A 393,825-nucleotide genomic window follows, 5' to 3' on the forward strand; every position below is an offset into this window, starting at 1 on the left:
AGCACTTTGGAAACCGTCTGTAACCTCTACAATCGGATCGAGTTCATCTGCTGAACCAGGCTTATAAATATAATAAGGCATCCGGTATGCGCCTAGCAGGGCTACCAATAATATCGTCATGATTCCTGTAATGATGACACGTCTATTCGTTCTCATACGTCTGACCCCTTCCATCCAGCCAACTTCATCTGAATCTCTTTAATGTGGCTTTCTGCCGCTTCTTCACCGGCTTTTACAATTTCTTCAATATTCTTAAATGCGCGGGCACTGAACTTTGACACATCCGGCCGAATCATAACGTCTGTGTCCGTAGAAATCCCCATCGCCGTGACAAGTTCATCTTGCATAATATCAATGCTTTGCAAAATCACATCATAAATCGTATTGATATTCGGGTCGGAATCGAAGTGGGCGCAATCAACGGCAATGATGATGTCCGCTCCCATTTCCTTCACAACAGATACCGGCACTCGATCCATGACACCTCCGTCTATGTAAAGACGATCATCGATTCTCTCTGGAACGAATATACCAGGAATCGCAATGCTAGCCCGAACGGCTTCGCTCGCTGGTCCAGTAGTGAAGACCTTTTTATATCCAGCATATAAGTCTGTCGCTATGATGGCCATAGGAAGGTCGAATTCTTCTATATTTTTACCAAATGTAAATAAACGGATGTACTCCTTAATTCGACGACCTTGGATAAAACCCATTCGAGGTACAGTAAAATCAAGGTAGTATTTCCGTTTAAAAGTGAAAGCTAATTTATATAAGTCCTCAATCTTCTGACCAGCAGCAAAAAAAGAGCCAACAAGTGCCCCCATACTGCTTCCTGCGATCATGTCTACTGGAATGCCATGCTTATGAAGCACTTTAAGAACACCTAAATGAGTGAACCCTCGTGCTCCTCCAGAGCCAAGAGCTAAACCAACCTTCGGACGCTCCATCTGACATCCCTCCTCCACGTTTATACCATCTTATTTTATGGAATAAACCGACCACTTATGAGCGTACACATGAACTAGGAGACAAGCTTTCTTACTGAAATATATTCTCATTTTACTATGGATGATATTAGAAGTACAGAGAACCGAACGTTAGTGGAGGTGGAGCACATTTCTAAATTGAAAACGCTTGGGCTGACAAGTCTTACCATAGGATTAGCCCTTGCCTTGATCCTTTATCCCCAAGATGCACTTTCTGCTAGTTTACGTGGTTTGGACTTATGGTGGGAGGTGGTCTTTCCTTCACTGCTACCTTTTTTCATTACAGCTGAACTAATGATCGGTTTTGGAGTAGTACATGGCTTAGGGGCTTTGAGTGAACGATTTATGCGTCCTTTGTTCAATGTTCCAGGATGTGGAGGGTTTGTTTGGGTCATGGGAATGGCCAGTGGATATCCTGCTGGCGCTAAATGGACAGCCGACTTAAGAAAAAATGGACAAGTGACTCGAACGGAAGCCGAAAGACTCGTCGCTTTTACGAATGCTTCGAGTCCGCTCTTTATATTCGGTGCGGTTGCTGTTGGCTTTTTTCATAATGCAGCTCTAGGTTTAATAATTGCTATTGCCCATTACGGAGGCAATTTTTTAGTCGGTATTGCCATGAGGTTTTATAAAAGAAACGAAAAAAGCGATGATACCAGATCTGCACCAGCTACATGGAGAACCGCCTTCCTTACTATGCATTCATCCCGCCTAGAGGACGGGCGTTCCATCGGTAAACTAATGGGGGATGCTGTTACCCGTTCTGTTGATACGCTCCTTATGGTGGGAGGGTTTATTATGCTTTTCAGCGTCCTTACAGAGCTTTTGAAACAAACAGGCGTCATCCACTTAATCTCTCACCTTCTTACGGCTATGCAAGTCCCTGTTAGCTTTCACGCCCCTATGGTGGCAGGCTTGCTTGAGATGACCACTGGCATTGGGGCGATTACGCAAACGTCTGAAACTTTACTCGCTCAATTGATGCTAGTCGCCTTTTTATTAGGCTTTCACGGATTCTCGATTCAAGCACAAATCGCAAGCATTCTGGCCAATACTGACATACGGTTCAAGCCCTATGCCATTGCCCGAATTGCTCACGGAACCATTGCAACCTTCTTAACATTCTTCCTTTATCATTTTTACGAACGATGGACAATAGAATCATCGACACCTATTTGGAATCCCGAAGAGAACTTCACGTTAATGATTTTGGAGTTCTTTCAACACAACGGACCACCTTTGACATTACTGATGGTCGCAATCATGATTTTCGTCAAGTGGAACCGCCGACATTCACCCGATCAAAAAACGAATCACTACGAAAGGATCTCGTAGTGATTCGTTTCAAAGATATCTACTTGTATGAACAACCCGTTTATTTCTGAAGTACTGCTTCTTTTTAGAATTTTTCCTGGAGAGCTTTTTCAACGGGTGGTGGAACTAGGTCGGAAATGTTTGCGCGATATTTCGCGACCTCTTTGACAATGCTCGAGCTCAAGAAGGAATATTGATTATTCGTCATCATGAAGAACGTTTCAATCTCCTCATTCAATTTACGGTTCATCGATGTGATCTGCATCTCATATTCAAAATCACTGACCGCACGTAATCCGCGAATAATGGCCTGTGCATTCTTTTCTTTTGCATAATCCATTAACAAACCATCACAAGAGTCTACAGATACATTGTCCATATCTTTTGTCACTTCACGTAGTAAAGCCAAGCGCTCATCAACGTCAAATAGCGGTGCTTTACTTTGGTTATTGAACACGGCGACAATGATATGATCAAACACTTTGGCCCCTCGTTGAATAATATCTAGATGACCGTATGTAATCGGGTCAAAACTCCCTGGACAAATCGCTACTTTAGTCATATGGGTTTCCCTCCTTTATTTGAAAATGGATACTCCAATATTACTTCCATAAATATCCGTTTTTTGTAATTGAAGTCTCCCGACGTCCTCTGGGATTTTCTCAGACGCATCATGTTCACAAATCACGATTCCATGATCCGAAATAAGTTGATGCTCTAAAAGCGCTTCCATTAAATCCTCATAGGAAAACTTCTTATACGGAGGATCAAGGAAGATGTAATCAAATGTGAGGCCACGCTTCCCAGCAGCTTTCAACGCTCTCTTCGCATCCGTGCGGAACACTTCCGTTCGGTCTTCAACACCCAGTATTTTAATGTTTTCATATATGGTTTGAATCGCTTTGTGTTGCTGATCGACAAACACACAAGACTCGACACCCCGGCTTAAAGCTTCCAGCCCTAGCCCACCACTTCCAGCAAATAAATCCAACGCTCTTCCACCTTCAAAAAAAGGTCCGATGACATGAAAGACGGCTTCCTTCACCTTATCGGTCGTTGGTCTCGTTTGATGAGTCGGGACAGACTTCAGTTGTCTACCTTTAAAATCACCAGCTATGACTCGCATTCGTTTGACACCTCTTTCTAACAACATTCCCCATAATCCTACCATAAAATACATACGCAGGCGACAATCGAGTATATTATTTCAAAGCCATGGTTTATGTTCGTTTTTCATTTGTTTATGGGATTCAAATAATCCACCCCATCTTTGATACTCTAGGGTGAGACTGCTGGGCCTATTCGTTAGGAAGAGTGGGTGCCCGAATAAGCGTACACTCTCTCTGAATAGACTGAGTATATGTCCAATATGAGGGCGCTTGTCCGGATTAAGCAAGTTCATGTCCAAAATTGTGCATCTGTTGTCCGGCTCAATTTCATAGGTGATGGACCCTATACCTCCCAAAATCAAGTATTCAGCAATTCTGCCCGATTATTGAACATGCATAGCTATTTACATCACGACATTAAACTAACCAAAAAATTATCTTACGTTGAATAAATCCAAACCTACCCGTCCATACTACCAATGAAGCGGATTTACTGCTTCTGAAAACGGAGAAGGCTTACATCCCCATAAGCACTTCCTCCGGTTTCTCCTCTCCCTTTACTTTTTTGAGCTTCGATAGAAGCACAAAAAAGATGGGCTGCCTAGTTGGGCAGCCCTATTTTTTTTTGCAGCATTATTTGATTTTCTTGTTCGTACACAGCAATATCCAATAAATCTTCCACGTATTCCTTCTTCATATAGAGCTTACCATCAATCATACGAAGCAAATCATTGGCTACCCCGAATTCTTGTTCATTTAATATAAAAGTCGATCTATTTAAATAGAACCGGTACGTTCTACCAGGCACTTCCACACGGAACAACTTGTCAGATTCAAATTTCGTCAATCTGTAATTCGCTCGTTTCACCATTGCCTCAAAAGGTAAATATTCTTCTCCACGAACTAAAATCATCGACCCTTTAAATGAATCATCTGACCACATTAATCCCTTATCGTAACGATAATATAGAGGAATGACTGGTGATTTACCATTATTCAGGCTGAAGTATGACGTCGTTTTTCCATAAACCTCTGACAGGAGGTTGTCGGCTCGCTTAATCAATGTGCCTTCATTTGACTGTTGAAGAAGCTTTTCCTTGAGCACATTCAGCTGTTCGTCAGACAAAGTGGCTTGAATATCCAGAGCCATGACCCCTGATTTTGTTGATTGATCTCCTGAGGAAAAGAAAACTTTCTCAAGGGTATCAAACACCCAATCTTGATCCGTTTCAGGATATTGACCCTTCAACTGCTTTAAGAAGACGACACGCTCTAATTGACTCATGTCTCTCCCCTTGATCGACACAACCCCTTCACCGCTTTCACTTTCAGACTGGTCCAATTCGATTAAAGCAGGAGCATATTCTGATGTGAGTTCAAGGATCCGTCGTTTCGTTTCATCCTTTAACTCATTCTCTTTAGAATATGTGACCATCCATTTCCCTGCATCCCAAACCCCTTTGGTAGGGTTCGTGAGTAATAATAGAGGAAAATTCGGGTGGGAAGTGGGTTGAAATTGATAGTAGCGGACAAAATCTTTTTTTATGTCGGAATTCTTTGTAGTGAGGCCAATCCATGTATACTCTTGGTTCACATAGTCCTCTAGGGAGACCTGATAAGAGGGATTCATCTTTTCATTATTTCTCATAAATTCAAGGGTCCATGAGAAGGCTTGGGTGCCTTCTTTATAGGGAAGTTGATAAGTGAGGGTCATAGGCTTTGATGAATCATTGGCCCATTTATACCCATTTTTCCTTTTTTTGATATCACAATCCGGAGAACACAATACTTTCACTTGATCGTTCGGAGGAAGGACCAAGTATGTACCACTCTCCCATTCGTTAAACGTGTACTCTACTATAAACTGATCTCGTTTGACTTTAATATCCACTTTGATAGCTTCTACCGATTGATCAGCTGACACGTTCTCCCCTGGTTGATCATACGATCCCCACTGGTAGAGAAGAAGAAGTGATGAAACTGAAACAAATAGTAGAACGGGCAACAGTACCTTCTTCATCCCCTTCCTCCTTCCTGTGTAATGTCTTTATCATATCAAATCTTTGTATTCTTGAGGAGTTCACAACTCTCTCAATTCATGCTAATGTTAAGCTATCTGTCAAATGGAAAGGAAGAACCCGTGATGATTCAAAAATTTATCGAACTTGGTCAAGGTTACTCCGATATATACGAGCTTCTTGAACTAGGTGAACGCATGCCAGATCGCATTCAACACGCCATTGCCTTCTATAGTGAAAAAGATGGACAACCCGTTGCATCTTTAGCCTTTGTCATGATTCCAGGTCGGGAGAACAAATTCCAGCCTATTTATATATGTAGAGAAGGCATTCCGAACCCTCACGAAAAACCGAACAAACGGTTTGATTTATTTCAAGAGGTCGCTGCAAAAGCAGGAAAAGATGTGGCTGAATTCACCATTAAACCATCAACGATATATCCTGAAACCGAACTCTTCTATCAGCATCTGATCGGAATATTACGTACAAACAAATTCATCGCACCACTTTCTTAATATCGGACGAATAGCACGCAACATTAGGCCTGAATAAAGATTGTTCTTATATCTTATTTCTTAGTATATCCACTGCCAAAATGGTTTTAAAAAAAGAGTTCAGCACGGATCTACTCTATCCGCGCTGAACTCTTTTATTTACAAGATCGATTAAATTCCCATTTTATAATCATACTGCTTCGCTTTATCAGGCTTTGCATTTTCAAAGTCTGTTTGAATCTCAGGTTTATGGGAAGGAACAACACGGGAAACGAACGGTAGACGCTCTAATTTCTCCATTTTAAATTCCAAATCATCTTGATTCACATAAACTAAAGCATACTTATGTTTTTTTGAAGCATGGATAAGGTGACCATGTTTCTTGATTTGCCGAACATTTTTCATATGTTGGAAATAGACGATGATTCCTTGCCGTTTTGTTCTTCGCATAAAGAATCCCTACTTTATCAAGGTATTTAACGATAGTTTACCAAATAAGGGAGCATTCAGCAATCATCGTCTGCTAAGAATATTCTGAATACCAAATCCTAGCAAAAGTCCATTGGCCAGTATGTTTGTCTTGTCATGGTAACGAGGAAAGGAATGATGATAGATGAGAACGGATCATGAACAGGCATTCCACACGTTCGAACAAGAATTAAACAGCTCTACATTAATGAAAGAAATCGAATTGAAGAAAATTGCCGGGCTTCCTTTTGCCTATTTATGGCCAGAGGCTGAGGTTGATAAACGGATGATCGAAGACGCTTTGAAATTCTGTGCTGCAAAGGCAATGAGAGGAAAACGCCTGACACTTGAGATGAGTTTCGTCCGCAAGAGTCAGGCGTTTTATGTGTACCGTGTTCGGTTTTTGGTTCCGCAACGAAAAATGTTCTGTTGCGGAAATTTATGTGATGATTGTATTCGTTTTACTTCCTAGGAAGCACAACCACAGCTACCACCGCTTCCACAGCCACCACTACATCCAGAATCGGTCAATGCCATACCGTTTTTCGGGACCTTTATCTGATCACTTACACTGAATGCCACTGATTGACTGATTTCATCAAGCAGTTTTTGAACTTCTCGTTCCGCTTTTTTGAAAGTTGCGACCTTCTCATGCATGTCCATTTCCCTTTTCACAGCACGAACTTTCTTCATAATCGTGTTGTAATCAGGATGATAACGTCCAAATCGTTGAACGTCCTCATAATGCTCCTTCATATCAGCGAACTGCTTAATCAGCCTTTGGGCTTCTTTATCGTTTTCAAGCGCGAATTTCGCTTGATTATATTCTTGCATTGTTTCTGAATTCATGACCATATCCCCGATGGCTTCCGAGTGGTCAAGTAGATCGACAATCTCCATTGTAGCTAGCATACTGATGTCCACCTCCTCTTCCATCTTATCAAATGGAAGAGAAGAAAGAAATGCGTTCAGCTTGATCTTTACAGAAAATGGGGAGGGTCACTAAGTAGTCCCTGGATTTTTTAAACTTACGAACACCGAGGCGAAGCGAAAAATAGGCCCAGGCACATACGCTTTGCCTGGGCCTATTTTTGTTTCCACTCATCTGCTTAAACGAATTAAAAATAAGGATACTCCATTTCATGCTTAGTGCTTTTTTCCCGTTTAACATCAGAAATCAATTGCTGGAACTGACCAATGGCGCCATTCAACTCGTCAATTTGACGCGAGACTTCCTCCCAATTAACATCTTCCATCATCACACCTAATTGTTTGATCCACTCCATTTTATTCGTCTGTGATTCCTTTTTGACAGAAGGTAGGGATTTCCAGAAAGGATCATCCTCTCCAAGAATCATCCACTTCTCATAGTAGCTCTGGATTAATTTATGATTCTTCCTCAGTTGATTCTTCACCTTTGGCTTATTGTCGACGAACTCTTTGAAGCGCTGCACACTTGGGTGTAAATCTTGGTTACTCATCGTTTCACACCTCGCTATTCAATCTACATTGTAGCCTATGCGATGCTTTATGGAAGCGTTAAAAAATTTTGCGTATAGTATCGGTGGTAAACCCCAACTCCCAAATGAGTATAAGCTGAATTGAGCAACGCTTCCCTATGTCCTGCACTGTTTAACCACCCATGAACAGCGGCTGTCGCATCAACATATTGGGCAGCAATGTTTTCTCCAGCCTCTTGATAAGATATGCCCTGCATCCTGTCCTCTAACCCTTTACCATCTGGTGCATAGTGAGAGAAATAATTCTTCTCATCCATATCCCTGCTATGGAGAAAAGCGACGTTTGAAGCCTGCTTATGAAAAATCAGCTTGCTGAGATTATGCGTATGCCTAAAATGATTGGTTTGTGAAATTATCTGTTTTTCCATTCCCGTCTCTACTTCCTCCCATTCATCTCGTTCTAGTGGAAGCGAGCGAGGTAACACGCCTCTATACACTGTTTTGTAAGGCTGCATTTTCAATAACACATCATTTCTTATTAATCGAATGGCTGCTAATTTGTTTATAAACGTGTCAAAATACAATTGAGCCGTCCACTGTTCATCTATCTCAACCAACGGACGTTCTTTCAAGTCCTGACTCGTCAACTCAAATCTGTACGCCCCTTCGCTCTCTAAAGCGAAAGTCGACTGAAACGATTGATCGGACTTAATTCGATTGTAGTCTTGACCGATCGCCATACCTTCGATCGTCGCTTCTCCGCCTAGAAAAACAGCTGTTACAACTTGTCCGTCCTGTATCCCAATCTGCTTGTATGTCTGCTCTTCCCCTTCATACGTCCACCATTCATATCCGTATTCACTAGGTGATTTCCATGTAGGTTCTCCAACCAATTGAATCACTTTTTCAGTAGACATCCCCATCCAATCGACTTCTTTTAGCTCAAATTCCGGTTCCTCTTCTGAAAATGTTGCTTCTATGGGATTATCTTTAACAGCTGAAGGAGGTGGTGAAGGAGATTCTCCCCACTCGCTGTAACCCATAATAAGCACGAAGGTGATCACGCACAACATGATAAATCGCTTCACTCCAGTCCCTCCTCCGATACCTTTTCTTTAGAACCTGTTAACATTCAATGTTGTGATTTCCCACAATCCTTCTTTAAGAATCGGGCTGTGTTATGAAAGACTTGATTTCGAGATCTTCGGGGTTCGTCACCATATTAAGAGCAGGGGCTGGTTTTGAAACAACTCGCTTTCCTGCGGGGGACCGGCAAGCCTCCTCGGTCGTTGAAACTCCCTGTGGGGTCTCGCCTAGGTCCTTCTCCCGCGGGAGTCTCGCAGTTTCAAAACCACCCCTTTTCGATATGGAGAGGAACGAAACCCTTAACATGAAGAATGAGGCAGCTGATAGAGCAAAGCCACTTCCCTGAACAAATCCCCCTTCTGCATGATGTCTTTTAATTACCGGCTAGCTTCAATGTTTCCGTTCTCCTCATAAAAGCGAGAAGGTCCGGGAAATGATGAGACTCCTGTGGGATGTGAGAGAGGAATACCCCCTTCTATTAAGTATAAGACAGATAAGAGCATCTATGATTGAAACATAGTTAATGTTTGATTTTGAAATAATCATTCATGAAGACAAAAAGAAAAGACCTGCTAAAAGCAGATCTTTTCCCTACCTTAATGAAGTTCTGGACGCTCAGAAATTTCATGAAGCGCTTGCCCAGCAGCCTGATCAGACATTTGATCGAGTGATAAGTCACCTAAAGAAACAATTCCCGTCATTTTGCCGTTTTCGACAACAGGAAGACGACGTACTTGATGCTCCGCCATCAGTTTGCTCGCTTCTTCAAGTGATGTCTCAGGACCACATTGACACAGATGATCACTCATAACCTGTTGTACGGGTGTAGACTCAGGCTGTTTCTCTGCGTATCCACGAAGAACAAGGTCACGGTCCGTGACCATACCCATTAGGTTGCCCTGGTTATCACAGATTGGAAGCGCTCCTACATTCTTCTCTTTCATCATTTTAGCAGCATCACTAAGGCATGAGTCTGTACGACATACAGATACATCTTTAGTCATGATATCTTTGACAGTTTTCATGATGGTTCCTCCTTTGAGTCAATTCAATATCAGTTCTTATTGTCCCCGTTTCGTCAAATTTATTACATGCAAGGAATGTCTATTTGTAGTATAATGTAGAGGCACAAGCGGATAGTAAGAAAGGTAATTGTCGAGCAATTGCATGTCAAACGTTTTCATATTAAAATGAATGAAGATACATAACTACAGGTGAGGTGGAAGTAATGAAGTTAGAAGGCACTGGTCTAGATGGTTTAGTTCTTGATTTCAAACCATTAACAGAACTATTAGAAAGAAACGGATTTATCCTTGGAGGATCTTGGGATTATGAGCGTGTCACATATGATTACAAGATGGAAGCACCTGAAAAGAACATTACGTATTATGTTCGTATTCAAGGCTTTGCCATTGAAGGCGATGTTGACAAAGGAGATGCTGTCATCACTTTGATGAACCCACTACTTGGTCGTCACTATTACCCACACGGTGTCGAGTATGGCGAACAAGAAGGCTTCTCGAGTGGTACAATCGAAAGAGCAAGACATCTAATCCAAAAAGTAGTTGAACCTGCTGAGAAATACCATAGCCAAGTTCCAGAACACGTTGTCTTGGATAAACTAAAAAACTGGGCAAAAGAAAACAACAATCAAGAAATTCTTGATAAAGTCAAAGAGCTTTCCAACAATCCGGAAAACCGTAAGTAAGGTTCTCTCCTCGGACCGGATGAATGAAACGGAGTCGCACATCATGTCAGATGATGAGCGACTCTTTTTAACAATGCACACATAGCTCTTGTAGGAGCAGTCTTCAGGGGAAAGGAGCTACATAAAGAAATTGTTCCGATATCTAACGAAAAAACAATGGATTGTCATACTATTAGCCGCCTTACTTATTGTTGCTAGTTATTTTATATTGCCTGTCTCCGTTCCATTAGTCTTAGCACTGGTCACGGCACTATTTTTAAACCCTACTGTCCGGTGGATTCAATTCCGATTCCGTTTGAACCGCAAAATGTCGGTCACGATTGTATTTTTGATTTTCCTCGTTTTTCTTGGCTTGCTAGGGGCCTTTACTGTAACGAGAGCAGTAGCTCAAATTGTCCAGTTAGCTGATAACGCTCCAGAGTATATTAATCAAATGAATAATGTACTTCTGAACTGGGAAAGCAATATGAATAGTTTCACGCAAAATATGCCTAAAGAATTCGTTGACAAAGTAACAGCAGAGATTACGAATACCGTTGACAGAACGACCGGCACCCTTTCTGAGAAACTGCAGCTATCCAACATTGCAGCATTTGCTGCAAAAATCCCAGAGTATTTAGTCAGTCTACTGGTTTATTTAATCGCCCTGTTCCTGTTTATGTTAGAATTGCCTCGATTGAAAGATAAAATGCATGAGCACTTCACTGAAGCAACATCGGAAAAAGTGAAATTCATGAACGCGCGATTGGGGTATGTTGTTTTCGGCTTCTTAAAAGCCCAATTTTTAGTAAGTATTATCATTTTCTTCGTCACTTTAATCGGATTGCTTTGGATTGCACCAGAAGTTGCCCTCGTTATGTCATTAATCATTTGGATCATTGACTTCATCCCTATTATTGGGTCCATAGTCATATTAGGGCCTTGGTCGATCTATATGCTTATTGCAGGCGATGTTGCGATGGGAACCAAACTAGGGTTACTTGCAGTCGTTCTATTAGCCATTCGCCGTACCGTTGAACCAAAAGTAATGGGGCGTCATATTGGACTGTCTCCACTAGCTACATTAATCGCTATGTACTTGGGCCTTCAGCTTATTGGTCTAGCCGGCTTTATTCTCGGACCTCTTCTAGTGATCGCTTTTAACTCTGCCAAAGAAGCAGGAATAATTCGATGGAACTTCAAGTTATAGAAAAAGGACAGCCTTCGTTGGCTGTCCTTTTTGCTTATAGGCCTTCTTTAAATGAATCCTCTTCTGTCTTATGAACACTTTTTTCTTTCTTGAACAAAAAGATATCTCGGTGTCTCCCCGCGTGTGTAAATCCATTATTAATCAATACTTTCTGTGAGGAAATATTCGCTTTATCACACTGTGCTTCAATTCCTTTTACTTCTGGCTGAGTAAATGCCCATTCACACATGTTGTCAACGGCCTCCGTAGCATATCCAGCGTTCCGCTCTGATGCGACGACGTGAAAGCCTATTTCAATCGTACCTTCTTCATCAGGCTTTCCTTTAAATCCAATATCCCCTACAACGTGTTCTCCGTCGATATCAATCATCACCCAAGGTCCGAAACCTAGCTGGTCCTCGTCACTCTCCAGTTTTTCTGCATAGATCGGAAGTAAGGCCTTCAAACCATCATGCGGCCAATTTTTATTCCAAGGTAACTGGTATTTATAGTAAAAAGCCAACGAATTCTTCATTAACATCTGAGCTAAATCAACTGTAATGGGAATGAGCTGAAGGCGGTTTGTTTTAAGTTCCATTAATAGAAACCTCCTAGTAATATTTATGTATGTGGTTTACTCATACTGTCCTATATACCTGTTCTTCAATAACCTTAAACAATTTCCGTACCCGTATCCAAGAAAAAAGCCCCTTTTATTAAACACATTCCATCACAATCACGTCTCAGTAATCTCATTGTTCTAATTATCTTCTTTTATAAAAAAAAATCAATGAAAGCCAGTCGCTTTCATTGATGTCTTCATACAAGCTATGTACCGAGAATAGCTTTAATCATACTAGTAGTCGTTCCACCATCATAAATAATATATAACAGCATGTAAACGGCAACCCCAGTTATTGCTGTGCAAAACCAAATAATGCTTGTGACTGGCCCAATTCGTCGGTGCTTCGCAATGTTACGCTTAAAAGCTAATGTTAACGTCACAATCCCGAAGACAGCCCCTACCGTCGCCAATATGATATGAAAAATCAGAAAAATGGTATAGTAGATTTTGATATCGTCTGGTCCGCCAAAGCTCGTGTTCCCAACAAAGATTGTACGGCTTAAGTAAATAATGAAAAAAGTAAGAGCACTAATCGCAGCACTGATCATGACACCTTTATGTGCTTTTCGTTTGTTTTTCACAATAAGTCTCCAGCCTATGGCTACAAGGACAGCACTTAACACAATAAAAAACGTACTCAACGTAGGTAATAATGGCATACATCCACCTCAATTCAAACGGTCTAATTAGTAAAGTAAGAAGGAAGGTCGAAAAAATCGACGTCCCCCTTATGATTCTGTTGATACTTGTGAAGGCATCGGATCGACAATATCTCCTTCTTTTCTGAACCATCCGAAGAAGACGTAAGCAATGATTGCACCGAAGATAATCTCTTGAGTGACCTTCATGATAATTCCGCCTAATTGCTGGTCTTCAACAAGAGGCATTGGTGTAAAGTAACTAGGCCCACTAAGGCTTGATGCTATATCGGTTAGTACACCTGCCGGTACGCATAAGCTAAGGGCTTGAATCCAAGCTCCAGCCTCTGAATAAGTTTCATAGAGCGGTGCTTCTGCGAAAATGATCAACCCACAAGCTGGTGTAATTAAGACCCCGTTAGCAAATATAAATCCGATTTTCATAATCGGGCTTATTCTATCCAATTCCCTTAGTGGAGGAAAAACAGAAACCCACATCGCAAAGGCTGTAATAAGAATAATCGTTGTTATCACAGTGTGCGCTATTTCGTCGGATTTTGCATAGTCAAAAACACCAGGCATATGATACATCGAAAACAACCCATTAAACAGCAAGAGAGAAATGAGTGGTTTCGTAAGTAACCGCAAAACGGGAGCTAGCCCCTTCATATCAAATAGCTTTCTCCATATCCAAGATGGCAGACCTTTGATAATCAAGATAGGGAATAGTAAATAATAGAGAGCCATCTGTGTCATGTGAGCAGTAAACATGATATGGCCTAGTAGATCTACTGGTGACCCTTTGACGACATAAAGCAGAACAAGACCTGTGTAGAAAAACACTTGATGCTTAAACGAAGCAGACTCTTCCCCTTTCGGACGACCAGGTCCTGTTATATAAAAATAAGTAGCAGCTAACAATAGGATGAACAAAGCATAAAAAGGACTCCACAACGCACGAAATCCAAATAATTGAAGCTCTAACCACATGGTGTCTCACCTCAGTACATAGACTATTTTACTTCTCTATTCTACCTGTTTTTGAATTAAAAAACGAGGTCTTCAAGACGATAATCTTCATTGTTCATAAATCTTTCATATCTATTCATATTTTTAGTCATTCACTTTCCACCTAGAGGGCTCTCAAAAACACGCCCCTTTTCATATTCCTTATACTTATACTTTGTTTGACGACGGATTACTCTGAGTACTTTACTCAGAAAAGTGTACAAAAAAAGACCGGAAGACCGGTCCTTTTTGTACACTTACCACCAAATGATGGTTGTAAATGTGATAATCGTTAGGAGTGCCACTGCTGCTCCGCCGTACATCATAAGAGCAGGCATGTCATGGCCTTTGTTTTTCATATGCATGAAATAATAGAGTTGGAAAACAACTTGCACAATTGCCAGAAGTAGCAATACTGGAATAACAAAGAACGAGTCAACCCCGGCCATGACCATTCCGAACGCAACGAATGTGAATAGAATCATCATCACAAAACTGATGACTTGCTGCTTCATTTCTTCCCTGTGCTGTTTTCTTTCATACTCTGCCTGGTGAACGGGTTTGGAACCTGTGTGATCTGCCATAGGTTACCCCACCTTTCCCATAAGATAAACAACTGTGAAGATGAATACCCATACGACGTCAATAAAGTGCCAATAAAGGCTGGCAGTATAATATTTCGGTGCATTGTATAGGTTTAGTCCACGCTTTTGATTTCGAATGATCAGCGCCGTAATCCAACAAAGTCCAAACAATACGTGTCCCCCGTGGAAGCCGACTAATGTATAGAAGGCAGAACCGAACGCTGAAGACCTGAATGTAAAGTCATACTCGTGAATGTAGTGATAAAACTCATAAATCTCAAAGCCAAGGAAAGCCAAACCAAGCGCCACTGTAATGACTAACCATAGCTGCATTTTACCGAAGTCATGGTTCTTCATGTGATACATGGCGTACACACTTGTTAAAGAACTTGTCAATAGAAGCATTGTCATAATGAAGACAAGCTCTAATCCAAATAAATTTTCAGGTGTATTCTCACCTTGAGTCGATCCATTCAACGCAAGATACGTACCAAACAAACTTGCGAAAAGAACGGTCTCGCCTCCAAGGAAAAACCAGAATCCAAGGAATTTATTTTTACCTTCAAGGGTGGCTTTTTCCGGATCATGTGGCATTTGCTTCGGATTTAGTACATCATCATGACTCATTATTTGCCAACCCCCTTTTTAATATCTGCTTCTAATTCCTCTTTATGAATATGGTGACCAAGGTCATCCTTCAAGGAACGTGTCAACATAGAACCTAGCGTGATGCCCATACCAATAAATACCGCAATCAACCAAGAACTGTTATCAACTTGATAAATGAAGCCGAATCCGGCAATAAACATACCTAGAGACATCATAAACGGAAGAATAGAACCGTTTGGCATGTGGATGTCTCCAAGCGGTTCAGCTGGAGTCATGCCTTTTTTACCGTCCATCTTCTCTACCCAAAGAGGGTCTAGACCACGAACAAGTGGTGTTTGAACAAAGTTGTAATGAGGCGGTGGAGATGGAATGGACCATTCTAGAGTACGAGCATCCCAAGGGTCTCCCCCCACTTTTGGTTCTTTGATAGCTGTATAGACGATGTTGATTAAGAAAATGACTGTACCAATAGCCATGAAGAATGCACCAATCGTACTGATCAAGTTCCCTGTTTCAAGTCCTTGTCCCTCGAGGAATACCCAGTAACGACGAGGCATACCCATCAGGCCTAAGAAGTGTTGGATAAAGAATGTCAAGTGGAAACCGATGAAGAATGGCCAGAATGCCAACTTACCAAGCTTCTCATTCAACACTTTACCGAACATCTTCGGCCACCAGTAATGTAGACCTGCAAAGATACCGAAGACGACTCCACCTACGATTACATAGTGGAAGTGTCCAACGACAAAGTACGTATCATGATACTGGAAGTCTGCAGCAGCGGCTGCAAGCATAACTCCTGTCATACCACCGATGGTGAAGGAAGGAATGAACGCAACAGACCAAAGCATCGCAGAAGTCATCTTAATTTGTCCGCCCCACATCGTGAAGAGCCAGTTAAAGATTTTAATTCCTGTTGGTACGGCAATCGCCATGGTTGCAACAGCGAAAATCGAGTTAGCAATTGGTCCCATACCGACTGTGAACATGTGGTGGGCCCATACCATGAATCCTAAGAAACCAATTAGTACGGTTGCGAATACCATCGCAGAATAACCGAATAATCGCTTTCTGGAGAACGTAGAGAAAATATCACTGAACGCTCCAAATAACGGTAAAATCAGAATATAAACTTCTGGGTGACCGAAAATCCAGAATAAGTGTTCCCAAATGATGACGTTACCACCAAGGGCTACATCAAAGAATGCAGAACCGAACATACGGTCAAACATCATTAAGAACAACCCAACGGTCAAAGCCGGAAATGCAAATAGAATAAGTGCACTGGTAACAAATGTAGACCAAGTGAACAACGGCATACGCATGTATGTCATCCCTGGTGCTCTCATGTTGATGATCGTAACTAGGAAGTTAATCCCAGCGATCAAGGTTCCTGCACCAGATATTTGCAGCCCCATAACATAATAATCTACCCCATGGCCCGGTGATGTTGTCGATAATGGTGCATAGTTGGTCCAACCAGCATCTGGGGCACCACCTGTGAACCATGAAACGTTAAGTAAGATCCCTCCAAAGAAGAACAACCAAAATCCTAAGGAGTTCAAGAATGGAAATGCTACGTCCCTTGCCCCTATCTGTAAAGGAACCACGGCATTCATTAATGCAAAGATCAAAGGCATGGCCGCTAAGAAGATCATAGTCGTTCCATGCATGGTAATCATTTCGTTGTAAAGACCAGCTGAAATGAAATTGTTATCAGGCTTCATCAGCTGAATACGTATTAACATGGCTTCAAGCCCACCGATTAGGAAGAAGAAACCGCCGGAGTATAAGTAAAGTAGAGCGATTTTCTTATGGTCAACCGTCGTTAAATAATCCCAAATCGTTGCGGCAAGTCCACGTTTTTGTGCAACTGCAGTACTCACGCTTTAACCTCCCTTTAAACCTCTTTCATAATTCTCTCGATTACTCTTCTGTCTGTGTTGGAGCATCAACGCCTACAGAAGAGTGTTCTAGCTGTAATAAATAATCCGCAATTTTTTCAGCTTCTTCTGGTTCCACTATGTTTGCAGGCATTTTGTTTCCTGGTTTAATTTCATCAGGATGAACGATCCAATCTACTAAGTTTTCTTTCGTTGGATCGAGGATACCAGCAATCTTCTCACGGTTCCCGAAGTTCGTTAAATTCGGTCCAACACCCATAGATGCTCCACCTATTGCGTGGCAGCTCATGCAGTTGTTGTTGAATAATTCCTGACCTTCTTGAGCCGTTGTTGTTTCCGGCTGTGCCTCTGGGTCAACATTCTTCATATCTTCCAACCACTGATCATACTTTTCAGGACTCACGGCAATGACTCGAAAGTCCATTAGGGAGTGTGAAGGTCCACATAACTCTGTACAGTGTCCCCAGTAAACGCCCTCTTCATAAGCTTCTAAGTACATTGTGTTAATGTTTTCGCCAGGTAATGTGTCCATTTTTCCGGCAATAGCAGGTAACCAGAAGGAGTGAAGCACATCACTAGCTTTCATGTCTAAGTATACCCTCTCGCCAGTCGGGATGTAGAGTTCCTGACTTGTAGCGATTTCCTCGCCTCGGTAATTAAAGTGCCACCAATATTGATTACCTGTTACTTCAACGGTGAGTACACCTTCATCGCCTTGTGTAGACTGATCGGCAAGGTCGAACGTTGCTTGTACGGTTGGAACTGCGAGTACCAGAAGTAGGATAATTGGAATTACTGTCCAAATCACTTCTAACGCTTTGTTACCTTCCGTCTGTTTCGGAATGATATCCTCTTGTCCTTTCTTCTTGCGATAACGGACAAGAACATAAACATAAATGGCCATAACGATAACGAAGACGAAGATCATTATCGCAATACTGATCAACATAAGATCTAATAATAATTCCGCACTATAGCCTTTCGGCTTTAGAGCACTCAAATTTTCTTCACCACAACCCGAAAGGATCAAGGCTAGAGTACTAAATAAAAATAATGAACGGAATTTTCCCATCCAACCTCTCATGAGTGATACCTCTCTTTCTATTCTAAGTCTTTTTTATTTAAGAACTAGCTCACTCAGATGGTGAGCTAGTACGTTAAAAAGGTAATGGTAAAGTAACTAGAACCATCGCAAAAAATATGATGGTCAAGTAATTCAAAGAATAAACAAACATCCAAGTCGCCCACTTATAATCATCTTTCATGAAGAATCCGGCAATCCCTAAAGCTAACCAACCAAAGGAAAGGATGAATGCGATGGTCAGAAATACATTGCCGAGTGAAGCCAAATAAATAGGCAATGGAAGTAGGCAGGCAACGTAAATCACAATTTGCCGCTTGGTCATGTTGAAACCATGAACAACAGGCAACATTGGAATGCCAGCTGCTTTGTACTCTTCTTTTTTCTTCATAGCTAAAGCTAAAAAGTGCGGTGTTTGCCATATGAACATCATCAAAAATAAAATGATTGCTTCTAATTGGAGTCCTGGGTCAATCGCTGACCAGCCGATAAGGGGAGGAACAGCACCAGAGAAACTTCCGATGACTGTATTGATCGTGTACCTTCTCTTTGACCACATTGTGTACAGAACGACATAAACAAACCAACCAAACGCTCCCCAAAGAGCTGCTTCAATAGTTGTAAACATCAATATGATAACTCCGGCAATCGAGGTACTAATCCCCATGTATTTGATGAGAGATAGTGACATCGTTCCGGTTACGGTTGGACGGGTTTTCGTCCTGGACATAATAGGATCTATATCACGGTCGTACCAGTTATTAATAATACATCCTCCGGCGATTACGAAAGCGGTTCCGAACATTGTCAGAGCAAAAGTGCCCCAATGATCCGTGAAACTCGATCCTGTAAAATATAACGCAAGCCAAAATCCCGCGAAGGTTGTAATTAAATTGGAATTGATAATTCCTACCTTGATCAAACTTTTAATATCAGCTAACAACGAAGACTCACGGACAGTCGACTGGCCCATCAAATCTGCAGATGTAGTCTCGACTGTTCTTGGGTTATCCATCGTAATATCTTCCTCCTTCTACCTCCCTGACCTAATTCTTTTATCCAGTTGTTCGTCAGTCGAGGGCTGCTTCGAGATTTCTACATAGATAGTAAAGATGCAATCGACTCGAAACATCAAAATAATTGTATCATGGAATCAATGTTCTATCTATTTAAACTGGAGAATTTTATTTATTTGTGACAACTTTGTGAAACGGCTCTATTGTCTATTATCGACCAGTTTGCCTTGTTTTAACAACGACTATACAGATGACGAAGTGGAACGACTAATTTAACAAATCGTACTTATATAGTTCTAGCAAAATGGCGGACACATTGCAAGTTTTTTCAAGAGATTAATGGATGATATCAAAAAATGGTAGGCTACCTTGCGTTCTTATTTCACTTACAAGATTTTTATCTCTAGAAATAATGAAAAGGGACTCTCCATTGCAACACGATGGGATTATTCGTGACTTGATATATATTAATGAAAAAAGTCTTGGTGTACTATTGGCCCTAATATAGGTTCTCGACATGTCGATATTTGTCGGATTAGTTTCTTGTTTCTACCTTCTTATCTCTCGCCTGATATAAAACTTTTCTCTTATTTTTATTGTTGTCCATATCAACTGTCCAAACAAAAGACAAAACGCCTAGAGATTCGAATTCTCTAGACGCTTTCTTCAGTCGCTTCAGGTTAAAAGCAACAATTAAAACGACATGACCCTATTCAAATTCAATCAATAGATCTCCCACATGAATCGCTTCATTGTTTTCTACATGAATATCTTTAATTACGCCTTCAAAAGGTGCTTGAACAGTCGTCTCCATTTTCATAGCCTCAGTGATCATCAAGTGATCGCCTTTCTTCACTTTTTCTCCTTTACCAGCAATCACCTTAATGACTGTGCCTGGCATAGTTGCACCTATGTGCTTAGTATTGGATTTATCAGCTTTCGGTCTTTCTTGAACCGATGCCTTCACATTCTCATCCCGAACAACAATCTCACGAGGCTGTCCGTTCAATTCAAAGTAGATTGTTCGTGTACCATCTACCTGAGCCTCACCGACACTAACCAGCTTAACAATCAGCGTTTTACCTTGCTCAATTTCCACTTCAATCTCTTCACCAAGTCTCATTCCATAAAAGAATGTCGGAGTATCCAACACGGACATATCTCCGTATTGCTCTATAAAGGACTGATTGTCCATGAATACTTTAGGATATAAAGCAAAGCTGATCATGTCAAAGCTGGTCACTTGACGGTCCAGTTTGTGGAAAAGCGTCTCCTTCAAATCATTAAAATCAACTGGGTCTAGTAATTCACCCGGCCTGACGGAAATCGGTTCTCTTCCTTTCAAGATGATTTGCTGAAGTTCGGCAGGAAATCCACCGTATGGTTGGCCCAAATATCCTTGGAACAACTCGACAACGCTATCCGGGAAGTCAATAGACTGGCCACGCTCAAAAATGTCATCCTCATTCAAGTCATTTTGTACCATGAACAAAGCCATATCCCCGACGACTTTAGAAGAAGGCGTCACTTTAACGATATCTCCGAATAAATCATTGACCCTACGGTACATGGTTTTCACTTCACCCCAGCGATTACCAAGCCCTACAGCTTTAGCTTGTTGTTGTAAGTTGCTATATTGCCCGCCAGGCATTTCATGCGTGTACACTTCTGTGTGAGGGGCCATCATGCCACTCTCAAAATCCTCGTAATACTTCCGTGTATCTTCCCAAAAGTGACCAAGCTTTTCATAGGCATCGATATTTACATTCGGTTTGCGTTCGCTACCCTCAAGAGCATAGTAAAGGCTGTTGGCACTCGGCTGTGATGTCAATCCGGCCATAGACCCTGTAGCGACATCGACGACATCAACACCGGCTTCAACCGCTCGTGCATATGTGAAGATTCCATTCCCGCTCGTGTCGTGTGTGTGCAAATGAATCGGGATATCAATATTTTCTTTCAAAGTAGAAATCAATTGGTAGGCCGCTTCAGGCTTCAACAAGCCAGCCATATCTTTAATGCCAAGGATATGAGCCCCTGCGTCCTGCAGTTCTTTTGCTACGTTCGTATAATAAGCCAAGTCGTACTTCGGTCTTGAAGAATCCAAGATATCTCCCGTGTAACACATGGCCGCTTCTGCGACTTTTCCAGTTTCCCTTACCGCATCAATCGTCAATTTCATACCCTCTACCCAGTTCAAGCTATCAAAGATCCGAAAGACATCGATACCTGCACTTGCACTCTTCTCGACAAATTCACGAATCAGGTTGTCTGGGTAATTTTTATACCCTACAGCATTTGATGCGCGAAGTAACATTTGGAAAAGAACATTCGGAGATTGTTCTCTCAGTTTGAGCAAGCGAGCCCAAGGATCTTCATTTAAAAATCGGTACGATACATCGAACGTCGCCCCGCCCCACATTTCCATCGAGAATAAGTCTGGAAGCAGGCGAGCAGTTGGTTCTGCAATCGTTTCTAAATCTTTTGTTCGCACACGAGTCGCTAATAATGATTGGTGCGCATCTCTGAATGTCGTGTCTGTTAGGAGTACTTCAGGCCTCTCTTTCACCCATTCAGCTAACCCTTCTGGCCCCCGCTCATCCAAGATTTGTTTTGTACCTTTTGGAAATGGCTCGCTATGCTTGATCGTCGGAATTCTTGGTTTCTGATAAGTCGGTTTTTTCCGGTTTCCATAGCCTTCAAATCCATTAATCGTTCGATCAGCAATGTAGGACAGCATCTTAGTTCCGCGGTCTTTTCGTTTTGGGAATACAAACAATTCTGGCGAACGATCGATAAACATCGTATTGTACTCTCCATTGATGAATTGCTTATGCTGAACGACGTTTTCCAGGAAAGGAATATTCGTCTTGATACCACGAATCCTGAATTCTCTTAAGTTACGCACCATCTTTTGTGCTGCTTGTTCAAAGCTGAGTGCCCATGTTGACAGTTTGACGAGTAAAGAATCATAGTAAGGAGAAATAATCGCTCCCTGGAAGCCATTACCCGCATCTAACCGGACTCCGAATCCACCGCCTGATCGATAAGCCATGATCTTTCCAGTATCAGGCATAAAGTTATTCAATGGGTCCTCTGTCGTTACACGTGATTGGATGGCATACCCATGCGTACGAATATCCTTCTGTGCCGGAATTCCAATGTCTTTTGAAAATAGGGTATGACCTTCTGCTACCATGATCTGGGTTTGTACAATATCTACCCCCGTAATCATTTCTGTGATTGTATGCTCTACTTGAACACGAGGATTGACTTCAATGAAAAAGAACTCATCTCCCGTAACGAGAAATTCGACAGTCCCTGCATTCACATACTGAACATTTCGCATCAATTTGACAGCGGCTTCACAAATTTGCTCCCGCAAGTCATCCGAAAGGGCAACACTCGGAGCCACTTCGACCACTTTCTGATGACGTCGTTGTACAGAACAATCCCTTTCATACAAGTGGACGAGGTTGCCATGTTGATCTCCTATGATTTGGACTTCGATATGTTTCGGTTCTTCTATCAATTTCTCGACATAGACTTCATCACTGCCAAAAGCAGCACGTGCTTCAGAGCGGGCGCGGTCGTAAGAGTCTTCAAGCGTATCTGCATTTCGGACGACACGCATGCCTCGTCCGCCCCCTCCCATAGATGCCTTAATCATCAATGGGTAGCCATGTTCATTTCCAAAAGAACGGATCTCATCAAGACCACTTACCGGACCATCCGTTCCTGGAATCACCGGTATATCCGCCGCGATGGCTTGTTCTCTTGCTTTTACTTTGTCTCCAAACATATGTAACTGTTCGCTATGCGGCCCGATGAACGTAAGCCCCTCTTCTTCACAGCGTTTAGCGAACTGAATATTCTCAGAAAGGAATCCATATCCTGGATGGATGGCATCCACACCTACGCTTTTAGCAATCTCAATAATTCCTTCGATGTCCAAATAAGCGTCAATCGGTTTCTTTCCTTCCCCTACTAGATACGCTTCATCCGCTTTGTATCTATGAAAAGAACCTGTATCCTCTTGAGAGTAAACCGCCACAGTACGGATATTCAACTCTGTACAGGCTCTGAAAACACGAATCGCGATCTCTCCACGGTTCGCAACGAGCACCTTATTGATCTTCTTCAATTCTGCCATGATCTCACTCCTCGATTTGTCAATGGTTTAGAGTCTTCCTCGCCTACTTCTTCCACTTGTTCATCTCGCTCTGCTTCTCTTACTTTGACAGTTCTTGCTATATTATTTAAAATCCCGATTGCAATCATCAAGATTACAAGGGATGAACCACCATAACTTACAAATGGAAGGGTTACACCCGTAATAGGTAATAATCCACTCATCGCCCCTAGGTTTATAAACGCTTGCAAGCCAATCATGGATGAAATCCCTAAAGCCAAAAGAGCCCCAAAGGCATCACGGCATTTTGAAGATATGTAGAGACCGCGCAAGACGATGAGAGCGAGTAAACCTATCGTAATACCAACACCGATAAACCCTAACTCCTCGGCTATGACAGCCATAATGAAGTCAGTATGAGGTTCGGGTAAATAGCCAAGTTTTTGCACACCTTGTCCAATTCCTTCCCCGAGCAAACCACCCGTTCCAATCGCAACATAGGATTGAATCAAATGGTACCCATCTTCATCCGGTGACTCAAATGGTTGATACGCTCCTGAAAAGCGCTCTAAGCGTTCGTCCGTCACCATCTGAGTCGCACCAAAACCGATGACAGCAAACGTCACCATAACAAGTAAGAAAATATGCTTCCACTGAATACCAGAGCTCATGATGATCAAACTAGCAATGAATCCGATGACAGCAGCTGAACCGATATCAGGCTGCAACACGATCAAGCCTAGAATGATGGAAGTCAATACGAGTGGTGGGAGCACCGCTTTTTGAAAGTGGTTAATGTATTTCTGCTTTTTCGCATAGACCGATGCCAAGTAAATGATCAAGCCGATCTTGACGAATTCCGCAGGTTGGAAGTTCATGAAGCCTAAGTCGTACCAGGATACGGCATTGTTCACTTCTTTCCCGAACACGAACAGGAAGCTAAGCGACAACAACATAAACAATACGATCAATTTCGTGAGTCGTTGCCAATGTCTATAAGGGATTGCGGACACGAGAGCCATCATGATTAGTCCGATAGTAAGCCATTGGATTTGTTTCACAAGAAAATGGTCACTGCTCAATCCGAATCGAATTGGTCCGTATACCATACTGGCACTATAGATCATTACAGTCCCGAATGCAGCTAGAGCGATAGGGGCAAATAATAAGCTAAAGTCATAAGATTTCAATCGTCGTATCATCGTTATTCATCCCCAATGTTTATTGATTTCGTTATCATAACGTTTTTTATACAAAAAAACTCAAATTACAACAGAGGGCGTCGCAATTTGAGCTAGTCTATCATGATTTTTGAGCAGCCTCATGTAGAACGTTCAATTGTTTTTCTAAGTTATCAAGAAGTTGTTTCCCTTCTTCGTCGCTGATTAAATCCAAGCGCACCGCAAAGTGTATTTCACGTGATAAACCGAACATTTGTGTATCTAGAACTTCCTCATAAAGTGGACACTGCGGCATAGTCAAGTTGTCCATCTGAACTTTAATTAAGCGTAATATCTTATCAGCGTCAGCTTTTAGAAGGGCATAGGCCTTTTCCCGATGATCCACAGCCACATCAGACAACATCAAAATCCCCTCCATTTACAGTCTTTCTTTTTCTTATATTATCGTCTGGGAGGAAAAATTGCAACAAACGAAAGTACATTCATTTAAAAAATTGACAAGTCATAACGATTGGACAATAGTTCTAATAATTTTAAACCGACGACGCTATTTCCTCGGTCATCAAGACTTGGTCCATAGACTGCAATACCCCCGAAATCATTAAGTGAGGCAAGCACTGAACCTGATACTCCACTTTTAGCTGGAATCCCGACCTTGATTGCAAATGAACCTGATGCATCATACATGCCACATGTGACCATAAAGGTTTTGCAGATTCTAGCTAAATGTTTCGGGATGATCCGACGCCCTGAATCCAGGTCTTTTCCACCATTCGCAAATAAAGCACCAATTCTAGCAAGCTGACACACATTGACCTCGATGGCACATTGTTTCGTATAGGCATCTAAGGTTTCTTCTACACTGCCTGTAACAATTTTGTGTTGCTTCATATAGAAAAGTAGCGAACGGTTAAGGAACGATGTTTCGAACTCAGAAGAGGCGACTTCCTCGTCGTACCTGATCGAGTTGTCATCCGTCATTTCATGAATAAAACTGAGCAGACGCCCTACTTTTTCATCAGGAGTATCCCCGTGTATCATATGTGTGACAGCGAGTGCTCCTGCGTTGATCATGGGGTTCAACGGTTTAGAAGGTGTTTTCTCTAAACGGTAAATGGAATGAAACGGATCACCGGTCGGCTCCATACCGACTCGGTCGAAGACATAGTCCTCCCCGTTATCCATCAATGCTAAAGCCAGAGCAATAACTTTCGATATGCTTTGCAAAGTAAACGTAGCCTCTGTTTCCCCTGCTTCCACGGAACTTCCATCTATATAGTGGATGGCAACGGCTAAGTTTTCTGGATTTTGTCTCGACAATGCCGGAATATAATTGGCTACTTGCCCGTCATACGCATAAGGCCTTACATTGTTAAGCCATTCTTCTAAAATATCTGTCGTAATATCTTTTTTCACTAGACTCGGCCTCCTTTAATGAAATCGAATTCATTTTTTGCTATTATTTAATAGGATGATAATTATTGGAAAGGTGGCTCCATCATGATTGTACAAATCAGCGGAAACGTGAAATTTCCGATAACACTAGACCCGACCGTCTGGATTTTTGACGACCGGAAAATGACATTTAAAGAAGTATTCGAACCATCTGAAGTAGAATCTTCTCATGAAGAGGAAGATGAATTGAAACGACAGTCGTTACGATTCGATCGCGAAGTTTATCAACAAAAGTTAAACCCGCCTGTCAACAAAAGCATCAACAGATATGAAAAACAACGCATCATAAATGGTACATTTCTAATGCCAATCAAACCATTCCTTCATACGAGCGAACCGGCAAGCCAAGTGGAGCAAGCAGCTCTTATGACAGATCATGGGGAAGTTTTAATAGATGCAGACATGCTAGCAGATGCCTACCTTCTGTTTTCTGAGAACGGAAAACCTCTTCAAGACAACGGTCCCGTGCATCTATACTTCCAGAATGGATCCAACCGAGACAACCCGATAACAGGTATTAAAAAAATTGAATTAAGGTAATTTAATGGGCAGCTTACGTAGCTGTCCTTTTACATATTCTTATCCAACCCTGCACACACTATGAGCATAAATCCAAAGTCCAATTTAATGGACGGGAAGAAAAGTGGTGCTTATATTTTGAAAAAGCTGATAATAGTTGCATGCTTTATCTTTTTAGCTGCCTGCCAACAAAATAATGAGGAGTCACTATTAAGGGAACGCCAATCAGATTCTGATCTTAAATATGTGACGGATTCCGATCCTGTCGAAAAAGAAAACCTGACTACTCAACAAGTGGCAAGAAGGTTAGCCAAAACGGCTGTCGAAGTTCCAGATGTCCATGATGCCACAGCCATTGTCCTCGGGAACTATGTAGCCGTCGGCATCGATGTTGACAAAGACTTAGACCGGTCTCGAGTCGGAGTCATTAAATATTCGGTTGCGGAAGCATTGAAGCACGATCCTTATGGCAAACAAGCTCTAGTCATCGCGGATGCGGATGGAGTGGAGCGACTGCGTGGAGTCGGTCAAAAAATTTCTGAAGGACATCCGATCGAAGCGATGACTGATGAACTTAGTCAGATTGTAGCTCGCTATATGCCAGAAGGTCCAATTAATGAGCGACCGCAAACCAACACAAATCAAGAGTCTATTCCCTCTGAGGATCACAAGCAGCTTGATCAAATTGAAAAAGAACAATCGAAAGAACGCTGACAGAAAAACAGCTAAATCCGAAGTGGATTTAGCTGTTACTTTTTTCTAAGATCTCCCGCTCTTTTTCGGTAAGCTCGTTGTAATACTGAACACCAAATTGAGAACCTTCAGATACCATATCCGCATTCTCTAAATTTGAAACTTCAGGTTTGCCTGCTTCCTCAACAGGTAAGTCGGACTTTTGTACGTAGTTGTCTTTTAAGCTTTTCGCCTTATCGGCAACTCTAGTGCGGTTTTCCTCATCTTTAAGTAAGTAAGCAATGGCTCCGCCGGCAACTGCACCGACTGCTGTAAACATCCAACGTTTTCTCACAGTATCATCCTTTCCTTGACTTCTGTAAGTTATATTTCCCTGTCTAGAACCAAATGAAACGTGGTAACTTCAACTAATTACACAGAACCCGTCCATATGTGTTACACTAAAAAAAATGATTGTATAACATTGAGGTGAATCGTATGCGCGTTCAATGTGTGATGTGCGATACTATCGAGAAAATCGATAGTTATTGTTTACAAGCCAAGCGTTTAAGAAATAGACGCATTCACACGTTCATGTGCGAATCTTGTCATGAACGCATTGGAAAAAACACGAAAAAAAGGTTGGAATCCGGCCAATTTAATTTCATTCGCGAAAGAAAAAAAGAAAAGCATTTACCATAAAAGAGTAGCAGTCGCTGCTCTTTTTTCATTTACTTAATTTTTTCTACTTACAACACGCCTCATCCTTATCTGTCTAAACTGAAAATAACCCGATTAGCATTCAAATCAACAAAAAAAGCCTCGCCTTTGGCGAAGCTCTCCTCCATTATGACTGCTCACTCTCTCGCCCGCCTCTTTCCCTGTGTAGACGCAAGCGATAAATACCTAGAATCAATGCTGCTACGACCAGACTTTCAGGCAGAGGCAAATTCAATCCAAGTATTAATGTTAAAAGGAATGTACCAATTACTAAAACAGCATAGACAACGACAGCTTTAATCACTGGCAATTTACGGGCAAATCCTAATTTAAATGTAATAATCGTGAGAATAACAGTCGTTAAATATAGAAACATGAAAGAACGAAATAACATGGTTACTTCATCTTCATTATTCAAATTGACCTCGCCACCCAGACCTCGGAAGAAAAAGTCCGCCACTGGCCACAGATCAGTAGGTACTTGCAATGTAGACATATCTTGCATGATGCTCCTCCTCGTATAACCTCTACTCTTCTTCTTATCATACTAGATTACAGGGGAAGAAGCCACACCCGTAAAGATTTTCATTAATTCTTCAAATCATATATAATGACCATAGAATCGAGGTGAGCCTTATGAAAAACAGACCCTTAACAATGACACTCTTAGCCATTCTTGTCATTTTATCTTTTACTTCCGTCGGATTTGCTTTAGGCCAGGAAGTGTTTTGGCTAGCTGGCTTCTTATTCTTGCTAGGCTTTGCAATCATGGGATATGGATTAAAATTGAAGAAAACAGAAGCATGAAAAAGGAAAAAGCGACATTTGATTAGCTGTCGCTTTTTCCTTTTTTCAATTGAACATAATCATCAATGATTTCGTCATGTATCGGCGAACGGCTTGCAAGTACGGTTGATTTATTAAGCAAATCCAACTCTTGCTTGTTCGCTTGAGTAACGACACCTCCGACTTCTTCAACAAGAATCGCCCCAGCTGCAAAATCCCATGGCATAAGAGTCATCGTTAAGTAGCCGTCAAGAATCCCTTCAGCTACAAAAGCAAATTCTAATGCTGCTGACCCATAGGAACGTGTGCTACGGATTTTTTTCACCAAATCTTGCATACCCTTATGTTCAATATGGGGATTCTCTGGAATCATCCATGTCGTATTCAGAGCTAATATCGATTGGTTTAGAGGACGCTCTTTATTCAATGTCGGAAGTTCCATTCGATTCTTATAGGCCCCTTCCCCTCTTTTGGCTGAGTAAAGAACATCCTCCATGACGTTATAAATGAGCCCGATTTCCCCTATACCATCATGATAGATACCAATGGAAATAGCGAAGTTCCTTTTCTGGTGGACAAAGTTCATCGTGCCATCTATGGGATCTACAATCCATACCGTTCCATCTAAAGCTTCGATGTCGTCTCCGAACCCTTCTTCCCCCAATAAATAATGCTCGGGATAGTCCTCTTTAATTTTCTCTGCAAAAAATTGTTCGGTTTGCTGATCCATCTCTGTAACTAAATCGTTAGGGTTTGATTTTGTTTCAATAGATCTTGGTGCATCGATGTTCTCACGGATTCGCTCTCCAGCTTCTAAGATCCATGATTTAGCTTGGTGAAAGATTGAATTTCTCAATTGCTTGTCCATTCATTTTGGCTCCTTTAATTCAACTTACTATTTATCGTATCAAAAGAAAGAGAATAATGACAAAAAAAAACACGAGCTACCTTAGTGTGGCTCGTGTTTACACAGACCATTCAATCAATTGTTTACGTAAAGCCGAAAGCCTTCTTTTGCTTCTTAGCATTTGCTCTTTGTCCCCGGCAAGCATGGCATCATGTAAAGTGACCAGCTCGTAATCAATTTCCATACGGATGACCGGGAGCTTCTCTTCAGCTTCTCGTTTACGTAACGCTTCCATGACATGTTTCATTGTCATTCCTCCCTTTCTGATCCTTACTATATATATATGTGTTCAACGCGACATAAGTTTCTTATAGATTACTTATATTTAACCCATTTTTCATAGGTTCAAACGCCCAGAACACATTGTTTAGACTGGTTTTTATTCTGTGGTAAAATATTAGGTAGTTTATCTAGGAGTTGATACCATGTCTACATTTCAAGGATTTACACAGAAGGATTTCGACGTTTTCTCCATACCTGGTCTAGAAAACCGCATGGAAGTATTAAGAGAGCAGATCTCACCTAAACTTGAAGCGATTACGACTGAGCTTTCAGCGGATGTGACAGCCTTGACAGGGGATGAAATGTTCGTCCACGTCGCTAAACACGCCCGCAGAAAAACAAATCCACCAAGTGACACGTGGGCAGCCCTCGCCCCTAGCAAGCGAGGGTATAAGAAGTTACCTCACTTCCAAGTTGGAATTTGGGAAACACACGTATTCATCTGGTTCGCCGTAATTTATGAAAGTCCGATAAAAGAAGACTTTGCCAAAGAGTTGGATGAACACCGCAAAGAAGTGCTAGAACATATTCCAGCACACTTCTCCTGGTCCATAGATCATACGAAACCCGAATCGATTCCCCACAAAGAAGTGGATGAAGAGAAGTTCATTTCCATGACAAATCGTTTACAATCAGTCAAAAAAGCAGAAATCCTTTGTGGACAAACTATCGAAAGAAACGACGAGCGTTTAAAAGACCCTGAAGCATTCATACAATTATGTAAGGAAACCTTCGAAACGCTCGAGCCTCTATACCGTTACACAAAACAATTATAAAAAACAAAAGCCGCCTCAAATGGCGGCTTTTAAGTTATAGGTTCATTTTGATTCTTTCGCCTGGATGTGCTTTTTTTGCTTCTTTAATTGTTCGATAACTGGAATAACCGGATTCTTTTTCAAACTGACTAGTCAACTTTTTCTCTTCGCTTTTAGAAGGAACGATTTGTTTGAAACGTGTATAAGCAAGCATCAAGTCGTCCCGGCTTACTCCTTTCTCATACGCCTCTTCAATCATCGAATAAAAGTTGACAACATCAATAATCTCTTCCTTAGACCAGTACTGTTCATCAATCGGATAAGAATAACTCATGATTCAACCTCCTTATGTATCATTATGACCAACTCGCACGGATTTGTTCCGCTTCCCCTATCATCCTTGTTATGAGTTCTGACACAGTTGGAACATCTTGGATCCGAGCAGCAACTTGTCCAGCCCAACCAAAACCTTCTTTGCCTTCATAAATATAAGATTTGTTCGCTTTCCCGTCAATATAGCTTTTTAAGCCTTCAAACCCGACACCCTCATCCTCTAAAGCAAGGATTTCATCTGTCCACGAATTTTTCAATGCTCTTGCGGGTGTCTTCAAGCTTCGTTTAATGACGGATGTGGAGGATTCATTTGCATCGATGAGCGCTTGCTTATAAGCATCACCAGCTAGAGAACATTCCTTAGTTGCAATGAATCGTGTTCCCATTTCAATCCCATCCGCTCCTAGTGACAAAGCTGCCATCAAACCCCTTCCATCTCCGATACCACCCGACGCTATAACAGGAACAGAGACAGAATCCACCACTTGAGGGGTCAGGACGAGTGTCCCTACATCATCACGACCTAAATGACCGCCTCCTTCATGTCCTACGACCATAACTGCATCTGCGCCCAACTCTTCAGCCTTTTCAGCTTGGCGCCTTGCCGCTACTAATACTAGTGTCTTTATTGCCGTACCTTTGACCATATCTAAAACAGGCTTCGGATTTCCACCAGTCACACTGACCACCTGAACTTTTTCATCTATTGCCACTTGTACCATATCCTCAAATGGTCTGCCATGTTGGCCAATCGCGAAATTTACACCGAACGGGCATTTGGTCTTGCGTCGTACTTCTTGTATTTCCTGCTTAAGCTCATCTGGCCCTTTCATACTCATGGCTGTCAATTGACCAAGCCCTCCTGCATTCGACACTGCCGATGCCAATTCAGAATAAGCCAAATGCGCGAGGCCACCTTGTATGATTGGATAGCGAATCCCTAATAGTCTAGTCACTGGAGTTTCCCACTTCATCCTACCCCTCCTTTTACCGACATCTTACCATGAGCGAACTAGGATCGATACTAATAAGCATAGAAGAAAAAGAACTAGCAAGTTAGGTGACACTCTGCTATAATTCACTTGCTTTCAACTTTTAAAGAGGTGCTGAAACAGAATGAACCAGACAGAAACTCCCCTTTTTACGGGATTAAAAAAACATGCGGCAAAAAAGCCGACCCAATTTCATATACCAGGCCACAAAACGGGAAAAGGGATGGACCCAGAATATAGAGATTTTTTAGGTGAATCAGCATTATCTATCGATTTAATTAATATCGAACCGCTGGATGACCTCCATCACCCTCACGGAATGATCAAAGAAGCTCAAGACTTAGCTGCAGCAGCTTTCGGAGCAGATTACACGTTCTTCTCCGTGCAAGGGACCTCAGGTGCGATCATGACGATGATTATGAGTGTATGCCAGCCTGGTGATAAAATTATAGTTCCTAGAAACGTCCATAAATCCATAACTACAGCCATTATCTTTTCAGGTGCAAAACCGGTATTCATTCACCCAGAGTTAGATGAACGATTAGGGATTTCCCATGGGATCACCCCTCATGCCGTTCAGAGAGCTTGTGAAGCTCATCCGGATGCTAAAGGGGTTCTTGTCATTAACCCTACTTACTTCGGGATAACTGCAGATTTAACAAAGATTGTCGATATCGCTCATTCGTTTGATATTCCTGTCCTCGTAGACGAAGCACACGGTGTGCACATTCACTTCCACGACCGTTTGCCTTTATCCGCAATGCAAGCAGGTGCTGATTTAGCCGCAACAAGCGTTCATAAGTTAGGAGGGTCTTTGACTCAAAGCTCTGTCCTGAATTTAAAAGAAGGCCTAGTTTCGCATGAACGTGTTCAGACCATTTTATCGATGCTAACGACAACGTCAACATCTTATCTCTTACTGGCATCTCTAGACACTGCCCGCCGCCATTTAGCAGTCAATGGGGAGAAGTTACTTGACCAAGCACTCTACCTTGCAGATTCAGCGAGAGAGCGCATCAACAGCATTCCTCATCTGTATTGTCCTGGTGATGAGTTATTAGGAAGTGATGCAACCTACGGATACGATCCAACAAAGTTGATTATTTCTGTGAAGAATTTAGGGATTACAGGCTATGACGCTGAAGTGTGGCTCCGGGAAAATCATAATATTGAAGTCGAACTATCCGACCTCTACAACCTATTGTGTTTAATCACTCCTGGAGACAGCGAAAAAGAGGTACAGCACTTGATTCAGGCTTTAACCTCGTTATCCGAGCAGTGTGAAACTTCATACGAAGACAAAGAAATCACTGTGAAAGTACCAGATATCCCTGTATTATCTCTCTCTCCGAGAGATGCTTTTTACGCCTCAACAGAGGTTGTTCAATTAACAAAAGCCGTCGGACGAATCAGTGCAGAATTTGTAATGGTTTATCCACCTGGCATCCCGATTTTTATTCCCGGGGAAATCATTACAGATGAGAATATCAGGTATATTCATGAAAATATAGAAGCAGGGTTACCTGTACAGGGCCCCGAGGATGACACGCTAGAAACTATTCATGTCATTAGAGAACAGAGAGCTTTTCAATAAATCTAAAAAATCCCCGTCGCTTTAGAGCGACGGGGATTTTTTCTATTGATCTTTTGATGTATGGCATGTCGGACAGGTGCTGTAAAGAGTAGAAACCTTTTCGTTTTCGTAGTGTTCAATTACTTTCTGACAGTCTTGGCAAACGATAGTACCCATTAACATCCACTCCTCATTTTTTGTAATCGCTTTCAGTGTAACTTCATTTTAATAGGTCACATTCAAAAAATCAACCCCAAAAGTATAACTTATTTAAAAATGTGACACACTAATAAATTCCCCACTTATTATCAATATGCGTGAGCCGAACCATGTAGAACCGTCGCGAGAACAAAGAAAAGCAACCCTCTCACAGCAGCCTGATCAGCCACTATAAGGCATCACGTTAATAAACTACAGGATACGGAGGCGTTTTAGGGTGAAGACATAAAAAAAGGTAGCTGAATTGTCAGCTACCTTTTTTGTAAGCTTATGGTGTTTGGATAAGAGCAGGGTCCAATAACTCATATCCTTTGCCACGAAGTCCTTCAACTATCTCTGGCAAAGCGTTATTTGTCCACTCACGATCATGCATCAATAAGTTCGCTCCGTTGTTTAACAGCTCTGTATTCACCATAATATCAGCAATTTTACTTGCTTCCATATACTCCTTATTCCAGTCGTATCCGTAAGTCCAGTTCATTACCAACATATTCTCTTGTTCAGCCAATTGTTTAGAGAAATCTGTATTTTGACCGAATGGTGCCCGGAAGAATTCCGGACGTTCACCTGTGATTTTCTCAATTTGGTCGTTCAACCCGACGATTTCTGTCCGCTGTTGCTCTTCTGTTAAATCAGGAAGCGATGCATGCGAATGGGTATGGTTTCCAATGGCAAATCCCATATCATGTATCTCTTTCAACATCGCCTTTTCTTCTTCTGTATCAATAAAGTGACCATTTACAAAGAAAATAGCAGGAGCATTCAACTCTTTCAGCTTTTTAGCCATCTCTACCCCAAACTTTTCTGGAGCATCATCAATTGTCAATAAAGCAACCTTCGGATTCGCATCACCAATCGGTTCAAAAGCCCAGTTAGTTCCAAGTTTGTACTGAGGTTCTTGAACCGTCTCCTCTGTTTCAGCTTCCTCATCGGTTTTCTCTTCCTTTGTTTCCTCTTCATCCTCTTTTTGTTCTGTTTTTTCTTCTGATGCCTCTTCTCCTTCGTCTACTACTTCTGCTTCCGTCTTTTCTGGTTCGGTTCCTTCAATATTCTCTTCACTTTCAGCATTGCTACAAGCTGCAAGCAGGAAAATAAGAAGCAAGCTGATCATCATGTTTTTCATCATAGATGTCCCTCCACTGTTATGTATTTCCATTCTCTATTATAAAAGCAGATTTGGATTTTTTCTATCGTTTTTGGCCAATTTATTATATAATAACAAACCGTGGCTTCATAATGACGTATACTTAGACAGGTGATGAAGATGATTGACTCGCTCAAAAAATTCAAACTGTTTGGTGGTCGAACATTAAAAACAGGGATTTCCGTGTTTTTCACAGCACTCATCTGTGGTTTTTTTAACTTACCTATTATATTTGCCGTCATTACTGCGATTGTTACGATTGAACATACAGCTGCGGATTCTATAAAAAAAGCGGTCGTGCGGTTTCCTGCATCGGCGATTGGAGCATTACTTGCGACTACTTTTTATGGGATATTCGGTAAAGGCGCACTCACCTTTGCCCTCGCTGCTATGATTACGATTGCTGTCTGTCATAAACTGAAGCTAGAGGACGGAATTTTAGTCGCTACAATAACGGCTACCGCTATGATTCCCGACTTTCAAGATCAATATTTTGTTTCGTTCTTCACAAGATTGGGTACAACATCTATTGGTATCATCGTTTCAACTCTTGTTAATTTCTTCCTTTTACCTCCCAATTATTCGCCGATGATTTACAGAAACATAAATGCTCTGTATAATCAGTCAAGTCGTCTATTGGAGCGAATAATTTCGGAAACAGTCGCAGAATCTAAAGAGAAAAACCGAGCCATTCAAAGGTCATACAGACAGTTGACCGCTCACTTGGAAAGAACATATCAGTTATCTCAATATCAGCGAGAAGAGTGGAAGTATCACAGACATACAACGGAGGAAATGCAAGCGTTCCAGTTTTCCCAGAAAAAGCTAGGAGCATTGCAGCAAATTGTTTACCATCTTGGTAACCTTCAATATGTCAAAGCGCAATCATCTGATTTTTCCGAAGAAGAAAAAGACCTTCTCCTGACTATAACTGAAAATTATGTCCAGGTATTAGAAGACCCTACCCATTCCATAAGTGAGAAACAATTCCAAAGAGTTGAACAGCTCGATCACATGTTCTGGAAATGGAAAGAACAACATGTTCAGACAAAAAGCCATTACCGGCATCAGTTACCACCACAGACGATTCTTATATATGAATTGCTCTGTTTCCATGATGTTTTAGAAGAACTTCAGAACATGTCGGCTAAAAGGAAGCAAATGGTTCAAGATTGTTATGTAACATAAAGGAATGGATGGGCGCACGAAAATTAAATAGAAGGGATGATATTCATGAATCAAGTTACAAAAGTATTTTATATTTCTGTCGTAGCCGCTGCACTTTTTATCATTTGGGGCGTCATCCCAAAAGAAGTGCTTGGCAGTGCAAATTTATCTAATGTTACAACGCTAATTCAAGGATTTCTAACCGACAAATTTGGATGGTTTTACTTACTCTCTGCAACAGGCTTTCTAATCTTCGCTATATACCTCGTTTTCTCCAAATACGGAAAACTTAAACTGGGTAAACCGGACGATAAGCCTGAATATCCATACATTACGTGGTTTGCCATGTTATTCAGTGCTGGTATGGGAATCGGACTGGTCTTCTGGGGGGCAGCCGAACCGTTATCGCACTTCCACACTCCACCAATTCCAGGTATGGAACCGACTAGTGAGGAAGCCGCGCAATCTTCCATGAAGTACAGCTTCTTCCACTGGGGATTCCACCCTTGGGCGATTTACGCAGTATTAGCTTTAGCTTTAGCTTACTTCAAGTTCAGAAAAGACGCACCTGGTGTCATTAGTGCTGCTTTAACACCAGTTTTAGGTGAAGAGCGAGTCAAAGGACCTATTGGAACACTAGTCGATTCCATCGCTGTGTTCGCAACAATCTTCGGTGTAGCAACATCACTCGGTTTAGGTGCCTTGCAAATTTCAAGTGGACTAGCTTTCACCATTGATGGTCTGCAAGATACTTTCACATTACAATTAATTATTATCGTAGTCGTAACAATCTTGTTCATGATTTCAGCTATGACTGGTTTGAATAAAGGGATTAAGTACTTAAGTAATACGAACGTTGTATTAGCCTTACTTCTTATGGTCTTCCTTTTATTTGCAGGACCAACAAACTTTATTATGGACTACTTTACAACAAGTTTTGGTTCATATATTCGTGATTTACCTTATATGAGCTTCCGCATGACGCCATTTGCAGAGGATAACTCTTGGGTTCAAGGTTGGACGATCTTCTACTGGGCTTGGTGGATTTCCTGGGCGCCATTCGTTGGTACCTTTATCGCCCGTGTATCTAGGGGACGTACAATCCGTGAGTTCATCTTGGGTGTACTTTTAGTTCCAACAGTATTTGGAGCTCTTTGGTTCTCTGTGTTCGGTGGTACAACTATCTTCCTTGAGTATTTCAATGGAATTAATATCAATGCTGATATGAGTGAACTTGGTACAGAAGTTGCCTTGTTCTCCATGCTAGAACATGTTCCTCTAGGTGGAGTCATGTCCGTTATCGGATTGCTACTGATCAGTACGTTCTTCATAACGTCAGCCGACTCAGCTACCTTCGTACTTGGTATGCAAACAACAAACGGTAGCTTGAATCCAAAAAACCAAGTCAAATTCACTTGGGGTGTTATTCAAGCTGGCGCTGCAGCTGTTCTACTTTGGACAGGTGGCTTAGGTGCCCTCCAGACTGCAGCGATTATTGCAGCCTTCCCGTTTACCTTTATTATGATTCTGATTTGTTTCTCTCTTTACAAGCAGTTTAGTGAAGATGCTAAAAAAGTCGATTTGAAGAAGAAAAAATAACGTATTAAAAACAGCGACCTAAAGCTTAGGTCGCTGTTTTTTTGAATCCTTTTTACTCACCTACTCGTATATAGTATCAAAAGGAGGATTTTCATGTTTAAAAAATTGTTAGCAAGCATAGGTATCGGTGCAGCCAAGGTCGATACGCAATTGGAAAAAGATCAATTCATTCCCGGCGAAGACGTGCAGGGCAAAATTGTCATCACAGGAGGAGACGTGGACCAATCCATTGATGCCATTCACTTGTTTTTAATGACTGAAGCTTTAAGGGAAGTGAATGATAAAAAAATCAAAGAAAAGGTTTCCCTTCAGAAGTATCCGATTACGCAAGATGTGTTGATCGCTGCAGGTGAAACGAAGGAAATCCCTTTTTCAATCCACATCCCTTACAAGGTTCCTGCATCCGCTGGTCGTCTACCGATTTGGTTTGAAACAGGATTGGACATTCCAATGGCTCTTGACCCACAAGATCGTGATCCTATTACCATTGCACCCCATCCCTATGTCCAAACAGTATTAGATGCTCTCGACCATATCGGATTCCATGTAAGAAAGGTAGATATGGAATACTCCAAAAAGTGCGGATACGTTCAGGAATTCGAATTTCAACCAGGAGGAGAATTTCGTGCCTACTTAGATGAACTTGAAGCTATTTTCTTCTTGGATGAGAATAAAATTGATGTCATATTAGAAGTGGACAGACGAGCACGCGGGCTTGGGGGGTTATTTGCCGAGGCCTTAGAGATGGATGAGAGTAAAGCTAGGATTTCCTTCACTAAATCTGAACTTGAAAACTCCTTCAAAGTAGCAGAACAACTTCGCAGTATCATTCAACGTTACAGCAAGTAAATGGACTCATGCTAAGAATAGCATATGTCCGATTATATATACTTAAAAAGATGAGTGGGATCCCACTCATCTTTACTTATATCTGGCGAAGCGAATCTCTCAACTCCTAATATTTCGTTATGGCTATTAAGATGACTGCGATTAAAAAACATTGCTCAAATATGTCCATCTTCCCTCAGAGGCATTCTCAGCGACTTTTAGCTATACAAGACATGGAGTTCTTACAAGAGCGTCAAGAAGCTGCCAACGTCTTTTCTATCGTGTGACAGAACTCATATTTTCCTTTTGGGTTTTCATTAGTTGACACGTTGGGCGGAAAAATCCATGTTAATGCTATCTGTTTGTGTTCAACGCTTCTTTTTCGACACGATCCATGAATTCATCAACGACTTTCTTATTACTTTTTTCATTTCCTAATTTCAACATGGCATGTCCAATGAAATTGACTCCTTTATTGGTACCTTCATAAACAAAATCGGTTTGACTCTCACCTTGCTTATATAAGCTGTAGATCAGGTTAATCTCGAATGCTTTCCCTAACACGAACCTTTGTTGCTTTCGTTTGAAGTGAGGTTCATTCACGTAATCCAAGGTCTCAACCGTATATGTCTCCAGACGCTTCCCTTCTCTATAAGTCTGTCGGTGTTTTGCTCCTATTTCATGTTCATTTTTTTCAATAATCTCGTGACTTTCCACCTTAGGCATGATTATTTTTATATTTTCGTCTAAAAATAATTTCCAAACTGTTTCGATAGGTGAGTCAATCTTTCTTATCTCTTTCCATGAAATCATCGTCTCTCTCCCTTCCTGATTGCAAAAATTCTTCAATTTCCTTTGCCCGTAATTGAAGTTCCATGATGTGTTCATGAATTTTCATCTTTTTATCTACTAACAATTCCTCCAAATGTGCAAATGATTCATCGTTCATCACCGTAATCATCTCTTGGATCGTAAATCCAAACCCTCGTAATTTCCCTAATAATAAGGCTAAAAAGTAACTACCATCATCATAATAGCGGTAGTTATTATTAGGATCTACATAAGCCGGTTCAAGGAGTCCGACTTTTGAGTAATACCGGAGCGTTTCTTTGCTTAGTCCTGTTAGTTCTACAAATTCACTAATTTTATACATGTTCCTCCCCTGTCTTAACTATAAACTGTGTGGTGCACGACACAGTCAAGTTCATTTAAATATTTACATCACTTGATTTAAGATACAGCATTTTACAGAGAAGTGATTGAATTAACAATGTCATTAACAGTAAAACACTAGCCTTTCATTTATGTAACAATTTGTTAACAATAGCAGATTCCTGCCTTCCGTTTGTTAGACTGAGATTGCAGTCAAAGAAAAGGGAGTGGAGTGTACATGTATTATCGAATTTCTTTTGCCATCATAGTCATTATATTGTTAGCTGGTTGTCTCCCTCAATCGAAAGACGTGGAAGTATTGAGTGCTGCAGAATCTGAATATGAATTATTTCTTTATACGACAAAAAACCAAAATAATGAAGCGAATCAGTACTTAACCGCTCTCCTCGACTGGAGAACAAAATCGTCAAAAGTCGAGCGTTTTCAGTTCAAGCAATCCACAGCAAGAACTGATCAAATCAAGCTATCTGAAGACTCTCTTCCTGCGCTAGTCATAAAAAAACGAGGAAAAGTCATCACAAGCATACAAGGCAGCAATACAAGTGATCAAATTTTATCAGAACTCGAACGTTCTGTATCCTTTTAATTATACACTTTAGCATTAAAGATCCAATTTAGAACTTGAGCTATATGATAAATGACGAAAAGAGGCTTGCTAAAAAAGCAAGCCTCTTTTCATTACTCAGTCCCTTTGTTGGTCGCCTTGCCTTCTTGCTCGCCCTTTTCTCTTTTCAACGCTTTTAACTCCTGTTTGCTTTTGTGCTTCTTGTTTTTGTCCTTCATCCTTTATCCCTCCTTTTGTTTATCTTTCCATAAATCAATAAGCCCATACAAAAAAAGAGCCGCCCTAAGTGGACGACTCTTTTTTTGTGTTATTTTACAATGTGGATCGGCTGACCGATTGCTACTTCTGCAGCTTCCATTGTAATCTCACCAAGCGTTGGATGAGCATGAATAGTTAGGGCAAGATCTTCAGCTGTCATTCCAGCTTCGATTGCAAGTCCTAACTCAGCGATCATATCACTAGCGTTCGGTCCAGCGATTTGAGCGCCAATCACAAGGTCATCATCCTTGCGTGTGATTAGTTTCAAGAAACCGTCACTGTCGTTAAGAGAAAGCGCACGACCGTTGGCTCCGAATGGGAATTTAGATGCGTTAACTTCATAACCAGCATCCTTCGCTTCTTGCTCGGAATAGCCGACAGAAGCAAGTTCGGGATCAGAGAAGACTACAGCAGGAATACCGTGGTAATCAATCTCTGTCTTCTCACCAGCAATCGCCTCCGCAGCGACTTTCGCCTCATAAGAAGCTTTGTGAGCAAGAGGTGGTCCTTCAACGATATCACCGATCGCATAGATGTTATCAATACTTGTACGGCATTGCTTATCGATATTGATAAGACCCTTATCACTCATCTCGATGCCTAGCTCTTCAAGACCGATTTCATCTGTATTCGGACGGCGACCGACCGTTACAAGTACGTAATCAGCATCTATTGTTTGCTTTTCGCCTTTTACTTCATACGTTACGGTTACACCGTCTTCACGCTCTTCTACACCTTGAGCCATAGCTTCTGTTACGACATCTACGCCTTTTTTCTTCAGACGTTTCTTAACTAGAGAAGACATTTGCTTCTCGAAGCCGCCAAGGATATTTTTTGTACCTTCAAGAATGGTTACTTCTGTGTCGAAGTTGGCATAAGCTGTACCTAGCTCTGTACCAATATATCCGCCACCGATGACAACCATTTTCTTCGGAATCTCTTGAAGTTCAAGTGCACCTGTTGAATCAAGAACTCTGTCGGAGAACTTGAAGTTCGGAATTTCAATTGGACGAGAACCTGTACCAATAATACAGTTGTTGAACGTGTACGTTTGGGAGTTCTTATCATCCATAACACGTACAGTGTTCTTATCGACGAAGTAAACTTCGCCTTTGACGATGTCTACTTTGTTTCCTTTAAGTAGGCCTTCTACACCGCCTGTAAGTTTGTTCACGACGCTTCCTTTCCATTCTTGCACTTTGGAAAAGTCGACAGTCGTATTCTCAGACTGAATGCCCATGTCGTCGGATCCTTTGGCGTGTTCATAACGATGCCCCGCTTGAATCAGCGCCTTAGAAGGTACACAGCCTACGTTTAAGCAAACGCCTCCTAGGTTGCCTTTATCGACGATGGTAACTTTTTGACCCGTTTGAGCGGCACGGATGGCAGCTACATAACCACCAGGACCCGCACCTACGACTAACGTATCTAGTTCAATTGGAAAATCTCCTACTACCATACTTTACGCCTCCATCATAATTAGTTGTGGATCGTTCAGTAAACGCTTGATGTGGTTCATTGCGTGCTGAGCTGTCGCGCCATCGATAATACGGTGGTCGAAGCTTAGAGAAATCGCAAGAACTGGAGCAACAACTATTTCACCATCACGGACAACTGGTTTCTCAGCGATACGACCAATACCAAGAATAGCAACTTCAGGGTGGTTGATTACTGGAGTGAACCACTGTCCACCGGCAGAGCCGATATTTGTGATCGTCGTGGAAGCACCTTTCATTTCTGCAGATGATAGTTTACCGTCACGAGCTTTCACAGCAAGTTGGTTGATCTCATCAGAGATACCGAAGATAGACTTACGGTCTGCTTCTTTTACGACAGGAACCATTAGGCCTTTATCTGTATCTGCTGCGATACCAATATTATAATAGTGTTTTTGAATAATTTCATCCGTATTGTCATCCACAGAAGTATTTAGTACTGGGAACTTCTTAATGGCTGATACGAGAGCTTTTACAACGTAAGGAAGGTATGTCAGCTTGATGTCTTGCTCAGCTGCTACAGCCTTGAACTTCTTACGATGAGAAACTAGCTCAGAAACATCTACTTCGTCCATTAACGTTACGTGAGGAGCTGTGTGCTTGGAATTAACCATAGCTTTAGCGATCGCCTTACGGATTCCGCTCATCTTCTCACGAGTTTCTGGGAATTCTTCACCAGCAGGTACTGCTTGTTGTGAAGAAGTGGATTCTTGAGATTCCTCTTGTTCTTGAGAAGGTGCCTCAGAAGCCGTTTCAGTTTGACCACCATTCAAGAAGCTTTCAACGTCTTCTTTCACGATACGGCCATTCTTGCCTGATCCTTGCACTTTGCGGATATCTACATCGTTATCACGAGCAAACTTACGTACAGACGGCATAGCAATGACACGTTTGTCCTCATCTACATCTGCTTCGTCTGCTTGAGCAGCTGGCTGCTCTGATTTTGTTTCTTCTTTAGAAGCTTCTTCTTTTGGAGCTTCCTGTTTTTCTTCCTTAGGCTCTTCCTTCGTTTCTTCTCCAGAATCACCTGAGTCTTCGGAACCGTCGTCAATCGTAATGATGACTGTTCCAACTGTTGTTGTTTCGCCTTCGTCTACATGGATTTCTTTTACCGTTCCATCAACTTGAGAAGGAATTTCAACAACGGCTTTGTCATTTTGCACTTCACAAAGTACGTCGTCTTCCTTTACTTCCTCGCCAGGTTTGACGAACCACTTTGCTATTTCACCTTCATGGATACCTTCACCGATATCAGGTAGTTTAAATTCAAACGCCACGGTTATTACCTCCTATTTTTAGAGATGATTAAAAGTTCATCACTGCGTTAACTTTTTCAACGATGGTGTTATGGTTTGGCAACCAAACTTCCTCTGCTTGAGTGAACGCGTAAACTGTATCTGGAGCGGCTACACGAAGAACCGGTGCTTCTAAGTGCAGAATCGCTTTCTCTTGGATTTCAGCGGCAACGCTTGCTGCAATACCCGCTGACTTCTGTGCTTCTTGAACGACTACAGCACGGTTTGTTTTCTTAACAGACTCAAGGATCGTCTCGTAGTCAACTGGGCTTACTGTACGAAGGTCAATGACTTCTGCACTGACGCCGTCTTTTTCAAGTTCTTCTGCAGCTTTAAGGCTAGAATGAACCATTGCACCATAAGCAACTAGCGTGACATCTGTACCTTCACGTTTAACCGTAGCTTTGTCTAGTTCAACTGTATATTCTTCTTCTGGAACTTCCTCACGGAATGAGCGATAAAGCTTCATGTGCTCCAAGAAGATAACGGGATCATTATTACGGATTGAAGAGATCAACAATCCTTTTGCATCGTAAGGATTTGATGGGATAACAACACGAAGACCAGGTTGTTGAGCCATAAGTCCTTCAAGGCTATCTGCGTGTAGTTCAGGTGTATGAACGCCACCACCGAAAGGAGAACGAACCGTAATCGGCATTTGACGAGTACCACCAGAACGGTAACGGTAACGAGCCATTTGACCACTGATTGCATCCATAACTTCGTATACAAATCCGAAGAACTGGATTTCTGGAACTGGACGGAAGCCAGTCAATGCAAGACCGATTGACATACCGCCGATTCCGGACTCAGCTAAAGGTGTATCAAATACACGATCTTCGCCGAATTCTTTTTGAAGACCCTCTGTCGCACGGAATACTCCACCGTTTTGACCAACGTCTTCACCGTATACGAGCACGTTTTCGTCGTTTTTAAGTTCTGTGCGCATCGCGTCTGTGATGGCTTGAATCATTGTCATTTGTGCCATGATCTACTTCGACTCCTTTTCCTTATATTCTTCCATCTGTTCTTTCAAATTAGGTGGAAGTTCTTCGTGCATGATCTCCATAAGATCTGTCACTTTTTGTTTTGGTGTATTGTCAGCTTCTTTGATAGCTGCTTTGATTTCTTCTTTCGTTTTCTCGATCAATTCGTTTTCTTCTTCCTCTGACCATAGGCCTTTCTCTTCAAGGAATTTACGGAAACGAACGATTGGGTCTTTCTTCTCCCATTCGCTATCTTCTTCATCTGTACGATAACGAGTTGGATCATCACCAGCCATTGTATGAGGACCATAACGGTAAGTCAGAGTCTCAATCAATGTTGGACCTTCACCCGTTACAGCACGCTCACGCGCATCTTTTGTCGCAGCATAAACAGCAAGAACATCCATACCGTCTACCTGTACACCTTCGATACCAGCGGCTACTGCTTTTTGAGCAATCGTTTGAGCTGCAGACTGTTTCTCAACAGGTACAGAGATCGCAAAGCGGTTGTTTTGAACAACGAAGATGGATTGTGCACCGAAGGCACCTGCGAAGTTGATTCCTTCGTAGAAGTCACCTTGTGAAGCACCACCATCACCTGTATATGTGATCGCTACGGCATTTTCACCACGTTTTTTATATCCAAGTCCTACACCAGCGGCTTGTGTAATTTGAGCACCGATGATGATTTGTGGACTTACTGCGTTGACACCTTCAGGCATTTGGTTCCCTTTAAAGTGACCACGGGAGAATAAGAATGCTTGGTGTAGTGGAAGTCCGTGCCAGATCAACTGAGGAACATCACGATACCCTGGTAGAATAAAGTCTTCTTTCTCTAGGGCAAACTGGCTACCAAGCTGAGAAGCCTCTTGTCCTGCTGTTGGTGCGTAGAAACCTAGACGACCTTGGCGGTTCAGCGCGATAGAACGCTGGTCCAAGATACGTGTATAGACCATACGACGCATAATTTCTTTTAAATCTTCATCTGATAAGTCAGGCATAGCGTCTTCATTGACGATTTGACCTTCTTCATTCAGGATTTGAAACGTTTCGAACTGATTTTCAATGTTCTCAAGAGTTCGTTTCAAAATAATTCACCTCTTCCTTTCATATTTGAAAATGGATGCTGTGACTAGCTTTCCCAATTCTTTAGAAAATCTGTACCAATTTACACTTTACGTTTTACCCTGTCGACAACTTAATTAATCATGAAGCAGGCATTTGCAACAACTGTTACATTATTACGAGAAAAAATATTGGTACAATGTAAATCCACTTTGTAGTTTAGCTCAATTCGTCATCATTCGTCAATCACTTTGCAAAATATATTCTTAACCAGATAAACGCTCTTATTCAGAGCAGTCAAAAATTGGTGATACATGTCTATGAAATAGCCATACTGTATCACTTGTATTCCTTACCTGTATTAATCATAGGACTTTATTATGACGGTTTGCAATTTTACTGCTTCTTATTCTTTAACAAAACAAAAACCGCCCTATTTAAGGACGGTTTTCGTTTTATTCTGCCGATTCGTTTTCAGTATCAGCATTTTCTTCCGTATTTGTTTCATCTTCATACGTAACGTCAAGTTCTGCTGCTTCGTAGAACTCTTTCTTCAGTTCGTTGTATTCTTCTGTATATTGATTGAACTGATCATTCGCTTCCATTACTTCCGTGTAGGTTTGATTGATGCTATCGATTTGATTTTGCAATTGCTCCTCTGTCAAATCTTCCTTTTGTAACATCTCATACAGTTCAGCATCTAACGTCAGCGCTTCATCATAAGCGTTGTAAAGCGTTTTATAAGCCTCATATCGATTTTGCATAGCCTCATATAACTCGTTGGCTTTTTCTTTGGCTTCTGCCTGTTCTTCATCTAAGTCACTAATCAAGGGTTCGATCTTCTCAAACTCTTCCTTGGCAGCTTCAATGCTTTCTTTTTCTAACTCTAACTTCTCTCTACGCTGTTCAACCACATCAGCCGCTTCTTGAGATAACTGTTTAATCTGATCAAATTCATTCATGCTTAAATCAATAATCTGGTTGTACAGTTCTTGCTCTTTATTCTCAAGCTCAACCAGTGGTTGTTGTTGTTCGCGGAATGCATCCTCTAAAGTCACCGCTTTTTCTAGATGATCATACATCTCTTCTTGAGCCGATGGCCCTGTACATGCAGACAAAATAAAAGCCGCTGCAGCAAGCAACGCCATAAGCATACGTAAACGCACGAATAGTTCCCCCTTGTACTACAACTCATCATTGTAATCTTGTGATATCTACCATAGTATAATAAATGAAAATAAATTGAAAGTGGCATTTTTCATAATAGTTCCATCTGGAAAGAATGGGTTTGAAAGAATCTTTTACTTTCCTTTTTATAGGAGTTAAAAAATGATGACGCCAGAAAGGGTGTATATGTGTATGATCACAATGGACGATATCGTTCGGGAAGGACATCCCGCTCTACGTAAAGTGACCGATGAGGTGGACCTTCCCCCTTCCAAGAAAGATAAAGAAACGCTTGAGGAAATGCTTCAATACCTCAAAAATAGTCAGGATGAACAAGTTTGTGACCGTTACGGTCTGCGTCCAGGTGTAGGGTTGGCTGCTCCACAAATCAATGTCAATAAACGTATGTTAGCGGTCCATTTCGTCGATTTGAAAGATAAAATGTATAGTTACGGTTTGTTCAACCCTCGTATTGTTAGCCATTCCGTTGAACGTACGTATCTTTCAACTGGTGAGGGGTGCCTTTCTGTCGATCGTGAAGTGCCAGGGTATGTTCCTCGTTACAGAAGAATCACCCTCAAAGCTACCGATTTAGAAGGGAATGATGTGAAGTTACGCTTAAGAGATTACGCTGCAATTGTCTTTCAACATGAGATTGACCACTTACACGGCGTGATGTTTTATGATCATATCGATTCAGAGGACCCTTTCAAAGAGCCCGATAACGCTACACCTGCTGACAGGTAAGAATATTGCCCTTATGCCCCACCGTTCCAGGAAAACTTTATAATACTGAGCAAAGCAAATTTTGTATAACGAACAAAAGGCCTGCAAATCGCAGGCCTTTTTATATTGAATCCGTTGTCATCACTTTCTCATGATTTTCGATTTTACTCCTCTTGTTCATTGTTATAGAAGAAGAATGTACATACTATTTCAATAACCCTACTTCATAGATGGCTTTGACTAGACCACCTTCATCGACATCATCGGTCACATAGTCACTGACTTGCTTCGTTTCCGGAACTGCATTCCCCATGGCAACCCCGGTTCCGACATCCCGGATCATTTCAATATCATTTAACCCATCACCGAAAGCATAGGAATTCTCTATGCTAAGTCCTGCTGCTTCAATCAACTTTTTAATGCCTTCTGCTTTGGAACCGCCACTCGGAAGAACGTCACAAGAGTATTCGTGCCAGCGGATATAATCAAATGATGTATGCTTCTCACGATATTCTTCAATTTCGTCACCTTCACAAAACAGGAGTGACTGATAAATCTCTCGTGTTTCATAGTAAGCGGCATCTACAGGCGGGTGATCCAAGTATAAAGAACCTAAACTTTTGGTGATATGAGAATGATCCGGGGTTGTGGCTTTCATACCAGCATGATCCATAAACACCATTGGATGATTATGATCTTGAGCGTCCATATGAAGTGCTTTTAAGTGTTCTGTAGATAGAGGATTCTTATATACTACTTCTCCCTCTAATACGACGTATTGACCATTAAAGCTTATAAAGGAATCGATTCCAAGCGTCTTTCGTAAGTCTTCGTACATAAATGGGGCACGGCCTGTGGCAATTGCACAATACACCCCGGCCTCTTTCAAGTCGCTTATAGCCTGTTTCGTTTTTTCGGGCAATTCCTTATTATGAGTCAATAAAGTACCGTCAATATCGAATAATGCAATTTTCTTATCCATATCATTTCCTCCATCTCTTCCGTTTGAATATATCATCCTTATGTAATACTAAGGAATAGATCGTATTTGGCTATACTCTAGCACGAGTGGATAAGTTTGAGAAGAAAAACAAACGATATTATAAATGTAAATGTTTCATTCTTTACCAAACCGTATTATACTAGAGGTAACAGGGATTGGGCGGTTTTACGTTTTTAGTGCTTTTCTTCCGAGAAAGGGGATGGATGCACGATGATGAAGCGTCTAAGAAGGAAGCTTAGAAAACGTTGGAAAGATTTCATGGAACGAAAAACCTACGCGTAAATCACAGATGGATTCGTTGGAGACTCGTTCAACCACTATTATCATTACCACACAATAATGAAACGTGCTATGATTAATGACAGGACAAGAATGTGGAAATTATATCTAGTTAGGAGCGATAAAGGAAATGATTTTTAAAGTATTATATCAGGAGCTTCAGCAAGAAGTTCCTGTTCGCGAGCGTACAAAGGCCATGTACGTAGAAGCGGATGCAGAGAGAAAAGTAAGAGAAAAGCTAGCAGATAAGGGAATCAATATTGAATATATCCAGGTGCTTAATGAGGATCACTTGGCCTATGAACAGCAATCAGAAGATTTCCAATTGGAGAACATGTAACGGATGAAGTTTGTTAAGAATGACCAGACAGCCGTATTCGCTTTAGGCGGACTCGGTGAGATTGGTAAAAACACATACGGCGTACAATTCCAAGACGAAATCATCCTCATTGATGCTGGAATCAAATTCCCTGAAGACGAACTGTTAGGTATCGACTACGTAATTCCAGACTATACCTACCTTGTTCAGAATCAGGACAAAATCAAAGGGTTATTCATCACCCACGGTCACGAAGACCACATCGGTGGTATCCCTTACTTGCTGAAAGAAGTCAATATCCCAATATATGCTGGAAAACTAGCAGCTGGCCTACTGCGTAATAAACTTGATGAACACGGTTTGTTACGAAACACTAAAATGCATACCATCGAAGAGGAAGATGTGATCAAGTTCCGCAAGACTTCTGTATCCTTCTTCCGTACAACACACAGTATTCCAGATTCATTCGGAATCGTAGTTAAAACACCTCCTGGTAATATCGTTCACACAGGAGACTTTAAATTCGATTTCACCCCTGTCGGAGAACCTGCCAACTTGACCAAAATGGCTGAGATTGGTAAAGAAGGTGTTCTCGCCCTGTTATCAGATAGTACGAATAGTGAGGTCCCTGGCTTTACGAAGTCAGAACGTGTGGTTGGACAAAGCATCCAGGACATCTTTTCGCGTGTAGAGGGTCGTGCAATCTTTGCTACCTTTGCATCAAACATTCACCGCTTGCAACAAGTAGTGGAAGCCGCAGTAAAACATAACCGTAAAGTTGCGGTGTTTGGACGAAGCATGGAGGCATCGATTAAGATCGGTCAGGAACTCGGATATATTCGTGCACCTAAAGACACGTTCATCGATGCACAGCAAATCAACCGTCTTCCTGCCAATGAAGTTGCCATTCTTTGTACAGGATCCCAAGGTGAGCCTATGGCTGCTCTTTCAAGAATCGCCAATGGTACACACCGTCAAATTCAAATTCAACCAGGTGACACCGTTGTGTTCTCATCTTCCCCAATCCCTGGAAACACAATCAGTGTCAGCCGTACAATAAATAAGTTGTACCGTGCAGGTGCCGAAGTCATTCACGGTCCACTCAACGATATTCACACATCCGGACACGGTAGCCGCGAAGAAATGAAGCTGATGCTCCGCCTTATTCAGCCTAAATTCTTCATGCCGATCCATGGTGAGTACCGCATGCAGAAAGAACATGCCAAGCTTAGTCACGATTGTGGCGTAGAACCAGACAATTGTTTTGTTATGGATAATGGCGATGTCCTTGCATTAGGAAAAGAAGAGGCGAGTATTGCAGGAAAGATTCCATCCGGCTCTGTATATGTCGATGGTAGCGGTATCGGTGATATCGGTAATATCGTTCTTCGCGACCGCCGTATCCTTTCAGAAGAAGGTCTCGTCATTGTTGTTGTCAGCATCAACATGAAAGAATTCCGTATAGCTTCTGGTCCAGATATCATCTCACGTGGTTTCGTCTACATGAGAGAATCTGAGGACTTGATTAAAGAAGCTCAGAAATTAGTTAGTTCTCATGTTGATAAAGTCATGGAACGCCGCACAACACAATGGTCTGAGATTAAAAATGAAATCACGGATACGATTGCTCCTTTCTTATTCGAGAAAACGAAGCGTCGTCCGATGATTCTTCCTATCATTATGGAAGTGTAATCGACCACAAAAGCCCCTGCTGATTTCAGCAGGGGCTTTTTCATTACTTCAAACGTTTTAATGATTTTCTGATATCTGGTAAATCAAGCGTACCTGTCTCGAAGAAATTCTTAATGATATAGGACGAGAAATTAACGGCAGATGTGTAGTCAATGTGACCTGGCAATGGTGCCTGATCTTCGATTACAACATCAATGAGCGCCGGTTTATTGGATAGAAAGGCTTGTTGCATTTTAGATTCAAGATCTTCATAATTCTCGATTCGGTATCCTTCTCCACCGCATGCTTCTGCAAACTTCGCAAAGTCGATTTCTCCAAGGTCCGTTTCATAATTCAAGTGGCCCATTTGCTCTTGTTCATACTTAATCATACCGATCTTACTGTTATTCAATACAATCATCTTTATAGGTAAATCGTTCTTCACAGCTGTGACAAAATCATGCATTACCATGGAAAAGCCTCCATCACCGGCTATTCCGATGACTTGCTTGTCTGGATAAGCGAATTGTCCTGCAAGAGCTCCTGGCAACGCACTCCCCATAGTAGCTAACCACCCAGAAACAATGTACTTCTGATCAACCAACGGTAAAAATCTCGATACCCATACCGTAGAATTTCCGACATCACCTGATATGATTGCACCAGGTTTCATCAGCTTTTCTAATTGGTACATCACTTGTGGAGCATGAATCGGGTTGTCTGTGGATCGTTTTTCTTCCTGTAGGGCAATGTGCCAATCTTTCATTTTCTCTTGATAAGTGGAAAGAAAATCACGTTTTTCAATAGGTGACAAAAACTCCCTTAACGCATCCATCGTCTCTCTGGCATCACCAGGCAATCCTACATCAATAGGGTAATGCCTGCCCAAATTCGATGGTTCATTGTCAATTTGGATCGCCTTTACATTGTCCGGCAGAAAGTCACGGTAAGGAAATTGCGTGCCAATCAAAATTAATAAGTCTGTTTCCTTAATCGCATGGTAAGCTGGTTTCGTCCCGATTTGCCCGTGCTGGCCTAAACAATAAGGGTGGTGGTCAGGAATGATTCCTTTAGCAAGTAAACTGAGAACAATGGGAGCTTGTATCGCTTCGGCAAAGCCAAGTAGTGACTCTTTCGCACCAGCGGCTCCTTTACCTGCAAGAATGACAGGTTTTTCTGCTGCCTCAATTAAAGTCCTTGCCTGCTTCATATCTTCAGATCTCGGCATTATGGAAGGCTTTGTATAGCCGGGAGCTGTTAACCTCGGTTTTTCTTTATGTTTAGCTGCAAACAAATCATCCGGAACAATTAATACGGATACTCCTTTAGCTGCATAGGCTTCTCTTATCGCCTGGTTTAACAAATCAGGTAGCTGGGCTTCTGTTTCAGCGCGTTTGTTGAAGACTGCTACGTCATCGAACATACGCTCTAGATTAATCTCTTGGAATGCACCTGTACCGACTTGGTCGCTATGAACTTGCCCTACTATAGCAAGGACAGGAGCACTATCGGCTTTAGCATCATAAAGACCATTCATCAAGTGTACGGCCCCAGGGCCTGCAATAGCTAGCGTCACACCGATTTGTCCTGTGAGCTTTGCATAAGACGAAGCAGCCAGCGCTCCCGTCTCTTCGTGTCGAACTTGGACAAACTCTATTTCTTCTCGTTTTTTACGTAAATCATCAACAAATTCATTAATCGAATCACCAGGCAACCCAAAGACATGCTTAACTCCATGGTCTATAAGCTGCTCGGCCATGATTTCTCCCGTTCTTTTATTAAACATCGGCTTCATCCTCCTAAGTACTCCATGTATAGCTTATCTATTTCCCATTAATGGCCTCAGTAAACCGCCTTCATCGAATCAAACGCTTACAAAAAAGAGAGCATCCATATTCTTACTTCAGGGTCAGACGGGCTTTAAATGGACCATATTCAAAGCAACCGGTCTATTATTCATTAGAAGAGGAGAACGATCAGTACAAAATATTGCAAACAAATACCCCTGCCATATAGACAGGGGTAAAGGTTAATCTTCTACTACCAGATTTTTCTCAAATCGACTTATATCATTATCGGCACCAATTACAATTAATACATCACTTTCACGAATTTCTTCCGTTGCCATTGGAGACACTATGACGTCTTTTTTCCGTTTAATCGCTACCACGTTACATCCGTATTGTGCACGGATATCGAGGTCAACCAGCGTCCGACCGCTCATTTTGCTTCCAGCTTTCACCTCGACGACGCTATGATCATCTGAAAGCTCGATATAATCTAGGATATTATTCGAAATAATATTATGTGCTATCCGTTTCCCCATATCTCGCTCAGGGTGGACAACGTGATCGGCACCGATTTTGCTTAACACTTTTTCATGGTAATCGTTCTGTGCTTTTACAGTAATCGTTTTGATCCCTAATTCTTTCAGCATCAATGTAGTCAAAATGCTCGCCTGGATGTTATCACCAATTGCGACGATGACATGATCGATATTTCTCATACCGAGCTCACGTAATACATTTTCATCGGTGGAATCTGCGATAACCGCGTGACCAGCGATATCTTTATATTCATTCACTTTATCTTCATCTAAGTCTATAGCGAGGACTTCCATGCCCTCACGGCTCAGTTCTCTGCAAATACTTCCACCGAATCGCCCTAAGCCGATAACTGCAAATTCTTTTTTCATCTCAAGTCCTCCATCTTCCATTAAATCTATCGTCATTCTACCACATAACGAACAAGAAGGCATGAAAAAGTAGAGAAGCTTGTGCCTCTCTACTTCTTACCTTTTACATATTCAGCATCGAATAAGAACATACGCATCAATAGGATCAATGATGGAATCAATAAACATAGCCCAGCTATGAACGCAACAATCAACGCAATAGCCATCGACTCATGTGTAACTCCGCTTGTCAACGTGATATAAGGTCTCAGAATGTAAGGTAAGTGTGACGCACCGTAACCGAAAAAAGCAAATAGGAATTGGAGCATTACTGCAATGAAAGCCAACCCATAATATCTCCCTATATAGATGAGGAAAACAGCAACCATAAAGAAGGCGACCGATATTCCGAATACCCACCATAATTCCAGAGCTCTTTGGAAATGGTCTAAGTTCTGCTGGCTAAGTGCAATAAATGTCGTCAAACTCGCAATGATCGTTGGAGAGCTCCAGAAAAGTGCGTACTTTCTGACTAACTCCAGGGCGGGTTTATCTCCGGCTCGATCCGCATAATATGTCAAGAACATAGCACTAATGTATAAAACGGAAACAAGAGCCAGAAAGACAACACTCCAAGAATAAGGGCTCGTTAACAACTCCCCGTAAAGTAATTGCACACCATTGGCCGTTTCTTCGATAAAACCACCTTCTGATATCGTCAATGCAGTCGATAATGAGGCTGGAATCAATAGTCCCGTAGCTCCATAAAAGAACATATATACGGCATTATCTTTTGAGCCGTAGCTCTCAAATGCATAAAAAGAACCACGGATGGCCAGCAGCACAATAGCGATACTTCCTGGTATAAGCAACGATTGGCCATAATAGTATGCTGTGTCAGGGAAGAAACCGACAAGCCCTACGAAGAAGAAGACAAAGAACACATTGGTCACTTCCCAAACCGGCGAAAGGTACCTTGAAATGAGCTGGTTTATAATATGGTCCTTTTTTGTCACTCTTGCGTAATAGGCAAAGAATCCAGCCCCGAAATCAATCGAGGCTACAATCAAGTAACCATATAGAAAGAACCATAAAACCGTAATACCGATCAGTTCATAACTCATGACTGGTCATCCTCCTTCGTTGCTGCAACTTGTGGGAACAAACGCTCAAGCTCCAGTTCAGCAGGATTATCCTTGAACATTTTTCGAAGGACAACAATACAGCCAGTGCCTAATACGATATATAGAGCTAAGAACAATAGGAACATCCACCCAACATATGGAGATGTAGTCGCTCCCTCCGTCACGGTCATAAACCCTCTTAAAATCCAAGGCTGTCGTCCAACCTCAGCATAAACCCAGCCGAATTCTACAGCTAACATGGATAAAGGACCAGCTAGAGCAATACCCGTGAGAAGAAGTCGGTTATTCTCATTCCACTTTTTAACTTTCCAAAATACGAGGAATAACAAGGAAATCCCAAGTAAGTAGAAGCCTATCGATACCATCAAGTCGAACATGTAGTGAATCCATAGAGGAGGCTGCTCATCCACCGGTGTTTCTTCTAGTCCCTCTACCTCAGCATTGAAATCCCCATATGCTAAGAAACTTAAAGCATTCGGGATTCGAATCGCATTTTCAACTTCATTGTTTTCATTTAATGTACCAAAAACAATCAAATCTGCCCCTTCTTCTGTTTCAAAGTGCCATTCACCAGCTGCCAGTTTCTCAGGCTGATACTCCGCTAAGAATTTTGCGGAAAGGTCGCCAGCAACAGCCGTAAGAATAGCGAATAAGAATGTAAAGGTTACCGTCAACTTGAGAGCTTTCTTGTGATAGGTAGATCCTTTCTTCCACAATATGAAAATCGCAGCTATACCGGCAAGGATAGCGGCAGATGTTAAGTAGGAAGAAGAAATGACGTGAAACACTTTAGTCGGCGTCGCTGGATTAAACATAGCGGCCAAAGGATCGATGGATGTCACGGTACCATTTTCCATCTCAAACCCTTGAGGTTGATTCATGAATGAGTTTACCGTTGTAATGAAGAACGCAGAAAGAGTTCCTCCGATTACAACTGGAATGGACAGTAACCAATGGTAGATAGGATTCTTAAATCGATCCCATGTATAAAGGTAGATCCCTAAGAAAATCGCTTCAAAAAAGAAAGCGAACGTCTCCATAAATAAAGGCAGTGCAATCACGTTTCCCGCGAGTTGCATAAAGCTAGGCCAGATCAGCGACAGTTGCAGACCTATAGCTGTACCTGTTACAACACCAACGGCTACAGTGATGGTATATCCCCTTGTCCAACGGCGTGCGAGCAAGGTGTAATGAGGGTCTTTTTTCTTAATCCCGATAAATTCTGCGATGGAAACCATCACAGGAACACCTACTCCGACTGTGGCAAAGATGGCATGAAAGAGTAGTGTCATAGATGTCAACATACGACTAATGGTTGCGCCATCTAGTTCAAACATTGTAGTTCCCCCTCACCAATTAAGGTTCTGAATCAATATTTATGCAAGTCTATCTCCAGTATAAATCGTGAAACTGCATTATTGTTAAAAGCTTTTTGCCGATTTTGTGACAAACTTCACAAACATTGAATTTGCATTTAGAATACACCACTTCTGTTGATTTGTCTAAAGATATTACTTCCACCATACCCTATTGAGCTATTACTTTAACTCTTCCTTCCACCAACCAAGCGCATTAGATTTGACTTTACGTACATATGTGCAAAAAACCCCCGAGTACACTCTCGTTGAGAGTGTACTCGGGGGTTGGTTTCTTTTATATAGCATCTAGCATTTGGAACTGAGCTTTCACCAATTCATAGTATTCCCCTTTTTGATCCATCAACTCATGGTGGGAACCATTCTCTAAAATCTTACCATTCTCCAGTACGAAAATATTATCTGCTTCTCGAATGGTTGATAAACGGTGGGCAATGATAATGGCGGTCCGCCCCTTCAACAATTTCCGAAGGGCGTTTTGAATTTTCACTTCTGTCTCTGTGTCAATACTAGCCGTCGCTTCATCCAAGATCAGAATACGCGGATCTGCTAGTAATGCACGAGCAAATGAAAGCAATTGTCTTTCTCCAGCTGACAAGATATTTCCGCGCTCCTCAACTTCGGTCTCATAACCGTTATTCAAGCGTTGAATGAAGTCGTCTGCACCAACGACTTTGGCCGCTTCTTTCACTTCATCATCACTGGCACTCGGTCTACCGAAACGGATATTGTCCATAATTGTTCCTGAGAAGATAAAAGTATCTTGTAACACCACACTGATTTGCTGGCGAACACTGTCGATCGTAGCATCTCTTAAATCGACACCATCGATTTTCACAGCCCCTTTTGTCGGATCATAAAAGCGGCTGATCAAGTTAGCGATGGTGGACTTTCCAGAACCAGTATGACCGACGAGTGCAACGGTTTGCCCTTGCTTCATTTCCAAATTGATGTCATGCAAAGCGATCCGTTTCTCATCGTAGGCAAACTGAACGTGGTCAAATTCGATGTGACCTTTCATATCAGTCAACTTTCTAGCGTTTGACTTTTCTTCGACATTCGGTTCTTCATCAAGGAACTCGAAGATTCGTTCTGAAGCAGCCATTGCCATTAGAAGTTGGTTGTACATCATACCAAGTCGTGAAATCGGCTCCCAGAACATCCCTAAGTAGAAGGAGAACGAGACGAACGTACCGACAACGATATCACCTTGCAAGATTAAAAATGCACCATATGCGATTAAAATGACAGTTCCGACCGCATTACTCATCTCGACGAATGGACGGAACATCGCACTCTTTTTCACAGCAGTGTTCCATGATTCAAGGTTATCAGAGTTCACACCATCAAAGAATTCGGCGTTTTCTTTCTCTTGTGAAAAAGATTGGGTGATTCGGATTCCCTGTATGCTCTCATTCAAATGGGAATTCAGTTTTGATTGTTGAATCCTGACCTGCTGCCACGACCTACGGATGTTGCGACGCAGTTTTGTTGAAATGTAGAACATAATCGGCAAGATAACGAGAATCGCAAGCGCTAGTTTAGGACTCATAAAGAACAGGATGACCACGATCCCCGATAGCATGACGATGTCCATCAACAAGTTTATGATTCCATTTGTAAATAGCTCTTGAAGTGAATTGATATCATTCATGATCCGCACAAGAATCGAACCGGCCGATCTTGAGTCGAAGAACTTATGCGACAAGCGTTGAACGTGTGAGAACAAATGCTCACGTAAATCATAAATGACATTTTGGCCTAATATGTTTACGTACTTTATTCGTAAAGCATTTCCTATATAACTAAGCAAATACATAATTGCAATACCTACGACTAATTGTACCAATAATGGTACATTGCCATTTGCTATCGCGATATCAATCGCCACTTTACCAATCAGAATCGGTACTCCAAGACGGACGATGGTTGAAATAAGCATCGCAACGATAGCGATCGGCAATAAGGTCCTCGTGTAGGGTTTAATGTATTTTAATAATCTCCACATTTGCGCCCAGTTGAATGGTTTCTCGATCGCTTGGTCCTGGGTGTACTTGAACCGGTTTAAATGCTTGTTGGTTTCTGTTTTGTGTTTCGGACGTTTTACCAAGGTTTCTCCCTCCTTTATGGCTAGATATTCGCTGCATTCATAATTTTTTCTTTGTCTTGATATTGAATATCATAAATACGCTGATACGGTCCTCCGTTTACGAGCAGATCATCATGGAGACCCCGTTCTTTAACTGCCCCGTCTTCTAGGACTAAGATTTCATCGGCATGCTTCAATGAAGAAATCCTGTGAGCTATGATGAACGTTGTACGTCCTTCCATCACCTCTTGCAGTGCTTTTTGTATTTGGAATTCTGTCTCCATATCTACAGCGGAGGTAGCATCATCCAAAATTAAGACCGCAGGGTCGATGAGAATGGCACGAGCAATCGCAATTCGCTGCTTTTGCCCTCCGGATAACCCCATACCACGTTCACCAAGGAGCGTATCGTAGCCTTCTGGCATATCCATGATAAAATCGTGGGCCTGGGCGCGCTTGGCTGCAGCCATAACATCTTCCATCGTTGCATCGGGATTCCCGTAGCTAATGTTCTCTTTAATAGTGGTAGAGAATAGGAACGATTCCTGCAATACGAACCCAATGTTTTTACGCAGCGTCTTTAAACCATAATCTTGGACGGGATTCCCATCTAAAAGCACTTCACCTTTTTCAGGCTCATAGAAACGTGTAATCAACTGAGTGATACTCGTTTTCCCTGATCCTGTTGCACCGATCAAACCTATTGTTTTTCCTGGAGGGGCGTCAAAGGAAATGTCTTTCAAAGCAGAGTCATCATCTTCTGCGTAGGTCAACGTGACCTCTTTGAACGTCACATGTCCGTTAAGACGATCTTGAATGATCGCTCCTTCTTTCTCTTGAATATCTTCTTCTGCTTCCAGAATCTCAAGTAAACGCTCACCAGAAGCTTTCGATTGAGAGAACAAGTTAATGACAAAACCGAAGTTCATAAGCGGTCCTAGAACAAGCCAAACAAGGTTGAAGAAGGCGACCAATTCACCGAGCATGAGTGAATCGTTGACCACTAGATACCCTCCATAGGCAAGTAAAGCGACAACACTTACATTTCCGATGAACTCCATTAATGGAAAGTACTTAGACCAGATATTAGACGTAGTGATGAAATTCGATCGGTAGTCATCACTGCGGTTCAGAAATCGGCCCACTTCGAAATCTTCCCTCGACAAGGACTTGACCGTGTTCATGCCGCTAATATTTTCCTGAACCCTCGTATTCAACTTTCCGAATGACTTACGAATCTTACGGAACGCAGGGTGAACTTTGCGGTCGAACCGATAAACGACAATGGCCAGAAACGGCATGACGGCCATCGTTACAAGGGCGAGTGGTACAGAAAAATAAAACATGACACTTAAGCTAATCACAATAAGTAAAATAATACGAATCAGTTCTGAAAAACCCAATGCTAGAAAGAATCGAAAGCCTTCCACATCCGCAGTCAGACGTGACATCAAATCCCCTGTTTTCGCATTATCATAATACCGAAACGGAAGTCGCTGAAGTTTTTTATACAGCGCGTCACGAAGCGTGTAAACAGAACGAATCCCGAAATATTCTCCTAAGTATTGATGGAAATAGGTGGCTACCCCTTTTACAATCATTAAGCCGACAAAGGCTATACAAATGTAGGGAATCAATGAATACCTTTCTTGACCTACTACTTCGTCAATCGTCACTTGAAGCACGATCGGATATACGACAGAGATACCCGTTACGAATAGTAGGGAAAAAAGCGACCAGAAGAAAAACTTTCTATAAGGCCAATAAAATTGCTTTAATTTCTTAAATGTTTCCAAATGTATCCCTCCTCTAAATCCTTTTTACCGTAATTACTAATATATCGGGTATCGAAATAAATATCCACCCATTTGATTCAATTTTTCAAAAATTAGTAGTTGTTCAAACATTCTACCGAGTAAGGACCTATCTAGAATCATCCTTTAGACTGATTTTCTCCACTACAACCACCATCATATCTTATAAAATACGCCTGAATCTCTTGAGACAATAAAGAACAAGCTCCATCAATGATATGGAGCTTGTTCTTTATTGATGTTTTCTATTTTTGATGGATACCCAGCACACGGTTGACCCGTTTGCGGAGCATTTTCATACCTCCACCGCCCGCCTGGAAGTGACGAAGGTTTCCTTCGTCATCAAACACATAATAAGCAGGGACATATTGGTTATCAAAAGCGTCCGTCAAAGCGTGTTGATTGTCTACATAAATGGGCTGCGTGATGTCATGTTCTTTTGCCACTTGTTCAATCGTTTCCACATCTAGATCCTTCTCAGAACGTGGCATATGAACAGCCACTACGTTTAAGTGATCTTTATACTCTTCACGAAATTCATTGACGCTTGGCATCGCTTCTTTACAAAGACCACAACTGACAGACCAAAAGTGAATCAGTGTAGGTTTCCCGCCTACAAGGTCATCTCTGCTGATGGGATCACTGTTTAACCACTTCGTAGCTTCAGGCCATTCAGGCATGGGAGTTCTCAAGCGCATCTTCCATCCTCCTCGCTGTTTTCTTCAAGAGCGTGAACTTACAGTGTCTCTTGACCAGGCTTCCAATTCGCTGGACACAAACCACCAGTTTGAAGAGCTTGTAGCACACGTAAAGTTTCATCGACGTCACGACCGATGTTATTGTGGTTGACCACTTGATATAGTAATTCACCTTCTGGGCTGATGATGAACAATCCGCGAAGCGCAACCCCCTCTTCTTCAATAAGTACACCGTAGTCTTTTGCTACTTTATGATTTGTATCAGCAGCCAGGGAATAGTGCAGGTCCCCTAAGCCATTCTCATCACGCGATGTATTGATCCATGCAAGATGAGTATGAATCGTATCAGTCGATACACCAATAACGTCTGCATCCAAATCCTCAAATTCATCGAAACGATCAGAAACCGAGGTGATTTCTGTAGGACATACAAACGTAAAGTCCATCGGATAGAAAAACAGGACCGTCCATTTGTCATTTTTCATATTTTCTTCAAGAGACACTTTTCCGAATTCCTTGTTTGGAAGCACAGCCTCCATTTCAAAGCGTGGTGCTTGCTTGGCAACCATACGTTCTGCCATTTAAAATCCCTCCAGATTATTATTCAAGTGTAAATGGAATGCATTAAGTAGTATAACCAGATCCCCTAGGTAGAATATACGTGTTCCATGCCATTACCTTCTTACATAAGTCTATCCATTAAAAAGAGAACGCATACTTCGACATTTCTTCGTCATTTCTTTTAAAATAATTGATAATTACCTAAGTTTTTCGCTATTCTATAATAGGAATAGTATTTTAGAGTTGAAAGGAGACTTTTAGTGAATTTATTTGAAGAAGGTTTTAAGTTTAACCCTAGCGTATTAGTCGAAGGGTTAATAGCGGTCGGTGTGGAGATTCTTGTGCTCATTATCGCCTTTGCGATTGTTAGACCCATTGGGCGAAAAGCAATCGAAAAGGCAATCAACAAAGTTAGTAAACAGCGGAACATTTCAGAAGGTCGTAGTAAAACACTCGAGAAGCTTTCTGTTAACATCTTTTCCTATGCCCTTATTTTTATGCTTATCGTGATGATCCTAGGTGCTATGGACATTGATATTGCTCCACTCATTGCGGGTGCTGGTATTGTCGGGTTAGCAATCGGCTTTGGTGCTCAAGGGATTGTTTCGGATGTTGTCACAGGCTTTTTCTTGCTGCTCGAGCGTCAAGTTGAAGTGGATGATTACGTGACGGCAGGTGGATATGACGGGGTTGTCGAGGAAGTCGGCATTCGCACCACTCAAGTGCGCAGTTTCGATGGGACGTTGAATTTCATCCCGAACCGCAATATATCTGGCGTTGCCAACCACTCTAGAGGCAATATGCGTGCGCTTGTAGATATAGGAATCGGTTACGATGAGAATATTGATGAAGCAATGACGGTTCTTAAGGAAGTAGCCGATCGCTTCCAGGATGATGAACGCTTCAAAGAAGGTCCAAATGTCTTAGGTGTGCAAAGCTTAGGCTCTTCTGATGTTGTGATCCGTGTGCTAGGTAAGACAGCCAACATGGAACAGTGGGCTGTGGAACGTGATTTGAGAAAAGCGATGAAAGAAGCCCTCGATCAAGCAGGAATTGAAATTCCTTATCCTCACCAAGTATACGTTACAAAAAATGAAGAATAAGAGAAAAGCCCGGGTTACCGGGCTTTTTTCATGGGCTCTTTTCCCACACTTCCACTTTCTTAATTTGTCCTTTTTCCATGTCCACAATCTTAAACTCCAATCGGCCACCTTGAATGATAGTACCTTCTGAAGCATCATAATCTTGGGTATAAATCCATCCAGAGATCGTATCAATATCATCATGATTTAAGTCGACACGGAAGTATTCATTTATGTCTTGTATCGATGTTTTTCCTTCTAAAAGAAAGTGACCATTCTTCAATCGCCTTATTTCGCGTTCTTCTTCATGGTCAAATTCATCACGGATTTCCCCGACAATTTCTTCAAGGATATCTTCGACGGTCACAATGCCTGATGTCCCTCCATACTCGTCTAATAAAACAGCCATATGCGAGTGCTCTTTCTTCATTTTCACGAGTAAATCATGGATCGGCACATTCTCAAACACTTTCATGATGGGGCGGATATAAGGTCGTAAACTGTCCTGATCATCCATGAATACTAGCTCCTTCATATGGATGAGCCCCATGACTTTATCTTTGTCACCTTCGATCACTGGATAACGCGTGTACCGCTTGCTTTTCATAGATCGAATGCTCGACGTAACCGAATCCTGAATATCAAGTACAGCCATTTCCGTTCGTGGAATCATAATCTCTTTAGCTGTACGATTATCGAATTCGAAGATCCTATCCACATACTGATATTCAGAACGGTTAATTTCGCCTTGCTTATAGCTTTGGGTTAGAATGTGCCTTAACTCATCTTCGGAATGGACTTCATCCGATTCACGAGCGGTTTGAAACCCAAACATTCGCACAAAAATGTTCGCTGCTCCATTTAACAGCCAAATGAGTGGGTACATTAATTTACTATATAAAATGAGTGGTCTGCATAGCAGAAGGGTAATGGCTTCGGCCTTCTGGATCGCGATGGTCTTGGGAGCCAATTCACCTAACACCACATGAAGAAACGTAATAGTAAAGAAAGCAATAGCGAATGAGATTGTACCCGTAACGGTTGGTGGTAAAGCGAGCTCATCAAATACCGGATGCAATAGCACTTCAAGTGTCGGTTCTCCTAACCAACCTAATCCCAAAGCTGTAATCGTAATCCCCAATTGACAAGCAGATAAATAGTAATCTAAGTTATTCAATAATTTTAGCGATTTTTCCGCTTTTTTGTCTCCTTCAGCAGCACGAGCTTCCATGCGAGTTTTTCGGACTTTGACGATGGCAAATTCACTCGCTACAAAAAAAGCAGTCAACACAATCAATATGGCTACAGCCAATAATTTTATGGTGATTTCCACGCTTCTCTTCCCCCTGTCTTATGTAGAAGGTCACCCCTCCACCACTGAGCGGTACTCACATGTAGTGTCCCACGAAGTTTGAAGGGTATGCATCCACATACTAGAGGTGAGAAAATGTAGATACGACGACATCAACGCCAATTTCTAGAGCTGATTCATCCGGTTTAAGGTCAGCTTGATGTAGCCCAGCATCTGAGTCGACACCGAGCCAGAACATGAACCCTGGAATTTCTTTGAGCATATACCCGAAATCCTCGCCTGTCATAGCCATAGGCGCTTCTTTATAGGTATAAGGGGTGTGATCGATCATTTCTCGAAATGCTTTAGTAAGCGAATCATCATTGGTCACTTGATAATAATTGGCTCCATAATCGATTGTGATCTTACAGTCATTAGTTATTTCAGTACCTTTCGCTATTTTTTCGATCTCCTCTTTGACCAGATCCATCGATAATGGGGATAGTGTACGGATCGTTCCTTCAACCCGAGCTTTTTGGGCGATTATGTTTTGAACCGTTCCGCTTTCTACCTTTCCTATAGAAATCACTGCGCTATCCAATGGGTCAATTCTTCTTGCAACGATTTGCTGAAGCTGAATGATGAAAGAGCTTGCTGCTACGACCATGTCATAGGTTCGGTGAGGATAAGCGGCATGCCCGCCTTTTCCAGCAAAATCAATAAACAACTCACTCGTATTAGCGAATAGCAGGCCTGGCTTAGACGAAATAGTTCCGACTGGCAGCTCTGGGGCTACATGAAGGGCAAAGATTTCATCTGGCCACAACGCTTTCATCGCATTTGATTGGAGCATAGGCTCTGCGCCACCGGGCCCCTCCTCTGCTGGCTGAAAAATAAAGACAGCATGATGTTCTGCTGGATCAGAGGCGAGTTTCGTCAACGCTCCTAACGCAATCGTCATATGAAAATCGTGGCCGCAGGCGTGCATTTTTCCGTCATGTTCGGATTGAAAATCCAGTCCTGTTTCTTCATCTAATGGTAATCCGTCAATATCAGCACGGTACCCGATCGTTTTTGAACCAACTGTTCCTTTTACATGTACAATAATACCCGTCTTCCACGTTTCAATCGTCAGATGTTCTTGTGGCAAAGAACCGATGTAATCAAGTAAATACCGTTGTGTCTTTATTTCTTTAAAACCTAGTTCAGGGATACGGTGAAGATCCCGACGTATTTGTTTGAGTTGATCAGTATGCATAGTCGCCCTCCTCTTTAAACGAAAGGCCTTGCTAAGCAGCAAGGCCCTATAATCAATTATCCAGTTTTCGTAATTCCTGTTTGATTTCTGTTTTCGACTTTGTTTGGTCATCAATCTCCTTAATGACTTTTGCTGGTGTTCCTGCAACCAATGTGTTTGGCGGTACATCTTCTGTAACGATAGCACCAGCCGCTACTACGGACCCTTCACCTACCGTTACTCCTTCAAGCACAACGGCATTTGCACCGATGACAACGCCATCTTCAACGACTACCGGTTTTGCAGAAGGAGGCTCGATTACACCTGCAAGAACCGCTCCTGCTCCGATATGACAGTTCTTCCCTACCGTTGCACGGCCACCCAGCACGACATTCATATCAATCATCGTCCCAGCGCCGACAACCGATCCGATATTGATCATAGCACCCAACATAATGACCGCTCCGTCACCAATCTCCACTTGATCACGAATGACAGCTCCGGGCTCGATTCTCGCGTTCACCTGCTTCAGATCTAGAAGAGGAATAGCGGAATTACGTCGATCATTCTCCAATACATAATCGTCTATTTGATCAGCATATGTTTCAAGAAGTGGTTGAATCACTTTCCACTCTCCAAACAAAACGCCTGTACCATCTGAGATGAAGTCTTGAACGTCTTTACCAAAGTCAATCTCATTTAGTTTATCCCCCTTGATATATACTTTAACAGGGGTCGATTTTTCGCTATTCGAAATAAACGAAATAATTTCGTTTGCATCCATCTGTTTCACGTCGAACTCCTCCTTTATGTATTCTTTCACCCTTTACTTTATCAAAGGGATGGCGTCATTATCAATCTTCTTTTTTCGGAAGTTGCAAAATAAACAGAAAACTGACACTAGCCAATACAAGCAAACCAATATATACCATATGCAATCCTGAACTTAAGCCCTCTTGTAAAACTTCAGCCGCTCTTTCACCAAGTGACTCCCGATCTTCTTCTCTTAATAGTCGATTAGTCGCGTTCACATCAAACGTTCCTGATAACTCAGACTGCTGTATAACCGTTTCGAGACGACTATTCAAAAGTCCTCCAAGCAGCGCAGCCCCAAGTGCGCTTCCGATTGTTCTCATAAACATATTTGAGGCCGTTGCAATCCCTCTCGACTTCCAATCGACCGCATTTTGGATCGATACGATAAAAGATGTCGATGTGAGCCCCATCCCAATTCCGATAAACAAGGACCCACTGGCAGCAAACAAAGGACCGTGGTTAGGAGAGAGAAACGAGAAGATTATTGCCCCGATAATCAGTGACACCCCACCCATAATCGACGTTCGACGATACCCAATCCTCAATAGTAATCGACCAGCGAGAGTCGAAGCGACCGGCCAGCCAATGGACATCGTCGTCAACGTAAACCCTGCTACAGTAGCAGAGCGCTCCATTACCCCTTGGACAAAAGCAGGTAAATAACTAGATACACCAATAAGGATCATCCCTGTCGTGAACGACGTCAAATTTGCAAACCGTATCGAACGGATCGACCATAAATGAAGAGGCAGCATCGGTTCTTCAATCTTTCTTTCATGAAAGACAAATGCAACAAAACTAATTGTAGATAAACTAATAAGAAGCGAGACTTCTATTGATAACCAAGGTAGTCTCCCGCCTCCTTCTACTAATATGATGAGTAAAGAACTGATAGCTAGTATAATCCATACAGAACCCACCACATCAATCGATCTTTTCTTGCTTTCAACCTCTTCTTTAAAAAATACCATAATCCCTATAAAAGCAAGTAAGCCTAATGGAATATTCATCCAAAATACATAAGGCCAACTTAATACATCAACAAAAAAACCACCAAGTAAAGGACCTGTTACAGCAGATATCCCCCACACACTGGATAAGTACCCTTGAATCTTAGCTCGTTCCTCTTTAGAATAAATGTCCCCAACTATGGTCGTAGCCATCGGCATAAGCGCACCTGCACCGAGACCTTGGATCAGTCTTGCAACAATAAGGACCGACATTGTCGGAGCTAGCGCAGACAGAATGGCGCCAATCAGAAACAAGCTGATTCCAATCAGGAAAATCGGCTTACGTCCTAAAACGTCAGCTAAGCGCCCAAACAATAACACAGTCGCGGCATTCGTTAATAAATAGGCAGAAAACACCCAACTATACAATCGAAAATTGCCTAGATCTGCCACTATACTCGGCATCGCTGTAGAAACAATCGTTGCCTCAATGGCTGCTAAAAACATCGCAAGCATAACAGAAGCGAGGACAAGAGGTCTGTTTCTCGGTTTCGTTCCATCCATGTTTGCCTCTCCTCCTTTTTTTCCGTGGTTTCTATGACTTAGAACCCTCCATCCATCTTTTATGTCCAAACAAAAAGATGGCACCTTTAGATGCCATCTATTCTATCATATCGAACATATTTTTTTACTTTATTCATGGTATTTCAGTATTTCATGATAGTGCTTACTATATTGCTTCAAAATGCTTCTTCTCGTTATAATCCCATCAAATTCTCCATCTTCATTTGTTACACATACAAATGGATAATCAATCAATTTATGCAATGCATCAATCATATGGTTGCCTGGTTGTAGACAAGGAACGTCTGCATCCATTATCTCATTGACTTGAATTTCTGATAGACGATTCAACTCAAATTCCTCAATACCTAAAGTTTCTTCTAAGATTTTCGTTTTACTGATGACCCCTTGAAATTTATAGGTAGGATCTAACACGGGTACGGCTGAATATCCTGATTTAACGAGGACCAGCAACGCGTGTTCCAACGGATTCCCAATCTGCACGTGGGCTACCTTTTCTGATGGAATCATAAGTTCAGCCAATGTAGGCCATGTTAATTTGTCTTTTTCAATACTTACCATAGTGTTTAGTCACTCCCTTTATACGCACAACGGAAGGAGCAGAATCAAAAGCTCACTGTGAACCAATACATAGTTTAACATAGTTTTTCATGAATCTCGAACAGCAATTTCCGACATTTCTCTCTCCTTACAAGTTGTATCGCTCTCTTTATTACCCTATTATCAGTCGTTTAAACACGAATCCATGTTGGGTTCTTTATTCCATGTAAATATAAGCGTATAATGAGTAGTATCCAAAGAAATTGGGGTTGATTGAAGAATGATGACACACACCTTTTCAAAGCGCGAAGAGATTGCCAATGCAATCACACACGGAATTGGAGCTATTCTGAGTATTGCTATGCTCGTGCTGTTAATTGTATTTGCAAGTCTAGAAGGCAATGCCTGGCATATTGTATCTGTATCGATTTATGGTGCAACCATGCTTCTACTCTATGTATCCTCCACATTGGTTCATAGTTTCCCGCCCGGCAAAGCAAAGGATCTATTTGAGATCTTTGACCACTCATCGATTTACTTATTCATTGCCGGGACTTACACTCCTATTATGCTCGTTCCGTTAAGAGGGACATTGGGCTGGACCTTGTTTGGGATCGTCTGGGGAATGGCTATACTAGGGATTTTATTCAAGGTGTTTTTCGTGAAGCGTTTTGTCGTCCTTTCGACGGTCTTCTATGTGTTAATGGGTTGGCTCATTATCCTTGCATGGGGACCTTTGACGGCGGAAGTACCTGCAGCTGGTATTACCTACCTTGTCGTAGGAGGAGTGATGTATTCCATCGGTGCGATTTTTTATGTATGGCGAAGCTTTACGTATCATCATATGGTATGGCATTTGTTCGTACTCGGAGGCTCGATTCTTCACTTCTTCACGATTTTCTTTTACATCCTATAATTCAAAAGCGTCAGGCCGAAGACACACATCTTCAGTCTGACGCTTTTATCATAAGTGATCGTGAATACGAATTAAAAGGGAAACTTGTTCAACCATTGTCCCCCATCCAACGTAACGACCTCCCCATTCATATACGCCGCTTCTTCAGAAAGAATGAAGCGAGCTAACCCGGCAATCTCTTCCGGTGTTCCTAATCGTCCAAGCGGCACCGATTGCAGCGTTCGCTTCGCTGCTTGTTCCGATTCGAACAATTTATCCGCTCCCCCTGTACGCTCGATCGGCCCAGGCGCAATCGCATTAGCGCGGATACCATATTTTGTTCCCCATTCGACAGCTAACGTCCGCGTCATCGCTAATACTCCGGCTTTAGCTGAGGCAGAATGAATCACCCCTGCTCCCGCATTCCACGCATATGTAGCTACCATGTTCAAAATCGATCCCTTTCTCTCATTCTCAATCCAATAGTTCCCTACCGCTTGACTGCAGTAAAACGTACCATTCAGAACGATATTAATGACAGAATTCCATCCATTCGCACTTAGTTTCTCAGCCGGTGCAATGAAATTACCAGCTGCATTATTCACAAGATGGTCAATTTGTCCAAACGTAGCCACAGTCGTTCTAACCATTTGATCCACGTCCTCTACCTTTCTCACATCCATCGGAACCAGTAAAAGATTATCTTCTTTTCCTTCGGCTATTTGTTGCTTGGCTTTTTCCAGCTTCTCTTCATTTCTTCCAGTGATTGCGACTCTTGCACCCTCTTCAAGAAAACGCTTAGCCATGTGCAACCCCATGCCACTTGATCCACCTGTAACGATTACGACTTCATTCTTCATGTATAACGCCTCCTATTCTTCTATAGTTTAGATTCAACATAAAAAAATGAATTCCTGTTCATTTTTTGAGAAAATTGAAAAAGACTGACAGAAATCATCATATTTCTTTCCATTCAACATGTTATAATTGCAAAAGTATTCAGAGGAGAGTGCATACATATATGGCGATCACTCGAAGGACTTTCATCAAAAATATCGCGCGAAGCGTTATCGGTGTGTTCGGTGTAAGTGGATTCAGTTACTACTACGCACGATATTTAGAACCAGAAATGCTTACCGTCAATCACCACTCCATTCACCATCCATCTATACCCGAAGCTTTTGAATCATTCAAAATCGTGCAGTTTTCGGATACACATATAGGGTTTCATTACGATTTAACACAGTTACAACGTACAATTCAAACAATCAACCAGCAAAATCCTGATATCATTGTCTTCACTGGCGATCTTGTCGACAAGCCGCACATGTACCCATTCGATCCGGATTTGCCGTCTTTACTAAATAAACTTCACGCACCATACGGGAAATATTGGATTTATGGCAATCATGATCACGGAGGGTACGGCACCGAAAAAATCCATCAAGTCATGAAAGACGGTGGCTTTACGTTACTTCAGAATAATCACGTGCGCATTCATAAGGGAGACTCACAATTCGTACTGGTCGGCCTAGACGATGTTCTACTCGGACAACCTGACTTACCGAAAGCTTTGACCGGTGTTGTTCCTTCCCTGTTCACTATCCTATTGGTTCATGAACCGGACGGTGCCGATCACTACCAGTCTTACCCCATTGATATACAGCTATCTGGTCATAGCCACGGAGGTCAAATTCAACTCCCTGTGTTCGGATACCTTGTCACTCCCCCGATGGCAGAGAAATATGTAGAAGGTCATTATAAGTTGAAGAATCTAGACCTTTTTGTCAGCCGGGGTCTTGGAACGACCCGACTCCCTTATCGATTTCTTTGCCGACCTGAAATATCGGTTTTTCACCTTCAGCTTGCAAAGGTCTAACAGTTTTGTGACAATCTATTGAAGGAAAGAAAGGGTTTGTAGGAACGTGTTAAACTTAGGGTATATAGATAAACGAGGGATGTAGATGATGAAATATAGATTGTTAATGATGGGGACCGTGATACTGGTCATCCTATCCGCTTGCGGCTCACCCATACAGGAAAATATGTCGCGTGACGTGCACGCTCTTTCAGCAGTCAATCAAGAGGGAGAACAAGTCCAGTTGCCGAGTGACCTTGAAGGAAGTTATTGGATCGTGGACTTCATCTTTACAAACTGTGAAACAGTCTGTCCACCCATGACAGGGAATATGGCTAGACTGCAACAGCTTCTTAAGCAAGAAAAGCTGTCCATCCCACTCATGTCTTTCACAGTGGATCCGGAAAATGATTCTCCTTCTAAGTTAAAAGAATTTTCTGAGCCTTATCAACCAGACTATGATCAGTGGAGTTTTTTAACGGGGTACACATTTAAAGAAATCAAAGAATTCTCGATAAAATCCTTCCAATCCCCTTTAAAACAACTAGAAGATACGGATCAATTCGCTCATGGAACTAGCTTCTACTTAATTAATCCTGAGGGTGAAGTGATCAAAAGCTACTCAGGAACGAAGGCCGATAGTATGAACAAAATCATTGAAGACATAAAGGCATTGAAGGAATGACGAACAACTCGTTTCTTCAATGTAAATTTTTGCAATTCCAATTAAAACATTCTAGTATAGAAGTACAATCGGTATAGAAAGGAGACGACACATGAGGAATCAGACAAGCAGTAACCAAGAGCTAGCGGAGTCCTTATTCATTGTCAACCGCCACGCTAAGACCGCACCTCAACCGAAACATTTGTATGAAATAAAGAAACATACCATCAATAAACTTCTTCAGGAAAATCGCGCGCAAAAAATCGGCCTCCACTTTTCTGATCATCCCAAACTAAGCCAGCAGCACTCTACTCTACTCATTGAAGTTGGCGGGTATTACTTCCACGTCCCTGCGAATAAACAAGACTTCGATCAATTGAAACATTTAGGTAAAGTAGACCAGGCGTTCCGGAACCCTAAGCCTAAGCTCTCCCTCTCAAAAGCGAAACGGACTTTGTATCACTACTTAGACTGGGACTATCCAAAAGACAAGCAAACGCACACTTTCCAATCGAAACCCCAGCCAAGTTTACTAGGCCAGAGAACCGGTGGACCTTGGAATCAACGCAGGCGAAGACGCTGATCCTTCTTCAATGGTCAATGTGTTCTCTTATGTTTGAAAAAAACATAAAAAAGGAAAGGTGACCAAAAGGAGGATGATTGAGATGACGATGAGTCCTATGGATGACTTTCTCTATCACTTACACAAATACATGGAATACACAACTGAAATGCGCTCATCCTTTGAGCATTTAACAGAACGGGAGCAACAAATCATCAAAGAGGCATCCCCCATGAGCCAGGGGCCGGAAGAGCTTTCAAAACACGCTTACGAATGGCACGATGCCCTATATGCAACCTTGCAGAAGAAATGAAAAAAGCCGCGAAATGCGGCTTTTTTTGTTAGAGAATATGATGATCGATTAAGCGTACAAGTTCCACGATCTCCGGCTTGGATACTTGGGCATCCGCTCCAACTTGTTCTCCTTTGTGACGAAGTTCGTTTGTGATAAGTGAAGAGAAAATGACCACTGGCAACGATGACAAGTTTGAATCATCTTTCAGAAGTCTAGTGAAATGATGGCCATCCATACGTGGCATCTCGATATCTGTAATAACCATTTGGAATTCATCTTCCACCCGTTTACCTTCATCGGCAAGTCCCTTCAAGTGATCATACGCCTCTTTACCATCTTCACAAAGGAACGTTTGTGAATATCCTGCCTCTTCTAGCGTTTCTTGCAGTAAAGCACGAAGCAAACCTGAATCTTCAGCGATAAGAATCCGCTTATTGGAACGCTCTCTCTCTCCCAGCTCTCTCAACTGGTCAACGTGCAGACTGGTCTCCGGATTAATGTCGGCGACAATTTTTTCAAAGTCTAAGAGAAGCAACATATCACTATCCATTTTGATGACGCCGGTAATTTGCGTTTCTAGCCCTTGGTACATCTTGCTTGGCTTTTCGATTTGCTCCCATGAAATGCGGTGAATTTGAGTCACAGTATGTACATGAAATACAATTTTTGTTTGATTAAATTCTGATAAGATGAATTTATCCTGATCCGGATTTTCGGATTGGTCAAAACCGAGTGCATGGGCCACATCTACAACGGGCACCACTTCTCCTCGAATCTCAATAATCCCCTCTACAGCTGAGTGAGAATGCGGAATCTTTGTGACAGGTTGCGGGTTAAGAATTTCTTTTACTTTTATCACATTAATACCGAAGCGGTTTTTACCTACTCCGAATTCGACAATCTCCAACTCGTTGGTACCACTCTCAAGTAAAATGCCTTGATTTTTATCCATGGACATCGTCCTTCCTAAATTAAGATACGTCCTTTATATCGACATGAACTGTATTTATTTTAGCATGACTTGATCGGGAAAAGTGCGTCGTTTCCTCTACCCTCCTAAGAACATCACTGTACGAATTGAAAAACAAACAAAAGACGACTGGCTTAAGAGCAGTCGTCCTCAATCGTTACGTATAATCGCATATATAATCAATCCACCCACAGGGAAAAACAACGTACCAATCAGTACAACGAGACAATAAAGGGCACTTTTGCCCTTATGTTTTGCATCCCTATAAGCCCATACACTCGTGATCACGTTTAATAGGAGTAAGACACCCCCAAATAATAAGAAAAACAATAACACAATCGGTAGCTCCACGTTGAACGCCCCCCTCTCTCTATACTATACGCATAGAGAAACGAAAGGTTTCAGCATTAAGCTGCGCGCTTTTTAGAGCGTTTCGACAACCGCTTCCACGCTCTCCCTCCCAAAGCAACGAGGGTATATGCAACACCATAACCGCTGATAGCTAGTAAGCAGACCGGCCAAAAATCAGGAGGCAGGGCCGATTGGTTCTGCACCATGGCATATCGGTCAACCACTTGCAAAAAAACCAACGCCACTAATGATGCCAATACATAGCTTCCAATCATGGCCCAATGCTTGATCATCAACCATTCTACAATTGGACGGACCACCCACATGAGCGACAACATCAACGTAAAAACAAGAACGAACTGCATATGCACCGGCTTTATTCCGAATATTTGTAACAGATCGGCATCTACCAGCCCTACCATTTTGTCGAAAACTGAAAAGTCGAACCAGTCACTCACACTGCCCCACTCCTTTTTTTTAAGGTATTTCCATTATGAACAAAAGGAATGGTTCGTAAACATTAGACTTTTAGGAGTCCATTGTTTTTCACCCACTTCAGCCCCTCACGTCTGCTGAGCGGGCGGACATCCGTTGTGGCGAGGAATGTTTGGACGGCATCAGCATCCGTTTTACTGTACTCCCTCAATGCCCAACCAATCGCTTTTTCGATGAAAAACTCTCTCTCATCTTTTAAGACACGTACTGTGTCAAAGAGTAATTCTTCCTGTGTCTGTTCTTTATACTTGAGTTGGTGTAAGACGCTAGACCTTCGCACCCAAAGGTTGTCGGACTGTCTCCACTTTTTTGTAACAGGTTCGAGCTTAGATGGATAGGTGAGAAAGTAGTGACCGCATAATTTAGCAGCAATCATATCAACGGTATCCCACCAAGAATTCGTTACGAGCAGTTCTTTATAGACATCGATGGCGTATTCAGGCATTTTCTTCATCCCTTTTTCCAATAATGTCAAAGCTGCATAGTGACATTCACGTTCATTCTGCTGAAATAGTAAACGAGCCGTCTCAAAACGCTCTGGTTCAGAAATTGTCTTGTATTCTTTCAAGATTGGAGTGAGTAACTTTTTCTGTTCGGGAGCTTTGATTCCAAAGAAGGAAAAGTGGTTTTTCATATAAGCTTCCATTCGTTCCCGATTCGTGTCATTCCTGTTTGCTTCATACACGCATACGATAGCATTCGTCAGATCCCTACTTATCGTCATATTTCACCGCCCCCTCTTAAGACTGTAAAAACGATTGCAACGATTTCTCTTGTTCTCTCGCTTCTTGATAGCCTTGCTCATACAGAACGTGTAGACGATCTCGATTTCTTTCAATCCTGCTGACACGAAGCGGCTCAAGAGGACGAAGTACAAAAGCGGATCCTTCCTGTTCCATTCGCTTCAACCGAGTCGTCTGATGATTATATTTCAAGTGTCGATTCAATAAAGCTTTTGCAAACAGAGGATATTGACGATACTTGCGGTTGAAATACCAACCAAGCTTCATCTTCTTTTTAACATATCCTTCATTCCTAGTTAACACCACCACGTGTTTCTGATTTCCGTGATCTAATGAGGACTGAAACGGAACAGGGTCCGCAATCCCTCCATCCATCAATTCATTACCTTGATAGGAGATACTCGGAGCGACCATCGGAAGTGAACTAGAGGCCCGCATAACCTTGAGTAACGAATCGCGATCTGGAAATTCCTTATGAAACATAGGTTCACCTGTTCTCATATTTGTCGTTGCAACTACAAACGTTGACGATCGATTTTCAAAAGATTCATAATCGAAAGGAACCAAATGGTTAGGTAACTTGTCGAACAAAAAATCCATACCGAATAACTGCTTGTGTGTCAACATTCTTTTGTAAGATATGTATTCAGGGTGGTCTCCATATTCAACAATCACTTCATAATTTCGCCCGCGTTGCTTAGCAACATAAGAACTTCCATTACAAGCACCTGCAGATGCACCGGTCACGAAGGGGAAGTGAATTCCTTCATCAAGAAAATAATCGAGTACTCCTGCTGTATAAGCACCTCGCATCCCTCCGCCTTCTAATATCAATCCTGTGTTCTGCATATTTTCCCTCCTGTCTCTTTCTATTTATTATAAACACATTTAAGTCGGATAAATAAACAAATGGGAATTAAATCCTCTATTGAACAATGAAAGATAAAAAAGCAACCAGGTAGGCGGTTGCTTTTTGACTATGATATGATCAGTTTACCAAAGATGCAGAATCGGTTTTTCTTGTGTGTTTATCGTCGATCTGTTTCTCAATTTTTTCAATAGCTTTATCATCTTTCAATAGCTGTTGCTTATTTCGATCCACCAAATGTTCAAATGAAATACGTTGAGGTCTCATTTCATTTAACTCCTTTCTTTCTGGCTTACATGACACATCATAACAGAATTCAACAAGTCAGACATCAGAATTATTTGAACATTTTGTTAAATTTGATTTACATGGAGGGAACACTCTTGGAAAACAAAATCAACCCACGACTCAAAAACATTGAAATATCAGGCATACGAAAATTTTTCAACATGGTAAGTGATTATAAAGATGTCATTTCATTAACCATAGGCCAGCCAGACTTTCCAACACCGGCCGCTATCAAACAAGCTGGCATTCAGGCTATTCATAACAATGAAACCACTTATACTCACAATGCCGGGATCATGGAATTACGTCACGCCATCTCCACCTATGTATTCAAACACTACCAACTATCTTATAATCCCGCTGACGAAATTATCGTAACGGTCGGAGCATCTCAAGCAATCGATATTTCTCTTAGAACCATCATTGAAGCAGGAGATGAAGTGATCCTCCCTGGTCCCGTGTATCCAGGCTATGAACCCCTTATAAAGTTAGCGGGTGGTATTCCAGTGCATGTAGATACATCCAAACTAGGGTTCAAAATGACAGCAGCATCCATTGAGCCGTACATTTCTCCATCTACCAAAGCTGTGATTCTTCCTTATCCTTCGAACCCAACAGGAGTATCGCTGAATGAAGAAGAACTAGCGGAAATTGCGAAGCTGATCAAAAAACACAAAATCTTCCTCATTGCAGATGAAATATATAGTGAATTGGTTTATGAGGGTGCTCATACTTCTGTGGCAAAATTTAAAGAGGCTAGAGATCATATCATCGTCATTAATGGCGTATCGAAGTCGCATGCGATGACTGGATGGAGAATCGGATATGTGCTTGCGCCTCAGTGGTTGAGTAAGCACTTATTAAAAGCTCATCAGTACAACGTGTCATGCGCAACGTCTGTTAGTCAGTATGCAGCTCTTGAGGCGCTTACGAATGGAGAAACAGAATCAAGGATGATGAGAGAGGAGTATTCAAAAAGGAAAGAATATGTTCTTGAACGACTAGACCGAATGGGAATCTCCTACATAAAACCCGATGGGGCTTTTTATGTTTTTCCTTCCCTTTCTATTGAGGGGTTATCTACGTTTGATTTAGCCGTTAAGCTTGTGGACGAAGCCGGGGTTGCCCTCGTACCAGGTGATGCCTTTTCGAATCAAGGCGAAGGATTCATGCGTCTTTCTTACGCTTACAGTATGGACACCTTGAAAGAAGGACTGGACCGTCTAGAACGTTTCTTATTGGTTCATTATCACCATAGCTCAAAATGAACGAATCAGCTCTTCTTCCATACAAAACAAACACCCATGGTCACTATGATGTCCATGGGTGTTTAAGATGATTGTTTTATTTGCATCTGGTTTAGCAAGGTATCTAACTTCTGGCTGAGTTCTACCGATTCTTCACTAGCAAAGCCATGTTCAAGGGCGACTTCCACCATCCGTTTACGTAGGTGTTCGATTTCGCTTGTAAGAGCTTCGCTCATTTGCCTCACTCCTAAGCCTATAATGATTCTATTATACCATAACCTATACAGGATAAAAAGAATGTTTGTTCCCCTATTGAGAATTCTTCCTAAACAAATTGAAAGCCAAATGACCTTTCATGTCAAGTTTGTAAAAGCGATGGATGTTTACTTTTTTTTTGATACAGATATGGTAAAATAAGTAGAGAATGGACATCATCGAATTTTGTTCATCGAGAAAGGAAGGTTTAGATTGTCAGAACAATCAAAGAATGAGTGGTTAGAGTGGATCAAAGCGATTGCCATAGCCATTGCGTTAGCCTTTATATTACGAACATTTTTCTTCGCTACATCAATTGTAGAAGGCGCAAGTATGGACCCTACGTTAGAGAATGGTGAGCGAGTGATGTTTAATAAAATCATTTACTATATTGATGAACCTGAACATGGAGACATCGTCATTATTGAACGTCCGGTTAAGAGTTATGTCAAACGGATTATCGGTCAACCTGGCGATACAATAGAGATTCGTAATCATACCCTTTTTATTAATGGTGAAGAGCAAAATCAAGATTATTTAGACAATGGCGCAACAGAAAGTACGAGAGATTTCGGTCCCGTTGAAGTGCCAGAGGGAAAGTACTTTGTTATGGGTGATAACCGTTCAATCAGTAAAGATAGCCGAAATGGGTTAGGTTTTATTGAGGAGAACGAGATCATTGGTCGAACAGAACTTGTCATATACCCATTTACGGAATGGGGACTAACCAAATAAAGTAAGAATAATCGGTGGGGGTTTTTAACCTCCACTTTCTATTCGGAGATTGACATAAAGAAATAATCTCAAGTAGCTAGAAAATAAGAAAAAGCCGTCTATGGAGTGGCAATCCTAAGACGGCTTTTCTCGTACAAACATTCATACTCCATTTAGTTGGATATGCTTTTCAAAAGCTTGAACAATCTCAAATGGACCTTCACTTTAATTTGAGCCAACGACTAATGTCGTTCCAAACTTAGGATAATAGGCTGAGTGAAAACTAACTCCTGGATCATAGCCCATGATATAGTACTTGAGAAACGCATTTTCCGACGTTTTCATCCAAACCCCGTACCCGTAATCCACCGTTTCATTCACGGTTTGATGAGAGTGCAAGACCATCTCGGTCATCGACTTACTGATCAGTTTAAACTGTAATAACGCATCCCAAAAAAGGTGCATATCTCTCGCTGATACGAAAGCACCCCCGTCCGCCCCACCTTGAATCGGGACTGAGAAAATGTTCGTTCGCATTTCACCTTCTTTTTGGATATACCCATAAGCCGTGTTAAACGGAAGAGCATCCATAGAAAAATAACCTGAGTCCATCATCCCAGCCGGCTGAAAGATAGAAGATTGTATGTAGTCTGTAAACCTTTGACCGCTCAGATGTTCAACTACTAATCCCAATAAGATGAAACCAGCATTGTTATATTGAAAAGCTTTCCCTGGCTTCCCTTTCATCTTTTCTTTTTGAAAGAACGGCAAGAAGTCTTCTCCATTTTTCATGAGATAGACTGGTCGCTCTTTCCATAAAGCTTCAAAGTCATCCATCGTCTCCTCATCAAAATAATCAGGAATTCCTGACGTATGGGTTAACAAATGGTGGATTGTTATGTGCTCATCGAAATGATCAAATTCGATCGGAAGGACGTCTATGAGTTTTGACTGAAACGTAACCTTCCCTCGATCGACCAATTGAGCAATAGCTATAGCTGTGAATATTTTGCACCCAGAGGCAATTCCGAACCTGGTATCGATTCTATTCCGTAGCATCTCTGCTTTGTTCCGATCTCCTACAGCCCTTTCAAACACCTGATGTTTGTCTCGATAAACCGATAGGACACCACTGAAAGAATTTTTCTCGATGTTTTCATTTAATACACCTGCTATGGTATCATTCATCATTTCCACCTCAAGAGAATTCATTAATCTGATCTTTTATCAACTTGCCATTCCATTTAAATCATTCCAAATATTTCAATATAAAGCAAGTTCATTTCCAGATCAAAACTTATTCTCCATAAAAAAGTTCGAAACAGCTGAAACAGCTATATCGAACTTCACGTACACGGGTTTAATGGAGTTAAGTATATATTAACCTTTGTCCAGGATATTCATTGCAATCAATCCTACACCAATAATCACACAAACAAACCACATAATCATTTCCATGGTTTCACCCCCTCGTCTCTTTCATTTTAGCAAAAAAACTTGCACTCTGCTTACTAAAATGTGTTTATTCTATTTAGAAATTCCCTATTTTGTCAAAATCATAACTCTGCCTCACCCGCTGGTTTAATGGAATAAGTACAGAGGTATTATGATGAAGGAGCTCACAATATACAATAAGTGTCTGCTTAGATACAATAGAGTAAAGGAGGTTCTCATGACAGCTATTTATCGTTTCTTTATTTTTTGGTACATATGTGGCGTTTTATTATTGACGTTCGACTTTATTCCTCCTTGGTTGGAATGGGCTAACAGTGTATTTCTCATCACGGCAGGTTTAGTTAGTGCTCTTTATTTCATTTCCATGTACGGCGCCCGATTCGGAGTTAGTTATAGTATTTGGATTATTGTCGGCAGCATTTTTGTCGAGCATTTAGGCGTAGAGTATAACTTTTTATTTGGTTCTTACGAATATACGAGCAATTTTGGTTTCAAACTGTTTGATACTCCGATTACAATCGGTTTTGCATGGCTATTGATCATAGGGTGCTCTCATGAAATCAGTCGTGTCATTTCGAAAGGACACTATTCTCTTTTATCTGCTAGTCGCTTCATCTTACTCGGAAGTTTATTGGCTGTTACGATGGATCTCATTTTAGATCCTGTTTCCTATAAAATAAAAGAGTATTGGATTTGGATGGAGCCTGGCATCTATTATGATATCCCGTTATCGAACTTTATAGGATGGTTTGTGGTCGCTGCAGTATTCCATATTACCTTCGCTATTCTATCACCACAGAAGCGATCTTCTTCATCTGTTTGGGAAAAGCGACTGGCCCTTGTATTTGGTCTAATCATTGGAATGTTCTGCTTAATCGCTCTTATTGGCAAGCTCTATTTTGCTGTGGTACTCGTAACAATCCTTACAGCGATCTGGTATCTGCTCTATTTCGCAAGGAGGTCTATGGATGATACGAGCAAGAAAAAATAAATTGATGGAATGGGGTTTTACACGATTCAACCGTTTGTTTCTGCATCACCACTTTGAGAACATCTATTTATGGAAAGACGATCGATACCCACCTAATAAAAAAACGTTATTTTTAATCAACCATTCAACGTGGTGGGACCCCTTGCTGATCTTCCACCTTAATAATCAAGTCGTTCAGTCCGACGGATATGCCATGATGCATGAAGATGGACTACGCCGGCACCCTTTCTTCAAGACGATAGGTGGTTATTCTATTGACAGCTCTGATCGACGTCACTTAATGGAGTCACTTCATTACTCTGTAGAGTTACTAGAGCATGATAAAACGGTTTGGATCTTCCCTCAAGGAGAAGAACAACACCTTGAGAAAAGGCCGCTTCAATTCTTCTCTGGACCAGCTTTTCTTACTGATCAGTGTCCGGACGTACAGGTTGTTCCGATTTCACTCTACTATAGTTTAGAGCATACGAGAAAACCTAATGCTTATGTTCGAATTGGTCCAATAATCGACAAAGATTCGTATAAGTTCAAGAGTCGAAAAGAAACAATGAAGCATTTTGAAAAGATAGCTACTCGACAGCTAGACGAACTACGCGAATCGATTGTACAAGAAGATTTGAGCACATTTATTTCTATAAAAGACCACCATTCTTAAAGGAGGGTGCGATATGACGTTATTTCAAATTATATTAATCGTTACAGTTAGCTTAAATGTATGGACTGTGATCAATAGCCTGTTCCTCTTCCCTCTCGTTCGTTCTCCCAAGTTGCATGAATCACCTTCTGTCTCGTTGCTCGTTCCGTTACGCAACGAACAAGAAAACGTACAAGGATTGATTGCTTCACTTAAACAACTGACTTACGAGAATCTTGAAGTGATATTATTAGACGATCATTCGGAAGACGATACATATAACCTACTTTCCCGACAAATCGAAGGCGACAATCGCTTCCGAATCATTCAAGGAAAAGCGTTACCTGAAGGTTGGAACGGAAAAGTTCATGCTTGTCATCAACTGGCTAGTCAAGCATCTGGCGATTATTACCTTTTCCTAGACGCCGATGCACGGGTCGCACCAAAAATCATTGAACGGACACTAGCCACGATGAAGAAACATGGGGCCTCAATGCTTAGCGGCTTCCCGCATTATCCGAACCGCCATTTTTTAAGTCACATGCTTGTTCCTTTACAGCACATGGTCGTTCAACTTCATTTGCCGTTAATGGTGGCTAACACGACCAAGAAACCCACGTTCACAGCAGCCTGTGGGATTTTCATCATGATTGAAAAGGAAGCTTACAAAGCGATTGGTGGCCATGAATCTGTAAGGAACTCCCTTGTTGAAGATGTTCACATTGCAAGGGAAGTTAAGAAAAATGGATATAAAATGCTGCTTGCGAATATAACACCTTCTGTACTCTCCTTTATGTATGACTCTTCTAAGGAGACGTGGGAGGGTTTTAAAAAGAACATTTTTTCAGGTCTCGGGCGTTCATCTTGGATGGTACTGTTCCTATCCCTTTTCTATTCGTTGGCTTTTATCCTTCCCTTTATTTATGTGGGGGTGGCCATTGCTGAGCAAAATGCCTTATATCTTCTTCCTTATCTACTGACCGTGACGTTTAAAATGTACGTAGACGCAAGAACCGGACATCCGTTGTGGCTTTCTTTTTTTATCCCCATTTCTGTGATGTTATTGATCGCTCTCATGTTTACATCCATGTTCGTTCACGTAAGAGGGCAAAATTACCAATGGAAAGGACGGTCATATGAATGAAGGTAACGATTGTTGGTGGCGGTTTGGGAGGGTTATCTGCAGCGGTCACCTTGGCTAAACACGGGGTTGAAGTAGATGTTTTTGAAAAAAATGATCATTTCGGAGGAAAGATGATGTCTGTGGACGAGCAAGGCTATCATTTTGATTTCGGTCCAAATACGATCACAATGCCAGAGGTTTTTAATGATGTCGTAAGCCAAGGCGAATTAAATCCATCCGATGAATTGAACTTTATCCGCTTAGAAAACCATACCCGTAATCAATTCAGTGATGGGACTACGTTTGATTTATCGTCTCACAGCGCTTACATGCATGAACAATTATTGGGGATGGATGTAAAAGGCGAACGGCACTACGACGATTTCCTACAAGAAGTCGAGAGGCTTTATCGTTTGTCTAAAAAACATTTTCTTCACAGGACATTTTCAGGGTGGAGGGATTACTTATCTCCTTCCCTTTCAAAAGGGTTTGCACAGGTTCGTCCGTTCCAGTCTATGGATCAATTTTTTAAGCAATATTTCTCCAACACCAAAGTACTGAGATCTTTGAATCGATATTCTACATACGTAGGCTCTAGCCCGTTCGTCACACCGGCGACCTTTGCTATGATCGCTCATTTAGAATTGAATGACGGAGTGTATTATGTAGAAGGCGGAAATACGAAAATTGCCCAAAGCTTTGTCAAAGCTGCTAGAAACCAAGGGGCAAGGTTACATAAGAATCAAAAGGTAACTCAGATTCTTACGAAGGATAGAAAAGCCACAGGTGTCCAATTAGAAAATGGGGACATCCATCATTCTGATCTTGTGATCGTTAACGGAGACTTGTTACAAGCCGTACCCGACTTGCTTCCCGAGTCTACAAGAACCTCTTTAACAAATAAGAAAGTCCAAGCAATGGACCCATCCATCTCCGCATTCGTTGTCATGGCGGGACTCGATACAGAGATCGAAGAACTTCATCATCATCATGTATTCTTCTCAGATAATTATAAAAAAGAATTTAAGCAGCTTCAAAAAGGACAGTACGCAGATGATCCTACCATTTACATTGGCACGTCTTCAAAAACGGATCCGAATGTGTCACCAAAAGGCGACAATTGCTTTATTCTTGTGAATGCTCCGGCAGTCAAAACAGATGATACTCTTGATGAACAAGCCTACAAACAAATGGTTTATAATCAATTAGAAAACGCCGGCATTCCTCTCGAGAAACACCTAGCTTATGAAAAAGTGGTGGCACCAAAGGAAATCGCCACCCAGTTCGGGGCATTCCGTGGGTCCCTTTATGGTCCATCTTCCAACCGAAAGATGCAAGCATTCATGAGGCCATTCAATCAATCCAAAGATGTCGAAAACCTATACTTTTGTGGAGGAAGCACTCATCCCGGGGGCGGTTCACCGATGGTTGTTTTAAGTGGCCAAAATGTTGCCAATAAAATCCTCGGTAAACTAGTTCACGTAGAATAAAAGAAGCAGATTATTGCATCTCTGCAATAATCTGCTTCTTTTCTTGATCACTGACGAAATTTCGCTCGTTAAAGACTTGGTAGTCATTTTTTCTGACAGATTGAATAATTGCACGATACATCTTCGCCGCCCCACCTACAGGAGCCTGCGAATAAATGGGATAATAAGAGATTGTCTTCAATGCCCTTGCGTAATACTCCTCCGCATCCGTTGCTAAGTCTTCCCATAGTTGAATGAATGAGTCATTCCGCCGACCTTCTTGCAAGTCAACTACAGTATAATTATGTTCGTCCATTACATCACTAGGAAGATAGATGCGGCCTCTTTCCAAGTCTTCTCCTATATCACGAAGAATGTTAGTGATTTGCATGGCATAACCTAGCTCGATGGCACCTTTCCGTAACATCGCCACTTTACCAGGAGCAATGACCGGCAAGAGCATCAAGCCGACCGTACTCGCTACATGATAGCAATAACCCAATAAGTTCTCTTTCGTTTTAATTGGTTCTGGATATAAGTCCATTCGTTGTCCTGCAATCATATCGTAAAAAGGCTTCGCATCCATCGGGAACTGCTTGAACACATCATCCAAAGCTACCCATGAAGGATGATCTGAGATCAGTTGACCTTCCATAAATAAATCGAATTCACGCGCGAATTGTTCAAGCTCTTCTTTTGGATGTTCTCCTTCATCGACAATATCATCAGCACGACGACAAAAAGCATAAATGGCCCAAACGGCTTTCTTCTGTTGTTTAGGTAACATTGAAAACGCTTTAGAGAACGTTTTTGAATGTCGTTCGATGATTTTTTTACAATAATCATAGGCTTGATTTAAGTCCGTCATCACTAAACACCTCGCTTGTAATTATGCCTTTCTGTCACCCCATATTGCAAATGATTTGCTAGAAGTTTCGCTCCTTGCATGACGATCGGTACTCCTCCGCCAGGATGGATGGATGCTCCTACAGCATATAAATTCTTCAAGGGATACGGGCTGAGCTGCGGTCTGAATACACCCGACTGGAAAAGCGTCGGTGCAATCCCAAAACTCCCTCCGGCATAAAGACCTTCTTTCTGAGCTTGTTCAGGGGTTCTAACGCTCATCCAATTAATTTGATTACGCAAATCTGGAAAACCTCGTTTCTCCATCTGATCGATTACATATTCAATCAAGTCTTCTTTGGCACTCCAATCCACCTGTTCACCAGCCGGAACTGGAATAAGCGTATATAAAACGCCCTTCCCCTCTGGTGCAAGCGAATCGTCAACTAGTGATGGATGGAAGGTATAAAACGATGGGTCATTAGGTAATTCCTTCGTCTCAAACACTTGTTTCATATGCGTATCAAAATCAGATGACATAAAGAACTGGTGAATAGAGTGATTCGGATAATTCTTATCTAGCCCCATATACAACAGCAAACAACCAGATGAAGGAACGTACTTTTTATTTAAACGATGCTCACTAGGTACCAATCGATCCATCGTCGGAAAATCACCATTTAAGATGATGTCATCCGCTTTATGGATAGTCCCGTCAGCGGTTATAGAATGAGCGACGTCTTGGTCCGTATGCACCTGTTCAACTTTTGCTCCTACTTCTATTATAACACCTCGTCTAGTCAATTCCTCGACGATGATTTCAACAAGGTGAGCATATCCACCTTTTAAATACCAGATGCCATGCTCATGTTCACTATAAGACACTAATGAATACATAGCGGGGGATTGTTGGGGATGACCCCCAATATACAAGGTCTGTAGAGAATACGCCTCGACAAGTCGCTCATCAGAGAAGTAGCGTCTCATCATTCGCTTCACATTTTGATAAGCCCTTAAACGAATCAACGTTTTTAAATTCTTTCCGGAGAAAAACGTCAACTTATCGACAAAAGACTGCTCCAGGAACTGGGCTTTCCCTTGGAGAAAACGAACTTTCATGTCGGCGAGAAAGTGGTCGAATCCTTGTTCCTGTCCAGGAAACTTTTCCGCAAGCTCTTCTTTCTGCTTATTTCTTTCCGAATATTTAGTGAAAGTCGTCCCATCTGTGAAATGCACATCGTATAAGGGGTTGCAATTCACTACCGGAAACTGAGAGCGGTCCATGCCACCTTCTTCTAAAATATCGAACAGCATATCAGGCAGCAGTACAATCGTTGGACCTTGGTCGATTTTGTATTCACCGTGCCTCTCATACGTCAAGCGACCTCCTAGGTGATCTTCTTTCTCAAAAATCGTAATCTGCCTATCCTTGTCTTTTGAAAGCAATAAGGCAGTGACAAGCCCTCCGATGCCTCCACCTACAATCACGGTTTGCTTTTTGTTCATGTGGGCTGTCCCTCCTTCTCACGAATCCATCCAGTCGTGATACGAGCAGATTCTAAAATGGTCGGCAAGCCGCTTCCTGGATGTGTTCCTCCTCCTACGAGCCAACAGTGTTCAAGTTCTTGAAATCGATTATGTGGCCTGAAATACATCATTTGAGAAAGTTGATGGCCCAAGCTGAACGTTGCCCCTTTATGAACATGATGATCGGTTTGCCACTGTTTCGGTGTTAGAACTTTCTCAACTACGATATGATCACGAATATCGGAAAATCCTGTCTTTTTCTCCAGTTCATCATAGATCAACTGCTTGAAGGTCTCTTGTTTCTCATCCCAATCTATTTCGGAATAATTATTAGGTACAGGCGCAAGAATATATACAGCTGAATGCCCTTCAGGCGCCAGCGTATCATCTGTGACACTGGCATTATGAATGTAAATGGATGGTTCATCAGACAAAACTAGGTCTTTCGTCATCTCATTTACATTTTTTCGGTAATCTTCTGCAAAAAGGATGGTATGGTGAGGCATATCATATTTCTTATCGAGCCCGACGTAGATCATGAAAGTAGAGCAAGAATACTTCTTCTTTTCCATTCGGTCTGATTTGTATTTTTTTAAATGAGTATCATCTACCAAATGATTCATAGCTTGAGCAAAGTCCGCATTAATGATGTACTCATCAGCTACTACTTCTTCGCCGGACTCTAACTGAAGGCCCACTACCTTTTTATTCTCTATGTGCACCTTACTTACGCCATTATTTAAATGGATCTGACCTCCATGTTCTTCCGTGACGCGAGCCATAGATTTTGACAATTGGTTCACACCACCCCTAGGGTGGAACACACCCCACTCATGCTCCATATAGGAGAGGATAGCAAAGGCACCCGGGCATTCCCATGGTGACATGCCTAAGTATTTCGCTTGAAATGTAAAAGCGATCTTCAATTTCTCATCATCAAAATATTGTGATAAAACATCATACACGGATTTGCCTAAAGACAACTTCGGAAGAGCGCTCAGAGCTCTTTTACTAACATAGTCCGTCATTCTATGGTGTCTTGTTTGGAGTAAAGGGAGCAGAGCTTGCATTTTATCGCGTGTCTCTTTCATGAAACGCTGATAACCAACTTCGTTTCCGGGGAAGTGTTCACGAATCACATTCAACATTTTTCTACGATCTCTGAACATAGGAACTCTTTTCCCATCAAACTGCAACTCATACATAGGTGACAATTCAATCAAATCCATATAATCATGAACATCTCGTCCAGCCATTTGAAAAATTTCTTCCATAATATGAGGCATACTTAGGAAAGTTGGACCGATATCAAATGTATATTCTCCTAAAGAAAAATGCCCATTTCTACCGCCCACATAACCCTGCTTCTCGTAAACTTGAACATCGTATCCCTTTGAAGCTAAGATCATGGATGCAGACAGCCCGCCAGGTCCTGCACCAACAACTGCAATTTTTTTCATTACTTTCACCTTCCCAACGACCATCTATTATACAAATATTATACAAAAGGTATATGTAGCATTACTAATGAAAGCTCTTTGTCAATGTGCTGACACTTTCTCTCACTAAATAAAAAAAGACACCGTCCTAATACTTACCCCTATATTAGCTTTTATAACCTTACTCTTCTCTTTAAATACAATCAATCATCATAAAAATTGAGGGACCGGAGAATAATACTTGCAAGGAGGCCGGATCAATGAATGCCAAACAACGGGTGTACGGACCCTTTTACCCATCTCATGCTCTCTCATCCTATACTACAGACCAAACCAACCAATTGAATCACTGGTGCGAAGAAATCGACCACTGTAGAAATCATCAACGGGAAGAGGCGAATCATGAGTATTCAAGAAGTAAAATCATGAAAGCTGCCCCCATATCTTTTACGAACTAGGTGAACGTCTATACACGTTTACCCCTCTGTGCATACGCTGACAATGTAAACAACAGGAGGTGAGCTTATGTACGGAGGCTATCCTTATGGCGGACGACGTTGCGGAAGAGTTGGTGGTTACGGAATGGGCAACAACTTTGCTTTGATTGTTGTTCTGTTCATTCTTCTAATTATTGTTGGTGCAGCATTTTATTGCTAAAGTATGAAATAAATCGAATGCAAGTTCTGACCCGCAAAATAAACGGTCAGAAGCACGGTTTCTAAAATGTAATGGTAAGCCCAGATAATCTTTCGCTCACCATTACTTCATAGCAAAGCGTATCATTTATGCTTTTAAAAAAAGACACAGATCATCTGTGTCTTTTTTGCCGTTCCATTTTTTATTTGGATGCCACTTGTCGTGCTTAACTAACCAAGAAGAGAATGTCTTACCATACCGCCCACATCATTTCATGCAAATTTAATGAACATACGGTCTACTGAACATGTCAGATAGTTGTTCTGGAGGTAAAGGACGGCTATAGTAATACCCTTGAATTTCATCACATTGTTCTTTGCGAAGGAAGTTTAGTTGCTCAACCGTTTCCACTCCTTCTGCAATGACTTTAAGATTTAAAGAATGTGACATATGGATGATCGATTTTACAATGGCTTGATTTTGCTTTTGGTTTTCGTTTATGAACGCTTTATCTATTTTCAACTTACTAACCGGAAACCGACTCAAATACTTTAACGATGAGTAACCCGTACCAAAATCGTCAATTGATACATGAACACCTAATTGGCGCAAATCATTCAACGTTTTTATGATGTATTCCTCATTGGTCATAGCCATGCTTTCCGTGATCTCTAGCTCTAAGTATGAAGGATCGAGTCCCGTTTCATCTAAAATTTTCCTTACACGCTGTACGATGTCCTTTTGATGAAATTGGAGTGCTGATAAATTGACTCCGACGATGACAGGCTCGTACCCATCCTTCTGCCATTGTTTATTTTGAAAACAAGCTTTCCTCATGACCCATTCTCCTATCTCGACAATTTGCCCTGTTTTCTCGGCAATCGGAATAAAGGATGATGGAGGGATAAACCCTTTTGTCGGGTGTTGCCAACGAATCAACGCCTCCATCCCAACCACTTTTCCCGTCATAATGCTTTTTTGAGGTTGATAATGGACCTCTAACTGTTCTTGCTTGATTGCTTTCCGCAGTTCTGTTTCAACAGACAACATCGCTTCGAACTTCTCGGTCATGGATGAATCATAACTCATGTACTTATTTCGTTGACTTTCTTTAACAGTGTACATGGCACTATCCGCTTGCTTAATCAAATCATCTGCTGTCGTTCCGTGAGATGGGAATAAACTAATTCCAACACTAATCGTTGTGAACAAATCATACCCTTCAATACTTACAGGCTGTTTGAATGTATCGATCATTACTTGTGCCTGTTCTTCAGCTTCCGTTTTCGATGCGACATTACGTTGAAGAACGAGGAATTCGTCACCACCCATTCGCGCAACGAAAGTATTGGCATCATTCGTGTGCTTTAAACGGGACGCACATGCTTTTAATAGCAGATCCCCAAAGGAATAGCCAAGAGTATCATTAATCTGTTTAAAATAGTCAATATCGATAAAATGAACAGCTAATTTTTCACCTGTCATCTTTGCTTGATGGATGGCTTCATTAAGCATTTCATTGAAATACATACGATTAGGAAGGTCAGTCACTTCATCGTAATAAGACATGAATTCAATTTTCTTTTCATTATGTACTCGTTCTGTAACATCTTTAACAACAGCAACGCGCAAAAGTTGGTCGTGAGCACGGGGATGAGCCATTATTTCTAAAAAGATCGTACTCCCATCTTTTTTTACTCCCTTCAGTGGAAAAGGAGGATCATACTCATTCTGCAGCATGTCTAATAATTTACTACGATTCTCCACTGACGTTAATTGGAAAACATCACGATCGATTAATTCACACGGTTCGTAGCCGAACATCCGGGCGAAGGTCTTGTCACAATCTATTATTCGTCCTTCTTCATGCATCACCATTCCCTCAGAGCGAACGGCCATCCAATCTTTTTCTACCTTTTCAATTTCTCCCTTTTGTTCAGCAAGTGAAACCGGCTGGAAGATTAGGGCATAAAGAAAGTCTTCCCGATTCCCCATCTTGATAGACCTTACTCGAAATGAGCGCTCGGTACCCATTTTCAATTTCATCAATAGATGGCTTTCTTTTTGATCCTTCAATAAGTCAAACTGAATGTATTCATGAATGGACTCCCCTTCCATCTTTCCGAGCATATGAATAGCAGGTTCATTCTCTCGAATAACCTGCTCATCGTGATTGATAAATACTAAAGGATCTCGAAAATGTTTGAATAGCCACTCATGAATCGGAAGCTCTCTATAATTTGCATGCGACATGACCCATCCCCCTAAAACTAACCGATAATGATTCTTTCTTTAGGATAATGATATTTTCCTGTTGGCTTATCCACCTGGAAAGTGAATAAGAAAGTCAAAATCCCAATACGCCCTAAGAACATAAGCAACATCAATACGAACTTCCCGAAGACGGTCAGACCTGGCGTGATACCCAGCGACAGCCCTACTGTTCCGAACGCTGACGTTACCTCAAATATGATTTCATTTAATGTGAAGGTCTCGCTTATTGATAGAGCAAGAATGGCAATAAAAACGGTAAATAGTGCCATCATCGTAACAACTACAGCTCTATTCAAGTCTTCATTATGAACCTCTCGTCTGAATATACGAATTCGGTTTCCCCCACGCGCGAAAGTCAAAATAAAGATGACAACAAGTGCGAAAGTGGTTGTCCGAATGCCACCTCCCACACTGCTTGGAGAGGCGCCGATAAACATTAAAGAAGACATGAACAATTGGGTTTGTTCAGTGAATTGGTTGATATCCATCGTCGATAACCCACCACTTCTTGTTGTGACCGATTGGAATAGCGCATAGAAGAACACTTCATGCCAGGCCTTATCCGAGAAGAAATGGTTGAACTCGAGCAGAATAATCATGATTGTTCCAAATACCACTAGAACAAAGAAAGTGAAACTTGTAAGCTTTGCAAACAGGGAAAAACGGATTGTCTGCACTTGGTCATTATGGAATAAGTACTGTTTTACTTCTATTAATACAGGGAACCCGATGGCGCCTGCAATGATCAGAATCATATTAATGAACTGTACGAAATAATCGTCCTTAAATGGAATTAAAGATTGACCAGTAATGTCGAACCCACCATTAGTCATGGCACTAATCGTTCCAAAAAACCCCTGCAAATAGGCCTCTCCAGGATCATAATATTGTAAAAAATACGTCCCCAATGTCAAAAAACCGAGGAGTTCAATCAATAAAACAACCAGAACGATTTCCTTTACCATACTGACCATTCCTTGGAAGGAATTTCGGTTCTGGTCAGTCATGATCAACCGACGTTCTTTCAGACCAATTTTCTTTCCGAGCATAAGCCAGATTAATGTTCCTAAAGTCATGACACCGATACCACCAAATTGCAAAACCAAAGCTAGAATAAACACCCCTATCGTGCTGAATGTTTCAGCCGTAGGGACAGTTGTAAGGCCAGTGACACTGACCGCACTTACTGCCGTGAACAGAACGTCTACAAAGCTCAAATCAACCCCTGGTTTATGAGCCACGGGTAAAGCAATAAGGATGGAAGAAATCGTGACGGCAAACAGATAGAAAACCGCGATTAATTGAAATGGCGATAATTCATTAAGCCAACGTAGGCTTTTCTTCCTCACCCACATGGTATTTCTCCTTTGATCTTGTAAATTTTGCGATACTTCATCACCATTCCTATTATATCAGGATGACTAATGAATTTCTTTGATTGATCGAAATTTGTCACTTTCTTATGTATCCTACGCTCTTGAGTCAGATTGACTCCCACGTTTTTTGAATTCTTCTAGCAGCTCTTCACCCTGGTACCCCTCGTCCATCAGTGCTTTTAAAATTTTCTCAATCTGTTCCCTTTGCCTGTCAATCATTGTACCCATGAAAATAACATTCATCGAATCACCAATCTCATTAGTATCAATGACATTTACAAAGAAAGTAGCGGGTTGGTTGCTCTGTTTTGTGATTTTCACTTGAATAATCAAATCCTCTTCACTGGTAACCATTGATTCAAAAAATTCTTTGTAACTAGCATCAACATAAGCCTCGACAATCCACCGTCCATGGTCATCTTCACGATTGATAATCAAGCCATCCTGCAATTTAATTCTACGTTGAGTAATGTCTTCGTTTTTTTCTTCGACAATATCCAGGGAAATCAATTTAAAGGTTTTCAATTTGAACTACCTCCAGGGACCCATAGTGTTATTTTTCATTATAGAGGACCTTATTCAGTTGAGCAAAGAAATAGGGTATCAATGCTCATAAAAAAGCAACCCAAGCTCTATCGTGTAGGGCTTGGGACATTGATTATCCACCTATATAAGACATCTCGATTTTCTTCTTTGGCAAAGGGTTTCCCTTGGCTCGGTCGACAGAATACTGATCCCTTCTACCTGTCCATATCTCTTTGACTGCAGAAACAAGTTCTTCTACTGATGGACCGGAACGTAATAAAGCTCGCAAATCGTACCCATCGGATGCAAATAGACATGTAAAGAGTTGACCATCCGCAGATAAGCGTACTCGAGTGCAACTGCTACAAAATGCATCTGTAACAGAAGAGATAATTCCAATCTCGCCACTTCCGTCTTTATAATGATACTTTGAGGCTACTTCACCAAAATACGAAGGATCTGCTGGTTCAATGGGCATTGATGTATCAATAATATTGACAATATCCTTTTTCGATATCACTTCATTCATTTTCCATCCGTTATGATTCCCCACGTCCATAAACTCGATGAAGCGCAATGTATCTCCCGTTCCTTTGAAATACTCAGCCATAGGTAGGATTTGATTCTCATTCATCCCTTTTTTAACTACCATATTAACCTTAATTTTCAGACCAGCCTCTCTGGCCGCTTCAATCCCCTTCAACACAGGTGATGTTTTGATCCCTCGTCCGTTCGTCTGCTGAAATACTTCGTCCTCTATAGCATCCAAACTTATATTTACACGGTCGAGTCCTGCCTCTTTAAGCTTTTTAGCTTGTTTGACAAGAAATATTGCATTTGTCGTAACAGCTATATCCTTGATCCCCTTAATATTATGCAAACGCTCTATCAAAAGATGTAAGTCTTTCCTCATCAGAGGCTCCCCGCCTGTAAGCCGGATTTTTTCAACGCCGAAACGAGCAAAAACCTCTACAAGCTTTATGATTTCATCAAAGCTAAGCAATTGGTCTTGAGACATGAACGTGTAATCGTCTCCAAAAATTTCTTTAGGCATGCAATATGTACAACGAAAATTACATTTATCTATAACCGAGATCCTCAAATCCCTCATCGGTCGATTCAGTTGATCTACAATGGTTTCAGCCAAGCTAGCCGCTCCTTTCTTTCTCTAAAACTCTACTTGCCTTTGTTGATCATCAAGCATAATCGCTTCAACGGCATCTCCTTTTTCATACCCTCTTGTCCCCCCGCGGAGCATAATAAGAACATTTGTTTTGGCAAGAGAACTCACGACAGCTGATTTGTCCATTCCTGTCGGATACACGTACACGTTCCCTCTTTCATAGGAAATAAACCCCCTGACAAAACGTGTGAACGGGTTAGGCTTTTTAAAATCTTTGCCGAGCGTTGCTGTTATGCGCTGATGATACATTTGGTTTCGACCGACGAATGATTGGATAATTGGGAAAGCGAACAATTCAAACCCTACATAACATGCAGATGGATTACCAGAGAGACCAAAGAGGAGTTTATCTTCCACTTTTGCCACCGTTGTTACACTACCCGGGCGCATTGCTACTTTATTAAACAGCACATCTGCTTCAAGCTTTTGATAGATATCTGGCATCAAGTCATAGTCTCCTACAGAAACACCACCTGTTGTGAGCAAAGCATCCACATGATCCAAAGCATTGGATACAGCTTGGTAGCACGTTTCAAAATCATCATCTAACTTTCCTAAGTAAACGCCATTTCCACCTGAACGTTCGATTTGTGACAAGATCATAAACGCATTTGAATTCCTTATCTTACCAGGTTGTAACTCTTCCTCTACATCTAATAGCTCAGTTCCTGTTGCAAACACCCCTATTTTAGGCTTCGTAAATACGAGGGGCTCGGCGTAACCAAATGTAGCCAACAGCGCCTGTACTCCAGGATTGATATAGGCACCAGACTCGACAAGAACCTCTTTTTCCTTCGTTTCCGACCCTTTTTCTATAATATTTTGGTTTGGTTGTAAAGGTCGTTTCAGAGTGACATAGGAACGATTCCCCTCTTCATACGTTTGGCAGATTTCAAACATAGCAACACAGTCTGCACCATCAGGAATCTCTGCCCCCGTCATGATTCTGACCGCTTGTCCTTTTTCGATAGAATGTTCTGCTCTATGGCCCGCTGGTACGGTTTCGTTGACGATGAAATGACCAGGTTGGTCCCTGGATAATTCTTTTGTATCTTGTGATCTGAAAGCAAATCCGTCGTAAGGGGATTTATGAAAAGGAGGAACTGGATGAGTCGCGATCAGGTCTTCGCCAAGAATCCGTCCAAAACATTCGCTTAAAGGTACATTTTCTTTCCTCCCCTTTTTTCTGTGCTTCATGACTGCTTGTACGGCATCAGTGGCGGCTATAGGGGTTCTATGTAAATTCATTGAGCTCAAGCCCTTCTTAGTAAATTTATCCTTCTATAGAACATAACGAAATTGTCACACTTTTTCAAAGGTTTCGTTCAGTGATGGCTAGGTTTCCCTTATAAGAAGGCAGGGTAAAATGTAATAGTTCAATACAGAAAGGGATGGAGAATATGACAGGTACATACGACTTGATTGTGATAGGAACTGGTTCTGCAGGAGGGACAGCAGCTAAAGCGGCTAGAAAGAAGGGGTGGGAAGTCGCGATTATTGATGAGCGTCCTTACGGCGGAACTTGCCCTCAGCGGGGGTGCGATCCTAAAAAAGTCTTGGTAGGTATTTCAGAAATTTACGATGACGCGAAACGAACTCAAGGGATAGGCATCCAAGGCGAAGTCAACCTCAGCTGGAATGATTTGAAGGCATTTAAAGAAACCTTCACAGATCCTGTTCCAGAACAAGTAGAAGACTCATTTAAGAAAAGCGGGATTATGACGTATCACGGCATCGCAACATTCATTGACGCGAATCAAGTACAAGTCGGAGATCAAGTCCTAAGAGGGAATAAGATTGTCATTGCCACAGGAGCAAAACCGTCCAACCTGCCCATTGAAGGGGCTGAACACTTGGTGACAAGTGATGACTTTTTCGAATTAGAAGACCTCCCGGACCGAATCCTATTTGTCGGTGGAGGGTATATCACTTTTGAATTCGCCCATTTATGCGCACGCTTAGGTAAGGACGTCATAATTCTTCATCGCGGAAGGCATGTTCTTGAATCCTTTGATCACGAAATAACGAATAAACTTATTGAAATCACAAAAGACCTTGGGGTTGATGTTCATGTCGGGACAGACGTATTATCCATTCAAGAAAGAAACGACGGCGGCTACAAACTTAACGTTAAGAAGTTTGACCATGAGCATGAATTCAATGCTGACTTAGTCATACACGGCGCCGGAAGAACCCCGAATGTTGAACAATTGAATTTGGGGAAAGCAGGGATTGTAACGTCAGAATAAGGTATCAAAGTAAACGAAAACTTCCAGTCTGTTTCACGCAGCCATATTTATGCGGCAGGTGACGTAGCGGACAGCGGACTTCCCCCATTAACGCCCGTCGCCGGTAAAGAAGCCGAACGATTAACACAGCACCTATTAGAAGAAAGTCAAACCTATCAGAATCAGCCACTTGTCCCTTCTGTTGTCTTCACTTACCCGAAGTTAGCGAAAATCGGAATCACCCAGCAAGAAGCGAGCGAACGTAATATTCCGTACGAAGTACAATCTAAAGACATTTCTTCTTTCTTTACTTATCGGCGGACACAAGATAAAGAAGCATATGTAAAGATTTTAACAAACCCTGAAACGGATGAAATCATCGGAGCACATTTTTTGGCTCGTTCAGCCGACCATCTAGTGAACCTGTTCTTGGTTGCTATGACTCAAAGAATGACAAAGCATCAATTATCTTCACTTTTGTGGGCCTACCCTAGTGAAGAAAGTGACATTCCGAGCTTCTTTTAACCTACCATGACCATAATTTCACCTCTAAACATTCGTTGAAAACTAAAGCCTCGCTTAGTCAGCTTTCGACTAAGCGAGGTTTTACGATCTTGAAGTTCACCTATGCCGTCGTTCCCTTTACACCCCCTCCTACTAGCCCGTATCCCTCTCGATCTTGAATCGTCTCATGAGTTCATCAATTAGAAACCCGACCATTTTTCATCCCCCCATTTAAAGATAATGATTGAATAAGGATTTCCGATCCAGCCATTGGTCTTCTGCTGTCGGATGATATCCGGGAATCGGTGGATACTTCTTCTTTCTACGGGCACTGATGGTTACGGTAAAAATAAAAAATTGAATCGTCATAAGGGTTCACCCCCCTCCAATCTTCATCAATAAACGTTTAGAAACCATAATAAAAAAGCCAAAGGTACTAACCTTGGCTTCAGAAAGCTGAGAACAAAAAATGCCACAGAATTACAATACGTGGCATCTCGAGCAATTATGATCATTTTATTATGGCATTTTCTTAGCTTTTGCTACTGCTAAATCAAGTTGATGTAAAATCTTCAACGCTTCACTCTTATCCATTTCTTTATAATGATGTAATCCTTGCGGCTGTTCATCCTTCTCATCGGCTTTTCTGACGACCTCTTGAAGAGCCGTTCGCTTACCCTTTAACTCAAATGGTAAGTAGCTGTCAGTATGAAGCAAAACAGCTAATGAGACCTCTTTAGCTGTTGTTCGACTCTCTCCAAGACGAATCAATAGCTTGTGGGCACGTTCAGCACCCTTAATAGCATGAATATCATGCCTTCTATACTCTTCGTAATCCCATTTACCATCGCGGTACCATTCATAGTGGCCCATGTCGTGAAGCAAAGCTGATTTCGTAGCAAGGTCAGGATCCACCTCTTCCTCTAAAGACAGGTCATACGCATAACAGGCTACGGTGACCGCATGGTTAATCCCTGACCGTTGTAAATATTTTTGTGTGATTCGATGTTTAAATACATCGACTAGTGTGACATTCGACAAACGATCACCTCCGAGTTTGTAAGATAATATCATGTTCCGGCAACCTTCACAAGCTTCTCGCTGCCATTGCAGGTTTACTCGGTTAAAAATAAGGAAATCTACTTCCTGAGGAGGAATAGATATGAAAATGACTAACGATACAGTACTCATCACAGGAGCGAGCAATGGCATTGGTTACGGACTAGCCTTAGCTTATGCAGAAAGCGGTGCAACTGTGCTCGCTTGCGATAAAGATCAGGATGGAGGCGAACAACTAACTAAAGAGATACATGATATGGGTGGACGCTGCTTTTTCCATTATTGCGATGTTGCCAACCCCTCTTCTATAAAGCGATTGTTTCAATGGATCGCTGACCATAACCACTCCTTTACCATATTGATCAACAATGCGGGAACAAGTGAGTTTACAAACCTATTTGAGATGGACGTAGAGAATTGGGATCTCATTATGAATACGAATTTGCGAAGTGCCTTTTTATTTTCCAAACAGGCAGGTGCGGTTTGGAAAGAAAATAATCAAAAAGGAAGAATCATTAATATCGCATCCACGCGCGCCTTCATGTCTGAACCGAATTCTGAGGGATATGCTGCGAGCAAAGGAGGCATGATCGCCCTTACACACGCTATGGCAACCTCCTTATCCCCATATTCGATTCGTGTCAACTCCATAAGTCCTGGATGGATTCACACTGGAGACCACGACAAATTGAGAGAGGTTGACCACCAACAACATTTGTCTAACCGCGTCGGTCACGCGAATGACGTCGTAAAAGCCGCTTTCTTCTTATCAGATAAAGATAACGACTTTGTTACAGGCGAAAACATCACAGTCGATGGCGGTATGACTAGAAAGATGATTTATGAACACTAAGAAACTTGAGCTTCATCGGTTTAGTACAACTTTTGTAAGGGTAACAGTATTGTAATAAAACATTAAATAATTTGGAGGTGATGATTTTGAAAGAGCTGTACTCGTATCAAATTCAATTCCACCAGCCATTGACAACCAAGCAGGTTATGAAAATGCACAAATTGATCAGCGCTAATAATCATCAAATGTACTTACATCAAGGGCAGCTTATCGCGGATGCTGGTCATCTACCAAAGCTTATGTCATTCTTTCTATTCATGGACATGGACCAGCCCATAATACTTATTATTGACGGGGAGAACGTTGAAGTATCATACAATGAATTAGAGAAATGTTGGGAAGAACACATCGCTAATACAAGTTGTCGAAAGAAATACACTGAGTCTATGATGAACGCGAATACTTCTATCATCGTATAACTTTTGTATAGGAGAGTGAATGAAATGAAAGAAGACCGTGATGTTGAAATTGAACATAAGGAAAAGAAAACAGATAATAGTAAGGTCGGAGTAGCTGCTATAAAGTACATCACTTATTTAATTATTTTCTTCGGAATTTTATGGTTCCTCATTAATTATGTGTTCGGCCGCCTTCTTTAATTGCCATTATATCTTCATACATGAAAACTTCTTTTACAGGAAAATTAAAAATAATCATTTCTATAATACTAAAGGTAGAAGACACCGCGAATGGTGAACTTCTACCTTTTGTGTTTGCATCTAATTTCATTACGCCTTTCAATATAAAATTGTTTTTCATTAAGTTTGATTTTAGATATAATAGTTATGAGAAAATTCTAAATTCAAGGAGTGATCTCACATGTATGATGTAGCTATTATAGGCGGAGGTCCGGCAGGTGCAAGCGCAGCCTTGTTCACATCTAAGGCGAATAAGAAAACAATTTTATTTGATCACGGAAAGAGCATCACGTCCAAAGCATGGGTAGAGAATCATTATGGAGTCGACAGTATTAAAGGACCTGAACTTTTAAAAAAAGGCCAAGAACAAGCTGAGAAATTCGGTACTGAGATAGTAAATGATGAAGTAATGGAAATCAAGGATAGTGGAGGAGTATACACCCTTACAACAAGCGAATCTAGTTTCAATGCGGAACACATTATTTTCGCGACAGGAATGTCAGTGAAGTTAGCTGATCAATTCGGCCTTTCCATCAAAGATGGTATTGAGCCTCGTGTATCCAAAATTATCGAAACGGATGCAAATGGTCACACAGATATGCCTAAAGTATGGGCTGCGGGCACCGTGGCCGGTGTTAGTGTACACACCATCATCACTTCAGGGGATGGCGCGAAAGTAGCCATACATGTTGTCAGTGAATTGAATGGAAAACGATACGTGGATCATGATATTCTCACTTAACTTTGAGTCTATTTGGTTCTCCGATCAGAAACTTGTATGGAGAGCTCATATTCATTAAACATCCTCTTTCCCTCCTCTGTACCAACTACATTTATTGTAGCCTGGAACGACCCGCCAACTGAACAGGCAAGGGAAGGAACTTTACTCAGTCTTTAGAATGAAAAAATCTCTTCCCTGATCGGGAAGAGATTTTTTAATCAAACCAGCCTTTGTTTTTAAACCAGCGAAACATTCCGAAAGCAATCGCTAACATGATTACCCAAACAGCCAAGTAGCCAAAATCCCATGATAACTCAGGCATATGCTGAAAATTCATCCCATAAATACCAACAATAAATGTAAGTGGCATGAATATAACTGAAATCACCGTCAGGATCTGCATTGTCCGATTGGTTTGATGAGAGTTTAAAGATAAATAACTATCTCTAATATCTTGGGTCATCTCTCTATTCGATGCGATGATATCTGCTACTTTGATTAGATGATCGTGGATATCCATAAAATACTCCCTACGATCACGAACCCCGTCCAAATGGTGAGTATTCAATACACGATATAGCAGATCACGCATCGGATGAACGGTCTGCCTCAACGTCAGAAGTTCACCCCGGCGATCAAACAGTTCATCCAATAAGCGTTCCATTGATAGGTTTTTCGTATTATCTTCGATTTCGTTAATATGATCTTCAATTCTGTACACAATGGGAAAATAATTGTCTACTACTTTATCCAAAATCTGATGCAAGATAAAGTATTCATCCACGTCCTCTTTCCCTTTGTGTTTCAGCAACATTTTCCTTGCCACATCAAACGCTTTTGCGGGCTTCTTATGAAAGGTAACAATGTAACATTCCCCTAGAAATATGTTTATTTCTTCCCTCTCCAGCGTTTGTGGATTTATAGAGTGAATGACGAAAAATGTGTGATCATCGTAATAATCGAGCTTCGGCCTTTGCAAATCATGAAGACAGTCTTCCACAGCAAGAGGATGAAAATGAAAGTAACTTTCTAATAATTCAACTTCTCCATCTGCTGGTGATTCAAAGTCTACCCAGTACCAGTCCCAATCCCTCTCAGAAAGTTGTTTAAGGGATAAATCATCCCGTAGTCCTTCGTCCTTCGAAAACGCAGCGATTTTTATCATATCATCATCCTTTATATGTAACCTTCCTTCTCATTTATACCCACTCAAGGTAAGTTAAAAACTCCCTGAATATGATAGGATAAAGATAGAAATAATACGGAGGAGAATTAATATGCCTGAAACTACAACTCTACTGATCGGAAAAAGGATAAAGTTGCGAAGTATAGAAGACAAAGATATCTCCTCACTTTGGAAAATGATCTATAGTAGCGAAGAGCCAGAATGGAAAAAATGGGACGCTCCCTATTATCCGCTTGAACCACACACACTTGAAAGTTATCGAAGTCACGAATACGCAAGACAAGAGCGCCTAGCTGCTGGTGAGCCTGATTCTAGATTGATTATCGAAGTGAACGGGAAAATCATCGGTACAGTCACTTATTATTGGGAACACAAACCCTCTCTATGGCTCGAAGTGGGGATCGGAATATATGACCCCGATTATTGGAATGGCGGGTTTGGAAGTGAAGCACTTAAGCTATGGATCGATCACCTATTTCAAGTATTACCTCTAGCACGGGTGGGACTTACAACATGGTCTAGAAATGAGCGCATGATGCGTGTTGCCGAGAAACTTGGTATGAGGCTCGAAGGCAGATTGAGAAAGACAAGGATTTATCAAGGGGAGTATTATGATTCTATCCGGATGGGAATCTTACGAGAAGAGTGGAATTCAAAACATAAAAAAATGCGATCCCCTATTATTTAGGAGATCGCATTTTTTTACGCAAAAAGTTGGTTCAAAGGCGGAACTATTTGCTTCTTACGGGAAACTACCCCTTCTAGAACGGCTTGATTCCCTTCAAGCTCGACACCAAATGCATCTATGACCGCTTGTTTTTCCTCACCAACTGCTATAACAGTCGAATCGTTTTCCAGAATATCAGTAACTACAAGCAGGAATAAGTCAAGACCCTTTTCGGAAACAACTTTGTCCATCGCACTCTCTAAATCACCCTTAAATGATAGCACGTCATCCGTGTCCACTGTGTTAACCTGCGCAATCTCTACCTTTTTGCTACCCATGTCGAACTCTTTTGCATCTAAAGAAATCAACTCTTCAGGTGACTTACCACTAATGTCTGCACCTGCTTTTAACATGTCTAGCCCGTAAGCATGAGCATCTACGCCCGCAATTTCAGCTAACTCTTCAGCTGCCTGACGATCCTCATCCGTGCAAGTTGGGGATTTGAATAATAAGGAATCCGAAATAATTGCAGATAACATTAAACCAGCAATATCCTTAGGGATTTGCACACCTTTCTCTTTAAACAATTTATTCAGGATGGTAGCCGTACATCCGACAGGTTCTGCACGATAGTAGAGAGGTCCTTCCGTTTCAAAATTGGCAATTCTGTGATGATCGATCACTTCCAACACTTGTACGTCATCAATATCGTCTACACTTTGCTGACGCTCGTTATGATCGACTAGAATCACTTGCTCCACTTCATTTGACACTTTTTCTACGAATCGAGGAGCTTCTACCCCAAACTGCTCAAGCGCGAATTGCGTTTCTCCATTTACCTCGCCTAAACGTACTGCCTCCGTTTCCATACCAAGAGCTTGTTTTAAGTGAGAATAAACAATAGCGGAAGTAATCGTATCTGTATCTGGATTCTTATGTCCAAAAATGAATGTTTTACTCATCATCATCATCCTTTCATATGAAGTTATGTAGCCGTTTCAATAGCTTTTACAGACACGATTATAATGGATAAATGGCGATACGTCCATTAATCCTGTTGGTAGAAGCTCAATTTTCCTCAAGAGACGTAGATTCTACATACAAACTATCCAACAGAACATATCCTAGAATCACTTGAGCTACAACTCCAATAGAAGGATTCGTATAAAAAATAACGGGAGCAAGGATTCAACTTTCAACAAATAGGGAACGGCTATGACATAAAGCGACGGACCACCCAGAACCATTAACTTCCAAAGATGGACCTTGATTCTTCCGTCTCGCTTTAAAAGGCTCATCCACTTCGGAAGAACCAGCAGCATCCCGACCGGTATATAAAGCAATTGACTGATGACCACATAGGCATGGATTGAAATTGAATGTGTAACGTAAGGCTTTAACTCGAATTCGACGTAAGCAATGAGCCATAAGCATACAAATATTGCGATTACCTGAATGAAAAAAAGCTTATGTTGCACTTTTTACCCCTCCCTATTTATTAGTCTATGATTTTATTTTTTCGATTTTCCTGCAATTAAGAGGTTTATTATCACAAAATTCGGGAAATATTCAAAAAGATATTTGAGATTTACCTACATCTTATGTTAGTATTCCTTACATAGGGTTGAACAAGAGGAAAGATTCCAAGCTTTTTGGATGATATCACTCAAATAATACATTAAAGAGAGGGTCATGTATGACACACACTAAAGAAACAATCAAACAACAAGTTGAAGAAAACAAAGTTGAATTTATTGTACTAGAGTTCACAGATATGCTTGGGGATACCAAAAATGTAGAGTTACCTATTGAAGAGTTGGATATGGTACTTAACAATGAAGCAATGTTTGACAGTTCTTCTATTTCCGGGTTTTCTGCCATCCAAGAAAGTGATATGTATCTTGTTCCAGATTTGGATACATTCTTGATTCTTCCATCAATGGTCGATGAAGACCGCAGTGCTCGATTTATTTGTGACATCTACAAGCCAGACGGAACTCCATTCGAGGGAGACCCTCGTTATATACTTAAACGTGCCATGCAAGACGCAGAAGAAATGGGCTATACAGTAAATGTTGGTCCTGAGCCTGAATTCTTCCTATTCAAATTAGATAAAGAGGGCTATCCTGTACGCCAAATGAATGACCGCGGAGGATACTTTGATGCTTCTCCAAAAGACAAAGGGGATAAAGTGCGTCGTGATATCGTCCGTACATTGAAGAATTACGGATTCGAAATGGAAGCGTCCCACCATGAAGTTGCTATGGGGCAGCATGAGATTAACTTCCGCTTCGATAACATGCTGAAAACAGCTGATAATATCCAAACGTTTAAGAATGTAGTAAAAGATATTGCGACGAATCACGAGTACCACGCAACCTTCATGCCAAAACCAATTGCCGGAGAGAACGGATCAGGCATGCACTGCCACTTATCCCTGTTCCAAAATGGCGATAGTGCCTTCTATGACGAAGATGCTGATGATGGTGTTTCTAAAACTATGAAACAATTTATCGCTGGTATCCTTCACCATGCAAGCGGTATTGCGGCGATCACGAACCCGAACGTCAACTCTTACAAGCGTCTAGTTCCTGGTTATGAAGCTCCCGTAAGTGTTGCTTGGTCTCACTCTAACCGTAGTTGTATGATTCGCGTTCCTACAACTCGTGGAAAAGGAACTCGATTCGAAGTACGTAACCCAGATCCTACAGCAAACCCTTATCTTACCCTTGCTGTTCTTATTCAAGCAGGCCTTGAAGGGATCCGTAACGGCCTAGATGCAGGTAAAGCTGAAAGCCGTAACTTGTATGAAGTAACAGATGATAGCGTACCTACTCTGCCAACTAACTTAAAAGAAGCAATCAATGCGTTGAAGAAAGACACAGTCCTTCTAAATGCTCTTGGTGACCACACTTCTGAACAGTACATCAGTGCTAAAGAAGTAGAATGGACAGAGTATTCCTTGATTGTAAGCAAATGGGAAGTTGACAAATATATGAACAAGTAAGACAAAAACCGAGCGTCCTTTCAGGGGTGCTCGGTTTCTTTTTGCACTTCTCGACCCTATTCATCTTTCATTCAAGTGAGAGGTCCATTCAACCATTCAGCAGTCCAAACACTTAAAGAATTAAATAGAATCTTTCGACAAAAAGAACCGGAGGCAAATGCTCCGGTTCTTCTTCACTAGATTTTATTCGGACCATGCAACATTCTGTTTGTACGATGGCTCCCATACTTTTCTTTTAACTCGAGTCGTTTCAGTTCTCGCTTTAATTTATGATAATTGATGAGTCTAGCATCATCTAACTCTCCATCATCAATTGCCCTTAGAACTTCACATTGAGGCTCATTTGAATGCGAGCAGTCTCTAAATTTACAATGGTGACTGTAAGCCTCTATATCTTCGAAGGTCTGATCTATCGTGTCTGAATCCCCCCACAATTGGAGTTCACGCATACCTGGCGTGTCAATCATGAACGCACCATTCGATAGAGTGAACAACTCTCGATGGGTCGTTGTATGACGTCCTCGATCGTCTTTCGAACGAGCATCTTTAGTATCTTGAACCTCTGCATTCAACATGTGGTTGATCAAGGTGGACTTCCCTACTCCTGAAGACCCGATCAGCGTAATCGTTTCACCAGATACACATTCTTTCATGATGTCTGCCATACCTTCACCTGTAAGATTATTCGTCGCATATACCGGTACACCCGGTGCTACCCTTTCTACTTCACCAATTCTTCCAGTTACATCTTCGCACAAATCCTTTTTTGTACAAATGATGACCGGCCTAGCGCAACTTTCATAAACTTGATGAACATATCGCTCGATTCGACGAACATTGAACTCCTTCGTTAAAGCCGTGACAATGAACACGACATCTACATTCGAAACCATCACTTGTTCATCTGTCGTTGTTCCAGCTTTTTTTCTGGAAAGTAACGTTCGTCTATTCAAAACACGTTGAATGATTACACAAGCACGACCATCGCCCACATAAACTACCCAGTCACCTACGGCCGGGTAGTCTCTCGCCTCTGTCAATTCGTGATGAAAGCGACCAGAAAGGCGGCCCTCTAATGTGCCGTTCATAGTTAATAGCGTATAAATACCATGAGCACCTAAGAGAACCCTCCCTAACTGTTCGTTTTCTTTACATTGATTGACAAAGAAATTATTAGGCTTTACTTCTTCTACACGTTGCATGGAATTCCTCCTAGTCGTTCAGGAGGACGTTAAGAGTTCATGCGCCCTCCCGATAATTGATTTTGTTTGTTTTGAGAGAAAAGCATTTTTTTATTTGACATAAAACATCAACTCCTAACGTTTAGTTCGTTCTATTATATCAAATCAAACAAGAAAATGTAGGAAATCCATAATTTATCCTCGCGCTACTGCTTTCTTAGCAGATACCGCAGCAAATGTGATGGTAAGTGCACACACAACGACAATGGCAATCACACCTTGCATCATGTCCCAGAAAATCCATCCATCAATTAAAACGGTTCTCATACTTTCAAAAATATAGGTGGTTGGATTGATTGTAGCTGCAATCTTCAACCATTGTGCATCAATTAATTCATAAGGAACAAAGGTAGTACTTAAGAAAATCAGCGGAAAAAAGATTAATGTGCCTGACTGAGAGGCTTGAGCGTTTTTGGTACGTAGAGCAACACCTGCGGAATACCCCGCAAAGGCAAGCCCCCATCCTATGGCAATGAAAAGAACAAATAGGACACCTAAGAAACCCGTTTCTACTTTTAATCCAAGTAAGAAGCCGATACAAATAATGAGGATTGTTTGCACAAACAATTGGAGCATACCTGCAATGATCGGCCCGAGGACGATAGCCAATCGTGAAGCCGGTGTCAGTAATAAACGAGAAAAAAATCCATTCTCAATATCTTTGACGATCCCCTGTCCAGCTCCACCAGCACCACCAATGGCGGCAGAAACGATCGAGACAGGAAGAATAAATGCTAAATAATTCGCTCCATCAAACGTTGGCAGCTGAGCGATCCCACTTAACCCTCCTTCGTATACTAGTAGGAAGAAAGCTGAGATGATCAAGTTCGGTATAAACGAAAAAGGGTTTCGGATCGTCGTTTTAATATTTCTTACAGTAATGAGCCACGTATCTTTCCAAACACTGTTCCCCATTATTTCTCACCACCCTTTCCTTGCTGTTCACTTGTAATTTTTAAGAAGATATCATCTAATGTCGGAGATGATAAATTCACAGAATCCACTTCGACCTCTTCTTGATCCAGCATACGGACTATTTCAACCATCTCTTGCGCTCCATCATCAACGTAAATCGTTAGTTTACTATTCTGTACAATGACCTCTCTTTCACCTACTGATCGAGTCAATACCTCTTCCGCTCGATCTAAATCCCCTTTTGTTTTAAACGTGAGCGTGATCAGATCATTACCGATTTGGGATTTTAATTCTTTAGGAGTCCCTGTAGCAACAATTTCACCTCTATTGATAATGCTGATCCGATGAGCAAGTGAGTCTGCCTCTTCTAAGTACTGTGTCGTTAAGAAAATGGTCGTCCCATTTTCTTCATTCAAACGCCGAAGCTCCTTCCATATCGCCATTCGATTGGACGGATCCAAACCGGTCGTCGGTTCATCCAAAAACAAGATCTTAGGTTCATTAACCAATGTCAGCGCCAAGTCTAAGCGACGTCTCATTCCACCTGAGTAATTTCCCACTCTTCGATCTGCATCTTCTGTAAGCTGAACAATATCCAATAAGTCAACCGATCTTTTTCTGGACCCTTCTTTATTAAAACCGAAGATCCTTGCTTGAAGTTCTAATAATTCTCGCCCTGTTAAGTCGGGGTCCACGCCAGTTTCTTGCAATGCAACTCCAATATACCTCCGTACTTCATCCGGCTCTTTTACTACGTCATGCCCAGCCACAAGCGCTTTTCCACCGGTTGCATTAATGAGCGTCGTCAATATTTGGACCGTTGTCGACTTACCAGCACCGTTAGGCCCTAAAAAAGCGAAAAACTCCCCTTCTTCCACCTCAAATGACACGTCTCTAACGGCTTGTACATTTCCTTTTTTGAAAGTCTTGGATAAATGTTCGACTTCTATTCTTCCATTCACAGCTAACACTCCTCTAAATAATCGGCATATGTGTCAAAAAAATCTATATCTATACGATACCCAAAATGACAAGATCTTTCACTTGTCTATATGTCACATTTGTCCATTAAAAAAAACACCAGAACACGTTTAGCATTAGAAAATATTGGGTAATCATATATTTATGACTGTGTACTTCTTCGATCTTTCACAACGAAGAATACACCATTTGGTTAAATTATATGCGTACTATTGAGGTGAAAAACATGTTACTTTTCCAACCGGGTGTTCTATTCACACCCTATATCCTTACACTGACTCTTCTTACATTAATCGGTTCCTACCATAGCTTTAAGTCTAAGCACTACGGGTTGCTCATTATGATCGGACTTATCCACGTTGTCGTCAGCCCAGCTTTCTCTTTGTCGATCGGAACCTTGATCCTTGGATTCGGAATCATTCAAGTTTATACGGGATTTTTGAATACCAAAAAAAGAGTGAAAGCTATGAGACATGAATAAATCATGTCTACATAGTTTTCACTTTTCTTTCGATGTAATGACACACATCACCTATTGTTTGAAACTGATCAAACATTCCGTGGCACGCTACCGGTTCTAACTCCCAATACTTATGGATCAACATAAACGTAGTGGCGAATTTTTGTTCGTCTCCGTTAAACAGTTCTTTTAAATCCGTGTGGGTTGTTAAGAACTCCATTCCGTCTTGATGATTTCGCCATAGGTTCACATAGACGAATTGCACGGTAGAAAAGTAAACTTCATAGATTAACCCTTTATCCTTCATCCGATTCTTGACCAATTTCCTCGCCCTGTAATAACTGAAATCATAGACAGCTGCCACTTATAACTCCCTCCCCTAATGAATGAAGTATTTTTTATTTATATATTCTCCACAAATCGACAGAATCCTTCTTTTTTATAAAATTCAGAAAATATAATTTCATCTTATACCTCATCAGTCTCACGCTTATGTCATTCAAATTGTGATATCCTTTTGATAGAGAAGAGAAAAGTGGGGGATTTTAATGAAAAAATGGTGTACAATTCTAGGAATACTTATTTTCACATTAGCAGGTTGTCAATCATCTCATAAAACCGCTCAGTCCGCTAATTTAGAGGGTGTGCAAACTGAAAGCACCCAAAATAATTCTGAACGTCAGCCATCCGAATCAGCTTTAGAACATGAAGTCATAATCAATGAAAAAGTCTATTCCTTTCGTCTTGATGACTACCCGATTCTTTCTAAGTATGTACATAATTTTCATGATCCTCTAAAGAAATTTCAGTCCCTCACTTTTAAACCTATACATGAGGATTTGTACGTTGTTACATTTGCTTGCCACCAGAATAAATGTTCTACATTACTACTTGATTTAAAGAAGGGAGCTTCGTTTCTATTAAGTGACCTGAGTGCTCTAGTCGATCAACAACTGTCTATTGATGAAGCTTTTGCCAGCTTTTTATTTGAAAGAAAAAGGGAAAATGGTACAAACATTCATCAGTTATTGGTCATCGATCTCCAAACCATGCAACCTGTCTCTTTAGAATTGGACAACGATGATAACCTAATACCGAGGCCGAATCAATACCAATATGAGATTCAATCTGTTACTTTTAAAAATAACCAGTTACTAATAGTTTCGAGTGATCCATCATCTATAACCAAAAACACATGGCTAGAAACAACATGGACTTATAAATAAAGGAGTTTCTTACTATGAATCCAACAATCGAAACATTGCTTAATCACCGTTCCATCCGAAAATTCAAAGATATCCCGCTAACCGAAGAGCAACGAGATACCATCATCACTGCCGCGCAACAAGCCTCTACATCAAGCTACATGATGGCTTACAGTATAATCGGCATTACAGACCAACAAAAGAAAGCAGCTCTAGCTGAAGTTTCCGGTCAGAGCTATGTTAAAAATAATGGACACCTTCTTGTTTTTTGTGCTGACCTTCACAGAGCTACAGTAAAGGCTGATCAGCAAGATTATGAAAAGATGCTTGAGAATCTTGAAAATAGCGAGCACTTTCTTGTATCAGCAATCGATGCAGCTCTAGCCGCTCAAAACGCAGCGATTGCCGCCGAAGCACTAGGTTTAGGGATTTGTTATATCGGAAGCTTACGTAATAATATTCAACAAGTAGACGACCTTTTATCCTTACCTCAACACGTCATACCTTTATTTGGAATGGTCATTGGTGTTCCGGATCATCAACCAGACCGAAAGCCTAGACTCCCTAAAGAAGCGGTTTACTTTGAGAATGAGTACCAACCTCACGAGAAAATTCTTGATCGATTTGACGATCAAATACAAGACTATTACAAATCCAGGGATAGCAATAAGCGTCTGGACTCTTGGACACAACAAATGCTTCGTCGATTTACAAATACGATGCGAATGGATGTCACAGATTTCGTTAAGAGAAAAGGGTTCAATAAACGTTAGTGAGGAGCGGAATTTATGTATGAGACGGTTGCTTTACACCTAAAGTCAAGTGAATCCATCACCGTTCTGACAGGAGCTGGTGTTTCAACTGCCAGTGGGATTCCTGACTTCAGATCAAGTGAAGGGTTGTGGACTGAAGATCATGACCGTGAGTTTTATATGTCTGCTGACTACTTTTTCCATGACCCTGAAGACTTTTGGAAAAAGTATAAAGCGATATTTCGAATCAAGCTTCTCGACCACTACAAACCGAACGTGACCCATCAATTTATTAAAAGATTAGAAAGCCCTAATCGAGAGGTAACAGTGATCACTCAAAACGTAGATGGCTTACACGGTCTAGCTGGGAGCACCAATGTCATTGAATACCACGGCAGTTTAAAAGGAGCCACTTGTCCGAACTGCCTTGAAAGCTATTCACTATCCCATGTCATGTCTTTCGAAACACCTACGTGCGGAAGCTGCGGGGAATACCTGAAGCCAGACGTTCTATTATTCGGAGATATGATTACAGCTCACGAAATTTCAGAAAAAGCTGTGAGACACTCTGAAGTGTTACTCGTAATGGGCACTTCATTATTGGTGACTCCGTTCAATATGCTCCCTCATTACGCAAAGGATAAAACCACCACCATACTTATTAATAATGAACCGACACCAAGCGATCATTTATTTGATTATGTCATTCACGAAGACCTTTCCACGACCGTCGAAAAACTGAGTGAATTCTTCATGTAAATAAACATCCACCTAATGAAGGTGGATGTTTTTGGATTTTTAAGGAACTTTTTTCTTTTTGAATCGTATAAGTAAGAAACCGTTTCAGGAGGAATACCATGAAAAAAATAGTGACAATCCTATTCACCATCATTTTCCTAGTCGGAGTAAACATTGCCTTAACCGTAATGACAGACAGTGCTTTCATCGACTTCTCTTTTGTACTTGGCTTAGCTGTTGCATTCATTATCCGTTTTTTTAATTCTTCTGGGGGCTTTACGACAAGAAGTATCGATTTAGGCGTCCAATCAACTACGGGTATAAAGCAAGAGGCAGAGAACAAGAAGTTTGTACCGTCTGTAGGTTTTTACACCTGTCTTGTTTACGCAGGTGCATCCCTGATCATCACTTTTATCTATTACATGGAGTACTTTGTATAAGATCCCAAGGACTCAGTCGTGTCCCTATTATTAAGATAAAAGATGCTCCACTGAGTTTTCAACCAAGTCTTACTTAACCAGAATAAAGGCGCTTTCTTCACATTGAAGAAGCGCCTGACTTCTAACTCTTAGATAACCGTAACCGTTTAACAAGAGGCTTTATGGTCAGCCCTTGAACGAGCAGGGAGAATAGAACGACAGAGAATGTGAAAAGAAGAATTTCTTCCCTTCCACCGAAATCCATTGGCAAACTTAGAGCCAATGCTATTGAAAGACTTCCACGCAGTCCTCCCCAATTTAAGAGCAAGCGTTCTTTGCCAGTCAAATCCTTAATCCAGCCTGTGCTCACATACAAAGCAATTGTACGGCCGACTAAAACAATAAAGATAGCCAAAACAATGAAACCCCACTTACCCGAGAAGTCGATGTTCCTGATTTCTAAACCGACCATAAGAAATATGAGGGAATTAGCAATCAACGTTATTGCATCCCAAAACGTATTCAAATTCGTTTTCGTTTCTTTAGACATGCCAATTTTAGCGCCATAATCCCCAAATACAAACCCTCCAACTACTACTGCAATAACGCCTGACGTATGGAAGTGCTCAGCAATAAAATAACTTCCGAAGAATAACAAAGCACTGAATGCGATTTCTAAAGGGTAATCATCAAATAAGCGAAGCACTTGAGAAAACAGGAACCCAATCAAAAGTCCAATCAAAGCTCCCCCAACTGCAAATTTAAGAAACATGAATACTCCGCTACCTAAACCACTCCATCCCATTTCTATATAAGTCAATAGATAGATACTGGAAATTTTAAAGAGGACAACGGCGATTCCATCATTGAATAGTGATTCGCCTTCCATTACAGTAGAGAGTTTCTCAGAAACGCCAAGCGATTTAAAAATGGATAATACACTGATCGGGTCTGTCGCACTCATTAATGCCGCAAATGTGAAAGCAACTGCTAAGGGCAGATCGAGTAAATAATACGATGCGCCGCCAATACATAAAAACGAAATAAAAGTCCCGACAAACGCTAATCCCATTACGGGCTTCCTTTGCTTATAAAGGTGGTGAAACGGAAGCTTTAAAGTTGCATCTCCTAACAGAATAGGGAGAAACAAAGAAATGACTGTTGCTTGAAATACTTCTGACTGGGTTATGTAAAATTCCGCCTCTTCAATATAAGGCAGTTCTGTTAGTCCCAATATTAAACCAACAATGACGAGCGCAATAGAGTACGGTTCCTTTAATAGCTTAGCAATTCCAATAACTGTGACAGAAATCGCTAATAGAATTAATAATTGAATAAACGCATCATGGAATTCATGCATGTCTTTCCCTCCTATCATAGGATATATTGTGGCACAGTTTCCTTATTTTTACTACAAATTCACTAAGAGATAAGAAAGGACAGGTTTTTTCATGAGGAACAATTTCATTTTATAAGAAAAAAACACCCTCTTGAGGAGGGCATCAAACTACTAATTAGATCCTGGAATCAGAACAAGTTCATCTCCATCATACTGATTGAGAGAGGTTTCATGATAGGTACCATCAACCCAGTCATCCAATTGATTGTGATACCACTCACTCTTGAAGTGCCCTGATTGACCTGGACCAACGATATGGTATGCGGAAGATGGATCATTCATGTCAATGACAAAGCGCCAGGATGCCCCATGATCCACAATCCCATCATGATTATAGCCAGCTGCACGGACCGTCACCCTGCTTCCGCTCACAGAACGAGGTTCACCTGGATTATAAAAGCGTTCCAAAAATCCAATACTCGATAAAGGATGAGTGAACTCTACAGCATGTCCTTCTCCCCATGTCCACGCTTCTATATCATTTCCTTGTTTCCCTTTTAATTCTGCTATCGTCGACTGAAAAGCGTCTGTCAGGACTTTTGATACCCCTCCTGCTTGGCTTATCCATCTAGATGATCCACCATCTCTTTCCTTTCTTAGCAATTCATCTGTTGTTTGTCCTGCACCGTGAAACAACTCTCTCATTTCTTCAGGTATTGAATCATTATAAATCTCATCCTGCACTTCACTTATCCAAGTATGAAAAAGTAAAGGCTGGGCCTGGGAGTGGTCGTCTTCATAATTCCAATCCATCAAGATTTCTACACCTATCTTCTCCTCTGTCGTCAGTTCACTCATATCCAGCTGGTCCAGCATATAAGATAAGAATTCTTCAGCTTGTAAGTTCCGAACATCCATTTGCATCGTCATAAAATCATCTTTGCTCACTTTGTCGCTCTCTTCTAGCATCTCAACAATTCGTTTATAACGATAAGGCTGCGCCCAACTATGGCTAATATGATAGGGGTAATCATCACCTATGACTTTATTATTCGCTGTAGCAATAAATCCATTATCAGGATTTACACTTCGCGGCAGTTCATCAAACGGAATGTACCCCTGCCACTCGTCCTCTTCTTCCCACCCTCGCATAGGAAGAAGTGCATCATCTGGATGTTCATAAATCGGAATTCGACCATTTGCTTTATAAGCAATGGTGCCGTCCTGTGATGCGAATACAAAGTTTTGTGCAGGAGCCAGAAACTTCTCTAATCCCTCCTCAAACTCATTCCAATTAGTCGCTCGATTCATTTCTAAAACCGCTTCTAATTCTGTCGTTGCATCAAGAGCTGTCCACCTGAGCGACATTTGTGTGTCCTCTCCACTCTCTTCTGCAAACTCACTGATTATTGGACCATGTCTTGTTTCAACCACTTCATAATCAATATCTTCTTCTCCCTTTACCCTAATCGGTTCTTTATGAGTGATCGCCTCTTCCCAATTGCCATCGAATAGAAATTGGTGGGGATTGTCAGGGTTTCTTTTCTCTAAGTATAGTTGTTGAACGTCTGGCCCAACATTTGTTACTCCCCACGCAACATCTTCGTTGTGGCCAAGAATAATACCTGGGATGCCCGCAAATATCACCCCGGAAACATTGTATTCAGGAGATTTTAAATGCATTTGATACCAAATCGAGGGCGTCGCCAACCCTAAGTGAGGATCATCAGCAAGTAAAGGGGATCCTGACTCTGTTCTTTCACCACTCACTACCCAATTATTGCTACCATTGAAGGCATGAGGAATCAGTGCGTCTTTGAATCTTGCAGCTACATCCACTTTTCCTGTCTCTTTGAGAATGGTAGGAGCATCATTCGGATAAGATGGGAACAATTCATAAGCTTGGTTTTCTGGAAATTCCGATAGCAAATAATAGTTGAAGGCCTGCCTTTCCCAATGACCGCCAAGATCAAAAGCCATGTATTTCCCAACCGTAAGGGAGTCAACCGGCTCCCAGGGAGATGGATCAATCCCCATTAACGTAAATCCTGGAGGTAGTCTCCTCTCCTGTTTCGCTTCTTCTATATATGCATTCACACCGGCGGCATACGCCTCCAAAATATCCATGGATTCTTGTGAATAAGCAGCCAATGATTTCTCTGCTGCCCGGCGGAGTCCAAGTGTTCTGAAGTACCGGTCCTGTTCAACCGTCGCTTCGCCTACGACTTCACTCAATGTTCCAGACGCTTGCCTTCTGGCCAACTCCATTTGAAATAAGCGGTCCTGTGCCTGAACGTAACCTTGTGCCATAAATAAATCATGTGTATTGGTTGCTTCAATATGAGGAACGCCATCCCCATCTCGAACGACTTCCACTATATCATTCAACCCATTCAGCTGGACTTCTCCATCTGTGGTAGGAAGTGTACGGTTTATGTAAGCGTTTACAAATATGAGCGCAGCGATTAGTAGAACAACGACCACACTAAAACCAATTAACGAATACTTTTTCCAATTTTTTACTTTATATTTTTCAACTTCCCATCTCTTAGCTGTTTCCACTTTCCCACCCCTATCGAATTATTAATTTTATTATATCTTAATTTTCAGAAAATAGGAATGTGATTTTGAGTGATGTTTTTATGATGATTAATTTTCTTATGAAACGGGTAGTATTACTAAGAATCGCTATTTGTTCCGGAGGTGTAAACAATGGAAAAAATTAAGATAAGTGATACATCGTTAGAAGCCAGTCGCATCGGTTTAGGAACTTGGGCGATTGGTGGCTGGATGTGGGGAGGAACAGATGAAGCACAATCTATCAATACGATCCACACCGCTATAGATAAAGGAATCAACTTTATAGATACGGCTCCCGTCTATGGATTCGGTCGATCTGAAGAAATCGTTGGAAAGGCCATACAACAATACGGAAAACGTGATGAAATTCTTCTAGCCACTAAAGTTGGGTTGGATTGGAAAGAAGATAACGTATTCCGAAATGCAAGCACCAAGCGAATCCATCAAGAGGTAGAGGATTCCTTACGCCGCTTGCAGACGGATTACATTGACGTGTATCAAGTACACTGGCCTGACCCGATAACTCCCATACATGAGACAGCTGAAGCTTTATCATACTTGTACAAGCAAGGGAAAATCAGAGGCATCGGGGTGAGTAATTTTTCACCAGAACAGATGGATATATTCAGAGAAGCAGCACCACTGCATAGTCTACAACCGCCATATAACCTGTTTGAGAGGGATATTGAGAACCAAACTCTTCCTTATACAAAAGAACACAACATCTCAACAATCAGTTATGGATCTCTTTGTAGAGGGCTTTTATCTGGGAAAATGTCTCTTGATAGAGAATTTGAAGGAGACGATCTACGAAACAGCGATCCGAAATTCCAACAACCACGGTTCCAGCAATACTTAAGTGTCGTTAGTGAATTAGACAAATTGGCTCAAGATCGTTACGGCAAGCGTGTTCTTCACCTAGCTTTACGTTGGGTACTAGATCAGCCCGGATCTGGAATAGCCTTGATGGGTGGACGTCGCCCTGATCAGTTGGAACCCGTCGGGGATATCTTCGACTTTGAGATCGATGATGAGACAATGCATGATATTGATGAGATATTATTAAAACACGTTCAAGACCCAGTCGGACCTGAATTTATGGCTCCACCTGACCGTCAAGACTTAGGTATTAAATAATAACATGTAAAAGCCAGGTCATTGCCTGGCTTTTTGCATGAAAAAATAACTGAAACGAATAGCTTCTGATAAACGTAAAGTTGTTTAGAACATCAAAGCTTATGGAGGTACTAGTATGGAACTAATTGTTTGGCTTATTATTATCGCTTGCTTTATTGCCAGTTTTGCTAGCATCATTTTTCCCATCATTCCAGCACCGCTCGTTCTTTGGATCGGTTTCTTAGCGTATTTCTTTTTCATTAATGGAGATTCATTATCTATGTTTTTCTGGATTGGTGCGATTTTACTTACTGTATTGTTGATTGTCTCTGATATTATTGCAAACAGCTATTTTGTAAAACGGTATGGGGGCAGTAAGTGGGGGGAACGTATGGCAGCAGTCGGGGTCATAGTTGGGTCATTCATTATCCCTCCCTTCGGAATAATTGTAATCCCATTTGTCCTCGTCATCGCTACAGAGCTTATACAGAAGCGAACCACGGACGATGCCTTCAAAGCAGCAATTGGCTCTTTACTTGGCTTCTTAAGTGGTACTGTCGCCAAGGTCGTCATTCAAATCATTTTAATTGTTTGGTTCTTCATCGACATCTGAATGGTACCAAACCGTCCCGTTTCTTTATAAGCAAACATTTATAAAACATATCTGAATTAACAAAAGGAAGAGGCATCAGAAATGCCTCTTCCTTTTTGTTATTGACGCCCCATACCTCTCAGGAAACCAAGTAATAAAGTTAGACTTCTATTTATATTCGGGTCTTTGAGGGCTTTTGCTATATCCAATACATTCGTTTTATCATCCGGCGATACATGCTCCATCTCTTCGATGCCTTGGTTCAACCGAGTCGTTAATTCCCGAATACCTTTCACATCCAATTCACCTATTAGGAAAATCAAACTTGGTAAATTTTCTAAAAGAGGAGTGTATTGGTCTTTGCTTATTTCTTCCACAAACCTTGTAAGAGCTTCATTCTTTGCATTCGTAAAAGCATAAGCTGTATCTAACGTACCACCTTCTTCTAACCCTTTCAGAAGTTGAATCCCTTTTAAGATTGCCTCTTTGTTATCTGCAACAGCTTCTTTAACTTCCGAGAAATCATTTTCCAGTTGTTCTTCTCTCGTAACCGAATATTTCTTAATGCCTGTAATCGGTTTACCCATCAGCGCTTCACCTGGCTTCCTGGGAATTGATAATCCTCACGCTTCCATTTATCCTGAACTTTCACACTAATTTGAGGTACAGGGTTCCCACGCCTGTGATTATTAGGCGGAATAGGCGACTTCCCTTTCTTCTTCAAAACTTTCATTTTCACCGCTATTTCTTTATAGGCGGGAGTATTGGTATCTTTATCAACGCGGTTATCCGTCAAGAAGTTAACCGCTGACTTGCCATTATCATTCAGTGGTAAGAATATCTCTTTGCCCTTCACTCGATCTGTAACTGTTACGACTCCTGTCGCTTCACCAGCTCTAGAAATCAGCTTCACTTCAGCCCCTTCCTTAATACCACGGTCTCTAGCTAATTCTTCAGAGACCTCAATGAAAGCATTCGGAGTTTTTCTTGTAATTCCTTCTGATTTGTATGTCATGTTCCCTTCATGGAAGTGCTCTAGCAAGCGACCATTATTCACGTGTAAGTCATATTCTTCATCTGTATCATATTGCAGTTCAAAATCTAGAGGGAACAATCTCGCTTTTTTGTCCTCGAATGGAAAACCTTCTGTGAATAATAGTGGCTCATCAGTTCCGTCTTCTTGTACTGGCCATTGAAGAGATTTATAGCCTTCAAGACGCTCATAGCTAACACCTGCAAACATCGTAGCGAGCCCTGCGGCTTCACTCATGATTTCAGATGGGTGTGTGTATCCCCATTCAAAGTCCATAAATTTTGCTACTTCCTGAAGGATGACCCAATCGGGCTTTGTACCCTCTAAAGGATCTAAAGCTTTATATAATCGCTGGATCCGGCGTTCCGTGTTCGTGAATGTTCCATCCTTTTCCAAACTCGGAGATGCCGGCAAAACCACATCGGCATACTCTGCCGTTTTAGTAAGGAACAAATCTTGAACGATAAACAAATCAAGCTTCTCAAATGCATCTGTCACATAGTTGATATTCGCATCCACAATACCGGTATCTTCACCTAGCACATACATAGCAGATAGCTCGCCATCATGAATCGCCTCAATCATTTGATGATTATCCTTTCCTGTACCTTGAGGAAGGTCTACGCCCCATGCTTTTTCATATTTTTTTCGAACTTTCTCATCAGTTGTCTTCTCATAACCCGGGTAAAAGTTCGGCATACTTCCGAAGTCGCTACAACCTTGAACATTGTTATGTCCACGCAAAGGATATGCTCCTGTTCCTGGTTTACCATAATTCCCTGTTATTAAGAGTAGATTAGATATTGCCGTACTTGTATCAGAACCGCGCATATGTTGCGTCACTCCCATTGCCCAACAAACGGCAACGGATTCTGAGGTTGCTACTTCTTCTGCGATCTTCTTCAATTCTTCCACTTCAATACCTGTCATTTTGGCTGCGTAGTCCATAGTGAAAGGCTCTAAACTTTCCCTATACTCTCCGAAGCCATTCACCCAGTCACTGAGGAAAGCTTGGTCTTCCCAACCCTGATCCAAAATATATTTCGTAACAGCGGATAGCCAGACGAGATCCGTCCCGGACTTTGGCTGGAAGAAAGCATTTGCTCGCTTCGCCATTTCATGTTTTCTTAAATCGAATACATATAATTGTTGACCGAATAATTTCTGTGAACGCTTAATTCTTGAAGCTAATACAGGGTGTGACTCTGCCGTATTCGAGCCAATAGTTATAACAAGTTCTGCTGAAGCAATATCATCAATTGAACCGGAATCACCACCATGACCAACCGTTCGGAACAATCCTTTGGTGGCTGGTGTTTGACAGTATCTAGAACAGTTATCGATATTGTTTGTCCCAATCACTTGTCGCGCCAGTTTCTGCATCAAATAAGACTCTTCATTCGTTGCTTTAGAGGATGAAATAAACCCAAGATGATCTGCACCCTTTTCAGCCTTTACTTCATTCATTCGTTTTGCAACATAGGAAAGCGCTTCTTCCCATTCCACTTCCTCAAAGTGGTCGTCGCGACGGAGCAAGGGCTTCTGCAGACGCTCTTCACTATTTACATAATCCCAACCAAATTTACCTTTCACACATGTCGATATTCCGTTCGCAGGAGACTCTGGGTGAGGTTCGACCTTCAGAACTTTACGGTCTTTAGTCCACACATCAAACGAACAACCTACTCCACAATACGTACATACGGTTTTGGTTTTGTTAATTCTAGATTCTCTCATTTCTGCTTCCGTATCTGACACAGCAAATAAAGGCCCGTATCCCGTTTCAACTTTCTTCGTTAATTCAATCATGGATTTGAGAATTCCAGGTTTCTGATTCGTCAGAAAACCAGCCTCTCCTTCCATCCCTGTCTCCATCATGGCATTACAAGGGCACACCGTGGAGCACTGCCCACAATTGACACAAGAAGATTGGTCCATTGGAACGTCATTATCCCATATGACTCTTGGCTCTTGTCTCTCCCAATCAATCGTCAAGGTCTCGTTGACTTGGACGTCTTGGCAGACTTCTACACACCGGCCACACAAAATACACTGGTCGGGGTCGTATCTGTAAAATGAACCGGAATCATCACGATCATAAGATGTTGGCTTAAACGGACGGGACTGGTGCTCTAAACCGAATTCTGCCATCGTATTATGGATCTCACATGACCCGTTGTTATAATCACAAACCGTACAATAAAGTTCATGTTTCTCTAAAATACGATCAAGTGCCTCTTTCTGTGATTTATGTACATGAGGCAACTGCGTTTGCACACTCATACCTGCTTCGATGGTTTGACCACACGCTCTTATCAATTCTCCATTCACTTGCACAATACATGTATCACAGGTTTGAATTGGACCAAGTGATTCGTTATAACAAATCGCTGGTACGCTTTCTCCTGTAGAGTTGATTAATTCCAACAAATTTTGTCCTGATTCCCCTAGATATTCTGTTCCATTAATGGTTACAACGGTATGTTCACGCTCAATCAAATTCAATTCCTCCTTCTTTGGCATTAGCATGTAACGCATGATGGTTACTTTGCTCTAGACGTGATGGATGAGTATAGACGTTCATCCTCCCACCTCTAACAAACCCTATAGCTGTAATATTCAAATCTTCTGCTAATTGTAAGGCTAGATTGGTTGGGGCGGACTTCGACAATAAACAGCCGATGCCCATTTTTGATATTTTTAATAGTACTTCAGAGGAAATTCGTCCACTAAATAAAATCAGATGATTTTTGCTTTGGATACCGTTTAAAATCATGTATCCGAATAATTTATCAAGCGCATTATGACGTCCAATATCTGTGAACGTCACCCCTAATTCATCTTTGGTTGCTATCGATGCCTGATGGACACCACCTGTACGCTGAAACAATTCTGCTGAACTGTGAAACGCTTTCATTAAGTTCAAACAATCTTCAGGGCGAATGGTAAGGTGGCTCATAATTGTGCGAGCTGTCTTAGCATCATTTTGGAAATAAAAGGATCTACTCTTACCGCAACAAGAGCCAATCCATCTTTTTTCATATGACTCATTCATTGACCATTCCTTATTTACCTCTACATAAGCAAACCCCTTATCTTCATCGACCGATAATTGACGAATATCACTCTTTAATCGAATCACACCTTCGGAGGCTAGGAAGCCTACCACTAACAAATCCATATGTTCAGGTGTGCAGACCATGGTTGCAAATTCTTTTCCATTTACTACAACGGTGAGTGGAAACTCAATCGCCACATCATCCTCGATTTCTTCGGCTAGATCCTTATCTACCTTTATCATCTTCCAAGGTTGTGTTTGTTTCTTCATATACCCTCCTCCGCCGCATTACAGAATATAGTTTGTTTTTCCTTTTTTGAAAAAAATCAAACATTTTTCTCCAAAAAACACCAGTGGCATATTGTGCATCACTGGTGTAAGAAGATTCTTTAAAATAGTTACCTGCTTTTTCTCTGAGTTCCGACTAGTGTCTTGATGTGTAAATCAAGACAGTTCGCCTTCTATAGTACCACTATATCTATTAGTTATTGAGTTTATATATATCAAGCAGTTGCCGTGGAGGTTTCAGACGAGTTTTAACTAAATAACTACTACGATTTTCTAGACCCTTCGTGATGCGTTGGTTACCACATGTGAGGTGTTCACCGTTTCTTACTCTCTACTATAATCGGCCACATTTCAGTAGGATTTCTCTCGTATCTATTATTTTCTCTATACATAAATTGTTGCATGATCCATTCCCGACGAATGGTAGCAAAGTCATCATAAAATGTTTGAATATACTCATTCACTTCGGTCTCCTCATACACTTTACCTGGTTCAAAGCCTTGAGCAAAGTAAGAAAGAATAACAATCTTTTTCTTAAGTTTACTCGGTAGTTGCTTCAGTCGACCATCTTGGGTAATAAAACTATGGAGGATCTTTAACTTTTCCTTATCGGACATCTTCATCTCATACGCCTTCACGATTTGATCATCCCCTATTCTTAAAATCGATGTAGACATAAACTCTAATCTTTTTGTATCCAAATGAAAATATATTGTATTTTTATCTCTCCTGGAATAAACCACTCCGGAGTCTTTTAACCGCTTGACGTGATGAGTAATGGTAGGCGGCTTCAGGGCTAATTTTTCTGCTATAGCTTGTCCATGCAATGGTTTATTCCTTAAAAGAGCAATTATTCTGATTCTGGTAGGATCACCTATTGCTTTGTGAAAAGCTACCATTTTTTCTAATTGCATTTCATCCCTCCTAATTTGATTGTAATCTAATTAGATAATAATCAAATCAAGATATGAAGTCAAAAAAATACACCTGAACGATTAATCGTTCAGGTGCAATCAGTTATGAATTATGTTCTAGTAAATATTCGTACACTTTCTTATCAATCCAACCTTCGTGCTGTTCTCTTCCTTCAAAATTCTCCGTATGAAGATAAGTCGTAAGACCGCGGTAAAGCTCATTTTCTTCAACATTACGTGAGGAAATGTAGCCAAGTCTATACAAGTGAAGAGTCACATCTTGCATAACCTCCGCTTCTACTTTCAGGATATCTTCCTCATTCGTTTCACCGAAATAGAGTTGGTGAAGTTGATAAATTCGCTCCAACTCGACAATTGGATCTGGATGATCATCCACACGCAAATCAACGAGCGTGTCACTTAGCCCTCCATAGCCTCCTTTTTCCTTCACGACATATAAAGCTGCTGATTGTTTACCTCTACTGTCCCCTCCTGCTTGTTGGGCTTTTTGTAACCCGGCGAGCAAACGATCAGCTAAAGAGCCTGTTGCTTCTTCGAAAGCTTTGCCCATCTCCGTTACCGTTTCTTTATTGACGAGAATATTACCTTGGGCAGCATATCCTTTTCCAGTGACACCTCCTGCCCATTCATAGCAATCGTTGCCTGTGAAAGACTCGGCATTACCATTAGTATCAACAATGCCTAGTTGTCGATCTTGAGACTGAGGATCCTTCGTAGTTAACTCGTGAAAGACCTCTTCAACGGTTAAACCTTCTTCCAACATCTTCAATCCGTCTGGACCGTATGCTGGATTCGCGAAAGCTTGAGTAGCGATGGCGCCTACCCCAGCCTTAGCCCACGGAACTACTGATCCCACACCCAAAAACTTTGACTGAACGGCAACTCCCAACTCACCTGTGGCTGGGTCACTTCCAACTATAGAAAATGTAGCGATAATCGGTGATCGATGTGTCACTCTTCCACTCTCCCTCTCAGTTTAATTCTCCCTATTCATTCACTTCATTCGATTTTAGTACGTAGTGAACCAAAACCACTTTTGCAAATGATATGTTGCATATTTAACGAATGTCAAATCGCCTTTGTATTCCTCATAGTCCGCCGTGTAATGCCCTGATTCATTTGTCCAAATTCGTTCAAAGTAGTCGTCTACTTCTTTGAATGTCTCTTCAGATGGGGGGCCTTTCAACACAACATCCGCTTCTAGATTCAAGTTCGCCAAGTTCCTTCTCGTATAGTTAGCAGAGCCAGCAATAATCACGTTTTCATCCTGTTTATCTATATATAGCATCTTCGTGTGATATTGCTCGACATTGATATCATACCAACGCACCTCGAGATTCTCGTTCCCCATCTTCTGCATCTCAGCAGCAACAGGTAAGTTTGGAAGACCAGGTTTTTCATGACCAAATGATTTCCTGTTAGGATCTAGTACTATACGGACATTCGCGCCGCGATCTGCAACCTTGTCCAGCAGATCAATGATTTTTCGATCTGCCAAATAGTACATACCAAGCCAGACATCATCACCCTCTCCAGCTTTTTTCAATTCCGTCAATATAGAGTCATAAATTTTCCCTTCCGTCACGAATTGTACTTCGATCGGCCCTTCTTGGCGCTCCCATGTCCGGTCTTTGTAAGAAGGAAAATCAGCTGTTCCTGAATAATTAACGACAGCTTCTTCAGACTCTAAGATATCTTTAATGATTGGCCCCTTCATTTTGAATGCCACATTCTCATGATAGCCACTTGCATCGTGTGGGTTAGCTGTAGAAACAATCGCTTCCTTTTCAGTGACCAAAAGTTTTCTGTGGTTAGCCTTTATATTAAGTAACTTTAAGTAAGACCGTAGCGTTACGTCTGGCGCTTCTTTCGCTAGTGGATTTTTTATCCATCCATTCTCACCTGTTCCCATCCATGAAAATAATAATCGCCAAACACTGGAGTAAACAGGATTAGAATCTCTTAATTGATTAAGATTGGTTAACACTACGTCAACGCCAGCATCTTCTAACCGCTTAATCGTTTCTGACTTATACGAACCGTAGACTGTATTAATTTGATCTGTAATAAACACGACTTTCAAATCAGGCTTACTTGCTTTTCTTTCCACAATAGAATCCACGAGAAGCTCTGAAATTGGTGGAAAGTCACGCTTTCCATTTGTGTACCCATTGAAAAGAAACATATCAGCTACAATAAAATCTTCAGCCTCAGATATGGTGTTTCGCATCTCTTGAAAAATATGACGATCATGAACCGTATTTCCATCCTCGTCTTCATAGGTTAAATCATAGAGGAATTCTATATCCTCTAAATTGTGTTTCTCGCCCGCATATGAAATGCCCTCTGGTATTGCCTTCCATGATGTGTGATAACTAATTGTTAACCCAATTGTAACCACAATGACAACGATCAACCAAAACCATTTCTTTTTATGTAATGTTTTTAATTTTTTCACACACTTTCACTCCCTCACTATTCCTTATTAAATTCACTTACAAAAGGCTCTATAAACCTGTAATTATATCCAAATTAAAAAACCTGGATTTCTTTTTTGAAATCCAGGTTTAACACTTTATTGATTCGGTAATATACCATATAAATCGTACGATTATTCAGTTGTTTCAATGCCATTATATACTGCAACAGAAAAGTCCATTCTGCTTGCATCTGATTGGCCATCAAAATTGGAAGTGTTGTAAACGCCAGTGCGATCAATAGCATTCATTAAACTCATTTGATGGAAATAATTTGTATTTTCGTTAATATCCTGATAAATCTGATCACGATCAGATACAGGATGATTTTCTAATCCGAAAGCTCTAGCAACAATTAGTGCCATTTCCGTTCGAGTCATTTCTTTCTTCGGTTTGAACGAACCATCTGGGAACCCTTTAATGATTCCTGCATTTTGTATAGCTGATACGTCTTCATAGAATCTTTCTCCAGGAGAAACATCACTAAACCCCGTAGAGCCTGAAGCTTCAAGATTTAGATGACGATTCATAATTGCAGCCGCCTGTTCACGGGTAATTGAATCATCAGGGCGGAAAGTTCCGTCAGTGTAACCATTGATGATTTCCTCATCAGTCATCAGTTTAATAGCTTCATATGCTGCATGTTTCTTAGATAAGTCCGTAAACCAATCCGATTCGTTTGATCCAGATTCATTAGAGTTGGCTACATTGAAGTTCGATACTCGCTTAGCGCCAACGTATCTTGGCCCCCAGTAATTTGAACTCATAGAAACGATAGCAATACCTCTACTAGATGTAGCACTAATGAAGTCGTTATTGCCTACATAAATCCCAACATGAGAAATTCCTGCACGATATGTGTTCTTAAAGAATACGAGATCCCCAACTTGTAAGTCAGAACGACTAACGGAAGAACCGACTTCCCACTGTGTCAACGTTGTTCGTGGTATAGAAATTCCCATTTCATTAAATACATAAGACGTATAACCTGAACAATCAAAGCCATGAGGAGTACTTCCTCCGAACGAATACGGTACACCTATGTATTGCTTTGAAACATCTAAAAGTTTTTCTTGCGTTGAAGCAAAAGCCTCTTTAGCTGGAACTAACACTAGCAACAAAACTGAAACGATAGACAGCAAATAAAACTTCTTAACCAACGAACTCCACTCTCCATTCCCCAAATTTTCTCTCTTTTTTTCTCTGAAACTAGTGTAACAAATATAAACCCGATTGAATTTTACGGTTCTATTACAAGTTTGTATCATAAAGAAACATTATTCGACTCTTTCTCGTTAATATTTTGCCCATAAGATAAATCACCTATATGAAACTTTGATATGAAAGCTTTCTTAACCATTACAAGAATGTAACAAAAAAGTCTAGTTTCCCTGATGAAGGAAACTAGACTTTTTCTATCAGTATTACATGTATAGCACAAAGTATTGTATGTGGGATTTTTAAGCAATTTTTATCGTATTAGTAGCTTAGGTCTTTGAACAATTAATAGACTTATTACGATTGCACTTAAAATAAAAGCAGGTAGCATGTACCCTCCGTTATATAGTAGAGAATACAACCAAACAGGCTGGCCCTCTGGAGCGAATGAACCGTAAAAGATAATTCCCGCTGCGAAGTGACCAATAAACCGGAGTACACTACCAACTAAACAGCCAATAAAAATCCAGAATACGAAGGCTTTCTTCTTTTCTTCTTTGATAGCCTGCCATACAGGGCGCGATACGATACCAGCAATCCCGAGCACACCAAAGGCAACAAAGTAGTCAAGAAAGGTCTGTAGGACTGTTATGATATAAGCACCGGTTAATACTTGGTAGAAACCTAGCAAGAGGCCTGTCGCGACTCCTCCCTTTACACCCCATCGAAATGCCATCAGAAAAACAGGTACCATGGCAAAAGAAACAGATCCTCCTTGCGCCCATAATTTAAAGGATAAGAATGGGATTACGTCCAATAACAAAGCAAGAGCTGAAAAGATAGCCACTTCCACTAAAATTAAAATACGTTTACTTCTCACTATTACTCCTCCTAAAAAAAGACACAAAAAAAGCAATGCCAAAGGGAAGCTTCCTGATGGAGGAATCCCACTGCATTGCACCATCAAAAAAACCACCATCCCTACGCCAGTACTAACTGACAGGTTCGAAGGGTCTGAACATTGTTCACTCTCAGCCAAGAGGCTCCCCTTGAAGGCTTTATACCGTTACTTTTCTTGATTGATTACTATTATAAAAGATTGGAAGTCCCTTTACAACTCATTACATGCACTTAAATTGTTATGTTATTTAGTTTTCGCGTACATTTCAAAGAACTCCAAACTTCTTTCGATAATCAAATCTTGATCATAGTCTAAAGTAGCCACATGGTAACTATTCTCTAAATGTACAATTTCTTTACGCTCTGAGAAAACGGATTGAAAAATCACCTCCGAATTGCGAGGAGGTACGACGTGGTCTTCATCAGATACAAATAATAAAACTGGTGAACGAACACCAGAAAGCTTTCCTTTCACTCTATCCATCAACAATAATAGCTGTTCAACAGATTTGACCGGTGTACGCTCATAGGCTAATTCCTGAACTTGTTTTTTTATATCAGACCCAACGGCTTCTATGAAGCGATGGTCTTGATCGATATGCTTCATAGCAGGAATATCGATAGCCGCATTAATGAGTACCGTTCCCTTAACCTTTTCATACCGTTCTGCAAGATCCAATACTAACGTCCCGCCCATCGACAAACCTACTAAGAAAATAGCATCACACCGCTCCTGTAACCACTTAGCTGCTTTTTCTATCGAGGCTAGCCAGTCATGATAACTTGTCCTTTCCATATCTTCCGGGGTCTGTCCATGCCCTTCTAGACGGGGCGCGTAGACGGTATATCCTGCTCTTTCATATTGTTCAACTAATGGTCTCACACTTTGTGTAGTACCTGTAAACCCGTGTGAAACAAGAACTCCCACTTCATTTCCTTCATAAATTAACTCATCTGCTCCTTTAATGATTGATGCATCCATTTCCTTTCCCCCTTCCATCTAGTTCTACCCGATGCACCTATTCCGAAAACTAGTTAAGGAAGCAGTTTCTTTAAGACAATTCTTTCAAGCCACGCCCACGGCAGAATACGTTTTAAGATAATGTTCATTCTGACACCAGGTCCGATAGGGAATCGTAATTTAGATAAATTCCCCTGATCAGATAATTTCGCCATTAAATCGGCTACATGAGAAGGATTACCGTGTGATTCTTTATTTAATGCCTTCCATAAACCTTTTAAATAAAAAGCATACGGTGAATCTGGATTATATACATCATCCGGAATTTCCATACCTGAAGACCATATATTTGTCTGATAAGATCCAGGCTCAATCAATGCAACATCAATGCCAAAGGGCTTAACTTCAAGCCTCAGACTCTCAGACCAGCCTTCTAACGCATGTTTTGAAGAAACATAGGCAGAAAGTCCAGGAAAGCCAATTAATCCACTAATGCTGCTCACATTCATTATTTTTCCTGATTCTTGTTTCCTCATAAGAGGAAGAACAGCTTGCGTAACCCCAATAACCCCGAAGAAATTGGTTTCAAACTGTCGCCGGTACGCCTCCAAGGGAACTTGTTCTACAAACCCACCTATAGCAAAGCCTGCATTGTTTACCAATACATCCAGCCTAGATAAATCTTTCAATCGATCAGAAAAGTCTGCAAGCGAAACAGGGTCCGTAACGTCTAATGGCCATACCTCTATATTTTCTTTAACATGGTCATTCAGTTCATCAGACGAGAAGATGGTTGCCTTTTTCATATTCCTCATTGTCGCAATCACCCTAAAACCTTTCTTAGCACAATTTAGTGCTGTATGGTAACCGAAGCCACTAGACGCTCCGGTAATCAATACGGTTTTCTTCAATCCCCTCTCCCCCTTCTCTGTTTTCTTTCTAGATGTAAACGCTATTCCCTTCTTTTCCTTTTTGCGAATGCTATGGTTATCAGTTGAATAGTGATAGAATAAGTAAGGTTCAACAACACAATTATTAATAGAAAGGAAGTTTCATAGATGAAAACAAACATGAAGCTTCAAAAGCTAACTCCTTCCTACGATCCATGGGAAGCCTACATGGATGTTAAGGAACACGGAACCATGACTTTATCAAATATCGAATTTACCACAACCACGTTGTGCAACATGCGCTGTGAGCATTGTGCCGTAGGGTATACGTTACAATCCAAAGACCCTGAAGCGCTGCCGATGGAACTCATTACGCAACGACTGGACGAAATCCCACATCTACGTACACTAAGCATTACAGGCGGGGAGCCGATGATGTCGAAAAGGTCGGTGGAAGAGTATGTGCTACCACTGCTTCAGTATGCGCATTCTCGCGGTGTCCGAACGCAAATCAACTCAAACTTGACGTTGCCTTACGAGCGATATATTCCTATTATCCCTTATCTAGATGTGCTACATATATCCCATAACTGGGGAACCATCGATGAATTCATTCATACAGGATTCGCTAGAATGGAACGTAAGCCTCCGGAAAAAAGCCGTCGATTGTTTTTTGATCGAATGGTCGAGAACTCCAAGCGTTTATCAGATGAAGGTGTTCTGGTATCTGCAGAGACGATGCTCAATAAGCGTACGTTCCCTTATCTTGAGGAAATTCATGATCACGTTCAAGAAATGAAATGCGCAAGACACGAAATCCACCCAATGTACCCGGTGGACTTTGCAAGTAGTCTCGAAACCTTATCTTTAGAAGAGATGCGCGAGGGTATTGTACGGTTGCTGAATCATCGACACCCTTCTAAATGGATGTTATTCGGTACGCTTCCGTATTATCCTTGCAGCTCTTCCCAAGATGACTTGGATTTATTGGAGCGACTATATAAAGAGGAAAATGTGACTCTACGTAATGACCCAGATGGACGATCGAGATTAAACGTAAACATCTTCAGCGGGGATATCATTGTTACAGATTTCGGGGATGAACCAGGCCTTGGAAACATCCAAAACACGAGTCTTCCAGATGCTTACCAACATTGGATGGAGACAAATACTGCTCAATCGTTAAATTGTCACTGCCCTGCGGTGGAGTGCTTAGGGCCGAACGTATTAGTGAAAAACACGTATTACTCAGAAGTGGACTTCCAGAAACGACAAACCAACATAACTAAATAATTGATCTATAGCGAACCTTAATCAAGGTTCGCTTTTTTCTATTTTCTGTTAATAATATCAAGCAATGTTGAAGACTCGATGGTGAAGTGGTTAAATCCTCCATAGAGGGAAGAGGAGGGTGCAAGCTGTCCGAATAAGCCCATTAAATGTCCGATATAGTGCGTCTCTTGTCCGAATCGCTTTGTTAAATGTCCGAATTGATGTCCGTTCACCCAGTACACCCCGCAGGGCTCGCATTGTTCACAAACACTTTTTAGTTTTTTCAGCTCGAAGAATCACCGCACCCGCCCTACGGAAAGTGACTCGTTTACCTACTCACCTTCCTCGCAACAAAAGTTGCGAAATAAGTCTTCCAGAATACTGCACGAATCCTGAAGGAAATCTCTTTTAAAAACCCGCCAGGAAAGTATCCTGACGGGTCATTCACTATATAAATAACAATAAACTCAAGGCCATGACTGCCATTCCGGCAACGACCCCATAAATAGATAAATGCGCTTCCCCATATCGCCTGGAAGCAGGTAACAATTCATCTAACGAAATGAACACCATAATTCCTGCTACACCGGCAAATAAAATGCCAAACATCATGTCATTTAAAAACGGCATAAGAACAAGGTATGCTAATATAGCTCCTACTGGCTCTGATAGGCCACTTAAAAAAGATAATTTAAAGGCCTTCTTCTTGTCTCCTGTAGCGAAATAAACAGGAACCGAAACCGCAATCCCCTCAGGAATGTTATGAATTGCAATCGCTGCTGCTATCGCAATACCTAAGGAAGGATCATTAAGTGCAGCTGTAAAAGTCGCGATTCCTTCAGGGAAGTTATGAATCGCAATGGCAAGCGCCGTAAATGTCCCCATCTTAAGTAAGTGCGAATCTTGCACATCCGACTTTGGTTTCGACATATCTTCTACTTTTTTCACTTCATGTGGATTGCCAGCCTTCGGAATTAACTTATCGATAAAAGCAATAAGGAGCATACCTCCGAAGAATCCAGCCACAGTAAGCCATTTCCCTGGGACTTCCCCCAATGCTCCTACTAGAGATTCTTGTGCTTTGAAAAAAATCTCAATCATAGAAACATAGATCATTACACCAGCTGAGAAGCCTAGCGCGACAGATAAAAAACGCGTATTTGTTGTTGATGTGAAGAATGCGAGGACACTTCCGATTCCTGTCGCTAAACCCGCGAGCAAGGTTAAGCCAAAGGCTAACATAAGATTTTCCATTGTTCTCTCCCCTTCAGGCGTACATTTCCATTGTAGAATCATTGTAAATTATGTTTTTGCTTAGCGCAACTTTTTTAGTTTCAGTAATAATTTATGTGTCTGTTAACATTTTGTGCCTATTTTTTATATAGATGAGTAAGAAAATTTCGCTTGTATGGTAGATGTTATTTTTGTCTCACCTGGCTGAACTGGTGTGGAGCTACTACTTGCGACGACGGACTTACCATATGAGATCGGCATTTCGATACTCTCTGCTCCGCTTTCTACGATTTTGAGAGGAGTAGGATGAAGCTGGACCTGTATAGTTCGAGCAATCGTTTGAGCTTTTTTCTTCGCGTCTTCTATACTTCTCTGCAAAGCTTCTTGTTCTATTTCAGATTTGTTCCTGACATCAAACTGGATATCCGAAACTCTGTTCGCACCTTGTGACACGGCTAAATCTATGACAGCCCCTACGTCTTCAATTTTCTCCACCTTCACTTTAAGAAGATGGGTGACCCGGTAGCCACGGAATTTTTGCTTTCCATCCTCATAATCGTACTCCGGGTAAATGAAATATTCCGCTGTTTGGATATGACGTTCAGCTATGCCAGCAGTGACCAAAGAACGAGTGACCGCCCCTATTGTTTCAGCATTCCGTTGCTGAGCGACTGCTAGGCTCTTGTCTTCCGTCACTGCTCCTAGCCTCAAGAAAGCGATGTCCGGCTGAATCTCAACAATACCTGTACCTGTAACCCATAAGGACTCTTCTGTTGATTGCTTTCTGTAAATCGGCTGGGATTGATAATACATATCCCCTCTCCCTCCTCTTCTTCATTTAATGTAGAAAAGAGGAATTTTATGAGTTGAATAGAAATAATGAATCTTTTTTCCTATCATAGCCTGACCGCTTTTCACATAAATACCAAGAGGATGGTGGTGTTCAAAATCAGCAAAAGCACATCATCCTATGCCTATCGAACGATATGATATCACTCATTTAAATGGGGTTACCGAATTGAAGCGATCCTAAACATGTCATCATAAGAGGTGCTGGTATGGCCGGTTTGGTATCCGCTTCCCTTCTCAAGTCGGCTGGTCATGAGCTGACGATACTTTTAGAAGGACTCCTGTTACAATAACCATAACTATAAAAAAGAGGAGGGATGGGATATGCAATCCCTCCTCCTTTCACTTGGAATGACCAATATTCTCAATCGTCTTCGTTTGATTCAGTCGTTAATTCTTCGCCACTTCCATTTAATATTTTCATGGATTTATTTTCGTATTTTACCGGATAAGTCACTTTGTATTTCTTAATGGATACTTCCCCGTTCTTCGTCTCCTCGGCTGTCAGGAAAGCCGTTACTTTTACACCACTATCAGTCGGATCGGCCACGAGATTGTCTACCTCGACAGATAAAGTATTATAGTAGCCAGATCTGAACTGTTCAAATGTCGTGGTTTCCTGCCAACTACTTCCTAGAAGAGAATAGGCGGTAACAAAGTCTCCTTGATTTACGCTATCATAGAAATATTGCACTAAGTAGGTAGCTTGTTCGGCATCCGTCACAGCGACAGGTGCACCAGGTGTGGAAGTCAACTCTGGAAATTCAGGTAATGACTCCATCGGGGATTCACTCCACTGTTTTACCATAGGTAAAACATCAGCAATCGGAATACTGAACCCGATCGTCTCTTGTCCGATCTTCGCACTATTAATGCCTATGACCTCTCCTGTATTTCCATCAATCAACGGTCCTCCACTGTTTCCAGGGGAAATCGGTGCAGATATTTGATACACACCCTCATACTCAAAAGGATCAATTTGCAAATTACGATCAAGACCGCTGATTTCACCACGTGTAACCGTGTTTTGCAAACCGAGAGGGCTCCCTAATGCTAACACTTCATCTAATAATTCGACCGTCTCTTCAGATCGAACAGGAAGGGGCTCCCTCCCTTTTAAGCCTGGAACACGAACTACAGCAACATCGGTATTCCGACTGACACCAATCACTTCACCTGGCATTTCTTTTGATTCCGTGGTCATTACTGTCACATCTTTATGATTGGCGACCACGTGAGCGTTCGTCACGATATCCCCTTGATCGTTATACAAAAAACCCGATCCAATCGTTCCATCGGACAGCTCTATTTGTACAACCAATTTTTGAGATTCATAGATGATATCTTTTGTTTTCTTTGGTACTTGCTTTTGATTATCCTCGTCATTAACCGGCTGGCTCAACACCGGTTCTGCCTCAATTTGATCAGGTACAGTATCCATAATGTACGTGAAGGCAAACACGCCCCCCATAATGATTACAAAGGATAAAGCAAGGCTGATGATCCAAGAGCGTTTCATCACACAACCTCCTACTCCACTAGCCATTCCATTTCTGTTACGCGAACAGAATAATCGTCACCTTTCAAATCGTAGTACACTTTCTCAAATGTACCTTCATCTTCCGGGTTTAAATAAATAGGATATACTTTGGCATGATCTGTTTTAACTACTTCTCCGTTGCGATTTAGAACTTCATATGTTGCGGTCACCGTACTAATAATTTGGGTAGCAACACTTTTTACAGTACCTGTAACCATGTAATCGCCGAATTCGTCTTTTCTCACCTGAGCACTTACAACTTCCAATGCATCGGTCTGGTTTTTCAATTCGTCTTTAGCGGCTTGCTGCATCGCTTGTTCCAGACGCTGTTGTTGTTCATTTTCAAAAGCCGTTTTCTCTTGTTGAATCCGTTCTTTCAACTGTAGCAATTTTTGATTATTAACCACGTACTGTAAAGCTTGATCGACAGATGAAATGGCCTCTGAATATTGTTTTTCACTCAAGGCTTTCTCGGCTTTCTCCGTTGATAGAGAAACCATTTTTTCAGTTACTTTCTCTCTTACTTGTGCCGCTTCTTTTAAATTCAAGCCTGACAACTCATTCAGTCTAGAAGCTAATTCATCAATATTCGTCATTTGGTTTAACTCTTGATTAATCTTCATCACTGTAATCTTTGAGTTTAAGCTATTGGTCTCTGTCACAAAAGTCAGGAACAACTGACTGTCGTTACCTTGAATGGTTTCTTCAAGTTCTTCTAACTGCTTTTCAGCCTCTTGCAACTGATCATTTTCAATCATGGACTCAATCTGGTTCATCTCTTTCCTTACATCCAGTGCAGCTTGTACACTCCGCAAGTCGGAGGCCAATGCTTCTTCATTTGGTCGTTGGTCTACAGCATTTCGTAGTTTTTCTTCTGCTTCTTTAAAATGACCTGAAAGAGCAAGATCTTCGGCCTCTTGTTTTGATTGGATTACATTTTGATTGACCCTTTGCTCATGGGTGTAAACAAAAAAAAGTGCGGCAGATAATAGAAGAAAAACGCTCGTTGGGATAAAAATAGGCAACCACTTTTTCTTCTCAGGATCTTCCGACTTATGTATAGGTTTCTGTTGATTACCCTCTATTTGTTGACCACATTGGGAGCAATAACGGGAGCCCTCGTTTACTTCACTTCCGCAGTGAGGACAATAAATCATGGGCCCGTCCTCCTTTAACTAACTTCTTGGAATACATTCCACTATTCTAATTATATCACGTCCGCTAAGACTTTCGACAGCAAATATTCACGTAAAACTTTTATGCCCACAACCAAAACGAAAGACCTATGTCAAACGCACGGGCGTCTTCTCCTCAAGCGCATATACTACCTACATCAAATGGGAGAGGAGTATCAATATGAGTGAACGTAATAACAAAAACCAGCCCAAGAAAAAACCTTCACGCCCTACATCCTGTTGCGGAAAAAAACGAAAAGGATCATCTAGATAACACACCTTTTATGCTTGTCATATAAATGTAATCCAAATGTCTTATGAATGTCTTTGATAAACCCTTCGATGACTTGTTATACTTCTTTAAAATCTTCCTTTAAAGGGGTATAACGAATGAGAAAATTATCTTTATTCCTGACAATCACTAGTCTTTTTATGCTAGGCATGGTCCAATTCGGAACCTCAGAACAAACCTTACATGCTGAAGAACGTATGAATATCAATAAATTACAAGAGAAATCATTGAAGTTAGAAGAGAAAGCAGCCTCTCATGAGCGTTTTCAAAAGAAACCTGTCAAAAAACAATACGACAATCGCACTGTGAACGTCGAGGCCACTGCTTACACAGCTTTCTGTGAAGGGTGTAGCGGCACCACTTACACAGGGATCGATTTAAAAGCAAATCCAGGTAAAAAGGTGATTGCTGTTGACCCTGACATTATCCCTCTTGGCTCTAGAGTTCGGGTACCAGGGTACGGTGTTGCCATTGCCGGTGATATCGGCGGAGACATCCAAGGACATCGAATAGACGTATTCATTCCTACAGAATCCAACGCTTTAGAATTTGGACGTCGTCAACTCGAAGTTGAAATATTATCATAAAAAAAGGAAGCTCATTTCATTGAGCTTCCTTTTTTTATCTACTTAGGTATCAATCTCTAGAGAACCTTGTTTTTCTGGCACATTTATCCAGATAGAAGCTTTCTACACCGCTCGTATGGAGTGCTACTCCATCCTCCAAGAACCACCATGTACCGCGATCAAGCTGTTTGACGATGAATTCACTCGCTTCACGCTCATCCATCTCTTCACTCAACTCGAGGTCATGAGTAACGACTCGCTTACTATCTAAAAGGAATATAACATGCCATTCTTTCTTCTTAGCCATCAATAAACATCCCTTCATTCAATATAGTAGTACTCTTTACCCTTCCACAATTTTCACTAATCATACCTATTCGATATTGTTTCTTAAAAAACAAAAAAGCTACGCTGCGTAAGCGTAACTTTGCTCATGTAAGAAGTTTGGGGGAGGTGCACCAGATGTTCTCCACGCCGTTCTTCGACTTGATTTTGAGGAAACAAGGAAAAACAAACGAGTGAAAGATCGGTAAGCGACAGGTATAAGACATCCCTCCAATAGATAATAATTAACCATCCTGTCTTCCCTTTAAGTTTAACACTTGTCCTTAAGCTGTTTGTTAACCACAAGTAAAAGCTTGTATCTTTTACAGTTAGTCTATGCACAACGTTTTATAAATAGACGAGTTATCCATTCCAAAAAAATGTTTTACGTCATACACTATCACTTTTCCGTTAAGACCTTTATAATAAGGAAACATGAATTCATTTAAGGAAAAGGTGTATAAGATATGAGTTTACTCACAGTTAATCAATTAAGTCATGGTTTTGGCGATCGTGCTATATTCGATGATGTTTCCTTCCGCCTCCTTCAAGGTGAGCATATTGGATTGATCGGGGCAAATGGAGAAGGAAAGTCAACATTTATGAATATCATTACTGGGAAGCTTGAGCCCGATGCAGGACAAATCACATGGTCGAAGCGTACACGTGTGGGTTACCTTGACCAGCACGCTGACCTTGCCCAAGGCATGTCGATTCGTGATGTTCTGAGAACGGCCTATCAATATTTGTTCGATTTAGAAAAAGAGATGAATCACCTGTTTGCTAAAATGGGAGAAGTCGGCCCAGAAGAATTGACGAACCTGTTAGAAGAAACGGGTCAAATGCAGGACATCCTGACGAATAACGATTTTTACACGATAGATGCAAAGGTTGAAGAAGTTGCAAATGGACTTGGATTAGATGAGATCGGACTGGAGCGTGATGTTCACGACCTCAGTGGTGGCCAACGCACAAAAGTATTGCTAGCCAAGCTTCTCCTTGAGAAACCGGAAATTCTACTACTCGACGAGCCTACCAACTATTTGGACGTCGAGCACATCGATTGGTTGAGAGGCTATTTGCAGTCGTATGAGCATGCTTTCATTTTAATCTCGCATGACATTCCGTTTCTAAATAGCGTCGTCAATTTAATTTATCATATGGAAAATCAGCAATTGTCACGGTACCCTGGTGATTATAACGAATTTCTACGTGTGTACGAGATGAAGAAGCAACAACTAGAAGCCGCTTATAAGAAACAACAAAAAGAGATTGCGAATCTGAAGGACTTCGTTGCCCGTAATAAAGCGAATGCTGCAACAAGTAAAATGGCGATGTCCCGCCAGAAGAAACTTGATAAAATGGATGTCATCGAACTAGATTCTGAAAAGCCGAAGCCTGTTTTCAACTTCAAACAAGCACGTACTCCAAGCAAGTATTTGTTCGAGACAAAAGACTTAGTCATCGGGTATGACGAACCTCTCTCCCGTCCCCTTAACCTTACAATGGAGCGCGGTCAAAAACTTGCTTTATCAGGGGCGAACGGTATTGGTAAAACGACATTATTGAAAAGTATCCTCGGTGAAATACAGCCGGTCTCGGGTTCCGTCGAACTTGGCGACCATTTACACATCGGTTACTTCGAGCAAGAATTAAAAGAAATAAGCAATCATACTTGCTTAGAGGAAGTATGGGAAGAATTCCGCCACTTCACACAATATGAAGTTCGTTCGGCCCTCGCACGTTGTGGTCTTACGAATAAGCATATCGAAAGTAAAGTACAAGTGCTGAGTGGAGGAGAAAAAGCCAAAGTCCGTCTTTGTAAGCTGATCAACAAAGAGACGAATTTGCTTGTTCTCGATGAGCCGACCAATCACCTGGATGTAGATGCAAAAGCAGAACTGAAACGCGCTTTACAAGTGTATAAAGGAAGCGTCCTTCTCATTTCGCACGAACCGGAATTTTATCAAGATATCGTAACGGACGTTTGGAACTGTGAAGACTGGACAACAAAAGTATTTTAATAGACAAAAAAGCTGTACCCTATGATTTGGGTACAGCTTTTTAATTTTTCCACCTGAAAGTAGTTTCTGATTCCATCACAATATTAGGATGTTCCTTCAATTGTTGAACCAATTGAAATAAAGCCTGGTCTTTTTGTTTAGCTTCAATCATGCAATCAATCTGTTCTGTTGATCCATTTGCCTTTTGAACAAAGTCCAAAAACATGACAGGATCTATATAATCTGCATGGCTCTTATAATCCTCATCACTTTTAGGACTTGATATATGCATTTTTACAGGTAACTCGGAATGTGACCATGTTCCAACCACCCGCTCCCAATGATCTTGCCAACGTGAATCATCATGATTCGCGATATGATGGTGCTGGTCAAAGATTTGAGGGACATTCAACTTTTCACAGACATATAAACAATCCTCAAGCGTATAGGATGTATCATCATTTTCGATCATGACCATTTTCTGAATCCCCTGAGGAATGTACGCCCAGTTTTCTATCAGGCGCTCGAGTGATGCTTCTTTGTCTTTATATTTCCCACCTAGATGCAATACACAGCGATGGGTAGGATCGATCCCCATGTGGTGTAACAACAGGTAATGGTATTTGAGGACTTTCATAGACGTTTGGAAGATCTCTTTTTTCGGCGAATTCAGGACTACGAAATGATCAGGATGAAAATCCAGCCGCATTTTGTTTTCTTTAGCGAACCGTCCTATTTCTTGGAGTTCATCTTTGATTGGGGACAGATAATCCCAACTAGAAAAGTCCTCATGTGTCGCTAAAGGGACAAGCTTTGAACTCAAACGAAAAAAATGAATACCGTGCGCCTTGTTATGTTTTAAAAGACGTAAACTATTGTGCAAGTTAGACTTTGATATACGTTCCAGTTTTCTGAGAGCAGCTTCTTCGTCTTGAAGCTGTTGATACCTTTTATATGTCATCGTCTGTGATGGCGATGCGTTTTGTACATTTACGCTCATAGCGACGTACCCGAGGCGAAACAACGTCATTCCTGACCCCTCCATTTTAAACTTAGTTTGGTCGAACTTCTCTTTGTTATGTCTAGTAGATCGTTTCTCGAGTAAAAGTTTCTTAAACAATCGATTGTCCATTCTCTGCGCTGCATTGAAGGGACAATCGAAATAAGGTTTATCTTCCATTTGTTTTGTGAAAACATAACTGTACATTCATCTAATATCCCAAAACAAAGCAGGAGGAAATACTTATGAAGATCACTCATGTCAGAAATGCAACATCCGTCGTAGAATATGCAGACCACCGCTTCCTAATCGACCCATTTTTTGCTGACAAAGGAGCGATGCCACCATTTCAGAACACGACAAATCAACATTTAAATAATCCACTTGTTGAATTTCCTCTGCCTATCGAAAACGTAACAGATGTCGATGCCGTCATTGTGACCCACTTACACCCCGACCATTTTGATGATAAGGCAAAGGACACTTTACCCAAGGACATTCCTCTATATGCTCAGAATGCAGAAGACAAGGGTACATTGGAAGAAGCAGGTTTTAGTAATGTCTTTTCCTATGAAAAGGATGTGACGATTGGCGGAATTAAACTTGTCCACACAGAGGGGCAACACGGATCAAAAGACATGACCGAAGTCACTGGAACCGTATCCGGCATCGTATTCACTCACCCTGATGAAAAAACATTATATATTGCCGGGGATACCATATGGTATAAAGATGTCCAACAAGCTATAGATTCCCATCGGCCTGAAGTGATTGTCGTCAATGCAGGTGCCGCTCAATTTCTAGAAGGCGGTCCGATCACAATGACGAAAGAAGACGTCCTTCGCACGCACGAAGAATCTCCAGAATCGAACATCATCGTCGTTCATATGGAAGCACTGAACCACTGTCTGCTTTCACGAGAAGAATTGAACCGTTACCTTGAATCGAAAGATACGAATCATAAGATCGTCATTCCGAATGATGGCGATATGATGACATATTAAAGAACCGTTTCTTTCTTACCCCTCATCCCTCGCGGCAGACTAACTCATTCGTCTGCGGGGGAATTCTTATGATTCCCTTCATATTCTACCGTACTTCTGATGTCTACGCCGTTCAATGCTTGAGTAGCCAATCGATCAGCTTCTTTATTTTTCTTTCTAGATAGCACTTCATAGATGGGGCGAATCCCCAGATCCCCAACCCTATTCTCTACTCGATCCGCCCAATTGGATAATTCCTCTTCCATGACAGGCCACTCATCTGTCAACTGCTTAATCACAACTTGTGAGTCTCCAGCAAAGGTTACCTCTTGCTGTCTGACACCTAATGCATCCAATTCTTGCAGAGCAAAATGAAGGGCAGCATACTCCGCTTCATTGTTTGAAGACAATTGCTCAACCATCGAGTTCACACGCAGGCGATAGGACTTTTGGTTTTGCTCATAGTAAATCACGCAGCCTAGACCTGAACGGCGATCCCCCAAGTCATAGCCCCCATCGAAATAGACGAAAGCATTGTGTGGCTCTTTCTGGATTCCCTTTGAGAATTTTTTCATTTCCTTCATTGACCATCTTTGTTCATTGCTATCGATGAACTGAAGATCTTTAACGCGACCGGTCCTCTCTAAATCTTCTGCAACTATAAGAGCAACGGGAGCATTCATTTCGTCTGAGGAAAAGCTAACTGATGGTCCTTTGGGCTTTTTGTACATCCATTCGATTTTGACTTTCATGATTTGACCACCTTAAAAAAGATTCTTATCCTTTCATTATGACCAAACCCATCACTCAATAACAAGAAGAAAGACCCCAGACGAGAAACTTCTCATCTGGAGTCATCTATCCAACTTACACTTCAAACCAACCATTTGTCAGCAATTGTTTGTACCAATAAAAACTATCTTTCGGTGTACGTTCAAACGTCCTGTAGTTCACATGAATGATACCGAAGCGTTTCTCATAGCCTTCTGCCCACTCAAAATTATCCAATAATGACCATACAAGATAGCCTTGAATCGGAACACCTGATTCGATCGCACGACTTAAGGAAGCTAAGTGTTGTTTTAAATAATCCGTTCGTTCTTTATCTTGAACGCGTCCATCTTTCACTTCATGGTCATAGCAGGCACCGTTTTCTGTAATGTAAATCGGAACATCTCCATAAGTGTCATGGAGGTCTTTCATAATGCGATAAAACCCGTCAGCATATATAGGCCAACCGATATCAGTACGGCGATTATCCAAAGGGATTTCCTCCGTATCGAATAACCCTGCTCCATCCTTATGACGCCCTAGACTACCTGTATAGTAGTTGATGCCCATAAAATCAATCGGTTGTGAAATATCGTCCAAGTCACCCTTTTCCACACGTAATGTCGCGTTGTGACGTTCGAAAAGCTGAACCAATTGTTCTGGGTATGACCCTTTAAATACCGGATCCATAAACCACTCTTTCTGCCACATCATTCCTCGCTTACAAGCTTCTATATCCTCTTCTTTCGTGCTGTATGGCTCTAGCCAGCCGACATTCGGGGCGTATCCAATTTCTCCGTCAGAGACGGTGTCACGAAAAGCTTTAACCGCACGCCCATGAGCGACGAGCAGATGATGGGAAACATCCACGCCAGCTTGGAGGTCCGTCTTGCCTGGAGCATGGATGCCTAAGTAATTTGATAGGAAAGAGGCGCACCAAGGCTCATTAATCGTGATCCACTTTTTCACGACGTCACCGAATTCTTGGAACATCGCAAGCGCATATGCTTCAAAAGCATCTATGGTGTCACGGTTCTCCCATCCACCCTTATCTTGTAATGTTTGAGGAAGGTCCCAGTGATAGAGCGTAATCATTGGTTCGATTCCATTTTCAATCAATTCTTCAATTAAGTTTCGATAATACGCTACACCTTTAGGATTCAATTCTCCTGTCCCATCCGGCATGACTCTTGGCCATGCAATGCTGAATCGGTACAAGTCTACACCTAATTCTTTCAAATATTGTACGTCTTCTTTATATCGATGATAACTATCACAAGCCTCGTCACCATGATCTCCGTTCTTTACATTACCCGGTGCGTGGGCGAAGACGTCCCAAATAGAAGGCTTCCTTCCGTCTTCATAAGCGGCACCCTCTATTTGGTAAGAAGCTGTTGCAGCTCCCCATTTGATGTGTTTTGGAAATTGAATCGTCGTCATATTTCATTACCTCCATCGATGTTCGTCAGGAGAAGAGACTACTTTTCGATCGTAGATGCCCTCAGTACCAGGTCTGGGTCCACTTTGACTGGATAAATATCATTTTGATCTCTGATGAGGTCATCTAGCATGTAAGCAGCCAGCTTCCCTAACTTCTGTTTGTCTTGTTTAACGGTAGTTAATGGTGGATCACTATAACGGCAAGCTTCGATATCGTCACATCCGATAAGTTGAATATCCTCCGGAACGGATAACCCTTTTTCCTTGATCGCCTTTAAAGCACCAAGCGCCATCATATCGGATGCGGCAAAAACAGCTTCTGGATACTCATCACAAGAAAGAATCTCTTTCATTAATTCGTATCCACTTTCTTCAAAGAAATCCCCATAGTGCGTCCACTCGTCTTTAATTGGTAATCCGAATTTTCTCATCGCCTCTATATATCCGTCATTACGGATACTTGCAATGAGGGAGTCTTGTTTCCCTCCGATGTAAGCGATTTTCCTGACTTGGTTCAAGTACAAATGTTCAACCACTTTCAGCCCTATTTTTGCATTATCTGTCATGATATAGCTTGAGTGTGGTCCTTCTAACTTCAAGTCGATGCCTATACAAGGAATCTGGCTTTGTGCAATTTCATGGACGGCTTCTTCAATTTCGTCACCTGCAATGACCAAACATCCGTCCACATGGAAATGTTTACAACGCTCCAAGTATTGACTTTCCCCTTGATAGAATTTTTCATTAGAAAACAGGAGAAGATCATAGCCGAGTGCCCCAACGGATTTCTTAAAGTTATTCACAACTTCATTAAAGAAGGGGTGTTTAAAATCGACGTTAATTTTACCTGCATAAATCAACCCGATCAGGTTTGATTTTTTAGTCGCTAATGACTTAGCCGAGAACGTCGGCTGGTAATTTGTATCTTCTATAATCTTGAACACTTTTTTTCTAGTGGCTTCACTAATCCCGCCGTAATTATTCATTATTTTAGAAACGGTAGCTGGTGAAACACCAGCCATCTTCGCTATATCTCGTATTGTTAAGTCCATCCGTCCATGCAGCTCCTTCAGTTCAACCGAAAATTGATTACTACTATTGTATCAACAATTAGAGCCAGAGGCATGTATTACTTGATAGACCCTTCTGTAATACTTGAGATAAATAGTTTGTTAAACATCAAGAAGATGATGATCAATGGAACCGTTGCCCAGAATACCCCGGACAATAACATTCCGAAGTCAACGCGGAACGCATTATTCAGTGATGCTAGAGCAACTTGCAATGTGTAAGAAGACGGATCTCTCAACACGGTAAATTGCCATAGGAACTCTCCCCATACTAGGGTGAATACGATAATGCCTAGCGTTGCAAAAGCAGGTTTAATGATAGGTAAAACGATACTTCGGTAAATTCTGAAGTTCGAGCAACCATCGAGTTTCGCGGCTTCCATTAATTCATCAGGTACCGATTGACTGACGTATTGTCTCATTAGAAAGATTCCCAATGGATTTAGTAGGAACAAGACACCAGCACCAAGCAATGTATCCAACCACCCTAATTGAGAGATTAAGTAGTATTGTGGAATCAATCCCAGTTGCGGCGGAATAACCATCGTCAATAGAATCAAAATGAACAAAAAGTTCTTTCCAGGAAAGTGAAACTTCGCAAAAGCAAAACCGGCTAAGGAACTAATGAGAAGTACCCCGAGCGTTACGGTCGTACATAAGAGAATGGTGTTCCACATTGCCGTAAAGAATGGAATCGTATCCAGAACTTTTTGGAAGTTCGTGACCAACTGAGTTCCCGGTAAAAGTGTCGGAGGAATCGAGTTATACGCCGCACTCGGACGAGTGGCCATAACGAACATCCAATAGAAAGGGAAAAGTGACAGTAATGAAGCAAAGGACAGGACAATATAAACGGGTAGTGTACCCTTCTGCATACGCTTTGTTTTTTGTTTACTCATGGGTTACACTCCTCTCTTCTTTTTGCGGCCCATACCAGATGTGATCCAAGTATTGATTGCCGCTGCTCCAACGATGATAATAAGTAATAAAACGGCTGTTGCAGAAGCTGTACCGAATGAGCCTAAATTAAAGGCATCGCGATATAAGTACATAACGACCGTCATCGCTTCATCACGGTTGAAAGCTGAACTTCCAAGGAAAACAGTTGGCTCTGCGAATAACTGAAGAGCACCTACCGTTGACATGAATACCGTTAGAATGATGAATGGCTTAAGCAATGGAACTGTGATATGGAGAAATTGTTGAATCTTATTCGCTCCATCGATTGTGGCTGCTTCATATAAGTCTTTCGGGATACTTTGAAGACCAGCTAGATAAATAATCGTGTTATATCCAACCCAGCGCCAAAACACCATTAGAGAAATGGCGACTTTTGCGCCCCATTCAGATGTTTTCCAGCTGACAGGATCAAAACCGAACAATCCTAGAACGTAGTTAGCTAGTGCAGTTTCGTTACTACTGAAGAACACTCCAAACACTAAAGCTACGGCGACCATGGATGTGATATAAGGCATGAAAATCGTCACTCGGAAGAAGTTTGTAAATCGAATGACAGCCATATTCAAGAAATAAGCAAGAATAATACCAACAATTAGCTGGGGAGCTGTACCCATCAACCCTATAATGATCGTATTGTATAAGGACTTCCAAAACAGAGGATCTTGTAAAACAATCACAAAGTTTTGCATACCTACGAAATCCATCTCACCCAGACCATTCCACTTCTGAAACGCAAGTAGAATACTGAACACGGCTGGATATAAGCCGATAATTCCAAAGATGATAAAAAACGGTGCTACATACAAATATCCAGAGATCATGTCTTTCTTTTTCTCTGACATTTGTTTCTGCTTTACGTTCTTCGCTGCCGTTTGTTTCCTTTTTTGCACGTTTTCCACCCCTTCAACCTCCTTATAGAAAGAGGGCCAGATGAAGATAATCTTCATCCAGCCTCTTAGTGTGCTATCGTTTTAAGATATCTTCAATACGCTTAAGTGCTGCATCCCACTCTTGTTGAGGATCGCCGCCTTCTTGTACATTACGTAAAGCGGTTAGAATTTCGTTGTTCACAGTTACATATTTCGGCCCTTTGTAAACTTCTGGAATCTCTTTAGCTGCTTCTGCAAATACAGACGCTGTGTTCTGTCCGCCGAAGTATTCGTCCTTGTTGTTTACAAATTCTTCCATTTCATATACTTCTGGAGCCGATGGGAACAATCCACTTTCCGTGAATGATTTCAACTGGTTTTCAGGAGAAAGCAACCACTTAGAAAATTCATATGCAGCTTCTTCGTTCTCTGTTTCAGCAGGAATGGCCATATATGAACCGCCCCAGTTACCAGCGAAGTCTGTTGGTAGAGTCGTTACTTTCCAATTCCCTTTACCTTCAGGAGCGTTCTCTGTCATATAGCCTTTCAACCAAGCCGGAGCCATCTCAACACCAAACTCACCTTTGTTCAAAGCATTCGCCCATTCTGGTGTCCACATTTCAAAGTTTCCTACATATCCTTGTTCGTTCAGTTCAACAGCATAGTCGTAAGCTTCTTTTACTCCATTGCCAGACTCTTCGATCAGTAGTTCACCATCACGGTTAAAGTAGCTGACCTCTAAAGCGTCCATGTTGGCACGGAAAGCCATTTCCATGCTATCCACCATAGGCTTACCTGTTTCATCAAGTACTTTTCCTGCAGCATCCGCAAATTCCTGTGGAGTAGAAATCATTTCTGATACCTCATCAGGGTCTGTTGGAAGACCTGCATTCTCAAAGACCCCTGTATGGTAATACATCGCTTTTGGTCCGATATCTGTTGGAAGTCCGAATAGGAAATCTCCCTCACCGTTCTCAGCCATGTTCCATTTCCAGTCAAGATAATTATCTTGAATCTCTTCTGCACCTAAATCATATAAGTTCACAAATCGCTCTTGTCCTTCTCTGTAACGGTCCAACTGATCGACCTCGATCATCGTCAAGTCAGGAGCACCTGTGCCTGCGGAAATCGAAGTGAACAAGCTATCATGGTGATCGCCTAGTTCTGATCTTTTCACATTGATTGTTACGTCTGGATTTTGCTCTTCATATTCTTTTGCTAAATCTTCATAGTTGGTTGCACCGAACACCCAAAAGTCTAATGTTACGCCATCGCCATTATCTCCTGACGCTGAACTTTCGTCCCCACCACTACAAGCAAAAAGGAAAGCACTTACAACCGCTAACATCCCAATTAATAACCCTTTTTTAAATAACAAGTATGATCTCCTCCTATAATTGCGGTTGTTTACGAAACCGGTTTCGTAAACTCCTAAAAAAAATCAATTGATTTCGTTAACTTGATTTGATTATAACTGTTAATGTATCCGTTTTCAATGGTTTTTTCAGAAAAAAATCTATTTTTAATCAAAAATTAGTAAACCGGTTTCGTTACCTTGTAAAAAACCACTCTAGAGCGGTTCCTCGTAGAGTGGTTAAGTATTATTGAACGATCTTAGCGGTATATCGACGGTTTCGCGGTCCATCGAATTCACAAAAATACAATCCTTGCCACGTTCCAAGCATTAACTGCCCCTTTTCAATAATCAAAGTCTGAGCATGACCAACTGTACTTGTTTTCATATGAGCTGCTGTGTTTCCTTCCATATGTCGATCCTCTGTATGATCCCATGGATAGACTTCACGGAATCTTCTGAGCATATCTGTTTTTACATCTGGATCCGCGTTTTCATTCACTGTCAGTCCGGCTGTCGTATGCATAGAAGAAAGAACAACAATCCCTTCCTTTACTCCAACCTCGTCTATCCAAGCTTGAACCTCTCCAGTGATGTCAATCATTTGATCATGATGGGAGGTTTTCACATTGAATGTCTTCATCGTTAGGACTCTCCTCCAACTTGAGAAGCTGCATATTGTTCTAACTTTTCATATATTTCATTTTCAGTATCAAACGTTTCTCTTCCATAAAGACAGAAACTATCCAAAGAATCATTTACATCTAATATTGCACGAAAGACGTTCGTACCATTTCCACGCAGTTGAATAGAAAATGAACCTTCTTGATCTTTTGAAACAATACAATTGACGAGTCCACCCTTGTTAATGACAATAATCGGCTGGTTCAATTCGTTCGGTCCTAACAGAGTCGATACGAGAGAAGATGCAGACATGGCCGTTCCACAAGCATTCGTCAACCCAACTCCACGCTCAAAGGTTTGAACGAATATTTTGTTTTTTTCTAAGACTTGAACGAAACTGACATTGACCCCTTTTGGGAAAACAGACGGCAATTGATTTGCTTTTTGTCCTACCTCAAGTAAGTCTTCTTGGTCAACCTTGTTCACCATGGCCACTATATGAGGATTCGGGACACTCAAGGCTGTGAATTTATATTTCTCTGAAAGCTCAGGAATCCATCCATCGACTATTTCGTTTTCACTAACATCTAGAGGAAGAGAAGCAGGGGCAAAAGAAACTGGCTCGATCGCTACAGAGAATGTATCGATCTTCGGATAGATTTCCTCGACTTGACTGACTTCTAATACCGCTTTCTCGGTTTGAATAGCGATTCTCGATTTTCCTGTTTTCTCTATCATATGCCTCGCCACACAACGTAAGCCGTTTCCACACATTTCAGCTTCAGAACCATCTGAATTGAACATCCGCATCCGTCCTTCTGCTTTGTCACTTGACATGACAAAGAGAATACCGTCAGACCCTACCCCATCGATACGGTCACATAATAAAATGGACAATTGCTCTCTTTCTTCTTCTGTAAAGGAAAGGTTATGTTCTATTTCGTCAATCAGTATGAAATCATTTCCAGATCCGTGGCATTTAATGAAGGGAATTTTCACTGCTGAGCCTCCTCGCATTTTTTCCTATCATAGCATATCTATTACGCTTCGTCGTCTAGCGTGCACTCTTTTTCATCAGCCATAAAAAGTACGGTGACCCGATAAGGGCAACAAGAATTCCAGAAGGTATTTCATTTGGAGCGAGCAGTGTACGACTGAACAAATCAGCAAAAACTAACAGTAATCCACCTATGAGCATCGATACAGGTAACAATCGCTGATTCGCTGTCCCAACAAGAAGTCTCGCGACGTGTGGGGCAATCAAACCTATAAACCCAATAGATCCTACTGCAGCCACACTACATGCAGCTAATAAAGTAGCGATCATAGCCATCTGAAAACGGACGGACCGAACATTAAGCCCGAGTCCTTTTGCTGTGTCGTCACCTAGCGATAGAACATCTAATGCTTTAATATAGAAAACAAGAATAGGTATAAATAAAATCACCGGCCAAATGAGGAACTGTATAAGCTCTGGCCAACCTCTTGCATATGTTGTCCCTGAAAGCCATGTAAGAGCGGAAGCTACTCCCACATCGGCTTGGACGACAATAATCTGAATAATAGCAGAACCGAAAGCAGAAACCCCTATTCCGAGTAGAGCAAGCACAGTAGGTTGGAATTCCGCTTTTGCCCCGAGCAGCATCACTATGATAAAGAAAAGGATAGCTCCTACCATTGCACCGATTGGCACCCAAACAACCGACACACTGAACCAATACATCGTCATTAATGCACCGACACCAGCACCTGAGGTAATACCTATTACCGATGGATCTGCAAGAGGATTTCTTAGGACTCCCTGAAAAATAAGGCCACTCACGGCAAGGATTGCACCACTGAGTAACGCAACTAATGCTCTTGGTAATCGTAAGTTCAAAATGAAATTCTTAATGAATTCATTCGACTGCCCGAATAAGGCATCCATCGCGACTATTGGCTCGAAGCCGTAATTACCTGATGCCATACTGATCAGAATCGTCATCACAATCGCCATTATTAACAACGAATATAACTGAGTTAAAGGGAGGCGGCTTGTGGCACTTCCTGACAAAAGCACTCCCGTGTCACTGGAATTTGACTCTCGTTTCATTCGTAAGACAAGCCAAATCAGCCACGGGGAACCGATAAGTGCCGTAATGGCACCAACGGGCAATTCTGAAAAAGATGGGTCGATAATTCTAGCTAAAACGTCTGCCATCAACAGTACATTTCCTCCCCATATAAAGGAAGCAAGTATGAGTAGAAGATGTGAACGGTAACCGATTAATTTCACGATATGAGGAGCTACAAGTCCAACAAAACCAATAGGCCCAACGACACTGACCGTGACACTGGTTAATAAAACGGCAGCAGAGATCGTGACTAGCTTAACAGAGATGACATTTTGTCCAAGCGCCGTCGCAACATCCTCACCTAAGGTCAACGTATCTAATTTTCCTGCAAACACAAAGGAAAAAGTCAACGCACAAATGATAAAAGGTAGTGCGAATTGTACTCCATCCCAGTTATTTTGAACCAGTGTCCCTCCACCCCACAAAAATAATCCTTGCGTTTCATTTTCATAAAAGATCTGAAGAACAGAGGTCAGGGCAGAAAAAAGGAACGTCACAATCATGCCGGCTAACACCATTCTGACAGGGGTAGAATTTCCACCTCCAGATAGGAAATACACAAAAAGGAACGTCAGAACCCCACCTAAGAATGCCGTAAGAATACCGTTGCCGAATAGTGTCACAGGGAAAAAGATCGTGGATACTACGACAGCGAAATATGTTCCAGAATGGATCCCCAACGTACTGGCAGAAGAAAGTGGGTTCTTCGTTACTGTTTGTAGGATCACGCCAGAAACAGCAAGAGCGCCTCCGGAAAGAATTCCGATGACCGCACGGGGCAATCTGAGAACCCTCACCGTGTGGTGCTCTATTAAGTCTTGGGGATTGAATAATGCGGCAATAACCGTAGATAGTGGAATGGTCACGTTCCCCTGGTTGATATGTATGAATGTAAGAAAACACAATAAAGCGGTCCCACCACCAAAGGTGAGAACCGCGAGCATTGTGCGATGCAAGGTTGGGTTCATGCGAATCCCTCCACTTTACTGTTGTTCAATCACGGAATCTGCTACTTGCTTCGCAAGAACTTCTGCAGATAATGGTCCACCAAATGTCCATGTGCTACCAGGCATTTGGTAAGTGCGACCTTCCTCTACAAACGATAGGTTTTCCCATGCAGGGTTTCCAGCTAATTGATTCTCGAAAATGTTGTCTTCCTCTTGAACAATATAGAAGAAGTGAGCATCTTGGTAATTCTGTAGTGTTTCTACTGTTGTAGAAGTATAGCCATAGATTTCAAGGTTTTCCGACTCATACGAGTTCGTCATGCCCATATTGTTCATGATCCTAGCAACCATCGAATTATCTGTAAACAAGCGCAATGTCGGAGTATTTTGAGAAGTGAAAGCTTGTGTGATTACGTAATTGATGTTTGACTGGCCATTCTCTTCTAAACGAGCGCGTTGTTCTTCAAATGTAGCCTCCATATCGCTAAGCACCTGCTCAGCTTCTACCTCTTTGTCTACAATCTCTGCGATTGTATTGAATTCATCGATCATATTCTGATACTGATCTTGAGCAGCTTCTTCTGAATAAGGGGCAAACATGACCGTTGGTGCAATTTGCTCCAATTGATCAGCAATCGCTTCGTGACGGAACTGAACACCGATAATTAAATCCGGTTCCAATCTAGAAATAGCCTCTAAATTAGGCTCAGCACGAGTTCCGACATTCTCAACAGAATCGCTGAACGGAATGCCGACGTCAACCCAGTCTCCATAAGAATCAAGACCTGCAACCCCTACAGGTTCCATGCCCAGAGCTTGCAAATCTTCTGCGTATGTCCACTCAAGAACAACGATCTTCTGGGGTGTTCCATCAATCGTCACTTCCCCCATTGCGTCCTCGATCGTGATTGAGCGTTCTTCTTCTGAAGAAGAGTCTTCTGTTGCGTCCTCCGTCGTTTCTTCGTTCATTTCTGATTCATCTGAGTTGTCTGTTTCATTGTTACTACATGCCGCTAGCAGCATAATCAAGAATACTAAGGCAAACACCCAAATTTTTTTCATTTTACCTCATCCCTTCTCTTATGTATAAGTACCAATTGATAAAGATTATCATTATCACACTCTTAGACTACTAATTTTTATAAAAAAAGTCAACCGCTTTATAAAACAGAAAAATCGAAGGACTTATCATTCGAAACTTGCAAAAATCACATCCAAAATGTAATCCTTTAATGAAGTTTTTGCATCGTTGCCTTACCAGAAAATTCAGCAATCTCATTCATGTTACTCGACAAAAAAGACGCCATTCTTTCTTTGTTTCCCTCTTTAAATAGAACAATATCACTGTCAGTCAGTGTATATTCTGAAAACTCATCGAACTCTTCTGCAAATCGTTTCATCAAATCCACGCGCTCAATCGATGCTGTATCCCCATTCAAAGTGAAATGATACCCCTTACTATCAGGAATGAGTAAGGATAGCATAATCGCGTTATAGATGAACGTCTGCTCCTTTTGACCTTCCTCTCTCCAATATTCATAGAAAGATCCCCCTGGTATGAACGACTCTTTATAACGGTAGTCTACATGCACGCGACCGTCATCTGTACGAATCTCTCCAATCATCTCTCCAGCCGGTAATGACCGAAGAATCTTCGGATGTTGATTGCCACCAACATATGTACCAATATAAGGGTGGATGTTTTGAAAGGTCATATCCTTTATCGTGGTGATTTCTTCAGTCTGAGAACATCCCGTGAGCCAAAACATTAAGATAAGAACCCATTTCTTCATCTCCAGTAAGCCTCCTTAAGTTCTATGACTTTCACTTTCCCCGTTTGAGGGTGAATCATATAAGATTTTTGGTTCGAAGCGTAATCGTAAAACCGGTGTTTAAGTCCAAGTGAATATCCTCCATCGACTGTAATCGTCGTTCGTTCACGGCTAGTCTTCATATTTCCGAATTCCTGTGTTGCTTGTTCATATGTATAACTTGGCTTCATGTACAAAAATAGAACAATAGGGATGACTAAAAACGAACAGGTTGCTTCTTAATGAACGGCAACACGATGAGAGGAGGTAAGATCCATCCGATTTCCATAATCCCTTCAAAAGTGAACCGATTGATCAGAAATAGTACAACTGCTGTTCCCCAGCCCGTGATTATAAGTGGGAGTCTATTCAGCACCTTCTCCCCCCTCCACTTAATAATGGCTATTGGAAATCTGTCTAGTATTATATCACTTCAAGAAAAAAAGCTGTGCCCCAGAGTAGCACAGCCTTCATCATTATGCGATGGTTATTTTTTTCGGATTAGCTAGCTTTCGGATCATCGGAATACGAGATACATCCATATTCCCCCCACTAAGAACAATACCGCATTGACTGTTGTTCAAGGAGACCCCCTCACTTAATAGTCCTGCAAGAGCCGTAGCCCCCGCACCTTCTACGAGTGTTTTTTCCCTTTCAAGCAAGAAAAGCATCGCTTGAGCAATCTCTTGTTCATCAACAGTGATGACCCGGTCCACGTATTTCTGGATGCAAGGAAAGGTCACTCTCCCTCTCTCCTTCACAGCAATCCCATCAGCGATCGTGGCAACCGATGTTAATTTTTCTGGACCCTTTTTATACAAGGCATTGTACGTCGAGGGTGCTTGCTTAGATTGTACACCAATCACTTGTATGCCAGGCTTGATTTGTTTAGCAGCAAATGCGACGCCACTGATCAAGCCACCCCCACCGATGGGGACAAATAGAGTATCCAACTTTGGCTGTTGTTCCAACATCTCCACAGCTACAGTCGCCTGCCCCGCCATTACATCATGATCATCGAAGGGGTGTACAAACGTAGCCCCTGAACGCTTCTGCTCTTCGCAAGCAGCCAAAAACGCCTCCTGAAATGACTCTCCAGTCAGCACCACTTTCGCACCATATCCTTGAGTGGCTTCTACTTTAGCTGTCGGTGTCGACTCTGGCATAAAGATTTTCGCTTGCACGCCTCGTTTCGTAGCAGCAAGCGCTACCCCTTGGGCATGGTTCCCCGCAGAGGCAGCGATTACTCCGCACTTCGCTTCTTTTTCGCTCAATTGCGAAACTTTATATGAAGCCCCGCGCACTTTGAATGCTCCTGTTTTCTGCTGGTTTTCCATTTTCATATACACCTGTTGCCCCGTCTTCTGGTTGAGCGTCTCTGAAGTATGAAGAGGTGTTCGGTGCACCACCCCTTCAAGCGTTTTGTGTGCATCCATTACTTTTGCTAGCGTTAAGAAATCCCCAACGTCTTCACTCCTTTATGATTGTTTTTGTTCGAACTGGTCGATTTTTTCTTGATAGGTTAAAGTAACTGCTATCTCATCCCATCCATTAAGGAGCATTTCCTTATGGTAAGGTTGTATATCAAAAGAGACCGTTTGAGAACCATCCGAAACGACTTGTTCTTCTAAATCGACCTTCAGTTCATAAGGATGGTCCTCAGCCTCTTTGATCATGTTTTCTGTAACGGAAATCGGCAACTGAATGGGCAGAATTCCATTTTTAAAGCAATTGTTATAAAAAATATCGGCAAAACTCGGAGCAATGACCACTTTAAACCCGAAGTCTTGTATCGCCCACGGGGCATGCTCTCGTGATGACCCACAGCCAAAGTTTTCTCCCCCTACAAGAATGGAGGCACCTTCGTACATTGGGTCATTTAATGAAAAATCTTTCCGTTTTGTCCCATCATCGTGAAACCGCCAGTGATAAAAGAGAAACTGACCGAAACCTTGTCGTTCAATCCGCTTCAAAAATTGTTTCGGAATAATCTGGTCTGTATCGACGTTCGCTCTATTCAATGGGTAAACACGACCTGTATGTTGTTTCAATGGTTCCATGGTTTACCCTCCTACCGTGCTTGCGTATTTTCTTACATCGACAAACCGGCCTTCAAGAGCCGCGGCAGCCGCCATTTCTGGTGAAACCAAATGTGTTCTGGAACCATTCCCTTGTCTTCCCTCGAAGTTTCGGTTTGAAGTGGAAGCACAACGTTCACCAGGTGGGACGATGTCATCGTTCATGGCGAGGCACATGCTACAACCCGCATCTCGCCACTCAAATCCAGCTGTAAGAAAAATGGTATGAAGTCCCTCTGCCTCAGCCTGATGTTTGACCGTTTGAGATCCTGGTACAACGATTGCCTTCACTCGATCATGAACTTTCCCACCGCGAACGATTTCAGCTGCTCTCTTAAGATCGCTCAATCGTGAGTTCGTACATGATCCGATGAATACGTGCTCCACTGGAATCGATTCGATAGATTGGTTTGCTTCAAGCCCCATATATTCAATGGCCCGCTCAACACCATCTCTGTCTTCCTTCACCACTTCCGGATCTGGAACGTGACCCCCGACAGGAACGGATTGTGAAGGATTCGTTCCCCACGTAACTTGAGGTTCAATTTCGTCTGCATGAATCATTACGGTTTGGTCGTATGATGCCCCCTCGTCAGAAGCGAGAGACAACCATTGATCAACGACGTCATCAAAATCTTGACCTGCAGGAACATGTCTACGACCTTTCAGATACTCCACAGTCTTTTCATCTGGACTGATTAGACCAGCTCTTGCCCCAGCTTCAATCGACATGTTACAAACGGTCATCCTCTCTTCCATTGAAAGGTTCTGTACGGCTTCACCCGTATATTCAATCACATGTCCCGTACCAAATCTGACACCGAACTTACCGATAATCGCTAAAATCAAGTCTTTGGCCGTAACACCTGTACCTAACTTGCCATCTACGTGGACCTGCAGAGTCTTCGGCTTAGATTGCCAAAGTGATTGAGTGGCAAGCACATGCTCGACTTCACTCGTCCCGATTCCAAATGCAAGTGCCCCGAAAGCACCGTGCGTAGAAGTGTGGCTATCTCCGCAGACAATGGTTTTGCCTGGTTGTGTAAGTCCAAGTTCAGGACCGATGACATGGACAATCCCTTGGTCGGGGTGATCGATATCAGCTAATCGAATACCAAACTCCTCACAATTCTCCTTTAACGTATCCATTTGTTTTTTTGAAACCGCATCTTTGATCACGTTACGGTGCACTGTCGGAACATTATGATCCATCGTGGCGTACGTCCGATCAGGTCTTCTAACCTGACGACCACTCATCCTCAAGCCTTCAAAGGCTTGAGGGGAGGTCACTTCATGAATCAAATGCAAATCGATATATAGAAGATCCGGTTTCCCCTCTTCTTCGTGAACCATGTGTTGTTCCCATATCTTTTCTATAATTGTTTTTGGCTGATCCATGTCTTGTCGCTCCTTTCTTCCATCCTTTAGACGTAACACCTCATGATGTGTTCAGTTGTATCATTAGCACTGATTTGATCTACGACTTTCGAAGCTAATACACTTCCGCTCACCAATACCCCATTACTTATTTTTAAATCTTGCGTGTGGTACCTCGATTGAAGAACCTGTTGAACGGCCGCTTCTACGGTTTCAGCTTCTTCATGCATCCCAAATGAGTGTTTCAGCATCATCGCAACCGATAAGATCGAGGCGAGAGGGTTCGCTTTGTTCTCCCCAGCAATGTCAGGTGCAGATCCGTGAACAGGTTCGTATAGACCGACGCCATCTTCTCTGACACTAGCTGATGGGAGCATTCCCAGTGATCCAGTCAGAACGGATGCTTCATCACTCAAAATATCTCCGAACATATTTTCAGTGACTAGAACATCGAATGATGATGGGTTGGTTACCAATTTCATCGCTGCGGCATCGACTAGCATGTGCTCCACTTCAACATCTGGATAATCGACTTTCTTTTCCTCGACTATTTCTCGCCACATGCGGCTTGATTCTAAGACGTTCGCCTTGTCTACAGAGGTCAGGTGCTTTCTTCGCACACGCGCACTCTCAAATGCTTTTTCGACGATTCTTTCAATTTCCATCCTTTGGTAGGCTAATGTGTCGACAACAGACTGCCCGTTATCCCGACGCTCTCGCGGTTCTCCAAAATAAAGGCCTCCTGTCAGTTCCCTCACGATCAGCAGGTCACTGCCAGCGACAACTTCCGGTTTTAATGGAGAGGCGTGAAGCAATTGTTGAAAAGCTTGAACGGGTCTTAGGTTAGCAAAAAGCCCAAGCTGCTTTCGGATTCCTAATAGTCCCTTTTCAGGGCGCATGTGACCTGGTAATTGATCCCACTTAGGTCCTCCTACAGCTCCGAGGAAGATGGCATCCGCTTTCTTACAAGCTTCAATGGTATCCTCTGGAAGTGGAGTCCCTTGTTGATCAATCGCTGCACCACCGATTTCATGACTCTCAAAGGTAAACGTATGTTGGTAACGTCCAGCGATCGCTTCGAGCACTTGCTTAGCGGCTTTCGTTACTTCTGGACCTATTCCATCTCCCGGTAATAAAACGATGTGTTTTTTCAATTGAACTCCTCCTTTTTATACTTGGACTTTTTGATAAACTTTCTGCTTTTGATAAAGTGTACGATTTACAGCGTTCAGGAAAGCATGAGCAGAGGCTTCCAGAACATCTTGTGCCGATCCTCGGCCAGAAGCTTTTTGTCCATCTACCGTTAACTGAACATGCACTTCAGCAAGAGCATCTCGACCTCTTCCAATGGAACTCAGCTGATAGTCCATCAAATGGACGTCGCCTTCGATCAAATCATCCAAAGTATTGTAGATCGCTTCTACACTTCCTTCACCTGTATTCGCTTTTTCAACTTCCTTGCCGTCCGGCGTGGTAAGTAGAACCGTTGCAGTAGGTCGGTTGATGCTTCCGTATTGAACTTGGAAAGCTTTCATCCTATATTTAGCTAGGTCTTCTCGCTCTGTCTGTGTATCTGTCAAAATGGCGAACAGGTCTTCATCCGTCACTTCTTTCTTTTTACCAGTAAGGTTCTTGAACGACTCGAATGCCTCTTTCAATTTTGATTCATTCAAATCAAAACCTAATTCTTTCGCTTTATCCTTGAAGGCGTGACGCCCAGAGTGTTTACCTAACACCATTCTATTGGAATCGATTCCGACCATAGATGGAGTAATGATTTCATAGGTAGTCGCTTCCTTCAGCACACCGTCTTGGTGGATCCCCGACTCATGTGCAAAAGCGTTACGACCAACGACTGCTTTGTTTCCAGGAACCATCATTCCTGTCAAACGACTGACAAGATCACTGGTCCGCTTGATTTCTTTCAAGACTAAGTTGGTTTGAAAATCATATCGGTCTTTGCGAATTTGCAATGCTACACCGATCTCCTCTAAAGCAGCATTTCCTGCGCGCTCTCCAATCCCATTGATTGTGCCTTCAATCTGCCTTGCACCATGTTCAATGGCGGATAATGAGTTGCTGACGGCCATACCCAAATCGTCATGACAGTGAGCTGATAAAATCACTTGGTCAATATTGGGAACATGCTCTCTTACATAACGGAACATTCTGCCGTATTCATCTGGAGTCGTATAGCCAACGGTATCAGGAAGGTTGATGACTGTAGCACCTGCATCAATCACTTTTTCAATAATATGAACAAGAAAATCTAAGTCTGATCGACAGGCATCCTCAGCAGACCATTGTACAAATGGAAACTTTTCTTTAGCATAAGCTACGGCTTCAACAGCTGTTTCCACAACCTCTTCCGGTGTCTTCTTTAATTTGTGCGTCATATGAATAGGTGAAGTAGCAAGGAAGATGTGGATGCGAGGTTCTGCTCCACCTTTCAAAGCTTCCCACGCAATATCAATGTCTCGATGATGTGCTCTTGCAAGTCCAGTTACGGAACAACCGCGAACGGTTTCGGCAATCTCTTTGACTGCTTCGAAATCTTCTTGTGAGGAAGCAGGAAACCCTGCCTCCATCACATCAACTCCAAATCTCTCCAACTGTTTAGCGATCTCCAGTTTCTCCAATCGGTTCAAGTTCACTCCAGCGGATTGTTCTCCGTCCCTAAGCGTCGTATCAAAGACTTTAACGCGAGCCATGAGCCACCACATCCTTTTCTTTAGAATTAGATTTCTTGACGAATGGCATCAATTCACGGAGTTCACGCCCCACTTTCTCAATTGGATGGTTACTTTCATGTGCGTTGATTGCTGTGAATTCTGGACGATTGACTTGGTTTTCAAGAATCCAACCTTTTGCGAATTTTCCAGTTTGGATGTCCGTCAATACATCTTTCATTCGTGCTTTCGTATCCTCATTCACAACTCGCGGTCCAGAAACGAAATCTCCCCACTGGGCAGTATCTGAAATGGAGTAGCGCATCCCTTCGAGTCCACCTTCGTACATCAAGTCCACGATCAATTTCAATTCATGCATACATTCGAAATACGCGACTTCTGGCTGGTAACCCGCTTCGGTCAAAGTCTCAAAACCAGCTTTTACGAGACTTGTAAGACCTCCACAAAGGACAGCTTGCTCTCCGAATAGATCCGTTTCAGTCTCTTCTTGGAATGTAGTTTCTAGAACACCTGCTCGACCGCCTCCAATACCTTTTGCATATGCAAGAGCCACTTCTTTCGCTTCACCTGTTACATCTTGCTCTACACCAATCAGCGCTGGCACACCAGCTCCCTCTTCGAAGGTACGGCGAACAAGGTGTCCGGGTCCTTTAGGTGCAACAAGGAAGACATCCACATCTGATGGTGGTACGACTTGATTGAAATGAACGTTAAACCCGTGGGCAAAGGCTAACGCTGCACCGGACTTCAGATTTGGCTTAATATGCTGTTCGAATACGGAAGGTTGGTACTCATCCGGTAGCAATACCATGACCACATCAGATTCCGCGACGGCTTCAGAGACCACTTTGACCTCAAGCCCATCTTGCTCAGCTTTATCCCAAGACTTCCCTTTCCTCAAGCCGACTACAACCTGATGACCACTCTCTTTTAAGTTTTGTGCATGTGCGTGACCTTGAGATCCATACCCAATTACAGCCACCTTTTTATTTTTCAAAACCTCATCTTGAATATCGTTATGATAGTAAACTTTAGCCATAGTAAAACATCTCCTTCTTAATTATTTTAATAATGAATACGGTTTGAACTCTGTCACTTGTGGTTGATGACCTCTTGTAAATGCTGTGAGTCCGGTTCTTGCTAATTCTTTAATGCCATATGGCCTTAGTAGATCAATCAACGCATCGACTTTATCCGATTTACCCGTAACCTGAACGGTTATACTTTCCTTGCTTACATCGATGATGGCTGCGCGGAACGGTTCAATGATGCCTTGAATTTCACTACGGATTTGCGGATTGCTAATCACTTTCACCATGGCGAGTTCTCTCGCCACAATGGCCTTATCTGTAATATCCGATACTTTCAATACATCAATTTGCTTATTCAATTGTTTCGTAAGCTGCTCGAGTTTTCGATTGTCTTCTACTTCTACAACGAAGGTCATTTTGGAAACCCCTTCGGTTTCTGTTCGACCTACTGAGATACTTTCAATGTTGAATTGCCTTTTTGATAATAAGCCCGTTACACGATTGAGTACACCGCTTCTATTGTGTACAATCGCTGTTACGATTCGTTTCATCGTTTCACCCCAATCATCTCGTGAAGCCCTTTACCAGGTGCAATCATCGGATATACGTTCTCCTTCTGCAGCACACGGCAATCAATGACAGCCGGCTGATCATTTGAAAGAATCTCTGGAAGTGACGCTTCTAACGTCTCCTGAGAATCGATATAGTAGCCGGGGATTTGATAGCTTTCTGCTAACTTCACAAAATCTGGCTGTGTATCAATAATCGATTCAGAGTACCTTTCTTGATAGAACTTTTCTTGCCACTGACGAACCATCCCTAGCGCTTGGTTGTTTACAATGATGATTTTCACCGGAATTCTTCGTTCTTGAAGGACTGAGAGTTCTTGAAGCGTCATTTGGAAACCACCATCTCCAACAACAGCTATACATGTGGAGGTTGGTTCAGCAAGCTGTGCTCCTATTGCGGCAGGAAAACCGTAGCCCATCGTTCCAAGTCCCCCAGAAGTGACCCAGCGGTTTGGTCGGTCAAAGTGATAGTATTGGGCTGCCCACATTTGGTGTTGCCCCACATCTGTCGTAACAATGGCTTCACCACCTGTGTATTCATAAACCTTCTGCATTAGCCATTGAGGAACAATGGCTTCTTCGGGTTGATCGTGCCAAAGTGGGTATTCAGCTTTGTTATTCCTTATACACTCCATCCATTCCAAGTGTTCAAGAGAAAAAGCTTCTTTATCATTAAGCGAAACTAGCGCTGCTTTCGCGTCGGAAACGATCGGAATATCCGTCGGGATGTTTTTACCGATTTCGGCTGGATCGATGTCAATATGGGCAACCGTTGCGGAAGGAGCAAAATGATCAAGGTTTCCTGTCAAACGATCATCAAACCGAGAACCAATATTAATGAGTAGATCACATTCATATAGAGCCATATTCGCGGCATATGTTCCGTGCATGCCCGCCATTCCAAGTGCTAACTCATCACTCCCAGGATAGGCACCAAGTCCAAGTAGAGTTGTGGTAACAGGAAGTTGATAATTCTGAACAAACTGCTTCAATTCCTCCGAAGCTTCCGCATGAATGACACCCGATCCAGCGAGGACAACTGGCTTTTTCGATGTACGGAGCGCTTCGTGTAATTTATTGATTTGGAGCGGATTCGGATTGATTGTCGGTTGGTAGCCCGGCAAGTGAAAATCACTCGATACCTTTTGCTCATGGACCATAGATGAAATATCTTTCGGAATATCAACGACTACAGGACCAGGGCGTCCAGTCGAGGCAATATGGAAAGCTTCCTTCACAATCCTCGGTAATTCCTCTATTTCCTGCACTTGATAATTGTGCTTTGTAATAGGAGTTGTAATTCCCATGATGTCGGATTCCTGAAAGGCATCGGTTCCAATGACCCCTTTAGCTACTTGCCCGGTGAAGATCACGAGGGGAATCGAATCCATCATGGCATCTGCAATACCTGTCACAAGATTTGTCGCTCCCGGTCCTGAGGTTCCGATGACAACTCCAGGGCGCTTTGCTACTCTTGCATATCCTTCGGCTGCATGAATGGCCCCTTGTTCATGGCGTGGAAGTACATGATCGAAACTTCCATCAGCTCTATAGATCGCATCATAGATCGGTAGGACAGCTCCCCCGGGATAGCCGAATAATGTATCGACCCCAGCTTCTACTAACGCCTCGACTAATAAATCTGCCCCTGTCCTCGCCGCCGCCTTCTCTTTTACACTTGCTTGTGCCTTCATTTTTAATCCCTCCTACTTAAGCTAAAAAAAAGACCCATTCATCCTCTCTTATCTCTTATACACAGATTGGTATAAGGAAAAGAGGGGTGAAAAGGTCTTTATTTTCACGGTACCACCCTCGTTCGTGAAGCACGATGCTCCACCTCATGGAGTTCTTAAGAACCCCTTTTGATAACAGGTGCGGCGAAACACCTGGTCCTGCCTACTGCTGTTCAGCAAGGACACTCAAGGACGATGTCAGAATAAGATGTATTTCCGGGCTTCCAGCAACCCCGGCTCTCTGTGAATACAAGTCCTTATTCCTTTATTCCTATCATCGTGTTCATTCGATTCAATTGTTCAACTCTTAACTGACGTGCGCTTGACTTTTGTCATATACCTTATATCCATCGGTTGTTGTCACTTTTCTGAATTCGGAGAGAAGATGATTCGTTACGACCCCAGGGCTTCCGTCTCCCACTTTCCGTTGGTCGACTTCCACAACAGCGATGACTTCTGCTGCCGTACCTGTCAGGAATACTTCATCAGCCACATACACATCATGCCTCGTAAATGGCTGTTCCTTTACGGTATAGCCCTTCTCTTCAGCCAAATCCATGATTGCGTTCCGTGTAATGCCTTCTAATGCCCCTAGATAGGTTGGAGGCGTATAAATGATTCCCTTCTTAACAATGAAGATATTGTCAGCCGATCCTTCTGTTACATATCCTTGGTCATTCAGCATCAGTGCTTCATCAACACCTGCCTGATTCGCTTCCATTTTCACTAAGATATTGTTCAAGTAGTTCAACGATTTAACTTGAGGTGGTAAAACGTCTGGTCGATTTCGTCTACTAGACACCGAAGCAAGCCTCACGCCACGTTCGTAAAGCTCTTTAGGGAATAAAGCGAGTGCTTCTGCAATGACAACCACTCTCGGGTTAGAACAACTGGCTGGGTCAAGTCCCAGGTTACCTGCTCCTCTAGAAACAACCACTCGGATATAAGCCGTTTCTAATTTATTCTTGCGGACCGTCTCAGCAATAATCGCTTCTAGCTCCTCCTTTTCGTATGGAATATGAAGCATGATCGATTTCGCTGAATCATACAAGCGGTCAAGGTGTTCATCAAGTTTGAAAATGTTTCCTTCGTATGTCCGAATACCTTCGAACACCCCGTCTCCGTATAAGAAACCATGATCGTAAACCGATACGACGGCCTCATTCTTGTTTACAAATTCTCCGCCTAAATAAATCCATTGGCTGCTCATTCTCAGCACTCCTTTCTCTTGTGTATTTGATTCGCTTTAAATATACGTTTTGGCGAACCCCGAAAGGCGAGCATACACGCTCACGTTTTCAGGGTTCCAGGTGGGCCTATCACATGAATCAACCAGCCGCTTATTCGCGTTCGGTGTAGTTGATTGAGGACTACTTTAAACCCATTCTTAGAGAAGGTCAACAGGTTTTGAGTAAATTTTCTGAACACTTAGATTATTCAATAAATTAGTGAAGCGCTTACATGGTTGAGAGACATGAGATTAAAGCGTTGTGATGGCGATTCTTTTTTTCTTTTTTATCTCAGCAGCAGCGGTTAAGAAAAGAAAAGTTAAAATAATCTCAAGAAAAATAGAATTATTCCGATATAAAGTTTGATGAACAAAATCTAGGGTATTTGTTCTACAACTGAAGATCTATCTATACATAAGTTCATACACATCGCTGTAGGTAGATTAAATACTATTTCTAGGAGGATACTTACTATGACGTTGAAAGACCTTTCTTTATTCAAAGAATGTTTTGGGGCTGTAGAAGGAGATACACAAAATTTAGGGAATGCCAACCTATCGCAGCTTCAAGCTGGATCGATCAAGTTTGAATCAAAAGTCCCTCAATTGGAGTACATGTGCCTAATGATGGAAAATATGGTACTCATGAAAAAACTTAAGGGTACGGTATTTGCGGGATTCCAAAAATTTTCCAGGGCTCAAAATGTCATCGAACGCTTCCAAGCCATGACGGAATACTCAGATGTTTATATTTTTGGCGAAGCAGATGTTGAAGTCGATTCGACAGATGGCATTCATTATATCCCCCTACCAGCAAACAGTGAATTGATCCGTGAGTGGTTCCTTGTCATCGATGCTCCTAACTTTAAATCGATGATGGTCGCATATGACTTAGATGGTTTCGGTACACACGAAGTTGAAGAAGGACGAAACTTCAAAGGTGCTAAATCATCCAGTCCTAAAGTTGTGGATCATGCCTCAAGCCTACTGGCTGAACATAAAAAACCTTTGACTGAACTAGCCTAAACGTGTGCAGGAGGGGTCCCCCCTCCTTTTTTTCTCGTTTTAAACTTCAGTTACTTGCCCCAATATTCTTTAACTCAATGATACGATAAAGTAAATGGACGCCATAGGATAGCTGCCAAGCATCCTTTCAAGTTATTTTCATAAGGAGTTGACAATATGTTGAAAATGTCAAAATTACAGCGTATGACGACGATAGGTATTCTTTCAGCTATCAGTGTATTGCTGTATTACTTTAAATTCCCAGTTCCTTTCTTTCCTCCTTTTCTTACGTTGGACGTCAGTGACATTCCTGCATTAGTTGGTGCTATAACGCTTGGTCCAGTAGCGGGAATTCTTATTCAGTTCTTAAAAAACATCGTCGATTACATATCACACGGAAGTTACGTAGGCTTACCCGTCGGGCAAATAGCTAATTTTCTATCAGGAGCGCTCATGGTTGGGTTGATTGGATCGTTTTATTATTTTCAGAAACGACTTCATTTCGGTAGCTACCTCATCTCTATTGTGTTATTTCTCACAAGTATGTATCTACTCAATTATTACTTCATCCTACCCTCTATCATGGAGTTACTAGGAGTAAGTGAGACTCAATACGTTGAAGGATTCACGAACTTCAACCCATTAGCAACAGACTTTACAACGGCGGTTCTATTCGTAATCATCCCGTTCAATATGATTAAGATTGCAATGGTTTACGCTATAGGACTCCCGTTTTCCTTACGACTACAAAAAATTATCCAACCGGATAGAAAGAGAGTGGCCGCATGAAATTCATGAAACGAACCCAATCTTGGGTTTTTCCAGCTAGTATTCTCGCTTATGGAGTCGTTAGTTTTGCTCTTCCTTTTCTATTATCACAATCTATTAGTATCGCTGCATTTGTTATATTAACCCTCCTGATTGCATCAGGATTCTTTTTATCAAATAAGAGGGAAAAAATATCAAAACAACCTTCTCAAGAAGAAGACTCCTTATTACAGGAAGAACAGAAAGCGGAAGTTGACAATCAAGCCATTATTTCTTCTCTTGAAGAATTGAGGCATGTGGAAGCTCACAGTGAGCATTTAAATATGATGAACCAACAATCGACAGAAACCGCAGAGCAGGTCAGTCAACAACTGATGACAATGGTTCAGGACATCCAGACAGAACAGGAGCATCTGAATGACTTCCAACAGCAGATGATCACGATTCAAGATATGATTCAATCATTAGGAGAGACCATTACGACATCAGCGGAAACCTCTGACAAGGTGCGGGTGCTTTCCAATGAAGGAAAAGAAAAAGTCGATGAATTTAACGAGGTTTTCTCAGAAATCATTCGAGTAACCGATCAATTCGGGAGTTTCAATGAAAAGTTATTGGGTCAAATGCAAAAAGTGACGGAAGCATTAGGTTCCATTGAATATATCTCGAATCAAACAAACCTTCTAGCTTTGAATGCTTCCATTGAAGCGGCAAGAGCAGGAGAACATGGAAAAGGATTCGGGGTTGTGGCAGATGAGATCAGAAAGCTTTCTGCTCAAGTAAAAGAAAGTGCAAGTGCCATTGAAACGGTGATCCATGATGTTCACCATAGCATAACCGAACAGAAGCAATCCTACCAAACAGAAACGAAAACGTTGAAGCAAGGAAAAGAAAAAGCGGATGAGATGACACAATTGTTTGATGATGTATTACAACACATTGCGCTTCTGAACGAACAATCAAATCAAGTGCAACATAGTTCTGTCGCAGTCATCCGTGAGAAGGAGGAAACCCAGAAGAAATTTGAAATGATTCATGAACTGACGGTTCAGCTATCATCGAATACCGAGGGTTCCTCAGAGAAGATCATGGAGCAACAAGCTACTATGATGGAGCTTGATATGACAGCGATGACGATGACTCAACACATTCAAGAAATCAAAGACACTTTGCAAAAATATGCGAATAATACTGAAAACGTTCGTTGGTTACGTCCAAGTGAATTGAACGATCGAAAAGAAAAGAAAGCCACATCATAAAATTTAGCCGTCTGACATCTAGACCATAGCCCTTACACTCGCCACCTCTTCGACATACCTTGTTGTATAGGACATTAAAGGTGGTGAGGTCATGAGCTGGTATGGTGGCTGCGGATACGGCGGTGGATACGGTGGTTACAACACTGGAAGCACTTTTGTATTGATTGTCGTATTGTTCATTCTATTAATCATTGTTGGCGCATCTTTTTATTCTTAATCAATAAACACGTGTGTGCATCACCGATACCCGTATAAAGTGATCCACACAAGGAAAACCCAGAAGGCGTATGCCTTCTGGGTTTAATTATGATTATATAATATGCGATTATCCATCGAATGATTGCCCTTGCAAATTGATATAAATTTGCTCTAACTCTGTCAACGTCATATCTTTCGTCTGTTTTCCGACACGATCTTTAGTATAGCCAATGAGTTCAAGTTTGTTAATCAACGAATACCTTCTATGCTCGACACCTCTCGACAAATACGTTGGCGTTATATTCATAGGATCACCTCCAGCACCCAAAACTATAGGATACTATGTATATACCACCAATCAAACATCTCCAACCCACTTATTATACAAAAATAACAACCTCATATTTCAATATTTAATAAAATCTTCCTTTGCGCTCCTCACCTGTATGAAAGAAAAGCCCAGAAAGACTTCCAAATGGTAGGAAGAAATGTTTAGGTAAAAAAATAGAAATGACGCGACCTCTCCGTGGACGAGAAGCCGCGCCATTTCGGCACTTTGTATGGATGATTCCGATTGGGCTCGAACCAACGACCTCCACCCTGTCAAGGTGGCGCTCTCCCAGCTGAGCTACGGAATCATATGTAGGAATTTGTCGCTTGTTTTGCTGACAAGTAATAATATACAATGTATTCAAAAGGAAGTCAATATGATTTTATGATTTAATTATTTTTTTGTAAACCAGGTGCGAAGTTGTTTCTTTAAATGGTACACGCTTCTGCACCACTTTCCGAACCATTTTATGATAAAATGGTTATGATACGTTTCATGTAAGAACTCGGTGGGAATTCCCTTAGGAACTTCCTTATCCGATAAGGAGGTGGTCGACGATGGGTAGAAAAGGATCCATGAACGAATATAGTATAGATAGCCAATATCTGAATGAAACTATGACGCTAAAAGTGTACACACCAGAAAACTTCTCTCCATTGTATAAGTACCATTTCTGTATTATGCAAGATGGAAACGATTACTTTCAAATGGGGCGTGCGGCCACGCTAAGTGATCAATTGCACGGAGAAGAAGCGATCGAGAATACAATCTTCATCGGTATTCATTACCGCGATAAGTACGATCGCGTTGATAAGTATCACCCTAATGGAAAGAGACAGGCTGACTACGTGAATTTTCTAATTCGTGAAGTCGTCCCATTTCTAGATGAAGAATTCCCAGGGTACTGCATGGGAAGCGGACGAACACTTGCAGGTGATTCATTAGCCGGATCACTTGCTTTAATGACAGCTGCAAAGTTTCCGAACATTTTCGGAAACGTCATTATGCAAAGCCCATACATTGACGAGCACGTCATGGAAGTGATGGAGTCTGTCAAAGACTTTTCTCCACTTACCATTTACCATACCATCGGAAATAAAGAGTCAGATGTTGAAACGACCGATGGTTCAAGAAAGAACTTTTTACAACCGAATCGTGATTTGCGCGATTTCTTAAATCGCAAGCCGCTCGGATATACATTCCACGAGCTGGATGGCGACCATACATGGGGAAGTTGGCAAAAAGATTTCAAACAAGCGCTGCTCACGATTTTTGGTAAATAAATGATGATTCAGGAGGGGTTAGTCCGATGAAGTACGGTATAGCGATATTTCCATCCAAAAAAGTACAAGACGAAGCAAACTCTTATCGAAAGCGATATGATCCTCATTATGCGTTAATTCCGCCACATATTACGATGAAGGAAGCCTTTGATGCGGATGAAAGTGAAATTGAATCAAAAATCATCCCCGAGTTGAAAAAAATCGCTAGAAACACAGATCCATTTTCTTTCGGGGTTTTTAAGGTGAGTTCCTTCTCCCCTGTTACCAATACGATATACTTAAAAGTAGAGCCTTCTGATGAAATCTTTGCTCTAAACGAAAAGCTCCATTCTGGAGAAATGCCTGGCGAGAAGGACTTCGCATTCGTTCCGCACATTACGATTGCACAGAAACTTTCTGATGAAGAGTTCTCCGATGTCTTTGGGAGTCTAACGATGCTGAAATTCGACCTACACGATCAAGTCGATCGTTTCCAATTGCTTTATCAATTGGAAAACGGGGCATGGAGCGTTTATGAAACCTTCCGATTAGGTAAAGAGTAAAAATGGATATTCAAAAAGCAATCCAATCAAAACAAAAAGACGACGCGTTCTCAGTGAGACGTGTCGTTTTCATTCATGAACAAAAGGTTCCGGAATCTCTTGAGATGGATGAACACGATGAGTCAGCCCATCACTTCGTAGGCTATGACGAGAATATACCAGTAGCAGCTGGACGATTGAGAGTTGTAGAAGACTACGGAAAGCTGGAGAGAATTTGTGTCATTCGAGAGCATAGAGGAAGGCACTTTGGTCAAGCCATCATCAGCAGGCTCGAGGAATACACTAAGGAACTTGGTTTTCATAAGACAAAGTTGAATGCTCAAACACATGCCGAGGACTTTTACAAGTCACTTGGTTACGAGACGATTTCCGATACTTTTATTGATGCGGGCATACCGCACGTGACAATGGTTAAGCATTTGAACTAACGAAAAAAGGGCTCCTTCTTTTATGTAGAAGGAGCCCTTTTTTGTTTATTTTGTCGTTCGCTTGTCTAGACTGGAACTAGACGAATGACAAGGATCGTGATAAATGTGGAATACTTTCAAATAACGGCAGAGACTTTTTTCGGTTTTGCCGCTTTGTTCGTTTTAACAAAAGTACTTGGAAAAACTCAAATCACTCAGATTACAGCGTTTGACTTTATCGCAGCGCTCGTCCTGGGAGAACTGGTCGGGAATGCCCTATATGATGACGAAATCGGTATAATCAAAATAGGGTTCGCTATAACATTGTGGGGTGTTCTAATTTACGCCACCGAAGTCATTACCGAAAAATTTAAAGGGACACGTGAAGTATTAGAAGGCCAACCATCTTTGATTATCCGAAAAGGGCAGATCGATCGGGAAGCGTTAAAAAATAGTAAGCTGGATATCAATCAACTTCAGCACTTACTCCGTTCAAAGGACGTATTTTCATTAAAAGATGTAGAGTTTGCCGTTCTTGAAACAGACGGCACGATATCAGTACTTAAATCTTTCGCACAACAAAATTCAACAAAAGCAGATTTAGAGCTACCTGAACAACAAGTTCCCCTCCCTAGATGCATCATTAGCGACGGGGAAGTGCTCTGGGATAACTTGTCTGAAGCGAACCTTGATCGTGAATGGTTGCAGAAGCAATTGGAAGCTCAACACTTCAATAGCCCAGATGAGGTGCTCTACGCGGAATTTGAGGAAGGGAAATCTGATTTATTCATCATGAGCTTTTAAAACCCAGCGGTTGTGGACGATCCTGTCCGCCAATCGCTGGTTTTTTTTCAATCCAATAATATAGGCTGTAACAGCTGTTCTCTGAAGAAGCCACTGAGACAATCGCCCGCAGGATACACCAAAGTGATTACACATCTGTGCAACCGCTTCTTCATGAGAAACTCCCTCCTCTACCGAAGAAACATACTGAAAAAGCCATTCCATCAATCCTTCATGGTAGCGAATGTTTCCCTCGATCGTTCGTATTGGATTTTCTTCAAATGTACCGTGTCCGGGAACGGCACCTAGAAGGTCCATCTCCAATAGCTTATGTAAGCTTTCTATGGCAAGCTTAGCATCGGTCAAAAAAGGAATTTTGTGCTTTTTAAGAGTTGCTAAGCTGAAATAACTATCAGCTGCGTACAAAATGCCATCGACTAATAATGCCAATTGGTAGTAGCTGTGTCCAGGAAGACAAACGGTTTGTAACGATTTACCCCCTATATTGATTGACCCTTCTTCCACTATTTGATCGACCTTCATAGGAGGACCTTGTAAAAATTTGTTTTTGAGTTCGTCTAGAGGGTCATTTCCCCCGAATAGATAGAGAGGCTCAAGGCTTGGATTTCTCAAGATTGCTTCTTCAAAAGAAGGAGCCATCGTATAAACATCATATCGCTCTTGTATGTAAGAAGCTCCGCCATAATGGTCGGCGTGAGCGTGGGTAATGAAGAGATGCGTTAATGGAAGCTCTCGGTTCTTGAGCTCCTTGAGAATTTTTTTAACCGAAGAAGCATCGATACCGGCATCAATCAATACCCCACTCGAACCCAATTGGACATAACCGACATTGACGGAGCTTTCATAGTAATAACATTGTTCATTAATCTGTTTAAAAGACATGCGAACGACTCCTTTAGCTTTTACTATACAGTTTCGCTAAAGTGTTGTCCTTTTCCTGTTAGGTCTGAGTAAATGGTTTCTTTCGCTTTCCATTGTTTCTCATTTTTATTATGTGCGACATGCAATGAGTGAGGTGTGTACAAGAGACGTTCGGTCATTTCTTGGTAATCTTTCCGATCTTGCTCCTTATGCTGATCATGCTGCTCTAATTTACTGTCTAATGTTGCTTTGAAGACTTGTTCTAAAGCGAAAGGAGAACGTTCGGTCTGAATAGTTCTTTGCTGGTAGTCCTTATACTGATAGTGGTTTACTGGAGCAATATAACCCATGACTTATCCCCTCCTATAGTTTGCTTTACCCGTTAATTCTTATATTTATACGTTGCGATGGGTTTGTTTATGGTGGTCATTCAAAAAAATTCTCCATTTTCTTCATTTGTTTAGTCATAAATGTATCCATGCTGTTCATGTTTTTGTTCAAGCGCTTCTCCCAAGCCTCTAAGTCCTTTTCCCACTGATTGAACTTTTTATCTGGCTGCTTGATGATACCGCCCCATTGGTGACTTTCTTTGTACATTTCATTAAAAATATCCGTAATCGTCTTTGGTTCATCCCCCATGATGATCACTCCATGAGTAAAGCAGAGATTGAAAGCCGGCAATAGATAGAATTAAGATAAGAAACCAACCGTATGGGACCATAATATAGATGAAAAAAATAATCGCAGAAGCCCACACTCCTACACACCACTGACAGGTAATCCCCTCCCCTATCCAGCCATTCGGTTCCACCCACTCTTCGATTTCTCCTTTATCATTTTCAACTGAGCGGACCGTTACGAAAGGCCTTCGCAACCACTCCATAATCAAATCATCTACAATCAATCGTGTTAGCCGGAAAGAAGCCAATCCTAAAATAATGAAATGCAACCATGTAATGTCCATATGTTTCATCTCCTTTACGATATAAAAAAGCCACTACCAATAGATGTAGTGGCTTTTTAGATCCGTTAGAACCAGAATCGACGTCGGTCGGAAGATTCGTCGTCTCTTCGTTCACTCGAACTGCTCTCTTCCGCTTCATCACGCACACGACGACCGAAGAACGGATCTACACGATCATCATCTTTACGATGGTGGCGCTCATCACGCTGAGGCTCGATTACAACATTATCAGCTTTTATTACAAGGTCTTTTACATGAATGACCCTTTTTTTCTCAGACATTCTATTCATCTCCTTATGGGAAGTCATTGATAATTTATGGTTTTTGCCCTGATCTCGTATAGTCTTCTGCCCATTCTAGGAGAAAAAGATATCGATTTAATGAAAAGAGACATATGCCCACACCGTCAGGCTCTACTCACATATTGTAGTAAAGACAATACGTCAATTCGTATGGAAAGGGGAAAATAAATATGAGTTGTGGTAAAAAATTCGATAGCGGTTCATGCGTAATCGATATTCTGAAAGACATCGTTGATGCACAGAACGACGTTCTACATGAGTGCATGACGAGTTGTGAACAGTCCATCGCCGACCTACTAGGCGATACAGGTGGAGGGAATAACTTTGACACCGTACCTGTCATTCTTTATTGCAAAGACTGCAAACCTTTCAAAGGTTTCGGGTCTAAAAAGAGTAACAGTGAGTGTGAAATCAAAGGGAGCTTCTTCTTCCGTGTGAAATCCGTCGATGATGATGGATGTGCGGTTGTCGAACTACTATTCGCTGACGACCATCACCACGGACCTGTTGGTGGAGTAGACGAATCATCTGACGAGTCTTATCATCACCATCACAAAAATAAGTTCGATCCAAAGTCTCCAGCTGACCAAGACTGCGCTAACCTCCGCGCTTCAGGCATCTGTATCACAGTAGACTTGAACTGCTTCTGTCATGTTACTTGCCTTCCAGCAACTGCTGCACTATAACATTCATCACACAAGTAAACCGCGTCCATAATGGACGCGGTTTCTTTTATTGCCTCTATTAAAAACCAAGGAGCCGAATGTCTTTGATCTCTTTAAAGGGAATCTCCTTCTGAAATGGTCGCTGAAACGTCTTCATATGGACGACTCCTTCTTTATAGTCCGTGATGTATCCCCGGTAAGCTGTATCACCGGCGGTCACTTCACATTTCACTCTTGGCACATGGGGAGACAACTGAAAGAAGTACTTCACTTTATCCTCCAGGCTCAAGTCTGTGAATCTCTGTTTTCTCTCGCCTCGACTACTTGGCTTCTCTTCTTGTTCTTTTTCTTTCTCAGCTCGGGGTTCCTCTTCTATTGACTCTTCTTTTACGCCATCTCCTTTTCTTTCAGCAGGAGATGCTGAACTCTGGTTTCGCAAGCGTAATTCTTTTTCATACAAAGAACCTCCACTGTCTGTTTCAGGTTTAGAGGGTGTGCGTTGTGAGCGGAAGCTGGTTTGCATAGGAACTTCTGCCGGCTTGAAATTCGGTTGTGTAATGTAGAGCATCGGTTGTTTTGCCATGCGCTTTTTCTCGGCCATGGTAATCTCTCCTTTTTAATAAGGTCATCATTCCATATATATGCCCATTCGAGAGTCCATGTTCATGATTCGTGAAGATAAACCTATTCCGACAAGGATTTACACAAAGTTTACGAAATCCTTTTCTTATATTCAATTATGTCTGATACATTCAAGATAGATTAAGATTTAGGAGTGTTGAAATGTCCACTTCACAACATGTGAATACCTTCTCAGAAAATGCGAAGACTGAATTTACAAAATGGCTGAACCATAAACAACTTTCTATGCACTTTCAGCCAATTATCCATACCACTACGAAAACAGTACAAGGATATGAAGCACTGACGAGGTTTCCCCAGAGTAATAGTTTCTCAAACCCTATGGAGTTGTTTCAATTTGCAGAAGAAATGAACCAGCTCTTTCGATTGGAGAAACAGACAAGGGAATTAGCGATCGAACTAATGTCCAACCATCTACACCCTCATCAGAAACTATGGGTCAATTTGTCACCTAATGTGATTCACGATAAGAATTTCACCCCTGGCTTCACTCACTCTGTACTAAAGGATTCAACTATTTCACCGAATCAAATTGTTTTTGAGATCACAGAACAATCCGCCATCACGGATTTTGACAGCTTCAGAGAATTGCTGAACCATTACCGTGAACAAGGGTTTACAATTGCGGTTGATGACGTCGGATCCGGTTATTCATCTCTACAAGCCATTTCTGAAATAAAACCCGATTACTTAAAGGTGGATCGTTCACTGATCACTGATATTCATACATCGAGCGAGAAACAATTTATGCTCGAAGCCTTGCAACAAATCTCTTTAAAAATGGGCTCTATTCTCATCGCAGAAGGTGTAGAGACGGAACAGGAGTTCTCTCAATTGAATTCCATGGGTGTAGAAATGATGCAAGGATATTATTTTGCCAAGCCGACCTTCCCTCCTCCCGAAGTGCCATCCAATTTAATGGTGCCGAACCATGCTTATAATCGTGATCAACAAGCACCACTCAGAATCGACTCATTAATGACATTGAACGATTTTTTCTCATGGCTCAGAGACTACACGGGTCCAATTGACAAACAACTCGCCATCATTGAAACGAAGAGAATGAGAGCGGTTATCCCTTTACAGGAAGTGATCCGTTTTAGCAGTCATTCCATCATCAGTGGCCTTTCGTCCCCCATGTGGAAAGAACTCATCGCATGGTGGAGGTCTTGAAAATACATAAAGAACGCCCACTTCCTTTTTCTAAAGAAGTGAGCGTTTTTTTAGTATGAAACGATATTGAAACCTGAATCCACGTGTATAATTTCTCCTGTTACTCCACGTGAAAGGTCACTCATCAAGTAATAGGCGGTATCTCCAACCTCTTCTTGTGTTACTGCACGGCGCAGTGGGGCACGCTCTTCAATGACAGACAGTATTTGGTTGAAATCACCTACACCTTTAGCTGATAATGTGCGGATCGGACCTGCTGAGATGGCATTGACACGTATATTCCGTTTACCTAAATCATTCGCTAGATATTTCATGCTCGCATCCAGGCTTGCTTTCGCGACTCCCATAACATTGTAGTTTTTAACGACTTGCTCTCCGCCTAAGTAGGTTAACGTCAGGATGCTTCCCCCATCTGTCATCAACGGCTGAGCAGCTCTGGCAACGGCTGTTAACGAATAGGAGCTGATATTATGAGCGGTCAAGAATCCATCACGACTTGTGTTCAAGAATTCATCCTTAAGCTCATCACGATTCGCAAACGCAATACAATGTGCAAGTCCATGAATGACACCTACATCCTTTTGAATGTTCTCGAACGTTTGTATGATGGCTTCATCATTCGTGACATCACATTCGTACACTAAGGATTCTTCTCCTCCCTCTAGCGTCTCTGCTAAATCTCGAACAGACTTCTCAAAACGCTCTGAGGCGACTGTGAAAATCAATCTTGCGCCTGCTTCATGCAAGGAGCGAGCAATTCCCCAAGCAATACTGCGCTTGTTCGCCACACCCATTACGACATACGTACGTCCTTCTAATGAAAAATTCATTTGTAATCCTCCTTGAGGTAGTTGATGGAATTAAGATTTGTTATTAGTACCTGCTACTATTTTAAACGATTGCGTCATCCTTCTGCAAGAAAACCTTGAACCTCTATTAGTCCATACCCATATCCGCGTCTGTTCATCCGTCTATTTGAACTAAAAAAGCTCAGAGGACAGCCTCTGAGCTTTTTTCATTAACACCATTCACAATATTCCAATTCCATTTTCAACTCATCAACGTACTCTGATGAGCCTGTAACAATCAGACGGTCACCCATTTGCAACTCCGTATCTCCATGAGGGACTATAGAATCTTTTCCTCGGAAAATACGAACCATGATGACGTCACCTGTAAACGGGAACTCTTTCAAGTGCATACCGTTATACATCGAGTTGTTCATATTGATCTGATACAAAGCACTTTCTTGCTTGGTTAATATATCAATGACATTCGGCGCTTCAATCATCGCTTTTAACAACGCTTTGGACGATAAGAAAACGGAGAATACGCTAATGTTCAAGTCTCTCATTTCTGTTGCCAATTCTGGAGATTCAACCCTCGCGATGACACGTTCGACCCCTTGCTCTTTAGCATAGCGGGCAATCGTTGCGTTTTCTTCCTCATCACCAGTTGAAGCAACAAGTAGATCCACTTCAAAAACACCGAGTTCTTTCATGTTTTCTAAATCATAGCCTTCTAACTCTTTAATATCAAAGCAAGAACGACTTATTTTCTCATCTACTTTGTCGAGCTTGGTATGATACAAGTGCGTTTCGTAAGAGGTGATATCCAGTTCTCTTACAACAGGTAAAGTCATTCGGTTAGACCCGACAAAAGAAACAACGGTCTTGTGATCTTCATCTTCAAATCGACCGTAAATTTTCTTGAATAGGATAGGCGCAACGAGACAAGTCAGGACGGCGACTAGGATCAATGCCCCTTCCATTTGCTCATCAATCATCCCTTCCCTACGACCGATCGTCGCTGCTGCAATGACTAACGACAGGGTAGAAGTGAGAATGATACCTGATCCTAGAACCGTCTTCATGTCATACCATTTTCTCAAAATAAATGCTGGAAGTATTTTTGACAGGAGTAAAGCAATGAAGAGCAATGGAATCAAAATGATCACACGGCTATCTGTAAATAAACTCCATATGTCAAGTTCAACCCCCACCATGACAAAGAAGATGGGAATTAAGAATCCATAACCAAAACTGTCCAGGCGCTTGACCATTTCAGGGTTTGGCGAAAGTAGGGATACAAGCGTACCAGCTAAAAAGGCACCGAGTATATTCTCTGCTCCAACCGTTTCTGATAAAGCGACGAGCAATAGAATAAGCGTAAATACCGCTCTTGTATCAATTTGAATCGTCCCTTTAGCCATCGTCTCCACAAACGATTGATGTCTGAATTTCTTCCCGACGAAATAGAGGAGAACACCGGCACCGAATAGAAGGAGCAACAGCCATGTGTTACCACCGCTTTCTCCATAAATCGAGACGAATACTGCTAAGAGCACCATTGTGACCAAGTCAGCGATAACAGCAATCAGTAGAATAGTCTGTCCGATCGTTGTCTTCATCATTTGGGCATCTTTCAGTGTCGGTACAACAACTCCTAGGGAAATCGTAGAGATGATCAACGTCATCAAGAAGGCGTTATCGATGAAGCCTCCTAAAACAAATAAATAGGATAATCCTAAAGAGAGTGCAAAGATTCCACTGAAAACAATCAGTGCCACCCACACAGGGTTCGGCGCACCTGCGCCACGATTTTCCGGTTTGGCCCGTTTCTTGCGACTTGCGAAAATGGAGAAATCGATCTCAAGACCACTCAAGAACATCAGAAAGATGAAGCCGAGTGTCGATAAAATTTCAAGCCAACTACCTTGTTCCACTAAGTCAAATCCACTTTGACCTATGATTAACCCGACAATAATCTCTGCGACTACGACGGGGATGATATTCAATTTAAAACGATGCAATAAGATGGGAGTGATGAATGCTGCAAGAATGACAATAACTAAAGAAGTTACTGAAGCACCATGTTCCATACTCGCCCTCCTTTCATTAAATTAGTAAATTCATAAAGGCTGTAGCCATTCCAAAATAGATCAGAATGGAAATAATATCATTGATGGTCGTAATGAAGGGACCAGATGCAACGGCCGGGTCAATATTGAACCTGTGCATGATAAGAGGTACAAGTGATCCAGCAAGTGTAGCAACAATCAGCGTCATCAATATCGATAATCCAACAAGTGCTCCCAAGAAGAAGTTTCCTTGCCAAAAATAGACGACAAACGTAATGATTACCCCGCACGAAACACCTGTGATCAAACCGGTTCCAGCTTCGCGGAACATCATTTTCGTTTTTCCTTGCTTATCAATTTCACCGGTAGCAATCCCCCGGACAGCAACGGCCAAGGCTTGTGTACCCGTATTCCCTGCCATTCCTGCAATCAAGGGGATAAAAACGGCTAGGATCGGAACGACATCCAAGGTCGATTCAAACCGACCAATCAAGCTAGCGGTCAAACTTCCTAAGAATAGAAGGATCACAAGCCACGGAAGGCGCTTTTTAGCTGAAGCGAACGCATTCTCATCTGGACTATCAACGTCCGATATAGCAGCTAACTTGGAGTAATCATCACTCGCTTCTTCTTCCATGACATCCATAATATCATCGACCGTGATAATTCCAAGCAAATGATCCTGAAAATCCACGACCGGTAATGCTAAGAAGTCATAGTCTCTGACCATACGAGCCACTTCTTCTTGATCTTCCCCTACTGAGACCGATACCACCCGTTCATTCATGACGTCGGCAATCATCCAGTCCTCCTCAGAGATAATGAGGTCACGTAAAGAAATAACACCGACCAACTTTTTATCTTCGTCAATCACATACGTATAGTATATGGTCTCTGCATCTGGAGCCTCTGTACGCAAATGAACCATTGCCTGTCGTATAGACATCGTAGCTTTAACGACAACGAACTCGGTTGTCATGATGGAACCTGCCGTTTTCTCCTCATAATGAAGAAGATCTTTAATTTCTTGAGCCGCTTCATCATCCATTATAGTCAAAAAGCTTGCCACTTTATCTTTCTCTAATTCATTTAAGATATCAACAGCATCATCTGTAGACATTTCAGCAAATACTTGAGCAGCAAACCGAGGGTCCATTTCAGTAAAGAACGGTTCTATCTCCTCATAATCGATGTGTTCCATAACATCCGCAACTTCTTCAGGAGATAGGTACGTATAAATCTGCATACGGACATCTACGTCTAACCCTTCAAAGATCCTCGCCTGATCATAAGGGTGAAGTTCCAGAAATTCTGCTCGAAATTGATCGATATGATCATTCAGCAAAGCGTCCTCAATTGTACTCCATACTTCTTGGCGCTCTTGGTCATCTAAGTGCTCCATAAGCAACCCTCCTAAAACGTCCGTTTCGTTTTTGACCGTTTAATCTTAATCGCGAATCATAGGTTTGTCAACGCATGTAGAATCTTTTTCACAAAAGTCTTAAAAACAGATGACATCTGTTCATAAACCAACTCGAATATTATACAATCTGAAGTATAATGGTAGTCTAACAGATTGCTTCATATAAAGGGAATGATCGGCGAATGATATCGTTTAAGAATAAATCCGATTGAACATGGTAAAGATTGAAACAGTCTTTCCATTCTTGAAAAAAGGAGAAGAATTATGAATATTGATATCATTGGAGATGTCCATGGATGCATGGACGAATTATACGATTTGCTCTCAAAGCTTGGTTATGAGTGGCACGATGGACTCCCCATTCATCCCGAGAATCGGACGATTGCTTTTGTAGGGGATATTACCGATCGTGGACCAAAATCAATAGAAGCTATTCAATTCCTTCATCGACTAGTGATCCAGGAGAAACAAGCTTATTACGTCCCGGGTAACCATTGCAATAAATTATATCGTTTCTTCTTAGGTAACCCAGTAAAAGAAGCACACGGTCTCGAAACGACAACAGCCGAGTTCCGGGCCTTATCAGATAAGAAGCAAAAACGAGTAAAACAACAATTTATTGAGCTTTATGAACGATCTCCGCTTTACCATGTGATTAATGAGGCGAATGTTGTCGTCGCTCATGCAGGCATTAAAGGAGAAGATATCGGAAACCGGAATAAGAGAATTGAAACATTCGTCTTATACGGGGACATTACTGGAGAAAAACTCCCTGACGGACGACCCGTGAGAAGGGATTGGGCCCAACATTATCTCGGTAGTCAATGGATCGTGTATGGTCATACACCAACCCAAAAACCCCGTTTTGTCAATCAGACCGTCAATATAGATACCGGGTGTGTCTTTGGGGGCATGCTCACCGCATTTCGATTGCCCGAAGAAGAGATTGTGTCGGTGCCGTCGAGCATGCCGCTGATTGAAGAGAAATTCAGATATTGAAAAAGGCTCAGAAATTCAATTTCTGAGCCTTTTTCAACTAGTCTGTTACTACAAGTGACTGCCACTCGTGAGGCGTGTCGACTGAGAAATAAAGTTCCTCTTTCGTCCAAGGGTGAACGAACTCAATCCGATCACAATGTAAGGCTTGACCCTCCACAAGCTCCGTTTCACTCGCCCCGTACAATGTATCCCCGACTAACGGATGCCCAAGAGAAGCCATGTGCACGCGGATTTGATGCGTCCGTCCAGTCAACAACTGGAGATGGAGTCTACTATATTGAAGATTTGACTCTGCGACGTTGTATAAGGTTACAGAAGGCTTTCCATTCTCATGAATGGCCCTTTCGATAATCGAACCTTCAGCACGGCCAATAGGAAGATTGATCTCCCCAGACTCCTCCGCAACTTGCCCTTCCACAATAGCTTGATAATAACGGCTAATCTGTTTTTCCTTTTTCGTTAACAACATATGGCTATAAGCATGCTTTGCAATCACCATTAGTCCAGATGTAAACTGGTCTAGCCTTGTCACAATGTGAACGGTCACTGGCAAACGCTGTTCCTCGTAGTGAGCGAGCAGCCAATTTGCAATCGAAGGCTTTGATTTATCAATAGGTGGAAGAACAGCAATGCCTGAAGGCTTATTGAGAACAATCAAGTCTTCATCTTCATACATGATAGACAGCGGCCCCGGTACTGGATTCATGGTGGCACCCTGGGATTCCTCTGGAAAATAAACCGTTATGAGATCACCCTCTTGCACAGGCTGTCGTGACCCTACTTTCTCTTGATTAAGCACGACACAACCTTCTGTGCGAACTTTTTTCCAAAGTTGCCTAGAAAAGTGCCCCCTTTTGATGAGGAAGTCACGAACCGATTGACCTGTACACTCTTTTGGAACAAGCCACTCTTTCGAAATACGATTATTCACGAGCATATTCGTCAGAAACGAAGGAATCATGAACTCGTCTCCAGAACGGAAAAGGACGGAACCTGGCAAAACGGACACGCTCGTCGGCCACACGACATTGAATAGACTTCACATCTTTATACGTTCTCGATATGTGATCGATAGTGAATAAGAAACTACGATCATTCAACGGCTTTAATAAACACGTATGGTGGCTTGGTAAAATCAGTGGAGAACCGATCGTCCGAAACACACGGTTGTTAATCGATGCCATCTCCGCTATTTGTATCGCTTCTAAAGAAGGGTGTAAAATAGCCCCTCCTAGTGCTTTATTATAAGCAGTGCTTCCAGAAGGAGTGGAGACACAAAGACCGTCGCCACGGAAGGTTTCAAAGTGATCGCCTTTAATATCAATATCAAGCACAACCGATCCTTCCGAAGTTTTAATTGTGCACTCATTAAGAGCTAAGTAGCGATCTTCCTGCTCCTCGCTATTCGGCTCAATAATGACTTCGAGCAAAGGATACTCGACTACTTGGAACGGAGTACGCGCTATTTCGATGATCAACTTCTCCAATTCCTCAGGCATCCAATCTGCATAGAACCCTAGGTGACCAGTATGGACACCGATAAAAGCGGTTTGATCAAGACGATGGACATAAGTATGAAAAGCCTCTAAAAGTGTACCGTCTCCTCCGACCGAGATAGCCAAATCCGGTTCGTCCTCATTATATTCCAACTTGAATTCAGTCAAATATTCCTTGATCTTCGCCCGAATTTCATTAGATTTTTGATCTCCTTTAGACAAAATAGAAAATTTCATCTGGCTATCACTCCTTTACTCTTTTTTCGAATCTTTCTTCTTTTCTTCTTTTCGCATGAATGCTTTTTGTGCTTCTTGTATTTCACTCTTGATTTTCGACATTTCTTCATCTAACTGAAAAGCCGCTTCTCCGGCGCTTTTCAAACGTGACTTGATCTCGCTTGGAATCTTACCAGAGTATTTATAATTCAACGAATGTTCATTCGTCGCCCAAAAATTCATAGCAAGCGTTCGGATTTGAATTTCCGCGAGAAGCATCTTTTCACCGTGTATCGTTTCAACAGGGTAGTTGATGATGACGTGGAATGAGCGATATCCGCTTTCCTTCTTTCTCGAGATGTAATCTTTTTCTTCTACAATCTCAAAATCATGACGATTTTTCAGCATATCCACCACGGCATAGATATCATCTACAAATTGGCAGACGACACGGACACCAGCGATGTCCTGTAGTTCTTTCTCAATATCTTCTGGATTGATCGCTTTACGCCTGGCCTTTTCAATAATACTGGTTTTCGGCTTCACACGACCCGTGACAAATTCAATCGGGGATTGTTCCGATTCATATTCAAATTGACGGCGCATGCCTTTTAATTTAACTTTTAATTCATCTACTGCCTGTGCATAAGGTGCTATAAATATATCCCAATTCATTTGGCGCCCACCTTTATGTATCGAACTTCACATAGTTAATATGTGCGTTTTCTCCTGCATTCATTGTATCATAAAGTTAAGGACTGACAGAAATGATAGAAGGAGGCAGCATTTTAAGATGAGCCAAGAGATCGAAATTGAATTCAAAAATTTATTGACTCAAGAAGAGTATCAACGTCTTTATCAGCTTTTGCCATTCAAATCAGTTGAACTCATAGAACAAACCAATTATTATTTTGAAACGAATGACTTGTTACTCAAGCAACATGGAGCGGCGCTACGAATCAGAAAGAAAAACGATCAATGGACGCTGACGTTAAAGCAACCCCATCCTGAAGGGTTATTGGAAACGCATGATACCTTGACAACCGAAGAAGCCAATTTGTGGATCCAGAATCAGATGGTTGAGAAACCAAACACAAAACCACAACTCCATGAATTAGGAATTGAAGTAAATCAACTGCGTTATCTAGGTTCTTTGACCACAAGAAGAAAGGAACTGGATTATAAAGGAGCAACAATCGTCCTTGACCATAGCCTCTACTATGATCAAGAGGATTATGAACTCGAGGTCGAAGCCCCATCAAAACCAGTTGGACAAGATGTCATTAAAGAAATTTTAGATGCATGCGATATTCCACAACGAAAAACAGATAATAAGATCAAACGTTTTTACAAAGCCAAGCTGCAATCAGAATAGTTGTAGTAAGAAGTCGCCATTGCTAAAATGAATAAATAGATAGACAGGAAGGGATTTCATGCAACAACGACCAGGCTCCATTCATGATGCCATCGGTAAAGCCAAGATTGATGAGCTTGTCGAGGCTTTTTACAAAAGAGTCCAAAAACATCCGGATCTCATACCGATATTCCCGGATGATTTCTCAGAAACGATCCGCAAACAGAAACAATTCTTGACCCAATTCTTTGGAGGGCCACCTCTTTATATAGAAGAGCATGGACACCCTATGCTGAGGGCAAGACACTTACCTTTCAAAATTACACCTACCAGACGAGACGCTTGGCTTTCCTGTATGTCAGGAGCCATGAACGAAGTTGAAATAGAAGAGCCTTATCGTTCAGCAATGTTCGAGCGCTTAACGATGACGGCGAACCATATGATGAACACACCTGAGGATGAGAAAGGAGAATCGACGTGAGTTGGAAAAGCTTGAGCAGCGAAAAAGAGACACAAGGTACGGCAAGCGGATTTTTTAATTTACTGAAACGTCCAGTAGAGATTTATGTATTTATCGATCCGCTCTGCCCAGAATGCTGGTCACTTGAACCTTTCTTGAAAAAACTCACCATCGAATACGGTCGTTTTTTCACCATTCGTCCAATCATCAGTGGAAAATTGTCCGCGTTGCAACAAAACCAGATCAACAAACCGGAAAAACTTAAAAAGGTTTGGGACAAAACCACTTCACAAACAGGGATGTGCTGTGACGGAGATGTTTGGTTAGAGAATCCTGTATCATCTCCTCTTGCGACGTCTCTTGCTGTTAAAACGGCCGAGTTGCAAGGCAAGAAGGCAGGCATGCGTTTTCTCAGAAAGGTCCAGGAATATGTATTCTTAGAAAAGCAGAACATTTCTGATGAAAATGTCTTAATCGAATGTGCCAATAAAAGCAGATTAGATGTAGATGAGTTCAAACGTGACCTTCATTCTGACGCTGCCCGCAAAGCCTTGCAAAACGACTTGAAATTGACTCACGAAATGGAAGTCGAATCAACTCCGACCATCGTTTTATTTAATGAATCTGAAGAAGATGCAGGTTTGAAAATTACAGGCCTTTATTCGTATGATGTGTACGTCAAAGTACTGAAGGAAATGTTGCAAAAGGAACCCAGTCCAGCTATAAAACCTGATTTGGAAACTTTCCTCCAGCATTATCGCTTTGTAGCGAATAAGGAGATAGCTGTTGTGTATGACTGGAGCGAGCAACAAGCCAAAAAGGAAATGAAAAAATTAGTACTCAGACAAAAAGTACGTGAAGTACCTGTGAAACACGGAGCCTTCTGGGAATATATCGAATAAAAGCCCCTACTCAGGGGCTTTTTTTCATTCAATGTCTATTCACTTGCTCGTACTCATAAATATAGAGCTAAAGGGGGGCTTGCGAATGAAGAAATGGAAAATAATCATCGGCATTACAGCTGTTCTTGTCTTATGTCTCTTTCATTTATTCGCTCTCATGCGTATGTATCCTCTGTACATCACATCACCACTATTATTTATCGCCATTTATTATGTCATCGCCTCTTTGTTTCATCGGAAAACATTCCGAGGATTCATGAAATAAGGCCGCACTATAAGAGTGCGGCCTTTTATCATTTCAACAAGGATTCTAGTTCATTCAACTTTTCTTCAAATACGTCTAAAGCAGCGAGAATCGGTTGTTTGGATGTCATATCTACTCCTGCTCGCTTCAGTACTTCAATCGGATAGTCACTGCTTCCCGCCTTCAAGAAGCTCTTATAACGGTCCACCGCCTCGTCTCCTTCAGTAAGGATTTGGTCAGCTAAGGCCGTTGCCGCCGCATAACCCGTAGAATACTGATACACATAGTATCCCATATAGAAGTGTGGTATCCGCGCCCACTCTAGTCCAATTTTCTCATCAACGACAATATTCTCGCCAAAATATTTCTTGTTCAAGTCATAGTAGATCTCCGTCAGTTTATCAGCCGTCAACGCTTCGCCTTCCTGAGCTTGGACGTGAATTTGATGTTCAAACTCAGCGAACATCGTTTGACGGAAGACCGTACCACGGAAACCTTCTAAGAAATTATTGAGCAAGTATAGCTTTTCTTTTTCACTTTTCGTATTCTTCAACATATAATCGTTCAATAATGCCTCGTTACAAGTAGAAGCCACCTCTGCTACGAAAATGGAATAGTTTCCGTATCGGTAGGGTTGATTTTGATGGGTATAGTAACTATGCAAGGAATGTCCGAGTTCATGTGCTAACGTAAATAAGTTATTCACATTGTCTTGCCAATTCATGAGAATGTACGGATTGGTACCATAATGTCCTGATGAATAAGCACCGCTACGTTTTCCTTTATTCTCTTCAACGTCAATCCAGCGGTTCTCAAAGCCTTCTTTTACAATGTTGACATATTCCTCTCCTAACGGTTGCAAACCTTTTAATACAAGGTCCTTTGCTTCCTCATAAGACACCTCAAGCTCTGCATCTTTTACAAGAGGAGTGTAAATATCGTACATGTGTACATCGTCAAGACCGAGCACTTCTTTTCTTAACTCCACATAACGATGTAGTAAGGGAAGGCGCTCGTTAACAGCTTCAATCAAGTTATCATAAACGGACTCAGGGATGTTATTATTGTCCAATTTAGCCTGTCTGGCACGATCATAATTACGTACTTGCGCATTGAAGTTATTCTTCTTAACATTTCCACTTAACGTCGAGGCGAACGTGTTTTTGAAAGCACCGAATGTATCATACATCGCATCGAAAGCCGATTTACGAACGTCTCGATTATCGGATTTTAAAAACCCTACATAACGGCCGTGTGTGAGGTCCACTTCTTCCCCTTTATCATTTGTAATCGTCGGAAATGTCAAATCCGCATTGTTCAAAGCACCAAACGTTTGAGACGGGTTCGACCCTATTTCAGAGAAACCGGCAAGTAGTTTTTCCTCTTTCTCGCTCAAAACATGAGCTCGTTGCCTCGTAATTTCATCTAAAGTATGTTCATAGTGACGAAGCGGCTCGTATTCCTTTACATAATCGTCCACTTTGCCTTCAGGTAAAGCTAAGATCTCTGGTACGATAAAGCTCATTGCAGAAGCGATTTTGGTATAAGCACTTTCTGCTTTTGCATTCATCTCTTGATAATGAGCGTTTGTTGTATCTTGGTCTTTTCTCATGTGAGCGTAAGTAAATAAGCGCCCAATTTTATGGGAAATTTTATCCTGCAAGTCCAATAGATTGTACAAGTTCTCCCCTGACTTATCCAAAGTCCCTTGATAGCCCTCAATTTCAGGAAGCATAGCTTTGACTTCTTCTAACTGTTTGTACCATTCTTCATCCGTTTTAAAAACGGCTTCTAGGTCCCACGTTTTTTCAACAGGTACCTCTTCCCTTTTCGGTAACTCTTTCGTAGATGCCATACAAATCCTCCTCCAATTAATTCGTCACCCTAAGAAAATTCTCGATTAAAATGAGAAACCCTTCCTCATTTTAAATTCTATGTAATTTTTTTAGAGCATGCATGATTTTCTGATCCTCTTCAATTGCTTGATCGACATGACGATGAAAATAAACCTCTTTTGTTTTGATCCAAGTATTGTTTGATTGTTGACATACGTACCCTAAAGACTGAAGAAGCTTTAAATACTCATAAGCCACATCTGGATAATACCCGTTAGTCGTAGGGCGACCCTTTAAGACAGGAAATCGGACCCTTCCTCCCATGGGTACATATAAGAAGTATTCCATCAATAGCCTGGTTTGCCAAATAAAAGGTTTCTCTTTCATCGTGATCTGCCCTTCCACTGGCAAATAACAAACAGAGGGAATAAGCGAAAAATGAAAACCTTTCAAATAAACATATTGACGAAATTGACGTTCCTCCGTGCTCACATGCTTTTTGTACGTTGTACGATGGCTATACCATAGCTTTTCCCAAAAAGGCACTGCTGAATACAAAGGCTTCTCAGGACTGCTTTGAAAAAGATCAGGAAAAGCCATTTGATGAAGGGAGAGACACTGTATAGATGCCATACACACCCTAGGACTTGTAGTTCGCAACCTAGAAGCGACGGAAATGGTGCATTCTTGGGGATTGAAAAAGTAAAGAAAATATTGATCATGGAAGTGGTAAAGAAAAGAGGATAGAAATGGAGTCAGTTTCAGCGTTTTCTTAGAAGAGTATTTTAAATGATGGTGACCCAGTACCCATAGAGGAAATATACCTGAGGAGAGATAAGCAGAAGTACGTTTTCTTATTTCTTTTTCCGAAATGGTAGCACATTGATATTCAATTGCCACCTGTTTGTTATTGATGGTTAACCATACGTCAGGGCGCTGCCTGATCTCAGGAAGGAACTTTTCCAACTCAGAGTGAAGGCCTTGATGTTTTGTCCATTTGTATAAAAGCCACTTGCCCGTTTCGTGTTCCAATGTTTCTCCCCTGTGGCAGTCACTATTTGGAAAATGAGCAAAATGAGCCGTCACTCTAGGTCCCGACCTGATTTGCAAAGGTTCTTCGCAACTAGGACAGTAATAAGCTTTCTGCCTACATGAATCGATTTCAGCCTTAGTTTTGGTATATAACGATTGTAACTCGCCTTGATCATTGATGGCATTGAACACAGCATCACCTCTTATATGTTCTATTCCACATACCAGCCGATTTTTCCTTCATGTATCTCTACTTTCACAACGGTTGCACCTTAATTTTCAAACAAAAAACAAGCACACGTCTGGTGTGCTTGATTACTTTCCGTTATTCTGCTGGGAAATAACTTCTCACTTGAGATAGAGCTTGTTCGTTAAAGATTACTGAACCGTATTCTTCTAAGCGATGAATTGTCATCGAAGCTTCGTTACCGTATTCCATAAATTGACTGAATAAATTTTCTTGTTCGTCATCACTCATATTTTCATCAGTGAATTGAATATATAAATAGTAGCGATCTTCAAAATGGAATAAGCGCTGCTGAGACGAATCTTTATCTAATAGATAGTGACTTAACTGGATAACATCCTCAAACTCATTGAACTTCATCGTAAAGCTTAATGGTTCGGTTGGTTTGTCATCCTCGGCCTCGTCATCGTTATCTTGACTTTCATCATCTGAATGAACGGAACTGAATTTGTCTTCCAGTAATGATTCCAGCTTTTCATCGACTGGTACATCAATCGCATCGCCATCATCATTAGGTAGTTCAAGCTTTTGACCATCTTGAGAAACTTGAGCTTTTGTCACAACGACTTCCAGACCTTTATCCATTGCCTGTACTTGGATCCATAGAGGACCGTCGGCTTGGAAATTTTCTTGGTCATTCACTTCATCCATCATTTCCCAAAACAACTGTTCACTTCGTTCGCGGTTATACCAAATTTCTTCTCTGTCAAAGCCACGACGTTCCACATCGCTGTAAGAAACGTAGAATTTAACTGTATTTTCATTAATGCGTTCGATTTCCATATAGTTCTCTCCCTTCGTAACGTGTTTTAAGGGGGAAGGGATTACTCACCCTTTTTTGTGTGCTTAGTTAACCTTACCCGTTAGGTCAAAGCCTCAACCTTATTGATGTGTGACTAAAGGGTTGATGTACTTCTATTGTATGACAGTGTTGAGCAAATGGAAAACAAATTGCTTCAAATCAGCATATAACTATATACACTTTGAATACGGATGAATTACACCTGTATTTTCATGGGTTGGGTTCTTATTTTAGCTCAAAACAATTGGTTTGTCACTAGATAGCGGGAGGATTTTTCTATGAATTGGGACTTGCTTGAACCGATTTTGATCATCATTGGTATCGACATTATTCTAGGTGGTGACAATGCAGTTGTTATTGCCCTGGCCAGCCGTAACTTACCCGAAAAACAACGGAACAAGGCGATCCTTTTAGGTACTGGATTAGCCATAGTTGCACGAATCGTTTTAACGACCGTTGCTCTTTATCTTCTCCAAATTCCGTTTCTTCAATTAGTGGGAGGACTATTTTTATTATACATCGCCACCAACTTATTGACAGATCAAGAAGAGGAGCAGGACATAAAAGCAGGGGATCATTTATTTGCTGCTGTCAAAACCATTGTCTTTGCAGATATCGTCATGGGTTTTGATAATGTGTTAGCCATTGCTGGGGCTTCTCATGACAACATCCTATTAGTCATCATGGGACTTCTTGTTTCAGTGCCGATCATTGTGTGGGGTAGTAAGTTCATCCTCATGTTAATGGACAAGTTCCCGTTATTCATTTATTTTGGCGCTGGTTTATTAACCTATACAGCCGCTGAGATGATCTTAGAGGATCATTACATGTTGGAAATGCTCTATCCTTATCCGCTTGTACAAATCTGGCTTCCTATAATCATGGTCATAACCGTTGTGTGCGGTGGGTATGTGTACAACAAAAGAAAGAACAGCTATTCCGAAATATAAAAAAAGCTGTGATACGAATGCGTATCACAGCTTTTATACGTCTTAATTAACTAAGCGCTGAGCTTCTTTCAGTTGGAATGTACGTACACTTCTTGGAAGAAAGCGACGAATCTCGTCTTCGTTATAACCGACTTGTAGTCGCTTATCATCAATGATAATTGGGCGACGAAGCAAACCAGGATTTTCTTGAATTAAATCGAAAAGATCTTTCATAGGAAGTTGATCAAAATCGACTTTTAATTTTTGGAATACTTTAGAGCGAGTCGAAATGATTTCCTCCGTGCCATCCTCTGTCATACGAAGAATTTCTTTAATCTCATCAAGCGTCAACGGTTCGGAAAAAATATTTCTCTCAGTGTATGAAATATTATGTTCTTCCAACCACGCTTTCGCTTTACGGCATGATGTACAACTTGGTGAGGTATAAAGTGTGACCATACAGAAACTTCACTCCTCGATAATATTATGGTAAAGATTTTATCACTTATTAGTTTATAATCAATATAATCTGACTATGTTTTAACTATAACATATATGTCAAGCATTAATGTTCTAAATCAAAAAACTTATATAAAGTGACAGTAATTGCAATTAGTTTATATTTACCCGTAGGAGTTCGTGGCTAAACATACGATATATGATTTTTTTATGAGGATTGGTGACCAGTACCGAGGAAGCCGTACTACCTTGGCGATGGTTTACTTAGGAGTTTTTTGATTTATCCAGTTCATCTAAGATATCTTCTGTATCACGATTCTCATCGATTGTCAGAACTTCATCAACTGGTTGATAGGACTTGCCATAAAACTCTTCATCTTTATACGTATGAATTTCTGTGTACATTTCTTTCATCTTCTCGTAAATTTCCTCTTCTGAATCATCTTCTGGAGACCAATACAAAATCTCCATGTTGTTTAATTCATTTGTGGCTAGAGATTTCCGTGAGTACCCAATCGATTGTGCATGAACGAACCCTTCCCGCTGATAAAAACGGAGGCGTTTTTCACTATCCGTATCATCATAGTCGACTGGTTCAACTTCAAGAATGATCGGTTTACCTTTTGCTTTCATTTTCTTTATTAATTTATGCCCCAACCCTTGACCTCGGGAAGCAGTGGAAACGTATACATAATCGATAAAAAGAAAAGAATCGAATTCTGCATACATCAAAACATGGTGCTCCCCTTCATCTTTATAATAAACGTTACTCTTTTCCTTTAATAAGGCTTCCATGTGTTCTTTTGATTTCATTTCCTCTACCGGAAAATATTGATTCAACTTCTCATACCAGTTCATTGATCTACTCCCTTTTTATTAGTTACTACTATTATACCTAAATATGGACCTGATGTTAAATCGGCCTTAAATACACTCTGCTTATTTTCCCCTATTGCCCCAATATTAAACAAAGGTTGCTGAATTTTTCAGCAACCTTTGTTGATGTAGAGGACTGTTCATAGAATGCTCTCTCAACTTTAGTTCGTTGGTGTGTAATCGACATTCGGTGAATAGCTATTGACCGCATTCCAAATCAAGTACTCATCGATGCCATTCTCGGCCAACGCGCGAATTTGAGCTTCAACTTCCGCTTTTCCATACTGTTTCGTCGGGCCTGAATACAACCATGGTGCTTCAAAGTCTTGAATCCAAGGCCTGGATGTTGGACTGTTTTCTAACTTGCTTAGAACCTCGTTCTCGACCTTAGCATATTCACTAACCAAACGATACGGCTCTGCATCTGGTTTACTGATGCCGAAATATGGACCCCAGTGGCTGGGATAGATCATGCTGGAAATGACATCGACATGACTAGAGATTTTAGAGAAGTTCTGGCCGATATTCGGTGCCTCCGTGATTGTGGCTGAGTATCCGAAGATATCAACTGATACATCTACATCATAGGAAGATAATTCTTCCTTAGCAAAAGCGACAAAATCTGTAACAGCTTTCACTCGTTTCTGCACATCTTCCATTTCTAAATCCTCGTATTCTCCTTGGTTGTACGTGAGAATGTCATCTCGATTCCCGAATCCTTCCGGAAACCTTACATAATCGAACTGGATCTCTTCAAATCCAAACTCAGCTGCCATTTTAGCAATCTCCAAGTTATACTCCCATACTTCTTTCATAAATGGATTGACAAAAGCTTCTCCTCTTCCATTGACCCACACTTCTCCATTTTGTGTGTAAGATAAGTCCGGACGCTTTTCTGCCAGCATTGTATCCTTGAAAACCACCACACGTGCAATCGGATAGATGCCTTTCGACTCAAGCTCTTCTAACATCTTTCTCGGATCATCTATGTATGGTTCAGCAATCTCAGCAAAAGGAGAGTCCTCATCAGGTTTGAATGTTATATTCCCATGGTCTTCTTTAATATCGATAACCATAGCGTTCAAATCTGTTGTTTCAACAAGGTTTGTGAGCTCAGCCATTTTCTGACCACCAGCTGACGGCCCCGTCACATAAATTCCTCTCACTGCATCAGGATACGTAAAATCAAGTCCAGAGTCATACACGAAACGAGCAGCTGGTTCTGGTATATTCCGTTCCTTTAAGGCTAATTGTTTCGTAGACAGTTGGTGTCCTTTTTTTGTTCCCTCTTCATCTTCTGCGCTCACACTATGTAATGGAAATGCACAAGCAACGAGGAGAATTCCCGCGAAGAGTTTTAGCAAAAGTTGTTTTTTCCCCATATTCATCCTTCTCCCATTTTTAGATTTCTATTCCTTATTATATAAGAGGTTGCACAGTTAGAACAGTAGGGAAAGCAAGATTTTTGATAAGAATTGCATATTGTTACCAATGACCTATATTTATCAATTTGATTTAGATGAAATTCCAAGTAATATCTTAGAGAAATTGGACATATAAATTACTATTCATACAAGTTCTCCAATTCATTATTTCCCAGACAATATAAATAGCCTTGCTACATTATGCAGCAAGGCTATTCCGTGAGTAGCATGTTATTGATTCACTACTCCATGTTCTTTTTTATAGTGTTCGAATTCTTTCGTCGTACACAGGACAAAGTGACCCGGACGTACTTCTCGGAATTCTGGCTCTTCACTTGTATCGTGGTTATTAGGATCATAAGTGAAACGCTCACGAGAACGTTCATAATCAGGATCCGGCAATGGAATAGCTGAAAGCAGAGATTGTGTGTATGGGTGAATCGGGTGGTTGTACAAATCATCAGCTGTTGCTAATTCAACCATCTTACCGAAGTACATAACACCAATGCGATCACTAATGTATTTAACCATTGATAAATCGTGCGCGATAAACAAGTACGTCAGGCCTTTTTCTTCCTGAAGTTTCTTCAGCAAGTTGACGACTTGTGCTTGAATCGATACGTCAAGTGCTGAGATCGGCTCATCGGCAATGATGAAGCTCGGGTCTACAGCAAGTGCCCGTGCGATTCCGATACGTTGGCGTTGCCCTCCACTAAATTCGTGAGGATAACGGTTCGCGTGTTCTTTGTTCAAGCCAACTGTTTCTAACAAGTCATGGACTCTGGCTTTACGCTCTTTATCGTTCGAAGCTAAACCATGAATATCCATACCTTCTGCAATGATATCTTCAACCTTCATACGAGGGTTCAAAGATGCATAGGGGTCTTGGAAGATCATTTGCATTTCACGGTTGAACCTCTTCAGCTCTGACCGATCTTTTTTGCCATGAACATCTTCTCCATCGAAGATCACTTCTCCATCCGTTGCGTCATAAAGACGGATGATAGTACGTCCGGTTGTAGATTTCCCACAACCCGACTCACCTACAAGACCGAACGTTTCCCCTTTGTAAATATCAAAGTTCAATCCGTCTACGGCTTTTACAACACTGTGACGACCGGTTTTGAAATGTTGTTTTAGATTTTTAATTTCGACTAGTTTTTCTTGACTCATACACGATCACCTTCCGAACTGCTTGAAGACATATTCGCCATCCCCTTCATCCGTTTCTTAACCATTTCAGGAGGGTCCATGTCCGGTGCATTCTCATGTAGCAACCAAGTTGCTGCATAATGAGTATCCGACACTTTGAACATTGGTGGCTCTTCTTCTAAGTCGATTTTCATTGCATAGTCATTACGAGCAGCGAATGCATCGCCTTTTGGAGGATCCAACAGATCTGGCGGAGAACCAGGAATTGCATACAGCTCTTCGTCTTCACTATCCAAAGAAGGCATTGACCCTAATAGTCCCCACGTGTATGGGTGTTTTGGATTGTAGAAAATGTCATCCACTGTACCAACTTCAACGATTTTACCCGCGTACATAACTGCAACACGGTCCGCAACGTTAGCTACAACACCAAGATCGTGTGTAATGAAGATGGTTGCCGAATCCGTTTTTTTCTGAATGTCTTTCATCAACTCAAGAATTTGAGCTTGAATCGTTACATCTAATGCCGTTGTTGGCTCGTCGGCAATCAACAGTTTAGGATTACACGCAAGTGCAATGGCGACGACAACACGCTGCCTCATCCCACCAGAGAATTGGTGAGGGTATTGTTTTATACGGTTTTCAGGATCAGGAATACCTACAAGCTCCAATAGCTCTACTACTCGTTTACGAGCCTGAGATTTGTTCATTTTTTGGTGCTTAATCAAACCTTCCATGATCTGGTTCCCGACTTTCATCGTCGGGTTCAAGGATGTCATCGGATCTTGGAAGATCATGGACATTTCTTTACCACGGATTTTTTGCATTTGTTTTTCATTCATTTTCGCAATATCACGGCCCTCAAAGAGGATCTCTCCCTCTTTAATACGACCCGGCGGCTTAGGAATCAGTTGCATCAGAGCTTTTGTTGTTACGGACTTCCCTGAGCCTGATTCACCTACAATGGCAAGTGTTTCACCACGTTTCAAGTCGAAAGTGACCCCACGAACAGCTTGTACCTCACCACCGTAAGTGTCAAAGGATACATGTAAATTGTTTACTTCTAGTAGTTTTTCCATTGTGTACACCTACCTCCTATTCGCGCATCTTCGGATCGAATGCATCACGAAGACCATCGGCTAAGACGTTAAAGGCAATCATGATTAACGAGATTACAATTGCCGGGAATAATAAAATGTGTGGATAAATTTGCAATGAGTTAAATCCATCTTCAATCAGTGTTCCTAGTGATGCAATCGGTGTAGGTAATCCAAGACCGATGAAGCTTAGGAACGCTTCAAAGAATATGGCATTTGGAATTGTGAACATTGTATTGATTATGATTAGTCCTAATACGTTCGGAACTAAGTGTTTTCTTAATACGCGATTATCTTGTGCCCCGAGTGTCTTAGAAGCCAGGACAAACTCTTGGTTTTTCAGCTTCAGTACTTGCCCTCGTATGATACGCGCCATACCTATCCAACCGGTTATCGTTAAGGCTATCGTGATTGATATAATTCCCGGTTCTAGTATCAGAATCATGAGAATAACGATAACTAAGTTCGGTATTCCGACTAAAATCTCGATAATACGCTGCATAATGTTGTCGACACGGCCACCGTAATATGCGGAGATACCACCATAAGCGACACCGATGATCATATCAATAGTTGCAGCTAATAGAGCGATGTAAAGGGAGATTCGTGTTCCCATCCAAGTACGTGTCCATAAGTCACGACCTAGACCATCCGTACCGAACCAAAATGGTTGATCTTGCATATCTTTTGCAGCATATACATCATACACTGCCTCAACTTCTGCTTGTTCACCGTTTCCACCTTGTGAAAGAACGGTCGTCTGTATAAAGTCTTCTTGATTGTTAAAACGCATCAGAGCCTTTTGTTTTGCTTCTTCAACCGTATCGGCTGTCTGCACAGAACTTAATGTACCATCCATGCCCAACCAGCTTAACGCTTCCACTTTAGGTGGCATTTTTGCTCTTGATAAATCTTGGTCAAATTCACCATACTCATTCATATACGGCCCAAAGATCGCCATTATGGCAATGACTATCAAGATGCCTAGACCAATCATCGCCCCCATATTTTTACGTAGGCGGATAAAGGAGTCTTGCCAAAAGGAAAGACTCGGTCTGGATATCTTTTCTCCTTCGTTCTCTTCCCGGTTCACGGGAACAAATAAGTCTTTTGACGGTTTTTGATTATCCATAAGTTACTACTCTCCCTCTGCAAGTCTAATTCTAGGATCGATGACACCATACATTAAATCAATAACCAGTATGATGAAAATGAAAAGAAATGCGATTAGTAACGTTGTACCCATGATAATCGGAAAGTCATTTGTGTTAATCGCTTTAACAAACTGTTCACCAATCCCTGGTACGGCAAAGATGTTTTCGATTACTAACGTACCAGTCATCAAACCAATAGCTAATGGTCCTAATACTGTAATTAACGGAATAAGGGCGTTACGCAGTCCGTGTTTGAATACGACACCAAACTTGTTGACTCCTTTGGCACGTGCTGTCGTAATATAGTCAGATCCCATAACTTCCAGCATTTCCGTTCTCATAAAGCGGGCGGCAATTGCAATCGGGAATATGGCCAACGCAATTGTTGGTAAGACTGTATGTGCCCATGTTCCCCATAATGCAACTGGGAACCAGCCTAACTTTACACCAATGAAATACTGCAAGATTCCTGCAAATACGAAAGATGGAATGGATTTACCGACAACGGCGATAAACGTTGAACCGTAATCCAAGATTCCGTTATGATAGATCGCAGAAACTAACCCTAATAACATACCTAAAATTGTTCCAATTACCATCGCTTGAACACCTAGCGTCATCGATGGACCGATACGCTCCATGATGATCGTCGTTACCTCGCGATTGTCGAATTGGAAGGAAATACCCAAATCACCTTGTGTCAAATTCACCATATAGTTGAAATATTGTACCGGGACAGGATCATTTAATCCATACTTTTCTAACACTACCGCTTGTTGTTCTTCTGACAATTTATCTGCAGCACTTAGGGGAGTACCAGGTAAGAGTTTCATCAAGAAAAACGTAAAGGTAGCAATCAAGAACATCGTTATAATCATGTAACCTATTCTTTGAAGTATATAACGTGTCATATCAACACCTCCAGAAATTTTACAACCTAATCTTAATTTTAAAGTAATTGACAGAAAGTTGTCTATACTTTGAAAACTTTCTTCTCAGGGAAAAAGAGAGCATACGCCAACTTTTTGGACATATACTCTCTCCCCTATTAGCTAGCTCATATGAAATTAGAAAGAATCTCTAATTATTTACCTTCGATATAAGCATTCTTGTAGTTATAATCAGGACCCATTGGGTTAATGATTACACCTTTAACATATGGCTTCCAAACTTGTGCAGAAGCACGTTGGTAAAGAGGTGCAATTACTGCATCTTCTTGGATCAACTTCTTCTCTGCTTCTAGGAATAACTCGAAACGCTCAACTGGCTTTTGTGCAAGTTCGTTGTTTGCACGCTCGATCATAGAATCATAATCTTCGTTAGAGTATCCAGTTTTGTTGTTCGCTCCGTCTGTTACCCACATGTTTAGGAACGTGTTCGGGTCGATATAGTCAGGACCCCAACCAGAGTTTTGTAGTTCGTAATCCATGTTTGTATCACGTGCAAGACGCTCTTGGAATGGAACAGATTGTACGTTTACAGTAAGACCTTCCAACTGCTCAAGTTGGTCTTTGATGTAAGCATCAAGGTTTTTCGCTACTTCAGAGTCGCCACCAAGGTAGTTAAGCTCTGCAGTATCCATACCTAGTTCTTCTTTCGCTGTAGCCCAAAGCTGTTGAGCTTCTTCAACGTTTGTTTCAACTAGATCTCCGTTGATTTCACGGAAGTCTTCACCAGTTTCTGGGTGAGTAACAAAGTTCTGTGGAATGTCACCAACACCAGGAATAGAACCGTTGTTCAAGATTACATCAACCATGCTCTGACGGTCAATAACCATTTGTATCGCTTTACGTGCGTTTACGTTAGCAAGAATTTCGTTACCTTCTTGGTTCATCTTGATGTAGAACAATACAGGCTCTTCTTCAACACGGAACTCGTCTGAAGTACGGTATTGGTCTACGAATTCTGCTGAAAGACCTGCACGGTCAACTTCACCAGTTTCATAAAGGTTAACTCCTGTAGCTGTATCTTTTACAACAGAAACATTGATTTCTTGTAGTTGTACGTTTTCAGCGTCCCAGTAGTCTTCGTTCTTTTCAAGTTTCCAACCTTCACCGTGGTTCCACTCAGTCATTACGAATGGTCCATTAGATAGAAGTGTGTCTGCTTCAAGAGCGTACTGATCGCCTTGTTCTTCAACAAATGCTTGGTTCAACGGTAGGAATGTACCGAAAGTTGTTAGAGATTCGAAGTAAGGAATTGGTTTTTCCAATTGTACTTCTAGTGTGTAATCATCTGTAGCCGTTACACCCAGCTCTTCGATTGGCATTTCACCATCAGCAATCGCTGTAGCGTTCTTAATTACTCCGCCCATCATGTAAGGACCGTACTCAGAACCTACATCAGGGTTTACCGCGCGCTGCCAAGCGTAAACGAAGTCGTTCGCTGTAACAGGGTCTCCGTTAGACCAAGTCGCGTCTTCACGAAGGTTGAATGTCCAAGTAAGGGCATCTTCACTTACTTCGTGGTCCATTGCGATTCCTGGAACCGCTTGTGCATCTTCACCTAGACGGTATAGTCCGTCCATTGTAGAACCTAACCATTGGAATGCTACGGCATCCGTTGCAAGAGATGCATCCATTGTCGGGATCTCTGCTGAGTCCATAATGTTAAGTACTTGTTCACTGTCGCCTGAAGTTTCTTCGCCTTCACCTTCAGTGTTACCATCATTTTCTGTTTCTTCCGTTTCTGTGCCGTCCCCTTCGCCGTCGTCACCAGTGTTTTCTCCGCCACCGGAACAGGCAACTAGGAACATGCTAAGTACTAGTGCGAGTACTAGCAATAACCAATTTGTCTTTTTCATGTTGAAAATGACCTCCCCTAAAAATTTCTGAAAATTTAGTGTGGCGCTTTGTCCACATATCGAATTATACAAGTTTTCTAACTATTTTGCATTACCTTTTTTTAAATGAAATCTCTCAAACCCCATCATTGTTACGTTTCTATGACACAAAACGTGACTATTTACCTAGTTTATTTTACAATGTGTACTCTCATATTTAATTAAATATAAAGGCATTTGCATAAAAAACAAACCAGTTATAGTAGGAGATTGTTGTTTATTGCGGTTATCCACTAAAGTGTGTGCATAGTCCATTCATTATTCTTTCTACCCTGAATTTTCTGTTTATTAATTGTATTTACAATTCCTTCAAAGTTGAAACCGTGCTATAATGTTACATAGATTTTTAGGAAAGGTGTGCATTTCATGAGTCTATTGCGTAACAAGTGGATGACGCTGATGATTAATGTATTGATCGTTACGCTCATGTTTACCGTTGTTGCTCCTGTATATGATTTGTTTCATTACATTAATTCATTATTCTATATCGCGTATGCCTACTTATTTATTGGTATATTGTTGTGGGTCATACGCGGCGGGTTCTTCGACGCCATCACGTACAGCTTCAGGCGCTTCCATAATAGAGTGTCCAAACAAAAGGATTATATGGATGACTGGCATAAGAAACCTCTGCCATCTCAAACAGTGGAGAAAAGCTGGTTAGGATTCTTCATCTTCAATGGTGGAATGTTAATGGTCGGTTTACTCGCTTTACTTGCGGTTTACTACAATTACTAAGAACTTGCGTTAAGTAAAGGAATCGTATATAATTCTTTTCTATCATATAAAATAAAAGCGAAGATGAAGGATAGTACTCTTACATGGGACCTTTCCAGAGAGGCTGTGGGTGGTGTGAACAGCTAAGGACATGAAGGGGAAGTGGGACTTCGGAGCATCTTTTATAAAGACGTACATCGGCGTTAACGATTTGAGCTGACTTTCATCGATGAAAGTAAGTAGGGTGGCACCGCGAATCATTCGTCCCTTCCATTTGGAGGGGACGAATGATTTTTTTATTTGATACAAGTTTTAACTACTAATTTAGAGGTGATGGAATTGAAAACGATTTTTTCTGGGATTCAACCAAGCGGGACATTAACACTGGGAAACTATTTAGGAGCTATGAAGCATTTCGTTGATTTACAAGATGACTATCATTGTTATTTCTGTATTGTCGATGAACATGCTATTACGGTACCACAGGACCGATTGAAATTGAGAGAGAATACGAGGTCTCTTGCTGCCCTCTATCTCGCTTCAGGCATCGACGTTCGAAAATCGACGCTTTTCATTCAATCTGAAGTTCCAGCTCATACTCAGCTCGGGTGGATGCTACAGTGTGTCAGCTATATTGGCGAACTGGAGCGAATGACTCAATTCAAAGACAAATCTGCAGGTGGAAAAGAAGGGGTTTCATCAGGATTGTTGACCTACCCTCCTCTGATGGCATCTGACATTCTTCTTTATAAGACGGATATTGTTCCGGTCGGAGATGACCAAAAGCAGCACCTTGAACTGACTCGGAACTTAGCTCAGCGCTTTAATAATAAGTACAATGACATCTTCACGGTTCCCGAGGTTCGCATAGCAGAAACCGGCTCTCGAATTATGTCTTTACAAGAGCCAACCAAAAAAATGAGCAAATCCGATGAGAACCAAAAAGCTTATATCTCCATGCTTGATGATGAGAAAAAGATCATCAAAAAAGTGAAAAGTGCAGTGACGGATTCTGAAGGGATCGTGAAGTATGATAAAGAGAACAAACCTGGTGTCTCTAACTTATTGACGATCTACTCGATTTGTTCGAATACTTCTATAGAAGAGTTGGAACAGCAATATGAAGGGAAAGGCTACGGTGAATTCAAACAAGATGTAGCTGAATCTGTTGTTTCTGTTCTAAAACCGATTCAAGAGAGGTACTATGAACTGATTGACTCAGAAGAGTTGGATGATGTTTTAGATGATGGCGCAGATCAAGCCTCTTTTGAGGCACAGAAAATGGTGAAAAAAGCCAAAAAAGCGATGGGTCTTGGCCGTGTTAAAAAGAAAAAGTAAAACAGAAAAGCCAGAATTGAGAATGGTATTCTCAATTCTGGCTTTTCATATGTTGTGATACTTTTTCATTCTCGCCTTGCCAAATCGTTTCAAAGAATGGTTGGCCTTTCACCATTTTGCCGCAAAGCTCTTCATGAAGTTTCGACCAGCCGTGACATGTCTCTTCATACAATCTGCTCCATGCTTCATCTGTAGAAAGGCTCTTGATTGAAGGGTATTGTACCGGATCCCATTCGGTCAACCAATACCTGATTTCCTCTGGATGATCCGAGTGTTTCAACTGATCTAAAGCCATCATCAACAGTTGTTTCAGCTGACGTTCTCTCCTTGTTAACCCCGCCATTTTCTCTGGGTCTAATGAAAGAATGTGGTGTTCTTTTGGTGCACTTCCTTCTATAATATAGAACTCTGCTTTCTTACCTTGAACCATCTCTAATGCTAAACGTTCTTGTCTCGGAATGAGACGACTTTTTTTCACTGGAGATGTGTAACCTAGCGTATCAAAAACTACAACATCTGTACCATCTGTCGCTACAGCAGCATACTCAATGGTATGCCTTTCTTGATTCTTCTTCATATACGTCTTCCTGTGAATATCCTGTAACATAGACAACGGTAAATCCTGAAGGTCATTTTCAATTAACCGAAATAGAGCGTTGCTCACATATAGCAGTGGAATTTGATCAATCAACTCGATTCCATCTTCTTTCCTCCACTCGTGAAAGCGACAAACATTGTACCCATTTTCTTCTCCTTCAAACCAGTTCACCCATAGATCATGCATGTATAGCATATTAGACCCTCACTTTCATTCAGTGATCTCTTTAGGTTACATTATGACCAATGCTGGCTTTTTTATTCTTTTCACCCATTATTTACTACGCTATTCTTTCATGAACACAATTGCTACTGTTATGAGTAAAACGCCTACCGGAAACAAGTAACATTCCACTCTTGTTTGAATAAGTATGAAGAACTCCCACCAACTTAGTCCTGCTGGTACAAGATTAAGATAGGTAATCGTTACGGTTCCACCTGCTACAGCAAATCCGAATCCCATTAAAAAAACCAACCATTGCCACATATCCATCCCCTCCGGCCTGTCCTCCTTTTTCTATCTTATGATGCGATGAATCTCATCATGCGTAGGTAAAGTCCTCAAGTTCCCTTTACTTCAACTCCTATAAAAGGTACATTTATTATCAGATACGTTACATAAGAAAGGATGATCTTGTTGGCAAAGTCCCGTTCCCTGCGTAACCGTCGCAGGCGTAAACGAAAGAGAAAAATGAAAGTAGCTTTGATTACGCTATTATTCATTTCTGCATTCTGTTATAGCAGCTATGAATATCTAGCAGGGAAAAATCAAGCAAAGGGGCAATCTTCCAACGTCGCCGTAGCTGAAGAGTCACCCCCAGTTGAAGATACCAATAAGAAATATGAAGTCGAATTCAAAGGAAAAGACAATTTAGATGACCAAATCAACGTTCTTCTCCTTGGTTCTGATCAACGTGGAGATGAACAAGCGAGAACTGATACGATCATGATTGCCCAATACGCCCCGAATAAACAATCAGTCAAGCTTGCTTCTTTGATGAGAGATACATATATCAACATCCCGGGTTATGGCTACAACAAAATCAACGCCGCCTTCTATTTTGGTGGTCCTGAGCTTATGAGGCAGACGATCTCAGAGAACTTCGGCATTGAACTAGAATATTATGCGATTGTGGACTTTGAAGGCTTCACTCAAACAGTAGATACGATTGCTCCTGATGGTCTTGAAGTTAATGTTGAGAAAGATATGAATTATCAAGATGGAGCAGGAACCATCGATATCGATTTAGATGAGGGAACACAAAAGCTCGATGGGGAAGAATTACTTGGATATGCTCGTTTTCGTCACGATGCAAATGGAGACTTCGGGCGTGTCGAACGCCAACAGAAAGTCCTTCGTTTGCTGAAAGATGAATTAATGTCATTTTCCGGCGTGCTAAAAGCTCCAAGACTGATTGGTACAATCCAGCCTTACATTCAAACAAATATCGGGAGTGGCAAAGTGCTCGAGCTTGGAAAAGATCTGTTAATCAATCCAGTAAAGGATATGCAAACCATGAGCATCCCGACTACTGATAACGTATGGAACGAACGAAAAGATTATCCAATAGGACTCGTATTGAACCATGACGAATCTAAAACGAAAGCGGACTTGCAAACGTTTTTCGAGATAGACCATGAAGATGAATGAATAATAAAAAGCGAGAGGGAAATCAGACGATTTCCCTCTCGCTTTTACTATTAGTTGTATTAATCGTTATATTTCTGGAAGATGAGCGTGGCGTTATGACCACCAAATCCTAGGGAGTTACTCATCACTGTATTGACTTCTTGATAACGTGCTTCATTTGGCACATAATCCAAATCGCATTCTGGATCTGGTGTTTCATAGTTAATTGTTGGAGGTAAAACCCCTTCATTGATTGCTTTCAGGGAAATGACCGATTCAACCGCTCCAGCTGCACCAAGCAAGTGGCCGGTCATGGATTTCGTTGAAGAAATCGCCATCTTATAAGCATGATCTCCAAAGACCGATTTCGCTGCGTGAGTTTCAAATTTATCGTTCAACGCAGTAGAAGTACCATGGGCATTCAAGTAATCAATTGAGCTCGATTCAACACCCGCATCTTCAAGCGCTTGTTTCATGGCTCTTTGTGCTCCGTCCCCTTCGGGAGCAGGAGACGTAATATGATAGGCATCTCCAGTGGAACCATACCCTGTAAGCTCGCCATAAATTTTAGCTCCGCGCTTTTTGGCAGATTCGAGTGTCTCGAGGATCAGGATTCCTGCTCCTTCACCCATGACAAACCCATCGCGGTTTTTATCAAACGGACGGCTAGCTTTTTGAGGATCTTCGTTTAAAGATAATGCCTTAGCTGATGCAAAGCCAGCAAATGACATTTTCGTCATCGGCGCTTCAGTTCCACCAGCGATCATAATGTCAGCGTCTCCACGCTGGATCACTTTGAATGCATCTCCGATTGAGTTCGCACCAGAAGCACAAGCTGTAACGGTACAGGAGTTGATTCCTTTTGCACCCAATGAAATAGAAACTTGTCCAGCAGCCATGTCAGGAATCATCATCGGGATGAAGAAAGGACTCACGCGGCGATAACCCTTTTCCTGGAACGTTTCGAATTGAGATTCGTAGGTACCCATACCACCGATACCAGAGCCGATCCACACACCCGTTTTCGGTGCAATATCATCTGTAATTTCAAGACCTGCATCTTCTACTGCCATATGAGAGGCTACCATGGCATACTGGACGAAGGGATCCATTCTTCTAGCATCCTTGCGATCAATATACGTGGAGACGTCTAAGTCTTTCACTTCAGCCGCTACGCTGACAGGGTAATCTTCTTTATTTACTTTTGTTATTTCTCCAATTCCGGACTTTCCATTCTTAATACTATTCCACATTTCTTCTACTGAATTACCGACAGGGGTTACGGCCCCCATACCGGTTACAACTACACGACGTTTATCCATACGTCCATTCCTCCTTTGTTACTTACCCCAACGGAGAGCAACGGCGCCCCAGGTAAGACCGCCGCCGAATCCGACGAGCACGACTAAATCATTTTCTTTTATTTTTCCAGCTTTCACGTCTTCAGACAATGCAATCGGAATGGATGCTGAAGATGTGTTGCCATATCGTTTCACTTGTGTAGACATCTTTTCTTCTGGTATTCCTAAACGCTGTCTTGCGGCTTCCATTATGCGAATGTTCGCTTGGTGTGGGACGAGATAATCGACATCTTGTTCACTGAGGCCAATCTTTTTAACGACATTCACGGAAGACTCCGGCATCTGTCTTACAGCGAACTTAAATACCTCGCGTCCATTCATGAACAACGTATCATCTTGATACAAGTATTCACCGCCACTTCCATCAGATCCAAGTTCTGAAGACAAAATGCCCTTGCCTTCACTTACTGGGCCGATGACGGCAGCTCCTGCACCATCGCCGAATAGGACACACGTATTTCGGTCCGTCCAGTCAGTGATCTTAGAAAGTTTCTCGACACCTACAACAAGGACATTTTTGTAAGCCTTATTCTGAATGAATTGTTGAGCCGTAATGACTCCATACATAAATCCAGCACAGGCAGCGCTCACGTCCATAGCTGCGACCTTCCTGGCACCCAGTCTGTTTTGCAGCATAGCCGCTACCGATGGGAATGGAGTATCAGGTGTTACTGTAGCTACAAGGATCATGTCCAAATCCTCTGCTCCCATTTCGGCATCCTCAAGCGCACGTTTTGCCGCTTCAAAAGCCATATCAGACGTATCCATTTCATCAGAAGCTATTCTGCGCTCTTCGATTCCTGTACGCGTACGAATCCATTCATCACTCGTATCCACCATTTTCTCTAAATCTTGGTTGGTCAGCACTTTTTCTGGAGCGTAGTGGCCTACGCCTAAGAATCCTGCGTTCATATATTCATCCCCTTAAGGTAAGATCTTAATCTTATATCAATTCTTATGACTTGGTACTAATTTTAATTCATATGACTTTTTTCTGCAAGTGTAGGTGGTTACCTGTCATCGATTCAAATGCCCACAAATTGGCTCGTATCGATACATAGAGTAACACATGAGGGGGTGAGGATGGTGTCGAATAAAAATAAGTCTCCTTTTGACCAGTTCTGGTCTTTCGGTTCCGAAGAAAGCGAAGACCCAAAAGAAGAGCAACAAGATCGCTCTGTTGATTGGAGCGATCTAATGCAGGAAATGTCTAAAACCTGGAAGTCGGTATCTCCAGTAGTGAAGCCGATGATTGATAAATTCAAGAAGTAGAGTCTTTAAATAAAAAAATACTCTGAAGCTATAATAGCTTCAGAGTTCTACTCGTTGGGTAATTTCCCTGTTTCGATATACTGTTCAACAGACTCTTGCATCTCGTTCTTAAATTCTTTCGGAACTTCCGCACTATATTTCCCCATTGAAATAGCGCCATCTTTAAAATCAAAATAAATGGGCTCATTTGGTAAGTCTTCTGCTATCACACGTTCCATCGCCAAGTTATACACTTTATCCACCTGTTGGACCGTGCTTGTTAGAACCGTATTCTCGGCTACAGTGGATTGATCGGAAAGGTAACCGATCGCGTATTTATGGTCTTTCTGCATCTGATTGATCAATGAGATGTTAAACAAATCTCCGGCGGGATAAAATACGTCCGCTCCCTCTGTTTTCATCTTATTGTAGATTTGATGGGCTTTCCCTCTATCTTCCCAACTGTTCGTAAACGAAATTTGCACTTCAGCTTCAGGGTTTTGATGCATGACTCCTTCGTAGAATCCTTCTACTTCAGGCTGCCATTCGAATACAGCGATTAAACCGATGATATCCGACTTCGTCATCTCACCTGCGACCATTCCTCCGAAAAATCCCATTGCATGGGCACTGAAGTTCAAACTGGTCACGTTTTCAGCAGAATACTGACCATTAAAGTAGATAAACTCCACTTCCGGGAAATTCCTATGCAACTGTCTGAAATGCTTTCCATATATACTGCTATGCCCAAACACGACATTCACACCCTGATCGACCAGATCTTCTACTGCATTCACGGTCTGAGCGTATGTTTGCACACCTTCTTTATAAAATATATCGACACCGTATTCTTCCTGTATCGTTTGCATGCCTTTGTACCCTTTTTGTCCCCAGGCCTGGTCATGGATCGTCGTTTCAACCAGCATACCAACACGATAGTTTTTTCCGCTGCTAGATAATTGACTGCAGCCAGCTAGTATTATGAATAGTGTCAAAAATATGATGGTCAATTTCTTCACATTCAGCACTCCTAAGTTAGCCTATCTAGTATCCTCCCTTATTCTACATGTTTTTCGTACTGAAAGTAAATGCTTCGGTTGGAACCTTTCCTATCGACTGCTCGCTTGAACTATCGTTTTCCATACTGCTACAACATGATCCGTCACAGGACTTCCCGTATTCACGTCGGTTGATAACGGCAATTCGTCATCTCTTATTTCTTGAAACAGCTCATTGATAAAGTCTCCAATGTAGACGGCGTCCTGTTCTCTCACCCATTGGAGCATGTCCGCTTCACTCGTTATAGAAGCCTCAGGATTAGGCATCCATTCTCCGTAAAGCGTCGGCAGAGTACACTGATAAATGATGGTATCATTTTTCTCAACCGTTAGTGAACTCCCCTCATACTGCAAAAAAAGTTCATCACACCCCTCGTGCACATGCTGGTGTTTGCTTTCTTTGTCGTAAAAATGTTGAAAGTTACTATTTCGTCCGACATACATATAAAGGTGTTGCGCCATATTCGTTGAAAGGTTGTCGATTCCAATGACTTCAATGCCTTCTTGAAGGAAATTCGTCGTAATGTGATAGCCGATCCAATGGAAGCAAGGTTTCACCGTTATTACCATTCAGAGTTCCCCCTTCACAATCACTTCCATTTTATTCACAAATGGCACCGTTCATGATACCTAAAGCGATTTCATATTTCATTTTATGACGTCTTCTGGTAATATAAGTACAGAACGTGCAAAAATGAGGTGAGTAACGATGCAGTATATCTGGACAATCATTTGGTCCTTTCTATTAAGCTTCATGGCAGCCTATGTAATCAGCAACATGGCGGGAGGCAGCTTCTCGTTTACACAAGTGATCGTAACCACGATCCTCTTTGCTGTCGCCGCTATAGTACTTGGTGAAGGTGCCATTACTGAAGAAGCCTAATGGAGGACAAAAAACGTTGCTATCGTAGATGGCAACGTTTTTTCATTTCCTTAGCTAATAACTGCTGCTTCAGCCATCGTTAAGTTAATATACATAATGAATAACTTGTCTGATTGCACATAGAAATCAACTAGCGGTATAGTAGAAGAGGTTTATCGCTTCATTGTCACTTTCAAGGGGGAACAGCATATATGCAAGAATTAATCGAATTATTGAAGTACTTATTCCTCGGGATCTTTCAAGGGTTTACCGAGCCGATTCCGATTTCATCAAGTGGACACCTCGTCATTGTACAAGAAATGATCGATTTGCAATTTAAGGGACTGCAATTTGAAATACTTGTGAACTTCGGATCATTGATCGCCGTGCTTATGATTTACTGGAATGACTTAGTCCGACTGACGAAAAATGGAGTCGAATACATCTTCACGAAGGATCAGAATCAAAAAGAAGATTTCGACTTTATCCTTTATTTACTTATCGGAACCATACCGGCAGGAGTCATCGGCATATTGCTCGGAGATTTGATAGACGAATGGAAAAAGGTGTCGACTGTCGGTGTTACATTAATCATCACAGGTGTCGCCTTATGGATTATACGAAATATACGAGGAAGTAAAAATGATGGACAACTGACTTGGAAAGACGCTTTAATCGTCGGACTTGCCCAAGCTGTAGCTTTAATTCCAGGAATCAGCCGTTCGGGAGCCACTATTGTCGCTGCCATGCTTCTCGGAATGAAGCAGGAGACAGCTTTACGATTTTCTTTCCTCCTCTTTATTCCTGTAAGTCTAGGCACCATGCTATTATCCATTGATGAATTATTGAATGATAATTTTGCAGAGCAATGGGTCGGGTATGCCATCGCCTTTATCGCATCCATTCTAGCCTCTTATGTATCACTAAAATGGTTTATGAACATTATGGCACGAGGAAACTTGAAATATTTTGCCTTTTACTGCTTTATAGTAGGAGGACTCGTTCTCTTATTCTTAGTTTAGACTATACTTCGTATGAGGTTCATCATTTTAAGAGAGCCTAAATCAACGTTCTAAGATAATAAAAAAGTCAGCCATCTTTTGGCTGACTTTTTTTATCCTCCGCTGACAGGCGGTATGAATGCGATGACATCTCCATTTTCAATAATCGTCTCATTTAAAGCAAACTCCTCATTGATCGCCACCATCGCATCTTGTACCTTCGGCATGGAATAGTCTTTTGCAACCCACTCTTTAACTTGGTTTACAGAGAACCCTGTCAGTTCAACGTCAACTTTGTACACACCCGTTTTTTCTCGTAACTCCGCAAAGAACAGAACTTGATTCACGTCACTTCCCCCTCCAGCGGTACGCCCCTTTTGGTTTCTTTCTGATCTCCTATCCACTCTTCTCCATCTTCCCAATGCTCTTTCTTCCAAATCGGCACCATTTCTTTCATTCGTTCAATGGCATATCTGCTTGCTTCATAAGAAGAGGCGCGGTGGGGGGTTGAAACCGCAATCACCACCGCTATTTCCGAAATATCCAAACGCCCCACTCTATGAGCCATCGCTATCTTTGAGCCCGGCCACTTCTGTTCAATTTCCTCACCGATTTCTTTCATCTTCTTCTCAGCCATACTTGCATAAGCTTGATATTCTAAGAATAGCGTTTGTTTGCCTTCTGTGAATTCCCTCACCGTTCCGATGAACGTATTAATGGCACCCGCTTCCGGCCTGATGACAAGGTCGACGACTCCTTGGATATTTAACGGTTTTTCTGAAATCCAATAATGTTTCTTCATTAATGAGTCATCCCCTTTGCAACAGGATAAATAGTCGGAAGGTGCTTTCTCCAGTCTTCAAGCGGATATACAGGCACATCCAAATGACTGGTGACACTCTCATCCCATGTAATGACAAACTGGATATTCGAAAGAGTCATCAAAGAAAGATCTTCTCTTCGTTTAATAATGACAGCTTTCGGATAGGACTCTTCTTTGAACCCCTCCACAACGATAAGATCGGGATCGAATTGACTGTAGATATTCACTAAATGAGTCAAAGAAAATCCTTCTTCATGACTCAGTTCTAACTGAAATCGTCTAGGACTGTCCACACCTGTCATAAACGCTCCTGATTCGTGCAATTGGTAACTATCCGTACCATGGTGCATAACTTTTAACGGTTCATCGTGACCATGATGCTTAATTGCTCCTAACCGTTCTCCATGATTCGATCCATAAGCTATGAGTTCTGATAGGAGTGACGTTTTCCCACTGTTTTTGAAGCCGACAATTTGAAAAACTGGGGCTTGGTTGACCATGTAACGTTCCTCCTTCTTATGACTATAATGTTATGTAAAAACCCCTACCGCAACAATCGGCAGGGGTCACTTTCATCAATCTGGAATTCCTAGTGCAATCTTCGCATAACGACTCATGCGATCTTTCGTCCAAGGTGGATTCCACACAATATTGACTTGTATCTCATTAATTTCTGGTAAATCGGCTAGACAACGTTTCACATCTTGCTCGATATGACCAGCTAATGGACAACCCATTGCTGTTAATGTCATGGTAACAGTTGCGTTCCCTTCGTCATCTATATCTACACCGTAGACGAGTCCTAGGTTAACAATATCGATCCCAAGCTCGGGGTCAATGACATTCTCAAGGGCACCCATTGCATTTTCTTCAAGAGCAGTTGTACTCACGTTAGTTCCCCCTTCACAATTCTTCAAACCTTATTATAAACAAAAATCGCTGCAGAATAAACCGTTGCCGCTTTTATAATACTAACTCCAGCCAGTTGACCATTTCCAGAATCGCGAATCGGCTGATTTTATGGCCTCGTCCCACTTCACGTAAGAACCGGATGTTTTCAGGGTTTTTATAATACTGGATCGCTTCATTATAAAAATCATACGAGTGGTTAAAGGGAACAACAGGGTCCGCATCACCATGCCAGAAGAAGAGGGGCCTCCCCTGTAACTTATCTTTTTGTTCCGATAAGTCAATGGCCTTCAATGATTCAAACAGATCTTCTCTCTCGTCTGTCATAAGAGGTAACTGGACACCTGTTTTCTCTATACCACTAATCAACTCTTTAGCGAATTCTACAGGTTTCGGAGACCCCATCATGATGGCCGAAGCCTGTACCCATGGATACATCGTTAATGCAGCGCTCGTAGTAATCCCGCCCATGGATGTCCCCCCAACACCAATGCGACGATCTTGAATCAAACCAAGCAGGTCCAATTCGTCTTTCATATCCTGAAGCTCTTTCAAGTTTTGATAAACGACGTCCCAGAATTTGAAATTCAACTCATCCTTTGAAAGATCTTGGTCACGTTCGCCATGATAAGCACTATCAGGTAATAGTACACGATACCCTTTTTGTGCTAAGAGATAGGCTTGAGCCAGGTTATGTTCTTTAGCTGAAGTAAAACCATGAAAATAAATAAATACAGGTAATGGTTGATCTTGTTTCGCTTCGTTTACAACGGTAAGTACAGGTACATTTCTTATAGTTTGTCTTTGTATGCCTATCATTCACTTAAACCCTTTCTAATAAAACTTTACGAGCCATTAAAATCATGCTAACTTTTTTCCTTTATATTTGTATCGTAACACTGCCCTAATCGAATGGAAAGTGTTAGGTTGTAGAGTGGGAAATTCTTTACAATAACTCGATTTTACCGCTACACTATATAGAAGAGGTGAAGGATTATGAAGGAACAACATTTGATTGCTTTAGATTTAGATGGAACACTACTGACAGATGATAAAATTATCAGCCCCAAAACAAAACAAACCGTCCTGAATGCAATGGATGAAGGACATATTGTCGTTATTGCTACAGGGCGTCCGCACCGTGCGAGCATTGACTTCTACCATGAATTAGGATTGAAAACCCCTATGGTCAACTTTAATGGGGCTCTTATTCATCATCCGACTAATAAACTTTGGGAGGCTCTTCACTCCCCTCTCTCGATTCGAACAGCGCACAAAATTATTCATACCTGCCAGGACCTTGGCGTGAAAAATATTTTAGCTGAAGTGAAAGACGATGTGTATTTGGACCAATATGATGAAGAAATCATGAGCATTTTCCAAACGAAAAACGATTCAATCAGCGTCGGTCGTCTTCAAGCCAATCTGAAAGAAGACCCTACATCTATTCTGATTCACCCAGAAGAAGATAAAATACAAAAGCTTCGTGCTGAATTGGATGAGCATGCGGAGTTGATTGACCACCGAAAATGGGGGGCTCCGTGGCACGTCATCGAAATCGTTCGCGCTGGCATGAATAAAGCAGTAGGATTGGATAAAATCTCTCGTTATTTCCACATTCCAAAAGATCGGATCATCGCCTTTGGTGATGAAGATAATGATTTGGAGATGATTGACTACGCAGGTGTAGGTGTGGCGATGGGCAACGCTATCGATGAATTGAAAGGCGTGGCTAAGCATGTCACTCATTCAAATGAACAAGATGGAATCGGTCAATTCCTCAATGATTACCTAAAGCTGAACACTAGGGCTATGTAGAATAATTTTCCTTGTTTATGATTCCGAGTTCACTCCATACTAAGCTTGAACGTGAAAGCGTTCAGGCTTTTTTTAATCTGACAGGAGGGACTTGTCATGGAGAAGAAAAAGCAAAATCGCAAAGAAAAAAGCAGGACTGAAGTCCAACCCTTTGATGAAAGCAAGATGGAGCCCAAAAGGCTTTCAGACGCTGCTCGAAAAGAGATGGAGTCAGACCAGCATACGGTAGGAGGGTTCTAACGATGGAAAGAAACCTTTTTGAAAATGCTCGTGATGCGGTAAGCCGTTTCACGCAAAACCGTGATGGCGGTCGCAAAGCGAACGAAGAAGATATGCAAGCGGCTAAACAAGCGATTCAATCTGCCTATAGCCAATGTTCTCAACAAGAGAAACAACAGCTACAGCAATTGGAACAACAGCTTGAGAAACACCATCAAAGTTTGCGATAGTTGATTGGAAATCCTCTGTGAATGATCGCAGAGATGGACAATCCCCACTTCCTCTCACCTATGGGGTGAGAGGAAGTGGTTTTTTTTATTGAAAATGAAAGTGCATTCAGCACTTTTGGAAGGAATTGTTTTTTTCTTTTTTTCATTCACACTAATTGAACATTAATGAGTTAACTCCGTTAGGTAATGGGTATAGTAGTAGTACCCCTAGAATTTTTTCTGAAAATTTAGTACAACAAACCTCCCGGTGACTAGTGCCCACCGGGAGGTTTGTTGTGTATTGAACGGCATTTAAAGATCTTTTTGACTTGATTGCTTCTATGCAACTATACAAGGTGTACATTTCACAATTTTTCACATAAAAACACCCGCAGATATTACTGCGGATGTTTGATTCACCAAAATCTATAATAGGATTTTTTCAACGTGATGGCATATAACACGTGTCCTACGAGCCAGTAGATAATCGCTACGCCATCCGTAAGAGCCGGTGTTTCTTTGATGGCAAGCAAAGTCAAAGGTACATAAGTCGTCGAAGCCCCTGCGGTAAGGAAAATAGCTAGTCTCCACTGATTTCTTCTCGTGTCCGAAATCCAGTTCTTTAAGACATACACATATAGTACTCCGATGATCCAAGATATGATCATATGAAATAACCATTCCATATAAACCGGCCAATCAATACCACCGATTACAGGAATAAAGTCTACATTCATAAGTAAAGTATATATTTTCTTTCCTGTAGCCATTTCGACGAACCACATATATAAGCCTAAGACAATACCTGACAGTGTTCCGATCCAAAGACCCCACCGAATCATAGTCCATTCACTTCCTTAATAAGCTTCTTGTTTCCTAAGTTCCCTCAGAAGATTTTCTAAAACCTGCCGAAGCTCTCGATAATCCCCTTCGAGCATTCTGAAGTAAAGAGCTCTTAGTAAGTGTTTACTATTATTGATGATGATATCCTCGCGTGGATCTTGCCAGCTTTCACGCTCATACAAGAGCGTCTCCAGCCACTCTACTCGCTCTGTCGTATTTATCTTCTTAAACATCATGAGTATTGCCGTAACCATGCGCTCTTCTTCATCAAATAAATACGGTTGATCGATCAGAAATTGTTCTTTAATGACAGGAAGCATTTCTTGGATATGGTGTTCTGAAATTTCATCACAAGCAGCAACATGATAAATCGCATCCGCCGCATGAGCCATAGCATGAGCCCAGCCTTTCTTCTCCACATATCCTCTGTGATCCATTTCCTGCTGCATATATTTCTTCAAGTTCTCCCATACCCTCAACACTTCTTCTTCTTTCAGGAATGGGTCATGGCGATGCTTTTCGATGATAGGAGGAATCAATAATACGGAAAAACTGCGTTTGAATACAGCATCTTCTTCTCTTTTAGATGTCCCTATTCGATAAAATAAGTAATTTTTATTCAGAATCGATTGAAGGATATTTTTGAGCTGATCTTCGTTATAATACCCGCGTTCGATAAACGTCGTAAAAATAGAATGGATGAGCTCATCTCTCAGAACAGGGTGGATCGATCCGATTTTTTGTAACATCATCGTCGTCAACTCTTGCAAGTTCTGATTCTCTGGAACTTGAAAGTCATTATCTTTGATTGGTTGCAACACGTCAATAAGTCGAGATTCCATCAGGCACCTCCTAAAGTGATACTATTGTAACACAGGTGAAGAACTTTCTAATATGTTCAACACTTATAGTTTTTGCTCGATCGATTTTCTGCTAAAATAAGAAGAGATGTTACAGAGGAGGATACGAATATGACAATACAAGTACAAGAAACACCAAATCCGAATGCACGTAAGTTCACGACAGAATCTATGATCTTCAAAGGAGATGGCAGTGTCTCTGTCATGCCAGGTCAAACGAGTGAATATGACATTATGAATGAATTGATGAACCTTGATGGTGTAGACAATGTTTTCGGCTTCCAAAACTTTATCACCATTAACAAGCTACCTAATGCAGACTGGGATGAGCTTACACCAAAAGTTAAAGAAACTGTTGAGAATCACGGCTATTAAAAACAAAAGCCGCCACAATAAAATGTGGCGGCTTTTGTTATATCTTATTCTTCTGGTTGAATGCTTTCAAGCGGGATGTAATTGACGTTAGTGGGCTTCCCGCCTTTTGCACTTTCTTCAAAAATCGACATGGTTACGGTGCCGAACTCGGGTAGCTTTTCTTCAGGAATGGATACTTCAATTTCAAAGGCAGACCAAGAAGGTGCTCCTTCATCTACTTGAACAGCTGTCGGTTCTACGATCATATTGTGACCATCTTCAATGCTATACATAAAGGAACCTTCAAATACACGCGCTTCCCCTGATACCACATAAGATCCGTTCTGTCCGGATACTTTGATTTCACGGAAAGCTTGACCGTCTCCTTCAAACTCTTTTACCTCTTCCTCTTTCGTCTCTTCTTCCTCTTTTACTTCTTCTTCAGTTTCTGCTTCAATCGTAAAGGATTGAGTAACCTCGAATGGATTCGCTTCAACAGATTGATCGTTGATCGTGTCTACGAGGAAAGTAAACGTAGCTTCGTATTCACCAGGCTCCGCGCCTGTCCATGTTTCAGAAGCTGTAAGAGTTTCTCCATTGGCCAACTCTTCTGTTGTCATCTCTTGTGTGAACATTTTATCAGCAGAGAACGTGTAGACATTTTCTCCGTCAGCGTTCGTTACTTGAATTTCATATTTTTGACTGGATGTGAACCCTAAAATAACTGCTTCTTCACCATCGTTTGTTAAGGAGAAATCAAAGTTTGCTGCTGTTCCATCTGTCTCAACGGTTGCATCCATAGTGACTTGGTCAATCAAGGCATCCATATCAACTTCTGGTTCTTGATTTTCTACTACTTCTTCTTCCGGCTGGTCTTCTGTTCCTTCTCCATTTGCTTCATCCATTTCTCCGTCCGTTGCACACGCTGCTAACATCAAGACGATGACCCCCATCATCATGGCAAACCACTTCTTCATATCGCCACTCCTCTTTTTCTAAATTTGTTCTATTAGTCGTTTTTCTAACAAAAAGGTTACATCATTGATCATCTTTTCGAAAGAATCCAAAGATACCTGTCGTTTGGACGATATTTGTGAAAGCATTTGGATCCACTTCTGAGATGACATGTTGTAAACCGTAAAGCTCATAACGCGTAATGACCATCACCAACATGTTCTTATCTTCTTGCGTAAATGCTCCTTTCGCAGGTAATGTCGTGATCCCACGGACCATCTGGGCATGAATGGCCTTCTCGAGTTCCGGTGCCTTTGTCGTAATGATCATGGCCGTCAACTTCTCATGTCGAGTATGAACGGCATCAATCACACGCGTCGTCACATACAAAGTCAATAATGTGTACAAGGCATTCTCTGGTTCGTATAGTAAACCAGCTACGACAATGATCGCACTGTTAATCATTAAGAAGTAAATACCGATCGGACGATCCTTCATTCTTGAAAGAACCATCGCAATGATATCCAAACCTCCTGTAGAAGCACCCCACTTCAACGTGATTCCGACACCGACACCACCGATCACGCCACCAAACACGGCGTTCAGAATGATATCTTCAGACAATTGTTGAACTGGAATAAGTTCCAGGAACAATGTCGTAAAGGCGACGGATACCACACTGTAAACGGTAAAGCCTTTCCCTACCTTATACCAGCCCAATATAGCGACTGGAATGTTAAGTATGAATAGAATGAGACCCGTACTGATCCCAGGAACACCTAAGAAATCGGTTAAGATACTTGTAATGAGCTGGGCGGTTCCTGTAAACCCGCTTGCATATACGTTAGCTTCGATTAAGAATAGGTTCAGTGATACAGCATTAAGTATTGCACCAAGTAGAACGATTAAAATACGTTTTATTTCGACAGTAAACAAGAAAAAACCTCCCAAGAAACCTCGTCTATTCTGTTTTATCACCAGCTGATGGTAAAATCAAGCGGTGAATAAAGATTCTTACAATTAAAATACGATTACTTTGACTAACTGAGAGATTGTGCCTAAACTAAAAGAAAGAAATCTAAAACAGAAGGTGACTTTAATGAATGTTCAAATCCTGTGTGATTCAGCATCCGATTTATCTAAAGAAACTCTAGAAGCTCTTTCAGTGAAATCCGTCCCTCTCCGCGTAACTATTGATGGTGAGGAGTACGAAGACGGACGTACCATTTCCCCTCATCAAGTGTATGAAAAAATGAGAAACGGTGGAGCGCCCAAAACGTCTCAAGTATCACCTCAAGCTTTCCAAGAAACATTCACAGCTTTTGCAGAAAGAGATCAACCCTTTATTTATTTCGCCTTTTCCTCAGAACTTTCCGGAACATATCAGACCGCAAAGATGGTAGAGAAAGAAGTAAAAGATCAATATCCGAATGCTCGGTTTGACGTGGTGGATACGGAAGCTGCGTCACTCGGTTATGGCCTCGTCGTCATGCGAGCAGCAGAGCGAGCTATGGAAGGCGCGACCTATGAAGACGTGTTTGAGATCGGAACCTATCATGCCAAGCATATGGAGCACATTTTCACTGTTGATGATTTGGAGTACTTGTACCGCGGAGGCCGAGTGAGCAAGACAGCAGCATTTGTCGGTAGTTTGCTGAAAATCAAACCTTTGTTACATATGGAGAGCGGAAAGCTCATTCCTCTTGAAAAAATCAGAGGCTCAAAGAAAGTATTCAAACGAATGGTGGAAGTGATGGGTGAGCGGGGCGAAGAGTTGGAAAAGCAACGAATTGCCATCAGCCATGGAGATAACCTGGATTCTGCTCAACAGCTAGCAGAAATGATTAAAGATGAGTATGGAACAGATAATATACACATCGACCTTATTGGTTCATCGATTGGCGCACACGCAGGCCCAGGCACGATTGCCTTGTTCTTTTTAAATCAACCCTATAAATAAATATTCCCTACTGAGCGTAACCTAACCCTCTTTGAAGCGTCTAACTTCTAAAGGGGGTTATTTTATGAAAAAAATAACGGTGTGGCTTTTCATCGTTCTTCTTTCTGCCTTTCTAGCAGCTTGTAGCAATGATACTCAAGAGCAAGGGGACGAATCGTCTGAGGGAAATACAGAAGAAACGAGTGCAGACCAAAGTGATTCAGAAAATAAAACAAACGGACTATCGGAAGCACCGCCCAATCAAGATGTGGCAAGTGAAGAATCCAGCATGATCGACAACACTGACGGGCGAATGCTCATTTATAATGCCGTAATCGAGCTTGAAACAGAAGACTATGATCAGTTCAGGCAGCAATTAGATGAGCGGATGGCAGCAAATGAAGCATATATTGTGGAAGCGAGCATATCGAAGAGAGAAAATAATCGCCGACAAGGACAGATCCGCCTTAGAGTCCCACAATCAAACTTCGAGAACCTACTGGGCGGTTTTGAAGAGATCAGCGAATCGATCTTATCCCAAAACGTTACCGGTCGTGACGTGACAGAGGAATACGTCGATTTGGAATCGAGGTTATCGGCAAAAGAGAAAATTGAATCTCGTTTACTTACGTTTCTGGAGGAAGCAGAAGCGACGGATTCTCTACTGAAGATTTCTCAAGATTTAGAGCGTGTTCAATCAGAAATCGAAGTACTTAAAGGGAAAATGAATTACTTACAAAACCAAAGTGATTTTTCTACCATCACCCTACAAGTGACTGAGACGAAGGTAGTTGTCCCGGATGTCGGAGGTACTTCTCTGAATACGTGGGAAAAGACAAAGCAGGCTTTCGCGAGTTCTTTGAATGGATTGACCACATTCGTATCATGGACAATTGTTACACTAATCGGTTATTCACCCATCTTTATTCCGATCACTTTCATCATTGTCCTGATTTGGTACATCAAAAGAAGAAGACGATTAAAGGCTGGTTCATAGACAATAAAACGATAACACACAAATTGGAATAAAAAGTTAAAAAAGCACTCTCATCAAAAGAGTGCTTTTTCTTAGTTTTTTCGATTCTTAATACTGATCGCTGTCACAGCAAATACAAACAGGCCGAGTACGCCTCCGACAAAACCGATAAACAACCAGTTAAAACCTTTGTCAGGTTCGATGATGAAAACATCAGCCGTTTCACGTTCCATGCCTAATCGATATGTACCATCCGATTGTTGACGTACGATGCCATCTTGCAATAAGCCACGCATTTGCTGATCATCTTTCAATGTATCAATTTCAGTAACCCTCGTTTTTTCAGCATTGTTAATGGCAATTAACATCGTTTCATCTTGAAAAGTACGCTGATAGACCGCTAGTCCACCTTCGTTGTGAAGTTGCTGGAAGTCTCCACGAGTCAAGGCGGGAAACTGGTCTCTCATCGACGTTAATGTTTCAATTCGTTGCTTTATTTGTTCATCGCTTTTCTTAAAATTCATCATGGGGATGTCGCCAATGTTCCCTCCATCATCGAGAGGTACTTCTGTTCCGTAGTTCATGACAGGTACGCCTGGCGATGTGAACAGATAGGTCAACGCAAGCTTCCAACGTGTGACAGGGTTATGACCCTCTACCACAGATAAATGGGTGAAGCGTTGATTGGTTCCATCATCAATGGAGTGAAATGCTTGATAATCACCAGAAAAACGTTCTTGGTTTTGTTCATAAATGTTATAAAGGTCTGCTAAGGAGTCGGTAGGCTGCTTGAATGTGCTCCGAATCGTTTCCTGATAAGACTCATCAGCAAATCCATCTATCGTCCCCTCACTTACTAATTCGTCTTCAGGCAACGTATTTGTGAATAATAGAAATTCAGGACTTTGTACTTCCTCAGAAAGCGCCTTATACAACGATTGATCAACATTGGAGGATGTTTGTAGGCGAAAGCCGTCTATGCCTGTTTCTTCCGACCAATAAGCTGCCGTTTCGGTTAAGTAACCCCTGACATCAGGTTGACTTGTATCAAGTTCAGGTAAACCTTGTTGCCAGGTGTTTGTTGTCGATGCCTCTGACTCCCCTAAGAACCAGCTCGCTTTATCCGGATCTGACACCCAAGGATGATCATCAGATACATAACTTACAGGAAACTCAAAAATGACTTTCATATCCTTTGCATGTGCTTCTTCCACTAATCGCTTGGCATCTGCCATGGTACCGAAATGTTCTTCCACTGAACGAAAATCATCAACCCAATAGCCATGGTATCCGTTTTCAGAATTACTCATAATGGGTGAAAGTTCGACCGCCGTAAACCCTAACTCTTTCACATAGTCCAACTTATCAATAACCCCCTGAAGGTCTCCACCATGGTAAGAATCTGGATCATTCGGGTCAACTGGGACATCGTTGCCTGTATCACCGTTCATGAAACGATCGACTTTGAGTTTATAAACACTCTCGTCTTGCCATAATCGGTCCGTTCGTTCTGCTGCGGTTACTTGTATCGAAGTGGCAAGTACCGTCAGGATGATCATGAGAAGAATCATTAATTTCCTCATCATCCGTCCTCCTTCTATCTCTTTATGGATTCTCGTATCGTATGCTAACCCTTCTAGAGTATCGCTTGGAGGCTACCAGAGTCAATTGCATTTGTTGGTTTTGACTTAGAATACATAAAATGCTCACATTTAATTCAGGAATCTACCTGCTCTCCCCTCCATGTATCGGATGAACGGACCACAATTCGGACATTTATCTAAGCGATCCGGACAACAGATGCACGATATCAGACATCCACCTGCTCATTTCGGACAAGCGACCTTCTATATCGGACATTTCTCTCTAATTCGGACAAGAGCTACACTTTATCGGACATTTACTCAGCCTATTCAGACCGAAGTTACTACAATCATGAAAAAACCATATCAGTCTAGGACCGATATGGTGAGAGGTTATACAAGATTTACTTTATAGGTTTTCATCCAATGATTGATCTGACATAAGTGAGCGATCAGTTGCGGTCCGGTCATTAATTGGCCAAACCAAGGCGTATCAATCGACTTCCCTTCTGAATCATTCAGCTTCCTTACCCTTTTTCGATCAAACAATTCGAATAAAGGAGCATCTGGATCAGCTAGCACTTGGTCCATCCACTCACACACCGCTTTCGTATAATCGGGATGGAACGTTTTCGGATAAGGGTTTTTCTTCCTGAACAGAACTTTGTCCGGGAGAACTCCTCGTAGCGCCTGTCTAAGCAATCCCTTCTCTTGATCACCATAATGCTTCATTTCCCACGGAATATTCCAAGCATATTCGACAAGACGATGATCGCTGAAAGGGACACGGACTTCCAGGCTTGCCCCCATACTCATGCGATCCTTCCGTTCAAGTAGTGTTTGCATAAACCAATTCATGTTCAAATAGGACATATATCGATGTTTTTTTGCCGCTTCGTCATCACTTGGCAATAATGGTGTTTCATCAATCGTTTCTTGATAGCGGTTCAACATGTACGATTCAATGTCAATCTTTTCATTCCAATCGTCGCGGATAAGTGAAACCCGTTCATTCAAGGAGCGTATCCACGGGAACCCTTGCCGTTCTTGGTCTTCTTTCCGATAAAACCAAGGATACCCTCCGAAAATTTCATCTGCACACTCCCCAGATAAAGCGACCGTCACATGTGACTTGATATTCTCACAAAACCAGAGCAACGAGGAATCCACATCGGCCATACCAGGCAAGTCTCTTAGTTCCACAGCCTGCTTTAAACGGTCGACTAAGTCGCTCGTTTCCGCTCTCATCACAGTGTGTTTCGTTTGGTGCTGATCACGAACCAAGTTGATATAGGTTTCATCACGGTCTGGTTGAAAGGCGTTTTTCTTAAAGTATTTTTCCTGATCTTTATAATCAATGGAGAACGTTTCGAGGGCTCCTTTTCCTTCTTGTTTATATTGATCAGCAGCCACCGATGTTATAGCACTTGAATCCACTCCACCTGACAAGAAGGTTCCTAGGCGGACGTCCGAAACCAGCTGCCTCTGGGAAGCATCAATAAACAGTTCCCGGACCTTCGCGACGGTCTCATCAAACGAATCAGTGTGTGGTTTACTTACCACATCCCAGTAGCGTTCTACATGTAACTTGCCTTTCTCCCATATTGCTCTATGACCTGGACGCAGCTCATGAACATTCTCAAATACCCCATTCCCTGGCGTTCTTGACGGGCCAAGCGCAAGGATTTCTTGGACTCCCTCTTTCGTGACATTAGGTTCTACATCTGGATGAGCAAGAATGGCTTTGATTTCTGAAGCATAGAGAATCCCTTCTCCCCTAACGCTATAGAATAGAGGCTTAACACCAAGGCGGTCTCTCGCTATGAATAAACGCTGTTTCTTTTTTTCCCATATACTGAAGCCGAAGATGCCATTAAAATGATCGACACATTCTACTCCCCATTCCATATAACTGACAAGAACGACTTCTGTATCAGAATGAGAAGAAAAATTCCATCCTTTTGCGCGTAATTTTGTCCGCACTTCATCTGTGTTGTACAATTCCCCATTGTAACAAAGGATATACTGCTCATTATTCGCCCTCCGCACCATCGGCTGCCTGCCACCGGAAGGGTCAACGACAATAAGTCTTTGATGACCAAGAGCCGCTCCGCCATCGATCCATTTTTGGTACTCATCAGGACCCCTGTGCTTCAGTGTATCAGCCATTTGGTCCAATATTTTTTCATTACTCTTCATCTCTTGATTTTGGTCAATCCAACCTACAATTCCACACATCTAGCCACACCATCCTTCTCGAGAAAATGTCCTTACGGAGATTTTAGTAGTAAGAAGACATTATAACTTACGATATGTGGCACGATTCATTTCTATGATATTTCTACTTGACTTTTCAATTGAGAATAATTATCATTGTAATTGAGAAAAGTTATCACCCGCTCCCCCCAATAGCGGTAAAGATAAACCCCCAAATAAAAAAAACGGTCTGCCACTTGGGCGGACCGTTTTTTTATTACGATGGCAGAATACCTAGAGGTAAGAATCCCCATCCCAAAATAATGGCTATGATTGCTGCGACCGAAAGTTGTGCCCACCATTTAGCTGCAGGCTTCTGTTTCTTATACTTGACGGCCACTCCTTCCATAGCGGCTATTACCCATAACCCGATAACAACTTTAATTATGACTCCAGGACCATAATTTGAATAGCTCGCAAACAATGAACCTCCTGAGTATAGAATCAATAAATAATCAAGTCGCAAGATCATTTGAGAGATTTTTGCTGCTTTTTGGTTGTCTGCACGATAGAACGTTGTCGCAAGACCTAATAGTACAAAAGCGATGACCCATGAAGTGATATGTAGGTGCGCCATGTTTGTTCCTCCTTTATCTAACAATCTAAGGTAATAATATCACGTTTAATCACTAGATTCCTATTAAAAAGTACGAGCTTAATTTTCGAACTAATAAGAAAATGAATCACAAACCTGTTATAATATAGGGAGAAAAATGAATTGGAGGGATACGATGTCTGCAGTAAGTAGTCAACAAATCATCGACCAAACACAAGAATATGGCGCGAAAAATTATCATCCATTACCGATCGTTATCGCGAAAGCGGAAGGCGTATGGGTAGAAGATCCTGAAGGAAACCGTTTCATGGATATGCTGAGTGCTTATTCTGCCGTGAACCAAGGACACCGCCACCCTAAAATCATTCAAGCATTGAATGATCAAGCAAATCGGGTCACGTTAACGTCCAGAGCTTTCCACAACGATCAGCTTGGACCTTGGTACGAGAAGATCTGTAAAATTACGAACAAAGAGATGGCTCTCCCAATGAACACAGGTGCCGAAGCCGTTGAAACAGCAATCAAGGCAACTAGACGCTGGGCTTATGACGTCAAGAAAGTACCAGAAGAAAAAGCGGAAATTATTGCTTGCACAGGGAACTTCCATGGCCGTACTATGACAGCGGTTTCAATTTCTTCTGAGAAAGAATACAAGCGTGGTTTCGGTCCTATGTTACCAGGAATTAAAATCATTCCTTATGGTGATGTTGAAGCTCTGAAAGAAGCGATCACCGAAAACACGGCTGGTTTCTTACTTGAGCCGATTCAAGGCGAAGCCGGAATTGTCATGCCACCAGAAGGATTCTTGAAAGAAGCCTATGACATCTGCCAAAAAGAAAATGTATTGTTTATTGCTGACGAAATACAAGCAGGACTTGGCCGAAGTGGTAAAATGTTTGCTTGTGATTGGGAAGACGTGAGCCCTGATATGTTGATTCTAGGTAAAGCACTCGGTGGCGGAGTATTTCCGATTTCTTGCGTCGTAGCGAACCAGGAAGTACTAGGTGTATTCAATCCAGGTTCACACGGGTCCACTTTCGGAGGAAATCCACTTGCCTGTGCCGTCTCCGTCGCTTCCTTAGAAGTCATCGAGGAAGAACAACTAGCAGAAAGGTCCCTTGAACTCGGAACTTACATGATGGAGCAACTTCGATCGATTGATAATCCAAAAATTAAAGAAGTGCGTGGAAAAGGATTATTCATCGGTGTTGAAATGACCGAACCTGCTCGTAAATATTGTGAGCAGTTGAAAGAGAAAGGTCTCCTATGTAAGGAGACTCACGAGAATGTCATCCGCTTTGCACCACCGCTTATTATCGGCAAAGAGGATTTAGATTGGGCAATTGAACAAATTAAGGATGTACTAGGATGATTTTCCCTTGTCCTATCTTTTCTCGTACCAAAAAAAGCTCCGAGCCATGTGCCCGGAGCTTTTTCATATCCATATTTAACAATCGGGCATAATCTTGAACACTCGACTTCGAGACTTTTGTAGTGAGGAAGGGGAGATGGGGAACGAGTCGCTTTCCGTGGGGCGGGCGCTGAGCCTCCTCGAGCTAAAGCTCTGTGGGGTCTCAGCTGTCCCACTTAACCCCACAGGAGTCTCCCCGTTCCCCACCTCCCCTTGCCTAAATAGCTTCTCGAAACCCATTCCAGACTGGGCTCTATTTGGACAAGAAACCCGCTTTTGCTGACAACTGTTCTGCCCATCAGCACATGTGATCCACTATTCCTGACATTATCTCCGTTTATAGCGGTCAGCAAATCATCTTCCCATGAAAGAAAGGTCCGACTACCTATATTTGGACGGGTGTGATGGGAAATTGCGAGACTTCGCGGGAGAAGGACTCAGGCGAGACCCCACAGGGAGTGTTAACGACCGAGGAGGCTCGGCGGTTCCCCCGCAGGAAAGCGAGTTATTTCCCACAACACCCTACTCTTACTTACGTCGAGGACCGGGAAGTCTCAAATTAGAGCCTTCAGGATACGGCGGATACTAGTGAATACCGGCTACTGAAAATGTTTGTTAACCTGTGGATCATTGTATGGAATTGATTTTCTTCTGACCCCAAGGAGCAAGAACAACTTCAACAATCCGTGAATCAGTTCCTTCCCATTCTCCTCCCGTGTTTTCTTCCACGTAGTATCGACCAAGGCCTAAATCAACAGAATAGGGTCCATCACTCGTTTGATCATGCCACTCCATACGTGCCTCCATGACGACTTGTTGGTCTTTTGCTTCTATCCGTTCATCTGAAGCTTTTAATAGCTGATACAAATCCTTCTCTTGCTCTAACAAAAGGAAGACCTTCTCGCCCCGCTCTACCTCTTCGGATCCAATCCATTTGCTCGCAGGAATCGTCTCTACTTCATAATTTAAAATGACGTAATCACCGTAGAATGGATCGCGCGGATCGACGGGTGCCGTCCTAAGGTGAACCGTTTCACCAAACTGATCCATTGCATAGTATCCGACTGCCATGACAAGGAGGAAGGCAACTTGTAATACGACGATGGTATAGAACCATACTCTCTTCATTCACTTTGCCTCCCCTTTATGCACCTGTCTACGTTTTCGTTCTAACAAGTAACTCAGGATAAATAGTAGGATTCCTCCGATAAAGAAGAAGAGTGAGCGGTCCATGAAGTCCCACGCTAATTGGAAATAGGCTAGGAATGTAGTGATTAAGAAAGCGACCGTTCCCTTATTTACCCATCGACTGATTTCCGTTTGATAACCGAATATCAGCCAAAGTAACGAATAGATAAACAATAAACTGAGCGACAAGACATCGCCAATAGGGAACTTGAACACAGGGACGAATAAAACCAAGTCGACCCAATAGTAGTTCGTTGAGCTTAAGGCAGCCCGAATGACCGCCCCGACGAATAGAACGGCCCAAACGATAAAGAAAGTGAAAGCCGCATCAGAAGATTCCAAAACCCACTCGTATCCTAACAGGAACACCCCGAAGACGTGTAAAGTAAAGACGGAAATGATACTCATCGTTTTGAGTACCCGGGTCTGACTTTTTTTCACAATGAGGTCATCTGCTAAGTATATTAGGAGAAACAAGATCATCAACCAGTAATAATCGAGACCTTCGCTGAAAACGAGTATGAGCGACTGAATGATAAAACTGACGCCGAATAGAGTGGTAAGCTCTGTTTCTTTTTGTCTATAAACTGCCCACCCCAAGCCAATGAGGAATAGAGCCCCTAGCCAAAAGTGATACTGTTGAAACAAAAATCCACTGTACATTTGACCGATAGTGATGAGCACTACTGTCGCAATGAAGAATGTTCGACTCTCTGATACTTTCCATAGCCCATAAGCGGCTAATGACCACACGAAGAATGGAAAAGCGGTATAAGACGTGTAATGATACATTTGGCCAATCAGAAAAATCCCCGCTCCGAAAATGAGCAACGCGATTAATAACAGACTTTGCCCCACAGGCTTTGAATGCTTTCGGTAGACAACATCCCCCGAAATGTAAAAGGCCAAAAGAAACACAATGATAATAGAAAGTCTTATCAGATCATCCATGCTCGACCAATTCGAGGCAATGAAGGTTAAGAAACCAAGGCCAATAAAGATGGCTCCAAATGTGAGAAGCAGAGGCTTACGTTTCCTCTCAGGGTACCGCTCAATCAATTGTTCACGCTGATCTTCGGTAATTATACCGTCTATCAACCATTGTTTACTTTCTTTAATGATTTGATCGCGATTCATGACTTCCCTCCTTATCGAAACAAGCCTTTATGAGACCGCGGATTGTTTGCGTTTTAAAGGCTGCCTCTTCCCATATGTCAACGTACGCCATAACCACTCGAGAGGTCCATACTTATACTTTTGAAGCCAGGCTTTACTTGCGAAGACCTGAAGTGTAAAGACCGCCAATACTATGATAAGACTAATCAACGGTGACACTTGACCATACAGTCCGAAACCGACGGAATAAAACAACAGAAAGCTGAATAGCGACTGAAAAATATAGTTCGTAAGCGACATCTTTCCCACCCATGTTAACGGATGAACGAGACGCACACCTCGTTTTGTTCGAAACAACAACGTAATCGACAGCACATAAAAGATTGCGGACGCCGTCCCCCCGACATTATCTTGTAGCAACTGCATCCATTGAGGGTTGCCGTTTATGTATGGCCCCGCTTTGAATGCTATAAACAGCACACCTGTAACCACCCAGACGGTTTTGATTGCTTTCAGATGGTCGCTAGGCTCGTGTAACCATCTCTTCTTACACATGAACATCCCCAAAAGAAACATCGGAATGAGGCTCAGAGCAAGAAATGGTAAATTCGCTACACTATTCACATAGCTCCAATCCACCCAGTTCTGCTGCCAAATATCCATGATGCTCCCTTCCCCATAATTCGCTTTTGCTTGTTGAATAGCTGGGGTATTGACGGTCCGTTGCAGCTGGTCTCTGACCGCATACAACGAAAGGGTGAACGGAACCACAAGGACCGCAAGCATTCCGACAGCCCAGTTTACTAGTGTCTTAGGTTTGGCCGAGAAGAAAAAGAATAGGACCATTCCGAAGACGCCATAAGATAGAAGGATATCGCCGTGCCAAATGAGAAAAGCATGCACGAGTCCGAACCCGATCAGAACTAACAATCGCCTGAAGATGACGGGCCGGTAAGGAATTGCCTTATCGTCTAGTCGCTCCTTCATCATTTGCATACCGAAACCGAACATAAAGGAAAACAAGGTGTAAAAACTTGCTTGGAAAAATATATCGATGAAGCTCTGTACGAAATGACTTATGGATGATGGCCAGAACTGTTCTGCCCCTCCATATAAAAAATAAGGTGCATTGAAAGCGGGTACGTTGACCATGAAGATTCCCAGGATGGCAAGCCCACGGGAAGCATCGACCCAACTTAATCTTTCAGACTCACGTAATGGTCTTGCAGATGTTTTCATAATGATCCTCCTTCTATGATTTTATTTTACTTGGATTACGTAATGAAGACAATTCGGTTTCATAATATATAGAAAGGAGTTTTTATATGCCTGCAAAAGTTGGGGTCGTCAAAGTCATTACGTTGTCTTCCTCGAGTATTTTCAATATTGGAGATGTCTATCATATGGCCCCTAAAGCATGGGCAAAAACCTTTGCTGGGGGTGGATCGTTCAATACAGGAACCGGTATTAAAATCGACATCAATCGATCAAACACGTATGTGAACGATTCAGAGGTCGTCGACCAGTCATCCATTAATAATGCTTAGGAGGGATTCCCCGATGTCGATTACCGTTCATCAATCCATCAGCATTCAGGTGTTAAGAATCGGATCTGTTTCAAACTCATCTATCGTTCAAATAGGCAGTTCAGGCGTCATTCAAGCGAAAGCGGATTTATATAATACCGGTGGATACACTGAACCTGCCCCTACAGTTCAGCCGAAAGATGGTACCATTACCATTCCTGAATCTGAAGCCGCTACTCTTGTCCCACTCTCTATAACATAGTCTCTATTTTTCTTGCATAAATTGATGGTAAGGAGGGGGTTCACTTGAACAACTACTATTCATGGCAATCGTATATCCAGCAAATGATGAAGCAGCTGGAGCAACAGCAACAGATTATTCAACAACTGCAGAAACAAGTAGAATCTCTGACTTCGAATGAAAAACCTCAAACCGTCATCGAAAAAATTGAATACCATTTCGATCAGTTAAAAATAGAAACGCTGGAAGGAACATTGCAAATTGGCTTGACACCGAATGGGTCAGATTTATCGGATATTGGGGACCTCTACTCCAAACAGGCGAACCAACATCAACAGCCGCTCTTACATTCTCTTCAACAGTACATGACCAGTGAAGTTCCTGATTGGATGGACCAGTACGTCAGGGATCACGATATTCGCTTAGAGGACCAACATAAGCAACAAATTCTTGCAGACGTTCGAAAGCAGCTCCCTGATCGGGTTCATATGTATAAAGAACAACACCCGGATATGGATGAAACAGCCCTCCTGCATCAAATACAAACGGAAATCCGAAATTCCATGGCCGCTTATTTCGATACGCTCGAAGGAGAGGATTAAATGAATTTTATTGTTCACAATTATGGTCTTCATGTCGGTCAAATTCGAGTTTCCGGGGTCACGGCTTCTTCCGTCTTTCATATAGGCGACAGTAAAACGGTTCGACTACAGTCTTTCTTCGATACCCCACCTGAATCATTGATTATCGGACCTTTCGCTTCCGAACAATCTTTAGAGGAAAAGGAGGTTACGGTGAATGAAACGAATGGTGTACGTGAATGAAGTCGACGTGACCTCAACAGCGATTGCGTCCGGCCTCTTGATCGGTGATGCCCACAGAGTGTCGCCTACAGCAAACGTGCTAGCTGTTCAGGTAGAGGATCCAGATGTTCTCTTTGAGCGGTATGACTTCAGTGAGTTCTCCGTATTCTCTATGCACCCTTCACCTGAACTTCCACCTATAGGCATACACTCTTTTTCTTATCACGAACGTCCCATTTATGTAGATTCACTGAACGTGATTGGTGCTTCCACCTCTGCAGTTATTCAAATCGGAGGCGTTGACCACGTGGATAGTTTTTCCAGAATCAAACACATCCGCCGTGTAGAGGAAGAACAATAGTCGGTGTCCTTGCATAGGTTGACAATACGGACTAAGCCTAAAAAGGAGGCTTACTATGCCTGCAATTGTTGGTCCCGTAAGTATCAATAGTGTCGGAGGCGGTGTCGTCAATTTCGGCGATTCTTTTTACTTGTCACCTAAGAGTTCTGGAAAGACCAGTGCGGGATCGGGTGCCCTGAACACAGGGAATTGGATCATCACGAATAATGGACTGAGTTCTACCAACCCGATCGATCCTGATGTAAACGACCAGAACATCACCGCAAACGCTTAAGTGTAAACATAATAAAAGGAACGCATCTAAGCGTTCCTTTTATCTTTTTCTACGGTTTGATTTTCTAGTGGTAATTCTCTTCTCAGGATCTTGCTTCTTCACCCACCTGATGTATTTCATCATATCAGGGTGATCTTTCAACCGTTCAATCGAGTGATAGAATCCTGCCAACTCCTCGTTCGTAAACAAGGCATGGACTTGCCTATGACAAGCTCCACACAGCATGGCCACTGGCCCGTCCACACCACCATATTCTTTAGGAATCAAATGGTGCTCTGTCGTTCGCACCGGCTCTCTCTTACATAATTCACACACTTTCTCCATCACGCTCAACCTCCACGACCATTGGTCCATTGAAAAAGTAAAGGCTACTACGGTGGACAGGCTGTTTCCATATTTTCTCGAGTGCTGTTTGATACAGTCTAAGCTGCGTCCCATACCGCTGTCTCATTTGATCAGCGAATGTGTCCGGATTTTCTGAGACCGCATCCGATTTGTAGTCGAGGATCATCCAGCCATCCTTATAAGGAATCATGGCGTCGATTACACCTTGTATGAAAACTTTTTCCTCTGTCGGTCCATCCCAGTCTCTATACACTTCATTTGCCGGCAATGTCAGACTGAATGGAACTTCTCGTTCGACCACATCCGCTTCTAAGACCATTCGTCCTACCGTTGTATCGAAGAATGCGGCAATGGCATCAAAATCGACCACATCCGCTTCTTCCCTTGTTAAGACTTCTTTCATTAACAGAACTTCGACAAACTCCTCCACTTCACCCGCTGTCCAAGACTCTTCGAACGGGAGGTGTTGCATGACAGCGTGCATCGCACTCCCTTTTTCGGCTGCTGTCAACTGGTTCCCTTCTTGCATGAACCTTGGGCGCTTCACAATGGGAGCACGGTACGGAACAAGTAATTGATCACTGGAATATTCGTCCTTCGTTTCCCGCTGCCGCTTAATTTCCGATACCGTTTGCTTCGCTCTTGTTCGAGCTGCTTTCTCAAAAGGATATGTGTAGTTTAACCGGGCAATCGTCTCGCTCTCGTTTTCCTCTTCATCTACCTGTTTCCACTGGTTTATCGCTTCTTGAAGTTTAGCATCCCTATGCTCTTTCAGTTCATCCAGGATAGCGAATTCACTGCCATGAACAATCGAAACGCGCCACTCAGATTCGTCTTCTCTAATCTCATCTGCTGTCGCAACGTCAATCCCGCCACGGAGTACATCTGTATGTTGGTGACGAATAAGCGCAGGGCCGACCCAATCTAAATACGATTTCGCCTCAAGCCGATCGTGTGGCGGCAATACCCATTGTTTTTCTTCAACGAATGATTGCCACTTCTCTTGTTTCTTTTCAAAAGATGCCACATTTCCGATCATCACCAGTTTTTCTTTCGCCCGCGTCAGAGCCACGTACAGCACACGCATTTCTTCAGCCAGCAGCTCCCTGCGCTTGGCTTCCTTGAGCGCATGGTACGCAAGGGTCGGATACATGAGCCGCTTATCTGGATCAATATAACGCGTGCCGAACCCGAAGTCTTTGTGAAGCAAGTAACGATTCTTCAAATCCATCATATTGAACTGTTTATCCATCGCCCCTAAAAGAACCATCGGGAATTCGAGTCCTTTACTTTTGTGAATGGTCATGATGCGTACGACGTCTTCTTGTTCCCCTAAGGCGCGTGCCGCTCCTAAATCGTCTCCTCGCTCCTCCATCCGCTCGATAAAACGTAAGAAGCGGAACAGCCCTCTGAACGAAGTCGATTCATACGATCTCGCCCGGTCGTATAAAGCTCGAAGGTTCGCCTGCCTCTGTCTTCCTCCAGGCATGCCCCCGACAAAATCATAGTAGCCGGTTTCGCGGAAGACATCCCAGATCAACTCTGACAACGCCCCTTGTCTCGCACGCTCACGGAAGCTCCCCAGCATTTGAGCGAATTGCTCGACCTTCTTGCCTAACTCGTCATTTGCTTTGTATGACTGAATCGCCTCGTAATACGTCCCTCTTTTTTTAGATAACCTCAAGCGAGCTAACTCATCTTCATTTAAGCCTACAATCGGGGATTTCAACACAGATGCCAGTGGGATATCCTGCATCGGGTTGTCGATGACCTTCATCAAACTCAACATGACTTTGATTTCAATCGCTTCAAAGTATCCTGTCGATAGCTCTGCATAAACAGGAATACCTTGTTGTTTCAATTCATCTACGATGGTTGAAGCCCACGTCATGGAACGCATCAAGATGACAATGTCACGATACTGAACCGGACGTTTCGTTCCTGTCTCTTTGTCCACCACTTCTATAGGCGGTGTCTCACCATGACCAAGCCAATCTCTTATTTTTTTGCCGTAGGCCCGGGCTTCTAACTGAGCTTTTTCCAGGTCCTTATACTCCTCATTCTCTTCATGATCGTCCTCTTTCGACTCTCGATCAATCAAGAAGAGTTCTGCCGCCGTATCACTGCTCGTAAGTTCATCATAGATCGTGTTACTGTAAATGAGCTCCGCTTCTTTCTCATACTCCATTTCGCCGACTTCTTCGTCTAAGACTTGCCTGAAAATATAGTTCGTTGCATCAAGAACTTGCTTACGACTTCTGAAATTGCGGGCTAAATCGATTCGCTCCCCTTGCTGTTCTTCCTGCCCATAGTCTTTATATTTCGTTAAGAATAAGGAAGGTTCCGCATGACGGAAACGATAAATACTCTGTTTGACATCCCCGACCATGAACAAGTTGCCCGCTTCATCACCATCTGTCAATAAACGGAGCAATGTTTCTTGAACAAGGTTTGTGTCCTGGTATTCATCAATCAGCACTTCTGTAAATTGTCTATGGAACCCTTTAGCGACGCTAGAGGGAACTGGTGTGTCTGGTGTGGACGTGTCATCTAATAAAATTTGTAAACAGTAGTGCTCCAAGTCCGAGAAGTCGACGATCGCTTTCTCTTTCTTTCTCTGCTCATATCGAACCTTAAAATCTTTGACTAAAATAGCAAGCTGCTGCATGACGGGATGCAACGCGTGCATGTCTTTCAAATAACTCGCAAGCGAACGGGAGAACCATTCGTCCTTCATCTCATTCCATCGCTTCTTATAGCGATCGCGTATTTTCTTGGCTTTTTCCTTCTTCGCTTCATCGCAATCCATCTTTTTTCTTGATAAAGTGGCAAACTTCGTCCCTGCCATGAAGGTTTGTAACTCTTCCCACGAATGAGCCAATGCACCTCTCGCCTGCTGGACCATTTCAAGATCTGCATCAGCCGTCTCCCCGTATGTATGAGGGCCATCCGGTTCTCTCGTAATATCCAACAGTTGACGCGCTTCTGTTTCCATCGCTTTCAGCTGGCTTTCGACCTCTTTCTTCAACAACACCAACCACGATAGTTGCTGCTCTTCTTCCAAACCCGATACATCATACATGGCTACCATGTCATCAAGCCATGCATCAGGCCATGGATTCTGTGTAGCGAACGTGTAAAGATCGAGCACCAGCTTCTCCACATCCAAGTCACTACGATCACTAGAAAATCGTTCAACCACATCGAAAAATCGCTGCTGTTCTTCTCCTTCTCTGCCGTACCAGTCTTCAAATAAATCTTCCAGCACCTCTTGCTGGATTAAATCGGATTCGACGGTATCGGCAATGCGAAATCCGGGATCTACATCAAGGGTGTACGCATAACGACGCACCACTTCCATACAAAACGAGTGTAACGTTGAAATGGATGCGTTTTGTAACAGGGAAAGCTGTTTCTTCAGATGATGAGAATCCGGATCTTCTTCTAATGCTTTTCCAAGCGCTTGACCGACACGATTCCTCATTTCTTGAGCCGCTGCATTCGTAAAGGTGACCACTAATAACGAGTCAATATCTACAGGGTCCCCTTTGTGCAAAAGCTTTTGGATGATGCGCTCGACAAGTACGGCCGTTTTACCTGAACCTGCCGCAGCGGCAACTAGAATATTGGACCCGTGCGTATGAATCGCTCTGTGCTGTTCATCCGTCCAACTGACCATTAAGACCCCTCCTTCCCTTGAATCATGTTCTTCAGAATATCGTCGTCCTTCATTTCTTGTAGTTTTCGATAATTGTTCTCTTCTAGTGTTGGATCAAACTGGCAAACGGACCTGTATGGGCAGAAGCCACATGCTACTTGTTGTTTCTGTTGATAAGGATTGAGCTCTACTTCTCCATTGGTAATGGTCGTTCCTGCTCTTCCCATCAGCCCACGTACATACTGGTTGATTTCCTTGAATCGATCGGCATCAGCCGTTTTCGAGCTCTTATAGAATCCTCCATTTGCCTTCAACCCAGCTGGAATGATGCGACTTTGCCCTTTTTCAAGACCTGTATCCATCATCTGCACGACATGCTCATTTTCTAATAAAAGTCCTTGCATCTTGAACTTCTTGAAGATTTCTTCTTCGATTTCATTGTCCTTCAACAGTTGATTGCCCGTAATCATTGGGTTGTGCACATGAAAATAAAGAACGCCGGCTGGAGTAGCCGTAGAACCGAGCCATTGCTCTGCGTTACTTAATACCACATCAAGATAGGCGAGCATTTGTAGAGATAGACCGTAATAAACATCCATCAGACTTAAGCCCTTGGCACTTGACTTATAATCTATGATTCGTAGAAACAAGTCATCATCTGTCAATGCGCGGTCGACACGGTCAATACGCCCTCGCAGCATGAGCTCATACCCATTCGGCAGGTCAAGAGCCAGAGGAGGCAATTCTCCTTCTTTACCTGTTCCAAACCCGAGCTCTAACCCAACCGGAGTAAAGTGGCTTTGCCTCGCCTGTTCACTTAGGACGAATGCAGCTCGAGCAATCACCTTTTGCAACTTATTTTGGATGTATTGGTAACGATTCGAACTGCGAAGGATTTGGTTCTGTAAAATCGGAGCCAGCTGATACGTCGCTTTCTCCGCATAATGGTCGGTATCGTTACGGTTCAATTGCGCAAAATTGCGTCCCTCTCCTTGCACCCATTCCGTAATTTGCTTCAATGCCTCGTGGAAAAGCTGTCCGATATCCGGAGCGTCGAGCTTATATGTCCGCCGTTCTTCTAATTGCAAGCTGTGCCTTGCAAAGTATTGGTACGAACAACGATGATATGTCTCTAAACGTGACACGCTCGTCTTCACTTGCTTGTCGAACATCTTCTGTGTGGTTTCTTCCGATAGATGGGATGGTTTATTTTGATAAAAGAGGCTTTGCAGCACTCGATTGGTTAATTGATTCGATTCTTCTTCTTTGATATACCAATTGAGTACGCTCCACCAAACCGGGTCCATTGCATACCCTTTTAAATAGCGAGCCAATTGAGACGTCAATGCGGACCTTGTTTTGGTCGGGTTGGTAATAAACCGTCTAGCATCGTGAAGGTCATCTGGATCTTGGAGCAAGAGGTGGTATTGGCAACTCGGGAACCACTCTTCCACTCGCTGGATGATGGTGGCTGGAATCTTCGACTTCCCCTCTTCATTACTTAACGGATAACTGATCCATAGCCTATCTTGCGGCATGGTCATCGCGAGATACACATAGAAGCGATCATCAAGTAATTGACGGTTACTCCCATCAGCTAAGCGCAAACCCTGCTCTGCGAGCAGCGATCTTTCCTGTTCTGAAATCATGCCATCACTCGGTGGTTTCATCGGCCACATACCATCGGTCACACCAATAAGGAACGAGGCCTTCACTCCTGTCATTCTTGAACGGTCGACGCTTCCGACGACGACGTGATCCATACTCGGAGGAACGTGGGCAAAGGTCAAAGACTCGAGTCCGCTATCCATCGTATCGCGGAACACTTGTAAGGACATGGTTTCCTCTCCAGCCATCTCAACCATTTCATCCAACAGCTGTAAAAACGCATCCCATACTTGTTCCTGCTCACGCCCCCGCTCAATTTCCCCTTTTTCATCATAGTAATTGCGCCACTTCTCCAGTTGCTCAGGCACTCTTATACTTTCCAGCCATTCATACATCGTCCGTGCTTTCTCCTCGATTGTATCTGCCCGTCTAAGTTTCTGATCGAACTCTTCCATCGCATGCCTTACTTGGTTGCGATAGGCATTGATTTTGCGCTGTTTAGCTTTCTCTTCATCTGTTTGAGAGGCTTGTTCAAAACCACGGAAACGTTGGTAGGTCCATTCTTGATCAGAAAACCACTGACTCCTTGAGCGAATACCGTATTCAAGAACATAGTTTTCCAATTCATCAATGGCATCTTCATCCAACGGAAACTCCCGGTCCGTTTTCGGAATAAACCCTGTCTTCAATAATCGGAACATGGCATCGTAACGGAAGTTCCCCTCAATCACGTCCAGGCCTGAGCGAATCAATTCAATCATCGGATGATTCAGCATCGTCCTTTTCTCATCGATAAAAACAGGAATGTTGTAGTCTTCGAACAGCGTTTCAATCAAACTATGATACACATCCGGTTCACGCATCAAGACGGCCATGTCTTTATAGCGATATCCTTCCTCCCGTACAAGCCGGAGCATCTCCTGGGCAACGCCTTCCACTTCCGCTCGAGGATGAACGGCTTCGGCTATTTGAATGGGGACGTGTCCTGTAAAGCCGGGCGCAGGGCGTTCGTCAAAATACTTTTCCAGATGACGGAACGCGGGCTGGTCTTTCATTCGGCCCTGTTGATTGTCTAACTGCTCCACAGGCTCCATAGGGACTCCCGCATTCAAAGCCGTTTCCTGCAAAGATAAGAACGTTTCCTTTGTTTCATGAAACAGATCCAACTCTGGATTGAACCCATTCTCCGGCAACTCTGTTGTCAACGTAACATGGACACGATCCACTTTTTTCAGTAAAGCTTCGATCACCACATATTCTTGAGGGGTAAAGCTATGAAAACCATCAATGTACACTTCCGCTCCATCTAGAAAAGAAGCTTTCGGAATTTTGCTTGCAAGCAGTTGAAGTTGATCCTCACTGTCTATGTATTTCTCACGCAAGGCATCAACGAGACGATCATAAATATAAGCAAGATCATCGAGCTTATCACGAAGTCCTTGCTCTTGGCTTGTTGTATGGACATATTGATCGAGTGCATCCATTTGTGAGTGAAGGTGCTCTGGCTCGATGCGGTATCGCTTGAACTCTGTGATCATCCCTTCTAGCTGCTCGATGAACCCTTGCTTTTCAATCGCTTTTTGAAAAACACGCCAATCAGATGTCCGCTGCTCGACGATTTTTCGTAGCATCATCTGCACTCCTGTAGAGCTGATGAATTTCTTTGTTCCTCCACCTGTTTCTTGCAAAACCCTCCATGCAAGTCTGGAAAAACTGAATACTTGAGCTCGTATCGAACCTTCCAGTCCATCCCTTTTCAACAACGCATACTCTTGCTGAAATGTCATCTGGTCCGGAACAATATATATAATAGACGCCCCTCGTGGGTTTTCCTTCAATTTCGCTTCCATTTCATCCAAACACAGAGTGCTTTTACCTGCGCCAGATCGCCCCATCAAAACTCGCATGCTCATTCTCATTGCTCCTCTCTTTATGTACACGTATCACACTCAACTACCTTTAGTTTACCATTTTTCTGGACCTTCTGATAAGAAAAGAGAAGCAGCCCTGTAAGAGTCGAATCTATAGACCGACATACACAAGACCTGTTGAACGGTATCTTCTTACACCTCAAAAAAACACTCTTCAACCTTAGGTGAAAGAGTGTTTCTCTGCTATTCTATTAAAACTGTAACGCCATCTGAGAAAATGGCCAATAACGGACGTCCACTTTCCCTACAACGGTATCAATCGCAACGAACCCAAAGTAACGACTATCCAGGCTATCACGACGATTATCTCCCATTACAAAGATGTGCCCCTCTGGAACACGGTCCATTTCTGTCACTTCCTGCAAAGTGAAATCATTCGTGAAAGGCTTTCCATCATTTGGCCTTAATGGATCTAGGTATTGTTCAGGAACATATCGCCCGTTTACGTATAGTTGATCATCTCTAAACTCAATTTGATCTCCCCCGACACCAATGACCCGCTTTACATAGTCTTCTGTTTCGTTCGCATGAAAGACGATGACATCGTGCCGATTGACTTGTTGCCAATCATAAACGACTTTGTTGACCATTAATAAATTGCCATCATAAAGGGTGGGCTCCATGGATTCACCATCGACAATGTAACTCGCAAACAAATAAGAACGAAGCACAAAAGCAAGCAATAAGGCGAACAATACCGTACGGATGATTTTGCGATATTTTTTCATAGTTTAATCCTCCAGGTGTTGTTTCTATCAACATTTTACCCCTATAGGATTGAACTTAATCACTTGAGTACGTTCGATACTCTGCTTTTTTCTTCATTCGAGTTTCGAAATACTTACCAATCATCCAAAACAGGAAAATACACACCCCTACAACAATAGACTTCACTGGGTTTTGAGCGAATGATGCAATGCTGCTCCCCACGTAAGCGATCGTGAAAATCATGACGGATTTGCCCAGTAACACAGCAAGAATAAATTGTTGCTTGCTTACATTAGAGAGTCCTGACACAACATTAATAATCGATGAAGGAGAGAAAGGGAAGCACATCAAAAGAAACAATGGACCAAAGCCATGCTCCTCTACCCAGGTCATGACCCGACGCACTTGTCTCTGTTTCGTAATAAACCGAAAGAAGCGTTTGTCCCCTAATTTACGAATAATAAGAAAGACACAAATAGCGCCAATGACGGAACCGATCCACGAATAAAGAAAGCCTTTCAGTAATCCATAGACGACTGAATTAGCTAATACAAATGCAACGAGAGGTAAGATTGGCAAAAAAGCCTCTAACATAGGCAATAATATGCCTGGTAAAGGCCCAAAGCTTTCCAACTGCTCCAGTTGATATATGACATAATCAAAGAGCTGATCGTTCTCAGCCATTTCTTTCCACCGATCTATATTTACAGATAATTCGCGCATGCGAGGGGACTCCTTCTAGCTTTTTCCTCCATTTTATACGAAAGCCAGGCTTATGCCTAGCTGAACCACTTACATACAGTCTCTCCATAATTTCCAATTGTAACCTTTTTTCAAAACTTCCTTGCATAATTGGAGGTCCAGCGTGGTATAATACATAACAAGAACAAACGTTCGTATTTTTGGAGGAGAATAACATGCGGAACTTAAAACAGAAAGAGTTAGATCTTGCTACCCGCTATTTATTTCTATCCATGGCTATTGTCGTCATTAAACAAGACAGAAAACACTTCGATATCGGTAAGTTCAAGATCAAAGAACCCTACATGGAGCTATTAGGAAAAATGGAACTGGAAGCAAGAAAAGAGCGGAAGGAGCTCAAAGCTGAAATGGATCGCCTTCAACTTCAAGTAGTGGAGTCAGGACGAAACGATTCATTCACCTCCTTCCTTTTTTTAGCCAGTGGATATGAGGAAAAGCGCAATTACTTCAACCCTGCAATCAGAAAAAAAGTGGAGAGCATATTGTTCGAGCTTATGAGAAAGTCTCAGCGACCCTCTCGTGGGGGATATCAGCAGCGGATGGCAGCGTCCGTAGACGATCTTCAAGGATGACACGGAAGTGGGCTGTTCGTTGGACCTGATTAGCAATCATACCATGAGACACAGGAACATTGATTGAGGTTCCGTTCGAGAATTGTATCGTAGTGGTTTGGTCAGATTCTCCATGATAAGACCGAATGAACTTATGCGCAATCCAACTGCAATCTTTACGCTTTGGGGAAATGATAGGGAAGAAATAAATTCTCATCGCTTCGGAAATGACAATCGGAGGTTTGTGTGTGTAGCCTGTCATCTGTTTTGTTCCTGATATTCGACCATCCAAACTGCTTGCAAAGTAGCGGCAGGAATCATCTACAACCTGGCTTGGACATTTTTCAATCTCAAAACTTCCTTTAGATTCCACCACTTCTGTCATAACTCGTCCATGCTGATCGTATTTTGCAATTAAAGCCATCGTTTCCGGGTTGATCTCGTACTCTTTCTTTACAACGTATTCCATCCGCTTCAACATCCTTTCGGTATCAGGTGGCGGCAGTCCTTCATCCATCGGCGCCCGCCGCTCATCCCCTTAAATTTACCAAACATTAGCGGAAATGTCTAAACTTTCTTACAAAAATATGAACCTACTTCCTATCTCTGTTATACTACAAACACATACTTCTTTTTACCTACTCGGTTCACAATCCGATTCTCTTTTCTCCTCACGGCCAAAATCTGGGTTGAGAAGAGTGAAAAATTCCAACTCCGGCTGAATTCTAGCGGGTTGATCCATACACAGCACCACCTATTCTACCATATTTCCTAAAAGGAGGGGTTAAGATGTGGAAGCGAAAGAAAAAGAAAACGGACTTAGGTAAACATCCACTGGAAACAAAGGACCTTTCAATCAATGAAATCCGAAAAGCCATTCATGCCTTCTCAGACCAGAAGCCTGCACATGTTCCATTAAGCGTCCTTATTCATGAAGATTTGACTCTTGACTATGATTTGCTCGCCCCTTATCTCCACGCTCAACCGAGCCGCCCGTTTTACATGTCGAGGGAAACCTACGAACTGTTTGAAGAAAGTGATTATGAACTAGCGAAAGAAATCGATATCGTCCAACGTGCCGTTGATGAGTACATGAAGCAGCAACAAGAAGCCCCTGTCATTGATGACGACCCATACAAACGGATAAATTATTATAAGCTGAAACGGCTTGACTTGTTACACGAACGTCCAGAAAGAGAATACTATTTAACCAAAGAAGAATTTATGATTACCTATAAGAAGCCAAAATAAATGGAAGTCTCAATCAATACTGGCATTAAGGATGGTAAGGCGAGATAAAAAAAGGACCAATGCTCACGTGAGCATTGGCCAAAGAGACGACTGGTTAACTTTTGAGTGAGGGAATAAAATTTGAAAAAGTTCTTCCTTCGAAGAGCTTTTTCTCGAAAAACACTCTTCAGTAATAGTTCATTACTGACCTATTTATGACAACCAGATCATAAATAGCAATTGAGATCAATAAGCATCATCGCTTATCTGTTTCTTATTGTAGTATATTTCTCCACATCCTTCACCGAAAGATTTTTGCGGAAGACCGCAACACGTTGCAAACTTGTTAGTTTATGACATGCATACCTCTTCACGTTCCCCTTTAGCATATGCTGCGTCACTACGTCCCCTCTTATTTCTCAGTATTCAGTATGAATGAGAAAACACTCATCTTTTGTTCCCATCCTCCATTTTAATAAGCAGATGCTGACGGTGTTTGCGGACGTTCGCAGCATTCGCGAAAGATATTGGCAGATCCCACACTCCCACATCTTTCACACTACAGAAAACGAGATCTTTCATGGTTGTAAAGACTCTTTGGTAATCACACTATTCCCTCAACTCTAGAAGATGATCGCTTGCTAAAAAACAACCCCTACGAATAGGAGTTGTTTCAACATCATTATGATTGAGCTAATTTCTCACGTAAGTTCTTACGAAGAATCTTTCCGGTCGTATTCTTCGGAAGTTCTTCCATGAACTCTACTTTTGAAGGAATCTTATACTTGGCTAAATGGGCGCTACAATAGTCGATGACACCCTGTTCGGTGAGTGACGGATCGTCGACAACGATGAAACTGATGACCGATTCTCCGAGTTCAGGGTGAGGAGCGCCCACAACCGCGACTTCGCTTATGTTTGGATGGTCATATAACACTTCCTCCACTTCACGTGGATACACATTGTATCCGCCAACGAGAATCATATCTTTTTTACGATCCACGATATAGAAGTATCCTTCATCATCAACGCGCGCCATATCACCCGTATATAACCATCCTTCTTTAATTGTGACAGCTGTCTCTTCAGGCATCTTGTAATACCCTTTCATAACGTTCGGACCTTGGACGACGAGTTCGCCTACTTCCCCAACCGGAACTTCTTCACCTAATTCATCGACGATTTTATTTTTTACGTTTCGAATGTTCTGACCGATTGAACCTGCCTTCCGAGGTCGATCAAGCGGATTGAATGCTGTTACAGGAGAAGCTTCTGACAATCCGTACCCTTCAGAAACACGTACATTGAACTGCTCTTCAAACGCGTTCAATAACGCTACTGGCAGCGATGAACCTCCTGATATGCATAGACGCATGTTTCGGAACGTGTCCACTTGCTCTTTTCCTGTTTGCAACAGATAATTGTACATCGTAGGCACACCAGCAAAAACGGTTGCTTTCTGCTCTTCTGCAATACCAAAAACATCCTGCGGTGAAAACTTAGGTACTATTAATACCGTACCACCGTTCATTACTGGTGCATTTAGAGCAACCGTCAAGCAGAACACATGGAACATTGGCAACGTAGCAATCACTCGATCTTCAGAAGAAAAACTAAGATAGTCAGCGACATCGCTCGCGTTGGAGTAGATGTTCTGATGAGTCAACATAGCTCCCTTCGGCTTCCCGGTCGTCCCTGATGTGTATAAGATAACAGCTACATCGTCTCTATTCAAAGCAGGCTTGTCGTAAGTTAAGCTACCTGCCGCAACAGACTTTGTAAACGATTTCATTTTTCCCACTAACGAAGAGGAGTCTAAATCAATACCAGACCCTGTGTCGCCAACAAAATAATGCCCTACATTTAAATGAGAATCCATATGCTCAAATTTTTCGAATAACATGTCCATCGTGATGACGACTTTAACGTCCCCGTTTTTTAAAATGTAACTCATTTCATCAACCGTGTATGTTGGATTAATCGGAATAACTGTCATTCCTGCTCTTAAAGCACCATATAGTCCAATCATAAATAGAGGACTGTTCCCACTGACCAAAGCTACATGATCTCCCTTGCCGTAACCCATGTCCGTTAAAGTCGATGCAAATTTAGTGACTGATGCATCAAACTCCTGGTAACTCACGCCTCCTCCTTGGAATATGTAAGCTTCTTTCTTTGGATTCTCAAGAGCCGTCTTCTCTAGCTGATCACTAATATTCATTTGTTGCCCCTCCCTATAATGAATGAATAGTCATTCATTATATTAGTTTAAATATTCTTTTTTATTATAAAATACTGAAAATTATTTATCAATCTTTCTATTTCCATTTCCTTCTTCAACCTTCATGATACTCCCCCATATCTTAAAGACTCAGTTTTCGTATAGTTTGATGATTTCCGTTGCCTAGAGTAGTGTTCGAAGGGACGGGAAATAACTCGCTTTCCGTGGGCATGTGCTGAGCTTCCTCAGGCTTCGCCTTGCGGGATCTCACCGATCATGTACATCCCACAGGAGTCTCGCCATTTCCCGACCCTTCTTACTTTTATTTGGAGAACGGAAACATCTGATGAGCTGGTTAACCTCAAATGAAAGCCGGATGTTCTGATATATTGCTAGCTAGCGCATTGTTCGATAGATCAGACGCACCTACACATTGAGGGGTCGTTCCTCTCTATATCGAAAAGGGGTGGTTTTAAAACAGCGAGACTCCCGCGGGAGAAGGACCCAGGCGATACCCAAAGGGAGTGTGAATCGACGACCGAGGAGGCTTGCCGGTTCCCCCGCAGGAAAGCGAGTTGTTTCAAAACAACCCCCCTACTCCTAGTAAGGTGACGAACCCTATACATCTCAGAATCGAGTGTTCAAAATTACTGCCCGATTCTTGAAGAAATTTATAAACTAAAAAACCCTTCGTGCCTGAGTGAATTTCACTCTCAGACACGGAGGGTTTCTGTGCTTGTTTGGCTTAATAAAGCATGTCTATGAAATCTTCTTTGGTAATCTTCCCTAGATAATGCGAGACATCTAAGTCCCCAATGGCATCAGACAAGGCTTTACGTTCATATTGTGTACCAATGAGACGTTCTTCAATTTCGCTGATATCCCCGACACCGAAGAAATCTCCATATATCTTCGCGTTTTGAACGTAGCCTTTTGTCACGTCCAGACGGATATCGTAGGTGCCGGCACCTTCTATTCTTTTATTTTGCTGAATATTGAATTTCGGTGATTTCCCGTAGTTCCAATCCCAATTTTTGTAGCGTTCTTCTGCTAACTTATAGATATTTTCCCAGTCTTCCTTGGTCAGTTTGTACTGAGGTACATCTTTAACGTCTTCAACATCAAAGATATAGCGAAGAATAAGATCTTTGAACTCTTCCATTGAAACTTCTTCATTTAGAAATTCAGAAATATTCGCCACGCGGCTGCGAATCGATTTGATTCCTTTCGACTTGATTTTTTCTGTTTTTACATTTAGTGCAGAAACAACATTCTCAATTTCAGAGTCGAGCATGAGCGTTCCATGACTGAACATGCGGCCTTTTGTTGAAAATTGAGCATTACCTGAGATTTTACGACCATCTTCTGCGACGATATCATTTCGGCCTGATAACTCGGCATTGACACCTAATTTTTTCAACGCTTCCGTTACGGGTTCTGTAAATTTAGCGAAGTCATGAAAACTGTCACCATCGTCTTTAGTAATAAAGCTGAAGTTCAAGTTTCCTAAATCATGATACACCGCTCCACCGCCTGATAGGCGCCTGACCACCTGGATGTTGTTCTCTTCCACATAGTTGGTATTGATTTCTTCCACAGTATTTTGGTTCTTACCAATGATAATCGATGGCTCATTGATATAGAAAAGTAAGTACGTTTCGTTGATATCGAGGTTCTTCAAGGCATATTCCTCGATAGCTAAATTGATCCTTGGGTCATTAATTCCCTCATGATCGATGAAAAGCATGTATAACTCATCCTTTCTCTATAAATTATCCTATTCTATTGTAATCGTTCCGACAAGAATAGACAATTATCCACTCCACGACAGCCCTTCTTCTGCTATTTGGATGGTTCCCTTGAAGACGTCTTCCGCTTCCTGTCTCAGCCTAGGCAATTGACCGAAATGAGGGAGGTGGCTGAGCCACAGTGTATCGACCTTAGCTTCTGCTGCAATCGTCGCAGCTTCTTCACTCGTCATATGACCAGCTTTCGATCCATCCATTCCTTTATAAAAGTTTGTATCTGTGATCAACAAATCTGCCTCCTCAGCAAAACCGATCCATTCTTTCATATAACTTGTATCTGCTGTATATACGACGCTATGCTCACCATCTGAAACCCTCATACCATAGCACGCTACAGGGTGTTGCGTCTTTTGGAAATCAATGGTGAACGGTCCCACTTGCAAGGGGTCTTCTGGGTTATAGCGATGGCCTTTCGTGTACTGATGAGTGAGTTGATCGAATTTCTCTTTTTCCTCCGCGTGACCATAAATAGGTAAAATATCTGATGTCTCGTTCAACGTATTTTTAACGAGACAGGCATACTGAAGTGCCCCTATATCCGCAATATGATCATGATGATAATGCGAGAGTACCACTGCATCTACGTCACTTATTTTGACGAATTGTTGCATTCTTGAAAGCACTCCACTCCCACAATCAACCAACATTCGGAACCCATCTCTTTCAAATAAATAACCTGAAGTCGCACTTCCTGCTGCAGGGTAAGCACCCCAATAACCAATGACTGTCACTTTCATTATTACCACTCCCTATGTCTTTTGAACTAATTATATATTGTTTTATAACAGATTGTTGATTTCTGCATATTGTTATAATACAATGGTTTTACAATAAAAATTTGGAGGGGATTTCCTAATGATGAGTATAGTTGAGTTCTTCCGAAACCTACCTAAGAAACACTGCTCCAATTGTGGCAACGTTATTCAGGAACAAGCGGACTGCTATGGCAACATTTGTGATGACTGTGATCACCCGGCTCGTTAATGGTAGTATTCCACAAATGAATAGAAATGGAACCATCAAATTTGGAGCAGCTTATTGAATAGGCTGCTTTTTTTTGCTTCTTTACCTTTCCTTCCATGTTTTCACCCCCTTTACCCTACTACAGAAATACAAAATCCCGTATTGCGTATAAACACAATACGGGAGGTTTCTATTTTGCAATGCTATGTCTCTTTTCCGAAGAGTTTCGTACAAGTAGTTTATGCGAATATATATATCTTCTTGGTGTTGTTGAACTAGAGTGGAGCAGTTGCTGAATCAGCACCTCTATTGTCCGATCAGCCATTTTGGTTATCGGCTGCTCCACAGTCGTCACAGCGGGCGCCATTAGAAGAGAAAGCATTTGATTATCGAACCCGACCACAGCCAAATCATCAGGAATCGCCCAGCCACAATGAGAAGCTTCATAAACAATACCGGCAGCAACTTCGTCAGATCCTGTGAACACGCCGTCGATCAGCGGAAATTCTTCTTTGATTTTACGGAAAGCGTTACGACCATCTTCTACTTGAATGACCCAATCCATGACAGCCTCTTCTATAAAAGGCAATCCTCTCTCCTTCAGCGCTCGCTTAAATCCTGCCAAACGCTCCATCGCAAGATGCGTAAGTGTACCACCACTGAGATAAGCAAGGTTCGTACACCCTTGATCAATTAAGTGCAACGTTGACTCATAAGCCGCTTTCCGGTGGTCCATATGTATCATAGGAACAGGTGTATCCTCCATGTATTCGTTACACAAAACAATCGGACCAGACTCCAAGTAAGGCTCGACAACTTCCCACTCATTGACAAGTGACGTCATCACCACCCCATCCACTTGCTTGGTCTTTAATAGTTGAAGGTAATCCAATTCTTTCTTTTTTGAATCATGTGTTTGGCAGACAATAACTTGATACCCCCACTGAGAAGCTTTCTTCTCCATTGATTCAATCAAGTTACCAAAAAACGGATTCGTAATACGGGGCAGGAGAACGGCGATTGTATCCGTCCTTTGACTGCGCAGACGACGTGCAGAAGAATTGGGGACGTATCCAAGTTCATCCATTGCTTGTAGGATCCGTTGTTTTTTCTCATCTGTCACATAAGGCTGGTCATTGATTACACGAGACACTGTAGTCCGCGATAAGCCAGCTAACTTTGCTACATCTTCTATCGTAGCCATACGTATTCCCCCTACTAGATTTCTACCTTTCTTTGAAAACGTTTCCATATAAATGATACTAATCATCCCGTCATTCTGCAAGCCCTTTCAAAAAAATGATTTACAGAAATCGTAAGCTCAGACACTTGTTCACTAGTGGAAGGTTCATACATCCCTCATACCTATAGCTCTGCCCCCTCCCTTCTTTTAAATAAAAAAACACCGGATGAGTGGTCCATCCGATGTTTTTCCTGCATATATGATCTGCTTATTCACTTCAAGTAGTGAAGGACTTCTTCTACGGCTGCTTCTCCCTGATCTATGCAATCTGGCAACCCAATTCCTCGATAAGATCCTCCTGCTAACAAGACACCTGGTAAATCTCGCTTCAGCTGTTCCGTGATCTCATTAAGGCGATCCTTGTGCCCAACTTTGTATTGGGGCATCGCATCGTACCAACGTGTCACAATGGAGAAATCAGGCTTTTGAGTAATATCCATCGTTTGATTCAAATCGTTGAGAGCAATGTCTACGATTTCTTCATCCGAACAATTCACAATCTCTTGATCAGATGGCTTCCCTACATAACAACGAAGCAGGACTTTTCCTTCCGGTGTTGATGTCGGCCACTTTTTATGAGTCCAAGTACAGGCTGTAATCCGAAAGTCGCTATTACGCGATACAACAAATCCTGTCCCATCAATATCCTTCTTGATTGCAGAAGCATCAAAAGCCATAGCTACATTGGCTACTGACGTCGCATTCTTGTCTTTAAGTGGATCAAGAAAATCATACTGTGTCAGCATTCGCTGTGCTGAGAAGTGAGGAGTCGCAATAATGATGGCATCAGCCTCTTGTAAAGTCCCGTCACTGAGCATGAGGTGATAGTGATTGTCCTTCTTCTCAATATGATCAACTTGAATTTGCGTTTTTACCGTATCCTCTTCCAATTGAGCCTCGATTGCGTCGACTAATGATTGTAAACCGTGCCGAAGCGTCAGAAACATACTCGGTTTTTTTTCGCCTTTCTTACGGACTTTTATAGAGGTCGTTTTTCGTAAGCCTTTGATTAAGCTCCCATACTCCTGTTCAAGTTCATAAAAATGAGGGAACGTAGCTTGTAAGCTTAACTCATCAATGCTGCCCGCGTAAATACCGGACAGTAAGGGCTCAATCAAGTTCTCAACAACTTGATTTCCGAGTCGCCTTCTGAAGAACAGCCCAAGCGATTGATCACCTTCAACTGGTTTACTAGACTGAACCATATCCATAGCTGCTCGCATCTTTCCTAGCGGTGTGAATAGACCCGAGAAAAGAAACGGCCGAATTCTAGTCGGAATTCCCATATATGAACCACTTGGCATTGGGTGAAGTTTATTGTTCACCAAAATGTATGACTGTCCCGTCCCATTGGGAATCAGCTCTTCCGACAAGCCGACATCGGTCGCTAAACGGGCGGCACTTTCTTTACGGGCAAGAAAAGAGTCCGGGCCACGCTCAATCGTAAACCCGTCCCTTTCTTCTGTTTGTATCTTTCCGCCTAAGCGATGACTTGACTCCAGCAATTGGACATTCAGGTTCAACGAATCTTTTTTTGATGCTTGTTGTAGTCGATATGCGGCAGTAAGGCCCGTGATTCCTCCACCAATAACGACCACTCGTTTTTGATGTGACATCTTATCCCCTACTTCTCGACTTGATTCATGACGACGTTCGCCAATGTTTGAATAAATTTAGGATTCGTATTTGGCATTTCAGGACGATAATAATTTGCCCCTACTTCATCACAGACGACTTTACACTCGTAATCATTATCATAAAGCACTTCTAAGTGATCGGAAACAAAACCAACAGGCGCATACACAAATGTCTTGTAACCTTTATCGTTATAAAGATCTTTCGTTAAGTCCTGAACATCAGGCCCAATCCATGGGTCCGGTGTATTTCCTTCACTTTGCCAGCCGATTTCATACTGTGTGATGCCAGTCGCGTCCGAAATCAACTCAGCTGTTCGTTTCAACTGATCCGGATAAGGATCGCCACCTTGCAAAATCTTCAGAGGCAGGCTATGTGCCGAAACAATCAGGCAGGTATTTTCTTTTTCTTCTTCGTCCATCTTTGCGTATTCCGCTTCAATTTTCTCTTTCCAGAAATCGATAAATCCTGGTGCATCATACCAGCTTTCAACGGAACGAATCGAAACCCCATGCTTGTCTGCTTCTTCTTTAGCACGACCATTATAGGATTTAACGCTATACGTAGAATAATGAGGGGCAAGCACGATCGACACCGCTTCTTCAATCCCGTCTTTTGCCATTGATTCCACGGCATCTTCAACGAAAGGCTCAATGTGTTTTAAGCCAATGTAAAGCTTGAATTCAATCTCGTCTTGCATTTCGTTTAATGCATTTTTAATGCTCGTTGCTTGATCTTCCGTAATCCTAGCTAGTGGTGAAATCCCACCAATCGCATCATAACGGTCCCTGAGATCCTGAAGCATCTCATCAGATGGTTTGCGACCTCTTCTTATGTGCGTATAGTATCTTTCTAAATCTTCTTCTTTGTATGGCGTACCGTATGCCATTACGAGTAATCCCATTTGTTTCTTTGCCATGTCTATTCACCTCTTAGTTCGATTTTGAATAATCATGAATCAAGTGAGTCAACCGCTTCAACGTTTCCGGCTGAATATCCGGTGTGACTCCATGACCTAAGTTGAAGATATGGGAAGGATGTTCCCTTCCTTCATCAATAATACGCTTCGCACGCTCTTCAATCACGTTCCAATCGGCTAGCAATATCGACGGATCCAGGTTTCCTTGCAACGGTTTCGTGATTCCTGCTTGTCGTGCTTCCGGAATCGACATTCTCCAGTCTAACCCGAGAACATCAATCGGGAGGTCATTCCATTCCATTGCTAAATGACGTGCACCGACACCGAATAGAATCAACGGAACCCCTTCTGATTGAAGCTCAGAGAAGATACGTTGCATCACAGGTTTAATAAACAAACGGTAGTCTTCTACGTTCAAAGCACCGACCCACGAATCAAAGATCTGAATAGCTTTAGCCCCTGCTTTTACTTGGGAACGAGCGTAGGTGATCACCATGTCTGCCAACTTATCCATTAGCGCGAACCATGTCATCGGTTCACTGTACATCATGGATTTGGTTTTATTGTAGTTTTTCGAAGGTCCACCCTCAATCATATAGCTTGCAAGGGTGAATGGAGCACCACTGAACCCGATCAACGGAACCGTCAGCTGCTCTTTCGTCAACAAACGAATCGTATCCAATACATAAGGGACGTCAGATTCAGGATCGATCGTACCCACCTTCTCTACATCCGCTCTCGTACGAATCGGATTGTGAATGACAGGACCGATTCCTTTCTTGATCTCGACATCCACTCCAAGAGCTGGTAGAGGGGACATGATGTCTTTGTAGAGAATCGCTGCATCGACCCCGTATTGTTCAACAGGAAGTCGTGTGACATAAGCACAAAGTTCTGGTTGGTGTGTAATTTCAAATAGAGAGTATTTTTCTTTCAACTTATTATATTCAGGTTGAGATCGCCCAGCCTGACGCATAAACCAAACGGGTGTATGCTCGGTTTTCTCTCCACGGAAAGCCCGTAGAATTGTATCATTTTCAATTTTGTTCATATTTAATGACTCCTTTGCCACGTTCGTCAGTATCCGTTTTCCACTATAACGATTTATTGGTCTTCTGTATAGAAAAATGATGAAAATGTCATGATTTTGTCCTTTTTCCATAATCCTTGCTTATTTAAATGAAGCTCGCGAAATATTTAGAAGTTCCAGTTCAGTGACACACGGTTTGAAGGTTCGCCTTCTAATTGTGTAAGGGGATCATAGGGAACGACATAATAATAGGTTTCGTCAAAAATTCCGAAAGCGCTAACTTTGTAGCTTCCCTCTCCTGTCACTTCACCTACATTCACATCTTCTCCCTGTTCTTCCCTATAAATACGGTAGACAACACGCTCGTCATCAGTAGGCGTCCACTGCAAAGTACCTCTCAGGGTGGCTAGACCCGCTAAGTCAAGCGTGCCCGTTACTTGATTCAAGTCAGGTAAACGGATAGGATTTGGAAGAATCTCAACCCCTTCAGGCTTGTCAAAAGAAGCGGTCAAGGGCTGTATTTGATCGATACTCGTTAAAATATCCTTCATCAACCTCGAAGGATAGGCACTACTCCCTTGGACACTATACTCTTCTCCAGCCTGATCGTAGCCCATCCATAATGCTCCGGTGTAATCAGGTGTGTAACCAGCAAACCAAACGTGCTTGTTGCCTCCTACTCCTTGTTGAGTCCCCGTTTTTCCAGCTAAAGCTTTCTGATAATCACCTTGCGAAGCGGTTCCTTCTTCAACTGTCGTCTGGAGCATTTCGGTCATATACCAAGCCGTCTCAGCATCGAACACTTGCTCTTCTCTTGGTTGATGCTCATGAATGACTTCCCCATTACGGTCCAATATTTTAGAAATCGTATAACTCTCCACGACTTTCCCTTCCCGAGCAAAACTGGAGTAAGCTTCTGTAATCTGAAGAGGTGAGTAACCTTCTGATAATCCGCCTAAAGCGATGGCTAGTCCATCATCATTTGTTGGAAGACCAAGCTTGTCTAAGTAGTCTTTGGCATAATCGATCCCTATTTGATCAAGCAGCGAAACGGCAGGTACATTCTTTGAGTCGACCAAGGCCTGGTAGAGGGAAACTTGGTGATCGTATTGTCCATCATAGTTAGAAGGTTCATAGTTACCTGAGAAAGTTTGCTTACGGTCAGACAGCACACTATATGGTTGAAATCCGCCTTGCATAAGGGCAGGACCATATACGGCTAACGGCTTGATGACAGATGCTGGCTGCTTCTTCACTTGTACACGATTTAGATCACCATGCTTGAAGTCTCGGCCACCAACAACGGCGACTAACGCACCTGTCTCATTATCCATCAAAGTAAAGGCACCTTCGACGGGTCCATTCGACCCTGGAATAAATTCACCTTCCCTCATTTTCTCAGCAGCCACCTGCTGAATGGATGGATCCATTTTTACTACAATCGTGTATCCTCCACGCTTTAATTCATCACGCGACATATGGTATTTCTCAGCCGCTTCATCAATGACTAGATCAACATAACTGTTCGACCAGTTGCTCTCTTCGTCTTCACCTTGTTCGACAGCCAGCGTGGATCCCTGCATGCGTTTCATGACTTCGATCGAAATCGCTCCATACTCTTGCATTTGAGAGAGTACGAGATTTCGACGTTGCATAGACTCCTCAGGATGGTCGATGGGAGAATACGAATTCGGAGCTTTCGGCAACCCTGCGAGCAAAGCCCCTTGAGCGATTGTCAACTCAGAAACAGGACGATTGAAATAATGCTTAGAGGCGGATTGGATGCCGTATGCACCTTCGCCGAAGTAAATACGATTCAGATAAAGGGATAGGATTTCCTCTTTTGAATAGTTTCGCTCCAAATAATAAGCCGCCATCACTTCTTTGGTCTTCCTCATCCACGTTTTATCATTCGACAAGAATAGATTTTTGGCTAGCTGCTGGGTGATTGTACTGCCACCCTCTACTTTCTTCATGGCTATAATATCACGGTATAGGGCACGTCCTATGGCCTTGAAATCAACCCCGGAATGACCATAGAACCGTTGATCTTCGATTGAAATGAAAGCGTCTTTTACATGGTCGGGAATGGTTGATGAGGGTACTACTTCCCGATTCTTCGTATAAATCCGTTCTATTAACTCTCCGTCCTCCGTTTCCACCCTTGTCATTTCATCCATAACTAACGCTTTTTCATCGACGACAAACCGTCCCCCAAAGATGATCGTTATATAACCAATTAGGATCAGAATCGATAGACAAGACAGTATGATGGCAGGCCATTTCAAATACTTCGTCCATGGGGGGAGCGTTTGTAGTTTCTCTTTGATGTTCAATGCTTATGGCATCCTTTCTATTGTATCGCTTAAAACTTGCGGCTCATTGTTTCCTCTTGCTACACTTAGACTAACGTCGGAAAGGAGACATCGTTTATGAAGGTTTCAATGACAAGCGGTACACTTGATTATTTAGCTAAACTAGAAGAAAAGCATCCCGGCGCTTCTCTATTCTTCATGCAGGACCAAGACAAAACCGTCGCCTATCATGAAGGAGACGAAACGATTTTCGAAGAAGCACGGGAGTACGAAACGGTAGACTTTGTAGGGGAAATGAAGGCAAACGGATACATCGTCATGAACAACATCCCTGTAGCTGATGAAGGACGCCCCGTATTCGAAGACCGCTTCAAGAATCGCGCAGGAAACGTTGAGAATCGAGAAGGGTTCCAAGCGATCCGCATTTTACGACCGCTCCAAGGAAATACTTATGTGGTGTTGACCCAGTGGCGCAATGCCCAAGACTTTGAAGACTGGAAGAACTCTCAGTCCTTTGATGATGCTCATAAGAAATCTGGACCAAAACACCAGAAGAAACCATCCTTCATCGATGGGGATGCCTACATTACGAAATATCATATGATTGAAATGAATCCATAAAAAAGTGAGCGGTTCTCCGCTCACTTTTTTTATTCTTCCGAACCTTCAGGAGTATCTTCTAATACTTCATCATGAAAGAAGCTATCAAAAGATGCCACAGGCTGTTCTCCTACAATTCGAGCGACTTCTTCACCATCTTCATAGTGAACAATTGTAGGTGTCGATTGGATTTGGTATTTCATTCCTTGGTCTTGGAATTCAAGTAAGTTCAACTTCTTCATATCAACGCCAAGCTCTTTGGCCATCGGATCCACAATCGGAGTGGTACGCTGGCAATAGACACAAGTCGGGCTATAGAAATAAACCGTCGTTTCTTCTCCAGAAGAAATTTGTTCCTCAAGCTCGTCAGGCTGTATCTGATTCTGATACAAAGGATCTTCAAGCTGATCGATAGTGGCTTGTTCTAGATTATCCTTCCCATAAGGGTTTCCCTCTGTTTGTTGTGTATTTTGGTAGTTCACTACAAAAATGAGGACAACGATCAATACCGCTAGAGCGGTCGCAAATATAATCATATTTTTCTTCATTCAGAAATTCTCCTTTTTCTTAAAAGCAATAAAAGATGTGTTACAAAAATCATAACAAATGCCATTCCTGCCATAAAGGGAATGGTCACAAACCCAAAGTAATTGACGTATTGAGCACTGCATGAGACCGAACCGCATGAATCTATACCGGATAATCCAGGCACTTTCTGCAGCATATACTGGTACGTTGATACAAGCATGCCAAGTCCACTTAATATAACTCCCGGCAGAGCTATATCGCTGTTCTTCTTAACTAAAGCCACTCCATAGATGAGGACAAGTGGATACATGAGAATGCGTTGATACCAACAAAACTCACAAGGCTCATAACCTAGTACTTCAGAATAAAATAGACTTCCAGCCATGGCCACTAAAGCGACTGCCCAAGCGGCAAATAAATAAGACTCTTGATTATTCTTCATAGACTTTGATCCTTTCTCTCTCTCCCTGTTGCTATTATACAAGCTACTCTCTTGAAAACAAAATACTTTATTCACGTTTCAGATTTGGTGTGGTAATCCGATTTATTTCAAAATAAAAAAACCGCTATTCAGGCGGTTTTCATTTGTGATTCAGTAATTGATTACGGTGAACGTACACCGCTGCTTGAGTCCGATCGTGGACGTCCAACTTGCTGAGAATATTACTCACATGGGTCTTCACCGTTTTGATTCCGATGTACAACTTCTCACCGATTTCCTGATTGGTCATGCCTTGACCAACACATAACAACACTTCCATTTCACGGTTCGTCAATTCTTCATGCGGTAATTTTTCTCTTTGAAAGCGCGTCATCATTTTCGTAGCCACTTTCGACTCAATCACATTCTCTCCCATGGCGGCTTTACGAATAGCATCAGCAATCTGATCAGCCGAAGATGTTTTCAACATATAACTGAATGCCCCTGCTTCAAGAGCAGGGAATACTTTCTCATCGTCATAATAACTCGTCAGAATGATAATCTTGCAGTTGCAGGACTCCGTTTTCATAATTTCTTTCGTTGCTTCAATTCCATCTCCGTTTTCCATCATAAGGTCCATCAACACAACGTCCGGTTGGATCTCTTTTACCAACGCTGCACCTTCATGACCACTTGATGCTTCCCCTATAATATCTAAATCTTCTTCTGTATCTAAGTAGGCAATAACTCCTCTTCTTACAACATCATGGTCATCAATCACGACTACCCTTATCATCCGATATCCTCCCTTAACCTAGGAACACGCATGTCAATATGTGTGCCTTCCCCTTCTCTTGAACGAATCGAAAAGTCCCCACCTATTTCTTCGCATCGTTCACGCATGGTTTTCAATCCGTAACTTGCTTTCGTCGCCTGTTTATCTTCTGCCCGGAACCCTATTCCATTGTCCCCTATATGGACGAACACTCTATCATCCACGACAGACATTTTCACATGAACAGTTGAAGCATTTGCATGTCTCAAGATATTGGATAACGCTTCTTGCAGTACACGGAAAACATGTTCCTCTGATGTATCCGATAAATTCAGATTGTCTTCAATATCTACAAAGAATTGTACGGAACATTTTTGCTTTAATTCCTCAATAAGTGAATGCACACCCTCAGAAAGCGACTCCCCCGATAAGTACACCGGTCGTAAATGAAGGAGCAATGCCCTCATTTCGGTTTGCGCCTGCAAAGCCATCTGGGTTATTTCATGAAGCTGATGTTTGGCTTTGTCCGGCTTCTTGTCAAATATCTTTTCGGTTGCTTGAGCCATCATGGTCAGAGCAAACAATTGTTGACTGACCGCATCGTGCAGGTCCCTCGCTAACCGCTGCCTTTCTTCAATCGTTGCGGCTTTATGAGCGGACTTAGCCAACTCCGCTCTTTCATCAGCAACCTTCACAATCGAATCTTTCTGCTTCTGAAGCTTCTCCCCAAGCTCATTCAAGTCTTCAGCTAGCCCAGTCATCTCATCTTGATGATCCGCTTCCACTCTCGCTGAAAAATCGCCTCTAGAGAGCAGTTTGATCAACATCGACAACCGATCCATTCTTTGCTTGATCCCCGTACTTGACTGAAAGCCGGCATAAACAGACATGATAAACCCGATACAGGCGTACGTGGTCATAAAGAATAAGACGGCTTGGACATCTAACCATTCAGGTCTAAACCAAACGTACACGGACAGAAGGATAGCAAGTAATAGGAACGTAATAAGGACAAAGCCATACAGGTGGGAGCGGATATACATATATCTTATGTTATTCCATCGCATAAACATGCTCCCCCCTACAAATGATCCAATTGAATTGAACCGACTTTTAAATCGATGTATAAGGTCAACCGCCTCGTAGCGGTGTGATAGTCCTCAGACTCATAGACCATTTCCCGATTCAATCCCCCCGCATTTTCTCCTGAAATCGTAACGTCGCCTGTTTTAACGTATGCTTCCGCTCTAAAAGGGACACTTTTTGGAATAACCATTGTAATATCACCAATCCATCCACGAACATAAATCGGCGTATCTGTTTCAGGGATAAAAGCTCGAGTAAAATCGAAGTACAACTCTCCGACGGCAATGGACAAATCCATTGGTTCGACTTTCCAATTGGGTTGTTTATACTCAACACTTCCAACACTCAACCTGGATCCTTTTTTAGACAAAGACTTATGTTTGGAACGTCGCCTTTTCTCGCCACGCCGCCCCTTTGTTCCTTTTGAAAATAAATGAAAACCTATATAGATGAACAGAAGCGGCCACAGCTTCAACATGTCTCCAATTATAAAGTCGAGAACTTGTAAACGATCAAGAATCAATAGACTTCCTATGATCGTCAATAACGAACCGATTACCCATGACCCATCAGCTTTATGCAAAGCACTAAACCAGATCTTGATTCCTAGCCCCACCAGCAATAACGGATATATATTTCCCCAAGTCAGGCTATATTCGAGTTCAATGATATTAATATTCGATAATAAGAGTACGCCTCCGAGTCCAATGAGTATGACGGCCAACACACCATTCAACATTTTTTCTTTCACTAGAACCACCCTTTTCTACCTTACAGCTTTTAGATTCGATAGCGTGCTGTTGATGTCCTTCTCTAATTACTATTTTATAGAAATGTCCAGATAGAGAAAACGTGCGCCAGCCGTGTTTCGTCTCAGACTTAAGGCGGAGAGCATGTTTAAAGAATGAAAAGCTGGGAATATTGATATTGTTCAATATTTTAGGAAAGGATGTTGTGTATATGGATCAAAAAATGCAAGCTCTTATTGAAGGACTGAATGAGGACTTAGCACACGAATATGCCGCATCTATTATGTACACATATAATGCAGCTGTGGTGACAGGGTTATATCGCTCCGTACTAAAGCCCTTCTTCGAAAGTGAAGTCGCGGATGAACAAGGTCACGCCCTTTACTTAGCTGAGAAGATCAGCACATTAGGCGGAACACCTACCACCAAGCCAGCGGAAGTGAAACAATTGAAAGAAGTGAAAGCAATGTTGGAAGAAGCTCATGAAGCGGAACGCCAAACCATTAAACGCTATGAAGAACGTAAAACACAAGCGGAAGAATTAGGGTTGACAGAACTTTCTGTGAAACTGGATGACATGATCGCTGATGAAACAGGTCATATGGAAGAGATCAGTCGTTTGCTGCAAGATTCTCGATTATAAGTGCTCGATATAATCCATTAAATATTTGTGTATGAAAGCTCCATGTTGATGGAGCTTTTTTTCATGCATACGTAAAGTTTGAGAATATTCACAACCTATATTAAACTTTACACAATTGAACAATGAGGAGGATGCGTGATGTGGGAAGATATTTTCCAGGCCATCGATGAACAGTATGAACAAATGGTGGAGACAAGACGTTTCTTACACCAATATCCTGAAGTTTCATTTCACGAAGAAAAAACCGCTCAGTTTATTGTAGATACATACGAGCGTATAGGAATCCCTTACGAAAGCCATGTTGGTGGTAACGGTGTCTTAGCTACGTTAAAGGGGGGACGCCCCGGCAAGACGGTCGCCTTACGTGCTGATTTCGATGCATTACCGATTGAAGAACTGAATGATGTTGAATATAAATCGAAGAACCCAGGTGCTATGCACGCTTGTGGTCACGATGGTCACACAGCAGCTCTTTTAGGCTTAGCTGAGTCTCTTCTGCCCTACAAGGATGAACTGCCCGGGACAATCGTTTTTGTCCATCAACACGCCGAAGAATATGCCCCTGGTGGCGCGAAACCCATCATAGATTCAGGAAAACTCGATCACGTCGATGCGGTTTTCGGGACTCATGTATGGGTCAATGCACCGACAGGAGTCATCCAGACGGCTCGAGGCCCCTTCATGGCTGGAGCAGACCGCTTTGAAATCACGATTCAAGGGAGAGGCGGACATGGTGCCCAACCTCACCAAACGAAGGATGCGGTCGTGATCGGCTCTCAACTTGTTACGCAACTCCAACAAGTCGTCAGTCGCCGTGTTGACCCATTGAAAACCGCCGTATTATCCGTTGGAACATTCGAATCGGGTCATACCTTTAACATCATTGCCGATTCAGCGAAGTTGACAGGTACAGTCAGAACCTTCGATCCAGAGGTACAAACACTCATTATCGAAGAGATGGAGAAAATCATCAAAGGTACATGTGTTTCAAGCGGAGCAGAATACGAATTTAATTACGAGAAAGGGTACCCTCCCGTCGTCAACCATCCAGAAGAGGCCGGCCTTGTACTGGATCGTTCTCAAGAAGCCGATCCCTCGCTCTCAACAGAGGAAATCGAACCCGTGATGGCTGGAGAAGATTTTGCTTACTACTTGTTAGAAAAGCCAGGCGCTTTCTATTTTACAGGTGCTCAAATCCCAGAACACTATTACCCGCATCATCATCCTAAATTCGATTTTGACGAGAACGCGTTAGTCCATGCAGCGAAGACACTCCTTCAGGCGTTCCGTAGTTATCAAGAAACGCACAGTTAAAACAAATAAGCGCACCTCCGTGTATTGTGGAGGTGCGCTTTTATTAAGTGGTTAGCTTTTGTTTCACGTACATATTTACAAATGCAAGGCTGAACAAACTTCCGCCAACCCACACAGCTAGTAAGCCGATCAAGTTCCATTGGAAAATAAAGAGTAGACCGAAGAGGAACGTTTGAAACAGCAGAATCTGTTTCAACCACTTCAGAAGAGCTTGTTCTTTCCAATCCTGTTTGACCGGGTAAATATCAAGCCAAATGATGGTTCTATGGTGATTCCATAACGTCATCATTTGGAAAGCACTCAAGTAAAGGAACAGGATAGCAAAAGCAATCTTCACCCACACATTGGGGACAAACCAAATAGCCAAAGCTCCGATGGCAATTAAGCGAAGATACATCCCTAAATAATCACTACTTCTTGTAAAAGTGATGCGGTACAGGTAAGCAAAGGTCTGATCCTGCCGATACGAAACGGTAGAAATCATTGCATTCACTAGAGCATGACGCTTCTTAACCGTATTCTTCAAGTGGGGTACATCAGCAAACATGTTCGCGATTCTGTAAAATGTTCGCATGCGCTGTTGATCTTTTTCTAATAGTAAATCCCAGGCAAGCCCGGCTTTTTGCCTAGAGAGCGAATAAGAAAACAGGACGACACCGACAAGTAAAACCGTGACAATACTGGCAAAAATCCATTCTCCCTGTGCGAGAAAATAAAAGATGGCAATGTTCAATACCGTTTTCAACCCTTGGTCCACCAGTCGGGTTCGAGGGTTCCTATCTTTGAGCATCCACCAATTCGAAATCATATTCCACGCTTTAATGACCAGTAGTATAACCATCATCATGAGATAGTATTGGATACCTAACTCCGGGTAGGAGGCGAAATACAATGGTCCTAGAGCCGCAGCAACCAACAGAATGATATACAACTGCACAATATAGCTGTAATAAAGACAGCGCTTGAAATAATCATTCAATTGATATTCAGCCGGCAACAGAAAAACTAAGTCCGGCTCTTGGAGTAGAGTACGAACAGGACTGTAGCTTGCTACAAGCCCGAAAGCTGTCGCAATGATCCAAGCTGTCGGGAAAGACTCAGGTAGGTCTACGAGCCACTGTTGATAATAATACGCGAGAGCTGAAATAAAGAAGAGCATCGCAAACGAAATATGCCCATTGAAAATGTACTTCAAATAGCGATTCGTCTCTTTCATATGTTCAGAGAAGCGACGTCTCCAAAACTGTTTGGCATCAATCATGTCTGAGCCTCTTCCTTCGTCAAGGCGATATAAATATCATCTAAAGACGCCTGTGGCCGACCAAAGGATTCTCTTAATTCTTCAAGGGTTCCATAAGCACGAATCTTACCATCGTGAAGAATGACGAATCGGTCGCAATACTTCTCAGCGGTCGCCAAGATGTGGGTGGACATCAAGATGCCGGCTCCTTTTTCTTTCATATCCTCCATCATTTGTAAGTATGATTGAATCCCAAGAGGGTCCAAGCCCACAAATGGTTCATCAACAATATACAATTCGGGTTCGATTAAAAAAGCACACATGATCATGACCTTCTGGCGCATCCCCTTAGAGAAGTGGACAGGGAACCATTTCAGCTTTTTCTCCAAGCGAAATTCTTTGAGCAGTGGGTCTAAACGTTTCTTGAACACATCTTCCGGAATATTGTAAGCCATCGCGGTTAAGTGAAGATGCTCGTAGAGAGTAAGCTCATCGTACAGGATCGGCATTTCTGGTATGTAACCTATCTGCTGGCGATACACTTCAGGGTTTTCCTCGAAAGACGTCCCATTAATGGATACCTTCCCTTTCTTCCCTTGCATCATTCCAATAATATGTTTGATCGTCGTACTTTTACCTGCACCATTCAATCCAATCAGACCGACAATTTCTTTCGGTTTCACATCAAATGTGATGCCGTGCAAGACGTTTTTATGAGTATATCCCCCGTGGAGGTTATCGACATTTAATAATGTATTCAACATTCATCCCTCTTTTCATGAACTAACATTCCCCTTCAAATTTTATCACAATTGGCGTATGAGTTGCACTTCCTGCCTATCTTTCGAGTTCTATAGCTTCATTATGATACAATAATGCAAAACCTAAAGGAGTGTTGAAGATGAGCGAAGCAACCGATTGTATTTTCTGCAAAATCATTGATGGGGACATTCCATCAGCGAAAGTGTATGAAGACGAAGATGTGTATGCTTTTCTAGACATCAGTCAAGTAACCAAAGGACATACTCTTGTCATCCCAAAAGAACATTGCAAAGACATTTATGACACCAATGCGGACGTAGCTGAGAAACTGTTCTCAAGAATCCCTAAAATCGCGACTGCCATTAAAGATGCTTATCAGCCAGTCGGAATGAATACCTTGAACAACAATGGTGAACACGCTGGGCAATCTGTTTTTCACCTACATATCCACCTCATCCCACGCTACGATGAGAAGGATGGATTCGGAGCAAAATGGGAAGTTCACACAGACGACTACTCCTCCAATGACCTGCAAACGATAGCCAAGAAGATCAGCGAGCGATTGGCTTGAATTTGAGAGAGTGTTTGATATAATGTTGACATACGTTCGCATACGGTCAAAAGGACACGTATGGAATGTAAATAGATGAGATCAGAATAGTTGAGGAGAGATGTTCAAATGAATAATCGTGTATTAGTTATGCTTTCACTCTTAGCAGGAATTGGAGCTGTCCTTCATACCGTCGTACCCCCTGTATTTTTAGGAATGCGACCGGATATGATGTTGGCGATGATGTTTCTAGGTATTTTATTGTTTCCTAAACCGTCTTACGTTCTGTTACTTTCGTTAGTGACCGGATTTATTTCAGCGCTGACTACTACGGTACCGGGCGGTCAAATTGCCAACGTCATTGAAAAGCCAATCACCGCTTTTGCTTTCTTAGCACTCGTTCTTGTAACGAAGCGATTCGCCGGCTTGAAAATGACGCAACCGATTCTTGCAGGTCTTGGTACAATGATCAGTGGAGCGATCTTTATCAGCATCGCCGTTTATGTTATCGGCATGCTACAAGGAAGCTTTGCGGCTTTATTCCTTGCCGTGGTCCTTCCCGCTACCGCTTTTAACGTATTATTCGTCGGAATCACGTATCCGATTGTAACTAAGATCTTAAAGAGAACTTCTTTAAGCCAAGCGTCTTCAATTGCAACGGCTGCAGAAAAAAGCGCATAATCTCGCTTCAATACAGACAGACAACAAGGCACTACTTCACGGTAGTGCCTTGATTTAACTTAGCATGCTGTAATCCCCTTTTCTTCAGTTGTAATTCAAAAAAAGAAGAAGCGGTTTTAGGAGTACGATGGGTTCATCTAACCATATGTCGTAGAAGACGCACCACCACTTGAAGATTTTTATTGATTTAGGTTTCAATCTTACATAATAAGAGAAAATAACAACTAAGATGTGGATAGGAAAGGAGTTTTTTTAATGCCTAATGGAAAATCACTTACTTTAGGACTGATTGTAGGTAGTGTTGTTGGTGCCGCCTATACATTACTTAACACCCCCTCATCGGGACGCGATTTACGTGAGAATGCTCGATTGAAAAGTGAAAATTTGAAAACCACCGTCCTAAGCTTAAGAGAAGAAGGAACGCAATTGAAAGATCAAATCGCTCAGACTTCAAAAGAAGCAGCAGAATTGATCAAAGAGCTTTCCGAAGATGTGAAGACATCCGTTGAAAGCTGGAAACAAACCGTAGAACCGCACCAGAAAAACATCCAAAAATATTTAGAACAAATCGAAGCCAGTTTGAAAGAGCTGGAAGAGAAAGCAAAGGATGAACAGCAAAACAATGATACCCAGCCAAGTCACGAAGTCGTCAATCATCAATAAGGGTACGCGAAAGGCCTGAAGGAAATCCTTCAGGCCTTTCGTATGTTCTTTTTTCTCCAAACCAAGTTTTTTCAAGATTAGAGCAGTAACCTTGAACACTCGATTCCGAGATGTATAGGGTTCGTCACCTTACTAGGAGTAGGGGGGTGTTTTTGATATGGAGAGGAACGAACCCCTTAGCGTGATGAATGAGGTACCTGATAGAGCAAAGTCATTACCCTGCACAAGCCCTCCCTTCCGCATCACGTCTTTTAATTACCGTCTAGCTTCAATGTTTCCGTTCTCCTCATAAAAGCAAGAAGGGACGGGAAATGGTGAGACTCCTGTGGGATGTATATGATCGGTGAGATCCCGCAAGGCGAAGCCTGAGGAAGCTCAGCACATGCCCACGGAAAGCGAGTCATTTCCCGTCCCTTCGAACACTACTCTAAGCAACGGAAATCATCAAACTACCTACCCGAAAACTGAGTCATCAAGGTACGGGGGATTATCTTGAATATAAAGAAAAGAGAGCCGGGAGGTTGGACCTCCCGGCTCTCTTCATTCCTATTTACGATCGAGCTTGAGTAAAATTACTCAGCAGCTTTAAGATCTTCGATAGAGTCTACTTCCATATAAGATGGAACAACTAGACCTACTTTCGCACCTTCAAGGTTAGCACCAAGGTCCACTAGGTTGTCCTGGTGTTGCTCGTAAAGATCACCGTGAGTTGCTGGCAACCATGCAGCTACCATACCAGTTACTTCACCCTCAGAAACAGATTCCCACATAGGACCGTTGTCTAGAGGTGTAATCGTAACATCAAACCCTTTTTGCTTCATCACTTCAGCTACAACGTTTGTTGAAGCAATTTCAGAATCCCAGTTAACATACACAAGTTCTACTTCTGTACCGTCAACGTCTTCAACACCGTTTGTCCATTCGCCGACTTTGTCTTGGTTTTCTTCAATCCAAGTTTTTGCCGCTTCTGCTGGCTCTGCACCATCCGTAATGTTTAACATAACCTCTTCCATGTCAGCTGCAGTCCATTCGAACTGGTCAAGTAGTGTATAAGCATTTGGCTTGTCTTCTTCAAGACCTGTGCGTACCATCGTCTTGATTTGCTCAGCGCCACCGAATACTTCTTTCGGATCTTCTAAATATTTAAGGTCATACTTTGCAAATTTCCAGTGTGGAGTCCAACCTGTAACAATGATAGGCTCTTCGTTTTCGTAAGCTTCACCTAAAGCCGTAGCCATGGCACCTGATGAAGAAGTAGAAACTTCCCAACCAGCCAAGTTTTCGTAATCTTCAGTAGCTGTTTGAGCTGCAGCTACAACACCAGCACCAGCTTCGATACCAGTAATTTCATAATCCATTTCCTCACCATAACTCATTTGTTCTGTGGATTCTCCACCTTCAGATGAATCTCCTGATGTATCCTCTGATCCTTCATCTGAAGAACCACAACCTGCTGCAACTAATGTTAATGAAAGTCCAGCTGCCATACTAAGACGTTTCCAGTCAAACTTAAACATGTAAATCTCTCCCCTTTTAAATATTTTTTTATAGTAGAGGGCTGCAGAACAGCCCTGTAACTAACAATAAACGTTACTATTCACCGCGTTGAGTATTTAAATTCTGGGTGAAGCGGTCAATGATGATCGCTAGAATAACAATCCCGAGACCGGCAACGAAACCTGTACCTACTTCAGCACGTTGCAAGCCGGTAATTACGGTTTGTCCAAGCCCTTTCGCACCGATCATCGATGCGATAACAACCATGGATAAAGCGAGCATGACAGTTTGGTTAATACCTGCCATAATGGTCGTCTTCGCCATAGGCAATTGTACTTTGAAAAGTTTCTGTGTCCCTGTTGTACCGAATGAATCAGAAGCTTCAATCAGCTCGTGAGACACTTGACGTATACCTAAGTTTGTAAAACGAACTGTTGGTGGTGTCGCAAAGATAACAGATGCGAACACACCCGGCACCATACCGATACTGAAAAATGCTACGGCCGGAATCAAATAGACAAAGGCCGGCATCGTCTGCATAAAGTCAAGAATCGGAGTCAGGATTTTTTCTACCACTTTACTCTTCGCCATCCAAATCCCAAATGGTACACCAATGATGACACATATGAGACTGGCAAATATGACAAGGGTGAACGTATTCATCAGTTCTTCCCAAAGCTCTTGGTTCGCAATGAACCAAAGTCCAACAACCGAAAAGGCCATAAGACCGAAACGTTTTCCTGATACGAAGAACGCAATCAGGCCAACAATAACGATGAACAACCAAACAGGAATGTTCATTAACCAATCTTCTGCAAACATTTCGATGAAGTCACCGAAATCATTTTTTATAAAATCAAATAAAAACTCAAATGTATCTGTAATCCACTCTGTAGCGCTTGATATCCACTCAGCTACTGGAATTTTAGGCATCAGACCCATTTAGGTTCACCTCACTTCCCGCTAGTGCAGCAATAACTGCTCCACGAACGATGATTCCTTGTAACTTTCCATCTTCAACGACTGCTACTGGTACTGTAGAGTCATGAATGACATCAAAGATTTCGTGCATAGATGTATCTTTGTCCACTTTCGGAATGTCGGTACGCAAGATTTCTTTCACGTCTTTCACTTCTTGTTTCGCAGCTTCTGATACATCATCAGCGGTCACATAACCATGCAGATTTCGTTTTGCATCGGTGACATAAATTGTAGAAAGACCTTCCTTACGCATTCTCTCAAGTGCCGTACGAGGCCCATGCTTATCAACGTCTACCGTTTCAGGACGCTTCATGATGTGTTCTGCAGTCAACACCTTAGAACGGTCGACATCTTCAACGAATTTCTCAACGTAGTCATTCGCAGGATTCACTAGAATCTCTTCCGGTGATCCGATTTGTACAATACGTCCATCTTTCATTAATGCAATACGATCTCCGATGCGCAACGCTTCATCCAAGTCGTGTGTAATGAAAATAATCGTTTTCTTCATTGACTCTTGAAGCTCTAAAAGCTCATCCTGCATTTCCTTACGGATTAATGGGTCTAAAGCTGAGAACGCTTCGTCCATCAAAAGAACTTCTGGATCGTTTGCTAAAGCACGCGCTAGTCCTACACGCTGCTGCATACCACCAGAAAGTTGACCCGGGAATTGATTAATATATCCTCCAAGTCCTACAAGCTCTAATGAATCCTTCGCTTTTTGAGCACGCTCTTCTTTATCTACGCCTTGCACTTCCAGACCGAATTCAGCATTCTCAAGGACTGTACGATGTGGGAACAAAGCGAAACGTTGGAACACCATGCTCAGTTTTTCACGACGTACGTCGCGCAAATTTTTCTTATCCATCTTCGCTAAGTCTTTCCCATCGATATAGACACTACCTTCAGTAGGTTCAATCAATCGGTTGATTAAACGGACTAACGTGGATTTACCACTACCGGATAATCCCATGATGACGAAAATCTCTCCCTCTTCGACATCAAATGAAGCACGGTTAACCCCAACCGTATTTCCAGTTTTCTCTAAGATTTCATCTTTTGATAAGCCTTGGTCTAAATATTGAGTCGCTTTTTTTGCTTGCTTCCCAAAAATCTTAGACAAGTCTTTTACTTGAATGATCGGCACGTCTCTCACCTCTTAAGTTAGTTATTTTTAATGGTACGTCTTTGTTTCAATTATTACCGTACTCAATCAATCGCCTTACATAGTGTAATCTATTTGCAACAAAAAGTTCAAACGATAAATACTTAAAAATAAGAACAAAAATTACGTACAGTTCAAACTGTATAAAGTAAAACTCATGAAATGCTCTCTTTTTCGCCAAATTACGACATAATTCTCCTTCCTTCTTTATTTTCAATAATATACAAAATATAGTAAGGTTGTCATAGCAACCATCAGAAGGAGGATCTTATGGTATTAAAAGACCACCAAACATTTGAGGAAACCCATACAAAAGTCATCCACGAGTTTTCCAAAACATTAGAAATGTTTGGGTTGACCCCTGCCGATGCAAGACTATTCGTCACCCTCTACATTAATAAATCACCGATGACATTAGATGAGATGAGTGAAGCTTTAGGAAAAAGCAAAACGTCTATGAGTACTGGAATCCGTGCTCTAGCCGATCAAGGACTCGTAGAACGTGTATGGAAGAAAGGGTTCAGAAAAGATCTATACCGGGCAAATGAAAACTTGTATAAAACCTTCATGTCTTCCTATATACAGAAATGGCAAATGGCTGCTGATGATCAAGAGAGGTCATTAGAAACGATTGAACATGATTTGAGAAGTCAATTCCAATCCATTACGAAAGAAAAGAAAATGAAAGAAGCCGACCATTTGTACAAACGAATAGAAGATATGAGAAACTTCCATCAAATGATTGCGCAAGCTTTTAATGAGTTAGACCCGGATAAAGACCCTTCAATAAAGTAAACACCTTTCTATACAGGCCTTTAGGTCTGTATAGTTTTTTATAAAGAGTAATTCATAGAAGAAAAATTAACGAAAATTAGTATTCTAGCACATTATTTCTTGAAAATTTTTAGATATGGCTTAATATAGAAGTTGGAGTCATGTAATTATAGTCAATGACCATCATTCCTTATTTCAAGGTCTATCATGCTAGAGCATGGAAGTGTAAAAATACCTAAAGAAGGTGAGTTGTATGATGGATAATATTTCAAAGAGAGAAGCTATTTTCTATAGCCATAAAATGGCGCAACTGTCTAAAGCCTTGTGGAAAGCCATCGAAAAAGATTGGCAAGAGTGGATCAAACCCTTTAAATTGAACATCAATGAGCACCACATTTTGTGGATTGCCTACCACCTTGAAGGTGCGAGTGTATCCGAGATCTCAAAATATGGTGTCATGCACGTATCTACCGCCTTCAATTTCTCTAAAAAGCTAGAAGAACGAGGCCTATTGCAATTCTCTAAGAGGGAAAATGATAAACGCAATACGTACGTGGAGCTTACAGATGAAGGTGCTGAACTGCTTGAAGCTACATTGAACGAGTACAATCCAGAGGATAATTCTGTACTAAGAGGGGTTATGCCATTAACGGAAATGTACGGGAAGTTGCCGGAGTTCTTAGACCTATCTGCTTTGATTAAAGAAATCTACGGATCAGAGTATATGGAAATTCTCGAACGCTCTCTTGAGAGTATTGAAGCGGACGAAGGAATTTCAAAGGAGCCGACCGATCTCGAAACGTACAAAAAGCAATCTAAATCTTCATAAGACTATCGAAGAATAATTCCTACTAGAAAAGCAGCCGTTCAGATATGAAATCTGAACGGCTGCTTTTTTTGATTATACATTCTTCTTTCCCTCTACTTAAGAACTAGATATTCTTCCATAATCGGGCAGTAACCTTGAACACTTGATTTCGAGATGTTGCTAAGTTCGTCACCTTATGAGGAGTAGGGGGTGGTTTTGAAACAACTCGCTTTCCTGCGGGGGAACCGGCAAGCCTCCTCGGTCGTTGCACTCCCTGTGGGGTCTCGCCTAGGTCCTTCTCCCGCGGGAGTCTCGCTGTTTCAAAACCACCCCTATCAAAATGTAGTGGAACGAACCTCCTACATGAACAGTGCGTTGGCTAGCAAAATACCCGCACAGCCGCTTTTTTTGAGGTGAACCAGCTCATCTGATGTTTCCGTTCCCCTCATAAAAGCAAGAAGGTCCGGGAAATGGCGAGACTCCTGTGGGATGTACATGACCGGTGAGATCCCGCAAGGCGAAGCCTGAGGAAGCTCAGCACATGCCCACGGAAAGCGAGTCATTTCCCGGACCTTCGAAAACTTCATGAGGTAACGGAAATCACCAAAACATCTCGAAACGGGCTCTTCAAGATAAGGGGGAGTTAGTGGAACTTGAATCGATCAACTAAAACAATAACTCTCCATAAACAACAAAACCCCTCTGCCTATATCCGAAGGATAAGCAGATGGGTTAGTTATGTACATACTTCCTTAAGGTTTTCATTAAATCAGGGTACATTCCTTCGTGATAAATCGCTTCGATAGATTCTTCAATAGAGAGCTTGTAACAAAGCATTCCAGCGTAATGCAACAGCAAGGGTTCATGATGAACAAACCCCTCTTCCTGTTCCTCTATGTACGTCTCATGAAGGCTCTCTAATAACTTCATCGTTTCCACATACTCATGTTCGGTCAGATTCTTTTCGATCACCATTTTTGTAAAAGGATACCTTTGAAGTTCTTCTATATTCAATAGTAATTGCATCTGAAAATGGAACGTCTCACAACAATTTTCCGTTTTCACAATATTCCCTCCAATGTAACAACACTTACCAATGATAATTCTCTTGTCAGCCCCTTAATGACAGTTTACAAGACAAATTATTTTTTTACGAAAAACCTATTGCTTTTTCTTGTGAAACATACTATGATTCCTCATGTACTACGCACAACATATTCTATTTGATTACTCATATCATATCGATATTTCTAATAAAATCACAGTATTTTTTGCAGTAAAGGAGGATTCTTATGATGAATTGCTGGAAATCAGTGAACATTAACAAAGAATTCGGTCTCAACCGCGTTTATTTGATGTCGTTTCTCACTGGACTATTGTCTTTCCTACTATTGTATTTACCTTTATCTATGTATCACGGTACGCACGATGTGAAGGATCATGGCTTTTTGCCTTTATTGATCATTCTCTTCTTCTTGCCATCGATGCATCGCCTTATGCATATATTACCTTTAGTTCTGTTTTATAAACGATTTAAAGTTAAATTCAAATTCAAAAAACGCTTTATTCCGACGTTTTCTTATCAATGCATGTCAAAGCTATCTAAACGGACATCCATGATCATGGCACTGGCTCCAACGCTATTCATTACGGTTCCTGCTTTAGTGACAAGCATGGTATTTCCGAATTATTTCGCTTACTTGGTGATTTTCGCTGCCGTAAACATCGGTTTATCTTTCTCAGACTTCTTGTACGTTCATTATTTTGCAAAAGCACCAAGAGAATGCATTATTGAAAATGCCAAAGAAGGTTTTGATATTCTTATTCGTCAACACGAACTATAACGAGCAGCGGACCCATCAGGGTTGCGCTGTTTTTTTATGCTAGTAGTCACTTCTCATTATTCTTCCGTTCAAATCGGCATACTTTAGTGTCCAGATGAATAACCTTAGACCAACATAAGTCTCTCTACCGGGAAGGCTCTAGTGGAAGATGCATGCATTCTTTGTTTATCACTGTTCATTGACTGGAAATTTTGGTAGAGTAGTTTCATAGGGAATAAAGGAGGTTCTTCACTATGGCATTTGGATTTATCTTGTACGCACTCGTTATACTATTCGTGTTCAATTCACTCACTCATTCCTTATGCTTGAAAACGAAGATGTCGAATGAAAAGCAAACACGAGTATTTCGAACGATCAACGTCTTGATTACGATCTTACTCATATCTTCATATGTAGAAGTCCTAAATACGTTATAAACCAACAGGCCGAGTACGCCGTACTCTTTATGGCCTGTTTTTTAATGCCCTCTTATTTTACATTCATGAGATTTCTGTTTTTTTAAACATGTTCTAGAATACGTGAGGCAAAATATGTTATATTAACTCATGGGCTGTTTTATGATGATCCCTCTACGTCAAGAAAAATCATACTATTGTTGAGGAGTGTAAGAAATATGAAGAGATTAGCAATGACAGCTGCCTTAGCAGCAAGCGTTTTTACTCTATCTGCTTGTACATCAAACGCTGATGATACAGAATCAGAAGCGATTGTCGAGACAAACGGTGGCGAAGGTGAAGTAACCAAAGAAGAATTTTACCAGGAACTTAAGAAAGCGAATGGGGAACAAGTTCTACAACAGCTCGTCATGAAAGAAGTTCTTGCTAATAATTACGATGTATCCGAGGAAGATGTAAATAAAGAACTTGAATCGATGAAAGAGCAATACGGTGATGATTTCGATATGGTTCTTCAACAGTACGGCATGTCTAGCGAGGAAGAATTCAAAGAAACGATTCGCTTCAGCCTTTTACAGGAACAAGCCGCATCTGAAGATATCGAAATTACTGAAGAAGAGATGCAGAAATACTATGACCGCATGAAGACCGAAGTACAAGCAAGTCACATTCTTGTAAAAGACGAGGAAACGGCTAAAGAGGTAAAACAGAAGCTTGAAGACGGCCAGTCATTCGATACATTGGCTAGCGAGTACTCTCAAGATGGTTCTGCTCAACAAGGCGGAAAACTGGGTTACTTCAGCGTTGGTAAAATGACGCCTAAGTTCGAAGATGCTGCTTACGCACTTGAAGTTGGCGAAGTAAGTGATCCTGTTCAAACACAGTTCGGTTACCACATTATTAAAGTAACGGACAAGCGTGATGTTGAAGATGTAGAATCATTTGAAGAGGCAAAAGCCGATATCAAACGTACGATTACAAGCCAGAAAATTGACCAGGCTGCCTTACAGGAAAAAATGAATCAAATGATGCAAGAAGCTGAAATCGACGTGAAGTTGGACGAATATAAAGACTTATTCGCTCAGCCAGAACAAACGGAAGAAGCACCAGCAGAGGGAGAGTCTACGGAATCAAGCGACTCTGAAAGCTCTGAAGAATAAAATAAGTCAGAACAAAGCCAGGTGATACCAATCACCTGGCTTTTATTCTGAGGTCATTCTTTTTTCACGCCTCTCCTTTTCTTTCTCCATACGGTTTAAATAGATCTGCCCCTCTTTTTCTATGAAGTGCTGTTCCACCTGATGTTCAGCACGCATTGCCCGAATGGCCATATATCCACTAACAAAGATAAATACGATACAAAAGAAAACCCAGATTGGAATGCCGAATAACATGATTGGTTCCTCCCTCTTCCTTTTGTCTCTATCTTATGAAGAGAGAAAAGAAAATATGAACAAGCCTTACTCTTCAATCACTTGTTTCGCTTCCATTTTCGTAAACATCCACCCATAGACGAACGCACTGCTGACAGCCAGAACCCCTAAAATAGCAAAAGTCACTGTATAACTCGTATAATTCGAAATGATTAAGCTGATCGGCGCAAGAAGTCTACCAAGCGTAAACCGGAGGGAAGCTGTCGAGAAATATTGTCCTCTCATATCCTCTGGTGCGATTTTAGATATAAAACTCTCTTGTATTCCAACGACCATAAGTTCTGCAAAGGTAAAAAGAGCCATAGCCAGAATGAATACCCATATACTGTCCGTCAGTCCGTATAATGTGATACCTATGGCATAGAGCAGGCTGGAAAATATAAATACCCTTTTCTCTTTAAAGCGGTTCATCCATTTCGTAACAGCAACTGTGAACAACGCAACAAGCAATCCATTCTCGGCCAGTACCAAGCCGAACGCCCTTTCACCGTTCAACGTAAGCGACCAGTCGCCGATGGTCAGAAGGTTCTGGTTTTGTACAACTTCACTTGTGTACACAGCAATCAATAAATCTAGCTGCATGAATGTTTGGGCTACTAATATTCCTGCAATGATAAAGAGCAAGAATGTCTTATCCCTCGCTATGACGCGATAATCCTTCAACTCATCCCAAATAACTGTAATCGGCCCTTTCCCCTTCTCTTTGACGCGCTCTTTAATCGTTGTCGTTTCATCTAGAAAATGAGCGAGTAACCAGGCGAGAAGTGCAGTAAGAACCACTCCTGAGATAAGCATTTCAAAACGATAGGTATAGAACAAGACGCTTCCTAATATCGGACCGATGACAACCGCGATGTTAATGGACGTATAAAACACAGCAAACACATCTGCCCTGTGTTTTTCTGGAACAACGTCTGCAACCATGGCATGGGACGCAGGCCAGTAGAGTGCTCCAAACACCCCTAATAAACTGAAAGCGATAAAGGTCATCACTGGAGAGTCGATCCAAGGAGAATTGGCAAGAGCAAATAAAACGAACGAAGCGCACTCGCCTAATGCTGCATAGACCATCATCTTCTTTCGCCCGAACCGATCGGCACAATAGCCCCCGATTAAACTTGCCATAACAGAAAAAGCCTGTGACAATACGAGCAGTAACCCAGCATAATCTTTGCCAAATGACCGCTCAAAAAATATAGTCATAAACGGGAAGAACGACCAAAATAATATATTCATCGTGCCTTCTCCGAATAAACGGATCTTCAAATTACGATCCCAATCTCTCCATTTCATAAAGCGCTTCCTCTATTTCTCTTTATTTTTCATCAAACGTAGGTTTATAGAATGACCGTTGTTCAAGTGGAAACAGTTTCTCTGTGAACTGGCCAGGCTGAACCCTCTCTAGTGCCCTGTTCATCATGTTCAAACGCGCATCCATCATATCGATTTGATGTAAGAGTTCCGCTTCACGGATAAGAGGTCTCTTCGAACTCCCCCACTCCGGTTTACCATGGTGACTGAGCACCATGTGCTGTAATACCGTAACTTCTTCAGCATCAATCTGAAGGTCATCTGCCACCTTTCTAATTTCCTCGACCATCAAAGGTATATGACCAAGTAACTTCCCTTCTAACGTATAGGAAGGAGAGGATGCATTCGACAATTCACGGACCTTCCCTATATCATGAACAATAATTCCGGCATAGAGGAGATCTCTATTCACTTCGGGATATAGCGATGTCATTTCACGCGCAATATTCAACATCGAGACAACATGATGAGCAAGTCCCGACACATATTCATGGTGGTTTCTCACAGCGGCAGGATAGGTTAACAATTCTTCTTGGTGTTGTTTGATCAACTGTCTTGTTATACGTTGTAAATTTGGATTTTCCATCTCAAAAATCGCTTCTGTAATCCGCTCCATTAACGTCTCTTTCTCCACCGGAGCTTTCTCTACGAAGTCCGAAGCATTCACCCCGTCAGTCTGCTGGACAGGTCGTAAGGTATGTATCTTAAGCTGTGGACGATTTCGGAACTGGACAATGTCACCAGTCACTTTGATCAACTCCCCTTGCTGAAACACGTCGACATCTTCCGGGGTTGCTTCCCAAAGCTTAGCATCGATTTCGCCAGTAGCATCTTTTAAAAGAAAAGATAAAAAAGGTTTACCATTACTTGCTACCCCTTTCGATGCAGTCTTGATGAATAAGAAAGAATCGAAGGTGTCTCCGATTTGATAATGGAATATTCCTCTTTTCATAATGCCCTCCATTCTGAACGATTCACTTTGTTCTCATAACAAAAGCTATTCCATCGTTCCTTTACGTCTATCATACAACACGTAAAGGATTCAGGAATAGCTTTGTATCAAACAGCACTTATTCTTTTGACTTTTTTTGGTCGATTTTAGGTACGTATTCGAAGATCTTACCCGATTCTACAACATGAATAAACTGCATCAACCATCGATAATAATTTTGAGCATACTCAAGCCGGGATATATCTTGATCAATCTTCTCACGTAACGCTTCATCTTCTGCTTCGTCTTTTAATTTAAGTAGTTCTTGGATAGTCTCATCCGCTTCCTCTATGTTCGTTTCTGTATGATGTCTCCAACGACTGCCAAATAAGGAAGTGAAAGACTTGTACCAATCCTCTTCTGATTTATATAAATCTTTGCGAACGCCTTTTTTAAATGAAGGTTCTACCATTTTCATATCTGACAAGGCACGAACACCTGTCGACATGCTCGTCTTACTCATTTCCAGTGCTGACCTCATATCATCCAATGTCATTGGTTGCTCCGAAAAATATAAGACACCATATAGTCGGCCAATCGAAGGCGTAACCCCATATAAACTCATATTTTTCGCAATCACTTGAATAAATTGTTCGATCGTTTCTTCGTATTTTGTCCATTCTTTACTGTTTGTCTCTGGCAATGGAAACCCTCCAATTGCTATTTCCTCGTGTAATCTTAAACATTTTATCATTAATATCTATAATTTGCGACCTTCTCTTACACTTTATTATAGATATTGTACAGAAGATTGCTTAAAGTAGCGATCAAGATCGTCTCTCCAAGTCATGAGCAATACTTGATGATGAACGGCAACCTCCTCTAAAATCCTGAACATCTCCCCTAACCGCTCTTCATCAAAGTGAACGAATGCGTCATCAATTACAAAAGGAAGAGGGGTAGATTCTGCCATCGTTTTTCCTAAGGCAAGCCGTAAAGAAACGTATAGTTGATCTTTGGTTCCACGTGATAATTCCTCCACATCGAACCATTGAAGATCCTTATGCTCGACAACGACCCGTTCCTCTTCTTTACTAAGATGAATACCTTTGTAATTGCCACCCGTCAACCGATTGAAATAAATCGCTGCTGAGTCAATGACTTGTGGCAAATACGTATTCTTATATTTTGTTTTCGTCTGATTGAGAAGGTGTAAAGCGACCTGATAAGTCGCCCACTCCTTAGCCTGTTCTCGAAGTGTGTTACGCTCACTTTCCAACTCATGAAGAGCTGATGAATACTCTTCTGAAGATTCAAGATTCGAGATGTCGCTTTTCGTGTCCGCCAACTGTTGCTGAGCACTCCTCAACTGCTCTTCCAAACGTTTTCGCCTTTCGTTTGATTCTTGCAGCCTGATTCGCACTTCTGTTTCATGTGGGGGATCCTCCCACACGCGGAATAGACCCTGCTCTTCTTCTGACAGCATTCCCTTCACTTGGTGAGTTAGACGATCAATATTTTTATCGCGTTCCAATTGAGCTTCATACGCTTTCAACTGTCGATAGAATGCCTCTTCATCACTCACCTGTGCTTGCGAGAAGAGATAATCTCTCTTCTTTTCAAGGGCATCTAAACGGACTGAAACATCATTGAGGTGCGATTTAGCCTCCTTCAGTTGTTGATCAATCGTATCCCAGTCTTTTCTTAGCTGCTGTTGTTTATCGAACCAATTCCTTACATAATCAAAGGCAAACGGCATTTGTTGTTCATCCCATTCCCATTTGTTATCACGATAAAACTTTTCCATCAAAGGTTTTATTTGATTGATCATCGCACTCTTTTCCATAATGTACTTCTCGATTTGTTCATATTCCATTTGCTTCGATTGAACGCGTGTAAAGAGATGGAAGAGTTTATCCCAATGGTCAATAGATACCTTGGTTAGAAACGGGTACAATCGTTCTTGCTCTTGAATCGCCATTTCAAACGTGCTCCCTTTTTGGATGAGGGACCGCTTCTTTTCATCTAACAGAATTTCTTCATGATTGGCTGCTTTCCACTGTTTAACAAGATTAGACCGTTCATATTTCTGCTGCTCATAATTGTGGAGTTTCTTCTTCCATTCTTCAATACTCAGGGGTTGATTCTGCTGCGGGAGTGGTTTCTCAGACGACTGTGCATGTGACCTTACCGCCCCTACAATCGGAAGCAAAGCTAACACACTTGCAAGTATTCCGTAGAACATTTCATTGGTTAACACCGTGATCAGCCAACCGATCATGATAAAGAGACCAGCTAGCAAACTGTACGTGATCCTTCGGTGGTTCCACACGATTGCCGAATGTCCAGCGGGCATGTTTTCTTTATGAAGGGTCTCTTCTATTTGACGTTGTATTTGATAGGCTTCATTCTCGTCCATCATATCTGTTTCAAGTGAATGGATTTGATCTGATAAGCTTTCCTTTTCTCCCCTCAGGCGAGATTCCTGATCGGTCAGTTGTTCTTCTTCCGTATTCAGAATTCTGGATTCTTCTTGTAACGACCTCCACGTATCTTCTAAATGAAAAGGAAACGTAAACTCGGTTAATTCTTCGGCATTCAACCCAATATCTAAATGGGATAATTCTTCAAGAACCTGACTTCTCAGTTGTTCAGCTCTCTGATGCAAGTTATCCATTTCATGAACTGCACGGCCGTACTCCTGCTCTTGCTTCAGCAGTTTACCAGCACGCGAGAATAGCTGTTCTTCGGCTATTTTGTTCACTAAAGATTCTCGTTTCAGTTTTATTGTTTCAATTTGGGAAGATACAAGGTGCGCTTCACTTTCAAGAGGAAGGATCGCTTCTTTTAATTGCTGATCACGCATACGACCTTCTTCAGGAAAAACGACACGTGTGGATTCCATATCTTTATATTGATGATACTCCGTAAGTATAGGCAACGCCTTTTGCAATTGCTCATAGCTATATTGTTCCCTATATAAGGAATAAATTTCACTTTCTGCTCTTGCGATTTGCGCTTCTTTTTCTTTTTTCAACTCCGATAAAGACTCGTAATGGATTACCTCAGCTTGTTTAGTTATCCGCTCTTGATTCAATTCATCTACTCGATGTAACTGCTGGTTGATGATTGGTTTCCTGCCTTTGGGCCTGAAACGATCGTTCACATTTTTCATCAACCATTTTTCCGTTTGGTAAATATGGTCAGACCCGGTAAGCCCTATATTCAGCAATACTTCTCCTAATTCATGACCGTCGATTTGACGGAGCTTTAATAAGTCTGCTGCTGTAAAGCTGAAAATCGATTCAAATACAGTTCGGTTCATACCTGATAAATGATTGTTAAGCCAGTCCTCCCCGTATTCTTCGCCATTCGATAAACGACACACAACCTCTCCGCCCCTAAGATCATCAACGCGCTCCAATGTTACTCGACCGAATCCCTCTAATTGAACGACAAGCAGCCCTCCTAAAGCTCCACCCGTTTTCGGTCTGTAAAACTCCCTCTGCTTTGGGGATAATCCAAATAAGACATACAAAATAAAGAGGTGGACGGTCGATTTCCCCGCCTCATTTTTACCAGATATAATCGTTAGTGGCTTGTCATCGAAAGCAAACGTTTGGTCTTTCCATTTTCCGAACCCATAAATTTTCGCTTCCATGATTCTCATGTCGATGATTCCTCTTTTGCTATCAGTTTTTCAATCGCTATCGTCTTAGCTTGCTTCAGAATGTCACGTTTTTCATCCTCAGATAGCTCTTCTACATACCTAGTCACTTTGCGGTTTTCCATTAATGGAGATAACCATTCTTGAAGCTGATCGTCCGTAATTTGTTCCGCTTCATGTAATAAAGCACCGGTAAAATGTTGGCCTTGTTTCAATTCGTCTTCATCCCATGAAGGGCGGTCTGAAATGTGTACCGTATCAATCCATACCCAATGATCCGAGAAACTCTCCGATTCATTCACGACCCCGATCCATTCCTCCAGTACCCCTGACATTCTCCACCTGTTCAACAAACCAGATGTAGAGTGCAACTCCAGATCCAGCATGACAGGACAGTCTGTCTTCAGCGATTGTTTGGCTTCCTCAAACTTTCCTTCGAGCTCATCAGGCGATTCGAGATGAGTACAATCTACAGTAGTACGTTCATACACAAAGGCATGCAGAGGGAGGAAGGTCTGCTTTGAATGACTCTGATTCAAATCTACAACGTAACAACCTTTTGCTCCACTTTCTTTCCTGGAACGCCCCTGAATGTTTCCGGGGTAAATGACAGGTGGATCTTGCGATAAGGTTTGTTTTTTATGAATATGGCCAAGCGCCCAATAATCCATTTGCTTTTTATACATCTCTTCTACTAAGAATGGGGCGTAGACATCGTGGTCCGTGTTGCTTTCTAAGCTTCCATGCAGCATCGCGATGTGTAGAGGTGCTCCGCTCATTTTTTCATATTGCTCTACCTTCCGCTCCGTCACACGTTTGTCTTCGTAACTAAATCCATAAATTCGAGCAGCCGCTTCTCCATTCTTGTAAAACACAAAGCTTTCTATGTCTCCGGATTTGAAAATATGTACGTTCGGAGGAAACTCAATCGGATACTTCGCTCCATTTATGTAGTCATGATTTCCATAAGATAAGAAAACGTCAATCCCTTCTTCCTCAAGCTTGGCAAAGCCATGACGCAAATGTACTTGGGCCTGTAAGCTTCGTAGTTCTTCATCATATAAGTCCCCGACAATCAATACGAAATCCACTGACCAGTTTATGGCTTCCTCAATAAGACGGTCAAACGCTTCAAATGTGCTCGAGCGTAGTTGATCGAGCAATTCTGAAGGAAGGTTTTTCTTTGTCTTGAATAGACTATCCAAGTGCAGATCTGCACTATGTATAAAGCGTATGCTCTCCTGCATGTTCTACCCCTCCGACGCTTTCATTTTGTCTTCATTTTAACAAAAACAGCGTACGAATGCACGTTCGGTCAAATCCGTTTTTCTCGCCCCACTTCACACTTGATCTTCTAATATAGAAAAAGCCACGTTCAAAATACTAGGAACGTGGCTTTCTAAACTCGTATTTAACTCTCTCTTTTAGATAGTTGGAGTGCTGCTTTTATATCTTTTAATGATGAAGATTTCCCGTACATCAATACACCGCCCCGGTAAATTTTTGCCCCAATATAACCGAGCAGGCCGATGGACACGACCATAATGGCAATCGATAATGCAATCTCCCATACGGCAATCTCGAGCATACCTACCCTCAAGAACATAATTAAAGGAGTAAAGAACGGGAAATAAGAAGAAACCGTAACAAACGGTGCATCTGGTGCACTTAAACCGAATACAGCAATCATAAACGCGGCGACAACGAGAAGTGTCATCGGAACCATCAGTTGTTGTGCATCCTCCAGACGACTGACCAACGAACCGAGCGTAGCCGCCAACGTTGCATAAAGTAAATAACCTAAGATAAAGAAAACAGCTGCAAATGCAATCGTGGTTGGATCGATATTCGTCAATCCGAACGTTTCTAGGACAGATCCGTCTGACATCCGTTCACTTTGACTCAGCGAAACATACCCAACGAGCACAAAAATCGAAAACTGTGTAATGCCTAACAGAGCGATCCCCGATATTTTGGCAAACATCTGCGAAACGGGGGATACGCTGGAAATAAGGATTTCCATAACACGGCTCGACTTCTCTGTCGCCACTTCAGTTGCAATCATGTTTCCATACATCAAGACAGAAATATACATGAAGAAAAGCATAATATAGACGATGCCACGTGTCTGGTTCAATTCCTCTTCCGACTTAGCTTTTTCCTCTAATGCCACCAATTTGAAATTCACCGGAGCCGTAATTTGTTGCAACACATTCGCTTCTACTTCTGCACGCTCTGTCGCCTCTGAGACTTTCAATTGCTGAACCGCTTGCCTGACCACTTCACTCGTAGATGTATTGGCAATTTGGTTAGCATAGTAAGTCGCTTGAGGTAACTCATCTTCTCCTTCTTCCAAGGCAACCACGGATTGATAGTTCCCTTCTTCCACTTCACTTTTCGCCTCTTCGATCGTGCCTTCATATGGTTCTATCAAGAGATCCTCATTCGAAGAGAGTATCTGACTTATGCGGTCTGTCCATTGCTCCTGTTCAGACTTCACCAGGATGATTTCCTGATCATCCCCGCTGAACGTTTCGATTATCGTTTGAATATTAGATACGACGAGTATGAGAGCAATTGTGATTATACTTGTAATGATAAAGGACTTGGACTTCACTCGGTTTGCATACGTATGTCTTAAAATAGTAAAAAACTTATTCATAAGATGCCCCTACTTTCTCAATAAAAATATCATTTAATGTAGGTTCCTCTATATCGAAGGTACGCACAAATCCTTTACCGTGGAGGTTTTCAAATACTTCTTGAGACACCTCTTCCGTTTCGATTTGCAACTGACAGCCTTCCATCAGTTTTTTATACTTCGTTACCCCTTGAATTCCTTCTAAATAGGACGTATCGAAATCAGCAACGATGCGAATGTTTTTCTTACCAAACGAGCGCTTGATTTCTTTTAATCCTCCATGGACTACTGGCTTCCCTTTATGCATGATGCAGAGATTCTCACACAACTCTTCGACATGCTCCATACGGTGTGAAGAGAAAACAATCGACGTTCCCCGTTCTTTCAATTCAATGACGGCATCCTTCAACATTTCTACATTGACAGGATCAAGTCCTGAGAAGGGTTCATCTAGAATCAACAATTTCGGTTTATGTAACACAGCAGAGATGAACTGGATTTTCTGTTGATTTCCTTTTGATAGTTCTTCGACTTTCTTATGCTTATATTCCGGTACCTTGAAGCGTTCCAGCCAATAATCGATTTCTTTAATAGAATCCGCCTTCTCCATTCCTCGGAGCTTCGCAAGGTAGACGAGTTGTTCTTGTACTTTTAACTTCGGATACAGTCCTCTTTCTTCAGGTAAATAACCAATTAAGTGACTTTGTTCATATCCGATCTGTCCATTATTCCAAGTAATCGTACCGTTACTTTGATCGATCAATCCTAAAATCATTCGAAATGTTGTCGTTTTCCCCGCTCCATTCGCTCCTAAGAAACCAAAGATTTGTTTCTCTGGTATTTCTAAAGACAAGTGATCGACAGCTGTAAATGACCCGAATGTTTTACTTACTTCTTGTAATTGTAGCGTCATGGTTTACTCTCCCCCTCTTTTCATACTTACGGTTCACCTCATGTAGATGTTTCACTTTTTTAAAAAAGTTTACCTGCACAGGCAGGAGATTGCCATAGTAAAGCGAATGTAGAGAAATGAACATCTATTCAGGAGGGAACTGCTTTGAAAACTTATTTTCTTACCGTATTTGAAAAAGATGGAACAAACGTCCTTGATGAAACCTTCGAGGCAGAGCACGATGACCAAGCTAAAGAAATTGGCACTCAAAAATTAGAGGAAAAGGGATTCAGCGAACACACACACCGTTGCGTCGCACCAAATGGTCATCTCGTTTTATTTCATCGCTAAATGTAACCATACTATTCTTATAATGAAAAGAGGACCAAGCGTAACAGTGCTTGGCCCTCTTCTTGTTCGTCGAATATATCGAGAAAGTCCTACCCCTCATTTTCCCCTGAAGTCAGGCACACGTTTTTCCATAAACGCGTGAACTCCTTCTCTATGGTCTTCTGTTTTTCTCAACTCCCATTGCGTAACGCGCTCTCTTGATAAGTAATTTAACAACTGGTCGAGTCCATGCTGATGATAGATGTTCTTTGTCGCAATCATGGATTGAAGGGGTTTTCGGCTCCACTTCGTAGCAAGTTGCTCTGCTTCATCTTGAACGGATCCTTGAACGACAATATCAATCAATTTCAAATCATAAGCTTCTTTAGCTGTAAGCTGCTGCCCTTGCCAAGCGAATTGTTTAGCTTGTTGAGTTCCTAAGCGCTGCTCTAACCAGAAATGTCCTCCTCCATCAGGAGCTAGACCAATACCAATAAAATTCATAGAAATCTTCGCATTCACTTCTGCCATTACATAATCTGCGGCTAATGCAATGCTCAACCCCAACCCCACAACAGGTCCATGAACAGCAGAAATGACAACTTTCGGCATGGAATACAGCGTTATGACAATAGATTCGATATGATTCATCACTTGTTCATACGTACTCGAGTCCCCAATTTCCCTCATCATAGCCAGGTCTCCCCCAGCACAAAAACCATCGCCTTCACCAGAAAGCACAACAACTTGACCAGGCATTTCTTGAACAGCTTGAACGGCTTCAGCGAATTCTTTTAACATCTCTGCATTCAACGCGTTGTATTTCCCACCACGCGCAATCTTTAAATGAATCATGTTTTCCTTTTCTTCTATTGTAAAGAACTTCATACGATTACCCCTTTATCGAAAAATGTACTACCCTCTTCTTTCTCGATTTGGAAGAACATTTCCTGCTAAATTTCGTCAATAAAAAAAGCTGCCTACAAAAGGCAGCTTTCTATACGCTTTATTGTTGTGGTTCTTCCGGGTTACCGTACAGCTCTTCAAGAGGCTTCGTGATGATACGGCTAACATCGTTGATGACCGTATTCAAACGTTGCTCTTCTTCCATAAGCTTAGAAATTTCAGGGTGTTGTTGAACAAGTTCCACGACTTTACGCGCTTGTTCTACTTCCTCTTCAGAAATTTCTTCGCCCTGCATTTGTTTCTGTTGAAGCGTCATTTGTGTTTGACGGAAATCGTCGAACATTTTTTTAGCCGCTTCGTCATTCATAACGTTCTCATAAGCCTCTTTCAGACCTGTGAATTCCTCGCTATTTCGAATCGCTTTTTCTAAGTCATATGCGTGATCATAAATATTTGCCATAAGATAAGAACCTCCTAAAGTTTCGTTCTGTGACTCCATTAAACACTATAACAAACTCAAGAGTTCATGTATAGGAATGCCCATTATCCTAACAAAATGACGATCATTCCCTGCAATAAACCAATCGCTCCACCAAGCAGTGCGCCTAGATAAGTGATCATCTTGAATTCTCTTCTTGAAATCCCAAGCACCATATCTTCTAGACGATCCAATTGAAAAGCGTTGACTTCTTCTTGAACAATCTCAGATAAGTGCATGGATTCCATCAGCCCTTCGATTTGATCCGATAACCAACCAATACCTTTTACTACTAGCATAGGAACGAATTCTTGAATCACCTTATCTTGGAAAGGCTTAGTCCAATCCTTGACAGACCTTTCCATCCACTCTTCGATCGGCATAGATTTAGCGACAGATTCAGCTAGGATATGACCAATTGTGTCCGGCCCAATCTTATCTTCAAATACCCTAACAGGTTGCTCCATCATCTTACGGATTTCCGTATGAAGCATATCTTTTAACCATTCATTTGTTTCCGCTTTTTGAACGTACGTCAGAATTGCAGGATATACCCGGTCCGCGAGACTCTCAGAGCCCATGAAGGATGAAATCATACTTCCGAAAAAACCTTGATTTTCCAGATAATTTTCAATTAAATTCACGACTTTTTCTTTACCTTCTGCACTCTTTAAATAATCGGTCACACTCGATTGTATATACGTCGCTGCTTGATCAGTTCCTTCATCGACCTTTACCTTCCATTCATCTGAGAGTAAATCCTTCAAAGGCTGGTCGCGATAGTCATTCATGACATGATGGTAACGCTTCTCTATCCAGTCCACTAACCGACTCTCCACATCGCCAGCTGACGTGTTGACGCCTACTCTTTCAAGCACCTGGTGCAAAGCAGTAGGTTTTTCCATCAGCTTTCCTGCTTCATTTTGTGCCCATGTTGTCATCTGATTTTGAAACACGGGGCCTTCAAGCTTTCTACGGAGTCCATCGGCGGTCAATAAATGCTCTACAACCATTTTGCCAAGTTGTTGGGCCAACTCTTCTTGCCGCTTCGGAATCAACCCAGGTGTAAGGGGTAACTTGAATTTCCCTAGATATATTGGCCGGTAAGGCCGAAAAAGCATCTTGATGGCCAAAGAGTTTGTAACCCCACCAATAATAGCTCCCAGTCCGATCATAATCAGGATCAGTACAAATGAATTCATGCCTCTAACCTCTCTCTCTAATGCTGTCACAAGTATAATCGAATTTCCCTTCTGTTGCCAATCACACTTCCAATAAGACGAAAACCATGTTCCTCCGATCTTTCAATCAAAATGTTAAAAATACAGGAGCGCACATTTCAAACATGACCGATGAGAACAAGGACAACCTAAGGACAAGGAGGTGAATCCAAGTGAAAAAGCAACGTAATGAGAAAAGAAATCAGCACGCACCAGAAGGAAAAGATCAGTTTGAACTGGATGTTGATCGAATGATAAATGAAGGGATGGCTGGCGGAACTGTGCAATCCGTACACGGACGTGAACAAATCGAGGAAGCTCATGAGATTCCTAAACAAACCAGGGAGAAATAAATAAAGAGCTGTCTCTTCAAGGGGGCTACATCCCTTTAGAGACAGCTCTTATTTAACGACTTCTTACAATCATTTGAACGGCTTCGTTAATTAGCTCTTCAGCCGAACCACCTTCTTCTTTCGCTTCACGAATGCACTCTTCTAAGTTACGCGCTACGATATAACCGATTGCACGATCCATTGCAGAACGAGCAGCTGAAAGTTGAGTAATGACGTCTTTACAATCTTTTTCTTCTTCCATCATCTTCAAGACGCCTCTTACCTGACCTTCAATACGCTTTAGGCGATTTTTCGTATCTTGTCCGTACAGACTTTTCTCTTGAACGTGATCCATTAGGGTCACTCCTTTCATTGATCCATACATGTATAAAGAAACCAATTGGTATCGTTGCTAGCTTCTACATAGTTCCCTATGTATACTAATAATAGTAAACAAATCATGAAAAAGGAAGATTTTGATGTTAATCACCCAGTTACAATCCATCTACCCTACCCTTATTTTATCAAAACCGGCGGAGATGAGCCATCCTGAAGACTTTCAGTGGTATGAGACGCCATCTAATGAAACAATTGCTATAAGTAAAGAAGAACTGACAGATAAAGATGAGCAACTCCTGTCTTTATTTCTGTCCCCCCTATCTTTGGAGTCGCATTGGGGAACAGATCGTGAGCGTGCTTGGTATCATTATTTAAAAGAGGACGTTCATGAACTCACCATCGATGCACCTCTTTATTACCGATTCGTTTTTTTCTCTATTGCCGACCTTCCAATGAACAAAGATTCATTTCACGAAGCCTTTCAATCTCTATTTCCTGAGCGAATGCCCATTTTGTTCGAGTCGGATGACCAAGGCTTCATCATTGAAGAATTCTTCTCAGATCAGCAGGACATGTTGTCATTTGATCAAATGATTGATGTCCTCATGAGTGATTTTTATACAAAGATACGCTTTTACATAAGCGAAATTTCTTCGAACATACATGAAGCTCCCTCCTTATACAGATGGGCCGAGCATAACTTTCGTTTAGCTGGAAAATACCAGCCTTCTTCCGTGGCTACCTATAAAGACACCATGCCTTTTCTCTACATTGATGCGCTGCCTGCCTCTCACCAAAAGAGGATCCAGCAGACCGTCTTACATCAAGTAATAGAAGAACCCGACTTACTACAGACGGTTAAAACATTCCTGGAGTCAGGATCCAACGCAACACTCGCCGCCAAAAAGCTGTTTATGCATCGCAATAGTTTACAATACCGTGTCGATAAATTCATTGAGAAAACCGGTCTGGATGTAAAGCAGTTTGAAGGCGCCGTGATCACTTATCTTGCTCTCCTATCCATCGGTGAATAACCGACTCATGACAAGGTGCACAAAGATTCGTCCTGATCTTTGTGCACCTTGTCCATTTACGTTGGAAGCGATGTCATATACACTGTAAACAGTTAAAGAAAACGATTTCAAAAAGTAATTGGGGGAATTAACATGGCAGAGATTATGCTGAACAATATCGATAAAGTCTATGACAAGAAAGTAAAAGCAGTAGATGACTTCAACCTTCATATTCAAGATAAAGAATTCATCGTATTCGTCGGACCTTCTGGTTGTGGTAAATCAACAACACTTCGTATGATCGCAGGTCTTGAGGAAATCACAGACGGAGACTTCATGATTGACGATAAGCGTATGAATGACGTGGCACCAAAGGACCGAGACATCGCCATGGTTTTCCAGAACTATGCTTTGTATCCACACATGAATGTTTACGATAACATGGCTTTCGGCTTGAAGCTTCGCAAAATGGATAAATCAGAAATCGACCGTCGAGTGAAAAATGCAGCCAACATCCTTGGTCTGGAAGCTCTACTCGATCGTAAACCAAAAGCTCTTTCCGGTGGTCAAAGACAACGTGTTGCTCTTGGGCGTGCGATTGTACGTGATGCTAAAGTCTTCCTGATGGATGAGCCTTTATCCAACTTGGATGCTAAACTACGTGTTCAAATGCGTGCAGAAATCCAAAAACTTCACCAACGTCTGCAGACGACAACGATCTATGTAACACACGACCAAACAGAAGCGATGACTATGGCGACACGCCTGGTCGTTATGAAAGACGGAATCATCCAGCAAGTCGGTGCCCCTAAAGATGTATATGATAAGCCAGAAAACATCTTCGTAGGTGGATTCATTGGATCTCCAGCGATGAACTTCCTGAATGGTACACTTGGTGAAGGTCATATTGAACTTGGTGACATCAAGATTGCGGTTCCAGAAGGAAAAATGAAGCCGCTTCGTGAACAGAATTATATTGGAAAAGATGTTGTCCTCGGTGTACGTCCTGAAGACATGCATGATGAGCCTGTCTTCATTGATGCAAACCAGGATAAGAAAATTGTAGCTGACATTGAAGTAGCTGAACTTATGGGATCTGAATCTTACTTGTACAGTAAGCTGAACGATCAAGAATTCATTGCTCGTGTCGATTCTCGATCTGACATCAAAGGTGGAGAACAAATCGAATTGGCGATTGATATGAACAAGGTACACTTCTTCGATAAAGATTCTGAACAACGAATTCGATAAACAAAAATTGATCTTTCTGGTCTCCCCCTAGTGACCATTATAGATATTGAAAGAGCGCTGTTATTCACAGCGCTCTTTTCATTTGGCTTGTATATCATGAAATCCACATTCTTCACAGACAAAGTAGTGAACACATTCCTCTGTAACGGAAGAGTTAAGCTCCCCATCTACCAAATCCGTATAGTCTAAATCTAAATAAGGACTGTATTCGTCAAGAAAATCTGTAACCCGTCCACGGTCATACATGGTGCCTTTACAACGCGGACACGGTTTGTTGTCTTCTACCCATCCATTACATAAACCGCATTCACTCATAAAAATCCACCCTTAACAAAAAATAAAGAGGAAGGGCGCACCCTTCCTCTTCCATCACACGTATTTAATTACTTTTGGTATGGTTGTCCGCCGAACTGTTGCTCAGCCATTTGGACAAGACGCTTAGTGATTTCTCCACCTACAGAACCGTTTGCACGAGCTGTTGTGTCAGCACCAAGAGATACGCCAAATTCTTGTGCGATTTCATACTTCATTTGGTCTAGAGCTTGTTGTACGCCAGGTACTACTAACTCATTTGAACTGTTGTTGTTAGCCATGTGTCTCACCTCCTGTAACCGTAGTATGGGTCGAGGGGTGAGATATTATGATAAAAAAGTTACAGGCAATTAATGGTTATTTAACAATGTTCGATGGAAAACGTTTCGTTTTCGCACTTTTCCCTTATGCGTTAGGCTTTGTCATAGCTTTTGGATCGACGTATTCATCGAACTGCTCTTCTGTCAAAACACCTAATTCGACGGCTGTTTCTTTCAACGTTTGATCTTTTTCAAAAGCGGTCTTCGCTATCTTCGCAGCATTTTCATATCCGATATGAGGGTTCAATGCTGTTACAAGCATTAAGGAATCGCGCAAGTACTTCTCAATCATTTCATGGTTCGGCTCCATTCCTCTGACGCAACGCTCTTCGAAAGAAATCATGCTATCAGCTAGAAGCTGTGCGGATTGAAGGAAGTTGTAAGCAATGACAGGTTTGAATACATTCAACTCAAAGTTTCCTTGACTCGCAGCAAATCCGATTGATGCATCATTCCCCATAACTTGAGCCACAACCATCGTCACAGCCTCACTCTGAGTAGGATTGACTTTCCCTGGCATAATGGAACTGCCCGGTTCATTGGCAGGTATGGTAATTTCACCAATTCCACAACGTGGACCACTTGCTAACCAGCGTACGTCATTCGCGATTTTCATTAAATCAGCAGCCAAAGCTTTCAAGGCACCGTGAACATGAACCAGCTCGTCATGTGAAGTCAGCGCATGAAACTTATTTGGAGCCGATATGAAGTTCTTTTCCGTTACTTGGTTGATTTTAGAGACAACCTTTTCTGAGAAATCTTTATGAGCATTCAGACCTGTACCAACAGCTGTTCCACCTATGGCCAATTCTTTCACGTAGGTTGTACTCTCCGTGATCATACCCTCGGTTTTCTCAAGCATACGGTGCCATCCACTTACTTCTTGCCCAAGTGTCAGGGGTGTAGCATCTTGAAGGTGGGTACGACCAATCTTCACAATATCGTTAAACGCTTCCATTTTTGTTTTTAAGGTATCTTTGAGCTGAGTCAAGGCAGGCATGACTACATCCTCAAGTTTCCGAACAGACGCAATATGCATCGCCGTTGGATAAGTATCATTCGAACTTTGGGACTTGTTTACATCATCGTTCGGGTGTAAACGGATATCCGAATCCTTATCGGTTAACCATTGATTCCCTACATATGCGATGACTTCGTTGACGTTCATATTTGATTGAGTGCCGCTTCCTGTTTGCCAGACGACTAAAGGGAAGTGGTCTTCTAATGCGCCGGAGAGGATTTGATCAGCTGCATATTCAATAGCATCTGCCTTTTCCTCTTCTAATAAGCCAAGTTCAAAGTTCGCACGTGCTGCACTCTTCTTTAGAATAGCGAAGCCTTCAATGACCTCTTTCGGCATTTTCTCATCACCGATCGGGAAGTTTTGCTTACTTCGTTCGGTTTGAGCTCCCCAATATTTTTCACTTGGTACTTTTATTTCACCTATCGTATCTTTCTCAATCCTATAATCCATACAAATCCTCCTCATCAATATTCCAACTTGCATATTTATTGTATCAAGAATCTTTTGAACAATCACCATCAAGCTGTCTGAAAAAAAGACAAAAAACGCCGAAATTTTATTATCTGATTATTTACACTTTTCAGATTATAGTGTATAGTAATGTTATCAAATGAAAGGAGGCAAACGCAGCAATAGGAGAACGAAAGAAGGGAGGACCGTTTGAATAGCGTCATTGTTGTTTTGCTTAATCTTTCCAAATGGGTATAAAAGGTGATCGGAGGGGCTTGACACTGTCAGGCTCTTTTGGTTTTTTAAAATAAAATAACAATTGGAGGGATCAAGGTGCCGAACATTTGGACACACATTCTTTTCATTGATGAACTCTGCAAGCGAACGGACAAGGAAGAATTAATGGAGACTTCTTCGATCGGCCTTCATATAGGTGCTCAAGGTCCCGACCCTTTCTTCTATCACCAATTTTGGCCTTTTTTACCAAAAGGAGATGGTGAGGATATCGGGATGCAATTACATACCGAAAACTGCGGTCCCTTTTTAGTCGATATGGTAAAAAAAGGCGTGGATCAAAAACATGAAATGCAAGCTTTCATTCTAGGGTTCATAAGTCACCATTATTTAGACCGCATCACGCACCCCTATGTGCACTATCACTCAGGATATGAGGCGAATAAACACCAACTATTAGAAGTTGCAATCGATACATTCATGCTTGAGAAGAAGCTTGGGCTTAAAACGTGGAAAACGCCTGCATACAAAGAGATTCGACCAAAGCAACTAATAGAGCCGATTACAAATCTGTTAACGGAGCTTATTGATAAACATTTGGCACACCGAGAACGTTCAAGCATTCAACCTATCGTTCGTCAATCGTATAAGCATATGTACCAAGCACAAGTAGTCCTTTACGACCCTCGGGGATGGAAAAATCGTTGGTTCAGCTCTCTTGTCTCTGCTTTTTCACACAAACCGTTGGATGACAAAGACTATGTAAACGATTCTCATAACATTTGGTACCATTCTGCAACTAACCAACCTTATCAAGAATCTTTTATCGATTTATATGAAAGAGCCCTTGAAGAAGGATCGGAACTTTTCTCCATCATTTTCGAGTATTGGTCCTCTCCTTCTCATGACCTGCTAGAAGAAATCAAAATAAAAATTTCAAACATCTCCTATGATACAGGGCGTCCGTTATACGAAAATCAAACGAATCGATTCAGCTCTCCGATTGTATAATCAGCGCTCATAGACGACTGGCTCTTTTTCTGGGTCAGTCTTTTCGTGTGCTTGCTTTACTCCTTCATCAATATCTACAAAATATAGAAGGATGATTCCAGCAATGAAAAAGAAGACGAGAGATAAAATCCCAAGTCGACTAGAACCCGTTAACTGCCCGACAAGTGCAAATGCAAAGGGGCCAAATATGGCCGAAAACTTAGCTGAGATGCCGTAAAAACCAAAGAATTCTGCATGACGGTCTCCTGGAACCATCCGACCGAATATAGACCGACTCAACGCCTGAGCTCCACCCTGAACAAAGCCGACACAAATAGCAAGAATATAAAAGTGTAGAGCAGTAGTCATAAAGTATCCAAATACTACTATGGCAAAATAGATGCACAAAGCAAGCATAAGCGCACGCTTTGCCGTGATTTTCTTAGCTAGCCAACCGAAAAGAAAAGCGAATGGGATACCAACAAACTGAGTGATTAATAAAGCGATGATCAGTGAGTTACTGTCAATTCCAATATCACGCCCATAAATGGTTGCCATTTTAATAATGGTAGAAATACCGTCGTTGTATAGCCAGAAAGCAAATAAAAATATCAGGAGTTGTTTATACAATCGCAATTCCTTCACTGTATGAATAACACGTGAGAAGCCGATCCCGAAGTACGACTTTGTTCTTTTAGGTTTCATTTTCTTTTCCTCTGCTACATTTTTCAAAAGAGGAATCGAAAAGACTAACCACCATACTCCGACTGAAATAAACGCCAATTGTGTCCCAGCCATACTACTCTGAAGTCCAAACCATTCATATTTGAGAATCATCAGTAAGTTGATCGCAAGTAAAACACCACCCCCGATATACCCGAAAGCGAACCCTTTCGCTGATACCTGATCAATCGTATCTTTATCCGCGACTTCTGGTAAAAATGCATCGTAGAACACATTACTTGCAGAGAACCCTATAGTCCCTATAATTAATAGGAGGGAAGCAAACAAATAATCCCCTTCCCCTACAAAAGCCAACAACACACTGGCGATCATACCCATAAAGGCAAAAAACATTAAAAACTTTTTTTTCGCCGCTGAATAATCACTGATGGCCCCTAGAATCGGCGCGAGTAGCGCAACGATTAAGACAGCGATGGATTGGGAATATCCCCAATAACTGGTCGCTAAACTCTGGTCTACTCCTTTGGCGGCTACGTCATAATAAAACACAGGTAAGACAGCAGCCATAATCGTAGTGGCAAAAGCGGAGTTGCCGAAATCATAGAGAATCCAACTCCATACGGATCTCTTTTCCAAATGTATCCCCCCACAATCTTTTGTTTTAAGCATAGCAAATGTTACGAAAATTTTGACCGATCTGTAAGAGATTTTACAAAAATATAGAGGTGATGACATGAAAATCGCAATATTTGGGGCAACAGGAAGAGTTGGTCAGCGTGTAATGGACTACGCATTAGAGAATCAATTCGAGGTTCGAGCATTAGTAAGAAGCCATCATCATATGAAAGAAACTCCAAATGTTGAATGGATCTACGGTGATGCAAAGAATGCGGAGGACGTTAATACAACCATTGAAGGCTGTGACCTTGTATTTAGTGGACTAAGCACAGATAAAAGCGACACGTTATCTCAATCAATTCCGAATATTATAGATGCAATGGTCTCAGAGGACATCCAGCGAATTGTTACGATAGGTACAGCGGGCATTTTGAATAGCCGAGGCGAACCAAATAAGTTCCGCTTCCAAACTAGTGAGTCAAAAAAAAAGCTGACTTTTGCAGCCGAAGAACATGCAAAAGTGTATCAGGCGTTATCAGCAAGCCACTTAGAGTGGACTATTGTTTGCCCAACTTATCTGCCTGATGGCGATATAGAAGGCTCCATACGGTGTGAGAAGAATTTCTTACCTGAAGATGGTAAAAAAATTACCGTTGGTGATACCGCGAAGTTCGCTTACCAAGAACTATTTGATAAGAACTACGTCGGTTCACGCGTCGGAGTCTGCTACTAACCATATTCTCCTATACCTTTCCGAACCATAAAAAATCACCCTTTTTCACGTGAAAAAGGGTGATTATCATTATGGTGTGAACCCGAAAAATTCTTCTAATGTTAGACTTTGGTTATGAATTTCAGTCGATTTTTCTTGTCCGACATATCGCAAGTGCCAAGGTTCATAAGTATATCCCGTAATATCGTCTTTACCTTGAGGGTATCTGATGACGAAACCATATTCGTGTGCGTGGTTGGCCAACCATTCCCCTTCACTCGTCTCTCGAAAGGATTGATCGAGTTTAAACGACATTTCAGCAGACGTTACGTCCATGGCTAAGCCCGTCTGATGTTCGCTTGTACCTGGCTTTGCAGAGAATTTATTTGTTTCCTCTTCCCCGTACACCTCTACATTTCGTTCATATATTTTTTTTTGACGATCATAGGAACGATAGCCAGATGCCGCAACCAAATCTTCACCGGCTTGAAAAGCCGCCGCAAATAACTCCTCCAGAGCTTTAGCGGCTTCCTCTCTCATCTGTTTTTTCGGTAAGAATTCGTCAAAGTAAAACGGCACATCTGGAACGACAAGGTCAGTTGGGTCATATCCTTCTGGAAGAGTCCTCTCTTTGTTGACTACAACCGTTATACTGTGAGGGTCCGACACCACTGTCAGTCCGTCTTTTCTTATTTCTTCAAGCGGTGTCTCATCCTTGAACACGACTTGGCCTTTAGATTGAATTTCTTTTTGGCTTACAGGTGTAGCCGTAGATACATGCTTATCATTGTCAGCTGAACTTACAGAACATCCAGATAAGACCAAAGCAGAAGCGACTACAATTATTTGTTTCTTCATAAATGATTACCTTCCTACAAAAGATGTCTTTCCTACTATAACATTTGAAGGAAGATGTTGTATATAAATCCTCCCTCTATGTTCCATACTCGCTCTCTATCATGACCGGCACTCAGAATCCACTACATATTTTGATTTCCTAACAAAAAAGAAAAGCCGCGTTCTGCGGCTTTTCCTCTCGACTATTCCCAAGTGTATGGTTGATACTTCACACTCAAGCGTTCAAATTCCTGGCGATCTTCTTGGTCGATCGCTAGATTAATTTGTTTATCTAATTGGTCTTTATTAAATTCAAAGGTTAACCGATCTAAAAGCAGACGTGAAGCTAACTGGATACCAAAGGACAATTCTCTCTTTGCTGTTACTTTTTTTCCTTTGTGTTCGGGGTCGCGACGAAGAACATAAACAACTTTTTGCTTTCTCATGAGAATACCCCCTTCATGCTTTTTTTTATTATGCCGTATTTCAAACCTTTTCGCAATAAGTTATCTGAATATTTAGTTATATGATTCCCTTTTTCAATATATGTAAACCTCTTAAACCCTATTCATGATAGGCAATAAACACACCCTATTAAAATGTTTCTATTTTTTGAATTTTTTAAATTCATGTAGTTTTAGCTTCTTTTTGTTCATAAATAATGGGTGAACCATTTGATTGAATGTTGTTACAAATAAAAAACAGGTACTTCTAAGTAGAAGCACCTGTTTCAGAAAGTATTAGTTAATGAATTTGTTCGCAATATCTAACGTACGGTTCACTTGGTGACGCACAGCACTTTCTACTTCTTCCTTCATATTCCCTTCACCGTCAACACTCACGCTTGTTCCATAAGGGTTTCCTCCGGTAGCAAATACAGCATCATCTGTGTAACCAGGCGCTGCAATAATTGCACCCCAGTGAAACATCGTTGTATATAAATTAAGTAACGTGGATTCTTGACCTCCATGAACGTTTTGAGCTGACGTCATGGCACTAACAACCTTATTCACAAGTTTACCTTGGAACCAAAGTCCACCTGCCTGATCCATGAATTGCTTCACTTGACCAGGAACATTACCAAAACGAGTTGGTACACTGAAAATAACAGCGTCAGCCCAGTCTAAATCATTGATTGTAGCTTCTGGGACAACGTCTTTGGTTGCTAAGTAATGGTCTTTCCAGCCTGGATTTTGTTCGATAGCTTCCATAGGGGCAAGTTCCGGAATACGTACGAGCTTAACCTCAGCCCCTTGTTGTTTCGCTTGATCTTCCGCCCATTGAGCTAGTTTGTAGTTCGTACCTGTTGAACTGTAATAAACAACTGCTAATTTTACACTTGCCATAAGAATCTCTCCTTCATATCCATATTCTCCATTTCCGTAGTTTCTACAGAAATGATTCACTCATTCATAAACAGTATATACCCGTGAAACAAAAACTTCAAACTAAAGACTCTTAAATTCGAGATATTTTACAATCATTTTACTTTTTCCTCTTTCCCTCTTTTATCCACAACAAACCGGATTCAAATATTTTTTGTTCAAGCTATAGAAGTAGGGTTTTACTTAGGGCAAACATTGTAGCCACTGCCAAGCTATCTGCATAAGGAAAGCTTTTTTTCTCTAGACTTAACAGATTATGCTTTGGTAAGCTATTACATGCTTTGAAACGATAAAGTCGGAGGTACGAAAATGAGTGAATATCATAACCTCAAACAAGGAGAAAAAGGCGCATGGGTAAGCATCATCGCTTATCTAGTGCTAGCTGCCACAAAACTCACCATCGCCTCAATAGGGAATTCGGAGGCCCTGAGAGCAGATGGTCTTAACAATACGACTGATGTGATTGCCTCAATAGCTGTTTTAGTTGGATTGAAAATTTCCAGAAAGCCGCCTGATGAAGATCATCATTATGGACATTTCCGCGCTGAAACCATCGCCTCTTTAATCGCCGCCTTTATTATGATGACGGTTGGTATAGAGGTCATCATTGGAACGATCCAGGATATTATTCAACAACGAACGGGAGAACCTGCCTTGATCACAGCCTGGACTGCGCTCGGAGCTTCTTTAGTAATGTATGGCGTGTATCGTTATAATTTGAACCTATCGAAGAAAGTGAACAGCCAAGCCCTTTATGCGGCAGCACAGGACAACCGTTCAGATGCTCTCGTCAGTATAGGGGCCGCAATCGGTATTTTCGGCTCTCAATTCGGGGCAGCTTGGTTAGATCCATTGGCTGGACTGGTTGTAGGTCTGATCATTTGTAAAACGGCTTGGGAAATCTTCACTACGGCAAGTCATAGTTTGACAGATGGGTTTGATGAAGAAGAAATAGATAGGATTCGTGAAGCGATTGAAGATCACCCTGAAGTATGGGCCGTAAAAGATGTCAAAGCAAGGTTACAAGGGAATCAGACGTTGGTTGACGCCACTATTCATGTCGATCCCCATATTACAATCCAGCAGGGACATACCATTACCGATGAATTAGAAGAAAAGTTAGAAGGAGATCACGGTATTTACTATGTACACATTCATATTGAGCCGTTCGATGAGACAGATTAAAAGGCTTCCCGAAAAGAAGCCTTTTTTTCATGCAGTGAAATGATCAAGTAAATGGTTGATGTTCTTCCAGCCAAATGCTGTTTCTTCGTAGGTTCCGTTTCCAATCGTTACTTGTTCTGCTTCAACCGGATGCGCACCTAATTTCGAATAAAATTGATTAGACGGATTCTTCGTAAGTACCCAAACGAGGAGCGACTCATACCCCTCGTCCTTCATCCCCTTCGCAAACGTATGAAGGAGAAGACTCCCGTACCCTTTCCGTTGATATTCATCCAATAAATAAATAGCGTAAATCTCTCCATCGTAGTCATAGTTTTTTGTTCGCTCTTTTCCTCCCGAAACAAAACCGACCAGTTCTCCTTCGTCATTTTCAACGACGAAAGCAATCTGACCATTTACGGGCTTCCTTAACACGGTCTCCCATAGTGCGATACGGTTTTCAACCGTACTATTGCTCACATCTTGCTCATCGATTAAATCTATATATGTAGATTTCCAACTACTCACGTGAATATTTGCTATTTGTTCTGCATCTTCAAATTGCGCTTTTCTTACAGAGGGCATGGTTCATCTTCCTTTCTGATTCTTCTGTCATTTATATTCTACCAGAAAAAACGACCCTTCTGTAAAAAGGGTCGTTTTCCAAAGGATATTTTTACTGACATTGAAAGCTTGCGATTTGATTGGTATCGAAACCAGAGTAAACCCATCTTCTGCGTCTGCGTTGCCAACGAAATCCAGCAACAGAAGTACGTCCAATAAACGTTGGATAAAACCAGAATGAACGCCCGTTTTCTAGACGAATCCAAGTATAACGGTACAAGCATCCTCTCAATGATCCTGGATCAACAGCGTACAAACTCGGGCCTTGAGAGCTTTGAGGTGGATTCAGTGGCGGAGGTGGTAATTGTCCCCCAGGACCACCTCCACCAAAAGGCGGGCCTGGTGGCTGGGTTGGTCCTCCTCCGGGACCACCGCCAAATGGAGGGCCTGGCGGCTGGTTCGGTCCTAAACCGGGTCCGCCGAAGAAACCGCCTTGCCCTGGTCCGAATCCGCCTCCGAAAAAAAATTGCCCAAAGGGAGGGCCTTGTTGTCGGTACATACAGATCATATCCTTTCATCTCGGAAGTATCCCTATACGATATGCACCTTCTAGGCTCTTGTGATTATAATGTCAAAAGAAATACAGTAGCGATGGATCCGATGACAACACCAATAATGTGAACATTCAGCCAAGATAGCAAGATACCGACCATTCCAGCAATGATTCCAATTTGAGGCGTATCCGGTTTGACCGATAAAATCCCAGGAAAAATAAGTGCTCCAAGCGCTGCATACGGAATAGCATTCAGCCAGCGATCCACCCAGTCAGGAAAAGAAACAACATCAACAATGAAGGCAGGCAATAAACGAGGAATAGCCGTAACAACAGCCATTCCGATAATCATCCAAATTATCATTCTTCTCCCCCCTCATCTTGAAGCAACCAAATTCCACTAGCTCCCCCTATGATAGTGCCTAGTACAATCGCCCAACCTTGGTTCATTCCAATCATTTGACAAAGAAAGTTCACAACCATCGCTAACACGGCAATAAACACAATTTTCAAGTTGGCTTTGATTGAAGGAATTAATAACCCAATGAACATCGCATACAAAGCTATCCCCATACTTTGACTAAGTCTTGTCGGCATGACATCTCCGAGTACACCACCAAGAAAAGATCCACCTACCCAAGAAGCGTAAGCCGTCAGTATGAGTGAAGCGTAAAACCAAGAGCCATAACTTTCTTTCGCTTCTTTCCTATACAACGCTGAAACTGTGAATGTTTCATCCGTCAACCCAAGAGTTAGAGGAATCTTTGCTTTTAGAGCAATCGTCTTTAACCGGTTCACAAACGACAGGCTCATGACAAAGTGACGAAAATTAAGGACAAAAGTAGCAATGATAATCTCAATGATCCCCGTACCTGTAGCTACCATCCCGATAGCCAGGAATTGTGCCGCCCCGGCGAAAACGAGGACACTCATTAATGTGATCTCGAGATTGGATAACCCAGTTTGGCTAGCTAGCACGCCATATGTAAGAGCGATCGGTAAGTACCCTAGCATGATCGGCAAACCCGCCAGCATGCCTCTTCGCACCATGCCAAGGCGTCCTTTGCTTCTGTATGATTGTAACGCCTCTGTTTGCATCCTCTTCCCACCAATCTTTAAAATTGACACTATTATACACAATCTATCCTAATGATTGGAAGCTTTTTATATCCCTTTTGAAGACTCGAATGTGAGACTTCGGGTCCTTCTTGAAAATTATGTGTAGGGTGTGGTCTTACTGATAAAGAGGAGTGAGTTGCGAGAGGAAGCTTGGCATCTGTCTGAATAGGCTGAGTAAATGTCCGATAAAGTCTATCACTTGTCCGAATTAAAAGGAAATGTCCGATATAGAAGGGCGCTTGTCTTAATTGTGCAAATGGATGTCTGATATCGTGCATCTGTTGTCCGAATCCCTTGAGTAAAAGTCCGAATTGAGGTCTTCCCCTCTCTCCACCCCCCTAATATTCGCGAACGGAACATCTCGAAATCAAGTCTTACATAATTCTGCCTGAATCCTAAATAAGCTTAGACTTCAAAAAAGGTTTGACAGATGAAGAACCGTCTTTTATTATAAAAATATACTTCAACACTTAAAAGCGTTTAAGTAGAACAGAATATATGTATCATGAATTCCGAAGTAGATCGTAAGTAGACAGCAAACAGAAACTGAGTGGTCGATGAGAACTCAGGTTACTTACGGTTGAATTACAGAATTCGCATTTAGATGATACACCAACAGAGAGGGTAAGAATTCTTTACCAACCAGGGTGGTACCGCGGAGCATAAAGCTTCGTCCCTATGCTTAGGGGCGAGGTTTTTTATTATGTTTTTAACGAGGAGGAACCAATAATGCTTCACTTACGACCAAAATCTCTACCTAGCCTTTTTGAATCTGTGGCCTTATTACTGTTCACGATTGTCATGATCAGCGTATTTATTACTCAAATTCAAAGCGTGCCTCATGTGCCTATTCTGCTCGGGATTCTACTGATGCTGACATATGGATTCATCAAAAGGATGTCCTTTAAAGAATTACAAAGTGGCATGATTGAAGGAGCTCAAACAGGAATGGGGGCTGTACTACTCTTCTTCCTGATCGGCATTCTCATCGCTAGTTGGATGGCTAGCGGGACAATACCTACACTAATGAATGTTGCTTTTTCTTTGGCTGGTGGACCATGGTTTCTAGCCATTGTGTTCGCTGTAACTGCGATTGTAGGTGTCGCTTTAGGTAGTTCATTCACTACCGCTGCTACTGTAGGAGTAGCCTTCATCGGAGTAGCCCAATCGATGGATGTCTCACTCGCGATGACCGCAGGAGCCATCGTGTCAGGAGCTTTCTTTGGTGATAAAATGTCTCCTCTTTCAGATACGACGAACCTGGCCTCTACAGTCGTCGATGTCGACTTATTTGAGCACATCCGGAACATGTCATGGACAACGATCCCGGCTTTTATCATTACATTCATCTTGTTTGTCCTATTATCTCCGGATCAACAGGCTTCCGGAGGACAGCTTAGCGGTATTCGAGAAGGGCTTGCTGATGCAGGATTAATGCATTGGAGCTCTTGGATTCCACTTGCTATTCTCGTTGCTTTAACTATTACGAAACGACCAGCCTTTATTTCATTAGCTGCCAGCAGTCTTGTTGCTACATTTATTGCAGGTATTCGTGGAGTATTAGAATGGTCTGCACTGTGGACGACATGGTTTGATGGATTTCAAGCGGATACGAGTAATGAAGCCGTCAACAGCCTTCTTACTCGTGGAGGGATGAACAGTATGCTATTTACTGTGTCACTTGTTATTTTGGCGCTGGCACTAGGCGGGTTATTCTTTAAAACAGGAATCATTCCGGCTATACTCGAAAGCGTTCAGCAGTCTCTCAGGTCTGCGAGATCTGTGACCTTATCAACCGCCTTTACCGCTATTGGAATCAACCTTTCAATCGGAGAACAGTATTTGTCTATTTTATTGACAGGAGAAGCATACCAGGACATGTACGAGAAAGCTCAGTTAGCAAAAAAGAACCTTTCACGCACATTGGAAGATGCCGGAACCGTCATTAACCCGCTAGTACCTTGGAGCGTTTGCGGTGTTTTCTTATCAGGCGTACTCGGGGTACCCGTGCTTGACTATCTACCATTCGCTTTCTTCTGCTTGTTAAGCCCTATTCTGACGATTCTGTTTGGCTTTACAGGAAAGACTCTGACATATAAAGAAAACGAACAAATAGAGGAAACCAAGATCGCTCAATAAAATCAAACTTCTTATTATCAAGTGGTCGGTCAACACTATGCGTCATAAGAATTTTCTTATCATCGTTCAAAGACATTTCAATGAAAGGTTAAAGGTCTAGATTCGTCGCTTTTTCAAAAAACACCCTATCCCAGGGTGTTTTTTTGTGTCAGGGATTCAAGTTTTGTCCAGCCAAGACCGCTCAGCAGATGAGTAGTGTCACCCAGCTTCAATTGGTCATTTCGAGTATGTTTGGCACCTAGTTTAAGATAGAAATGGACAGCGTCGTTTCCATCCATCACCCAAACAATCATGGATGTGAACTGTCGCTTCCTTAATTCTATTGCCACTCTTCTGATCAAGGATTGTCCAATGTTTCGCCCTTGATACTGCTCTAACAAATAAATGGCATATAATTCACCATCATATCCGCTCTTACCCGTTCTTTCTTTACCTGCATGTACATATCCGATAATATGACCTTTCTCCTCTGCCACGAAAAGGATCGAACCGTCACCGATCTTTGTTTTCCACCTTTCTGTTTTACCTTCAACCGTCATCTCACGCAATACTTTGTCGTCTACTATTCCTTTATATGTACTTTGCCAAGACTGAACGGTCACCATTGCGATACCGGACGCATCTTCTTTTGTAGCTTGTCTGATTTTCATTTCTTTCCTCTCCTTTGAATAGAACGCTTAGAATCATTCAAACTATAGATAGGCAGGTGATTAGATGGATAAATATGAACAGCACGAAGACCATAATGAAACGTGGCATATGGGCCATGCTGAGGCAGAGCAAGTCATTGAAGATGTCGCTTTTTACCGTACACTTATCGTCAATGTCATTTTCATCGGAAAACCGAAAGATAGCAACTGGGTTCTAGTTGATTGTGGTATTGGAAACTACGCCAAAAGAATTATCGAAGCGGCAGAAAAAAGATTCGGTGAACACCCTCCAAAGGCCATCATTTTAACACATGGGCACTTCGACCACGTAGGTTCAGCCGAAAAATTGGCTGAACACTGGAATGTTCCGATTTTCATTCACCCGAAAGAAATGGATTATGTAACGGGTAAGCGTGATTACCCTGTCGGTGATGCAACGGTCGGTGGTGGTTTATTCTCTATTCTATCGCCTTTCTTCCCTACAAAGCCGGTTGACATCAGTAAGTATATTCATCCCATTCCCGAGAATGGATCTCTCCCATTTCTTGACGACTGGAAAGTACTCCTGACACCCGGGCATACACCAGGGCATATTTCACTCTTCCGTGAGAGCGATCGCACTTTGCTTGCAGGTGACGCGATTATCACCGTGAAACAAGAATCAAGCATGGCAGTTTTCATTCAACACCAGCATATCCATGGGCCTCCTGCGTACTTCACCCACAACTGGGAGAATGCTGAGGAATCGGTCAAAACGCTGGCCAAATTGCAACCCCGGGTAGTCATGACTGGTCACGGTCTGCCTATGGAAGGTGAACTTCTAGCGGAGCAATTGCAAGAATTGGCCGGAAATTTCAAAGAGTTAGCCGTGCCGAAACATAAGAATAAGCTCCACTGATTCCAGACGCTTAAAGGGTTGATCCTCTAAGCGTCTTTTCTGATAGAACCACTTCCTCTTCTCATTCAGTGTAGTAGAGCGTACAATTTCTTTAACCCCTCCAATAATCGAGGACTCGGACGGCAGTATAACGACTCTTCAAGGATGTGAATCCGCCCCTCTCGAACGGCCTCCAAATCAGCCCAGCCAGGGCGCTTTCGCACATGGTCCGGATTCATCTTCTCCTCTTTCACTCCCACCCATACCATACAAATATGATCTGGCCTTCTCTTCCTGACCTCGTCCCAATCTGTCTGCACATTCGCTTGTTCCAGGTCGTAGAAAACATTGTAGGCGCCTGCAAGCTCACTTATTTCTGATAACCAATTGGTTCGACCAGGTGTAAAAATCGGCTTTGGCCACCATTCCCAATATAGAGCCGGCTTATACTCTTCATTCATCGCACTGGTCTTATATTTCTCAATTTCTGCAGAAAACTCAGCAGCCCTTTCCTTCCCTAACTCAGGCTCCCCTATAGCAGCCCCTACAGTACGGATGTCTTCTGCGATTTCTTCTAAGCTGTTGGGGTTCAAAATGATATAAGGCAATTCTCGCTTGATTAATCCTTTAATATTTTGATCCATTCCTGGTACCGAAAGCGAGGCAAGTACAAGGTCCGGCTTGAGTTCCTCGACTTTATCTAGGTCAATCGATAAGTCCGGCCCAAGTTTTGGTAACGACAAAACTTGTTCAGGATAATCAGAATAATTATCGACACCAACCAACAACTCCGTTTTCCCTAAATAAGCGATAATTTCAGTATTGCTTGGGCAAATCGACACAATCCTCATGTTCTCTCTCCTTTTTTCGAAATTATCTGATGTTTCAATTTTCTCCATTATAGCTTATATTTGAGTTAAGGAAAAAAGTGAGAGGGGCTAAGCATTATGACGACAACTCTCTTAGATACACCAAAGGGAATTGTAGAGTTTTCATATAAAGGAATTGGACCGACTGTACTTTTGCTAAAAGGTGGACATTCCACTCGAGAAACGGATTTATCACATAGCAGCTTGGTTTATGAGGGATACTCCCTCCTATCTATTTCTAGACCAGGATATGATTACACAGAACCATCTACAGGGAAAACGCCTGAAGCATTTGCGGAAACGATCGTGGATGTGCTTGACCACCTAAACATCAAAACCGTAAACGTTATCGCCATTTCTGCCGGAGGTCCTACAGCTATTGCCTTGGCAGCAAATCACCCAACGCGTGTAGACAAACTGATTTTAGAAGCCGCCCTCACCTCCCCATGGGAAAAGCGTAAAAAACAGCAAGCAAAGCTCCTTTTCGGTCCTGTAGAAAAAGCGGTATGGGGTGGACTACACACGATGCTAAAACTTTTCCCGGACCTAGTCATGAAGCAATTGCTTTCAGAAATGACAACTGAGAATGTCGAGGATTATCTAAATGAGCTATCTCCAAACGACCGTCGCTTCATATACGATATGCTAGCCACGTCTCAATCCGGTAAAGGCTTCGTATTAGACTTGGATCACACAGTGACCGATATGACAAAAATACAAGCACCCGTGCTAGGAATGTATTCACAAAAAGATAAAAGTGTTCTATACACGAATGCACTTCTGCTAAAATCAAAAATCCCGCATTCAGAAGTTTTTGAAGTGAACGCCGATAGTCATCTTATATGGATAGGTAAAGACGCCAAACAAGTGTGGAACAAACGTTTAGAGTTTTTATCTCAAGCATAAATGAGGAGGTACACCATGGATGAGTTGAAATGCACACAAATGTTGGACCGTTTTCTTCTGTTTTATGATCAAGCATCCATAGAACAAGCAGACTTTTCTAGAAAGCTGGAATTATGGACAAAGTATTATGATTTCCCACATGTTCCTCCTGGGTATAAAAAGAACCAACTTTCTAAGGAAATGCTTGAATATGGATGGGGCCAGTATCCTCTTATATACGACCAGATTAAATATTTCGAAATGGACCCTATACATTGGCAGGAAAGACTCAGCCAAATCAAGCAAATCTTAAATGTCCGATCCTCCGTATCAGCCTCCATACTCTTTTTCGTTGGAACCTTTGAAACCGATCCGTTTATCATTGAAGATAAAAATGAATATTTGTTGTGTTTTCCTGTGGAAGTTGGATCTATTGATTTTAGAATGACACAAGAGCTGACCCGTGTTGTCAACTGCACAGAATCAGGAATGGCCCCCAGTCATACAAGAACCCTTGCTCAACTCATCTTTCAAGAAGGCATTGCGTTACATACAGCGCACCAACTTCTGGGTGAGGAACAACGCAATGATGCGATTCCCTACTTCAAGGACGAAGCCTGTACCCGTGAGCCTAATCGTGTCATGATGAACATTCTATCCCACCTAGACCGAACGGACTATGAAGCTCTATACTCCTTCACCAAGGGTACTGGAGCGTCTGGATTTGAGAAAGAAGCGAATTATACTGGTTGGAACCTGGTCGAGTATCTACTTAGTCAAGGAGCTACATTGAATGAACTAGCCTCTCTAAAAGCGGAAGATGTAGACCATTTGGTCGAACGATCCCTTTATTCGATCCTTAATAAAGCGTATCTCACACAGACTCAGGAGTAACAATCCTTATCAAATTGAACTTTTTTCACTTAGGGACTTTCATTCATTTTGGGCTTCTGTTATACTATAGTTAATTATTGTTGTTCGATCAGATTCATGCAAGAGAAGATGTTTCGAAAGATGTCGTCTTGATGGAACTTTGAAGAGCAAGAATAGTAATACAATGTGGATTCTTATCCACGCAGGAGGTAATTGTACATGGTTGAAGGTACAGTAAAATGGTTTAACGCAGAAAAAGGTTTCGGATTTATTGAAGTAGAAGGTCAAGACGACGTCTTCGTACACTTCTCTGCTATTCAAGAAGAAGGTTTCAAGTCTCTTGAAGAAGGACAAGTTGTAACTTTCGAAATCGAAGAAGGTCAGCGTGGACCACAAGCAGCTAACGTTCAAAAATAATAACTTATAAAAAGATTCCCTTCGGGGAATCTTTTTTTTGGTTTCATCACTCTTTTTCTTCATACAATCCCCCTTCGCCCTATTATCACTGCACATCAAAATGCTCATGACACCTTTCAAGCCATCTACTTTCGGTTCTTCAAAGTGAGGAGTGGCCTGTTGCGTGGAAACCTGAACCTCTAAAGATTCAACTTCAATGTGGAGTTCTACTGATGACAGCACCATACTCTGTGAGGTTCTGTTCGCACTATTTGTAGCATAGTGGGATGGAAAACGCGGAGCCTCCCGCGGAGAGGGACCTAGGCGAGACCCCACAGGGAGTGTCAACGAGCGAGGAGGCTTGCCGGCTTCTCCCCGCAGGAGAGCGAGTCGTTTTCCATCCCACGGTGTTCTTATAAGATCTAACAGAACCGTTCCACTGACTTCTTCAACATTCTGAAAAAAGGAGCATCGAAATCATCGATGCTCCTTTTTCATAATTCGATTACTTTTCTTCCTCTTCTTGCTCTGTCAAAATCACCGGTCCGTCTTTCGTAATCGCAACAGTGTGCTCATACTGGGCTGACAACGTTCCATCCACAGTGCGAGCTGTCCAGTTATTCTCATCCATTTCAGTTGCCCATCCACCGATATTGATCATAGGTTCAATCGTGATGACCATTCCTTCTTTTAAGCGCGCTCCTTTTCCTGCTACCCCAAAGTGAGGAATGTATGGGTCTTCGTGGATGGATTCTCCAATTCCATGTCCTGTGAAGTCACGAACAACAGAATATCCTTCTGCCTCGGCATAAGATTGAATCGCATGCCCAATATCACCGATGCGGTTTCCTACTGTCGCTGCTTCAATCCCTTTATAAAGAGACGTTTTCGTTACGTCCATCAATTTACGTGACTCTTCACTAATTTCTCCGACAGCGTGTGTCCAAGCGGAATCCGCCAACGCTCCATTCAAGTTGACGACCATATCGATTGTCACGATGTCACCTTCTTCAAGCCGCTCTTTACGAGGGAAACCATGACACACTTCATCGTTAATGGAAGCACATGTGGTGAATTCATAGCCCTGGTACCCTTTTTGCTCACCAGTCGCTCCACGCTCTGCTAAATATTTCTCAACAAAGTTCTCAATTTCCATTGTTGTCACACCCGGTTTAATAAAAGAGCGCAACTGCTTGTGCACACTAGCAAGAAGCTTTCCCGCCTCGTGCATCAATTCTATTTCTCGTTTACTTTTACGTTTAATCATATTCCCAGTCCTTCCTGTATCTCTTTACGTATCTGCGACTACCCTATTGTATGATATCGAAAAAAGTGACTTGCGACTACCCCGGTGCATGCTATTCTACTGGTTTGATTATTCGTGCAGGATTTCCTGCAATAAAAACATCATCAGGAATATCTTCTGTCACAACAGATCCAGCCCCAACGACTACATTGTTTCCGATTGTTACGCCAGGATTGATGATCGCTCCTCCACCAACCCAAACGTCATCGCCGATCTTTATCGATTTCCCTGACTCCAATCCACTTGCTCTCGTCTTCCTATCCATCGGGTGTGATGATGTATAGATTTGCACGTTCGGACCGATCAACACACGCTTACCAATATGGATGGGACACACATCAAGAAACACACAATTAAAGTTCGCGAAGAAACCTTCTCCGATATGGATATTGTATCCATATTCACAATAGAAGGGAGGTTCTAGACCGTAATCACCTTCAATAGAACCTAATAAGCTTTCGACTAGCTGTTGACGGTAATGGGTTTCTGTATCTTTGGTCCGATTGAGATCATGAGTGATCTGACGAGCTCGAGAGCGTTCGTGAACCAATTCGTCATTCCAAGACTCATACAACTCTCCCGCTATCATTTTTTCTTTTTCTGTCATGATACCACCCTCTTCTGTTGGTCCTGCGGTTCTTTCTTTACTTTATCATACTTTTTCGCTAGGCTGAATTTATCAAGAAAAGCGACCATTCCTTATTCAAAACTAGATAAACTATATGCAGGAGATGATTTTTTGGATACACGTGAACTGAACGGCTCTGATGCCGAAGTTTATTACGAACTACGATTAGAAGCATTATTAACCAATCCTGATGCTTTTATCACTACATATGAGCAAGAGAAACAAAAACCGAACCCACTCAAAACAACCGCCGAGCGGTTAGACTCAGACATCTCCCGAACGTTCGGGCTTTTTATTGAAGAAAAACTTTCAGGGGTCGTAACCGTGATGAAACAAACACACCCGAAGTTTTCTCACAAAGCCACTATTCTTGCTATGTATATCTCCCCTTCGGCAAGAAGAAAAGGCGGAGCTGCAAAACTTCTACAAGAAGTCATCACCTTTGCCAAAGCCATCAACTTGGAGCTTCTCCAGCTTAGTGTTGTGACAGAAAACCAACCCGCTAAGCAACTTTATGAGAAGGTCGGTTTCGAGTCATTCGGGATAGAAGAAAAAGCCATCAAACTCCCTAATCGTTACTTGGATGAAGAACATATGGTCCTTTTCTTACAAAACGAATAGATTCTTAAGTATATTCCATTTAATCCCCCTTATCTTGAAGAGCCCGTTTAGAGATGTTTTGGTGATTTCCGTTACCTCATGAAGTTTTCGAAGGTCCGGGAAATGACTCGCTTTCCGTGGGCATATGCTGAGCTTCCTCAGGCTTCGCCTTGCGGGATCTCACCGGTCATGTACATCCCACAGGAGTCTCGCCATTTCCCGGACCTTCTTGCTTTTATGAGGGGAACGGAAACATAAGATGAGCTGGTTCACCTCCAAAAAAAGCGGCTGTGCGGGTATTTTGCTAGCCAACGCACTGTTCATGTAGTAGGTTCGTTCCACTACATTTTGATAGGGGTGGTTTTGAAACGGCGAGACCCCACAGGGAGTGCAACGACGGAGAAGGCTTGCCGGTTCGCCCGCAGGAAAGCGAGTTGTTTCAAAACCACCCCCTACTCCTCAAAAGGTGACGAACCCAGCAACATCTCGAAATCAAGTGTTCAAGATTACTGCCCGATTATAGAATACATAGAAATAAAATAGCTTCTTAATGAAACATTTTCCAATTTATTACGTATAGAGAAAGACAATGTTTAATAAAGGGTGAAACCAATGATTGAACTAATCAACGTAACGAAAAATTATCCCGGAAAAACAGCCGTACAAGACTTAAGTTTGACGATCCCTGATGGAAAGATCTTCGGTTTCCTCGGACCAAACGGAGCCGGTAAATCGACTACCATCAAAATGATGACTGGTATTCTTCCGATCGACGAAGGAACCATTATGGTAAACGGCAAAGACATGAAGAAAGACACCCTGTCTGCTAAGAGAATCATCGGATATGTACCAGACCGCTCTGATATATTTTTACGATTAAAAGGCATTGAATACTTAAACTTCATTGCTGATGTTTATGATGTTCCTAAGGAAGTTAGGGAAACAAAAATCACCGAACTGACCAAGAAATTCGGAATATATGAAGCTTTGGATGATCATATTCAGACCTACTCCCATGGGATGAAACAGAAGATTGTCGTGAGCGGCGTTTTGTTACATGACCCCGATATCTGGATTCTGGACGAACCTTTAACAGGGCTCGACCCTAAGTCTTCCTACACGTTAAAAGAGATGATGCGCGAACACGCGAATAAGGGGAAGATTGTATTCTTTTCTACACACGTGTTAGAAGTTGTTGAACAATTGTGTGATGAGGTAGCCATCATTAATCATGGGCAAATTCAATTTCAGGGCAATATGGCTGATATGAAACAGCAGTACCAGGAAAATGACAACTTGGAGCGTTTGTTCTTGGAGTTGACCCAAAATGGGTAAAATGTGGACCATCCTAAAAATCATGGTGAAAATGCAGTTATCAATGGCAGGCAAGAGTAATAGCGAGAAAGCGGGATACGGATTTCTATTCGTCTTTATGATCCCATTCGGTATTCTCATTTTGTACACATTGAATACGATGATTGGAACGTTATATACAAACCTTTCCCCTACAGGAAATGAAAATGTGATTTTGGGATTATTGTTTGTATTCATCACGTTCATTTTTATATTCGTCAGCTTAAGTACCGTTCTTAGTTCATTTTACTTCGCTGAAGATGTCGAGTCGTTCATTGCGCTACCTTTTCATCCTTATCAAATCGTAATTGGAAAATCTGCGATTCCTTTTCTATCTTTATATGGAATAAACACGATTCTTTTATTACCCAGCCTGGTATTTTATGGGATACATAGTGAATCCGGTCTATTGTATTATCTGTTCGCTATCATCATTTGGCTGATTACACCGGTTCTTCCTTTTGTTGCAACAGCCATAGTCGTCATGTTCATCATGAGGTTTGCTAATATTTCCAAAAATAAAGATCGAACAAAAGTAATCGTCGGTTTACTCGGATTTGCTTTTGCAATCGGAATCAACGTCCTTCTGAGGTTAGATTCAGAGGGATCGAACGGGGCCGGTATGACCGAGCTGATTACGGAGCAGAATGCATTACTCAGTCTAGTCACGAAGTTCTTTCCAAACGCCTATTTAAGTTCCATCACTCTCACTGACCCTAACTCAATCACTGGCCTGAGCTTTTTGCTATTGTTGCTGGGTGTTGCGGTATTAAGCATCATTCTTTTCATGACCGTTGGACAGCAATGGTATTTCAAAGGTGTTCTCGGTTTATCAGGGGGAAAACGAAGTACGTTCAAAGGTACGGATCTAACGAAGCAAACGAAAAAGAAATCACTCTTATACAGTCTTTGGCAAAAGGAAATCAAAACGATTTTACGGACACCTACTTTTTTCACTCAAATCGTTGTCCAAAGCTTATTTTTCCCTTTGTTCATCGTCATCATTCTGCTACTTGAGGGAAACGGTTCGTTAAGCGATATGGCTACAATGATTAATGGATGGGCAGATAAAACGAAGCTGCTTACACTCTTCGCCTTCACGATTATCGGTCTTGGGATCAACCCGGCTTCTTTCTCATCCATTTCAAGAGACGGCAAGAGTTGGTTCAATCATTTATACTTGCCGATCACTCCAAATACCGTCATCATGAGCAAATTGCTCGTTTCGTTTTTTTTGAACGGGCTTTCATTGATCATCCTAAGTGTGGTCGTTTTATTCTTCTTGAACGTACCTTGGGGAATATGGTCGCTTTGGTTCATCGCTTCCCTTTGCGTCAGTTGGGTGACGAGTATAATCGGTTTGCTATTGGATCTTTACCAACCTAAAATGAACTGGACAGATGAACGCGAAGTCTTTAAGGGGCGCATGATCGGATTGTTCGCTATCGGAATCGACGTGATCGTTTTCGGAGTATTGTTAGTGATTTTGTGGTTCGCCCCGATTTTTTCAAACACGGCTTCCACTTCACTATTTTTATTTTCTTACCTGCTCATTTGCGTTGGTATAGGACAATGGTATTTAAGAAAGATGACAAAAGACAAGTACACTTCCGTGATATAACCTAATCCAAAAATTAGAAATCGCGGCCTATCCTGTAGGCCGCGATTTCTTTTATTCACCAAGCAATGGTTTCATTATTTCACAATCATAACGGGGCATTTTGCGCGTTTCGCCACCTTGTGACTGACGCTTCCGAGCACCATTTCCTGGAGCGCATTGAGGCCTCTGCTCCCAATGATCACTACATCATAGTCTCCCTTATTAGCAAATTCAACAATGGACGGGCCGGGCTCACCGTGCTGGATTTCCACACTATATGGCACATCCTTCTCTTCTAAAATTTGTTCAATCGGTTGAAGGCGCTCGTGCCGGCGCTTTTCAATCGTGACTTTGTCCCCTTCTGTGAGCACGTCTGTTTTGGATTGTTCTCCGTCGACTATATAAATAATGGTGACATCTCCATCTCCTTGCAGATGAGCAAGCTCTGCTGCTCGATCAGCTGTTCGTATAGAGTGTTCTGAACCGTCTGCTGCTAAAAGAATTTTTTTGAACATCTTGGACTCCCCCTGGCTAATTGGTCTATATTCGCTTTTGTTATAAATTCTATATAGTAGGTTTTTTATCCTTCTTAAAACCTACTATGTTTTTACGTATTGTTTACACTCTCCTTCTGTCTAGTAAACATCATTTACAAACGAAAAATATATGTTTTCTTGAATTGGTATGATAAATAGAGAAATTAAACGAATATTGAAGAATGAATCCATTTTATACGCTTACATGCGATTATGAAAATGTCAGTAAGAATGATATAATTCTTTTCGTTCTTGCCGGATTTCAATGCTATTTCGGATAGCAGAATAAAACTGAAGAAAGAGGTGCGCAATTGAACATTCAAACAATTAAACAACAATGGTTTGGAAACGTAAAAAACGACACGCTCTCAGGCATGGTTGTCGCCATGGCACTCATCCCTGAGGCGATCGCTTTCTCTATCATCGCTGGAGTCGACCCCATGGTAGGATTGTACGCTTCCTTCTGTATCGCCGTTGTCATTGCTTTTATTGGTGGACGTCCTGGTATGATATCCGCCGCTACCGGAGCAATGGCTTTGCTTATGGTTACCTTGGTCCGTGATCATGGACTAGAGTATTTATTAGCTGCAACGATTTTGACAGGTATCTTACAGTTTCTCTTAGGTGCTCTTAAGGTCGGACAGTTTATGAAATTCATTCCTAAATCCGTAATGGTAGGTTTCGTGAATGCGTTAGCTATTTTAATTTTCACATCTCAGCTTCCTCACTTTGAAGAAGCGGGAATGGGTATGTATTTAATGGTTGCCGGTTCTTTAGCTATCATATATATCTTGCCAAGATTCACTAAAGCTGTTCCTTCTCCACTGGTAGCTATTGTCGTGATGACAATTGTCGCCGTGACAACTGGAACAGGCTTGAAGACGGTTGGGGATATGGGCGAGCTTTCTAGCACGTTACCAATCTTTTTAATTCCTGATATTCCGTTGAACTTTGAAACATTGCAAATTATCTTCCCGATTTCACTAGCTCTTGCCTTCGTCGGTTTGCTTGAATCCTTGCTTACTGCTCAGATCGTTGACGATATGACAGATACGACAAGTGATAAAAACAAAGAAGCACGTGGACAAGGTGTCGCAAACGTCGTGTCGGGAATGTTCGGGGGCATGGCCGGTTGTGCCATGATCGGGCAATCTGTCATCAACGTATCTTCTGGTGGGCGAGGTCGTTTATCTACGCTCGTCGCTGGTATTTTCATGATGTTGTTGATCATTGTTTTCAATGACTTACTTGTACAAATACCAATGGCTGTTCTCGTAGGCGTTATGATTATGGTTTCGATCGGAACATTTGACTGGGGATCGCTCACGAAATTCAAAAGAGCACCGATCACAGACTCTGTTGTTATGGTTGTAACCGTTGGGACGGTTGTTCAAACTCACGACTTATCTAAGGGTGTACTAGCAGGTGTAATCTTAAGTGCGATTTTCTTCGTTGTAAAGATTTCCAAAGTAAAAGTAGAAGAAATGTACGAGAAGAGCACAAAAACGATGGTTTACGAAGTCAAAGGTCAAGTATTCTTCGCCTCAACAGACAACATGATGGAGCACTTCGATTATAATGTAGAAGCCGAAATGATCCGTATCGATTTCACAGAAGCTCATGTATGGGATGATTCTGGTGTAGCAGCGATCGATAAGCTTGTTCTTAAATTTAGAGAGTATGGGAAAGACGTAGAAATTGTCGGACTCAACAAAGACAGTTCAAAGTTAGTCGATCGTCTAGGTGTGTATCATCAGTCGAATGCATCGATTTCGAACCATTAATATGTAACAAGCGTGTGATTCAATAGTGAATCACACGCTTGTTTGTTTTTCTAGCCATTCATTCTTTAATATGCCAAGGATACATGAATCTCGCCACTGCCCTTTAATAAGAATATCCTTCCGTAACAGCCCCTCTTGAACCATGCCCGCTTTTTCGAGCACTCGAATAGAGGGTTGATTTCTAGGGTCACATGATGCTGCCAACCGATGAAGTTCACATTTCTCGAAACTATGCTTCATCATCAATTCCACCGCTTGCGTGGCAAATCCCTTTCCCCAATGTTCATGATGAATGACAAAACCGATTTCTCCCACTCCGTCCCAATCGGTAATGTTCATCTCTATATTTCCAATAATTGAATCTGTTTCTTTTAAAACAATAGCAAAGACAAACCTGCTTCTGTGTCTCCGCTCCCAATCTCTGATGGCTTGTGAAATAAAGAACCTCGAATCTTCTTCCTTGTTTGGTCCCCATGGTTGAAATTTACACACATCTTCCTGTGAAGCGTACTCATGAAGTTGAGACCAGTCATCCTGAGTGACTTCTCTTAAATAGAGCGTGTCATTCTCCTCTAATATAGTCACTTCTTGTCACCTCAGTCCTTTAAAAGATGGGTCAACTCAGCCGGAAGACTGGCTCTTAACCGCCTCGATCCACTTTATTGGAGAGTGTTGCACTAAAAATGTCCTCACTCCCTTATTGGTGTGCAGGTATAGGAGTCCTTGGTCACCTGAGAACGATTTATAAGAAACATCGTGAAGGTCTCGCAGGTCAATGGACTCTGTCGGCGTCAGCACTTGATCATCATATAAATCTAAGCTGAGATGTTCTTCTAGATAATATTGTCGGTTGTTCTCAATGACACGCTTCTTATGGATCACAGGTTGGGAATAGATCAATGACAGCTTCCTTTCTATGAATTCGGACGTATAGTTCTCTAAGTATACCTCACCTTGTCCCTCATGTCTGCTTTTGTCTCTTTTTGTCACGTTTATATAGGTGTGCTAACGCTAAACCCTTTCATTCGCGCTCCAGATATATTAGGATTATAAAGGTGTTTTTATAATCAACGCTTATATTGAGAATAGTAAAGGAAACGTTACATCATCACTACTTACAGGAGGAACGACTATGAGTGATCGAAATAAAGGAATTATCCTTCTACTTATATCGGCTTTTGGATTCTCCATGATGGCCGCTTTGGTCAAGTTATCTGGAGATGTGCCAACTGTCCAGAAAACCTTATTCCGAAACCTCGTTTCAGCGATCATCGCATTCGGTTTCGTCATGTATAACAAAGAGCGGCTATTCGGGAAGAAAGAAAACCAAAAGTTACTGCTCTCCCGTTCCGCTATGGGAACGATAGGCATGGTTTTATTTTTCTATGCGATCGACAACTTAGTTTTATCCGATGCTGATATGTTAAATAAATTAAGCCCCTTTCTCCTCATTATCTTTTCAGCCTTATTTCTGAAAGAGAAGGCAAGGCTATACCAAATCGTTTCGATTATTATCGCCTTTCTGGGGACATTGCTCATCATCAAACCAGCGTTTACGGTTGAGTTCATCCCTTATTTGGCAGGAGTAGGTTCAGCCATTTTTGCTGCAGGAGCTTACACATTGCTACGCGTGCTAGGGAATAAAGAAAAGTTTTACACGATCGTCTTTTACTTCTCTTTCTTCACAACCGTAACACTACTGCCGTTTACGATCGCTTTTTATGAACCGATGAGTGTCGAACAGTGGATCTACTTACTATCAGCCGGGGCCTTTGCGACTCTCGGGCAATTCGGATTAACTATAGCCTATAAGTTTGCACCAGCGAGAGAAATATCAATATTCTTCTACTCAACCGTAGTGTATTCAGCCTTGATCAGTATATTCTTGTTCGGTCAAGTACCGGATGCTTTAAGTATCCTCGGCTACTTCACAATCTTCGGCGCTTCTTTCTATATGTTCATTAAAAACAATAGACAAGCCGTGAAAGACACTGTAGATAAACAACAAATCAAAACACGACAAACAAGTAAACAAATGTAAGAAAAAAGCGACCATCTCTCGGTCGCTTTTTGTTATTTTGATTCTTTCAACTGCTGTAACGTCACTTGATATTGCCTCTCAAGCTCTTCTTTATCCTCGCCTGGAGATAATACGCTTATACGACTGATTAATTCAGTCAGTCGATTTTGCAAGGTCAATTGATCATATTCATCCGTTTGTCTCGGTTTTGGTTCCTGCCATTCCTTTAATGTTCCACTAAAATGGGTCAATTCTTGATTCTCCACCACCCATAAATGATCAGCCGTCCGATCGACAAAAGTGCGATCATGACTGACGAACAATATCGTCCCAGGATAAGCTCTCACCAATTCTTCCAATGCTTTTGCGGCTTCGATATCTAAATGATTAGTCGGCTCATCTAAAATCAACATATGTGCTTTCCTCGTAAGTAAACGAGCTAGAGCAAGCTTCACACGTTCGCCACCACTCAATACGGCTATTCTCTTATTCATATCTTCTTCATTGAAACTTAAACGGGCTAAGATCATCCGTATGGTTGACTCTTGCAAAGGACTATCTTTACTTACAAAGTGGTACACACCCTCCTCCTCAGGTAAGGATTCTACATTTTGATTAAAGTAACCAATTTCAATACCCTTTTTGAAGAGAGAGTCTTTCTTGTTTAACATATGATGGACTAACGTCGTTTTCCCCGAACCATTGGCTCCGATCAATGCGATTTTTTTGCTTGTTTCAATAGTGGCGTGATCTATTTGAAATAATCGCTTATGACCTGCCTGAACGATTTCATCTTTCAATATGGCTAATACTTTGCTATGAACTTCCTCTGTTTGACCATCACCCATGTTGACCTGATGCCATTCAAACGGTTTCTCCACCTTCTCAAGCCTCTGCAGTCTCTGCTCTAAAGTCTTACTTACGCGTTCTACTTTCCCTTGTTTAGTAGCCGCTTTATTCTTTCCTAATTGCCATTCTGAGTTCCCCATTCTCTTAGGGGGTTTTCTCATTTTCTTAGACTGGTCGTTTTTCTGCCTGGCTCTTTCTTCAAGTCTTTTCTTTTCTTGTATATATTGCTCATACTTCTTCTGTTGTTGACGCTTCTCTTGTTCTTTGGCATGTTCATAAAAAGAGTAATCGCCGTTATACACGGTCAGCTTCCCTTGATCCAGCTCCCATATTTGATCGCAAACATGATCCAACAACATCCGGTCATGAGACACAACTACATAAGCACCTTCATGAGTAGACAACTGATGCTCCAACTGTTCTATATGATTCCAGTCCAGATTGTTTGTCGGTTCGTCTAAGAAAAGAAGGGGGTGATTTTCTTTGAAAATTTGATCGAGCCTCTCGAGCGTCTGTTCTCCCCCACTCTTACCCTTATCCTTTCTTCCTTCCAATTGCTTTAACCAACTGACTTGTGTCCACCAATCCACTTGAGGAGAACCTTCTAATTCTCCTAGTAAATAATGAAGCAGCAAAGTTTTTCCTTGACCATTTTTACCGACTAAACCAATACGGTCTCCTTTATGGATCGAGAGCTCAGGAATCTTTAGCAGCGTCCGGTCTGCTATTGAATAATCTATATTTATCGCTTTCATTAACAACATAAAAAAACCTCCCTGATCCGCTTCAGAAAGGCATAGGTCCCCGCTCATTAGAAAGAAACTCCGGTATAGGGAAGATTCTTTTAAGCAATGAATAAATGAAAAATGGGCAGACTAATCCTGTATTCTGAAACGAGTGAATGTTATCTATTCGGCTCGTGAGATGAAACAGAATTAGTACTTCATTGCTTAAAACTTCATTCCCTTCTGTTTTGATTAGTTCTATTATAAGATAAAAGATATGGAAAGAGCAACTCAAATTACACGAGTGATCCATTAAGTTTTGTACTTGACTTAAACTCGGAGAACGTTTCTTGCTGTCGCGATCTACATCCCCCCTGCATCTCCTCCCATGTCCCCGTCCCCACCATGAACATCTCTATGATCTACATCGGTAGGCATTGAGTGGCCATTATGATCTTCACCATAGTTCCCATCGATTCCCCAGCTTTTTAACTTGAGACTCACCGTGACAATTAGACCAACTATAAAAGTCATGAATAGAAACCCAGCCATGCATACTACCTCCTTGTTATTATGTACGAAAAACTAATGAGAACGTTTCAATATTTTCCTTTTTACGGGCGTGGAACATAGCAAAAGCTCAGAGTCTATAGACTCTGAGCTTCAGTATCTAACCGATTATTGATCTATTAAATCATAGAGCTTATATACTTTGCCGTTTACGATTTTCTTCGGTTGATTGATCAAATCCATAAGCACAGCCGCCACTTCATCTGGGGACCTTAGTGCTCCTTCTTCTTTCATTTTTTTGAATTTATCAACATCCGCAAAGGCTTCTTCGGATGCAGATCGAATTTCACTTTGCATTTCTGTATCCATTACACCCGGGCTATAAGCAAGTATAATGTGCCCTTTTCCTTCTTGTTCGAGAGCTAATGTCTCTGTAAAACGGTTAATAGCTGCCTTCGTGCTGCTATAGGTACTCCAGCCATGAATCGTCTTCTCAGCAGCCCCGGAGGTTACATTAATGATTGATGTATGCACTTCACGGTCATTCGCTTCACCAATGATACGGTTCACTAACATAATCGGTGCCGTCAGATTAACCTGGATATGCGTGCGAATAGCACCAGGATCCAAACTTCCAACCGTATCAATGGGCTCAATCACCCCAGCGTTGTTCACAACATATACATAGTGAGTATCCTCATGAAAAGCGATACGCACGATTTGCTCTAACGCTTCATCTAGATCATGTTGATCACTTAGGTCGCACGATATATGTTCATAACTTACTCCTCTTTCTTCAGCTAACGTCTTCAATGCCGCATTTTCATTACGAGATAATGCAATCACATTGACGTTCTTCTCCATCAGCTGTCTAGCAATGGCTTCTCCTAACCCTCTTGATGCGCCTGTTACAATAGCATACTGCATGTCCTCATTCTCCTTTTTTACAATGTAGTGTTACATCTGTTAGTACTTCGAACTCCTTTACATCTGAAAAAGCAACGTTTATGATAAACGAAGCACTCACTGACAGACAGAAGGGATTAATCATGAAATACGTATACTTATTTATCATTTATGCTGGTGGACTTGTGTTGTCGAGTCTCGGGCTTGCCTTAATTATACAATCCGGTTTAGGTGTCGGACCCGGCGACAGCGTTGCTGTTGGCCTCTCGATGCACTTACCTATAACCGTCGGCAGTGTCATGATTATAGCATTTATTATCTTACTCCTCGTTAATGCTTGGTTGGAGAAAAAACGTCCTCAATATGAGTCTCTCATTCCGATTATTATCCGCGGCCGCACAGTCGACCTATTCCTATACGGATGGCTAGAGAACGTCGAGTATGAAATGTGGTGGGCACAATGGGGAATCTTCACGTTGGGGTTAATCGCTACAGCCGTAGGAGTGGCCGTTTACTTACGTACACCCTTCCCACGCATCCCTCTTGATCACTTCATGATGATCATGAATGAAAAAACAAATCAGTCGAAGAGCTCTGTAAGAATCTATTCCGAGTCCGGCATGGCTTTGATCGGTTTTCTATTAGGTGCTCCAGTAGGTTTAGGAACACTCATTGTGGCCCTTTTACTGGGACCGTTTATTCAATGGTCTTACCAAGTGGCCCGACCGATTGCGTCATTGTGGCTCGATACAAGCCCTTCACCCCAAAAAAAAGCATGAACTTGATGTTCATGCTTTTTTTATTTCTCCGTAAAGTCTAATTCTGTAATCCCTGATTCTTCTAACTTTTGTCCAATTTGTTCTTCAAATTGGATACGCTTCTCCATCATTTCTTCAGTCATTTCCCCTTTTGGAGCACCGAATTGCTTCACCATCTCTTTGTCAGCAAGCTTCTCGACCAACTTATCCCAAAAACTGAACTCATCATATTCCTCTACGTACGTATCCAATAACTTGGATTCAAAATCGACGTCAAGGTCATGAATGTCCATTTCTTTTTGGTGGACAACGAGATCATCCAAACCTGCCTGATTATAATTTGATAATACCAGCTCACGCATTTCCTCAAAATCTTCATCCAAATCCATTTTAGTGGAGTTCACCATCCACGTTCCTAAGTACACGGCTTCAATCAGCTTTTTATATTGTTTTTCCGTCATTTCAAGATGAACCGATGCCATCACAATCTCCTCCAATCTTTCTTTGGAATTATAGCATGTACCATATCTATCCCCAAAATAATTAGTGAATAAACAACTGACTTTTTTCAAAAAGTTATCTCTTCGCATAATCCCCCTTATCTTGAAGACTTGAGGGTGAGGTGTTTGGGTCCTCTACTGAAGTAAGAAAAGGGCGTGGTGGGAAATGACTCGCTTTCCTGTGGTGAGCCGCCGAGCCTCCTCGGTCGTTAACACTCCCTGTGGGGTCTCGCCTGAGCCCTTATCCCACGGGAGTCTCGCCATTTTCCACCACACCCGTCCATATTTGGATCGTCGGACCATTCATTGATGAAAAGAAGCACGTCTGTCTGAATAGGCTGAGTAAATGTCCGATAAATTGCCACTCTTGTCCGAATCGTAAGGAAATGTCCGATATAGAGGATCACTTGTCCTGATTGAGCAGATAGATGTCTGAAATCGTACATCTGTCGTCCTGATTGCTCAGGTAAATGTCCGAATTGGGGTGTGTTCATCCAATACATCCCGCTGGAGTCGCATTGTTCACGTCCCCACTTTTCGGGATGTGATTTCGTGAGACTATTTTGGCAAGGGGAGATGGGGAACGGGGCGACTCCTGTGGGATTAAGTGGGACAGCTGAGACCCCGGAGAGCTTTAGCTCGAGGAGGCTCAGCGCCCGCCCCACGGAAAGCGACTCGTTCCCCATCTCCCCCCTTCCTCACTACAAAAGTCTCGAAATTGAGTGTTCAAGGTTACTGCCCGATTATTGAACATAAAAACCGGTAAAGAATGAACTCTTTACCGGTTTTCATGATTTATTTATGCGTGTGTACCTTGATTGAAAATCGACTCGTCAGACGTAATCTTAGCGTCTTTTTCATAACATTTTTGAAGAGTTCTTGTGATATTACCTGGCTCGCCATTCCCGATGGTTTGTTCCCCAATTTGTATAATCGGCATGACTTCGGCCGTGCTGCTTGATAAGAAGATTTCATCGGCGTTCTGAATATCATCCAGATGGAAAGCTTTTTCTATGAATGGAATCGACTCTTCTTCGCAGAAACGCTCAATCCCCAACCGAACACAACCATGTAAGATGTTTTTCTTCGGAGGATGTGTGTGCACCTTGCCGTCTTTTACGAGATACACGTTTGAGGAGCTGCACTCGGTTACTTCACCCTCTTTGTGTAGGATTGCTTCGAAACAACCTTGTTCTTTTGCGGTTTGCTTAGCTAACACGTTCGGCAAGAGATTCAAGCTCTTAATATAACACCAATCCCAACGCACGTCTGGTTGCGTAATCGCATGAACACCTGTTTTCAGCTTTTCTACCGGACGAGGTAAGTCTTTGACATAGGCGTACATATTCGGCTGTGGAATTGCCGGAAAAGCATGGTCTCTCGGAGCTGATCCCCTAGTAATTTGTAAGTATACTTTTGCATCGCCCTGAATATCATTGACCTTCAATAATTTCTCCAAATGATGATAAAGGTCTTCTTTTGGGTAAGGTACGGTTAATTTGATCGCATCAGCCGACCGATATAATCGTTCTACGTGTTCGTCAATTAAATAATAGCTTCCGTTATAGACCCGGATGACCTCGTAAATACCATCCCCGAACTGAAGTCCTCTTTCTTCAAACGGGTAGGTCAGTCGATCTTGCTGTACAAATTCTTTTTCTGTAAGGATTTGGTTATAAATTGTCATCTAGGATCCTCCTCTATACTTTTTATGGTTAAGCATTAGTTTATCAGAAAATTCATGATTCTTGGAGGCGAAAGGTGAATTCTTTCTAATACATGCCTAAGTACCTATGAATGACAACTAGGTTTATGCATGATTCTTTGTATCATCACGTGATAAGACCAAATAGAGGACAACCTTCTGAAGAAAGGCTGTCCTCTATGTTTACCTTAAAAGGGGCACAGATAGCTCGAACAAGGCTTCTTCGTTCGGCACTCCATCTTCCATGATCGGATAAAACGAGAGGTCGAGCTCGCGCTGCTCTTCGCTATCCTCTTCACCTTCCTCTGGTTCTGGCAAAGAAAAGTCGTCCACTTGTAGGTATTGGAACGTAGAGAAAGTACCTTCTGCTTTTCCAGTCGTTGTTCCATTGAAGGTTGTCCCTTCCTCATCCACTACCTTAACTAGAAACTGAACCGCTCCATCTTCGCGCTGCCAGTCAGCATCCTCGTTATTAAGAAGATTGTTGCCTTTACGATACCAAAAGCCAAAATACAACCCTTGTTCAGGATAGGAATAATACAGTTCAGATAATTCAAGGCCTGTCCCTTCGATTTTCTGTGAGTCAGGCGAAATCGATACAGGTCTGTTTTCCAACTGCTCCACGAGTGGATACTTCTGATCGTTTACAAGTCGATTATACTCTTTATTATCTACATAAAGAAAAATGACTACGGATAAGACCACAATTAGGCCAATTAATGCTATACGAGTTGCTTTCATTTTCTACTCCACCTCAATATCTATGTATGGTAAATCATGAAAATAGTATAACAGAAGTTCTTATGATCCGAACACTTAGAATAAAAAAAACTGCCCCCGAAAAGTCTTGAACAGACTTTCGCAGACAGTTGATACGACCGTTCACTTAAATGTATTTCTTTTGTACTTTCTTACCACTGTAACTGAAGACGACATCTCGTTGCTCGACTTTTGTCTCCAAGTGAACATTTCTACCCCATAATTGGTACACGTAAGGAAGCGTCTTTTCCAAGTAGCTGACATCCAGCTCCACATCTTCGAAATGATGTTTCAAATATAGTTCTCCACCCTTAAGAAAGTCACCATCTTGTACCGTGATATACGGAAATCCCCCATTCACACGCATCGTTACTAATTGATCTCGCACTGCTTCATGGTCTTTATCGGTCACCTTATATTTTTGTCCTTGCTTTTGGAACAGATATAAGTCTTCTCTTCGAACCAATTCTTTGGTCAAATAGTTGCGTATAAAGCTTTGATCAGACTCAATTTCTCTGACCTCGAAGATTTTCTCGCGGCCTGATCCAGGCATTATGCCATGTTTAATCATTTCTTCAGAGGGGTTGTCGTAACGTTCTTCAATATCTTCAAAAATCTTCAATCCTAAATAATATGGATTTAACTGTGTTTTGGATGGTTGCACAACGCTTGCATTCAGCTTGGCGAAGTCCACCACTTCGTCACTAGTTAAATCCATTTCCCTCAATATTCTTGCATGCCAGTAGGATGCCCAACCTTCGTTCATGATTTTCGTTTCTAGTTGAGGCCAGAAGTACAACATTTCTTCTCTCATCATGGTTAAGATATCCCGCTGCCAATCTTCAAGTTCACGACTGTGCTCTTCAATGAATAGAAGTAGATCCTTCTCTGGTCTTGGTGGAAACTTCTTCTTTTTTCTATAGGCAGAGCGATCCTCAGAGGACGATTCTTCCATTTTCCATAAGTCATCATATGGCGTCGCCTTCGTTACCTCCCCGCTTTCTTCCTCGTCATCCACTGACCACGCAAGCTTCGGTCTGACCAAAGAAGGATCGATATGTTCCTGAACAGCTAATACAGCATCCAAAAAAGATTCAACTTCTTCTTTTCCGTAAATTCGATCATATTCAGCTATTCGCTCAGCAGTTGCGGACATGCTCTCCACCATATCACGCTTTGTATTTTGAAAACGAGCATTGTTTTTGAAGAAATCACAATGAGCCAGTACATGGGCGACAATCAATTTGTTTTGAATCAAGCTATTTGAATTCAATAAAAAGGCATAGCACGGGTTCGAGTTGATCACCAATTCATAAATTTTACTTAACCCGAGGTCATACTGTAATTTCATCTTGTAGTATTGTTTACCGAAGCTCCAGTGTGAAAATCGTGTCGGCATTCCGTAAGCACCAAATGTATAAATAATGTCATCAGGACAAACCTCATAACGCATAGGATAAAAGTCTAAACCGAAACCCTTCGCAATTTCCGTAATTTCTTGTATGGCATATTTGAGCTTTCTTTGCTCGTCTGGTTTCAAAGGTGCCCCCTCCTTCGATTTCGCTTATCTTACTATATGAGAGGACAAGCGGGAACATGAGAAATAGATGGGCTGTTCAACTCAATAAAAGTGCCATCATATATTCATCTATCCAATTTCCGTCGACACAGAGAGAATGCTTCAGCCTGCCTTCCACTTCAAACCCAGCTTTTTTATACACATGGAAAGCCGCTTCATTATGTACCATTACACTTAGCTCCAAACGATGTATTCCTGAATGTACAGCCCATTCTTTTACACGTTCAAGTAAGGACGAGGCGATTCCTTTTCCTTGCTGATCCCTTTGAATGCCAGCTACAACCTTGGCACAATGAGCATTCCTTTTAACTCCTCCGCCGATACAAGTAACATGCCCGATGACTCTCCCTTCATCAAAAGCTAACCATACAGTTGAGTTTTCCTTTGAATTAAAATTTTGAATCATCTGTTCTGCCTGTTTTGCTGACATTTGTCGTTCATTAGGCTCAAATAACAAGAAGTTTGACTCTTTTTCTAAATCGTTCATTAAGCGGGCTAACGCCGGCGCATCCTTTACTTCCGCTTCCCTCATTTCATCAGCTCCTTTCACAAAGAGTATAACAGGAATGGTGATCCGTCAGTGAAAAGATATCCTCCAATTCAAAAAAGCCAGTCCGATGGTCGGACTGGCTTTAGCTGCTTATTACCGGGCTTCTGGAAAGACACGATCTACCATTTGCCCAAACTCTTTAAAAAAACCACTGACAGGATCGCCGGACTTCATATCGTTGACATAATTGTTTGTCAAGTCGACAAAATCAGGGTTTGTGGAAATATACACATTATCGATGTCCTGATCGGCAGATTTTACAGCTTTCGTTATTTGGCCTTCCACTTTATCAGAAATGTCATCTGAACCGTTTTCGTTATCTAAGACAGCAGCCACATAGGCATTATCTCGCGTCTTTAGCACGTATGCCTTATCGACACCATCTACATTCTTACTGATATTATCAGCTGCTACCTTAGCCACCTGATAGTCCGTGTTATGAACCATACCTCGGTCGTTGTCATAACGATCAGCTCTGTTCCCTTCTTCATACATGTTGTCCGCCATTCGTTGGAAACGTGTATTCTGAACACCTTCATAATTCCCCTCTCCCGTTCCAGTTTCCTGCTCAGCTTGGCAGGCAACGAGAGAAGTGACAGCTACTATGGCTATCGCAAATGTTTTGATCTTCATGATGTTATTCCTCCTTAGCAGCTTACCATTAGTATGCGTTGCAAAGAAGGAAATATACGATGCACTTATGCTTCAGAAATAGGCAAACTCCACCATATGTGAAGGGCAACAAGGTACACGAAGAATATTGCATTTATGAACAACATAAACGCAGGAATCAACTTAAAAGTCCCTATAATCCGGTTATAACTTATTCGCAAAATAATGAAGCACGCAATAATCAGTATGTATAAACTCACAAACCATATCCAAGATAAAGTTGTATTGGCATTGATGCCGATTTCATAACCGATAACAAAAATAACCCATGGAACCAAAAAACCAAGCATAGATACCGGTACATATTTCTGTTCACTCTTTATATAATAGAGTGAAATAATAGCACTGACCACACTCAATCCCCCAAGGATTTCGCTGATAAGAACCATCACTCCTTGTGTATTTACTGCTTGAACCGTTACAAAGCTCAAAAACAAAAAAGCACTGAATACAACAATTAGTCCAGTGTTTACATACAACAACTGTTTCTCACTCACACCCAAAACTCCCTTCAAGGTCCAAACACCTAAGTAAAAGATTTCCATACCATCATATCAAAAAAAGAAGACGAATGGTGGAAGAAAAACGTATTTTGTGTCGTCATTCCCAGAATTGTGACGATGTTTCAGTTTCATCGTTCCCTTCCCCGGGGATAATAAAACCACTCCTTTGAACATGCGAGAAGCCGCCGCTTCCATTTGGCGCCAGCAAATCAATCGTGAGAGAAAGCCTCTTGTTTTCCTCACCCAAAAGGATGTGTGACCCATGAATAATCTTGATTATGACAAAGCACTGCATTACATGATCTGGGGTCAATGGGATGAATTATTAGTCCTTATGGTACGTACCAATGATCAGTTTCTGTCCAAAAAAATTGAGAGCTTTTTACACGCTTGTTATTATCCTGCAAGTGAAGCAGAAATGCTGGAATCACATGAAAGTCTGCTTCATTATATCGACCATGCACAAGAGAGGATAGAAACTCCTTCGATTATATAAAGCGCACAAGATCTCCTTATAAACTGGAGTGGAAATCGTAAGGCAAAATAGATTATAAACGAACCACCTTCAAATTATGGAGGTGGTTCGTTTCATAACATTAGGTACGCTCTGGCTTTATTTCTTGCTTGAACTGATAATTCAAATCAAACAGGTCTTTACGACGATCGCGAAGTTGTCGGACCGTCCCTGACTTTCTTTGACGCCTTAAGATTTCTAAATCAACGTCTCCAACGACAACCGTCTCCACATTGGCATTGCACTCCCCGATAATCCCATCACGGGCGAATTCAAAGTCAGATGGTGTAAAAATACCGGACTGAGCATACTGAATGTCCATATTCTCTACCTGAGTCAAGTTCCCTACGGTACCTGCAATGACCGTGTACACTTGGTTTTCAACCGCGCGTGCTTGCGCACAGTACCGTACCCTGAGGTAACCCTGACGATCATCGGTACAGAAGGGAACAAAGATGATGTTCGCTCCTTGGTCGACGGCATAGCGGGAAAGCTCAGGGAACTGGATGTCATAACATACCTGGATGGCTATTTTGCCACAATCCGTATCAAATACTTTTACCGCATCTCCGGGTTGAATCCCCCACCAGGTACGCTCATTCGGTGTAACATGGATTTTGTATTGCTTTTCAATCGTTCCATCTCTTCTGAACAAATAAGAGATATTGTATATATTCTCATTTTCTTCAACGAAATGAGATCCACCGACGATGTTGACATTGTACTTCACAGCCAAATGAGTGAACATTTCAATGTAATCCTCCGTAAAGTCAGATAGTCGTCGAACTGCCTTTGAAGGTACTTTCTCATCTAAGAAAGACATCAACTGTGTTGTGAAAATCTCTGGAAACACGGCAAAGTCGGAGCCGAAATCAGAAGCTACGTCCACATAGTACTCACACTGTTTTGCAAACTCTTCAAACGAATTGATGTTCTTCATCATGTATTGGATCACCATGATCCTCACAGGGTCACTCGTTTTGAAATGACGTCTCGTTCTTGCTCGATAATCAATATTATTCCATTCCATCAACGTTGCATATTTAGATGACAATTCATCATCAGGTAAATAATTCGGATTGATGCGCATCACTGTAAATCCATTAATAATCTGGAATGTCAGTACAGGATCGTAAATATTTTGGTTACGCACTTCTTCCACATATTCTCTCGGAGACATTTCATTTTCGTATTTATGATAGTTCGGGATGCGGCCGCCGATGATGATACTTTTCAGGTTCAGTTCTCTCGCTAGCTCCTTCCGCGCTTCATATAAGCGACGTCCGATTTTCATCCCTCGAAAGTCCGGATGAACCATAACTTCTATGCCGTACAGATTGTAGCCATCAGGATCATGGTTGGTAATGTAGCCTTCGTCCGTAATATCATCCCACGTATGTTTGTCATCGTACTCATCAAAATTCACAAGCAAACTAGAGCAACTTCCTATGATGTCTCCATCATATTCCACTACAAATTGTCCTTCTGAAAACAAGCGAAGGTGACTTTCTAAATGCTCTTTCTTCCACGGTTCCATTTCTGGAAAACATATCTTCTGCAATTTGAAAAGTTGTTCGATGTCCTTATGTTGCATATTTCTGACGATAATCTTCTTTTCAAATTGGGTTAAATCAAGCTTCGACATAGACGTTCTCTCTCCTTATGATTAACAGTCCTTTCTTACATCGTACTTAAACGACAGACCGCCTGTCTAGTCCTAGTGCTCACACTAGGTACTCTTAATATAATGAAATGTATGAATTGAATGATTTCAAATCTTGGTTTAATATAAAAGCAAGAGGTGTGACTTATGAATGGATTTGAAAAGCGTAAACAACGGAAAAAACAAAATATATTAAATGCTGCACTCCAATTGTTTACTGACTTTGGAGTGCAAAAAGTCAGCATACAAGAGATTGCACAAAAAGCCCAAGTATCTCAAGTGACGATATACAATTACTTTGGAAGTAAAGACCAACTTCTATACGACACTGTTCATATGTTCATTCATCAACGATTAGAGCGATTCGAAGGTATTGTCGATCATGAGAATATGGATTTCAAAGACAAAATCCAAAAGTTGATTACGGACAAAAAAGAGGACCTACTGCATATCAATACAGACTTTCTTCAATCCGTACTTGCTGATCAGCCAGAGATTCAAGAGCTGCTTACTACATTTACAGAAAATCATACGAAACCTCTCCTGCTGAAATTAATGAAACAAGGGAGAACAACCGGTTACATTCATCCTGACCTATCCATTGAAACCATCCTTTTTTACGTGGAGATGTACTTTCAAGCTTTTCAAGCGATGTCTGACCGAGCTCAACAAACTAACCCTCATTTTGGAGAGGAACTTCTTCATTTATTTTTCTACGGATTGATGGGAAGTAAAGACGAACCTTTGCATTAACAAACTTTACATTTCCTATATGAAGCAAAATGCCTTAAAAAGCTCAGAGTAATCAACTCTGAGCTTTTGGTTTATCTGAATGTTTGAACATACCAACGCAATGCTTTATTAATGGAACTATCAAACAATTTCTCTCTCCAGTACAAATCAGCTGTTTGAGATACTACATTATTTCTAGCCGGGTACGGATGAATAATATTCGAGATCGATTGAAACTTTTTGTTCAATGCTTGTACTGTTCCAACTTCTTGCATCCATTCCCCGGCCCCCTCACCAATAGCATGAGCACCGACAATTTTACCTTTGCTCGTAGTGAGGATTTTAACCAGACCAGCTTTATTTTGTTCAGCCATAAAACGATCATTGTGCTCTAACTCTGTTTTAAACGTAAGTAAAGAGTCCCCGTACTGCTCTTTAGCCTCTTCTTCTGTCAAACCAAGGTGATAAATCTCAGGAGATGTGTATACGACCCACGGTACCCTTTCATATGACACTTTTCTTGAAAGACCAAACACAGCATTCGAAACGGCCACTTTCCCTTCCATTCCAGCAACATGAGTGAATGGCATGGATCCATTACAATCTCCAACAGCATAAATGTGGCGCTGAGTTGTTCGTAAATGAGAATCCACTGAAATGGAACCATTAGAGGATTCAATACCCGCAACTTCTAAATTCAAGCCATCGATATTTGCTTTTCTTCCTGTAGCAACGAGCACTTGCTCCACCTCTACATGATTGTCGACACCATCTTTAGAGTAGTGGATAACAGCTCCATCCCCATTTCGTTCGACCTTTTGAACTGGTGCTTTGGTTAGAATGGACAATTCATTTGAAAGCAAATGGCCTGCTATTTCTGCAATTTCAGGATCTTCATTCGCTAATATTTGATTTCCACCTTCGATGACCGTTACATCGACCCCTAAACGTGACATTGCATGGGCGAGTTCAAGCCCGATAATGCCCCCACCAATAACCCCTAAGGATTTAGGACGCTTCCGTAAAGAAAAGATGGTCTCATTCGTCAAATATTCGATTGTATCTATGCCATCAATCGGAGGGACAAATGGAGAAGACCCCGTAGAAATAACGATTCGCTTTGCTGTTACAATTTCATCGCCAACTTTCAATCTGTGCTCATCCAGGAACTGAGCTTCAGCTTCATACAGGTCAATACCGAGGTTCAAAAAGCGCTCTTTCGAATCATGATCTTGCACATCTTGAACAGCCGTCGCTACACGCTCCATTGATGATTCAAAAAGACGATCATAATCCTGATCGGACAGTGGATTGACTTCATCGGCTTGATGAACTTCTTTTGCTGCTTGAATAAGAGCCTTAGAAGGCATGCAACCGTAGTGAAGACAATCGCCTCCAAGCTCACTTTTCCTTTCGATAAGAGCAACTTTTGTACCGAAGCTAGCTGCTCCAGCCGCTACCGTTAAGCCGCCGGAACCGCCACCAATGACGACTAATTGGTAATCATAATTCATGATTGACCTCCTTTAGCTCTTGCCCTATCATACGACTCCGAGAAACTCTCCATTCGCTTACGGTTCACACCGAAATCTGAATATCCAGTTCTTGAAGCCGAGCGGAAATGAACAACTTGTCCGGTCTCATCAAAATAGAACTCGACGTCATCTTTAAACTTTAATATTTTAGATGTGACGATAACATGAAGGTAATTTTCTGAATCATCTTCCAGGGATGTACGGTCCATTTGATGTATTAATTCTTTCACCAATTTCTTCGTCTCATTCAAACCTCCATGGAAAGGAAGTGGACTCATTTGTTTACTTTCATCTTCTGCTTGAGTTGATACGCAGTTAGGAGATTGAGGACAAGCCGCTAGCCTACCGTCCTTCACTCCGATATGTGGATTTGACATGTACATTCCTCCTTATTTACACATTACCTATATATTCACTAAAAAGACAAAAAAAAAACACTTCTGACTTAGAAGTGTTTTCAAGAAGAGGTTATTAGGCTTTTATTCATTCTTTTTTTCTTTAGGAGGTTTTTTATTCTTTTCTCCTTTTTCTTTATGGTGCTGGTCTTTCTTTTCCTTTTTCTCTTCTTTTCTTTCCTGCTTTTTTTCTTCTTTTCTTTCCTTTTTCATGCGTTTTTCTTTTTCTTGCTGTTCTTTTCTTTCTTGCCTCTCCATTTCGTCACGTTCATTCTTTTTTTCCTTCTTTGCAGGCCTGTCCTTTTGCTTATCCTTGTCTTCTTGAGCAGGTTTTGGATTGCCTTTATTATCCTTCTTGATTGTTCCATTTTTTATAGAGTTGTTTTTCTGACCATTAGAGAATTGAGGCTCCTCCAAATCTTTTTCCCCGTTTACCGGTTTTGGAGAATTAGGAAGGGACTTTGTGTTCTGTTCCTTTTCATCAGGATCAGAATCCGCTACTTGACGAGTGTCTTTATTATAAAAGGATCTAATGATTTCTTGGTCTGTATCATCTACAGTCATTGGCTCTCTTGCTCTTTTTGTCTCTGAGCTAGAGGCTGTTAAGTATTCGGCCATAACGGCATTCACGGATTTCCCACTGTCTTTGGCTTCATTCCGAATGGAAGATGGAACGTAAAAAGCAGCAATCGACATACCTGCAGATTCACCTGTCAGATACGTTTCAATCTCTTTTGGAAAGCTATTCTGTTCTTGATCTGATTTTACATAACTAATACCTACCAAAACTTGCTCTTCTTGATTGACATACCCTTGTTGCTTGCTTATACGAATGGTTTGTAGTGTGACCTCTGAGGCATCTTGTCTCTTCCAGTCTTCAAGCAGGGCCAAAATATCCTCCGCTTCTTCATTCTGCGGATTCATTGCAATGACCTGCATTTTATCATTCAATTCCATTTCAAAGCTCGGATTAATATCCAAGTTTACGTACGCATAAGCTTGATTACTTCCATACCAAGAAAAGACAGGAAGTAGAGTAACTAAAAATACAATTGTTGCAATCGCAATTTTCATTCGATTATCCCTAAGGATTTGCGTCCATCCAAAAAGATTCCGATTCTCCTCTGCGACATTGAATTGTACTTCCATGCCGACTTCAGCCGCCTCCAGGCGATCTGCACGATGAAAACGGCCATCACTCGTCATGACAATCGTATATTTCCTTTTTTGCTCCATTACAATTCCTTTTCTCACAAACCCACCCCTTTCAGGTAGTCTTTGAGATATACATAATCGCCATGAAAGATGAGAACGAGAGCAATGATGAACTTTCGGTTTCGCTCGAGTGTCTTCTTACTCACTTCAACTCGATCGATAAGGCCCTTGATGGGGAGTCTTCCTTTCTCTAACACTTGCTGTTTTAAATCATCGTCCTCAAATACCAGTCTTGCTACTTGTACTGCTGATTCTCTAGCATCTCTGTGCTTCGGTGACGCCTCGATCAAGTCCTCGAAACTCATCTTGTACTGCTTCAATTGTTCTTTGAATTCCCTAATCTCTTGTTGACGATGCCATGACTCCGTTTCCATCTGAAATCGATCTTTAGCTGCAGCAACTTCAGATGGGTTTTCCATTTGCTCTTCGTCATAGTACTCTTCATCCAAGGAAGAGAGTGTGGGATGTTTTTGCTCATTCCTGATATAGTCAATCACTTTTCTCTTGATGACCAATCTTGCAAACGAAAGGAAGGAACAGCCCTTCTCATCGGAATACGCTTCAATTGCCTCATCAAAAGCAAGTAATCCTATACTGAATTCATCATCTTTTGTAGGATCAATATATCTTTTACATACTTCAGAAACACTCTTGGCGATGAAAGGTTGATATTTTTTCAGCATGTCATTTCTTGTCATTTCGTCCCCTTGTTTCGCCAATTCGACTTGGTGATCCAAGGTGGTCACTTTTTTCTGGAACAGATGTTTAATCAACCTTTATCACCTCCAGCCATTACTAATTTCGATGTTTCAATCATATTTATGGGTGTCTTAAACAAAAATATTTCATTTGTATTACAGTATTGTATCAACCTATGTTTCTGAAAGGATGGGCTTGTGAGCATTGACTTTACCTATTTTACTGAACATAGGGTCGAATGGTCTACCACACTCGAATTACATTTTGTTAAGTATACATTTCAATTTTATAGACTTAAGTCTGATTCTCGGACCAATAGATTCCATATTACACAGTCAATGTATACATTGGTTACTTTAGTCCTAGGTCATTAAATCTAAACACAAAGAAACAGCCCAACCGTGGTTGGACTGAATTTAATCATTGCGAGAATGAAAATAATCAATGGGAACGGCAAGCCCTACCCGACCTTCTTGTTCATCATGCAATGTCGCAAAGACCACCGCAATGACTTGCCCCTCTTCATTAATCACAGGACTACCGGAGTTACCTTTATAAATCGGTGCATCCAACATAACAACAGGTTGGTCCCAATCACTTAAGTCCTTATACCCTATAATATTGCCTTGATTGGCAATTCCGGTAAACCGAAGAGGATTGCCGATGAAATACACCTGTTCCCCTGCTTCGAATGTTGTTTCCTTCGCTAGGGGTAGATGTGGAAGGTCTTCCCCTTCCGCTTGCAATACCGCTAAATCCACGTCTGGGTACTCCGCGACAACCTCCGCCTCGTACAAACCTTGTTCTGGAAAAGCGACAGCAATTCTCTTCTCACCTTCAATCACATGGTGGTTCGTCAGAATAAGACCATCGCTTGAAATAGCAAAACCCGTTCCCTTACTTTGACCTGCTTCAACAACTACGACCGATGTTTTATATGACTTTACATCCTCATCTGTCGAAAGCTTCGCCGATGTCATAAGAAAATCTACAGCAGGAATACTGAATGTGTTCGGGAGGACAGCCACAATGTTAGCGACCATCATCGCAGCGATAAGCCAGAAGATCCATTTAGGAAAAGGGCGTCTCGATTTGTTCTCTTCCCGGTCTCTATGCTCTCTTTCGATCGCTTTGCGCTTTTCTTCCTGAACGAGCTCATACAATTCTTCTTCATCTATTTCCTCATACAAATCTTGATCAATAATATCTCGTCGCTCATTTTCTCGTTCGCTCATCGGCTATCACTCCATGATTACACCACGCTTTTCTTTACGGAGCCTTGTTGCATTTGATACATATCGTAGTATTGCCCTCGTAAATCAATAAGCTCTTGATGTGTGCCTTGTTCCTCCATTGTACCATGATTTAATACAAAAATTTGATCTGCTGTTTGAATCGTAGATAGACGATGGGCAATCACCAAAGTCGTCCTCCCTTTTTTCAAAACCTCAAGTGCTTGTTGAATCCATTGTTCCGTTTCTGTATCGATATTGGCTGTGGCCTCATCAAGAATTAAAATGGCAGGATCAAAAGCTAATGCACGCGCGAATGATATTAACTGTCTTTCTCCCATCGATAGGGAATCCCCTTTTTCCTTCAATTCATCATCATAACCGTTCGGTAACTTCTCGATAAATCGATCAGCTCCGACAGCTTTCAATGATTTTATCGCCATTTCCCGGGAAATACGATCATCATTCATAGTAACATTCGACAATATTGTGCCCGAGAAAATGAAGGGATCTTGGAGCACGATGCCCATATGACTTCTCACTTGTTGCCTTGACCAGTCTTTCGTCGAATAACCATCGATCGTAACCTCACCTTTTTGAGGGTCGTAGAAACGGAAAAGCAAATTCATAATCGAGCTTTTACCTGATCCTGTGTGACCAACGAAAGCAGCCGTCTGCCCTGGTTTAACCTCAAAGGAAATATCTTTTAATACATAGTCCTTTTCTTCATAAGCGAAGGAAACATCCCGGAAGGCGATATGGCCGCTGTACCGGTTAATACTACGATTTTCGATGACTTCACCGTCTTCATCTAACAAATGAAAGACCCGGCCAGCTGCTACACGAGCTTCCTCTAATTGAGGAAGTTGATTGACCAGGTCCGTTACAGGCTGAAAAAGTCGATTGAGATAATCGACGAACGCATAGAGTACTCCGACGGTCACAATGCTCTCAGGTCCGATTGAGGAAGACCCAAAATACCAAATAAGAGCAACGAATGCAATGTTCCGCATGACATTCACTAAATTCCAAGAAGTAAGGGCACTTAAACGAACCAATTTTCTTTGGTAGGTGAAATGACGTTCATTAAGCTCTTCAAAGTGATCAGACGTCTGCTTTTCTTGTCTGAAAGCTTGGATAATGGACATTCCTTGAATGGCTTCGTTTATATTCCCGTTCATGTCACTCACGGTCGATCGGACGACAGTGTTATACCTTCCACCTAGCGATTTGTACATCCTCATCCACACATAAATGATAGGGATGACTATGGTACAGATCAAGGCAAGCTTGGCGTCTAGTAAGAATAAAGCAATGAATATACCGAACATATAGATAATACTTGTAACAAATGTAGCGAGTACTTTGACGTAAAGTTCTTTGATGGCTTCTGTATCATTCGTCACACGTGCTACAATTTTCCCTGCTGGTTGATTCACAAAATATTGAATCGGCAGCCGCTGAATGTGAGCAAATAAGTCATTCCTCATCTTTTCGATAATGCGATTAGACGTTTTTTGTAAGATAAAGGTATGAGCAAACTGAAAGATGGAGGCAACCATCAACAACCCCACATATATCGAAAGCAACCAATAAATTGAAGGGATTTCCGGTTGAAAGAACCGATATAGTTGCTGTAAGGATAACGACTGCGCTTCTACGTTATATGTGTTTTCCTGTCCTTCAATTGTTAAAGTGTTTCCATTTACTGATCTGCTCCCGGTCGTGGGGACGTCCTCTGGGACAAAGTAGTATGTTCGCTTCACTTGTAAGATTGTTGCCATATCCTCTGTCTCATCCGTCTCACTAATACGGTCCGCCCTCTTGTAAAGCGCGTCTCCATATTGAACGGTATAGTCATCTTCCCTTTCGACCTGATACCACTGGTTTTCAATCCCAACAATATGTTGGTCAATTAATCGTTTGGCTATAAAGGGCCCTGTCAATTCTAGAGCAACTGCAATAACCAGGCATACGAGCCCGATGAGTATGGTTCTTTTAAAGAGCCATGCATAGTCGAAAAGGCGTCTTTCTGTCGTCCTCGGTTTCATCGTCCCACCTCCCCGTTATCGCTATCCAATTGCTGGTGATGATATTGCTCTTGATACCAGCCACCCTTACGTACTAGCTGGTCATGCGTTCCTTGTTCTACGATTCTTCCTTCGTTCAGAACAATGATGTGATCTGCATGAGTAACGGCAGAAAGTCGGTGAGCAGCAATGAGTGTCGTTTTTCCACGTCTTTCTTCTTTCAAATGTTCGATAATCGCCGCTTCCGTACTTCCATCTACCGCTGACATCGCATCATCCAATAGTAGAATTTCCGGGTCCATAATAAAAGCACGCGCAATGGAAACTCGTTGCTTTTGCCCCCCGGATAATGTCACACCACTTTCTCCTACTTTCGTATCCAATCCACCCGGAAGGTTTTTGATATCATTTAGGAAGTGAGCAAGCTTAAGAACTTCATAAATTTCTTCATCGGATGCGTCGGTTTTACCAAATTGAATATTCTCACGAACCGTTTTCGAGAAAAGAATTTGATCCTGAGGAACGTATCCAACCCATGAGCGAGTAAGCTCAAGCGGAAGTTTGTTTATATCCCTTCCATTAATCATCAACTTCCCACTCAAACCTGGGTATTCACGTAGTAACTGACGAAAAAGTGTCGTCTTTCCGGCACCTGTTCTCCCGACTACCCCAATCGTCATTCCGCGATTAATGGCTAAACTTAGATTCTTTAGGCCCGCTACCTCTGTTTCAGGGTAATGGAACGTCACATCATCGAATACGATCTTATCTGGTCTATCCAGAAAAGATGGCGTTTTTGGGTCGAATACATCCGCCTTATATTCAAGCGTTTCAGTGACTCGATCCAAAGACGCATTGCCTCGCTGTAACACGTTAATTAATTCACCAACAGCAAACATCGGCCAAATTAACATCCCTAAATACACGTTAAAGGAAACCATTTCCCCAATCGTAATAAGATTTTGGAAGACAAGTGCTGCTCCATAACCAAGACCGATCGTGTACGAGAGACCAACGAGCACGGTAATGGTGGGTTCAAATAAGGCATCAACTTTAGCAACACGTACGTTTTTGTGATACACGTCGTTCGTCATCTTCTGGAAATGGGATTCATCACGGCTTTCCTGTACGAAGGCACGTAAAACCCGAACTCCTCGTACAGACTCTAAAACGTCATTATTCATGCCACCAAAGGCTGTCTGAGCGTCTGTAAACCGTGAATGAATGACCTTTCCGTACTTGTTCATAGCAAGTGCCATTAACGGTAGAGGCAATAGTGCCGCTAAGGTCAGTTTCCAACTTATTGTTGCCCCCATGACTACGATGATCAGCATCATAAACACGGTGGAGTCGACCAGCGTCAGTATTCCGAACCCAGCTGTAAGGCTGATGGCCTTGAGGTCATTCGTACTTTTGGCCATCAAATCGCCGGTCCTATTGAGACCGAAGAACGTGGGAGTCATTCTGAGAAAGTGGTTCATCAATCGTGAACGCATCGTTTTCTCCATGATCATAGCTCCACTGAACAGCGTATAATCCCATAAGTACGATATAGAATAACTAGCTATGATCACAGCTCCGTAAATGAGAAGCAACTCGATTAATCGTTCTTGGGTCAACGTATTGTATTGAATTTCATCGATAGCCATCCCTACAAGTTTCGGCGGAATAAGGTCTATGACACTTGCCACAATCAGTGCTATGATGGCAAAGGTATAACGCTTCCAATATTGCTTAAAAAACCACTTTAATTTTAGTAACACTTGAAACATACTTCTTTTCCTCCTTCATCCGTTACAAAATCGCTAACCACTCTCTTTCCAATCTTCATTCCAATCTTTCTTTTTCCATTTTTTGTCCATAGTCAAAACCTCCTGAGATTTTATATGTGAAGTAGCTAAGCTACTAATCACCAAAAAAAAGAGCATACGCCGGTGACGTATGCTCGACATACTAAAAAGACCACGCAAAAACATGGCCAGTATGTTCATTATTCACTTTCTCAAAAAGAGAATTATAATGATCGTAGCGCCACGACAGTTATGAAATTCATTGTATTGAAACCATGTAGTTTTTTCATTGTCGTGACCTCCTTGTATATGATTATCCATTATATAGTTTTCTAAATTTTTAATCAAGTTCATTTCCAAAGCTTTTCAAAAAATTCAAGAAATCCACCCTTTCCCGAGTAAAATGACGATGATCAGTGTCAAAATGATCAAGACGATAAACGTAATGGATAATGGCCTTGAGACATTGGCCCGTTTCACTTCCTCCCATCGAACAGGTCTGATACCACTGATTGAAAAAATGGAGACAGCAGCCAACAAAATAGACATGACGTTCACGGTAACCAATAAGAATGCCCCATACGCTAATTCATATTCTTCGTTTCCGATGGACATCCCCATTGCAACGGTAGGAGGAAGCAGCGCAACTGCGACCATAACGCCGACAAGGTTCCCTGAAAGTCTGTTCAAAAAGGCGAGAGCTCCCGCCGCGCCAGACGCAACACCAAGAAACACATCCACGATATTTACTTTTGTCCGATCTAAATATTGATCGGTTTCCGTGCCCATGTCAGAAAAATAACCAAACAAAACGGAGATGATACAAACAATTAAAATACCGTAGAGCGACGTAACAATCGATTTCCCTAATAATTTATAATCCCCTAGAATCGAAGAAAAAGCGATGGCTATAACTGGTCCGATCATGGGTGCAATCACCATCGCTCCGATAACAACAGCTTCGCTATCTTTCAGAAATCCCACAGTCGCTACAATGGCTGATAATAAAATGAGCAATGAATAATTCCAATTGATTTTACTGTTTTTCTCTACTGCGTTCAGCAACTCATGACGACTAGCTCTTTGCAGCTTTGCCTTCTCCTCTTCTTCCTCTTCTTTTTGCTCTTTTGACTCTTCATGAATCGTATCTTTCGACAAGTACGTTTGAACTGTAAATAACAGCGTTTCAAAACCTTCTACTACATTCGAGACTTCTTCTAAGTAGTTCAATATCTCTTCTACGTCTTTTGTTTTCACTAATATACGAACAAGCATCCGCTCTTTTGATTCACTAGACACCCAATATGATTGATGGTTGAACTCCTGGAGTTTTTCATTAATGGAAGGATAATGATGGTCTGGGATATAGACTTCAATCAGTTGTAAATTCACTGCTTCTCACCTCTTTCTTTGAATGTATTTTCCCTGAAAGACAGCTGCTCCTAGACAGTTTTATCAACCTCTTTCCGATAGCCTCAAATAAGCCCCCCTTTTATCTTGAACAAGGAAAAGCGTGAACGGTGTCCGAATGGATTTGATAAATGTCCGAATCGAGGCACGTCCACACAATATATCGTCGGGATGGAAGGGAAAACAGTCTTCCAGAATACTGCCTCATTCTTGAAGGTTAATTTTTATTCCAACCATTCATAATGTCTCCCATTTATCACATACTAATTCCATCTAGTGATGAAGGAGGGATATCATGGAGAACCAAGTACCTTTAAATAAAGATGCCTATATAAAAATGATGAAGCAACAATTCAATGACAGTCCTGATTTGATATGTAAAACATTTGAGTCGAAACACCAAACGATCATCATTCATTTCGTCAACTATCAGGTGAAGAAGGATTACCTTGAACGAGACTTATTAGAGCCTTTAACGACATCTAGGCGTCCTTGGTCCGTACATGATTTACAGAATAAGATCCCTCTAGCTTCTTCAAAAACGGAGAATTCCATTAAGAAGATTACGAACGATCTTATTCATGGAAGTGTGTCTGTTTATATTGAAGGAGAACCAGATGTCGTGCTTTTTGCCCTACCTAACCTGGAAAGCCGGGCCCTCAACCGAGCAGAAACAGAGTCACTGGTCTTCGGTCCTCAAATTTCATTTACTGAATCATTGGTTACGAACTTAAACGTGGTTCGCTGGCGTCTGGATACGGATGACTTGGTTGTTGAGAAGGTCATTCTTGGGGAGAGAATCAAATCAGAGGCTCGTATCATCTACCTTAAGTCACTAGCCAATGATGAAAACGTCAATACAATGCGGCAGCGACTAACCGATTTGGTTGTCGATGAAGTGGAAGATACGAGTGTATTGAGCCAACTCATCGAAGACTCATCAAGCAGTGTTTTTCCTCAGCTGATCACGACGGAACTACCAGATCGTTTCTGCAACAGTATATCTAAAGGTCGAGTCGGTGTGATGTTGGATAAAAGTCCTACCGTGCTTGTTGGTCCTATGAGTTTCTTTGAATTCTTTGAATCCACAGAGGATTTGTACGTCAGGTGGAATATGGGGACATTTATACGTTTCCTTCGATTCCTCGCTATGTTTATTTCTATTGTATTAACACCTATGTACGTTGCCGCTTTGACCTATCATTATGAGATCATTCCAGCGTCGCTCTTGATTTCCCTGGGTCAATCAAGAGCAACTGTTCCTTTCCCGCCCGTCATTGAAGCCCTGCTCTTAGAAATGCTGATCGAATTCCTGCGTGAGGCCGGAGCACGCCTCCCTACAAAGGTCGGTCAGACGATGGGTATCGTAGGTGGTATCGTTCTTGGTCAAGCAGCCGTGAAAGCGGGGTTCACGAGTAATATCTTGATCATCGTGATTGCCTTAAGTGCACTCGCTTCTTTTACTGCACCAAGTTATTTAATGGGTTCGGCAATACGAATTATCCGTTTTCCTATGATCCTGCTAGCAGGAGCATGGGGCCTGATTGGAATTGTATTCGCTTTGAGCTTTTTAGTGATTCATTTGTTGAAACAAAAATCACTAGGTCGCCCATACCTTGCCCCTATCTACCCACTTGAGCTAAGAGATTTCAATGATGCGATTTTCCGGTCGACGTTCCAAAGAAACGTGAAGCGGCCGAAATATATTATGACTAAAGACAAGAAGCGATTTGATAAAACCAAAGCTGTCGAAAAAAATGATGTGGATCCTGTATGAATGCAAATATTACCGTAACAAAAAGTCAATCGGTTCGGGCATTTTATTTATTTTTCATTATCCACACCATTCAAATCGGTGCAGGATTGATGGGTGTCCCAAGAATTCTCTTTCTAGAAGCGGGATCTGATGCATGGGTTTCTATACTTATCGGAGGCTTGTACATCCACTTTATAGCGTGGATTATGATCCTAATATTGAGAGAATACGAAAACGCCGACATTCTCGGTATCCAGTGTGATTTATTTGGGGCTTTTTTCGGCAAGTTAATGGGATGTATATTCATCATCTATATTTTTTTCATCTTGCTGAGCGTCATCCGAAATTACATCGAGGTCGTTCAAGTATTCATCTTCCCCGAGATTCCGATTTGGCTAATGACGCTTTTCTTACTTTTTCTAATGATTTATTGTGTGAGCGGAGGACTCCGGGTTGTCATAGGGACTTGCTTCCTATTTTTCTTCCTGACGATTTGGTTGGTGTTCACTATTTACACGCCTGTCACTTACATGGATTGGGGACACTTCCTTCCAGTATTTCAATCAAGCCCCTTGGAAATCTTGAAAGGTTCTCAGAAAATGACGTATACCGTGCTTGGTATGGAAGTGTTACTCTTCGTTTATCCTTACATTGAAAACAAGAAAAAAATTGCTGTTCCCGTCCATTTGGCCATTGTCTTGACAACTTTTTTGATTTTACTTGTAACGGTCGTATCCATCGGCTACTTTAGTGATTATCAATTAAGAGAGACCGTGTGGGCTACTCTATCGTTATTCAAAATTGTTAGTTTTTCTATTATTGAACGCTTTGACTTTATCGCCGTAGCTATTTGGATGATGGTCATAATCCCGAACATCGTTCTATTTTGTTGGATTCTTCTACATTCAGTGAAACGAATGTTTAACTTCCAAGGGAAACGAAGCCTATACGTGATTGCTGTCTTTCTGTTTATAGGCTCTATCCTTTTTGAATACCGAATGAGCGTGAATCAAATGACCGATTTAACGGCTCAGGTTGGATTTTACCTTGTATTTGTCTATCCCTTGTTCCTTTATTTAGTTCTGCAAGTCAGAAAAATTTGGAGAAAGAGGCGAGCATCATGAAGAAAATAACCATTATTATCTGCCTCTCTCTTTTATGTACAGGATGTATCCCTAAAAGTTACATTGAAAAGCTTGGCATTATTACAGCTGTCGGATATGACCTTGTTGAAGACTCCAAACTCGAAGGCACTTTAGTTGTTTTCCAATTTGATCCAACATCATCAAATACATCACAGATCATTACGAGTAAAGCAGAAACATCAAAAGGAATTAGATACCAAGCAAATAGACTTACTAGTCATCGACTTGTTTCAGGACAAGTTCGACTGGCACTTTATCAAGATAAGTTGGCTGAAAAAGGAATGTTGAAATATATGGATACTCTTGCCCGAGATGCCAAAATATCCGATCTAGGTTATCTAGCGGTCAGCAATGTACCGACCAGCGAATTAATGAAAAGTAACCTCTCAGAAGATGCACCTAATATAGGGATATACCTTCAGAGTCTTATCGAAAAGAGTATTAAAAACCAAATGATTCCCGACTCTCTTATTAACATCTTTTTAAGAGATGTTCATGATTTAGGGATCGACCCCGTGCTCCCTATGCTCTCACTGAATGATGATAAACCTTATATCCACGGCTTATCTCTATTTCAAGATGACAAATACGTATCCATGCTCGATGAAAAGGATATCTTTCATTTGATGTTAATGAGACAACGTTCAGAAGATACCGAATTCCAATTAGATCTTCCTTCAGAGTCCTTGAAGGAATATTATAAAACTGAAAACAGTAATATGAATGATGGTACTCTGCACGTATCTTTAAATGATCTACGCAACCGTACATCATTTGAGTTCATAGACGGGGACTTTACCAATCCTAAAGTCAAAATCAAAATGGAAGGGAGACTAATGGAAATCACAAAAGATATTGATTTGAAGGATCAAGCCATTAAGGCTTTGGAAAAAGAATTAGAAAAACAATTAACAGACCGTTTAGAACAATTAGTAGACAAATTGAAGGAGAAGAATGTTGACCCTGTAGGGTTCGGCAAGAAATTTAATGAAAGACACCGAAAGAATCAATTGACTGAAGAAGCGTGGAGAAGTCAGATCCCTGAATTGGATGTGACGTTCGATATTGAAATAAAACTCCTCCGCCACGGCATAACGGAGTGATAATAGAGTGATCATGGTTCCATAAAATAATGGACTCCGACTTTTTTTGAAAATGCCAGTTCTATATGGAAAAACCGCCTAGAGTAACCCTAGGCGGTCAAAGTCAATAGTCGAACTCATCAGGGTGGGCCCCGATACGCTCTCCCGTATGAAGCTCATCGATTTTCCTTATCTCATCATCTGTTAACTTAAAATCAAACAAATCGGCATTTTCCTTCTGACGTTTCTCGCGGGACGATTTCGGAATGATGATCACATCGTGTTCGAGATGCCAGCGAAGAATGACCTGTGCAGGCGACTTGTCATACTTAGTTGAAAGTTCTTCTAGAATAGGTGCGTCAAAGTACTGCCCTCTTCCAAGTGGTGCCCATGCTTCAAGTTGAATTCCTTGAGCCTCGCAATAAGACAATAAGTCTTTTTGATAGACACGAGGGTGGAATTCGACTTGGTTCACCATTGGCTTGACCTCTGCTGTTTGCATCAGCTCATCCAAATGATGCTCCATGAAGTTACATACACCGATTGCTTTCACTTTCCCATCTTTATATAACTTCTCCAACGCTTTCCATGTGTCCGCGAACTTCCCAGGGACGGGCCAGTGAACAAGGTACAAGTCTAGATAATCCAACCCTAGCTTGTCCATGCTACGGTCGAAAGCTTGTAACGTCTCTTCGTACCCTTGCTCGTCATTCCATACCTTCGTTGTAACAAAAAGTTCATCACGAGGGACCTCGCTTTGTTTCAGGGCTTCACCCACACCTCTTTCATTATCGTAAAAAGAAGCCGTATCGATATGACGATATCCTACATTCAAGGCGGACTGTACTGCTTCGACCACTTCTTGAGTATCATTCATTTTATAAACACCTAAGCCGACTTTAGGCATATAGGTTCCATTATATAAGGCAAAAGACTCTGTTAGACTCATCTACTATCACTCCTATGCGAATTCATTCTTTACTCTATTTACCTTTTTATCCAATGGTTCAAACAATGAAGAACCTACTTGGTCGAGTAAGAAACTAGATGGATATGCTCCAATCATATATAACCGGTGCAAAGGACGTGTCATCGCGACGTATAGAAGCTTCACATCCAACTCATTCTTTTCAAAGGGATGATCATAGGAATAGAGGAATACGACATCGAATTCCAACCCTTTCGCTAAATAGGCTGGTAAAACCATGCAATCGCCCATCCATTGTTGTTCATCCATCTTCATAAATCCGAGTTCGTGTGGCAATTCTTCGAAGACTTGATCGGCTTCCATATCGGTTTTCGTCACAATGGCAAATGTATTCATCCCCTGCTGTTTAGCATCTGTCACGAGTGTCTTCAATTTTTCCTGCCAGTTATCGAGAGATAAATAGGCAGGTTTATCACCATGTCTAACCACAGGTTCCGCACTAGGCAAACGATCCGGCATCAATTGAAGCAGTTCATTCGCCAGGTTCATAATTTCAATTGTGGTTCGATACGTTTTTTGAAGCGTTAAGTAATTCGCTTGCTGAAAGACATCGTCCATCAACGTCTGCCAGTGTTTCAAACCACGATATCGGTAAATCCCTTGCGCCAAATCTCCGACGATTGTGAACAAATCAGTCTGAAAAGCCCGACGCAAACTATAAACCTCTAAATAGCTGTAGTCTTGAGCTTCATCAATGACCACCTTTTTCGCCTTGTAGTCCTTATCTACACCTGATACAAACGTATGGATGTACAACAATGGAGCAAGATCTTCTGCACTCCATATTTTCTTCTGTAATAGCTGTCTCGACTGTCTTCGCATCTGCTTCAATGGTTCAGAGTCCTCTTCAATAAGCCTAGGAAATAAATCTTCATTAAATAACGCTTCGTACAGCTCCACAAGTTTATGTTTAGGATAGTTCTTCATAAAACGTTGAACGCTCGTTCTTGCTTCTTTCTCTACTTCTTTCAGTCGCTCTTCTTTTCGAGTGATCAAGAAACTGACACGTTTTTTTCTCTTGGCTGGATCTTTGAATCCATATAATGCCTTATCGAGTTCTTCATCATACTTCTCGGCCATCTTCGTTAAAATCTGCTTTTTCTTTCTTCTCAATTCACTTTGAAGGACCTCTTTGATTTTCTGAACACGTACTTGATAAGGGAAGTAACTATATTCGTTATAAAATAAACGATTGATAGCTTTAGCCGACTTGATCGTAAAACCTGCTAAAGTGAAATTATCCGTCATTCTATACTGCTTTTTCACTTCTTGAAGATACGTGTTTAATACGTACTTAAAAGCTTTCGAACCTTTATATCCAGCCGACCATAGAGTACCGTCTTCCTCATTTCCTTCTACCGCATTCATTAAGACTTCGTGTTGACTGATGACCGGCCAGTCCACCCCTATCACAAGCTTGACGAAGTCTTCATAAGTCGTTTGGCGTGCACGTTGAACCCCTAGTTCAGGCAGCACCTCTGATATGTATTGAATGAAAAGTCGGTTAGGGGCGAGAATCAATAGATCCTCTGGCTTGAATATCTCTCTCATTGTATATAGAAAATAAGAAATCCGGTGAAGCGCAATGGTTGTTTTTCCACTTCCTGCTGCTCCTTGTACAATGATAGGCTTTCTAATGTCTGCGCGAATGATATCATTCTGCTCTTCTTGAATTGTCGCTACAATCTCTGTTAAGCGATTTTCAGAGTTTTGGGCAAGCGAGTCCTGCAGCAGCTCATCTTTCGTGGTCATATCAATATCTCTAAAGTCGATTAACTCTCCATCTTCAATCTGATATTGACGCTTTAGAGAGACCTCCCCTTCATATACATCTCCGTGAGCTTCATAACTCACGTCTCCTAACCTTCCTTCGTAATATACATTGGCTAAAGGAGACCGCCAATCTAGTATGATCGGTAACTGCGTTTCACGATCGAATAAGGACATCTTCCCAATGTAAAAGACTTCTAAATCCGGCTTCTCTTTACGGTGAAAATCAATGCGGGCGAAATAAGGCTTTTTACGTAGGTGTATGAGGCTTTCTAGTTGATCTTTGGACATCTTCATGAAATTTGCATGCGACAACATCTCTTGATACCGTAAACTACTATCTTTAAAGTCAAGACGGGCTAATGTATCTTCTTGACGTTTTTTTAAAGATTCCTGATCTGATTGTTGTGAGGCAATCACTTGGTCCATGTAGGCTTTCGTAAAAGTTAAGCGCTCGAGCTCTTTTGAGAAATCATTATGCTGATTCGTCATTTCTTCGTTCCCCCTTCAAATTTACAGAAAGGACGGTTTAGGGTGGCAAGTTACGAAGGTTGAATGGAAGCAACGAATAAATAAAATACCATACAAAAAGTGGAAATGCAATATAACAAGATCCACCTATCCGTAGTTTACAAAGAAAAAAGCGATGATCTTTGTAGATCAACGCTTATTGCCTAGGCTTGTTTTCTATATATTTTGGTAATCGAATTTCATAAACGAGATAAGAAAAAACGCGAAGTAAAACAGGGTATAAGGCAAGAAAACCTAAAAGATCACCAATCCCACCCAAAATATTTGTGGTAATCATGACAAGAAAGAGAAGAAGCATTAGAACCACAGTAACGAGCCCCGTTCTACCATTTACCGGATTCCAAGCACCGGCTATCGTCTTCGTATCCTGCTCAACTAATTCGAAGCATCGATAATGGAAGGGGCGAACCCGGAACCAGTTCGAAGCTGTAACTAATTCATCGCGATCTCTAATTTCTTTGTAGCAATAACGGCAGCGGTTTGTGTCCAAGGGAATCTACTCCTGATTTTGGTATTTTTTCATGAGCAAGCACTCATTTCCCTTTTCATTATAACGTAAAACATCCATAACTCTAAGCAATAAGACAATTCCTCGACCCGGTTCGTCGATATGTTCTAAACGAGGGAACCAATGCTTCAAATCGTTAGGCGAATGGTAACGTCTCCAGTCAAACCCGTCGCCTTGATCATTTATCCTTACCAACATACGTGTTTTCATAAATGATATATGCACCCGAATATCTTTGTCAGTACTTTGACGGTGCCCGTGCTTCCAAGCATTTAAAATGGCTTCCGAGATAGATGCCTCAACGAGTAGTTGATCCATCCCGAACCCCTGAACTAAATGAGGGTAATAACGCTTTCTAATCTCTCTAATTTGTTGTGGGTTGTTGATGTTCAAATCAAATGATGTTTTCATCATTCAACCTCTCCTCTACACAGTGATTCCTAAAATAGGTATCATCGCATCCCCTATGCGTCTTTCTCGTTTTTCCTATTCCCTAAAGAAGAAGGATTTAAAAGGGAACGGACTAAAAATAAACGATCCGACACAAATTGTTCAGATTCGAGATCAAATGATTCAATCAATTTATTTCCATTTAAAATTGGGAGAAATCTTAGTTAAATCAAACAATTCCCTTATCGGTTTTGAAGCCCCAACAATGGTTGCAGTCCCGTTCACCGACCTGAGCCTTTTGCTTAGTGTTACAAGGACTCCAAGTCCAGCGCTATCCAAAAATGTCGTGCGGGATAAGTCCAATACGAATTGATCCCTCCCCGCTTCAACCTCAGACAATAATGTTTCCCTTAACTCGGCTGCCTCCTGGACATGTATTTGATCTTCTAACCGAATGGTGGTGCTATGATTAAGAGGCGTAGTCGTTTTTGACATTCAACTTCCCCCCTTCTACTTGAATTAATGGTTCCTGGGGAGAGGAAGACTGACTTTGGTCTGTATGGAATACCGCCATTTCATCGTGTAGTCGTGTTGCCATCTCACTCATTTGTTCTGATGTCCCAGATATATTATTGATTGCCTCTTGAACCTCAACCATACTACCATTGATACGGTTCGAAGCCAGATCTGTTTGGTCGATGAACGTCCCCATGCCCTTGATCAATGATATGATATCTTCACTTGTCGCTACTTTTTCATCCGTAATCTCTTTGATTTTTTCCATATGATAGACAGATGATAGAACGGATTCTTCGATTTCTGCTAACGCTGAACCTGCTTTTTCAACAGAAGTAACCCCTTCGTCAACAAGTGTTGCAGTGTGGTCCATTTCGAGAGTGGCTTTGTTTGTAGTTTCCGTCACCGACCTGACGATTTGAGATACTTCTTCCGCTTCCTTCGTCGACTGCTCAGCCAACTTACGAACTTCATCAGCTACAACCGCAAAGCCTTTGCCGGCTTCTCCTGCTCTCGCGGCTTCGATTGCTGCATTCAATGCAAGTAGGTTTGTCTGTTCAGCAATATTCGTGAGCGTATCAACAATGGAAGTGATTTGATTGGAGTATTCATTGAGCCTTTCTACTTCCTGTTTAGAAGTCAAACTTTGGTTTCTTATTTCATTCATTTTTTCGATGACGTGATCCACCGATTCCTTTCCACTTACCGTTGTTGCTAACGAATGCTTAGAAGAAGATTGTGACTTTTCTGCTTTACCTTGTGCGATTTGGATTAGCGAAGACAGTTCTAGTAAACTTTGAGACACCTCGCGAATCGTCCGTTCTCCTCTTGCTGCGATTACCTGAAGCGCCTCACCTTGTTCGCGCACCTCGGAAGCCTGACTTTCCACTTCTTCCGTTGATGCCGAGTTCTCTTCTGAAATGGCTGCAACCGATTCTGTCGAGTACTTAAATGTATGTATAACGCTCTCTAGTTTTCTATTTAAGTTGTTGAACGTACTCGTCAATTGACCTAACTCATCTGTTTGTTCAAGCACCAACTTCCTAGAAAGGTCGATTGTATCTCCATGCATATCTTTCATTTCCTTATTTAGATAGGTCAGTGGTTTCGTTACGTATTTCTTAATTCCAACCCCCACAAAAGCAATCATGATGATTAAGTTTACAACTATTGTAAAATAAGTTTGTAGGAAGGCGACTGTTGTTGATCCTAAAACATCTAATACACCAGAATTAAAAAGTTGGCGCTGTAAGTAGGATAGCGGAGTACCCATTAAGAGACTGAAGATTGTAGCCCCAAGTATAATGAGCGTCAACTTCTTTGAGATGCTCATCTGTAATATTTTTTGTTTTCTAGAACTGTCCACAAGCGTCATCCTCTCCATATTTATACCTAGTTGTTTATATCCCTAATGGACTAGATACAAACCTTATTTATATATTTATATAGAAACTGAATAGCAAAGAAACAAGCCCAGCAAACTAGTGCTGGACTTGGATTGACTGTAAACGCTATTTCTTTTCTTCTTGTTGTATGATGGATATGATTTTATCCTTCGTTTTTCCGCTTTTATATTCGCTCATTTTGTCTAAAAATGCTTGCTTGTTGTCCATTAATGATTGAAGATCAGACAGTAACCTCTCACTCGTCAGCTCCTCTTCTTCAAGTTTCATCGCATACCCCTGTTTGACAAAAGAATCGGCATTCAAAATTTGGTCGCCTCGACTCGCCTCACGTGACAGAGGAATCAATAGCATGGGCTTGTTCAGTGCCAAGAACTCAAAGATGGCATTCGAGCCGGCACGAGACACGATATAGTCTGTTGCAGCAAATAAGTCTTTCAGCTCATCATTCACATATTCAAATTGAGCATACCCGCGTCTGTTAATCGTTGTATCCTTTTGTTTCTTACCACATAGATGAATGATTTGTACATCCTCTAACAGCTCATCCAAATTGTCTCGAACCGCATCGTTGATTTTCTTGGATCCAGTACTTCCTCCCATGACCATAATGACCGGCTTCTGTTTGTGGAATCCGCAATAAGAAAGGCCTTCCTGTCGACTTCCTTGAAACAGTTCTTCGCGAACGACCGCTCCGATGAAGGTTGCTTTATCTTCAGGTAGATGGTTCATCGTTTCAGGAAAAGTAGCCAGCACTTTCTTCGCAAATGGGAATGACAATTTATTTGCAAGTCCAGGCGTATAATCTGATTCATGAATAATCGTCGGGACCCCCTTAAGTTTGGCGGCTGCCACGACAGGGACAGAAACGAATCCTCCTTTTGAAAAAATCACCTGTGGTTTGGTCTTCGCTATGATTCGCGAAGCTTGCCATAATCCTTTTAACACCTTGAAAGGATCTTTTATATTTTCTTTCGAAAGATATCTCCTTAATTTACCCGTAGAGATAGCGTGGTAATGCACGCCCTCAAGGGGCTCGATCAATTGCTTCTCAATGCCTTCGTATGAACCGATATAATCGATTTTGTACCCCTGCTTCTGGAATTCGGGAATCAGCGCCAAGTTAACGATGACGTGACCTGCCGTACCTCCACCAGTGAATAATATTCGTTTCTGACTCATGTTTGTTCACAACGTCCTTTCTTTGGTGCAAGTAAATAGGTATGATGGATCTAGTATGCTATAATCCTCGTACTCCACTCCTCTAATGGAATTGTAACAGAAAAGGAAGACTGATTATGTACGAAACATCAACGTTACAAGAAAAAATTAAATTGTTCACAGTCATCCTGCTCCCTATTTTAATCACACAACTAGGGATGTATGCGATGAATTTCTTCGATACTGTGATGTCAGGAAAAGCAGGACCTGATCAATTAGCGGGGGTTGCGATTGGATCGAGCGTTTGGGTTCCTGTATTCACCGGTCTGAATGGAATCCTCATGGCCATCTCTCCGATTGTGTCACAGTTAAAAGGTGCAAAAAAAGAAGATGAGATTCCGTGGTCGGTCAAACAAGGCGTGTACCTGGCAGTAGCTCTAGCCCTGCTGATCGGACTCGTTGGATATTTCCTATTGGACCCCATCCTCTCTCTGCTGAATATCGAGAGTTCTGTCAGATACGTCGCGAAGTTCTATTTAATCACGTTAGGAATTGGACTTGTCCCCTTATTCGCGTTTAACCTCTTGCGGTCGTTTGTTGATGCCCTTGGCTTAACAAAAATATCGATGGGCATCATTTTATTGACGCTGCCAGTAAATGTGTTTTTTAACTATGTATTCATTTTCGGTAAATTCGGTGCCCCTGAACTTGGAGGTGTCGGAGCAGGTGTGGCTTCCGCCTTAACGTATTGGTTCTCGTTCATCGTTCTCATCATCACGATACATAGGCAACGTCCGCTGCGTAAGTATGGGATACTAACCAATTTTCCAAAGCCATCGCTTATCGAGTGGTGGGCACAACTAAAGATCGGTATTCCAATCGGATTTGCCATCTTTTTTGAGACGAGTATCTTTGCGGCCGTTACATTTTTTATGACCGCTTACGATACATTCACCATCGCTGCTCATCAAGCAGCGATCAACTTTGCCTCGTTCTTGTATATGGTGCCTTTAAGTATTGCCTTTACGTTAACGATCGCAGTCGGGTATGAAGTCGGTGCCAAAAGGTATAAAGACGCCCGGACGTATTCCTATTTAGGTATAGCCCTTGCTGTATGCATGTCTGTTGTGGCCGGATTACTTCTATTTGTGTTGGATGACTCGGTCGCCCGATTATATAGTTCCAATCAAACCGTCATTGAATTAACGAAAAACTTTATCTTCTTCGCTATTTTCTTCCAGTTGTCCGATGCATTCGGAGCTCCTATACAGGGAGTTCTCAGAGGGTACAAAGATGTCAATATCACACTGGTTATGGCATTTGTATCTTACTGGGTGATTGGCCTTCCGAGTGGGTACTTAATGGCGAATTACACGGCACTCGGTCCATACGGCTATTGGATGAGCTTAATCATCGGGTTAACAGCAGGTGCCCTTGCTTTATTATTCCGTATGTTGCAATTGCAGAAAAAAAACATTCAAAGATCATAAAAAAGTCGGTCTCATCCACTGAAGAGACCGACTCCTTTTTATTTATTCTGCAAGTTCATGACAATGAGTCTTTCTTCCGTCATATCTTCAATCGTATATTTCGGCCCTTCTTTTCCCCAGCCACTTCCTTTTACCCCTCCATACGGCATCAAGTCTACACGGTATTGGGAAGAGTCGTTGATCATAAGTCCGCCGACTTCAACATTGCGCGCCGCATAGAAAGCTGTGTCAATGTTTTGAGTAAAGATTCCGCCTTGCAAGCCATATTGCGATTGGTTCACCTCTTGAATACATTCGGTCATGTCTGTGAAAGGAATCAAATTCACAACTGGGGCAAACATTTCTTCACATACGACTTTCATATCATTGTTTACATTTGTCAGGATGGTCGGCTGAAGCAACGCACCTTCTCTCTCACCGCCAAAGACAACTTCTGCACCCGCCTGCTTCGCTTCTTCCATCCACTCTTCAGCCCGCTTCGCTTCATCTTCACTGATCATTGGGCCCACGTCTGTGTCAGGGTCGTTGGGATCGCCAACCTTCAACTCTTTGATGGATTGAATGAATTGATCTTGGAATTCATCCCTAATATCCTCATGAACATAAATTCGTTGAACTGAGATACAAACTTGTCCTGCAAAGGCATAACTTTTTGCTGCAACATTTTGGGCAGCAGCTTTGATATCCGCTTCCTTGTCTATAATGACGGGAGAATTGTTACCGAGTTCTAATACAAGTTTATTAAGCCCGGTATTCTGCTTTAACATCAAGCCGACTTTGGCACTACCCGTAAAGGTATAAAGATTGATCCGAGGGTCTTCCATCATTTGGTTCCCTACTGTTGAACCTGAACCGACGACAACATTGAAAAATCCTTTGGGCAATCCGGCTTTCTCGAATAGCTCCGCTAATTTGATAGCTGAAATGGGTGTTTTACTAGCCGGTTTCAACACGACTGCATTTCCTGCCGCTATGGCAGGAGCGATTTTATGAGAGACCAAATTGATAGGAAAATTGAAGGGACTGATGGCTCCAACGACTCCTACGGGTACTTTAATGGTAAATGCCATTCGATTTTCTGAACCTGGAGCCGCTTCTACCGGTACCCCTTCCCCGTGAATCCTTTTGGCTTCTTCAGCAGACAGTTCAAAAGTCTGTGTGGCACGATCAATTTCCGTACGGGCCTGTTTTAATGGTTTACCCGCTTCAAGTGTAATGTTCTTCGCTAATTCCTCTTTATTTTCTTGTAGGAGTTCGCTTACTTTCTTTAATATCTTATAGCGGTCATATGGAGCGATCTTTTCACGCTTGTAAGCTTTATGGGCCGCCTCGATTGCCATGTCCACTTCTTTTTCTGAAGCTTTCGCCACTTTCGCATATGGTTCTTGGGTGTATTTATTAAGTACTTCGAGCTCTTCTTCCGTTTTCGTCCACTCTCCGTTGATATATAAGGCATAACTTTTCACCATAACCATTTCTCCTCTCTGTCTATCTACAGTCTTTATTGCCAAAATCAAGGAGAGGTAAACGTCATAGCAGATTGTAACCCGTCAGGTTTCAGTTTCTAATTCTAAAGGATATAACATCATTTTTAAAAGAATCAAAAAAAGCCTGAATGGTGAAATACCATTCAGACTCTTAATGATTTAGATGAATAGTCCTGCGATTGTAGCGGAAAGCATAGAACCTAATGTTGCACCGATCAGCAACTTAAGACCGAAACCTGATACTTTTCCACCTTTTTCTGGATCAATACCTTGAACGGTACCTGCGATGATACCAATGGAAGAGAAGTTAGCAAAGCTTGTAAGGAAGACCGTTACAATACCGACCGTCTTCTCTGAAACGCCGCTCATCATTTCTTGGAATTGCAACATAGCAACAAATTCGTTTGTTACAATCTTCGTACCCATAATGGCACCGGCATCGATGACTTCACTAGCTGGTATTCCCATTAGGATACCGATTGGTGAAATAATATAACCGAGAAGTTGTTGAAGAGTAAACCCGTTGAATACGGCCCCGAATACGGCGTTTACAAGTTCAAGAGATGCAATGAATGCAATTAGCATGGATGCTACAATCAAAGCGATTTTACCACCATCGAGAGCACCATTACCCATTGCTTCGAAGAAACTCTTAGAGTTTGATACGTCTTGGATATCTACAACGTCTTCCTCTTTTGGAACTTTAACAGGTGAAATGATAGACGCTACGATTAAGGCACTGAACATGTTTAATGGCAACGCTACTAGGATATATTTTGGCGGCAGCATCCCCAAGTAAGCTCCTACAATAGAAGCAGAAACAGATCCCATTGCTGATGCACTTACGATATATAAACGATTATCATTTAACGTGTGGAACTGTGACTTGATTGCAAGCAACGCTTCTGATTGTCCGAAGAAGATACTGTTAACAGCGTTAAAGGACTCAACCTTTGGTAGTCCTGTTATCCATGAAAGACCCCAACCGAGATATTTAATGATGAAAGGCAAGATCTTTAAGTACGTCAACACGGAAAGAATTGTCGCAAAGAAGATGATGATCAACAGCACGTTGAAGAAGAATACGCCACCATCTCCAACTTGTACACCACCAAGAACAAAGTTAACCCCTTCTGTACCGTACGCAATCAGTTTATTGAAGACCCACGAAATCCCTTCAATCACTAATTGTCCGATCCTCGTATTGAACATGAAGAATGTAATGAGTAATTGAGCTAAAATCATTACTCCGATACCTGTATAATTGATGTTTTTGCGATCGTTAGACATTAGAAATGCAATAGCTAGAATGACAACGACAGCAACAATTCCTAAAAGAATACCCACGAATAAATCCTCCCCATAATGATTTATAAAATAAAAACAAGTGTTATGAAAATGCTTACATAACGTTTTACTAAATAAGATTTTATCAGGTTGTCAGACGTCATGCAAGGTAATTGTTAAATAAAAAATATTCTAACACCTGCAACTGTCTATTCACTTGCCTATCTACACTCACTACCACCGCTTTATTCTGCCCAAGTTTCTTCATAGAAACCAAAATAAAAAGAACTCATGACAAGTTCTTTCTAAGAAGAAGTTTGAAGTCTCCTTAATAGATACAGAAAATAAGGAGCACCTATGATGGCCGTAAAGATCCCCGCTGGTACTTCTGTAGGAGGAAACAATCCTCTTCCTAGTCCATCTGCCAACAATAATAGAGCTATTCCAACAAGAGCCGATGTTGGAAGCAAGTACGCATGACGATTTCCTACAAGCTGGCGGGCAATGTGCGGGGCCACGAGTCCAACAAACCCAAGGGTTCCTACAACGGCCACAGAAGCACCCGCAAGAGATACAGCAATGATCAACAATAACAAACGCGCTCTACGCACCGGCTCCCCGAGTCCCTCAGCTACGTCGTCTCCTAAGCTTAGAACATCTAGTTTTCGAGTAAGTAGCAGCGTAAGTGGAATCAATATGAGGATCCAAGGTAGCAAGAGCCAAACATCGGTCCAGTCTTTCCCCCACAGGCTACCGGTCAACCAAACAAGCGCAGCGTTCGTTTCTAATGGAAATTTCACAGTCAACAGTTGAATACCGGCTTGGCAAATCGACCCTAATGCGATGCCGACTAACGCGAGTGTCGCTGGCTTTACCCCTTGACGGTAGGCAAATAGATAAAGACCCAAGGTTACCAACCCCGCTCCTAGAAAAGCAGCAATCGGTAACCCGATGACAGGCAAATTCGGATATAGGATAATGACCGTAACCGCAGCGAGACCAGCACCTTTCGTAATCCCTATTACGTCTGGCGATGCAAGTGGGTTACGAATGATTCCTTGGAGGATCGCTCCTGAGAAGCCTAGACCAGCACCTACTAAAATAGCCATTAAAATTCTTGGAAGACGGAAATTTTGAATGATAAACCCACTATTCCCTGCATCCAACCCTGTGAAGTATTGCCATAGAGTTCCAGGAGGGATATAGACGGCCCCCACTCCAATAGAGAGAAATGCTCCGATCGCAACCAAAGCCGTAAGAATAAGGATCCACCGTATCGGGTGTCGCTTCATGAAGAACGCCCTCCTTTGCGAGCCAAGTACAAGAAAAATGGGGCCCCGATCAGCGCCGTTACAATTCCGACCGGGGATTCAGCAGGGAATGCGATATATCGAGATATCACGTCTGCTCCGGTCAGTAAGACAGCACCGAACAAGGCTGAAATCGGAATCACAAGCCTATAATCTGATCCAATCAATGAACGTACAATGTTAGGAATCATGAGTCCTATAAAACCTATAGGCCCGGCAACTGCAACAGAGACCCCAGCTAAAATGATGACAAGAACCGCTGATGCTCCACGAATGAGGCCTATATTCTGTCCTAACCCCTTAGCCAAATCATCTCCGAGGCTCAGTATAGTGAGAGACTTGGATAAGATCATAGCCGTTAAGACTCCTGCTAACGTCCACGGAAGTAACAATTGAACGTCTCCCCAGTTGCGACCATCGATTCCCCCAGCTAACCAGAACAACACATCCTCCGTCGATGTTTCATTGAATAGGACGATGCCTTCTATTAACGATGATAGGAAAAGATGAACGGTAATCCCTGCTAATGCTAGCTTAACAGGGGTCATGCCACCTCCAGTGGAAGCCATGTAATAGACAACGGCCCCTCCGAATGCAGCACCTAAGAAAGCAAAATATACAAGTGTGTTAGGAGCGAGGTCTGGAAACAGAACCACTCCAATGACAACCATTAAAGAAGCACCCGCATTGACACCGAAGATTTGAGGTGAAGCCAAGGGGTTGTTCGTGATGGATTGCATAATCGATCCAGCTATAGCTAGACAGGCTCCGATGATCAGGCCTACTACTGCGCGCGGCAACCGAATCGTTTGAATGATAGAAGCTGCTTTACTTCCATCATTAGTGAATAGAGCCGCAAGGACTTGTGAGAAGTCGATACTATAGGCTCCGACGCTTAAACTAGCGATAAAACTAATAAACAATAGAAGGACACCAAGCGTAATCGTGAACCACAATTTGAACTTATGTATCGTCGTATTCTTGGTTACCATATTCCTCCCCCTCATAGAAATACATGTATGGGATGTGTCATTGTTATTCACCCATGAAAAAACGGAGGGTTCCCCCTCCGCTTCCACTTTACCCTTTATTCGTATAGATAGCTAATGGCATCCTCTAAAATCTTCTCAGAAGAAATCAACCCTCTGAAACGTGACCACATGTTACGGTCTACTTGGTGTACTTCACCATTTTTGACAGCCGAAACATCTTGGTATAATTCATTCTCTTTCCATTCATCGACAACGGTTTGTTCTCCGCTTAACATATGGAACATGACATCTGGATTGAACTCTACTACTTGTTCAAGGTTGATTTTGTTATAGCGGTCATCTCCACTTTGTATGGCATTTTTCAAACCGATGGATTCAAGGAGTGATCCTGTATAGGACTCCATATTATGAGCGTAATATCCGCTGTCCGCCACTACGGCTGGAAGTACGGTACGGTCCTCGTCCTCAGGAACTTGTGAACGTAACGTTTCCATCTTGTCTTTGTGCTCGGCTAATACTTCTGCACCTTTCTCTTCCATTCCCATTGCTTTAGAAACCGTCTCAAAGCTATCGATAATCCCTTCATAGTCAGCCGCTAAGGATGGCAGGATGATAGTTGGCGCAATTTCAGAAAGTTGATCATAAATATCTTTATGACGTTTCATATCTGCAATAATCAAATCTGGTTGTAAAGAGCTGATGACTTCAAGGGACGGCTGTTTGCGTGTACCGACGGAAGTATATTCTCCGATTTTTTCTTGTATTGGTTCGATGATTCTTTCTTTATCGTTATCATCCGCGATTCCGATCGGTGTAACGCCCAGAGAAGCTAGGTTATCGACAAAAGAAAATTCCAATGCTACAACATTTTCGGGCTGACCAGAAATTTCTGTTTCACCCATTTCATGTTGAATAACACGCGTTTCTTCGGATCCGCTATTTTCTTCACTCTGTGTTTCCTCGGAATTGTTACTCCCTGTCGCTTCGTCACTCTCAATTTCTTGACCTTCTTCACTTGATCCACAGGCAGCAAGTACCAGAATTACTGCAATAGTAAGTAATCGAACTGTCCACTTCATATGTTTAACCTCCATTGGTATTGAGAATCATTATCAAACATTCCGTCCTCTATCATATATCGGTTGTACACATATGTAAAGGCGTTTAAATGAGAATTTTTTCAAAATAAAAGGAGTGTCGATGAGCGACACTCCTTTTGACTTCTACTGTGATATAAACATCTGCGTCCAATAGTGACCGTAGCTTCCACCCTCTGCATATCCGACGCCGATTTGTCTTAAATTAGGGTCGAGTATATTCTTTCTATGACCTGCACTGTTCATCCAGCCATTTACCACTTGCTCTGGGGTACGCTGTCCAGCCGCAATATTCTCTGCAGCCCTTCGGTACGAAACATTGAAAGCTTTCATCATATCGAATGGAGATCCGTAAGTCGGGGATGTATGGGAGAAATAGTTCTTATCTCTCATATCACGTGACTTATAACGAGCTACTCGAGATAGTTGCCAATTCGCTTTCAAAGCAGGCAAACCTTGTTCTGCCCGCTCCTGGTTCGTAAGGTCAATGACCTGTTGCTCTACAGACTTAATACCCGGCTTAAGTGGAATCGTTACACGGTCTCCAGGATAAATCAAATCAGGATTTGTGAACTGACTATTTGCGTTAATAATCTCTGATAAACCAATTTGATATTTCTTAGAGATTTTCCACAGCGTGTCTCCACTTTTAACAATGTACGTATCCGTTTGTGCATGTGTTGACTGGGGGGATTGTACAAACAGAACAACTGAAAATACCAGTACTCCTAACCACATCCAAAATTTCACAAAGGTTCGCTCCTTTATATGTTAGTCAGATGTAGTTTGTCTTACTTCGACCAAATTATGTATAAGCACTAAAATGCACCTGCCGCTGGTCCTGCGACAGGTGCTATACCTAAGGGGAGGTATATAGGTTTATAAATGAAACGAGCGTGCCACTTCGATTAAGTGCTCTTTAGTGACGCTCTGTTCATCCTCGAGGTTAGAATGGACACTTTCACGATAAGCGATGGTATAGGTAATGCCATCTTTTTGCCAAGACAACCGCTTTGCAAACTGGTTATCTTCATAAGTGCCCTCGATTTGATTACTGATCGAAACCTTTATCGGATCAATCGACTGAATACTCTCTTTGCCTTCTACAACGGTAATGGATAATAAATCATTCGCCTCTGTGTAGAAGCTCACATCAAAGACTTGCCTTTCGTCTTCCCGGTAGACATCAGATACGACACTCACCATATCAAAGGGAATGTACTGAGGAAGTTCTGGTTCAAAAGCCAGTTGGTCCTTAGCCATATCTACTTCTCCATTGTTAAAAGCATAGTACCCTTCAGGTATTTGTTGGGCTGTGCTTCCACAAGCCGATAACAAAGTAATGACTAAAGTAATCCACAATAACTGACATTTCTGCTTCCCATTCATTTCAGGTCCCCCGGGTCATGCGTTTCTTTTTCTACTATAGAGACGAGACGAGGCTGCTTGAGGTTTCAAAAATGATTCATTTTTTTAGTAAATAATTCCGTGTTGAACGATTTCTACTTTCACCTTAGGTGTGATATCGATTTCGGGAAACGTCTCACTCCACTTTAGTTTCTTGTAAACTTCAGGGTGATAAGCCTTCACTTGCCTACCGATCCCCCATATGTCGCTGTTGGCTTCTTGCATTTTCGCCACAATTTTCTCTGCGTCTTTCGTGACTTCTTCTGAAAGCGTTACATTTAATTCATCTATGGTCTTCTTTTCTTGAAGGTGATCAGCTGGATATTCTACAACACGTACTTTTAATGCAAGGTTGACTTCAACTGATACCGTATCGCCTTCTGGTTTGATATCTATATCATTTTTCAACTTTAAGACATTTGTGGTGACATGATTATAACGTTCATTTTCATGTTGATCCGATACTTTGTGTGTTAAGCGTGCGCTTTTCCCTTTCAACCCTTGCAACAACATAAAAACAATCGATTCATTTGCTGTAATATCCATGCCTGTGTACGAGTCGTCATGAAACAAGGCCATCCCACCGAACCTGAGTAACTGCTTCTCTTCGTCTACTTCTATGATCGGTAAAGAAAAGTCCTCTCCTTCTTCGAACAATTCCGCACAAATCAACTGGATATTCTCACCTGTCGCATGGGTTGTAGCCACTGCTCCTTGCAATAGCCCGCTAATATACTTACTGATACGTGTATCACTTGTATTCTGATAGGTAAGAACTTCTGAAGCAGATCCTCTAGCTATGGCTATATGCGCATTTAAATTATTGGTAGGATTACGATAAAATTCATCGAGCACAGAGTAGATGTTATCTTTAGCAAGTTCTTCTCCTATGACCAATACTCTCAGTTTCGCCGGATCAAATGACTCAGAGACCATCAAGTCTGTATTATTTCTCGCTTCAAGAGGTGTTCTAGCTTCAGTTGATATAATTTGGACTTTCTCTTCACTTCCACCTTCCGCACTCCGTTTGATGGTCGGGATGGAAACTGTTTCCGTTATACCACCGTCTTCGCCTTTATCAAATCCCATCGTCAACACCAACTTCACATTCTTAAATTGACGCTCATCCCAACACCCTGTCAGAAGAACCAGAGAAATAATCACCATCAACCCCTTTTTCATCCTTCATCACGCTCCTTCTGTATTCGACGTCTGACCAGAGCTACGATGAGAATAAAGGGAGGAATGTAAAACGTGAAGATGAATCCACTTTGTATTACATATTTAGTAAACGTTTCCATTTTGGTCATGTCGTATCCAATTAGCGATGCACTAGCCACAATGATTAGACTGATAAAGACATTTGCCCTTTTTGCTGTTTTCAACCGAAATACTTCTTTCAGCCCTTGTCCAGCCATATATAAATACGTCGTGAAAGATGTAGCCACAGATACAAACCACATCGAAATGAAAAACAAATCGATACGAGCAATAAACGGTAGTTCAAATGACTTCAGCATATATAATATAGGCTCAGGCACGAACGTAATCTCCTTTGTGCTAAAGAACGTATAAGAAATGATCAATGTCAACAAGTAGAAAAAAGTGACAAAGAAATGGGCTTGCAGCATCGTTTTGAATCGCTCTTTTACTGATCCTTCCACTCTAGAAAAAATGACAATCGAAACAAAAAAGCCAAAAAATGACAACAATGCTTCCTTTGCTCCTAGTATAATCTTCGTAATTCCTGATTCTCCTATGGGGAGCAGGTACATCCAGTGCGCCTCCTGTAAGCTGTAAAAAGAAAGTGTGATCAGCAATAACAACAAGAGCGAGACCATGGTATAGAACCTTGCAAGAACCAGTAACCCGCCGTTTGTCAAATACACCCCCACAGTAACGATACAAACGGCCATGACCCAAAACGGAGTGTTCGGTAATACCCACAAACTGATCATCCGTCCGAATAATAATACAATCAGAACACCAACACTTACAAAGTAACAACTATACAATAAGGAAAACGCGCGACCTCCCCACTTCCCAAACAGCTTCTCGTTAATTTGAAAAAACGTTAAATCTTCATACCTTTTGGCAATCAGCCATAAAATCAAAAGCACAATGGGTAGAACGACACCCGCAACGAGTAATGATATCCATCCATCTTGTCTAGAAACGGCATGTAGTTCGTTCGGTAGAGAGAGGATACCTACGCCAATCTGTGTTTGCACGAGAATATAGAAAAACTGTCGTCTTGAAACCTTTTGCTCTTTCGTATTATTTGTCGGTTTTATTGTTTCCGCCGTCTGGTTGATTGATTGACTTGCCGGCTTCATCGGACTGGCTTGATTTTTCAATTTGCTTCCACTCCCTTGATGGTCCTATTGCTTCCATCTGAACCGCACGCGAGTCTCTGGGTCGTTTATTCATCATGTATATAGGCACTCGGATAAACGTATCTTTTAGATCTTTAAATCGAAGAGGGGCTACCGGGGCCAAATAAGGAACTCCGAACGACTCTAGTCTCGTTAAGTGAATCAGGATCATCATAAAACCGAAGGTGATCCCAATAAAACCTAGGGTACCGGCTAAGAAAATCAGAGGGAACGTTAAGAATCGCAATGTCGTACTCAGCTCATTAGAAGGGACAACAAAGGAGGCAATGGCTGTCAGCGCAACTACAATCACCATGAGATTCGACACCAGCCCAGCTCTCACCACAGCGTCACCAATGACTAGACCTCCTACAATCCCAATTGTCTGACCAATGGGCTGCGGCAACCTGATCCCCGCCTCTCTGATGAGCTCGATAATGACTACCATGACCAACGCTTCAATTAAAGGAGGATATGCAATTTCATTGATGGACTGTTTTACAGGAATAACCAGCTCATCAGGGATGACTTCAAAGTGAAAACTTACGACCGCAATATAAAAAGCCGGCAAACCGATGGCAATAACGAAACTGGTTAAACGAATCAAGCGTACAAACGTACCTGTAAACCAACGCATATTGTAATCATCTGAAGCTTGATAAAAGCTGAAAAACGTAGAGGGAGCGATCAGTGTCGTTGGTGTACCTTCTGTCATGATCGCAACCCTCCCTTCCATGATTGCGGCGACTACACGGTCAGGTCTTTCCGTGTTCAGCATTTGAGGAAAAGGAGACTTTGTATTATCCTCTATGAATTCCTCTACATAACCCGGACTATGAATCATGTCAGAACTGATATAATTCAATCGTGTCTCAATCTCCTGAATAAGTTCCGGATCCGTCACCCCATCCAAAAACACTAAGGCAACATTGGTGTTTGTCTTCTTTCCAAGCTTATAGTACTTAATCGTCAAGTCTCTGTTTTGAATCCGTCTTCTGATGAGGTTAATATTGACCATCAAGTTCTCAATGAACCCATCGTGAGACCCTCTCACAACCTTCTCATTTTGTGGCTCTTCTGTACTTCTATTGAACGATGAAGTGACAGCGAATTGAGCAATTGTTTTGCGGCCATCCTCCATGTAGATTGCATGACCTTTTAACAATCCTCGAATGGACTCTTCCAAATTTAACGTATGTTTAGCAGAAGGGATTTCTCCTATACTATCTACTTCGTTGAATTCTAATGGTCTGAAAATCGTCTCATGTATCTTGCCTTGATCCACAAGAGATTCGATATATAAGAGCGATGCATTTCCTTTATTCAAAATCCGTATGCGAAGATCATTCGTATTGTGAAATTCATGCATCAAATAATTCACATTGTCTGCTAATTTCGTCGAGCTCGGGTATTCTGGTTCATCGTTTTGGTTAATGAATTCTCGGTCTTGTAATTTTTCATGATCTCCTAATAATAATCGTCTAATAAATCCCATTGTCATCACCTATCATTAGATTGCCGCAACAATTGGTAACTATTCGATATAACTCCAATATTGGTCATAAAAAAACCACAGCGCTAGGCTGTGGTTAATGACCAGGAAAGAAAATCATTTGCAGGATGAAAATGAAAGCGAACAGGTATAGAATCCAGTGAACGTCTCTTCCTTTTCCTCTGACAAGCTTCAGGACCGGATACGTAATAAACCCAATGGCAATACCCGTTGCGATGCTAGACGTCAGCGGCATCGTCAAAATAATGATGAAAGCGGGAAACGCGTCATCGAAGGTCTGCCATTGAACCTTTGCAAGACCCTCCATCATAAAGCAACCAACAATGATCAAAACTGGTGCTGTAATGGCCGGAACTCCTGACACAGCCCCGACGATTGGAGAGAAGAACATCGATAGGATAAACAAACTAGCGACGATCAAGGTGGTCAGCCCCGTTCTACCTCCAGCTGCTACTCCTGAAGAGGATTCGATATAAGCAGAAGAAGGACTGGTTCCGAACATCGCTCCGACGGTCGTTGCTGAAGCGTCAGCCATCAAGGCCGCTCTAGCTTTCGGTAAACTACCATCCTTTCGAATGAATCCAGCCTGTTCTGCGACCCCGACCATCGTTCCTGTCGTATCAAAAATCGTAACAAGTAAAAACGCGAAAATAACCGTGTACAAACCATTACTGAAAACCCCGGCTAAATCTATATCCCAGAATACAGGAGCAGGTGGCACAGAAGCTACCCCTTCCACTTGCAACTGTCCTGTGAAATACGCCACAACACCAGTAATCAGCATACCAATAAAAAGACCACCCGTGACGTTTCTCGCAATCAAAGCAAGCGTGACAAAAAGGCCAAAAACAGTCAGTAGGGTACTAGGTGCTGTTAAATCTCCTAACGTTACGAGCGTTGTTTCGCTAGCTACAATAATCCCAGACATGCGCAACCCAAGAAAAGCAATAAATAAACCAATCCCGGACGTGATGCCGTATTTAAGAGAAGGAGGAATCGCCGTTATCAAAATTTCTCTCAATCTAGTGATGCTCAAGATGACAAATAAAATCCCTGCAATAAAGACAGTGCCCAAAATAACAGGATAACTAACATCTTGTTGAATAACTTCCGTAACAAAATACGCATTCATCCCCATGCCCGGTGCAATAGCAATCGGGTAGTTTGCGGCAAATGCCATAATTAGTGTCCCTACTACAGCAGCAATGATCGTCGCCATAAACACTTGATCAATCGGCACACCTGCATTAGACAGAATAGCTGGATTGACAATCACGATATATACCATTGTTAAAAAGGTCGTAAAACCTGCAATGACTTCTGTTCGTGCGTTTGTTTGATTTTCTTCTAATCGAAAGAATTGTTTCATGTTGGACTCCCCTTTTTCCGAATGTTAATCACAACATTCCTCATAATATACTTTTTACGAACGAAAATCAATAGTTTATATATAAATGTTCGTGTTTTTACTTTTAAGCATTTTCGGAATGATTTATCTCACTCAAAAATCGATCAGTACTCTTACATACTCTAGTACAGGATGTTTCTAAGTTCTTCACCATGTAAGAATCAGGGCTGGTTTTGAAACAACTCGCTTTCCTGCGGGGGAGCCGTCGAGCCTCCCCGGTCGTTGAACTCCCTGTGGGGTCTCGCCTAGGCCCTTCTCCCGCGGGAGTCTCGCTGTTTCAAAACCACCCCTTTCGACATGTGGAGGAACGAACTCTCAGCATGGTGGCTGTGGCTGACCTGACGAGCATTGCGCTACCTTGGAAAATAGCTGCTCACCCCGGTTTTGTTTGACGTGAATCAGCTCGTACGATGTTTCCGTTCGCCTCATAAAAGCAAGAAGGGTCGGGAAATGGCGAGACTCCTATGAGATGCACATGATTGGTGAGATCCCGCAAGGCAAAGCCTGAGGAAGCTCAGCACATGCCCATGGAAAGCGAGTCATTTCCCGGCCCTTCAAACGCTACTCAATGTAACGGAAATCACCATTGATAAAATAAGAAGGTGAAGTGGATGGAATCTCCACTTCACCTTCTTATTTTCTGATCAGGCTGATACCAGTCCAACATATCACCAACCGTCTCTTCATTTAAATAGTAACAATGAGCAACCGCTCCACCAGCCCCAGACTTCAGCGATACTCTCACGCTTCCCAGTCGAATCCGCTTTTGTAAAATCGTTTGAGTCATTGAAGCCGCTTGTATACGGTGCTTTTTCATAATGAACGTTTGTTTGATGAGGGATCGACTTCGCAAAGTCATCTGCCTCTCTGAAATATTCCACCCAGCATCATAGTACCCAATCCAACCAAGGAAAGATGCTGCAGCTGCCACAAGCAGGCTTAGCAAGCCGAGCGGAAAGAATATGATACTAGTCGGAATGGATGCCAACCAGAAAAGCCACGACTGACGAATGATATATCTAGGCAGTGACCGCTTTGGAGGCCTACTCAATTCAATATCCAGATCATACTCTTCTACGATGTTTCTCATGACACCAGCAATCTCAGCTTTTTTTATAAAAGGTAACAAACGGAGTTGGTTCTCATCACTTTGCAAAAGCGAGCCGCCAGCACTGATGATGGTTACTGAAGCGTATCCGAGAGGCTGTCGAATTAAGTTTTCATCAATTCTAAGACCTTGGATCCGGTTCAGTGGGATCGTCATTTGTTTCTTTTCTAACCAACCTCTTGTAATGACAAGGTCGTTATCTTGGAGAAACACCGTGAAGTTCGCGTATCGACCGATGGTTAGGAGAATAGATATTCCATAGGCAATAACAAGAATCAGGATCGCTGTGAAGGCAACGACGAGAACGCCGATTTGAATCCAATCGACAACCTCCTGATAAATCGCTCCCAGTGGCAGGGCCTCCATCACTTGGGAGAAAAACACCCCTACACCGGATAATACAACTCCCGCACCACCTGAGGTGATAGCCATTAGGATTATTTCTTTCATCTTCATCTCGTACACTTTCTCACGAACTTCTTCGGTGGAAGATTCGTCTGTTTCTTCTTCGGCGGGTGTCCACTTCTCTTGTTTATACTCATGAATCATTTCTTCTAACTGCTCTGCCTCTTCTTTTCTAATCGCCGTAAGTTCCGCTTCTGATTTCTCATTCCCAGATGATCCAGCCGTTTCTACATCTACTTTGACGAGTTGAAAAGGCCGGTGAAAAATCCCCTCTGAGAAGTTCAAACTTTGGATTCGATCAATAGGAATGTAGCGTTTCTTTCTGAAGAATAGCCCATACTCGATTCTAAGCTCCCCTTCTTCCATCCGATACGTAAATCGTAACCATCTGATAAAACCACTCGCTAGAATCAAAAGCAGCACACCAGCGGAGACGAGAATCGGTATCCATTCTATAGAACCACTGGTGAATCCACCGTTCAAAAAGACAATGGCCACTAAAGGTAATACCGCGTCTTTTAAACCTTTGACAAAATTAATGACGGCAGAAATCGGGTGTAATCGTTTCGGTTCAAACATCGTCTTCCGCCACCCTTGCTAACGCTGAAATGGATTGGCGCAACTCTTCCGCTTCTTGTTCATCCAGGGCCGGTATTTTATGTACCGTAGCTGCCGTTGAAATACTGATGGTGGCTAAACGGAATTTCCTTAATAATGGACCTTGTTCCGTATCAACATGTTGTACACGAACCATCGGTACTAAAGTCTTTGTAATTAAAAGAATTCCATGCTGCAATTCGACATCCTGTTCTGTGACTTCGTAGCGCCACCGCTTCCATTTAAGAGACGGCAGAAGCCACACTGAAAATATCAGTTCCAATACGAGAATGGCAGCTGCAACCCACATGATCCATATCGGCCATTCCCAGCGCACAATGGCCACAATCAACGCTGCACTGACAACGAATGTGATAGCAAACTGAATCATGCCGTAAATGCGCCATAATGTTAACGCCCTTCTCGATATTTGACGGGCTGGTTCCTCCATCATTCTTGACCACCTCTATCCTTAGCTACTTCATACGTATGTAACCCGACTTGGGTTTCAAAAAAGCCAGGCATGAACAATCGCCCCTACCTGGCTTACCTATCATTGACCGCTAGATAAGTCTTTCGAACGCTTGGTACATGCATTCATTGCTTGAATGATGGAGCTACGCAACCCCGTTTGCTCAAGCGTATTGACCCCTTCAATCGTTACTCCACCCGGGGTACACACGGCATCTTTCAATTCACCAGGATGCTTTCCTGTTTCAAGGACCATTTTCGCAGCACCCTGAACGGCTTGAGAAGCGAGTTTATATGCTTTGTCTCTTGGAAAACCTTGCTGAACCGCTGTATCTGCCATCGCTTCGATGAACATATACACAAACGCTGGTGATGATCCACTGACAGCAGGGACGGCGTCCATAAGGCTCTCATCAATGACTTCCGCCTCTCCAAAGCTTTCGAATACCTCCATTACCTCTGCAAGCTCTTCTTTTGTCACGAAATCATTCGGACATAAAACACTCATCCCTGCACCAACTAGTGATGGTGTGTTCGGCATGGAGCGGATGACTTTCACATTCTTATCAAACGCTTCTTTCATTTGATCGAGTGTAATTCCTGCGGCAATCGTGATCACCACGGTATCGTCTGTAACTTCTTCTCTTATTTGCTGAATAACACCTTGATAGACATAAGGTTTAACGGCCAAGAAGAGCAAATCGCTTTCTCTTGCCAATTTCTTATTGTCTGTAGATATTTCAATTCCCAGTTCATCTGTGACAAAGTCAATCGTCTCATCAGATAAAGCTGTTGCCGCTATTTCGCCAGGCTTCACGATCTCCGCACTGATCATGCCTTGAATCATAGCTTGGCCCATTTGACCACACCCGATAAATCCTATTTTCTTATTCACCGTTCATCCCTCCTAGTGTTCTTATTGTATAGGAAGTCAGCACACTTCACAATTATTCCTCTCCTTCCATTCAATCAGATGTAAAGAACTAGTAAATATTTCTCTTTTTCGTTAGTAAAGGTTTACAAAATTATTTCGATTCCCTATAATAGTAAATGTATTCTTCATATCATAGCGATTCACCAAAAATATCATAGCTGCTACGAGAAAAGCCGAGCTGCCTTAAGCTCGGCTTTTTTCGTTCTCTTCTTTTACAGCTTCCAGCAGTTCTTTCAGTTCTTTTTTGTTCTTCCGGGAAACAAGAATGTAAAGAGTATCCCCTGCTTTGATTTCTGTTTGCCCATAAGGTGTGATGACGTCGCCTTCTCGGATAATGGCATTGATCAGGGCTCTATCCGGAAGCTCCATATCCTCTAACTTCTTACCAACAATTCGGTTATTCTCAACAACTTCAAATTCCATCATCTCTACATTCGCTTTGCCGATTGAGATCAACTCCAACGAATGAATAGGATTCGTCAACTTATCGGAAACCAGTTGGAAACGTTCAGCTACCCATGTAATAGAAGAACCCTGAGCAAGTGCTGAGGTCAAAACAGTAAAGAACACGACGTTGAAAATCACTTGGCTATTCTCTACCCCGGCGAGCATCGGGAAAATAGCTAATACGATGGGTACCGCACCCCGCAAACCTGCCCAAGATAGAAAAACCTTCTCTTTTGGCGTAAAACCAAATCCTACTAAACTAATGAAGGTTGCTAACGGTCGAGCAACAAGGATCAGGACAAGCGCAATGACTAAACCGTCAAACATGACAGAAGGACGAAAGACTTCGGTCGGAAAGACGAACAGCCCCAAAATGATGAACATCAAGATTTGAGCCATCCAACCAAACCCTTCATGGAAACGAAGAATAGAGTAACGGTAAGCAAGTTCAGAATTGCCTACTAATACGGCGGCCACATAGACAGCAAGCAAGCCACTCGCTTGTATGAGAGAACTGGCACTATAAGCTAAAAAGGCAAAGCTTAAAGCAAATAGAGGGTATAGGCCACTCGAATCTAAATTAATGCGATTCAAAGCGAAACTAGCTATGTACCCGATACCAAGACCAACAACAAGTCCAGCCCCCATCTGCCAGAAGAACGATCCCACGAGTCCCCATATGTTTACTTGATCAAAGGTGAGCAATTGTATAAAACTGATGGTTAAAAATACAGCCATCGGGTCGTTTGTTCCGGATTCTGCTTCAAGTGTCGCCTCTAAATTCCCCTTAATATTTTTTCCTTTCAATGCAGCAAAAACGGCTGCTGCATCTGTAGAACCGATGATAGCCCCTACGAGAAATGCTTCAAACCAAGAAAGTTGTAATACAAATTTTGCCGCAACCGCCACAATCGATGTTGTCAAGATGACCCCTACAGTAGCAAGAGAAATCGAAGGTGCGATGACAGGTCGTATATCCTGCCACTTCGTCTGCATACCACCTTCAAACAGAATGACAATTAAAGCAAACACACCAACAAGCTGAGCGATTTCTGCATTGTCGAAGTAGATAAACCCAAGACCATCACTTCCGACGATCATGCCGACGGCAATAAACAACACCAGAGATGGTACACCTAATCGCGAAGAGAACTTCGTTACAACGACACTGGCAATAAGTAATAGTGCTACTAGCATAATGAACTGATTCGATTGGAGAATTTCTTGTATCATAGTCCGTACCCCTTTGTATCTTTCTGTTTTACTATTATAACAGGGGCACGAAGACTGTGCTTTGCTCAAGGCTTCTATGTAAGTAAGTTTGGTGAACAGAGTCCGAAGAAAAGGTTTCCCCTGTCCTAAATAAACGGAGCTGATGTCTGAAAAAGCGGTACTCTTGTCCGAATGAGCAATAAATGCCCGATATCTTACGTCCCTTGTCCGGAGCCTGAGTGGATGTCCGATTTAACTCGATTCTTGTCCGAGTAGATCGGTTAATTGTCCGAATCAGCATCCTCATCTACACCTATATCATTTATCAGACATAATAAAAGCCGAGCAGCATATGCCGCTCGGCTTACTCTACCTTTAACTGAACACCTCTTGTTCTTCTTCACTAAAGAACTCTTTCATAGCATGGAACACATCTGCTTTTCTTTTCAAGATATAATGCCTGAACTTCGGATGATCGATGGATTTATACGCTTGCATCAAACTCGATGATCGATTATATTGGTTGACCTCCCCATACCCGAACATTTGTGAAACTTCGATCAACTGTTCGATTAATCCTAAGCACCGTTTGTTATCTGATGTTAAGTTATCGCCATCTGAGAAGTGAAAAGGATAAATATTATAGCGTTCTGGTGAATATTTGGTCTCAATCAACTCCAATGCTTTTCTATAAGCGGAGGAACAAATCGTACCCCCACTTTCGCCTTTAGAGAAGAAATCATGTTCATTGACGACTTTCGCCTGTGTGTGGTGAGCAATGAATTCAATATCAACGGTTTCATAATTTCGATTCAGGAATCGGTTCATCCAGAAAAAGAAGCTGCGTGCCATATATTTTTCCCATTGTCCCATGCTTCCACTCGTATCCATCATTGCGATGACAACAGCCTTAGATTCAGGTTTGGTTTTTTCATTCCATGTCTTGAAGCGAATATCTTCCGGATAAATCGGCGCAAAGGACGCCTCGCCACCCAGCGCATTCCGCTTGTAAGCTTCTAGCATTGTGCGCTTCTTATCAATATTACCAGTTAATCCAGTTTTACGGATATCACTAAACTCAATGTCTGTACTGATAATATTATCTTTTTCTTTTTCATCTAAGTTCGGGAGCGTCAACTCTTTGAAAAAAGCCTCTTCCAATTCGGCAAGTGAGATTTCTGCTTCATAATAGTCTTCCCCTGCCTGATCTCCAGCTCCATCCCCGTCCCCCGGTTTACCTTTCTTGGCATTTGGATCTTGAGCAACGACATCCCCAACCTGGCTGTCACCTTCGCCTTGACCCGCATGTTTGTTCTTTTCATGGTTGTAACGGATTTTATATTCATCAAGTGAACGGATTGGTATTTTAACTACACGCTTACCATTCGACATCACAATGTTCTCTTCCGTAATCAAATCAGGTAACTGCTTATTCATGGCATCCTTGACTTTTTCTTGATGTCGCCTCTGATCGTCATAGCCTTTCCTGTGGAGGGACCAGTCGTCTTCGGCGATAACAAAACTTTTCTCTTCATCCATGATATTTCTCCCTCCTAAGCGAGTATTACTCTATCGTATGCAGGTCCACGTCAATGGATGAAACATATCGTCATAAGTGTGCTCTTTTATCTAAATATTCTGACCATTTAAGCGTTCTATAAAAAACCCCAATCACCTTATGATAGTGATTGAGGAAAAGTTTCATTCAGCGCTCGGATACATTCTTTAAGAAAGGTACGTTTGGACAACTAGAAACAGAGCCCTTACCGCGCAGTATTTTGAGGAGGGTAAGGAAATGTGTGCAATCTGTCCCAATAGGCTGAGCAAATGTCCGATAAAGTGCGTCTCTTGTCCGAATCAGAAAAGAATGTCCGATATAGAAGGTCACTTGTCCGAAATGTGCAGATGAATATCTGATTTCGTGCATCTGTTGTCCGAATGGCTTGAATAAAAGTCTGAATTGAGGTCTTCCTCCCTCCTCAAGTTTCTAATATTTGCGAAAGGACCTTAACATCTCGAAATCAGACCTTCCTCAAATCTGCCCGATTCTTGCATAGCATTTAATATTGCAAAATAAAACCCCGTCAAATCGGTGATTTGACGGGGTTAGTGATTAACCTTCTAGCAGTAGATCATATGGATCTTCAATCATCTCTTTAATTCGACGGAGGAACTGCACAGCATCCTTGCCATCGACAATACGGTGATCATAGGATAAAGCGATATACATCATTGGACGAGCTTGAATCGTATCGTCCGGCATCACGACAGCACGTTTCTCAATGTTGTGTAGACCTAAAATCCCGACCTGTGGTGAATTTAAGATTGGTGTGGATAGCATCGAACCGAAGATACCACCATTGGTAATCGTAAATGAACCACCTTGAAGGTCTTCTAGCTGCAATTCTTTGTTGCGAGCTTTTGTCGCTACATCCATAATTCCTTTCTCAATTCCAGCGAAGCTTAAACGATCCGCATCACGGACAACGGGTACAACTAATCCTTCCTCTGTTGAAACCGCCATACCAATATCGTAGAATTTCTTCTGGACAATCTCGTTGCCCTGGATTTCTGCGTTCAATAACGGGAATTCTTTAAGAGCCCCTACAACGGCTTTTGTGAAGAATGACATGAATCCAAGCTTCACATCATGTTTGTTTAAAAACGTTTCTTTACGTTCTTTACGCAGGTTCATCACGTTTGTCATATCGACTTCGTTGAAGGTTGTCAGCATAGCAGCCTCTTGTTGCACTTCAACCAAACGCTTAGCAATCGTCTGACGGCGACGCGACATCTTGATACGCTCCACAGGTTTCTCAAACTCGGTTTTCTCATTTGATTGATCTTGCTTTTTCTCTTTCTTAGGTGCTTCTTTTTTCTTCTCTTCTTTCTTGTCTCCACCTTTAGCTGCCGCATCCACGTCTTCTGGACGGATTCTTCCTAATGGATCACGAGCAGAAATCTCACTCAAGTCTATGCCAAGCTCTCGTGCACGCTTACGAGCCGCTGGAGTGGCAATGACGTCTTTTTGTTGACTATCAGAAGAAGACTTCTCTTCTGACTTCTCATCTTTATCTTCTTTTTGTTGTTTCGGTTGATCTTCTTGTTTAGGTTGTTCTTGCTTTTCTTCTTTTGCTTTAGAGGAGGTTTCTTCTTCAGAGGACTCTTCTTCAGAATCATCATCAGAGTTTCCTGCTTCTCCATTCTCATCGACTTTTGCAATCACATCGCCCACTTCGACGTCGTCTCCTTCTTCTTTTAGAAGTTCAGAGATGACTCCGCCAGCATCTGCATTGACCTCGACGTTGACCTTATCTGTTTCTAATTCAAGAATAGGGTCTCCCTTTTCAACTTGATCACCTTTCTTGACTAGCCATTCAGCAATAGTACCTTCTGTTATGGATTCAGCTAATTCAGGAACTTTAATTTCCTTCATTTGAATTTCCTCCTTTGGACATCTGTAGCGCTTCACGAATAATACGATTTTGTTCTGTTTTATGAATGTTCGGTTCCCCTACAGAAGGAGATGCACGATGAGGTCGTCCTACATAACGATGAATTTGATTTTCTTTCAACAATTTGTGCAGGATGCCTTCTACGTAATACCAAGACCCCATGTTTTGAGGTTCTTCCTGTACCCAGACAAGTTCCTCTACATTTGGATAGGACTCTAGAATCCCAGCTAGATTATCTTCAGGGAACGGGTAGATTTGTTCAATCCTTACTGCATCGATGGTCTCAAAAGATTGTTCTGCTTTTTCAACAGTGTCTTCAATCTCTACCATGATTTTCCCGCTGCCAAGGAGAAGTGTTTTCACTTTTTCTTTCTCTTTTTTAGTTTTTGAAGTCAACCCTGGTTGTTTCAATATCGGCTGGAACTTACCGTTACTGAACTGCTCTCCGTCAACCGCCACTCGTTGATTACGCAACAAACTCTTCGGCGTCATTAAGACGAGAGGGCGCGCCTCTTCTTTATTACTTATTGCTGCTTGTCTACGCAACAAGTGGAAGTATTGAGCAGAAGACGTCACATTGGCAACCGTCCAGTTGTGCTCTGCTCCCATTTGAAGGAATCGCTCGAGACGTGCACTGGAGTGTTCCGGTCCTTGCCCTTCATAGCCATGAGGAAGCAAGAATACCATATTTGATTTTTCTCCCCATTTTGCTCGACCAGCCGAAACAAACTGATCGAAAATCACTTGTCCAGCGTTTGCGAAATCACCAAATTGTGCTTCCCAAAGAACAAGCGCTTCAGGAGCTTGTACACTATAACCGTATTCAAAGCCGATTACCCCCGCTTCAGATAACGGACTGTTGTGTATATCAAATGAAGCATTCGCTTGTTCAATGCCGTGCAATGGACAATAAGTATCGCCTGTTTCAACATCATGAAGAACAAGGTGACGATGGGCGAATGTACCACGCTCTGTATCCTGTCCAGTGATACGGATCGGTTGGCCTTCTTCCAAAATCGAGGCAAAAGCTAAAGCTTCTGCTGTTGCCCAATCGACTTGTCCTCCATCATCAAGCATCTTGCTACGGCGCTGCAGAATCTTCTCCAATTTCTTGAAGCCGTTGAATCCTTCCGGGCGTTTGAGCATGCCTTCGTTCAATCCACGCAGTCGATCGATATCGACAGCGGTCTCAATTTCATCTAAGGTGCTTTCTACACCGCTCGGACGTTCTTTTACGTCAGGTGCCGCGGTTTCGTGCTCGTTCATATTGTTATAAATATCACGAAGATCATTTTCAATTTCTTCTTTGATTTCATTAAGTGCATTCTCTCCTACAACCGATTCTTTCTCCAGTTGTTCTGCAAATAAAGCAGCGACTGTAGGATGCTCATCAATTTCGCTGTATAACCTTGGTTGTGTTGCACGCGGTTCATCCATTTCGTTATGTCCAAAACGACGATATCCCACGAGGTCAACAAGGAAATCTTTATGGAACTTTTTACGATATTCATAAGCCAGCGACATCGCTGACATACACGCGATCGGGTCGTCTGCATTCACATGTAGAATAGGAATTTCAAACCCTTTTGCCAAGTCGCTGGCATAACGGGTCGAACGCCCATGTTTACGGTTGGTCGTAAATCCGACCAAGTTGTTCGCGATGATATGAACCGTTCCACCTGTACGATAACCAGGCAGGTCACTCATGTTCAATGTCTCCGCTACGACTCCTTCACCGATGAAAGCTGCGTCACCATGAATCAATACACCAAACGCTTCATCGCGATCCATTTGGGCATAACCGGCTTTTGTACGGTCATCCTGAGCAGCTCTTGTGAATCCTTCCACGACAGGATTGACGTACTCCAAGTGAGACGGATTGTGACTCAGAGTGACTTGGGTAGCCGATTGCTCCCCGTTATCAATGTCTCTTCTTGCACCGAAGTGATATTTTACATCGCCAGTCCATCCGTAGTTGATGCCTGTTGACCCTTCAGATGGAATCAGCTCTTTATCTGGTGAATGATGGAACTCAGAGAAAATTCGGTCATATGGTTTCCCTAAAATATGAGCCAAAACGTTGAGACGACCGCGGTGGGCCATTCCCATCATAATATGTTTGATTTGATCAGAAGACGCCGACTGAATCATGTGGTCCAACATAGGAACCATGACATCTAAACCTTCGATCGAGAAACGTTTTTGTGCAACAAAGGTTTTAGCTAAGAAGTTTTCAAACCCTTCAACCTGAGCCAGTCTGCGCAATAATTGTCTCTTCTCTTCGTCCGTGAGTGATACTTGGAACGTACCTGAATCGATTTTATCCTGCAACCACTTTCTCTCTTCTTCATTATTGACATGACCATATTCGAAGGAGATTGTGCCTGCATATTTTTCTTTTAATGTACGGACCACTTGCAAAGCATTCTCCAGCTTTAATGGAGAATCAGGCCAAACCCACTCGGCCGGCATTTGTTCGAGGTCCTTTTCGGTTAACCCGTATGTTTCTAAGTCCAATAAATTTGTTGGCTCCCTTTCATAACTACCTACTGCGTAAATTTCAGCCTGCAGGTGACCATGACGACGAACAGCCTCAACAAGTTTGTATGCTGAGGTGATCTTTGCAATATCCGTTTGGGACGGCATAGCCGATCCATTACCTTCTGCTACTGAACCTGTTTCTACCCAGTCTGGAGCGCCATGCTCATCGAATAAGTCCTTCAAGGAAGGATCGACGGTACTAGGATCGTTCTCATACTGTTCATATTGTTCTTCAATGTACCCCATATTGGGGCCATGGAAATTTTCCCAGAATTTTTCATTGGAGCCTTGTTTAGACACGTGTAATACCCCCAAGTAGTAGTTGGCTATTGTTTCCTCGAAAACGTTTCCAAGTCCAAGTACTATTATAGAATTGAAACGCTTACGTGTTCAACATATTTCGCAATTTTTTTTCATTAATCAACAGTTTCATTATAACAATAAAGACGCACCAGTGGGTACGCCTTTTTACTTTTTACAGTAAATTGCTATGATCTTGTTATTCCTCATCTTCTAAAACGCGGTAAGCCATATCAAATAGCTTCATCTGACTATTGATCTTTGGCGTATTTGGCGGGACTTCAACATAACGATACTGACCATCATTCTGTTGTTCTCTTGCTTTGACGTTGTCATTTAGCATCACAGATAAAATCTTTTGCAAGCGACTCTTAATGGCAGGTTCGTGAATAGGAAACATCAGTTCCACACGCTTTACCATGTTGCGGGTCATCATATCAGCTGAAGAAAGGAATATTCGATCATCGCCGTTGTGGTGGAAGTAGTAAATGCGACTATGCTCTAGGAAACGTCCTACAATGCTTCGTACACGGATGTTGTCGCTGATTCCTTTGATTCCTGGTCGAAGGCAGCAAATGCCCCGAACAATCAAATCAATCTTCACCCCCGCTTGAGAAGCTTCATAGAGTTTCATGATTAAATTTTTGTCCGTTAATGAATTCATTTTTGCAATGATTCTTCCGTTTCCGTGCTGCTTATGGAAGCGAATTTCATTGTTCATGTACCGAATAAAGTCATTACGAATATCAAATGGAGCCATAGATAAATGATGATACTTCGGTTTTTCTGTGAAACCACTTAAATAATTGAAAAAGTCAGTCGCATCAATGCCGAACTTTCTACGGGCTGTAATCACACCCATATCGGTGTAAAGAGATGCGGTCTGGTCATTATAGTTCCCTGTCCCTAAGTGGACGAAACGCTCAATTTTCTCATGTTTCTTTCTGACAACCAATGTAATCTTGCTATGTGTTTTCAAGTAAGTCATACCATAGATTACATGACACCCTGCTTTTTCCAGTTCCTTGGCCCACTGAACGTTGTTTTCTTCGTCAAAACGAGCCTTCAATTCAACAAGGACTGTAACCTGCTTGCCTTTTTCAGCCGCTCTCTTCAACGCATCAATAATCGGAGAGTCACCACTGACCCGATAGAGCGTTTGTTTAATGGCTAGAACGTACGGGTCATCGGCAGCCTCCGCGACAAAATCGACTACCGGCTCAAACGATTCGTATGGGTGATGGAGGAATACATCGCCCTTCTCGATAGCTTCAAAGATATCCTCTTCCCCCTCCAAATCCCTTGGAGGTTGCGGCATAAGCGTTTCATATGTCAAATGATCTTTAAGATCAGCAAGGGTCTTATGGAACTTAAACAAGAAGGTCAAGTCCAGGGGACCATTTGTGATGTATAAGTCATCTTTATGAATCTCCAATACTTTAAGAAGGAACGAAACCACCTTCTCATCATACTTCTCGCTACGCACTTCTAAGCGGACAGCCGCTCCCCATTTTCTCTTCTTCAGTTCTTTCTCAATCTCTTTCAGAAGATCACGTGCACCCTCTTCGTGGATCGTCATATCCGCATTTCTTGTGATGCGGAATTCCGTGATGGACCTCACTTGATAGCCTTTAAACAATTTAGAAATAAAATGACTGATGATTTCTTCGAGTAATACGTACTGGCACTTATGATCATGCCCCACTTCTACGAAACGATCCAGTACGGCCGGAACTTGTACGATAGCCGTTTTCGTTTCGTTATCCGTTGGATCTAAAGCGTCTTTTATAACAACAGCCAAGTTGATTGATTTATTTAATAACATTGGGAATGGACGGTATGCATCCACAGCCATCGGGGTTAAAACAGGAAATATTTCTTCATCGAAGTATGACTCCAGTCGGGCAATCTCTTCTTTTGTCAGGTCTTCCATCGATAATAAGGAAATATCTTCTCCTTCAAGTTCTGGTTTCATTGCCTGGTAGGAGTCGTATTGTTTGCGTACTATTTCATGATTGATCTCTGCAATCTTTGATAGTTGCTGCTTAGGTGTCAAACCCGCTTTATTCTCCGGTTTATTGAACCCGGCTTTCACCTGGTCTTTCAATCCTGCTACGCGGACCATGAAAAATTCATCAAGATTCGATGAACAAATCGCTAAGAATTTAAGTCGCTCTAGTAAAGGGTTGTCCATATCAAGCGCTTCCTCTAATACACGTTCGTTAAAGGCAAGCCAGCTCAATTCACGGTTATTATAAAATAGTGGATTATCTAATTCCTGCATCTTTTGTTCTGTCGACATATTTCAACACCCTTCACAAAGTAATCTACCATCACCATAGTATGTCAGTATAACGCCAACATTAACGAGATATTAAAGGTTTGTAAATTTATCTTTAAAATACTTTACTCCCCTACTTCTCGTTCCACAAAAGATAGTTCAATATTCCTCTTTAATGACTTTTCTAAATGTTTTTTCTGCTTTTCAGCCTGGTATTCCTCAGGCATCCACTCTCCTTGACAATATAAAGTAATATGAAGGACACCATCATGACTCGCAACATTTAAGTCTTGAACCGTATGTCTTCGTGTGCTGTCCAAGCTATAGCAGAATTTCAATAACGCACCTAGCAATCGTAGCTTTTTCCGTTGATCTTTTAAAAACCATTTCTTATAGGGTTGCAAAAATTGCTTGAATACGGTTTTATTCTTGAACGAAGCTAGTAAAGCGAGTCGTAAACGCTCCATATGCATAAGCCCATCAATGGTGCGGTTTGCTAACAGATAAAACGTGTGTTGATAACTTGCTTCACTGTCAATATAGTCACCCAAATTAAAGACATAGCTTGCCCTTTTCACTTCCAGCCAATCATTTTTCTTCAGAGACCCAAGCCCTTTTGCATGAAGCTGGTGGAACAGTTGGTGGGCTAAATGTTGGACGTGAGAGATATGCTTGATGTTCAAGTCATAATCACTGACAAGTTCATGAATACTTTCTTCTAGAACATCAGGAAAGACAGATGTCCCCATATCTTTTGTTAATTGTTCATAAAACACGCCATCCCTTAGACCCTTTCGACTCAGAATAAACCCATCAGCCTCTACGGTGTCATACAACGAATGGAAGACCTCTGTTGCCGGTAATATGATGTCAGCACGATCTTTTGACAACCCTTCCACTTTTTGAATCTTCTTCATAGAAAGTGTAAAGAGATAATTTTTGATGAAGGAAAGATCACTATCCTTCATCTTATATTGATGAAGGCCAGCTAATGGATATTCTTTTAAGTTCTGATCAATCTGCACCAAATTTCGAGCTCCTCCGCCTATACCTATAAGCGGAATGTTCTTCTCACGCAACCAAGGCAATGATTTAAACTCTTCCAATAGATACTTCCTCAACTTATAGAACTCTTCCTCTGTAGGTAAGTCTTTCTTAAAGAAATCCTGTTTAAGCGTCAAGGCACCGAAAGGAAAGCTGTGCGACTCTATAAGCTTGCGGCCTTTGAAATATGTAATCTCCGTACTACCACCACCGATGTCAACCGTTATCCCCTCTTGTACGGCCGTCGAATTGACCACCGCCAAATAGCCGTAATACGCTTCTTCATGCTCAGATAGTATCCGCATATCGAAACCTGTCTCGTTTGATACACTTCTTATGATTGTTTCTTGGTTCTCTGCCTGACGAATCGTCGCCGTTGCTACACACACCATTTCTTCTAAGCTATAGGATCCGGCCACTTCTTTGAAGCTTCTTAGTGTTGTAATCAGAATACGGATCCCCTCTTCAGAAAGGTCGCCATTTTCTAGCAAATGATTGCGAAGACGAGCCACTGCTTTTACATTCTCTACTTCTCGTAAACGTCCACTCTTGTCTTTTAAGTAAATCACCAAGCGCATTGTGTTCGAGCCGACATCTATGATTGCATAATAACTTCTCGCCATCTTCTCACCTGCATTTCATTTTTTTGCTATTATAACACAGTTGATCCACTATCCCTTAGCGGAATAGTGGATCAAAAGGTCATGATTTATCGGTTAAGCAGGCTTCCGACATACTTCAATAATTCATTGGCTGAGCTCGAGTTATACCCATGCTCATCCACTAGTGTTGCGACGACTTCATTGATTTTCTTAAGCTGTTGCTCATCTGGCGTTTTCGTTGATGTTGTAATTTTGACAACATCTTTCAAATCAGCGAATAGCTTTTTCTGAATCGCTTCGCGTAACCGTTCATGGGACTGGTAATCGAACTTCTTGCCTTTACGCGCATAGGCGGAAATCCGAATGAGGATTTCTTCACGAAACGCTTTCTTTGCATTCTCCGACACACCAATCTGCTCTTCAATCGATCGCATCAAGCGTTCATCCGGATTGAGTTCTTCTCCGGTGAGAGGGTCTCTTAGCTTCGCTTTGTTGCAATAGGCTTCAACATTATCGAGATAATTATCCATTAACGTTACAGCAGACTCTTCGTATGAATATACGAACGCTTTCTGAACTTCCTTCTTCGCCAGGTCATCGTATTCTTTTCTAGCAAGCGAAATGAAGTCCAGATACCGTTCTTGATCCTCTTTTGAAATCGAGGCATGACTTCCGAGTCCATCCTTTAACGATCGTAAAACATCTAACGCGTTGATCGACGTCAGCTCTTTCTTAATAATAGTGGAAGAAATACGGTTAATGACGTAACGAGGGTCAATTCCACTCATTCCCTCATCCGCATGCTCTTTCTTCAGTTCTTCCACATCTACATCGCTGAATCCTTCTAGAATCTCACCATCGTAAAGACGCATTTTCTTAAGAACGTCTATGGAAGCCTTCTTCGACTCTTTCAATCGAGTTAAAATCGTGAACATCGCTGCAACTCGTAACGTATGTGGCGCGATATGAACATTACGAATGTCACTTTCTCGAATCATCTTCTCATAGATCCGTTCCTCTTGACTCACCTTCAAGTTATAAGGAACCGGCATAACAATCATACGTGAATGCAAGGCCTCGTTTTTCTTGTTGGCGATAAACGATTTATATTCCGCTTCGTTCGTATGGGCGATGATCAATTCGTCTGCACTGATGAGCGCGAACCTGCCAGCTTTGAAGTTGCCTTCCTGCGTTAAACTGAGTAAGTGCCACAAAAACTTCTCATCACACTTCAGCATCTCCTGAAATTCCATAATGCCTCTGTTCGCTTTATTTAATTCTCCGTCAAATCGGTAGGCACGTGGATCAGATTCTGACCCGTATTGAGCAATGGTAGAGAAATCGATCGATCCAGTTAAATCGGCAATATCCTGAGACTTCGGATCTGATGGGCTGAAGGTACCAATGCCTGTACGTTTATCCTCTGAGAAAAAGATGCGTTCAACAAGGACATCTTCAATACGTCCATCGTACTCTTTCTCCACCCTCATCGTATTCAGAGGTGACAGGTTCCCTTCAATACGGATGCCGTAGTTTTCTTGAAACTCACCACGTAAGTGCTGAGGAATCAAATGGAGAGGGTCTTCATGCATCGGGCATCCTTTAATGGCAAAGACAGCCCCCTCATCTGTGTGTGAGTATTTTTCAAGCCCTCTTTTCATTAGATTCACCAATGTTGATTTACCACCACTGACAGGCCCCATCAACAATAAGATACGTTTTCGAACATCTAATCTGCGAGCAGCCGGGTGGAAGTATTCTTCTACTAACCTCTCCATCGCTTCATCCAAGCCATAAATGTCATCATCGAAGAACTTGTATTTCTTATGATCATGTTCTTCTACAACTCCCGCACTTTTGATCATATTATAAACACGGGAATGTGCAGATTGTGCTAAATAAGGGCGTTCTTTCAAAAGCTCTAAGTACTCCGCGAATGTACCTTCCCATTTCAATTCCTCTTCTTGTTCACGGTGGTCTTGTATTTTTCTTAAAATGTCCACTTTGCTAGACCTCCCCCGTCCTAATAGACGAAATTTATATATCCTATGCCCTTCCGAGACAAAACATGTGTAGTTTAGATGAGCGATGGGGGTTTTAACAGCTGCATTTCATTGTGGGGACGGACAAGCAGGCACAAAAAAAAGACTAATCGATTATGATTAGTCCTCTTCTCTTCCTTCTTGGTATTTTTTCCTTTGTGACATGCCCATCACTAGAAAAATGATGAACAATACAATATTGAGCCACCTGTAGTCATCGAAAAAGAAAGCGAGAATCGCCCAAATGGCTGAACTGATAAAAAACAAAAGACTGGATAAAAGCGTCTGGTTCATCGCTATCCTCCTCTTTTATAATACATATTCCTATTATAGTCTTACTTGCATATATACAGCAAAATCTTTATTTAGGGTTCTACTTTCGTACCCTTTAGCATTTTTTGACATGGAATCATCTGCTTGTTAGAATTGTTTTGAACATTTTAACACAATAAAGCACATAAGAAAGAAGGACTGTAAATGGAAACATGGTATTATGTCGATTCTGGGCATTGCACACCAGCTATGAACATGGCTTTGGATGAAGCTCTCATGAATTGGCATCGCCAAGGGAACATCCCTCCCGTCCTTCGCTTTTATGGATGGGAACCAGCAGGATTATCTGTTGGGTATTTCCAAAAAGTAAAAGGGAAGATCGATCTAGAAGGAATCAAGCATCATGGTTATGAACTCGTCCGCAGGCAAACAGGAGGACGAGCTGTTTTGCATGACAAAGAACTGACTTATAGTGTAATTGTTTCAGAAGAGCATGAAGCGATGCCAGCCTCTGTTAAAGACGCTTACCTCGTCATCTCACGTGGCCTGTTGGAAGGCTTTCTGGAACTTGGGATCAAAGCAGAATTCGCTGTTCCTGAAGAGAAGCTCGGTACAACAGGATCTGCCGTCTGTTTCGAGGAGCCTTCATGGTATGAATTGATTGTAGAAGGGAAAAAAGCTGCAGGGAGCGCACAAACAAGAAAAAAAGGAATCATATTACAGCATGGTTCTATCCCGATTGACGTCGATGATGTAAAGCTCTTTGATATGTTCATATATAAAAATGAGCGAATAAAAGAACGGGCCCGTCGCGCTTTCAGTGATAAAGCTGTTGCGATCAACCAAATCCTTGAAACGCCTATTACGTTTAATGACACGAAGCATGCATTCAAAAAAGGGTTTGAGAAAGGGCTAGACATCCACTTGGAGCCTTTCGAACTCTCTGATGAACAGTGGCAGGAAGTCGAAGCCATTGCAGAACAACGGTACCGTTCAGACGAGTGGAATTACTCAAGATAACTAAGGAGTGGAAATCACATGGCTAAAAAAGAGGAATACATAAGAAAGCCGGACTGGCTGAAAATCAAAATCAATACAAACAAATCTTACACCGGCTTAAAGAAATTGATGCGCGACAAAAAGTTGAACACCGTCTGTGAAGAAGCCCGTTGCCCGAACATCCACGAATGCTGGAGTGAGAGAAAAACGGCAACGTTCATGATTCTAGGAGATACTTGTACACGAGGATGTCGTTTCTGTGCTGTGAAAACAGGCCTTCCGAATGAATTGGACTGGGGCGAGCCGGAACGTGTTGCCGATTCTGTTGAAATCATGGGACTGAAGCACGTTGTCGTAACAGCCGTCGCTCGTGATGACTTGAACGACGGAGGCGCTGCCGTATTTGCTGAAACGGTAAAAGCCATTCGTAACCGTGTACCAGGATGTACAGTAGAAATCCTCCCTTCTGATATGAAAGGCGACTATGACAGCCTTCATACATTAATGAGCGGTGAACCAGATATTTTCAACCATAACATTGAAACCGTTCGCCGCTTAACCAAGAAAGTACGTGCAAGAGCGATGTACGACCGATCTCTTGAGCTATTGCGCCGCGTGAAAGAAATCCGTCCAAACACGCCGACGAAATCAAGCCTTATGGTGGGGCTCGGGGAAACCAAAGAAGAAATTGTTCAGGCTATGGATGACCTTCTCGCCCATAATGTTGACATTATGACGATTGGACAATACCTCCAGCCGACCAAAAAGCATCTGAATGTTGAGCGCTACTATCATCCGGATGAATTCGAAGAACTTAAGCGAATCGCATTAGAAAAAGGCTTCAGCCACTGCGAAGCGGGTCCTATGGTACGTTCTTCTTACCACGCAGACGAACAGGTAAATGCCACATCTGCTCAGCGCAGAATCAAGTACATGAAGGGATATGAATCCCAAGGCGAGGAATTAGATACAACAAACTTCTAATCAATCAGAACCCTGAACAATCATTCTCAAGATGTTCAGGGTTCGTCATCTTATTAAGAATAGGGGTGGTTTTGAAACAACTCTCTTTCCTGCGGGGGAGCCGCCGAGCCTCCTCGGTCGTTGCACTCCCTGTGGGGTATCGCCTAGGTCCTTCTCCCGCGGGAGTCTCGCTGTTTCAAAACCACCCCTTCCGACATGGAGAAGAACGAACCCTCAACGCGGTGTGTTATGTATCAAGATTTTCGCACACATGACTTTTATGTGAAGTGAACCAGCATGGCCGAAGTTTTCGTTCTCCTAATAAAAGTAAGAAGGGCCGGGAAATGGCGAGACTCCTGTGGGATGTACATGATCGGTGAGATGCCGCAAGGCGAAGCCTGAGGAAGCTCACCACATGCCCTCGGAAAGCGAGTCATTTCCCGGCCCTTCAAACGCTACACAATGCAACGGAAACCACTAGAAGGTATCAACAATAAGCCTTATAAGCAAATAACGAAATCCCCTCTGAAGGAGAGCCTTCAGAGGGGATTGTTTTGTTTACCAGAAACCACCATACGGAGGACGGCCATAGTAGCCTCCACCGCCATAATAGCCACCATAATAAGGAGGACGGTAGTATGGAGGTCTTGGTCCATAGAATCCGCCGCCACCATATAGCCCTGGAGCGATAGCACCGCCTAGAAACCCACCAAGTAAACCTCCAGCGAACGGTCCGAAAAAGAACCGTTCATCGTCTTCACGGAAGCCGTCTTCATAAGGATACGGTTGTTGATAAGGAAAATGATTCATTCCTATGCCTCCATTTCACTCTTGGTTATTCACCTACTCTTCAACCTATGTCACCGTCCTGTTCTTTGTATGGGCACGTGTCTTTGGGTAGAGAATAAAATTAGATGGACAAACAATTCACATCACATTGGAAATAAGGTATAATGAAATCAGTCATACTTGTCTGGTAGATAAAGGAGGAAATAGTTCATGAATCTTACATTGATCATCCTTGTAAGCTTAGCCTTTTTGTCAGCGATCTTCTCTGCAGGGTACGACATCAAAGGTGGTAAACCAAAGAAAAGCACACAAATATAAAAAACGCATCCCTCGTGGATGCGTTTTTTCTTTTGATACTATTTGATCAAATTCGGAAACCCTTGTTGCTTGAGAGCGTCGAACAAGATGATGGAAACGGTATTCGATAAATTCAATGAACGTACTTGTCCTGTCATCGGGATGCGTAAACATTGATCTTCAAGCCCTTCGAGCAAAGATGTTGGAATCCCGTCACTTTCCCGCCCGAAAATGAATAGTAGCTCTCTTTCTGTCGAACTGAAATCAAAATCTGCATACGATTTTGTTCCGAAGTTTTCGATATAATAATATTCGCCATCTGGAAACGCCGCATACAATTCATCAATCGAATCGTAATAATGGATTTTCACATCGTGCCAGTAGTCTAAACCTGCACGCCTGAGCATTTTATCATCGGTAGAAAAGCCGAGCGGACGAATCAAATGTAATTCAGAGTCTGTAGCCAAACATGTACGAGCGATATTTCCCGTGTTGGCTGGGATTTCTGGTTGAAATAATACAATATGATTTGGCATATTTTCACCTCAGTCTAGTCTTTGTCAACTAGGCTATTATATCATACACATCAACCATCAATATGGAAAAACTTATATTGAATATTGGGTGTGTAGGCGGTTGAGTCTTCATACGCCCAATACCTGTGACGGCTATTGGAGGTGTGGGCATTGACCAAAGGCATTCCATCGCTGTTTTTCTTCACTACGATGGTATTATGATCGAACCGGCCATTCCCTTGAAAGTCGTAACAGATGACATCTCCTAAAGAAAGTTGATCAGCCGAGGATACCTCACTCGCTGTCAGTCCTCGTCTCGATCCACTCAAATACCATCTTAAGGCATGGGCGACCGCCCAACTATAGCTCCAAGTATTCCCGCTATACCACCACCCTTTTGACCGGTTCGGTGCCCCCCACATAGGTGCACCACCGGCACGCAAACATTGTGAAATGTAATTTGTGCAATCAACATCAAAGTGTTTATACGCTGGGTTATAACTGTTCCACCAACGCTCTGCATACCGTACGGCTTCCCTACGGTTATAGGTGAACGGTTCACGTTCCTCCTCTTCCTTTTCCACAAAGTCAGAAGACATCCGTGCATCTGTTTCAAGAGCTGTCTCCGTTTGGATATTTTGCTTAATCAAGTCCTCTCCAAAGAAGGCAGCCGTGCCTTTATACATCCCCTCTTCCAAGTAAAACTTACGCCCTTCTTTCATTAAACAGGTCAAGGTTAACAGATACTGAAGGGAAGAATGACGGCCATAGGCATTTCGATGAAAGGGTTGGATGGTAAACGTGATTCTCTGCAGGTGCCCACCACGTTCCGTAAACCCCCTCACTTTCCTTTGTAGCCACATCTCCTCTTCCTGTTCCATTAATCGATCTATAATTCCTTCCCAATATCTTTGAAGTTGATAGGTTAGGCTCACTTCTTCCCCTCCTCCCTTCATCGTATGAAGGAAAGAATCATTCCATACAAAAAACCGCTCTTCCGATGGGAAGGGCGGTTAAGGTTGATTGGTTACAATGGTTCGTTGTTTCTCGAAGTCTAACAATTGCTGCTTTTTCTCTAATCCACCAGCATATCCGACCAGCTTCCCATTGCTTCCAATGACACGGTGACACGGAACAACAACGGAGAACGGATTTTGATTGATGGCACCACCTACAGCACGAATCGCCTTAGGGCTGTGCATGGCAGTGGCAATTTCTTTATAAGAACGCGTCTCTCCAAATGGAATATCGTGAAGAAGGGTTCTCCACGTTTTTCTTTGAAAGTCGGTACCATAGCAATTTAAAGGAAGGGTAAACTCATCTCTCTCACCCTCAAAGTATTGCAACATCTCTTTCTTCGTTTGGCTCACATAGGGATGCTCTGGATCGTAGACCAATTCCCCTTTTAGAAGATGCTTCTTCTTCCATGCTTGAAAAGAGGCGAGACGGTCTTCATACGTGCCAAAATCAATACGACATACCCCACTATCATTAGCTAGAACCGTCATAGATCCTATAGGGGTCTCGAACGAGTCATAGTACATGAAAGACCGATGATTCATAGACATCTCCTTCTCTTACAAAATTCTTAGAGTCTATTATTACATGCATGATGAATGGTTATTGGAACTCGAATTGGAGCCCTTTTTCCATTTCAACGAGTACTTGTGAATCTTCCTCTTTGATCATAGCATCTTTAATAGCTTCATAACAGTCCTTTTTGCCAATTTTTCCAAGTCCCCACGCAGCCGTTCCTCGAATAACAGGGCGGGGATCTTCTTTCATCAAGCGAACCAACTCATCCACTGACGTTTCATCTTTATAATGAGCAAGTGCGATGATCGCGTTTCTTTGAATCGGTTTCTTCCCGCGCCACGAACCGGATATCGGACCGTAAGTTTCTTTGAATTGTCGATTGGAAATAGAAAGTAGTGGAATAAGTTTTGGTTTCACAACCTCAGGATCGGGCTCGAATTCTTCGTGTAAATGAAAATCTTTTTTACGATTTTTTGGACAGACGGTTTGGCATGTGTCACATCCGTACAGTCGGTTCCCGATCTTCGTCCGGAATTCATCCGGCAAGAAGTCCTTCGTTTGAGTAAGAAAAGCAATGCATCTCTGCGCGTTCAGTTGGCCGCCTTGTACTAAGGCATCTGTTGGACACGCGTCAACGCATATATTGCAGTCTCCACAACTATCATCGACCGGTTCATCCGGCGCAAACGGAATGTTGGTCACAATTTCTCCTAGATATACATATGATCCGAATTCAGGAGTGATCACGGCACAGTTTTTACCGCTAAATCCAATTCCTGCCCTTTCCGCGACAGCACGGTCAGAAAGTTCTCCTGTGTCGACCATTGACTTCATTTCAACTTCTGGGAAATGCTGTTGGATAAAGGCACCCAGCTTATTCAGGCGATCACGCAGCACGTCATGATAATCCCGCCCCCAAGATGCTCGACAAAAAATACCACGTCGATCACCTTTTTTACTTCTAGGTGCATCGTGCATTTTAGAAGGGTAGGCCAGGGCGATGGAGATAATCGATTGAGCTCCAGGCATTAACCGCCCTGGTTCCGTTCGCTCTTCGACGCTTCCTTTTTCAAAACCTGATTGATAACTTAACTCTTGTTGTCGAATTAAACGTCCTTTGAGTTCACCGAACACATCGGCAGAGGCAAAGCCAATTTTATCAATGCCAATCTCTTTGCTGTACGCAATTACTTCTTCTTTAAACTGATGGAAATCCACCCCGACTCCCTCCTTTCTATCTTAAATCTTTCACTTTTGCTGTTCGAATACGGTTTAATGTTGCCGCTATTTCAAAACGCCTTGGTCGGGCTAACTCTCCTGGATGTTGATTCTGAAATGGTGCAAAAGAGGCTAATCCTTGCTCGTCCAATTGTCGTTCTAGTTCGTCTAACAGTTTCGCTAGCGACTGTTCCTTTTTGAGCCGTCCTTTTTTATCTAAATGCATAATGAGATCGGCAATGAAACGGGTTTGAGATGGATCCACAAGTTGCTCCACATCAGATAAATCAATATCCGTTCTCCCCATGATGATTAAACCTTGACCTTTAGCCTGTACTTTTTCCTTTTTACCTTTTCTCGTCTTTAAACTATTCGGCAGAAAGGATCGCTGAGGAATGGATCCGAATGTCGGTTCAGACATCTCGCTTCGGTTCATTGGATAACGGCGAGCAATGTCTTTGGCACGAATCGTTGCATTAGCCGGAATATATTGATCCATCATGATGACATCATCGGCCACTTGAAAATAATCGCCAGATCCGCCCATCACCATAATGGTTGAAATATCAAGTTCATCACGCATTTGCTTGATTTTATCAATAAATGGCGTAATCGGTTCTTTCTCTTTTACGACTAGCTCCTGCATTCTTTCATCTCGAATCATGAAATTCGTAGCACTCGTATCTTCATCAATCAAAAGAGTCCCAGCTTCCGCTTCTAAAGCCTCCATTACATTGGTGGCCTGAGATGTACTTCCGCTTGCGTTTTCTGTTGTGAAACGGCTCGTATCCGTTCCATGAGGAAGGTTCTTAATGAAAGGTGAAATATCCACTGAGGATACATGACGACCGTCCTCAGCTCGCACTTTGACCGCTGAGCGATCTGTCAGTACGTATTCACGACCGTCTCCCTTTATATGAGGATACACCCCTCGTTCGATGGCATTCAAGAGGGTACTTTTACCATGATAACCGCCTCCGACAATCAATACAATCCCCTTCTTCATAGCCATTCCTGTAATCGGTTCCTTTTGATGAGGGATGGAGAAGGAGACACGATTCTCTTCAGGGCTTTTGAAAGGCACTGCTTCTTTCATAGGTCGATTACTTACTCCACTTTTTCTCGGCAAAATCGAACCATCCGCGACGAATGATACCCAATCATTCTTCTCCATCTCTTCATAGATCGCATCGTGTTGATCGGCTAGCTGACTTGCTGCATGCAAGGTATGATTCTTTATAGAAAAAATGGATTGTTCCATAATCTCAGGAATCAACGTGAAGAACAACTTCTCTGCTTGTTTACCATTGATCCGACGCCCGTTTGCAGGCAACCCTACGGTCATACAAACCGTTGTTCCATCAGGGCCAAAGGTCACCGCTGTTCTCTCGAGAATTTCCTGACCTGGCTGATCAATGGCTACCATACCACTCTTTCCTGAACCTTTTACAGATTGATCATTGTTATGAATGGCACGAGCAACTGCTCTTGTGAACTGATCTTCCGTATAGATTTGTCTACGCTTGGTTTCTTTCCATTCTGATTGAATCTTCCTCTGATCATCAGGTACGATGACTCTTATTTTAGAAGGCGCCGCAAATGGGTCGCCCTGAACGTAATCGATTTTCAATGTGTACTTCTGGAACGGATAAGTTCCTTGAATTCCTTTATATCCTTTATAACTTTTACCATCGATTTGTTTCAATTGCTGCTCTAATTTCTGCATAGTTTTCCCTCCTACAAAAAGTATCTCATTAAGAGGTTTATCCTTTTTTAGTCAATAAAAAACGCAATGCTTCGTTACCCAATTAACGAAACACTGCGTTGTTCACATAGTATAAAAATAAGTACAGCGCCACTACTTACAGAAGTGACTAAGAGCGGGTGAAGGGAATCGAACCCTCATCATCAGCTTGGAAGGCTGAGGTTTTACCACTAAACTACACCCGCATATAAACCATTCTTGCAAAGCATATGTTGTCTGACAACCAACCTCTTTGCTACATTTGTAATTATAACAACCACGTTTTAGTGTTGCAACACAAAATTTACGTTTTTTTGTCGAAAACTTAACTTCTCATTCATATTGGAAGCTAGTACCCCTTGTTTTACTTAGTATATGACGTCTGATCAAGAGATAAACCCTTTAATGAAATTTAAAAAGTGAAACTTTTTTCTTCCTTGTTCGTAAATAGATAAAAAAGGGGGGGGCCGGTCATGATTAATTTATTTCTCGGGATTATGATGCTTGGCATTCTCGGGTTATTTATATGGAGTTATGCATTCGATCCGAACAATGGATTGGTTGTTTCTTTCTCTAAAAAGAAATTTGTTTTCACATTAACCATCATTCTATTACTTACTCTCTACCTTCTATCTACAGGAATCTATCACACCTTCCTGTAACGGATCACACCTTAAACCTTTTTCTAAAAGAGGGTATTGACCTCTGACTCATCCTCTATAAAAAATCAAAAAGCCGCCTGATGCAGGCGGCTTTCTCTTTTACAAGATAACTGTATTCTTCAATCCAGCGATTAACAATTCGAATTCTTCATTGACCTGCCTCAAAACTTCAGGGTCTTTGTAACTTTTCTCTTGAGTGATGGACAAGCTCGGTTCAATGAGTAATGTACGTCCGCCCATAAACTCAATCTCTAACTTCTTCGGAGGTGTATTTTCAGTCAAACTGTAATCTACAAACCATTCTTTCATTGAGATGATCCGTTGTGTGAACAAAGTTTCTTTCGTAACAGCCATGTCAGGCGTAATTCCGAGAATCGTTAGCGTGCGATCATTACGGTTTACGATGAAAAGTTGATGTACATCTGGCGTCAATACTTCAAGCGAGCAGAAGTTGTCGGACTCGAATACATCCTCTGTAAACTCCAAAACAGCCGCCGATCTTAAACTCTCTAAGCTAGATGAACGTAACCTTTCTTTCAACTCAATGGACAATGTTCATTCCTCCTTAAGTAGTTTCAGAGGTAATGTGCCCGTTTTATTCCTATTAAAAACGCTTTTTATCCATATTAAACAAATATTACCACAAGTTTTTATTGCAAGGGTTCAATGGTTGTAATCCTTCGACAGGAATAGAAAAAAATAGCTAAGCGGAAAGTCGGAGCACTTGAAAGAGCCACATATTGCGACAGAACCTGCAATATTACTGGAGAGGTAGATAACCGTGGTGATTCAGTTTAAAAAAAAGAGAAGCCACGTTCGCTTCTCTTCAACCAATCTATAGATTTTCGAAAAATAACCGTAAGACATCCGCTCCACCAATCAATGTTCCTAAGGAGCTTCCGATGTTAGCGAGAACGACGACAAGGAGAATACGCGTCACTTTATTACTCCAAAACCCTTTGACCGATGTTACATCTTCCGATAAAGACTCGAAGTCCGATACGTTTGGACGACGGAAATAAGCTTGCACAAAACCAGCAAACCAACCAGCCGCAATCAAAGGATTGAGTGAAGTGATCGGTGCTGCAATAAATGCAGAGACGACAGCAATCGGATGAGCTAAAGCAGCCGCCGCTCCGATGGCAGAGAAGGAGCCGTTCCACAACACCCAGCTGATGGATTGTTGTGCACCTGCTTCTGGGTTCGCATAAAACGTATAGGCAATGATCGAGATGATGAAAATCGGAATCCCCCAACCAATGACTTTAGGCCATTTCGATTTTGGCTTCCGCTTCGTTAGTTGATCTAGGTCATGATCGTCATGAATTTGCTCTTTGATTCCTGGAACGTGAGCAGCGCCAAGTACAGCCACTACTTTGTCACCGGGAGCCTCCTTGATTTTTTGAGCTAAATACTGATCTCGCTCATCAATCAGTGGTTTCTTCAATGCTGGAAAATGTTCCGTCATATCTTGAAGCATCCCATCCAGCATGTCTTGAGATTTCATTTTCTCCAATTCCTCTTCTGAAATCGATTCATTGCTGAAAATGCTGTAAATGATGGACGTCAGGAGTTTCATTTTCCCCCAGAAACCAATATTGGACCATATTCTAGAGAAAGTAATTTGGATGTTACGATCGGCTAATACGAGCTCTGCCCCCATCTCATCGGCCGATTCAATACCTTGAATCATTTCTTGTCCTGCTTTAATCCCGAATTGTTTCGCCATCCTCCGTTGAAATGAAGAAATGGCTAAATTCATTAGAAGTAATGTTGCTTTTCGATCTTTAATCACTTGAAAGATATCGGTGTTCTTCCATTGATCTCCTTCTTTGATGGAACGATAACGCTGTTCATCAAGCTCAACACAAACAGAATCAGGCCGCTCCTCTTCGATGACTTGTTTAACTTGTTCTGCACTTTGTTTTGAGACATGTGCTGTCCCAATTAAAATTAATTCTTTATCATTGATATGGATTCTTGTAATGTTCTCTTCTGTCATATCTACCTTCCTTTAACGTATGTACAATTTTTCAAAACAACGCTTCTTTCTATTGTACCAAAAATTTAGTCTGTATTGACAATCCAGTAGTTAAACGGATAGAATCTCTATTAATTATCCAATTTAATCTCCACTCGTATAGGTTCGGAAATATGGTCCGGATGTTTCTACCAAACCACCATGAATGGTTTGACTACGAGGAGCGGCGTCACATGTCCCGCCCCACCTCCATGATTCCTTTACGAGTGTTTCTAACAACCTAAGGAGCGATTCTTTCATGAACCAACCTAATCATTCTCTCTATCAACAACTTCACGCAGCAAGTAAAAAGACGATAGCTGATCTTGTCATTAAAAACGCACGCATATTAGATGTTTTCAATTCTGATTGGATCGAAGGCGACGTCGCCATTATGAACGGAAGAATCATCGGCATCGGAGAATATGAAGGAGAACAAGTCCTAGATGCAGATTATCGGTACCTCTGCCCTTCTTTCATTGATGGACACGTCCACATTGAGTCCTCCATGGTACCCCCCGCTGAGTTCGCTCAAGTAGTCATGCCCCGTGGCGTGACTACCGCGATTACAGATCCACATGAAATTGCGAATGTCGCAGGTACAAAAGGAATCGAGTTCATGCTCGAGGATGCGAACCGAACGGAGATGGACCTGTTTTTCATGCTCCCATCATCGGTCCCCTCCACACCTTTAGAAAATGCCGGAGCTATTCTTCAATCTGATAACCTACACCCTTTTTATAAGGATGAACGCGTGCTCGGCCTAGCAGAGGTCATGGATTACCCGGCTTTGAAGAATGCAGAAGAAGGCATCGTAAAGAAAATCATAGATGCTCAAAACAACCAAAAGAAGATCGACGGTCATTTAGCCGGTCTCCCTACCGATGCGATCAATGTCTATAGGACTGCAGGCATCCACACAGACCACGAATGTACAACGGCAGAAGAAGCAAAAGAACGGTTGAGGAGAGGCATGTATGTTTTGCTAAGAGAAGGATCTGTTGCCAAAGACCTCAAGCAACTCCTCCCTGCCGTGACAACCGCGAACTCCAGGCGCTGTTTATTCTGTACGGATGATAAACACCTCGATGACTTAGTAGACGAAGGAAGTATTGACCATCACATCCGGCAAGCCATACAATACGGCATTCCCGCAGAAACGGCTTATCAAATGGCGTCCTTGAACGCAGCAGAATGTTATGGATTATCTAACAAAGGGGCGATTGCACCTGGGTATGATGCGGATTTATTACTTCTAGACAATATAGAAGATGTTAAAATTCATGAAGTTTATAAAATGGGGAAATTAGTCGCGAAAAATGGGCAGTACGTGGGGCAAACGAAAGAAAAACTTCCGGAAGAAGCATCTATTTTATCCTCCGTTCACTTTCCAACTATCTCAGAGTCTGATTTGCAACTTACAATCCATGCGTCAAAGAAAGCGAACATTATCGGCATCAACCCTAATCAGTTGGCTACTAACAAACTTATAGAGAACGTACAGGAAATCAATCAAATGTTCTCACCTAGTGTGAAACATGACCAATTGAAAATGGCGGTTGTTGAAAGGCATCATCAAACAGGAAACATTGGTGTTGGTATTGTAAAAGGGTTGCAATTGAAGTCAGGAGCGATTGCGACAACCGTTGCCCATGACTCGCACAACATCGTGGCAGCTGGAACAAACGACCAAGACTTACTTAAAGCCATTGAAGTTCTCAGACAATCTCAAGGAGGGCTGGTGATTGTAAAGGATGGAGCCGTCCTAACATGTCTTCCTTTACCTGTTGCCGGACTCATGTCCCCTGAGCCCTACATGGACGTATACGAAGAACTCCATTCGTTGAATCGTTCGATTAGGGATTTAGGCTTTGAAGAGAACTTCAACCCTTTCCTCACCCTATCCTTTTTGACATTACCCGTCATACCAAAGCTAAAATTAACGGATACCGGTTTATTTGACGTAGAACAGTTCAAACATATCGACGTATCCCTTTAGCATAGTCAAGTTCAAGGAAAAACTAAACGCCAGGACATCAACTGTCCTGGCGTTTAACTTTATCTATTATTGATATTAGTTAACAGAGCTTTCTTCTTTCGTTTCAGGAATACCTGGTTGCTGCTCTTTCGTCCACGTACTTGTGGCTGGAATCTTCGAGTGATCCGCGCGTCCTGCATACTTCCCAGCGACCTCTGTGACTTCTTGTAGCAACCCTTCATCAAGCGTCGTAGGGTTCAAGCCTTTCGAAATGAACAAATCGTTCTTAACGTGCAGGTCGTTCTCAGGCGCTTCTTTACGAGGGTTAGACACATACGCAATCTCTCCACCCGTCAACTTGCTGACTAGCTTAGCCAAATCATTCACACGATGCGTCTCCGTCATCTGGTTAAAGATCATGACTTGTTCTTCACGCGTTGGAGCGTTCGCTATAGCAAGCTCGACACAGCGGACAGTATCTTGAATGTGAATAAAGGCACGAGTCTGTCCACCTGTTCCGTGAACCGTTATCGGGTATCCAACAGCTGCCTGCATAAGGAAACGGTTTAACACAGTTCCATAATCACCGTCATAATCAAAACGGTTAATCAAGCGATCATCCATTTTGGTTTCCTCTGTATTCGTGCCCCATACAATCCCTTGGTGGAGATCCGTAATCCGGACATTGTCATTCTTATTATAGTACTGGAATAAGAGTTGATCTTGTGATTTTGTCATATGATACACAGAACCAGGATTAGTGGGATACAACACCTGTTGCTGAACGCGCTCACCAGTATCCGTTTGAACTTCCACGTCTAAGTATCCTTCAGGAATCTTCATACCTGCTGTACCATAGCCATACACACCCATTGTTCCTAAATGCACAAGATGAATGTCTAAGCCTGAGTCAACAATCGCACAAAGTACATTATGAGTAGCATTCAGGTTGTTATTGACTGTATAGCGCTTATGTTTTGGTGATTTCATTGAGTAGGGAGCCGAACGCTGTTCAGCAAAATGAACGACAGCATCTGGCTTTTCTTCTTGCATTACTTTCAAAAACGTTTCATAGTCTTCCGCAATGTCAATGTTATAAAAACCAATTTGTTTGCCTGTCTTCTCTTCCCATGCTTTCAACCTCGTCCCCATCGGCTGAATAGGAGTGAGTGACTCCGCTTCTAATTCATTATCAATATTACGTCTAGAGAGGTTATCAATAATAACGACATCATGACCGACATTAGACAAGTGCAAACTCGTCGGCCAACCGCAGAAACCATCCCCACCTAAGACAAAGATTTTTTTGTTTGATTGATTGCTTTCCAAATTCACTATGACTCACCCTTTACCAAGTAGTTAAGTTACTTCTTTTCATTAGATAGAAAGTTTTTTCCCTTAGAATTAAGAAACATCCTGCTCTCCTTTATTTTAATCGATTCTTGAGATGCATGAAAGAAAAGGCGAACAGTTTCTAGACATTATTCGTCCAATTTCGATGTATTCAAATATTATTCGCATGTTTAGTCACTCTCATCCACCCTAGAGCCTTCGAACAATCTTGAATCCTTCCTTGTTATGTATCTCATATGCGTGTTCGGTGAAACTGCTCTGAACTCTGAAACATTTCAGGTCCTTTATGATATTCATAATACAAACATATCGAAAAAGATCGGGGAATACAAATTTATCGACTGTCCACTGTCACATGTTAAGTCAGCCGCTCTTTTCCAACCCGTTTTGAAAGACGCTTCAAACAAGTGGAAAGCATAAGGGTTTTGCATTCAGAAAAAAATCATCCATATTGAAGAGGATGTCCTATTTTACTCTATTATGAAAGGTAGCTTATGTAGCATGAGAATGGAGAAACTGAGGTGAATGTGAACACAAAAAAGAAATAGCTCGTGTTCTGATATTCTTTAGATCAAAAAAAGACTCCCTCACTTGAATGAGGAAGTCTTTTAATTTAGTACCGGTGGCCGGGGTC

The 393,825-nt window shown here is 42.0% G+C and carries 404 protein-coding genes, 3 tRNA genes, 2 riboswitches and 1 other annotated feature (2 of these 410 running past the window's edge); of the genes, 128 read left to right on the top strand and 279 right to left on the bottom strand.

Features of this window, described 5'->3' with window-relative positions; all coding sequences use genetic code 11:
* Together H0266_RS05125 and H0266_RS05130 are read right to left on the bottom strand one after the other, a co-directional pair.
* Positions 1–156, bottom strand: partial view of a SepM family pheromone-processing serine protease gene (locus H0266_RS05125; protein WP_181471289.1) — the 5' end (the start) only. The gene continues 873 nt to the left of window position 1, outside the view; only the first 156 of its 1,029 coding nucleotides appear in the window; it begins with the start codon at positions 154–156; the stop codon falls past the left edge of the window.
* Positions 153–947: a patatin-like phospholipase family protein gene (locus tag H0266_RS05130; RefSeq protein ID WP_181471290.1), complete on the bottom strand. Its 795-nt coding sequence runs from the start codon at positions 945–947 to the stop codon at positions 153–155. The genes H0266_RS05125 and H0266_RS05130 overlap by 4 nt, the downstream gene beginning before the upstream one ends.
* Positions 948–1,064: 117 nt before the next feature.
* Here H0266_RS05130 and ylbJ point away from each other — a divergent pair, with 117 nt between their 5' ends.
* Positions 1,065–2,321 carry a sporulation integral membrane protein YlbJ gene (gene ylbJ, locus H0266_RS05135; protein ID WP_181471291.1) on the top strand — a complete coding sequence of 419 codons (1,257 nt, stop codon included), beginning with the start codon at positions 1,065–1,067 and terminating at the stop codon, positions 2,319–2,321.
* A 64-nt stretch (positions 2,322–2,385) separates the two neighbouring features.
* Here the strand turns inward: ylbJ and coaD are convergent, their stop codons facing one another.
* The 3 genes from coaD to H0266_RS05150 form a co-directional block, all read right to left on the bottom strand.
* A complete protein-coding gene (coaD, locus tag H0266_RS05140; protein WP_181471292.1) occupies positions 2,386–2,862 on the bottom strand; it encodes a pantetheine-phosphate adenylyltransferase in 477 nt (158 codons plus the stop codon).
* Between the two features lie 15 nt (positions 2,863–2,877).
* Positions 2,878–3,453 (bottom strand): 16S rRNA (guanine(966)-N(2))-methyltransferase RsmD, encoded by a 576-nt coding sequence (gene rsmD / locus H0266_RS05145; RefSeq protein ID WP_181471293.1) that lies wholly within the window; start codon positions 3,451–3,453, stop codon positions 2,878–2,880.
* Between the two features lie 557 nt (positions 3,454–4,010).
* Positions 4,011–5,429: a hypothetical protein gene (locus tag H0266_RS05150; RefSeq protein ID WP_181471294.1), complete on the bottom strand. Its 1,419-nt coding sequence runs from the start codon at positions 5,427–5,429 to the stop codon at positions 4,011–4,013.
* A gap of 123 nt (positions 5,430–5,552) precedes the next feature.
* Here H0266_RS05150 and H0266_RS05155 point away from each other — a divergent pair, with 123 nt between their 5' ends.
* Positions 5,553–5,942: a DUF7147 family protein gene (locus H0266_RS05155; RefSeq protein WP_181471295.1), complete on the top strand. Its 390-nt coding sequence runs from the start codon at positions 5,553–5,555 to the stop codon at positions 5,940–5,942.
* Between the two features lie 150 nt (positions 5,943–6,092).
* On the opposite strand, the gene H0266_RS05160 is transcribed toward H0266_RS05155, so the two are convergent.
* Entirely contained in the window at positions 6,093–6,371 is a 279-nt protein-coding gene (locus H0266_RS05160) for a YlbG family protein (protein WP_181471296.1), read from the bottom strand.
* A gap of 163 nt (positions 6,372–6,534) precedes the next feature.
* Here H0266_RS05160 and H0266_RS05165 point away from each other — a divergent pair, with 163 nt between their 5' ends.
* Positions 6,535–6,861 carry a hypothetical protein gene (locus H0266_RS05165; RefSeq protein ID WP_181471297.1) on the top strand — a complete coding sequence of 109 codons (327 nt, stop codon included), beginning with the start codon at positions 6,535–6,537 and terminating at the stop codon, positions 6,859–6,861.
* Here H0266_RS05165 and H0266_RS05170 read toward each other — a convergent pair.
* From H0266_RS05170 to H0266_RS05185, 4 genes are all read right to left on the bottom strand, one after another.
* Positions 6,858–7,301, bottom strand: a complete 444-nt coding sequence (locus H0266_RS05170) for a YlbF/YmcA family competence regulator (protein ID WP_181471298.1) — start codon at positions 7,299–7,301, stop codon at positions 6,858–6,860. The genes H0266_RS05165 and H0266_RS05170 overlap by 4 nt on opposite strands.
* 206 nt (positions 7,302–7,507) lie before the next feature.
* A complete protein-coding gene (gene ylbD, locus H0266_RS05175) occupies positions 7,508–7,870 on the bottom strand; it encodes a spore coat protein YlbD (RefSeq protein WP_181471299.1) in 363 nt (120 codons plus the stop codon).
* 47 nt (positions 7,871–7,917) lie between these two features.
* Positions 7,918–8,937, bottom strand: a complete 1,020-nt coding sequence (locus H0266_RS05180; protein WP_181471300.1) for a CAP-associated domain-containing protein — start codon at positions 8,935–8,937, stop codon at positions 7,918–7,920.
* Between the two features lie 594 nt (positions 8,938–9,531).
* Positions 9,532–9,960, bottom strand: a complete 429-nt coding sequence (locus H0266_RS05185) for a CBS domain-containing protein (protein WP_181471301.1) — start codon at positions 9,958–9,960, stop codon at positions 9,532–9,534.
* Positions 9,961–10,163: 203 nt separating this feature from the next.
* Here H0266_RS05185 and H0266_RS05190 point away from each other — a divergent pair, with 203 nt between their 5' ends.
* Positions 10,164–10,643, top strand: a complete 480-nt coding sequence (locus H0266_RS05190) for a YugN family protein (protein ID WP_181471302.1) — start codon at positions 10,164–10,166, stop codon at positions 10,641–10,643.
* A gap of 130 nt (positions 10,644–10,773) precedes the next feature.
* Positions 10,774–11,832 carry a sporulation integral membrane protein YtvI gene (gene ytvI / locus H0266_RS05195; RefSeq protein ID WP_181471303.1) on the top strand — a complete coding sequence of 353 codons (1,059 nt, stop codon included), beginning with the start codon at positions 10,774–10,776 and terminating at the stop codon, positions 11,830–11,832.
* 34 nt (positions 11,833–11,866) lie between these two features.
* Here the strand turns inward: ytvI and H0266_RS05200 are convergent, their stop codons facing one another.
* From H0266_RS05200 to glsA, 12 genes are all read right to left on the bottom strand, one after another.
* Positions 11,867–12,409, bottom strand: coding sequence for a GNAT family N-acetyltransferase (locus H0266_RS05200; RefSeq protein WP_181471304.1), 543 nt, complete (start codon positions 12,407–12,409; stop codon positions 11,867–11,869).
* Positions 12,410–12,639: 230 nt separating this feature from the next.
* Positions 12,640–13,095 (bottom strand): DUF420 domain-containing protein, encoded by a 456-nt coding sequence (locus H0266_RS05205; protein WP_181471305.1) that lies wholly within the window; start codon positions 13,093–13,095, stop codon positions 12,640–12,642.
* Positions 13,096–13,164: 69 nt separating this feature from the next.
* A complete protein-coding gene (gene ctaG, locus H0266_RS05210) occupies positions 13,165–14,064 on the bottom strand; it encodes a cytochrome c oxidase assembly factor CtaG (RefSeq protein ID WP_181471306.1) in 900 nt (299 codons plus the stop codon).
* Positions 14,065–14,339: 275 nt separating this feature from the next.
* Positions 14,340–14,666 (bottom strand): cytochrome c oxidase subunit IVB, encoded by a 327-nt coding sequence (gene ctaF / locus H0266_RS05215; RefSeq protein WP_181471307.1) that lies wholly within the window; start codon positions 14,664–14,666, stop codon positions 14,340–14,342.
* A gap of 3 nt (positions 14,667–14,669) precedes the next feature.
* Positions 14,670–15,293: a cytochrome (ubi)quinol oxidase subunit III gene (locus H0266_RS05220; RefSeq protein WP_181471308.1), complete on the bottom strand. Its 624-nt coding sequence runs from the start codon at positions 15,291–15,293 to the stop codon at positions 14,670–14,672.
* Positions 15,293–17,161: a cytochrome c oxidase subunit I gene (gene ctaD, locus H0266_RS05225; protein ID WP_181471309.1), complete on the bottom strand. Its 1,869-nt coding sequence runs from the start codon at positions 17,159–17,161 to the stop codon at positions 15,293–15,295. The genes H0266_RS05220 and ctaD overlap by 1 nt, the downstream gene beginning before the upstream one ends.
* Positions 17,162–17,201: 40 nt before the next feature.
* Positions 17,202–18,263 carry a cytochrome c oxidase subunit II gene (gene coxB, locus H0266_RS05230; protein ID WP_181471310.1) on the bottom strand — a complete coding sequence of 354 codons (1,062 nt, stop codon included), beginning with the start codon at positions 18,261–18,263 and terminating at the stop codon, positions 17,202–17,204.
* A 73-nt stretch (positions 18,264–18,336) separates the two neighbouring features.
* Positions 18,337–19,275, bottom strand: coding sequence for a heme o synthase (gene cyoE, locus H0266_RS05235; protein ID WP_181471311.1), 939 nt, complete (start codon positions 19,273–19,275; stop codon positions 18,337–18,339).
* A gap of 710 nt (positions 19,276–19,985) precedes the next feature.
* Positions 19,986–23,429: a pyruvate carboxylase gene (pyc, locus tag H0266_RS05240; protein WP_181471312.1), complete on the bottom strand. Its 3,444-nt coding sequence runs from the start codon at positions 23,427–23,429 to the stop codon at positions 19,986–19,988.
* The gene (gene ftsW / locus H0266_RS05245; protein ID WP_181471313.1) at positions 23,417–24,610 is read right to left on the bottom strand and encodes a putative lipid II flippase FtsW; all 1,194 of its coding nucleotides are present in this window, start codon (positions 24,608–24,610) and stop codon (positions 23,417–23,419) included. Before ftsW ends, pyc begins: the two co-directional genes overlap by 13 nt.
* A gap of 100 nt (positions 24,611–24,710) precedes the next feature.
* Positions 24,711–24,992, bottom strand: coding sequence for an Fpa/YlaN family protein (locus tag H0266_RS05250; RefSeq protein WP_181471314.1), 282 nt, complete (start codon positions 24,990–24,992; stop codon positions 24,711–24,713).
* Between the two features lie 83 nt (positions 24,993–25,075).
* Positions 25,076–26,005, bottom strand: a complete 930-nt coding sequence (gene glsA, locus H0266_RS05255) for a glutaminase A (RefSeq protein WP_181471315.1) — start codon at positions 26,003–26,005, stop codon at positions 25,076–25,078.
* Positions 26,006–26,089: 84 nt separating this feature from the next.
* Between glsA and H0266_RS05260 the strand changes: the two genes are divergently transcribed.
* Both H0266_RS05260 and H0266_RS05265 read left to right on the top strand, forming a co-directional pair.
* Positions 26,090–26,584, top strand: coding sequence for a hypothetical protein (locus H0266_RS05260; protein ID WP_181471316.1), 495 nt, complete (start codon positions 26,090–26,092; stop codon positions 26,582–26,584).
* Positions 26,585–26,701: 117 nt separating this feature from the next.
* Complete coding sequence (locus H0266_RS05265; protein WP_181471317.1) at positions 26,702–27,277, top strand: YhcN/YlaJ family sporulation lipoprotein; 576 nt, start codon at positions 26,702–26,704, stop codon at positions 27,275–27,277.
* Positions 27,278–27,305: 28 nt separating this feature from the next.
* Here H0266_RS05265 and H0266_RS05270 read toward each other — a convergent pair whose 3' ends face one another.
* A complete protein-coding gene (locus H0266_RS05270) occupies positions 27,306–27,575 on the bottom strand; it encodes a YtxH domain-containing protein (protein WP_220127114.1) in 270 nt (89 codons plus the stop codon).
* Between the two features lie 158 nt (positions 27,576–27,733).
* Between H0266_RS05270 and H0266_RS05275 the strand changes: the two genes are divergently transcribed.
* Entirely contained in the window at positions 27,734–27,937 is a 204-nt protein-coding gene (locus H0266_RS05275; RefSeq protein WP_181471319.1) for a YlaI family protein, read from the top strand.
* A 145-nt stretch (positions 27,938–28,082) separates the two neighbouring features.
* Here H0266_RS05275 and H0266_RS05280 read toward each other — a convergent pair whose 3' ends face one another.
* On the bottom strand, positions 28,083–28,460 hold the full coding sequence (locus H0266_RS05280) for a YlaH-like family protein (protein WP_181471320.1): 378 nt from the start codon (positions 28,458–28,460) through the stop codon (positions 28,083–28,085).
* 131 nt (positions 28,461–28,591) lie between these two features.
* Between H0266_RS05280 and H0266_RS05285 the strand changes: the two genes are divergently transcribed.
* Complete coding sequence (locus H0266_RS05285; protein ID WP_181471321.1) at positions 28,592–28,762, top strand: DUF5325 family protein; 171 nt, start codon at positions 28,592–28,594, stop codon at positions 28,760–28,762.
* 22 nt (positions 28,763–28,784) lie between these two features.
* On the opposite strand, the gene H0266_RS05290 is transcribed toward H0266_RS05285, so the two are convergent.
* On the bottom strand, positions 28,785–29,609 hold the full coding sequence (locus H0266_RS05290) for an inositol monophosphatase family protein (protein ID WP_181471322.1): 825 nt from the start codon (positions 29,607–29,609) through the stop codon (positions 28,785–28,787).
* Positions 29,610–29,706: 97 nt separating this feature from the next.
* Positions 29,707–29,895 (bottom strand): hypothetical protein, encoded by a 189-nt coding sequence (locus H0266_RS05295; protein WP_181471323.1) that lies wholly within the window; start codon positions 29,893–29,895, stop codon positions 29,707–29,709.
* Between the two features lie 178 nt (positions 29,896–30,073).
* On the opposite strand from H0266_RS05295, the gene H0266_RS05300 reads away from it, so the two are divergent.
* The gene (locus tag H0266_RS05300) at positions 30,074–30,706 is read left to right on the top strand and encodes a YktB family protein (protein ID WP_181471324.1); all 633 of its coding nucleotides are present in this window, start codon (positions 30,074–30,076) and stop codon (positions 30,704–30,706) included.
* Between the two features lie 34 nt (positions 30,707–30,740).
* Here the strand turns inward: H0266_RS05300 and H0266_RS05305 are convergent, their stop codons facing one another.
* Together H0266_RS05305 and H0266_RS05310 are read right to left on the bottom strand one after the other, a co-directional pair.
* The gene (locus H0266_RS05305) at positions 30,741–31,019 is read right to left on the bottom strand and encodes a UPF0223 family protein (protein ID WP_181471325.1); all 279 of its coding nucleotides are present in this window, start codon (positions 31,017–31,019) and stop codon (positions 30,741–30,743) included.
* 22 nt (positions 31,020–31,041) lie between these two features.
* The gene (locus H0266_RS05310; RefSeq protein WP_181471326.1) at positions 31,042–31,992 is read right to left on the bottom strand and encodes an NAD(P)H-dependent flavin oxidoreductase; all 951 of its coding nucleotides are present in this window, start codon (positions 31,990–31,992) and stop codon (positions 31,042–31,044) included.
* 142 nt (positions 31,993–32,134) lie between these two features.
* Here H0266_RS05310 and H0266_RS05315 point away from each other — a divergent pair, with 142 nt between their 5' ends.
* The gene (locus H0266_RS05315; protein WP_181471327.1) at positions 32,135–33,604 is read left to right on the top strand and encodes an aminotransferase class I/II-fold pyridoxal phosphate-dependent enzyme; all 1,470 of its coding nucleotides are present in this window, start codon (positions 32,135–32,137) and stop codon (positions 33,602–33,604) included.
* 42 nt (positions 33,605–33,646) lie between these two features.
* Here H0266_RS05315 and H0266_RS05320 read toward each other — a convergent pair whose 3' ends face one another.
* Positions 33,647–33,760: a GapA-binding peptide SR1P gene (locus H0266_RS05320; RefSeq protein WP_181471328.1), complete on the bottom strand. Its 114-nt coding sequence runs from the start codon at positions 33,758–33,760 to the stop codon at positions 33,647–33,649.
* Positions 33,761–34,070: 310 nt separating this feature from the next.
* Positions 34,071–34,925, bottom strand: a complete 855-nt coding sequence (locus tag H0266_RS05325) for a polysaccharide deacetylase family protein (protein ID WP_181471732.1) — start codon at positions 34,923–34,925, stop codon at positions 34,071–34,073.
* A 135-nt stretch (positions 34,926–35,060) separates the two neighbouring features.
* Between H0266_RS05325 and H0266_RS05330 the strand changes: the two genes are divergently transcribed.
* From H0266_RS05330 to H0266_RS05340, 3 genes are all read left to right on the top strand, one after another.
* Positions 35,061–36,134, top strand: coding sequence for an FUSC family protein (locus H0266_RS05330; protein ID WP_246363627.1), 1,074 nt, complete (start codon positions 35,061–35,063; stop codon positions 36,132–36,134).
* A gap of 45 nt (positions 36,135–36,179) precedes the next feature.
* Positions 36,180–37,712: a glycine betaine uptake BCCT transporter gene (locus tag H0266_RS05335; RefSeq protein ID WP_181471329.1), complete on the top strand. Its 1,533-nt coding sequence runs from the start codon at positions 36,180–36,182 to the stop codon at positions 37,710–37,712.
* Positions 37,713–37,805: 93 nt separating this feature from the next.
* Positions 37,806–38,561: a sporulation protein gene (locus H0266_RS05340; protein ID WP_181471330.1), complete on the top strand. Its 756-nt coding sequence runs from the start codon at positions 37,806–37,808 to the stop codon at positions 38,559–38,561.
* A gap of 333 nt (positions 38,562–38,894) precedes the next feature.
* Here H0266_RS05340 and H0266_RS05345 read toward each other — a convergent pair whose 3' ends face one another.
* Positions 38,895–39,353 carry an SRPBCC family protein gene (locus H0266_RS05345; protein WP_181471331.1) on the bottom strand — a complete coding sequence of 153 codons (459 nt, stop codon included), beginning with the start codon at positions 39,351–39,353 and terminating at the stop codon, positions 38,895–38,897.
* Entirely contained in the window at positions 39,322–39,693 is a 372-nt protein-coding gene (locus H0266_RS05350; RefSeq protein WP_181471332.1) for a MerR family transcriptional regulator, read from the bottom strand. Before H0266_RS05350 ends, H0266_RS05345 begins: the two co-directional genes overlap by 32 nt.
* Positions 39,694–39,930: 237 nt before the next feature.
* Between H0266_RS05350 and H0266_RS05355 the strand changes: the two genes are divergently transcribed.
* Positions 39,931–40,299 (top strand): hypothetical protein, encoded by a 369-nt coding sequence (locus tag H0266_RS05355; RefSeq protein ID WP_181471333.1) that lies wholly within the window; start codon positions 39,931–39,933, stop codon positions 40,297–40,299.
* Positions 40,300–40,585: 286 nt separating this feature from the next.
* On the opposite strand, the gene lpdA is transcribed toward H0266_RS05355, so the two are convergent.
* The 5 genes from lpdA to H0266_RS05380 all read right to left on the bottom strand — a co-directional run bounded on the left by lpdA (position 40,586) and on the right by H0266_RS05380 (position 46,544).
* A complete protein-coding gene (gene lpdA / locus H0266_RS05360; protein WP_181471334.1) occupies positions 40,586–41,995 on the bottom strand; it encodes a dihydrolipoyl dehydrogenase in 1,410 nt (469 codons plus the stop codon).
* 3 nt (positions 41,996–41,998) lie between these two features.
* A complete protein-coding gene (locus H0266_RS05365; protein WP_181471335.1) occupies positions 41,999–43,309 on the bottom strand; it encodes a 2-oxo acid dehydrogenase subunit E2 in 1,311 nt (436 codons plus the stop codon).
* Between the two features lie 28 nt (positions 43,310–43,337).
* Positions 43,338–44,315 (bottom strand): alpha-ketoacid dehydrogenase subunit beta, encoded by a 978-nt coding sequence (locus H0266_RS05370; RefSeq protein ID WP_181471336.1) that lies wholly within the window; start codon positions 44,313–44,315, stop codon positions 43,338–43,340.
* Positions 44,316–44,318: 3 nt separating this feature from the next.
* Positions 44,319–45,401, bottom strand: coding sequence for a pyruvate dehydrogenase (acetyl-transferring) E1 component subunit alpha (pdhA, locus tag H0266_RS05375; RefSeq protein ID WP_181471337.1), 1,083 nt, complete (start codon positions 45,399–45,401; stop codon positions 44,319–44,321).
* A gap of 432 nt (positions 45,402–45,833) precedes the next feature.
* The gene (locus tag H0266_RS05380; RefSeq protein WP_343063209.1) at positions 45,834–46,544 is read right to left on the bottom strand and encodes a YkyA family protein; all 711 of its coding nucleotides are present in this window, start codon (positions 46,542–46,544) and stop codon (positions 45,834–45,836) included.
* A gap of 193 nt (positions 46,545–46,737) precedes the next feature.
* On the opposite strand from H0266_RS05380, the gene def reads away from it, so the two are divergent.
* Positions 46,738–47,292, top strand: a complete 555-nt coding sequence (def, locus tag H0266_RS05385; RefSeq protein WP_181471735.1) for a peptide deformylase — start codon at positions 46,738–46,740, stop codon at positions 47,290–47,292.
* 184 nt (positions 47,293–47,476) lie between these two features.
* Here def and H0266_RS05390 read toward each other — a convergent pair whose 3' ends face one another.
* On the bottom strand, positions 47,477–48,253 hold the full coding sequence (locus tag H0266_RS05390; RefSeq protein WP_181471338.1) for a Cof-type HAD-IIB family hydrolase: 777 nt from the start codon (positions 48,251–48,253) through the stop codon (positions 47,477–47,479).
* A 430-nt stretch (positions 48,254–48,683) separates the two neighbouring features.
* Here H0266_RS05390 and H0266_RS05395 point away from each other — a divergent pair, with 430 nt between their 5' ends.
* A complete protein-coding gene (locus tag H0266_RS05395) occupies positions 48,684–48,893 on the top strand; it encodes a DNA-dependent RNA polymerase subunit epsilon (RefSeq protein WP_181471339.1) in 210 nt (69 codons plus the stop codon).
* A gap of 3 nt (positions 48,894–48,896) precedes the next feature.
* The gene (gene rnjA / locus H0266_RS05400) at positions 48,897–50,564 is read left to right on the top strand and encodes a ribonuclease J1 (protein WP_181471340.1); all 1,668 of its coding nucleotides are present in this window, start codon (positions 48,897–48,899) and stop codon (positions 50,562–50,564) included.
* Between the two features lie 43 nt (positions 50,565–50,607).
* Here rnjA and H0266_RS05405 read toward each other — a convergent pair whose 3' ends face one another.
* From H0266_RS05405 to H0266_RS05440, 8 genes are all read right to left on the bottom strand, one after another.
* Positions 50,608–52,329 carry a pyruvate oxidase gene (locus tag H0266_RS05405; RefSeq protein WP_181471341.1) on the bottom strand — a complete coding sequence of 574 codons (1,722 nt, stop codon included), beginning with the start codon at positions 52,327–52,329 and terminating at the stop codon, positions 50,608–50,610.
* A gap of 243 nt (positions 52,330–52,572) precedes the next feature.
* The gene (locus tag H0266_RS05410; protein WP_181471342.1) at positions 52,573–53,238 is read right to left on the bottom strand and encodes a potassium channel family protein; all 666 of its coding nucleotides are present in this window, start codon (positions 53,236–53,238) and stop codon (positions 52,573–52,575) included.
* A gap of 89 nt (positions 53,239–53,327) precedes the next feature.
* Complete coding sequence (locus H0266_RS05415) at positions 53,328–54,341, bottom strand: cytochrome d ubiquinol oxidase subunit II (protein WP_181471343.1); 1,014 nt, start codon at positions 54,339–54,341, stop codon at positions 53,328–53,330.
* Positions 54,338–55,699, bottom strand: a complete 1,362-nt coding sequence (locus H0266_RS05420) for a cytochrome ubiquinol oxidase subunit I (protein WP_181471344.1) — start codon at positions 55,697–55,699, stop codon at positions 54,338–54,340. The genes H0266_RS05415 and H0266_RS05420 overlap by 4 nt, the downstream gene beginning before the upstream one ends.
* Positions 55,700–56,015: 316 nt before the next feature.
* Positions 56,016–57,848, bottom strand: coding sequence for an ABC transporter ATP-binding protein (locus H0266_RS05425; protein ID WP_181471345.1), 1,833 nt, complete (start codon positions 57,846–57,848; stop codon positions 56,016–56,018).
* A 20-nt stretch (positions 57,849–57,868) separates the two neighbouring features.
* Positions 57,869–59,623: an ABC transporter ATP-binding protein gene (locus H0266_RS05430; RefSeq protein ID WP_181471346.1), complete on the bottom strand. Its 1,755-nt coding sequence runs from the start codon at positions 59,621–59,623 to the stop codon at positions 57,869–57,871.
* A 263-nt stretch (positions 59,624–59,886) separates the two neighbouring features.
* Positions 59,887–60,339 carry a TlpA family protein disulfide reductase gene (locus tag H0266_RS05435; protein ID WP_181471347.1) on the bottom strand — a complete coding sequence of 151 codons (453 nt, stop codon included), beginning with the start codon at positions 60,337–60,339 and terminating at the stop codon, positions 59,887–59,889.
* Between the two features lie 38 nt (positions 60,340–60,377).
* Complete coding sequence (locus H0266_RS05440) at positions 60,378–60,920, bottom strand: peroxiredoxin (RefSeq protein WP_181471348.1); 543 nt, start codon at positions 60,918–60,920, stop codon at positions 60,378–60,380.
* Between the two features lie 240 nt (positions 60,921–61,160).
* On the opposite strand from H0266_RS05440, the gene H0266_RS05445 reads away from it, so the two are divergent.
* Entirely contained in the window at positions 61,161–62,003 is an 843-nt protein-coding gene (locus tag H0266_RS05445) for a mechanosensitive ion channel domain-containing protein (RefSeq protein WP_181471349.1), read from the top strand.
* A gap of 28 nt (positions 62,004–62,031) precedes the next feature.
* On the opposite strand, the gene H0266_RS05450 is transcribed toward H0266_RS05445, so the two are convergent.
* The 5 genes from H0266_RS05450 to cbpB all read right to left on the bottom strand — a co-directional run bounded on the left by H0266_RS05450 (position 62,032) and on the right by cbpB (position 67,422).
* Positions 62,032–63,315 (bottom strand): CNNM domain-containing protein, encoded by a 1,284-nt coding sequence (locus tag H0266_RS05450; protein ID WP_181471350.1) that lies wholly within the window; start codon positions 63,313–63,315, stop codon positions 62,032–62,034.
* 100 nt (positions 63,316–63,415) lie between these two features.
* Entirely contained in the window at positions 63,416–64,531 is a 1,116-nt protein-coding gene (locus tag H0266_RS05455) for an N-acetyldiaminopimelate deacetylase (protein WP_181471351.1), read from the bottom strand.
* A 52-nt stretch (positions 64,532–64,583) separates the two neighbouring features.
* Positions 64,584–65,303 (bottom strand): 2,3,4,5-tetrahydropyridine-2,6-dicarboxylate N-acetyltransferase, encoded by a 720-nt coding sequence (gene dapD, locus H0266_RS05460; RefSeq protein ID WP_181471352.1) that lies wholly within the window; start codon positions 65,301–65,303, stop codon positions 64,584–64,586.
* Between the two features lie 61 nt (positions 65,304–65,364).
* Positions 65,365–66,840: an MDR family MFS transporter gene (locus H0266_RS05465; RefSeq protein WP_181471353.1), complete on the bottom strand. Its 1,476-nt coding sequence runs from the start codon at positions 66,838–66,840 to the stop codon at positions 65,365–65,367.
* A 129-nt stretch (positions 66,841–66,969) separates the two neighbouring features.
* Complete coding sequence (gene cbpB / locus H0266_RS05470) at positions 66,970–67,422, bottom strand: cyclic-di-AMP-binding protein CbpB (RefSeq protein WP_181471354.1); 453 nt, start codon at positions 67,420–67,422, stop codon at positions 66,970–66,972.
* A 259-nt stretch (positions 67,423–67,681) separates the two neighbouring features.
* Here cbpB and trhA point away from each other — a divergent pair, with 259 nt between their 5' ends.
* Complete coding sequence (trhA, locus tag H0266_RS05475; protein WP_181471355.1) at positions 67,682–68,317, top strand: PAQR family membrane homeostasis protein TrhA; 636 nt, start codon at positions 67,682–67,684, stop codon at positions 68,315–68,317.
* Between the two features lie 71 nt (positions 68,318–68,388).
* Here the strand turns inward: trhA and fadH are convergent, their stop codons facing one another.
* A complete protein-coding gene (fadH, locus tag H0266_RS05480; RefSeq protein WP_181471356.1) occupies positions 68,389–69,156 on the bottom strand; it encodes a 2,4-dienoyl-CoA reductase in 768 nt (255 codons plus the stop codon).
* 161 nt (positions 69,157–69,317) lie between these two features.
* Between fadH and H0266_RS05485 the strand changes: the two genes are divergently transcribed.
* From H0266_RS05485 to H0266_RS05500, 4 genes are all read left to right on the top strand, one after another.
* The gene (locus H0266_RS05485) at positions 69,318–70,175 is read left to right on the top strand and encodes a metallophosphoesterase (RefSeq protein ID WP_181471357.1); all 858 of its coding nucleotides are present in this window, start codon (positions 69,318–69,320) and stop codon (positions 70,173–70,175) included.
* Between the two features lie 85 nt (positions 70,176–70,260).
* The gene (locus H0266_RS05490; protein WP_246363630.1) at positions 70,261–70,839 is read left to right on the top strand and encodes an SCO family protein; all 579 of its coding nucleotides are present in this window, start codon (positions 70,261–70,263) and stop codon (positions 70,837–70,839) included.
* Between the two features lie 91 nt (positions 70,840–70,930).
* Positions 70,931–71,401, top strand: coding sequence for a YkyB family protein (locus tag H0266_RS05495; RefSeq protein WP_181471358.1), 471 nt, complete (start codon positions 70,931–70,933; stop codon positions 71,399–71,401).
* 82 nt (positions 71,402–71,483) lie between these two features.
* Positions 71,484–71,693 (top strand): hypothetical protein, encoded by a 210-nt coding sequence (locus H0266_RS05500; protein WP_246363633.1) that lies wholly within the window; start codon positions 71,484–71,486, stop codon positions 71,691–71,693.
* 28 nt (positions 71,694–71,721) lie between these two features.
* Here H0266_RS05500 and H0266_RS05505 read toward each other — a convergent pair whose 3' ends face one another.
* From H0266_RS05505 to H0266_RS05530, 6 genes are all read right to left on the bottom strand, one after another.
* Positions 71,722–72,627 (bottom strand): chemotaxis protein, encoded by a 906-nt coding sequence (locus H0266_RS05505; protein WP_181471360.1) that lies wholly within the window; start codon positions 72,625–72,627, stop codon positions 71,722–71,724.
* A 168-nt stretch (positions 72,628–72,795) separates the two neighbouring features.
* On the bottom strand, positions 72,796–72,996 hold the full coding sequence (locus tag H0266_RS05510) for a hypothetical protein (RefSeq protein ID WP_181471361.1): 201 nt from the start codon (positions 72,994–72,996) through the stop codon (positions 72,796–72,798).
* Positions 72,997–73,052: 56 nt separating this feature from the next.
* Positions 73,053–73,454 (bottom strand): hypothetical protein, encoded by a 402-nt coding sequence (locus H0266_RS05515; RefSeq protein ID WP_181471362.1) that lies wholly within the window; start codon positions 73,452–73,454, stop codon positions 73,053–73,055.
* Between the two features lie 62 nt (positions 73,455–73,516).
* Positions 73,517–74,215 carry a DNA alkylation repair protein gene (locus tag H0266_RS05520; protein WP_181471363.1) on the bottom strand — a complete coding sequence of 233 codons (699 nt, stop codon included), beginning with the start codon at positions 74,213–74,215 and terminating at the stop codon, positions 73,517–73,519.
* A 16-nt stretch (positions 74,216–74,231) separates the two neighbouring features.
* Positions 74,232–75,083 (bottom strand): patatin-like phospholipase family protein, encoded by an 852-nt coding sequence (locus tag H0266_RS05525; protein WP_181471364.1) that lies wholly within the window; start codon positions 75,081–75,083, stop codon positions 74,232–74,234.
* A gap of 139 nt (positions 75,084–75,222) precedes the next feature.
* On the bottom strand, positions 75,223–75,369 hold the full coding sequence (locus H0266_RS05530) for an FbpB family small basic protein (RefSeq protein ID WP_181471365.1): 147 nt from the start codon (positions 75,367–75,369) through the stop codon (positions 75,223–75,225).
* 116 nt (positions 75,370–75,485) lie between these two features.
* Between H0266_RS05530 and H0266_RS05535 the strand changes: the two genes are divergently transcribed.
* The gene (locus H0266_RS05535) at positions 75,486–76,658 is read left to right on the top strand and encodes an aminotransferase A (RefSeq protein ID WP_181471366.1); all 1,173 of its coding nucleotides are present in this window, start codon (positions 75,486–75,488) and stop codon (positions 76,656–76,658) included.
* A 62-nt stretch (positions 76,659–76,720) separates the two neighbouring features.
* Here the strand turns inward: H0266_RS05535 and H0266_RS05540 are convergent, their stop codons facing one another.
* Positions 76,721–76,873, bottom strand: coding sequence for an aspartyl-phosphate phosphatase Spo0E family protein (locus H0266_RS05540; protein ID WP_181471367.1), 153 nt, complete (start codon positions 76,871–76,873; stop codon positions 76,721–76,723).
* A gap of 232 nt (positions 76,874–77,105) precedes the next feature.
* Between H0266_RS05540 and lepB (H0266_RS05545) the strand changes: the two genes are divergently transcribed.
* A complete protein-coding gene (gene lepB, locus H0266_RS05545) occupies positions 77,106–77,627 on the top strand; it encodes a signal peptidase I (protein ID WP_181471368.1) in 522 nt (173 codons plus the stop codon).
* Positions 77,628–77,831: 204 nt separating this feature from the next.
* Here the strand turns inward: lepB (H0266_RS05545) and H0266_RS05550 are convergent, their stop codons facing one another.
* Positions 77,832–78,794, bottom strand: coding sequence for a serine hydrolase domain-containing protein (locus tag H0266_RS05550; protein ID WP_246363636.1), 963 nt, complete (start codon positions 78,792–78,794; stop codon positions 77,832–77,834).
* Positions 78,795–79,278: 484 nt separating this feature from the next.
* Between H0266_RS05550 and H0266_RS05555 the strand changes: the two genes are divergently transcribed.
* From H0266_RS05555 to H0266_RS05570, 4 genes are read left to right on the top strand one after another with little or no spacing between them, the layout of a single operon-like run.
* Complete coding sequence (locus H0266_RS05555; RefSeq protein WP_246363637.1) at positions 79,279–80,052, top strand: carotenoid biosynthesis protein; 774 nt, start codon at positions 79,279–79,281, stop codon at positions 80,050–80,052.
* Positions 80,030–80,707 carry a lysophospholipid acyltransferase family protein gene (locus tag H0266_RS05560; protein ID WP_181471370.1) on the top strand — a complete coding sequence of 226 codons (678 nt, stop codon included), beginning with the start codon at positions 80,030–80,032 and terminating at the stop codon, positions 80,705–80,707. Before H0266_RS05555 ends, H0266_RS05560 begins: the two co-directional genes overlap by 23 nt.
* Before the next feature lie 13 nt (positions 80,708–80,720).
* Complete coding sequence (locus H0266_RS05565) at positions 80,721–81,830, top strand: glycosyltransferase family 2 protein (protein ID WP_181471371.1); 1,110 nt, start codon at positions 80,721–80,723, stop codon at positions 81,828–81,830.
* Complete coding sequence (locus tag H0266_RS05570) at positions 81,827–83,299, top strand: phytoene desaturase family protein (protein ID WP_181471372.1); 1,473 nt, start codon at positions 81,827–81,829, stop codon at positions 83,297–83,299. The genes H0266_RS05565 and H0266_RS05570 overlap by 4 nt, the downstream gene beginning before the upstream one ends.
* A gap of 10 nt (positions 83,300–83,309) precedes the next feature.
* On the opposite strand, the gene H0266_RS05575 is transcribed toward H0266_RS05570, so the two are convergent.
* Genes H0266_RS05575 through H0266_RS05585 form a run of 3 tightly spaced genes read right to left on the bottom strand, consistent with a single transcriptional unit; the run spans position 83,310 to position 87,111 of the window.
* Positions 83,310–84,146: a phytoene/squalene synthase family protein gene (locus H0266_RS05575; protein WP_181471373.1), complete on the bottom strand. Its 837-nt coding sequence runs from the start codon at positions 84,144–84,146 to the stop codon at positions 83,310–83,312.
* Between the two features lie 2 nt (positions 84,147–84,148).
* Complete coding sequence (locus H0266_RS05580) at positions 84,149–85,630, bottom strand: phytoene desaturase family protein (RefSeq protein ID WP_181471374.1); 1,482 nt, start codon at positions 85,628–85,630, stop codon at positions 84,149–84,151.
* Complete coding sequence (locus H0266_RS05585) at positions 85,627–87,111, bottom strand: phytoene desaturase family protein (RefSeq protein ID WP_181471375.1); 1,485 nt, start codon at positions 87,109–87,111, stop codon at positions 85,627–85,629. The genes H0266_RS05580 and H0266_RS05585 overlap by 4 nt, the downstream gene beginning before the upstream one ends.
* Before the next feature lie 239 nt (positions 87,112–87,350).
* Here H0266_RS05585 and H0266_RS05590 point away from each other — a divergent pair, with 239 nt between their 5' ends.
* Together H0266_RS05590 and H0266_RS05595 are read left to right on the top strand one after the other, a co-directional pair.
* The gene (locus H0266_RS05590; RefSeq protein WP_181471376.1) at positions 87,351–87,548 is read left to right on the top strand and encodes a hypothetical protein; all 198 of its coding nucleotides are present in this window, start codon (positions 87,351–87,353) and stop codon (positions 87,546–87,548) included.
* 67 nt (positions 87,549–87,615) lie between these two features.
* On the top strand, positions 87,616–87,747 hold the full coding sequence (locus tag H0266_RS05595) for a YjcZ family sporulation protein (protein ID WP_181471377.1): 132 nt from the start codon (positions 87,616–87,618) through the stop codon (positions 87,745–87,747).
* 261 nt (positions 87,748–88,008) lie between these two features.
* Here the strand turns inward: H0266_RS05595 and H0266_RS05600 are convergent, their stop codons facing one another.
* The 5 genes from H0266_RS05600 to H0266_RS05620 form a co-directional block, all read right to left on the bottom strand.
* Positions 88,009–89,979, bottom strand: a complete 1,971-nt coding sequence (locus H0266_RS05600; RefSeq protein ID WP_181471378.1) for an EAL domain-containing protein — start codon at positions 89,977–89,979, stop codon at positions 88,009–88,011.
* Between the two features lie 17 nt (positions 89,980–89,996).
* Positions 89,997–91,355: a TrkH family potassium uptake protein gene (locus H0266_RS05605; RefSeq protein ID WP_181471379.1), complete on the bottom strand. Its 1,359-nt coding sequence runs from the start codon at positions 91,353–91,355 to the stop codon at positions 89,997–89,999.
* A 114-nt stretch (positions 91,356–91,469) separates the two neighbouring features.
* On the bottom strand, positions 91,470–91,901 hold the full coding sequence (locus tag H0266_RS05610; protein ID WP_181471380.1) for a YwpF-like family protein: 432 nt from the start codon (positions 91,899–91,901) through the stop codon (positions 91,470–91,472).
* 133 nt (positions 91,902–92,034) lie between these two features.
* Positions 92,035–93,048: a GTP 3',8-cyclase MoaA gene (gene moaA, locus H0266_RS05615; protein ID WP_181471381.1), complete on the bottom strand. Its 1,014-nt coding sequence runs from the start codon at positions 93,046–93,048 to the stop codon at positions 92,035–92,037.
* A gap of 21 nt (positions 93,049–93,069) precedes the next feature.
* Entirely contained in the window at positions 93,070–94,332 is a 1,263-nt protein-coding gene (locus H0266_RS05620) for a molybdopterin molybdotransferase MoeA (RefSeq protein WP_181471382.1), read from the bottom strand.
* Between the two features lie 143 nt (positions 94,333–94,475).
* On the opposite strand from H0266_RS05620, the gene H0266_RS05625 reads away from it, so the two are divergent.
* The gene (locus H0266_RS05625) at positions 94,476–95,333 is read left to right on the top strand and encodes an FAD-dependent oxidoreductase (RefSeq protein ID WP_181471383.1); all 858 of its coding nucleotides are present in this window, start codon (positions 94,476–94,478) and stop codon (positions 95,331–95,333) included.
* 45 nt (positions 95,334–95,378) lie between these two features.
* Positions 95,379–95,837, top strand: coding sequence for a hypothetical protein (locus H0266_RS19740; RefSeq protein WP_425484293.1), 459 nt, complete (start codon positions 95,379–95,381; stop codon positions 95,835–95,837).
* 210 nt (positions 95,838–96,047) lie between these two features.
* Here the strand turns inward: H0266_RS19740 and H0266_RS05635 are convergent, their stop codons facing one another.
* Positions 96,048–96,185, bottom strand: coding sequence for a hypothetical protein (locus H0266_RS05635; RefSeq protein WP_181471384.1), 138 nt, complete (start codon positions 96,183–96,185; stop codon positions 96,048–96,050).
* A 150-nt stretch (positions 96,186–96,335) separates the two neighbouring features.
* On the bottom strand, positions 96,336–96,857 hold the full coding sequence (locus H0266_RS05640; protein WP_181471739.1) for an HD domain-containing protein: 522 nt from the start codon (positions 96,855–96,857) through the stop codon (positions 96,336–96,338).
* A 121-nt stretch (positions 96,858–96,978) separates the two neighbouring features.
* Here H0266_RS05640 and H0266_RS05645 point away from each other — a divergent pair, with 121 nt between their 5' ends.
* From H0266_RS05645 to H0266_RS05660, 4 genes are all read left to right on the top strand, one after another.
* Positions 96,979–97,728 carry an SDR family NAD(P)-dependent oxidoreductase gene (locus H0266_RS05645; protein ID WP_181471385.1) on the top strand — a complete coding sequence of 250 codons (750 nt, stop codon included), beginning with the start codon at positions 96,979–96,981 and terminating at the stop codon, positions 97,726–97,728.
* Between the two features lie 80 nt (positions 97,729–97,808).
* Positions 97,809–98,147 carry a hypothetical protein gene (locus H0266_RS05650; RefSeq protein WP_246363640.1) on the top strand — a complete coding sequence of 113 codons (339 nt, stop codon included), beginning with the start codon at positions 97,809–97,811 and terminating at the stop codon, positions 98,145–98,147.
* Between the two features lie 24 nt (positions 98,148–98,171).
* Positions 98,172–98,327 carry a hypothetical protein gene (locus H0266_RS05655; protein ID WP_181471387.1) on the top strand — a complete coding sequence of 52 codons (156 nt, stop codon included), beginning with the start codon at positions 98,172–98,174 and terminating at the stop codon, positions 98,325–98,327.
* Between the two features lie 220 nt (positions 98,328–98,547).
* On the top strand, positions 98,548–99,108 hold the full coding sequence (locus tag H0266_RS05660) for an FAD-dependent oxidoreductase (RefSeq protein WP_181471388.1): 561 nt from the start codon (positions 98,548–98,550) through the stop codon (positions 99,106–99,108).
* Between the two features lie 193 nt (positions 99,109–99,301).
* Here H0266_RS05660 and corA read toward each other — a convergent pair whose 3' ends face one another.
* Positions 99,302–100,252, bottom strand: a complete 951-nt coding sequence (gene corA / locus H0266_RS05665; RefSeq protein WP_181471389.1) for a magnesium/cobalt transporter CorA — start codon at positions 100,250–100,252, stop codon at positions 99,302–99,304.
* A 112-nt stretch (positions 100,253–100,364) separates the two neighbouring features.
* On the opposite strand from corA, the gene H0266_RS05670 reads away from it, so the two are divergent.
* Positions 100,365–100,961, top strand: coding sequence for a GNAT family N-acetyltransferase (locus H0266_RS05670; RefSeq protein ID WP_181471390.1), 597 nt, complete (start codon positions 100,365–100,367; stop codon positions 100,959–100,961).
* A 14-nt stretch (positions 100,962–100,975) separates the two neighbouring features.
* Here H0266_RS05670 and H0266_RS05675 read toward each other — a convergent pair whose 3' ends face one another.
* Entirely contained in the window at positions 100,976–101,902 is a 927-nt protein-coding gene (locus H0266_RS05675; RefSeq protein WP_181471391.1) for a manganese-dependent inorganic pyrophosphatase, read from the bottom strand.
* A 177-nt stretch (positions 101,903–102,079) separates the two neighbouring features.
* Positions 102,080–102,418, bottom strand: coding sequence for a hypothetical protein (locus tag H0266_RS05680; RefSeq protein ID WP_181471392.1), 339 nt, complete (start codon positions 102,416–102,418; stop codon positions 102,080–102,082).
* A gap of 218 nt (positions 102,419–102,636) precedes the next feature.
* On the opposite strand from H0266_RS05680, the gene H0266_RS05685 reads away from it, so the two are divergent.
* Positions 102,637–103,947: a glutamine synthetase family protein gene (locus H0266_RS05685; protein WP_181471393.1), complete on the top strand. Its 1,311-nt coding sequence runs from the start codon at positions 102,637–102,639 to the stop codon at positions 103,945–103,947.
* A 176-nt stretch (positions 103,948–104,123) separates the two neighbouring features.
* On the opposite strand, the gene rsgA is transcribed toward H0266_RS05685, so the two are convergent.
* The 3 genes from rsgA to H0266_RS05700 all read right to left on the bottom strand — a co-directional run bounded on the left by rsgA (position 104,124) and on the right by H0266_RS05700 (position 107,065).
* Entirely contained in the window at positions 104,124–105,149 is a 1,026-nt protein-coding gene (gene rsgA, locus H0266_RS05690; protein ID WP_181471394.1) for a ribosome small subunit-dependent GTPase A, read from the bottom strand.
* Between the two features lie 174 nt (positions 105,150–105,323).
* On the bottom strand, positions 105,324–106,103 hold the full coding sequence (locus tag H0266_RS05695) for an ABC transporter permease (protein WP_181471395.1): 780 nt from the start codon (positions 106,101–106,103) through the stop codon (positions 105,324–105,326).
* Positions 106,103–107,065 carry an ATP-binding cassette domain-containing protein gene (locus tag H0266_RS05700; protein ID WP_181471396.1) on the bottom strand — a complete coding sequence of 321 codons (963 nt, stop codon included), beginning with the start codon at positions 107,063–107,065 and terminating at the stop codon, positions 106,103–106,105. Before H0266_RS05700 ends, H0266_RS05695 begins: the two co-directional genes overlap by 1 nt.
* A 245-nt stretch (positions 107,066–107,310) precedes the next feature.
* Between H0266_RS05700 and H0266_RS05705 the strand changes: the two genes are divergently transcribed.
* Positions 107,311–107,565: a hypothetical protein gene (locus H0266_RS05705; RefSeq protein WP_220127118.1), complete on the top strand. Its 255-nt coding sequence runs from the start codon at positions 107,311–107,313 to the stop codon at positions 107,563–107,565.
* Positions 107,566–107,572: 7 nt separating this feature from the next.
* On the opposite strand, the gene H0266_RS05710 is transcribed toward H0266_RS05705, so the two are convergent.
* Positions 107,573–107,908, bottom strand: a complete 336-nt coding sequence (locus H0266_RS05710) for a hypothetical protein (protein WP_181471398.1) — start codon at positions 107,906–107,908, stop codon at positions 107,573–107,575.
* Between the two features lie 184 nt (positions 107,909–108,092).
* On the opposite strand from H0266_RS05710, the gene H0266_RS05715 reads away from it, so the two are divergent.
* From H0266_RS05715 to H0266_RS05730, 4 genes are all read left to right on the top strand, one after another.
* On the top strand, positions 108,093–108,770 hold the full coding sequence (locus H0266_RS05715) for a hypothetical protein (protein WP_181471399.1): 678 nt from the start codon (positions 108,093–108,095) through the stop codon (positions 108,768–108,770).
* Positions 108,771–108,784: 14 nt separating this feature from the next.
* Positions 108,785–109,522 (top strand): oxygen-insensitive NADPH nitroreductase, encoded by a 738-nt coding sequence (gene nfsA, locus H0266_RS05720; protein ID WP_181471400.1) that lies wholly within the window; start codon positions 108,785–108,787, stop codon positions 109,520–109,522.
* Between the two features lie 15 nt (positions 109,523–109,537).
* Positions 109,538–110,260: an NAD-dependent protein deacylase gene (locus tag H0266_RS05725; RefSeq protein WP_181471401.1), complete on the top strand. Its 723-nt coding sequence runs from the start codon at positions 109,538–109,540 to the stop codon at positions 110,258–110,260.
* Positions 110,261–110,358: 98 nt separating this feature from the next.
* Positions 110,359–110,679: a hypothetical protein gene (locus H0266_RS05730; RefSeq protein WP_181471402.1), complete on the top strand. Its 321-nt coding sequence runs from the start codon at positions 110,359–110,361 to the stop codon at positions 110,677–110,679.
* A gap of 121 nt (positions 110,680–110,800) precedes the next feature.
* On the opposite strand, the gene H0266_RS05735 is transcribed toward H0266_RS05730, so the two are convergent.
* Together H0266_RS05735 and H0266_RS05740 are read right to left on the bottom strand one after the other, a co-directional pair.
* Positions 110,801–112,018, bottom strand: a complete 1,218-nt coding sequence (locus H0266_RS05735; RefSeq protein WP_181471403.1) for a cation:proton antiporter — start codon at positions 112,016–112,018, stop codon at positions 110,801–110,803.
* Between the two features lie 150 nt (positions 112,019–112,168).
* Positions 112,169–114,559, bottom strand: coding sequence for a penicillin acylase family protein (locus H0266_RS05740; protein WP_181471404.1), 2,391 nt, complete (start codon positions 114,557–114,559; stop codon positions 112,169–112,171).
* Positions 114,560–114,709: 150 nt separating this feature from the next.
* On the opposite strand from H0266_RS05740, the gene H0266_RS05745 reads away from it, so the two are divergent.
* Both H0266_RS05745 and H0266_RS05750 read left to right on the top strand, forming a co-directional pair.
* Positions 114,710–115,714 carry an aldo/keto reductase gene (locus H0266_RS05745; protein ID WP_181471405.1) on the top strand — a complete coding sequence of 335 codons (1,005 nt, stop codon included), beginning with the start codon at positions 114,710–114,712 and terminating at the stop codon, positions 115,712–115,714.
* A gap of 115 nt (positions 115,715–115,829) precedes the next feature.
* Positions 115,830–116,306 (top strand): DUF456 domain-containing protein, encoded by a 477-nt coding sequence (locus H0266_RS05750; protein ID WP_181471406.1) that lies wholly within the window; start codon positions 115,830–115,832, stop codon positions 116,304–116,306.
* A gap of 98 nt (positions 116,307–116,404) precedes the next feature.
* Here H0266_RS05750 and H0266_RS05755 read toward each other — a convergent pair whose 3' ends face one another.
* From H0266_RS05755 to H0266_RS05800, 10 genes are all read right to left on the bottom strand, one after another.
* Positions 116,405–116,872, bottom strand: coding sequence for a helical membrane plugin domain-containing protein (locus H0266_RS05755; protein ID WP_181471407.1), 468 nt, complete (start codon positions 116,870–116,872; stop codon positions 116,405–116,407).
* Positions 116,872–119,817 (bottom strand): formate dehydrogenase subunit alpha, encoded by a 2,946-nt coding sequence (gene fdhF, locus H0266_RS05760; protein ID WP_246363643.1) that lies wholly within the window; start codon positions 119,815–119,817, stop codon positions 116,872–116,874. Before fdhF ends, H0266_RS05755 begins: the two co-directional genes overlap by 1 nt.
* Positions 119,810–120,646: a formate dehydrogenase accessory sulfurtransferase FdhD gene (fdhD, locus tag H0266_RS05765; protein ID WP_181471409.1), complete on the bottom strand. Its 837-nt coding sequence runs from the start codon at positions 120,644–120,646 to the stop codon at positions 119,810–119,812. The genes fdhF and fdhD overlap by 8 nt, the downstream gene beginning before the upstream one ends.
* 332 nt (positions 120,647–120,978) lie before the next feature.
* Positions 120,979–121,578: a DUF2087 domain-containing protein gene (locus H0266_RS05770; RefSeq protein ID WP_181471410.1), complete on the bottom strand. Its 600-nt coding sequence runs from the start codon at positions 121,576–121,578 to the stop codon at positions 120,979–120,981.
* A gap of 103 nt (positions 121,579–121,681) precedes the next feature.
* A complete protein-coding gene (locus H0266_RS05775; protein ID WP_181471411.1) occupies positions 121,682–122,554 on the bottom strand; it encodes a DUF1028 domain-containing protein in 873 nt (290 codons plus the stop codon).
* A gap of 54 nt (positions 122,555–122,608) precedes the next feature.
* Positions 122,609–124,057, bottom strand: coding sequence for a phospholipase D-like domain-containing protein (locus tag H0266_RS05780; RefSeq protein ID WP_181471412.1), 1,449 nt, complete (start codon positions 124,055–124,057; stop codon positions 122,609–122,611).
* A 153-nt stretch (positions 124,058–124,210) separates the two neighbouring features.
* Positions 124,211–125,236 (bottom strand): C40 family peptidase, encoded by a 1,026-nt coding sequence (locus H0266_RS05785; RefSeq protein WP_181471413.1) that lies wholly within the window; start codon positions 125,234–125,236, stop codon positions 124,211–124,213.
* Positions 125,237–125,547: 311 nt separating this feature from the next.
* Positions 125,548–126,114 (bottom strand): energy-coupled thiamine transporter ThiT, encoded by a 567-nt coding sequence (gene thiT, locus H0266_RS05790; protein WP_181471414.1) that lies wholly within the window; start codon positions 126,112–126,114, stop codon positions 125,548–125,550.
* A gap of 81 nt (positions 126,115–126,195) precedes the next feature.
* Positions 126,196–126,294: riboswitch (TPP riboswitch) on the bottom strand.
* Between the two features lie 84 nt (positions 126,295–126,378).
* On the bottom strand, positions 126,379–127,116 hold the full coding sequence (locus H0266_RS05795) for an alpha/beta hydrolase (RefSeq protein ID WP_181471415.1): 738 nt from the start codon (positions 127,114–127,116) through the stop codon (positions 126,379–126,381).
* A gap of 53 nt (positions 127,117–127,169) precedes the next feature.
* Positions 127,170–128,006 (bottom strand): SDR family oxidoreductase, encoded by an 837-nt coding sequence (locus H0266_RS05800; RefSeq protein ID WP_181471416.1) that lies wholly within the window; start codon positions 128,004–128,006, stop codon positions 127,170–127,172.
* Between the two features lie 147 nt (positions 128,007–128,153).
* Here H0266_RS05800 and yfkAB point away from each other — a divergent pair, with 147 nt between their 5' ends.
* Positions 128,154–129,278 (top strand): radical SAM/CxCxxxxC motif protein YfkAB, encoded by a 1,125-nt coding sequence (yfkAB, locus tag H0266_RS05805; RefSeq protein WP_181471417.1) that lies wholly within the window; start codon positions 128,154–128,156, stop codon positions 129,276–129,278.
* Positions 129,279–129,316: 38 nt separating this feature from the next.
* Here the strand turns inward: yfkAB and H0266_RS05810 are convergent, their stop codons facing one another.
* The 5 genes from H0266_RS05810 to H0266_RS05830 all read right to left on the bottom strand — a co-directional run bounded on the left by H0266_RS05810 (position 129,317) and on the right by H0266_RS05830 (position 134,036).
* Positions 129,317–129,490 (bottom strand): hypothetical protein, encoded by a 174-nt coding sequence (locus H0266_RS05810; RefSeq protein ID WP_181471418.1) that lies wholly within the window; start codon positions 129,488–129,490, stop codon positions 129,317–129,319.
* A 214-nt stretch (positions 129,491–129,704) separates the two neighbouring features.
* Positions 129,705–130,511: a zinc transporter ZupT gene (gene zupT, locus H0266_RS05815; protein ID WP_181471419.1), complete on the bottom strand. Its 807-nt coding sequence runs from the start codon at positions 130,509–130,511 to the stop codon at positions 129,705–129,707.
* A 123-nt stretch (positions 130,512–130,634) separates the two neighbouring features.
* Positions 130,635–131,303 (bottom strand): SIMPL domain-containing protein, encoded by a 669-nt coding sequence (locus H0266_RS05820; protein ID WP_181471420.1) that lies wholly within the window; start codon positions 131,301–131,303, stop codon positions 130,635–130,637.
* Positions 131,304–131,703: 400 nt separating this feature from the next.
* Positions 131,704–132,858, bottom strand: a complete 1,155-nt coding sequence (locus tag H0266_RS05825; RefSeq protein ID WP_181471421.1) for a S1C family serine protease — start codon at positions 132,856–132,858, stop codon at positions 131,704–131,706.
* 11 nt (positions 132,859–132,869) lie between these two features.
* Entirely contained in the window at positions 132,870–134,036 is a 1,167-nt protein-coding gene (locus H0266_RS05830) for a zinc-ribbon domain-containing protein (RefSeq protein ID WP_181471422.1), read from the bottom strand.
* Positions 134,037–134,444: 408 nt separating this feature from the next.
* Here H0266_RS05830 and H0266_RS19745 point away from each other — a divergent pair, with 408 nt between their 5' ends.
* On the top strand, positions 134,445–134,933 hold the full coding sequence (locus H0266_RS19745; protein ID WP_181471423.1) for a 3D domain-containing protein: 489 nt from the start codon (positions 134,445–134,447) through the stop codon (positions 134,931–134,933).
* Between the two features lie 49 nt (positions 134,934–134,982).
* Here H0266_RS19745 and H0266_RS05840 read toward each other — a convergent pair whose 3' ends face one another.
* Positions 134,983–135,219 (bottom strand): hypothetical protein, encoded by a 237-nt coding sequence (locus H0266_RS05840; protein ID WP_181471424.1) that lies wholly within the window; start codon positions 135,217–135,219, stop codon positions 134,983–134,985.
* 484 nt (positions 135,220–135,703) lie between these two features.
* On the opposite strand from H0266_RS05840, the gene H0266_RS05845 reads away from it, so the two are divergent.
* Positions 135,704–137,260: an ABC-F family ATP-binding cassette domain-containing protein gene (locus tag H0266_RS05845; RefSeq protein WP_181471425.1), complete on the top strand. Its 1,557-nt coding sequence runs from the start codon at positions 135,704–135,706 to the stop codon at positions 137,258–137,260.
* 40 nt (positions 137,261–137,300) lie between these two features.
* On the opposite strand, the gene uvsE is transcribed toward H0266_RS05845, so the two are convergent.
* Positions 137,301–138,269 (bottom strand): UV DNA damage repair endonuclease UvsE, encoded by a 969-nt coding sequence (gene uvsE / locus H0266_RS05850; RefSeq protein ID WP_181471426.1) that lies wholly within the window; start codon positions 138,267–138,269, stop codon positions 137,301–137,303.
* Positions 138,270–138,484: 215 nt separating this feature from the next.
* Between uvsE and H0266_RS05855 the strand changes: the two genes are divergently transcribed.
* Positions 138,485–139,243, top strand: a complete 759-nt coding sequence (locus H0266_RS05855) for an MBL fold metallo-hydrolase (protein WP_181471427.1) — start codon at positions 138,485–138,487, stop codon at positions 139,241–139,243.
* Between the two features lie 44 nt (positions 139,244–139,287).
* Here the strand turns inward: H0266_RS05855 and H0266_RS05860 are convergent, their stop codons facing one another.
* The 22 genes from H0266_RS05860 to ilvE form a co-directional block, all read right to left on the bottom strand.
* On the bottom strand, positions 139,288–139,974 hold the full coding sequence (locus H0266_RS05860) for a reverse transcriptase-like protein (RefSeq protein WP_181471428.1): 687 nt from the start codon (positions 139,972–139,974) through the stop codon (positions 139,288–139,290).
* 115 nt (positions 139,975–140,089) lie between these two features.
* Complete coding sequence (locus H0266_RS05865) at positions 140,090–141,433, bottom strand: GH1 family beta-glucosidase (RefSeq protein ID WP_181471429.1); 1,344 nt, start codon at positions 141,431–141,433, stop codon at positions 140,090–140,092.
* A gap of 38 nt (positions 141,434–141,471) precedes the next feature.
* On the bottom strand, positions 141,472–142,485 hold the full coding sequence (locus tag H0266_RS05870) for a LacI family DNA-binding transcriptional regulator (RefSeq protein ID WP_181471430.1): 1,014 nt from the start codon (positions 142,483–142,485) through the stop codon (positions 141,472–141,474).
* Between the two features lie 77 nt (positions 142,486–142,562).
* Entirely contained in the window at positions 142,563–143,402 is an 840-nt protein-coding gene (locus tag H0266_RS05875; RefSeq protein ID WP_181471431.1) for a carbohydrate ABC transporter permease, read from the bottom strand.
* 3 nt (positions 143,403–143,405) lie between these two features.
* Positions 143,406–144,305, bottom strand: a complete 900-nt coding sequence (locus H0266_RS05880; RefSeq protein ID WP_246363751.1) for a carbohydrate ABC transporter permease — start codon at positions 144,303–144,305, stop codon at positions 143,406–143,408.
* A 121-nt stretch (positions 144,306–144,426) separates the two neighbouring features.
* On the bottom strand, positions 144,427–145,680 hold the full coding sequence (locus tag H0266_RS05885; protein ID WP_425484294.1) for an ABC transporter substrate-binding protein: 1,254 nt from the start codon (positions 145,678–145,680) through the stop codon (positions 144,427–144,429).
* 253 nt (positions 145,681–145,933) lie between these two features.
* Positions 145,934–146,329 carry a secondary thiamine-phosphate synthase enzyme YjbQ gene (locus tag H0266_RS05890; RefSeq protein WP_181471434.1) on the bottom strand — a complete coding sequence of 132 codons (396 nt, stop codon included), beginning with the start codon at positions 146,327–146,329 and terminating at the stop codon, positions 145,934–145,936.
* 2 nt (positions 146,330–146,331) lie between these two features.
* Positions 146,332–147,309 carry a diaminopimelate epimerase gene (gene dapF, locus H0266_RS05895; RefSeq protein ID WP_181471435.1) on the bottom strand — a complete coding sequence of 326 codons (978 nt, stop codon included), beginning with the start codon at positions 147,307–147,309 and terminating at the stop codon, positions 146,332–146,334.
* 55 nt (positions 147,310–147,364) lie between these two features.
* A complete protein-coding gene (locus H0266_RS05900) occupies positions 147,365–149,392 on the bottom strand; it encodes an iron ABC transporter permease (protein ID WP_181471436.1) in 2,028 nt (675 codons plus the stop codon).
* A gap of 15 nt (positions 149,393–149,407) precedes the next feature.
* Positions 149,408–150,433: an ABC transporter substrate-binding protein gene (locus H0266_RS05905; RefSeq protein ID WP_181471437.1), complete on the bottom strand. Its 1,026-nt coding sequence runs from the start codon at positions 150,431–150,433 to the stop codon at positions 149,408–149,410.
* A 167-nt stretch (positions 150,434–150,600) separates the two neighbouring features.
* Positions 150,601–151,164: a hypothetical protein gene (locus H0266_RS05910; RefSeq protein WP_181471438.1), complete on the bottom strand. Its 564-nt coding sequence runs from the start codon at positions 151,162–151,164 to the stop codon at positions 150,601–150,603.
* Complete coding sequence (locus tag H0266_RS05915; RefSeq protein ID WP_181471439.1) at positions 151,161–151,373, bottom strand: hypothetical protein; 213 nt, start codon at positions 151,371–151,373, stop codon at positions 151,161–151,163. The genes H0266_RS05910 and H0266_RS05915 overlap by 4 nt, the downstream gene beginning before the upstream one ends.
* 26 nt (positions 151,374–151,399) lie before the next feature.
* Positions 151,400–151,558 (bottom strand): hypothetical protein, encoded by a 159-nt coding sequence (locus H0266_RS05920; protein WP_181471440.1) that lies wholly within the window; start codon positions 151,556–151,558, stop codon positions 151,400–151,402.
* A gap of 100 nt (positions 151,559–151,658) precedes the next feature.
* The gene (gene ilvA / locus H0266_RS05925) at positions 151,659–152,618 is read right to left on the bottom strand and encodes a threonine ammonia-lyase (RefSeq protein WP_181471441.1); all 960 of its coding nucleotides are present in this window, start codon (positions 152,616–152,618) and stop codon (positions 151,659–151,661) included.
* A gap of 42 nt (positions 152,619–152,660) precedes the next feature.
* A complete protein-coding gene (gene leuD, locus H0266_RS05930; RefSeq protein ID WP_181471442.1) occupies positions 152,661–153,242 on the bottom strand; it encodes a 3-isopropylmalate dehydratase small subunit in 582 nt (193 codons plus the stop codon).
* 3 nt (positions 153,243–153,245) lie between these two features.
* Positions 153,246–154,658, bottom strand: a complete 1,413-nt coding sequence (gene leuC, locus H0266_RS05935; protein WP_181471443.1) for a 3-isopropylmalate dehydratase large subunit — start codon at positions 154,656–154,658, stop codon at positions 153,246–153,248.
* Positions 154,659–154,684: 26 nt separating this feature from the next.
* A complete protein-coding gene (gene leuB, locus H0266_RS05940) occupies positions 154,685–155,791 on the bottom strand; it encodes a 3-isopropylmalate dehydrogenase (protein WP_181471444.1) in 1,107 nt (368 codons plus the stop codon).
* 15 nt (positions 155,792–155,806) lie between these two features.
* Complete coding sequence (locus tag H0266_RS05945) at positions 155,807–157,348, bottom strand: 2-isopropylmalate synthase (RefSeq protein WP_181471445.1); 1,542 nt, start codon at positions 157,346–157,348, stop codon at positions 155,807–155,809.
* Positions 157,335–158,366: a ketol-acid reductoisomerase gene (gene ilvC, locus H0266_RS05950; RefSeq protein ID WP_181471446.1), complete on the bottom strand. Its 1,032-nt coding sequence runs from the start codon at positions 158,364–158,366 to the stop codon at positions 157,335–157,337. The genes H0266_RS05945 and ilvC overlap by 14 nt, the downstream gene beginning before the upstream one ends.
* A gap of 21 nt (positions 158,367–158,387) precedes the next feature.
* On the bottom strand, positions 158,388–158,909 hold the full coding sequence (gene ilvN / locus H0266_RS05955) for an acetolactate synthase small subunit (RefSeq protein ID WP_181471447.1): 522 nt from the start codon (positions 158,907–158,909) through the stop codon (positions 158,388–158,390).
* The gene (gene ilvB, locus H0266_RS05960; protein ID WP_181471448.1) at positions 158,906–160,621 is read right to left on the bottom strand and encodes a biosynthetic-type acetolactate synthase large subunit; all 1,716 of its coding nucleotides are present in this window, start codon (positions 160,619–160,621) and stop codon (positions 158,906–158,908) included. Before ilvB ends, ilvN begins: the two co-directional genes overlap by 4 nt.
* Before the next feature lie 346 nt (positions 160,622–160,967).
* Positions 160,968–161,870 (bottom strand): branched-chain-amino-acid transaminase, encoded by a 903-nt coding sequence (ilvE, locus tag H0266_RS05965; protein WP_181471449.1) that lies wholly within the window; start codon positions 161,868–161,870, stop codon positions 160,968–160,970.
* 492 nt (positions 161,871–162,362) lie between these two features.
* Between ilvE and H0266_RS05970 the strand changes: the two genes are divergently transcribed.
* The 4 genes from H0266_RS05970 to H0266_RS05985 all read left to right on the top strand — a co-directional run bounded on the left by H0266_RS05970 (position 162,363) and on the right by H0266_RS05985 (position 165,137).
* Positions 162,363–162,914 carry a DICT sensory domain-containing protein gene (locus H0266_RS05970; RefSeq protein ID WP_181471450.1) on the top strand — a complete coding sequence of 184 codons (552 nt, stop codon included), beginning with the start codon at positions 162,363–162,365 and terminating at the stop codon, positions 162,912–162,914.
* Between the two features lie 156 nt (positions 162,915–163,070).
* Complete coding sequence (locus tag H0266_RS05975; protein WP_246363646.1) at positions 163,071–163,682, top strand: ECF transporter S component; 612 nt, start codon at positions 163,071–163,073, stop codon at positions 163,680–163,682.
* Between the two features lie 5 nt (positions 163,683–163,687).
* Complete coding sequence (locus tag H0266_RS05980) at positions 163,688–164,920, top strand: methyl-accepting chemotaxis protein (protein WP_181471451.1); 1,233 nt, start codon at positions 163,688–163,690, stop codon at positions 164,918–164,920.
* Between the two features lie 91 nt (positions 164,921–165,011).
* Positions 165,012–165,137, top strand: a complete 126-nt coding sequence (locus H0266_RS05985) for a YjcZ family sporulation protein (RefSeq protein WP_181471452.1) — start codon at positions 165,012–165,014, stop codon at positions 165,135–165,137.
* 108 nt (positions 165,138–165,245) lie between these two features.
* On the opposite strand, the gene H0266_RS05990 is transcribed toward H0266_RS05985, so the two are convergent.
* Positions 165,246–165,425 carry a hypothetical protein gene (locus tag H0266_RS05990; protein ID WP_181471453.1) on the bottom strand — a complete coding sequence of 60 codons (180 nt, stop codon included), beginning with the start codon at positions 165,423–165,425 and terminating at the stop codon, positions 165,246–165,248.
* Between the two features lie 258 nt (positions 165,426–165,683).
* Positions 165,684–165,756, bottom strand: a tRNA-Val gene (locus H0266_RS05995).
* A 250-nt stretch (positions 165,757–166,006) separates the two neighbouring features.
* Here H0266_RS05995 and H0266_RS06000 point away from each other — a divergent pair.
* The 4 genes from H0266_RS06000 to H0266_RS06015 all read left to right on the top strand — a co-directional run bounded on the left by H0266_RS06000 (position 166,007) and on the right by H0266_RS06015 (position 168,485).
* Positions 166,007–166,732, top strand: a complete 726-nt coding sequence (locus tag H0266_RS06000; RefSeq protein ID WP_181471454.1) for an alpha/beta hydrolase — start codon at positions 166,007–166,009, stop codon at positions 166,730–166,732.
* 26 nt (positions 166,733–166,758) lie between these two features.
* Positions 166,759–167,274 carry a YjcG family protein gene (locus H0266_RS06005; RefSeq protein WP_181471455.1) on the top strand — a complete coding sequence of 172 codons (516 nt, stop codon included), beginning with the start codon at positions 166,759–166,761 and terminating at the stop codon, positions 167,272–167,274.
* A 2-nt stretch (positions 167,275–167,276) separates the two neighbouring features.
* On the top strand, positions 167,277–167,702 hold the full coding sequence (locus H0266_RS06010) for a GNAT family N-acetyltransferase (protein ID WP_181471456.1): 426 nt from the start codon (positions 167,277–167,279) through the stop codon (positions 167,700–167,702).
* A gap of 105 nt (positions 167,703–167,807) precedes the next feature.
* Entirely contained in the window at positions 167,808–168,485 is a 678-nt protein-coding gene (locus tag H0266_RS06015) for a DUF421 domain-containing protein (RefSeq protein ID WP_343063214.1), read from the top strand.
* Here the strand turns inward: H0266_RS06015 and H0266_RS06020 are convergent.
* From H0266_RS06020 to H0266_RS06040, 5 genes are all read right to left on the bottom strand, one after another.
* Positions 168,465–169,367 carry an MBL fold metallo-hydrolase gene (locus H0266_RS06020; protein WP_181471458.1) on the bottom strand — a complete coding sequence of 301 codons (903 nt, stop codon included), beginning with the start codon at positions 169,365–169,367 and terminating at the stop codon, positions 168,465–168,467. The two genes, H0266_RS06015 and H0266_RS06020, sit on opposite strands and share 21 nt — an antisense overlap.
* Before the next feature lie 23 nt (positions 169,368–169,390).
* On the bottom strand, positions 169,391–169,696 hold the full coding sequence (locus H0266_RS06025) for a hypothetical protein (protein ID WP_181471459.1): 306 nt from the start codon (positions 169,694–169,696) through the stop codon (positions 169,391–169,393).
* Positions 169,697–169,772: 76 nt separating this feature from the next.
* Positions 169,773–169,985 carry a hypothetical protein gene (locus tag H0266_RS06030; RefSeq protein ID WP_181471460.1) on the bottom strand — a complete coding sequence of 71 codons (213 nt, stop codon included), beginning with the start codon at positions 169,983–169,985 and terminating at the stop codon, positions 169,773–169,775.
* Positions 169,975–170,310, bottom strand: coding sequence for a DUF1360 domain-containing protein (locus H0266_RS06035; RefSeq protein WP_181471461.1), 336 nt, complete (start codon positions 170,308–170,310; stop codon positions 169,975–169,977). The genes H0266_RS06030 and H0266_RS06035 overlap by 11 nt, the downstream gene beginning before the upstream one ends.
* 65 nt (positions 170,311–170,375) lie before the next feature.
* Entirely contained in the window at positions 170,376–170,591 is a 216-nt protein-coding gene (locus tag H0266_RS06040; protein WP_181471462.1) for a hypothetical protein, read from the bottom strand.
* A 191-nt stretch (positions 170,592–170,782) separates the two neighbouring features.
* On the opposite strand from H0266_RS06040, the gene H0266_RS06045 reads away from it, so the two are divergent.
* Positions 170,783–171,298, top strand: coding sequence for a CotY/CotZ family spore coat protein (locus tag H0266_RS06045; RefSeq protein ID WP_181471463.1), 516 nt, complete (start codon positions 170,783–170,785; stop codon positions 171,296–171,298).
* Positions 171,299–171,356: 58 nt separating this feature from the next.
* On the opposite strand, the gene H0266_RS06050 is transcribed toward H0266_RS06045, so the two are convergent.
* Positions 171,357–171,878, bottom strand: coding sequence for a CotO family spore coat protein (locus H0266_RS06050; protein ID WP_181471464.1), 522 nt, complete (start codon positions 171,876–171,878; stop codon positions 171,357–171,359).
* Between the two features lie 182 nt (positions 171,879–172,060).
* On the opposite strand from H0266_RS06050, the gene H0266_RS06055 reads away from it, so the two are divergent.
* Positions 172,061–173,092: an EAL domain-containing protein gene (locus H0266_RS06055; RefSeq protein WP_181471465.1), complete on the top strand. Its 1,032-nt coding sequence runs from the start codon at positions 172,061–172,063 to the stop codon at positions 173,090–173,092.
* A 50-nt stretch (positions 173,093–173,142) separates the two neighbouring features.
* Here H0266_RS06055 and fabI read toward each other — a convergent pair whose 3' ends face one another.
* The 3 genes from fabI to mgtE all read right to left on the bottom strand — a co-directional run bounded on the left by fabI (position 173,143) and on the right by mgtE (position 177,354).
* Positions 173,143–173,922, bottom strand: a complete 780-nt coding sequence (gene fabI / locus H0266_RS06060; RefSeq protein WP_181471466.1) for an enoyl-ACP reductase FabI — start codon at positions 173,920–173,922, stop codon at positions 173,143–173,145.
* Positions 173,923–174,110: 188 nt separating this feature from the next.
* Positions 174,111–175,973, bottom strand: coding sequence for a monovalent cation:proton antiporter family protein (locus H0266_RS06065; protein ID WP_181471467.1), 1,863 nt, complete (start codon positions 175,971–175,973; stop codon positions 174,111–174,113).
* Between the two features lie 16 nt (positions 175,974–175,989).
* A complete protein-coding gene (gene mgtE, locus H0266_RS06070; protein ID WP_181471468.1) occupies positions 175,990–177,354 on the bottom strand; it encodes a magnesium transporter in 1,365 nt (454 codons plus the stop codon).
* A gap of 285 nt (positions 177,355–177,639) precedes the next feature.
* On the opposite strand from mgtE, the gene prpE reads away from it, so the two are divergent.
* A complete protein-coding gene (gene prpE, locus H0266_RS06075) occupies positions 177,640–178,374 on the top strand; it encodes a bis(5'-nucleosyl)-tetraphosphatase PrpE (RefSeq protein WP_181471469.1) in 735 nt (244 codons plus the stop codon).
* 37 nt (positions 178,375–178,411) lie between these two features.
* On the opposite strand, the gene H0266_RS06080 is transcribed toward prpE, so the two are convergent.
* Genes H0266_RS06080 through yjbM form a run of 3 tightly spaced genes read right to left on the bottom strand, consistent with a single transcriptional unit; the run spans position 178,412 to position 180,761 of the window.
* Positions 178,412–179,335 carry an RluA family pseudouridine synthase gene (locus H0266_RS06080; protein ID WP_246363649.1) on the bottom strand — a complete coding sequence of 308 codons (924 nt, stop codon included), beginning with the start codon at positions 179,333–179,335 and terminating at the stop codon, positions 178,412–178,414.
* Positions 179,298–180,107 carry an NAD kinase gene (locus H0266_RS06085; protein ID WP_181471470.1) on the bottom strand — a complete coding sequence of 270 codons (810 nt, stop codon included), beginning with the start codon at positions 180,105–180,107 and terminating at the stop codon, positions 179,298–179,300. The genes H0266_RS06080 and H0266_RS06085 overlap by 38 nt, the downstream gene beginning before the upstream one ends.
* 15 nt (positions 180,108–180,122) lie before the next feature.
* The gene (yjbM, locus tag H0266_RS06090; protein WP_181471471.1) at positions 180,123–180,761 is read right to left on the bottom strand and encodes a GTP diphosphokinase; all 639 of its coding nucleotides are present in this window, start codon (positions 180,759–180,761) and stop codon (positions 180,123–180,125) included.
* A 118-nt stretch (positions 180,762–180,879) separates the two neighbouring features.
* Here yjbM and H0266_RS06095 point away from each other — a divergent pair, with 118 nt between their 5' ends.
* From H0266_RS06095 to H0266_RS06110, 4 genes are all read left to right on the top strand, one after another.
* Positions 180,880–181,461 carry a CYTH domain-containing protein gene (locus H0266_RS06095; RefSeq protein WP_181471472.1) on the top strand — a complete coding sequence of 194 codons (582 nt, stop codon included), beginning with the start codon at positions 180,880–180,882 and terminating at the stop codon, positions 181,459–181,461.
* A gap of 58 nt (positions 181,462–181,519) precedes the next feature.
* A complete protein-coding gene (locus tag H0266_RS06100) occupies positions 181,520–181,921 on the top strand; it encodes a globin domain-containing protein (protein WP_181471473.1) in 402 nt (133 codons plus the stop codon).
* Positions 181,918–182,802 (top strand): DsbA family protein, encoded by an 885-nt coding sequence (locus tag H0266_RS06105; RefSeq protein ID WP_181471474.1) that lies wholly within the window; start codon positions 181,918–181,920, stop codon positions 182,800–182,802. Before H0266_RS06100 ends, H0266_RS06105 begins: the two co-directional genes overlap by 4 nt.
* Positions 182,803–182,887: 85 nt before the next feature.
* Positions 182,888–183,067 carry a hypothetical protein gene (locus H0266_RS06110; protein ID WP_181471475.1) on the top strand — a complete coding sequence of 60 codons (180 nt, stop codon included), beginning with the start codon at positions 182,888–182,890 and terminating at the stop codon, positions 183,065–183,067.
* 28 nt (positions 183,068–183,095) lie between these two features.
* Here the strand turns inward: H0266_RS06110 and pepF are convergent, their stop codons facing one another.
* The 3 genes from pepF to mecA form a co-directional block, all read right to left on the bottom strand.
* Positions 183,096–184,901 (bottom strand): oligoendopeptidase F, encoded by a 1,806-nt coding sequence (pepF, locus tag H0266_RS06115; RefSeq protein ID WP_181471476.1) that lies wholly within the window; start codon positions 184,899–184,901, stop codon positions 183,096–183,098.
* Between the two features lie 70 nt (positions 184,902–184,971).
* On the bottom strand, positions 184,972–186,105 hold the full coding sequence (locus tag H0266_RS06120) for a competence protein CoiA family protein (RefSeq protein ID WP_181471477.1): 1,134 nt from the start codon (positions 186,103–186,105) through the stop codon (positions 184,972–184,974).
* Between the two features lie 133 nt (positions 186,106–186,238).
* Complete coding sequence (gene mecA / locus H0266_RS06125) at positions 186,239–186,943, bottom strand: adaptor protein MecA (RefSeq protein ID WP_181471478.1); 705 nt, start codon at positions 186,941–186,943, stop codon at positions 186,239–186,241.
* Between the two features lie 297 nt (positions 186,944–187,240).
* Here mecA and H0266_RS06130 point away from each other — a divergent pair, with 297 nt between their 5' ends.
* Positions 187,241–187,912, top strand: a complete 672-nt coding sequence (locus H0266_RS06130) for a TerC family protein (RefSeq protein ID WP_181471479.1) — start codon at positions 187,241–187,243, stop codon at positions 187,910–187,912.
* Between the two features lie 42 nt (positions 187,913–187,954).
* Here H0266_RS06130 and spxA read toward each other — a convergent pair whose 3' ends face one another.
* The 8 genes from spxA to H0266_RS06170 form a co-directional block, all read right to left on the bottom strand.
* Positions 187,955–188,350: a transcriptional regulator SpxA gene (gene spxA / locus H0266_RS06135; protein ID WP_181471480.1), complete on the bottom strand. Its 396-nt coding sequence runs from the start codon at positions 188,348–188,350 to the stop codon at positions 187,955–187,957.
* Between the two features lie 264 nt (positions 188,351–188,614).
* The gene (locus H0266_RS06140; RefSeq protein WP_181471481.1) at positions 188,615–189,208 is read right to left on the bottom strand and encodes a GNAT family N-acetyltransferase; all 594 of its coding nucleotides are present in this window, start codon (positions 189,206–189,208) and stop codon (positions 188,615–188,617) included.
* A 179-nt stretch (positions 189,209–189,387) separates the two neighbouring features.
* Positions 189,388–190,608 carry a putative glycoside hydrolase gene (locus tag H0266_RS06145; RefSeq protein WP_181471482.1) on the bottom strand — a complete coding sequence of 407 codons (1,221 nt, stop codon included), beginning with the start codon at positions 190,606–190,608 and terminating at the stop codon, positions 189,388–189,390.
* Positions 190,609–190,881: 273 nt separating this feature from the next.
* Positions 190,882–191,823, bottom strand: coding sequence for an ABC transporter ATP-binding protein (locus H0266_RS06150; protein WP_181471483.1), 942 nt, complete (start codon positions 191,821–191,823; stop codon positions 190,882–190,884).
* The gene (locus H0266_RS06155; protein WP_181471484.1) at positions 191,820–192,881 is read right to left on the bottom strand and encodes an ABC transporter ATP-binding protein; all 1,062 of its coding nucleotides are present in this window, start codon (positions 192,879–192,881) and stop codon (positions 191,820–191,822) included. Before H0266_RS06155 ends, H0266_RS06150 begins: the two co-directional genes overlap by 4 nt.
* A gap of 16 nt (positions 192,882–192,897) precedes the next feature.
* Positions 192,898–194,031 (bottom strand): oligopeptide ABC transporter permease, encoded by a 1,134-nt coding sequence (gene opp3C, locus H0266_RS06160; protein WP_181471485.1) that lies wholly within the window; start codon positions 194,029–194,031, stop codon positions 192,898–192,900.
* 6 nt (positions 194,032–194,037) lie between these two features.
* Complete coding sequence (gene opp3b / locus H0266_RS06165) at positions 194,038–194,964, bottom strand: oligopeptide ABC transporter permease (RefSeq protein ID WP_181471486.1); 927 nt, start codon at positions 194,962–194,964, stop codon at positions 194,038–194,040.
* 173 nt (positions 194,965–195,137) lie between these two features.
* Positions 195,138–196,856: a peptide ABC transporter substrate-binding protein gene (locus tag H0266_RS06170; protein ID WP_181471487.1), complete on the bottom strand. Its 1,719-nt coding sequence runs from the start codon at positions 196,854–196,856 to the stop codon at positions 195,138–195,140.
* Between the two features lie 405 nt (positions 196,857–197,261).
* Here H0266_RS06170 and H0266_RS06175 point away from each other — a divergent pair, with 405 nt between their 5' ends.
* Positions 197,262–197,633, top strand: coding sequence for a DUF3899 domain-containing protein (locus tag H0266_RS06175; RefSeq protein ID WP_181471488.1), 372 nt, complete (start codon positions 197,262–197,264; stop codon positions 197,631–197,633).
* A gap of 51 nt (positions 197,634–197,684) precedes the next feature.
* Positions 197,685–197,884, top strand: a binding site (T-box leader).
* Positions 197,885–197,951: 67 nt separating this feature from the next.
* Positions 197,952–198,950 (top strand): tryptophan--tRNA ligase, encoded by a 999-nt coding sequence (gene trpS, locus H0266_RS06180; RefSeq protein WP_181471742.1) that lies wholly within the window; start codon positions 197,952–197,954, stop codon positions 198,948–198,950.
* A 31-nt stretch (positions 198,951–198,981) separates the two neighbouring features.
* On the opposite strand, the gene H0266_RS06185 is transcribed toward trpS, so the two are convergent.
* Together H0266_RS06185 and H0266_RS06190 are read right to left on the bottom strand one after the other, a co-directional pair.
* Positions 198,982–199,743, bottom strand: coding sequence for a YjbA family protein (locus H0266_RS06185; RefSeq protein ID WP_181471489.1), 762 nt, complete (start codon positions 199,741–199,743; stop codon positions 198,982–198,984).
* Positions 199,744–199,833: 90 nt separating this feature from the next.
* On the bottom strand, positions 199,834–200,034 hold the full coding sequence (locus H0266_RS06190; protein WP_181471490.1) for a YuzI family membrane protein: 201 nt from the start codon (positions 200,032–200,034) through the stop codon (positions 199,834–199,836).
* Positions 200,035–200,184: 150 nt separating this feature from the next.
* On the opposite strand from H0266_RS06190, the gene H0266_RS06195 reads away from it, so the two are divergent.
* Positions 200,185–201,198 carry an LCP family protein gene (locus tag H0266_RS06195; protein ID WP_246363652.1) on the top strand — a complete coding sequence of 338 codons (1,014 nt, stop codon included), beginning with the start codon at positions 200,185–200,187 and terminating at the stop codon, positions 201,196–201,198.
* Between the two features lie 59 nt (positions 201,199–201,257).
* On the opposite strand, the gene fabF is transcribed toward H0266_RS06195, so the two are convergent.
* Both fabF and H0266_RS06205 read right to left on the bottom strand, forming a co-directional pair.
* Positions 201,258–202,499 carry a beta-ketoacyl-ACP synthase II gene (gene fabF, locus H0266_RS06200; protein WP_181471492.1) on the bottom strand — a complete coding sequence of 414 codons (1,242 nt, stop codon included), beginning with the start codon at positions 202,497–202,499 and terminating at the stop codon, positions 201,258–201,260.
* An 18-nt stretch (positions 202,500–202,517) separates the two neighbouring features.
* The gene (locus H0266_RS06205; RefSeq protein WP_181471493.1) at positions 202,518–203,450 is read right to left on the bottom strand and encodes a beta-ketoacyl-ACP synthase III; all 933 of its coding nucleotides are present in this window, start codon (positions 203,448–203,450) and stop codon (positions 202,518–202,520) included.
* Positions 203,451–203,624: 174 nt separating this feature from the next.
* On the opposite strand from H0266_RS06205, the gene H0266_RS06210 reads away from it, so the two are divergent.
* The gene (locus H0266_RS06210) at positions 203,625–203,810 is read left to right on the top strand and encodes a hypothetical protein (protein ID WP_181471494.1); all 186 of its coding nucleotides are present in this window, start codon (positions 203,625–203,627) and stop codon (positions 203,808–203,810) included.
* Positions 203,811–203,857: 47 nt separating this feature from the next.
* Here H0266_RS06210 and H0266_RS06215 read toward each other — a convergent pair whose 3' ends face one another.
* Complete coding sequence (locus H0266_RS06215) at positions 203,858–204,808, bottom strand: BMP family ABC transporter substrate-binding protein (protein ID WP_181471495.1); 951 nt, start codon at positions 204,806–204,808, stop codon at positions 203,858–203,860.
* Between the two features lie 90 nt (positions 204,809–204,898).
* Complete coding sequence (locus H0266_RS06220) at positions 204,899–205,417, bottom strand: hypothetical protein (RefSeq protein ID WP_181471496.1); 519 nt, start codon at positions 205,415–205,417, stop codon at positions 204,899–204,901.
* Positions 205,418–205,556: 139 nt separating this feature from the next.
* Here H0266_RS06220 and H0266_RS06225 point away from each other — a divergent pair, with 139 nt between their 5' ends.
* Entirely contained in the window at positions 205,557–205,730 is a 174-nt protein-coding gene (locus tag H0266_RS06225; protein ID WP_181471497.1) for a YjzD family protein, read from the top strand.
* A gap of 191 nt (positions 205,731–205,921) precedes the next feature.
* On the top strand, positions 205,922–206,731 hold the full coding sequence (locus tag H0266_RS06230) for an undecaprenyl-diphosphate phosphatase (RefSeq protein ID WP_181471498.1): 810 nt from the start codon (positions 205,922–205,924) through the stop codon (positions 206,729–206,731).
* 92 nt (positions 206,732–206,823) lie between these two features.
* Here H0266_RS06230 and moaD read toward each other — a convergent pair whose 3' ends face one another.
* The 5 genes from moaD to H0266_RS06255 all read right to left on the bottom strand — a co-directional run bounded on the left by moaD (position 206,824) and on the right by H0266_RS06255 (position 209,261).
* Entirely contained in the window at positions 206,824–207,057 is a 234-nt protein-coding gene (moaD, locus tag H0266_RS06235; RefSeq protein ID WP_181471499.1) for a molybdopterin converting factor subunit 1, read from the bottom strand.
* Complete coding sequence (locus H0266_RS06240; protein ID WP_181471500.1) at positions 207,054–207,512, bottom strand: molybdenum cofactor biosynthesis protein MoaE; 459 nt, start codon at positions 207,510–207,512, stop codon at positions 207,054–207,056. The genes moaD and H0266_RS06240 overlap by 4 nt, the downstream gene beginning before the upstream one ends.
* Complete coding sequence (gene mobB, locus H0266_RS06245) at positions 207,512–208,033, bottom strand: molybdopterin-guanine dinucleotide biosynthesis protein B (RefSeq protein ID WP_181471501.1); 522 nt, start codon at positions 208,031–208,033, stop codon at positions 207,512–207,514. Before mobB ends, H0266_RS06240 begins: the two co-directional genes overlap by 1 nt.
* A 75-nt stretch (positions 208,034–208,108) precedes the next feature.
* Positions 208,109–208,393 (bottom strand): metal-sulfur cluster assembly factor, encoded by a 285-nt coding sequence (locus H0266_RS06250; protein ID WP_181471743.1) that lies wholly within the window; start codon positions 208,391–208,393, stop codon positions 208,109–208,111.
* Between the two features lie 103 nt (positions 208,394–208,496).
* Complete coding sequence (locus H0266_RS06255) at positions 208,497–209,261, bottom strand: alpha/beta fold hydrolase (RefSeq protein ID WP_181471502.1); 765 nt, start codon at positions 209,259–209,261, stop codon at positions 208,497–208,499.
* 177 nt (positions 209,262–209,438) lie between these two features.
* Here H0266_RS06255 and H0266_RS06260 point away from each other — a divergent pair, with 177 nt between their 5' ends.
* The 3 genes from H0266_RS06260 (at position 209,439) to H0266_RS06270 (ending at position 210,709) form a co-directional block, all read left to right on the top strand.
* Positions 209,439–210,260, top strand: a complete 822-nt coding sequence (locus tag H0266_RS06260; protein ID WP_181471503.1) for a Cof-type HAD-IIB family hydrolase — start codon at positions 209,439–209,441, stop codon at positions 210,258–210,260.
* Between the two features lie 96 nt (positions 210,261–210,356).
* Positions 210,357–210,500: a hypothetical protein gene (locus H0266_RS06265; RefSeq protein ID WP_181471504.1), complete on the top strand. Its 144-nt coding sequence runs from the start codon at positions 210,357–210,359 to the stop codon at positions 210,498–210,500.
* A gap of 2 nt (positions 210,501–210,502) precedes the next feature.
* Entirely contained in the window at positions 210,503–210,709 is a 207-nt protein-coding gene (locus H0266_RS06270) for a DUF3813 domain-containing protein (protein WP_181471505.1), read from the top strand.
* A 395-nt stretch (positions 210,710–211,104) separates the two neighbouring features.
* Here H0266_RS06270 and H0266_RS06275 read toward each other — a convergent pair whose 3' ends face one another.
* A complete protein-coding gene (locus H0266_RS06275) occupies positions 211,105–211,530 on the bottom strand; it encodes a hypothetical protein (protein ID WP_181471506.1) in 426 nt (141 codons plus the stop codon).
* A gap of 15 nt (positions 211,531–211,545) precedes the next feature.
* The gene (locus tag H0266_RS06280) at positions 211,546–212,373 is read right to left on the bottom strand and encodes a DUF2785 domain-containing protein (RefSeq protein ID WP_181471507.1); all 828 of its coding nucleotides are present in this window, start codon (positions 212,371–212,373) and stop codon (positions 211,546–211,548) included.
* A gap of 129 nt (positions 212,374–212,502) precedes the next feature.
* Between H0266_RS06280 and H0266_RS06285 the strand changes: the two genes are divergently transcribed.
* On the top strand, positions 212,503–212,766 hold the full coding sequence (locus tag H0266_RS06285; RefSeq protein WP_181471508.1) for a NifU N-terminal domain-containing protein: 264 nt from the start codon (positions 212,503–212,505) through the stop codon (positions 212,764–212,766).
* Positions 212,767–212,810: 44 nt separating this feature from the next.
* Here the strand turns inward: H0266_RS06285 and H0266_RS06290 are convergent, their stop codons facing one another.
* Complete coding sequence (locus H0266_RS06290) at positions 212,811–213,722, bottom strand: BsuPI-related putative proteinase inhibitor (RefSeq protein ID WP_181471509.1); 912 nt, start codon at positions 213,720–213,722, stop codon at positions 212,811–212,813.
* Between the two features lie 61 nt (positions 213,723–213,783).
* Positions 213,784–214,635, bottom strand: a complete 852-nt coding sequence (locus tag H0266_RS06295; protein WP_181471510.1) for a YitT family protein — start codon at positions 214,633–214,635, stop codon at positions 213,784–213,786.
* A 163-nt stretch (positions 214,636–214,798) separates the two neighbouring features.
* Here H0266_RS06295 and H0266_RS06300 point away from each other — a divergent pair, with 163 nt between their 5' ends.
* Entirely contained in the window at positions 214,799–215,659 is an 861-nt protein-coding gene (locus H0266_RS06300; RefSeq protein WP_181471511.1) for a DegV family protein, read from the top strand.
* A gap of 64 nt (positions 215,660–215,723) precedes the next feature.
* A complete protein-coding gene (locus tag H0266_RS06305; RefSeq protein ID WP_181471512.1) occupies positions 215,724–216,635 on the top strand; it encodes a DUF4349 domain-containing protein in 912 nt (303 codons plus the stop codon).
* A gap of 71 nt (positions 216,636–216,706) precedes the next feature.
* On the opposite strand, the gene H0266_RS06310 is transcribed toward H0266_RS06305, so the two are convergent.
* The 3 genes from H0266_RS06310 to H0266_RS06320 all read right to left on the bottom strand — a co-directional run bounded on the left by H0266_RS06310 (position 216,707) and on the right by H0266_RS06320 (position 221,030).
* Complete coding sequence (locus tag H0266_RS06310; protein WP_181471513.1) at positions 216,707–218,197, bottom strand: alpha-amylase family glycosyl hydrolase; 1,491 nt, start codon at positions 218,195–218,197, stop codon at positions 216,707–216,709.
* Positions 218,198–218,590: 393 nt separating this feature from the next.
* A complete protein-coding gene (asnB, locus tag H0266_RS06315; protein WP_181471514.1) occupies positions 218,591–220,435 on the bottom strand; it encodes an asparagine synthase (glutamine-hydrolyzing) in 1,845 nt (614 codons plus the stop codon).
* A gap of 235 nt (positions 220,436–220,670) precedes the next feature.
* The gene (locus H0266_RS06320) at positions 220,671–221,030 is read right to left on the bottom strand and encodes a YisL family protein (protein WP_181471515.1); all 360 of its coding nucleotides are present in this window, start codon (positions 221,028–221,030) and stop codon (positions 220,671–220,673) included.
* Positions 221,031–221,184: 154 nt separating this feature from the next.
* Between H0266_RS06320 and H0266_RS06325 the strand changes: the two genes are divergently transcribed.
* Positions 221,185–222,381: an ornithine--oxo-acid transaminase gene (locus tag H0266_RS06325; RefSeq protein WP_181471516.1), complete on the top strand. Its 1,197-nt coding sequence runs from the start codon at positions 221,185–221,187 to the stop codon at positions 222,379–222,381.
* 666 nt (positions 222,382–223,047) lie between these two features.
* On the opposite strand, the gene H0266_RS06330 is transcribed toward H0266_RS06325, so the two are convergent.
* Genes H0266_RS06330 through H0266_RS06340 form a run of 3 tightly spaced genes read right to left on the bottom strand, consistent with a single transcriptional unit; the run spans position 223,048 to position 225,963 of the window.
* Positions 223,048–223,548 (bottom strand): GDYXXLXY domain-containing protein, encoded by a 501-nt coding sequence (locus H0266_RS06330; RefSeq protein WP_181471517.1) that lies wholly within the window; start codon positions 223,546–223,548, stop codon positions 223,048–223,050.
* Positions 223,549–224,745: a DUF2157 domain-containing protein gene (locus tag H0266_RS06335; protein WP_181471518.1), complete on the bottom strand. Its 1,197-nt coding sequence runs from the start codon at positions 224,743–224,745 to the stop codon at positions 223,549–223,551.
* Positions 224,746–224,772: 27 nt separating this feature from the next.
* A complete protein-coding gene (locus H0266_RS06340; RefSeq protein WP_181471519.1) occupies positions 224,773–225,963 on the bottom strand; it encodes a DUF418 domain-containing protein in 1,191 nt (396 codons plus the stop codon).
* A gap of 86 nt (positions 225,964–226,049) precedes the next feature.
* Here H0266_RS06340 and H0266_RS06345 point away from each other — a divergent pair, with 86 nt between their 5' ends.
* From H0266_RS06345 to H0266_RS06370, 6 genes are read left to right on the top strand one after another with little or no spacing between them, the layout of a single operon-like run.
* The gene (locus tag H0266_RS06345; RefSeq protein WP_181471520.1) at positions 226,050–226,271 is read left to right on the top strand and encodes a spore germination protein; all 222 of its coding nucleotides are present in this window, start codon (positions 226,050–226,052) and stop codon (positions 226,269–226,271) included.
* 13 nt (positions 226,272–226,284) lie between these two features.
* Positions 226,285–226,512, top strand: a complete 228-nt coding sequence (locus tag H0266_RS06350) for a spore germination protein GerPB (protein WP_181471521.1) — start codon at positions 226,285–226,287, stop codon at positions 226,510–226,512.
* Between the two features lie 44 nt (positions 226,513–226,556).
* Positions 226,557–227,093 (top strand): spore germination protein GerPC, encoded by a 537-nt coding sequence (gene gerPC, locus H0266_RS06355; RefSeq protein ID WP_246363656.1) that lies wholly within the window; start codon positions 226,557–226,559, stop codon positions 227,091–227,093.
* Positions 227,094–227,315, top strand: coding sequence for a spore gernimation protein GerPD (locus H0266_RS06360; protein ID WP_181471522.1), 222 nt, complete (start codon positions 227,094–227,096; stop codon positions 227,313–227,315).
* Positions 227,290–227,655, top strand: coding sequence for a spore germination protein GerPE (locus H0266_RS06365; protein WP_181471523.1), 366 nt, complete (start codon positions 227,290–227,292; stop codon positions 227,653–227,655). Before H0266_RS06360 ends, H0266_RS06365 begins: the two co-directional genes overlap by 26 nt.
* Before the next feature lie 55 nt (positions 227,656–227,710).
* The gene (locus H0266_RS06370) at positions 227,711–227,929 is read left to right on the top strand and encodes a spore germination protein (protein WP_181471524.1); all 219 of its coding nucleotides are present in this window, start codon (positions 227,711–227,713) and stop codon (positions 227,927–227,929) included.
* A gap of 39 nt (positions 227,930–227,968) precedes the next feature.
* Here H0266_RS06370 and H0266_RS06375 read toward each other — a convergent pair whose 3' ends face one another.
* From H0266_RS06375 to H0266_RS06395, 5 genes are all read right to left on the bottom strand, one after another.
* Entirely contained in the window at positions 227,969–228,253 is a 285-nt protein-coding gene (locus H0266_RS06375; protein WP_181471525.1) for an HNH endonuclease, read from the bottom strand.
* Entirely contained in the window at positions 228,237–231,953 is a 3,717-nt protein-coding gene (gene addA / locus H0266_RS06380; RefSeq protein ID WP_181471526.1) for a helicase-exonuclease AddAB subunit AddA, read from the bottom strand. Before addA ends, H0266_RS06375 begins: the two co-directional genes overlap by 17 nt.
* Positions 231,953–235,453, bottom strand: a complete 3,501-nt coding sequence (addB, locus tag H0266_RS06385; RefSeq protein ID WP_181471527.1) for a helicase-exonuclease AddAB subunit AddB — start codon at positions 235,451–235,453, stop codon at positions 231,953–231,955. Before addB ends, addA begins: the two co-directional genes overlap by 1 nt.
* Before the next feature lie 209 nt (positions 235,454–235,662).
* Positions 235,663–236,199 carry a signal peptidase I gene (gene lepB / locus H0266_RS06390; protein WP_181471528.1) on the bottom strand — a complete coding sequence of 179 codons (537 nt, stop codon included), beginning with the start codon at positions 236,197–236,199 and terminating at the stop codon, positions 235,663–235,665.
* A 55-nt stretch (positions 236,200–236,254) separates the two neighbouring features.
* Entirely contained in the window at positions 236,255–236,902 is a 648-nt protein-coding gene (locus tag H0266_RS06395; protein WP_181471529.1) for a TVP38/TMEM64 family protein, read from the bottom strand.
* A gap of 194 nt (positions 236,903–237,096) precedes the next feature.
* Here H0266_RS06395 and H0266_RS06400 point away from each other — a divergent pair, with 194 nt between their 5' ends.
* A complete protein-coding gene (locus H0266_RS06400) occupies positions 237,097–237,513 on the top strand; it encodes a YhjD family protein (RefSeq protein WP_181471530.1) in 417 nt (138 codons plus the stop codon).
* Here H0266_RS06400 and H0266_RS06405 read toward each other — a convergent pair.
* The gene (locus H0266_RS06405; protein WP_246363659.1) at positions 237,434–238,009 is read right to left on the bottom strand and encodes a competence protein ComK; all 576 of its coding nucleotides are present in this window, start codon (positions 238,007–238,009) and stop codon (positions 237,434–237,436) included. The two genes, H0266_RS06400 and H0266_RS06405, sit on opposite strands and share 80 nt — an antisense overlap.
* A gap of 272 nt (positions 238,010–238,281) precedes the next feature.
* On the opposite strand from H0266_RS06405, the gene H0266_RS06410 reads away from it, so the two are divergent.
* Positions 238,282–238,743, top strand: coding sequence for a DUF3939 domain-containing protein (locus H0266_RS06410; RefSeq protein WP_181471531.1), 462 nt, complete (start codon positions 238,282–238,284; stop codon positions 238,741–238,743).
* A 661-nt stretch (positions 238,744–239,404) separates the two neighbouring features.
* Here H0266_RS06410 and H0266_RS06415 read toward each other — a convergent pair.
* The 3 genes from H0266_RS06415 to H0266_RS06425 form a co-directional block, all read right to left on the bottom strand.
* Positions 239,405–240,943 carry a fatty acid--CoA ligase family protein gene (locus tag H0266_RS06415; protein ID WP_181471532.1) on the bottom strand — a complete coding sequence of 513 codons (1,539 nt, stop codon included), beginning with the start codon at positions 240,941–240,943 and terminating at the stop codon, positions 239,405–239,407.
* A 745-nt stretch (positions 240,944–241,688) separates the two neighbouring features.
* The gene (gene lplA, locus H0266_RS06420; protein ID WP_181471533.1) at positions 241,689–242,690 is read right to left on the bottom strand and encodes a lipoate--protein ligase; all 1,002 of its coding nucleotides are present in this window, start codon (positions 242,688–242,690) and stop codon (positions 241,689–241,691) included.
* 66 nt (positions 242,691–242,756) lie between these two features.
* Entirely contained in the window at positions 242,757–243,488 is a 732-nt protein-coding gene (locus tag H0266_RS06425; RefSeq protein ID WP_181471534.1) for an MBL fold metallo-hydrolase, read from the bottom strand.
* A 118-nt stretch (positions 243,489–243,606) separates the two neighbouring features.
* Here H0266_RS06425 and yhfH point away from each other — a divergent pair, with 118 nt between their 5' ends.
* Positions 243,607–243,735 carry a protein YhfH gene (gene yhfH / locus H0266_RS06430; RefSeq protein ID WP_181471535.1) on the top strand — a complete coding sequence of 43 codons (129 nt, stop codon included), beginning with the start codon at positions 243,607–243,609 and terminating at the stop codon, positions 243,733–243,735.
* A 169-nt stretch (positions 243,736–243,904) separates the two neighbouring features.
* Here the strand turns inward: yhfH and H0266_RS06435 are convergent, their stop codons facing one another.
* From H0266_RS06435 to H0266_RS06455, 5 genes are all read right to left on the bottom strand, one after another.
* Complete coding sequence (locus H0266_RS06435; protein WP_181471536.1) at positions 243,905–244,918, bottom strand: LacI family DNA-binding transcriptional regulator; 1,014 nt, start codon at positions 244,916–244,918, stop codon at positions 243,905–243,907.
* A gap of 251 nt (positions 244,919–245,169) precedes the next feature.
* Positions 245,170–246,573 carry a protoporphyrinogen oxidase gene (gene hemY / locus H0266_RS06440; RefSeq protein ID WP_181471537.1) on the bottom strand — a complete coding sequence of 468 codons (1,404 nt, stop codon included), beginning with the start codon at positions 246,571–246,573 and terminating at the stop codon, positions 245,170–245,172.
* Positions 246,574–246,581: 8 nt separating this feature from the next.
* Positions 246,582–247,511 carry a ferrochelatase gene (hemH, locus tag H0266_RS06445; protein ID WP_181471538.1) on the bottom strand — a complete coding sequence of 310 codons (930 nt, stop codon included), beginning with the start codon at positions 247,509–247,511 and terminating at the stop codon, positions 246,582–246,584.
* Positions 247,512–247,524: 13 nt separating this feature from the next.
* On the bottom strand, positions 247,525–248,562 hold the full coding sequence (hemE, locus tag H0266_RS06450; protein ID WP_181471539.1) for a uroporphyrinogen decarboxylase: 1,038 nt from the start codon (positions 248,560–248,562) through the stop codon (positions 247,525–247,527).
* A gap of 146 nt (positions 248,563–248,708) precedes the next feature.
* Positions 248,709–250,877 carry a transglycosylase domain-containing protein gene (locus H0266_RS06455; protein ID WP_246363663.1) on the bottom strand — a complete coding sequence of 723 codons (2,169 nt, stop codon included), beginning with the start codon at positions 250,875–250,877 and terminating at the stop codon, positions 248,709–248,711.
* A 96-nt stretch (positions 250,878–250,973) separates the two neighbouring features.
* Between H0266_RS06455 and H0266_RS06460 the strand changes: the two genes are divergently transcribed.
* Positions 250,974–251,477: an antibiotic biosynthesis monooxygenase family protein gene (locus tag H0266_RS06460; RefSeq protein ID WP_181471540.1), complete on the top strand. Its 504-nt coding sequence runs from the start codon at positions 250,974–250,976 to the stop codon at positions 251,475–251,477.
* A gap of 29 nt (positions 251,478–251,506) precedes the next feature.
* On the opposite strand, the gene H0266_RS06465 is transcribed toward H0266_RS06460, so the two are convergent.
* The 5 genes from H0266_RS06465 to liaF all read right to left on the bottom strand — a co-directional run bounded on the left by H0266_RS06465 (position 251,507) and on the right by liaF (position 255,017).
* Complete coding sequence (locus H0266_RS06465; protein WP_181471541.1) at positions 251,507–252,004, bottom strand: thioredoxin family protein; 498 nt, start codon at positions 252,002–252,004, stop codon at positions 251,507–251,509.
* Positions 252,001–252,426, bottom strand: a complete 426-nt coding sequence (locus H0266_RS06470; protein WP_181471542.1) for a disulfide oxidoreductase — start codon at positions 252,424–252,426, stop codon at positions 252,001–252,003. The genes H0266_RS06465 and H0266_RS06470 overlap by 4 nt, the downstream gene beginning before the upstream one ends.
* 139 nt (positions 252,427–252,565) lie before the next feature.
* Complete coding sequence (locus H0266_RS06475; protein WP_181471543.1) at positions 252,566–253,201, bottom strand: response regulator; 636 nt, start codon at positions 253,199–253,201, stop codon at positions 252,566–252,568.
* Complete coding sequence (locus H0266_RS06480; RefSeq protein ID WP_343063218.1) at positions 253,198–254,247, bottom strand: HAMP domain-containing sensor histidine kinase; 1,050 nt, start codon at positions 254,245–254,247, stop codon at positions 253,198–253,200. Before H0266_RS06480 ends, H0266_RS06475 begins: the two co-directional genes overlap by 4 nt.
* A gap of 14 nt (positions 254,248–254,261) precedes the next feature.
* Positions 254,262–255,017, bottom strand: a complete 756-nt coding sequence (gene liaF, locus H0266_RS06485; protein WP_181471545.1) for a cell wall-active antibiotics response protein LiaF — start codon at positions 255,015–255,017, stop codon at positions 254,262–254,264.
* A 209-nt stretch (positions 255,018–255,226) separates the two neighbouring features.
* Here liaF and H0266_RS06490 point away from each other — a divergent pair, with 209 nt between their 5' ends.
* Together H0266_RS06490 and H0266_RS06495 are read left to right on the top strand one after the other, a co-directional pair.
* Complete coding sequence (locus H0266_RS06490) at positions 255,227–255,658, top strand: ferritin-like domain-containing protein (protein ID WP_181471546.1); 432 nt, start codon at positions 255,227–255,229, stop codon at positions 255,656–255,658.
* Between the two features lie 138 nt (positions 255,659–255,796).
* Positions 255,797–256,972 carry a M20 metallopeptidase family protein gene (locus tag H0266_RS06495; RefSeq protein ID WP_181471547.1) on the top strand — a complete coding sequence of 392 codons (1,176 nt, stop codon included), beginning with the start codon at positions 255,797–255,799 and terminating at the stop codon, positions 256,970–256,972.
* A gap of 43 nt (positions 256,973–257,015) precedes the next feature.
* Here the strand turns inward: H0266_RS06495 and H0266_RS06500 are convergent, their stop codons facing one another.
* Together H0266_RS06500 and H0266_RS06505 are read right to left on the bottom strand one after the other, a co-directional pair.
* On the bottom strand, positions 257,016–258,233 hold the full coding sequence (locus tag H0266_RS06500; protein WP_181471548.1) for an ABC transporter permease: 1,218 nt from the start codon (positions 258,231–258,233) through the stop codon (positions 257,016–257,018).
* Entirely contained in the window at positions 258,230–258,973 is a 744-nt protein-coding gene (locus tag H0266_RS06505) for an ABC transporter ATP-binding protein (protein ID WP_181471549.1), read from the bottom strand. The genes H0266_RS06500 and H0266_RS06505 overlap by 4 nt, the downstream gene beginning before the upstream one ends.
* Before the next feature lie 140 nt (positions 258,974–259,113).
* On the opposite strand from H0266_RS06505, the gene H0266_RS06510 reads away from it, so the two are divergent.
* The 3 genes from H0266_RS06510 (at position 259,114) to H0266_RS06520 (ending at position 260,868) form a co-directional block, all read left to right on the top strand.
* Positions 259,114–259,545, top strand: coding sequence for an HIT family protein (locus H0266_RS06510; protein ID WP_181471550.1), 432 nt, complete (start codon positions 259,114–259,116; stop codon positions 259,543–259,545).
* 108 nt (positions 259,546–259,653) lie between these two features.
* A complete protein-coding gene (locus H0266_RS06515; RefSeq protein WP_181471551.1) occupies positions 259,654–260,205 on the top strand; it encodes a tryptophan transporter in 552 nt (183 codons plus the stop codon).
* A 255-nt stretch (positions 260,206–260,460) separates the two neighbouring features.
* Entirely contained in the window at positions 260,461–260,868 is a 408-nt protein-coding gene (locus H0266_RS06520) for a YtxH domain-containing protein (RefSeq protein WP_181471552.1), read from the top strand.
* A gap of 572 nt (positions 260,869–261,440) precedes the next feature.
* Here the strand turns inward: H0266_RS06520 and H0266_RS06525 are convergent.
* The 3 genes from H0266_RS06525 to H0266_RS06535 all read right to left on the bottom strand — a co-directional run bounded on the left by H0266_RS06525 (position 261,441) and on the right by H0266_RS06535 (position 264,493).
* A complete protein-coding gene (locus H0266_RS06525) occupies positions 261,441–262,385 on the bottom strand; it encodes a glycine betaine ABC transporter substrate-binding protein (protein WP_181471553.1) in 945 nt (314 codons plus the stop codon).
* Positions 262,386–262,461: 76 nt separating this feature from the next.
* Complete coding sequence (locus H0266_RS06530) at positions 262,462–263,307, bottom strand: ABC transporter permease (RefSeq protein ID WP_181471554.1); 846 nt, start codon at positions 263,305–263,307, stop codon at positions 262,462–262,464.
* Positions 263,291–264,493, bottom strand: a complete 1,203-nt coding sequence (locus tag H0266_RS06535) for a betaine/proline/choline family ABC transporter ATP-binding protein (RefSeq protein ID WP_181471555.1) — start codon at positions 264,491–264,493, stop codon at positions 263,291–263,293. Before H0266_RS06535 ends, H0266_RS06530 begins: the two co-directional genes overlap by 17 nt.
* Before the next feature lie 288 nt (positions 264,494–264,781).
* On the opposite strand from H0266_RS06535, the gene H0266_RS06540 reads away from it, so the two are divergent.
* The gene (locus H0266_RS06540) at positions 264,782–265,306 is read left to right on the top strand and encodes a GbsR/MarR family transcriptional regulator (RefSeq protein WP_181471556.1); all 525 of its coding nucleotides are present in this window, start codon (positions 264,782–264,784) and stop codon (positions 265,304–265,306) included.
* Between the two features lie 232 nt (positions 265,307–265,538).
* On the top strand, positions 265,539–266,114 hold the full coding sequence (locus H0266_RS06545) for an HTH-type transcriptional regulator Hpr (RefSeq protein WP_181471747.1): 576 nt from the start codon (positions 265,539–265,541) through the stop codon (positions 266,112–266,114).
* 711 nt (positions 266,115–266,825) lie between these two features.
* On the opposite strand, the gene H0266_RS06550 is transcribed toward H0266_RS06545, so the two are convergent.
* Positions 266,826–267,158, bottom strand: coding sequence for a DUF1878 family protein (locus H0266_RS06550; protein WP_181471557.1), 333 nt, complete (start codon positions 267,156–267,158; stop codon positions 266,826–266,828).
* 230 nt (positions 267,159–267,388) lie between these two features.
* On the opposite strand from H0266_RS06550, the gene H0266_RS06555 reads away from it, so the two are divergent.
* The 3 genes from H0266_RS06555 (at position 267,389) to H0266_RS06565 (ending at position 269,492) form a co-directional block, all read left to right on the top strand.
* Entirely contained in the window at positions 267,389–267,937 is a 549-nt protein-coding gene (locus H0266_RS06555; RefSeq protein ID WP_246363665.1) for a DUF3267 domain-containing protein, read from the top strand.
* 233 nt (positions 267,938–268,170) lie between these two features.
* Positions 268,171–268,353, top strand: coding sequence for a hypothetical protein (locus H0266_RS06560; protein WP_035549858.1), 183 nt, complete (start codon positions 268,171–268,173; stop codon positions 268,351–268,353).
* 197 nt (positions 268,354–268,550) lie between these two features.
* On the top strand, positions 268,551–269,492 hold the full coding sequence (locus H0266_RS06565; protein WP_181471559.1) for a peptidylprolyl isomerase: 942 nt from the start codon (positions 268,551–268,553) through the stop codon (positions 269,490–269,492).
* A gap of 42 nt (positions 269,493–269,534) precedes the next feature.
* On the opposite strand, the gene H0266_RS06570 is transcribed toward H0266_RS06565, so the two are convergent.
* From H0266_RS06570 to H0266_RS06605, 8 genes are all read right to left on the bottom strand, one after another.
* Positions 269,535–269,726: a sporulation YhaL family protein gene (locus H0266_RS06570; protein ID WP_181471560.1), complete on the bottom strand. Its 192-nt coding sequence runs from the start codon at positions 269,724–269,726 to the stop codon at positions 269,535–269,537.
* 66 nt (positions 269,727–269,792) lie between these two features.
* Entirely contained in the window at positions 269,793–271,058 is a 1,266-nt protein-coding gene (locus tag H0266_RS06575) for an MDR family MFS transporter (RefSeq protein ID WP_181471561.1), read from the bottom strand.
* A gap of 22 nt (positions 271,059–271,080) precedes the next feature.
* Positions 271,081–272,028, bottom strand: coding sequence for a 3'-5' exoribonuclease YhaM (gene yhaM, locus H0266_RS06580; RefSeq protein ID WP_181471562.1), 948 nt, complete (start codon positions 272,026–272,028; stop codon positions 271,081–271,083).
* Between the two features lie 118 nt (positions 272,029–272,146).
* Entirely contained in the window at positions 272,147–272,710 is a 564-nt protein-coding gene (locus H0266_RS06585) for a GbsR/MarR family transcriptional regulator (protein ID WP_181471563.1), read from the bottom strand.
* An 87-nt stretch (positions 272,711–272,797) separates the two neighbouring features.
* Entirely contained in the window at positions 272,798–275,668 is a 2,871-nt protein-coding gene (locus tag H0266_RS06590) for an AAA family ATPase (protein WP_181471564.1), read from the bottom strand.
* A gap of 5 nt (positions 275,669–275,673) precedes the next feature.
* Positions 275,674–276,921: a metallophosphoesterase family protein gene (locus H0266_RS06595; RefSeq protein ID WP_181471565.1), complete on the bottom strand. Its 1,248-nt coding sequence runs from the start codon at positions 276,919–276,921 to the stop codon at positions 275,674–275,676.
* A 164-nt stretch (positions 276,922–277,085) separates the two neighbouring features.
* A complete protein-coding gene (locus tag H0266_RS06600) occupies positions 277,086–278,336 on the bottom strand; it encodes an ABC transporter permease (protein WP_181471566.1) in 1,251 nt (416 codons plus the stop codon).
* Positions 278,329–279,228: an ABC transporter ATP-binding protein gene (locus H0266_RS06605; RefSeq protein WP_181471567.1), complete on the bottom strand. Its 900-nt coding sequence runs from the start codon at positions 279,226–279,228 to the stop codon at positions 278,329–278,331. The genes H0266_RS06600 and H0266_RS06605 overlap by 8 nt, the downstream gene beginning before the upstream one ends.
* 144 nt (positions 279,229–279,372) lie before the next feature.
* Between H0266_RS06605 and H0266_RS06610 the strand changes: the two genes are divergently transcribed.
* Positions 279,373–279,558 carry a YhzD family protein gene (locus H0266_RS06610; protein WP_181471568.1) on the top strand — a complete coding sequence of 62 codons (186 nt, stop codon included), beginning with the start codon at positions 279,373–279,375 and terminating at the stop codon, positions 279,556–279,558.
* 96 nt (positions 279,559–279,654) lie between these two features.
* Here the strand turns inward: H0266_RS06610 and H0266_RS06615 are convergent, their stop codons facing one another.
* The 3 genes from H0266_RS06615 to H0266_RS06625 form a co-directional block, all read right to left on the bottom strand.
* Positions 279,655–280,425 carry an enoyl-CoA hydratase gene (locus tag H0266_RS06615; protein WP_181471569.1) on the bottom strand — a complete coding sequence of 257 codons (771 nt, stop codon included), beginning with the start codon at positions 280,423–280,425 and terminating at the stop codon, positions 279,655–279,657.
* A gap of 118 nt (positions 280,426–280,543) precedes the next feature.
* Positions 280,544–280,903, bottom strand: coding sequence for a YlbF/YmcA family competence regulator (locus tag H0266_RS06620; protein ID WP_181471570.1), 360 nt, complete (start codon positions 280,901–280,903; stop codon positions 280,544–280,546).
* A gap of 83 nt (positions 280,904–280,986) precedes the next feature.
* Entirely contained in the window at positions 280,987–282,123 is a 1,137-nt protein-coding gene (locus tag H0266_RS06625) for a DUF445 domain-containing protein (protein ID WP_181471571.1), read from the bottom strand.
* 191 nt (positions 282,124–282,314) lie between these two features.
* Here H0266_RS06625 and H0266_RS06630 point away from each other — a divergent pair, with 191 nt between their 5' ends.
* Positions 282,315–282,494 carry a hypothetical protein gene (locus tag H0266_RS06630; protein ID WP_181471572.1) on the top strand — a complete coding sequence of 60 codons (180 nt, stop codon included), beginning with the start codon at positions 282,315–282,317 and terminating at the stop codon, positions 282,492–282,494.
* 52 nt (positions 282,495–282,546) lie between these two features.
* Here the strand turns inward: H0266_RS06630 and H0266_RS06635 are convergent, their stop codons facing one another.
* A complete protein-coding gene (locus H0266_RS06635) occupies positions 282,547–282,828 on the bottom strand; it encodes a metal-sensitive transcriptional regulator (protein WP_181471573.1) in 282 nt (93 codons plus the stop codon).
* Between the two features lie 124 nt (positions 282,829–282,952).
* Here H0266_RS06635 and H0266_RS06640 point away from each other — a divergent pair, with 124 nt between their 5' ends.
* The gene (locus H0266_RS06640; protein WP_181471574.1) at positions 282,953–283,846 is read left to right on the top strand and encodes a PucR family transcriptional regulator; all 894 of its coding nucleotides are present in this window, start codon (positions 282,953–282,955) and stop codon (positions 283,844–283,846) included.
* A 132-nt stretch (positions 283,847–283,978) separates the two neighbouring features.
* On the top strand, positions 283,979–285,076 hold the full coding sequence (locus H0266_RS06645) for an ABC transporter ATP-binding protein (protein WP_181471575.1): 1,098 nt from the start codon (positions 283,979–283,981) through the stop codon (positions 285,074–285,076).
* Between the two features lie 78 nt (positions 285,077–285,154).
* Here H0266_RS06645 and H0266_RS06650 read toward each other — a convergent pair whose 3' ends face one another.
* From H0266_RS06650 to fumC, 3 genes are all read right to left on the bottom strand, one after another.
* On the bottom strand, positions 285,155–285,391 hold the full coding sequence (locus H0266_RS06650) for a hypothetical protein (RefSeq protein WP_181471576.1): 237 nt from the start codon (positions 285,389–285,391) through the stop codon (positions 285,155–285,157).
* Between the two features lie 68 nt (positions 285,392–285,459).
* Entirely contained in the window at positions 285,460–285,669 is a 210-nt protein-coding gene (locus tag H0266_RS06655; protein WP_181471577.1) for an alpha/beta-type small acid-soluble spore protein, read from the bottom strand.
* A 124-nt stretch (positions 285,670–285,793) separates the two neighbouring features.
* Complete coding sequence (gene fumC / locus H0266_RS06660) at positions 285,794–287,182, bottom strand: class II fumarate hydratase (RefSeq protein ID WP_181471578.1); 1,389 nt, start codon at positions 287,180–287,182, stop codon at positions 285,794–285,796.
* A gap of 333 nt (positions 287,183–287,515) precedes the next feature.
* Between fumC and H0266_RS06665 the strand changes: the two genes are divergently transcribed.
* Entirely contained in the window at positions 287,516–288,427 is a 912-nt protein-coding gene (locus H0266_RS06665) for a zinc dependent phospholipase C family protein (RefSeq protein WP_181471579.1), read from the top strand.
* Here the strand turns inward: H0266_RS06665 and H0266_RS06670 are convergent, their stop codons facing one another.
* On the bottom strand, positions 288,428–289,726 hold the full coding sequence (locus tag H0266_RS06670; protein WP_220127124.1) for an MFS transporter: 1,299 nt from the start codon (positions 289,724–289,726) through the stop codon (positions 288,428–288,430).
* A gap of 97 nt (positions 289,727–289,823) precedes the next feature.
* Here H0266_RS06670 and H0266_RS06675 point away from each other — a divergent pair, with 97 nt between their 5' ends.
* Positions 289,824–290,441, top strand: coding sequence for an NAD(P)-dependent oxidoreductase (locus tag H0266_RS06675; protein ID WP_181471581.1), 618 nt, complete (start codon positions 289,824–289,826; stop codon positions 290,439–290,441).
* Positions 290,442–290,510: 69 nt separating this feature from the next.
* Here H0266_RS06675 and H0266_RS06680 read toward each other — a convergent pair whose 3' ends face one another.
* The 3 genes from H0266_RS06680 to wrbA form a co-directional block, all read right to left on the bottom strand.
* Positions 290,511–291,278, bottom strand: a complete 768-nt coding sequence (locus H0266_RS06680) for a M15 family metallopeptidase (protein ID WP_181471582.1) — start codon at positions 291,276–291,278, stop codon at positions 290,511–290,513.
* Between the two features lie 182 nt (positions 291,279–291,460).
* Complete coding sequence (locus tag H0266_RS06685; protein WP_181471583.1) at positions 291,461–291,703, bottom strand: IDEAL domain-containing protein; 243 nt, start codon at positions 291,701–291,703, stop codon at positions 291,461–291,463.
* A 294-nt stretch (positions 291,704–291,997) separates the two neighbouring features.
* Entirely contained in the window at positions 291,998–292,603 is a 606-nt protein-coding gene (gene wrbA, locus H0266_RS06690) for an NAD(P)H:quinone oxidoreductase (protein ID WP_181471584.1), read from the bottom strand.
* 348 nt (positions 292,604–292,951) lie between these two features.
* On the opposite strand from wrbA, the gene H0266_RS06695 reads away from it, so the two are divergent.
* Entirely contained in the window at positions 292,952–293,827 is an 876-nt protein-coding gene (locus H0266_RS06695; RefSeq protein ID WP_181471585.1) for a cation diffusion facilitator family transporter, read from the top strand.
* A 27-nt stretch (positions 293,828–293,854) separates the two neighbouring features.
* On the opposite strand, the gene H0266_RS06700 is transcribed toward H0266_RS06695, so the two are convergent.
* The 4 genes from H0266_RS06700 to H0266_RS06715 all read right to left on the bottom strand — a co-directional run bounded on the left by H0266_RS06700 (position 293,855) and on the right by H0266_RS06715 (position 296,021).
* The gene (locus H0266_RS06700; protein WP_181471586.1) at positions 293,855–294,391 is read right to left on the bottom strand and encodes a GNAT family N-acetyltransferase; all 537 of its coding nucleotides are present in this window, start codon (positions 294,389–294,391) and stop codon (positions 293,855–293,857) included.
* A gap of 91 nt (positions 294,392–294,482) precedes the next feature.
* Entirely contained in the window at positions 294,483–294,929 is a 447-nt protein-coding gene (locus H0266_RS06705; RefSeq protein WP_181471587.1) for a hypothetical protein, read from the bottom strand.
* A 64-nt stretch (positions 294,930–294,993) separates the two neighbouring features.
* On the bottom strand, positions 294,994–295,287 hold the full coding sequence (locus H0266_RS06710) for an AzlD domain-containing protein (protein ID WP_181471588.1): 294 nt from the start codon (positions 295,285–295,287) through the stop codon (positions 294,994–294,996).
* The gene (locus tag H0266_RS06715; RefSeq protein WP_181471589.1) at positions 295,284–296,021 is read right to left on the bottom strand and encodes an AzlC family ABC transporter permease; all 738 of its coding nucleotides are present in this window, start codon (positions 296,019–296,021) and stop codon (positions 295,284–295,286) included. The genes H0266_RS06710 and H0266_RS06715 overlap by 4 nt, the downstream gene beginning before the upstream one ends.
* A 750-nt stretch (positions 296,022–296,771) precedes the next feature.
* Between H0266_RS06715 and nhaC the strand changes: the two genes are divergently transcribed.
* On the top strand, positions 296,772–298,181 hold the full coding sequence (gene nhaC / locus H0266_RS06720; RefSeq protein ID WP_181471590.1) for a Na+/H+ antiporter NhaC: 1,410 nt from the start codon (positions 296,772–296,774) through the stop codon (positions 298,179–298,181).
* A 125-nt stretch (positions 298,182–298,306) separates the two neighbouring features.
* On the opposite strand, the gene H0266_RS06725 is transcribed toward nhaC, so the two are convergent.
* Positions 298,307–298,831, bottom strand: coding sequence for a GNAT family N-acetyltransferase (locus H0266_RS06725; protein ID WP_181471591.1), 525 nt, complete (start codon positions 298,829–298,831; stop codon positions 298,307–298,309).
* 64 nt (positions 298,832–298,895) lie between these two features.
* Between H0266_RS06725 and H0266_RS06730 the strand changes: the two genes are divergently transcribed.
* Positions 298,896–299,729 (top strand): MBL fold metallo-hydrolase, encoded by an 834-nt coding sequence (locus tag H0266_RS06730; protein ID WP_181471592.1) that lies wholly within the window; start codon positions 298,896–298,898, stop codon positions 299,727–299,729.
* Between the two features lie 65 nt (positions 299,730–299,794).
* Here H0266_RS06730 and H0266_RS06735 read toward each other — a convergent pair whose 3' ends face one another.
* A complete protein-coding gene (locus H0266_RS06735) occupies positions 299,795–300,559 on the bottom strand; it encodes a cobalamin-binding protein (RefSeq protein ID WP_181471593.1) in 765 nt (254 codons plus the stop codon).
* Between the two features lie 96 nt (positions 300,560–300,655).
* Here H0266_RS06735 and H0266_RS06740 point away from each other — a divergent pair, with 96 nt between their 5' ends.
* From H0266_RS06740 to H0266_RS06750, 3 genes are all read left to right on the top strand, one after another.
* Positions 300,656–301,483, top strand: a complete 828-nt coding sequence (locus tag H0266_RS06740; RefSeq protein WP_181471594.1) for an alpha/beta fold hydrolase — start codon at positions 300,656–300,658, stop codon at positions 301,481–301,483.
* A 15-nt stretch (positions 301,484–301,498) separates the two neighbouring features.
* A complete protein-coding gene (locus H0266_RS06745; RefSeq protein ID WP_181471595.1) occupies positions 301,499–302,356 on the top strand; it encodes a DUF2268 domain-containing putative Zn-dependent protease in 858 nt (285 codons plus the stop codon).
* A 198-nt stretch (positions 302,357–302,554) separates the two neighbouring features.
* Complete coding sequence (locus tag H0266_RS06750; RefSeq protein ID WP_035510016.1) at positions 302,555–302,752, top strand: cold-shock protein; 198 nt, start codon at positions 302,555–302,557, stop codon at positions 302,750–302,752.
* A gap of 484 nt (positions 302,753–303,236) precedes the next feature.
* Here H0266_RS06750 and map read toward each other — a convergent pair whose 3' ends face one another.
* A complete protein-coding gene (gene map, locus H0266_RS06755) occupies positions 303,237–303,998 on the bottom strand; it encodes a type I methionyl aminopeptidase (protein ID WP_181471596.1) in 762 nt (253 codons plus the stop codon).
* A gap of 91 nt (positions 303,999–304,089) precedes the next feature.
* Complete coding sequence (locus tag H0266_RS06760; RefSeq protein ID WP_181471748.1) at positions 304,090–304,647, bottom strand: maltose acetyltransferase domain-containing protein; 558 nt, start codon at positions 304,645–304,647, stop codon at positions 304,090–304,092.
* A gap of 129 nt (positions 304,648–304,776) precedes the next feature.
* On the opposite strand from H0266_RS06760, the gene H0266_RS06765 reads away from it, so the two are divergent.
* The 3 genes from H0266_RS06765 to H0266_RS06775 all read left to right on the top strand — a co-directional run bounded on the left by H0266_RS06765 (position 304,777) and on the right by H0266_RS06775 (position 308,239).
* Entirely contained in the window at positions 304,777–305,286 is a 510-nt protein-coding gene (locus tag H0266_RS06765; RefSeq protein WP_246363669.1) for a GNAT family N-acetyltransferase, read from the top strand.
* Positions 305,287–305,877: 591 nt separating this feature from the next.
* Complete coding sequence (locus H0266_RS06770; RefSeq protein WP_181471598.1) at positions 305,878–306,600, top strand: ABC transporter ATP-binding protein; 723 nt, start codon at positions 305,878–305,880, stop codon at positions 306,598–306,600.
* Complete coding sequence (locus H0266_RS06775) at positions 306,593–308,239, top strand: putative ABC transporter permease subunit (RefSeq protein ID WP_181471599.1); 1,647 nt, start codon at positions 306,593–306,595, stop codon at positions 308,237–308,239. The genes H0266_RS06770 and H0266_RS06775 overlap by 8 nt, the downstream gene beginning before the upstream one ends.
* A 74-nt stretch (positions 308,240–308,313) precedes the next feature.
* On the opposite strand, the gene H0266_RS06780 is transcribed toward H0266_RS06775, so the two are convergent.
* Positions 308,314–308,733, bottom strand: a complete 420-nt coding sequence (locus tag H0266_RS06780) for a universal stress protein (protein ID WP_181471600.1) — start codon at positions 308,731–308,733, stop codon at positions 308,314–308,316.
* A 332-nt stretch (positions 308,734–309,065) separates the two neighbouring features.
* On the opposite strand from H0266_RS06780, the gene H0266_RS06785 reads away from it, so the two are divergent.
* Entirely contained in the window at positions 309,066–310,538 is a 1,473-nt protein-coding gene (locus tag H0266_RS06785) for a SulP family inorganic anion transporter (RefSeq protein WP_181471601.1), read from the top strand.
* 30 nt (positions 310,539–310,568) lie between these two features.
* Here the strand turns inward: H0266_RS06785 and H0266_RS06790 are convergent, their stop codons facing one another.
* Positions 310,569–311,123: a GNAT family N-acetyltransferase gene (locus H0266_RS06790; RefSeq protein ID WP_181471602.1), complete on the bottom strand. Its 555-nt coding sequence runs from the start codon at positions 311,121–311,123 to the stop codon at positions 310,569–310,571.
* 36 nt (positions 311,124–311,159) lie between these two features.
* The gene (locus H0266_RS06795) at positions 311,160–311,528 is read right to left on the bottom strand and encodes a hypothetical protein (protein WP_246363672.1); all 369 of its coding nucleotides are present in this window, start codon (positions 311,526–311,528) and stop codon (positions 311,160–311,162) included.
* Positions 311,529–311,670: 142 nt separating this feature from the next.
* Between H0266_RS06795 and H0266_RS06800 the strand changes: the two genes are divergently transcribed.
* On the top strand, positions 311,671–312,579 hold the full coding sequence (locus H0266_RS06800; protein ID WP_181471603.1) for a DMT family transporter: 909 nt from the start codon (positions 311,671–311,673) through the stop codon (positions 312,577–312,579).
* Positions 312,580–312,611: 32 nt separating this feature from the next.
* On the opposite strand, the gene abc-f is transcribed toward H0266_RS06800, so the two are convergent.
* The 3 genes from abc-f to H0266_RS06815 form a co-directional block, all read right to left on the bottom strand.
* The gene (gene abc-f, locus H0266_RS06805) at positions 312,612–314,171 is read right to left on the bottom strand and encodes a ribosomal protection-like ABC-F family protein (RefSeq protein WP_181471604.1); all 1,560 of its coding nucleotides are present in this window, start codon (positions 314,169–314,171) and stop codon (positions 312,612–312,614) included.
* 324 nt (positions 314,172–314,495) lie between these two features.
* Positions 314,496–314,684: a hypothetical protein gene (locus tag H0266_RS06810; RefSeq protein WP_181471605.1), complete on the bottom strand. Its 189-nt coding sequence runs from the start codon at positions 314,682–314,684 to the stop codon at positions 314,496–314,498.
* A 126-nt stretch (positions 314,685–314,810) separates the two neighbouring features.
* Positions 314,811–315,569: a (S)-benzoin forming benzil reductase gene (locus H0266_RS06815; protein ID WP_181471606.1), complete on the bottom strand. Its 759-nt coding sequence runs from the start codon at positions 315,567–315,569 to the stop codon at positions 314,811–314,813.
* A 122-nt stretch (positions 315,570–315,691) separates the two neighbouring features.
* Between H0266_RS06815 and H0266_RS06820 the strand changes: the two genes are divergently transcribed.
* The gene (locus H0266_RS06820) at positions 315,692–316,327 is read left to right on the top strand and encodes a YczE/YyaS/YitT family protein (protein ID WP_181471607.1); all 636 of its coding nucleotides are present in this window, start codon (positions 315,692–315,694) and stop codon (positions 316,325–316,327) included.
* Positions 316,328–316,347: 20 nt separating this feature from the next.
* Here H0266_RS06820 and H0266_RS06825 read toward each other — a convergent pair whose 3' ends face one another.
* From H0266_RS06825 to H0266_RS06860, 8 genes are all read right to left on the bottom strand, one after another.
* Entirely contained in the window at positions 316,348–316,788 is a 441-nt protein-coding gene (locus H0266_RS06825) for a hypothetical protein (protein ID WP_181471608.1), read from the bottom strand.
* Positions 316,789–317,015: 227 nt separating this feature from the next.
* Positions 317,016–317,300, bottom strand: a complete 285-nt coding sequence (locus H0266_RS06830; protein WP_181471609.1) for a hypothetical protein — start codon at positions 317,298–317,300, stop codon at positions 317,016–317,018.
* 305 nt (positions 317,301–317,605) lie between these two features.
* Positions 317,606–318,493, bottom strand: coding sequence for a D-amino-acid transaminase (gene dat / locus H0266_RS06835; RefSeq protein ID WP_181471610.1), 888 nt, complete (start codon positions 318,491–318,493; stop codon positions 317,606–317,608).
* A gap of 201 nt (positions 318,494–318,694) precedes the next feature.
* A complete protein-coding gene (locus H0266_RS06840; RefSeq protein WP_181471611.1) occupies positions 318,695–319,252 on the bottom strand; it encodes a hypothetical protein in 558 nt (185 codons plus the stop codon).
* A 145-nt stretch (positions 319,253–319,397) separates the two neighbouring features.
* Positions 319,398–320,810, bottom strand: a complete 1,413-nt coding sequence (locus H0266_RS06845) for a SpoVR family protein (protein ID WP_181471612.1) — start codon at positions 320,808–320,810, stop codon at positions 319,398–319,400.
* A 76-nt stretch (positions 320,811–320,886) separates the two neighbouring features.
* Positions 320,887–321,381 (bottom strand): GNAT family N-acetyltransferase, encoded by a 495-nt coding sequence (locus H0266_RS06850; RefSeq protein WP_181471613.1) that lies wholly within the window; start codon positions 321,379–321,381, stop codon positions 320,887–320,889.
* A 111-nt stretch (positions 321,382–321,492) separates the two neighbouring features.
* Entirely contained in the window at positions 321,493–322,032 is a 540-nt protein-coding gene (locus H0266_RS06855; RefSeq protein ID WP_181471614.1) for a YhcN/YlaJ family sporulation lipoprotein, read from the bottom strand.
* Between the two features lie 65 nt (positions 322,033–322,097).
* Complete coding sequence (locus H0266_RS06860; protein WP_181471615.1) at positions 322,098–322,586, bottom strand: hypothetical protein; 489 nt, start codon at positions 322,584–322,586, stop codon at positions 322,098–322,100.
* 250 nt (positions 322,587–322,836) lie between these two features.
* Here H0266_RS06860 and H0266_RS06865 point away from each other — a divergent pair, with 250 nt between their 5' ends.
* The gene (locus tag H0266_RS06865) at positions 322,837–323,070 is read left to right on the top strand and encodes a YhdB family protein (protein ID WP_181471616.1); all 234 of its coding nucleotides are present in this window, start codon (positions 322,837–322,839) and stop codon (positions 323,068–323,070) included.
* A gap of 100 nt (positions 323,071–323,170) precedes the next feature.
* Here H0266_RS06865 and H0266_RS06870 read toward each other — a convergent pair whose 3' ends face one another.
* A complete protein-coding gene (locus H0266_RS06870; protein ID WP_181471617.1) occupies positions 323,171–324,733 on the bottom strand; it encodes a bifunctional GNAT family N-acetyltransferase/carbon-nitrogen hydrolase family protein in 1,563 nt (520 codons plus the stop codon).
* A 165-nt stretch (positions 324,734–324,898) separates the two neighbouring features.
* Between H0266_RS06870 and H0266_RS06875 the strand changes: the two genes are divergently transcribed.
* Positions 324,899–325,504, top strand: a complete 606-nt coding sequence (locus H0266_RS06875) for a TetR/AcrR family transcriptional regulator (RefSeq protein ID WP_181471618.1) — start codon at positions 324,899–324,901, stop codon at positions 325,502–325,504.
* Positions 325,505–325,575: 71 nt separating this feature from the next.
* Here H0266_RS06875 and H0266_RS06880 read toward each other — a convergent pair whose 3' ends face one another.
* The 8 genes from H0266_RS06880 to H0266_RS06915 all read right to left on the bottom strand — a co-directional run bounded on the left by H0266_RS06880 (position 325,576) and on the right by H0266_RS06915 (position 335,771).
* On the bottom strand, positions 325,576–326,997 hold the full coding sequence (locus H0266_RS06880; protein WP_181471619.1) for a dihydrolipoyl dehydrogenase family protein: 1,422 nt from the start codon (positions 326,995–326,997) through the stop codon (positions 325,576–325,578).
* A complete protein-coding gene (locus H0266_RS06885) occupies positions 326,994–327,395 on the bottom strand; it encodes a DUF1499 domain-containing protein (protein WP_181471620.1) in 402 nt (133 codons plus the stop codon). The genes H0266_RS06880 and H0266_RS06885 overlap by 4 nt, the downstream gene beginning before the upstream one ends.
* Positions 327,396–327,497: 102 nt before the next feature.
* Entirely contained in the window at positions 327,498–328,667 is a 1,170-nt protein-coding gene (locus H0266_RS06890; protein WP_181471621.1) for an anti-sigma-I factor RsgI family protein, read from the bottom strand.
* The gene (gene sigI / locus H0266_RS06895; RefSeq protein ID WP_181471622.1) at positions 328,664–329,401 is read right to left on the bottom strand and encodes an RNA polymerase sigma factor SigI; all 738 of its coding nucleotides are present in this window, start codon (positions 329,399–329,401) and stop codon (positions 328,664–328,666) included. Before sigI ends, H0266_RS06890 begins: the two co-directional genes overlap by 4 nt.
* Before the next feature lie 342 nt (positions 329,402–329,743).
* Positions 329,744–330,562 carry a S1C family serine protease gene (locus H0266_RS06900; protein ID WP_181471623.1) on the bottom strand — a complete coding sequence of 273 codons (819 nt, stop codon included), beginning with the start codon at positions 330,560–330,562 and terminating at the stop codon, positions 329,744–329,746.
* A gap of 17 nt (positions 330,563–330,579) precedes the next feature.
* Entirely contained in the window at positions 330,580–332,610 is a 2,031-nt protein-coding gene (locus H0266_RS06905) for an ABC transporter ATP-binding protein (RefSeq protein ID WP_181471624.1), read from the bottom strand.
* Positions 332,607–334,361: an ABC transporter ATP-binding protein gene (locus tag H0266_RS06910; protein ID WP_181471625.1), complete on the bottom strand. Its 1,755-nt coding sequence runs from the start codon at positions 334,359–334,361 to the stop codon at positions 332,607–332,609. The genes H0266_RS06905 and H0266_RS06910 overlap by 4 nt, the downstream gene beginning before the upstream one ends.
* A gap of 393 nt (positions 334,362–334,754) precedes the next feature.
* Positions 334,755–335,771, bottom strand: a complete 1,017-nt coding sequence (locus H0266_RS06915; RefSeq protein ID WP_181471626.1) for a TIGR00341 family protein — start codon at positions 335,769–335,771, stop codon at positions 334,755–334,757.
* 313 nt (positions 335,772–336,084) lie between these two features.
* Here H0266_RS06915 and H0266_RS06920 point away from each other — a divergent pair, with 313 nt between their 5' ends.
* From H0266_RS06920 to H0266_RS06930, 3 genes are read left to right on the top strand one after another with little or no spacing between them, the layout of a single operon-like run.
* A complete protein-coding gene (locus H0266_RS06920) occupies positions 336,085–337,566 on the top strand; it encodes a spore germination protein (RefSeq protein ID WP_181471627.1) in 1,482 nt (493 codons plus the stop codon).
* Positions 337,563–338,669, top strand: a complete 1,107-nt coding sequence (locus H0266_RS06925; RefSeq protein WP_181471628.1) for a GerAB/ArcD/ProY family transporter — start codon at positions 337,563–337,565, stop codon at positions 338,667–338,669. Before H0266_RS06920 ends, H0266_RS06925 begins: the two co-directional genes overlap by 4 nt.
* The gene (locus tag H0266_RS06930) at positions 338,666–339,793 is read left to right on the top strand and encodes a Ger(x)C family spore germination protein (RefSeq protein WP_181471629.1); all 1,128 of its coding nucleotides are present in this window, start codon (positions 338,666–338,668) and stop codon (positions 339,791–339,793) included. The genes H0266_RS06925 and H0266_RS06930 overlap by 4 nt, the downstream gene beginning before the upstream one ends.
* A 103-nt stretch (positions 339,794–339,896) precedes the next feature.
* Here H0266_RS06930 and H0266_RS06935 read toward each other — a convergent pair whose 3' ends face one another.
* The 7 genes from H0266_RS06935 to H0266_RS06965 all read right to left on the bottom strand — a co-directional run bounded on the left by H0266_RS06935 (position 339,897) and on the right by H0266_RS06965 (position 347,060).
* Complete coding sequence (locus tag H0266_RS06935; RefSeq protein ID WP_181471630.1) at positions 339,897–340,721, bottom strand: aldo/keto reductase; 825 nt, start codon at positions 340,719–340,721, stop codon at positions 339,897–339,899.
* A 12-nt stretch (positions 340,722–340,733) separates the two neighbouring features.
* Complete coding sequence (gene helD, locus H0266_RS06940; RefSeq protein ID WP_181471631.1) at positions 340,734–343,022, bottom strand: RNA polymerase recycling motor HelD; 2,289 nt, start codon at positions 343,020–343,022, stop codon at positions 340,734–340,736.
* Positions 343,023–343,197: 175 nt separating this feature from the next.
* Positions 343,198–343,551 (bottom strand): hypothetical protein, encoded by a 354-nt coding sequence (locus H0266_RS06945; RefSeq protein WP_181471632.1) that lies wholly within the window; start codon positions 343,549–343,551, stop codon positions 343,198–343,200.
* A 6-nt stretch (positions 343,552–343,557) separates the two neighbouring features.
* Positions 343,558–343,980, bottom strand: a complete 423-nt coding sequence (locus H0266_RS06950; RefSeq protein ID WP_181471633.1) for an ATP-binding protein — start codon at positions 343,978–343,980, stop codon at positions 343,558–343,560.
* Positions 343,981–344,151: 171 nt separating this feature from the next.
* A complete protein-coding gene (locus tag H0266_RS06955; RefSeq protein ID WP_181471634.1) occupies positions 344,152–344,454 on the bottom strand; it encodes an STAS domain-containing protein in 303 nt (100 codons plus the stop codon).
* Positions 344,429–345,841 (bottom strand): methyl-accepting chemotaxis protein, encoded by a 1,413-nt coding sequence (locus H0266_RS19580; protein WP_181471635.1) that lies wholly within the window; start codon positions 345,839–345,841, stop codon positions 344,429–344,431. Before H0266_RS19580 ends, H0266_RS06955 begins: the two co-directional genes overlap by 26 nt.
* 145 nt (positions 345,842–345,986) lie before the next feature.
* On the bottom strand, positions 345,987–347,060 hold the full coding sequence (locus H0266_RS06965) for an undecaprenyldiphospho-muramoylpentapeptide beta-N-acetylglucosaminyltransferase (RefSeq protein WP_181471636.1): 1,074 nt from the start codon (positions 347,058–347,060) through the stop codon (positions 345,987–345,989).
* Between the two features lie 116 nt (positions 347,061–347,176).
* Between H0266_RS06965 and H0266_RS06970 the strand changes: the two genes are divergently transcribed.
* Positions 347,177–348,529 (top strand): MATE family efflux transporter, encoded by a 1,353-nt coding sequence (locus H0266_RS06970; RefSeq protein ID WP_181471637.1) that lies wholly within the window; start codon positions 347,177–347,179, stop codon positions 348,527–348,529.
* A 38-nt stretch (positions 348,530–348,567) separates the two neighbouring features.
* Here the strand turns inward: H0266_RS06970 and H0266_RS06975 are convergent, their stop codons facing one another.
* The 22 genes from H0266_RS06975 to H0266_RS07080 form a co-directional block, all read right to left on the bottom strand.
* Positions 348,568–349,998: an aldehyde dehydrogenase family protein gene (locus H0266_RS06975; protein ID WP_181471638.1), complete on the bottom strand. Its 1,431-nt coding sequence runs from the start codon at positions 349,996–349,998 to the stop codon at positions 348,568–348,570.
* 177 nt (positions 349,999–350,175) lie between these two features.
* Positions 350,176–351,363 (bottom strand): nucleoside transporter C-terminal domain-containing protein, encoded by a 1,188-nt coding sequence (locus tag H0266_RS06980; RefSeq protein WP_181471639.1) that lies wholly within the window; start codon positions 351,361–351,363, stop codon positions 350,176–350,178.
* A 245-nt stretch (positions 351,364–351,608) separates the two neighbouring features.
* Positions 351,609–352,595, bottom strand: coding sequence for a FecCD family ABC transporter permease (locus H0266_RS06985; protein WP_181471640.1), 987 nt, complete (start codon positions 352,593–352,595; stop codon positions 351,609–351,611).
* Positions 352,592–353,605 carry a FecCD family ABC transporter permease gene (locus H0266_RS06990; RefSeq protein WP_181471641.1) on the bottom strand — a complete coding sequence of 338 codons (1,014 nt, stop codon included), beginning with the start codon at positions 353,603–353,605 and terminating at the stop codon, positions 352,592–352,594. Before H0266_RS06990 ends, H0266_RS06985 begins: the two co-directional genes overlap by 4 nt.
* A 95-nt stretch (positions 353,606–353,700) precedes the next feature.
* A complete protein-coding gene (locus tag H0266_RS06995) occupies positions 353,701–354,684 on the bottom strand; it encodes an ABC transporter substrate-binding protein (protein WP_181471642.1) in 984 nt (327 codons plus the stop codon).
* A gap of 144 nt (positions 354,685–354,828) precedes the next feature.
* Positions 354,829–355,452, bottom strand: a complete 624-nt coding sequence (gene safA / locus H0266_RS07000; protein ID WP_425484286.1) for a SafA/ExsA family spore coat assembly protein — start codon at positions 355,450–355,452, stop codon at positions 354,829–354,831.
* Positions 355,453–355,581: 129 nt separating this feature from the next.
* Positions 355,582–356,091 carry a hypothetical protein gene (locus tag H0266_RS07005; RefSeq protein WP_181471643.1) on the bottom strand — a complete coding sequence of 170 codons (510 nt, stop codon included), beginning with the start codon at positions 356,089–356,091 and terminating at the stop codon, positions 355,582–355,584.
* 84 nt (positions 356,092–356,175) lie between these two features.
* Positions 356,176–357,291, bottom strand: coding sequence for a Ger(x)C family spore germination protein (locus H0266_RS07010; protein WP_181471644.1), 1,116 nt, complete (start codon positions 357,289–357,291; stop codon positions 356,176–356,178).
* A complete protein-coding gene (locus H0266_RS07015; RefSeq protein ID WP_181471645.1) occupies positions 357,288–358,466 on the bottom strand; it encodes a GerAB/ArcD/ProY family transporter in 1,179 nt (392 codons plus the stop codon). Before H0266_RS07015 ends, H0266_RS07010 begins: the two co-directional genes overlap by 4 nt.
* Complete coding sequence (locus H0266_RS07020) at positions 358,387–359,979, bottom strand: spore germination protein (RefSeq protein ID WP_181471646.1); 1,593 nt, start codon at positions 359,977–359,979, stop codon at positions 358,387–358,389. Before H0266_RS07020 ends, H0266_RS07015 begins: the two co-directional genes overlap by 80 nt.
* A gap of 94 nt (positions 359,980–360,073) precedes the next feature.
* Positions 360,074–361,366, bottom strand: coding sequence for an NCS2 family permease (locus H0266_RS07025; protein ID WP_181471647.1), 1,293 nt, complete (start codon positions 361,364–361,366; stop codon positions 360,074–360,076).
* A 664-nt stretch (positions 361,367–362,030) separates the two neighbouring features.
* Positions 362,031–363,497, bottom strand: coding sequence for a PH domain-containing protein (locus H0266_RS07030; protein WP_181471648.1), 1,467 nt, complete (start codon positions 363,495–363,497; stop codon positions 362,031–362,033).
* A complete protein-coding gene (locus H0266_RS07035; protein ID WP_181471649.1) occupies positions 363,490–363,969 on the bottom strand; it encodes a PH domain-containing protein in 480 nt (159 codons plus the stop codon). Before H0266_RS07035 ends, H0266_RS07030 begins: the two co-directional genes overlap by 8 nt.
* Positions 363,970–364,068: 99 nt before the next feature.
* Positions 364,069–364,881, bottom strand: a complete 813-nt coding sequence (gene proC / locus H0266_RS07040; RefSeq protein WP_181471650.1) for a pyrroline-5-carboxylate reductase — start codon at positions 364,879–364,881, stop codon at positions 364,069–364,071.
* A 222-nt stretch (positions 364,882–365,103) separates the two neighbouring features.
* On the bottom strand, positions 365,104–366,600 hold the full coding sequence (locus tag H0266_RS07045) for a potassium/proton antiporter (RefSeq protein ID WP_181471651.1): 1,497 nt from the start codon (positions 366,598–366,600) through the stop codon (positions 365,104–365,106).
* A 354-nt stretch (positions 366,601–366,954) separates the two neighbouring features.
* Positions 366,955–368,118 carry a sporulation protein YhbH gene (gene yhbH / locus H0266_RS07050; RefSeq protein ID WP_181471652.1) on the bottom strand — a complete coding sequence of 388 codons (1,164 nt, stop codon included), beginning with the start codon at positions 368,116–368,118 and terminating at the stop codon, positions 366,955–366,957.
* A gap of 574 nt (positions 368,119–368,692) precedes the next feature.
* Complete coding sequence (gene odhB, locus H0266_RS07055) at positions 368,693–370,015, bottom strand: 2-oxoglutarate dehydrogenase complex dihydrolipoyllysine-residue succinyltransferase (protein WP_181471653.1); 1,323 nt, start codon at positions 370,013–370,015, stop codon at positions 368,693–368,695.
* Positions 370,002–372,821, bottom strand: a complete 2,820-nt coding sequence (locus H0266_RS07060; protein ID WP_220127204.1) for a 2-oxoglutarate dehydrogenase E1 component — start codon at positions 372,819–372,821, stop codon at positions 370,002–370,004. Before H0266_RS07060 ends, odhB begins: the two co-directional genes overlap by 14 nt.
* A 253-nt stretch (positions 372,822–373,074) precedes the next feature.
* The gene (locus tag H0266_RS07065; protein WP_181471655.1) at positions 373,075–375,177 is read right to left on the bottom strand and encodes an RNA degradosome polyphosphate kinase; all 2,103 of its coding nucleotides are present in this window, start codon (positions 375,175–375,177) and stop codon (positions 373,075–373,077) included.
* A gap of 104 nt (positions 375,178–375,281) precedes the next feature.
* Positions 375,282–376,823 (bottom strand): exopolyphosphatase, encoded by a 1,542-nt coding sequence (gene ppx, locus H0266_RS07070; RefSeq protein ID WP_181471656.1) that lies wholly within the window; start codon positions 376,821–376,823, stop codon positions 375,282–375,284.
* 86 nt (positions 376,824–376,909) lie between these two features.
* Positions 376,910–378,805: a PrkA family serine protein kinase gene (locus tag H0266_RS07075; protein ID WP_181471657.1), complete on the bottom strand. Its 1,896-nt coding sequence runs from the start codon at positions 378,803–378,805 to the stop codon at positions 376,910–376,912.
* A gap of 159 nt (positions 378,806–378,964) precedes the next feature.
* Complete coding sequence (locus H0266_RS07080; RefSeq protein WP_181471658.1) at positions 378,965–379,138, bottom strand: hypothetical protein; 174 nt, start codon at positions 379,136–379,138, stop codon at positions 378,965–378,967.
* A 183-nt stretch (positions 379,139–379,321) separates the two neighbouring features.
* Between H0266_RS07080 and H0266_RS07085 the strand changes: the two genes are divergently transcribed.
* Together H0266_RS07085 and lipA are read left to right on the top strand one after the other, a co-directional pair.
* Positions 379,322–380,137 carry a lipoate--protein ligase family protein gene (locus tag H0266_RS07085; protein ID WP_181471659.1) on the top strand — a complete coding sequence of 272 codons (816 nt, stop codon included), beginning with the start codon at positions 379,322–379,324 and terminating at the stop codon, positions 380,135–380,137.
* Positions 380,138–380,155: 18 nt separating this feature from the next.
* Complete coding sequence (gene lipA / locus H0266_RS07090) at positions 380,156–381,100, top strand: lipoyl synthase (protein ID WP_181471660.1); 945 nt, start codon at positions 380,156–380,158, stop codon at positions 381,098–381,100.
* Between the two features lie 537 nt (positions 381,101–381,637).
* Here lipA and H0266_RS07095 read toward each other — a convergent pair.
* From H0266_RS07095 to H0266_RS07125, 7 genes are all read right to left on the bottom strand, one after another.
* Positions 381,638–381,889 carry a hypothetical protein gene (locus tag H0266_RS07095; protein ID WP_181471661.1) on the bottom strand — a complete coding sequence of 84 codons (252 nt, stop codon included), beginning with the start codon at positions 381,887–381,889 and terminating at the stop codon, positions 381,638–381,640.
* 335 nt (positions 381,890–382,224) lie between these two features.
* Positions 382,225–382,701: a tRNA (cytidine(34)-2'-O)-methyltransferase gene (locus H0266_RS07100; RefSeq protein ID WP_181471662.1), complete on the bottom strand. Its 477-nt coding sequence runs from the start codon at positions 382,699–382,701 to the stop codon at positions 382,225–382,227.
* A 50-nt stretch (positions 382,702–382,751) separates the two neighbouring features.
* Positions 382,752–383,615, bottom strand: a complete 864-nt coding sequence (locus H0266_RS07105) for an amidase domain-containing protein (protein WP_343063226.1) — start codon at positions 383,613–383,615, stop codon at positions 382,752–382,754.
* A gap of 78 nt (positions 383,616–383,693) precedes the next feature.
* The gene (locus H0266_RS07110) at positions 383,694–384,242 is read right to left on the bottom strand and encodes a methylated-DNA--[protein]-cysteine S-methyltransferase (protein ID WP_181471663.1); all 549 of its coding nucleotides are present in this window, start codon (positions 384,240–384,242) and stop codon (positions 383,694–383,696) included.
* 58 nt (positions 384,243–384,300) lie between these two features.
* Positions 384,301–385,434, bottom strand: a complete 1,134-nt coding sequence (gene queG, locus H0266_RS07115; protein WP_181471664.1) for a tRNA epoxyqueuosine(34) reductase QueG — start codon at positions 385,432–385,434, stop codon at positions 384,301–384,303.
* 16 nt (positions 385,435–385,450) lie between these two features.
* On the bottom strand, positions 385,451–387,160 hold the full coding sequence (locus tag H0266_RS07120) for an ABC-ATPase domain-containing protein (RefSeq protein ID WP_181471665.1): 1,710 nt from the start codon (positions 387,158–387,160) through the stop codon (positions 385,451–385,453).
* A gap of 153 nt (positions 387,161–387,313) precedes the next feature.
* Positions 387,314–387,384 (bottom strand) — tRNA-Gly (locus H0266_RS07125).
* A gap of 267 nt (positions 387,385–387,651) precedes the next feature.
* Here H0266_RS07125 and H0266_RS07130 point away from each other — a divergent pair.
* Entirely contained in the window at positions 387,652–387,840 is a 189-nt protein-coding gene (locus H0266_RS07130; RefSeq protein WP_181471666.1) for a hypothetical protein, read from the top strand.
* 99 nt (positions 387,841–387,939) lie between these two features.
* On the opposite strand, the gene H0266_RS07135 is transcribed toward H0266_RS07130, so the two are convergent.
* Together H0266_RS07135 and H0266_RS07140 are read right to left on the bottom strand one after the other, a co-directional pair.
* The gene (locus H0266_RS07135) at positions 387,940–388,392 is read right to left on the bottom strand and encodes a hypothetical protein (RefSeq protein ID WP_181471667.1); all 453 of its coding nucleotides are present in this window, start codon (positions 388,390–388,392) and stop codon (positions 387,940–387,942) included.
* 283 nt (positions 388,393–388,675) lie between these two features.
* Positions 388,676–389,842, bottom strand: coding sequence for a TraB/GumN family protein (locus H0266_RS07140; protein ID WP_181471668.1), 1,167 nt, complete (start codon positions 389,840–389,842; stop codon positions 388,676–388,678).
* Between the two features lie 114 nt (positions 389,843–389,956).
* Positions 389,957–390,058: riboswitch (purine riboswitch) on the top strand.
* Between the two features lie 61 nt (positions 390,059–390,119).
* Between H0266_RS07140 and ade the strand changes: the two genes are divergently transcribed.
* A complete protein-coding gene (gene ade, locus H0266_RS07145) occupies positions 390,120–391,859 on the top strand; it encodes an adenine deaminase (RefSeq protein WP_181471669.1) in 1,740 nt (579 codons plus the stop codon).
* A 75-nt stretch (positions 391,860–391,934) separates the two neighbouring features.
* Here the strand turns inward: ade and H0266_RS07150 are convergent, their stop codons facing one another.
* Both H0266_RS07150 and H0266_RS07155 read right to left on the bottom strand, forming a co-directional pair.
* On the bottom strand, positions 391,935–393,173 hold the full coding sequence (locus H0266_RS07150) for an NAD-dependent epimerase/dehydratase family protein (protein ID WP_181471670.1): 1,239 nt from the start codon (positions 393,171–393,173) through the stop codon (positions 391,935–391,937).
* A 635-nt stretch (positions 393,174–393,808) separates the two neighbouring features.
* Positions 393,809–393,825 (bottom strand) — tRNA-Leu (locus H0266_RS07155) (it continues 65 nt past the right edge of the window).

This window comes from Halobacillus locisalis, from assembly GCF_013694105.1.
GTDB classification, from domain to species: domain Bacteria; phylum Bacillota; class Bacilli; order Bacillales; family Halobacillaceae; genus Halobacillus; species Halobacillus locisalis.

Coding starts and splice junctions, on each gene's coding strand:
- H0266_RS06055 (WP_181471465.1), top strand. CDS start 172,061: ATGTCCACTTCACAACATGTGAATACCTTCTCAGAAAATGCGAAGACT.
- H0266_RS05325 (WP_181471732.1), bottom strand. CDS start 34,925: ATGAAAAACATGATGATCAGCTTGCTTCTTATTTTCCTGCTTGCAGCT.
- H0266_RS05260 (WP_181471316.1), top strand. CDS start 26,090: ATGATTGTACAAATCAGCGGAAACGTGAAATTTCCGATAACACTAGAC.
- H0266_RS06280 (WP_181471507.1), bottom strand. CDS start 212,373: ATGGAATCTCGACTTATTGACGTGTTGCAACCAATCAAAGATAATGAC.
- H0266_RS06335 (WP_181471518.1), bottom strand. CDS start 224,745: ATGAATCGCGATCAAATCATTAAAGAAAGTAAACAATGGTTGATAGAC.
- hemY (WP_181471537.1), bottom strand. CDS start 246,573: ATGTCACATCAAAAACGAGTGGTCGTTATTGGTGGAGGAATCACGGGC.
- H0266_RS05595 (WP_181471377.1), top strand. CDS start 87,616: ATGTACGGAGGCTATCCTTATGGCGGACGACGTTGCGGAAGAGTTGGT.
- H0266_RS05755 (WP_181471407.1), bottom strand. CDS start 116,872: ATGGGTAAACCGATTACAGGCATTAAGAAATATTCGGTTACGAGAGAA.
- H0266_RS06730 (WP_181471592.1), top strand. CDS start 298,896: ATGGATAAATATGAACAGCACGAAGACCATAATGAAACGTGGCATATG.
- rsmD (WP_181471293.1), bottom strand. CDS start 3,453: ATGTTGTTAGAAAGAGGTGTCAAACGAATGCGAGTCATAGCTGGTGAT.
- H0266_RS05205 (WP_181471305.1), bottom strand. CDS start 13,095: ATGCCATTATTACCTACGTTGAGTACGTTTTTTATTGTGTTAAGTGCT.
- H0266_RS05840 (WP_181471424.1), bottom strand. CDS start 135,219: ATGGCTAAGAAGAAAGAATGGCATGTTATATTCCTTTTAGATAGTAAG.
- H0266_RS05500 (WP_246363633.1), top strand. CDS start 71,484: ATGACGATGAGTCCTATGGATGACTTTCTCTATCACTTACACAAATAC.
- def (WP_181471735.1), top strand. CDS start 46,738: ATGATCACAATGGACGATATCGTTCGGGAAGGACATCCCGCTCTACGT.
- H0266_RS06950 (WP_181471633.1), bottom strand. CDS start 343,980: ATGAAAACATCATTTGATTTGAACATCAACAACCCACAACAAATTAGA.
- H0266_RS06770 (WP_181471598.1), top strand. CDS start 305,878: ATGATTGAACTAATCAACGTAACGAAAAATTATCCCGGAAAAACAGCC.
- H0266_RS07095 (WP_181471661.1), bottom strand. CDS start 381,889: ATGAATCATTTTCCTTATCAACAACCGTATCCTTATGAAGACGGCTTC.
- H0266_RS05885 (WP_425484294.1), bottom strand. CDS start 145,680: ATGTTAGCGGTTGTAAGTGCTTTCCTTTTTGCTTGTAGTGGTGGGGAC.
- H0266_RS05560 (WP_181471370.1), top strand. CDS start 80,030: ATGATACGAGCAAGAAAAAATAAATTGATGGAATGGGGTTTTACACGA.
- corA (WP_181471389.1), bottom strand. CDS start 100,252: ATGATAAAAATCGCTGCGTTTTCGAAGGACGAAGGACTACGGGATGAT.
- H0266_RS06625 (WP_181471571.1), bottom strand. CDS start 282,123: ATGAATTCATTTGTACTGATCCTGATTATGATCGGACTGGGAGCTATT.
- H0266_RS05490 (WP_246363630.1), top strand. CDS start 70,261: ATGATGAAATATAGATTGTTAATGATGGGGACCGTGATACTGGTCATC.
- H0266_RS05345 (WP_181471331.1), bottom strand. CDS start 39,353: ATGATTTCATGGAAAGAGATAAGAAAGATTGACTCACCTATCGAAACA.
- H0266_RS05405 (WP_181471341.1), bottom strand. CDS start 52,329: ATGTTTAATAAAAGAACGGGAGAAATCATGGCCGAGCAGCTTATAGAC.
- H0266_RS05845 (WP_181471425.1), top strand. CDS start 135,704: ATGAGTTTACTCACAGTTAATCAATTAAGTCATGGTTTTGGCGATCGT.
- H0266_RS05900 (WP_181471436.1), bottom strand. CDS start 149,392: ATGAACCCAACCTTGCATCGCACAATGCTCGCGGTTCTCACCTTTGGT.
- H0266_RS05250 (WP_181471314.1), bottom strand. CDS start 24,992: ATGTTGTCTGATGTGGCTGTGGATCATCGGGAAAAGGCCTATGCCCTT.
- H0266_RS05370 (WP_181471336.1), bottom strand. CDS start 44,315: ATGGCACAAATGACAATGATTCAAGCCATCACAGACGCGATGCGCACA.
- addB (WP_181471527.1), bottom strand. CDS start 235,453: ATGAGCATGCGAGTTTTGATGGGGCGATCTGGCGCAGGTAAAAGCACT.
- H0266_RS06155 (WP_181471484.1), bottom strand. CDS start 192,881: ATGGAAAAACTACTAGAAGTAAACAATTTACATGTATCCTTTGACACT.
- H0266_RS06050 (WP_181471464.1), bottom strand. CDS start 171,878: ATGGCCGAGAAAAAGCGCATGGCAAAACAACCGATGCTCTACATTACA.
- H0266_RS07010 (WP_181471644.1), bottom strand. CDS start 357,291: ATGAAAAAGGGGTTGATGGTGATTATTTCTCTGGTTCTTCTGACAGGG.
- H0266_RS05745 (WP_181471405.1), top strand. CDS start 114,710: ATGGAAAAAATTAAGATAAGTGATACATCGTTAGAAGCCAGTCGCATC.
- yjbM (WP_181471471.1), bottom strand. CDS start 180,761: ATGAATTGGGATATATTTATAGCACCTTATGCACAGGCAGTAGATGAA.
- H0266_RS06620 (WP_181471570.1), bottom strand. CDS start 280,903: ATGGCAAATATTTATGATCACGCATATGACTTAGAAAAAGCGATTCGA.
- H0266_RS07035 (WP_181471649.1), bottom strand. CDS start 363,969: ATGATGGAGGAACCAGCCCGTCAAATATCGAGAAGGGCGTTAACATTA.
- H0266_RS06220 (WP_181471496.1), bottom strand. CDS start 205,417: ATGGTAATAACGGTGAAACCTTGCTTCCATTGGATCGGCTATCACATT.
- lplA (WP_181471533.1), bottom strand. CDS start 242,690: ATGCTTTTCATCGATCATGAGGGAATTAATGACCCAAGGATCAATTTA.
- H0266_RS05295 (WP_181471323.1), bottom strand. CDS start 29,895: ATGAAACATGTCATGGAAGCGTTACGTAAACGAGAAGCTGAAGAGAAG.
- H0266_RS06590 (WP_181471564.1), bottom strand. CDS start 275,668: ATGGAAGCGAAAATTTATGGGTTCGGAAAATGGAAAGACCAAACGTTT.
- H0266_RS05320 (WP_181471328.1), bottom strand. CDS start 33,760: ATGGGTACTATCGTTTGCCAAGACTGTCAGAAAGTAATTGAACACTAC.
- H0266_RS06345 (WP_181471520.1), top strand. CDS start 226,050: ATGCCTGCAAAAGTTGGGGTCGTCAAAGTCATTACGTTGTCTTCCTCG.
- fadH (WP_181471356.1), bottom strand. CDS start 69,156: ATGAAGAATGAAGTCGTAATCGTTACAGGTGGATCAAGTGGCATGGGG.
- uvsE (WP_181471426.1), bottom strand. CDS start 138,269: ATGACGTTGTTTCGCCTCGGGTACGTCGCTATGAGCGTAAATGTACAA.
- ade (WP_181471669.1), top strand. CDS start 390,120: ATGAACCAACCTAATCATTCTCTCTATCAACAACTTCACGCAGCAAGT.
- H0266_RS06020 (WP_181471458.1), bottom strand. CDS start 169,367: ATGTCTTTTAAACAGATTAATGAACAATGTTATTACTATGAAAGCTCC.
- H0266_RS06265 (WP_181471504.1), top strand. CDS start 210,357: ATGGAGAAGAAAAAGCAAAATCGCAAAGAAAAAAGCAGGACTGAAGTC.
- H0266_RS06540 (WP_181471556.1), top strand. CDS start 264,782: ATGGTATTAAAAGACCACCAAACATTTGAGGAAACCCATACAAAAGTC.
- H0266_RS05270 (WP_220127114.1), bottom strand. CDS start 27,575: ATGTTTACAGCAGTCGGTGCAGTTGCCGGCGGAGCCATTGCTTACTTA.
- H0266_RS05170 (WP_181471298.1), bottom strand. CDS start 7,301: ATGCTAGCTACAATGGAGATTGTCGATCTACTTGACCACTCGGAAGCC.
- H0266_RS06030 (WP_181471460.1), bottom strand. CDS start 169,985: ATGGGGGATGAACCAAAGACGATTACGGATATTTTTAATGAAATGTAC.
- H0266_RS07065 (WP_181471655.1), bottom strand. CDS start 375,177: ATGTCGACAGAACAAAAGATGCAGGAATTAGATAATCCACTATTTTAT.
- H0266_RS05200 (WP_181471304.1), bottom strand. CDS start 12,409: ATGGAACTTAAAACAAACCGCCTTCAGCTCATTCCCATTACAGTTGAT.
- H0266_RS06955 (WP_181471634.1), bottom strand. CDS start 344,454: ATGTCAAAAACGACTACGCCTCTTAATCATAGCACCACCATTCGGTTA.
- H0266_RS06325 (WP_181471516.1), top strand. CDS start 221,185: ATGTCTGCAGTAAGTAGTCAACAAATCATCGACCAAACACAAGAATAT.
- H0266_RS05355 (WP_181471333.1), top strand. CDS start 39,931: ATGTATTATCGAATTTCTTTTGCCATCATAGTCATTATATTGTTAGCT.
- H0266_RS05980 (WP_181471451.1), top strand. CDS start 163,688: ATGAAACGAACCCAATCTTGGGTTTTTCCAGCTAGTATTCTCGCTTAT.
- H0266_RS06830 (WP_181471609.1), bottom strand. CDS start 317,300: ATGAACACACCCCAATTCGGACATTTACCTGAGCAATCAGGACGACAG.
- H0266_RS07030 (WP_181471648.1), bottom strand. CDS start 363,497: ATGTTTGAACCGAAACGATTACACCCGATTTCTGCCGTCATTAATTTT.
- H0266_RS05620 (WP_181471382.1), bottom strand. CDS start 94,332: ATGAATTTACATAGAACCCCTATAGCCGCCACTGATGCCGTACAAGCA.
- H0266_RS06300 (WP_181471511.1), top strand. CDS start 214,799: ATGAATGTTCAAATCCTGTGTGATTCAGCATCCGATTTATCTAAAGAA.
- H0266_RS06870 (WP_181471617.1), bottom strand. CDS start 324,733: ATGTCGAAGCTTGATTTAACCCAATTTGAAAAGAAGATTATCGTCAGA.
- helD (WP_181471631.1), bottom strand. CDS start 343,022: ATGACGAATCAGCATAATGATTTCTCAAAAGAGCTCGAGCGCTTAACT.
- H0266_RS06910 (WP_181471625.1), bottom strand. CDS start 334,361: ATGTTTCAAGTGTTACTAAAATTAAAGTGGTTTTTTAAGCAATATTGG.
- H0266_RS06875 (WP_181471618.1), top strand. CDS start 324,899: ATGAATGGATTTGAAAAGCGTAAACAACGGAAAAAACAAAATATATTA.
- H0266_RS05395 (WP_181471339.1), top strand. CDS start 48,684: ATGATTTTTAAAGTATTATATCAGGAGCTTCAGCAAGAAGTTCCTGTT.
- H0266_RS06880 (WP_181471619.1), bottom strand. CDS start 326,997: ATGAATTATGATTACCAATTAGTCGTCATTGGTGGCGGTTCCGGCGGC.
- H0266_RS06480 (WP_343063218.1), bottom strand. CDS start 254,247: ATGCGATGGAATAACATAAGATATATGTATATCCGCTCCCACCTGTAT.
- H0266_RS06545 (WP_181471747.1), top strand. CDS start 265,539: ATGATGGATAATATTTCAAAGAGAGAAGCTATTTTCTATAGCCATAAA.
- fumC (WP_181471578.1), bottom strand. CDS start 287,182: ATGGATTATAGGATTGAGAAAGATACGATAGGTGAAATAAAAGTACCA.
- H0266_RS07005 (WP_181471643.1), bottom strand. CDS start 356,091: ATGAATGGGAAGCAGAAATGTCAGTTATTGTGGATTACTTTAGTCATT.
- H0266_RS05525 (WP_181471364.1), bottom strand. CDS start 75,083: ATGCAGAACACAGGATTGATATTAGAAGGCGGAGGGATGCGAGGTGCT.
- H0266_RS05685 (WP_181471393.1), top strand. CDS start 102,637: ATGACACACACTAAAGAAACAATCAAACAACAAGTTGAAGAAAACAAA.
- H0266_RS05890 (WP_181471434.1), bottom strand. CDS start 146,329: ATGAAGACATTCAATGTGAAAACCTCCCATCATGATCAAATGATTGAC.
- map (WP_181471596.1), bottom strand. CDS start 303,998: ATGATTAAACGTAAAAGTAAACGAGAAATAGAATTGATGCACGAGGCG.
- lepB (WP_181471528.1), bottom strand. CDS start 236,199: ATGAAAAAATATCGCAAAATCATCCGTACGGTATTGTTCGCCTTATTG.
- H0266_RS06495 (WP_181471547.1), top strand. CDS start 255,797: ATGTGGGAAGATATTTTCCAGGCCATCGATGAACAGTATGAACAAATG.
- H0266_RS06635 (WP_181471573.1), bottom strand. CDS start 282,828: ATGGATCACGTTCAAGAGAAAAGTCTGTACGGACAAGATACGAAAAAT.
- H0266_RS06510 (WP_181471550.1), top strand. CDS start 259,114: ATGAGCGAAGCAACCGATTGTATTTTCTGCAAAATCATTGATGGGGAC.
- ylbD (WP_181471299.1), bottom strand. CDS start 7,870: ATGAGTAACCAAGATTTACACCCAAGTGTGCAGCGCTTCAAAGAGTTC.
- H0266_RS06250 (WP_181471743.1), bottom strand. CDS start 208,393: ATGGGTGCCCTTGAGAATGTCATTGACCCCGAGCTTGGGATCGATATT.
- H0266_RS05555 (WP_246363637.1), top strand. CDS start 79,279: ATGACAGCTATTTATCGTTTCTTTATTTTTTGGTACATATGTGGCGTT.
- H0266_RS06000 (WP_181471454.1), top strand. CDS start 166,007: ATGGGTAGAAAAGGATCCATGAACGAATATAGTATAGATAGCCAATAT.
- H0266_RS06570 (WP_181471560.1), bottom strand. CDS start 269,726: ATGTTATTCGGCATTCCAATCTGGGTTTTCTTTTGTATCGTATTTATC.
- mobB (WP_181471501.1), bottom strand. CDS start 208,033: ATGGTCAACCAAGCCCCAGTTTTTCAAATTGTCGGCTTCAAAAACAGT.
- H0266_RS06645 (WP_181471575.1), top strand. CDS start 283,979: ATGGCAGAGATTATGCTGAACAATATCGATAAAGTCTATGACAAGAAA.
- H0266_RS05770 (WP_181471410.1), bottom strand. CDS start 121,578: ATGCAATTAGAAAAAATGGTAGCTTTTCACAAAGCAATAGGTGATCCT.
- H0266_RS05485 (WP_181471357.1), top strand. CDS start 69,318: ATGGCGATCACTCGAAGGACTTTCATCAAAAATATCGCGCGAAGCGTT.
- H0266_RS05650 (WP_246363640.1), top strand. CDS start 97,809: ATGATTTTGAAAGAGCTGTACTCGTATCAAATTCAATTCCACCAGCCA.
- H0266_RS06815 (WP_181471606.1), bottom strand. CDS start 315,569: ATGCAGTATGCTATTGTAACAGGCGCATCAAGAGGGTTAGGAGAAGCC.
- H0266_RS06350 (WP_181471521.1), top strand. CDS start 226,285: ATGTCGATTACCGTTCATCAATCCATCAGCATTCAGGTGTTAAGAATC.
- H0266_RS06150 (WP_181471483.1), bottom strand. CDS start 191,823: ATGAGTCAAGAAAAACTAGTCGAAATTAAAAATCTAAAACAACATTTC.
- hemE (WP_181471539.1), bottom strand. CDS start 248,562: ATGAACAAAATTGAAAATGATACAATTCTACGGGCTTTCCGTGGAGAG.
- H0266_RS05540 (WP_181471367.1), bottom strand. CDS start 76,873: ATGAGCGAAGCTCTTACAAGCGAAATCGAACACCTACGTAAACGGATG.
- H0266_RS06410 (WP_181471531.1), top strand. CDS start 238,282: ATGTGGAAGCGAAAGAAAAAGAAAACGGACTTAGGTAAACATCCACTG.
- H0266_RS05435 (WP_181471347.1), bottom strand. CDS start 60,339: ATGCGCTTGAGAACTCCCATGCCTGAATGGCCTGAAGCTACGAAGTGG.
- ylbJ (WP_181471291.1), top strand. CDS start 1,065: ATGGATGATATTAGAAGTACAGAGAACCGAACGTTAGTGGAGGTGGAG.
- H0266_RS05605 (WP_181471379.1), bottom strand. CDS start 91,355: ATGTGGGTGAGGAAGAAAAGCCTACGTTGGCTTAATGAATTATCGCCA.
- leuD (WP_181471442.1), bottom strand. CDS start 153,242: ATGGAACCATTGAAACAACATACAGGTCGTGTTTACCCATTGAATAGA.
- H0266_RS06230 (WP_181471498.1), top strand. CDS start 205,922: ATGCAAGAATTAATCGAATTATTGAAGTACTTATTCCTCGGGATCTTT.
- H0266_RS06780 (WP_181471600.1), bottom strand. CDS start 308,733: ATGTTCAAAAAAATTCTTTTAGCAGCAGACGGTTCAGAACACTCTATA.
- H0266_RS05530 (WP_181471365.1), bottom strand. CDS start 75,369: ATGAGACCTCAACGTATTTCATTTGAACATTTGGTGGATCGAAATAAG.
- H0266_RS05495 (WP_181471358.1), top strand. CDS start 70,931: ATGAGGAATCAGACAAGCAGTAACCAAGAGCTAGCGGAGTCCTTATTC.
- H0266_RS06650 (WP_181471576.1), bottom strand. CDS start 285,391: ATGAGTGAATGCGGTTTATGTAATGGATGGGTAGAAGACAACAAACCG.
- H0266_RS06400 (WP_181471530.1), top strand. CDS start 237,097: ATGCGGAACTTAAAACAGAAAGAGTTAGATCTTGCTACCCGCTATTTA.
- H0266_RS06045 (WP_181471463.1), top strand. CDS start 170,783: ATGAGTTGTGGTAAAAAATTCGATAGCGGTTCATGCGTAATCGATATT.
- H0266_RS06615 (WP_181471569.1), bottom strand. CDS start 280,425: ATGAAGTTCTTTACAATAGAAGAAAAGGAAAACATGATTCATTTAAAG.
- H0266_RS05870 (WP_181471430.1), bottom strand. CDS start 142,485: ATGGACTTAACAATACGAGATATAGCGAAGATGGCTGGTGTTTCACCA.
- H0266_RS06415 (WP_181471532.1), bottom strand. CDS start 240,943: ATGAATATTAGTGATCAGCTAGAGAAGACGGCTCTTGAGAATCCAAAG.
- opp3C (WP_181471485.1), bottom strand. CDS start 194,031: ATGGATAATCAAAAACCGTCAAAAGACTTATTTGTTCCCGTGAACCGG.
- H0266_RS07060 (WP_220127204.1), bottom strand. CDS start 372,821: ATGGGGTACATTGAAGAACAATATGAACAGTATGAGAACGATCCTAGT.
- H0266_RS06340 (WP_181471519.1), bottom strand. CDS start 225,963: ATGAAAACATCTGCAAGACCATTACGTGAGTCTGAAAGATTAAGTTGG.
- coaD (WP_181471292.1), bottom strand. CDS start 2,862: ATGACTAAAGTAGCGATTTGTCCAGGGAGTTTTGACCCGATTACATAC.
- H0266_RS06500 (WP_181471548.1), bottom strand. CDS start 258,233: ATGATTGATGCCAAACAGTTTTGGAGACGTCGCTTCTCTGAACATATG.
- H0266_RS06560 (WP_035549858.1), top strand. CDS start 268,171: ATGGCATTTGGATTTATCTTGTACGCACTCGTTATACTATTCGTGTTC.
- H0266_RS06040 (WP_181471462.1), bottom strand. CDS start 170,591: ATGTCTGAGAAAAAAAGGGTCATTCATGTAAAAGACCTTGTAATAAAA.
- coxB (WP_181471310.1), bottom strand. CDS start 18,263: ATGAGAGGTTGGATGGGAAAATTCCGTTCATTATTTTTATTTAGTACT.
- H0266_RS05160 (WP_181471296.1), bottom strand. CDS start 6,371: ATGCGAAGAACAAAACGGCAAGGAATCATCGTCTATTTCCAACATATG.
- H0266_RS05155 (WP_181471295.1), top strand. CDS start 5,553: ATGATTCAAAAATTTATCGAACTTGGTCAAGGTTACTCCGATATATAC.
- H0266_RS06575 (WP_181471561.1), bottom strand. CDS start 271,058: ATGAAATGGAGAGATTGGGATCGTAATTTGAAGATCCGTTTATTCGGA.
- H0266_RS05315 (WP_181471327.1), top strand. CDS start 32,135: ATGAACCAGACAGAAACTCCCCTTTTTACGGGATTAAAAAAACATGCG.
- opp3b (WP_181471486.1), bottom strand. CDS start 194,964: ATGACACGTTATATACTTCAAAGAATAGGTTACATGATTATAACGATG.
- H0266_RS05580 (WP_181471374.1), bottom strand. CDS start 85,630: ATGAACAAAAAGCAAACCGTGATTGTAGGTGGAGGCATCGGAGGGCTT.
- H0266_RS06255 (WP_181471502.1), bottom strand. CDS start 209,261: ATGATAGGCATACAAAGACAAACTATAAGAAATGTACCTGTACTTACC.
- ilvB (WP_181471448.1), bottom strand. CDS start 160,621: ATGAAGGCACAAGCAAGTGTAAAAGAGAAGGCGGCGGCGAGGACAGGG.
- trhA (WP_181471355.1), top strand. CDS start 67,682: ATGATGACACACACCTTTTCAAAGCGCGAAGAGATTGCCAATGCAATC.
- addA (WP_181471526.1), bottom strand. CDS start 231,953: ATGGTCAGTTGGACGGATGAACAGCACAGAGCGATTCATACGCACGGG.
- H0266_RS05695 (WP_181471395.1), bottom strand. CDS start 106,103: ATGGGGAACAGTGTTTGGAAAGATACGTGGCTCATTACTGTAAGAAAT.
- H0266_RS05185 (WP_181471301.1), bottom strand. CDS start 9,960: ATGAAAACTGTCAAAGATATCATGACTAAAGATGTATCTGTATGTCGT.
- H0266_RS06100 (WP_181471473.1), top strand. CDS start 181,520: ATGCAACAACGACCAGGCTCCATTCATGATGCCATCGGTAAAGCCAAG.
- H0266_RS05725 (WP_181471401.1), top strand. CDS start 109,538: ATGTATGAGACGGTTGCTTTACACCTAAAGTCAAGTGAATCCATCACC.
- H0266_RS05675 (WP_181471391.1), bottom strand. CDS start 101,902: ATGAGTAAAACATTCATTTTTGGACATAAGAATCCAGATACAGATACG.
- H0266_RS05570 (WP_181471372.1), top strand. CDS start 81,827: ATGAAGGTAACGATTGTTGGTGGCGGTTTGGGAGGGTTATCTGCAGCG.
- H0266_RS06275 (WP_181471506.1), bottom strand. CDS start 211,530: ATGATTCGGTGGGGTCTTTGGATCGGAACACTGTCAGGTATTGTCTTA.
- H0266_RS05575 (WP_181471373.1), bottom strand. CDS start 84,146: ATGACGGACTTAAATCAAGCCTATGATTATTGTAAAAAAATCATCGAA.
- H0266_RS06825 (WP_181471608.1), bottom strand. CDS start 316,788: ATGGCATCGGTTCATCTTGAAATGACGGAAAAACAATATAAAAAGCTG.
- H0266_RS06475 (WP_181471543.1), bottom strand. CDS start 253,201: ATGATAAGGGTAGTCGTGATTGATGACCATGATGTTGTAAGAAGAGGA.
- H0266_RS06970 (WP_181471637.1), top strand. CDS start 347,177: ATGTACGAAACATCAACGTTACAAGAAAAAATTAAATTGTTCACAGTC.
- H0266_RS05290 (WP_181471322.1), bottom strand. CDS start 29,609: ATGGACAAGCAATTGAGAAATTCAATCTTTCACCAAGCTAAATCATGG.
- H0266_RS05420 (WP_181471344.1), bottom strand. CDS start 55,699: ATGTTTGAACTAGATGGCGCAACCATTAGTCGTATGTTGACATCTATG.
- H0266_RS05880 (WP_246363751.1), bottom strand. CDS start 144,305: ATGTCAGAGAAAAAGAAAGACATGATCTCTGGATATTTGTATGTAGCA.
- H0266_RS06185 (WP_181471489.1), bottom strand. CDS start 199,743: ATGCTATACATGCATGATCTATGGGTGAACTGGTTTGAAGGAGAAGAA.
- H0266_RS06640 (WP_181471574.1), top strand. CDS start 282,953: ATGTTAATCACCCAGTTACAATCCATCTACCCTACCCTTATTTTATCA.
- H0266_RS05335 (WP_181471329.1), top strand. CDS start 36,180: ATGAATCAAGTTACAAAAGTATTTTATATTTCTGTCGTAGCCGCTGCA.
- H0266_RS05660 (WP_181471388.1), top strand. CDS start 98,548: ATGTATGATGTAGCTATTATAGGCGGAGGTCCGGCAGGTGCAAGCGCA.
- H0266_RS07020 (WP_181471646.1), bottom strand. CDS start 359,979: ATGGGATTTATTAGACGATTATTATTAGGAGATCATGAAAAATTACAA.
- H0266_RS05415 (WP_181471343.1), bottom strand. CDS start 54,341: ATGAGTTATGAACTGATCGGTATTACGGTTTTATGGTTCTTTCTATAT.
- H0266_RS06205 (WP_181471493.1), bottom strand. CDS start 203,450: ATGAACGCAGGATTCTTAGGCGTAGGCCACTACGCTCCAGAAAAAGTG.
- H0266_RS07100 (WP_181471662.1), bottom strand. CDS start 382,701: ATGCCAAATCATATTGTATTATTTCAACCAGAAATCCCAGCCAACACG.
- H0266_RS05705 (WP_220127118.1), top strand. CDS start 107,311: ATGTTACTTTTCCAACCGGGTGTTCTATTCACACCCTATATCCTTACA.
- H0266_RS06605 (WP_181471567.1), bottom strand. CDS start 279,228: ATGACGCTACAATTACAAGAAGTAAGTAAAACATTCGGGTCATTTACA.
- H0266_RS05150 (WP_181471294.1), bottom strand. CDS start 5,429: ATGAAGAAGGTACTGTTGCCCGTTCTACTATTTGTTTCAGTTTCATCA.
- H0266_RS06035 (WP_181471461.1), bottom strand. CDS start 170,310: ATGGACATTACATGGTTGCATTTCATTATTTTAGGATTGGCTTCTTTC.
- H0266_RS07140 (WP_181471668.1), bottom strand. CDS start 389,842: ATGACAGAAGAGAACATTACAAGAATCCATATCAATGATAAAGAATTA.
- H0266_RS06925 (WP_181471628.1), top strand. CDS start 337,563: ATGAATGCAAATATTACCGTAACAAAAAGTCAATCGGTTCGGGCATTT.
- H0266_RS06675 (WP_181471581.1), top strand. CDS start 289,824: ATGAAAATCGCAATATTTGGGGCAACAGGAAGAGTTGGTCAGCGTGTA.
- H0266_RS05670 (WP_181471390.1), top strand. CDS start 100,365: ATGCCTGAAACTACAACTCTACTGATCGGAAAAAGGATAAAGTTGCGA.
- H0266_RS05130 (WP_181471290.1), bottom strand. CDS start 947: ATGGAGCGTCCGAAGGTTGGTTTAGCTCTTGGCTCTGGAGGAGCACGA.
- H0266_RS05330 (WP_246363627.1), top strand. CDS start 35,061: ATGAAGATGATTGACTCGCTCAAAAAATTCAAACTGTTTGGTGGTCGA.
- ilvA (WP_181471441.1), bottom strand. CDS start 152,618: ATGGATGCACACAAAACGCTTGAAGGGGTGGTGCACCGAACACCTCTT.
- H0266_RS06740 (WP_181471594.1), top strand. CDS start 300,656: ATGACGACAACTCTCTTAGATACACCAAAGGGAATTGTAGAGTTTTCA.
- H0266_RS05565 (WP_181471371.1), top strand. CDS start 80,721: ATGACGTTATTTCAAATTATATTAATCGTTACAGTTAGCTTAAATGTA.
- H0266_RS07085 (WP_181471659.1), top strand. CDS start 379,322: ATGGAAACATGGTATTATGTCGATTCTGGGCATTGCACACCAGCTATG.
- H0266_RS06080 (WP_246363649.1), bottom strand. CDS start 179,335: ATGATTCCTTCGTTTCTGACGAATATGCTCGTGAATAATCGTATTTCG.
- H0266_RS05795 (WP_181471415.1), bottom strand. CDS start 127,116: ATGGATGCATCAATCATTAAAGGAGCAGATGAGTTAATTTATGAAGGA.
- H0266_RS05465 (WP_181471353.1), bottom strand. CDS start 66,840: ATGGATGGAACGAAACCGAGAAACAGACCTCTTGTCCTCGCTTCTGTT.
- hemH (WP_181471538.1), bottom strand. CDS start 247,511: ATGGCAAAGAAACAAATGGGATTACTCGTAATGGCATACGGTACGCCA.
- H0266_RS06705 (WP_181471587.1), bottom strand. CDS start 294,929: ATGTACCGACAACAAGGCCCTCCCTTTGGGCAATTTTTTTTCGGAGGC.
- ilvC (WP_181471446.1), bottom strand. CDS start 158,366: ATGGCTAAAGTTTACTATCATAACGATATTCAAGATGAGGTTTTGAAA.
- H0266_RS05590 (WP_181471376.1), top strand. CDS start 87,351: ATGAATGCCAAACAACGGGTGTACGGACCCTTTTACCCATCTCATGCT.
- H0266_RS06775 (WP_181471599.1), top strand. CDS start 306,593: ATGGGTAAAATGTGGACCATCCTAAAAATCATGGTGAAAATGCAGTTA.
- H0266_RS06965 (WP_181471636.1), bottom strand. CDS start 347,060: ATGAGTCAGAAACGAATATTATTCACTGGTGGAGGTACGGCAGGTCAC.
- H0266_RS06175 (WP_181471488.1), top strand. CDS start 197,262: ATGAGTCTATTGCGTAACAAGTGGATGACGCTGATGATTAATGTATTG.
- H0266_RS06680 (WP_181471582.1), bottom strand. CDS start 291,278: ATGAAGAAACAAATAATTGTAGTCGCTTCTGCTTTGGTCTTATCTGGA.
- H0266_RS06840 (WP_181471611.1), bottom strand. CDS start 319,252: ATGAAAGCAACTCGTATAGCATTAATTGGCCTAATTGTGGTCTTATCC.
- H0266_RS05305 (WP_181471325.1), bottom strand. CDS start 31,019: ATGAGTTATTCTTATCCGATTGATGAACAGTACTGGTCTAAGGAAGAG.
- H0266_RS07045 (WP_181471651.1), bottom strand. CDS start 366,600: ATGATACAAGAAATTCTCCAATCGAATCAGTTCATTATGCTAGTAGCA.
- H0266_RS06530 (WP_181471554.1), bottom strand. CDS start 263,307: ATGGGTCTGATGCCTAAAATTCCAGTAGCTGAGTGGATATCAAGCGCT.
- H0266_RS06710 (WP_181471588.1), bottom strand. CDS start 295,287: ATGATAATTTGGATGATTATCGGAATGGCTGTTGTTACGGCTATTCCT.
- H0266_RS05715 (WP_181471399.1), top strand. CDS start 108,093: ATGAAAAAATGGTGTACAATTCTAGGAATACTTATTTTCACATTAGCA.
- pepF (WP_181471476.1), bottom strand. CDS start 184,901: ATGGCATCTACGAAAGAGTTACCGAAAAGGGAAGAGGTACCTGTTGAA.
- H0266_RS06285 (WP_181471508.1), top strand. CDS start 212,503: ATGACAATACAAGTACAAGAAACACCAAATCCGAATGCACGTAAGTTC.
- H0266_RS06555 (WP_246363665.1), top strand. CDS start 267,389: ATGAATTGCTGGAAATCAGTGAACATTAACAAAGAATTCGGTCTCAAC.
- H0266_RS06405 (WP_246363659.1), bottom strand. CDS start 238,009: ATGGATGAAGGACTGCCGCCACCTGATACCGAAAGGATGTTGAAGCGG.
- ilvN (WP_181471447.1), bottom strand. CDS start 158,909: ATGAAACGAATCGTAACAGCGATTGTACACAATAGAAGCGGTGTACTC.
- H0266_RS05520 (WP_181471363.1), bottom strand. CDS start 74,215: ATGACGATAAGTAGGGATCTGACGAATGCTATCGTATGCGTGTATGAA.
- H0266_RS06490 (WP_181471546.1), top strand. CDS start 255,227: ATGGATCAAAAAATGCAAGCTCTTATTGAAGGACTGAATGAGGACTTA.
- H0266_RS06025 (WP_181471459.1), bottom strand. CDS start 169,696: ATGGGTTATATTGCTCCAGTAAACCACTATCAGTATAAGGACTACCAG.
- H0266_RS06330 (WP_181471517.1), bottom strand. CDS start 223,548: ATGAAGAGAGTATGGTTCTATACCATCGTCGTATTACAAGTTGCCTTC.
- H0266_RS06435 (WP_181471536.1), bottom strand. CDS start 244,918: ATGGCTACGATAGAAGATGTAGCAAAGTTAGCTGGCTTATCGCGGACT.
- H0266_RS06525 (WP_181471553.1), bottom strand. CDS start 262,385: ATGTTTAAGTTTGACTGGAAACGTCTTAGTATGGCAGCTGGACTTTCA.
- cbpB (WP_181471354.1), bottom strand. CDS start 67,422: ATGGTAAGTATTGAAAAAGACAAATTAACATGGCCTACATTGGCTGAA.
- H0266_RS06095 (WP_181471472.1), top strand. CDS start 180,880: ATGAGCCAAGAGATCGAAATTGAATTCAAAAATTTATTGACTCAAGAA.
- H0266_RS06085 (WP_181471470.1), bottom strand. CDS start 180,107: ATGAAATTTTCTATTTTGTCTAAAGGAGATCAAAAATCTAATGAAATT.
- H0266_RS06865 (WP_181471616.1), top strand. CDS start 322,837: ATGAATAATCTTGATTATGACAAAGCACTGCATTACATGATCTGGGGT.
- yfkAB (WP_181471417.1), top strand. CDS start 128,154: ATGAAAACAAACATGAAGCTTCAAAAGCTAACTCCTTCCTACGATCCA.
- nhaC (WP_181471590.1), top strand. CDS start 296,772: ATGCTTCACTTACGACCAAAATCTCTACCTAGCCTTTTTGAATCTGTG.
- H0266_RS06360 (WP_181471522.1), top strand. CDS start 227,094: ATGAATTTTATTGTTCACAATTATGGTCTTCATGTCGGTCAAATTCGA.
- H0266_RS06140 (WP_181471481.1), bottom strand. CDS start 189,208: ATGAACTGGTATGAGAAGTTGAATCAATATTTTCCGGTAGAGGAAATG.
- H0266_RS05300 (WP_181471324.1), top strand. CDS start 30,074: ATGTCTACATTTCAAGGATTTACACAGAAGGATTTCGACGTTTTCTCC.
- H0266_RS07110 (WP_181471663.1), bottom strand. CDS start 384,242: ATGAATCATCGGTCTTTCATGTACTATGACTCGTTCGAGACCCCTATA.
- H0266_RS06225 (WP_181471497.1), top strand. CDS start 205,557: ATGCAGTATATCTGGACAATCATTTGGTCCTTTCTATTAAGCTTCATG.
- H0266_RS07120 (WP_181471665.1), bottom strand. CDS start 387,160: ATGCAGAAATTAGAGCAGCAATTGAAACAAATCGATGGTAAAAGTTAT.
- H0266_RS05550 (WP_246363636.1), bottom strand. CDS start 78,794: ATGAATGATACCATAGCAGGTGTATTAAATGAAAACATCGAGAAAAAT.
- H0266_RS05905 (WP_181471437.1), bottom strand. CDS start 150,433: ATGAAAAAAATTTGGGTGTTTGCCTTAGTATTCTTGATTATGCTGCTA.
- H0266_RS07025 (WP_181471647.1), bottom strand. CDS start 361,366: ATGAAACAATTCTTTCGATTAGAAGAAAATCAAACAAACGCACGAACA.
- H0266_RS05455 (WP_181471351.1), bottom strand. CDS start 64,531: ATGCATACTGATCAACTCAAACAAATACGTCGGGATCTTCACCGTATC.
- ctaF (WP_181471307.1), bottom strand. CDS start 14,666: ATGGCAGATCACACAGGTTCCAAACCCGTTCACCAGGCAGAGTATGAA.
- prpE (WP_181471469.1), top strand. CDS start 177,640: ATGAATATTGATATCATTGGAGATGTCCATGGATGCATGGACGAATTA.
- H0266_RS05860 (WP_181471428.1), bottom strand. CDS start 139,974: ATGAAAGTCAAAATCGAATGGATGTACAAAAAGCCCAAAGGACCATCA.
- H0266_RS06725 (WP_181471591.1), bottom strand. CDS start 298,831: ATGAAAATCAGACAAGCTACAAAAGAAGATGCGTCCGGTATCGCAATG.
- mgtE (WP_181471468.1), bottom strand. CDS start 177,354: ATGGAGCACTTAGATGACCAAGAGCGCCAAGAAGTATGGAGTACAATT.
- H0266_RS06365 (WP_181471523.1), top strand. CDS start 227,290: ATGAAACGAATGGTGTACGTGAATGAAGTCGACGTGACCTCAACAGCG.
- abc-f (WP_181471604.1), bottom strand. CDS start 314,171: ATGTTGTTAATGAAAGCGATAAATATAGATTATTCAATAGCAGACCGG.
- fabF (WP_181471492.1), bottom strand. CDS start 202,499: ATGGATAAACGTCGTGTAGTTGTAACCGGTATGGGGGCCGTAACCCCT.
- H0266_RS05350 (WP_181471332.1), bottom strand. CDS start 39,693: ATGTATAAAATTAGTGAATTTGTAGAACTAACAGGACTAAGCAAAGAA.
- lipA (WP_181471660.1), top strand. CDS start 380,156: ATGGCTAAAAAAGAGGAATACATAAGAAAGCCGGACTGGCTGAAAATC.
- H0266_RS06930 (WP_181471629.1), top strand. CDS start 338,666: ATGAAGAAAATAACCATTATTATCTGCCTCTCTCTTTTATGTACAGGA.
- H0266_RS06750 (WP_035510016.1), top strand. CDS start 302,555: ATGGTTGAAGGTACAGTAAAATGGTTTAACGCAGAAAAAGGTTTCGGA.
- H0266_RS19745 (WP_181471423.1), top strand. CDS start 134,445: ATGAGAAAATTATCTTTATTCCTGACAATCACTAGTCTTTTTATGCTA.
- ftsW (WP_181471313.1), bottom strand. CDS start 24,610: ATGATACGACGATTGAAATCTTATGACTTTAGCTTATTATTTGCCCCT.
- fabI (WP_181471466.1), bottom strand. CDS start 173,922: ATGAATTTTTCATTAGAAGGACGTACGTATGTCGTAATGGGTGTGGCG.
- H0266_RS05390 (WP_181471338.1), bottom strand. CDS start 48,253: ATGGATAAGAAAATTGCATTATTCGATATTGACGGTACTTTATTGACT.
- H0266_RS06170 (WP_181471487.1), bottom strand. CDS start 196,856: ATGAAAAAGACAAATTGGTTATTGCTAGTACTCGCACTAGTACTTAGC.
- H0266_RS06985 (WP_181471640.1), bottom strand. CDS start 352,595: ATGAAGCGACACCCGATACGGTGGATCCTTATTCTTACGGCTTTGGTT.
- H0266_RS06270 (WP_181471505.1), top strand. CDS start 210,503: ATGGAAAGAAACCTTTTTGAAAATGCTCGTGATGCGGTAAGCCGTTTC.
- H0266_RS05625 (WP_181471383.1), top strand. CDS start 94,476: ATGGAGAATATGACAGGTACATACGACTTGATTGTGATAGGAACTGGT.
- H0266_RS06820 (WP_181471607.1), top strand. CDS start 315,692: ATGAAATACGTATACTTATTTATCATTTATGCTGGTGGACTTGTGTTG.
- H0266_RS06460 (WP_181471540.1), top strand. CDS start 250,974: ATGAAGGTTTCAATGACAAGCGGTACACTTGATTATTTAGCTAAACTA.
- H0266_RS05915 (WP_181471439.1), bottom strand. CDS start 151,373: ATGAAGCCAAGTTATACATATGAACAAGCAACACAGGAATTCGGAAAT.
- H0266_RS06685 (WP_181471583.1), bottom strand. CDS start 291,703: ATGAGAAAGCAAAAAGTTGTTTATGTTCTTCGTCGCGACCCCGAACAC.
- lpdA (WP_181471334.1), bottom strand. CDS start 41,995: ATGGTAGTAGGAGATTTTCCAATTGAACTAGATACGTTAGTCGTAGGT.
- H0266_RS06935 (WP_181471630.1), bottom strand. CDS start 340,721: ATGAGTCTAACAGAGTCTTTTGCCTTATATAATGGAACCTATATGCCT.
- H0266_RS06810 (WP_181471605.1), bottom strand. CDS start 314,684: ATGGCTGGGTTTCTATTCATGACTTTTATAGTTGGTCTAATTGTCACG.
- H0266_RS06700 (WP_181471586.1), bottom strand. CDS start 294,391: ATGCCCTCTGTAAGAAAAGCGCAATTTGAAGATGCAGAACAAATAGCA.
- H0266_RS06005 (WP_181471455.1), top strand. CDS start 166,759: ATGAAGTACGGTATAGCGATATTTCCATCCAAAAAAGTACAAGACGAA.
- yhbH (WP_181471652.1), bottom strand. CDS start 368,118: ATGGATGAAGAGAAAAGTTTTGTTATCGCCGAAGACGACTGGTCCCTC.
- ctaG (WP_181471306.1), bottom strand. CDS start 14,064: ATGTGGTTAGAGCTTCAATTATTTGGATTTCGTGCGTTGTGGAGTCCT.
- H0266_RS06465 (WP_181471541.1), bottom strand. CDS start 252,004: ATGAAGAAAAATATGATTATATTTGCGACCGCTCTAGCGGTATTGATC.
- H0266_RS05190 (WP_181471302.1), top strand. CDS start 10,164: ATGAAGTTAGAAGGCACTGGTCTAGATGGTTTAGTTCTTGATTTCAAA.
- ppx (WP_181471656.1), bottom strand. CDS start 376,823: ATGGCGAGAAGTTATTATGCAATCATAGATGTCGGCTCGAACACAATG.
- H0266_RS05585 (WP_181471375.1), bottom strand. CDS start 87,111: ATGAAAAAAATTGCAGTTGTTGGTGCAGGACCTGGCGGGCTGTCTGCA.
- H0266_RS05220 (WP_181471308.1), bottom strand. CDS start 15,293: ATGAGTCATGATGATGTACTAAATCCGAAGCAAATGCCACATGATCCG.
- H0266_RS05975 (WP_246363646.1), top strand. CDS start 163,071: ATGTTGAAAATGTCAAAATTACAGCGTATGACGACGATAGGTATTCTT.
- H0266_RS06920 (WP_181471627.1), top strand. CDS start 336,085: ATGGAGAACCAAGTACCTTTAAATAAAGATGCCTATATAAAAATGATG.
- H0266_RS06425 (WP_181471534.1), bottom strand. CDS start 243,488: ATGAAAGTGACAGTCATTGGTTATTGGGGTGCTTACCCTGCAGCAGGA.
- H0266_RS05945 (WP_181471445.1), bottom strand. CDS start 157,348: ATGGCTCGCGTTAAAGTCTTTGATACGACGCTTAGGGACGGAGAACAA.
- H0266_RS06595 (WP_181471565.1), bottom strand. CDS start 276,921: ATGCAGGAGAGCATACGCTTTATACATAGTGCAGATCTGCACTTGGAT.
- H0266_RS06695 (WP_181471585.1), top strand. CDS start 292,952: ATGAGTGAATATCATAACCTCAAACAAGGAGAAAAAGGCGCATGGGTA.
- rsgA (WP_181471394.1), bottom strand. CDS start 105,149: ATGCAACGTGTAGAAGAAGTAAAGCCTAATAATTTCTTTGTCAATCAA.
- H0266_RS05910 (WP_181471438.1), bottom strand. CDS start 151,164: ATGAAGAAATGGGTTCTTATCTTAATGTTTTGGCTCACGGGATGTTCT.
- H0266_RS06515 (WP_181471551.1), top strand. CDS start 259,654: ATGAATAATCGTGTATTAGTTATGCTTTCACTCTTAGCAGGAATTGGA.
- H0266_RS06995 (WP_181471642.1), bottom strand. CDS start 354,684: ATGAAGTGGACAGTTCGATTACTTACTATTGCAGTAATTCTGGTACTT.
- H0266_RS06470 (WP_181471542.1), bottom strand. CDS start 252,426: ATGAAGAATAATCAAGAGTCTTATTTATTTGCCGCTTGGGCAGTCGCT.
- pyc (WP_181471312.1), bottom strand. CDS start 23,429: ATGGCAGAATTGAAGAAGATCAATAAGGTGCTCGTTGCGAACCGTGGA.
- zupT (WP_181471419.1), bottom strand. CDS start 130,511: ATGGAAAATCTTATGTTAGCCTTTGGCTTAACCTTGCTCGCGGGTTTA.
- spxA (WP_181471480.1), bottom strand. CDS start 188,350: ATGGTCACACTTTATACCTCACCAAGTTGTACATCATGCCGTAAAGCG.
- H0266_RS06855 (WP_181471614.1), bottom strand. CDS start 322,032: ATGAAGATCAAAACATTTGCGATAGCCATAGTAGCTGTCACTTCTCTC.
- H0266_RS06375 (WP_181471525.1), bottom strand. CDS start 228,253: ATGGAGAAAGTGTGTGAATTATGTAAGAGAGAGCCGGTGCGAACGACA.
- H0266_RS07130 (WP_181471666.1), top strand. CDS start 387,652: ATGATTAATTTATTTCTCGGGATTATGATGCTTGGCATTCTCGGGTTA.
- H0266_RS05990 (WP_181471453.1), bottom strand. CDS start 165,425: ATGAATATAACGCCAACGTATTTGTCGAGAGGTGTCGAGCATAGAAGG.
- H0266_RS06745 (WP_181471595.1), top strand. CDS start 301,499: ATGGATGAGTTGAAATGCACACAAATGTTGGACCGTTTTCTTCTGTTT.
- nfsA (WP_181471400.1), top strand. CDS start 108,785: ATGAATCCAACAATCGAAACATTGCTTAATCACCGTTCCATCCGAAAA.
- H0266_RS06735 (WP_181471593.1), bottom strand. CDS start 300,559: ATGAGGATTGTGTCGATTTGCCCAAGCAATACTGAAATTATCGCTTAT.
- H0266_RS06565 (WP_181471559.1), top strand. CDS start 268,551: ATGAAGAGATTAGCAATGACAGCTGCCTTAGCAGCAAGCGTTTTTACT.
- H0266_RS06010 (WP_181471456.1), top strand. CDS start 167,277: ATGGATATTCAAAAAGCAATCCAATCAAAACAAAAAGACGACGCGTTC.
- H0266_RS05655 (WP_181471387.1), top strand. CDS start 98,172: ATGAAAGAAGACCGTGATGTTGAAATTGAACATAAGGAAAAGAAAACA.
- H0266_RS05865 (WP_181471429.1), bottom strand. CDS start 141,433: ATGACGACGATTCAATTTCCAAAACACATCAAATGGGGAGCTGCAACA.
- H0266_RS05970 (WP_181471450.1), top strand. CDS start 162,363: ATGACGTTGAAAGACCTTTCTTTATTCAAAGAATGTTTTGGGGCTGTA.
- H0266_RS06520 (WP_181471552.1), top strand. CDS start 260,461: ATGCCTAATGGAAAATCACTTACTTTAGGACTGATTGTAGGTAGTGTT.
- H0266_RS06715 (WP_181471589.1), bottom strand. CDS start 296,021: ATGCAAACAGAGGCGTTACAATCATACAGAAGCAAAGGACGCCTTGGC.
- H0266_RS05735 (WP_181471403.1), bottom strand. CDS start 112,018: ATGCATGAATTCCATGATGCGTTTATTCAATTATTAATTCTATTAGCG.
- H0266_RS05280 (WP_181471320.1), bottom strand. CDS start 28,460: ATGCAAGATATGTCTACATTGCAAGTACCTACTGATCTGTGGCCAGTG.
- H0266_RS06395 (WP_181471529.1), bottom strand. CDS start 236,902: ATGCGCGAATTATCTGTAAATATAGATCGGTGGAAAGAAATGGCTGAG.
- H0266_RS05985 (WP_181471452.1), top strand. CDS start 165,012: ATGAGCTGGTATGGTGGCTGCGGATACGGCGGTGGATACGGTGGTTAC.
- H0266_RS06305 (WP_181471512.1), top strand. CDS start 215,724: ATGAAAAAAATAACGGTGTGGCTTTTCATCGTTCTTCTTTCTGCCTTT.
- fdhD (WP_181471409.1), bottom strand. CDS start 120,646: ATGAAGAAACAAACACAACCTTGGAAGATGATAAAGGTAGATAAGGAT.
- H0266_RS06320 (WP_181471515.1), bottom strand. CDS start 221,030: ATGGCGCACCTACATATCACTTCATGGGTCATCGCTTTTGTACTATTA.
- H0266_RS05410 (WP_181471342.1), bottom strand. CDS start 53,238: ATGAAAAAAGAATTTGCAGTTATCGGCTTAGGGCGATTCGGTGGAAGT.
- H0266_RS05830 (WP_181471422.1), bottom strand. CDS start 134,036: ATGATTTATTGTCCTCACTGCGGAAGTGAAGTAAACGAGGGCTCCCGT.
- H0266_RS05730 (WP_181471402.1), top strand. CDS start 110,359: ATGAAAAAAATAGTGACAATCCTATTCACCATCATTTTCCTAGTCGGA.
- H0266_RS05310 (WP_181471326.1), bottom strand. CDS start 31,992: ATGAAGTGGGAAACTCCAGTGACTAGACTATTAGGGATTCGCTATCCA.
- mecA (WP_181471478.1), bottom strand. CDS start 186,943: ATGGAAATCGAACGCATTAATGAAAATACAGTTAAATTCTACGTTTCT.
- H0266_RS06850 (WP_181471613.1), bottom strand. CDS start 321,381: ATGAGGGAAGCGGAAGTAAAGGATGCGCCGGCGTTAGCCCGCTTAATG.
- dat (WP_181471610.1), bottom strand. CDS start 318,493: ATGACAATTTATAACCAAATCCTTACAGAAAAAGAATTTGTACAGCAA.
- H0266_RS06905 (WP_181471624.1), bottom strand. CDS start 332,610: ATGAAACCGAGGACGACAGAAAGACGCCTTTTCGACTATGCATGGCTC.
- H0266_RS06655 (WP_181471577.1), bottom strand. CDS start 285,669: ATGGCTAACAACAACAGTTCAAATGAGTTAGTAGTACCTGGCGTACAA.
- H0266_RS06800 (WP_181471603.1), top strand. CDS start 311,671: ATGAGTGATCGAAATAAAGGAATTATCCTTCTACTTATATCGGCTTTT.
- rnjA (WP_181471340.1), top strand. CDS start 48,897: ATGAAGTTTGTTAAGAATGACCAGACAGCCGTATTCGCTTTAGGCGGA.
- H0266_RS06290 (WP_181471509.1), bottom strand. CDS start 213,722: ATGAAGAAGTGGTTTGCCATGATGATGGGGGTCATCGTCTTGATGTTA.
- leuC (WP_181471443.1), bottom strand. CDS start 154,658: ATGGATCAGCCAAAAACAATTATAGAAAAGATATGGGAACAACACATG.
- H0266_RS06370 (WP_181471524.1), top strand. CDS start 227,711: ATGCCTGCAATTGTTGGTCCCGTAAGTATCAATAGTGTCGGAGGCGGT.
- H0266_RS05275 (WP_181471319.1), top strand. CDS start 27,734: ATGCGCGTTCAATGTGTGATGTGCGATACTATCGAGAAAATCGATAGT.
- yhfH (WP_181471535.1), top strand. CDS start 243,607: ATGATGAGTATAGTTGAGTTCTTCCGAAACCTACCTAAGAAACACTGC.
- H0266_RS06190 (WP_181471490.1), bottom strand. CDS start 200,034: ATGTGGCAATGGTTGGTTTTTTTAATGGGATTCGGATTTGCTGTAGCA.
- H0266_RS05635 (WP_181471384.1), bottom strand. CDS start 96,185: ATGACGATTCAATTTTTTATTTTTACCGTAACCATCAGTGCCCGTAGA.
- H0266_RS06260 (WP_181471503.1), top strand. CDS start 209,439: ATGAAGGAACAACATTTGATTGCTTTAGATTTAGATGGAACACTACTG.
- asnB (WP_181471514.1), bottom strand. CDS start 220,435: ATGTGTGGAATTGTAGGTTGGATTGACCAAAATCAAGAGATGAAGAGT.
- cyoE (WP_181471311.1), bottom strand. CDS start 19,275: ATGGATAACCCAAGAACAGTCGAGACTACATCTGCAGATTTGATGGGC.
- H0266_RS05285 (WP_181471321.1), top strand. CDS start 28,592: ATGAAAAACAGACCCTTAACAATGACACTCTTAGCCATTCTTGTCATT.
- H0266_RS05505 (WP_181471360.1), bottom strand. CDS start 72,627: ATGGATAAAAATCAAGGCATTTTACTTGAGAGTGGTACCAACGAGTTG.
- H0266_RS06130 (WP_181471479.1), top strand. CDS start 187,241: ATGAATTGGGACTTGCTTGAACCGATTTTGATCATCATTGGTATCGAC.
- yhaM (WP_181471562.1), bottom strand. CDS start 272,028: ATGAAAAGAGGAATATTCCATTATCAAATCGGAGACACCTTCGATTCT.
- H0266_RS06975 (WP_181471638.1), bottom strand. CDS start 349,998: ATGGTGAAAAGTTATGCCTTATATATCAACGGAGAGTGGACGAAAACG.
- H0266_RS06065 (WP_181471467.1), bottom strand. CDS start 175,973: ATGGAACATGGTGCTTCAGTAACTTCTTTAGTTATTGTCATTCTTGCA.
- ilvE (WP_181471449.1), bottom strand. CDS start 161,870: ATGAGCAGCCAATGGATTTATTTAGGCGGAGAATTTGTAAACAAGAAT.
- H0266_RS06885 (WP_181471620.1), bottom strand. CDS start 327,395: ATGTCAAATCCACATATCGGAGTGAAGGACGGTAGGCTAGCGGCTTGT.
- H0266_RS06240 (WP_181471500.1), bottom strand. CDS start 207,512: ATGAAGAAACATTATTGGATTTCAGAAAAACCGTTAAATATCCAAGGA.
- H0266_RS06145 (WP_181471482.1), bottom strand. CDS start 190,608: ATGGGGAAAAAACAACTTTTGCTAAAACTCTTCGCGGGAATTCTCCTC.
- H0266_RS06600 (WP_181471566.1), bottom strand. CDS start 278,336: ATGAATAAGTTTTTTACTATTTTAAGACATACGTATGCAAACCGAGTG.
- H0266_RS05855 (WP_181471427.1), top strand. CDS start 138,485: ATGAAGATCACTCATGTCAGAAATGCAACATCCGTCGTAGAATATGCA.
- H0266_RS06110 (WP_181471475.1), top strand. CDS start 182,888: ATGAAGAAATGGAAAATAATCATCGGCATTACAGCTGTTCTTGTCTTA.
- H0266_RS05340 (WP_181471330.1), top strand. CDS start 37,806: ATGTTTAAAAAATTGTTAGCAAGCATAGGTATCGGTGCAGCCAAGGTC.
- wrbA (WP_181471584.1), bottom strand. CDS start 292,603: ATGGCAAGTGTAAAATTAGCAGTTGTTTATTACAGTTCAACAGGTACG.
- H0266_RS05645 (WP_181471385.1), top strand. CDS start 96,979: ATGAAAATGACTAACGATACAGTACTCATCACAGGAGCGAGCAATGGC.
- H0266_RS05165 (WP_181471297.1), top strand. CDS start 6,535: ATGAGAACGGATCATGAACAGGCATTCCACACGTTCGAACAAGAATTA.
- H0266_RS05750 (WP_181471406.1), top strand. CDS start 115,830: ATGGAACTAATTGTTTGGCTTATTATTATCGCTTGCTTTATTGCCAGT.
- odhB (WP_181471653.1), bottom strand. CDS start 370,015: ATGAAGGAAATTAAAGTTCCTGAATTAGCTGAATCCATAACAGAAGGT.
- H0266_RS07080 (WP_181471658.1), bottom strand. CDS start 379,138: ATGAACCAGACGCTTTTATCCAGTCTTTTGTTTTTTATCAGTTCAGCC.
- H0266_RS06990 (WP_181471641.1), bottom strand. CDS start 353,605: ATGGTAACCAAGAATACGACGATACATAAGTTCAAATTGTGGTTCACG.
- H0266_RS06900 (WP_181471623.1), bottom strand. CDS start 330,562: ATGAGCGAACGAGAAAATGAGCGACGAGATATTATTGATCAAGATTTG.
- H0266_RS05820 (WP_181471420.1), bottom strand. CDS start 131,303: ATGTATTATCAATCCCAGCCGATTTACAGAAAGCAATCAACAGAAGAG.
- H0266_RS05875 (WP_181471431.1), bottom strand. CDS start 143,402: ATGAGTAAACAAAAAACAAAGCGTATGCAGAAGGGTACACTACCCGTT.
- H0266_RS06310 (WP_181471513.1), bottom strand. CDS start 218,197: ATGAGGAAATTAATGATTCTTCTCATGATCATCCTGACGGTACTTGCC.
- H0266_RS05825 (WP_181471421.1), bottom strand. CDS start 132,858: ATGAAACGCTCTTGGATCATCAGCCTTGCTTTATCCTTTGTAATCATT.
- H0266_RS05440 (WP_181471348.1), bottom strand. CDS start 60,920: ATGGCAGAACGTATGGTTGCCAAGCAAGCACCACGCTTTGAAATGGAG.
- H0266_RS05600 (WP_181471378.1), bottom strand. CDS start 89,979: ATGTCGCATGCAAATTATAGAGAGCTTCCGATTCATGAGTGGCTATTC.